General features: G+C 70.3%; 402 protein-coding genes, 11 tRNA genes, 13 pseudogenes and 1 riboswitch (1 of these 427 only partly in view). Of the genes and pseudogenes, 239 read left to right on the plus strand and 187 right to left on the minus strand.

Features of this window, described 5'->3' with window-relative positions; translation table 11 throughout:
- Window positions 1-119: 119 nt before the first annotated feature.
- A complete protein-coding gene (ribD, locus tag AS97_RS22850) occupies window positions 120-995 on the minus strand; it encodes a bifunctional diaminohydroxyphosphoribosylaminopyrimidine deaminase/5-amino-6-(5-phosphoribosylamino)uracil reductase RibD (protein ID WP_210565549.1) in 876 nt (291 codons plus the stop codon).
- Window positions 995-2,542 (minus strand): hypothetical protein, encoded by a 1,548-nt coding sequence (locus AS97_RS22855; protein WP_210565550.1) that lies wholly within the window; start codon window positions 2,540-2,542, stop codon window positions 995-997. The genes ribD and AS97_RS22855 overlap by 1 nt, the downstream gene beginning before the upstream one ends.
- 135 nt (window positions 2,543-2,677) lie before the next feature.
- Between AS97_RS22855 and AS97_RS22860 the strand changes: the two genes are divergently transcribed.
- Entirely contained in the window at window positions 2,678-3,139 is a 462-nt protein-coding gene (locus AS97_RS22860; protein ID WP_210565551.1) for an ATP-binding protein, read from the plus strand.
- A gap of 1,150 nt (window positions 3,140-4,289) precedes the next feature.
- On the plus strand, window positions 4,290-4,493 hold the full coding sequence (locus AS97_RS22865) for a hypothetical protein (RefSeq protein ID WP_210565552.1): 204 nt from the start codon (window positions 4,290-4,292) through the stop codon (window positions 4,491-4,493).
- On the opposite strand, the gene AS97_RS22870 is transcribed toward AS97_RS22865, so the two are convergent.
- Window positions 4,450-4,890 carry a GntR family transcriptional regulator gene (locus AS97_RS22870; protein WP_210565553.1) on the minus strand — a complete coding sequence of 147 codons (441 nt, stop codon included), beginning with the start codon at window positions 4,888-4,890 and terminating at the stop codon, window positions 4,450-4,452. The two genes, AS97_RS22865 and AS97_RS22870, sit on opposite strands and share 44 nt — an antisense overlap.
- 143 nt (window positions 4,891-5,033) lie before the next feature.
- On the opposite strand from AS97_RS22870, the gene AS97_RS22875 reads away from it, so the two are divergent.
- The 7 genes from AS97_RS22875 to AS97_RS22905 all read left to right on the plus strand — a co-directional run bounded on the left by AS97_RS22875 (window position 5,034) and on the right by AS97_RS22905 (window position 10,748).
- Window positions 5,034-5,372, plus strand: a complete 339-nt coding sequence (locus AS97_RS22875) for a hypothetical protein (protein ID WP_147966917.1) — start codon at window positions 5,034-5,036, stop codon at window positions 5,370-5,372.
- Complete coding sequence (locus AS97_RS22880) at window positions 5,369-5,575, plus strand: hypothetical protein (RefSeq protein WP_210565554.1); 207 nt, start codon at window positions 5,369-5,371, stop codon at window positions 5,573-5,575. Before AS97_RS22875 ends, AS97_RS22880 begins: the two co-directional genes overlap by 4 nt.
- A complete protein-coding gene (locus tag AS97_RS22885; RefSeq protein ID WP_210565555.1) occupies window positions 5,572-6,963 on the plus strand; it encodes an FtsK/SpoIIIE domain-containing protein in 1,392 nt (463 codons plus the stop codon). The genes AS97_RS22880 and AS97_RS22885 overlap by 4 nt, the downstream gene beginning before the upstream one ends.
- 54 nt (window positions 6,964-7,017) lie before the next feature.
- On the plus strand, window positions 7,018-7,698 hold the full coding sequence (locus AS97_RS22890; protein WP_210565556.1) for a DUF2637 domain-containing protein: 681 nt from the start codon (window positions 7,018-7,020) through the stop codon (window positions 7,696-7,698).
- A gap of 133 nt (window positions 7,699-7,831) precedes the next feature.
- Window positions 7,832-9,295 carry a zinc finger-like domain-containing protein gene (locus tag AS97_RS22895; protein ID WP_210565557.1) on the plus strand — a complete coding sequence of 488 codons (1,464 nt, stop codon included), beginning with the start codon at window positions 7,832-7,834 and terminating at the stop codon, window positions 9,293-9,295.
- Window positions 9,292-9,474: a helix-turn-helix domain-containing protein gene (locus AS97_RS22900; protein WP_059147227.1), complete on the plus strand. Its 183-nt coding sequence runs from the start codon at window positions 9,292-9,294 to the stop codon at window positions 9,472-9,474. The genes AS97_RS22895 and AS97_RS22900 overlap by 4 nt, the downstream gene beginning before the upstream one ends.
- Window positions 9,474-10,748 (plus strand): tyrosine-type recombinase/integrase, encoded by a 1,275-nt coding sequence (locus AS97_RS22905; RefSeq protein WP_210565558.1) that lies wholly within the window; start codon window positions 9,474-9,476, stop codon window positions 10,746-10,748. Before AS97_RS22900 ends, AS97_RS22905 begins: the two co-directional genes overlap by 1 nt.
- 91 nt (window positions 10,749-10,839) lie before the next feature.
- Here the strand turns inward: AS97_RS22905 and AS97_RS22910 are convergent.
- Window positions 10,840-10,912: transfer RNA gene (locus AS97_RS22910), tRNA-Arg, on the minus strand.
- A 428-nt stretch (window positions 10,913-11,340) separates the two neighbouring features.
- Window positions 11,341-11,431: transfer RNA gene (locus AS97_RS22915), tRNA-Ser, on the minus strand.
- A 322-nt stretch (window positions 11,432-11,753) separates the two neighbouring features.
- On the opposite strand from AS97_RS22915, the gene AS97_RS22920 reads away from it, so the two are divergent.
- Both AS97_RS22920 and AS97_RS22925 read left to right on the plus strand, forming a co-directional pair.
- The gene (locus tag AS97_RS22920; protein WP_086708783.1) at window positions 11,754-12,203 is read left to right on the plus strand and encodes an SSI family serine proteinase inhibitor; all 450 of its coding nucleotides are present in this window, start codon (window positions 11,754-11,756) and stop codon (window positions 12,201-12,203) included.
- 213 nt (window positions 12,204-12,416) lie between these two features.
- Window positions 12,417-16,832, plus strand: a complete 4,416-nt coding sequence (locus AS97_RS22925) for a PAS domain-containing protein (protein ID WP_210565559.1) — start codon at window positions 12,417-12,419, stop codon at window positions 16,830-16,832.
- 266 nt (window positions 16,833-17,098) lie between these two features.
- On the opposite strand, the gene AS97_RS22930 is transcribed toward AS97_RS22925, so the two are convergent.
- From AS97_RS22930 to AS97_RS22955, 6 genes are all read right to left on the minus strand, one after another.
- Window positions 17,099-18,757 (minus strand): long-chain fatty acid--CoA ligase, encoded by a 1,659-nt coding sequence (locus tag AS97_RS22930; RefSeq protein WP_086708784.1) that lies wholly within the window; start codon window positions 18,755-18,757, stop codon window positions 17,099-17,101.
- A gap of 179 nt (window positions 18,758-18,936) precedes the next feature.
- Window positions 18,937-19,467 carry a SigE family RNA polymerase sigma factor gene (locus tag AS97_RS22935; RefSeq protein WP_125758508.1) on the minus strand — a complete coding sequence of 177 codons (531 nt, stop codon included), beginning with the start codon at window positions 19,465-19,467 and terminating at the stop codon, window positions 18,937-18,939.
- Window positions 19,468-19,764: 297 nt separating this feature from the next.
- A complete protein-coding gene (locus AS97_RS22940) occupies window positions 19,765-20,643 on the minus strand; it encodes a DUF1906 domain-containing protein (RefSeq protein ID WP_059147222.1) in 879 nt (292 codons plus the stop codon).
- A 53-nt stretch (window positions 20,644-20,696) separates the two neighbouring features.
- Window positions 20,697-21,863 (minus strand): lipid-transfer protein, encoded by a 1,167-nt coding sequence (locus AS97_RS22945; protein WP_059147221.1) that lies wholly within the window; start codon window positions 21,861-21,863, stop codon window positions 20,697-20,699.
- Window positions 21,860-22,339 (minus strand): MaoC family dehydratase, encoded by a 480-nt coding sequence (locus AS97_RS22950; protein ID WP_059147220.1) that lies wholly within the window; start codon window positions 22,337-22,339, stop codon window positions 21,860-21,862. Before AS97_RS22950 ends, AS97_RS22945 begins: the two co-directional genes overlap by 4 nt.
- A 101-nt stretch (window positions 22,340-22,440) precedes the next feature.
- A complete protein-coding gene (locus AS97_RS22955) occupies window positions 22,441-23,430 on the minus strand; it encodes an OB-fold domain-containing protein (protein ID WP_059147219.1) in 990 nt (329 codons plus the stop codon).
- Window positions 23,431-24,137: 707 nt separating this feature from the next.
- On the opposite strand from AS97_RS22955, the gene AS97_RS22960 reads away from it, so the two are divergent.
- Together AS97_RS22960 and AS97_RS22965 are read left to right on the plus strand one after the other, a co-directional pair.
- Complete coding sequence (locus AS97_RS22960) at window positions 24,138-25,160, plus strand: bifunctional DNA primase/polymerase (protein ID WP_210565560.1); 1,023 nt, start codon at window positions 24,138-24,140, stop codon at window positions 25,158-25,160.
- Window positions 25,161-25,521: 361 nt separating this feature from the next.
- Window positions 25,522-26,319, plus strand: coding sequence for a hypothetical protein (locus AS97_RS22965; RefSeq protein ID WP_210565561.1), 798 nt, complete (start codon window positions 25,522-25,524; stop codon window positions 26,317-26,319).
- 51 nt (window positions 26,320-26,370) lie between these two features.
- Here the strand turns inward: AS97_RS22965 and AS97_RS22970 are convergent, their stop codons facing one another.
- Entirely contained in the window at window positions 26,371-26,703 is a 333-nt protein-coding gene (locus tag AS97_RS22970) for a helix-turn-helix transcriptional regulator (RefSeq protein WP_236670395.1), read from the minus strand.
- 286 nt (window positions 26,704-26,989) lie between these two features.
- Between AS97_RS22970 and AS97_RS22975 the strand changes: the two genes are divergently transcribed.
- Complete coding sequence (locus AS97_RS22975; protein ID WP_210567465.1) at window positions 26,990-27,247, plus strand: hypothetical protein; 258 nt, start codon at window positions 26,990-26,992, stop codon at window positions 27,245-27,247.
- 11 nt (window positions 27,248-27,258) lie between these two features.
- Here the strand turns inward: AS97_RS22975 and AS97_RS22980 are convergent, their stop codons facing one another.
- Entirely contained in the window at window positions 27,259-27,654 is a 396-nt protein-coding gene (locus AS97_RS22980) for a hypothetical protein (RefSeq protein WP_210565562.1), read from the minus strand.
- A 494-nt stretch (window positions 27,655-28,148) separates the two neighbouring features.
- Between AS97_RS22980 and AS97_RS22985 the strand changes: the two genes are divergently transcribed.
- Window positions 28,149-29,141, plus strand: coding sequence for an immunity 49 family protein (locus AS97_RS22985; protein ID WP_210565563.1), 993 nt, complete (start codon window positions 28,149-28,151; stop codon window positions 29,139-29,141).
- A gap of 294 nt (window positions 29,142-29,435) precedes the next feature.
- Here the strand turns inward: AS97_RS22985 and AS97_RS22990 are convergent.
- The 3 genes and pseudogenes from AS97_RS22990 to AS97_RS23000 all read right to left on the minus strand — a co-directional run bounded on the left by AS97_RS22990 (window position 29,436) and on the right by AS97_RS23000 (window position 31,703).
- Window positions 29,436-30,541, minus strand: a pseudogene (locus AS97_RS22990) (tyrosine-type recombinase/integrase).
- A complete protein-coding gene (locus AS97_RS22995) occupies window positions 30,541-30,750 on the minus strand; it encodes a helix-turn-helix domain-containing protein (RefSeq protein WP_125759530.1) in 210 nt (69 codons plus the stop codon). The pseudogene AS97_RS22990 and the gene AS97_RS22995 overlap by 1 nt, the downstream one beginning before the upstream one ends.
- 78 nt (window positions 30,751-30,828) lie before the next feature.
- Window positions 30,829-31,703 (minus strand): IS5 family transposase gene (locus tag AS97_RS23000; RefSeq protein WP_125759532.1). Its coding sequence is split into 2 segments (ribosomal slippage): window positions 30,829-31,356 and window positions 31,359-31,703, totalling 873 coding nucleotides; the frame shifts between segments, so codons are not numbered across the junction.
- Window positions 31,704-32,105: 402 nt separating this feature from the next.
- Between AS97_RS23000 and AS97_RS23005 the strand changes: the two genes are divergently transcribed.
- Window positions 32,106-33,305 (plus strand): serine hydrolase domain-containing protein, encoded by a 1,200-nt coding sequence (locus AS97_RS23005; protein WP_247204465.1) that lies wholly within the window; start codon window positions 32,106-32,108, stop codon window positions 33,303-33,305.
- Window positions 33,306-33,445: 140 nt separating this feature from the next.
- Window positions 33,446-33,778, plus strand: a pseudogene (locus AS97_RS23010) (transposase); the annotation flags it as partial.
- Between the two features lie 450 nt (window positions 33,779-34,228).
- Here the strand turns inward: AS97_RS23010 and AS97_RS23020 are convergent.
- On the minus strand, window positions 34,229-34,996 hold the full coding sequence (locus AS97_RS23020) for a transposase domain-containing protein (protein ID WP_282615687.1): 768 nt from the start codon (window positions 34,994-34,996) through the stop codon (window positions 34,229-34,231).
- 335 nt (window positions 34,997-35,331) lie between these two features.
- On the opposite strand from AS97_RS23020, the gene AS97_RS23025 reads away from it, so the two are divergent.
- The gene (locus tag AS97_RS23025; protein ID WP_210565564.1) at window positions 35,332-35,991 is read left to right on the plus strand and encodes an HNH endonuclease signature motif containing protein; all 660 of its coding nucleotides are present in this window, start codon (window positions 35,332-35,334) and stop codon (window positions 35,989-35,991) included.
- A 285-nt stretch (window positions 35,992-36,276) separates the two neighbouring features.
- On the opposite strand, the gene AS97_RS23030 is transcribed toward AS97_RS23025, so the two are convergent.
- From AS97_RS23030 to AS97_RS23080, 11 genes are all read right to left on the minus strand, one after another.
- A complete protein-coding gene (locus AS97_RS23030; protein WP_210565565.1) occupies window positions 36,277-37,455 on the minus strand; it encodes a tyrosine-type recombinase/integrase in 1,179 nt (392 codons plus the stop codon).
- Complete coding sequence (locus AS97_RS23035) at window positions 37,455-37,664, minus strand: helix-turn-helix domain-containing protein (protein ID WP_210565566.1); 210 nt, start codon at window positions 37,662-37,664, stop codon at window positions 37,455-37,457. Before AS97_RS23035 ends, AS97_RS23030 begins: the two co-directional genes overlap by 1 nt.
- 2 nt (window positions 37,665-37,666) lie before the next feature.
- Window positions 37,667-39,046 carry a replication initiator protein RepSA gene (gene repSA, locus AS97_RS23040; protein ID WP_210565567.1) on the minus strand — a complete coding sequence of 460 codons (1,380 nt, stop codon included), beginning with the start codon at window positions 39,044-39,046 and terminating at the stop codon, window positions 37,667-37,669.
- The gene (locus AS97_RS23045) at window positions 39,021-39,200 is read right to left on the minus strand and encodes a hypothetical protein (protein WP_210565568.1); all 180 of its coding nucleotides are present in this window, start codon (window positions 39,198-39,200) and stop codon (window positions 39,021-39,023) included. Before AS97_RS23045 ends, repSA begins: the two co-directional genes overlap by 26 nt.
- 89 nt (window positions 39,201-39,289) lie before the next feature.
- Window positions 39,290-39,613 carry a SpdD-like protein gene (locus AS97_RS23050; RefSeq protein WP_210565569.1) on the minus strand — a complete coding sequence of 108 codons (324 nt, stop codon included), beginning with the start codon at window positions 39,611-39,613 and terminating at the stop codon, window positions 39,290-39,292.
- Window positions 39,614-39,634: 21 nt separating this feature from the next.
- Window positions 39,635-39,790 carry a hypothetical protein gene (locus AS97_RS23055; RefSeq protein WP_109376597.1) on the minus strand — a complete coding sequence of 52 codons (156 nt, stop codon included), beginning with the start codon at window positions 39,788-39,790 and terminating at the stop codon, window positions 39,635-39,637.
- Between the two features lie 14 nt (window positions 39,791-39,804).
- A complete protein-coding gene (locus AS97_RS23060; RefSeq protein ID WP_179935397.1) occupies window positions 39,805-39,996 on the minus strand; it encodes a mobile element transfer protein in 192 nt (63 codons plus the stop codon).
- A gap of 1 nt (window position 39,997) precedes the next feature.
- A complete protein-coding gene (locus tag AS97_RS23065) occupies window positions 39,998-40,192 on the minus strand; it encodes a hypothetical protein (RefSeq protein ID WP_210565570.1) in 195 nt (64 codons plus the stop codon).
- A gap of 23 nt (window positions 40,193-40,215) precedes the next feature.
- Entirely contained in the window at window positions 40,216-40,896 is a 681-nt protein-coding gene (locus AS97_RS23070) for a DUF2637 domain-containing protein (protein ID WP_210565571.1), read from the minus strand.
- 84 nt (window positions 40,897-40,980) lie between these two features.
- Window positions 40,981-42,336, minus strand: coding sequence for an FtsK/SpoIIIE domain-containing protein (locus AS97_RS23075; protein ID WP_210565572.1), 1,356 nt, complete (start codon window positions 42,334-42,336; stop codon window positions 40,981-40,983).
- A gap of 2 nt (window positions 42,337-42,338) precedes the next feature.
- Window positions 42,339-42,686 carry a hypothetical protein gene (locus AS97_RS23080; protein ID WP_210565573.1) on the minus strand — a complete coding sequence of 116 codons (348 nt, stop codon included), beginning with the start codon at window positions 42,684-42,686 and terminating at the stop codon, window positions 42,339-42,341.
- A 424-nt stretch (window positions 42,687-43,110) separates the two neighbouring features.
- Between AS97_RS23080 and AS97_RS23085 the strand changes: the two genes are divergently transcribed.
- Window positions 43,111-44,154, plus strand: a complete 1,044-nt coding sequence (locus AS97_RS23085; RefSeq protein ID WP_210567264.1) for an XRE family transcriptional regulator — start codon at window positions 43,111-43,113, stop codon at window positions 44,152-44,154.
- On the opposite strand, the gene AS97_RS23090 is transcribed toward AS97_RS23085, so the two are convergent.
- Window positions 44,138-44,932, minus strand: a complete 795-nt coding sequence (locus AS97_RS23090; protein WP_210565574.1) for an NUDIX domain-containing protein — start codon at window positions 44,930-44,932, stop codon at window positions 44,138-44,140. The genes AS97_RS23085 and AS97_RS23090 overlap by 17 nt on opposite strands.
- Before the next feature lie 497 nt (window positions 44,933-45,429).
- On the minus strand, window positions 45,430-45,990 hold the full coding sequence (locus AS97_RS23095; protein WP_210565575.1) for a hypothetical protein: 561 nt from the start codon (window positions 45,988-45,990) through the stop codon (window positions 45,430-45,432).
- Window positions 45,991-46,942: 952 nt separating this feature from the next.
- Between AS97_RS23095 and AS97_RS23105 the strand changes: the two genes are divergently transcribed.
- The gene (locus tag AS97_RS23105; RefSeq protein WP_210565577.1) at window positions 46,943-47,785 is read left to right on the plus strand and encodes a hypothetical protein; all 843 of its coding nucleotides are present in this window, start codon (window positions 46,943-46,945) and stop codon (window positions 47,783-47,785) included.
- 537 nt (window positions 47,786-48,322) lie between these two features.
- On the opposite strand, the gene AS97_RS23110 is transcribed toward AS97_RS23105, so the two are convergent.
- From AS97_RS23110 to AS97_RS23120, 3 genes are all read right to left on the minus strand, one after another.
- Complete coding sequence (locus tag AS97_RS23110; RefSeq protein WP_210567265.1) at window positions 48,323-48,613, minus strand: hypothetical protein; 291 nt, start codon at window positions 48,611-48,613, stop codon at window positions 48,323-48,325.
- A gap of 259 nt (window positions 48,614-48,872) precedes the next feature.
- Window positions 48,873-49,166, minus strand: coding sequence for a hypothetical protein (locus AS97_RS23115; RefSeq protein WP_210565578.1), 294 nt, complete (start codon window positions 49,164-49,166; stop codon window positions 48,873-48,875).
- A 13-nt stretch (window positions 49,167-49,179) separates the two neighbouring features.
- Window positions 49,180-49,458 carry a hypothetical protein gene (locus tag AS97_RS23120; protein WP_210565579.1) on the minus strand — a complete coding sequence of 93 codons (279 nt, stop codon included), beginning with the start codon at window positions 49,456-49,458 and terminating at the stop codon, window positions 49,180-49,182.
- Between the two features lie 78 nt (window positions 49,459-49,536).
- Between AS97_RS23120 and AS97_RS23125 the strand changes: the two genes are divergently transcribed.
- Window positions 49,537-50,292, plus strand: coding sequence for a GntR family transcriptional regulator (locus tag AS97_RS23125; protein WP_210565580.1), 756 nt, complete (start codon window positions 49,537-49,539; stop codon window positions 50,290-50,292).
- Window positions 50,293-50,415: 123 nt separating this feature from the next.
- A complete protein-coding gene (locus AS97_RS23130; protein ID WP_210567266.1) occupies window positions 50,416-52,293 on the plus strand; it encodes a pentapeptide repeat-containing protein in 1,878 nt (625 codons plus the stop codon).
- Window positions 52,294-52,530: 237 nt separating this feature from the next.
- On the opposite strand, the gene AS97_RS23135 is transcribed toward AS97_RS23130, so the two are convergent.
- A tRNA-Ser gene (locus AS97_RS23135) sits at window positions 52,531-52,617 on the minus strand.
- 39 nt (window positions 52,618-52,656) lie between these two features.
- On the minus strand, window positions 52,657-54,138 hold the full coding sequence (locus tag AS97_RS23140; RefSeq protein WP_059143665.1) for a trypsin-like peptidase domain-containing protein: 1,482 nt from the start codon (window positions 54,136-54,138) through the stop codon (window positions 52,657-52,659).
- A 217-nt stretch (window positions 54,139-54,355) separates the two neighbouring features.
- Between AS97_RS23140 and AS97_RS23145 the strand changes: the two genes are divergently transcribed.
- From AS97_RS23145 to AS97_RS23155, 3 genes are all read left to right on the plus strand, one after another.
- On the plus strand, window positions 54,356-55,189 hold the full coding sequence (locus AS97_RS23145; protein WP_059143666.1) for a glycerophosphodiester phosphodiesterase: 834 nt from the start codon (window positions 54,356-54,358) through the stop codon (window positions 55,187-55,189).
- Between the two features lie 140 nt (window positions 55,190-55,329).
- Entirely contained in the window at window positions 55,330-56,007 is a 678-nt protein-coding gene (locus AS97_RS49040; RefSeq protein WP_312846943.1) for an ATP-binding protein, read from the plus strand.
- Between the two features lie 157 nt (window positions 56,008-56,164).
- Entirely contained in the window at window positions 56,165-57,133 is a 969-nt protein-coding gene (locus AS97_RS23155) for a DUF5926 family protein (protein WP_059143667.1), read from the plus strand.
- A gap of 607 nt (window positions 57,134-57,740) precedes the next feature.
- Here the strand turns inward: AS97_RS23155 and AS97_RS23160 are convergent.
- Window positions 57,741-58,415, minus strand: coding sequence for a bifunctional DNA primase/polymerase (locus AS97_RS23160; RefSeq protein WP_210565581.1), 675 nt, complete (start codon window positions 58,413-58,415; stop codon window positions 57,741-57,743).
- 582 nt (window positions 58,416-58,997) lie between these two features.
- Between AS97_RS23160 and AS97_RS23165 the strand changes: the two genes are divergently transcribed.
- Together AS97_RS23165 and AS97_RS23170 are read left to right on the plus strand one after the other, a co-directional pair.
- Window positions 58,998-60,626 (plus strand): PP2C family protein-serine/threonine phosphatase, encoded by a 1,629-nt coding sequence (locus AS97_RS23165; RefSeq protein WP_086705864.1) that lies wholly within the window; start codon window positions 58,998-59,000, stop codon window positions 60,624-60,626.
- Window positions 60,627-60,796: 170 nt separating this feature from the next.
- Window positions 60,797-62,293, plus strand: a complete 1,497-nt coding sequence (locus AS97_RS23170; RefSeq protein WP_059143669.1) for an aminopeptidase P family protein — start codon at window positions 60,797-60,799, stop codon at window positions 62,291-62,293.
- Between the two features lie 68 nt (window positions 62,294-62,361).
- On the opposite strand, the gene AS97_RS23175 is transcribed toward AS97_RS23170, so the two are convergent.
- Window positions 62,362-62,874, minus strand: a complete 513-nt coding sequence (locus tag AS97_RS23175; protein WP_210565582.1) for a carboxymuconolactone decarboxylase family protein — start codon at window positions 62,872-62,874, stop codon at window positions 62,362-62,364.
- Between the two features lie 47 nt (window positions 62,875-62,921).
- Between AS97_RS23175 and AS97_RS23180 the strand changes: the two genes are divergently transcribed.
- Window positions 62,922-64,442 (plus strand): PLP-dependent aminotransferase family protein, encoded by a 1,521-nt coding sequence (locus AS97_RS23180; protein WP_125756460.1) that lies wholly within the window; start codon window positions 62,922-62,924, stop codon window positions 64,440-64,442.
- Window positions 64,443-64,474: 32 nt separating this feature from the next.
- Here AS97_RS23180 and AS97_RS23185 read toward each other — a convergent pair whose 3' ends face one another.
- Window positions 64,475-64,978, minus strand: coding sequence for an ATP-binding protein (locus AS97_RS23185; protein ID WP_014061889.1), 504 nt, complete (start codon window positions 64,976-64,978; stop codon window positions 64,475-64,477).
- 201 nt (window positions 64,979-65,179) lie between these two features.
- Here AS97_RS23185 and AS97_RS23190 point away from each other — a divergent pair, with 201 nt between their 5' ends.
- The 9 genes from AS97_RS23190 to AS97_RS23230 all read left to right on the plus strand — a co-directional run bounded on the left by AS97_RS23190 (window position 65,180) and on the right by AS97_RS23230 (window position 75,304).
- Entirely contained in the window at window positions 65,180-65,995 is an 816-nt protein-coding gene (locus tag AS97_RS23190; protein WP_210565583.1) for a hypothetical protein, read from the plus strand.
- 105 nt (window positions 65,996-66,100) lie between these two features.
- Complete coding sequence (locus tag AS97_RS23195) at window positions 66,101-66,847, plus strand: YcnI family protein (RefSeq protein ID WP_059143809.1); 747 nt, start codon at window positions 66,101-66,103, stop codon at window positions 66,845-66,847.
- A gap of 143 nt (window positions 66,848-66,990) precedes the next feature.
- Window positions 66,991-67,653 (plus strand): SCO family protein, encoded by a 663-nt coding sequence (locus AS97_RS23200; protein WP_059143673.1) that lies wholly within the window; start codon window positions 66,991-66,993, stop codon window positions 67,651-67,653.
- Window positions 67,650-68,135, plus strand: coding sequence for a copper chaperone PCu(A)C (locus AS97_RS23205; protein WP_210565584.1), 486 nt, complete (start codon window positions 67,650-67,652; stop codon window positions 68,133-68,135). Before AS97_RS23200 ends, AS97_RS23205 begins: the two co-directional genes overlap by 4 nt.
- 6 nt (window positions 68,136-68,141) lie before the next feature.
- Window positions 68,142-70,241 (plus strand): copper resistance protein CopC, encoded by a 2,100-nt coding sequence (locus tag AS97_RS23210; protein WP_210565585.1) that lies wholly within the window; start codon window positions 68,142-68,144, stop codon window positions 70,239-70,241.
- Entirely contained in the window at window positions 70,238-71,479 is a 1,242-nt protein-coding gene (efeB, locus tag AS97_RS23215) for an iron uptake transporter deferrochelatase/peroxidase subunit (RefSeq protein WP_210565586.1), read from the plus strand. Before AS97_RS23210 ends, efeB begins: the two co-directional genes overlap by 4 nt.
- A 114-nt stretch (window positions 71,480-71,593) precedes the next feature.
- The gene (gene pheA / locus AS97_RS23220) at window positions 71,594-72,529 is read left to right on the plus strand and encodes a prephenate dehydratase (RefSeq protein WP_086705870.1); all 936 of its coding nucleotides are present in this window, start codon (window positions 71,594-71,596) and stop codon (window positions 72,527-72,529) included.
- Window positions 72,530-73,172: 643 nt separating this feature from the next.
- Window positions 73,173-74,450, plus strand: a complete 1,278-nt coding sequence (serS, locus tag AS97_RS23225) for a serine--tRNA ligase (RefSeq protein WP_210565587.1) — start codon at window positions 73,173-73,175, stop codon at window positions 74,448-74,450.
- Window positions 74,447-75,304, plus strand: a complete 858-nt coding sequence (locus AS97_RS23230) for an HAD family hydrolase (RefSeq protein ID WP_210565588.1) — start codon at window positions 74,447-74,449, stop codon at window positions 75,302-75,304. The genes serS and AS97_RS23230 overlap by 4 nt, the downstream gene beginning before the upstream one ends.
- A gap of 98 nt (window positions 75,305-75,402) precedes the next feature.
- On the opposite strand, the gene AS97_RS23235 is transcribed toward AS97_RS23230, so the two are convergent.
- Together AS97_RS23235 and AS97_RS23240 are read right to left on the minus strand one after the other, a co-directional pair.
- On the minus strand, window positions 75,403-75,852 hold the full coding sequence (locus tag AS97_RS23235; RefSeq protein ID WP_059143679.1) for a phospholipase: 450 nt from the start codon (window positions 75,850-75,852) through the stop codon (window positions 75,403-75,405).
- A 199-nt stretch (window positions 75,853-76,051) separates the two neighbouring features.
- Window positions 76,052-77,056, minus strand: coding sequence for an Lrp/AsnC family transcriptional regulator (locus AS97_RS23240; RefSeq protein ID WP_059143680.1), 1,005 nt, complete (start codon window positions 77,054-77,056; stop codon window positions 76,052-76,054).
- A 160-nt stretch (window positions 77,057-77,216) separates the two neighbouring features.
- Here AS97_RS23240 and AS97_RS23245 point away from each other — a divergent pair, with 160 nt between their 5' ends.
- From AS97_RS23245 to AS97_RS23260, 4 genes are all read left to right on the plus strand, one after another.
- Entirely contained in the window at window positions 77,217-78,761 is a 1,545-nt protein-coding gene (locus AS97_RS23245) for an MFS transporter (RefSeq protein ID WP_086705872.1), read from the plus strand.
- A gap of 251 nt (window positions 78,762-79,012) precedes the next feature.
- Window positions 79,013-79,723 carry a FadR/GntR family transcriptional regulator gene (locus tag AS97_RS23250; RefSeq protein WP_059143682.1) on the plus strand — a complete coding sequence of 237 codons (711 nt, stop codon included), beginning with the start codon at window positions 79,013-79,015 and terminating at the stop codon, window positions 79,721-79,723.
- Window positions 79,724-79,792: 69 nt separating this feature from the next.
- A complete protein-coding gene (locus tag AS97_RS23255) occupies window positions 79,793-81,085 on the plus strand; it encodes an MFS transporter (RefSeq protein WP_059143683.1) in 1,293 nt (430 codons plus the stop codon).
- Between the two features lie 286 nt (window positions 81,086-81,371).
- Window positions 81,372-81,578, plus strand: a complete 207-nt coding sequence (locus tag AS97_RS23260; protein ID WP_247204466.1) for a hypothetical protein — start codon at window positions 81,372-81,374, stop codon at window positions 81,576-81,578.
- Window positions 81,579-81,725: 147 nt separating this feature from the next.
- On the opposite strand, the gene AS97_RS23265 is transcribed toward AS97_RS23260, so the two are convergent.
- The 8 genes from AS97_RS23265 to AS97_RS23300 all read right to left on the minus strand — a co-directional run bounded on the left by AS97_RS23265 (window position 81,726) and on the right by AS97_RS23300 (window position 88,863).
- Entirely contained in the window at window positions 81,726-82,454 is a 729-nt protein-coding gene (locus AS97_RS23265; protein WP_059143684.1) for an ABC transporter permease subunit, read from the minus strand.
- A gap of 15 nt (window positions 82,455-82,469) precedes the next feature.
- Window positions 82,470-83,396: an ABC transporter ATP-binding protein gene (locus AS97_RS23270; protein ID WP_059143685.1), complete on the minus strand. Its 927-nt coding sequence runs from the start codon at window positions 83,394-83,396 to the stop codon at window positions 82,470-82,472.
- Window positions 83,393-84,292, minus strand: coding sequence for an ABC transporter permease (locus tag AS97_RS23275; RefSeq protein ID WP_059143686.1), 900 nt, complete (start codon window positions 84,290-84,292; stop codon window positions 83,393-83,395). The genes AS97_RS23270 and AS97_RS23275 overlap by 4 nt, the downstream gene beginning before the upstream one ends.
- Window positions 84,282-85,361: an ABC transporter ATP-binding protein gene (locus AS97_RS23280; protein ID WP_059143687.1), complete on the minus strand. Its 1,080-nt coding sequence runs from the start codon at window positions 85,359-85,361 to the stop codon at window positions 84,282-84,284. The genes AS97_RS23275 and AS97_RS23280 overlap by 11 nt, the downstream gene beginning before the upstream one ends.
- 115 nt (window positions 85,362-85,476) lie before the next feature.
- Window positions 85,477-86,040 (minus strand): hypothetical protein, encoded by a 564-nt coding sequence (locus AS97_RS23285; protein ID WP_059143688.1) that lies wholly within the window; start codon window positions 86,038-86,040, stop codon window positions 85,477-85,479.
- 260 nt (window positions 86,041-86,300) lie between these two features.
- Window positions 86,301-86,885 (minus strand): hypothetical protein, encoded by a 585-nt coding sequence (locus tag AS97_RS23290; protein ID WP_210565589.1) that lies wholly within the window; start codon window positions 86,883-86,885, stop codon window positions 86,301-86,303.
- Between the two features lie 2 nt (window positions 86,886-86,887).
- A complete protein-coding gene (gene htpX / locus AS97_RS23295) occupies window positions 86,888-87,796 on the minus strand; it encodes a zinc metalloprotease HtpX (protein ID WP_059143690.1) in 909 nt (302 codons plus the stop codon).
- A gap of 158 nt (window positions 87,797-87,954) precedes the next feature.
- Window positions 87,955-88,863 carry an LLM class flavin-dependent oxidoreductase gene (locus tag AS97_RS23300; protein WP_059143691.1) on the minus strand — a complete coding sequence of 303 codons (909 nt, stop codon included), beginning with the start codon at window positions 88,861-88,863 and terminating at the stop codon, window positions 87,955-87,957.
- 197 nt (window positions 88,864-89,060) lie between these two features.
- On the opposite strand from AS97_RS23300, the gene AS97_RS23305 reads away from it, so the two are divergent.
- Complete coding sequence (locus AS97_RS23305; RefSeq protein WP_210565590.1) at window positions 89,061-89,933, plus strand: Cof-type HAD-IIB family hydrolase; 873 nt, start codon at window positions 89,061-89,063, stop codon at window positions 89,931-89,933.
- A 72-nt stretch (window positions 89,934-90,005) separates the two neighbouring features.
- On the opposite strand, the gene AS97_RS48635 is transcribed toward AS97_RS23305, so the two are convergent.
- The 6 genes from AS97_RS48635 to hisC all read right to left on the minus strand — a co-directional run bounded on the left by AS97_RS48635 (window position 90,006) and on the right by hisC (window position 101,885).
- Window positions 90,006-90,845 (minus strand): hypothetical protein, encoded by an 840-nt coding sequence (locus AS97_RS48635; protein ID WP_210565591.1) that lies wholly within the window; start codon window positions 90,843-90,845, stop codon window positions 90,006-90,008.
- A 541-nt stretch (window positions 90,846-91,386) separates the two neighbouring features.
- Window positions 91,387-93,093: a GAF domain-containing protein gene (locus AS97_RS23315; protein WP_210565592.1), complete on the minus strand. Its 1,707-nt coding sequence runs from the start codon at window positions 93,091-93,093 to the stop codon at window positions 91,387-91,389.
- 1,102 nt (window positions 93,094-94,195) lie between these two features.
- The gene (gene cydD, locus AS97_RS23320) at window positions 94,196-97,909 is read right to left on the minus strand and encodes a thiol reductant ABC exporter subunit CydD (protein WP_210565593.1); all 3,714 of its coding nucleotides are present in this window, start codon (window positions 97,907-97,909) and stop codon (window positions 94,196-94,198) included.
- A 22-nt stretch (window positions 97,910-97,931) separates the two neighbouring features.
- Window positions 97,932-98,933: a cytochrome d ubiquinol oxidase subunit II gene (gene cydB, locus AS97_RS23325; protein WP_059143696.1), complete on the minus strand. Its 1,002-nt coding sequence runs from the start codon at window positions 98,931-98,933 to the stop codon at window positions 97,932-97,934.
- A 15-nt stretch (window positions 98,934-98,948) separates the two neighbouring features.
- Window positions 98,949-100,547: a cytochrome ubiquinol oxidase subunit I gene (locus tag AS97_RS23330; protein ID WP_059143697.1), complete on the minus strand. Its 1,599-nt coding sequence runs from the start codon at window positions 100,545-100,547 to the stop codon at window positions 98,949-98,951.
- A gap of 258 nt (window positions 100,548-100,805) precedes the next feature.
- Entirely contained in the window at window positions 100,806-101,885 is a 1,080-nt protein-coding gene (gene hisC / locus AS97_RS23335) for a histidinol-phosphate transaminase (RefSeq protein ID WP_059143698.1), read from the minus strand.
- A 405-nt stretch (window positions 101,886-102,290) separates the two neighbouring features.
- Here hisC and AS97_RS23340 point away from each other — a divergent pair, with 405 nt between their 5' ends.
- The 4 genes from AS97_RS23340 to AS97_RS23355 all read left to right on the plus strand — a co-directional run bounded on the left by AS97_RS23340 (window position 102,291) and on the right by AS97_RS23355 (window position 107,234).
- Window positions 102,291-103,391 (plus strand): LacI family DNA-binding transcriptional regulator, encoded by a 1,101-nt coding sequence (locus tag AS97_RS23340; RefSeq protein WP_059143699.1) that lies wholly within the window; start codon window positions 102,291-102,293, stop codon window positions 103,389-103,391.
- Window positions 103,392-103,607: 216 nt separating this feature from the next.
- A complete protein-coding gene (locus tag AS97_RS23345; protein ID WP_210567267.1) occupies window positions 103,608-104,912 on the plus strand; it encodes a metallophosphoesterase in 1,305 nt (434 codons plus the stop codon).
- A gap of 190 nt (window positions 104,913-105,102) precedes the next feature.
- On the plus strand, window positions 105,103-105,951 hold the full coding sequence (locus AS97_RS23350; protein WP_210565594.1) for a hypothetical protein: 849 nt from the start codon (window positions 105,103-105,105) through the stop codon (window positions 105,949-105,951).
- 104 nt (window positions 105,952-106,055) lie between these two features.
- Window positions 106,056-107,234, plus strand: coding sequence for a serine hydrolase domain-containing protein (locus AS97_RS23355; RefSeq protein WP_059143702.1), 1,179 nt, complete (start codon window positions 106,056-106,058; stop codon window positions 107,232-107,234).
- Window positions 107,235-107,394: 160 nt separating this feature from the next.
- On the opposite strand, the gene thiC is transcribed toward AS97_RS23355, so the two are convergent.
- Window positions 107,395-109,158 (minus strand): phosphomethylpyrimidine synthase ThiC, encoded by a 1,764-nt coding sequence (gene thiC / locus AS97_RS23360; protein WP_210565595.1) that lies wholly within the window; start codon window positions 109,156-109,158, stop codon window positions 107,395-107,397.
- A riboswitch (TPP riboswitch) is annotated at window positions 109,151-109,267 on the minus strand. It overlaps the preceding gene by 8 nt.
- 71 nt (window positions 109,268-109,338) lie before the next feature.
- Here thiC and AS97_RS23365 point away from each other — a divergent pair.
- Complete coding sequence (locus AS97_RS23365; protein WP_210565596.1) at window positions 109,339-110,766, plus strand: YibE/F family protein; 1,428 nt, start codon at window positions 109,339-109,341, stop codon at window positions 110,764-110,766.
- Window positions 110,767-110,943: 177 nt separating this feature from the next.
- Here AS97_RS23365 and AS97_RS23370 read toward each other — a convergent pair whose 3' ends face one another.
- The 3 genes from AS97_RS23370 to AS97_RS23380 form a co-directional block, all read right to left on the minus strand.
- Window positions 110,944-111,381, minus strand: a complete 438-nt coding sequence (locus AS97_RS23370; RefSeq protein ID WP_046085022.1) for an SsgA family sporulation/cell division regulator — start codon at window positions 111,379-111,381, stop codon at window positions 110,944-110,946.
- Window positions 111,382-111,795: 414 nt separating this feature from the next.
- Window positions 111,796-111,990, minus strand: a complete 195-nt coding sequence (locus AS97_RS23375; protein WP_059143705.1) for a DUF5326 family protein — start codon at window positions 111,988-111,990, stop codon at window positions 111,796-111,798.
- 216 nt (window positions 111,991-112,206) lie between these two features.
- Complete coding sequence (locus AS97_RS23380) at window positions 112,207-112,524, minus strand: cupin domain-containing protein (protein ID WP_059143706.1); 318 nt, start codon at window positions 112,522-112,524, stop codon at window positions 112,207-112,209.
- 66 nt (window positions 112,525-112,590) lie between these two features.
- On the opposite strand from AS97_RS23380, the gene AS97_RS23385 reads away from it, so the two are divergent.
- From AS97_RS23385 to AS97_RS23405, 5 genes are all read left to right on the plus strand, one after another.
- Window positions 112,591-112,971, plus strand: coding sequence for a phage holin family protein (locus AS97_RS23385; protein WP_210565597.1), 381 nt, complete (start codon window positions 112,591-112,593; stop codon window positions 112,969-112,971).
- Between the two features lie 24 nt (window positions 112,972-112,995).
- Window positions 112,996-113,643: a low molecular weight protein-tyrosine-phosphatase gene (locus AS97_RS23390; RefSeq protein ID WP_210565598.1), complete on the plus strand. Its 648-nt coding sequence runs from the start codon at window positions 112,996-112,998 to the stop codon at window positions 113,641-113,643.
- Complete coding sequence (locus tag AS97_RS23395; RefSeq protein WP_059143708.1) at window positions 113,640-114,779, plus strand: cystathionine gamma-lyase; 1,140 nt, start codon at window positions 113,640-113,642, stop codon at window positions 114,777-114,779. The genes AS97_RS23390 and AS97_RS23395 overlap by 4 nt, the downstream gene beginning before the upstream one ends.
- 196 nt (window positions 114,780-114,975) lie before the next feature.
- On the plus strand, window positions 114,976-115,875 hold the full coding sequence (locus AS97_RS23400; protein WP_059143709.1) for a LysR family transcriptional regulator: 900 nt from the start codon (window positions 114,976-114,978) through the stop codon (window positions 115,873-115,875).
- A gap of 42 nt (window positions 115,876-115,917) precedes the next feature.
- Window positions 115,918-116,430 (plus strand): NUDIX hydrolase, encoded by a 513-nt coding sequence (locus AS97_RS23405; RefSeq protein ID WP_059143812.1) that lies wholly within the window; start codon window positions 115,918-115,920, stop codon window positions 116,428-116,430.
- A 32-nt stretch (window positions 116,431-116,462) separates the two neighbouring features.
- Here the strand turns inward: AS97_RS23405 and AS97_RS47560 are convergent, their stop codons facing one another.
- The 3 genes from AS97_RS47560 to AS97_RS23420 form a co-directional block, all read right to left on the minus strand.
- Complete coding sequence (locus AS97_RS47560; RefSeq protein WP_247204468.1) at window positions 116,463-118,151, minus strand: pyridoxamine 5'-phosphate oxidase family protein; 1,689 nt, start codon at window positions 118,149-118,151, stop codon at window positions 116,463-116,465.
- Between the two features lie 88 nt (window positions 118,152-118,239).
- The gene (locus AS97_RS23415; RefSeq protein WP_210565599.1) at window positions 118,240-119,766 is read right to left on the minus strand and encodes a globin domain-containing protein; all 1,527 of its coding nucleotides are present in this window, start codon (window positions 119,764-119,766) and stop codon (window positions 118,240-118,242) included.
- Window positions 119,767-120,116: 350 nt separating this feature from the next.
- Window positions 120,117-120,749 (minus strand): HAD-IB family phosphatase, encoded by a 633-nt coding sequence (locus AS97_RS23420; protein ID WP_059143711.1) that lies wholly within the window; start codon window positions 120,747-120,749, stop codon window positions 120,117-120,119.
- A gap of 184 nt (window positions 120,750-120,933) precedes the next feature.
- On the opposite strand from AS97_RS23420, the gene AS97_RS23425 reads away from it, so the two are divergent.
- The 3 genes from AS97_RS23425 (at window position 120,934) to AS97_RS23435 (ending at window position 122,516) form a co-directional block, all read left to right on the plus strand.
- Window positions 120,934-121,440 carry a hypothetical protein gene (locus AS97_RS23425; protein WP_059143712.1) on the plus strand — a complete coding sequence of 169 codons (507 nt, stop codon included), beginning with the start codon at window positions 120,934-120,936 and terminating at the stop codon, window positions 121,438-121,440.
- A gap of 67 nt (window positions 121,441-121,507) precedes the next feature.
- Window positions 121,508-121,984: a MarR family transcriptional regulator gene (locus AS97_RS23430; protein WP_059143713.1), complete on the plus strand. Its 477-nt coding sequence runs from the start codon at window positions 121,508-121,510 to the stop codon at window positions 121,982-121,984.
- A 76-nt stretch (window positions 121,985-122,060) separates the two neighbouring features.
- Window positions 122,061-122,516, plus strand: a complete 456-nt coding sequence (locus AS97_RS23435) for a GNAT family N-acetyltransferase (protein ID WP_086708840.1) — start codon at window positions 122,061-122,063, stop codon at window positions 122,514-122,516.
- A 91-nt stretch (window positions 122,517-122,607) separates the two neighbouring features.
- Here the strand turns inward: AS97_RS23435 and AS97_RS23440 are convergent, their stop codons facing one another.
- Window positions 122,608-123,891, minus strand: a complete 1,284-nt coding sequence (locus tag AS97_RS23440) for an SGNH/GDSL hydrolase family protein (RefSeq protein WP_059143715.1) — start codon at window positions 123,889-123,891, stop codon at window positions 122,608-122,610.
- Between the two features lie 348 nt (window positions 123,892-124,239).
- On the minus strand, window positions 124,240-125,628 hold the full coding sequence (locus AS97_RS23445; RefSeq protein WP_210565600.1) for a serine hydrolase domain-containing protein: 1,389 nt from the start codon (window positions 125,626-125,628) through the stop codon (window positions 124,240-124,242).
- Between the two features lie 129 nt (window positions 125,629-125,757).
- On the opposite strand from AS97_RS23445, the gene AS97_RS23450 reads away from it, so the two are divergent.
- The 3 genes from AS97_RS23450 (at window position 125,758) to def (ending at window position 127,352) form a co-directional block, all read left to right on the plus strand.
- Window positions 125,758-126,189 carry a MerR family transcriptional regulator gene (locus AS97_RS23450; RefSeq protein ID WP_059143717.1) on the plus strand — a complete coding sequence of 144 codons (432 nt, stop codon included), beginning with the start codon at window positions 125,758-125,760 and terminating at the stop codon, window positions 126,187-126,189.
- An 86-nt stretch (window positions 126,190-126,275) separates the two neighbouring features.
- Window positions 126,276-126,614 (plus strand): thioredoxin, encoded by a 339-nt coding sequence (gene trxA / locus AS97_RS23455; protein ID WP_078642409.1) that lies wholly within the window; start codon window positions 126,276-126,278, stop codon window positions 126,612-126,614.
- 99 nt (window positions 126,615-126,713) lie between these two features.
- Window positions 126,714-127,352: a peptide deformylase gene (gene def / locus AS97_RS23460; RefSeq protein ID WP_107119214.1), complete on the plus strand. Its 639-nt coding sequence runs from the start codon at window positions 126,714-126,716 to the stop codon at window positions 127,350-127,352.
- 54 nt (window positions 127,353-127,406) lie between these two features.
- Here def and AS97_RS23465 read toward each other — a convergent pair whose 3' ends face one another.
- Together AS97_RS23465 and AS97_RS23470 are read right to left on the minus strand one after the other, a co-directional pair.
- A complete protein-coding gene (locus tag AS97_RS23465) occupies window positions 127,407-128,009 on the minus strand; it encodes a class I SAM-dependent methyltransferase (RefSeq protein WP_059143813.1) in 603 nt (200 codons plus the stop codon).
- A gap of 158 nt (window positions 128,010-128,167) precedes the next feature.
- On the minus strand, window positions 128,168-128,848 hold the full coding sequence (locus AS97_RS23470) for a TetR/AcrR family transcriptional regulator C-terminal domain-containing protein (protein WP_059143720.1): 681 nt from the start codon (window positions 128,846-128,848) through the stop codon (window positions 128,168-128,170).
- A 71-nt stretch (window positions 128,849-128,919) separates the two neighbouring features.
- Here AS97_RS23470 and AS97_RS23475 point away from each other — a divergent pair, with 71 nt between their 5' ends.
- Window positions 128,920-130,029: an FAD-dependent monooxygenase gene (locus tag AS97_RS23475; RefSeq protein ID WP_210565601.1), complete on the plus strand. Its 1,110-nt coding sequence runs from the start codon at window positions 128,920-128,922 to the stop codon at window positions 130,027-130,029.
- An 891-nt stretch (window positions 130,030-130,920) separates the two neighbouring features.
- Window positions 130,921-131,724 carry an SDR family oxidoreductase gene (locus tag AS97_RS23480; RefSeq protein ID WP_059143723.1) on the plus strand — a complete coding sequence of 268 codons (804 nt, stop codon included), beginning with the start codon at window positions 130,921-130,923 and terminating at the stop codon, window positions 131,722-131,724.
- A 357-nt stretch (window positions 131,725-132,081) separates the two neighbouring features.
- Here AS97_RS23480 and AS97_RS23485 read toward each other — a convergent pair whose 3' ends face one another.
- Window positions 132,082-132,951, minus strand: a complete 870-nt coding sequence (locus AS97_RS23485) for a helix-turn-helix transcriptional regulator (protein WP_210567268.1) — start codon at window positions 132,949-132,951, stop codon at window positions 132,082-132,084.
- A 135-nt stretch (window positions 132,952-133,086) separates the two neighbouring features.
- Here AS97_RS23485 and AS97_RS23490 point away from each other — a divergent pair.
- Window positions 133,087-133,299 (plus strand): annotated as a pseudogene (locus AS97_RS23490) (HAD-IA family hydrolase); the annotation flags it as partial.
- A gap of 476 nt (window positions 133,300-133,775) precedes the next feature.
- On the opposite strand, the gene dnaB reads toward AS97_RS23490, so the two are convergent.
- Window positions 133,776-135,257, minus strand: coding sequence for a replicative DNA helicase (gene dnaB / locus AS97_RS23495; protein ID WP_078642416.1), 1,482 nt, complete (start codon window positions 135,255-135,257; stop codon window positions 133,776-133,778).
- Window positions 135,258-135,717: 460 nt separating this feature from the next.
- On the opposite strand from dnaB, the gene AS97_RS23500 reads away from it, so the two are divergent.
- Window positions 135,718-137,058, plus strand: a complete 1,341-nt coding sequence (locus AS97_RS23500; RefSeq protein ID WP_210565602.1) for an MATE family efflux transporter — start codon at window positions 135,718-135,720, stop codon at window positions 137,056-137,058.
- A gap of 131 nt (window positions 137,059-137,189) precedes the next feature.
- On the opposite strand, the gene rplI is transcribed toward AS97_RS23500, so the two are convergent.
- The 4 genes from rplI to rpsF all read right to left on the minus strand — a co-directional run bounded on the left by rplI (window position 137,190) and on the right by rpsF (window position 138,959).
- Entirely contained in the window at window positions 137,190-137,636 is a 447-nt protein-coding gene (gene rplI, locus AS97_RS23505; protein ID WP_059143726.1) for a 50S ribosomal protein L9, read from the minus strand.
- Window positions 137,637-137,654: 18 nt separating this feature from the next.
- Complete coding sequence (gene rpsR, locus AS97_RS23510; RefSeq protein WP_003978893.1) at window positions 137,655-137,891, minus strand: 30S ribosomal protein S18; 237 nt, start codon at window positions 137,889-137,891, stop codon at window positions 137,655-137,657.
- A gap of 98 nt (window positions 137,892-137,989) precedes the next feature.
- Window positions 137,990-138,586, minus strand: a complete 597-nt coding sequence (locus AS97_RS23515) for a single-stranded DNA-binding protein (protein ID WP_059143727.1) — start codon at window positions 138,584-138,586, stop codon at window positions 137,990-137,992.
- Between the two features lie 82 nt (window positions 138,587-138,668).
- A complete protein-coding gene (rpsF, locus tag AS97_RS23520; RefSeq protein WP_059143728.1) occupies window positions 138,669-138,959 on the minus strand; it encodes a 30S ribosomal protein S6 in 291 nt (96 codons plus the stop codon).
- 229 nt (window positions 138,960-139,188) lie between these two features.
- Here rpsF and AS97_RS23525 point away from each other — a divergent pair, with 229 nt between their 5' ends.
- The 3 genes from AS97_RS23525 (at window position 139,189) to AS97_RS23535 (ending at window position 141,840) form a co-directional block, all read left to right on the plus strand.
- Window positions 139,189-139,506, plus strand: coding sequence for a hypothetical protein (locus tag AS97_RS23525; RefSeq protein ID WP_059143729.1), 318 nt, complete (start codon window positions 139,189-139,191; stop codon window positions 139,504-139,506).
- A gap of 117 nt (window positions 139,507-139,623) precedes the next feature.
- A complete protein-coding gene (locus AS97_RS23530; protein ID WP_059143730.1) occupies window positions 139,624-140,742 on the plus strand; it encodes a peptidoglycan bridge formation glycyltransferase FemA/FemB family protein in 1,119 nt (372 codons plus the stop codon).
- Window positions 140,743-140,808: 66 nt separating this feature from the next.
- Window positions 140,809-141,840: an alanine racemase gene (locus tag AS97_RS23535; protein WP_059143731.1), complete on the plus strand. Its 1,032-nt coding sequence runs from the start codon at window positions 140,809-140,811 to the stop codon at window positions 141,838-141,840.
- A gap of 34 nt (window positions 141,841-141,874) precedes the next feature.
- Here AS97_RS23535 and AS97_RS23540 read toward each other — a convergent pair whose 3' ends face one another.
- Window positions 141,875-143,362, minus strand: coding sequence for a glycosyltransferase 87 family protein (locus AS97_RS23540; RefSeq protein ID WP_125757078.1), 1,488 nt, complete (start codon window positions 143,360-143,362; stop codon window positions 141,875-141,877).
- A gap of 215 nt (window positions 143,363-143,577) precedes the next feature.
- A complete protein-coding gene (locus AS97_RS23545) occupies window positions 143,578-146,262 on the minus strand; it encodes a transglycosylase domain-containing protein (RefSeq protein ID WP_236669496.1) in 2,685 nt (894 codons plus the stop codon).
- A gap of 357 nt (window positions 146,263-146,619) precedes the next feature.
- Here AS97_RS23545 and AS97_RS23550 point away from each other — a divergent pair, with 357 nt between their 5' ends.
- From AS97_RS23550 to AS97_RS23560, 3 genes are all read left to right on the plus strand, one after another.
- Window positions 146,620-147,324 (plus strand): PadR family transcriptional regulator, encoded by a 705-nt coding sequence (locus AS97_RS23550; RefSeq protein WP_059143733.1) that lies wholly within the window; start codon window positions 146,620-146,622, stop codon window positions 147,322-147,324.
- Window positions 147,325-147,386: 62 nt separating this feature from the next.
- On the plus strand, window positions 147,387-148,469 hold the full coding sequence (locus AS97_RS23555) for an inositol-3-phosphate synthase (protein ID WP_059143734.1): 1,083 nt from the start codon (window positions 147,387-147,389) through the stop codon (window positions 148,467-148,469).
- Window positions 148,470-148,554: 85 nt separating this feature from the next.
- Window positions 148,555-149,913 carry an MFS transporter gene (locus tag AS97_RS23560; protein ID WP_059143735.1) on the plus strand — a complete coding sequence of 453 codons (1,359 nt, stop codon included), beginning with the start codon at window positions 148,555-148,557 and terminating at the stop codon, window positions 149,911-149,913.
- On the opposite strand, the gene AS97_RS23565 is transcribed toward AS97_RS23560, so the two are convergent.
- A complete protein-coding gene (locus tag AS97_RS23565) occupies window positions 149,898-151,388 on the minus strand; it encodes a CCA tRNA nucleotidyltransferase (protein ID WP_059143736.1) in 1,491 nt (496 codons plus the stop codon). The two genes, AS97_RS23560 and AS97_RS23565, sit on opposite strands and share 16 nt — an antisense overlap.
- Window positions 151,389-151,569: 181 nt before the next feature.
- Between AS97_RS23565 and AS97_RS23570 the strand changes: the two genes are divergently transcribed.
- The 7 genes from AS97_RS23570 (at window position 151,570) to trxA (AS97_RS23600) (ending at window position 161,346) form a co-directional block, all read left to right on the plus strand.
- Entirely contained in the window at window positions 151,570-153,930 is a 2,361-nt protein-coding gene (locus AS97_RS23570) for a DUF6049 family protein (protein ID WP_079059320.1), read from the plus strand.
- Between the two features lie 49 nt (window positions 153,931-153,979).
- Window positions 153,980-156,352, plus strand: a complete 2,373-nt coding sequence (gene murJ / locus AS97_RS23575; protein ID WP_059143737.1) for a murein biosynthesis integral membrane protein MurJ — start codon at window positions 153,980-153,982, stop codon at window positions 156,350-156,352.
- Between the two features lie 110 nt (window positions 156,353-156,462).
- Window positions 156,463-158,178 carry a protein kinase family protein gene (locus AS97_RS23580; protein WP_059143738.1) on the plus strand — a complete coding sequence of 572 codons (1,716 nt, stop codon included), beginning with the start codon at window positions 156,463-156,465 and terminating at the stop codon, window positions 158,176-158,178.
- A 36-nt stretch (window positions 158,179-158,214) separates the two neighbouring features.
- Window positions 158,215-158,904 (plus strand): RNA polymerase sigma factor SigM, encoded by a 690-nt coding sequence (gene sigM / locus AS97_RS23585; RefSeq protein WP_014061963.1) that lies wholly within the window; start codon window positions 158,215-158,217, stop codon window positions 158,902-158,904.
- Entirely contained in the window at window positions 158,901-159,869 is a 969-nt protein-coding gene (locus AS97_RS23590; protein WP_210565603.1) for a hypothetical protein, read from the plus strand. Before sigM ends, AS97_RS23590 begins: the two co-directional genes overlap by 4 nt.
- A 154-nt stretch (window positions 159,870-160,023) precedes the next feature.
- Window positions 160,024-160,974 (plus strand): thioredoxin-disulfide reductase, encoded by a 951-nt coding sequence (gene trxB / locus AS97_RS23595; RefSeq protein ID WP_059143740.1) that lies wholly within the window; start codon window positions 160,024-160,026, stop codon window positions 160,972-160,974.
- 42 nt (window positions 160,975-161,016) lie between these two features.
- Entirely contained in the window at window positions 161,017-161,346 is a 330-nt protein-coding gene (trxA, locus tag AS97_RS23600) for a thioredoxin (protein WP_014061966.1), read from the plus strand.
- Between the two features lie 75 nt (window positions 161,347-161,421).
- Here trxA (AS97_RS23600) and AS97_RS23605 read toward each other — a convergent pair whose 3' ends face one another.
- The 9 genes from AS97_RS23605 to rpmH form a co-directional block, all read right to left on the minus strand.
- Complete coding sequence (locus tag AS97_RS23605) at window positions 161,422-162,039, minus strand: GNAT family N-acetyltransferase (protein ID WP_037954609.1); 618 nt, start codon at window positions 162,037-162,039, stop codon at window positions 161,422-161,424.
- 325 nt (window positions 162,040-162,364) lie between these two features.
- Entirely contained in the window at window positions 162,365-163,507 is a 1,143-nt protein-coding gene (locus AS97_RS23610) for a ParB/RepB/Spo0J family partition protein (protein ID WP_210565604.1), read from the minus strand.
- Window positions 163,504-164,589, minus strand: a complete 1,086-nt coding sequence (locus AS97_RS23615) for a ParA family protein (RefSeq protein ID WP_125757084.1) — start codon at window positions 164,587-164,589, stop codon at window positions 163,504-163,506. The genes AS97_RS23610 and AS97_RS23615 overlap by 4 nt, the downstream gene beginning before the upstream one ends.
- Before the next feature lie 226 nt (window positions 164,590-164,815).
- Window positions 164,816-165,529 (minus strand): 16S rRNA (guanine(527)-N(7))-methyltransferase RsmG, encoded by a 714-nt coding sequence (gene rsmG, locus AS97_RS23620; protein ID WP_086705808.1) that lies wholly within the window; start codon window positions 165,527-165,529, stop codon window positions 164,816-164,818.
- Between the two features lie 111 nt (window positions 165,530-165,640).
- The gene (locus AS97_RS23625; protein ID WP_059143744.1) at window positions 165,641-166,150 is read right to left on the minus strand and encodes a R3H domain-containing nucleic acid-binding protein; all 510 of its coding nucleotides are present in this window, start codon (window positions 166,148-166,150) and stop codon (window positions 165,641-165,643) included.
- 15 nt (window positions 166,151-166,165) lie between these two features.
- The gene (gene yidC, locus AS97_RS23630) at window positions 166,166-167,311 is read right to left on the minus strand and encodes a membrane protein insertase YidC (protein WP_059143745.1); all 1,146 of its coding nucleotides are present in this window, start codon (window positions 167,309-167,311) and stop codon (window positions 166,166-166,168) included.
- 3 nt (window positions 167,312-167,314) lie between these two features.
- Complete coding sequence (yidD, locus tag AS97_RS23635) at window positions 167,315-167,632, minus strand: membrane protein insertion efficiency factor YidD (RefSeq protein ID WP_014061973.1); 318 nt, start codon at window positions 167,630-167,632, stop codon at window positions 167,315-167,317.
- The gene (gene rnpA, locus AS97_RS23640; protein ID WP_079059322.1) at window positions 167,629-168,012 is read right to left on the minus strand and encodes a ribonuclease P protein component; all 384 of its coding nucleotides are present in this window, start codon (window positions 168,010-168,012) and stop codon (window positions 167,629-167,631) included. Before rnpA ends, yidD begins: the two co-directional genes overlap by 4 nt.
- A 24-nt stretch (window positions 168,013-168,036) precedes the next feature.
- On the minus strand, window positions 168,037-168,174 hold the full coding sequence (rpmH, locus tag AS97_RS23645; protein WP_009716483.1) for a 50S ribosomal protein L34: 138 nt from the start codon (window positions 168,172-168,174) through the stop codon (window positions 168,037-168,039).
- 436 nt (window positions 168,175-168,610) lie between these two features.
- Between rpmH and dnaA the strand changes: the two genes are divergently transcribed.
- The 11 genes from dnaA (at window position 168,611) to AS97_RS23700 (ending at window position 182,968) form a co-directional block, all read left to right on the plus strand.
- Window positions 168,611-170,458, plus strand: a complete 1,848-nt coding sequence (gene dnaA, locus AS97_RS23650; protein WP_079059323.1) for a chromosomal replication initiator protein DnaA — start codon at window positions 168,611-168,613, stop codon at window positions 170,456-170,458.
- 839 nt (window positions 170,459-171,297) lie between these two features.
- On the plus strand, window positions 171,298-172,428 hold the full coding sequence (gene dnaN, locus AS97_RS23655; RefSeq protein WP_059143747.1) for a DNA polymerase III subunit beta: 1,131 nt from the start codon (window positions 171,298-171,300) through the stop codon (window positions 172,426-172,428).
- A gap of 102 nt (window positions 172,429-172,530) precedes the next feature.
- Window positions 172,531-173,412, plus strand: a complete 882-nt coding sequence (gene gnd, locus AS97_RS23660) for a phosphogluconate dehydrogenase (NAD(+)-dependent, decarboxylating) (RefSeq protein WP_059143748.1) — start codon at window positions 172,531-172,533, stop codon at window positions 173,410-173,412.
- Window positions 173,413-173,467: 55 nt separating this feature from the next.
- The gene (gene recF / locus AS97_RS23665; RefSeq protein WP_059143749.1) at window positions 173,468-174,610 is read left to right on the plus strand and encodes a DNA replication/repair protein RecF; all 1,143 of its coding nucleotides are present in this window, start codon (window positions 173,468-173,470) and stop codon (window positions 174,608-174,610) included.
- On the plus strand, window positions 174,607-175,149 hold the full coding sequence (locus AS97_RS23670) for a DciA family protein (protein WP_059143750.1): 543 nt from the start codon (window positions 174,607-174,609) through the stop codon (window positions 175,147-175,149). The genes recF and AS97_RS23670 overlap by 4 nt, the downstream gene beginning before the upstream one ends.
- Before the next feature lie 310 nt (window positions 175,150-175,459).
- Window positions 175,460-177,490: a DNA topoisomerase (ATP-hydrolyzing) subunit B gene (gyrB, locus tag AS97_RS23675; protein ID WP_059143751.1), complete on the plus strand. Its 2,031-nt coding sequence runs from the start codon at window positions 175,460-175,462 to the stop codon at window positions 177,488-177,490.
- 42 nt (window positions 177,491-177,532) lie between these two features.
- Window positions 177,533-180,157: a DNA gyrase subunit A gene (gyrA, locus tag AS97_RS23680; protein WP_059143752.1), complete on the plus strand. Its 2,625-nt coding sequence runs from the start codon at window positions 177,533-177,535 to the stop codon at window positions 180,155-180,157.
- 3 nt (window positions 180,158-180,160) lie between these two features.
- Entirely contained in the window at window positions 180,161-180,940 is a 780-nt protein-coding gene (locus AS97_RS23685; RefSeq protein ID WP_210565605.1) for a DUF3566 domain-containing protein, read from the plus strand.
- 61 nt (window positions 180,941-181,001) lie between these two features.
- Window positions 181,002-181,075 (plus strand) — tRNA-Ile (locus AS97_RS23690).
- 192 nt (window positions 181,076-181,267) lie between these two features.
- Window positions 181,268-181,402 (plus strand): DLW-39 family protein, encoded by a 135-nt coding sequence (locus tag AS97_RS23695; RefSeq protein WP_003958712.1) that lies wholly within the window; start codon window positions 181,268-181,270, stop codon window positions 181,400-181,402.
- A 210-nt stretch (window positions 181,403-181,612) separates the two neighbouring features.
- On the plus strand, window positions 181,613-182,968 hold the full coding sequence (locus AS97_RS23700; protein ID WP_059143753.1) for a hypothetical protein: 1,356 nt from the start codon (window positions 181,613-181,615) through the stop codon (window positions 182,966-182,968).
- Window positions 182,969-183,099: 131 nt separating this feature from the next.
- Here the strand turns inward: AS97_RS23700 and AS97_RS23705 are convergent, their stop codons facing one another.
- Entirely contained in the window at window positions 183,100-184,803 is a 1,704-nt protein-coding gene (locus AS97_RS23705) for a protein kinase (RefSeq protein ID WP_210565606.1), read from the minus strand.
- 45 nt (window positions 184,804-184,848) lie between these two features.
- Window positions 184,849-185,397, minus strand: a complete 549-nt coding sequence (locus AS97_RS23710; RefSeq protein ID WP_059143755.1) for a DNA-binding protein — start codon at window positions 185,395-185,397, stop codon at window positions 184,849-184,851.
- Window positions 185,398-185,515: 118 nt separating this feature from the next.
- Between AS97_RS23710 and AS97_RS23715 the strand changes: the two genes are divergently transcribed.
- Window positions 185,516-185,588, plus strand: a tRNA-Ala gene (locus tag AS97_RS23715).
- A gap of 187 nt (window positions 185,589-185,775) precedes the next feature.
- Window positions 185,776-186,927, plus strand: coding sequence for a response regulator (locus tag AS97_RS23720; RefSeq protein WP_210565607.1), 1,152 nt, complete (start codon window positions 185,776-185,778; stop codon window positions 186,925-186,927).
- An 88-nt stretch (window positions 186,928-187,015) separates the two neighbouring features.
- On the opposite strand, the gene AS97_RS23725 is transcribed toward AS97_RS23720, so the two are convergent.
- The gene (locus AS97_RS23725) at window positions 187,016-187,732 is read right to left on the minus strand and encodes a DUF5324 family protein (RefSeq protein WP_059143757.1); all 717 of its coding nucleotides are present in this window, start codon (window positions 187,730-187,732) and stop codon (window positions 187,016-187,018) included.
- Window positions 187,733-188,028: 296 nt separating this feature from the next.
- Between AS97_RS23725 and AS97_RS23730 the strand changes: the two genes are divergently transcribed.
- Window positions 188,029-188,562, plus strand: coding sequence for a peptidylprolyl isomerase (locus tag AS97_RS23730; RefSeq protein WP_059143818.1), 534 nt, complete (start codon window positions 188,029-188,031; stop codon window positions 188,560-188,562).
- Between the two features lie 111 nt (window positions 188,563-188,673).
- Entirely contained in the window at window positions 188,674-189,558 is an 885-nt protein-coding gene (locus AS97_RS23735) for a rhomboid family intramembrane serine protease (protein ID WP_210565608.1), read from the plus strand.
- 347 nt (window positions 189,559-189,905) lie between these two features.
- Here the strand turns inward: AS97_RS23735 and crgA are convergent, their stop codons facing one another.
- Complete coding sequence (crgA, locus tag AS97_RS23740) at window positions 189,906-190,163, minus strand: cell division protein CrgA (protein ID WP_030827826.1); 258 nt, start codon at window positions 190,161-190,163, stop codon at window positions 189,906-189,908.
- Window positions 190,164-190,308: 145 nt separating this feature from the next.
- On the opposite strand from crgA, the gene AS97_RS23745 reads away from it, so the two are divergent.
- From AS97_RS23745 to AS97_RS23770, 6 genes are all read left to right on the plus strand, one after another.
- Entirely contained in the window at window positions 190,309-191,079 is a 771-nt protein-coding gene (locus tag AS97_RS23745; protein ID WP_059143758.1) for a DUF881 domain-containing protein, read from the plus strand.
- A gap of 67 nt (window positions 191,080-191,146) precedes the next feature.
- On the plus strand, window positions 191,147-191,824 hold the full coding sequence (locus AS97_RS23750) for a class E sortase (RefSeq protein ID WP_059143759.1): 678 nt from the start codon (window positions 191,147-191,149) through the stop codon (window positions 191,822-191,824).
- Window positions 191,825-191,893: 69 nt separating this feature from the next.
- Window positions 191,894-192,085 carry a hypothetical protein gene (locus AS97_RS23755; RefSeq protein ID WP_125759131.1) on the plus strand — a complete coding sequence of 64 codons (192 nt, stop codon included), beginning with the start codon at window positions 191,894-191,896 and terminating at the stop codon, window positions 192,083-192,085.
- On the plus strand, window positions 192,082-192,732 hold the full coding sequence (locus tag AS97_RS23760) for an aminodeoxychorismate/anthranilate synthase component II (protein WP_059143760.1): 651 nt from the start codon (window positions 192,082-192,084) through the stop codon (window positions 192,730-192,732). Before AS97_RS23755 ends, AS97_RS23760 begins: the two co-directional genes overlap by 4 nt.
- A complete protein-coding gene (locus AS97_RS23765; protein ID WP_210565609.1) occupies window positions 192,729-194,213 on the plus strand; it encodes a class E sortase in 1,485 nt (494 codons plus the stop codon). Before AS97_RS23760 ends, AS97_RS23765 begins: the two co-directional genes overlap by 4 nt.
- A 40-nt stretch (window positions 194,214-194,253) precedes the next feature.
- Entirely contained in the window at window positions 194,254-194,994 is a 741-nt protein-coding gene (locus tag AS97_RS23770) for a class E sortase (RefSeq protein ID WP_086710637.1), read from the plus strand.
- A 134-nt stretch (window positions 194,995-195,128) separates the two neighbouring features.
- Here the strand turns inward: AS97_RS23770 and pknB are convergent, their stop codons facing one another.
- The 6 genes from pknB to AS97_RS23800 all read right to left on the minus strand — a co-directional run bounded on the left by pknB (window position 195,129) and on the right by AS97_RS23800 (window position 203,243).
- Window positions 195,129-197,138, minus strand: a complete 2,010-nt coding sequence (pknB, locus tag AS97_RS23775; protein WP_210565610.1) for a Stk1 family PASTA domain-containing Ser/Thr kinase — start codon at window positions 197,136-197,138, stop codon at window positions 195,129-195,131.
- Between the two features lie 167 nt (window positions 197,139-197,305).
- Entirely contained in the window at window positions 197,306-198,778 is a 1,473-nt protein-coding gene (locus AS97_RS23780) for a penicillin-binding protein 2 (RefSeq protein WP_086710635.1), read from the minus strand.
- A complete protein-coding gene (locus AS97_RS23785; protein ID WP_059143764.1) occupies window positions 198,775-200,187 on the minus strand; it encodes an FtsW/RodA/SpoVE family cell cycle protein in 1,413 nt (470 codons plus the stop codon). Before AS97_RS23785 ends, AS97_RS23780 begins: the two co-directional genes overlap by 4 nt.
- A gap of 22 nt (window positions 200,188-200,209) precedes the next feature.
- Entirely contained in the window at window positions 200,210-201,796 is a 1,587-nt protein-coding gene (locus AS97_RS23790) for a PP2C family serine/threonine-protein phosphatase (RefSeq protein WP_059143821.1), read from the minus strand.
- Between the two features lie 75 nt (window positions 201,797-201,871).
- Window positions 201,872-202,390 (minus strand): FHA domain-containing protein, encoded by a 519-nt coding sequence (locus AS97_RS23795; protein ID WP_014053590.1) that lies wholly within the window; start codon window positions 202,388-202,390, stop codon window positions 201,872-201,874.
- A gap of 10 nt (window positions 202,391-202,400) precedes the next feature.
- Complete coding sequence (locus AS97_RS23800) at window positions 202,401-203,243, minus strand: DUF3662 and FHA domain-containing protein (protein WP_059143765.1); 843 nt, start codon at window positions 203,241-203,243, stop codon at window positions 202,401-202,403.
- A 326-nt stretch (window positions 203,244-203,569) separates the two neighbouring features.
- On the opposite strand from AS97_RS23800, the gene AS97_RS23805 reads away from it, so the two are divergent.
- Window positions 203,570-203,656, plus strand: a tRNA-Leu gene (locus tag AS97_RS23805).
- A 261-nt stretch (window positions 203,657-203,917) separates the two neighbouring features.
- On the opposite strand, the gene AS97_RS23810 is transcribed toward AS97_RS23805, so the two are convergent.
- On the minus strand, window positions 203,918-204,571 hold the full coding sequence (locus tag AS97_RS23810; RefSeq protein WP_059143766.1) for an NAD(P)H-dependent oxidoreductase: 654 nt from the start codon (window positions 204,569-204,571) through the stop codon (window positions 203,918-203,920).
- A gap of 115 nt (window positions 204,572-204,686) precedes the next feature.
- On the opposite strand from AS97_RS23810, the gene AS97_RS23815 reads away from it, so the two are divergent.
- From AS97_RS23815 to AS97_RS23830, 4 genes are all read left to right on the plus strand, one after another.
- The gene (locus AS97_RS23815) at window positions 204,687-205,064 is read left to right on the plus strand and encodes a helix-turn-helix domain-containing protein (RefSeq protein ID WP_059143767.1); all 378 of its coding nucleotides are present in this window, start codon (window positions 204,687-204,689) and stop codon (window positions 205,062-205,064) included.
- Window positions 205,065-205,282: 218 nt separating this feature from the next.
- The gene (locus AS97_RS23820; protein WP_247204469.1) at window positions 205,283-206,809 is read left to right on the plus strand and encodes a DUF2252 domain-containing protein; all 1,527 of its coding nucleotides are present in this window, start codon (window positions 205,283-205,285) and stop codon (window positions 206,807-206,809) included.
- Window positions 206,810-206,867: 58 nt separating this feature from the next.
- The gene (locus AS97_RS23825; RefSeq protein WP_247204470.1) at window positions 206,868-207,872 is read left to right on the plus strand and encodes a hypothetical protein; all 1,005 of its coding nucleotides are present in this window, start codon (window positions 206,868-206,870) and stop codon (window positions 207,870-207,872) included.
- Window positions 207,873-207,915: 43 nt separating this feature from the next.
- Complete coding sequence (locus AS97_RS23830; protein WP_059143769.1) at window positions 207,916-208,269, plus strand: rhodanese-like domain-containing protein; 354 nt, start codon at window positions 207,916-207,918, stop codon at window positions 208,267-208,269.
- Between the two features lie 31 nt (window positions 208,270-208,300).
- Here AS97_RS23830 and AS97_RS23835 read toward each other — a convergent pair whose 3' ends face one another.
- From AS97_RS23835 to paaA, 6 genes are all read right to left on the minus strand, one after another.
- A complete protein-coding gene (locus AS97_RS23835) occupies window positions 208,301-209,449 on the minus strand; it encodes an acyl-CoA dehydrogenase family protein (RefSeq protein WP_059143770.1) in 1,149 nt (382 codons plus the stop codon).
- A gap of 93 nt (window positions 209,450-209,542) precedes the next feature.
- Entirely contained in the window at window positions 209,543-210,652 is a 1,110-nt protein-coding gene (locus tag AS97_RS23840; RefSeq protein WP_059143771.1) for a 2Fe-2S iron-sulfur cluster-binding protein, read from the minus strand.
- Window positions 210,652-211,191, minus strand: a complete 540-nt coding sequence (paaD, locus tag AS97_RS23845) for a 1,2-phenylacetyl-CoA epoxidase subunit PaaD (RefSeq protein WP_125759563.1) — start codon at window positions 211,189-211,191, stop codon at window positions 210,652-210,654. The genes AS97_RS23840 and paaD overlap by 1 nt, the downstream gene beginning before the upstream one ends.
- Complete coding sequence (paaC, locus tag AS97_RS23850) at window positions 211,185-211,886, minus strand: 1,2-phenylacetyl-CoA epoxidase subunit PaaC (RefSeq protein ID WP_210565611.1); 702 nt, start codon at window positions 211,884-211,886, stop codon at window positions 211,185-211,187. Before paaC ends, paaD begins: the two co-directional genes overlap by 7 nt.
- Window positions 211,883-212,179, minus strand: a complete 297-nt coding sequence (gene paaB / locus AS97_RS23855) for a 1,2-phenylacetyl-CoA epoxidase subunit PaaB (protein WP_046088802.1) — start codon at window positions 212,177-212,179, stop codon at window positions 211,883-211,885. The genes paaC and paaB overlap by 4 nt, the downstream gene beginning before the upstream one ends.
- The gene (gene paaA, locus AS97_RS23860) at window positions 212,176-213,126 is read right to left on the minus strand and encodes a 1,2-phenylacetyl-CoA epoxidase subunit PaaA (RefSeq protein WP_059143774.1); all 951 of its coding nucleotides are present in this window, start codon (window positions 213,124-213,126) and stop codon (window positions 212,176-212,178) included. Before paaA ends, paaB begins: the two co-directional genes overlap by 4 nt.
- Before the next feature lie 224 nt (window positions 213,127-213,350).
- Between paaA and AS97_RS23865 the strand changes: the two genes are divergently transcribed.
- Genes AS97_RS23865 through AS97_RS23875 form a run of 3 tightly spaced genes read left to right on the plus strand, consistent with a single transcriptional unit; the run spans window position 213,351 to window position 216,113 of the window.
- Window positions 213,351-214,118: a DUF5819 family protein gene (locus AS97_RS23865; RefSeq protein ID WP_210565612.1), complete on the plus strand. Its 768-nt coding sequence runs from the start codon at window positions 213,351-213,353 to the stop codon at window positions 214,116-214,118.
- On the plus strand, window positions 214,115-215,362 hold the full coding sequence (locus tag AS97_RS23870; protein WP_079059326.1) for an HTTM domain-containing protein: 1,248 nt from the start codon (window positions 214,115-214,117) through the stop codon (window positions 215,360-215,362). Before AS97_RS23865 ends, AS97_RS23870 begins: the two co-directional genes overlap by 4 nt.
- On the plus strand, window positions 215,352-216,113 hold the full coding sequence (locus tag AS97_RS23875) for an RNA methyltransferase (RefSeq protein ID WP_086711161.1): 762 nt from the start codon (window positions 215,352-215,354) through the stop codon (window positions 216,111-216,113). The genes AS97_RS23870 and AS97_RS23875 overlap by 11 nt, the downstream gene beginning before the upstream one ends.
- Before the next feature lie 156 nt (window positions 216,114-216,269).
- On the opposite strand, the gene paaN is transcribed toward AS97_RS23875, so the two are convergent.
- Window positions 216,270-217,994, minus strand: a complete 1,725-nt coding sequence (gene paaN / locus AS97_RS23880; RefSeq protein ID WP_210565613.1) for a phenylacetic acid degradation protein PaaN — start codon at window positions 217,992-217,994, stop codon at window positions 216,270-216,272.
- A gap of 129 nt (window positions 217,995-218,123) precedes the next feature.
- Here paaN and AS97_RS23885 point away from each other — a divergent pair, with 129 nt between their 5' ends.
- Window positions 218,124-219,641 carry a 3-hydroxyacyl-CoA dehydrogenase gene (locus AS97_RS23885; protein WP_210565614.1) on the plus strand — a complete coding sequence of 506 codons (1,518 nt, stop codon included), beginning with the start codon at window positions 218,124-218,126 and terminating at the stop codon, window positions 219,639-219,641.
- Window positions 219,642-219,643: 2 nt separating this feature from the next.
- Complete coding sequence (locus AS97_RS23890; protein WP_059143779.1) at window positions 219,644-220,237, plus strand: TetR/AcrR family transcriptional regulator; 594 nt, start codon at window positions 219,644-219,646, stop codon at window positions 220,235-220,237.
- A gap of 15 nt (window positions 220,238-220,252) precedes the next feature.
- Here the strand turns inward: AS97_RS23890 and AS97_RS23895 are convergent, their stop codons facing one another.
- A complete protein-coding gene (locus tag AS97_RS23895; protein WP_014053609.1) occupies window positions 220,253-220,741 on the minus strand; it encodes an Lrp/AsnC family transcriptional regulator in 489 nt (162 codons plus the stop codon).
- Between the two features lie 183 nt (window positions 220,742-220,924).
- Between AS97_RS23895 and pdhA (AS97_RS23900) the strand changes: the two genes are divergently transcribed.
- The 9 genes from pdhA (AS97_RS23900) to AS97_RS23940 all read left to right on the plus strand — a co-directional run bounded on the left by pdhA (AS97_RS23900) (window position 220,925) and on the right by AS97_RS23940 (window position 230,739).
- Window positions 220,925-222,067 carry a pyruvate dehydrogenase (acetyl-transferring) E1 component subunit alpha gene (gene pdhA, locus AS97_RS23900; RefSeq protein ID WP_210565615.1) on the plus strand — a complete coding sequence of 381 codons (1,143 nt, stop codon included), beginning with the start codon at window positions 220,925-220,927 and terminating at the stop codon, window positions 222,065-222,067.
- On the plus strand, window positions 222,067-223,116 hold the full coding sequence (locus tag AS97_RS23905; protein WP_059143781.1) for an alpha-ketoacid dehydrogenase subunit beta: 1,050 nt from the start codon (window positions 222,067-222,069) through the stop codon (window positions 223,114-223,116). Before pdhA (AS97_RS23900) ends, AS97_RS23905 begins: the two co-directional genes overlap by 1 nt.
- Window positions 223,116-224,390: a dihydrolipoamide acetyltransferase family protein gene (locus AS97_RS23910; protein ID WP_210565616.1), complete on the plus strand. Its 1,275-nt coding sequence runs from the start codon at window positions 223,116-223,118 to the stop codon at window positions 224,388-224,390. The genes AS97_RS23905 and AS97_RS23910 overlap by 1 nt, the downstream gene beginning before the upstream one ends.
- A 29-nt stretch (window positions 224,391-224,419) precedes the next feature.
- Window positions 224,420-225,247, plus strand: a complete 828-nt coding sequence (locus AS97_RS23915; RefSeq protein ID WP_125759575.1) for an NTP transferase domain-containing protein — start codon at window positions 224,420-224,422, stop codon at window positions 225,245-225,247.
- Between the two features lie 308 nt (window positions 225,248-225,555).
- On the plus strand, window positions 225,556-227,181 hold the full coding sequence (locus AS97_RS23920) for a molybdopterin molybdotransferase MoeA (RefSeq protein WP_210567271.1): 1,626 nt from the start codon (window positions 225,556-225,558) through the stop codon (window positions 227,179-227,181).
- The gene (locus AS97_RS23925) at window positions 227,178-228,233 is read left to right on the plus strand and encodes a potassium channel family protein (protein ID WP_059143785.1); all 1,056 of its coding nucleotides are present in this window, start codon (window positions 227,178-227,180) and stop codon (window positions 228,231-228,233) included. Before AS97_RS23920 ends, AS97_RS23925 begins: the two co-directional genes overlap by 4 nt.
- A gap of 10 nt (window positions 228,234-228,243) precedes the next feature.
- The gene (locus tag AS97_RS23930) at window positions 228,244-229,221 is read left to right on the plus strand and encodes an NAD(P)H-quinone oxidoreductase (protein WP_210565617.1); all 978 of its coding nucleotides are present in this window, start codon (window positions 228,244-228,246) and stop codon (window positions 229,219-229,221) included.
- A gap of 342 nt (window positions 229,222-229,563) precedes the next feature.
- Window positions 229,564-230,106, plus strand: a complete 543-nt coding sequence (locus AS97_RS23935) for a hypothetical protein (RefSeq protein WP_210565618.1) — start codon at window positions 229,564-229,566, stop codon at window positions 230,104-230,106.
- Window positions 230,107-230,169: 63 nt separating this feature from the next.
- Entirely contained in the window at window positions 230,170-230,739 is a 570-nt protein-coding gene (locus AS97_RS23940; protein WP_059143788.1) for a bacterial proteasome activator family protein, read from the plus strand.
- Window positions 230,740-230,853: 114 nt separating this feature from the next.
- Here AS97_RS23940 and AS97_RS23945 read toward each other — a convergent pair whose 3' ends face one another.
- Complete coding sequence (locus AS97_RS23945; protein ID WP_059143789.1) at window positions 230,854-232,500, minus strand: protein kinase; 1,647 nt, start codon at window positions 232,498-232,500, stop codon at window positions 230,854-230,856.
- Window positions 232,501-232,811: 311 nt separating this feature from the next.
- Here AS97_RS23945 and AS97_RS23950 point away from each other — a divergent pair, with 311 nt between their 5' ends.
- Entirely contained in the window at window positions 232,812-234,374 is a 1,563-nt protein-coding gene (locus tag AS97_RS23950; protein WP_079059327.1) for a protein kinase, read from the plus strand.
- A 36-nt stretch (window positions 234,375-234,410) separates the two neighbouring features.
- Here AS97_RS23950 and AS97_RS23955 read toward each other — a convergent pair whose 3' ends face one another.
- Both AS97_RS23955 and AS97_RS23960 read right to left on the minus strand, forming a co-directional pair.
- Entirely contained in the window at window positions 234,411-235,448 is a 1,038-nt protein-coding gene (locus tag AS97_RS23955) for a phosphotransferase (RefSeq protein WP_210565619.1), read from the minus strand.
- Between the two features lie 319 nt (window positions 235,449-235,767).
- Window positions 235,768-236,436: a response regulator transcription factor gene (locus tag AS97_RS23960; RefSeq protein WP_059143791.1), complete on the minus strand. Its 669-nt coding sequence runs from the start codon at window positions 236,434-236,436 to the stop codon at window positions 235,768-235,770.
- A 322-nt stretch (window positions 236,437-236,758) separates the two neighbouring features.
- On the opposite strand from AS97_RS23960, the gene pdhA (AS97_RS23965) reads away from it, so the two are divergent.
- The 5 genes from pdhA (AS97_RS23965) to AS97_RS23985 all read left to right on the plus strand — a co-directional run bounded on the left by pdhA (AS97_RS23965) (window position 236,759) and on the right by AS97_RS23985 (window position 242,400).
- Window positions 236,759-237,925 carry a pyruvate dehydrogenase (acetyl-transferring) E1 component subunit alpha gene (gene pdhA, locus AS97_RS23965; protein ID WP_059143792.1) on the plus strand — a complete coding sequence of 389 codons (1,167 nt, stop codon included), beginning with the start codon at window positions 236,759-236,761 and terminating at the stop codon, window positions 237,923-237,925.
- Window position 237,926: 1 nt separating this feature from the next.
- On the plus strand, window positions 237,927-238,907 hold the full coding sequence (locus AS97_RS23970) for an alpha-ketoacid dehydrogenase subunit beta (RefSeq protein WP_059143793.1): 981 nt from the start codon (window positions 237,927-237,929) through the stop codon (window positions 238,905-238,907).
- Window positions 238,908-238,929: 22 nt separating this feature from the next.
- A complete protein-coding gene (locus tag AS97_RS23975) occupies window positions 238,930-240,366 on the plus strand; it encodes a dihydrolipoamide acetyltransferase family protein (RefSeq protein WP_059143794.1) in 1,437 nt (478 codons plus the stop codon).
- Window positions 240,367-240,448: 82 nt separating this feature from the next.
- Entirely contained in the window at window positions 240,449-241,108 is a 660-nt protein-coding gene (locus AS97_RS23980; protein WP_059143825.1) for a GntR family transcriptional regulator, read from the plus strand.
- A complete protein-coding gene (locus AS97_RS23985; RefSeq protein ID WP_059143795.1) occupies window positions 241,105-242,400 on the plus strand; it encodes an MFS transporter in 1,296 nt (431 codons plus the stop codon). The genes AS97_RS23980 and AS97_RS23985 overlap by 4 nt, the downstream gene beginning before the upstream one ends.
- A gap of 180 nt (window positions 242,401-242,580) precedes the next feature.
- Here AS97_RS23985 and AS97_RS23990 read toward each other — a convergent pair whose 3' ends face one another.
- A complete protein-coding gene (locus AS97_RS23990) occupies window positions 242,581-243,405 on the minus strand; it encodes a maleylpyruvate isomerase family mycothiol-dependent enzyme (RefSeq protein WP_059143796.1) in 825 nt (274 codons plus the stop codon).
- Between the two features lie 245 nt (window positions 243,406-243,650).
- Here AS97_RS23990 and AS97_RS23995 point away from each other — a divergent pair, with 245 nt between their 5' ends.
- Window positions 243,651-245,489, plus strand: a complete 1,839-nt coding sequence (locus AS97_RS23995; RefSeq protein ID WP_210565620.1) for an NHL domain-containing thioredoxin family protein — start codon at window positions 243,651-243,653, stop codon at window positions 245,487-245,489.
- A 36-nt stretch (window positions 245,490-245,525) separates the two neighbouring features.
- On the plus strand, window positions 245,526-245,720 hold the full coding sequence (locus AS97_RS24000; protein WP_210565621.1) for a hypothetical protein: 195 nt from the start codon (window positions 245,526-245,528) through the stop codon (window positions 245,718-245,720).
- Between the two features lie 954 nt (window positions 245,721-246,674).
- Here AS97_RS24000 and AS97_RS24005 read toward each other — a convergent pair.
- The 3 genes from AS97_RS24005 to AS97_RS24015 form a co-directional block, all read right to left on the minus strand.
- A complete protein-coding gene (locus AS97_RS24005; RefSeq protein WP_210565622.1) occupies window positions 246,675-247,388 on the minus strand; it encodes a DUF4232 domain-containing protein in 714 nt (237 codons plus the stop codon).
- Window positions 247,389-247,520: 132 nt separating this feature from the next.
- Window positions 247,521-249,482: a BTAD domain-containing putative transcriptional regulator gene (locus AS97_RS24010; RefSeq protein ID WP_210565623.1), complete on the minus strand. Its 1,962-nt coding sequence runs from the start codon at window positions 249,480-249,482 to the stop codon at window positions 247,521-247,523.
- A gap of 1 nt (window position 249,483) precedes the next feature.
- Complete coding sequence (locus AS97_RS24015; RefSeq protein WP_137966631.1) at window positions 249,484-250,776, minus strand: M18 family aminopeptidase; 1,293 nt, start codon at window positions 250,774-250,776, stop codon at window positions 249,484-249,486.
- Between the two features lie 184 nt (window positions 250,777-250,960).
- On the opposite strand from AS97_RS24015, the gene AS97_RS24020 reads away from it, so the two are divergent.
- On the plus strand, window positions 250,961-251,716 hold the full coding sequence (locus AS97_RS24020) for a TNT domain-containing protein (RefSeq protein WP_247204471.1): 756 nt from the start codon (window positions 250,961-250,963) through the stop codon (window positions 251,714-251,716).
- A 17-nt stretch (window positions 251,717-251,733) separates the two neighbouring features.
- Window positions 251,734-252,126 (plus strand): hypothetical protein, encoded by a 393-nt coding sequence (locus AS97_RS24025; RefSeq protein WP_059143802.1) that lies wholly within the window; start codon window positions 251,734-251,736, stop codon window positions 252,124-252,126.
- Between the two features lie 84 nt (window positions 252,127-252,210).
- On the opposite strand, the gene AS97_RS24030 is transcribed toward AS97_RS24025, so the two are convergent.
- Window positions 252,211-254,037 carry an acyl-CoA dehydrogenase gene (locus AS97_RS24030; RefSeq protein ID WP_059143803.1) on the minus strand — a complete coding sequence of 609 codons (1,827 nt, stop codon included), beginning with the start codon at window positions 254,035-254,037 and terminating at the stop codon, window positions 252,211-252,213.
- A gap of 138 nt (window positions 254,038-254,175) precedes the next feature.
- Between AS97_RS24030 and AS97_RS24035 the strand changes: the two genes are divergently transcribed.
- Together AS97_RS24035 and AS97_RS24040 are read left to right on the plus strand one after the other, a co-directional pair.
- A complete protein-coding gene (locus AS97_RS24035) occupies window positions 254,176-254,673 on the plus strand; it encodes an SseB family protein (protein ID WP_059143804.1) in 498 nt (165 codons plus the stop codon).
- Between the two features lie 110 nt (window positions 254,674-254,783).
- Window positions 254,784-255,755, plus strand: coding sequence for a pirin family protein (locus tag AS97_RS24040; RefSeq protein WP_125759975.1), 972 nt, complete (start codon window positions 254,784-254,786; stop codon window positions 255,753-255,755).
- A 191-nt stretch (window positions 255,756-255,946) separates the two neighbouring features.
- Here AS97_RS24040 and AS97_RS24045 read toward each other — a convergent pair whose 3' ends face one another.
- Entirely contained in the window at window positions 255,947-258,439 is a 2,493-nt protein-coding gene (locus AS97_RS24045) for an SdrD B-like domain-containing protein (protein ID WP_247204823.1), read from the minus strand.
- A 580-nt stretch (window positions 258,440-259,019) separates the two neighbouring features.
- Window positions 259,020-261,497: an SdrD B-like domain-containing protein gene (locus AS97_RS24050; protein WP_247204472.1), complete on the minus strand. Its 2,478-nt coding sequence runs from the start codon at window positions 261,495-261,497 to the stop codon at window positions 259,020-259,022.
- Window positions 261,498-262,042: 545 nt separating this feature from the next.
- Between AS97_RS24050 and AS97_RS24055 the strand changes: the two genes are divergently transcribed.
- Window positions 262,043-262,732: a hypothetical protein gene (locus AS97_RS24055; protein WP_059149208.1), complete on the plus strand. Its 690-nt coding sequence runs from the start codon at window positions 262,043-262,045 to the stop codon at window positions 262,730-262,732.
- 7 nt (window positions 262,733-262,739) lie between these two features.
- Here AS97_RS24055 and AS97_RS24060 read toward each other — a convergent pair whose 3' ends face one another.
- Window positions 262,740-264,083, minus strand: a complete 1,344-nt coding sequence (locus AS97_RS24060) for a right-handed parallel beta-helix repeat-containing protein (RefSeq protein WP_185929756.1) — start codon at window positions 264,081-264,083, stop codon at window positions 262,740-262,742.
- 78 nt (window positions 264,084-264,161) lie between these two features.
- Between AS97_RS24060 and AS97_RS24065 the strand changes: the two genes are divergently transcribed.
- Window positions 264,162-265,313, plus strand: coding sequence for a Dyp-type peroxidase (locus tag AS97_RS24065; RefSeq protein WP_210565625.1), 1,152 nt, complete (start codon window positions 264,162-264,164; stop codon window positions 265,311-265,313).
- A gap of 68 nt (window positions 265,314-265,381) precedes the next feature.
- Here the strand turns inward: AS97_RS24065 and AS97_RS24070 are convergent, their stop codons facing one another.
- Complete coding sequence (locus AS97_RS24070) at window positions 265,382-267,604, minus strand: SpoIIE family protein phosphatase (RefSeq protein ID WP_210565626.1); 2,223 nt, start codon at window positions 267,602-267,604, stop codon at window positions 265,382-265,384.
- Between the two features lie 117 nt (window positions 267,605-267,721).
- On the opposite strand from AS97_RS24070, the gene aspS reads away from it, so the two are divergent.
- On the plus strand, window positions 267,722-269,539 hold the full coding sequence (gene aspS / locus AS97_RS24075) for an aspartate--tRNA ligase (protein ID WP_125756774.1): 1,818 nt from the start codon (window positions 267,722-267,724) through the stop codon (window positions 269,537-269,539).
- A 161-nt stretch (window positions 269,540-269,700) separates the two neighbouring features.
- Window positions 269,701-270,255, plus strand: a pseudogene (locus AS97_RS24080) (transposase); the annotation flags it as partial.
- A 41-nt stretch (window positions 270,256-270,296) separates the two neighbouring features.
- Here AS97_RS24080 and AS97_RS24085 read toward each other — a convergent pair.
- The 3 genes from AS97_RS24085 to AS97_RS48640 all read right to left on the minus strand — a co-directional run bounded on the left by AS97_RS24085 (window position 270,297) and on the right by AS97_RS48640 (window position 275,038).
- A complete protein-coding gene (locus AS97_RS24085) occupies window positions 270,297-270,692 on the minus strand; it encodes a hypothetical protein (protein ID WP_059149200.1) in 396 nt (131 codons plus the stop codon).
- Window positions 270,693-270,809: 117 nt separating this feature from the next.
- Complete coding sequence (gene metG / locus AS97_RS24090; RefSeq protein ID WP_086708465.1) at window positions 270,810-272,555, minus strand: methionine--tRNA ligase; 1,746 nt, start codon at window positions 272,553-272,555, stop codon at window positions 270,810-270,812.
- Between the two features lie 158 nt (window positions 272,556-272,713).
- A complete protein-coding gene (locus tag AS97_RS48640; RefSeq protein WP_210565627.1) occupies window positions 272,714-275,038 on the minus strand; it encodes a VWA domain-containing protein in 2,325 nt (774 codons plus the stop codon).
- 270 nt (window positions 275,039-275,308) lie between these two features.
- On the opposite strand from AS97_RS48640, the gene AS97_RS24100 reads away from it, so the two are divergent.
- A complete protein-coding gene (locus tag AS97_RS24100; protein WP_125756732.1) occupies window positions 275,309-277,390 on the plus strand; it encodes a PhoX family phosphatase in 2,082 nt (693 codons plus the stop codon).
- A gap of 82 nt (window positions 277,391-277,472) precedes the next feature.
- Here the strand turns inward: AS97_RS24100 and ligD are convergent, their stop codons facing one another.
- Window positions 277,473-278,411 (minus strand): non-homologous end-joining DNA ligase, encoded by a 939-nt coding sequence (ligD, locus tag AS97_RS24105; protein WP_210565628.1) that lies wholly within the window; start codon window positions 278,409-278,411, stop codon window positions 277,473-277,475.
- A gap of 156 nt (window positions 278,412-278,567) precedes the next feature.
- On the opposite strand from ligD, the gene AS97_RS24110 reads away from it, so the two are divergent.
- Window positions 278,568-279,617 (plus strand): LysR family transcriptional regulator, encoded by a 1,050-nt coding sequence (locus AS97_RS24110; RefSeq protein WP_236670036.1) that lies wholly within the window; start codon window positions 278,568-278,570, stop codon window positions 279,615-279,617.
- 31 nt (window positions 279,618-279,648) lie between these two features.
- Here the strand turns inward: AS97_RS24110 and AS97_RS24115 are convergent, their stop codons facing one another.
- A complete protein-coding gene (locus tag AS97_RS24115; RefSeq protein WP_247204473.1) occupies window positions 279,649-280,716 on the minus strand; it encodes an endonuclease/exonuclease/phosphatase family protein in 1,068 nt (355 codons plus the stop codon).
- Between the two features lie 172 nt (window positions 280,717-280,888).
- Between AS97_RS24115 and AS97_RS47575 the strand changes: the two genes are divergently transcribed.
- Together AS97_RS47575 and AS97_RS47580 are read left to right on the plus strand one after the other, a co-directional pair.
- Entirely contained in the window at window positions 280,889-281,281 is a 393-nt protein-coding gene (locus AS97_RS47575; protein WP_247204474.1) for a hypothetical protein, read from the plus strand.
- Between the two features lie 21 nt (window positions 281,282-281,302).
- Window positions 281,303-282,241 carry a transposase gene (locus tag AS97_RS47580; RefSeq protein ID WP_247204475.1) on the plus strand — a complete coding sequence of 313 codons (939 nt, stop codon included), beginning with the start codon at window positions 281,303-281,305 and terminating at the stop codon, window positions 282,239-282,241.
- Here the strand turns inward: AS97_RS47580 and AS97_RS24125 are convergent.
- Both AS97_RS24125 and AS97_RS24130 read right to left on the minus strand, forming a co-directional pair.
- Window positions 282,196-283,734: an ATP-dependent DNA ligase gene (locus tag AS97_RS24125; protein ID WP_210565630.1), complete on the minus strand. Its 1,539-nt coding sequence runs from the start codon at window positions 283,732-283,734 to the stop codon at window positions 282,196-282,198. The two genes, AS97_RS47580 and AS97_RS24125, sit on opposite strands and share 46 nt — an antisense overlap.
- Window positions 283,735-283,782: 48 nt before the next feature.
- Window positions 283,783-284,295: a hypothetical protein gene (locus tag AS97_RS24130; RefSeq protein ID WP_247204476.1), complete on the minus strand. Its 513-nt coding sequence runs from the start codon at window positions 284,293-284,295 to the stop codon at window positions 283,783-283,785.
- Between the two features lie 338 nt (window positions 284,296-284,633).
- On the opposite strand from AS97_RS24130, the gene AS97_RS24135 reads away from it, so the two are divergent.
- The 8 genes from AS97_RS24135 (at window position 284,634) to AS97_RS24170 (ending at window position 293,286) form a co-directional block, all read left to right on the plus strand.
- The gene (locus tag AS97_RS24135) at window positions 284,634-287,300 is read left to right on the plus strand and encodes a SpoIIE family protein phosphatase (protein ID WP_236670033.1); all 2,667 of its coding nucleotides are present in this window, start codon (window positions 284,634-284,636) and stop codon (window positions 287,298-287,300) included.
- A 263-nt stretch (window positions 287,301-287,563) separates the two neighbouring features.
- A complete protein-coding gene (locus tag AS97_RS24140; protein ID WP_210565631.1) occupies window positions 287,564-289,189 on the plus strand; it encodes an ATP-binding protein in 1,626 nt (541 codons plus the stop codon).
- 14 nt (window positions 289,190-289,203) lie between these two features.
- Entirely contained in the window at window positions 289,204-289,632 is a 429-nt protein-coding gene (locus AS97_RS24145; RefSeq protein WP_059149187.1) for a roadblock/LC7 domain-containing protein, read from the plus strand.
- A complete protein-coding gene (locus AS97_RS24150) occupies window positions 289,629-289,988 on the plus strand; it encodes a DUF742 domain-containing protein (protein WP_059149186.1) in 360 nt (119 codons plus the stop codon). The genes AS97_RS24145 and AS97_RS24150 overlap by 4 nt, the downstream gene beginning before the upstream one ends.
- Window positions 289,989-290,001: 13 nt before the next feature.
- Window positions 290,002-290,613: an ATP/GTP-binding protein gene (locus AS97_RS24155; protein ID WP_059149185.1), complete on the plus strand. Its 612-nt coding sequence runs from the start codon at window positions 290,002-290,004 to the stop codon at window positions 290,611-290,613.
- Window positions 290,610-291,980 carry a cytochrome P450 gene (locus AS97_RS24160; RefSeq protein ID WP_210565632.1) on the plus strand — a complete coding sequence of 457 codons (1,371 nt, stop codon included), beginning with the start codon at window positions 290,610-290,612 and terminating at the stop codon, window positions 291,978-291,980. The genes AS97_RS24155 and AS97_RS24160 overlap by 4 nt, the downstream gene beginning before the upstream one ends.
- Before the next feature lie 218 nt (window positions 291,981-292,198).
- On the plus strand, window positions 292,199-292,519 hold the full coding sequence (locus AS97_RS24165) for a hypothetical protein (protein WP_210565633.1): 321 nt from the start codon (window positions 292,199-292,201) through the stop codon (window positions 292,517-292,519).
- A 209-nt stretch (window positions 292,520-292,728) separates the two neighbouring features.
- Entirely contained in the window at window positions 292,729-293,286 is a 558-nt protein-coding gene (locus AS97_RS24170) for a TetR-like C-terminal domain-containing protein (RefSeq protein ID WP_236669797.1), read from the plus strand.
- A gap of 36 nt (window positions 293,287-293,322) precedes the next feature.
- Here the strand turns inward: AS97_RS24170 and AS97_RS24175 are convergent, their stop codons facing one another.
- From AS97_RS24175 to AS97_RS24185, 3 genes are all read right to left on the minus strand, one after another.
- The gene (locus tag AS97_RS24175) at window positions 293,323-294,033 is read right to left on the minus strand and encodes a DUF305 domain-containing protein (RefSeq protein WP_059149181.1); all 711 of its coding nucleotides are present in this window, start codon (window positions 294,031-294,033) and stop codon (window positions 293,323-293,325) included.
- On the minus strand, window positions 294,030-294,698 hold the full coding sequence (locus AS97_RS24180; protein WP_059149180.1) for a DUF3105 domain-containing protein: 669 nt from the start codon (window positions 294,696-294,698) through the stop codon (window positions 294,030-294,032). The genes AS97_RS24175 and AS97_RS24180 overlap by 4 nt, the downstream gene beginning before the upstream one ends.
- An 87-nt stretch (window positions 294,699-294,785) precedes the next feature.
- A complete protein-coding gene (locus tag AS97_RS24185) occupies window positions 294,786-295,250 on the minus strand; it encodes a hypothetical protein (protein ID WP_125756748.1) in 465 nt (154 codons plus the stop codon).
- Between the two features lie 330 nt (window positions 295,251-295,580).
- Here AS97_RS24185 and AS97_RS24190 point away from each other — a divergent pair, with 330 nt between their 5' ends.
- From AS97_RS24190 to AS97_RS24200, 3 genes are all read left to right on the plus strand, one after another.
- On the plus strand, window positions 295,581-296,300 hold the full coding sequence (locus AS97_RS24190; RefSeq protein ID WP_059149178.1) for a response regulator transcription factor: 720 nt from the start codon (window positions 295,581-295,583) through the stop codon (window positions 296,298-296,300).
- Between the two features lie 114 nt (window positions 296,301-296,414).
- Complete coding sequence (locus AS97_RS24195) at window positions 296,415-296,840, plus strand: hypothetical protein (RefSeq protein WP_125756750.1); 426 nt, start codon at window positions 296,415-296,417, stop codon at window positions 296,838-296,840.
- A complete protein-coding gene (locus AS97_RS24200; protein WP_125756752.1) occupies window positions 296,837-297,103 on the plus strand; it encodes a hypothetical protein in 267 nt (88 codons plus the stop codon). Before AS97_RS24195 ends, AS97_RS24200 begins: the two co-directional genes overlap by 4 nt.
- 106 nt (window positions 297,104-297,209) lie before the next feature.
- On the opposite strand, the gene AS97_RS24205 is transcribed toward AS97_RS24200, so the two are convergent.
- Both AS97_RS24205 and AS97_RS24210 read right to left on the minus strand, forming a co-directional pair.
- The gene (locus tag AS97_RS24205) at window positions 297,210-297,554 is read right to left on the minus strand and encodes a hypothetical protein (RefSeq protein WP_059149175.1); all 345 of its coding nucleotides are present in this window, start codon (window positions 297,552-297,554) and stop codon (window positions 297,210-297,212) included.
- Between the two features lie 82 nt (window positions 297,555-297,636).
- Entirely contained in the window at window positions 297,637-299,394 is a 1,758-nt protein-coding gene (locus tag AS97_RS24210) for a cellulose-binding domain-containing protein (protein WP_210565634.1), read from the minus strand.
- A 477-nt stretch (window positions 299,395-299,871) separates the two neighbouring features.
- Here AS97_RS24210 and AS97_RS24215 point away from each other — a divergent pair, with 477 nt between their 5' ends.
- The 10 genes and pseudogenes from AS97_RS24215 (at window position 299,872) to AS97_RS24260 (ending at window position 309,444) form a co-directional block, all read left to right on the plus strand.
- Window positions 299,872-300,792, plus strand: coding sequence for a dihydrodipicolinate synthase family protein (locus tag AS97_RS24215; protein ID WP_210565635.1), 921 nt, complete (start codon window positions 299,872-299,874; stop codon window positions 300,790-300,792).
- 88 nt (window positions 300,793-300,880) lie between these two features.
- On the plus strand, window positions 300,881-301,882 hold the full coding sequence (locus tag AS97_RS24220; RefSeq protein WP_086708164.1) for a proline racemase family protein: 1,002 nt from the start codon (window positions 300,881-300,883) through the stop codon (window positions 301,880-301,882).
- 29 nt (window positions 301,883-301,911) lie between these two features.
- Complete coding sequence (locus tag AS97_RS24225) at window positions 301,912-303,168, plus strand: FAD-binding oxidoreductase (protein WP_197049302.1); 1,257 nt, start codon at window positions 301,912-301,914, stop codon at window positions 303,166-303,168.
- A pseudogene (locus tag AS97_RS47585) lies at window positions 303,165-303,446 on the plus strand ((2Fe-2S)-binding protein); the annotation flags it as partial. The gene AS97_RS24225 and the pseudogene AS97_RS47585, both read left to right, overlap by 4 nt.
- Before the next feature lie 298 nt (window positions 303,447-303,744).
- A complete protein-coding gene (locus AS97_RS24235; RefSeq protein WP_079059928.1) occupies window positions 303,745-305,196 on the plus strand; it encodes an FAD-dependent oxidoreductase in 1,452 nt (483 codons plus the stop codon).
- A gap of 110 nt (window positions 305,197-305,306) precedes the next feature.
- Window positions 305,307-305,696, plus strand: coding sequence for a helix-turn-helix transcriptional regulator (locus tag AS97_RS24240; RefSeq protein ID WP_174887398.1), 390 nt, complete (start codon window positions 305,307-305,309; stop codon window positions 305,694-305,696).
- Window positions 305,697-305,767: 71 nt separating this feature from the next.
- On the plus strand, window positions 305,768-306,604 hold the full coding sequence (modA, locus tag AS97_RS24245; RefSeq protein ID WP_210565637.1) for a molybdate ABC transporter substrate-binding protein: 837 nt from the start codon (window positions 305,768-305,770) through the stop codon (window positions 306,602-306,604).
- A gap of 53 nt (window positions 306,605-306,657) precedes the next feature.
- Window positions 306,658-307,479 carry an ABC transporter permease gene (locus AS97_RS24250; RefSeq protein WP_247204825.1) on the plus strand — a complete coding sequence of 274 codons (822 nt, stop codon included), beginning with the start codon at window positions 306,658-306,660 and terminating at the stop codon, window positions 307,477-307,479.
- Window positions 307,476-308,573: an ABC transporter ATP-binding protein gene (locus tag AS97_RS24255; protein ID WP_210565638.1), complete on the plus strand. Its 1,098-nt coding sequence runs from the start codon at window positions 307,476-307,478 to the stop codon at window positions 308,571-308,573. The genes AS97_RS24250 and AS97_RS24255 overlap by 4 nt, the downstream gene beginning before the upstream one ends.
- 157 nt (window positions 308,574-308,730) lie before the next feature.
- Window positions 308,731-309,444: a DUF4232 domain-containing protein gene (locus AS97_RS24260; RefSeq protein ID WP_125756762.1), complete on the plus strand. Its 714-nt coding sequence runs from the start codon at window positions 308,731-308,733 to the stop codon at window positions 309,442-309,444.
- Between the two features lie 94 nt (window positions 309,445-309,538).
- Here AS97_RS24260 and AS97_RS24265 read toward each other — a convergent pair whose 3' ends face one another.
- The 4 genes from AS97_RS24265 to AS97_RS24280 form a co-directional block, all read right to left on the minus strand.
- On the minus strand, window positions 309,539-309,766 hold the full coding sequence (locus AS97_RS24265) for a hypothetical protein (protein WP_086708177.1): 228 nt from the start codon (window positions 309,764-309,766) through the stop codon (window positions 309,539-309,541).
- Complete coding sequence (locus tag AS97_RS24270; RefSeq protein ID WP_086708179.1) at window positions 309,763-310,128, minus strand: hypothetical protein; 366 nt, start codon at window positions 310,126-310,128, stop codon at window positions 309,763-309,765. The genes AS97_RS24265 and AS97_RS24270 overlap by 4 nt, the downstream gene beginning before the upstream one ends.
- Window positions 310,129-310,364: 236 nt before the next feature.
- Window positions 310,365-311,537 (minus strand): helix-turn-helix transcriptional regulator, encoded by a 1,173-nt coding sequence (locus AS97_RS24275; protein ID WP_210565639.1) that lies wholly within the window; start codon window positions 311,535-311,537, stop codon window positions 310,365-310,367.
- Between the two features lie 70 nt (window positions 311,538-311,607).
- Window positions 311,608-312,246: an HAD family hydrolase gene (locus AS97_RS24280; protein WP_210565640.1), complete on the minus strand. Its 639-nt coding sequence runs from the start codon at window positions 312,244-312,246 to the stop codon at window positions 311,608-311,610.
- Window positions 312,247-312,398: 152 nt separating this feature from the next.
- Between AS97_RS24280 and AS97_RS24285 the strand changes: the two genes are divergently transcribed.
- The 4 genes from AS97_RS24285 to AS97_RS24300 all read left to right on the plus strand — a co-directional run bounded on the left by AS97_RS24285 (window position 312,399) and on the right by AS97_RS24300 (window position 318,064).
- The gene (locus tag AS97_RS24285) at window positions 312,399-313,094 is read left to right on the plus strand and encodes a hypothetical protein (protein ID WP_210565641.1); all 696 of its coding nucleotides are present in this window, start codon (window positions 312,399-312,401) and stop codon (window positions 313,092-313,094) included.
- A 516-nt stretch (window positions 313,095-313,610) separates the two neighbouring features.
- Window positions 313,611-315,890, plus strand: coding sequence for an MMPL family transporter (locus AS97_RS24290; RefSeq protein ID WP_210565642.1), 2,280 nt, complete (start codon window positions 313,611-313,613; stop codon window positions 315,888-315,890).
- A gap of 129 nt (window positions 315,891-316,019) precedes the next feature.
- The gene (locus tag AS97_RS24295; RefSeq protein ID WP_210565643.1) at window positions 316,020-317,387 is read left to right on the plus strand and encodes a sensor histidine kinase; all 1,368 of its coding nucleotides are present in this window, start codon (window positions 316,020-316,022) and stop codon (window positions 317,385-317,387) included.
- Window positions 317,384-318,064: a response regulator transcription factor gene (locus AS97_RS24300; protein WP_210565644.1), complete on the plus strand. Its 681-nt coding sequence runs from the start codon at window positions 317,384-317,386 to the stop codon at window positions 318,062-318,064. Before AS97_RS24295 ends, AS97_RS24300 begins: the two co-directional genes overlap by 4 nt.
- Window positions 318,065-318,114: 50 nt before the next feature.
- Here AS97_RS24300 and AS97_RS24305 read toward each other — a convergent pair whose 3' ends face one another.
- The gene (locus AS97_RS24305; RefSeq protein ID WP_210565645.1) at window positions 318,115-319,023 is read right to left on the minus strand and encodes a PhzF family phenazine biosynthesis isomerase; all 909 of its coding nucleotides are present in this window, start codon (window positions 319,021-319,023) and stop codon (window positions 318,115-318,117) included.
- Between the two features lie 107 nt (window positions 319,024-319,130).
- Between AS97_RS24305 and AS97_RS24310 the strand changes: the two genes are divergently transcribed.
- Window positions 319,131-320,030, plus strand: a complete 900-nt coding sequence (locus AS97_RS24310) for a LysR family transcriptional regulator (protein ID WP_059146442.1) — start codon at window positions 319,131-319,133, stop codon at window positions 320,028-320,030.
- A 17-nt stretch (window positions 320,031-320,047) separates the two neighbouring features.
- Here AS97_RS24310 and AS97_RS24315 read toward each other — a convergent pair whose 3' ends face one another.
- From AS97_RS24315 to AS97_RS24330, 4 genes are all read right to left on the minus strand, one after another.
- Window positions 320,048-320,479, minus strand: coding sequence for an NUDIX hydrolase (locus AS97_RS24315; RefSeq protein WP_210565646.1), 432 nt, complete (start codon window positions 320,477-320,479; stop codon window positions 320,048-320,050).
- Between the two features lie 278 nt (window positions 320,480-320,757).
- Entirely contained in the window at window positions 320,758-321,900 is a 1,143-nt protein-coding gene (locus AS97_RS24320) for an SPFH domain-containing protein (RefSeq protein ID WP_059146444.1), read from the minus strand.
- 11 nt (window positions 321,901-321,911) lie between these two features.
- Complete coding sequence (locus AS97_RS24325; protein ID WP_059146445.1) at window positions 321,912-322,163, minus strand: hypothetical protein; 252 nt, start codon at window positions 322,161-322,163, stop codon at window positions 321,912-321,914.
- A gap of 118 nt (window positions 322,164-322,281) precedes the next feature.
- The gene (locus tag AS97_RS24330) at window positions 322,282-322,911 is read right to left on the minus strand and encodes a hypothetical protein (RefSeq protein ID WP_210565647.1); all 630 of its coding nucleotides are present in this window, start codon (window positions 322,909-322,911) and stop codon (window positions 322,282-322,284) included.
- Window positions 322,912-323,340: 429 nt separating this feature from the next.
- Between AS97_RS24330 and AS97_RS24335 the strand changes: the two genes are divergently transcribed.
- Both AS97_RS24335 and AS97_RS24340 read left to right on the plus strand, forming a co-directional pair.
- Window positions 323,341-324,732, plus strand: coding sequence for a hemolysin family protein (locus tag AS97_RS24335; protein ID WP_210565648.1), 1,392 nt, complete (start codon window positions 323,341-323,343; stop codon window positions 324,730-324,732).
- A complete protein-coding gene (locus AS97_RS24340) occupies window positions 324,729-325,748 on the plus strand; it encodes a hemolysin family protein (RefSeq protein ID WP_210565649.1) in 1,020 nt (339 codons plus the stop codon). Before AS97_RS24335 ends, AS97_RS24340 begins: the two co-directional genes overlap by 4 nt.
- 84 nt (window positions 325,749-325,832) lie before the next feature.
- Here the strand turns inward: AS97_RS24340 and AS97_RS24345 are convergent, their stop codons facing one another.
- Window positions 325,833-328,109 (minus strand): serine/threonine-protein kinase, encoded by a 2,277-nt coding sequence (locus AS97_RS24345; protein WP_210565650.1) that lies wholly within the window; start codon window positions 328,107-328,109, stop codon window positions 325,833-325,835.
- Window positions 328,110-328,446: 337 nt separating this feature from the next.
- On the opposite strand from AS97_RS24345, the gene AS97_RS24350 reads away from it, so the two are divergent.
- Window positions 328,447-329,112: a DUF4232 domain-containing protein gene (locus AS97_RS24350; protein WP_125762081.1), complete on the plus strand. Its 666-nt coding sequence runs from the start codon at window positions 328,447-328,449 to the stop codon at window positions 329,110-329,112.
- Window positions 329,113-329,256: 144 nt separating this feature from the next.
- Window positions 329,257-330,015, plus strand: coding sequence for a sulfite exporter TauE/SafE family protein (locus AS97_RS24355; RefSeq protein ID WP_210565651.1), 759 nt, complete (start codon window positions 329,257-329,259; stop codon window positions 330,013-330,015).
- A 30-nt stretch (window positions 330,016-330,045) separates the two neighbouring features.
- Here the strand turns inward: AS97_RS24355 and AS97_RS24360 are convergent, their stop codons facing one another.
- Window positions 330,046-330,402 carry a DUF5335 family protein gene (locus AS97_RS24360; protein ID WP_059146452.1) on the minus strand — a complete coding sequence of 119 codons (357 nt, stop codon included), beginning with the start codon at window positions 330,400-330,402 and terminating at the stop codon, window positions 330,046-330,048.
- Between the two features lie 250 nt (window positions 330,403-330,652).
- Between AS97_RS24360 and AS97_RS24365 the strand changes: the two genes are divergently transcribed.
- Window positions 330,653-331,111 carry a nuclear transport factor 2 family protein gene (locus AS97_RS24365; RefSeq protein ID WP_086709387.1) on the plus strand — a complete coding sequence of 153 codons (459 nt, stop codon included), beginning with the start codon at window positions 330,653-330,655 and terminating at the stop codon, window positions 331,109-331,111.
- A gap of 32 nt (window positions 331,112-331,143) precedes the next feature.
- On the opposite strand, the gene AS97_RS24370 is transcribed toward AS97_RS24365, so the two are convergent.
- On the minus strand, window positions 331,144-331,701 hold the full coding sequence (locus tag AS97_RS24370; RefSeq protein WP_059146454.1) for an NUDIX domain-containing protein: 558 nt from the start codon (window positions 331,699-331,701) through the stop codon (window positions 331,144-331,146).
- Window positions 331,702-332,211: 510 nt separating this feature from the next.
- A complete protein-coding gene (locus AS97_RS24375; RefSeq protein WP_210565652.1) occupies window positions 332,212-335,454 on the minus strand; it encodes a tetratricopeptide repeat protein in 3,243 nt (1,080 codons plus the stop codon).
- A 152-nt stretch (window positions 335,455-335,606) separates the two neighbouring features.
- On the opposite strand from AS97_RS24375, the gene AS97_RS24380 reads away from it, so the two are divergent.
- Window positions 335,607-337,730: an NB-ARC domain-containing protein gene (locus tag AS97_RS24380; RefSeq protein WP_210565653.1), complete on the plus strand. Its 2,124-nt coding sequence runs from the start codon at window positions 335,607-335,609 to the stop codon at window positions 337,728-337,730.
- On the opposite strand, the gene AS97_RS24385 is transcribed toward AS97_RS24380, so the two are convergent.
- From AS97_RS24385 to AS97_RS24400, 4 genes are all read right to left on the minus strand, one after another.
- A complete protein-coding gene (locus AS97_RS24385) occupies window positions 337,705-338,217 on the minus strand; it encodes a hypothetical protein (RefSeq protein WP_210565654.1) in 513 nt (170 codons plus the stop codon). The genes AS97_RS24380 and AS97_RS24385 overlap by 26 nt on opposite strands.
- Window positions 338,214-339,440, minus strand: a complete 1,227-nt coding sequence (locus AS97_RS24390; protein ID WP_247204477.1) for a hypothetical protein — start codon at window positions 339,438-339,440, stop codon at window positions 338,214-338,216. Before AS97_RS24390 ends, AS97_RS24385 begins: the two co-directional genes overlap by 4 nt.
- Before the next feature lie 241 nt (window positions 339,441-339,681).
- The gene (locus AS97_RS24395; RefSeq protein ID WP_210565655.1) at window positions 339,682-339,870 is read right to left on the minus strand and encodes an ABC transporter ATP-binding protein; all 189 of its coding nucleotides are present in this window, start codon (window positions 339,868-339,870) and stop codon (window positions 339,682-339,684) included.
- Window positions 339,867-340,115: an ATP-binding cassette domain-containing protein gene (locus AS97_RS24400; RefSeq protein ID WP_210565656.1), complete on the minus strand. Its 249-nt coding sequence runs from the start codon at window positions 340,113-340,115 to the stop codon at window positions 339,867-339,869. The genes AS97_RS24395 and AS97_RS24400 overlap by 4 nt, the downstream gene beginning before the upstream one ends.
- Window positions 340,116-340,571: 456 nt before the next feature.
- Between AS97_RS24400 and AS97_RS24405 the strand changes: the two genes are divergently transcribed.
- The 3 genes from AS97_RS24405 (at window position 340,572) to AS97_RS24415 (ending at window position 342,683) form a co-directional block, all read left to right on the plus strand.
- Window positions 340,572-341,231 (plus strand): DUF4232 domain-containing protein, encoded by a 660-nt coding sequence (locus AS97_RS24405; RefSeq protein ID WP_059146455.1) that lies wholly within the window; start codon window positions 340,572-340,574, stop codon window positions 341,229-341,231.
- 236 nt (window positions 341,232-341,467) lie between these two features.
- Window positions 341,468-342,193, plus strand: coding sequence for a DUF899 domain-containing protein (locus AS97_RS24410; RefSeq protein ID WP_059146490.1), 726 nt, complete (start codon window positions 341,468-341,470; stop codon window positions 342,191-342,193).
- 22 nt (window positions 342,194-342,215) lie between these two features.
- On the plus strand, window positions 342,216-342,683 hold the full coding sequence (locus tag AS97_RS24415) for a GNAT family N-acetyltransferase (RefSeq protein ID WP_059146456.1): 468 nt from the start codon (window positions 342,216-342,218) through the stop codon (window positions 342,681-342,683).
- Here AS97_RS24415 and AS97_RS24420 read toward each other — a convergent pair.
- The 4 genes and pseudogenes from AS97_RS24420 to AS97_RS24435 form a co-directional block, all read right to left on the minus strand.
- Window positions 342,641-343,106 (minus strand): annotated as a pseudogene (locus AS97_RS24420) (response regulator transcription factor); the annotation flags it as partial. The gene AS97_RS24415 and the pseudogene AS97_RS24420 overlap by 43 nt on opposite strands.
- An 8-nt stretch (window positions 343,107-343,114) precedes the next feature.
- Window positions 343,115-343,386, minus strand: a pseudogene (locus AS97_RS24425) (MMPL family transporter); the annotation flags it as partial.
- A gap of 164 nt (window positions 343,387-343,550) precedes the next feature.
- The gene (locus tag AS97_RS24430) at window positions 343,551-344,297 is read right to left on the minus strand and encodes a VCBS repeat-containing protein (protein ID WP_125759238.1); all 747 of its coding nucleotides are present in this window, start codon (window positions 344,295-344,297) and stop codon (window positions 343,551-343,553) included.
- Window positions 344,298-344,366: 69 nt separating this feature from the next.
- Window positions 344,367-345,053 (minus strand): DUF4232 domain-containing protein, encoded by a 687-nt coding sequence (locus AS97_RS24435; RefSeq protein ID WP_059146458.1) that lies wholly within the window; start codon window positions 345,051-345,053, stop codon window positions 344,367-344,369.
- Window positions 345,054-345,230: 177 nt separating this feature from the next.
- Between AS97_RS24435 and AS97_RS24440 the strand changes: the two genes are divergently transcribed.
- The 3 genes from AS97_RS24440 (at window position 345,231) to AS97_RS24450 (ending at window position 347,237) form a co-directional block, all read left to right on the plus strand.
- Window positions 345,231-345,782 carry a DUF1707 domain-containing protein gene (locus AS97_RS24440; protein WP_059146459.1) on the plus strand — a complete coding sequence of 184 codons (552 nt, stop codon included), beginning with the start codon at window positions 345,231-345,233 and terminating at the stop codon, window positions 345,780-345,782.
- Between the two features lie 754 nt (window positions 345,783-346,536).
- Window positions 346,537-346,797 (plus strand): CopG family transcriptional regulator, encoded by a 261-nt coding sequence (locus AS97_RS24445; protein ID WP_059146491.1) that lies wholly within the window; start codon window positions 346,537-346,539, stop codon window positions 346,795-346,797.
- Entirely contained in the window at window positions 346,794-347,237 is a 444-nt protein-coding gene (locus AS97_RS24450) for a PIN domain-containing protein (RefSeq protein ID WP_059146460.1), read from the plus strand. The genes AS97_RS24445 and AS97_RS24450 overlap by 4 nt, the downstream gene beginning before the upstream one ends.
- 401 nt (window positions 347,238-347,638) lie before the next feature.
- On the opposite strand, the gene AS97_RS24455 is transcribed toward AS97_RS24450, so the two are convergent.
- On the minus strand, window positions 347,639-348,040 hold the full coding sequence (locus AS97_RS24455) for a PIN domain-containing protein (RefSeq protein ID WP_059146461.1): 402 nt from the start codon (window positions 348,038-348,040) through the stop codon (window positions 347,639-347,641).
- Window positions 348,037-348,285: a type II toxin-antitoxin system CcdA family antitoxin gene (locus AS97_RS24460; protein ID WP_210565657.1), complete on the minus strand. Its 249-nt coding sequence runs from the start codon at window positions 348,283-348,285 to the stop codon at window positions 348,037-348,039. Before AS97_RS24460 ends, AS97_RS24455 begins: the two co-directional genes overlap by 4 nt.
- Before the next feature lie 1,457 nt (window positions 348,286-349,742).
- On the opposite strand from AS97_RS24460, the pseudogene AS97_RS24465 reads away from it, so the two are divergent.
- The 6 genes and pseudogenes from AS97_RS24465 to AS97_RS47595 form a co-directional block, all read left to right on the plus strand.
- Window positions 349,743-349,982, plus strand: a pseudogene (locus AS97_RS24465) (UTRA domain-containing protein); the annotation flags it as partial.
- Window positions 349,983-350,625: 643 nt separating this feature from the next.
- Window positions 350,626-350,991, plus strand: a complete 366-nt coding sequence (locus AS97_RS24470; protein ID WP_059146492.1) for a PadR family transcriptional regulator — start codon at window positions 350,626-350,628, stop codon at window positions 350,989-350,991.
- Window positions 350,988-351,566 (plus strand): hypothetical protein, encoded by a 579-nt coding sequence (locus AS97_RS24475; protein ID WP_059146463.1) that lies wholly within the window; start codon window positions 350,988-350,990, stop codon window positions 351,564-351,566. The genes AS97_RS24470 and AS97_RS24475 overlap by 4 nt, the downstream gene beginning before the upstream one ends.
- A gap of 741 nt (window positions 351,567-352,307) precedes the next feature.
- Window positions 352,308-352,451, plus strand: coding sequence for a hypothetical protein (locus tag AS97_RS48645; protein ID WP_282615688.1), 144 nt, complete (start codon window positions 352,308-352,310; stop codon window positions 352,449-352,451).
- Window positions 352,452-352,488: 37 nt separating this feature from the next.
- Window positions 352,489-352,734 (plus strand): annotated as a pseudogene (locus tag AS97_RS48650) (hydroxymethylbilane synthase); the annotation flags it as partial.
- Window positions 352,735-352,835: 101 nt separating this feature from the next.
- A complete protein-coding gene (locus AS97_RS47595) occupies window positions 352,836-352,922 on the plus strand; it encodes a hypothetical protein (protein WP_236669968.1) in 87 nt (28 codons plus the stop codon).
- A 559-nt stretch (window positions 352,923-353,481) separates the two neighbouring features.
- Here AS97_RS47595 and AS97_RS24490 read toward each other — a convergent pair.
- Both AS97_RS24490 and AS97_RS24495 read right to left on the minus strand, forming a co-directional pair.
- Window positions 353,482-353,832, minus strand: coding sequence for a hypothetical protein (locus tag AS97_RS24490; RefSeq protein ID WP_349017600.1), 351 nt, complete (start codon window positions 353,830-353,832; stop codon window positions 353,482-353,484).
- A complete protein-coding gene (locus tag AS97_RS24495; RefSeq protein ID WP_059146467.1) occupies window positions 353,829-354,182 on the minus strand; it encodes a DUF6247 family protein in 354 nt (117 codons plus the stop codon). Before AS97_RS24495 ends, AS97_RS24490 begins: the two co-directional genes overlap by 4 nt.
- 862 nt (window positions 354,183-355,044) lie before the next feature.
- Between AS97_RS24495 and AS97_RS24505 the strand changes: the two genes are divergently transcribed.
- Window positions 355,045-355,728: a hypothetical protein gene (locus tag AS97_RS24505; RefSeq protein WP_210565659.1), complete on the plus strand. Its 684-nt coding sequence runs from the start codon at window positions 355,045-355,047 to the stop codon at window positions 355,726-355,728.
- 93 nt (window positions 355,729-355,821) lie between these two features.
- Here the strand turns inward: AS97_RS24505 and AS97_RS24510 are convergent, their stop codons facing one another.
- The 3 genes from AS97_RS24510 to AS97_RS24520 form a co-directional block, all read right to left on the minus strand.
- On the minus strand, window positions 355,822-356,463 hold the full coding sequence (locus tag AS97_RS24510; RefSeq protein ID WP_210565660.1) for a nucleotidyl transferase AbiEii/AbiGii toxin family protein: 642 nt from the start codon (window positions 356,461-356,463) through the stop codon (window positions 355,822-355,824).
- Entirely contained in the window at window positions 356,463-356,792 is a 330-nt protein-coding gene (locus tag AS97_RS24515) for a hypothetical protein (RefSeq protein WP_059146469.1), read from the minus strand. The genes AS97_RS24510 and AS97_RS24515 overlap by 1 nt, the downstream gene beginning before the upstream one ends.
- Window positions 356,793-356,970: 178 nt before the next feature.
- Window positions 356,971-357,044, minus strand: a tRNA-Gly gene (locus AS97_RS24520).
- 628 nt (window positions 357,045-357,672) lie between these two features.
- On the opposite strand from AS97_RS24520, the gene dcd reads away from it, so the two are divergent.
- Entirely contained in the window at window positions 357,673-358,248 is a 576-nt protein-coding gene (gene dcd / locus AS97_RS24525; protein ID WP_059146485.1) for a dCTP deaminase, read from the plus strand.
- A 5-nt stretch (window positions 358,249-358,253) separates the two neighbouring features.
- Entirely contained in the window at window positions 358,254-358,751 is a 498-nt protein-coding gene (locus AS97_RS24530) for a phosphoribosyltransferase (RefSeq protein ID WP_059146486.1), read from the plus strand.
- A gap of 154 nt (window positions 358,752-358,905) precedes the next feature.
- Here the strand turns inward: AS97_RS24530 and AS97_RS24535 are convergent, their stop codons facing one another.
- The gene (locus tag AS97_RS24535; protein WP_125761878.1) at window positions 358,906-359,859 is read right to left on the minus strand and encodes a Yip1 family protein; all 954 of its coding nucleotides are present in this window, start codon (window positions 359,857-359,859) and stop codon (window positions 358,906-358,908) included.
- Window positions 359,860-360,056: 197 nt separating this feature from the next.
- A complete protein-coding gene (locus AS97_RS24540; protein WP_210565661.1) occupies window positions 360,057-361,652 on the minus strand; it encodes an FG-GAP repeat protein in 1,596 nt (531 codons plus the stop codon).
- A 492-nt stretch (window positions 361,653-362,144) separates the two neighbouring features.
- Between AS97_RS24540 and AS97_RS24545 the strand changes: the two genes are divergently transcribed.
- Window positions 362,145-365,228 carry a SpoIIE family protein phosphatase/ATP-binding protein gene (locus tag AS97_RS24545; RefSeq protein WP_247204479.1) on the plus strand — a complete coding sequence of 1,028 codons (3,084 nt, stop codon included), beginning with the start codon at window positions 362,145-362,147 and terminating at the stop codon, window positions 365,226-365,228.
- 204 nt (window positions 365,229-365,432) lie between these two features.
- Here the strand turns inward: AS97_RS24545 and AS97_RS24550 are convergent, their stop codons facing one another.
- Window positions 365,433-367,709, minus strand: coding sequence for a (Fe-S)-binding protein (locus AS97_RS24550; protein WP_086709642.1), 2,277 nt, complete (start codon window positions 367,707-367,709; stop codon window positions 365,433-365,435).
- 270 nt (window positions 367,710-367,979) lie between these two features.
- Here AS97_RS24550 and dnaK point away from each other — a divergent pair, with 270 nt between their 5' ends.
- The 6 genes from dnaK to proP all read left to right on the plus strand — a co-directional run bounded on the left by dnaK (window position 367,980) and on the right by proP (window position 374,446).
- Window positions 367,980-369,848: a molecular chaperone DnaK gene (gene dnaK, locus AS97_RS24555; RefSeq protein WP_059146496.1), complete on the plus strand. Its 1,869-nt coding sequence runs from the start codon at window positions 367,980-367,982 to the stop codon at window positions 369,846-369,848.
- On the plus strand, window positions 369,845-370,504 hold the full coding sequence (gene grpE, locus AS97_RS24560) for a nucleotide exchange factor GrpE (protein ID WP_059146497.1): 660 nt from the start codon (window positions 369,845-369,847) through the stop codon (window positions 370,502-370,504). The genes dnaK and grpE overlap by 4 nt, the downstream gene beginning before the upstream one ends.
- A gap of 45 nt (window positions 370,505-370,549) precedes the next feature.
- Window positions 370,550-371,740, plus strand: coding sequence for a molecular chaperone DnaJ (dnaJ, locus tag AS97_RS24565; protein ID WP_059146498.1), 1,191 nt, complete (start codon window positions 370,550-370,552; stop codon window positions 371,738-371,740).
- A gap of 5 nt (window positions 371,741-371,745) precedes the next feature.
- Window positions 371,746-372,225: a helix-turn-helix domain-containing protein gene (locus AS97_RS24570; protein WP_059146499.1), complete on the plus strand. Its 480-nt coding sequence runs from the start codon at window positions 371,746-371,748 to the stop codon at window positions 372,223-372,225.
- A gap of 184 nt (window positions 372,226-372,409) precedes the next feature.
- On the plus strand, window positions 372,410-372,781 hold the full coding sequence (locus AS97_RS24575; protein WP_059146500.1) for a cupin domain-containing protein: 372 nt from the start codon (window positions 372,410-372,412) through the stop codon (window positions 372,779-372,781).
- A 129-nt stretch (window positions 372,782-372,910) separates the two neighbouring features.
- Entirely contained in the window at window positions 372,911-374,446 is a 1,536-nt protein-coding gene (gene proP / locus AS97_RS24580; RefSeq protein WP_201724641.1) for a glycine betaine/L-proline transporter ProP, read from the plus strand.
- Between the two features lie 61 nt (window positions 374,447-374,507).
- Here proP and AS97_RS24585 read toward each other — a convergent pair whose 3' ends face one another.
- Entirely contained in the window at window positions 374,508-374,912 is a 405-nt protein-coding gene (locus AS97_RS24585) for a TIGR03618 family F420-dependent PPOX class oxidoreductase (protein ID WP_059146501.1), read from the minus strand.
- A gap of 136 nt (window positions 374,913-375,048) precedes the next feature.
- Between AS97_RS24585 and clpB the strand changes: the two genes are divergently transcribed.
- Together clpB and AS97_RS24595 are read left to right on the plus strand one after the other, a co-directional pair.
- Entirely contained in the window at window positions 375,049-377,640 is a 2,592-nt protein-coding gene (clpB, locus tag AS97_RS24590; RefSeq protein WP_059146502.1) for an ATP-dependent chaperone ClpB, read from the plus strand.
- Window positions 377,641-377,795: 155 nt separating this feature from the next.
- Window positions 377,796-378,338 carry a YbjN domain-containing protein gene (locus AS97_RS24595; protein WP_059146503.1) on the plus strand — a complete coding sequence of 181 codons (543 nt, stop codon included), beginning with the start codon at window positions 377,796-377,798 and terminating at the stop codon, window positions 378,336-378,338.
- Between the two features lie 41 nt (window positions 378,339-378,379).
- Here AS97_RS24595 and AS97_RS24600 read toward each other — a convergent pair whose 3' ends face one another.
- The gene (locus tag AS97_RS24600) at window positions 378,380-379,567 is read right to left on the minus strand and encodes a hypothetical protein (RefSeq protein ID WP_201724640.1); all 1,188 of its coding nucleotides are present in this window, start codon (window positions 379,565-379,567) and stop codon (window positions 378,380-378,382) included.
- A 171-nt stretch (window positions 379,568-379,738) separates the two neighbouring features.
- A pseudogene (locus AS97_RS24605) lies at window positions 379,739-380,173 on the minus strand (aminotransferase class I/II-fold pyridoxal phosphate-dependent enzyme); the annotation flags it as partial.
- Window positions 380,174-380,399: 226 nt separating this feature from the next.
- Here AS97_RS24605 and AS97_RS24610 point away from each other — a divergent pair.
- Together AS97_RS24610 and cutA (AS97_RS24615) are read left to right on the plus strand one after the other, a co-directional pair.
- Window positions 380,400-381,530 carry an aminotransferase class I/II-fold pyridoxal phosphate-dependent enzyme gene (locus tag AS97_RS24610; RefSeq protein ID WP_247204826.1) on the plus strand — a complete coding sequence of 377 codons (1,131 nt, stop codon included), beginning with the start codon at window positions 380,400-380,402 and terminating at the stop codon, window positions 381,528-381,530.
- 32 nt (window positions 381,531-381,562) lie between these two features.
- Window positions 381,563-381,895 (plus strand): divalent-cation tolerance protein CutA, encoded by a 333-nt coding sequence (gene cutA / locus AS97_RS24615; protein WP_078642603.1) that lies wholly within the window; start codon window positions 381,563-381,565, stop codon window positions 381,893-381,895.
- Window positions 381,896-381,899: 4 nt separating this feature from the next.
- Here the strand turns inward: cutA (AS97_RS24615) and AS97_RS24620 are convergent, their stop codons facing one another.
- Window positions 381,900-383,237: a hypothetical protein gene (locus AS97_RS24620; RefSeq protein ID WP_086709744.1), complete on the minus strand. Its 1,338-nt coding sequence runs from the start codon at window positions 383,235-383,237 to the stop codon at window positions 381,900-381,902.
- Between the two features lie 340 nt (window positions 383,238-383,577).
- On the opposite strand from AS97_RS24620, the gene AS97_RS24625 reads away from it, so the two are divergent.
- The 3 genes from AS97_RS24625 to AS97_RS47605 all read left to right on the plus strand — a co-directional run bounded on the left by AS97_RS24625 (window position 383,578) and on the right by AS97_RS47605 (window position 384,806).
- On the plus strand, window positions 383,578-383,727 hold the full coding sequence (locus AS97_RS24625; RefSeq protein ID WP_161500479.1) for a hypothetical protein: 150 nt from the start codon (window positions 383,578-383,580) through the stop codon (window positions 383,725-383,727).
- A complete protein-coding gene (locus AS97_RS24630; protein ID WP_086709742.1) occupies window positions 383,724-384,056 on the plus strand; it encodes a hypothetical protein in 333 nt (110 codons plus the stop codon). Before AS97_RS24625 ends, AS97_RS24630 begins: the two co-directional genes overlap by 4 nt.
- 570 nt (window positions 384,057-384,626) lie before the next feature.
- Window positions 384,627-384,806 (plus strand): hypothetical protein, encoded by a 180-nt coding sequence (locus AS97_RS47605; protein ID WP_247204480.1) that lies wholly within the window; start codon window positions 384,627-384,629, stop codon window positions 384,804-384,806.
- Window positions 384,807-385,004: 198 nt separating this feature from the next.
- Here AS97_RS47605 and AS97_RS24640 read toward each other — a convergent pair whose 3' ends face one another.
- Window positions 385,005-385,469, minus strand: a complete 465-nt coding sequence (locus AS97_RS24640) for a hypothetical protein (RefSeq protein WP_210565664.1) — start codon at window positions 385,467-385,469, stop codon at window positions 385,005-385,007.
- Between the two features lie 322 nt (window positions 385,470-385,791).
- On the opposite strand from AS97_RS24640, the gene AS97_RS24645 reads away from it, so the two are divergent.
- Complete coding sequence (locus AS97_RS24645; RefSeq protein ID WP_086706706.1) at window positions 385,792-386,574, plus strand: IS5 family transposase; 783 nt, start codon at window positions 385,792-385,794, stop codon at window positions 386,572-386,574.
- On the opposite strand, the gene AS97_RS24650 is transcribed toward AS97_RS24645, so the two are convergent.
- Window positions 386,540-387,022 (minus strand): hypothetical protein, encoded by a 483-nt coding sequence (locus tag AS97_RS24650; RefSeq protein ID WP_210565665.1) that lies wholly within the window; start codon window positions 387,020-387,022, stop codon window positions 386,540-386,542. The two genes, AS97_RS24645 and AS97_RS24650, sit on opposite strands and share 35 nt — an antisense overlap.
- A 1,196-nt stretch (window positions 387,023-388,218) precedes the next feature.
- On the opposite strand from AS97_RS24650, the gene AS97_RS24660 reads away from it, so the two are divergent.
- Window positions 388,219-389,448 carry a hypothetical protein gene (locus AS97_RS24660; RefSeq protein ID WP_210565667.1) on the plus strand — a complete coding sequence of 410 codons (1,230 nt, stop codon included), beginning with the start codon at window positions 388,219-388,221 and terminating at the stop codon, window positions 389,446-389,448.
- A 391-nt stretch (window positions 389,449-389,839) separates the two neighbouring features.
- Here AS97_RS24660 and AS97_RS24665 read toward each other — a convergent pair whose 3' ends face one another.
- On the minus strand, window positions 389,840-390,154 hold the full coding sequence (locus tag AS97_RS24665) for a hypothetical protein (protein ID WP_210565668.1): 315 nt from the start codon (window positions 390,152-390,154) through the stop codon (window positions 389,840-389,842).
- Window positions 390,155-390,533: 379 nt separating this feature from the next.
- Here AS97_RS24665 and AS97_RS24670 point away from each other — a divergent pair, with 379 nt between their 5' ends.
- From AS97_RS24670 to AS97_RS24680, 3 genes are read left to right on the plus strand one after another with little or no spacing between them, the layout of a single operon-like run.
- Complete coding sequence (locus tag AS97_RS24670; RefSeq protein WP_210565669.1) at window positions 390,534-391,775, plus strand: DNA methyltransferase; 1,242 nt, start codon at window positions 390,534-390,536, stop codon at window positions 391,773-391,775.
- Between the two features lies 1 nt (window position 391,776).
- Window positions 391,777-392,913: a DUF262 domain-containing protein gene (locus AS97_RS24675; protein WP_210565670.1), complete on the plus strand. Its 1,137-nt coding sequence runs from the start codon at window positions 391,777-391,779 to the stop codon at window positions 392,911-392,913.
- Window positions 392,910-393,611 (plus strand): MAE_28990/MAE_18760 family HEPN-like nuclease, encoded by a 702-nt coding sequence (locus AS97_RS24680; protein ID WP_210565671.1) that lies wholly within the window; start codon window positions 392,910-392,912, stop codon window positions 393,609-393,611. The genes AS97_RS24675 and AS97_RS24680 overlap by 4 nt, the downstream gene beginning before the upstream one ends.
- A 371-nt stretch (window positions 393,612-393,982) precedes the next feature.
- On the opposite strand, the gene AS97_RS24685 is transcribed toward AS97_RS24680, so the two are convergent.
- The gene (locus tag AS97_RS24685) at window positions 393,983-394,753 is read right to left on the minus strand and encodes a GntR family transcriptional regulator (protein ID WP_210565672.1); all 771 of its coding nucleotides are present in this window, start codon (window positions 394,751-394,753) and stop codon (window positions 393,983-393,985) included.
- 168 nt (window positions 394,754-394,921) lie between these two features.
- On the opposite strand from AS97_RS24685, the gene AS97_RS24690 reads away from it, so the two are divergent.
- The 4 genes and pseudogenes from AS97_RS24690 (at window position 394,922) to AS97_RS24705 (ending at window position 398,473) form a co-directional block, all read left to right on the plus strand.
- A complete protein-coding gene (locus AS97_RS24690) occupies window positions 394,922-395,278 on the plus strand; it encodes a hypothetical protein (protein WP_210565673.1) in 357 nt (118 codons plus the stop codon).
- A complete protein-coding gene (locus tag AS97_RS24695) occupies window positions 395,278-396,585 on the plus strand; it encodes an FtsK/SpoIIIE domain-containing protein (protein WP_210565674.1) in 1,308 nt (435 codons plus the stop codon). Before AS97_RS24690 ends, AS97_RS24695 begins: the two co-directional genes overlap by 1 nt.
- On the plus strand, window positions 396,582-396,779 hold the full coding sequence (locus AS97_RS24700) for a hypothetical protein (RefSeq protein WP_210565675.1): 198 nt from the start codon (window positions 396,582-396,584) through the stop codon (window positions 396,777-396,779). Before AS97_RS24695 ends, AS97_RS24700 begins: the two co-directional genes overlap by 4 nt.
- Before the next feature lie 300 nt (window positions 396,780-397,079).
- Window positions 397,080-398,473: pseudogene (locus tag AS97_RS24705) on the plus strand (replication initiator).
- 163 nt (window positions 398,474-398,636) lie between these two features.
- Here the strand turns inward: AS97_RS24705 and AS97_RS24710 are convergent.
- Both AS97_RS24710 and AS97_RS24715 read right to left on the minus strand, forming a co-directional pair.
- A complete protein-coding gene (locus AS97_RS24710) occupies window positions 398,637-400,073 on the minus strand; it encodes a recombinase family protein (RefSeq protein WP_210565676.1) in 1,437 nt (478 codons plus the stop codon).
- A 30-nt stretch (window positions 400,074-400,103) separates the two neighbouring features.
- Window positions 400,104-400,850, minus strand: a pseudogene (locus AS97_RS24715) (aminotransferase class I/II-fold pyridoxal phosphate-dependent enzyme); the annotation flags it as partial.
- A gap of 74 nt (window positions 400,851-400,924) precedes the next feature.
- Between AS97_RS24715 and cutA (AS97_RS49045) the strand changes: the two are divergent.
- Window positions 400,925-401,278: a divalent cation tolerance protein CutA gene (cutA, locus tag AS97_RS49045; protein WP_210565677.1), complete on the plus strand. Its 354-nt coding sequence runs from the start codon at window positions 400,925-400,927 to the stop codon at window positions 401,276-401,278.
- Here the strand turns inward: cutA (AS97_RS49045) and AS97_RS24725 are convergent.
- Complete coding sequence (locus AS97_RS24725; RefSeq protein WP_210565678.1) at window positions 401,229-401,741, minus strand: hypothetical protein; 513 nt, start codon at window positions 401,739-401,741, stop codon at window positions 401,229-401,231. The two genes, cutA (AS97_RS49045) and AS97_RS24725, sit on opposite strands and share 50 nt — an antisense overlap.
- A 535-nt stretch (window positions 401,742-402,276) precedes the next feature.
- On the opposite strand from AS97_RS24725, the gene AS97_RS24730 reads away from it, so the two are divergent.
- Complete coding sequence (locus AS97_RS24730) at window positions 402,277-403,221, plus strand: DUF5996 family protein (protein ID WP_210565679.1); 945 nt, start codon at window positions 402,277-402,279, stop codon at window positions 403,219-403,221.
- 23 nt (window positions 403,222-403,244) lie between these two features.
- On the opposite strand, the gene AS97_RS24735 is transcribed toward AS97_RS24730, so the two are convergent.
- Window positions 403,245-403,625 (minus strand): VOC family protein, encoded by a 381-nt coding sequence (locus AS97_RS24735; RefSeq protein ID WP_125759702.1) that lies wholly within the window; start codon window positions 403,623-403,625, stop codon window positions 403,245-403,247.
- Window positions 403,626-403,782: 157 nt separating this feature from the next.
- On the opposite strand from AS97_RS24735, the gene AS97_RS24740 reads away from it, so the two are divergent.
- The 15 genes from AS97_RS24740 to AS97_RS24810 all read left to right on the plus strand — a co-directional run bounded on the left by AS97_RS24740 (window position 403,783) and on the right by AS97_RS24810 (window position 419,890).
- Window positions 403,783-404,073: a hypothetical protein gene (locus AS97_RS24740; RefSeq protein ID WP_079059589.1), complete on the plus strand. Its 291-nt coding sequence runs from the start codon at window positions 403,783-403,785 to the stop codon at window positions 404,071-404,073.
- Between the two features lie 385 nt (window positions 404,074-404,458).
- Window positions 404,459-405,049, plus strand: coding sequence for a DUF2617 family protein (locus AS97_RS24745; RefSeq protein ID WP_059146508.1), 591 nt, complete (start codon window positions 404,459-404,461; stop codon window positions 405,047-405,049).
- 120 nt (window positions 405,050-405,169) lie between these two features.
- Complete coding sequence (locus tag AS97_RS24750) at window positions 405,170-406,765, plus strand: polyamine aminopropyltransferase (RefSeq protein WP_059146509.1); 1,596 nt, start codon at window positions 405,170-405,172, stop codon at window positions 406,763-406,765.
- A 149-nt stretch (window positions 406,766-406,914) separates the two neighbouring features.
- A complete protein-coding gene (locus tag AS97_RS24755) occupies window positions 406,915-407,853 on the plus strand; it encodes an SRPBCC family protein (protein WP_210565680.1) in 939 nt (312 codons plus the stop codon).
- 25 nt (window positions 407,854-407,878) lie between these two features.
- Window positions 407,879-408,694: an aldose epimerase gene (locus AS97_RS24760; protein ID WP_059146511.1), complete on the plus strand. Its 816-nt coding sequence runs from the start codon at window positions 407,879-407,881 to the stop codon at window positions 408,692-408,694.
- A 90-nt stretch (window positions 408,695-408,784) separates the two neighbouring features.
- Window positions 408,785-409,330 carry an orotate phosphoribosyltransferase gene (gene pyrE, locus AS97_RS24765; RefSeq protein WP_059146512.1) on the plus strand — a complete coding sequence of 182 codons (546 nt, stop codon included), beginning with the start codon at window positions 408,785-408,787 and terminating at the stop codon, window positions 409,328-409,330.
- 176 nt (window positions 409,331-409,506) lie between these two features.
- The gene (gene fbaA / locus AS97_RS24770) at window positions 409,507-410,529 is read left to right on the plus strand and encodes a class II fructose-bisphosphate aldolase (protein ID WP_059146513.1); all 1,023 of its coding nucleotides are present in this window, start codon (window positions 409,507-409,509) and stop codon (window positions 410,527-410,529) included.
- A gap of 112 nt (window positions 410,530-410,641) precedes the next feature.
- Window positions 410,642-412,252, plus strand: a complete 1,611-nt coding sequence (locus AS97_RS24775) for an MFS transporter (protein ID WP_210565681.1) — start codon at window positions 410,642-410,644, stop codon at window positions 412,250-412,252.
- 116 nt (window positions 412,253-412,368) lie between these two features.
- Window positions 412,369-412,782: a DUF3151 domain-containing protein gene (locus AS97_RS24780; RefSeq protein WP_210565682.1), complete on the plus strand. Its 414-nt coding sequence runs from the start codon at window positions 412,369-412,371 to the stop codon at window positions 412,780-412,782.
- A gap of 205 nt (window positions 412,783-412,987) precedes the next feature.
- Complete coding sequence (locus AS97_RS24785) at window positions 412,988-413,965, plus strand: tryptophan 2,3-dioxygenase family protein (RefSeq protein WP_247204481.1); 978 nt, start codon at window positions 412,988-412,990, stop codon at window positions 413,963-413,965.
- A complete protein-coding gene (kynU, locus tag AS97_RS24790) occupies window positions 413,958-415,286 on the plus strand; it encodes a kynureninase (RefSeq protein WP_247204482.1) in 1,329 nt (442 codons plus the stop codon). Before AS97_RS24785 ends, kynU begins: the two co-directional genes overlap by 8 nt.
- Before the next feature lie 3 nt (window positions 415,287-415,289).
- A complete protein-coding gene (locus AS97_RS24795; RefSeq protein WP_059146517.1) occupies window positions 415,290-416,165 on the plus strand; it encodes an alpha/beta hydrolase in 876 nt (291 codons plus the stop codon).
- A 362-nt stretch (window positions 416,166-416,527) separates the two neighbouring features.
- Window positions 416,528-417,898: a histidine kinase gene (locus AS97_RS24800; protein ID WP_185929905.1), complete on the plus strand. Its 1,371-nt coding sequence runs from the start codon at window positions 416,528-416,530 to the stop codon at window positions 417,896-417,898.
- Window positions 417,895-418,590, plus strand: a complete 696-nt coding sequence (locus tag AS97_RS24805) for a response regulator transcription factor (RefSeq protein WP_086710895.1) — start codon at window positions 417,895-417,897, stop codon at window positions 418,588-418,590. The genes AS97_RS24800 and AS97_RS24805 overlap by 4 nt, the downstream gene beginning before the upstream one ends.
- Before the next feature lie 73 nt (window positions 418,591-418,663).
- Window positions 418,664-419,890, plus strand: coding sequence for a cytochrome P450 (locus AS97_RS24810; RefSeq protein ID WP_210565683.1), 1,227 nt, complete (start codon window positions 418,664-418,666; stop codon window positions 419,888-419,890).
- Between the two features lie 145 nt (window positions 419,891-420,035).
- Here AS97_RS24810 and AS97_RS24815 read toward each other — a convergent pair whose 3' ends face one another.
- Together AS97_RS24815 and AS97_RS24820 are read right to left on the minus strand one after the other, a co-directional pair.
- Window positions 420,036-421,688: an ABC transporter permease gene (locus tag AS97_RS24815; RefSeq protein ID WP_086710897.1), complete on the minus strand. Its 1,653-nt coding sequence runs from the start codon at window positions 421,686-421,688 to the stop codon at window positions 420,036-420,038.
- Window positions 421,685-422,602, minus strand: coding sequence for an ABC transporter ATP-binding protein (locus tag AS97_RS24820; RefSeq protein WP_059146522.1), 918 nt, complete (start codon window positions 422,600-422,602; stop codon window positions 421,685-421,687). Before AS97_RS24820 ends, AS97_RS24815 begins: the two co-directional genes overlap by 4 nt.
- Before the next feature lie 92 nt (window positions 422,603-422,694).
- On the opposite strand from AS97_RS24820, the gene AS97_RS24825 reads away from it, so the two are divergent.
- Window positions 422,695-423,240, plus strand: coding sequence for a MarR family transcriptional regulator (locus AS97_RS24825; protein ID WP_059146523.1), 546 nt, complete (start codon window positions 422,695-422,697; stop codon window positions 423,238-423,240).
- A gap of 523 nt (window positions 423,241-423,763) precedes the next feature.
- Here the strand turns inward: AS97_RS24825 and AS97_RS24830 are convergent.
- Window positions 423,764-424,807, minus strand: coding sequence for a hypothetical protein (locus AS97_RS24830; RefSeq protein ID WP_125758563.1), 1,044 nt, complete (start codon window positions 424,805-424,807; stop codon window positions 423,764-423,766).
- 214 nt (window positions 424,808-425,021) lie between these two features.
- Between AS97_RS24830 and AS97_RS24835 the strand changes: the two genes are divergently transcribed.
- Window positions 425,022-426,305 (plus strand): adenylosuccinate synthase, encoded by a 1,284-nt coding sequence (locus AS97_RS24835; RefSeq protein ID WP_059146525.1) that lies wholly within the window; start codon window positions 425,022-425,024, stop codon window positions 426,303-426,305.
- A gap of 63 nt (window positions 426,306-426,368) precedes the next feature.
- Here AS97_RS24835 and AS97_RS24840 read toward each other — a convergent pair whose 3' ends face one another.
- Entirely contained in the window at window positions 426,369-428,210 is a 1,842-nt protein-coding gene (locus AS97_RS24840) for a DUF4328 domain-containing protein (RefSeq protein ID WP_086711459.1), read from the minus strand.
- A gap of 2,307 nt (window positions 428,211-430,517) precedes the next feature.
- Window positions 430,518-431,417 (minus strand): annotated as a pseudogene (locus AS97_RS47615) (serine/threonine-protein kinase); the annotation flags it as partial.
- Window positions 431,418-431,724: 307 nt separating this feature from the next.
- On the opposite strand from AS97_RS47615, the gene AS97_RS24850 reads away from it, so the two are divergent.
- The 3 genes from AS97_RS24850 (at window position 431,725) to AS97_RS24860 (ending at window position 434,826) form a co-directional block, all read left to right on the plus strand.
- Window positions 431,725-433,086, plus strand: coding sequence for an aspartate aminotransferase family protein (locus tag AS97_RS24850; protein ID WP_059146527.1), 1,362 nt, complete (start codon window positions 431,725-431,727; stop codon window positions 433,084-433,086).
- A 163-nt stretch (window positions 433,087-433,249) separates the two neighbouring features.
- Window positions 433,250-433,975: a GntR family transcriptional regulator gene (locus tag AS97_RS24855; RefSeq protein WP_059146528.1), complete on the plus strand. Its 726-nt coding sequence runs from the start codon at window positions 433,250-433,252 to the stop codon at window positions 433,973-433,975.
- Between the two features lie 200 nt (window positions 433,976-434,175).
- Complete coding sequence (locus tag AS97_RS24860; protein WP_014053817.1) at window positions 434,176-434,826, plus strand: hypothetical protein; 651 nt, start codon at window positions 434,176-434,178, stop codon at window positions 434,824-434,826.
- 77 nt (window positions 434,827-434,903) lie between these two features.
- Here the strand turns inward: AS97_RS24860 and AS97_RS24865 are convergent, their stop codons facing one another.
- Window positions 434,904-435,638, minus strand: coding sequence for an SLATT domain-containing protein (locus AS97_RS24865; protein WP_059146529.1), 735 nt, complete (start codon window positions 435,636-435,638; stop codon window positions 434,904-434,906).
- Between the two features lie 340 nt (window positions 435,639-435,978).
- Here AS97_RS24865 and purD point away from each other — a divergent pair, with 340 nt between their 5' ends.
- The 3 genes from purD (at window position 435,979) to AS97_RS24880 (ending at window position 441,180) form a co-directional block, all read left to right on the plus strand.
- Window positions 435,979-437,244 (plus strand): phosphoribosylamine--glycine ligase, encoded by a 1,266-nt coding sequence (purD, locus tag AS97_RS24870; protein WP_059146530.1) that lies wholly within the window; start codon window positions 435,979-435,981, stop codon window positions 437,242-437,244.
- A 327-nt stretch (window positions 437,245-437,571) separates the two neighbouring features.
- Window positions 437,572-439,407 carry a hypothetical protein gene (locus tag AS97_RS24875; RefSeq protein ID WP_059146531.1) on the plus strand — a complete coding sequence of 612 codons (1,836 nt, stop codon included), beginning with the start codon at window positions 437,572-437,574 and terminating at the stop codon, window positions 439,405-439,407.
- 273 nt (window positions 439,408-439,680) lie between these two features.
- Window positions 439,681-441,180 carry a N,N-dimethylformamidase beta subunit family domain-containing protein gene (locus AS97_RS24880; RefSeq protein ID WP_210567277.1) on the plus strand — a complete coding sequence of 500 codons (1,500 nt, stop codon included), beginning with the start codon at window positions 439,681-439,683 and terminating at the stop codon, window positions 441,178-441,180.
- Between the two features lie 12 nt (window positions 441,181-441,192).
- Here AS97_RS24880 and AS97_RS24885 read toward each other — a convergent pair whose 3' ends face one another.
- On the minus strand, window positions 441,193-442,644 hold the full coding sequence (locus tag AS97_RS24885) for an NAD(P)/FAD-dependent oxidoreductase (RefSeq protein WP_210565686.1): 1,452 nt from the start codon (window positions 442,642-442,644) through the stop codon (window positions 441,193-441,195).
- A gap of 206 nt (window positions 442,645-442,850) precedes the next feature.
- Between AS97_RS24885 and AS97_RS24890 the strand changes: the two genes are divergently transcribed.
- Complete coding sequence (locus AS97_RS24890; protein WP_059146534.1) at window positions 442,851-443,771, plus strand: phosphoribosylaminoimidazolesuccinocarboxamide synthase; 921 nt, start codon at window positions 442,851-442,853, stop codon at window positions 443,769-443,771.
- A 50-nt stretch (window positions 443,772-443,821) separates the two neighbouring features.
- Here the strand turns inward: AS97_RS24890 and AS97_RS24895 are convergent.
- The 5 genes from AS97_RS24895 to AS97_RS24915 form a co-directional block, all read right to left on the minus strand.
- Window positions 443,822-443,897 (minus strand) — tRNA-Gly (locus tag AS97_RS24895).
- A 129-nt stretch (window positions 443,898-444,026) separates the two neighbouring features.
- Window positions 444,027-444,647, minus strand: a complete 621-nt coding sequence (locus tag AS97_RS24900; RefSeq protein ID WP_059146535.1) for a response regulator transcription factor — start codon at window positions 444,645-444,647, stop codon at window positions 444,027-444,029.
- A gap of 163 nt (window positions 444,648-444,810) precedes the next feature.
- Window positions 444,811-444,886: transfer RNA gene (locus AS97_RS24905), tRNA-Gly, on the minus strand.
- A gap of 80 nt (window positions 444,887-444,966) precedes the next feature.
- Window positions 444,967-445,038, minus strand: a tRNA-Gly gene (locus tag AS97_RS24910).
- A 104-nt stretch (window positions 445,039-445,142) separates the two neighbouring features.
- A complete protein-coding gene (locus AS97_RS24915; protein ID WP_059146536.1) occupies window positions 445,143-445,460 on the minus strand; it encodes an Lsr2 family protein in 318 nt (105 codons plus the stop codon).
- Between the two features lie 302 nt (window positions 445,461-445,762).
- Between AS97_RS24915 and purS the strand changes: the two genes are divergently transcribed.
- Genes purS through purL form a run of 3 tightly spaced genes read left to right on the plus strand, consistent with a single transcriptional unit; the run spans window position 445,763 to window position 448,970 of the window.
- Window positions 445,763-446,047 carry a phosphoribosylformylglycinamidine synthase subunit PurS gene (gene purS, locus AS97_RS24920; RefSeq protein WP_059146537.1) on the plus strand — a complete coding sequence of 95 codons (285 nt, stop codon included), beginning with the start codon at window positions 445,763-445,765 and terminating at the stop codon, window positions 446,045-446,047.
- Window positions 446,044-446,724, plus strand: coding sequence for a phosphoribosylformylglycinamidine synthase subunit PurQ (gene purQ, locus AS97_RS24925; RefSeq protein WP_059146538.1), 681 nt, complete (start codon window positions 446,044-446,046; stop codon window positions 446,722-446,724). Before purS ends, purQ begins: the two co-directional genes overlap by 4 nt.
- Window positions 446,721-448,970: a phosphoribosylformylglycinamidine synthase subunit PurL gene (gene purL, locus AS97_RS24930; protein ID WP_210565687.1), complete on the plus strand. Its 2,250-nt coding sequence runs from the start codon at window positions 446,721-446,723 to the stop codon at window positions 448,968-448,970. The genes purQ and purL overlap by 4 nt, the downstream gene beginning before the upstream one ends.
- A 107-nt stretch (window positions 448,971-449,077) precedes the next feature.
- On the opposite strand, the gene AS97_RS24935 is transcribed toward purL, so the two are convergent.
- Window positions 449,078-449,476 (minus strand): nuclear transport factor 2 family protein, encoded by a 399-nt coding sequence (locus AS97_RS24935; protein WP_059146540.1) that lies wholly within the window; start codon window positions 449,474-449,476, stop codon window positions 449,078-449,080.
- Window positions 449,477-449,652: 176 nt separating this feature from the next.
- Between AS97_RS24935 and AS97_RS24940 the strand changes: the two genes are divergently transcribed.
- The 3 genes from AS97_RS24940 to purM all read left to right on the plus strand — a co-directional run bounded on the left by AS97_RS24940 (window position 449,653) and on the right by purM (window position 453,274).
- On the plus strand, window positions 449,653-450,441 hold the full coding sequence (locus tag AS97_RS24940; protein WP_210565688.1) for a maleylpyruvate isomerase family mycothiol-dependent enzyme: 789 nt from the start codon (window positions 449,653-449,655) through the stop codon (window positions 450,439-450,441).
- Between the two features lie 166 nt (window positions 450,442-450,607).
- Window positions 450,608-452,167 carry an amidophosphoribosyltransferase gene (gene purF, locus AS97_RS24945; protein WP_059146542.1) on the plus strand — a complete coding sequence of 520 codons (1,560 nt, stop codon included), beginning with the start codon at window positions 450,608-450,610 and terminating at the stop codon, window positions 452,165-452,167.
- Window positions 452,168-452,206: 39 nt separating this feature from the next.
- Window positions 452,207-453,274 carry a phosphoribosylformylglycinamidine cyclo-ligase gene (gene purM, locus AS97_RS24950; protein ID WP_210565689.1) on the plus strand — a complete coding sequence of 356 codons (1,068 nt, stop codon included), beginning with the start codon at window positions 452,207-452,209 and terminating at the stop codon, window positions 453,272-453,274.
- Window positions 453,275-453,378: 104 nt separating this feature from the next.
- On the opposite strand, the gene AS97_RS24955 is transcribed toward purM, so the two are convergent.
- Window positions 453,379-453,633 (minus strand): DUF3073 domain-containing protein, encoded by a 255-nt coding sequence (locus AS97_RS24955; protein WP_059146544.1) that lies wholly within the window; start codon window positions 453,631-453,633, stop codon window positions 453,379-453,381.
- 369 nt (window positions 453,634-454,002) lie between these two features.
- Window positions 454,003-455,157: a Glu/Leu/Phe/Val dehydrogenase gene (locus tag AS97_RS24960; RefSeq protein WP_210565690.1), complete on the minus strand. Its 1,155-nt coding sequence runs from the start codon at window positions 455,155-455,157 to the stop codon at window positions 454,003-454,005.
- A gap of 176 nt (window positions 455,158-455,333) precedes the next feature.
- Between AS97_RS24960 and AS97_RS24965 the strand changes: the two genes are divergently transcribed.
- Complete coding sequence (locus AS97_RS24965) at window positions 455,334-456,170, plus strand: hypothetical protein (RefSeq protein WP_059146546.1); 837 nt, start codon at window positions 455,334-455,336, stop codon at window positions 456,168-456,170.
- 497 nt (window positions 456,171-456,667) lie between these two features.
- Complete coding sequence (gene bldC, locus AS97_RS24970) at window positions 456,668-456,874, plus strand: developmental transcriptional regulator BldC (protein ID WP_003949541.1); 207 nt, start codon at window positions 456,668-456,670, stop codon at window positions 456,872-456,874.
- A gap of 461 nt (window positions 456,875-457,335) precedes the next feature.
- Here bldC and AS97_RS24975 read toward each other — a convergent pair whose 3' ends face one another.
- The 3 genes from AS97_RS24975 to hrpA all read right to left on the minus strand — a co-directional run.
- On the minus strand, window positions 457,336-457,596 hold the full coding sequence (locus tag AS97_RS24975; RefSeq protein ID WP_086711524.1) for a DUF6274 family protein: 261 nt from the start codon (window positions 457,594-457,596) through the stop codon (window positions 457,336-457,338).
- A 115-nt stretch (window positions 457,597-457,711) separates the two neighbouring features.
- A tRNA-Asp gene (locus tag AS97_RS24980) sits at window positions 457,712-457,786 on the minus strand.
- A 139-nt stretch (window positions 457,787-457,925) separates the two neighbouring features.
- Window positions 457,926-459,038 carry the 3' end of an ATP-dependent RNA helicase HrpA gene (gene hrpA, locus AS97_RS24985; protein WP_210565691.1) on the minus strand. The gene runs 2,847 nt beyond the window's last position, so the window shows 1,113 of its 3,960 coding nt (coding positions 2,848-3,960); its start codon lies off the right edge, out of view; the stop codon is at window positions 457,926-457,928.

Here is a 459,038-nt window from a genome sequence, read left to right on the forward strand (position 1 = left end):
CCGGCACGAAGTACGACTGTGGGGCGAGCAGTTGGCCAGCTCGGCCCCGAGCTGGCGCCACCGTGGCAGCAAGTCCGACGGGCCAACAGGCAGCAAGATCACCATCTACAGCTGGAGTACTAGGGCATGCGTTCCGCCATCAGCCGCATGTACGTGCCGATGGGCTGTGTGGCGCCCATACGAAACCCGTCCGGGATTAGGTCAAGCCCACTCACTGCTGTCGGCCTGGCCGAGGGCAGCGTTTTAGGCACCTCGATGATCAGGCGATCTACAGCGTCAGTGAGCAACCGTGCTGCTTCGTTAAATTTTCCTTCGATCAGCAGCGTGCGCGCCCCCGCCTCGGCCAGTGCATGTAGAGCCTTCGCGGGCTCGTCGCCGAGTGGGGAAACCGGGACTCGGAAGGCATCTTCACCGTGACCGCCTGGCACGCCTTCCTCAATCGCCCCGTCTCGCCGTATCACCAAATCGTGCGTGCGGCGGAGCTCGGTCAGGGTCTGGTCGCCGTGGTCCTCGTCGGCACCGGCGGTGTACGCCCACGTGATGTGCGGCCTCCCCGTACGCAGCGAGTGCAGCCACGGACCGAGCACGAGCAACGCTTCCTGCTCCAGGACGCCACGCTCCACCTCAATGCCGGCCTGTTCCAGCACCGCCGCGCCGCCCTCCCCTCGCGAGGTGGGGTCCATGACGGCCATCAGCACGCGGGACACCTTCGCGTCGATCAGGGCCTGTCGGCACGGCGGGGTCCGGCCGTGGTGGTTGCAGGGCTCCAGGGTCACGACCGCCGTGCCACCCTCGGCCCGCTCCCCCGCTGCGGTGAGCGCGTTCACCTCGGCGTGGTGGTCGCCCTTGCGGAGGTGGTAGCCCTCGCCGACTGGTACGCCGTCGCGGTCGAGGATCACGCACCCGACGGGCGGGTTGGGGCTCGTCGTCCCGAGACCCTGGGCAGAGATGGCGATTGCTCGCCGCATGGCCGTCAGTTCGTTGGGCGTGGCCATCAGAACCCCGCATTCTCCTTGACTGCGTCGAGTAGATCCCGCACAGCGGGAACATTACTCGCCGCCGCGAGAGCGTTGACTGCCGTGACTGCCTCTTGCAGAGTGCGGCCGGAACCGGAGCCGCGGGCCATGTCGAGAACGGCTGCTGCCTCGGCGGCGGCCTGCTCGTACTCCTGGATTCCCACGTAGGCCATCGCGAGCCGCGCCTGGGCGAATCCCCGGTCGCGCTGATAGACATCCGGAAGTTCGGTCAGTGCGGTCTGGAAGGTCGAGACCGCTCGGTCCGGCCGGGACAGGTTGAGCCAGCAATTCGCGCGCTGGATTTCGATGTAGCTGGGCGTGCAGAAATCCCCGTGGCCGGACCGGGCGTCACCGGAGGATTCGGCGATGGCGGCGAACTCGTGGGCCTCATCCAGCTTCCGATGACAGGCGTTCTCTTCCCCGTCGAGCGCAAGTCCCTGCGCCTCCTGCTGGATGGCGGCCGCCTTCATCGGGCGGGAGAGCGCTCGTTCGTGACGCTGTACGGCCTGGGCGAGTCCGATCGCCTGGCCTGCGTTCTTCTTCCCCGCCGCAAGCTGGCTGCGACGGAACAGCGTCCACGAGAGCATGGCTTCGTCTCCGGCCTCCATGGCCCATTCCATGGCCCGGCTCGTCCACGTCTCCGCGCTGGACACGTCCATGGAGTCTTCGTGGAGCCATGCGGCGGACTCGGCGTACTGGGCCGAGAGCTTCAGCAGTTCCTGCCGGTGCTCGCCCCGGCTGTCCTCCAGGAGACCTTGCAGCATGTCGAGCTGCTGATGCACTCCTGTGAGGGCGTGACGCGGGCCGAAGAGGTTATCGGCCCTGACCAGGGTGTGCCACATGTCGCGGAAGTGCTCGATCGCTGCTTCGCCTCGTCCGGCGGGGAGTCGCTGTGGTCTGGTGGGCTTGGGACTCACGATCTCAGCGGAAGCGTTGACGGCACGGAGGGGTCCGCTTCCTTGCAGGGCGACGCCAATTGCGTGCCCCAGAAGGGCTCGGCGATTTATCGGCACGATCTGCTCCCTTCCATCGACGTACACCGAAACCAGAACGATTTCGGGTAGCGCAGCCGCGTCCGCCGAATTCGAGGGGTCCACGTGCACAATCGGCAGATCGGGAATTGCCCCCGTTGTGGGTAGGGACGGGGGTTCGTTCGAGCCGTCTGGGCTACTGCGAGCGTAAGCCTGGTTCTGGGCAGCGGCGGCCGGTGACGGGGTACCCTCCCACGGCCGCTCGGGCAGGTCGAGCATGTGGCCGGGAATGCCCAGTCCATCAGCGATGCGTTCCATGACGACGACGCTGCGAATACCCCGATCACCTCGGATCACGTCGCCGACGCGCGCGCTGGTCATCTTGGTGACGGCGGCGGCGATCGCCGCGTAGCTCGCTGGGGCTCGTCTGTTGACGAGACGGAAGATCTCGCCGAAGTCCCTTCGCCTGCACGCCCGTTTCATGTCCTCGCTCAGGAGCAAGCGGTCCGGGATGGTGAGGGGGTATCCGCTGCGCCTGGCTTCACGTTCACTCATCGGCCGCTCACGAGGTGTAGGGACGTGCGTCCAGTCCAGCGTAGATCGCGCCATGGATTGGGGTACCCCATTTCGCCTCCCGGGGTACCCCGTTGGCTGTCCCGATGATGGCGTCTCACCTGCACGCTTGTGGCCATGAAGCCAGAGCTGACAGGCCCGGATGGACGCGTGGTGGTGAGGCGTTGGACCCGCCACCCCCGTTGTGTCGCCCTGGCCCGAGCCGACTTGCGTAAGGCTCTGGCTGGTTGGGGGTTGATCGCGGTCGAAGAGGTCGCGCTGTTGGTGCTGTCCGAATTGATAACGAACGCCGTGCGGCATGCGCGGGTGCCGGGACGCCAGATCGAGACGCGTTATCTGCACCAGGGCAACAAGGTGCAGATCGAGGTTCACGACGCTGCCGACCAGCTGCCCGAGCTGAGGACGCCTACCCCCGAAGCGATACGCGGCCGAGGGCTGGTCCTGGTGGACACGCTCGCTGATCAGTGGGGCGTGACCCGACGGCCAACAGTGGGCAAGGCGGTCTGGGCCGTCCTCGCACTTCCTGTCGACGAACAGACCTCACTGGCCGATAGAGAGCGTAGAGAGGGGCAGTCGTGACGACCGCCGGAAACTCCGTGATACGGCAAGGCGATTGGACCCTATGGACCCTGAGCACAGACGTCACCGGGAGTCCTCCGATCTTGGAGGCCGAATGCACGACGTGCGACGACTCATCCGGGGCGGCTGAAGAGGCCAAGCAGCCGGAGGTGTGGTGTCTGCGCCACGCGAACCAGACGGGCCACACCGGATTCCGGATGATCATCACGAGCTTCTTCCGCGCGTCCCTGGCGAACGTGGGCGCTTCCGCGACGGCTGCGCGTGGGCGAACGGTGACGCCTGACGCGTAGCCCCTCAAGGCTGGGCGGGGGTCGCAGTCGTGGAGGGACCGGCGGCCCCCGCCCTCAACAACTTCAGACCTGAAGCCGGACCACCCCTCAAACCCTGGCAGGCGCGGGGTGGTCCGGCGGAGAGTCCCTGATCAGGACCCCGGTGCCGATGGTACCGGGGCGGTTGTCGTGCTCGCTTCGACTCTGCCCGTCCCCAGATGAGTTCAGACGCAGGAAAGGGATGGTGACGAGTGCGAGGCAGATGCGAGCTGCTGGCAGTCGCCAGAGCGTTTACGACACGCTGGTCAGCCACCGTGCTACGGAAACCGACGCGGAGCGGCCACGACGGCCTGAGCCACCGCGCGGCAGCAGCTGCTCCCCGCGCGCCACGGCCGGGCAGTTCGGTCTGCTCACGCACCCGCATCCGTGACGGCGACAGTACGGCGGCCGGCCACATCGGGCCGGGTCCGACGACCGACTTGCCCCCGGCCGGGCACCCCTCCCCTCCCCGCTGGCCGTTGACACGCGCACAACGGCGATGGTCGCAGTCGGCGGACGGTCCGCCATGTAAACCGCTCTGCGTAGCCGCCCCTCGACGGTTGGCAGCTCGGGCCCTTGGTCCTGGCCGTGCCGCTGCGTCGGCATGTTCGCGGTGATCACCAGGCGCTCCGTGGGAGCTGTTCCGGGTACTGACTGCGCTTGGTGGGCTACTGGTGCGGGGTGGCGCGCTGAGTGGCACGGGGGCGCCGTTGAGCGGGGCGGCAGACAGGAGCGGGCGGCGGCCACGGGCCGCCAGCGCGCGCGGCCCGCGCAAGCGGGCCGCCTTGATCCAGTAAGGAAACTCTGAACAGCTCGCACCAGAAGATCGCCGGAGGATCGCAATGCAGGATGCGCGCGACCAACGCGCAGACGACAAGGGGGAACTGGTGCTGACCGAGCAGGAGCGGGCGCTGTTGGCCGAGATCGCGGCCATGACTGAGCGCCTGCGCGGTGAGCTGGAAGAGATTCGCGCGGAGGTGATGGAGATCCAGGAAGGACGGTCTACGAGTGCTGCCGCGACTTCAGTTCGGCGACTTCCTGCTTGAGGGTCTGGACCTCCGCGTTCAAGGTGCGGAGCTGGTCCCGGACCTCTAGGAGTGCTTCGGTGATGGTCCCGGTGGGTTCTGTGCTCGCCGGGGCCTCGCTCGTTCCGGCCGCCGCCTGGAGAGGCGAGTAGCGCTTGGCCTCGATCAGCTCGCCGCCGGGGCCGATCACGTCGGCTACGTAACTGCCACGCCCCTGCACGGTGTAGATCAAGCCCTCTTCGCGGAGCACGCGCAGGGCACTGCGGGCGGTCATGTTGGCGATGCCGAACCGCTCTTGCAGCTCGCGGTGCGAGGGGAGCTGTTCCCCCGGCTTGAGCTTGCCCGCCTTGATCTCGGCCCGGATGGCCTCGGCTGCCTGCTGATACGGCGGGCGGGCGTCGTGCGTCGACGGCGTCATGACCCCAGGGTAGCCGGGTTAGCCCACCTAACACACCCAGACCCCTGAACTTCCATAGCTAGCTCGCTTGACCTAGCTAGCCTGGCTAGGTAATAGTTGTGCCTCGATCGCACAAGCGGTCGGCCACGAAAGGGAGTTCAAGCATGGCTATGACCCGTATCCGCGTGGGGCTGCTGCCCTCCACTCAGTTCATCGCTGGCACCCTCCCGGTGCCGAAGGTCAAGAACCCTGAGACGGGGGAGGTCGCCACCGACCGCGACACCGGGGAGACCCTGCACACCCTGACCGTGTTCCTCATGGAAGAGGGACGCGCCGAGCAGATGAAGATCACCGTTCCCGAGAGCGGCCTGCCGGGCGGTCTCCAGCCGGGGATGCCGGTGCGGGTAGCGGAGCTGTTCGCCACTCCGTGGGCGCGGCTCTTCAACGGCCAGCTGTCCGACGGCGTGGCCTACCGGGCGGCGGCCCTGGAGCTGGTCAAGTGACCGCCCCGACCGGACCGGCCCCGGCGTATCCGGTGGCGCCGGAGAGCGGGGATGACGACTCGCGGTTCACCAACGGCCTGATCTTCGACGTGGTCGAGGTGATCGAGTCGCACGGCTACCCGAAGTTCACATCGGGCCGTGACCTGCTGGAACTGCGGATATCCCTCTTCCGATTCCTCTACGAGAACAAGGACGCGATGTGACTGTGGGAGAGGTCATCGGGTCTGCCCCGGCTGTTGCCGGGGCGGCCCTGGCCCTGATCGGTATATGGGCCCTGTGGTGGCTGGTGCGCTATGTGCGTGCCGACAAGATGACGCGGGCGAGCATGCGGCAGGCCATCGGTGTACGGCGTCGCTGGCGTCGGCTGGCCCCGATGGTCGGGTTGTCGGTGACCGACAAGACGCCTCCGGCCGTGATCGTGGCGCCGGACGGGAAGGTGCCTAAGCCCCGGGTCCTGATCCCGAAGATCAGGGTCGCGGTTGACCGGTACGGGGTGCTGGTACACGCGGTCTGCCTGCCCAAGGTCGGTCTGGCCGAGTTCCAGAAAGCGGCGCCGTACCTGGCCGACGCCTGGCGGTGCACCCGGGTTTCGGTCCTGCCGGATAGGCCGGGTGAGCTGGTGATCCGTGGGGTGCGGGTTGATCCGCTGATCGTCCCCACCGAGCACACCCCGACCGGCGCTGTGCCGGAGGATCTGGCGGTGTGGGATCTGGGCCTGGACGAGTACGCGCTGCCGGTGAGCGTGAGCCTGGCCAACGTGCCCGGTGTCACCGTGGCGGGGTTGCCCGGCTTCGGTAAGACGTCCCTGGTCAACCGGTTCATGTGCGATACGGCGCCGTCCGATGCGGTGCAGTACGCGGTGGCTGACGGCAAGGTCACCTCATCCCATGAAGGCGACTACGCCGACCTGACCGAGCGGATCTTCGCGTTCGTCGGTGACGATCTGGAAGAGGCGAACGCGCTCTTCACGCGACTGGTCAAGCTGCGGCGGGACCGGTCGGCGTCCATCCGGGCCTTGCTGGGCGTGAAGAACATGTGGCACGTCGGGCCCTCGGCCGCCTGGCCGCTCACGGTGCTCATCGTGGACGAAGCGCACACCTACTTCCGCGACTACAAGGGGTCGGACACGCGGACGAAGAAGCTCGCCGCGCTGGCTGCCGAGAACGCGCGGCTGGTGGAGGACCTGGTGAAGAAGGGGCGCAACGTCGGCATCCTGGTGATCATCGCGACGCAGAAGGCGACCGGGGATGCCATCCCCACCTTCATCCGGGACGTGTGCCCGGTGGGTCTGTCCTTCGCCCAGAAGACCGCCGAAGCGGCCGTGGTCGCGCTGGGGGAGGACATCCGGAACTGGCCGGACGCCAGCCCGACCGCGCTCCAGGACCCTGCCTATGTCGGTGTGGCGGCCATGGCTCACCAGGGCCGCCCCGGCTTCGCCCGCATCCGCACCCCGTACGTGGCCGATGCGGACGCTGCCCGCATCGCCACCGAGACAGCGCACCTGACCCGCGACCCCGCCGAACTCCTGGAGGAACTGGCGGTCTCCGCGATGCGGGTGGAGGACCCGTTCACCAAGAGGGATGCGGCCTGACCCGTCCCCGGCCCCGGCCCGCTCGTCACGAGACCTAGAGGGAGGTGAATCCCTATGTCTGAGGATCGGATCACTCAGCGCACCGTGACCGTGGTCATGGGCATCATCGCGGCCCTGGCCTTCGTCTTCTCCTTCGGCAACGTCTGGGCCCTGGCCCTGCGCCTCGGCGTCCCCGGCCCCATCGCTCCCCTGATCGCGCCGATGGTGGATCTGTCCGTTGTCGGCCTCCTGGTGGCCCTGCGCTACCTGTCCCTGCGCGGTGTCCCGGCGGAGCAGATCAAGGGCGCTACCCGGCTGATGCACGTGTCCGGGCTGCTGACCCTGGCTCTCAACGTCGCCGAGCCGATCGTGGCCGGGCACTACGGCAGGGCCGCCGTGGACGCGGTCGCCCCGCTCCTCCTCCTGGGCTGGGGAGCCGTCGGCCCGCAACTCCTGCGCCACTTCCACACCGTCGCCCACACCACCCCGACCCCGGCCGCGCCTGACGCTCCGGTCAAGCAGGCCCCGGCCCCCGCGCCCGAGCCTGCCCCGGCCCCCGAACCGGTCTCGCCGCCGGTCGCGCCAAAGCCTGAGGCTTCCCCGGCGGTCACGGTGCCCGTGCCGCTGCTGAACGCGGCCCGCACCATCGCCGACACCTACCGGGCCGAGCACGGCGAGCCCATCACCCCGGCCCAGCTCCGGGCCCGCCTCGGCGTCGCACTGCCGCTGGCCACCGCCACGCACGCCCAGCTCTGACCCCGTGCCGGCCGTTCCGGCAATCCAGAAACCCCCGCCCCTGACCGGGCCCGGATTCGTCATGCCCCGAGCAGCACCCGCACCCCTCGCCGAGTGCTGCCCGGGGCCTCTTCCCCGAAAGGATGCGTCACCCGTGAAACCCCCTCTGGACCTGCGCCACGTGGCGAGCCTGGCCCTGCGGGACCTCATCGAGCTTGCCCATCTCCCCGACTTCGATCGCGTCCAGGACCAGATCAGCCGAATCCGCGGTTGTACCCGGCCGGTTCAGCTCGTCGGCTCGACCGAGACCCGCGACACGACAACGGACACCGTCGTCCGCTCGTACAGCACCGCCAACGAACCCACTGGGCGGCTGCTGACCGCCTGCGGCAACCGCCGCTCCTCCCGCTGCCCGGCCTGCTCCCGCCTCTACGCCGCCGACACCTACCACCTGATCCGGGCCGGGCTCTCCGGCGGCAAGAGTGTGCCGGAGACCGTGCGCACGCACCCGCGCCTGTTCGTCACCCTGACCGCTCCGTCGTTCGGGCCGGTCCACAACCGCCGCACCACCGACGCGGGCGAGAACCTGGCCTGCCGCTGCGGCGAACGCCACCCCGCCGACGACCCTGCCTTGGGCACTCCGCTGTCCCCGGCCACCTACGACTACACCGGCGCCGTGCTCTGGAACGCCCACGCCGGAGCCTTGTGGGCACGCTTCACCACCTACCTGCGCCGAGAGCTGGCCGCGCACCTCGGCATGACGCAGAAGGCGCTGAACGCGGCGCTGCGGGTCTCCTTCGCGAAGGTTGCCGAGTACCAGCGGCGCGGCCTGGTCCACTTCCACGCCGTGATCCGCCTCGACGGCCCCGAGGGCAACAACGAACCCCCGCCACGCTGGGCCACCGCCGACGCGCTCAGCCACGCGGTCACCGAGGCGGCCGAACGCGCCGTGCTCACGGTCACCTCCGACGCCATCGGCGAACGCGAAATCCGGTGGGGCGATCAGCTCGACATCCGGGAGATCGCGGCCCTGGGCGACGGTGAGCTGACGGATCAGAAGGTGGCGGCCTACGTCGCGAAGTACGCCACCAAGAGCGCCGAGGACTCCGGCACGGTCGACCGCTCCCTGCGCTGCCCCCACTGCACCGGACGCGGATACCAGACCGGCCCCGATGGCTTCCGCGACCTGTGCGACCAGTGCGAGGGCACCGGTCAGTCCGAACCCATCGCGGACCTGCCCGTGCACAGCCACGTCCGCCAGATGATCCGCACCGCCTGGAACCTCGGCCACCTCCCCGAATACGCCGAACTCAAGCTCTGGAAGTGGGCCCACATGCTCGGCTTCCGAGGCCACTTCTCCAGCAAATCCCGCCACTACTCCACCACCCTCGGCGCACTCCGCGACATCCGCCGCACCTGGCGCACCGAACAAGCACGCGCGGCAGAGGACCGGCCCGAGCTGGACGAGGAAACCACGCTCGTCGTCTCCCACTGGCAATACCTCGCCTCCGGCTACAGCCCCGGCGAAGAACTCCTCGCCGCCCAGGTACGCCACGACATCGCCCAAGCCCGCGACCACGCCGATCGCCGCAAGACAGAGGGAGAACCGTGGCTGTGACCCCGGGACTGCTCAACGTGGACCAGGTCGCGGCTCGGCTCCAGGTGAGCCGCTGGACGGTCTACAACCTCATCCGCTCACGGGAGCTGGCCTCCCTGACAATCGGCCGCTGCCGACGCATCACCGAATCCGCCCTGCACGACTACATCCACCGCCAGACCGAAGGAGAGGCCGCCTGATGGCCGGTAGGAACGTCAACGGAGAAGGCACGATCGTCCAGCGCAAGGACGGCCGTTGGCACGGAGCGGCGTACGTCCTCACGCCGGACGGCACGTACAAACGGCGCTTCGTCTACGGCAAGAGCTGGGATGACGTTCACGAAAAGCTGACCCGCCTCAAGGCGGACTCACAGAGCGGTATTCCCGTCGTCACGAGCAAGCTGAGCCTGGGCGAGTTCCTGATGTACTGGCTGGCCAACGTCGCTCGCATCAAGGTGCGGCCGTCCACGTACGCGGCCTACGAAACGCTCGTACGGATCTACCTCGCTCCGGGCCTGGGGAAGAAGAAGCTGGCCCGGCTCACCGCACGGGACATCCGGGCCTTCCTCGCCACCACCGCGCGTACGTGCCAGTGCTGCGCTCAAGGGAAGGACAAGGCGCGCACGGAGCGGAAACGCCGCTGCTGCGCGCTGGGCAAGTGCTGCGAGTCGTACCCGTCCGATCGGACCGTGCGTTTCCTCCTGGTGCTGCTGCGGGCGGCACTGGAGCACGCGGTGCGGGAGGACGAGCTACCGCGCAACGTGGCAAAGAACGTCGAGCTGGGCATGGGCACGAAGCGCGAGATAGAGCCGCTGACCGTGGAGGAGGGGCGTCGGCTCCTGGCGGCGGCGCGTGGCAATCGGATGTGGGCGGCGTACGAACTGGCCGTACGGATCGGGCTGCGACGCGGGGAAGTCCTCGGCCTTCGGTGGAAGGACGTGGATCTTACGGACGGCACAGTCACCATCCGCCAGACGCTCCAGCGCGTTGGCGGGGAACTGCTGGTCGCTGCTCCGAAGACTCAGCGCTCGGCCCGCCGGGTGGCGCTGCCCGGCGAGTGCGTGACGGCGCTCCGCGCTCGCCGAGCCCAGCAACACGGAGACCGCCTTGCGGCAGGAGACAAGTGGAAGGACGACGGCAGGGATCTCGTCTTCACCACGAAGAACGGAACGCCCATCGAACCGCGCAACCTGAACCGCGCCTTCACCCTCCTGTGCGACAAGGCAGGCGTCCGGCGCGTCCGGTTCCATGATCTCCGGCATACCTGCGCGTCGCTGCTGCACGAGAAGGGGGCCGACGCCCGGATGATCATGGAAGTGCTCGGGCACAGTTCGATCCGCGTGACGATGGACATCTACACCTTCGTCCGGCTGGACTCTCAGCGCTCGGCCTTCGATCGCGTCGGCGATGCCCTGCGTGACATCAGCGGCGACGATGACGATGACGGCCGGAGCGACGTCCCCGTATCCGACTGATCCAACCCGTGTGACCGTTGATGTCAGTTTGGATGTCAACCCATACGTCAGAGGCCCCTTCCGATGATCGGAAGGGGCCTCTGAGCTGCTGCGCGCTCGGCAGGATTCGAACCTGCAACCTCTTGATCCGTAGTCAAGTGCTCTATCCGTTAAGCTACGAGCGCTTGGCTTCCCGGCGGTTTTTCTTGCCGGTCGGCGTTGCGGGGACAACATTACATGACCTCCGCCGCCAGGCGAAATCCGTTTCGCACACCCCCACTGACCTGCGAAAACTCCGTTTTCAGGGGAGGCCGGAGCGGCCGTCGGGGGGCGCCGGGGAGCGAGCCTTCGCGCCGCGAGGCGGTGGGGAAGTGACGGCCGGCGTCACGGAGGGCCACAGAGCGGCCACCCTCCGTCGCCTCGGCGAGAGTCCGGGGCGGGCAGGGCTATGGGGGCGCAGTCGCGCGGAGCCGCAGTCACCGTCTCCGGCGCCGCAGTAAGGGGAGCACGGGCGGGCATCGTCGCGCGGGGCCGCTGCCATGATCATTGGCGGCAGGCCGCGGAAACGACACAGGGAGCCCGTGCCGTAGGCACAGACTCCCTGATCAGAGAGCGGAGGCTGAGGGATTTGAACCCTCGATGGGCTTTAAGGCCCAAACCGCATTAGCAGTGCGGCGCCATAGACCAGACTAGGCGAAGCCTCCAGCACATCGGTTTCGCTCGCGCGAGCGCGATGTGGTGTGTGCAGATGATGTCATAGCCCAGCGGGATGTCACCAATCGCGGACTACGGTACTCGGCGGGCGGGGCCCATCGCAAAGCCCTAACGCCCGGGTGCAGGCTCAATGCCGGAGTGCAGCCCTTACGGCGGAGCGGCAGCCCCCTTCGGCGGAGCGCCGCCCTTACCGGCCGAGCGCAGCCCTTACCGGCCGAGTGCAGCCCTTATGGCGGCGCAACGCGCGCGGCGGCGGCGCGTTAGACGGGGCAGGGGCAGCGCGCCCCGTCTGATCACTCCAGGAGTGTCCCGATGCCCCTGCTGCACCGCCTCGTCGTCACCGCCGCTCTGACGACCGCCGCCACGGCGGGCGCGCTGGCCCCCGCCGGGGCCACGCCGCTGCCGCTGCCCCTGCCGCTCGACGGGGAGAGCGCCGACCGGCTCGTGATCACCGTCAGCCAGAACGGTGAGCCCGACGACGCCTCGACCTTTGTGCTGAGCTGCCACCCGACCGGGGGTACGCACCCCCGGGCCCGGGCCGCGTGTGCGCAGCTGGACTCGCAGACCGTGTGGGGCCGGGATCCGTTCGCGCCGGTGTCGCCCGATGCGATGTGCACCGGGCAGTACGGCGGGCCGGCCACGGCTCGGGTGACGGGTCACTGGGCGGGGCGTCCCGTCAACGCCTGGTTCGACCGCACCAACGGGTGTGAAATCGCTCGATGGAATCGGTTCTCCGTCGTTTTGCGCACGCCTGGGAGCTGACCTGCGGATTGGGGCGGGAGTGAGAAGAGGACAGCACGGAGAAGTTTGTCCGGGCGTGCGTCGAGACGCGTACGTCGTGCTGCGACCTCCCTCTCATCCGCCGTCACGTCCGGCTTCGGTGGCCGTAGACTCCCCTAGAGACACTCCGCAGACGGGACGGCAGAATGACCGCGAGTGTCGGCAAGATGCAGTAGTCAGGGAGGAAGCGTCGTCGTGAGCAGCAGGCCATCCCGAGGCGCTGCTCGCCTCGCAGCGATACTCGACGCCCTCCCGGACGCCCTGTTGCTCGTCAACTGCAACGGCACGATCGTCAACGCCAACCACATCGCGCTGGAGTCCTTCGAGGCTCCGGGCACCGCCCTGGTCGGCCGTGGTCTGCTCGATCTGCTCCCCTCCTTCGATCCCAATCGCATTCCCGGGTCGATGCGGCGCCCCGAGTCGGCGCAGCGGGACGGCATCAAGCCGACCCGGATGATGGCCCGGCGCACCGACGGGGCGCAGATTCCCGTCGAGGTGACCAGCGCGAATCTGGAGGACGGGCGGACTCCTTACGCCGATCAGTACAGCTACACCGGCGATGAGCTGCTGATGCTCATCGTGCGCGACCTGACCGGGACGCTCGACACCGAGGCCGAACTCGCCCGTCAGCAGCGCCAGACCGAGATGATCCTGCGCGCGGCGGCGGAGGGCGTGGTCGGCGTGGACACCGAGGGCAAGGTGGTCCTCGTCAACCCGTCCGCCGCGCAGATCCTCGGCTACCGGGCCAGCGACATGGGCGGTCAGGAGCTTCACTCTCTTGTACACCACTCGCGCCCGGACGGTTCCCCGTTCCCGTACGAGGAATCACCCCTCGCCGACTCCCTGCGCTCCGGCCGCAAGCACCGGGTGCGCGGCCAAGTGCTGTGGGCCAAGGACGGAAGCGAGGTGCCGGTCGATCTGACCACCGCGCCCGTCCGCGACGGCGAGCAACTCGTGGGCGCGGTGATGACCTTCACCGACCGGCGTGCCGAGAAGGACATGGCGGCCCAGCACGCCGAGGAGGTGAAGCGCCTCACGACCCAGCACACGGAGGAGGTCGAGAGCCTCACCACCCAGCACGCCGAGGAGCTGGAGAACCTCACCGCGCAGCACACGAAGACCGTGGAGGAGCTGCGGACGCAGCTCGCCGAGGAGCGCGCGCGGTACACGGCACAGCTGGAGTCCGTCACCGCCCGGAACAGCCAGCTGCTCGCCGTGCTGGACCAGTCGCTGCGCGGACCGCTGCTGCAACTGCGCGGCGAACTCGGTGTGCTCGCCGACGACCCGGCCGGGCAGCTGTGGCCCGAGGCCAACCAGATCCTGCACCACCTAGCCGCCGGCTACACCCGGATGACCACGCTCGTCGACAACGTCCTGAGCTATCAGCGGCTCGACGCGCACAGCGAGGAGCTGGCCCGCCGTACGGTCTCGATGGACGAGGTCGTATCGGCCAGTGTGGAGGGCGCGGTCGAGCTGATCGGCCCGGGACGCGCGCAGTTCGCCGTCCACGCGCCGCCGATCGACGCCGAGGTGGACCCGGAGCGGCTCGCCCAGGCGCTCGCCCATTTGATCGCGGACGTGGCCGGGGTCGACTCCACCGGCAACACCGCGGCGGGCAGCGCGGCGAGCGATTCGACGATCGTGGTCGCGGCGGCGCAGCGCGGCGATGTCGTACGGATCGAGGTCCGCGGGCCGTACGCGGGCGGCGACCCGGTGCACGAGCCGATCGTGCGCGGGATCGTGCGCCGGCACGGGGGCGTGCTCCAGACCCATGAGATGCCGGGCATGGGCGGTCACGCCTACGTCCTGGAGGTGCCGATCTCGGCGGCGGCCGCGGCCGAGCAGGAGCGCGCGAACGTCGACACCGCCGGGCGCGGTGACGGTACGCAGGGACAGGGCACTTCCGGCGCGGGTACGGGCGCCGACGCGGGTACGGGGACGGGCACCGCGGGAGGCAACGCCACCGGCCAGACTCCGACCGGACGCCGCGCCCGGCACGGCGCGGCCACAAGCGGCACGCCGGGCGACACCAGCGGCGGCGGTATACAGGGCAACGGCACGCTGGGCAACGGCACACAGGGCGGTACGCCGCCGCCCAACCTCCGTAAGGCCGACCCGCATACGGCCGATCCCCGTACGGCCGACCCGGGCACCCCCGCTCAGCAGGGCGCCCCGGGCACGCCCGCCGCTCTGCCCGCGGTCGTCGGCGAGGACAGCGCGGCCCAGCAGCAGGGCGCTGCCGAGACCGCGGACACCCCACGGCCCACCGGGCGGCGCAGGGCGCGCCCCCACCCCGACGAAGCGGCGGCCGCGGCCACCGGTCCGCAGCCGACGGGCGCAGCCGCCATGGGTGTTGTGCCGCCTCAGGGCATTCCGGCCCAGCAGCAGCCCCGGGGCCGCCGCGCCCGGCGCGGCGCCCCGGCGCAGGAACAGGGCGGCCCTCAGGCCGCCGGTGCCCCTGCCCAGGGCGCGAACGGCCGGCCTGCCCTCGCCCTGCCCGCGGCCGCCTCCGACACGCCCCAGCAGCCCGCCCAGCCGGTCGCATCGGGCATGCCCGCACTGCCCGCCGCCCGTACGCCCGAGGAACAGCAGCCCAACTGGGGCCAGGACACCGGCGCAGGCCGGCCGGAAGAGGTCCAGCCCACCGGACGTCGCCGCGCCCGCCGCACGCTGGCCGAGGCGCCGGCGCCCGATCAGGCGCAGCCCCAGGCCAAGGGCCAGGCACAGCCCCAACCTCAGCCGCAGCAAGCCCAGCCGCAGCCCGCGGGGGAGTCCGGTCTCGTCCGCTCTCCCTTCGCGCTGCCCCCGGCCGCCGCCGACCGGGCGCAGCCCGGCGCGCTGCCGCCGGAGCTCGGCCCGGCCGGGCTCGTCCCCGCGCAGCACGGCGCCCGTGAGGCGCGGGGCGGCGCGCCCCAGCCACAGCAGGGCGGGGGCCTGGCCGTACGAGGCGAGCCCGTACCCCCCAACGGCGCCGCACGGCCCGGGGGCTGGCCGTCCGACCCCGGTCAGGCGCAGGGCCAGGACCCGCGTCGGCCCCAGCCGCAGGCCCAGGGCCCCGGCACCGGTCAGCCCGCCGGATCGGGCATGCCCGCACTGCCCACCGCCCGTACGCCCGAGGAACAGCAGCCCAACTGGGGCCAGGACACCGGCGCAGGCCGGCCGCAGGAGGTGCCGCCCACCGGACGTCGCCGCGCCCGGCGGCCGCTGGCCGAGGAGCAGCCGGACGCGACCCAGGGTGCCCAGAGTGGCCCGGGTAATCCGGTTGGTCCGCCCCAGGGTGGCCCTGGGGGCCCGCAGCCCGCGGAGGCGAACGGGCGCCCACCGGCCCAGCAGCCACCGGCCCAGCAGCCGGCGCAGTGGCCGGACGCGCCCACGCAGCCCCGTCCGCAGCCGCTGCCCGCCGAGGCCCCGCCGCACGCCGACGCCGCCCAGGGGCGCGCGATCAGCGTGCGCACCCTCGGCCAAGGGGTGCCGTTCGCCCAGCAGGTGGGGGAGCACCCCCAGGGCCAGGCGCCGCAAGGCCAGCCGCAGGGACGCCCGCAACAGGGCCAGCCCCAGACGCCCTCCGGAGGCACCAGCTTGGGCTCCGGCAGGCGCCGCAAGCTGGCCGCCCGGCCCGAGATGGCGGACCAGGGCACCTCGGCCGAACTGCAGTCGGCCGGCAGCCGTTCGCAACCGCGCCCCGGGGCACAGACCGGCGCGCAGCCCCGCCCCCAGCCCGGGCCGGGGGCGCAGCCGCAGCGTGCGGCGAGTGCGTCGCAGAGCTCGGGCCGTGCGTTCGCCATCGGCGCGCCGGACGAGGGCGCCGAGGGGCCGGAGCCGCTGGACGGGCCCAACGGCGCCGTCGAGATCGTCGACGACCGCACCCCGCCGCCCGACGACGAACTGCCCCCGGAGCCGCTGGACAACCCGCGCCGCCTCCTCGTGTGGCCCGCGCCGGACATGTCCACCCAGCAGGCGCTGAGCGACCGCGGCTACCGTCCGGTGATCGTGAACTCCCGTGAGGAGGTCGACGCGCAGATCGCCGCGTACCCGGCGGCGCTGTTCGTCGACCCGCTGACCGGGCCGATCACCCGGACCGCGCTGCAGTCGCTGCGTACGGCCGCGGTCGCCGCCGAGGTGCCGGTGCTGGTGACCGCGGGACTCGGCCAGGCGACACGGGAGGCGGCGTACGGCGCCGACCCGGCCGTCCTGTTCAAGGCGCTCGCCCCGCGCGACAGCGAGCAGCATCCGTCGCGCGTTCTGCTGATCGAGGAGCACGAGCCGATCGCGGCGGCCCTTACGGCGACGCTCGAGCGGCGCGGGATGCAGGTCGCCCAGGCGGCGACAGACGCGGACGCGGTCTCGCTCGCGGGGCAGATGCGGCCGAATCTGGTGGTGATGGACCTGATGCAGGTGCGCCGCCGCCGGGCCGGGATCGTCGACTGGCTGCGCGGCAACGGACTGCTCAACCGCACCCCGCTGGTCGTCTACACCTCCGCGGACATCGATCCGGCGCATCTGTCGCGGCTGGCCTCGGGCGAAACGGTGCTGTTCCTCGCGGAGCGCTCGACGAGCGCGGAGGTGCAGTCGCGGATCGTGGACCTGCTGGCGAAGATCGGCACCAACTGACACACGCGGTCCTTGCGGTGACGTGCCGCCCGTAAGGGCACGCCCGCCGGTCCATACGGTGACGCGCGGCCCGTAAGGAGACACCCGCCGGTCCATACGGTGACGCGCGGCCCGTAAGGCGACACCCGCCGGTCCATACGGTGACGTGCCGCCCGTAAGGAGACACTCGCCTCCTTACGGTGACCGCGTCACCGACCGACAGGGGCTCGGGCCCGCTCGGCCCGCGCCCCCCGCTCCGGACGTTCCTCAGCCCAGTCCCAGCATGATCACAAGCCCAGCGTGGTCACATCCAGCTCCCCGTCCGCGTACTGCTTGCGGATCACCTTCTTGTTGAACTTCCCCACGCTCGTCTTCGGCACCGCCGGGATCAGCGCCCAGCGCTCCGGCAGCTGCCAGCGCGCGACCCGTTCGGCGAGGAAGGCCCGCAGCCCCGCGTAGTCGACCGTGGCGCCCTCCGTCAGCACCACCGTGGCCAGTGGCCGCTCTCCCCACTTCTCGTCCGGCACCGCCACCACCGCCGCCTCCGCGACCTCCGGGTGGCCCATCAGCTGGTTCTCCAGCTCGACCGAGGAGATCCACTCGCCGCCCGACTTGATGACGTCCTTGGCCCGGTCGGTCAGCGTCAGATAGCAGTCGGGGCTGATGGTGCCGACGTCGCCGGTCTTCAGCCAGCCGTCCTCGGTGAACTTGTCCTCGGGGCGGAACGGCTCGCCGTCCGCCCCTCCGTAGTACGCGCCCGCGATCCACGGCCCGCGTACCTCCAGCTCACCCGGCGTCTTCCCGTCCCACGGCACGACTTCGCCGTCCGCCGAGATCAACCGGCACTCGACGGACGTCGGGAAGCGGCCCTGCGAGAGCCGGTACGGCCAGGCGTCCTCCGCCGAGAGCCCGCCCGGCGGATGGGCCACGGAGCCGAGCGGAGAGGTCTCCGTCATGCCCCACGCATGGACGACGTGGATGCCGTGACGCTCCTCGTACGCCCTCATCAGGGAGGGCGGGCAGGCCGAGCCGCCGATGAAGACGTCCCGCAGACAGCTCACCTCCCGCGGCCTGGCGTCGAGTTCGGCGAGCAGCCCCTGCCAGACCGTGGGCACGGCGGCCGCGATGGTGGGACGTTCGCGCTCGATCATCTCGGCGAGCGGCTCGGGCTGGAGGAAGCGGTCGGGCATGAGTATCGAGGCGCCCGCCATGAAGGCGGCATGTGCGGTGCCCCATGCGTTGGCGTGGAACATGGGCACCACCGGCAGCAGGGTGTCGGCACCGGACATCCCGAACGACTCGGCGGTGTTGACCTGCATGGAGTGCAGATAGATGGAGCGATGGCTGTAGGCCACGCCCTTGGGGTCCCCGGTCGTCCCCGAGGTGTAGCAGAGCACGGCGGCCTGGCGCTCGTCGATCTCCGGCCAGGCGTAGTGCTGCGGCCGCCCCTCGATCAGCTCCTCGTAGTCATGGACCCGGGCGGCGCAGCCGTCCAGGACGGAACGGTCGCCGGGCCCCGCGACCACGATGTGCTTCACGGTGGTGAGGCCGGGGAGGAGCGGGGCGAGCAGCGGCAGCACCGAGCCGTTGACGATGATCACGCGATCGGCGGCGTGGTTCACGATCCAGCCGAGCTGCTCGGTGGGCAGCCGCAGGTTGAGGGTGTGCAGCACGGCGCCCATGGAGGGGACCGCGAGGTACGCCTCCAGATGCTCGCCGTTGTTCCACATCAAAGTGGCCACGGCCTGCCCCGGCTCCACCCCGAGCTCATCGCGCAGCGCGTTCGCCAACTGGATCGACCGCATGCCCACCTCGTGGAAGCTGCGGCGCCGGGGCTCGTCCTCACCGGTCCAGGTGGTCACATGGGCCGTACGGCCATGCACGAATGCCCCGTGCACGAGGATGCGGGTCACGGTCAGCGGTACGTCCTGCATCGTGCTGAGCACCGGGGCCTCCAGGGTTCCGGTTACGCGCGGGCTGAGGTTCCGCCGATTCTGCAGCCGACCGCTCGGTATGTCACTACCCCCGGACCCCGTCGATCACCCGCTCGATCGCCCCATCGGTCCCCCGGCCGACCCCCGGGGCGGTCCCCCTGGTCGGCCCTCGTCGACCGGCGCGCGGCCGATCACGCCGCGTAGCCGAGTTCCGGGTCCTCGCGGAGCTTGCCGAGGGCGCGCGAGACCGCGCTCTTGACGGTGCCGACGGACACTCCGAGTACCTCCGCCGTCTGCGCCTCGCTCAGGTCCTCGTAGTACCTGAGGACGACCATCGCCCGCTGGCGGTCCGGCAGCCGCAGTACGGCCCGCCACAGCGCGTCGCGGAGGGCCTGCCGTTCGGCGGGGTCCGGGCTGGGCCCCGTCTCGGGCTCGGGCAGCTCCTCGCAGGCGAATTCGTCGATCTTGCGCTTGCGCCACTGCGAGGTCCGGGTGTTGACCAGGGCACGCCGCACATAGCCGTCCAGCGCGTTGTAGTCCTCGATACGCTCCCACGCCAGGTACGTCTTGGTCAGCGCGGTTTGCAGCAGATCCTCGGCGTCGCACACGTTGGAGGTCAGCGAGCGGGCGGTGCGCAACAGCACCGGCCCCCGCGCCCGTACATACGAAGTGAACGACGGGAACGCGGCGGCGGATACGCCTGTGCACACGGTCGTGGTCATGGCTCAACGCTAGGAGCCGGGCAGGTCGGAGCGGATCGGCCATAAGTGCCGAAGGGGGATCAGCCTCAGGTTGTACGGGTGGGGCTGGCACCACCTCCTCCGGGGGGAGGGGGCGAGCCGAGGATCAGGGTTCCTCCCGACGGTTCCCCGAGAGCGCCCCCGAAGGCGCTCCGGGTAAGTTCCCGAGGATTCCCCGAGGATTCCCCGACGATGCCCCTCCGAGGACCCGTCCGAGAATGTCACCGAGGATGCCGTCGAGGATCCAAGGGTGTCCCGGGCGGGGCCGGTGGCGGTGGGTCACTTGATGATGGCGACCGGTGCGTCCACCTTGTTGCGGTCGATGCGCAGCTTCCGGCCGCCGTGCGTCACATCGACGTTGCCCTTGTACTGGTGGATGCGGCGGTGCGGATTCCACGCGCTCTTGGCCAGCGTCGGCTCACCGTACAGCGACGGCTTCCCCTTCCAGCGCGCGAACCACATGGCGGAGGGCAGGTCATGGACCCCGGCCCGGCGGGCCTGCTCCAGGTGGCGCACCCCGGACTCGGCGCTGCTGTAGAAGCCGGGGAAGAAGCCGCGCGAGCGGACCTCGCGGTTCCAGCCGCGGATGAAGGAGAGCGTCTTGGCGGCGCAGCTCGTCTTCGTCAGGTCGTACGCCTCCATGTCGAGGTAGAGCGCGCTGCGCTTCTTCAGGGACAGCGCCTTGGCGCGCGCGACCGCGTCCTTGCCCTCCGCGCGCCCCTGGGAGAAGGGCTTGCTGCCGATCGGCACATGCTTCTTGTTGGCGCTGCGGACGCAGGGGGCCTGGGAGCCGACGAAGATGGGCAGCACCCGCCACTTCATGCTCTTGACGCCCCGCATCCAGGAAACGGTGAGGTTGGGCTGGCTCGCACAGGCCCGGCCGCGGCCGGCGTAATAGACGCCGACGGCGCGGTAGCGGGAGCTGTTCCACGCGCGCAGGGTGGCGAGGGACGGCGCGTGGCAGGTGTCGAAGGCCCAGCCCTGGAAGACCTTGGCGCCCAGGGGGCGGGGATCTGGCAGGACCTCCGCCGAGGCGGCGGGGGTGGCACCGGCGCTCGCGGTGGCCAGCGCCGCGGCCAGACCGGCGGTCCAGCCCGTGACCTGCCATCTGCTCAGCCTGCTGGGCCTGCTCCGCCTGCTCTGCTCTCTTCGGGTCATATGACGAGTGAAGGTGGATCTCGGCGGCCCCATACCGCCGACACGCGCGCGGTTCAGCCGTCTGCGCCGAGGAGAAGCCCGGATGTCGGTACCCCGGTGCCCGCGGTGACCAGGGCGCGGGCGGCCCCCGGCACCTGATTGACGGAGCTGCCGCGGATCTGGCGGACGGCCTCGGCGATCCCGTTCATCCCGTGCAGATACGCCTCACCGAGCTGACCGCCGTGGGTATTGAGCGGCAGCGCGTCCTCGGCGACGAATCCGGCCGCCTCACCGCGTCCGCAGAAGCCGAACTCCTCCAGCTGCATCAGCACGAACGGCGTGAAGTGGTCGTAGAGGATGGCCACGTCCATATCGGCCGGGGTCAGCCCGCTGCCGCGCCACAGCTGGCGGGCCACCACCCCCATCTCGGGGAGGCCCGTCAGGTCGTCGCGGTAGAAGCTCGTCATCTGCTCCTGGCCGCGGCCCGCGCCCTGCGCCGCGGCCGTGATCACGGCGGGCGGACGCGGCAGGTCGCGCGCCCGCTCCACGCTGGTGACCACGAGCGCCTGGCCGCCGTCCGTCTCCTGACAGCAGTCGAGCAGCCGCAGCGGCTCGACGATCCAGCGGGAGGCGGCGTGATCGGCGAGGGTGATCGGCTTGCCGTGGAAGTACGCGGCCGGGTTGGTGGCCGCGTAGCGGCGGTCGGTGACGGCCACATGGCCGAAAACCTCGGGCGTCAGCCCATAGGCGTACAGATAGCGCTGGGCGGCCATGGCGACCCACGAGGCCGGGGTCAGCAGCCCGAAGGGCAGCGACCAGCCGAGCGCGGCGCCCTCGGCGGACGGCTCGCGGTGCTGTACGCCCGAGCCGAAGCGGCGCCCGGAGCGCTCGTTGAACGCGCGGTAGCAGACGACGACCTCGGCGACGCCGGTGGCGACGGCGAGCGCGGCCTGCTGCACGGTGGCGCAGGCCGCGCCCCCGCCGTAGTGGACGCGCGAGAAGAAGGTGAGATCGCCGATGCCGCACGCCTGCGCCACGGTGATCTCGGGGCTGGTGTCCATGGTGAAGGTGACCAGCCCGTCCACATCGGCCGGGGTGAGGCCCGCGTCGTCCAGGGCCGCCTGGACGGCCTCGACCGCCAGCTTCAGCTCGCTGCGGCCCGAGTCCTTGGAGAACTCGGTGGCGCCGATACCGACCACGGCGGCCCGGCCGCCCAGGGTGTCTGCCTTACGGGCGCTCATCGGGGCGTGTCCGGGGCGGTAATGAGGGCGTCGGTGGTCGCTGGGCTGTCGGTGGCCCCCTTACGGGCGTCACCGGTTCCCGGGCCGTCGGTGGGGAGCTCCACGGTGACCTTGCCGGTCACGTGGTGGCCGATACCGTTCCTGCCGGTGACGGCGACCTCCACCGTGCCCTCCGCGACCGCGGTGACCTGGCCGGTCAACACCATCTCATCGCCCGGGTAGTTGGGCGCCCCGAGCCGGATGGCGACCTTACGGAGGCGGGCCCGCGGCCCGAAGTGATCGGTGATGTATCGGCCGACCAGCCCATTGGTGGTGAGGATGTTCATGAAGATGTCCGGGGAGCCCTTCTCCTTGGCCGCCTCGGCGTCGTGGTGCACATCCTGGTAGTCCCGGGAGGCGAGGGCGCCGGCGACGATCAGGGTCCGGGTGATCGGGATACGCAGCGGCGGCAGCTCATCGCCCGTACGCACCGTCATGGGGCCGCCTCCTCGTCCGTACCGTCCGTACCGTCCGTCAGGTTCACCCGGTCCACCCGGTCCACCCGGTCCACCGGAGGGTTGTTCGCCTCGTCCGTCCCTCATCCCTCGGCGCCCCGGAACACAGGCAGCTCCAGTTCCTCGTCCACGCGCAGGAACTCCAGCTCGACGGGCATCCCGATGCGCACCTTGTCGTACGGCACTCCGGTGATGCCGCTGACCATCCGCACCCCTTCCGCGAGCTGGATCAGGCCGACCGCGTAGGGCGGGTCGAAGGCAGGGAAGGGCGGATGGTGCATGACCACATAGCTGAACACCGTGCCCGCGCCGGACGCCTCGACCGCCTCCCACCGCTGGGAACCGCACGCCCCACACCCCGGCAGCCAGGGGAAGCGCGGAGCGGCGCACTCCAGGCAGCGCTGGATGAGCAGCTGATGCCGGGCGACGCCCTCCCAGAAGCCCGCGTTGTCGCGGTTGATGACGGGGCGAGGGCGACGGGGGCGGCCGGCCGCCCGCTCCGACTCCCGCTCCCGGGTGGGCTCCGGCTCCCGTTCCAGCTTCGCCTTCGACCGCGCGGGTGCGTACTTGAGGATGCGGAAGCGGTGGGTACCGGCCAGCTCCCCCTCCCCCGTACGGACGTTCATCCGGGTGGTGACGAAGTATCCGGTGCCCAGTTTGGTGGTCTTGCGCGGCGACACCGACTCGATGACCGCGTCGAAGGTGATCTCGTCGCCGGGGCGCAGCGGCCGCACGTACTCCTGCTCGCAGTCGGTGGCGACCACCGAGCTGCAGCCCGCGTCGTCGAGCAACGCCAGCAGCTCGTCGTACGCGTCGGAGCGGGCCGAACCGCCGGGGTGCCCGGCCAGCCCGCCCATCGTCCACGCCTGCAGCATGGTCGGCGGGGCGATACCCGGATAGGCGGGGTTGGTGTCGCCCATCGCCTCGCACCAGTGCCTGATCATGGGCTCGTTGACGGGATCCCTGCCCGCGCCGCCGCTCGCGGACGTGCGCCCCTCGTACGCTCTCAGCCGTCCGTACAGCTCATCCAGCGCATTCAGTTCATCCAGGTCGTGCAGCTCATCGCGCGTCATCGCTGCCCCTGCCGCATGTCTGCCGTAGAAAGCAATCTGACTATCCGTCAGATACATCGACCCCGTCAAGAACACCGGACCAGGCCGCCACACAGCAAGGCCACCACGCACGATCGCGCGATGGCGTCGATACGCCACCGCGCGACCGCAGACCTCACCCGTCCCGTTCGCTCAATGAATCACCACAACTCACTCGGATCGATCGGACATTGCCCCACCCCTGCGCTCCCTTGCGGGCGCCCGCGATGGCGGCGACCTGCCCCCGTGCGATCGGGCCAGATCCCAGGAGCCGCGCCCCGCCCTGGACGCGGAGAACGGCGGTGCGGTGAAGGTGCGGCCGGAGCCCGCCCTTGTGTCCGCCATCTCGATTCCTCCGATCCTCCGACGCTCGGGAAGTGTCGCGGAAGCAGAGTTGCCCACCGATTCCCGGACGATGCGCACGGGCCAGGGGAATTACCACGCAAGCATGATGAACCTGTTTTAAACGCTCAACACACCCGCGCTCCTCGCATCACGCCGATGCGCCGGGCGCGGCAGGTGCGACTCCACGCCGACAGGGGGCAGCCCCGCCCCGCCCAGCCCCGCCCCGCCCCGCCCCGCCGCAGAATGGGCCTTACGTGGGAACCGGTTCCGCATAGTTTCGGCCATCCTCGGCGACTTGTCGGGCCCCCTTCCCATTACCGAACACTTGTCCGAAAATGGGTCACATGGCGAATCCCGCACTCGCCCAAGTTCTTGCCCACGCCCTGACCGCCGCGGCCCACGGCTTCCGCGTGATCCCGCTGACCCGCGCGAAGCTGCCCGCCGTGCGCTCCCCTCACCACCACGACCCCGGGCCGCCGCCGTGCCGCGGCGAATGCGGCCGGCTGGGCCATGGAGTCCATGACGCGTCGGCGGACCCCGAGGCGATCCGTGCCCTGTTCGCCGCCGCCCCCTGGGCCACCGGCTACGGCATCGCCTGCGGACGCGCCCCGTACCACCTCATCGGCCTCGACCTCGACCTCAAGAGCGGAAGCCCGGGAAGCCCCCGGGGAACCGGGGGAACGGGCGCCACGGACGGTCGGGCCGGGACCAGGAAGCCCGGTGCAAGCGGTAAGGACGGCACGGGCGGCATGGACAGCACGGACGGCCTGGCCGCGGACGGTCTCGCCGCCCTCGCCCGGCTGGCCCGCGACCACGCCTTCGCCATCCCCCCTACGGTCACCGTGCTCACCCCGAGCGGCGGCCGTCATCTCTGGTTGTGCGGCCCGTCCGGCCTCGCCGTCCCCAATTCCGCAGGACGCCTGGCCCCCGGCATCGACATCCGCGGGCTGGGCGGCTATCTGGTCGGCCCCGGCTCATACGGCTCGCACGGCAGCTATCGCCTCGCGCCGGGCTCCCCCGCCTGGGCCCCGGCGCCCGCTCCGGCCGCCCTACTGCGCCTGCTCACGCCCCCGCGCCCGGCACCGCACCGCTCGTACCGCCCCGGCCCGCCGTCCCCCGGGCCGCGTCCCGCGGCCCTGGAGGGGCTCGTACGGTTCGTCCGCGCCTCACGGGAGGGCCAGCGCAACGTCCGCCTGTTCTGGGCCGCCTGCCGCGCCTACGAGAGCGGCGCCGGGCCGGAGTTGGCCCCCGCGCTGATCAAGGCCGCTCTCGACACCGGTCTGGCCCCGCGCGAGGCCCGCGCCACCGTCGCCTCCGCGGCCCGCAGCGCCGCCCGCCACCTCCAGCCCCCGGACGCGTGGGCCTGACGCAAACGCCGAGCTGGATGAACGGAGCAGTGGCGGCAGCCGTACGGCAGGTCGCCAGAGGCGGCGCGATCCAGCGGTATACGGACGGTGAGCCGTGCGTTACGTGAACGAGGAGCACTATCGTGACCACGCGACGAGGCGCTCCGTACAGGAACCGAAAGGCGCAGGGACCGCACGGCGCGGTGACCAGGCGGCGCAGGAACCACGCCCGTTCGCCGGTGCTTCCGCCCCGAGGCGGACCGTGAAGGGATTCCCGCTCTCCCCGTGACCGGTGATCGGTGATCGGTGACTGGTGGCCGACCGACCGGTGACCGTCCGACCGCCTCCGGCGCACCGTACCAAGGCGCGAGCAGGGGGAGCATTGCACGAGCTCTACGCACAGGGGTGGTTCGCGGACGTCGCGTTACCCATCGGCGTCTGCGCACTGGTCACCTGGATCTCGCTGGTCCACCGCTTCTCCGACAAGGGCCGCCTGCTGGGAACCGTAAGGTCCGCGGCGCTGTGCTGCGGCATCATCGCCTGCAGCTGCGCGGCGGCGCTGCTCACCATCGCCCTGCTGCTGCCGCACGCCGCCGATGTGCCCCCTGCCGTAGCCGCTGCCGCCGCGGGCGGGGCCCTGGCACCTCGCGTCCGTCAGCAGCAGAACCAGCAGTCCACGCCCCCCTTCGTCGCCGTGATCACGCTGGGCATCGCGGTGCTGCTGAGCGAGCTGGAGCGACGGCTGGTCCACGACATGTACGTCCACTGCCACCGGCTGGTCCGCGACTTCGAGAACGTGGCCCAGCTGCGCATGTTCGCCTTCGAGGCCCGCCGCCACCTGCGCGGCTGCGCCGCCGCGACCAAGGACAGGACGACGATCAACACCTTGTACGAGGAGGTGGACCAACTCCTGGACGACGCGGCCAAGGTCGAGGCCGATATCGAGGCGAGGTGCCGGCAGCGGGAGGTCCAGGAGTTCCCGCCGGAGCTGCACACCCCGACCCGGGAGGAGGCGGAGGACCGCCGTCAGGCCCTGGCGATGGCCATGGACGCCTGCGCGCGCATGCTGGAGTTCGGCTACCGCACCGGCAAGCGGAGCGGCGACCGCGAGCTCACGCGACTCAGGGACGAGGCCCTGGCGGCGCGCCCCCTGGCCACGACGGGTACCCCGCACCCCTGAGCAACGCGACCCTGACACGACGCCGCACACCACACCGCCCGTCAGCGACGCTCAGGGAGCGTAGACAAAGGCATCGGACCCATCGCCCAGCCCACGCTTCCGACGAGCCCCGTCCTCCTTGGGCTCCACAAAACTGATCTTGATGTCCAGATCCAGGGCCTCGGCCACGGCAGCGAGACTCCGCAGCGTCAGATTCTCGTCCCCGGAAAGTATTTGGCTCACCCGTCCCGGACTGACATCCATGAGCCGGGCGAGGTCAGCACGGCTCATGTCGCGCTTCCCCAGCAACCCCGCGACCTCCACGGTGGCCTGACGCGCCAGCCGCGCCCCCGCACAGTCCGCGGCCTCCCCCTTCGAACCCTTGCCTTTCCACGGCACACTCATCACTCTCCCAGCGCATGGTGCCGACCGTTGGGCTTCACACCCCTCAGCGACAGGATCCCACCTTTAGCTACAACTAAAAGCGCACATCCCCCGCCCCCGCCACCCAGCCCACCCCCACCCGCCCCTTCCTCCTGCCCTGACCTGCACCAACACCCCACCCATAGCTTTTCGGCCAGATCCAAACGCCGCCCACCCCTTCCCCGCCCAGGACCGCCGACGCCTCCTCTGGCTCGACCGGCCAACGATGTAGTCCGGTCGAGAACCCCTGATCAGGACTCCGGTGCCGATGGCCGCTGAGCAGGGCGGGAGACAGGAGCGGGCGGCGGCCACGGGCCGCCGGCGCGCGCGGGCCGCACGAGCGGGCCGCCTTGAGTCGGGCATCGCCCCGGCCGAGGTCGCCCGGCGCGCGGGCCACAGCATCGCGGTGCTGTTCCGGTTCTATGCCAAGGCCATTCACCGCAACCAGCAGCGATCGAACGAGCAGATCGAACGATCGCTGGACGCGGCGGAGAAGGACGAGGCTGCGAATGATGCGGACTCTTGAGTCATCAGGGGTCATCGCCGGATTCGAGGTCGGCCGCTCTCCTGCCCGTCGCGTGCTGCCTCCATGAAGGCGTAGCGACGTTCGCGCTTGCTGGTCGACTGCCCAGTCACGACGGTGTTGCGCATACACACATGGAGCGCATCGGTGTAGTCATGAGCAGCCTGGGCCGCCTCGTGTGAGCAGACCAGCTCGACAGCCTTCTTCGCGAGCCACAGGTCATGCAGCTTCTCATCTTCAGGGTCTTCGGGAGCTGCCAGGCCAAGCTTCCTGCGGTCCAGTATCAATTCGACCCGTTGCGCAGCGCCCAGGAACCCCAAGATGGCCTCTTTGCGCTCACTGCGCTCCGCTTCCGCGCGTTGTCGCTGGTCGCGTTGTACCTCGACGCGTGTCGCCAGGTGCTGTCCCACAAGCGTTCCCACGGTCCCGAGAAGGACACCAATCAAGGCGAGGACTGTGCCTCCAGAAACTCCATTCACGACGTACAGCCTGGTAGATGGCTGCCGTCTCGGGACGGCGACTCGTGAAAACGGCTTTGGCCCGTAGGCCGCCAAATCTGGTCCACAGCTGGCCCACACGCGCTGGTCAACGGTGGGATTCCGGCGGCACAGCGTGAGACAGCGGACGCGCAGAAGGGGTGCCCCCGAACCAGGGGCACCCCTTCTGACCAGCTACTTCGCTCACCTCGGCGGAGGCTGAGGGATTTGCACCCTCGGTGACATCGCTGCCACGACGGTTTTCAAGACCTTTCGGCGATCACGCCGCCCGATCGCTCTGATGCCCCAGGGGTGGGGTCGTGCCCGCTGAGCCAGGAATCCACCGCTTGCCGAGGTGCCCTAGTGCTGTCAGTACCCGTTGATAACGTGCTTCGTCCAGTCGTGGAGTTCATGAAGGGACGGGGGACGTGCGGAATGTGGCATGCCATCAGGTCGGTGAGCAGCGGTTGGCCGATGCGCTCGACGACATCGACGGGCGGGCCTACACGCGGTGGCACTCGCTGCGGTACGGCAGCATCTCGCCGACGCTGATCCGGGCCATGGCGGACGAACTGCTCGACCATGTCGCCGCGCGAACGGTGACGGAGCCGGGGCTCGATGCTGCGGCCGGCACGGTCGCCGTCACCGCCGCGGAGTGTGTACACGGAGTGCTGAGCATCATGTGCTTTCCGAGCGGGGACCAGGAACTCCGGTTCCCCCTCGTCGGGGAGCGGATCAGCACGGACCCGGACGACGACGAGTTCGGGGACGGGCCCATCACCTTCCGGGACGTCGTCAAGGAGGCGCCCACCGCGCGGACCTGGCTCGACATGTTCGAGATGTGTGTCGTCAGCGGGCATGTGTGGGACTGGGAGCGGGTCACCGGGCTGCTGCTGCGCGGCGACTACGCGCCCGCCATCCGTGATGGCGTGCCCTACAACCGGTACACGTCCGTCTCCGACCCCGCCGACCTCGCCGCCATGGACGCGCTGTGCCCCTATCTCACCGAGGCGGCCGGGCATCTGCCCCGCGACTGGCCTACGGTTCCGCTGCGCAAGCCGGACGCCGGGGAGCGCACGGAGGCCGCCCGGCGGCTCGACGAGGTCGGCGACGCGCTGAGCGCGGACCAGCGGCTGCTCCGCGTACTCCTCGACGACGACCAGCACGCCTTCGAGGACGCCCTCGTCGCCCGGCTGGTCGCGTACCGGGAGAGCGTCGAGGCCGATGCCGGTGATCCCGCGCCCCGGTCCCTCCTCCCCCTCGGCACCCTCGCCCTGGCCTGCCTCGCCGTCCAGGTCCATGGGTGGGAACTCGGCGTCCGGTCCGGGTATCTGCCGTACGGTCTGCTGGGATCGCCGGACGCGCCGTGCCGGGCGGCGGAGGGGAACCGGAACAACTTGGGCTACTGGGCCGCCAAGTAGGCTACCCGGAGGGCGGAAGTGGGTCTGGCCCGACATCCAGGACATCGTCGTGGAGACGGACTCGTCCCCACCGAGGCAGCGCGTACGTCTGTGCGACAGCCAAGGACGGAAGACCACCCTGCCCCACGTCGGCGAACGCCATATCGGAACCGGTGATCCCCCGCACTGCGGCGGCCCTGCCAGCGGCAGGAGCGGACAGCAAGATCACCGGTCCATGTCCCCAAATTGGTCAGCACCCGGGGCAGCAGCAGCCTAGCCCGATGCCACCAGCCCGACAGCCGGTTTTCCGCAGCCTCACGTCTCGTCCAACCACTCGTCTGCGGCAGCGGCCACCTGGTCATCACGACCAGCGACCGGCCGGGCGTAGTGCCGGGTGGTGACGCTCGCGTTCGAGTGGCCGAGCCGGTGCGCGGCGGTCATGACGCCGTACCGGTCGGCGACCCACGTGCCGTGCGAGGCTCGCAGATCGTGCGGCGTCACGTCGGTCAGCCCGGCCGCCGACACGGCGGGGTCGAAGTACGCCTTGCGCCACTAGTTGTAGTGCAGCGGCTTACCGCCAGGTGTCGTGAACAGGAGCGCGTCATCTCCACCAGGCAGGGTCTCCAGATGTCGCCGGAGCCGCTTCGCGAGCGAGGGGCTGACCCGCAGGAGCCGCTTCTGGTGGGACTTCGGTGTGTCGAAGACCAAGGCGCCATTGGCCTCCGCCAGGTTCTCATCGACCAGGACGAAGCCGCCGGACACGTCAATGTCCACGCGGCGGAGCGCGAACGCCTCGCCGACGCGCAGTCCCGCGTACGCGAGGAGCGCGATCAACAAGTCATGCGGCTTGTCGGCACTCCGCACGATCCGGGAGGCTTCGAGCGGGGTGAGGATGTGCGGCTCGGTCTGCGGCATCCGAGGCAGCTTCACGCCCCGGCACGGCGTCTGCGGGATCATGTCGTTGTCGACAGCCGCTCGCATGATCTGCGACAGGACCCGGTACGCCTGCCGGATACGCGAAGCGCTGAGCCCCTTGGTCTTCATCGCGCCTACCCACTCAGCGATCGCGATCGGCCGGAGGGTCGACAGCTCACGGTCCCCGAGCGCCGGATTGATCAGCGAGTTGATCAGCGACCGGTACGAGGCTTGCGTCTTGTGCTTGAGCTGCGGCGAGACGGCAGCGAGCCAGCGGGCAGCCCAGTCGCGTACGGTCGTCTGCCCCTCGACCGGATCGAGCCAGCGCCCCTCTTCGACCTCGATGCGCTTCCGCATCAGCCAGCGATCAGCGTCCGTCGACGTCGCGAAGGTCCGATCCGCCGGACGCAGGACACCGTCAGGTCCCGGATACCGAGCCTGGAACCGGCCGGAAGGCAGCTTACGGACGCGCCCAAATCCCGGCGGGACTTTCGCTTGCCAGCCATCAGGCAGCCCTCCTGAGCCCCATAGGACGCAGGGCGATCGGTTCCACGGTGTTGGCGCCCACGAACGCCTCGACAGCGCTCTCAGGTATCCGGACGTGCCGACCGACCTTGACGAAGGTAATGCGGCGTTCCTCGATGAGTCGGCGAGGGAAGCGGACGCCCGTACCGAGCCGCTCCGCGACCTCGTACACGGTGAGGAGCCGGTCCATGGTCACCACTCCCCCTCGTTCGCCAGGGCGTCACGAGCTCTCTCGCGGTTGAGTTGTAGGCCGCGGTGGAAGTGCTGGTCACAGCCATTCGTTGATGGCCGCGACCAGCACGGTCGCCTCATAGCGGACGGCGAGCTTGTCGTACCTCGTCGCCACCGCGCGGTGGCGCTTGAGGCGATTGATTCCGCACTCCACCGCGTGGCGCTCTTTGTAGTCGGCAGCGTCGAACTGCGGTGGCCGGCCACCGCAGGAACCGCGCTTCTTGCGGTTGGCGGTCTGGTCGCGCTTCTCCGGGATCGTGCAGCGGATGCCGCGCTTGCGCAGATAGGCGCGGTTCGCGCGGGAGCCGTACGCCTTGTCGGCGCGAACCTTGTCCGGCCGGGTACGCGGACGGCCCGGCCCGAGCCGAGGCACCCGGATACGGCCCAGGACCACCTGGAACTGCGGGGAGTCACCGCGCTGTCCGGCCGTGATCACCAGCGACATCGGCTTCTGGGCCTGCTCGACCGCCAGGTGCAACTTGATGGTCAGCCCACCCCGGGAGCGTCCGAGACCGTGGTCGTCCGGCTCGGTGAACAGACCACCGGGCGGCTCGATCTGCAGATCCCCTTTTTGCGGCCACCGGCCGCATGCTGGTGGGCGCGGGCGATGGTGGAGTCCACCGAGACGTCCCAGGTGATCAGTCCCTCGGCATCGGCCCGGGCCTGCGGTTGCTCGAAGATGCGGTGCCAGGTGCCGTCCCGCTGCCAACGGCGGAACAGTCCGTACACCGTCCCCCATGGGCCGTACCGCTCGGGCACGTCCCGCCACGGAGCACCGGCGCGGGCGCGCCAGCGTATGCCGTCTATCAGCTGCCGCTTGGTGTGTACCTGCGGTCGTCCGGACTTCTTCCCAGCAGGGAGCAGGGGCTCCAGCTTCGCCCACTGCGCATTCGTCAGATCGTGCCTCCCCATGAAGTGGATCTTGACACATCAAGATCCACTTCTGAAAACGCCCTAAGCCGCACAACCAGCCGCGTCCGCGGCTTGACAATTGCATAGGGAGGTTCCTCAAACACGAGATCCACCAGAGCTAAAGGGCTCTATGTCTTCTGAGGAGTCGGTTGTCGCACCTCAGTGATGAGTCAATGACCGTCGCGGTCTCTCCTCTTCCGGCGGGCAGATGGGTGCCTTCGAAGCTGTAGTTGGCCTCATGCAGGGGTCAGCACCACTACCAAGCGGGGGTTACCCCCATTACCTGCCGTGCCTCCACTGCGTAGCGTGATCGTCGTTCCCAGTTCTGTTCGATTCGATGGAGGAATAGCGACAGTGAGGTACAGGCTTCGTTGGCGGGGTGGTCAGCAAGGGAAGCGCCTCGTGGCCCTGGCGACGGTCACCGCGGCGATTGTTTCGGGGATGATGGTGTCGGGATGTGGGCCGGACGTCGCGAATGCGGAGGTGGAGCCATCCGTTCGCAGTGCCACCGCGTCACTGCGAAGTGACCTCGAGAAATATCTGGACGCTCAGGGTACTAGGGATCATTTCTCAGCGGTCTCCCTTCGGGTGACCTATGCAGATCAGCGACCTGATATCTCGGTCGATGCGGGGACGTCCCGCTACGGCGGTGGTCGACCGGTGAACAGCAAGGCGCTGTGGCAGATAGGCAGCAACACCAAGGCGTTCACGTCCGTGCTGCTGCTTCAACTGGAGGCCGAAGGAAAGCTGTCCATACGGGACAAGCTGGGAAAGTGGCTTCCCCAGTATCCGGCGTGGCGCGATGTCACCATCAAGCAACTGCTGTCGATGACCAGCGGCATCCCCAGCTACACCGAGCAGAATGCGTTCCTGAAGGATTTCGACGCCAATCCCTCCACGCGCTTCACGCTGGAGCGCCTGATGTCCTATGTGGAGGGCCTGCCACTGGGTCCCGCGAAGTACGAGTACTCGAATACGAACTACCTCCTCGCGCAGATGATTGTCGAACGAGCGTCGCACGATACTTACCATGAGCGGCTCGCCGAGCGCATCATCGAACCTCTCGGAATGAACGACACCTGCCTCCCCCCGGACTGCCCTCCGGACACGGCCTCGCGCATGCCGACGCCGTACTCCACCCATTCCGTCCTGCCGAAGCATCTCAACAAGTCACTTCCTCGGCTCCGCCTGTCCTGGGCGCAGGGGGCGGGTGGCCTGGTGAGTTCACTGAGAGACATGACGGCTTGGGACAGGGCGCTGTACAGCGGTCGACTGCTGCCCTCAGCGCAGCAGCGCGAGCTGGAGTCCCTGGTCTCGGCGAAGACGAGTAAGCCCATCAAGAGCGTCACGGCCGACGATCCCATGGGTTTCGGGCTCGGTGTCGTGAAGTTGGTCCATCCTGTGGCCGGGACGGTCTGGGCCTATGAGGGGGCCACTTATGGAAACCGGGTGCTGCACATGTACTTCCCGAAGACTGGCCTGATCATCGCCATTGCTGTCAACAGCGCCGTTGGCGAAGGGGACACGCTGCCCGACCTCGCCGGTACCGTCTACAAGACTCTTTCGGCGCAGAAGGCACAGGCTCTCCCACGGCACCAGTAGCCCCGGAGCCAGCTGCGTGACTTCCAGGTAGCTGCACTGCGAGGTCTGAGCTCCCTTCTTCCCGAGCTTGGCCTTTAACGTCGCAAGTCACTCGGCCTACTGAGGCCCCGGGAATCGGCAGGCCGTGATGCGGCCATTCTCACCGCGGCGAGCAAGTGGTGCTGGTCTGGGACGGCCTGTCGGCCCACTGGAGCCGGGCGATGCGCGCCTGGGTCGCCGAGCAGGACTGGCTCACTCTGGAGCGATTACCCGCCTACGCTCCCGAGCTGAACCCGGTGGAACTGCTGTGGTCCTCGCTCAAGAAGCGTGAACTCGCCAACCTCGCCGGCGACCACCTCGCTGACGTCGCCGACGCCACCGAACAAGGCATCCACCGCATCAACCACAACCCACAACTGCCATGGTCCTTTCCCGCCCACACCGGCCTGACCATCCACCCAGCACACCCACCGAACTTACGAAAAGATCAGTAGGGCCAATGCCGTTGCATTACGGGCCTGCGGGTTGGGGTCTTGTGATGAGGATGGCTTGCGTTCCGGTGCGGGTCGGTTGCGGCCAGAGACGGTGTTCAGCTCGTTTGAGCTGGTAATTGGACATCTTGCGTTTCACGGCTCGGGGCTGGCTGCGCAGGCGTCTGGCGGGCAGGAGTCGTTCCAAAAGGTCCTGCTCGAGCATCACCAAGGCCCTGACCAGCAGCTCAGGGGGAAAAACTGCCCGGCGTAACGGTCACGCCGCGCCGGGCAGAGCGCAGGGTCTCGGTGAAGGAGACCCGATCGGGGTCCAGACCACGAGTGGCGGCCGTTCTCAGCATGAGTTCACGCAGGGCGTGGTGGACCAGCAGATGCGCCCAGATCTGCTGACGGATCCCATCGGGGGTTTTGCTGCTGAGTACGACGCGGGCGCCGCGCTGATGGGTCTTGATCTCAGTAAAGACGGACTCGACCTCCCAGCGTTCGCAGTAGAGCGCGGCCAGTTGCCGGGCCGGATACCGTCGGGCGTCCAACAGGGTGGTGACCAGGCGATAACCATCGGCCGCACCTTCCCCCGAACTGCCCCTTGAGCTGGTAGGCCAGAACCCGGACGGTGACTGGCTCATGCCGGGCAGGGCCACTGCTCGCCCGGACCTGTGACAGCCATGATCCGTCCCGGAACTGTTTGATGACCGGCAGGACACGGTTGGCGGGCACCCGCCACAGCAGATCGGCGCCAGTGACGGTGAAGGCCCGCCACAACGGAACACCGAGGAACTCACGGTCGGCCAGGACGAACCGGCCCCGGCCGAGTGACCGGGGCAGGCGGCCGGCCAGGGTGACTTCCCAGGAGCGGCAGCCGGCGAGTTCCGCGTCCAGCACCGCATGGCTGCCCACCTCCACCAAAGCAGCCATCCGCACCTGCGGGAACGCGCTCCTGCCCGGCCCGCGGCCGTTGCCCGGACGTCCGAAGGCGGCCTCGTTGGCTTCGCTGTCCGCCACGTCCCAGCAGGTCCCGTCCACAGCCAGCAGCCGCAACCCCCGCCAGAACGCGCCGGGTGTCGTCTCGGTGGCCATCGGCTTGGCGGTCGTGGCGAACAGCACCCGCAACGGCTCACAGCCCAGCCGCTGCCGGGCCCGAAACAGCGAGGACTTCGCCGGCACATGCCAGCCGCCCAGCAGCCCCTGGCCCCGCAGCCCCTCCACCAGGTGCCGCATCACTTCCAAATACGGAGCCGGAGGAGCGGCCCGCGGAGACGGCGGACATCGTCGTACCCGCCGCTCACTGCGAGATCGTGTACGAGATTCCGATCAATCGGTAGTCGGTGAGGGTCCTCTCGGTCGGTGTGCGGCCGTGCCCCTTCCGTGCCCGATCGGTCGGGGGATCACAGGGAACGGCGGTGCCCGGCGGGTAGCGCGCATGGCGACGGCCCCCGACCGTCTTGCCTGGTCAGGGGCCGTAACACCGCGGAGGCTGAGGGATTTGAACCTTCCGCCCCCCAAAGGGTCTGCCCGCATGGGCCAGAGGTAGCGCTCCCCGCCGCGTCCAAGACGACATGCTGTTGCTCTCCGGCGGGAAGACATACACATCTGTTGAGACGGCGTACAAGCTCTTGCTGCTGCGCGAAGAACAAGCCATGCGGCCGGCCGCGCCAGATCTCGTGCTGATCGATGAGGCCCACCGTCTGGTGATCCGAGACGGAAACACCAGATCAGCAGCGATTTCCCAGGCATTGGCGCAGTCAGCGTCGGTCCCGCAGCCAATGGCTCCGCCCAAGTTAGTAGCCCTGCCGTTCCAGCCGCGCCGACTTCGCGTTCTAAGCGATGCCGAGCTGTACGCGAAGTGGATGAGGCAGGCCGAGGAATGGGAGCGCACGGGACGTGATCAGAGGCATGCCGAAACCACTGCCATCCATAGAGTCCGCAATCCACTCGTGCGCAAGGCTGTGCTCAGGCGGTCCAAGGGGCGCTGCGAGAACCCGCGATGCAGGGACCCTGAACCCGTCGGCTACACCGACAACGGTGATCCCATCCTGGAGGTGGATCACGTTGTCGAGCACGCGAAGGGGGGCCGGGATCACGGCAGCAACACAATCGCCCTGTGCCCCAACTGCCATGCGCTCAAGACTCGAGGCAGAGACCGAGACGAACTCGGAGCCTTCTTCCGAGGAGTCGCCCAACGACTCCACGAAGCTGCTTCTCCGCGCAGCCAATAGGCGGGCGTCCCACACATGGCCCAAACCGCCTGGTGAGAGACCTGGTGCGGGCAGCAATCTGGTCCACGCCTGGTCCACAAGCACTGATCAACGGTGGGATTCGGGCGGCACAGGGTGAGACGGCGGACATGCGGAAGGGGTGCCCCGAACCGGGGGCACCCCTTCTGACCAGCTAGTTCGCTGACCTGCGCGGAGGCTGAGGGATTTGAACCCTCGGTGACATCGCTGCCACGACGGTTTTCAAGATCTCTCGGCGATCATGCGGCCCGATCGCTCTGCCGCAGGTCAGAGGGGTGCGAGCGCCCCAGCGGAGCCGTCGTCATCGTCATCGTGCCCGCTACGTGCCCCAGGAGCGTGGTCGTGCCCGCTGAGCCAGGAGTCCGCCGCTTCGGCAACCTGGTCATCACGACCGGCGACCGGTCGGGCGTAGTGCCGGGTGGTGACGCTCGCGTTCGAGTGGCCAAGCCGGTGCGCGGCGGTCATGACGCCGTACCGGTCGGCGACCCACGTGCCGTGCGAGGCTCGCAGATCGTGTGGGGTCACGTCTGTCAGCCCGGCCGCCGACACGGCGGGGTCGAAGTACGCCTTGCGCCACTGGTTGTAGCGAAGCGGCTTGCCGCCGGGAGTCGTGAACAGGAGCGCGTCATCTCCACCGGGCAGAGTCTCCAGATGTCGCCCGAGCCGCTTCGCGAGCGACGGGCCGACTCGCAGGAGCCGCTTCTGGTGGGACTTCGGTGTGTCGAAGACCAAGGCGCCGTTGGCCTCCGCCAGGTTCTCATCGACCAGGACGAAGCCGCCGGGCACATCGATGTCCACGCGACGGAGAGCGAACGCCTCGCCGACGCGCAGTCCCGCGTACGCGAGGAGCGCGATCAACAAGTCATGCGGCTTGGCTGCACTCCGTACGATCCGCGAGGCTTCAAGCGGCGTGAGGATGTGCGGCTCGGTCTGCGGCATCCGAGGCAGCTTCACGCCCCGGCACGGCGTCTGCGGGATCATGTCGTTGTCGACAGCCGCCCTCATGATCTGCGACAGGACCCGGTACGCCTGCCGGATACGTGAAGCACTGAGCCCCTTGGTCTTCATCGCGCCGACCCACTCAGCGATCGTGATCGGCCGGAGGGTCGACAGTTCGCGGTCCCCGAGCGCCGGATTGATCAACGAGTTGATCAGCGAGCGGTACGAAGCCTGAGTCTTGTGCTTGAGCTGCGGCGAGACGGCAGCGAGCCAGCGGGCCGACCAGTCACACACGGTCGTCTGTCCCTCAGCCGGATCGAGCCAGCGATCCTCTTCGATCTCGATGCGCTTCCGTATCAGCCAGCGATCCGCGTCCGTCGACGTCGCGAAGGTTCGATCCGCCGGACGCAGGACACCGTCAGGCCCCGGATACCGAACCTGGAACCGGCCGGAAGGCAGCTTGCGGACGCGTCCAAAGTTCCGGCGGGACTTTCGCTTGCCAGCCATTAAGCAGCCCTCCTGAGCCCCGTAGGCCGCAGGGCGATCGGTTCCACGGTGTTGTCACCCACGAACGCCTCTACGGCGCTCTCAGGAATGCGGACGTGCCGACCGACCTTGACGAAGGTGATGCGGCGTTCCTCGATGAGTCGGCGGGGGAAACGGACGCCCGTACCAAGCCGCTCCGCGACCTCGTACACGGTGAGGAGTCGGTCCATGGTCACCACTCCCCCTCGTTCGCCAGTGCCTCACGAGCTGTCTCGCGGTTGAGTTGCAAACCGCGGTGGATGGTGGCGGCAAGGGCTGATTCGCCGGGAGTGTGGCCGTGCCCGGCGTACTGCCAGTCGGCCAGGACGAAGACGGTGTCCGGCTCGGCATCGTCCAGGCCGAGGGCCGCGGCCTCTTGGGCAGCCCGGTAGTCAGCGCGTGCCTGGCGCAGGGTGCCCAGGGTGGTGGAGTAGCGGCGGGACTTGGAGGAGAAGTGGCCCCGGAAGCCGAGCATGTGTGCCCAGGCCCACAGGCGCCGGTCGGGATAGAGCGGGTCGAGCCGCTTGCAGGCTTCGATCAGGCGACGGGTGTGGTCGGGGACGTGGTGGCGGTCGAGTTCGGAGAGTTCGCCGATGCGGCGGTCCAAGGTGCCGGTGGTCTCGGCGGCTTTGGTGGCGTACTTGGCGACGTAGGAGGCGACGGCCTGTTCAGTGATGTCGGAGTCGTCGCCGAACGCCTTGACGGGCCGTACGTCGAGCTGGGCGCCCCAGCGGAAGGTGCGGGCGGGCTGCTCCTCGACGGCCGGGACCGAGACGGAGGTGTAGGCGTGCGTGGTGGCGGCGTGAATGGCATCGGTGAGGAGCTGCACGGTGGCCCAGGACGGTGGCGGGGTGTTGGGTCCGTCGGGGCCGTCGAGGCGGACGACGGCATGGAAGTGGATGGCACCGCGCTTCTGGAACTCGGCGACCTTGCCGTACGAGAGGCGGGCGCGCTCCTTCAGCTCTCGCTGGGTGATGCCGGCACGGGCGGCGATCTCGCGGCGTAGGCGGTTGGTGAAGCGCTGCCAGAGCTGCCCGGCGTGGTTGTTGAACAGCACGGCGCCCGCGTAGTCGTAGGTGGCCGGATCGAGGGCGGTGCCCAGCTCCGGTGCGTCTGGAGCGTGGTGGGTGCCGCAGCGGCAGGCGCCACGGTCCGGGCGGTTGTGGACCGGGCCGAAGGAGGGGGCGGTGAGGGTGGCGAAGACGCGGGGGTGGTCGCGGACGGTGTCGCGGATGTCTCGGCGGTCGTCCCCGGCCAGGCCAGCGCGGATGAGGTGGTAGGTGTCGCCCGCGTAGGTCCAAGCGCAGGCCGGGCAACGGGAGGCTCGGCGGTTGCCGCACGCGACACGGAGCCGTCCACCCGGCTCGCGCTCGGTCGAGTAGCGGTGCAGGTTGGTACCGGTCGTCTTGTCCTTGTGGATCACCCAGCCACGCAGGTGGATGGGGTCGGCGCAGCCGCCGGTACGGCGGATCTGGTCTTCCCAGCGAGTGTAGTCGGGGGCCGAAGCCACCCTCAGCAGGTCGCCGAGGGTGGCCGGGTCGAGCACGTCAGACACGAGCGCCCTCCTGGTCACGACGGACGATGCCGGTGCCGTGGCATGCCGGGCAGTCGGCGGTGGTGGTGTGAAGGTGGCCACGCTGGTTGCGTCCGCCGGTGGTGATGGCGGCGGAGGCGAAGCCGTCGCAGCTCGGGCAGCTGCGAGGCGTCGGGCTGGTGCGCTGCGGCATGCTGGGACTTCCTTCCGGTTCAGTGGATCGGACAGGGACGGCGCCCGGGCGGCGGATGCTTGGCGGTATCGGAGCCGCCCGGGAGCCGGTCAGCGACGCTTGGCGTCGGAGGCGAGCAGGGAGCGCAGGACAACGGCGCAGACGGCGACCGAAACGCCGGTCACGGCGACGGCCAGGAGCATGGAGACCAGCACGGCGCCGACGACCAGGACCACGGCCGTGCCACCACCGACAAGGGCTATCGCGGTGCCGGGCGTGAGCTGCACGACCGGCCGGGTGGAGGCCGGGGCGTTGGGCATGGGCGGCGGGGCTGGAGTGCCGGGGGTGATGGTGGTCGGCTGACTGACGGTCGGCGCCTGCGGGGTGACCAGGCCGGTGGGCTGGGGCATGGTCGGGTGCTTGGGCCGGAGCATGGGCTGTTCCCCTTCCTGGGGTTACTTGACGGCGGTGTCGATGACGGGGGCCAAGAGGCTGTCGGCGAGGAGGTAGCCGCCGAGGAGGAGTACGGCGATGAGCCACCAGGGCGGACGGATGAGCTTGACGCCGAGCCAGCCGACGACGATCAGGGCGAGCCAGAGCGGGACGTCCATGGCAGAACCTCCGGTCAGTTGATGCGGCAGCGGTGGGTGCGAGCGGCGAGCTGAGCGGCGGACCGGCTGGAGTAGTCGGCGGACCAGCCGCAGCGGTCGTTGGTGCACACGGCGGCGTGCACGGTGCGGCCGTGCCGGTCGCGGTGGGTGCCGATCTGCACCGGGCCGATGCGCATCACCGAGTGGAAGTGGTCGCGAGCGGGCATCTCAGTCGGTCTCCGTTCGTGTGGTCGTCGGGTCGGGGAAGCTGGCACGGATACCGGCGGCGGTGGCCAGGTCGGTGGTGCGCTGGGCGGCTTCCTCGGCGAGCAGGTGGGCGAGGAAAGGCCGATCTGCGGCGGCCATCTCGCGAGCGCCGTCGAGGTAGTCGGCAGCGGACAAGTCAGCCGGGTCACGGGTCATGGGGCGTCGCTTCCTTTCTGAGGTCAGGCGAGCTGGGCGGCGATGGCGTCGGCGAGATGGGGCGGGACGCCGAGACGGGCGCGGAGGGTGTCGGTGTCGATCGGGGCCCCGGTGCGGGCGTGGTGGTCGTCAGCGACTTTGCGGGCGTGGTCGACCAGCGCGGCCGGGACCGGCGCGACGGGAGCAGCGGGCGGGTCCGGGATGGGCTGAGGCTCGGAGGCGGGAGGCGCGGCGGGTTCCTCGACGTCGGCCACCGGCGCGAGTGCGGGTTCGGCCTTTTGGTCGTCCTCGACGGCCGGGGGCTGGGGTGCCGAGTCGGGGTCCGCCGATGCTTCCGGCTCGGTGTGAGCGGTGGTGTGGGCAAGGAGAGTCCCGCCCATGAAGGCGAGGGCGGGCCAGGCGGCGACGAGGATGCGCAGCCAAGCAGGGACGTGGTGCATGTCGAGGAGTCCGGCGGTGGCGACGTTGGCGCCGAGGGAGGCGGCCAGGGCGATGAGGAACCAGCACCAGGCCAGCCGGGTGGGTCCGCCGGTGCGCAGTCGTCGCCAGGCGGCGACCAGGAGCAAGTCGACGCTGATCGGGTAGGCCCAGGCTTTCCAGCCGTCCTGTCCGGCAGCGGCAGCCAGATCGTGCAGGTGGGCGAAGGACAGCGCCCCGGCGATGACGGCCTGGACCAAGACGGCGTCGACACGCAGCCGGGTCATCACGGTTCCTTCCTGTCGTCAGGCATGGGAGGGGTAGGGACCTGGCGCGAAGGCGGTCACGCCGACCGGAGGGGAGGGCGAGGGTCAGGCGGAAGCGGGGGCTGTCTTGGACAGCCGGACCCGGGCCGAGGGCACCGCTGCGGTGGCGGGGCGGAATGCCGCCAAGGCGGGCACGTCAGGGGTGCGGTGGGCGTGCTTGTTGCAGATGTTCACGGCCTCGCGCAGTGAGGTGTGTGGGGCCCGGACGCGGTGCCAGCCGCCAGTCGAATCGGCCGCGATGGCCAGGCCGCGGGTCTCGGCTGGGATCTGGATCGCGGCCAGCACGGCATCGGGGGCGATGTCGCCGAAGGCCATGTTGGCGGACGTTTCGTCGTTGACGCGGTGGGCGGTACGGCCGGTGAGCTGGGCGCGGAGCATGGTGATGCCCTTGCCGAGTTCGGAGCCGAAGCGTTGCCCGCAGATCTCCAGGTAGATGCCGGACGCGCGGCCGAGCTGGGCGAGGCGGACGAGCGCGGTGATGATCCGGTCCCGTCGCTTCTCCTCGTCCTTGGTGGCGTACAGGGCGAGTTCGGCGACCTCGTCGACCAGGACCACGACCGGTACAGGCCGGATGTCCTCGGGCAGGTCCCAGATGTCGGCGGCGATCTCCGCGTCCGGCACGGCGACGCTGATCCGTTGCTCGGCCCGGATGAGCTGGTACACCTCCTCCATGTGCGTCACCAGCGCCTCCAACAGCTCCAGCGCGGTATCGGGGTTGTCTGCGAGCGCGGAGAACCGGCGGGCCAGCGGGAACAGCTCCACGCCCTGCTTGCAGTCGATGCCGACCAGGGCGACATGGTGCGGGGCGAGCCCGGCAACCAGGTTGCGCTGATAGACGGACTTGCCGGACTCCGTAGCTCCGAGGGTCAGCCCGTGTGGGACGGCGCGGTAGTCGCGGTAGTGCACCGAGCCGTCCTCTCGCAGGGCGACCGGGATGCGCATCGGCCGGGTATCGAGCCGGGCGGGCATCTGCACCCGCTTGAGCACGTCATAGCCGGTCATCCGCACCTCCACCACACCCGAGCGGATCTCACGGGAGGTGACCCCGTACAGGCCGAAGGAGTGGCGGAGCCGGTCGGTGGCGGCGGCGACATCGAAGGCGTCCTGTCCAGGCTTGAGCTTGAGCCGCAGCACCAGGCCGGTGCGGGTCGGGCGCAGACGCAGGATGCGCGGCGGGCGGAACTCCGGCGCCTCCCGACCAGTCATCCGGGCCAGGGCCAGGCGCCAGCGGGCGGGCGGGACGGTCAGCCCGCAGGCGTCCATGACCGAGGCGTAGCGGACCAGGACCCGCACGGTGGCGAAGGTGACGCCGAGGGAAAGCCAGTACCAGGCGGGGCGCCGCCACCGCAGGAGACCCGCAGCAGCGACGACCACCACCACAGCGACCATAAACCTGGTCATGATCAGGCCGCCTTCGCACCCGAGGCGGCGAGCGAGGTGACCGCGACGGCGCGGAAAGCGATCCCGTGCCGCTTCTGACCGTTGAACTCGTTCTCCCACGGCCGGGCGATCAGGCCCGTGAGCGCGACCGGGGTGCCCATGGCCAGGTCACCGGAGATACCGGTCTCCGGGACGGTGATGGACAGGATCTCGACGTCGTCGTTGGCCGCGAACATCACGTCCACGGTCATCAGCTTCACACCGTCCGCGTCCAAGGCGATCTCACCGGTACGGCGGTCACGGATCTTCGGCTGGGCGGGCTTGGCGACCATCACGGTCGCGGCGGACGTGTCGACGGGAATCTGACGCATGATGGAGGTCCCTTCAGGGGCGGGAGCGGCGTACTTGCTTGGCGGTGGGTCGCCGCTCCTGAACGTTGATTGAATGCCGCAGCAAACCTGCGGAGTGTTCGCGCTTCCAACTGGTGCGCACCAGAAGGTTGCATCTGGTGCGCACCAGATGTCAAGCATCGCCGTTGGTCCGAGGTCTCAACTCGCCTGACTGCGACAGTTCCAGGGAAGCGCCCCGAGCAACGATCCGGTAGCCAACAGGGGTTAACAGCAGACCCGTTAACCACTGCCGACCTGGGCCGATGTAAGGCATGCTGCTGTTACGGCTCAACACCCGAACGCGGAGCGGCAGTACGCGATGAGTGGACTCAAAGCAGCGAGGACGGCACGGGCATGGTCGCAAGAGCGTCTTGTGCGGGAGATCGAACGCCATGCGCGCCAGCACATGATCACCGTCGCCTCAACCGCGAGTTTGCGAGTGTACGTCTCGGAGTGGGAGAACGGCCGACGGACGATCTCCAGCCACTACGCCAAGATCCTCCGCGCGCTGCTCGGGATCACCGACGATGAGCTGGCGGGCGGATCACAGTCGCCGCTGACACTCGCCACGGCCGACGGGTACGACGAGCTGATAGGCCGGATCGACGAGGCCAAGAACGTCAGCCTGACGATGGTCAAGACGTTCATGGACCAGACCGAACTGCTCCGGACCGTTGACCGGCAGATGGGCGCCGCCACTCTGGTCGACCAGATGACTGCACACCTGACACGGCTGGAAGACGCCCTCACCTTCGCGGTGCTCCCGGAGACCCGACGCCCGGTCGCCCTGGCTCTGGCCGGAGCAGCCACCTTGGCGGCCTGGCAGGCCCTCGACGTCGGAGCCGTGGAACGGGCCTGGCGTCACTACGAGCTGGGCAAGCGCGCCGCCCAGGAGGCCGAGGAACCCATGTACCTCGCGCACGCCACCGCCGAACAGGCATACGTGCTGTGTGACGCCGGACGTCCTGAGATGGCGGTGCATCTGGTTCGAGAGGCACAGCGTCTCGGCGGGAAGGGCATGTCTCCACGCCTCAGGGCTTGGCTGTACGCAGCCGAGGCGGAAATCTGCGCCCGAGCTGGGCTTCAGGCCGAGTGTCAGCAGGCTCTTGAGCTCGCGATGCGACACCTGCCCGCAGGAGAAGACGCCCGCGACCCGGACATGCTGAGCATCTTCCTGAACGAAGGCCACCTCACCAGGTGGCGCGGGAGTGCTCTCGCCCTGATCGGCGACGCGGAAGCAGTGGGCAGCCTGTACACCGCACTGGAGACGACCGACCCCACGTTCATCCGGGCATCGGCGGGACTCCACTGCGACTTGGCCCAGGCCCACCTGGCCCGCGGCGAGCACGACCAGGCGCAGAAGCACCTGCGGCAAGCCCAGCTGGTGGCGAGTCGGACCAGGTCAGTACGTCACAGGCGCCGGATCGAACAGCTCACCCAGCGGTTGTAGGCGACGCCCCGGCGCCCCGTGAGGCGAGCACATGAAGGAGGGCGACCAAGGTGCCGGACCCCATCAGCTCACCACGAGCCATCAGCCCGGGAATGTCGGACAGAGGCACCCAGGCGATGTGCCCGGCTTCTTCCAGATCGGTCGGCTCACCGACGAGCTTCGCCCCTTGACCGACGAAGATCTCGTGCGGCGAGTCGACCATGCCGACCATGGGCTGGTACGTGACCACATGCTGCAAGGCGTCCGGCCGCCAGCCGGTCTCTTCCTCGACTTCACGCAAGGCGGTCTGAAGGGGTTCCTCCCCCGGGTCGACGATGCCGCCCGGCAGCTCCCAACCGAAAGCGTCAGGGACGAAGCGGTACCGCCACATCATGAGCACCCGGTCCCGGTCATCGATCACGGCGGCGATGGCCACATGGTGGAGCTTGACCACATGGTGCTCGAAGCGCTTCACGCCGGGCGGTTCCACGTCGACGAGGCTCAGCTTCACCCAGCGGTTGTCATACAGCGTCCGCTCACCATGGATCTGCCAGGGCTCGACGTCCGCCGGCGCTTCGGTGGTCACTGACCGATCCGGCACCCGGTAGGAGCTACGGCCGTGCACCTCGACGACGCCCTCAGCAAGGAGCCTGGCCAGCACCTGGCGCAGGGCCGTACGGCCGATCTCCAGACCCTCCGACAGGGTCCGCTCGGACGGGAGCTTGGAACCTGGCGAGTACTTGCCCGTAGCGATCCACTCGCGAATCGTGCGGTAGACCCGCTCCGACTTCGGTCCCATCCCGTGAGCACTCTCCTGCCGTCGCTGGTGTTCGTCGGGTGTAGCTACACCAGGCTATCCGCGTGCCGACTCATTTGAGTAGGCATCGACCGACCAAGACGATCAACCAGAGCGCGGTAGAACTTTCCCTACTCGATCAAGGCGGCTCGCTCCGCTCCCCGCGCGCGGCCCGGCCCCCGGCCGGGCCTGCGCTCCTGTCTCCGCCCCACTCCAGCCCGGCCGCCGTCCGTGCCGCGCGCACAGCGATCAGCCGCCTGACGTCAGAGAAGGGGTACATCGTGGCTGGGGCGGTCGGCTCCACGGCTTTAGGCAGCCACTTTGGGGCGAGCCTCTAAGATCATGGCCCCAACGTCGTGCTTTAGCGGGCAGGTCCACAGACTGCCCGACGCGCCGGAAGCTTACGGGGCCATGATCTCTCGCCCCAAAGCAGCTCCAGCCCAAAGCCGCTCCGCCGACCTTGCTCACCGTGCGAAACCACGTTGGAGATCACGTAGCGCTCACTTGAGAGCGTCCGGCAGCTCGAATGTATCCGCCCTTGCCTCGCCGAATCGACGGCCCACAATTCGAGTAAATTTCATCTCTCCAGTCTCATCCCTTCTCATTTCAATGTGATAGATATCCTCTTCCCCAACGGAGCGAAAAAGGTCGACGAGCATATCAATGGACAGGAAGTAGAGGCACTTTTTTCTTTTTTTGTCCGAAGACACAAAAATACCGTCTAACCCGGATCCATCTTCCCCGGCGGCAAATCCCCAGATCCAGCTATGAATCACTTGGTTGCAAACATTGGTTAGCGAAAGCTCTGCATCCCTACCTTTCTCCAAGTCATACAAATCCCAAAACTTGTGATTGTTTTGCACATCAGGCGCCGGGCCGCTTGGTTCATGAATTCGGACCGGCCATGCGCGATTCACTAGATTGTCCGAAACTTTGAAAGATTCTTTCAATCGCCTCACGGAGTAGGCGCCTACCATTACATCCCGCTCGACGAGGAATCCGGTGCGATCAGTCCATCTCTGCTGGGCCTTACGCTTCTCCAAGCGTTCGGCGGTGGCCAAAAGTTCAACTCTCCATGGGATCGAGTCCTGAATCATTTCCGACCTCTCGCTAGGACTACCTCGTACCCACGGCAGACTACGACGCTTCCACCTTGCGGCGTGGCGCTTTACATCAAGGGCGACGATGCCGCCCGCGACATGGAACCCAGGGCAGTCAGCCATGGGCCTTGAGTCTCGTTCAGGTGTTCGGCCTCCGACGAGTCTCCCCTGGCGCCGCGCCCCGGTCAGATGGGCGAGGCCACCATTCTGACGCTTCTAGAGACAGGTCGACCTCTGACCAGTAAGATCACCCCGTGCCTTTCACTTACGGTCCCTTTGTTGCCCCGTGCCCCAATTGCCAAAAACCTAGCCTCGCTACGGTTCGCGGTTCCTTTACTGAGCCAGAGGACGAAAAAGGTCCTGCACAAATGCTTCATCTGGCTTCATGTCAAGATTGCGGGCGCGGACTCCTCATTGCTCAGGGAATTATGGACGGGCCAGACGGCGATGAATTCACGTCACCCGTAGTGGCGTGGCCGAGCCCCGCTGGCGGTGTCGGGGCACGCGTGCCGGCCGCGCTCCGACGCGAATACGAACAGGCGCGTGTTTGTTACCAAGCTCAGGCTTACACAGCAGTGGCCGTGATGGTGCGCCGGACGTTGGAGGGTGTGTGCGCGGAAGAAAGCGTGAAGCGTCGAACGTTGAGTCAATCTCTATCTGCTCTTCAAGAAGAAGGAAAGATCGACCAAAGGCTTGTCGACTGGGCTGCTGAATTGAGAGTTCTAGGTAACGAAGGGGCACACTACACAGGGAGCCAAGTAAGTCCCGAGGATGCGCGCGATGCGCTACATCTAGCGCAAGCCTTCTTAGACTACATGTACACTTTCTCCACACAGTTCGAAGAGTTCAAGAAAAGGCGTGCACAGCGACACCAGCGGAACACGTGACGCCATCGGGGGGAGTTGCACTTTCAATGGGTATCGTGCATTTTCTAGCCTACCGGAACTACGAAGAGTCGCGAGTTGAAGCCAATAACGCAATGATGGCCATGCTCGCGGGATCAAGGCTCGCCGAGCACATGTTAGGGCTGGCCAGTGGTAGTGAACGCATGTTGCCGGAAATCTTCCCTGCCGTAGAGCATGTTGGACGCATGAACCTACGGGTGGACGCAGCCCAGAGGTTGCTAGCTGATGCCGAGTCGCACCTTAGCGCAATGGCCGTTCCGTATGCATTGGCCTTGCATGAGGACTACGTAACGACCTGCCTTAAGCTTCTCCAGCGAGCGAAACTGATAAATAGTAAGGGGGTTCAGTCCGCCTCTCCGAAAACCATGCACCAAAAATTTGAGACAGCGGCAGGCTGCTCACTTTCTACAGTCTCGGTAGAGCAGTTCGATCTTTTGCGTCTTCTACGCAACGCCATCATTCACGCCGGTGGACTGCCCAGCGCCGAACTTCTGACCGTCTCTAGAAACCTCAGTGCAGCATCGGCTAAGAATTGGGAAGATCTGACTGGCGTTGCTCCGTCAGTACTCGTTGCACCTGGAATCCCTATCGCCCTTAATCAAGGAGAATTGGTTGCCGCCTTGGCCATTACCAAGAGCCTTGCAGAGCAGTTGAATGAGGGACTACAAAAGGCGCTCCCCCGGGAAGTGTGGGCAGATCTACTCTGCGAAGACTTCCGCACCGAGCTAAGTAAATACACGCACGAACACCAGCGCGCTCGGAAGCTTCCCGGCTATGCGCGTAAAAACTTCAGCGTGATCGGGCTTAGCGGCGACGAAATCAAAAAAGCCGCCCAAAGGGCGGCTTGGTGAAAATAGAAAGAGGGGGCTCTACCAATTGAGCTACTAGCCAGGATTCGAACCTGGATCTCCCCTTTTCCGTGGATGCGTGCGATCATGAATCGCCGAGGTCTTTAGCCTTCGCTCCGAACGCAAGAGACAGTAGCACACTCGCGGCTCGCGTTGCTAGCAAGGTACGACTGGAACTCGGTTACTTGGCCCGCTTGTTGCTCTTAGTCGTGGCAGCTCGCCTCGGGGGAGGTAATCCATCGAGCGATCATGTCTGGGTCGACGCCATCGAGTCGACGTCCGCTCTGCGCGGCTGACGACCGTCGCACCACAAGCACACCAGATCGAGCGAGGAACAACAGGGAACCACAGTGAAGGTGGCCATGCCCGGAAAGGCCCCATCTTGACCGTTCGCACAGGTCAGCGTGCGAGCTGGGCCCACGCGTCGCCAAGAGAAAGCAGGGAGATCTCGGAACGTATCCGAGGCTCCCTGCTGTACTGCACATGGCTGCTAGCCAGAGCCCGGGGTGGCAAGTCGGCTGGGCGTTCCCCCGGATGGTGCTACTCAGGCGTTACCAGACGGTGCCCTCGACTGGTCGCCACGCGCAGCACGTCCCGCAGTGCGCCAGCCAACTGCCCGGCGATGAGCCTCAGTTTCTCCAGATCTTCGGTCTCGTCGTCGAGTACCTGAAGCGCCTGCCCCAGCAGTTCGGAGGCCATCCCGAGTTGCACCGACTCGATATGGTCCGCCAAGCGGGACACGTAGCCCTCCCGGTCGTCGGTGTCCAGGTAGCAGGGCTTGCCCTCAGGCCCCGTCCACGGGAGAAGCCTCAGTTCGTGCTGTGCCGTCATCCCTGCGTCTGCCTCTCGGTGGATCTCGCTGATGGATGTCGGCGCGCTGCCTGGTGCCCAGTCGTTCATTGCTTCACCTCTGCCTGCCCGGCCTGGCCGGATGCCGAGTGACACGGGCAGCCACACGCCTCGTAGATCAATGGCACGTCGATCGGCGCCGAAGCCGGAGAGGACTCCGTGCAGGTGTCGTGCGTGCCGATCCGGCAGGCGGGCGAGCGGTAAGGGGCGGCCGGGCTGTGGGTCTGCCGTCGAGAGGGCATCAGCAGGCCCCCAGAAGGGCCGTTCGGGCCTCCGTCGGCAGATGGGGAGCAACGACAACCGTCGGGTGCTGTCGTGCGCGCCTTTCCCAGGCCAGCACGTACGGGCGGACGAGCGCGGTTTCCTCGGCCGTGAGCGAGTAGCAGTGGCTGGCCCAGTCGGAGATCCGGCCCAGGCTGAGCGTCGGTTCGTCAGCGATCGGCGGTTGGGAGGGCGTTAAGGGGCGGCGGTGCCTGCCCTTGGAGAAGTGCCGCGCCCTGGTGAGGGAGACGGCGCGGCGGATACGGTTGAGCACGCTGAATCAGCTCCTATCGCTGATGGCTCGGTCCCCCGACATCGCCCGTCGTGGGGACCGCTTTGTGTACGACCGCCCGGAGAGTGCGGCCGTTCTGGCTGGTGGCGAGGAGCCCGAACCGATCGGCCTCGGCCAGCGCCGCCAGGACCTCCTTCCATGACTCGGTGGAGAGCGATTCCGGCACGTCCGCTTCGACCGATGTGAATCGGGCGTGCTCCTCCACGCGCGTGGGGAGCCCGACGACGGACAGCCGGGCGGCGATGGTCGCCGCGCTAACTCGCGAAGCGGGCACAGGGCAGCCTCCGTCACCGGCGATCACTTTCAGTGAATCTAGTTAACTAGATTAGAGCTAGTGGACTAGATTTTCCATATGCCTGAGCAGCCGCCCTATCTCCGCGTCGCCGACGAACTCCGGCGGCGGATCGCGGAGCACGTATGGGAGCCAGGGGACCGCCTGCCGTCCCGCGCCCAGATCGGCCAGGAGTGCGGGGTGGGTGAGAACGTGGTCCGCCGGGCGCAGGAGTTGCTGATCTCCCAGGGCGTGCTGGAGGGTCGAGCCGGTTCGGGTACCTACGTCGCCGAGCCCCGGCAACGGGTGCGGGTCGTCCGGTCGTCGGCGCGCGAGCAGCCTGAAGGGTCGCCGTTTCGCGCGGACATGAGGGCAGTCGGCAAGCACGGCGACTGGGAAAGCCGGACCGACGCCAAGGTTCCGGCCCCGGCGGAGATCGCAGCGCGGCTCGGTATCGCCGAGGGCGAGTTGTGCGTCCGGACGTCGTACGAGTTCCTGGCCGACAGCAGGCCGGTGCAGCTGTCGACGAGTTGGGAGCCGTACGACCTCACCGCAGGCACGCTCGTCGTCCTCCCCGAGGGAGGGCCGCACGCCGGGGCGGGCGTTGTGAATCGCATGGCCGCTATCGGATTTACCGTCAGCCATGCCGTGGAACAGCCGGAGCCCCGACAGGCAACCGCTGAGGAGGCATCACTTCTCGGCATCCAGAAGGCCGCGCTCGTCACGCACATCCGGCGGACGTACTACAGCGACCAGGGGCGGCCCGTGGAGACTGCGGACATCGTCGTACCCGCCGCTCACTGCGAGATCGTGTACGAGATTCCGATCAATCGGTAATTGGCGTGTCGGAACGCACGGAAGATTTCAGTACGTCCTTCAGTGCCGCAGCGAAGATTTCAGTGCTGGCTGTCTCGGCGGCGAGCTCGGCAACCATCGAGCGTGCTCGATCGTCCTTCGGGTATGCCACACCCGAGCCCTGAACCGTCCCCGACTCCGCCTGACTGGCCGCACTGTGGCCACGGCGCTGCCCCGGAGGACCCCGTCGGCTGCCGAGGCATTCACGCCCCTGGCCACACCGCATGCCTAGCCCATCTGGCCGACGCTGACCGCGACGCCTACCTGGACGGCCTGACCCCCGGCGCCGACATCGATCATCGCGGCACCTCCTTCACCGAGCCTCTTCTTGATGCCCTCCTCGGCGTCCTCCTCGACCCCGCCACCGGACACCCCTGCCTCGGCGAAGCCCGGTTCGACTCGGCGACCTTCCAAGGCGATGCCCGGTTCGTAAGGGCAACCTTCCAGGGCCACGCGTGGTTCGACTCGGCAACCTTCCAGGGCCTCGCTCGGTTCGACTCAGCGACCTTCCAGGGCCTCGCTCGGTTCGAGTCGGTGACCTTCCAGGGCTACGCCCATTTCGACTCGGCTAACTTCCAGGGCTACGCAGTGTTCAGGTCAGCGACCTTCCAGGACCTCGCGTGGTTCGACTCGGCAACCTTCGAGCGCACCGCCAAGTTCGCCTCGGCGACCTTTGAGCACCTCGCCCAGTTCGCCTCGGCGACCTTTCAGGGTGCCGCCCACTTCGTTCGGGCGACCTTCCAGGGCACCGGCCAGTTCGGGTCAGCGACCTTCGAGGGGTACGCCTCATTCGCGTGGGTGACCTTCCATGGCGCCGCTCCGTTCCGGGCAGCAGTCTTCGAGGGCGACGCTCAGTTTGAGGGGGCGGCCTTCGAGCGGTTGGTCACCCTCGGGCCTTTGGTGTGTGCCGGACGGTTTGTGCTGTCCGAAGCCACGTTCAGCGGCCCGGCGAACCTCTCGTTCGCAACGCGCCGCCTGGAGTGCTTGCGAACCCGCTGGTCGTCAACGGCCGAGTTGCGTCTGCGCTACGCCACAGTGGACTTTGCCCACGCCGTCTTCGAATACCCCCTCACGATCGCCGCTGCGGCCGACTCCTTTGCGCTCCCCGACGGACGGCCGGTGGACGAACAGGTTCTTGCCAACGCGCCCGACGCCGTGGTGCGGATGGCCTCGTTGCGTGGGGTGGACGCGGCCCATCTGGTCCTCGCCGACGTCGACCTGTCGGGGTGCCTATTCGCCGGGACCGTGCACTTGGACCAAGTGCGTCTGGAAGGCACGTGCGTCTTCGACGCGGTGCCTCCCCGCTCACACTGGCGGCGCTGGCGCCCAATACGGTTCACCCACCGCCGCACCCTCGCCGAAGAACACCACTGGCGTGCGAGCCAGCCGACAGCGGTTCGGGGCTGGAACGTGGCAGTGTTCGGCGCCGGACACGTCGGGCCTGCACGGCTGGCGCCGGTGTACCGGGCGTTGCGCAAGGCATTCGAGGACGACAAGAACGAGCCGGGGGCGGCGGATTTCTACTACGGCGAGATGGAGATGCGCCGCCACGACCGCACCGGCACCACCCGCGCTGAACGCGGACTGCTGCACGGCTACTGGGTGCTGTCCGGCTACGGCTTGCGCGCCTCCAGAGCCCTGGGCTGGCTCGCTGCCGCCATGCTCATCACCATCGTGCTGCTGACAGGCTTCGGACTCCCGAAAGACAACCCGAAGCAGGAAGCGACCGGCACCGTACCGCCCGGCGGCGGCAAGGTCACCTTCGAGATCGACAAGGCCGATCCCCAGAACCCCACCGGGAACAGGTTCACCGGCAAGCGCTTCGAGAAGGCCCTGAATGTCACGCTCAACTCAGTGGTGTTCCGCTCATCCGGACAGGACCTGACTACCGCCGGCACCTACATCGAGATGGCGTCCCGCGTCACCGAGCCCGTCCTTCTTGGCCTGGCGGCCCTGGCCGTCCGTAACCGCGTCAAACGCTGACCCAGGGCCTCCACTGTGAGGGATCGCCAGGAGACACCTCAACAACCGGACACTGAAGCAACCGGTGCGCCCGAACGACCATGAACCGCCGACAGGCGGGGCCCGCTCAGCAGGTGTCCGGCCGTGCCCCTGCCGTGCCCGATCGGTCGGGGAATCATGGGGAACGGCGGTGTCCGGCGGGTAGCGCACATGGCGACGGCCCCCGACTGTCTTGCCTGGTCAGGGGCCGTTCACTTGCGGAGGCTGAGGGATTTGAACCCTCGGTGACATCGCTGCCACGACGGTTTTCAAGACCGTTCCCTTAGGCCGCTCGGGCAAGCCTCCCCGCGCCACTCGCGGTGGCGCGGGGATCAGCCTAGCGTGTCAGCTGTCGCCCTTGCGCTTCCCCAAGGTGACGTCCGCCTTGGACACCTTGCCGCCGCGCTTGTAGGTGAGAGTGACCTTGTCGCCCGGCTGGTGGGTCCAGATCTCGCTGATGAGGGTCGGGCCGCTGTCGATGGCCGTGTCGTCCAGCTTGGTGATCACGTCGCCGGATTTGAGGCCCGCCTTGTCGGCCGGGCCGCCGGGGACGACGGCGGGGCTGCCGCCGGTGCCGTTGGAGGCGATGGTGGCGCCGTTGGTGGAGTCCTTCGTGCTGACCGTGGCCTCGATCACCGGGTAGATGGGCTGGCCGGTCTTGATCAGCTGCTCGGCGACGTTCTTGGCCTGGTTGATCGGGATCGCGAAGCCGAGGCCGATGCTGCCGGACTGCTGGGACTCGCCGAGGCCGCTGCCGTTGCCGGCGGACTGGATGGCGGAGTTGATGCCGATGACGCCGCCGTCCGCGTTGAGCAGCGGGCCGCCGGAGTTGCCCGGGTTGATGGAGGCATCGGTCTGCAGGGCGCTCATGTACGAGGCGTTGCCGCCGCCTCCGTCGCTGGAGGCGACCGGGCGCTTCTTGGCGCTCACGATGCCGGTGGTGACGGTGCCGGAGAGGCCGAAGGGGGCGCCGATGGCGACGGTGGCGTCGCCCACGGCGACCCGGTCGGAGTTGCCGAGCGGCAGCGGGTTGAGCTTGGCGCCCGCGGCGTTCTTGAGCTTGACCACGGCGACGTCGTAGCCCTGGGCGCGGCCGACGACCTGGGCCGTGTACCGCTTGCCGTTGGAGAAGGTGGCGGTCAGCTTGCCGTTGTCGGCGGCCGAGGCGACGACGTGGTTGTTGGTGAGGATGTGGCCCTGCTTGTCGTAGACGAAGCCGGTGCCGGTGCCGCTCTCGCCGTTGTTGCCCTGGGCCTCGATGGTGACGACGCTGGGCAGGGTCTTGTTGGCGATGCTCGACACCGAGCCGGGCGCGCGGCTCTCCGTCTTGGGGTTGCCGTAGGCGGAGACGGTGGTGGTGTCGCTGCCGTCGCCCTCCCGGTCGGCGGCCCAGAAGCCGATGCCGCCGCCGATGGCGCCCGCGACCAGTACGGCGGCCAGCAGGGCGGCGACCAGCCCGCGGGGCTTGCGCTCGGACGGGCCGGGGGGCGGCACGGGAGCGGTCCCCCACGGTCCGCCCGGGCCGCCCTGCCCGCCTTGTCCTTCGCCCGGGCCGCCGGGCTGCTGTCCGCCGTCGGCCGACCACCACGTGCCGGCCTGTCCGGCGTCCGCTCCGGGTCCCGAGGCGCCGGACGCGGGGTTGGGGGCTCCCGGCTGCCCTGCCGCGTCGGGCGAGCCTATTGGCGCGTCGGATGCGGTCGGCTGCCTGCCCGCGGAGGGCTCATAGTCCGGCGCGGGTGGCACGGCCGGGTTCGGGTGCGGCGCCGGAGGGGCCGGATGCGGCCCGGGCGCGGGCGGAACGGCAGAGCCCTCGTTCTCGGTGCTCACAGCAATCTCCTCAGGTGCACGACAGATTTCCTCGACGGCCCACGTGTACGTCTTACCGTCGTCAGCTTTTCCCACAGCGCGTCAGACGGCCGTAAGGAGCGGCGGTCCTGCGGACTACCACCCTTTATCCCGGACAATTCGACCCACCGCCATTCCGTGCGAACGTACGGAGGGGCCGAGTCCACCGGCTGTCACCGGGCGGTGGCACCATAACGCGGTGACCTATGAGCGCCCTGCCCGGGACAGCCACCCCGGGCCGCCCACCGTCTCCGTCGTCGCCCATCGCGGGGCCTCCGAGGATGCCCCGGAGCACACCCTGGCCGCCTACCGTAAGGCAATCGAGGAGGGCGCCGACGCCCTGGAGTGCGATGTCCGGCTGACCGCCGACGGCCACCTCGTCTGTGTCCATGACCGCCGCGTCGACCGCACCTCCAACGGCCGGGGCGCGGTCTCGGCACTGGAGCTGTCCGATCTGGCGGCCCTGGACTTCGGCTCCTGGAAGGGCCGGGCCACCGACAAGGAGGAGCCGGACCGCGACAGCCGGGACAGCATCTCCGTCCTCACCCTGGAACGGCTTCTGGCGCTCATCGCCGACGCGGGACGCCGTATCGAACTGGCGATCGAAACCAAGCATCCCACCCGGTGGGCGGGCCAGGTGGAGGAGCGGCTGCTCGCACTGCTGCGCCGCTACGACCTGGACGCCCCGCCGCCCGGCGAACGTTCACCCGTCCGTGTGATGAGCTTCTCAGCGCGCTCCCTGCACCGGATCCGCAGCGGGGCCCCCGCCATCCCGACCGTCTACCTGATGCAGTTCATACTGCCGCGCCACCGGGACGGGCAGCTGCCGGCCGGGGTGCGGATCGCGGGGCCGAGCATCCGGATCGTGCGGAACCATCCCGGCTATGTGGCGCGACTGCAGCGCGAGGGGCACCGAGTGCACGTGTGGACCGTCGACGAACCGGAGGACGTCGACCTGTGCGTCCGCCTCGGGGTCGACGCACTGATCACCAATCGCCCCAAACAGGTACTGTCCCAACTCGGACGCTCATAATGGGCATTACAAGGCGTGCACCGGCGCGTTCGGTACGTATTCGATCGTGACGAGTGCGTCACGCGATGCCACTTGGCCGGTTTCCGCTCCAGCACCGCGGGGCATTCATCCCGTGGCGTGGGGCGAAGGAGGTCTCGGGGGTGGCGTTGGTGGTGGCACGGCAGGTGCCGACGTCGTCGACCATGGCCGTACCCCATGGTCCTGCGGGTGTCCGCGCGGCAAGACAGCGGATGCGTGTCGATTTGGGCAGGACTGGGGTATCGGATTCGGTCATAGACGACGCTGTATTGATCCTTTCAGAACTACTCAGTAATGCATGGCGACATGGTCGCCCTTGGCGTTCCGGCCATGGCGGCGGCACGGTCCGGGCTGCATGGAGCGTCGGCGAGGACGACCGACTGACGGTCGAAGTGACGGATGGCGGAGGCCCCACAAGGCCACTTCCGGCCAATCCCTCGGTCACCGCACGCGGCGGTCGCGGGCTGAACATCATCATGTCGCTGGCCGAGGAATGGGGCGTGCGGGACGGAGTCGGCGAGGTCACCGTATGGGCCCTTCTTCCACCTGACGGCGATTTCACCCGTCGCGTCATGCTTCCTCCGGATCTCTCCCCCGACCTGAGTGCGGAGCTGACCTCCGGGCTGCACCCGAGCCTCGAGACGAATCTCGACGCCAGTCTCGACGCGAACCTGGGGCCGAATCTCGGGCCGAACCTCGAGGCTGATCTCGACGCGAACTTGGGCTCGAACCTCGAGGCGAACATCGACCCCGATTTCGATCGCGAGCTGGACTTCGCCGATCTGGACGAGCTCGCCTAGCCGACGCGGCTCATGGAGCCGACGCGGTTCGGCCAAAGGGCTAGGCTCGCGCCCGTACCAGTCGTACGCGCCGTAAGAGAGCACTGCCACGGCCGTACGCAGACCGTCACGGGCGTACGAGCAAGCCCTGAGCCGCAGATCGGGAGACAGTCTCACCATGGCCAAGAAGCGCCGCCCCCAGACGAAGGCCGCAGGCCCACAGGCCGCCAACGGCGAGATCCCTGTGGTGGGCGCGCGGGAGCCTTGCCCGTGCGGTTCGGGCCGTCGCTACAAGGCCTGTCACGGCAGGGAAGCCGCACACGCCGCCACCGAGTTGGTGCAGCGCCCCTTCGAGGGGCTCCCCAACGAATGCGACTGGGTGGCCCTGCGCGAGCTGGTGCCCGCCGCGACCGTCGAGCTGGCTCTCGCCGAGGGGCTGCCCGAGGGGGTTCCGTCGGTCACCCTGGCGACCGTGCTGCCCATGGCGTGGCCCGCGCTGCGCCGCGACAGCGGCGCCGTGCTGCTCGGTCTGCAGAACGACACGCCCTCCGGTGACATCAGCCGCGACCTGGCCGACACCCTGCGCCGGGCGCTGACCGCCGATCCGGGCACTCCGGTGGCCGCCGAGCGGGCTCCCAGCGACGGTCCGCGGCTGCAGGATCTGCTCGACCCGAAGGGCACTTTCTCGCCGACCCTGCACGAGGGGTTCGAGTTCTGGCTGGACGACGCCGCGAACGCGACCGGAGAGGTCGCCGCGTCCCTGGAACGGGCCAACGCGGCCGCGATCCCCACCGCCCGGCTCACCGGCGTGGAGGCGGCCTACTGGTGCGAGACGCCGGAGAAGAACCACCTGCGCTGGGTGATGTCCCACCCCGAGGAGAAGCTGCTCGACGCGCTCGCCCGGCTGCACGCCGCGGGTGCCTCCTCCCTCGGCGAGAACACCCGGCTGGTGGGCTCCTTCCGGGCCCATGGGCTCACGGTGCCGGTGTGGGATCTGCCACGCGGGATGAGCGCCGAGGACACCGAGAAGCCGGCCGTGGACCTCGCCGAGCGGCTCGCGGAGGCGCTCGCCTCCGACGCCCCGCTGACGCCCGAGCAGCGGCGCGCCCGGGGCGGTCTCACCAACCGTCAGGTGACGCTGAGCTGACGGTCGCCGAACGGCCGGAGGGCGCCAACGGGTGACGTGACGCTGCTCACAACTCACCGTTACGCCCTGCAAATAGACGTCCGGAAATCCGCGATCGAATTTGCTATCGGCCGATCTCTTGTTACGGTTCTAAAAGCCCGGTCGCTGGTGCATCCCCCGTCGCCAGCGACCGGGCGCTTCCATGTCCGCGTCCGGACGCCGACGCGAGAGGCGGGCGGGGCGGCACGAGGCGGCCGGGAGAAGGTACGGACCAATTGCCCTCGGCGGCACGGGAGTTGATCCCGGACCCCGAAGCGAGCCCGGAACGTGAGTTCGGATCCCGAGCCCGGAGCCTGAGCCCGAAAACCGCAGCGCGAAGCCTGGCCACGCAGCCCGGAACCACGTACCTCGGAACCCGGAACCCCAGCGCCCTGAATTTCGGCATGCTGCCCTGAGAGCGCCCCTGAGAGCGCCGTACCGCCGGGAAAGAGCGGGCTCCGGAGCCCACGCCGGAAAAGAGCGGGCCCGGAGCCCGGGGAAACGCCTCCCCGGCCTCCGAGCCCCACACATCCCTGCCCCTGAGCCTCGCGCTCAGCGGCCCCCGAACCCCCGCACCCGGGGCCCGCCCTCAATAGGCGAGCCGGCTGCCTCCGTCGGGCGCGCTGGTGCTCGCCTCGACCAAAGCGTTCACCACGGTGTCCACCTGAGGCAGCCAGGGCCGCCCGGAGCGGCGCAGCGGCGGCCGCTCCCAGCGCACCCGCCCGAGGCCCGTCTGCGACGGCGGCAGCACCACATAGCCGCCCTCGCCGTGGAACCGCAGTGAGCTGGGCACCCAGTCCTGCTGGTTCAGCAGCTCGCCGAGGTCTTCGAGGGAGTACGGCTCCACCAGCAGCGACCAGCGGGTGGGTGTGGCGACCACCGGGCCGAGCCGCACCCCCGCCCGGTCGAAGGCCGCCAGCGCCCGCGCTCCGGCGACCGCGGGCAGGCTCACCGCGCAGGGCGCGAGGCCGCCGGTGGCCAGCAGCAGGGGCGCGCTGGGCCGGTTGGCCCACCACCAGCGCACCATCCGCTCGTCGGTGGTGGCGGCAAGGAGAACAGGGTCGAACGGATGACCACCCGGAACCACACATTCCGGGTCAGGGCAGCCGCATACCCGGGGCCGTCCGCCGCCGGACCGGAGTCCGACGCCCGGGACCACGGGCCACTGCCACTCGGTGGCGCAGGTGAGCGCCGCACGCAGCAGCGGCGATCGCGCGCCGCGCCGCAGCGAGAACTTGCGTCGCCTTCCGAGGATCTCGCGCATGAGCGCTCGTTCCTTTCCGTTAACGCCGAGGGCTGTCCGTCGCACTACATCGCACTTCAGATGGCACTTCACTTGGCACTACGTGGCGCTGTGCGGCATCGTTCGACCCGTCACAGCAGGTGGATCACAAGTCACTGCGCGTACAAGGCAGCGCATCATGCCGCAGGCCGAGCGTGGAACGTGGCGAGGGGTGGCGCGCGCATGGCGCTTGCCGTCCGGTTGGTGCGTTCCTCGCCACTCGGGGATGGGCGCGGCCGTTGTGGTCTATGACGCCTGGACCGGCCGCGGGGTTCCGGGGCGATCCGAACTGCCCCTGCCCCTTCTCCGAATGTGTACCCGCCGCGATGGAGACGACGCGCTGTCGAATGACGTCAGTCGACCTCGAAGGGACAGCCTAACGACTTTTTTTCAGCCAAGTTCAATTCCCCCCAGACACCAACAAGACCACCGGGACGATGCTGGACATCGCATCTCCGCTCCGTGTACATCTGGAGACAGTAGCGGCACAGTAGCGGCGCAGCACGACAGGGGGTTTGCGATGCTATTGAGCGAGCCGGACCCGGCGGGTGAAGGCAGCGGGCCATGAACTCGCCCCACGCGCCGAAAGTGGCTGGAATCGATCCTTCCCTCCCCTCGCCCACGCAAACTGCGGACCCCGTCCCGGATCCCGTTCCCCCGCCCCTGATTGATGCCAACTCCGGTGTCCAGGACCGGCTCGCGAGCTGGGTCTCGGATCTCACCACCCTTCATGAGCTCACCGAGCGACTGGTCAGGACCGGCACGCTCGACGAGGCGCTGCGTGAACTGCTGCGCGCGGGCGCGGCCCTGGTCGGCGCCCGGCGCGGGCTGGTGGCGCTCGAACCGGCCGACGGACTCGGCCCGGTGACCACCGTGGGGCTCGGCCTCGGCCACGCCGATCTCGGCCAGATCGAGACCATTCCCCGCGGCTCCGCCTCCGCCGGTCATCTCCTCGACGGGCTGCCGGAGCCCGGTGGTGAGCGGCGTGCCGATGTGACCCACCCCGATATCGCCGGCGAGGCCGACCTCGACCCGCGCCACCGCGAGGTGGCCGCACGGCTCGGCTTCGCCGCGAGCTATGCGGTGCCGCTGGACCCGTTCCGGACCACCCCCTGTACCGCGCCCGGCCTCACCGCCATCCCCGCGCCCGCCCCCGACGCGGACGGGTCCGGCACCGGCTCCCCGGCGGGCGCGGGCGACCGTCCGGCCCTCGGCACGCCCGGCACGGCGAGCGCCCCCGGCACCGGCCACGGGCGCGATGCCGCACCGGCCGCCGCGGCCCCGCCCGGGATCGGCGCCGCCATGGGCGCCGGCGGGCCCTCCGGGCGGCTCGGCGGAGCCGCCTGGCTCTACGACGAGCCCGCCGAGCCCGGGGAGCGCCAGCGCCATCTCGTGGGCCTGTACTGCCAGTACGCCGCCGCGCACATCGCCCGGCTGCTCGAGCTGTCCCGCGCCCGCGCCGCCGTCGCGACCGTCCAGGAGGAGCTGCTGCCCACCCGGCTGCCCCGCGTCCCCGGGGTGCGTCTGGCCGTTCGCCACCACCCCGGTCCGCACGGCGGCGGGGACTGGTACGACGCGCTGCCGCTGCCGGACGGGGCGCTCGGGCTCTCGGTGGGCGGGGTCACCGGTTCCGGGCCGAGCGCCGTGGTCGCGATGGGGCGGCTGCGGGCCTCGCTGCGGGCGTACGCGGTGATGGAGGGCGAGGACCCGGTCGCCGTCCTGTCCGATCTGGAGCTGCTGCTGCGGCTCACCGAGCCCGCTCGCTCCGCGACCGCCCTCTTCGCCTACTGCGAGCCCGGCACGCGCAAGGTGGTGCTGGCCGGGGCCGGGCACTGCCCGCCGCTGCTCACCGGGGAGCGGCGCACCGAGTTCGTGGAGACCACCCTGTCCGCGCCGCTGGGGATGCTCTCGTGCTGGGAGGCGCCCAGCGTCGAGATCGAACCGTCGTCCGGGGAGACGCTCCTCTTCTACAGCGACGGGCTGCTCCACCGCACCGGTGAGCCGATGGACCGGGCCTTCACCCGGCTGCACACGGCCGCGGCGAGCGCGCCCAAGGGTGTCCGGGGCGATCCGGACGCCTTCGCCGACCATGTGCTCCGTACGGTCCTCCCCGACGGCCCGGCGGCCCCCGTGGGGCGGCCCTCGGAGGACGGCACCGAGGACCTCGTCCTGCTCGTGGCCCACTTCGACTGAGGCGCGAGTTCGGCTGGGGCGCGAGTTCGGCTGGGGCGCGAGTTCGGCTGAGGCGCGAGTTCGGCTGAGGCGCGAGTTCGGCTGAGGCTCGAGGGGGACCACTGCGCCCGCTGGAGCCGTGGTCGCCCCGCGCTGCGGGCCCTCCCTGCCGTCGCGCCCCCGCACATACGATGGGTGGGGTCCAGTTCGAGGAGGAAGACGTGACCGAGGAGCCCACTCCCGAAGCCCCGGAGAACCCGGAAGGCGAGGAGCCCATCAAGCAGCGGAAGAACGGCCTCTACCCAGGCGTTTCCGATGAGCTTGCGGCGAACATGCAGTCCGGTTGGGCGGACACCGAGCTGCACGACCTGGAGCCCGTCGAACAGGCTCCGCACACCGCCCGCCGCCGCGCCGCGCTCTCCGCGCGCTTCCCGGGCGACCGCCTGGTCATCCCCGCGGGCAATCTCCGCACCCGCTCCAACGACACGGACTACGGCTTCCGCGCCTCGACCGAGTACGCGTACCTCACCGGCGACCAGACCGAGGACGGTGTGCTGGTACTGGAGCCCGAGGCGGGCGGCGGCCACACCGCGACGCTGTACCTGCTGCCGCGCTCCAACCGGGAGAACGGCGAGTTCTGGCTGGACGGCCACGGCGAGCTGTGGGTCGGCCGCCGGCTCAGCCTCACGGAGGCCGAGAAGCGGCTGGGCCTGGCCGCCAAGGACGTCCGCGAGCTGGCCGACGAGCTCAGGGCCGCGACCGGCCCGGTCCGTATCGTGCGCGGTCACGACGCCGCTCTGGAGGCCGCGCTGACCGACAAGGTCACCGCTGAGCGCGACGAGGAGCTGCGGGTCTTCCTCAGCGAGCAGCGCCTGGTCAAGGACGACTTCGAGATCGGACAGCTGCAGGCGGCCGTCGACTCGACGGCGCGCGGCTTCGAGGACGTCGTCAAGGTGCTGGACAAGGCGCAGGCGACTTCCGAGCGCTATATCGAAGGAACGTTCTTCCTTCGGGCCCGGGTCGAGGGCAACGACGTCGGCTACGGCAGCATCTGCGCCGCGGGCCCCCACGCCACCACGCTGCACTGGGTGCGCAACGACGGCCCGGTCCGCTCCGGCGATCTGCTCCTCCTGGACGCGGGCGTGGAGACCACCACCCTCTACACCGCCGACGTGACCCGCACGCTGCCGGTGAACGGCACCTACAGCCCGCTGCAGCGCAAGATCTACGAGGCGGTGTACGAGGCGCAGGAGGCGGGCATCGCCGCGGTCCGGCCGGGTGCGAAGTACCGCGACTTCCACGACGCCGCCCAGCACGTCCTGGCCACCAGACTCGTCGAGTGGGGCCTTGTCGAGGGCCCGGTGGAGCGGGTGCTGGAGCTGGGGCTGCAGCGGCGCTGGACGCTGCACGGCACCGGCCACATGCTCGGCATGGACGTCCACGACTGCGCCGTGGCCCGTACCGAGACCTATGTGGACGGCACCCTGGAGCCCGGGATGTGCCTGACGGTCGAGCCGGGGCTGTACTTCCAGCCCGACGACCTGACCGTGCCCGAGGAGTACCGGGGCATCGGCGTGCGGATCGAGGACGACATCCTGGTGACGGAGGACGGCAACCGCGTGCTGTCGGCCGCGCTGCCGCGGACCGCCGACGACGTCGAGGCGTGGATGGCCCGCCTCACCGCGTGAGGCGGCGGCTCATCGTGTGATCACGTGGTCCGGTGGGGAGCGGCGACGCCGCTCCCCACGGTGCGTTCTCAGCCCTGCCCCGGCACCTTGCGGGTGGTCACCGCGATCCGGTTCCAGGAGTTGATCGTGAAGATGAGGGCGATGAGCTGGGCCAGCTCCCGCTCCTCGAAGTGCCGGGCGGCCCGCTCGTAGACCTCGTCCGGGACACCGCCCGGCAGCAGCGTGACCGCCTCGGTGAGCGCCAGGGCGGCCTGCTCCTTCTCGGTGTAGAACCCGCCCTTACCGGCCTCCTCCCAGACCCCCACCAGGGCGATGCGCTCATCGCTCTCGCCCGCCTCATGGGCGTCGGTGGTGTGCATATGGAGGCAGTAGGCGCAGTTGTTGAGCTGGGAGGAGCGGATCTGCACCAGCTCCACCAGGGCCGGGTCCAGGCCCTCGCGGGCGGCCGCGTCCAAGCTGATCAGCGCCTTGAACGCCTTGGGGGCGGCCTTCGCGAAGTCGACCCGCCCGGTCTGCCGCGTCGCCGTCGCCGCTGTGGTCGTCGTCTGTGCCGTCGTCGCTGTCGCTGTCGTTGTCGTCATGGGAATGAGATTAGGCCGCTAAGCGACCCTCTGTAGGGTGCATTTCCATGGCGGATTCATGGGTCAATTCGGCGGAGATCCTCGGCAGTGATCTCCATCTGGAGCTCGCCCGCGCGGGCAGCCGCAGGACCGCCCTGATGGCCGCGCTGCGCGAGGCCATCCGCGACGGCCGGCTCGCCCCGGACACCCGGCTGCCGCCTTACCGCTCCCTCGCCGCCGACCTGGGCATCGCCCGGAACACGGTCGCCGACGCCTATGCCGAGCTGGTCGCCGAGGGCTGGCTCACCGCCCGCCAAGGCTCCGGAACCCGGGTGGCGCCGCGCCCCGCACCGCCCCCGCCCCGGCGGCGCACGCCCGGCCGGGGGCCCGGCGGGCGGTCGGCCGGGGCGAGCGGCGGCCCTCGCGCGCGCCGGCCAGCCCCGCGACCGGTGCACAACCTGCTGCAGGGCCAGCCGGACGCCGCCGCCTTCCCCCGCGCCGCCTGGCTCGCCTCGACCCGCCGCGCGCTGACCGCCGCGCCGCATGAGGCGTTCGGTCCCGGTGATCCGCGCGGCCGCCCGGAGCTGCGCCGCGCCCTGGCCGACTACCTCGCCCGCGCCCGCGGCGTCCGTACCGACCCCGGACGGATCGTCGTCTGCTCGGGCTTCGCGCACGCCCTGCAGCTGCTGAGCGGCACCCGGCTGCTGCGTCCCCGGATGGCCGTCGAGTCCTACGGCCTGGCCTTCCACCGCTCGCTGCTCAGCTCCGCCGGGATCCACACGATCCCGCTTCCGCTGGACGCCGATGGCGCCCTTACGGATGGACTGACCTCCCTCGACGGCCTACGGGCGGCCCTGCTCACCCCCGCCCACCAGTTCCCCACCGGCGGTCCGCTGCACCCCGAGCGGCGGGCCGCGGCCGTCGCCTGGGCGCGGGAGAGCGGCGGTCTGGTCCTGGAGGACGACTACGACGGGGAGTTCCGCTATGACCGCCGTCCGGTGGGCGCCGTCCAGGGCCTCGGCCCCGACCGGGTGCTCTACCTCGGCTCGGTCAGCAAGAGCCTCTCCCCGGCCCTGCGGCTGGGCTGGATGGTCCTGCCGGACCAGCTGGTCGACCGCGTGCTGGCCGCCAAGGGGGAGCGCGAGGGCTGGACCGGCGTCGTCGACCAGCTGACCCTCGCGGACTTCATCGAATCGGGCGGATACGACGGCCATGTGCGCCGTATGCGCCAGCGCTACCGCCGTCGGCGCGATCAGCTCGTCACCACCCTCGCCGAACGCGCGCCCCATGTCCGCGTCTCGGGGATCGCGGCCGGTCTGCACGCGGTGCTGGAGCTACCGCCCGGCACCGAGCGGTCCGCCCTGCGCGCCGCCGCCTGGCAGGGGCTGGCGCTCGACGGCCTCGGCGACTACCGCCACCCGGACGCCACCACACCCCACCCCGACGGGCTCGTGGTGGGCTACGCGACCCCGCCCGAGCACTCCTTCGCGGGAGCGCTGGACGCGCTGTGCCGTGCCCTGCCGCCCGAGGAGACCGACCAGACCGAGGAGACCGAGGAGACCGGCCAGACCGGCCGGACGGCCACCTGACGTCCTGAGTTCCTTGAAGGGCTACGACACGGTTACGACGCCCTCAGCAGCGCCCCTTCACGCCACTTGAGGATCTTGTCGAAGCTCACCACCACCCCGCCACGCCCCGGACGGTCCCGGTAGCGGACATGGTCGGTGAGAGCCTCGATGAGAAAAAGCCCCCGCCCGTGCTCCGCCTGTGGCGGAGCCGGGCTGCGCGGCTGCTGTGGTCTCGGCGCGCCCGCCGGACGCCGCTCGTTCCGAGTGCGGCCCTCGCGGCGGACGGCGCCGCGTCCGGCGAAGCCGGGGCCGGAGTCGGTGACCTCGATACGGCAGGTGTCGCCGTCGATATAGGCCGTGACTCGGTAATCCCCGCCCGTGCCGTCGCGACCCCCGTGCTCCACCGCGTTCGCACACGCCTCGGAGAGGGCGACCGACAGATCGTAGGAGATCTCCGGATCGACTCCGGCCGTCTCCATGGTGCCGAGGAGCAGTCGTCGTGCGAGCGGAACGCTCGCCGCCTCGCGGGGCAAATGGAGTGACCACCAGATGCTCATGCTCCAGCCTCCCGGCCGCGGCTCGACATACCGTTACGTATTGCCTGGGTCCATGGTCCGTAAGCGTCTTATCAACGTGACTCCGCTCATTCGGCGGACGCGCTCGATGCGCGAACCGGTGTATGGGCCTGTCCTGGTGTGCGCCGGTACGCCCCACCCGCCGTAGGGAACGCGCCCTCCCAGTGGGATGATGTCGCCGCCATGGCTTCCCCTGTCGCCCGTGCCGGCGCCGATCTGCGAATGCTGCGGGCCGCGGTCTTCACCGCGGTCTGCGTCGTGCTGTCCGCGGCGGGGCACGTGCTGGCCTCCTGCGCGACCGTGCCGCTGTGGACGGTGGGCGTGGGCTGCGCGGCGGTGTTCACGGTGGCGCTGACGCTGGCCGGGCGGGAGCGGTCGCTGCCCGGGATAGCGGCCCTGCTGGCCATCGGGCAGCTCGCGCTGCACACCCTCTTCGCGCTCGGGCAGCACCGGGCGTCGGCGGCCGAGGAGGCAGCCCAGCGGGCGGACGCCGCCCAGGGTCACATCATCGGCCTGGCCGCCAGGCTGCTGTGCACGTCGGGCCCCGGACGGCTCGACGCCGCCACGGCCCATCGGATCGTCGCGCACGCGGGCCTCGGCCCGTCCGCCGCGCACAGCCCGCACACCATGCCGTCGTCCGCCGCCCCGGCGGAGCGGGCGGCCGGGATGGCGGGCCTGCTGCCGTCGCTGCCCATGACCCTGGGCCATCTGCTCGCCGCGCTCGCCATCGGCTGGCTGCTGCGCCGGGGCGAGATGGCCGTATGGCGGGCGGTGCGCCTGTCGGTGGACGGGGCGCGCGGGGTCGCGGAGGCCGCGCTCGTACGGGCGCTGCGCGCCGCCCTGACGTTTGTACGGGTGCTCCTGGCCCCTTCGGGGGCGCCTTACGGCGGGCCGTGCCGTCCCCGCACGGCCGACCGGGACGAGGGCGGGACGACGGCCCTCGCCCTCCAGCACAGCGTGATCAGGCGAGGACCGCCGGCCTGCGACCTCGCGGCCTGACCGACGCGACACTCCTCCAGCGGGACCGGAGGGTGGCCGCGACGTCGCCGCACGCGCGCCCACCCATCTGATCATTCCTGTCCCTGGAGTGTTGACATGAACGCCATGCGTCTCCGCCGTCTGCCGGTCATCGGAGCCCTCACCGCGGGCGGCCTGGTGCTGCTCACCGCGGGCCCCGCCTTCGCGCACGTCAGCGTGCAGCCCGGCGAGGCCGAGCAGGGCGGCTACAGCACCATCAACTTCAAGGTGCCGAACGAGCGCGACGACGCTTCCACCGTCAAGCTCGAGGTGACCCTGCCCGCCGACCATCCGCTCGCCTCGGTGATGCCCCAGCCGGTGCCCGGCTGGGACGTCAAGGTCACCAAGTCCAAGCTCCCCAAGCCCATGGAGATGCACGGCGAGAAGATCAGCGAGGCGGTCACCAAGGTCACCTGGTCCGGCGGCAAGGTCGAGCCGGGGATGTTCCAGCAGTTCCCGCTGTCGGTCGGCCAGCTGCCCGACGACGCCGACCAGCTCGCCTTCAAGGCGCTCCAGACGTACGACGACAAGGAGGTCGTGCGCTGGATCGAGGAGCCCAAGGAGGGCGCCGCCGAACCGGAGAACCCGGCGCCGGTGCTCAAGCTGGTCGCCCCGGCCGAGGGCTCGGACGGCCATGACGCCGCCGCGTCCTCCGGACAGGGCAAGGACGGCGGCTCCGAGAAGGCCGGCGCCGAGAACTCCGCCTCGGCCGACTCCTCCGACGACAAGGACAGCAGCGACACCACGGCCCGGGTGCTGGGCATCGTCGGCATCGTCATCGGCGCCGCCGGTGTCGCCTACGGCGTGGTCGTCAGCCGCCGCCGCTCCGCCTGACCGCCGACCACCCGACCGTACGCCGGTACCGCCGGTGACCGCCGGTCGTGAACCGACCGTGTGATCCCGGCGCGGGCGGCGGACCCCGTGTCCGCCGCCCCCCGCGCGCCACCGAACCACTTCTCTCTTTGGAGAACAGCTCCATGCGCACCAAAATCCTGGCCACCGCCATCGTCGCCACCGCCGCTCTCACCCTCAGCGCCTGCGGCGGCTCGGACAGCGGCGGCAAGGGCGACAACGCGGCCGCCGCCGAGGTCAAGGGCGGCCAGAAGTCGGGGCAGGCCATCGTCCTCGATCAGGCGAAGGCCAAGCCGGACCTCGCCCTCACCGACACCGACGGCAAGAAGTACGACCTGCTCAAGGAGACCAAGGGCCGGCCCACCCTGCTCTTCTTCGGCTACACCCACTGCCCGGACGTCTGCCCGCTGACCATGAGCAACGTCGGCCTCGCCGTGAAGAAGCTCCCCAAGGCCGAGCGGGAGAAGCTGCGGGTCGTCTTCGTCAGCACCGACCCGGCTCGGGACACCCCCAAGCGGATGCGTTCCTGGCTGGACGCCCAGGGCGGCACCGACTTCGTCGGCCTGACCGGAGACTTCAACACCATCCAGGCCGCCGCGCGGCCGCTGGGCATCTTCATCGAGAAGCCGAAGAAGGAGAAGGACGGCAGCATCACCGTCAGCCACGGCGCCGAGGTGGTCGGCTTCTCGCCCAAGGACGACAAGGGTCACTGGATCTACACGACGAACGCCACGGCGGATCGTTACGCCAAGGATCTGCCGAAGATCATCGAGGGGCGGAACCCGTGACGGCGGCAGTTCCTGGCATTCCCGGCCTCCGTAAGGCGGCCGCCGCCGTCCTCGCCCTCGGTCTGTCCGCCGCGCTCGCCGCCTGCTCGGGCGACGGCGGGAAGGGCGGGAGCGACCCCAAGCTGTCCGTGACGGGCGCCTATGTCTCCCAGCCGCCCATGACCGACATGGCAGCGGGCTATCTGACCGTACGGAACGCCGGTGGCGGCGCCGACGAGCTGACGTCCGTCACCACCCCGCTCGCCTCCGAGGTCACCCTGCACACCACCAAGGGCACCCGGATGAAACAGGTGAGCTCGCTCGAGGTCCCGGCGAACGACCGGGTCGAGCTGTCCACCGGCGGAGATCATCTGATGCTGACAAACCTCTCCCACCGGCCGAAGGTCGGTGAGAAGGTCAGCTTCACCCTGCACTTCGCCACATCCGCCCCCATCGAGATCAAAGTCCCGGTCGAGCCGACGACGTACCGCCCCAAGGACTGACACCCGATGCCCTCGCTGACCTCCCTGGCCCCCGCCGGGCCCACCGCGACCCCCTCCCGGACCACCGCGACCGCCCGGCGGCTGATGGCGATCTGCGGCACCCTGCTCGCCGCGCTGCTGTGCGCGCTGAGTGTGGGCGCGAGCTCCGCGTCCGCGCATGCCGCGCTCACCTCGACCGACCCCGCCGACGGCTCGGTGGTGAAGACCGCGCCCAGGGAGGTCACGCTGAACTTCTCGGAGGGCGTGCTGCTCTCCGGCGACTCGGTGCGCGTGCTCGACCCCAAGGGCAAGCGCGTGGACACCGGGAAGACCGCCCATGTCGGCGGCAAGTCGTCGACCGCCGCCGCCGGGCTGCACTCCGGGCTTCCGGACGGCACCTACACGGTGGCGTGGAAGGCGGTCTCGGAGGACAGCCACCCGGTGAGCGGCGCGTTCACCTTCTCCATCGGCGCCCCGTCCAAGACCACGGCGAAGGTACCCACGGGCGAGGCGTCCGACAGCACCGTGAGCACGCTCTACGGAATCGGCCGGTACGCCGCCTACGGCGGTTTCGCGGCCCTGGTCGGCGGCAGTGTGTTCGCCGGGTTCTGCCGGTCCTCCCGCCCGGTGCGGAAGATCGCCGTGGGCGGCTGGGTGACGGTCTTCACGGCCAGCCTGCTGCTGTTGCTGCTGCGCGGGCCGTACACCGACGGCGAGGGGATCGGCGGGATCCTCGACCTCGGCAGGCTGGGCGAGGTGCTCTCCACCAAGCCGGGCGCGGCGCTGCTGTCCCGGCTGCTGCTGCTCGGCGCGGCGGCGGTCTTCCTGGCCGTCCTCTTCGGCTCGTACACCCGTCGCACCGGGGAGCGGGAGGCGGACGCACGGCGCCGCCAGGACCTCGCTTTCGGCCTGGGCTTCGGCGGCACGGTGATGGCGGTGGGCCTCTCCGCGACCTGGGCGATGGCCGAGCACGCCTCGGTCGGCCTCCAGCGGCAGCTCGCCATGCCGGTGGACATGATCCATCTGATCGCGGTCGGAGTGTGGCTGGGCGGTCTGGCCTCGCTCGCGGTGACGCTCCGGGCGGGTGAGCCGATCGGGCGGGCGGCCGTGCGCCGCTTCTCGCGGCTCGCCTTCGGCTCGGTCGTCGCCCTGGTGGTCACCGGGCTGTACCAGTCGTGGCGGCAGGTGGGCTCCTGGGGCGCGCTGACCGACACCGAATACGGGCGATGGCTGCTGGTCAAGGTGGGTCTGGTGGCGGTGCTCCTGGCCATCGCGGCCATCTCGCGACGCTGGACCGGCCGCCTTACGGATGCCACGGCGGAGGAGACGGAGGCCGAGGCGGAGAGCGGGTCAAAGGCGGCTTCGGCGGCTTCGGACGCGGAGGCGGAGGCCGGGACCCAGGCTGAGGCCAAGGCAGCGGTGAAGGCCGCGCGGCCGGTCCGTACCGGCGCGGCCGACGCGGCTCTCGACACCCCTGCCGACGCCGAGACCGAGTCCGGAGACGGGCCCGGTGACAGCGCCGACACCGACGCCGCCGACGACGATCCCGAACGCGCCGCCCAGCTCGCCCGTCAGCGGGCCGCCAAGGACAAGACCACCACGCTGCGGGAGCGCGACGCCGACCTCGAGCGCAGCGGTCTGCGCCGGTCGGTGATCGCCGAGACCATCGTCGCCATCGTGCTGCTGGCGGTGGCCACCGTGCTGAGCGGCACCCAGCCCGGCCGGGCCGAGACCGAGCAGGCGAGCGCCTCGGCCACGAAGCCCGGCGGCCAGCTGAACGTCGACCCGGTGAGCGTGCTCGTCCCCTATGACACGGGCCCCAAGAGCGGCCGCGGCAAGGCCGTTGTCATGATCGAACCCGCTCTGCCGGGTGACAACGCGCTGCATGTCTTCACCACCGACCTGGCGGACCGTCCCGTGGACGTCCCCGAGGTCAAGCTGTCGCTGACGCTCAAGTCGAAGGGGATCGGGCCGCTGCGCATCCCGCTCGAGCGCCTCTCGACCGGGCACTGGAGCGCCAAGACCGTCCAGCTCCCCATGGCCGGCACCTGGCAGCTCTCCCTGACCGTACGAACCTCCGACATCGACCAGGTGACGGAGACCAGGAACGTGAAAGTCGCTCAATGACGACAGAGCAAGCACCCTCGTCCGGCATCTCCCGGCGGCGTCTACTGGGCTCGGCGGGTGCCGCCGGCGCGGCCGGACTGGTCGCCGGCGGAGCCGCCGGAGCCTACGCGTCCGAGGCGACGCGGGAGGCACCCGAACCCCTCAGCTCCCTGGGCGCGACCGCCGTGCCCTTCCACGGCAGGCGCCAGGCGGGCATCACCACCCCTCTCCAGGCCCATGGCCATCTGCTCGCCTTCGACCTGGCGCCCGGTGCGAACCGTAAGGCGGCCGCCGCACTGCTGCGCCGCTGGTCGCGAACGGCCCAGGAGCTGATGGCGGGCGAGACCCCACCGGACGACACGGGGATCGCGCTCGACGCCGGTCCCTCGTCCCTTACGGTCACCTTCGGCTTCGGGCGGACCTTCTTCGGCAAGGCGGGACTCGACGACCAGCTGCCGGAGGCGCTCGCTCCGCTTCCCGACTTCGTCTCGGACGAGCTCGACCCCAAGCGCAGCAACGGCGATCTGTGGATCCAGATCGGCGCCGATGACGCGCTGGTCGGCTTCCACGCGCTGCGCGCGCTGCAGCGCGAGGCCGCGGGCACGGCCCGGCTGCGCTGGCAGATGAACGGCTTCAACCGCACCCCCGGCGCCACCGACCGCCCCATGACCACCCGCAACCTCATGGGACAGATCGACGGCACCAACAACCCCAAGCCGGCCGACGACGACTTCGAACGGCGGATCTTCGTACCGGAGAAGGGCGAGCCCGCGTGGATGGCGGGCGGTTCCTACGCGGTCGTCCGGCGCATCCGGATGCTGCTGGACACCTGGGACCATCTCTCCCTGGAGCGGCAGGAGAAGGTGGTCGGCCGCCGCAAGTCCGACGGCGCCCCGCTGTCCGGCGGCACGGAGACCACCCCGGTCCGGCTCGACCAGGTCAACGCGGACGGTGCACTGGCCATCGCGGGCGCCGCCCATGTGCGGGTCGCGGCGCCCGCGTCCAACCAGGGCGCCGCCATGCTGCGCAGGCCCTTCTCGTACCACGACGGCTTCCGCGACGACGGGGCGCCGGACGCCGGGCTGCTCTTCATCGCCTGGCAGGCGGATCCGATGAAGGGGTTCGTCCCGGTGCAGCGGAAGCTGGACCTGGGCGACGATCTGTCGCGGTTCCTGCGGCACGAGGCCAGCGCGCTGTTCGCGGTGCCCCCGGGCTGCGCCCCGGGAGAGTACGTGGGTCAGGCACTCTTGGAGGGATAGGAGACGGGGACGAGCCGCCCCCGGTCGCCCGCGTCCAAGAGATGACCGGCGAGTCGCCGGGTTCGGGGACGCGAGTATCGTGGCGGTCTCGTCTGATCACAGGGAGCGACCGTGATGTCGGCCAGCCGCTATGCCTACCTCGGCCCCGAGGGCACCTTCACCGAGGCCGCCCTGCGGTCCATGCCGGAGGCCGCCACCCGGGAGCTGGTGCCGATGGTCTCGGTGCCGGTGGCGCTCGACGCGGTGCGCTCCGGTGCCGCGGCGGCCGCGCTGGTCCCCATCGAGAACTCGGTCGAGGGCGGCGTCACCGCGACCCTCGACGAGCTGGCCACCGGCGAACCGCTGATGATCTACCGCGAGGTGCTGCTGTCGATCAGCTTCGCCCTGCTGGTGCGGCCGGGCACCGCGCTCGCGGACATCAAGACGGTGACCGGGCATCCGGTCGCCCAGCCCCAGGTCCGCAACTGGCTGGCGGCGAACCTCCCGGACGCCCTGTGGGAATCGGCCGCCTCGAACGCGGACGGCGCGCGGCTGGTGCAGGAGGGGCGGTACGACGCGGCGTTCGCGGGCGAGTTCGCGGCGTCCAGGTACGGTCTGGAGCCGCTGGTCACCGACATCCACGACGCGCAGAACGCGATGACCCGCTTCGTCCTGGCCGGCCGCCCCGCCCGGCCCGCCGCCCGGACGGGCGCGGACAAGACGTCCGTGGTGATCTGGCTCGGGGACGACCACCCGGGCGCGCTGCTGGAGCTGCTGCAGGAGTTCTCCGCGCGCGGGGTCAACCTGATGCGGATCGAATCGCGCCCGACCGGCGAGGGCATCGGCCGCTACTGCTTCTCGGTGGACTGTGAGGGGCACATCACCGACCGGCGGGTGGGCTCGGCCCTGATGGGGCTGAAGCGGATCTGCCCGAAGGTGCGGTTCCTGGGCTCGTATCCCCGGGCGGGTGTGACGGCGGAGGACCTGGCGGAGCTGCGGCACGGCACCTCGGACGAGGCGTTCACGGAGGCGGCGGAGTGGCTGGCCCGCTGCCAGGACGGCCGGGCCTGAGCCGAGCCCACGCGTAGCGGCCCGACCGTGGCGAGCGTGCGCCGGGGCACTCCGCCGGCAGGTGGCCGGGCGGCTGGAGACGGGTCCGGGGCTGAGCGTCGCCCGGCTGCTGGGGATCGTCGGAATCGCTGCGGAAAAGTTATCCACAGGCTGATGCGGCACGCTGGGGATAAGTCGACATCATCAATCCGGCGAGACGGCCATACCGTCACATTCACCGCATCCACTCCCATCGTCAAACATTACTCACTTGTCACCCCAATTCCCTCGACCAACTCTTTGGAGTGAGGGATTCCTCTCTTGTGGAGTGTGTGAACGCGGTTTGATAGGGGAATCCATCGCCGAGCACTTCGGGGGGCCTGGCGATCACCGCGACATCCACAGATCTCACACACAGCCTGTGGATAACTCTGGGGATCCCCCTCACCCCTGTGGACAACCGGGCCTCAACTCACCCTGTACACAAGGGAAGAAGGTCGACTCGACGCCGCCTCTTTGCCCCTTTTCGGGGAATGCGCAGACATTCCTTGACGACGGCTGTCACAGGAATTCCCCGGTTTACCCACAGCCCCAAAAGAGGGCAAAACGGGACGCAAAGGAATATCGCGTCGAGCAGCCGAGGTCACACCGGTAACCTGGTGGGGTGATTGACCTTCGCCTGCTCCGTGAGGACCCCGATCGTGTGCGCGCCTCCCAGCGCGCCCGTGGAGAGGACGTCGGCATCGTCGACGCCCTCCTGACCGCCGACGAGCGGCGCAGGTCCTCCAGTGTCCGCTTCGACGAGCTGCGCGCCGAACAGAAGGCGCTCGGCAAGCTCATCCCCAAGGCCTCCGGTGACGAGAAAGCCGAGCTGCTGAAGAAGGCGGGCGAGCTGTCCGCCGCCGTCAAGGCGGCCGACGCCGAGCAGGACGCGGCCGCGGAGGAGACCCAGCAGCTCCTGCTCCAGCTGGGCAATCTCGTCCACCCCGCGGTCCCGGTCGGCGGCGAGGACGACTTCACCGTCCTGGAGACGGTCGGCACCCCGCGCGACTTCGATGCCGAGGGCTTCGCGCCCAAGGACCATCTGGAGCTCGGCGAGCTGCTCGGCGCGATCGACACCGAGCGCGGCGCCAAGGTCTCCGGCTCCCGCTTCTACTACCTGACGGGCATCGGCGCCCTGCTGGAGTTCGCACTGGTGAACGCGGCGATGGCACAGGCCACCGCGGCGGGCTTCACCCCGGTGCTCACCCCGGCGCTGGTCAAGCCGAAGGCCATGGAGGGCACCGGCTTCCTCGGCCAGGCCGCCGAGGACGTCTACCACCTCGACAAGGACGACCTCTACCTGGTCGGCACCTCCGAGGTCCCGCTGGCCGCGTACCACATGGACGAGATCCTGGACGCGGACCAACTGCCGCGGCGCTACGCCGGGTTCTCCTCCTGCTTCCGCCGTGAGGCCGGGTCGTACGGCAAGGACACCCGGGGGATCTTCCGGGTGCACCAGTTCGACAAGGTCGAGATGTACGTCTACACGACCCCGGAGGACGCCGAGGCCGAGCACCAGCGGCTGCTGGACTGGGAGAAGCAGTGGCTGGCCTCCCTCGAGCTGCCGTTCCGGGTGGTCGACCTGGCCTCGGGTGACCTGGGCTCGTCGGCGACGCGGAAGTTCGACTGCGAGGCGTGGATCCCGACGCAGGGCAAGTACCGCGAGCTGACCTCGACCTCCAACACCACCGAGTTCCAGTCGCGGCGGCTTTCGATCCGGATGCGCGAGGGCAAGAAGGTCCGTCCGCTGGCCACGCTCAACGGCACGCTGTGCGCGGTCACCCGGACCATCGTCGCGATCCTGGAGAACCACCAGCAGGCCGACGGCTCGGTGCGGGTGCCCGAGGCGCTGCGGCCGTTCCTGGGCGGGCGCGAGGTCCTGGAACCGGTCGCACGGTGACGAACGCCGGACCGACGGACACACAGCTCGCCGGACCGACGGACGAGCTCCCCTATCGACTGGTCGCGACCGATCTCGACGGCACGCTGCTCCGCCCCGACCACACCGTCTCGGCGCGGACCCGTGACGCGCTCTCCGCGGCCACCGCGGCGGGCGCCGCGCACATCGTGGTCACCGGGCGGACCGTCCCGGTGACCCGGCACATACTCGACGACCTCGGCTACCAGGGGCTCGCGGTGTGCGGTCAGGGCGCCCAGCTCTACCACGCGGGCGAGCACCGGCTGCTGACCTCCGTCACGCTGGACCGCCAGGTGGCCCTGCTGGCGCTGGAGAAGATCGAGGCGGAGATCGGCCCGCTGTCGCTGGCCGCGGCCCGCGACGGGCTGGACGGCGAGGTGCTGTTCGGCGAGGGGTACCGGATGGACCACGAGGGGATGCCCCTGGTGCCGTTCACGGACCCGGCCGAGCTGTGGTCGCAGCCCATCAGCAAGCTCTACCTCCAGCACCCCGAGCTGGACGACGACGCGCTGGCGGACGCCGCCCGGACGGCCGCCGGGGGCCTGGTCGGGGTGACGATGGCCGGTACCGGGCTGGTGGAGCTGCTACCGCTGGGACTGACGAAGGCCACGGGCCTTTCGATGGCCGCGCGCCGGCTGGGGATGGCCGCAGGCGACGCGATCGCGTTCGGCGATATGCCCAATGACATCCCAATGCTCGGCTGGGCGAAGCACGGGGTCGCGATGGCGAACGCGCACCGGGATCTGAAGGCCGTCGCCGACGAGATCACCGCGTCCAACACGGAGGACGGGATCGCCGTGGTGCTGGAGCGGCTCTTTCCCGCGGCACGCCGATGACGGCAGCACGCCGATGACGGCAGCACGCCGGTGACGGCAGCACGCCGATGGGCCGGGCCCCCTAGGCGGCGGCCGAGGGAGGCCCGGTCCAGGACGGGTCAGCCGAAGACCTTGACCGCCTGGTAGTAGGTCCACGCCGTGCCGTCGCACGACGTCTTGGTGGCGCCGCTGTAGGCGCTGCACACCCGCTTGAGGTCCTCGTAGAAGGCGCTGTCGATGCGCGCCTTGTTGGCGTCGAAGATGCCCATCGCCTTGTGGTTGCGGTAGCCGAAGTCATGCCGGGCGCAGGCGGTCTGGAAGGGGAAGCCGAAGGGGTTGTCGGGGGAGCTGCTGCAGTAGTCGGTGGACCAGTCGAACCCGTAGGCGGCCCAGGCACCCTGGTTGTTCCGCGCCGCGACCCAGGTGTTGTAGCTGCTGGCGCTGGTCTGCGTCCAGCTGGCGAGGACCTGCGGCTTGTCCGCGGGGGCGGCCTGGGCGGGTGCGGCCAGGGCGATGGCGGTGGCGGCGGTGACAGCGGTGGCCGCGAGACTGGTGACGAGGCGACGCATTCGGTTTCCTCCCGTTTTCTCACTTCTGACGCCCCCTCAAAGGCTTGTGGCGCAGGGGGCGGCGCGGTGTGATCCAGCGCACGCCAAGAGTTGGACAGGTCCCTGACAACCGTCAAGATCTACACCGACGTAGAGATGAACAGAGTTCGACCGGCAGAGTTTCGGACTTTTCTCCAACTACCGCCGCTGCGCGGGTCGTTCAGGAGGCGCGCCGGGGCACCCGGGAGGGAGGGGTGAGCAGCGGCCCCGGACCCTTGACCCGTCGGAGGATCGGGGAGGTCTCCATGTCCAGGACGGAGGGCAGTTCGGCGATGCGGGTCGTCAGATAGCTGTAGAGGGCCGGGACATCGGCGCAGACCACGGTCGCCATCAGATTCTTCGTCCCGGTGGTCGCACATGCGAACGCCACCTCGGGGTGGTCCGCGAGCGTCTGCCCGGTGGCGGCGAGATCCGACGGCCTGACCGACAGCCACATCGTGGTGGTGACACCCTGCTGGAACATCCGGTGGGTGTAGTCGACATCGAAGTACAGGGTGCCGTCGGCGCGCAGATCGGCCAGCCGGCGGCGCACCGTCGACGGTGACCAGCCGGTGGCGGCGACCAGTTCGGCCAGCGGCGCCCGCCCGTCCCGCGCGAGGACGTCCAGCAGCCTGCGGTCCTCGGCGCCCACCGGTCCGCGCGGCCGCTTCGACCGGTCGGCGGCGGGCGGGCGCAGCCGCCCGACCTGCTCGGCCGTCAGTGCGTCGGTCTTGTTGACCAGGCTCTGCTCGCCGCCGTAGAACTCATGCAGCACGCAGTGTGCGCTCACCCCCACCACCCGTGGCGTCTGCGGGAGTTTGCGCAGCAGCAGGGCATCGCTGTCCAGGCCGGACGCCGCCCGTGTCGACGCGGCGACCTCGGTGCCGTCGGAGAGCACATTCACCCAGGAGGTGTCCGTCCGCCGGGCCATCGCCTCGGCCACCGGCAGCGCGGCGTCCGGCAGGCACCGCACCCGCACCAGCCACACCACATCGCCGACCGCCGCCGGGTCGGTGAGCCCCAGCACCCGGATCGCTCCCGTCGTCCGCAACCGGGTGTAGCGGCGGGCCACGGTCTGGTCGGAGACGCCCAGCACCTCGGCGAGCCGGCTGAAGGGGGCCCGGCCGTCGAGCTGAAGGGCGTGCACCAGCGCCCGGTCCAGGTCGTCGTAGGCATCGGATTCCACCGCACAAAGCTAGCGGACGTCGGATATCGCCACCGGAGCGGCGCCGGCTGGAGGAGCGGACCGGTCAGGACGACCGTAAGAGCCGCGGGGACCGCCGGACCGTCATCGGGATCGGCCCTCGCGTCCCCTTGTCGGCACGTTCCGAATACCGGAGTCAGTCATGCGCAGATCATGGTGGCCGCTCGCCGCCATCACGCTCGGCAATTTCATGCTGTTGATAGACGTCACGATTGTGAACACCGCGCTGCCCCAGGTGGCGCGGGGACTGGACGCGTCCTTCACCTCCCTCCAGTGGGTGATGGACATCTACGCGCTGGCGCTGGCCGCGCTGCTAATGGTGGCCGGTTCGGCGGCGGACCTCTTCGGGCGGCGACGGCTGTATGTCGTCGGCCTCGCGGTGTTCGCGGTCTCCTCCCTGGTCTGCGGTCTGGCACCGGACGCCGGGGTGCTGATCGCGGCCCGCGCCGTCCAGGGCGTGGGAGCGGCGGCCATGTTCGCCACCAACACCCCGCTGCTGATGGCGACATACTCCGGACGCGACCGCGGTATCGCCTTCGGGGTGTGGGGCGGTACGAGCGGGGCGGCCGCGGCGATCGGCCCGGTGCTGGGCGGGGTGCTCACCGAGTACCTCGACTGGCGGGCGATCTTCCTGGTCAATCTGCCGCTGACGGCGATCGCGGTGTGGATCACGATCCGTTCCATCGAGGAGTCGCGCGGCGCATCCGGCGTACGGATCGACTGGCCGGGCGCTGCCTCGTTCACGGTGTGCGCCGGGGCGCTGACGTATGGGCTGATGCGCGGCGGTGAGGAGGGCTGGGCCGACACCGGCACGGTCGCCGCGCTGGTGACGGCCGTGATCGCGCTGCTCGCCTTCGCCGCGGTGGAGCGCGGAAAGCGGCAGCCACTGCTGGACCTGGGGCTGCTGCGCCGCCCGACGTTCGCGGTGCTGATGGCCGCGGCCCTGCTGCTGCAGGCGGGGGCCTTCCCGTACCTCACCTACGCCGGGCTGTGGCTGCAGTCGGTGCTGGGGATGAGCCCGGTGCAGGCGGGGCTCGCGGTGACGCCGATGGCGGGCGTCTCACTGGTCGTCGGCGCGGCGGGCGGACGGCTCCTGGACCGGGTCGCCCCCGGGCGGTCGCTCGGCGGCGGACTGCTGCTGGTGGGCGCGGGCGCGCTGGTCAACGCGGCGATGGTGACCCCGGACGCGGACTGGACGGCCTTCGTCCCGGGCCTGGCGCTGGCCGGTCTGGGGATCGGCCTGGCCATGCCGGTGCTGGTCTCGGCGGCCCTCGGCTCGGCCCCGCCGGAGCGGGCGGGCATGGCCAGCGGCGCGGTCAACACCTTCCGACAGCTGGGCTACGCCCTGGGGATCGCCGTCCTGGGCACGGTGTTCGCGACGCGGGTGCGGGACATGGTCGACGACAGCGGGACCGTCCCGGCCCGGGCGGCCGGACAGACCGCCGAGGCCATCAGCGGCGGCCACGCCGACGCCGTGATCGCCACCGCGCCCCCGGCCCACGCGGACGCGGCGCGCACACTCGTCCACGAGTCGTTCGCGGCCGGACTCGACCGCATCTGCCTGATCTCCGGCATCGCGGCCCTGGTGGCGGGCCTACTGGTCCTCGCCGTCGTCCGCGGCGGCCCCGGCGGAGCGCCCCCGAAGCCGACCCCGGAACAATCCCCGGCGGAGCCGATCCACGCCTGAGCCGTGGAGGACGGCGAGCCACAAGGGGCGGGCGCCCGACGGCGCCCGCCCCTTCGCTGCGTGAGGCCGGGTGTCCGTCAGCAACGGGATGCACGGCCCGCGAGGCTCTGACCTGCACGCTTTTGCTAGGTCCAACGTGGACCTAGCAGCTTCGAGTTATCCACAGGGCCGGGCCCACCCTCACCCGTACTCCTACCCAGTTGTAGGATGACTGGGCAACCGGGTGAATCGAAGTGAGGGAGCCGAAAGGGATGGCGTTGCGGGCGGCTGGGCGGCAGTCGTTGGTCGACTCCGTGGTGGAGCAGTTGCGGGCGCAGCTTGCCGAGGGTGAGTGGAAGGTCGGCGACCGCGTGCCCACCGAGCATGCCCTCGCCGAACAGCTCCAGGTCGGCCGGAACACGGTCCGTGAGGCGGTCCGCGTCCTCGTGCACGCGGGAATGCTGCAGTCCCGGCAGGGCGAGGGCACCTTCGTGGTCTCCACGGCCGACCCCGCCGAGGTCATGCGGGGCGTACGGCGCGCCGGGATCCGGGATGTGCTGGAGCTGCGGATCGCGCTGGAGGCGGAGGGTGCGCGGCTGGCCGCGCTTCGGCACAGCCCCGACGATCTGCGGCGGATGCGGGCGGCGCTGGAGTCGCTCGAGGCGTTCGGGGACGCCGGGGAGCCGCCTGCGGAGGGTCATCATGAGCTGCACGCCGCCCATGACCTGGAGTTCCACACCGCCGTGGTGGAGGCCGCGCACAACGCCGCGCTGAGCGCGACCTACGGCTGGTTCAGCAGCTCGGTGCGCGACTCGCTGGTGGCCTCGCTCGGCGACCGCGAGGTGCCGAGCATCGTCCCCGCCGACCACCGCGCCCTGGTCGACGCCATCGCCTCCGGCGACCCGGCGGCCGCCGAGGCGGCGGCGCGGGCGCTACTGGAGGCGCCGAAACGCGCCATCGAAGCCCTGCTCGCCACCGGCTGAGCCCTCTCTCGGCGGGCCTCACCGCGCCCCGGACCACCCCACCCCACCACGACCGGAACGGAGCTCTTCTTGCCACGCCCGCACACCCCCGGCCCCGAGGCCGAACCCCTGCTCGTGGACGCCGAGACGGATCTGCGGCCGACCCCCGAGGTGGCCGCCGCGCGGCGCACCCTGCGGGCTCACCCCGCCCTCCTCCTGATCGGCATCGTGCTGGCGTCGCTCAACATGCGGGCCGCGCTCGCCGGGGTCTCCCCGCTGCTCGGCGAGATCAGCGGCCACTTCGGGCTGTCCGCGACCATGAGCAGCCTGGTCACGACCATTCCGTTGATCTTCATGGGCCTGGCCTCGCCCTTCGCGCCCCGGCTCGCCCGGCGCTGGGGCACCGAGGCGGTGCTGCTGAGCGCGCTGGCGCTGCTGATCGGCGGCATCCTGCTGCGCGTGGCGCCGTCCGTGATGGCGCTCTTCGCCGGGGGCGCCCTCGTCGGCAGCGGGATCGCGTTCCTCAATGTGCTGATGCCGGGCCTGGTCAAGCGGGACTTCCCGCACCGGGCCGCCGGGATGACCGCGCTCTACACCACCTCGATGATCGGCGGGGCGACGGTCTCCGCCGCCTCCGCCGTGCCCCTGGAGAACGCGCTCGGCGGCTGGCGGGGGTCGCTCGCCTCCTGGTCGCTGCTGGCGGCGTTCGCGGCGCTGGTCTGGATACCCCAGACGGTGCTCGCGCGGCGCGGAACGCACCACGGTGAGCCCGCGGCAACGCCCGTGAGGACGACACCGGAGGCGGGGCCGAGGCTGAGCCGCTCCCCGCTGGCCTGGCAGGTCACGCTGTTCATGGGGCTGCAGTCGTCGATCGCGTACGTCTGCATCGCATGGCTGCCGACGATCTTCACCGACCACGGCATGAGCAAGAACACGGCCGGGCTGGTGTTCGCCTTCAGCACCATGCTGCAGATGGTCGGTTCGTTCGTGGTGCCCACCCTCGCCGGGCGGATGCGCTCCCAGCGGACGCTGGCCGTGGCGGTCGCGGCGCTGATGGGCGCCGGGATCGCGGGCCTGCTGGTGGCCCCCGTCGCCGGGGCGTGGGTCTGGGCAACGCTGATCGGCGTCGGACAGGGCGGGGCCGTGGGGCTCGCGCTGACCATGATGGTGCTGCGGACCGGGGACGCCCACACCTCGGCGCGGCTGTCCGGAATGGCACAGACCTGGGGCTATCTGCTGGCCGCGGTGGGCCCTCTGGCGCTCGGCGTGGTGCACCAGACCATCGGCGGCTGGGGGCTGCCGCTCACGCTGATGCTGGCGGTGTGCGGGGTGCTGGCGGCGCTGGGCCTCGGCGCGGGACGCGACCGCAAGATCCGGTCCTGAGCGGCCCGGAAGGCCGAACGGCGCCTGAGCGACCGGGAGGGCCGAACAGCTTGAGCCTGAGCGGCCCGGAGGGCCGAACGGCTTGAACCTGAGCGACCTCACGCCTTCACAGCCGGTCCTCAGGCCACGGAGGGCCGGCCGACAACTCCCGCCGCCGCTCTCGGTGTCATCGCCACCGACGAGGACCGGAGGACGGCATGAGCTGGATGAGCGGTACGAGCGGCATGGCCGGGGCGGAGACCACCCACGGGACGCGGGTCACGGCGGGAGGCGGCACCCGGCGGCCATGGCGGCGGCCGCGAGCCCCCTGGGCCGTGGCCTGGCCTGTGTGGCCGCGACCGTCCTGCTCGGTTCGTCCGCGGCCGTGGCCTCCGCCCTGGGCCAGGCCAACGCAGCCCCCGGACACGCCGCGGCGGCGGCCGTCACGACGACCGCCGCCACCGCGGAGACAACCGGCGGCCGCTCCGCCGTCCCTGCGCGGTGGCGGCCGTAAGGCGGGCACGAACTCCTGGGCGCCGTAAGGCGCGTACGAGGCCCTGGCGCCCGTAACGCGTACCCGAACCCCCGGGCGCCGGGCGTCACCTCACGCGGATCGCGCGGGTCTCGCGGGTCACGCGGGTCACGCGGGCCACGCCGGTGGTCACTCCTCCCCCGCGAGGGTCAGCGTGCGCAGCTTGCGGCCCGCGAACCAGGTCGCGGCCACGGTCACGACCAGCAGCAGGATGACGCCGGTCGCCAGGCCGACGTCCGACGTGATGACATCGCCGTCCGCGACCTTCTGCCCGAGTGCCAGCGCCCACTGCTGAACGCTGAGCTTGCGGGCCCCGGCCACCAGGCTGCCGAAGAACGTCTCCCACACCAGGGCGTAGACAAGACCCGCGATCACCGCATGCCGGGTCACGGTGCCCAGCAGCAGGAAGACCGCGCTGTAGGCGACCGAGGCCACGGCGGCGGCGACGGCGTAGCCGACGGCCAGCTGATTGGCGTTGCCGTTCAGCAGGAAGCCCGCGAGCAGGGTGGGGATGGCGGAGAAGGCGACCGTGACGCCGATCGCCACGATCAGCTTGGTGAAGATGATCGTCGGCCGCTTCACCGGCTTGGCCAGCAGATAGATGACCGAGCCGTCGTCGATCTCCGGGCCGATCGCGCCCGTACCGGCGATCACGCCGATCAGCGGGACCATGGTGGCCATCGCGAAGCCGCCGAGGATCGCGTCGGCCGTCTCGTCGTCGGCTCCGGTGAGCAGCCGTACGGCGATCGAGATCAACAGCAGCAGACCCGGGAGCGAGAAGAGGATCAGCGCCCGGCGGCGGCCGAGCAGGGCCCGGTAGGTGAGCCGTGCGACGGTGGGGTGGTAGAGCGAGGACATCGCTATGGGCTCCTTTCAGGCCGCGACGAGGTAGGAGAAGACGCTTTCCAGGGACTCGTCGGAGGGCGAGACCGTGAGGAGCCGGATGTGCTGGTCACGGGCGACCCGGGGCAGCAGTTCGGTGAAGCGGGCGAAGTCGACCGCCTGGATGTGGAGTCCACCGTCGGCTCCGGTGCTCGCGTCGACCTGGATACCGGTGGTCGACGGGTCGGCGATCAGGGCGGCCGCGAGCGCGCGGTCGTCGCTGGACCGTACGAGATAGCGGTGCGGACGGTCCGTCATCAGCCGGCGGATCTTGCGGAAGTCGCCGGAGGCGGCGTGTCGGCCCGCGACGATCACCTCGATATGCGCCGCCAACTGCTCGACCTCCTCGAGGATGTGCGAGGAGAACAGCACCGTGCGGCCCTCCGCGCCCATCCGCCGCAGCAGATCCATGAGCTGCATCCGCTGCCGGGGGTCCATGCCGTTGAACGGCTCGTCCAGGAGGAGCACCGAGGGCTCGTGCACCAGCGCGGAGGCCATCTTCACGCGCTGGCGCATGCCCTTGCTGTACGTGGCGATCTTCCGGGAGCCGGCGTAGTCCATCTCGACGGTGTCGAGCGCCTTACGGGCGGCACCACGCGGATCGGGCAGCCCGTGCAGCTCGGCGTTGGCGATCACGAACTCGCGACCGGTGAGGAAGTCGTACATCGCCTCGCGCTCGGGGACGATGCCGATGTGGCGGTAGGCCTGCTCATTGCGCCAGATCTGGGCGCCGTCCAGGGTCACGGACCCGGTGGAGGGGGCCAGGAAGCCGCCCATCATGTTGATGAGGGTGGACTTGCCGGCGCCGTTGGGGCCGAGGAGTCCGGTGACACCGGGGCCGATGTTCATGGTCACGTCGTTGACGGCCACGACGTTCCCGAACCAGCGGGAGACGTTGTCGATGGCGATCGTGGTCACAGGCCGACCTTTCGGTAGCGGCGCATCAGCAGCCCGTACGAGCCGGCGATCAGGCCGAGGAGAACGAGGACGTAGACGAGCCCGGTTCCGGTGCCGGGGCCGACCCCGCCGGGGAAGGAGGAGGTGGCACCGAGGAAGGCCGTCTGCACCCCGTCGATGATGGTGATCGGCGAGAACAGCCCGATCCAGCTCACCGGGCCGGTGCTGCCCTGGTCCCACGCGATGGCCTGGACGGCGGACACCGCGCCGTAGGAGATGGTCAGCAGGGCGATGACGGCGGCGACGCCGAAGCCGCGGCGCGGGGTGAGCGCGGCGACGACCAGGCTGATGCCGGCGAAGAGAAGCGAGAGCAGAGCCACGGAGATCAGTCCTTGTGCGAAGCCCTTCGTCTGATCGGCGAAGTCCAGCTTGGCGAGCAGTGCCCCGACGTAGAGGATCAGCAGGGGCGCGCCGGTGAGGATGAACAGCGACGAGGCCATGGCGGCGAACTTGGCCACCACATAGTCCATCGATTCGATGGGACGCGAGAAGTAGAGCGGGATCGTCTTGAAGCGGAGGTCCCGGGAGACGGACTGCGGCGCCTGGGAGGCGGTGTACAGGCCGATCACGGCCTGCAGCATGATCGCGTAGCGGGTGTACTCGACGGGGAGCTCGTCCACCTTGGTAGCGATGGCCACCGCGACGATGATCGCGGCGGGCATGCACATCACGGCGAACAGCAGCATCGGCGCCACCTTGGACTTCGCCGAGCGGCCGAGGCCGTAGGCGCCACGCAGGCTCTGGGAGAAGAGCGAGCGGCGGGCGTAGGCGCGGCCGAGGCGCGGGCCGTCGTAGTGGCGATAGCCGATGTTGTGAATGACGTCGGCACGCTGCTGGGTCACGGTCTCAGGCGGCATCGACGGCACCTCCGTTCCCGTGTGCGCTTGCGCCGGCCGGTCCTGCGGGCTTCTTCGTGCCGTCCGGGGTGTCCTGGGCGTCCCGGGCGTCCGCATCGTCGTCGGACCGGAAGATCTCCGCGATGCGGTGGCGGCGCTGCTCCATGCGGACCAGGCCGAGGCCGAGGTCGGCGATGGTGTCGCGGACCGTGTCGTACGTCTCCTCGCTCGCGACGTCGACCAGCAGCACATGGTCGGAGCCGGGCGTCCCGTCGGCCTCGCGACCGACGGGCTGGACGGTGAGCCCGGCCCGGTCGAGGGCGGTGCGCAGCGCCTTGGTGCCGTCGGGGTGGTCGGTGGTGTCGGTCACCTCGACCGCGAGCGAGGCCGTCGCCTGGGTGAAGTCACTGGTGGAGCTGGAGCGGAGCAGCTTGCCGCCGTCGATGACCACGACGTGGTCGCAGGTGCGCTCCAGCTCGCCGAGCAGATGCGAGGTGACCAGGACCGAGATGCCGAAGTCGGTGTGGACGCGGCGGATCAGGCCGAGCATCTCATCGCGGCCGACCGGGTCCAGGCCGTTGGTCGGCTCGTCCAGCAGGACCAGGCGGGGGTCGTGCACCAGCGCCTGGGCCAGCTTGACCCGCTGCTTCATGCCCGTGGAGTAGCCGCCCATGGGACGATATCGCTCCTCGTACAGGCCGACATGGCGCAGCGTGTCGGCCGTGCGCTCACGGGCGGCGGAGGGCGGCAGCCCGGACATGCGCGCCATGTGGACGACGAACTCGGTCGCCGAGACATCGGGCGGCAGGCAGTCGTGCTCGGGCATATAGCCGACGCTTTCGCGGATGGCGCTGCCGTCCTTGGCCACATCGAGACCGAGCACGGAAGCGCGGCCCTCGCTGGCGGGGGACAACCCGAGCAGGATCTTGATCAGCGTGGACTTACCGGCGCCGTTCGCACCCACCAGGCCAGTTACTCCTGGTGCGATGTCGACGGAGAGCCGGTCGAGCGCGGTGACGCGGGGGAACCGCTTGCTCAGACTTTCGGTGGCGATCACAGTCACGTGTTCGACCGTAGTGGTGTGAGCCACAAGCGGCGTCACTCCTGACGGTGGGATTCCCCTCGTCCTCGGGTCTGACGCGCCCGTAGGGGAAGGACCCCGACGGGCGGGGGTTACCCCGGGTATCCACAGGTGTTCCGGGGACTTATGCCCGGTGTGCGGCCGGGGTGAGACGCGACCGTGCCCATCCTGGGTACCACGCGGTGAACAGGGCCGGAAGGACGAACCCAGCGAACTGGACCGCGAGCGCCGCCACCATGCCCAGACCGGCGGAGATCACCACGACCATCGCCGCGGCGGAGAGGGTGAAGGCGGTCGACCAGGCGCGGGTGATCACCACATTGATCCGCTTGAACACGTAGGTGTCCCACACCTCGGGCGGTGCCTGGCGGCGGGCGACACCGGTGGTGAAGGGCCGCCCCACCGCGAGCGTCGTCCAGGCGGTGACGGCCAGCCAGCTCAGCGCCAGCGCTCCGATGTAGTCCTTGAGTCCACTGTCCGGCCGGGCGAAGGCCCAGATCGTCAGCGCGGTGAAGAAGGCCACCGTGCTGCACTCCAGGATGAGGGCGTCAGCCGCCATGCCCGCCTTACGGGCCCGCACCAGCATCGCACCACCCAGCACCAGCCCGGCCAGGGCGCCCCACTGCCAGCCGAGCGTCGACACGACCGCGAGGGCGATCCATGGGATGAAGCCGCGCAAGTAGTTCATTCGGCCCTCCCCCGGGCGTCAGGTCACCTTCCGGCATGCGATGTCGAAGGTAGAAGGTGCCCCGCGAGCCCATTCCTATGCCTGAGGGCCTGTCCGGTCCGTGGATTCGCCTTCGCACTGGGAGGGGGGAGTTGGGCCGCTGCATCGGGGGCGAGTCGGGCCGGTTCACCCGGCGCGAGTGGGACCCGGCTCACCCGGAGCGAGTTGGGCCGCTTCGTCCGGAGCGAGTCGGGCCGCTTCATCCGGGCGGAGCCGGGCCGTCAGAGACCCGGTGCGCCCCAGACCGGGAACCAGCGGCTCAGGTCCTCCTCGATCCGCAGATCGTCCCCGAGCAACGCCCGCATCTGGAACTCCAGTGCGTTGTCCCGCTTCTCCGCGGCGCCCGGCAGCGGCGCGAAGGGGTAGAAGGTGCCGCGCTTGTAGAGATAGACCAGCGCGAGCGAACGCCCCGCCGGATCCTGGAAGCCGATCAGCGAGCACAGCAGCTGAGGGCCGAACCCGCCGTCCTGGAGCAGCGAATTCACCGCGTGCAGATCGTTCACCAGGGCGGGCACATCGTCCGGCGGCTGCCGGGCCAGCAGCCAGGTGTAGCCGTACGCGTCCTGGCTGAACTCCACGGGCACCCCGCCCCGGTCCGTGTCCGCGTCCAGCAGCTCCCGCACATCCCGCTGGAGCTGGGAGAAGGCGCCGCCCTCCACGCTCGCGAAGCAGACCGAGCCGCGCCCGGTCGGGGTGAACCCCGCCCCCGCCTCCAGGCTGACCGCGGCCCCCGGGAGCCCGAAGAGCCGGTCGAGGTCGGGGCGCACCGGCTTGCTGCGGCCCAGGATGGCGTCCAAGATCCTCACGCTCAGCCCCTTCCCGCCTGGCCGAGCTGGGTGGAGATGCGGGCGAGCTGATCGAGCCGCCGCTCCAGCGTCGGATGCGAGGAGAACAGCCGGCTGACGCTCTCCCCGGAGAGCGCGGGCGCGAAGAAGAAGGCGTTGAACGGCTCGACCTTGCGCAGATCCCGGGTCGGGATCCGGGCCATCTGCCCCGTCACCTTGGTCAGCGCGGCGGCGAGCGCCGAGGGCCGCCCGGTCAGCAGCGCGCCGGCGCGGTCGGCGGACAGCTCGCGATAGCGGGAGAGCAGCCGGGTCAGCAGAAAGCTGATCGCATAGACCACAGCGCTGATCAGGGGGATGAGCAGCACCGCGATGCCCACGTTGTTGTTGCGGCTGCTCCGGCTGAGCCCGCCCCACAGCGCCGCGCGGGTCATGATGCCCGCCAGCACGCCGAGGAAGGACGCGATGGTCATGACCACCACATCGCGGTGCGCCACATGCGACAGCTCATGGGCGAGGACGCCCTCCAGCTCCTCCGGCTCCAGCCGCCGCAGCAGCCCCGTGGTGGCGCACACCAGCGCGTTGCGCTGATTGCGGCCGGTGGCGAAGGCGTTCGGCACATCGGTGTCGGCGATGGCCACCCGGGGCTTGGGCATGTCCGCGAGCGCGCACAGCCGGTCCACCGCACCGTGCAGCTCGGGGGCCTGCTGCGGGGTGACCTCCCGGGCGCCCATGCTGAACGCCGCGATCCGGTCGCTGAACCAGAACTGCGCCACGAACAGCCCTCCCGCGATGATCACGATCAGCAGCCAGGCGCCCTTGAACAGGGCGAGCAGCACACCGATGAAGACCACATAGAGCAGCCCGATGAAGAACATTGTCGTGACCATGCGGGTGGTCAGACCCCGGTCCGGGGCATAGCGGGTATGCGGCATGGGATGCCTCCCCAGTGACGCGACGCCAAAGGCTCTATACCCGATTCTGCCGCTTATAGGGCGATCTGCGCCCGGCCTTTATCGGTTATCCGGTGGTCCGTGCCACGCCGGCTATCCGGCGACCGTGCCGCCCGTCATCCCGCGAGCTGTGCCGCCCGCTACCCGGCGAGCTGTGCCGCGCCCTCCGTGGCGATCTTCTCGAAGGTCGCGAGGTCGGCCGCGAAGATCGAATCGGGGATCGGCCAGTGCAGCACGATCTCGTCGATGCCCAGCTCGGCATGGCGTCCCGCGAAGTCCACGAAGGCGTCCACCGAGCTCAGCGGCTCTGTGGCCGCCGGGGTGAAACCGGTGAGCATGATCTTGCCGAGCTCGCCGGTGTCCCGTCCGGCCTCCGCGCACGCCTGGCCCAGCCGCTCGATCTGACCGGCGATGGCGGCCAGCGAATCGGCCGGGGTGCCGGTCTCGGAGATCTTCGGGTCGCCCGTGGTCACCCACGCCTGGCCGTATCGCGCCGCGAGCCGCAGCCCGCGCGGACCGGTGGCGGCCACCGCGAACGGCAGCCGCGGCCGCTGCACACAGCCGGGGATGTTGCGCACCTCGTGGGCGCTGTAGTGGGTGCCCTCGCGCGTCACCACATCGTGCGTCAGCAGCTGGTCGAGCAGCTCGACGAACTCACCGAAGCGGTCTGCCCGCTCGCGGGGCGACCACGGCTCCTCGGCGCCCCGCAGCAGCGCCGTCGCGTCGAAGCCGGAACCGCCCGCGCCGATGCCGAGGGTGATCCGCCCGCCGGACACGTCGTCCAGCGTGATCAGCTCCTTGGCCAGCGTCACCGGATGCCGGAAGTTCGGGGAGGTGACCAGGGTGCCCAGCCGCAGCCGGGAGGTCGCCGCCGCGGCCGCCGTCAGCGTGGGGACCGCCCCGAACCAGGGCCCGTCGCGAAAGCTGCGCCAGGACAGGTGGTCATAGGTGTACGCCGCGTGGAAACCCAGCTCCTCGGCGCGCTGCCATATCTCCCGGCCGCGCTCGGACCAGCGGTAGACGGGCAGGATCACGGTGCTCACTCGCATGGGGCGAGCCTAAGCGGTGGGTGTGACAACGCCACACCGAGATCAACGCCGTACCGGGATCAACGCCGTACCGAGATCAACGCCGTACGGGCGGGACACCTGGGACAGCGCCTCGGGACGTCCCGTGACGGCGCCCAAGGACCCACACGAGCACAGCCCCGGCACCAATGAGCGGCATATGCGGGAGGATGGTTGCCGTGACCCCTGCGACCGAGCGGCCGAACACCCCGGCCCCAGAGCCTTCCCACCCGGCCCCGGCCCGACCCCGGCTGATCGCCACCGACCTCGACGGCACCCTGCTGCAGAACGACAAGACGGTCTCCGACCGCACCGTGGCGGCGCTCGCGGCGGCCGAGCGGGCGGGCATCGAGGTGTTCTTCGTCACCGGCCGCCCCGCCCGTTGGATGGGCGTCGTCAGCGCCCATGTGCACGGCCACGGCCTGGCGATCTGCGCCAACGGCGCCGCCGTGGTCGATCTGCACCGAGGCGGGCTGCCGATCGAGGTCCGCCCGCTCGCCGCCGACCAGGCCCTCGCCGTCGTCGAGGCGCTGCGCGAGGCGGCCTCCGGCACGTCCTTCGCGGTCGAGCGCAGCGGCGGGATCTTCTACGAAGCGGAGTACCCGCCGTTCCACCTCGACCCGGGCGCGATCGTCGCCCCCGCCGAGAAGCTGCTGCACGACGGATTCGCGCACGCCGACATGCCGGTCCTCAAGCTGCTCGCCCACCACCCCGAGCTGGCGCCCGACGCCTTCCTGCGGCTGGCCCGCTCGGTGGCAGGAGACTACGGCGACTTCACCCGCTCCAGCCCGTCCGCCCTGCTGGAGGTCAGCGGGCTCGGGGTCAGCAAGGCCAGCACGCTGGCCCGGTGCTGTGCCGAGCGCGGGATCTCCGCCGCGGAGGTCGTTGCGTTCGGCGACATGCCCAATGACCTGGAGATGCTGATGTGGGCGGGCACCTCCTACGCGATGGCCAACGCCCATCCGGAGGTGCTCGCCGCGACCACCCACCGCACGGGCGCCAACACCGAGGACGGCGTCGCCGCCGTCATCGAGCGGATCCTGGCGGGCTGAAGCGCACGTGACCGCCCCCCGGCCGTGGGGCCGGGGGGCGGCGGTTCGCACGACCGCGTTTACCGACCGCGTTTACCAGAAGAAGACCAGGTAGCCGTTGCCGCCGGGGGTACCGGGGGAGCCCGCGCTGCCCGGGGTGTTGCCACCGGGGCCGCCGACGCCGCCGCCGCCGCCCGCGCTGGTGTTCGTCGGGGGCAGCTCGACGATGCCGTCGACCGCGTCGCCGCCCTCGCCGCCGTCGGCACCGGACGCCCCGTTCTCACCGGTGCGGTTCACCACGGAAAGGCTGTTGCAGGCGCCGGTGCCGCCAGTACCGCCGGTGCCCGGAGTGCCCGGAGCGGCCGTACCACCGCCACCGCCCGTGCCGCCCGTGCCGCCACCGGCGATGAGCTGGACGCCGCTGCTGGAGGTCAGCGTCGTCGCAGTGCCCGGCCCGCCGGCGCCGCCGTTCCCACCCGGGTTGCCGCCCACGGGGCCACCGCCACCGGCACCACCGGCGCCGCCGGCGGTACCCAGGTCCACCGAGTAGGTGGCGAACGGCGTGACCGGGATGACACACCACGTGAAGCCGCCGGATCCGCCGCCTCCGCCGGTGCCGCCGAGGCCGGTCAGCGTGGCGCTGGCGCCGCCACCACCGCCGCCGCCACCGCCGCCCGCTCCCCACGCCTGGATGTGCACCGAGGTGACGCCCGCGGGAGGCGTGAAGGTGCCGTCCGCGGTGAACTCCTGGACCCCGTGGATGATGGACGGCGGCCGGGGCGGCTTGGGACGGCCGCCGCCCAGGGTGTCGTCCGCCTGAGCGGCGGGGGACATGGTCAACACCTGGCCGGTGAGGCTCGCCGCAGCAAGGGTGGCGAAGAGGACCCGGCGGCGCGCCCGGGATCGCTTGGGAGTGGGACTCTGGCTGTTCACGTCATGACTTCCTTCCCCGCGGTCGGGCCACATCTGTCGCGGAGGGCGATGGGATACGAAGGTCCGAACGGCCCGCGAGCCTCATCCCACCGTCGGCCACCACGCACCGCACTCCGACGGCGCGCTAGTTGGCCCGCGTAGGTGAGGCGTTGGGCCGGGCGGGCGACAACCAGCGCCCCACAGCGGCGTGTCGGGCACACAGTGGCCCGCCGGGCATCACCCTCGCCCTGCGGCGACGCGCCACGCGTGCGGCAGCCGCAGGCACACGACGGCGCCAGGCGCTCGACGGCATACGCAGGCACGCAGCCCGCCGTCAGGCGCTGGGCGGCGTCACGCGCACGGCAGCCGCAGGCATACCGCGCAGCCACGCGCACGGCAGCCGCAGGCGCACGGCGGCGTCACGCGCATGGCAGTGGCAGACGTACCGAGGCGTCAGACGCACGGCAGACGCAGGCGTACCGCGGCGCCAGACGCAGGCACGCAGCCCGCCGTCAGGCACATAGCGACATCGGGCTGCGGCGACGCCAGACGCACGGCGGCGTCAGGCGCCCTCGCTCGGCAATGGCGCCTCCCACACCACCGCCGTACCGCGCCCGCCCTCCCCGAGCCCGGGCCCGACGCCGCTCGAGCCGCCCAGCGCCTCGGCCCGCCGCACCAGGTTCGTCAGACCGCTGCGCCGCCCGCCCGCGGGCACGCCCACCCCGTCGTCCGCGACGGTCAGCCGCACCGACGGTCGCCCGTCCGCAAGCCGCCCGGTGGCGTCCACGACCACCTCGATCCGCTCCGCCCGCGCGTGCCGGAAGGCGTTGGACAGCGCCTCGCGCAGCGCCGCGACGAGATGGGCGCCGGTCGCCGTGCCGACCCGGGAGTCCACCGGTCCCACCAAGGTCAGGGACGGCTGGAAGCCCAACGGCACGGCGGCCGCCCTGACCTCCCGCAGCACCCGGCCGCGCAGCCCGGGCGGCGTCTCCGGCGGGGTCTGCTGCAGCGCGTAGATCGCCGTCCGCACCTCCTGGATGGTGGCGCCCAGTTCTTCGACGGCCCGCTCGATCCGCTCCCGCACCTCCGGCGCGTCCAACTGGCGCTCCGCGCTCTCCAGCAGCATCCCGGTCGCGAAGAGCCGCTGGACGACAAGGTCGTGGAGATCGCGGGCGATCCGGTCGCGCTCCTCGAGGACCGCGAGCCGCTCCCGGTCGCGCTGCGCCTCGGCGAGCACCAGCGCGACCGCCGCCTGCGCCGCGAACTGGGCGGCCAGCGTGCGCTCGGTGACGGTGAACGGGCGGGCGCCGCGCTCGCGCGCGGTGGCCAGCACGCCGACCACCCGGTCCCCACTGCTCAGCGGGACCATCAGGCTCGGCCCGTAACGCCCGGGGACGCCGGTGCCGAGCAGCGGGTCGGCGGCCGGGTCCTCGATGACGACCGGCTGTCCGGCCAGCAGCCTCGGCACGGCCGGGGAGCGAGCCGGAAGTACGGCGCCGAGCAGCCCCGACCGCTCATCGGCGGCCACCGCCGCGACCTTCAGTCCGCCCTCGCCCTCCTCCGGCAGCAGCACGATCCCCACCACCGCGTCCGCGAGTTCCCGGATCTTCTCGGCGACCACGGCGGGCCCTTCCCCGGCGTCGCCGGACAGCAGCGCCTGGGTGACGGCCACCGACCCCTCGATCCAGCGCTCGCGCTGCCGGGTTGCCCCCTGGACGCGGGTGTGGCCGATGGCGATCCCCGCCTCGGTCGCCAGCACCTCGACCAGCTGCCGGTCGGACTCGGTGAACGGACCGCCGTCCCGCTTCCCCGCGAGGCAGAGGGTGCCGAAGACCTCCTCCCCGACCCGCAGTGGAACGCTGAGATACGAGCCCTGCGGCCGGGTGGCCGACGGCGTTCCGGTGCGCTGTGCGTCGGCCAGCAGCTCCGCGCACCGCTCCCGGTCGGTCTCAGTGCCGGTGCCGGTCTCGGTCTCGGTCTCGGTCTCGGTCTCGCCGTAGGTGACCACATCGGCCAGGCCCTGCCCCCCGGCGGCATCGCCGTCGGCGTGGTGCACCCCGATCGCGGCGCGGCGGGCACCCACCAGCTCGGCCGCGGTGCGCACGATCCGGTCGAGGACGGTATGCGCGTCCGGCCCGTCGCCGAGCGAACGCATCGCCTCCAGCAGCCGCGGCAGCCTCGCCGTGAGCTCGGTGGACAGCCCACGCAGACCCCGGGTCGCCTCCGCGGCCACGTCCAGGGGGTCGGGGGAGGGCGCAGCGGCCGCCATGCCGTCGAGCCTAACGACTGGCGCAGATGAACGCCGCTCTGTTCGCGCTGAGCCCGGTCCGGTGGATCTTCGTCGCCTGCGCAACGGTCGACTGGCCCCTGCGGCATCGGTCGGCAGGCACCGCTAGGCCCAAGGCCCGCTGCGGGCTGGCACCGAGGCCCGCGGCGTCCGGTGCCTGGCCCCGGGCCCGTCCGACGCCGTGGCCCGCGGCATCTGATGCCGTGGCCCGCTCCGGCCATTGCCGTGGCCCGTGCCGTCTGGTGTCGACCCCGCGACAGCTGGCGCCGTGGCTGCTGCGAACTGGCGCCGTGGCCCGCTGCGACCGTTGCCGAGGCTCCCGCCGTCTCCTAACGGACCCGAGCCGGTCTGGCACCGTACCCCCGCGACAGCAGGCGCCGTAGCCCACGACAGCTCGTGCCTGCCCCGCTGCAGGCTGGCACCGAGGCCCCGCGGCGGCTCGTGCCGTGGTCCGCGCCCGTCTGGCACCGTACCCCCGCGGCAGCAGGGCCGTAGCCCGCACCGCCTGCTGCCGAACCCCGAGCCCGTCTGGCGCCGTAGCCCGCGGCGGCTCGTGCCGTGGTCCGCGCCGTCTGCTGCCGTGGCCTGCGGCATCTGCTGCCGTGCCCCGCTGCGACCGTTACCGGGGCCCGCGCCGCCTGGCACCAGACCCCATGCCCCCATCTGATGCCGTAACCCACGGCAGCAGGCACCGTAGCCCGCGGCGGCTCGTGCCGTGGTCCGCGCCGTCTGCTGCCGTGGCCTGCGGCATCTGCTGCCGTGCCCCGCTGCGACCGTTACCGGGGCCCGCGCCGCCTGGCACCAGACCCCATGCCCCCACCTGGTGCCGTAACCCACGGCAGCAGGCGCCGTGGCCTGCTGCGGCCGTTGCCGAGACCCGCTCCATCTGCTGCCGTACCCCCCGCGACAGCAGGCGCCGTAGCCCACGACAGCTCGTGCCGTGCCCCACTGCAGGCTGGCACCGAGGCCCGCGCCACCTGCTGCCAGGGCGCCTCGCAGCGGTGCCGGGGAGGCGACTCCCGGCCCTAGCCGGGGCCGCCGGGCAGGCGTCGCGGGTCCGCGACGATCCGCCGGACAGGGGCGCCTAGCCAGCGCCCAAGTGCCCGGCGCCCTGGTGCCCGGCGGCCACCAGGACTCCGCTTTCCAGGGCTCCGTCCTCCGCGGTCTCGCGCTCCAGCATCCGGCGGAACGGCCCGTCGGCCGAGGCCAGTTCCTCGTACGTCCCGCGCTGGACGGCCCGGCCCCCGTCGAGCACGATCACCTCGTCCACCGCGTCCAGGCCCGCCAGCCGGTGCGTGATCAGGACGGTGGTGCGCCCCTGGGTCGCCGACAGCAGGTCGGCCGTCAGCGCGTCGGCCGTGGGCAGGTCCAGGTGCTCGGCCGGTTCGTCCAGCACCAGCACCGGGAAGTCCGCCAGCAGCGCGCGGGCCAGCGCCAGCCGCTGCCGCTGGCCGCCGGAGAGGCGTGCGCCCTGCTCGCCGACGAGCGTGTCCAGGCCGTCCGGCAGCCCGTCCACCCAGTCCAGCAGCCGGGCCCCGGCCAGCGCCGCGCGAAGCTCGTCATCGCTCGCGTCGGGGCGCGCCAGCCGCAGGTTCTCGCGCAGCGAGCTGTCGAAGACATGGGCGTCCTGGGCGCAGAGACCGACGAGTCGCCGCACCGCGTCCCCGTCCAGACCGGCGGCGTCCCGGCCCGCCAGGCTGTAGGTGCCGCCCTCGATGTCCAGGAAGCGGAGCAGCACCTGGGCGAGCGTGCTCTTGCCCGCCCCCGACGGGCCGACGACCGCGACCCGGCGGCCCGGCCGCAACTCCAGGCCGAACCCGTCCAGCGCGGGGGCACACTGCCCGGGGTGACGGGCGGTGATCCCGCGCAGCACCAGCGGATACGGCGCACCGGGCGCCTCCTCGCGCCGCGCCTCGTCGGGCTCGCGCACCGGAAGCGGCTCGTCCAGCACCTCGTACACCCGCTCCGCGGCCCGCCGCACCCGCTGCCGGTGCTGCACCGCGAGCGGCAGCCCCGCGACGGCCTCGAAGGCGGCGAGCGGGGTCAGCATCACGACCGCCAGCCACACTCCGTGGATCCGGCCGTCCGCCACGGCCGGCACCCCCACCCATGCCGCCGCCGTCACGGTCAGTCCGCAGACCAGTGCGGACAGCCCGGCGCCGGTACCGGCGGCGGCCGCGGCCCGCCGGGCGATCCGGGTGAGCACCCCATCGGCCCGGCGCACCGCGTCCAGCCGACGCGGCAGCGCGCCCGCGACGGTCAACTCGGCGGCCCCCGCGAGCAGATCGACGACCTGCGCCGACAGGGCACCGCGCGCCGGTGCCAGTCGGCGCTCCGCCCGCCGTGCGAGCGCCCCGGACACGAGGGGCACCGCGACCCCCGCCACCAGCAGCCCCGCCGCCAGCACGGCCCCCGCCTCGGGCAGCACCCAGGTGAGGAAGCCCACCGAGGCCACACCGACGGTCAGCGCGGTGCCGACGGGCAGCAGCCAGCGCAGGAAGTAGTCCTGGACTGCGTCCACATCGGCCACCAGCCGGGAGAGCAGATCGCCGCGGCGCGTCCGGCCGAGCCCCGCGGGCGCCAGCCGTTCGAGCCGCCGGTAGACGGCGACCCTCAGCTCGGCCAGCACCAGCAGCACGGCGTCATGCGAGACCAGGCGCTCGGCGTAGCGGAAGACGGCCCGGCCGATCCCGAACGCCCGGGTCGCGGTGACCGCCACCATCAGATAGAGGACGGGCGGCTGCTGCGCCGCGCGGGAGATCAGCCAACCGGAGACGGCCATCAGCCCGACCGCACTCAGCAGGGCCAGACTCCCGAGCAGCAGCGCCAGCCCGAACCGGCCCCGCCCGCCACGTGCGGCGCCCCGCACCCGAGCCAGCGCGCCCCGGCGCGGACGTGCGGCCGAGCGATGCGACGGGACCGGTCCGCCCGGCGCGGTCACGGGCCGGAGAGAGACGGTCGGCCCCGGGCGCACGCCGCCCACCGCCAACTCGCGCCCAGCGGCGGGCAGGAGGACCGGTCCACCGGAAACGTCGGGCAGCAGTCCCGGACCACCAGAAGCGGCCGGCAAGAGGACCGGTCCACCAGAAGCATCGGACAGGTGGCCCAGCCCACCAGAAGCGGCCGGCCCCGGCAGCCGCAGCACGCGGTCAGCCAGTGGAAGCAGCGCCGGGCGGTGGACCACCAGCAGCACCGTGCGGCCCTCGGCCAGCCGCCGCACCGCCTCCACTACCGACGCCTCCGTCTCACCGTCCAGATTCGCCGTCGGCTCGTCCAGAAGCAGCACCGGCCGGTCGGCCAGGAAGGCGCGCGCCAGGGCGATCCGTTGCCGCTGGCCCGCGGAGAGCCCCGCGCCCATCTCGCCGAGCCGGGCTTCGATCCCGTCCGGCAGCGCGGAGACGAAGCGCAGCGCGTCCGCGTCCCGCAGGGCGGCCCGTACCGCCGCGTCATCGGCGTCCGGCCGGGCCAGCCGGACGTTCTCCGCGATCGTCCCGGCGAAGAGATACGGGCGCTGGGGCACCCAGGCGATCTGGCGCCGCCAGCTCTCCGGGTCCAGCACGGCCAGGTCGCGGCCTCCGATCAGCACCCGGCCCTCGTCCGGTGTCGCGAAGCCCAGCACGGCGTTCAGCAGCGTCGACTTCCCGGCACCGCTGGGACCCACGACGGCGACCGTCTCCCCCGGGCGAATCTCGAGCGAGGTCCGGGCGAGGGATGGTTCACTGCGCCCGGGGTGGCGGACCACCAGCCCGTCCAGCGTGAGCGCGGCGCTCCGGGGATCGAGGGCCGCCCGGGCATCGGGGACCGCCCGGGCATCGGGGGCCGGCGAACCGCCCGTGTTCGAGGGCTCGCGCTCCAGCACCGCGAACACCTCGTCCGCCGCCGCCAGCCCCTCCGCCGCCGCGTGGTACTGCGCGCCCACCTGCCGCAGTGGCAGATACGCCTCGGGGGCGAGCACCAGCACCACCAGCCCGGTGTAGAGGTCCATCTCGCCGTGCACCAGCCGCATGCCGATGTCGACCGCGACCAGGGCGACGGACACGGTGGAGAGCAGTTCCAGGGCCAGGGAGGACAGAAAGGCCAGCCGCAGCGTCTTGAGCGTGGCTCGCCGGTAGTCGGCCGTGATCGCGCGGATCGAGGCGGCCTGGGCCTTCGCCCGGCCGAAGACCTTGAGGGTCGGCAGTCCGGCGACGACATCGAGGAAGTGCCCGGACAGCCGGGACAGCAACCGCCACTGGCGGTTCATCCGGGACTGGGTGGCCCAGCCGATGAGCATCATGAACAGCGGGATCAGCGGCAGGGTGGCGACGATGATCAGCGCGGAGATCCAGTCCGCGGTGACGATCCGGGCGAGCACCGCCACCGGCACCACCACGGCCAGCCCCAACTGGGGCAGATAGCGCGCGAAGTAGTCGTCCAGCGCGTCGATGCCCCGGGTGGCGAGGGTGGTCAGTTCACCGGTCCGCTGGGAGTCCAGCCAGCTCGGCCCGAGCCGCACGGCCCGTTCCACCAGCCGCAGCCGCAGCTCCGACTTGACCGCCGCACCGGCCCGATGGGCGGCCAGCTCGGTCAGCCAGGAGACGGCCGCCCGGCCGACGGCGACCAGCGCCAGCAGCCCCAGCGGGAGCGTCAGCGCCTCCAGGTCCTCGCCCCGCTGGAAGGCACCCACCACGATTTCGGCGATCAGCATCGCCTGTGCGATGACCAGACCCGCTCCGGCCAGGCCCAGCGCCACGGAGGCGACGAGGAAGAACCGGGTGGCCCGTGCGTACCGCAGCAGCCGGGGGTCGATTGGTTTCACGTGAAACACACCACCCGAAGCATCAGTGGGCGGCGGGGATGTGCCGGGTACCGATGCGCTTACGGAAGACCCAGTACGTCCACGCCTGGTAGGCCATGATCAGCGGCATCATGATCACCCCGACCCACGTCATGATCTTGAGCGTATAGGGGCTGGAGGCCGCGTTCGCCGCCGTCAGGCTCCACTTCGGGTCCAGCGAGGAGGGCATGACGTCGGGGAAGAGGGCCAGGAAGAGCATCGCGACAGCCGCCGCGATGGCCACCCCGGACAGCCCGAACGCCCAGCCCTCACGCCCCCGCCGGTTCATGACCAGCGCCACTGCGAGCGCCAGGACGGCGATCACGACCGCCACCAGACTGCGGGCGTTCCCGCTGTCGCTCTGCGTCCAGACCAGGAACGGCACCGCGACCACGACGGTGGCCAGTCCCAGCCCGGTCGCCTGCCGCCGTGCCCTCGTCCGGATGTCCCCGGACGTCTTGAGCGCGGCGAAGACGGCGCCGTGGAAGGTGAACAGCACCAGCGTGACCGCCCCGCCCAGCAGGGCGTACGGCGTGATCAGGTCCGCCAGACCGCCCGCATAGTTCCCGTCCCGGCCGATCGGCACCCCGTGCACCAGATTGGCGAAGATCGCGCCCCAGAGGAACGCGGGCAGCAGCGAGCACCAGAAGATCGCATGCTCCCAGTTGCGCTGCCAACGGTCCTCGGGGCGCTTGTGCCGGTACTCGAAGGCGACACCGCGCACGATCAGGCAGACCAGGATGGCCAGCAGCGGCAGATAGAAGCCGCTGAAGAGCGTCGCGTACCAGTCGGGGAAGGCGGCGAAGGTCGCCCCGGCCGCCGTGATCAGCCAGACCTCATTGCCGTCCCACACCGGCCCGATCGTGTTGATCAGGACCCGGCGCTCGGTGCGGTCGCGGGCGAGCAGCTTGGTCAGCACGCCGATGCCGAAGTCGAAGCCCTCCAGGAAGAAGTAGCCCGTCCACAGGAAGGCGATCAGCAGAAACCAGAAGTCGTGAAGGTTCATGATTCTCTCCGGCCGTCAGTACGCGAAGGTCAGCGGCTTGTCGGCGTCCTCGTCCTCGGCGGCGGTACCGCCGTCCGGACTGCCCGGACCGCCCGAGGGCAGCCGCAGCTTCGGATCCTTGGCTGGCGGCTTCTCGTCGGTGTCCGGTCCGGCCTTGGCGTACTTGGTCAACAGCCGCACCTCGATCACCGCGAGCACCCCGTACAGCAGCGTGAAGACGCCGAGCGAGATCAGCACCTCGGTCCGGCTGACCCCGGGGGAGACCGCGTCGGCGGTCTTCATCAGCCCGTAGACCACCCAGGGCTGCCGGCCCATCTCGGTGAAGATCCAGCCGAAGGAGTTGGCGATCAGCGGGAAGCCCATGGTGAGGATGCCGATCCGCCAGGACCAGGTGGACAGCAGCGGGCTCATCTCGCGGCTCTTGGTGAGCATGAGCCGGGGCACCTCGTCCTCGCCGGTGCGGAAGGCGGGTGCCAGCCACCGCTTGCGCCGGGTCGTCCACAGCCCGATCAGTCCGGCGACGAACGAGGTCATGCCGAAGCCGATCATCAGCCGGAAGCCCCAGAAGGTCATGAAGATGCTGGGGATGTAGTCATCGGGCTGCCCGCCGTAGGCGTCGGCCTCCCGCTGGGCGATGTCGTTGATCCCGGGAACGGCGTCGGTGAAGTTGCTGTGCGCCAGGAAGGAGAGCGCGGCGGGGACCTCCAGCTCGACGCTGTTGTGGCCCTTGCTGACATCGCCGACGGCGAAGACCGAGAAGGGCGCGGGCGCCTGGGTGTCCCACAGCGCCTCGGCCGCCGCCATCTTCATCGGCTGCTGCTCGAACATCACCTTGCCGAGCTGGTCACCGCTGAGCGCCGTGCCGATCCCCGCGATGACCGCGACGACCAGGCCCACCCGCAGCGAGGCCCGCATCGCCCCGATCTGCTTCTTGCGCTGCTCGCCCAGCTCCTCGCCACGCTCCCGGCGGCGCTTGGCCCGCAGCAGGTGGAAGGAGGAGATGCCGATGATGAAGGCGGCGCCGGTGAGGAAGGCCGCGGTCAGGGTGTGGAAGACGACGACGAGGGTGGTGTTCTGGGTCAGCACCGCCCAGATGTCGGTGAGCTGGGCCTTTCCGGTGGCCTTGTCGATGGTGTAGCCGGTCGGGTGCTGCATCCAGGAGTTGGCGGCCAGGATGAAGTACGACGAGAGGATCGTGCCGATCGAGACGATCCAGATGCAGGCGCAGTGGATCTTCTTGGGCAGCTTGTCCCAGCCGAAGATCCACAGACCGATGAAGGTGGACTCGAAGAAGAAGGCCAGCAGGGCCTCCATCGCGAGCGGGGCCCCGAAGACATCACCGACGAAGCGGGAGTAGTCCGACCAGTTCATGCCGAACTGGAACTCCTGCACGATGCCGGTGACCACACCCATCGCGATGTTGATCAGGAAGAGCTTGCCCCAGAACTTGGTGGCGTGGAAGTACTTCTCCTTGCCCGTGCGGACCCAGGCGGTCTCCAGACCCGCCGTGATGGCGGCGAGAGAGATCGTCAGTGGCACGAAGAGGAAGTGGTAGACGGTGGTGATGCCGAACTGCCATCGGGCGAGCGTCTCCGGCGCCAGAGCCAGATTCACCTGAATCTCTCCTTACGGTCGTGCCTGCCCGCGAACGAGCTTGTGAACGTATTCACATTCACAAGCAATGATACGCACATGGCTTCGCCCCCTCCCACAGGGGGTGGGAGGGGGCGAATGGGGCACCTCTGGGTATGCTGCGCACCTTACGGAGGGGCCGATGGGCCCCTTGTGCGCCAGGGGCCCAGGCGGGCCCACAGCTCCTTGCGGGGCTCAGAGGCTCTAGTGCTCAGGCTCAGGCTCAGGCTCAGGCAAGGCTCACAGCTCCTTGCGGAACTCCTCCGCCGTCCGCAGGAAGATCTCGTTCGCCTCGCGCTCGCCGATCGTCACCCGCGCCCCCTCACCCGGGAACGGACGGATCACCACGCCCGCCGCCTCGCAGACCGCCGCGAAGTCGAGCGTGCGCTCCCCCAGCCGCAGCCAGACGAAGTTCGCCTGGCAGTCCGGGACCGTCCACCCCTGGGCGGTCAGCGCCTCCCACACCCGGCCCCGCTCGGTGACCAGCGCGTCCACCCGCTCCCGCAGCGCGTCCTCGCTGCGCAGCGAGGCCACCGCCGCGTCCTGGGCGAGCTGGCTGACGCCGAACGGCACCGCGGTCTTGCGCAGCGCCGCCGCCACCGGCTCATGGGCGATCGCGAAGCCGACCCGCAGCCCGGCCAGGCCGTACGCCTTGGAGAAGGTGCGCAGCACGCAGACGTTCGGCCGGTCGCGGTAGAGGTCGACGCCGTTGGGGACCCGCTCGTCCCGGATGAACTCGTTGTACGCCTCGTCCAGCACCACCAGCACATCGGACGGCACCCGGTCCAGGAACCGCTCCAGCTCGGCCCGGCGCACGACGGTGCTGGTCGGATTGTTGGGGTTACAGACGAAAATCAGCCGGGTGCGGTCGGTGATCGCATCGGCCATCGCGTCCAGATCGTGGACCTCGGCATCGGTCAGCGGAACCTGCACCGAGGTCGCGCCCGCGATCTGAGTGATGATCGGATATGCCTCGAAGGACCGCCAGGCGTAGATCACCTCATCGCCCGGCCCCGCCGTGGACTGGACCAGCTGCTGGGCCATGCCGACCGAACCGGTCCCGGTGGCCAGATGCTCCAGCGGCACATCGAAGCGCTCCGCGAGCTCGGCGATCAGCGCCGTGCAGGCGAGGTCCGGGTAGCGGTTCAAGGACGCGGCGGAGTCCGCCACCGTCTCCAGCACCCCGGCCAGCGGCGGATAGGGGTTCTCGTTGGAGGACAGCTTGAAGGCCAGGGGACCCCCCGTGGCGGCCGGCTTGCCGGGCTTGTACGTCGGAATGCCGTCCAGCGCGGCACGCAGCTTGGGGCTCTTCTCGGTCACCGACAGTCCTCCTCGACCCATCCTGTCCCGGACCGTGCACATCGTTCGCACACGGCAATACTGCACACCTTATGAGGATTCCCCCGTCTCGCGTACCCGCCGGGCGCCGCCGCGTACCCGCCCCCGGCGCCCGCGTACCGACCGGGGGGAGCGCCCCGCTTTTCCGCGCGCGCCGGTGGCGAGCGCCGTGGCGCGCATCACCCGTGCAGGTGAGTTGAGACCTCTTCGAGACATGTATCAATCAGCAGGCGTGGATATGCCAGGGGCCATCAGAGGCCCGGTGGATCCCCCAACTGGCTTCACTTCCAAGGGAATTGAGGGGGCCGTTCATGCAGAAACGTGCCTTCCGAATACCGATGGCGGAATCGCGCAACCCTCCCACCCGAGCCCTACTATCGGCTGGCCATGACAGCAGCAGGGAAGCACCAGGTGAGCCGGTCGGCCGGCCGCCGGTTAGGGCGGGCGGGCATCCGGGACGTGGCCGCCGCCGCCGGGGTCTCGATCACGACCGTCTCCGACGCGCTCAACGGCAAGGGCCGGCTCCCGGAGGCCACCCGCCGCCATGTCCGCGAGGTCGCCGAGCGGCTGGGCTACCGCCCGTCCGCAGCGGCCCGCACCCTCCGTACCGGCAAGTCCGGCCTCATCGGCCTGACCGTGACCACGTACGGGGATGAACCTTTCACCTTCACCGAGTTCGCCTACTTCGCCGAGATGGCGCGAGCCGCCACCTCCGCCGCGCTGGCCCGCGGCTACGCCCTCGTCATCCTCCCCGCCACCTCCCGCCACGACGTGTGGTCCAACGTCGCCCTCGACGGCACCGTGGTGATCGACCCCTCCGACCACGATCCGGTCGTCACCGAGCTCTTACGCCAAGGCATCCCCGTCGTCAGCGACGGCCGCCCGGCCGGGGCCCTCCCCGTCACCGCCTGGGTCGACAACGACCACGAGGCGGCGGTGCTCGGACTGCTCGACCACCTTGCCGAGGCCGGCGCCCGCCGGATCGGGCTGCTCACCGGGACGTCCACCGACACCTACACCCGACTGTCCACCACGGCGTATCTGCGGTGGTGCGAACGCGTGGGGCAGGATCCCGTCTATGAGGCGTACCCGGCCCACGACCCTTGTGCCGGTGCCGTCGCCGCCGACCGGCTGCTCGCCCGCCCCGACCGCCCCGACGCGGTCTACGGCCTCTTCGACCCCAACGGCACCGATCTGCTCGCCGCCGCCCGCCGCTACGGCTTGCGCGTCCCGGATGATCTGCTGCTGGTGTGCTGCAGCGAATCGACCGTCTACCGCACCACCGAGCCGCCCATCACGACCCTCTCACTCAAACCCCGCCGGATCGGCACGGCGGTCGTACAGTTGCTCATCGACGCCATCGAGGGCCTTGATACCGACCACCCCGTCGAGCAGGTCATACCCACCGAATTGATCGTGCGGACGTCGTCACAGCGCCGTCCGCCGCGTACGACGGTCAACGCCCCGCGCAGCCGTGCCGGAGGCTGACCTGAGGGTGACTCAAGGATGACCCGAGGAGGACCTGAGACCAATGGGCTTCCCCTACCGGGCCAATCCGGGATAAAAGTCCGACCAAGCAGGAGCGAGCACCGATTGACGGCACCCTGGTGCGTCACAAGCCCTCACGGTCATTCCTATGATGGGCGGACGACACCGCGGACCGCCGTCGACCAGGCAAGGTCCACAAGGTGGGACGGCGGCGTGATGGTGGAGGGGTCGATGACTCAGGGGGCCGGTCTGGAAGCCACGGCAGGGACCACGGCTGCGATCCCACCCGTGCCCGCGTACGGGGTGCCCACCCCGCCCATGTCCACGCATGGGGCGCCCACCCCGCCCATGTCGGCGTACGGGGCGTTCACCCCGCCCGGCATGGGCGCGCCCGGAGCCGTACCGCCCGGGCCCGCGCCCGCGGCCCCGGGCCCCGCCGCCCCCGTGCCGCCGCCCGCGCCCGCTCCCGGTCCCACGCCGGGGGCACCGGCTCCAAGGGTGCCCGCGCCGGGGGCTCCTGAGGCGCCCGCGCCCGCCGCGCCGCCGCCCGCCGAGTACACCCCGACCGAGCGGCTCCCGGTCATGGGCCCCGGGCACACCATCCCGGACACGCCGCTCGTCCCGGCGCAGGACCGCCCCACCGTCACGCTCACCTCGGTGCCCGAGCCCGAGCACGGCCCGCTCGCCGAGGACGAGGGGCCCGGCCCGCTGTATGTCGTGGGCGATGTCCACGGCTACCACGACGAGCTGCGCGAGGCGCTCGCCGCCGAGGGCCTGATCGACCCCAAGGGCAACTGGGCTGCGGGCAACGCCCGGTTGTGGTTCCTCGGCGACTTCACCGACCGCGGTCCGGACGGCGTCGGCGTCATCGACCTCGTCATGCAGCTCTCCGCCGAGGCCGCGGCCGCGGGCGGCTACTGCAAGGCGCTGATGGGCAATCACGAGCTGCTGCTGATCGGCGCCAAGCGGTTCGGCGACACGCCCGTCAACTCCGGTGCCGGAACCGCCTCCTTCCAGGCCGCCTGGCTGCTCAACGGCGGCCAGCGCAGCGACATGGAGCGGCTGGAGGACCACCACCTCCAGTGGATGTCCCGGCTGGACGCGATGGCGGAGGAGGACGGGCATCTGCTGGTCCACTCCGACACCACCGCCTATCTGGATTACGGCGACTCGATCGAGGCCGTCAACGACACCGTCACCGAGACGCTGCAGCGCAGCGACGCCGACGAGTGCTGGGACCTGTTCCGCAAATTCACCAAGCGGTTCGCCTTCCGCGACGAGGACACCGGGCCCCTGGCGGCCCGCGAATTGCTCGACACCTACGGCGGGGAGCGCATCGTCCACGGTCACAGCCCGATCCCGTATCTGCTCGGCGAGGTCGGCTCCGAGGACGGCGAGGACGGCGGCACACCCGCCGTCGAGGGCCCGCATGTCTACGCGGACAATCTCGCCGTGGCCATGGACGGCGGCGTCACCATGGCCGGAAAACTGCTGGTCGTCCAACTTCCTCTGACCGGCTGAGGATTCAGCGGACGCTGCCCGGGGCAGATAGAGAGCTTCACCGGCGCGGGAGCAATTCCCGAAACTTGCTGTCACCCCGCGCCGGATCGGCTCTACCATCGGCTTATCCGTCGCAGGCTCTCCTCCGTTTCCGCCCGACTGCCCGGCGCAAGCCGGCGTCACGGCCCTACGGAGCATCGGGGGATGCACCATGAAAAGCGCTCCGCACCTGCTGACCGAGGACCGCCCGGAGTTCGAGCGAGTTCTCGACGAGGCACTGCGCACCGCACACCATCGCCCGGACCTCACCGGTGTCGGGCAGCGGCTGACTGCCGAGCAGTTGCGCACGATGGCGCTCGGCGCCTCGGCCGCGATAGCGGCATGCGCGGCCGCCGAATATCAGGACTACCGCGAAACTCGCGCCAAACTGCGCGAGCCCGCGCCGCTCTTCCCGCTCGCCGGGGACGTGGGCGAGCGCGAACACCCGGAGGGCACGGTGGGGCTCGCCGGCGCGATGCAGGACGCCGCGGGGGCCGGGCTCGTCGCCATGCTCGCGGTGCTGGCGCCGGTGCTCGCCGGAACCGCCGCGATCATCTTCCTCATCGTCGGCTACGTCCTCAACGTCCTCGACCCGGCCCCCTCCATCGCCCAGCCGATGGTCACCGCGGGCTGGTTCTTCGCGGCGCTGACCGCCGCGGGCATCCTCATCGCCGCCGTCGGACTGCTCCTGACCGCGCTGCGCAACGGCTCCAGCGCGATCCGGGGCGAGGCGCGCAGCGAGCAGTTGGAGGAGGTGGACCGCGCCCGAGAGGTCTGGCGTCAGGCCCTGCTGGAGCGCGGCATCCTGCCGTTCCTCCGCGAGGCCCTCGCCAACCCCTCGGCCCCGTCCCCCTCCGCCTACGTCCCGACCAACCCCGAAACGGTCAGCCGCACCCCGCACCTCGGCTACAGCCGCCCCGGTTTCAGCACCGACGGCGAGGGTCCCAAGGCCCGCCCCCGCTACAGCAGCCCGGACTTCACCAGCCCCGACTACGGCGGCCCGGAGCACCAGCCGGACTAGCCCGCGTCGGGGGCCGCCCCGGGGTGCGGTCCGGGTGGGCGTGGGGGTGCACGTGGGGTCATCCCGGATGGCGGGTCGCGGCCGCCTCGCCAGGATGGCTGACCATGACTTCCTTGACTCGACGCACCTTCATGGGTGGTTGCGCGGCCGGAGCGCTACTGGCCGTGGCCGGGAGCACCGAGGCCCGCGCGGCGACAGGGACCACCGGATCGACCACCGCGCCGACCACCGCATCGACCACCGCATCCGACGAACCCGCCCTGCGGGCCGCCATCAGCGATCTCTCGCATCCGCCCGCCACCTCCGCGCAACTGCGCGTCGACCGCCGAGGCGATCACTGGTACGGCACGGCCGGGGCGGCGGACCTCGTGAGCGGGCGGGCCGTACGCCCGGACGACCGCTTCCGTGCGGGCAGCATCACGAAGGCATTCGTGGCCACCGTGATCCTTCAACTGTGGGCCGAGCGCCGGGTGGAGCTCAACGCACCCATCGGGCGATACCTCCCGGATCTGCTGCCCTCGGCATTCTCCCGCCGCATCACCGTGGCCCAGCTGCTCAACCACACCAGCGGACTGCCCGACCATCGAGGGCTGCCGGACGACAGCACCCCGGAGGGCGTCGTGCGGCATCGGTGGGACCGATGGACACCGCGGGAGTGGGTCGAGACGGTGACCCACGACCCGCTCAAGTTCGATCCGGGGGCCACCCAGGAGTACCGGGGCATCAACTACGTCCTGCTCGCCCTGATCATCGAAAGGCTGACCGGCCGCCCCTACGGCCAGGCGATCGAGTCCCGCGTCCTCCGCCCGCTGGGCCTGGCCCGGACCCTGCTACCGGGCCAGGACCCGCGCCTCCACGGTCCGCATGTGCACGGCTATCTGCGGATGACCGACGGCTCGCTGCGCGATATCACCGTGTACAACCAGTCCAGCGCCTGGGGCGAGGGCGAGCTGGTCTCCACCCTCGACGACCTGTCCCGCTTTCAGCGAGCCCTGTTCTCCGGCGCCTTGCTGCCACCCCACGCGCTGGACAAGCTCTTCACCCTGCCCCCGGATTCCGTACGCATGCTGGACGGCACCCCGGCCCGCTACAGCCTCGGCCTGCAGAAGGCCACGGTCAACGGCGTGACGTTCTGGGGAAAGACCGGCGAGGGATACGGCTACCGCACCCGCATGTTCGCCACTCGCGACCAGACGCTCCGCTTCGTCCTCTCCTACGCCCCGACGCCACTGACCACCCAGGAGGAGATGACCAACCGAGTCGTCGCCGTACTCACCGCGTGAACCACCGAGTGGCCCGCGCTCCGACCGCCTCAAAGGGCGGCACGGAGCACGGACCAACGCTCGAAGGGATGTTTCACGTGAAACGGGCCAACGGGAAGAAGAGGAAAGCGCCCCCGTCAGCTGTACAGCGGCGCCGTACGGCCCCTATCCCCAGTCCGCCTCAGTCCGCGATCGGCAGATAGACGCGGTTGCCCGCCTCGGCGAACTCCTTTGACTTCTGGGCCATACCGGCCTCCGCCTCCGCCGCGTCCATCGCGCCGCCGTGTTCGCGGCGGATGTCTTGGGAGATCTTCATCGAGCAGAACCTGGGCCCGCACATCGAGCAGAAGTGTGCCGTCTTGGCCGGTTCCGCAGGGAGGGTCTCGTCGTGGAAGGAGCGGGCCGTGTCCGGGTCGAGGGCCAGATTGAACTGGTCCTCCCAGCGGAATTCGAAGCGCGCGTCGGAGAGCGCGTCATCCCATGCCTGGGCGTCCGGATGGCCCTTGGCCAGGTCGGCCGCGTGGGCGGCGATCTTGTAGGTGATCACGCCGGTCTTGACGTCATCGCGGTCCGGCAGGCCCAGATGCTCCTTGGGGGTGACGTAGCAGAGCATCGCCGTACCCCACCAGGCGATCATCGCGGCACCGATGCCCGAGGTGATGTGGTCATAGGCGGGGGCGATATCGGTGGTGAGGGGGCCCAGGGTGTAGAAGGGGGCCTCTTCGCAGATCTCCTGCTGGAGGTCGACATTCTCCTTGATCTTGTGCATCGGGACATGGCCCGGGCCCTCGATCATGGTCTGGACGCCGTGCTCCTTGGCGATCCGGTTGAGCTCGCCGAGCGTGCGCAACTCCGCGAACTGCGCCTCGTCATTGGCGTCGGCGATCGACCCGGGGCGCAGTCCGTCGCCCAGCGAGTAGGTGACGTCGTACGCCGCGAGGATCTCGCACAGCTCCTCGAAGTGGGTGTAGAGGAAGGACTCCTGGTGGTGGGCGAGGCACCACGCCGCCATGATGGAGCCGCCGCGGGAGACGATGCCGGTCTTGCGGCGGGCGGTCAGGGGGACGTACGGCAGGCGGACGCCGGCGTGGACGGTCATGTAGTCGACGCCCTGCTCGGCCTGTTCGATGACCGTGTCCTTGTAGATCTCCCAGGTCAGCTCCTCGGCCCTGCCGTCGACCTTCTCCAGCGCCTGATAGAGCGGCACCGTGCCGATGGGGACCGGGGAGTTGCGCAGCACCCATTCGCGGGTGGTGTGAATGTTGCGGCCGGTCGAGAGGTCCATGACCGTGTCGGCACCCCAGCGGGTCGCCCAGGTCATCTTCTCGACCTCCTCCTCGATGGAGGAGGTGACGGCCGAGTTGCCGATATTGGCGTTGACCTTCACCAGGAACCGCTTGCCGATGATCATCGGCTCGATCTCCGGGTGGTTGACATTGGCCGGGAGGACGGCGCGGCCTGCCGCGATCTCCTCCCGGACCACCTCGGGGGAGACGTTCTCGCGGATCGCGACGTACTCCATCTCCGCCGTGATCTCGCCCCGCCGCGCATAGGCGAGTTGGGTCACGGGGACGCCCGCGCGACCGCGCCGCGGCTGGCGTGGGCGGCCGGGGAAGACCGCGTCGAGGTTGCGCAGCCCCCCGCGGGGCGAGGTGTGCTTGATCCCGTCGTCCTCGGGGCGGACGGGGCGACCCTCGTACTCCTCCGTGTCGCCGCGGGCGACGATCCAGTTCTGCCGCAGCGGCGCCAGGCCGCGGCGGACATCCGTCTCGATGGTGGGGTCGGTGTACGGGCCGGATGTGTCGTACAGCGTCACGTCCTGGCCATTGGTGAGGTGCACTCGGCGGACCGGGACGTGAAGGTCCGGGCGCGAGCCCGCGATATATCCCTTATGCCAGCCGAATTCGGCGTTCTCGGCGCGCGATGATGCATCCTGCTGAGTCATGAGACCCACTCCCTACGCCGGCATTACCCGGTAACAGGTTCAGCGGTCGGCGCAGCTACAGCGTCAGCGCCCTCTCAGCCCGGTGCTCCGAGCTCCCGCGATTGCAAAGGTTCGTGCCCACGCTAACGGTTTATCCACAGTGCTGAACAGGGGGCCCACTCCTCTTGCGATGATGCGACCGTGACCGCCATCCAGCAGGACCACCCGCCCGAGCAGCCCCACCCCTCCGATCAGGCGCACGACCACGGCCACGGCCATTCCCACGGCCACTCGCACGGTCATGGCCCCGCCGCACCCGTCTCCGCCCGCCTCCGCAAGATCATCGCGGCGGTGCTCATCCCCTTCGCGGTCGCCGTCGTCGCAGGTCTGATCGTGCTCTGGCCGGGCGGCACGCCCGACCACAAGGCGAGCGGCCGCAGCGGTCTCGGCTTCGACCAGCAGACCGTCGCCGGACGGGTGGTGAAGGTCGAGGAGGTGAACTGTGCGGACGTCAACGCCCAGCCGCAGGCGCCCACCGAGCCCGGCCAGGACAGCACCGTCCAGAACGGCGCCCCCGGGCAGGGCGGGAAGAAGAGCGTCTGCGAGAAGGCCACCATCGAGGTCACCTCGGGCAAGGACAAAGGTCGTACCTTCCCCGAAATCATCCAGCCCAACGCCTCGCGTCAGTTCAGCGCCGGGCAGGAGCTGAAGCTGGCGTACGCCCCCAAGGCGCCCAAGGACCTGCAGTACTCCGTGTCCGACGTCGACCGGTCGATGCCGATGGCGCTGCTGGCGGGGCTGTTCGCGCTCGCCGTCGTGGTGGTGGGGCGGCTGCGCGGGGTGTTCGCGCTGGTGGCGCTGGCGATCAGCTTCGGGGTGCTGACGCTGTTCATCCTCCCGGCGATACTCCAGGGTTCCAATCCGCTGGTGGTCGCGGTCGTCGGGGGCAGCGCGATCATGCTTCTCGCGCTCTATATGTGCCATGGGCTGACGGCCCGTACATCGGTCGCCGTGCTCGGCACGCTGGTGTCACTGCTGCTGATCGGAGTGCTGGGCTCGCTGTTCATCGCCTGGGCGAGCCTGACCGGCAATACGGACGACCAGACCGGTCTTGTGCACGGCCTCTATCCGAACATCGAGATACGCGGGCTGCTGCTGGCGGGCGTGATCATCGGCTCGCTGGGCGTGCTGGACGATGTGACGGTCACCCAGACCTCGGCGGTGTGGGAGCTGAGGGCCGCGGACCCGGCCGTGTCCCGGCGCAGGCTTTACGGGGCGGCGATGCGGATCGGGCGGGACCACATCGCCTCCGTCGTGAACACGCTGGTGCTGGCGTACGCGGGCGCGTCGCTTCCGCTGCTGCTGCTGTTCTCCATCGCGGACACCGGTGTGGGCACGGTCGCCACGAGCGAGATCGTCGCGGAGGAGATCGTACGGACGCTGGTGGGCAGCATCGGGCTCGTCGCCTCGGTGCCGGTGACCACGGCGCTGGCCGTGCTCGTGGTCTCCGCGGACCGCGCCCCGGCGGCGGATGGCGGCGCGGAGCGGGGGGCCGACACGGGCGGCGCCCAGGCGGCCCGGACCGGCCGGGGCGGACGCGGGCGGCGGCGCCGGGCCAAGACGCGCTGAGCGGCCGGGCGACGGCACGACGAGCCGCCGGGCGGAGGCACGACGAGCCGCTGAGCGACGAGGGCCTCAGCCCCCGGGCGCGCCGTCCGGGCTGTTCGGTGGCCCGGACGGTTCGGTGATGGCGGACGGTTCGGCCGCGGCACACCGGCCGTCGGCCCGCCGCCGCGTATCCGCCCCTCAGCCCGCGTACCGGTCCTCGGCCAGGATGCGGTGGAGTTCGGCGTCGAGATCGCCGACCGGATCGCAGGCCGCCGGCTCCTGGCCGAAAGGCACCACCCGGTCCGTCCTATCGAGGAAGGCCACCAGAGGGGCGGCCCCGGCCCGGAACAGGGCCCGTTCACAGCCGACTTGGAGTCTGATGAAGACGTCCGAGAGCCCCTCGGGGGAGGCCGGAGCGATACGCACATCCCCCTCACCGGTGGGTCTGCTCAGCCCGTCCAACAGCAGCTCCCGCGCGAAGGCCCAGCTCACCGGCGCGTCGCCGGGCAGATGGAAGGTGATCTCGACGGCATAGGGGTCGCTGCTGTCGTAGGACAGCTCGACCGGGATCCGGAAGGAGAGATCCTGCGAGACCAGGAAGGTCATCGTCACTTCCGCCTGAACTGTGTCACGCATGTCACGCATCGTTCGCCGCCCCGGGTTGTTTGCGCATGGCCGACTCTGGAGCGTAGCGACTCGATTGCTGTGCGGAGTCGGTTTGCCTCGTGTGAGGGAACGAAAATGGCCAGTGTTGCCATGGGGAGGCCCGCGGGGCCGGACGACGTGGGCCCGGTGGGCGGGAGATCGGGGCCGGCGCACCGGCCGTATCGAAGATCGCTGTCGTCAACAGGCACCCCCGGGGTGTTGTTGCGAGGCAGACGCCGAGAGGAAGAACGCCGAGGTCTCGCACTTTAACGGCAGGGGTGGCGCCGGGCCGCGCTCCCGCCCCGGCGGTATCCCTCGCGCGGCCTATCCGCGCGCGGTGGGGGCCCGCAGGGCCCGCGGGGATGCGTCAGGCCCTGGGGGGCGCGGCGAGCGCCGCGCGGCGGGTCAGGCGGTGAACTTCCGTACGACGTAGATCAGCCCGGCGATCAGCGCCACCAGCAGCAGCGCCTTGAAGACAAAGCTCACCAGGAACCCGATCACGCTCATGATCAGACCGCCGAACACGGCGAGGATGAGCACCGGTATCGCGATCCAGGTCACCCACCACGGCAAGCCCCGGAATATCCCCTTCGTAGTCACGTAACTCCCTGCTTTCTCTCCGAGCCGTGGGTCCGGACGCCGACGGCCGGTCTTCCCTGCCGTCGATGCTAGGACGGGACGGAAGCGCGCGGGCGTCCCGCGGCCCCCGTCCTCCCCTGACCGAACCCCTACGGGACCGTCCGGCCACCCGTCGCCTCCGCGGTGGACAAGCCCGCAGGCGACATCAGCTCCGGCCGGGTCAGCCCGCAGGCGACATCAGCCCTCCGGCGGCGAGAACACCACCAGCACCCTCAGGTCCTCGGTGATGTGGTGGAACTTGTGCGCCGTGCCCGCCGGTACGTACACCACGCTGCCCCGCGCCACCTGCGTCGTCTCCATTCCCACCGTGACCGACGCCCGGCCGCTCACCACCAGGTAGACCTCGTCCTGGTGATGCGGCGACTGCGGATCGGGCTGGCCCGCGTCCAGCGCGTACAGCCCCACGGACATGTTCCGCTCCCGCAGGAACTGCAGATACGCGCCGTTGTTCGCGGCCCGCTCCGCCTCCAGCTCATCCAGCCGGAACGCCTTCATTCGCCTCTCCACCCCTGCCTACGGGGCCCCTGCCTGTCGCGGGGCCTGTCTGCGACGATCTCAACCATGAAGAATTTTCTCGTCAAGACGATCGCGAACGCCGGTGCCCTCGGCGTCGCCATCTGGCTACTCAAGGACATCACGCTCACCGGTGACAACACCGGCCGCCAAGCGCTCACCCTCATTCTCGTCGCGCTGGTCTTCGGCGTGGTGAACGTGGTGGTCAAGCCGATCGTCAAGCTCCTGGCCTTCCCTTTGTTCATCCTGACCCTCGGGCTGATCACGCTGGTGATCAACGCCCTGATGCTGCTGTTGACCTCCTGGCTGGCCGGAAAGCTGGACCTGAGCTTCAACGTCGACGGCTTCGGCACCGCGGTGCTCGGTGGCCTGATCGTCTCCATAGTCGCGTGGGCCCTGCACGTCGTGCTGCCCGATGACAAGGACTGATCCCGGCCGGGGATGATGGGAGGCATGAGAGACCCGTCGCCCTACCGTGTCTGCTTTGTCTGCACCGGCAACATATGCCGCTCGCCGATGGCCGAATCCGTCTTCCGCGCCCACGCCGCGGAGGTCGGGCTGGACGGCCGTGTCGAGGTGGACAGCGCGGGCACCGGGCCCTGGCACGAGGGCGACGGGGCCGACCGCCGCGCCATCGACGTACTCACCGCACACGGCTATGAGCAGGATCACATCGCGCGGCATTTCCAGGCCGACTGGTTCGATCACCTCGATCTGGTGATCGCCCTGGACAGCGGCCATCTGCATGAGCTGCGCGCGCTCGCGCCGACCCCGCAGGACGCCGCGAAGGTACGGCTGCTGCGCAGCTACGACCCGGACGCGGACCAGAACGCGCTGGGCGGCCTCGACGTACCGGACCCCTACTTCGGCGGGACGGACGACTTCGAGGAATGCCTGGACATGATCGAGGCCGCCAGCGGCGGGCTGCTGGACGCGGTCACCGAGGCCATCGACGCGACGGAGAGCGCCGCCGAGGGGACCCCGGGGAGCGCCGCCGAAGAGACCGCCGAAGGGACCCCGGAGCAGGCCGCCCAGAGCGCCGAAAACAGGAAGAGCGCGTCGGCCGCCGATGACCCGGACGCGGGAAAGGAGCCCGCATGACCGGCGACGGTACCCGCGCCGTACGGGCCGGGCTGCCCGAGGCCGAGGCGTACGAGCCGACGCTGCCGGGCCCGGTCTTCGCCGCCCACTACCACCTCCCCGGCGACGCCGCCGGCCCCTACACCTACGGCCGGGACGCCAACCCCACCTGGTCCCTGCTGGAGCGGGCGATCAGCGAGCTGGAGTCACCGGGCACCGACGCCGAGACGGTCGTCTTCTCCTCCGGGATGGGCGCGATCTCGGCCGTGCTGCTGTCCCAGCTGCGTCAGGGCGACGCGGCCGTGCTGCCGGCGGACGGCTATCAGCTGCTCCCGGCGCTGATCGAGCGGCTGGAGGGCTACGGGGTCACCGTGCACACCGCCCCGACCGGCGAGGACGCCCAGTTGGACGCCCTGGACGACCGGACGAAGCTGCTCTGGCTGGAAACCCCGTCCAATCCCGGACTGGACGTCTGCGACATCCGCCGACTCGCCGAGGCCGCGCACGCCCGCGGCACGCTGGTCGCCGTCGACAACACCCTCGCCACCCCGCTCGGCCAGCGGCCGCTGGAGCTCGGCGCGGACTTCGCCGTGGCGAGCGGCACCAAGGCGCTCACCGGCCACGGCGATGTGCTGCTCGGCTATGTGACCTGCCGCGATCCGCGGCTCGCCGCGGAGGTGCGGGCCTGGCGCAAGACGGTGGGCGCGATCCCCGGCCCCATGGAGGCCTGGCTCGCCCACCGCTCCCTGGCCACCCTGCAGCTGCGCGTCGACCGCCAGGCGGCGACCGCACTGGCCCTCGCCGAGGCGCTGCGCGAGCGCCCCGAGATCACCGGACTGCGCCACCCCGGTCTGCCGACCGATCCCGCCCATGGGGTCGCGGCCGGGCAGATGCGCGGCGGGCGCTTCGGCTGCGTGGTCTCCTTCACCCTGCCGGACAAGGAGTGCGCGGAGCGCTTCCTGGACGCGCTGCGGCTGGTGGACGACGCCACCAGCTTCGGCGGGGTGCGCTCCACGGCGGAACGGCGCAGACGGTGGGGCGGCGACGCGGTCTCCGAGGGGTTCATCCGGTTCTCGGTGGGCGCGGAGGACCCGGACGATCTGATCGCCGACGTGCTGCGGGCGCTCGATGCGGCATCCGCCCCGGCGGGTGGCTGAAAGCGGGCGGTACGCCTGTGCGGGCGTCTCAAGCCTCCCCCCTCGTGGCTTGAGACGCCCCGGTCCTTCTCGTGGAGAACCGCTCGAACAAGGCTAGTTGACTCAGCGTCAGTGTCCAATCACAGTAGCGACATGGGCCTATCGGCATATTTATAGTTGGCATGCGTGCGGGGCACGACGAGGCGAGGGGAACCGCATGGATCTGGCCCTCTTACGCACTTTTGTCGCGGTTCACCGCGCCGGGTCCTTCACCCGCGCCGCCGGGCTGCTCGGCCTCTCCCAGCCCGCCGTCACCGGCCAGATACGCACCCTGGAGCGGCAGCTGGGCCGCCCCCTGTTCCTCCGTACGGCGCGCGGCGTCGTCCCCACCACCGTCGGGGACGAACTCGCCCACAAGGCCGCGCCGCATCTCGACGCCCTGGTGGAGATCACCGAGGCAGGTCTCGACGACGACCGCTCGGCCCTGCGCACCCTGCATCTCGCGGGCCCCCCGGAGTTCACCGCGCTGCGCGTCCTGCCCGCGCTGACCACCCTCGTCGCCCAGGGCCTGGCGGTGCGGTGCGCCTTCGGCAGCGCCGAGGAGCTGTTCGAGGGGCTGGGCGCCGGCCATCACGACCTGGTCATCACCACCGCCCGGCCGCGGGGCCGGCTGCTGGCCGCCACCCCGCTGTGCGACGAGGAGCATGTGCTGGTCGCGGCCCCGCGCTGGGCCGCCCGGCTCGGCGGTCCCGCGGTGCTCCAGGTCAAGGGGGTGCGCGCGCTGGAGGCGCTGCCCGTCGTCGAGGTGCACGAGAGCCTGCCGCTGGTCACCCGCTACTGGTCGGCCGTCTTCGACACCCGGCCGGTCACCGCCGGCACGATCATCGCGCCCGATCTGCGCGCGGTGCTCGCCTGCGTCGCGGAGGGCGCCGGGCTCGGCGTCCTGCCGCGCTATCTGTGCATGGACGCGCTGGACGCCGGAGAGGTCGTGGCGCTGCTCAACCCGCCGGTGCCGCCGCTGCGCACCTATTTCCTGGTGGTGCGGACGGGGGCGCTCGCGCTGCCGCATATCGCGCGGGCGCACGAATGGCTGTCGCGCGCGGCTGTCGACTGGTGAGTAAGTGGTTTCGCGGGGCGAAGGGTGCGGCAGATGTCCTGCATGACCGAACGACCTGTGGTCAAGCGCACCGCTCGCGCCATTCTCCTCGAGGGCGAGGCCGCCCCCCGGATGATCCTGATCAAGCGCACCAAGCCCGGCCAGGCGCCGTACTGGATCACTCCGGGCGGCGGGATGGAGCCCGAGGACGCGACCGTCGTCGAGGCCCTGCACCGCGAGGTGGACGAGGAGCTGGGGGCGAAGGTGACCGATGTGGTGCCCGCGTTCGTGGACACCGTCCCCCATGCCGATGAGGGCGCGGACTGCGCCGGAGGCGCCGAGGGCGCCGGCGGGGTGAAGGTGCAGCACTTCTTCGTCTGCAGACTCGCCTCGATGGACCTCACCCGGCGGCACGGCCCGGAGGTGGACGAGCCGTGCGGGGAGTACGACGTGGTGAGCGTCCCGTTCACCCGCGAGGGGATCGCCTCGGTCGAGGTGGTGCCGCCCTCGCTGCGGGCCTACCTCGATGCCAACATCGAGGGTGTGCTGGCCCTGCTCGCGGACGACCTCGGCTAGCGCCTGCCGGGCGGACCGTCGCGGGGCAGGATCTAGCGGAACCAGCCGCCGAACGGCTGCTGGGTCTTCCGGGCCGCCCGCTGACGCGCCTCGGCCAGCACCCGTTCGGCCTCCTCACGCCAGGTCTCGGGGCCCGCGTCGGGGCGTACCTCCGGCCGGATGGCGGGGCTGAGGTCGGCGCGCGCCACGGAGGGCTGCGGCGCTTGCCCTGCCGAGTCGGCCGCTTCGGCCTGCGCGGCTGGTGGGGTCCGGGTGCCCGGTTCGGCCGGCACGGTCCGGCCGGCCAGGTCCACCGGACGCACGGCTGGAGGGGCGGCCGGGGCCGGCGAGGCGGAGACGGCCTGGGCGGTCTGGGCGGCCTCGCCGGGAAGGTCCACCGGCCGCGAGGCCGGTGGGGCGGCTGGGGCGGGGCCCGGGGCGGCCGGAGACGCCTGAGCCTCAGGGCCCGAATCTGCCGGAGCCGCCTGGGCCTGAAGGCCCGCGACCGCCGGGACCGCCGGGGTCTGAGGGGCCGAGACCGCCGGGGTGGCCGGAGTCTGAGGGCCAGGGGCAGCCGAGACTGCCGGGGCGGCGGTGGGGTCCTGAAGGCCCGGGGCAGCAGAAGCGGTTGAGAACTGAGGGCCCGAGACCGCCGGAGTGGCCAGGGCCTGAGGACCTGGGGCCACCGGGGCTGCTGTGGTGACCGGGATCTGAGAGCCCGAGACGCCCGGCGTGGCCAGGGGCCGAGCACCCGGGACCACCGGGGCGTAGGGGACAGGCGGGGCCTGAAGACCCGGGACGGCCGGGGCCGCCGGGGTGACCGGGGTCTGAGGACCCGAGACGGCTGCCATGGCCGGCGTCTGCGTACCCGGGACCACCGGGGCGTACGGGACAGGCGGGGCCAGAAGCACCCGGACCGCAGGGGCCACCGGGGCCGGCCGGCCGGGCAGGTCCGCCGGCTCCGGGGCCGCCGAGGTCGGCAGGGTCGGCGGGGTCGCCGAGGTCGGCGGGGTGATGGGCGGGGCGGGCGGGGTCCGGCGGCCGTCGCGCGCCTCGGCGGCCGCGCCGAAGAAGTCGCCGCCCTTCCGCTTGACGTCGTCCGTCCCCCAGTCCCGCTCCCGGTCGTGCTCGAGGGCCCGGTCACCGGAGGGTCCGCGGTACCGGCTGTCGCCGCCGCCGGTGCGCCGCTGCGCCGACACCTTCTGGAGGTGCGGGATGTGCTTGGCGCAGTGGATGTACGCCTCCTCGATGGTCACCTCGACCCACACCACCGCGCGCCGCCCCGGCACCGGATCCACCGGCAGGCCGGGGTGCGCCTCGCGCATCTCGGCGTCCTCCACCACCCGGGCCCGGCCGTTCACATGCAGCCCGATCCGGTCCCGGAAGAAGTCGACCATGAGAATGCCGACGTGGGGGTTCTCCTGGATATTGCCGAGGCTGGCCAGGACGCCGTTCCCCCGGTATTCGGGATAGGTCAGGGTGCGCGCGTCGAGTACCCGCAGAAAGCCGGGCGGACCGGCACGGAAGGTGTTGTCACACTCCCCGTGCCCGTCGGAGGTGGCCAGGAAGAACATTTCCTGACGGCCGATGAACTCCCGCATCCGGGCGTTCAGGTGGTCCAGCACCTGTTCGTCGTAGAAGCGGTCGGCGCGGTCGACCGTGTCCAGCCGCCGCTGCAGAAGGTGTTCGCCGTCGCTCCCCGGACGCCACGCGCGGTCGTCGAGGTGCTCCGCACTGTCCACGGTTCTCGTCCCCGTCCTACTGATTCGCCATCCGGGAATCGCCGGAATGCCTGCCTCATGTCGGTGTTTCGCCGTCTGCCGTCCGCGCCTATTCCGCGGCCGCGGCGAGCTCCTCGATGGAGTCGTGCCGGATGCGGTGGGACGGAATACCGATGCCCACCAGGGCGTCGACACCGCTGCGGATCATCCCGGGCGGCCCGGAGAGATACGCGTCGAACGCGTTCCACGGGCCGTACTGCCGCACGGCGTCCGGCAGCCGGCCGCTGAGGCCGTTGGTCGGGCCGTCGGAGACGACGGGGCGGACCGCGAGCCACGGATGCTTCTGCGCCAGCCGCAGCATGGTGTCGATGTCGTACAGGTCGTGATCATTGCGGGCGCCGTAGAAGACCTCGACCGGACGGTGGCGGCCGTAGTCGGCGACGTCCTCGACCAGCGCCTTGATCGGCGCGATACCGGTGCCGCCGCCCAGGCAGAGCAGCCCGTTGTCGCTGGAGTGGTCGACCGTCATGGACCCGGCGGGGGGCCCGAGGCGGATCACATCGCCGGGGCGGGCCCGGTGCACCAGCGCGGAGGACACCCATCCGGCCGGAATGGCCTTCACATGGAAGGAGAGCAGCCCGTCGGAGCGCGGCGCCGAGGCGAACGAATAGTGCCGCCACACCCGCGGCCACCAGGGCGTTTCCACTGAGGCGTACTGGCCCGCCCGAAAGGGGTACGGCTGGTCCGGGCGGACGGTGATCACGGCGATGTCGTGGGTGCGCGGCTCATGCCCGACCACCTCGGCCTGCCACCACGCGGGGGCGCGCAGTTCGTCCTCGGCGGCGGCGTCGATCATGATCTGGGAGATCGCGGTGTAGGCACGCACCCAGGCGGCCTCGGCCTCGTCGGTCCAGGTGGTGACCGCGTAGCGGGTGAGCGCGCCGATCAGGCATTCGCCGACGGCGGGGTAGTGCTCGGGCTGGGTGCCGTACTTACGGTGGCCGCGGCCGAGCCGGGTGAGGAACTCGGTGAGGATGTCGGGGTCGTCGATGAGCCGGGCGGCGGTCAGTATCGCCTTGAACAGCCGGTCGCGCTGGGCGTCCATGGCGGCGGGGAAGAGCGGCCGCAGCTCGGGGTGCTGGACGAAGAGCAGCGCGTAGAAGTACGAGGTGACCTTGTCGCTGATGGGCTCGACTTCGGCCATCGTGCGGCGCAGGAGGACCGCGTCGGGCGAGGCGGTCTCGGGGATGGCGAACGGCGAGTCGGGGCCGGGCCGGACGTCCTGCGGGGCCGGGGCCTCATCGGGACGCTGATGCTCCTCGTGCCTGGGGGGCGTGGGGCCGGGGGCCGCGGGGCCCGGGGCCCGGCGGTCGTCCACCCGGCGCTCGCCCGCCCGCGGGCCGGACGGCCCCGGACCGGGCGCGGGGGGCGGCTCCACGGGCGTACGGCGGTCGGCTCCGGTGCCGACCGGACGTATCGGATTCACCGGACGACTGGGCGCACGCTCGTCGCTCTGCCGGTCCGGCGCCCCCTGCTCCTCGGCCGGTCGCCTGCTCGGGGTGAACCAGCCCCAGTCGCCACTGTTTCCGCCGGAGCCGTCGCTGCCGGCCGACGATGTGGTGGTCGGAGCGTCCATGGTTGCCTCGCCTCGAACATCTTTCTGTCGGTCTTCGCACTTCCGCTGCCGGAATGTGCCCGCAATTCCCCGTTCTGGTGCCCTGGTTCAAGCGAGAATGGTCGTGCCGACCCTCTCCGTGACTCTCTTCGGGCAGCATGCCACGCTCGTTCCCCACCCCGGGCACATAGCCCGAAGTCCGGGGAACGGGGGCCGCGTTCCCGTTATCCTGGTTGGCCCGGGATGCCCGTTCTGACCCCGTTACAGTACGCCGCACGGAACCGGACCCGACCCTACCGGCCCCGGATGAATTCACAAGCCCCAAGTGCACCACGTTCGTTACACCTGCCAACTCACGTAATTACCGATAGTTACGTGCGGTTACCCATCAATTCGTAAGCCTCTCGGAGATCGCGACCGGCATAGGCGTGGGATGCGATGTCGCTCACATGGTGGTCGGCGTTCACGGCGACCGAGACCGGCACCACCGAGAACAGCTCCGCGTCCGAGCGGGAATCCCCGTAGGCCACGCAGTGTTCCCTGGTCAACCCGAACGTCGCACAGAGTTCATCGGCGATCCGGACCTTCGCGGCCGGGGTCAGGATCCCCGCCGGATCCACCGGCTCCCGGAACGGCACGGCGGGCCAGGCCGATCCGTAGGTGGCGTCCGCGCCCCACTCCAGCAGCCGCGACACGAAGAAGCCCGGCGAGAGTGAAATCACCGCACAGCGCTCGCCCCGCGCCCGGATGTCCGCCCACACCTCACGGATCCCCGCCAGCCACGGCGCTCCTTCGAACGCCGCCGCCACATGGGCCTCCGTCAGCTCCTCCCACAGCGCGCAGGCCCGCTCGGCGAACTGGGCCGTCGTCAGCTCCCCGCCCGCGAACGCCCGCTCCAGCGCGGCGATCTCCCGCTCCAGACCGAGCTGCCGGGAGATCTCGATCGCGGCGGCGGAGCCGTGGATGAGCGTGCCGTCCAGATCGAACAGATGCAGTCTGGTCATATCAGCCGAGCGTAGAGGCAACCGTCCGGGCCCCGCCGCCCCGGTCCTGCCCTGTCCTGCTCCGCGCTTCTCCGCTCTGCTGTGCTCGGCGCCGCCGTCGCGGCCCGCGCCCGCCGCCGGGAGTACGTGTGGATACTCCTGCCGTCAGACGCCGCGGGGGCCGCCGCGCCGCCACGGTGGGGGCATGCAGCAGCTCACCCGCCCCGTCCGCCGGGGCCTCCTCGTCGTGCATGTCGTCGTCTCCGTCGGATGGCTCGGGCTGTCCCTCGGGATGCTGGCCCTGGGGATCACCGGGGCCGTGGCCGACTCGGCCGAAGAGGCCGGGGCGATGTACCGGTCCATGAACGTGCTGGGTGACTGGCTGCTGATTCCGATCAGCCTGCTGGCGCCGGCCAGCGGGATCGTGCTGTCGCTGGGGACGCCCTGGGGGCTGGCCCGCCACCGGTGGGTGTACGTGAAGTTCTGGCTGACGCTGGTCACCACCGGCGCCACGGCGTTCGCCCTGCGCGCCAGTATCGACGCCGCGGTGGCCGATGTGGTGGCAGGCCGGGCGGTCGGGGCGACCACGGATCTGATCGTGGCGCCGTCGGTCAGCCTGGGCGTCTATACGTTCCTCACCGCGATCTCGGTGACCAAGCCCTGGGGGCTGACCGCCCGGGGGCGCCGGCTGCGGGCGATAAAGCACCGATAATTGCATACGCGGTCTTTTTCATCGCTGGACTATCCTGGAATCCGCTCACCCACCAAGGAGGGGTTCCATGCCGGAAAAGGCGCACAGCGCCGTCGCCCCGCCCGCAGGGCAGGCGCTCGCCCAGGGCTGGTGCGCCCTGTCCTCCCTGCACGGCCGGATAGAGACGCATATCGAGCGTGCGCTGCAGGCCGGGCACGATCTGAGCGTCCGCGAATTCTCCGTGCTCAACGTCCTCAGCGGACAGCACGACGGCGACGGCGGACATCTGCAGATGAAGCAGCTCGCCGACTCCGTCGTGCTCAGCCAGAGCGCCACGACCCGGCTGGTCACCCGGCTGGAGGACCGTGGGCTGCTCTCCCGCTACATCTGCCCCAGCGACCGCCGCGGCATCTACACCAACGTCAGCGACGACGGGCTCAAGCTCCTGGAGGAAGCGCGGCCGACGCACGACGCGGCGCTGCGCGAGGCCCTGGCCGACGCCGCCCGGCGGCCGGAGCTGGCACCGCTGGTCGCCGCCGTCGAGAGGCTGACGGCGACGTACTGATCGCCACCGGCCGTGCGCTGCTTGCCCTGGTCCGCCGCCCGTCCGGGGCCCGCGGGCCCCGGCGTAGGCTCACCGCATGAGCGACTTCGAGATACGGCGCGCGACCGCCGACGACATCCCGGCGATCGTGGCCATGCTCGCGGACGACCCGCTCGGCGCCCACCGGGAGTCCCTGGACGACCCGGCCCCGTACCGCGCCGCCTTCGACCGTCTGGACCAGGATCCCCAGCAGCGGCTGGTCGTCGCGGTCCGGGACGGCCGCACCGTCGGAACGCTCCAGCTGACCGTGATCCCCGGGCTGTCGCGGCGCGGCGCCACCCGCTCGATCATCGAGGGGGTCCGGATCCACTCCGAGGAGCGGGGCGGCGGGCTCGGCACCCAGCTGATCGAATGGGCCGTCGAGGAGTCGCGCCGCGAGGGGTGCGCCCTGGTGCAGCTCACCTCGGACGCGACCCGTATCGACGCCCACCGCTTCTACGAGCGGCTCGGCTTCGAGGCCAGCCACGTCGGCTTCAAGCTCCCGCTGGCCTGACCTGTCCCCTCCCGGCCCGACCTGCCCGAGCCGGCCCGACCTGCCCGAGCCGGCCCGACCTGACCTCACCGCCGGGGACCACCGGGCGGCCTCACAGCGTCGCGAGGTCGATGGCTTCGGCCATCCGCCGGTAGCCCACGTCGTTCGGATGCTTGAAGTCGCCCGAGTCGTACGCCGGGTCCAGCCGCAGCGGATCGGACGGCGAGGCCATGACCGTCGCGAAGTCGACGACCGCGTCGAAGGCGCCCGAGGTGCGGATCCACTCGTTGATCGCGGCACGCTTCGCCTCCGAGCGCGGGGTGTGGTACTCAGCGCCCTTGAACGGGAGGATCGTTCCGCCGATGACCTTGATACCGCGGGCATGGGCCAGGGCGATCAGCTCCCGGTAACCCTCGATCACCTGCTCCGCCGACACGTGCGGATTGGGCTTGTAGGTGGGCAGATCCACCTCGCTGAAGCCGATGTCGTTGAGCCCCTCGAGCAGGATCACCGACCGTACGCCCGGCTTGTCCAGGACATCGCGCCGGAAGCGGGCGCCCGCCCGGTCCCCGTACCAGGCCGAATCGTGCAGCAGCAGATTGCCGCCGATCCCGGAGTTGAGGACGGGGCGCGGGGTGCCCGCGGCCGCGAGGCGCTCGGCCAGCAGATCCGGCCAGCGGTGGTCGGCGTCGTCGGTCGAGCCGAAGCCGTCGGTGATCGAGTCGCCGAACGCCACCACCGTGCCCGGGTGGCCGGGGCCGCCGGTGACCTCGACATCGGAGAGGTAGTACCAGGAGTGGGTGGTCTCGGTGAAGGCCGTCCCGGTGCGGTCGGCGCGATGGTCGCCGTCCGCGCGGTAGCTGCGGGCGTATGCCTGGGCGTGGAAGGTCGCGGCGCCGGTGGGGCGGTCGAAGTACAGCGTGACCGTGACCGGCTGACGCGGCGCCACGCGCAGCGGGGCCGCGTCGCTCACCGTCTCACCGCCCGCCGGGATCTCTACCGGCCGCCGGTGCCCGAAGGTCAGCGCGCGCAGGCTCGCGCCCTGTACGGAGGCGCCGTGTGCGGTACGGGCGATGGTCGCGCCCGCGATCCGCAGCGGCGCGGTGCCGTAGCGGTTCGACAGCCGGATCCGGGCGGCCGTGCCGCCGCCGGTGACCCGGACGACCTGACGCAGGGTCTGGGCGGTGCGCTCGGCGAAGCCGCTCTCGGCCCAGTTCTTCTCGAAGCCCGCGCTGGGGCGCTGGACGGGGGCGGCCCACCCGGCCGACCAGCCGGTCCCCGGCCGGTCGCGGCCGGCCGCCGGGCCTCCGGGCCGCGCGGTGGCCGTCCCGGAGGCGGCCATGACGGTGGTGAGAGCGAGCAGGGAGGCGCTGAGGCGAAGCGTGGACGAGCGCATGGCGGGGCTCCTGAGGGAGGGCGAGGGAAGGGCGGACCAGGCCGCTCCGGTACGGGGCACGGGGCACCTGAGTGCCGCCGTACCGACGTACGGGAGTGCGAGAGCACCTGAGTACCGGTGTACCGACGTACGGGAGTACCGAGTGCCGGAGTGCCGGAGTGCCGGAGACCAACCTGCCGCCCACCGCACCGCCGACCCAGCCCCCAGCCGTGCGTACCACTGGCGGGGTCAGGCTATGAGCGCCGAAGCCCGCGAACCGCCGGAACCCGGTACCACCGGAACCCGTGCCACCGGAACACCGGAACCCGCGCCCACCGGATCACCGCACCCCGCCCCCGGCCCCGCCCCTCAGAGCGCCCGCCAGCCCTCCTCATCGACTCCGCCGGGCACCACGCCGTCCGGGGCGTAGGGCTCCCGGGTGAACACGAAGGTGCCCAGGTCCAGATGGGCGGGGGCGTCGCCCTCCCCCTCGACCACCCGCAGCGTCTCCCCCGCGTAATAGCCGTCGAGCCCCGTCCAGGTGCCGTCCGGCTCGGCCGTGAAGCGCGAGGCCCGGCCTCCCTGGGTGGCCGGGGAGAGCTCCAGACCGCGGTCCGCGCGCAGCCGCAGATGGTAGGCGCGAGGGCCCCAATACCAGGGGCCGGTCAGCGCCAGCAGCGCCGGATCGGCCTCGGCCAGCGGCCGCCAGGGCTCGGGGATACGCGGCTCGTGCTCCGCCACGATCCCTATGAGGTCGGCGGCGATGGCACCGATCGCGGGCCCCGAGGTGGTGTTGGCCAGCGCGATCCCGGCCAGCCGGTCCTCCTCGCTCACCCACAGCGAGGCCAGGAAGCCGGGCATGGAGCCGGTGTGGCCATGGAGGAACCGCCCGCCGTGCCGGACGAGCTGGGTCCCCAGGCCATAGCCGCCGTCCCAGTCCCCCTCCTCGGGGGCGACGGCGGGCACCCGCATCTCGGCGAGCGACTCCGTGCCGAGCACCCGCGCGTCCCCGTCCAGCAGGAAGACCGCGAAGCGGGCCAGGTCCCCCGCGGTCGACCAGAGCTGCCCGGCCGGGCCCATCCGCCCGGTGTCCTCGGCCGGCTCGGGCAGCAGCACATCCGCCCACGGGTGCACGGCCCAGCCTCCGGCGTGCGGGGCGCGCGGCTCCAGCGACGTGCGCCCCATCCCCAGCGGCTCCAGCACCTCATGGGCCAGCACCTCGCCCCAGGGCGCCCCGCGCAACCGCTCGACCAGCGCGCCGAGCAGCGCGAAACCGGGGTTGGAGTAGTGGTGACGGCGGCCCGCGGGGTGGACCAGCGGGCGCTCACCGAAGATATCGGCCGTCTGGGGCCGCAGCGCCCCGGGCGTGCGCTCCCACCACGGGCCGCGGGCCTCGGCGGCGAGTCCCGAGGTGTGGGAGAGGAGCTGGGCCACGGTCGCGCCCTCGGCCTGCGGCACATCCAGATGCTTGGCCAGCGGATCGCCGAGGTCCAGCAGCCCCTCGTCACGCAGCCGCATCACCAGCACCGCCACGAAGGTCTTGGTCAAGGAGCCGATGCGGTACTGGGTGTCGGCGTCCGGTGCGGCTTCGTCGACGCGGCCGCGCGAGCCCGTCCACACCAGCCGATCCTCCCGCACCACGGCCCCCACCAGGGATGGGGCACGGCCCTCGGCCTGGCCGAGGGCGACGCGCCGCAGCAGGGCACGGCGGGTGGCTTGCAGCGGCTCCGTGAACTCATCCGCGTCGTGTGTGGTCATGTCGGCACTGTACGGCGGAGGTCCGACAGCGGGCAGCCATCGGCCGGCCGAGCGTCAACCGCCGGGGCACCGCCCGGGACCGCGACGCGGTCTGGCCTTGACGTCAGGGTCAAGGTCTACCGTCGGCACATGCGGATCGGAGAGCTGGCCGAACGGGCGGGTACCACCACTCGCACCCTGCGCTATTACGAGTCGCTCGGGCTGCTGCCCGCGCGCCGCACCGGCAATGGGTACCGGTCGTACGACGAGGACGATCTGCGGCTGCTCCAGCAGATCCGCGTACTGCAGGACTTCGGCTTCGAGCTGGAGGAGACGCGCCCGTTCGTCGAATGCCTGCGTTCCGGCCATCCGGCCGGTGACTCCTGCCCCGCCTCGCTGGAGGTCTACCGGCGCAAGCTGGCCGAGCTGGACGAGTGCATCGGCCGCCTGAGCGCCATCCGGGAGCGGGTCGGGACCCAGCTCGCCCAGGCGGAGCTGGCCCGCGCGGAGCTGGAGGCCGCGGCGACGGCGCCCGAAGGGGCCCCGGAGCCGCGCTGCGAGCTGACGCCGCCCGGGCCGTGAGCCCCGCCATCCCGCCGTCACCACAACGGCTCCGAAGGACTCCGAACACGCCGAACAACGCCGAACAACTCGGAAGGAGAGATGAGATGTCGCTGACACACACCGGGGGAGTGGCCACGGTCACGGACGCCACCTTCGGCGAGGAGGTGCTGACGGCCGAGCTGCCGGTGCTGGTGAAGTTCACCGCCTCGTGGTGCCCGCCGTGCCGCATGATCGCGCCGGTGCTGGCGGAGATCGCGCAGGAGGAGGGCCACCGGCTGAAGGTCGTACGGCTCGACGTGGACGAGAACCCGTCCACCACCAACGCGTACGGGGTGCTGTCGATGCCGACGCTGATGCTGTTCCGGGCGGGCGAGCCGGTGCGGTCGCTGGTCGGGGCCCGCAGCAAGCGGCGGCTGCTGGAGGAGCTCGCCGAGGCGATCTGACGGAGCCGGAGCCGCGGCCGAACCGCCCCTGCTACGTTGGCCGGACATGACCATCAGTGGGGGCGGCCATCAGTGGGGGCGGAAAAGGTGAGGTCAGCGGTGCGCGTCCTGGTGCAGGGGAAACCCGTCGGCTCCTATCCGGCGCTGCCCCCCGAGGCCGAGCGCGGTTCACCGCGCCGGATCACCGAGGTCGGTGAAGACATTCTGCGCCGCTCCTGCCGGGAGGTGACCGAGTTCGGCACGCCCGAGCTGAGCGCCCTCATCGACGACATGTTCCTCACCATGTACATCGCCGACGGTGCCGGGCTGGCCGCCAATCAGGTCGACGTCGATCTACGGCTGTTCGTCTACGACTGCCCGGACGACAACGGCGTCCGGCATGTCGGCCACATCATCAACCCCGTCCTGGACCAGCCCGATCCGGCCGAGCGGCTGCTCATCGAGGACGCCGAGGGCTGTCTGTCCGTACCGGGCGCGCGGATGGACGTACCGCGCACCGACCGCACCGTGGTCCGCGGCGTCGACAAGGACGGCAACCCGCTGGTGATCGAGGGCACCGGCTACTTCGCCCGCTGTCTGCAGCACGAGGCCGACCACCTCTCGGGGCATCTCTACATCGACCGGCTCTCCAAGCGCGACCGCAAGGACGCCCTGCGGCAGATGACGGACCTCCATGAGCAGGTCCTCGCCCGGCGCGTGGAGAAGGCGGCGGCCCTGGGCCACCAGCTGCAGCCCTGACCCGGCCCGCCCCGGGCGGGTGACGGCCGGGATGGGCCTTGAGTCACCGCCGCGTTACCGCAGGCGTCGTGCTCGCAGGACGGTGTCCTGGGTGTGATGGGTGCCGGCGGGGGCGGGAGCGGTACGTGGCCGGGTTTCGTTGATCAGGACGGTCCAGTCGTCGTCGAGGAGCCTGGCGATCTCGTCGGGCTGGTAGTAGTCGCCCGGGTCGAAGTCCCGCTCGGGGTCCGGGGACAGATCGGCGAGGGCGTGGTTGGCGAAGAGCAGGGTGCCGCCGGGCGCGACGGCGTCCAGCAGGCCGCGCAGCGCGGTGTGGTCCGGCTGGTGTGCGAGCGGGAAGTAGTGGACGGACACCAGGTCGAACGCGGCGGCCGGGGGCGGCGTGCCGGTCAGGTCGGCGCGGGTCCACGCCACGCGGCCCTGGACATCCGTGGCGGCCGCGACAGCGCGTTCCAGTGCGGCCCGGGAGATGTCGACCGCCGTGACCTGCCAGCCGCGCCGGGCCAGCCAGATGGCATCGGCGCCCTCACCGCATCCCACGTCGAGCGCCTGCCCCGGCGGTAGATCGGTGATCTCGGTGACGAGCACTCCGTTGGGCGCGCCGCTGAAGAGCTGGTCGCGGCTGCGATACAAGTCATCCCAGAACTGTGCGTCCATGGCCATGCCTTACGTTGGGAGGGTCGCGTCCGGCACCAACCTGCCCCCGCCCGTGGCGAATCGACAAAGCTTTTTGCCGAAACAACGAAGAGCGGACAGTTGCCAGGCCCGGCTCATCGCCGACCTTCACCCCCACCGACTCCATCAATGTCCGCGCGTCACCTGGAGATACGGGCTTCGATGCCGTCGAGCACGCAGTCGAGACCGATCCGGAAGGTGTGGTCGGCGTCCAGGTGGGCGGCATCGCGCACCACCGTGGCCAGCGCGGGGAATCGGCCAGTGGCGAAGGTTCGCTCCAGATAGGGCCCGAGTGAGGCCTGCCAGCGCTTCTCGTCCATCCCGGTGGCCCGCTCGGCACGCCGCTCGGCGATCTCCCGACGCACCGCGCCGATCACATACGCGTTCACCGCGGCGACCACCGGCATGATGGCGTCCACGTCGAGGTCGTCCAGTGCGGCCACCACGGCCTCCCCGGTGGCCAGCGCGTGCGGCCCGAGCTGGGGTCGGCCGCCCAGGAGATCGGCGAGCCATTCGTGCTCGTGAGCGGCCTGCCGAGTGGTCTCGGCAAGAGACCGGAGCACCTCCCGCCAGCCGTCTCCGACCGGCCGGATCTCGGCGTGGGCCGCGTCGACCATCAGGTCGAGCAACTCCTCCTTGCCGCCGATGTAGCCGTACAGCCGCATCGGACGGACGTCCAGCGCGGTGGCGACCTTGCGCAGCGACACCGCGTCCAGGCCGTCCGCGTCGGCCAGCTGGATCGCCGCTCGTACGATCCGCTCCCGGCTCAACGGGGCCGGCACGGGTCGATTCGGTGGCTCCGGCCTCTCCCACACCAACATGCGGCTCACCATACATCGCATCGGGGAATACACTGTATCGGCCGGTACACCGTATCGAAGGAGAGGCAACCATGACCATCGCCATTGTCGGAGCCGGCTTGGGCGGCTTGACCCTTGCCCGGGTGCTGCATGTGAACGGCGTCGACGCCGTCGTATATGAACGTGAAGCGTCACGCGATGCGCGCGGTCAGGGCGGCATGCTCGACATCCACTCCGGCCAGCGGGCGCTGCGCGAGGCCGGTCTGATCGACCAGTTCCACACGATTGCCCGTGGCGAAGGCCAGGACATGCGTCTTCTCGAACCGGACGGCACCCTGCTGCTCCAGGAGGACACGCCCGACGACGCCCCGCTCGAGCGACCCGAGGTCGACCGCGCCGATCTGCGCGACCTGCTGCTGGATTCCCTCCCCGAAGGCGTGGTGCGCTGGGGGCGCGCGTTCACCTCCGCCGACAGCGGCCTGCTGCGCTTCGCCGACGGCAGCAGTGCGGCGTATGACCTGCTGGTCGGCGCGGACGGCGCGCAGTCCCGGGTCCGCGCGCTGCTCACCGACGCCCGTCCGGAACATATCGGCCAGAACATCGTCGAGGTCGGCATTCCCGATATCGACCGCACGCACCCCGACCTCGCGGCGATGGTCGGGCGCGGCAACTACTGGGTGCTCGGCAACGGACTGTCCCTGGCGGCGCAGCGCAACGGCGACGGCCGCGTTCGCATCGGCCTCAGCTTCTACAACACCGCCGAAGACTGGTTCGCCACCAGCGGGATCCCGTTCGACGACCCGGCCGCCGCCCGGGCGCGGCTGATCGACCTGCTCGCCGGCTGGGACTCACGGTTCACCGCACTGATCGCGGCCTGCGACGACACGGTCGTGCCGCGGTCGATCACCACGCTCCCGGTCGGCCTGACCTGGCCGTCGACGCCGGACGTCACGCTGCTCGGCGATGCCGCGCACCTGATGCCGCCGGTGGGAGAGGGCGCCAACATGGCGCTGCTCGACGGCGCCCTGCTCGGTCTCGCGCTGGCCGCGCACCCGGACGACTTTCCCGCCGCGGTCAAGGAATACGAACGCGAGATGTTCGAACGCACCAGCGCTGCCGCCCGGATGTCCGCGGACATGCAGGAATTGCTGATGTCGCCGGACGCCGCCCAGAAACTGCTCGCATTCTTCCAACCTGGCTGAAGGTCACCACGTACGGCCGACACCGTCCGCGACGTGATCCACGCGTTCAACGCCCGGGAGCTTGACGCGCTGGACCCCAGTGGGCGGGAGGCATCCGCGGGCCTCGCGACCGGCCGTGGGCGCGGCCGTGCGGGCAGCGGTGATCGGTCGCGAGCGGCCGCGCCTACTGCCGCGCTCGCGTGGGGTGTCGATCCAGCGGACCCGGACCCGGACCCGGACCTGGAAAGAGTCCAACGACCCGGACAAGGACACCAAGCTCGACCGGATCGAGGAGGTCACCCGCCGCCGGCCGAACCGCTGCCTCGCCTTCGACCAGCTCGGGCCGCTGTCGATCCGCCCCTGCCACGGCGTCACCTGGGCGTCCGAGGCGCACCCGGTCCGGCTGCCCGCGACCTACACACGCACCCACGGCATCCGGTACTTCCACGGCTGCTACAGCCTCGGCGACGACCAGCTCTGGGGCGTCACCCGACAGCGCGAAGGAGGCGAGAACACCCTCGCCGCGCTGAATATCGATCCGGGCTGCCCCGCCCCGACGGCGCCCCGATCTACGTCATCCTCGACAACCTCGCCGCGAACAAGACCCCCACGGTCCGAACCTGGGCGGCGAAGAACAACGTGGAGCTGTGCTTCACCCCGACCCACGATCGCGGGATTCGGGCGCCAAGACTCCACGTCCGCGGAGTATCGGTCCACCACGCGAGGGTGGCTCTCACAGTACCTGTACCACGAGGGTCTCCCGGCCGACTGTAATGCCTGCTTAGCTGAACGAAAGCGCCGACAACACTCCATGGACACGCACTGCGGCTTTACCCCCATCAGTTCAATTCAGCTGCCCCGAATGCGCGACCGTGTCGGCGTATTCTTCCAGGACAGAAGGAACGGAGACCAATGACGGACAACCAATTCACCACTCACACCGAACTTTTCGATCTGAGCGGGAAGTACGCCCTTGTCACTGGCGGCACCAAGGGCATTGGGATGATGATAGCGCGCGGCCTTCTCCAAGCGGGCGCCCGCGTCGTCATCAGCTCACGCAAGGCAGACACGTGCGCGGAGGCACAGCGTCTACTGTCCGAATTCGGCGACGTTCAAGCAATCCCCGCCGATCTGTCCAGGCACGACGAGTGTCAGCGCCTCGCTGATCTTGTCAAGGCCGACTCGGAACGCCTGGACATCCTTGTCAACAACGCCGGAGCGATGTGGCGCGAGCCGCTGGAGACGTTCCCGGACGAGGCCTGGGACGCAGTGATCGACCTCAACCTCAAGTCGCCGTTCTGGCTGGTACAGGCGCTGCTCCCCGCACTTCGCAAGGCGGGCACCGCCGATGATCCCGCGCGGATCATTAACATCGGCAGTATCGCCGCCATCCACGTCGCCGAGTCGCCCAACTATTCGTACGCCAGCAGCAAAGCGGCGCTCCATCAACTCACCAGAGTGCTTGCCAGGGAACTGGGCCCACAGCACGTCACGGTGAACGCGGTTGCCCCAGGACCGTTCCCGTCGCAGATGATGGCGTCCACGCTCGATGCCATCGGCGACACGATCGCGGCGAAGGCCCCTCTGCGCCGGCTCGGCCGCGACGACGACATGGCAGGTATCGCCGTGTTTCTCGCTGGCCGGGCTGGGTCTTACCTCACGGGCACCATCATCCCGGTAGACGGCGGCATCGCGACGACCGCATCAGGTACCTAGGCGTCGGCGCGAGGCTTTGCCAGCGGCCGACGGCCCCGCGAGCAGTTGAAGCCACTGTTCGGCCGCTAAACCGGCTCTTCCGGAAATGGAGTGCAGCTGAGGGCGTGGTCGGGCCAGGGGGCGGGGTCGTGTCGCTGCGGTAGGACGGGCCCCGAGAAGTTGATGACGCAGATGGGTCGCCACCGAAACTCTCCCGGACGCGGTCACCGTCATGGACCCGTTCCATGGTGTGGCGCTGGCCGGGCACAAGACTCTAAAACCAGAAGAGCCGACAATTCTCGTTTCCAATAAGTTGGGCGGTTCAATCCTTGTCTCGGCGAAACGTTGGTCCGGTTGTCTGAACTATCCGTTGGGTACTTACATCTCGGTGGCCATCGTCTGTTGCGTGGCCGCCCACGACGCCAGTAGCGCTAGACCGTCAGCGGTCGGTGTGCCCGCGGGGGCGGTGTAGACGTTCAGGTGCAGGCTGGGTTCGGCGGCCATTTCCAGGGGCTCGACGTCCAAGTCGAGCTGGCCCACGATCGGATGGCGCACACGCTTGCGGCCGGACCGGTGCAGCCGCACGTCCTGAGATGCCCACCGCTTCCGAAATAGCTCACTGCACGTTGACAGTTCGCCGACCAGGGCGATCAGCTCCTCGTCGCGTGGATCGCGGCCGGCTTCCATGCGTAGCTTCGCGGCCACGTTACTGGCAATTTGGTCGTAGTCGACAAAGAATTCTTGGGCCTCCTCGGGGTTCAGATAGACGAACCGCGCTGTGTTCGCGGGCCGTCGCGAGTCGACCAGCACCGGTGAATACAGCGCGCGAGCGAGTTGATTCATGGCGAGCACGTCATAACGGCCGTTACCGATCCAGGCCGGCGCATCGGAGATCGCGTCGAGCACCTGCTGCAGCGTCGAGCGCACCGTCACGGCAGGCCTACGCCGGCGTGAGCCGCTGGGCGCGCCGGATTGGCGCGCGAGGTGAAACAGGTGCTCGCGCTCCGCCTCGTCGAGTTGCAAGGCAGAGGCCAACGCCTCGAGCACGCCGTCGGAAGCACCAGCGAGGCTGCCGCGCTCCATGCGCACGTAATAGTCGACCGATACCCCTGCCAGTAGCGCTACTTCTTCGCGGCGCAGACCTTTGACCCGACGGTTGCCGCCGTAGGCAGTCAGACCTGCCTGCTCGGGTGCGATGCGGGCGCGACGCGAGCTCAGAAACTCCCGGATCTCGGTGCGTAGATCCATCATGGCCATCTCCGCACTGTAAGCCCGTCGTGCAGGCTGAGGGAGGTACTGCTGGTACCCCGACGACTGGCGTTGCCCGGTCTCGCCGGTGTCCACAAGCAGCGTGTGGCGCTGGCTGTGAGAGGAAAAGCCCCGCATCGATGCCTAGTGCGTGGGCGTTTCCGGCGAACGGGCCTACCGGTGCCGGATGTGATCGTGGACGCGGCCGCTGTCGAAAAGGGCAAGCCCTCTCCCGTCCCGTATCCGCGAGCCGCTGAGCGGCTTGGCGCCGACCCCGGAGACTGCCTGGACATCGAGGACGCCCCGTCCGGGGTGCGATCCGGGCGGCGCGCTGGGATGACGGTGTACTCAGCCGGAACGTGGGATGACGTCGCTCCAGTTCTCGCATCCACCGGTAGGCCGTTGTCCGCGGTGGCACCGGCACCTTGATCAGCTTGAATTTGGTTTTGACGCGGGCCTCGACTTCTGCGTCGGCCGGGCGGACACCCCCAGTTCCAGGAACCGGACGTTTTCCAACACGTGCGGATCCGGCTCACTCCACACCTCGTACCGCCACCCGCGCGAGATAACCGCCTCCCGCGTCCAGATGAACGTGAAGGCGACCTCCGGCCGCCCCGCGTCTCCCAAGGCGGCGCATCAGCCGCCAAACGCTGGGGCCCTGCCCCGACAAGACGTGATGACGGCTACTGGGGAGGTCCTGTACACGAAGAGGGGAACTACTCGTTCACGGAGCATGATTTCCATCCCCGTGTCCTATTGGCCACGCAGTGGCCATCGCTGAGGGAAAGTGGCCACGGAATCTGGAAACCTACGATCGCCTCGTATCAGGTCTGCGCCATGTCCACGAAGCGCGAATAGTGGCCCTGGAAGGCAACGGTGATCGTGGCCGTCGGGCCGTTACGGTGCTTGGCCACGATCAGATCCGCCTCCCCCGCGCGCGGTGACTCCTTCTCATAGGCGTCCTCGCGGTGGAGCAGGATGACCATGTCCGCGTCCTGCTCGATGGATCCACTCTCTCGGAGGTCGGAGACCATCGGCTTCTTGTCCGTGCGCTGCTCGGGGCCTCGGTTGAGCTGGGAGAGCGCGATGACCGGCACTTCCAGCTCCTTGGCCAGCAGCTTCAGGTTTCGCGACATGTCCGAGACCTCCTGCTGACGGCTCTCGGGGCGTCGGGCGCCGCCGGACTGCATCAGCTGGAGGTAGTCGATGACGACGAGTTGCAGATCGCTGCGCTGCTTGAGCCGACGGCACTTGGCGCGGATCTCCATCATCGACAGGTTCGGGGAGTCGTCGATGAAGAGCGGGGCCTGGGAGACATCCGGCATCCGCCGGGCCAGCCGCGTCCAGTCCTCGTCGGTCATGCTGCCGGAACGCATATGGTGCAGCGCCACCCGGGCCTCGGCGGAGAGCAGACGCATCGCGATCTCGTTGCGGCCCATCTCCAGCGAGAAAATCACGCTCGGCATGTTGTGCTTGATCGAGCAGGCGCGCGCGAAGTCCAGGGCCAGGGTGGACTTACCCATCGCGGGCCGGGCGGCGATGACGACCATCTGGCCCGGGTGCAGACCGTTCGTCAGGGAGTCCAGGTCGGTGAAGCCGGTGGGCACCCCGGACATCTGCCCGCTGCGTGAGCCGATCGCCTCGATCTCGTCGAGCGCGCCCTCCATGATGTCGCCGAGCGGCAGATAGTCCTCGCTGGTGCGCTGCTCGGTGACGGCGTAGATCTCCGCCTGGGCGTTGTTGACGATCTCGTCGACGTCTCCGTCCGCGGCGTATCCCATCTGGGTGATGCGGGTGCCCGCCTCGACGAGGCGGCGCAGTACGGCGCGCTCGTGGACGATCTCCGCGTAGTACTCGGCGTTGGCGGCGGTGGGGACCGACTGGACGAGGGTGTGGAGATACGAGGCGCCGCCGACCCGGGCGATCTCACCGCGCTTGGTCAGCTCCGCGGCGACCGTGATCGGGTCGGCCGGCTCGCCCTTGGCGTAGAGATCCAGGATGGCCTGGTAGACGGTCTCATGGGCGGGCCGGTAGAAGTCATTGCCCTTGAGGACCTCCACCACATCGGCGATGGCGTCCTTGGAGAGCAGCATGCCGCCGAGCACGGACTGCTCGGCGTCGAGGTCCTGGGGCGGAACGCGCTCGAAGCCGGAGCCCTCCCAGGCGGAGCCGCCCCCTCCGTCGCGGTCCTGCTGACCGTCGCGGCCCCGGCCGCCGCCCTCACCGCGGCGGAAGCGGGGGGACGGGAACCGGTCGGACGGGCCGGAGTCCGCCCAGGGGTCGTCCATGGGCTCGGGAACGCTCACCCCGTCACCTCCTCCCGTCCGCGAAGCGAACCTCGCCGTGCCCGTCGTTCTTACGACACGGCTATGACACAACTGAGCGGCCGGCTTTCCGGACACGGCGCATCGGAGGCTGGGGATTCCAGAGCCGAATCGGGTGGCGGGCGCCGGACCACGTTAGGCCCGTCGGGACCGCCAGCCAACTTGGTTATCCACAGGGCATGTGGATGATGGGATCCATCCTGTGGGTAAGTCGCGCGAACCTGTGCACGGGTCGGGGGACAGTGCTGTGGACAAACACACAATCACCCCGAGAGCCCAACCCTGACCTGCGGTTTCTCTATCCAGGGGCTGTGCAGAAGAAAAACTTCCGCCCCCGGCGCAAGATCACGACAAAGGGCGCAGAGAAGATCGTCCCGCACGCCGCCTTGTAAGGACTGGGGATCGCTTGTGTCTCTTACCTGTGGACGATTACATTGCCCTCATGACACAGGCCCCCACGAGCACGCGGAGCACCCTGCGCCACCACGACCGCGAGATCGTCGCACTCGCGCTTCCCGCCTTCGGCGCGCTCGTGGCGGAACCCCTCTTCGTCATGGTCGACAGCGCCGTCGTCGGCCATCTGGGCACCGCCCAACTGGCCGGTCTGGGCGTCGCCGCGGCCCTGCTCGCCACCGCCGTCAACATCTTCGTCTTCCTCGCCTACGCCACCACCGGGGCGGTCGCCCGCCGCGTCGGCGCGGGCGACCTCGCCGGAGCGATCCGGCAGGGCATGGACGGCATCTGGCTGGCCCTGCTGCTCGGCGCCGCCGTCATCGCCGTGGCCCTTCCCACCGCCCCGGCCATCGTCGACCTCTTCGGCGCCTCGGACACCGCAGCCCCCTACGCCATCACCTATCTGCGGATCAGCACCCTCGGCATCCCCGCGATGCTGGTGGTGCTCGCCGCCACCGGGGTCCTCCGTGGCCTCCAGGACACCCGCACCCCGCTGTATGTCGCCATCGGCGGCTTCGGGGCCAACGCCGCGCTCAACGTCACCCTGGTCTATGCGGCCGGGCTGGGCATCGCGGGCTCGGCCTGGGGCACGGTGATCGCCCAGAACGCCATGGCCGCCGTCTACCTCACCGTGGTCATCCGGGGCGCGCGGCGCCACGGCACTTCGCTGAGGCCCGACGCCGCGGGGATCAGAGCCTGTGCCCATGCCGGGGCACCGCTGCTGATCCGGACGCTCTCGCTGCGCGCCGTGATGCTGATCGCGACGGCCGTGGCGGCCCGCCTCGGCGACACCGACATCGCCGCCCATCAGATCGTGCTCACCCTGTGGAGTTTGCTGGCGTTCGCCCTGGACGCCATCGCCATCGCGGGCCAGGCGATCATCGGACGCTATCTGGGAGCGGGCGACAAGGAGGGCGCCCGGGCCGCCTGCCGCCGCATGGTGCACTGGGGCATCGCGTCGGGCGTGGCACTGGGTCTGCTGGTGGTCGCCTCCCGGCCGCTGTTCATCCCCCTCTTCACCACCGATGCCGCGGTACGGGACGCCCTGCTGCCCGCCCTGCTGGTAACGGCCCTCATCCAGCCGGTCTCGGGTGTGGTCTTCGTCCTCGACGGCGTGCTGATGGGCGCGGGCGACGGGCCGTATCTGGCCTGGGCGATGATCGTCACCCTCGTCGCCTTCGCCCCGGTGGCACTGCTGGTCCCCTCGTTCGGCGGCGGGCTGACCGCGCTGTGGTGCACGATGGCGCTGATGATGTCGGTCCGGTTGGCCACCCTGTGGCTGCGCACCCGCTCCGGCCGCTGGATCGTCACCGGCGCGGTACGAGGCTGAGCCCCGCCGAACCACACCACGCGCGTCTCCGGACAGAACCAGAGCCACCGGTCCCCTGGCACGGCGGAGGGCCGCACCCCTGTGGGGTGCGGCCCTCCGGTGCACGGTGCCCAAGGCGACCGTCACAGTCGTCAGGCGGCGACGACCTCGACGCCAACCTTGGCGGCAACCTCGGCGTGCAGACGGACCGAGACCTGGTGCGCGCCCAGGGTCTTGATCGGCGACTGCACCTCGATACGGCGCTTGTCCACCTCCGGACCACCCGCGTCCTTGATCGCCGAAGCGATGTCGGCCGGGGTGACGGAGCCGAAGAGCCGGCCGGCGTCGCCGGCACGGGTCTTCAGTCGCACCTTGACGCCCTCGAGCCGGGCCTTGACCTCATTGGCCTGCTCGATCGTGGCGATCTCGCGGATGCGACGACCGCGGCGGATCTGCTCGACGTCCTTCTCGCCGCCCTTGGTCCAGCGAATCGCCAGACCACGCGGAACGAGGTAGTTACGGGCGTAACCGTCCTTGACGTCCACGACGTCACCGGCGGTACCGAGGCCGGAGACCTCGTGGGTGAGGATGATCTTCATGACTGGGTCACCCTTCCCTTATCGCGCGGTGGAGGTGTAGGGCAGCAGCGCCATCTCACGGCTGTTCTTCACAGCCGTGGCGACATCACGCTGGTGCTGGGTGCAGTTGCCGGTGACCCGGCGGGCACGGATCTTGCCGCGGTCGGAAATGAACTTCCGCAGCAGGTTCGTGTCCTTGTAGTCGACGTAGGAGATCTTCTCCTTGCAGAACACGCAAACCTTCTTCTTAGGCTTGCGAGCAGGCGGCTTCGCCATTGTCTCTCTCCAGTGTGATCAAGAAGTATGTGCTGGTCGCCCTGACCAGACCGAGCGCTGTTGTTTCACGTGGTTTCACGTGAAACAGCGCCCCGGACCTAGAAGGGCGGCTCGTCCGAGTAGCCGCCGCCGGAGTTGCCGGAGCCGCCGCCCCAGCCACCACCGCCGCCGCCCTGGCCGCCTGCCGGTGCGCCGGTCGCCCACGGGTCGTCGGCCGGAGCGCCGCCGCCCTGCTGACCGCCGCCGGAGTTGCCGGGGCCGCCGCCCCAACCGCCTCCCCCGCCCTGGCCGCCGCCACCGCCGCCGCCGTAACCACCCTGGCCACCGCGACCGGTGGTCTTGGTGACCTTGGCTGTGGCGTTGCGCAGACTGGCGCCGACCTCATCGACATCCAGCTCATAGACCGTGCGCTTGATCCCCTCACGATCCTCGTAGGACCGCTGCTTCAGGCGACCCTGCACGATGACGCGCATGCCGCGCTGAAGGGACTCGGCCACGTTCTCCGCGGCCTGCCGCCACACCGAGCACGTGAGGAAGAGGCTCTCGCCGTCCTTCCACTCGTTGGTCTGCCGGTCGAAGGTACGGGGAGTGGACGCGACGCGGAACTTCGCGACCGCCGCACCGGACGGGGTGAAACGCAGCTCGGGGTCGTCGACGAGATTGCCGACGACCGTGATGACGGTCTCGCCTGCCATTGGGGGAACCTCTCGGCGGGTACTGCTGGGCTGCTTGCTACTCGTTGCGATACGGCCCCGATGACCGCTGAACGCTTACGCGTCAGTGGGTCTCGGGACGGAGGACCTTGGTCCGGAGGACCGACTCGTTCAGGTTCATCTGGCGGTCGAGCTCCTTGACGACCGCGGGCTCTGCCTGCAGGTCGATGACCGAGTAGATACCCTCGGGCTTCTTCTTGATCTCGTACGAGAGACGACGACGGCCCCAGGTGTCGACCTTCTCGACCTTGCCTTCGCCCTCACGGACGACGGAAAGGAAGTTCTCGATCAGCGGGGAGACAGCGCGCTCCTCGAGATCGGGGTCGAGGATGACCATCACCTCGTAGTGACGCATGTGGAACCCACCTCCTTTGGACTCAGCGGCCACGGTCGTTCCGTGGCAGGAGGGTCGTGATGCGTATCCGTTGCGGCATCTGTGCAGACACCACCGCGGACGGTACACAGTACCCGGCTACGGCCTCCCGCTTGAAATCCGGGCGTCTTAGCCCGCAATCTGTACACATCGGGTGTGAGCGGCATTACAGTTCGCCGCTTTGCTCTATGTGCCTACCTGGAGGTGCCCCATGGCACAGGCAGCACGACCCCATCACGGCTTGCTCTCCTTCCTGGACACCGACGGCAAGCCGCATCCCGTTCAGAACGCCTTCGCCGTGACCACGCTGGTGATCGGGGCGATCGCCTTCGTCACGGCTCATTTCACCCAGCTCCACCTGGTCAGCTCATGGACCGGGCTGGTGGGGATGATCACTGGCGCCTGGGGCCAGCTGATCTCCGCGACCACCGGTGAGCGGTTCGTGCTGATCATCGGACTCGGTGCCGCGGCGGTCGGCTTCTACCTCGGCATGGCACACGGAGGGCTCTTCGGCGGCGTGCTGGGCTGAGCCCGGCCGGAGCCTGGTTGCCCCAGGCCCGAACGGGGCGCGTCCCGGTCGCAGTAGGCTTCGGCGCGAGAGCCGGAGCCCCGACCCTGGGGACAAACCTGCCGAGGAGCGCCCCGCATGAGCCTGACCCTGAGGACGATCAGCCGAGAGCAGCATCTGGCGTATATCCAGAGCCTGCCCGCGGCCAGCCACATGCAGGTCCCGGCATGGGCTGACGTCAAGTCGGAATGGCGCTCGGAGAACCTCGGCTGGTTCGACGCCACGGGCCAGCTCGTCGGCGCCGGCCTCGTCCTCTACCGGCAGCTGCCCAAGATCAAGCGCTACCTCGCCTATCTCCCCGAGGGCCCGGTCATCAACTGGTACGCGCCCAACCTCGAGGACTGGCTGCGCCCGATGCTCGCGCATCTGAAGCAGCAGGGTGCGTTCTCCGTGAAGATGGGCCCGCCGGTCATCATCCGCCGCTGGGACGCCAACGCGATCAAGTCGGGCATCCAGAACCCCGACGTCAAGCGGCTGCGCGATGTCGAGGCCACCTTCATCGAGCCGCGCGCCTTCGAGGTCGCCGAGCGGCTGCGGCGCATGGGCTGGCAGCAGGGCGAGGACGGCGGGGCCGGCTTCGGTGACGTCCAGCCGCGATACGTCTTCCAGGTGCCGCTGGAGAACCGCTCCCTGGAGGACGTCCACAAGAGCTTCAACCAGCTGTGGCGCCGCAACATCAAGAAGGCCGAGAAGGCCGGCGTCGAGGTCGTCCAGGGCGGCTACGAGCATCTGCCCGAGTGGCAGCGGCTCTACGAGATCACCGCGGAGCGCGACCACTTCCGGCCGCGCCCGCTCAGCTACTTCCAGCGCATGTGGACGGCCCTCAACACCGAGGACCCCAACCGGATGCGGCTGTACTTCGCCATGCACGAGAACGAGGTCGTGGCCGCCGCCACGATGCTGATCGTCGGAGGCCATGTCTGGTACTCCTACGGCGCCTCCGCCAACCACAAGCGCGAGGTCCGGCCCTCGAACGCGATGCAGTGGCGGATGCTCCGCGACGCCTACGCGCTGGGCGCGAGCGTCTACGACCTGCGCGGCATCAGCGACTCCCTCGATGAGACAGATCATCTCTTCGGTCTGATCCAGTTCAAGGTGGGCACCGGTGGGCAGGCTGCCGAGTACCTCGGCGAGTGGGACTTCCCGCTCAACAAGCTCCTGCACAAGGCACTCGACATCTACATGTCGCGCCGCTGACCACGATTCGCTGTTTCCCATACTTCCAATACACCGCGGCAATGAGAAAGGTTCCGGGACCGGCCAATGGCGCTCACCCTCTACGTCGACACCGCGCGCTGGCGGGCGCACCAGCAGACGGTGGTCCAGCAGTTCCCAGGGATAGTCCCGGTCTGCAAAGGCAACGGCTACGGCTTCGGCCATGAGCGCCTGGCCGAGGAGGCAGCCCGCATGGGCAGCGACATCCTCGCGGTCGGGACCACCTACGAGGCCGCCCGGATGAAGGACTTCTTCAGCGGTGACCTGCTCGTGCTCACCCCCTTCCGCCGCGGTGAGGAGCCGGTACCGCTGCCGGACCGGGTGATCCGCTCGGTCTCCTCGGTCGACGGCGTCTACGGCCTGGTGAACGCGCGTGTGGTCATCGAGGTCATGAGCAGCATGAAGCGGCACGGCATCACCGAGCAGGACCTGCCCAAGCTGCACGCCGCGATAGAGAACGTCCGGCTGGAGGGGTTCGCCATCCACCTCCCGCTCGACCGCACCGACGGTCTGGACGCGGTCGAGGAGGTCATCGCCTGGATGGACCGGCTGCGGGCCGCACGCCTGCCGCTGCACACCATGTTCGTCAGCCATCTCAAGGCCGAGGAACTGGCCCGGCTGCAGCAGCAGTTCCCGCAGACCCGCTTCCGGGCGCGCATCGGCACCCGGCTGTGGCTGGGCGACCACGATTCGACGGAGTACCGGGGCTCGGTGCTCGACGTCACCCGGGTGGCGAAGGGCGACCGCTTCGGCTACCGCCAGCAGAAGTCCGCCTCGGACGGCCATCTGGTCGTCGTCGCGGGTGGCACCTCCCACGGCGTCGGCCTGGAGGCGCCCAAGGCGCTGCACGGGGTGATGCCCCGCGCCAAGGGGGTCGCCCGCGCCGGTCTGGCGACCGTCAACCGCAATCTCTCGCCGTTCGTATGGGCGGGCAAGCAGCGGTGGTTCGCCGAGCCGCCGCATATGCAGGTGTCCATCCTGTTCGTGCCCAGTGATGTCCAGGCACCCCAGGTGGGGGATGAGCTGGTGGCGCATCTGCGGCACACCACGACGCAGTTCGACCGGCTCTTCGACCGCTGATTGCGCGCCGCCGGGAGAGGTTCCCCTCCGGGGCTCACTCCCGGTGGACGCCCCAGTCCACCAGCGCCGCGCCGTCGTACCGGGAAGCGCGCCGCGCCCGTCCCAGCACGAACGCGTCCGGGGCCCGGTCCAGCACGCCGCCTCCGGGATCGTCCGCCCCCTCCTTGCGCACCGGGTCCCGCTCCGGCACCAGCGCGTCCCGGATGATCAGGGCGCACAGATAGAGCGTCCCCAGCAGATGCACGGCGATCGCCAACTGATAGCCCTCGGCGGGCAGCCCCCGGTGCTGGTCGCCGCTGCCCGTGTACGCGAGGTACATCCAGATCCCGAGGAAGTACATGACCTCGCACGCCTGCCAGACCAGGAAGTCCCGCCAGCGCGGTCGTGCCAGTGCCGCCAGTGGGATCAGCCACAGCACGTACTGCGGTGAGTAGACCTTGTTGGTGAGCACGAACGCCGCGACGATCAGGAAGGACAGCTGGGCCAGCCGCGGACGGCGCGGGGCGCACAGGGCGAGCGCCGCCACCCCGATGCAGGCCAGGACCATCAGCAGGGTCCCGTAGGTGTTGACGTCCTCCAGGGGGTTCCCGGTGCGCTGCGAGATGATCAGCCACAGTGAGCCGAAGTCGACGGGGCGCTCCTGGCTGAAGGTGTAGAACGTCTTCCAGCCCTCGCGGATGTGCAGGCCACCGCCCTGCGTGGTGATCATCACGGGGAGGTTCACCACGAGCCAGGCGGCCACGGCTCCGCCCGTCGCCGTCCAGAAGGCCCTCATCCGTCCCGCCCGCAGGCAGAGCACCAGCACCGCGCCGAGCAGCAGCCCGGGGTAGAGCTTCGCGGCCGTCGCGAGCCCCAGCAGCACACCGGCGGCCAACGGGCGGCTGCGGGACCACATCAGCAGGGCGGCGGCCGTAAGGGCGACGGCGAGCAGGTCCCAGTTGATGGTGGCCGTGAGCGCGAAGGCGGGGGCCAGAGCGACCAGCAGCGCGTCCCAGGGACGGCGGCGGTGCGTACGGGCCGCACAGACCGCGATGACCGCGGTGCAGACCATCAGCATGCCGGCGTTGACCAGCCAGTAGATCTGCTCACGGTCCTGGATGGAGCCGCTGTGCGGGGTCAGCCAGGAGGCGACCTCCATGAAGAGGCCGGTGAGGACCGGGTACTCCAGGTACTGCATTCCGCCCGAGACGCTGTCCGGTATGCGGTCGAAGTACGGGACGAGGTCGATGGCGAAGCCGCGGCCGTTGTAGAGGTGCGGTATGTCGGAGTAGCAGGCGTGGCTGTACTGGGCGGTGGCGCCGTAGAACCAGCCGCCGTCGTAGCACGGCAGCTTCTGCACCATGCCCAGGGCGAACATGCCGATGGCGGCGATCGCCACGATCCGCACCGGGGTCCACCAGCTCGTGCCGAGCAGAGCCCGGCGCCCGGCCGGCCCACCGATCAGCTCGCTGCCGGCCGCGGCCAGCGGGTCCTCGGCGGTCGGCCTGACGGGCTCGGCCTGTGGGTCCTCGCGCACGCTCATGGCCCCATCCTGCCGTACGAGGCTGGCGGCAGGAGTCAGGACCGCCCCAGCGGCCGCTGAGCGCGCCGCGGACGCCCGGCAGGCCCTCTGGGCGGGAACAAGGCTGCGAGGGGCGCAGAGGGCCGCCCAGGGCCCGGAACGGCGCCGGCCGCGCCGGAGCGGGGTTCGCTCCGGCGCGGCCGGCGAGTGGTGCACGGGTCGTACGGGGCTCCGGGCTAGTCCTCCCGTCGGGCCCCGGTCGGGCCGCCGAATATGCCTCCGGACCCGCCCGGCGGATCCGAGGTCGGCGATGTGCTCGGACCGCCCGGACCACCGTTCTGGCCGCCGTTCTGGTTGCCGCCGTTCTGGTTCCCACCGTTGTCGTTGCAGTTGAAGTCCAGCGGGTCACAGGTGTCCGTCGGCGTCGGGCTGCCGGACGGCGACTCCGAGGGCGACTCCGACGCGGATTCCGAAGGAGTCTCCGACGGGGACTCGGAAGGCTTCTCCGTCGTCTGGGTCGGGCTCGGGCTCGCGTCCTCGCCGAAGACCTTCTCGCCGATCGGAGTGGCCGCGGGGAAGTCCTTGACCGGTTTGCCCTGCAGGGCACCGCGCATGTAGTCGGCCCAGATCTCGGCCGGGAACGACGCACCGTGGATCGTCTTCTGACCGCCCACACCGCGCATGGACAGGAACTTCTGGCTCTTGGCCTGGTCGTTCACCCGCCACATGCCGATCGCGGTGGACAGCTGCGGGGTGTAGCCGGAGAACCAGGCCGACTTGTTCTCGTCGGTGGTTCCGGTCTTGCCCGCCACCGGCCGGCCGATCTTCGCCGAGGTGCCGGTGCCGTGCTCGACGACGTTCTCCAGGACGTCGGTGACGTTGTTCGCCACGTTCGAGTCGAACGCCCGCTTGAGCTGGGCGTCCTGCTTGTGGTCGTAGACGGGGCCGTTCTTGTCCTCGACCCGCTCCACCGAATACGGGTCGGCCTGCTCGCCGCTGGCCGCGAAGGTGGCGTACGCCCCGGCGAGCCGGATGGCGCTGGGCGCGGAGGTGCCGAGCGAGAACGTCGGGGTGATCGAGGCCAGTTGCTCCTTGCTGAGGCCCGCGGCCAGGGCCGCGTCCCGCACCTTGTCGGTGCCGACGTCCATGCCCAGCTGGATGAACGGGGTGTTCACCGAGTACTGCATCGCGGTGCGCAGGCTGATCGGGCCCTTGTCCTCGTCACCGTCGTTCCGCTGGTGCCACTCCTTGCCGTCCTTGTCGTGCCAGACGGTTCCGTCGTAGTCCCGCAGGGTCACCTTGTTGTCGCCGTTGTAGACACTGCTCGGCGAGACCAGGGTGCGCTCGGAATCGGGTTGCTCCCGTGTGCCCTTCGGGTCGCGGACGCCATTGGTCATCGCGGCGGCCATCACGAAGGGCTTGAAGGTCGAGCCCACCTGGACACCGGTGTAGTCGGCGTTGTTGCGGTAGTGCTCCAGCGCGTTCTTGCCGCCGTAGATGGCCAGGATCTTGCCCGTCTTGGGCTCCACCGAGGCGCCGCCGAACTGGACGTACTTGTCCGGCTCGCGCAGTTTCGGCTTGATGTTCTCCTTGGAGACCTTCTCGACCGCCCGGGTCAGCTCACTGATCTTTTTCCGGTCGAAGGTGGTGTGAATCTGATAGCCACCCTTGTCCAGCTTCGACTTGCTGATGCCGGTGTTGGCGATGATGTAGTTGTCGGCGAGGTCGGTGAGGTAGCCGATCTGGCCCTGCTTGTTCGTGGCCACCTTCGGGTCCTGCGGCATCGGGAAACCTTTGCCGATCCACTCCTGGGCCTCGGTCTTGCTCAGCCTGTGCACGGCGACCTCACGCCGCAGGATCCACTCCCAGCGCTGCTTGGCCCGCTTGGTGTTGGCCTCCTTGGTGGCCGCGGCGCCGTAGCCGCCGTTCGGGTCGTAGAGGTTGGGGCCGTTCAGCGTCGCGGCCAGGAAGGCGCTCTGGCTGGGCGTCAGGGCCGAGCAGTCCCGGTCGTAGTACGCGCGGGCCGCCGCCTGGCAGCCGTAGGCACCACGTCCGTAGTAGGCGGTGTTCAGGTAGCTCCCGAGGATGTAGTCCTTGTTCTTGGTCGCGCCCACCTTTATGGAGATGAACAGCTCCTTGACCTTGCGCGTGAGCGTCTGCGACTGGTCCAGGTAGGTGTTCTTCACGAACTGCTGGGTGATGGTCGACCCACTCTGGGTCGCGCCGCCCCGCGCCATGTTGACGACCGCGCGGGCGATACCCATCGGGTCGACGCCGTTGTCCTCGTAGAAGCTGGCGTTCTCTGCGGAGATCACCGCGTTCTGCATCGACTTGGGGATCTTGCTGAGGGGGACGATCTGACGGTTGAGGTCACCACCGCCGGAGACCACCATCTGCTTGCCGTCCGCCCAGTAGTAGACGTTCTTCTGGGTCTGGGACGCGGCCTGGGCGGTTGGCACCTGCACCAGCCACAGCCCTATGCCGACGGCACCGAGCAGCACCGCGAAGAAGAAGATGAAGGTTCCCGTCACCAGCTTCCAGGACGGAACCCAGCGCCGGAAACCCGACCTTCCCCCACGCGGATAGTCAATAAAGCGCTTCTTGCCGGGGTGCCCATCGCCCCCCGAGCCATGTCCGCGGCCGCCGCCGGCTCCCCGCCGGCCGCCACCGCGACCGCCTTGGCCCGCGCCGCCCGCACCCGGATCGGCTCCTCGTCTACGGCCGCCGCCGCGCTGTGCGGCGCGGCGGGCCGCCGCGCGGCCACCGTAAGGACGCTCTTCCCCCTGGGGGGTGGCGTCCGACCCGGCTGCGGCGTTGTGCGTCGGTGCTGCGCGGCGGCCGGACGACTGCTGTCCGGCTCGCCGGGCCGCTGCTCGTCCGCCGCCTTGGGGCTGCGGCGACTTGCGACGGTGCTCGCTCATGGAACGACTTCTCCTCGGGCAGGCGCTATCGCCTGAAAGCGGCAGATGGCTTCCGGTCCCCCCAATGTGCGGTCCGGTCGCACCAGGCAACCGGACGCACTGCATCCGGGACGAGGACGCTTCGGGGCGTCACTTGGTTCCCATAGGTCTGCATGGCGAACAGAGTACGCACGGTCAAAACCCGCCCAGCCGCCACCTTCGCTCCATAACCGTCAGATTGAATGCCACGAATTGATGATGTGACGGCGTTCACCGTGGGCCCTCTTGTTCCGCCGGGGGCACGGTTCTATCGTCTTGATGTATCGAGTCGATACATCAGCTCGACATAGCTGGCTCGGAGGAGAGGGGAGGCGGGGAATGAGCAGACGCTCCGGCGTCCTGGAGTTCGCCGTCCTCGGCCTGCTGCGCGAGTCCCCGATGCACGGATACGAGCTGCGCAAGCGGCTCAACACGTCACTCGGGGTGTTCCGGGCGTTCAGCTACGGCAGCCTCTATCCCTGCCTCAAGACGCTGGTCACCAACGGCTGGTTGATCGAGGAATCCGGCAGCACCTCCCAGGACGCCCTCGCGGCGCCCCTCTCCGGCCGCCGGGCCAAGATCGTCTACCGGCTCACGGCGGCGGGGAAGGAGCGGTTCGAGGAGCTGCTCACCCACACCGGGCCGGACGCCTGGGAGGACGAGCACTTCGGCGTCCGTTTCGCCTTCTTCGGCCAGACGTCACGAGACGTTCGGATGCGGGTGCTCGAAGGGCGGCGCAGCCGCCTGGAAGAGCGCCTGGACAAGATGCGCGCCGCCCTGGCCCGCACCCGCGAGCGGCTGGACGACTACACCCTCGAGCTGCAGCGGCACGGGATGGAGTCGGTGGAGCGCGAGGTCCGCTGGCTGAACGAGCTGATCGAGAGCGAGCGGGCCGGGCGCGACCAGCGCGACGGCACCGCCGGGCAGGACCGGGCGATCGAGCGGGATGAGGACCGGCCGCCATACCAGGAGCAGGACCAGTCAGGAGATGCGGACGGCCTGCCCCGGCACCGGGGTGGATCCCGGCCGGATCCGTCCGAATGACACCGCCAAGTGAGGCCCGGCAGCCGCGGGGCTTCATCCAGTACACACAGGGAGCAACCGGAATGGGTTCGGTTCGTGTAGCCATCGTCGGCGTGGGCAACTGCGCCGCCTCGCTGGTACAGGGCGTCGAGTACTACAAGGACGCCGACCCGGACACCCGCGTGCCGGGTCTGATGCACGTGCAGTTCGGCGACTACCACGTGAACGACGTGGAGTTCGTGGCCGCCTTCGACGTGGACGCGAAGAAGGTCGGCCTGGACCTCGCGGACGCCATCGGCGCCAGCGAGAACAACACCATCAAGATCTGCGACGTGCCGACGGCCGGTGTCACGGTCCAGCGCGGCCACACGCTCGACGGACTCGGCAAGTACTACCGCCAGACCATCGACGAGTCCGACGAGACCCCGGTCGACGTCGTCCAGGTCCTCAAGGACAAGCAGGTCGACGTTCTGGTCTGCTACCTCCCGGTCGGCTCCGAGGACGCCGCCAAGTACTACGCCCAGTGCGCCATCGACGCCAAGGTCGCCTTCGTCAACGCCCTTCCGGTCTTCATCGCCGGCACCAAGGAGTGGGCGGACAAGTTCACCGAGGCCGGGGTGCCGATCGTCGGTGACGACATCAAGTCGCAGGTCGGCGCGACCATCACGCACCGCGTGATGGCCAAGCTGTTCGAGGACCGGGGCGTCATCCTGGACCGCACCATGCAGCTGAACGTCGGCGGCAACATGGACTTCAAGAACATGCTCGAGCGCGAGCGCCTGGAGTCCAAGAAGATCTCCAAGACCCAGGCCGTCACCTCGCAGATCCCCGACCGCGATCTGGGTGCCGACAACGTCCACATCGGCCCCTCGGACTTCGTGGCCTGGCTGGACGACCGCAAGTGGGCGTATGTCCGCCTGGAGGGTCGCGCGTTCGGCGATGTCCCGCTGAACCTGGAGTACAAGCTCGAGGTGTGGGACTCCCCGAACTCCGCGGGTGTCATCATCGACGCGCTGCGCGCCGCGAAGATCGCCAAGGACCGCGGCATCGGCGGCCCGATCCTCTCCGCCTCCTCGTACTTCATGAAGTCGCCGCCGGTGCAGTACTTCGACAACGAGGCGCAGGAGAACGTGGAGAAGTTCATCAAGGGCGAGGTCGAGCGCTGACGCGCCATGCGCTGATTCCCGCCGCGTGATCACGGGCCTTCGGGTAATACACCCGGAGGCCCGTGTGGTGTGTGAGGCTGGCGTCATGCCTGTTGTGCGTGATCTCCGCGTACTGCTGCAACTGCGTGACTTCCGGCGCCTTCTGGCCATCCGCCTGCTGTCCCAGGCGGCCGACGGCGTCTACCAGGTCGCACTCGCCACCTATGTGGTCTTCTCCCCGGAGAAGCAGACCTCTCCCGCGGCCATCGCCTCCGCCATGGCCGTTCTGCTGCTCCCCTACTCCCTGCTCGGCCCCTTCGCCGGGGTGCTGCTGGACCGCTGGCGCCGGCGGCAGGTGCTGCTCTACGGCAATCTGCTGCGCTCGGGACTGGCCACCGGAACCGCCGTACTGGTCCTCGGTCAGGTGCCGGAGTGGCTCTTCTACGTCTCGGCCCTGTCGGTGACGGCCGTCAACCGCTTTGTGCTGGCCGGTCTTTCGGCGGCCCTCCCGCGGGTCGTCGACAGCCAGGAACGTCTGGTCATGGCCAACTCGCTCTCGCCCACCGCCGGAACGCTCGCCGCCACGGCCGGAGGCAGCCTCGCCTTCATCGTCCGGCTGTCGGGCCCGGGAGGCACCTCGTCGGATGCGCTGGTCGTCCTGGTGGGCGCCGCGCTCTATCTCATCGCCGGGCTCACCGCCCTGTCGATGGCACCGGGCCTACTGGGGCCAGATCCCGCGGCCCTTCAGCCCCGTCTCCCCGCGGCCCTGATGAGCACCGCGCGGGGCCTGGTCGCGGGGGTCCGCCATCTGCTGGAGCGCAGGGACCCCACCGTGGCGCTGGCCGCGATGACGCTGATGCGCTTCTGCTACGGCGCGCTCACGGTGACGGTGCTGATGCTCTGCCGCTACGCATGGGCCGATACCGAGTCCGAGGGACTCGCGCTTCTGGGTCTGGCCGTCGGCGTCTCGGGCGCGGGCTTCTTCGCGGCGGCGGTGATCACGCCATGGGCGGTGGCCCGGCTCAGGAGGCCTGCGTCCTCCCGTCCGGACGGCCGACTCTCCTGGGTGATGGTGTGCGCGGGAAGCGCGGCCCTTCTGGAGCCGGGGCTCGGGCTGCCCTTCGAGCCCGCCCCCATGCTGATCGCCGCGTTCGTCCTCGGGCTCGTCACCCAGGGCGCGAAGATCGCCACCGACACCGTGGTGCAGTCCACCATCGCCGATGACTTCCGCGGCCGGATCTTCTCCCTCTATGACGTGCTGTTCAACGTCGCCTTCGTGGGAGCCGCGGCGGTCGCCGCGGTGATACTGCCACCGGACGGCAGATCGGCCCCGCTGCTGACCTGTGTGGCACTGCTCTACGCGGCCACCGCGCTGCTGGTCAGGTTTCACGTGAAACATGACCGGGACCGCGCCCAGCGGGTCGATGTTTCACGTGAAACCGGAGGGGCTCAGCCCTCCGACTGAGCGTCCCACCACTCCTGGAGCGTGGTGATCGCGGTGTCCCGCTCCATCGGGCCGTGCTCCAGCCGCATCTCCAGCAGATGCTTGTATGCCTTGCCGACCTGCGGCCCCGGGGGAATGCCGAGGATCTTCATGATCTCGTTGCCGTCCAGATCCGGGCGGATCGAGTCCAGCTCCTCCTGCTCCTGCAGCCGGGCGATGCGCTCCTCGAGGCCGTCGTATGCCCGCGAGAGCGCCATCGCCTTCCTCTTGTTACGGGTGGTGCAGTCCGAGCGGGTCAGCTTGTGCAGCCGGTCCAGCAGCGGCCCGGCGTCACGGACATAGCGGCGGACGGCGGAGTCGGTCCATTCGCCGGTGCCATAGCCGTGGAAGCGCAGATGCAGCTCGACAAGGTGTGAGACGTCCTTGATCAGCTCATTGGAGTACTTGAGCTTCGTCATCCGGAATTTGGTCATCTTGGCTCCCACCACCTCGTGGTGATGGAAGGAGACCCGACCGTCCTTCTCGAAGCGGCGCGTCTTGGGCTTACCGATGTCATGCAGCAGCGCGGCCAGCCGCAGCACCAGGTCGGGCCCCTCGGTCTCCAGGTCGATGGCCTGGTCCAGCACCGTCAGCGAATGCTCGTACACATCCTTGTGGCGGTGGTGCTCATCACGCTCCAGGCGCAGCGCCGGGAGCTCCGGCAGGACGCGGTCGGCGAGCCCGGTCTCCACCAGCAGCCGCAGCCCCTTACGGGGGTGGTCGGCCAGGATGAGCTTGTTGAGCTCATCACGTACCCGCTCGGCCGAGACGATGTCGATACGGTCGGCCATCGAGGTCATCGCGGCGACCACCTCGGGAGCCACCTCGAAGTCCAGCTGCGCGGCGAAGCGCGCGGCACGCATCATCCGCAGCGGATCGTCGGAGAAGGACTCCTCGGGCGTCCCGGGGGTGCGCAGCACCCGGGCGGCGAGATCCTCCAGACCGTGGTGCGGGTCGATGAACTCCTTCTGCGGAAGCGCCACCGCCATCGCGTTGACCGTGAAGTCCCGACGGACCAGGTCCTCCTCGATGGAGTCGCCGTACGACACCTCGGGCTTCCGGGATGTCCGGTCATAGGCTTCTGACCGATAAGTCGTGATTTCAATCTGGAAGCTCTGGTCCGACCCGCTTCCTGCGGCCATGTCCTTACGGCAGCCGACGGTGCCGAAGGCGATGCCGACATCCCACACCGCGTCCGCCCACGGCCGTACGATCTTCAGTACCTCGTCCGGCCGAGCGTCCGTCGTGAAGTCCAGATCGTTACCGAGCCGGCCGAGCAGCGCGTCCCGTACCGAGCCGCCGACCAGGGCCAGGCGGAAACCGGCCTGCTGGAAGCGACGGGCAAGATCGTCGGCGACGGGAGAGACCCGCAGGAGCTCGCCCACGGCGCGGCGCTGCACCTGGCTGAGCTCATTGGTCGGCTGCGGGGGTCGGCTGTCATTGTTGGCGTTCGGCACAACAGAACAGGGTACGTGGCCGTGCGCCCCGCGGACTCCACACCCAATGCGGACCACCACTGCGTAACGATCTTGTGGAGCCATCCACAGCACTTCGCCACAGCGGGCATCGTTACCATTTCGTGGACGCACAATGCGACGACCACTGACGACCTACTGACGACAAGGGACGGGCGAGCGCGTGGCCGATGCGGCAGACCTCCGGGGGACAACTTCCGCTCGCGCCCGGCGATGGTTGCGGCGCACAGCGGCCCTGCTCGCCGCGGCGCCGATGCTCGCGGGCCTGACGCAGATTCCGGCGGCACCCGCCGCCCATGCGGAGAGCAAGGCCACCGGCTCACGCTCGGTGGACGTCTCCATCACCTCGCTGACCCCCACCGCGCCGAAGAAGAGCGACACCCTCACCGTCAGCGGCACCGTCACCAACGACACCAAGACCACGGTCTCTGGAGCCCGGGTGGGCCTCCGCGTCGGTCCGACCATGAACGGCCGCAGCGCGATCGACACCGCCGCCCACCGCACCGGCTATACGGAGGGCCTCGACGGCACCGCGGTGGACGACAAATACGCCAAGAAGATCGGCAAGCTGTCGGCCGGCGCCAGCCGTGACTTCTCCCTCTCCATACCGGTGGACCAGTTGCACCTGGGGGAGGACGGCGTCTATCAGCTCGGCGTCTCACTCACCGGTGGCACCTCCAGTCAGCCCTGGCCGCAGGTGCTGGGCATCGAGCGGACCTTCCTGCCCTGGCAGTCGGGCACGGCCAGGAAAAAGTCCCAGCTCACCTATCTGTGGCCGCTGATCTCCGCCACCCATGTGACCGCGCGCACGGACAACGACGAGGACCGCACCCCGATCTTCCGGGACGACCGCCTCGCCGAGGAACTGGCCCCCGGCGGCCGGCTGCAGCAGATGGTCGCCCTGGGGAAGAACCTCCCCATCACCTGGGTGATCGACCCCGACCTGCTCGCCACGGTCGACGCGATGACCAAGAAGTACGAGGTCCAGAACCCCTCGGGCAAGGGCACCACGGCGGGCCGCGGCCAGACCGTCGCCAAGCAGTGGCTCGACGCCCTGCAGAAGGCCGTGAACGGCAAGCAGATGGTCGCGCTGCCGTTCGCCGACCCTGACCTCGCCTCGCTCGCCCACCGCGGTAAGAACGTCACCGGCACCCTCAGCCACCTCCAGGGCGCCACCGAGCTCGCCTCGACCACCGTGGAGACCATCCTCGGGGTGCGGCCGCGCACGGACTTCGCCTGGCCCGTGGACGGCGCGATCGACTCCTCGATCGTGGACGTCGCCACCTCCGGGGGCGCGCACAACGTCATCGCCCGCAGCGACAGCCTGCGCGAGACCGGCGGACTCTCCTACACCCCCACCGCGGCCCGCCAGATCGGCGGCGGCAATACGGCGGTGGTCGCCGACGCACGGCTGTCGACGGCCTTCACCGGCGACATGTCCAAGGCGGAGAACTCCACCCTCGCCATCCAGACGTTCCTGGCCCAGAGCCAGATGATCAACCTGCAGGCGCCGGACAAGCAGCGCAGCATCGTGGTCGCCCCCCAGCGGACGCCCACCACCAGCCAGGCGCAGGCGATGGCGGCGGCCCTGGAGGGCCTCTCCGGGCAGTGGACGCAGCCGCTGAGCCTGGGACAGGCCGCGAAGGCGAAGCCCGACCCGAGCGCCACCCAGCGGGTGCCGAGCTCCCGCTCGTACCCCCGGTCGCTGCGCGCGCGGGAACTGCCCACCGAGGCGTTCGACAGGATCCAGGAGACCCAGAAGACCCTGGACAATTTCGAGCCGATTCTCACCGCGAAGTACCGGGTGGTCACTCCCTTCGGGAACGCGATCAGGCGCGAGATGTCGACCTCATGGCGCAGCGAGGCGCACAACGCGGCCGGCTTCCGGCACGACGTGCAGACCTATCTGTCCGGGCTCACCAAGAAGGTGCGCCTGGTCCCCAAGACGGACATGACCCTCTCCGGGCGGAGCGCGACCGTCCCGGTGACCCTGCAGAACAACCTGGTGCAGGGTGTCGAGTTGCGGCTCGTCCTCCGCTCCCAGCAGGGCAACCGGCTGGCGATCAGCGACCCTCAGCTGGTCCATGTGGAGGGCGGCCACAGCCAGTCCGTGAAGTTCGGGACCACGGCCAACGCGAACGGCCCGGTGTGGGTCTCGGCCCAGCTCTACACCCCGGACGGACAGCCTTACGGCCACGAGATGCTGTTCGAGGTGAATGTCACCGAAATCACGTCGACCGTGATTCTCGTGATCGCCGGCGGTGTGCTGCTGCTGGTCCTCGCCGGTGTCCGGATCTACGTCCAGCGCAAGCGCGCGGCCGCCAGGAGCGGTGAGGACGGCGGAGACGGGGAAGACGCCGAGATGGCGCACGGGCAGGATGATGAGGACGACAGCGAGGCGCCGGAGGCCGACCGGCGTGACCCCGCTCACGCCCTCGTGCCCGAGCAGCCGAGTGACCCGGCGGCGGACACCGGATCGCAAAGCGCTGGCCCGTCCGGCTCGGGTGAGAAAGTGGAGCGTTGAGCAAAGCACGGGGCCGGTCGGCCGCAGTGGACGATGAGGTGGGGTAGCGATGAACGCGCCGTATGACGGTGATGGCCGAGTGCCACCACCGCCGCAGCCTTCGCCTCACGGCTCCCACGATCCTTACGGACCGGAACCGCACCAGCGCGATCCGTATCTGGGCGACGCCCACCAGGCTCCCCAGGCCGATCCGCGCCAGTCATACGGCCAGCAGTACTACGCACCGGATCCGTATCTGGACGATACGTACGCGACGGGCAGCTTCACGCCCTACCCGTATCCGACACAGGATCGCTACGCCCACGACCCGCTGACGGATCCGCTGTACGACCGGCACGCCCCCCACACACCGCAGCAGGGGGGCTACCAGCAGCAGCACTACCAGCAGCCCCCCACGCCGCAAGGCCCCGACCCGCGCGCATGGCACTCCGACGCCGCCCCCGGCCACCAGGGCGCGGCACAGCAGCCGTACACCGGCGGTCAGCCGGGCCCCGGCTATCCGGGGCCCGGCGACGGCTACGGCGCGCCACAGCAGCCTCAGCGGGACGCCTTCGCGCATCTCTACCGCGATCAGCAGCCCTACGACCCCCGGGCCGCCCAGGGCCAGGGCTACCAGCAGGGCCCGGAGAACTACCCGCACGGACAGGCGCCCGCACAGGGGCAGGCGCCGGTTCCCGGACCGTCGAGATCCGAGTCCGCCCATGCCGCGGCCGCCGCTCCCACGGTGGCCGCTCCCGTCGTGACCGCCCCCGCGACCGAGCCTGAGCCGAAGAAGCCCTCAGGGGGCCGGGCCGGGGGTCTGCTGCAGTCAAGCGCGCTGATGGCCGCGGGCACCCTGGTGTCCCGTCTGACCGGCTTCATCCGTCAGATGGTGATCGTCGCGGGCCTCGGCGCCGCCAGCCTCGGCCAGGCTTACCAGGTCGCCTACCAGCTGCCCGCGATGATCTACTTCCTCACCGTCGGCGGCGGCCTGAACTCCGTCTTCGTCCCCCAGCTCGTGCGCTCGATGAAGGAGGACGACGACGGCGGAGTCGCCTACGCCAACCGTCTGCTGACGTTGACGATGGTCGCGCTCGGCAGCCTCGTCGCGGTTTCGCTGTTCGCGGCTCCGGCACTGATCCGGATGCTCTCCGCGGACATCGCCAGCGATCCCCCCTCCAACGAGGTTGCGGTCACCTTCGCCCGCTACTGCCTGCCCACCATCTTCTTCATGGGCGTGCACGTCGTGGTCGGTCAGATCCTCAACGCCCGGGGCAAGTTCGGCGCGATGATGTGGACCCCGGTCCTCAACAACATCGTCGTCATCGCCACTTTCGGCCTCTTCATCTGGGTGTTCGGCACCTCCAGCAACTCCAACATGGGTGTCACGACCATCACGCCGGAAGGCATCCGGCTGCTGGGCATCGGCACACTCCTCGGCCTCACCGTCCAGGCCCTGGCGATGTTCCCCTATCTCCGGGCAGCCGGTTTCCGCTTCAGGCCACGCTTCGACTGGCGTGGCCACGGACTCGGCAAGGCGGCCAAACTGGCCAAGTGGACCGTGCTGTTCGTGCTCGCCAACCAGGCCGGCAACATCGTGGTCACCCAGCTCGCCACCTCGGCCGGTACAGAGGCCGACAACGGGGGCCACCCAGGAGCGAGCTACGTCGGCTACACGAGTGCTCAGCTCATCTGGAACATGCCGCAGGCCATCATCACCGTGTCGGTGATGGCAGCCCTGCTCCCCAGGCTCTCTCGGGCGGCCCACGACGGCGACCCTGGAGCGGTCCGCGACGACATCTCTCAGGGCCTGCGCACCTCCGCCGTCGCCATCGTCCCGCTCTCCTTCGGCTTCATCGCGCTCGGTATCCCCCTCTGCACCCTGCTTTTCGGGACGTCGGGCACCGAGACGGCCCAAGCCATGGGCTACATCCTCATGGCGTTCGGCCTCGGACTCATCCCCTTCTCCGTGCAGTACGTCGTCCTCCGCGGCTTCTACGCCTACGAGGACACCCGCACCCCCTTCTACAACACGGTGATCGTCGCCGCCGTCAACGCCGCCGGCTCCGCGCTCGCCTACGTCGTGCTCCCCGCCCGCTGGGCCGTCGCCGGTATGGCGGCCGCCTACGGCCTGGCCTACGCCACCGGCGTGGGCGTGGCCTGGAAGCGGCTGCGCAAGCGGCTGGGCGGCGATCTGGACGGCCCCCGCGTCATCCGCACCTACACCCGCCTCACGGGCGCCAGCATCCCCGCCGCCCTCCTGGGCGGTGGCTCGGCGTACACCATCATGCAGACCCTCGGAATGGGCATCGCCGGCTCTGTAGCGGGTCTGCTGGGCGGCGGTCTCGTTCTTATCGCGGTCTTCTACATTGCTGCCAAACGGATGCGCGTTGAGGAACTGACGGCCATGGTCGGTATGGTGCGCGGACGACTCGGACGCTGATCATTGAGCACAACCATCGTCCGCCACCGTGTGTCGTGCATAGCGGCGGACTGTGGGCACAATTGTCTTGGCTCGGAGTAGGCGCAACGGATGGGGAGGCAGGAACGACGGTGGCGGAACGGAGCACGGCTGCCGTCGACGTGGCCGACAGCGGCGGAGAGGAGCCGCTGACCGCCGAGGCGGGCAAGGCCACGGCCGACGGGGCGGGGACGAAAGAGAAGGCCGGTAAGGGGACGGAGGACGCGGTCACCGAAGAGGCGGGCGCCGCGGCCGAAGCGAGCCCCCTGGAGCTGCACAGCGGTCATAAGTTGGCCAGACGCTACCGTCTGGAGGAGTGCGTCACCCGTCTGGACGGATTCAGCAGTTGGCGTGCCGTGGACGAAAAACTGCGGCGTGCCGTCGGTGTGCACGTCCTGCCCGCCGACCATCCGCGCGCCAGGCCGGTGCTCGCCGCCGCCCGTTCGGCGGCCCTGCTGGGCGACCCCCGCTTCGTCCAGGTCCTCGACGCCGTCGAGGAGAACGATCTCGTCTATGTCGTCCATGAGTGGCTTCCCGACGCCACCGAACTCACCGCCGTACTGGCAGCCGGGCCGCTCGAGCCGCACGACGCGTACCAATTGGTCAGCCAGGTCTCCCAGGCCATGGCCGCCGCCCACCGCGAGGGCTTGGCCCATCTGCGGCTGAACCCCGGCTCCGTGCTGCGCACCGAGTCCGGCCAGTACCGCATCCGGGGACTCGCCGTCATGGCCGCCCTGCGCGGTATCAGCGTCGACCACCCACAGCGCACCGACACCGAGGCGATCGGCGCGCTGCTGTACGCGGGGCTCACTCAGCGCTGGCCGTACGACACCGACGCCTACGGCCTCTCCGGGCTGCCCAAGGGCGTGGGCCTGATCGCACCCGACCAGGTCCGCGCGGGAGTGCACCGCGGTCTGTCCGAGCTCGCGATGCGCGCACTGGTCAACGACGGGGCCACCGCCTCCCGTCAGGACCAGCCCTGCACCACCCCCGAGGAGTTGGCCAAGGCCGTCGCGGCCATGCCGCGCATCAGGCCGCCCGAGCCCGCCTACACCCCTTCGCCGGCGTATTCGCGCACGACGTACCAGCAGGGCGTGTACGGCCAGCCTCCGAACCGTGGCGGCGCCGCGCACACGGCCCGCCCGGCCGCTCCCGTGCCGCCTCCGCCGCCGCTGCAGAGCCGCACGGGCAAGGCCCTCAAGTGGACCGTCTCCGCCCTTCTGATCGCCGCCCTCGGCCTCGGTAGCTGGCAGCTCGCGGACACCCTCCTCAAGGAGGAGAACAAGGCCGACCCGGGCAAGTCCACCAGCGAGAAGGACGACGGCAAGGGCGAGCAGCTCGTGGGCAAGCCGCTCAACATCGAAAGCGCCACGGAGTTCTCCCCGTTGGGTCCGCCCTTCGCCGCTGACAAGGTCGAGGGAGCCGTGGACGGCGACGCGGACACCGCATGGGTGACCAAGGAGTTCTGGAACTACCCGAACTTCGGTAATCTGCCCCAACGCAAGCAGGGCAGCGGCATCCTCGTCGACCTCGGCAGCGCCAAAAGCGTCGCGAGTATCGACATCGACTTCTACCGCGCCGGCCAGAAGGTGGAAGTTCTCGCCGCGGACCCCTCCGCCTCCAACCCCACCTCACTCAGCGCCTTCTCCCAGCACCTCACCGACCTGAAGATCGCCGGGAAGAAGCTGACCACCGTTCTCGACAAGCCAGTACGGACGCGTTTCGTCCTGGTTCACATCACCGAGCTTCCGGCCAGCACCGCTGATCGCTACCGTGGCGGCATCTCGGAGATCAAGGTCAAGGGCTGACCCTCTACGGTCAGCCGAGAGGGGAGGGGCTCAACGTTGGACGACGCCACCATCGGCGGGGCGAGCGACGGCGAGCTCCTTGCCCGGCACGTCGACGGCGACCCGGACGCCTTCAGCGAAATAGTGCGGCGCCACCGCGACAGACTCTGGGCGGTGGCGCTGCGCACCCTCGGCGACCGTGAGGAAGCGGCCGACGCGGTCCAGGACGCGCTCGTCTCCGCCTACCGCGCCGCCCATACCTTCCGGGGTCAGTCCGCCGTGACGACCTGGCTGCATCGGATCACGGTCAACGCCTGTCTGGACCGGGCCCGTAAGGCCGCCTCCCGTCGCACCTCCCCCGTGGACGACACCGAGCGGCTCGAGCAACTTCTGGAGCCCCATGAATCAGCCGCCGCTCCCGCCGAGCGTGGTGATCTCCACCGCGAACTGCTCCGGGCGCTGCGCACCCTCCCTCCCGAGCAGCGCGCGGCTCTGGTGCTGGTCGACATGCAGGGTTATCCCGTCGCGGAGGCGGCGAAGGTCCTGGACGTTCCGACCGGCACCGTGAAGAGCCGCTGCGCCCGGGGCCGCGCACGACTGCTGCCGCTGCTCTCACATCTCCACCCCAGCGGGAGGGGTAGCTCACCCTCGGGCGTGGGAAGGAACCGGACGCAGGGGACGTCCGTCCCACCGACGGCAGGACCGAACGACACAGATGCCGTGAAGGGCGGAGGTGGGCGAGCGTGACATCCTCGACGGACACGGACGAGCACCCTGAAGTCGCGGAGATCTCCGCACTCACCGAGGGTCTACTCTCTCCGTCCCGCGCCGTCGATGTGCGCACTCACCTCGCGAGCTGCGTGCTGTGCGCGGACGTATCGACGTCACTGGAAGAGATCCGCTCCCTGCTCGGGACCCTGCCGGGGCCGGTGCGGATGCCCGCCGATATCGCGGGCCGTATCGACGCGGCGCTGGCCGCCGAAGCGCTTCTCGACGCGACCGCCCCCGAGGCGGTGGCCGATGTTTCACGTGAAACTCCGGATCCGGATCCGGCGCCCACACCGGTTTCACGTGAAACCGTCGACGACGCCCCCGCCTCCGACACCGTGAAGCCCCTGTCCAAGTCCTCCACCGCTACGGACCGGCCCGCTGGGCGCCCGCGTGGAGCCACCGGACCGGGACGAGGGTCCACTGGGCCCGGCGCCCGACCGGGCCGCTCCCGCCGCTGGCCCAAGGTCGTCCTCGGCGGCGCATGCGCCGCGGCGGTGATCGGCATCGGCTCCTTCTTCATCCAGGGTGGCTCCTCGGGTGATCACGGCGACCCCGGCACCCAGGCCCATGCCAGCCAGAGCTCCGGGAACTCCACCCTCTCCTCGGGCACACTCAAGGACCGTGTGCACGAGCTGCTCGCCGACCGGAAGTCCACCGCGCCGAACGGGGTCACCGGGCAGGGCAACTCACCCGATGTGCCGCTGCGCGCCGAGGACGACCCGAATGTGCCGTCCTGCGTCCAGAGCGGCACCGGCCGCAAGGAGCCGGCACTCGCGGCGCAGCAGGACACCTACGACGGCCAGACCGCCTATATCGTCGTCCTCCCGCACCCCTCCGACAGCTCGCTCGTCGATGCCTTTGTGATCGACGCATCCTGCGTCTCGGCGTCTCCGTCGTCTCCCGGGGAGCTTCTGGCGACCCGGACCTATCCGCGGCCCTGAGGCACACCGCGCACCCCGGGGCCCTGTCTGACAGCGCTCGGGAATGCCTGACCCGTAGGATCCGTTGGGTGGGGTGGCAGCGGAATTCCGGGGGGACCCGGAGCCGCCAGCCCAGTCAGCAGTCCGGCAGTCGGCAGAGACAAGGAAGACATCCGTGAGCGACGTCCGCAACGTGATCATCATCGGTTCCGGGCCCGCGGGCTATACGGCCGCGCTCTACACCGCCCGCGCTTCCTTGAAGCCGCTGGTCTTCGAAGGCTCCGTGACCGCGGGTGGTGCCCTGATGAACACCACCGATGTGGAGAACTTCCCCGGCTTCCGGGACGGGATCATGGGCCCCGACCTGATGGACAACATGCGGGCACAGGCCGAGCGCTTCGGCGCCGAGCTCATCCCGGACGATGTGGTCGCGGTCGACCTCACCGAGCAGATCAAGACCGTCACCGACTCCGCCGGTACGGTCCACCGCGCCAAGACCGTCATCGTGACCACCGGCTCCCAGCACCGCAAGCTGGGGCTGGCCCGCGAGGACGAGCTCTCCGGGCGCGGTGTCTCCTGGTGTGCCACCTGTGACGGGTTCTTCTTCAAGGACCAGGACATCGCCGTTATCGGCGGCGGCGACACGGCCATGGAGGAGGCGACCTTCCTGTCGCGGTTCGCCAAGTCGGTCACCGTGGTCCACCGCCGGGACACCCTGCGCGCCAGCAAGGCGATGCAGGAGCGGGCCTTCGGCGACCCGAAGATCTCGTTCGTCTGGGACAGCGCGGTCGAGGAGATCCACGGCGACGGCAAGCTCTCCGGTCTCACCCTCCGCGATGTCAAGAAGGACGAGACCTCGGAGCTGCCGGTCACCGGACTGTTCATCGCGATCGGCCACGACCCGCGCACCGAGCTGTTCAAGGGCCAGCTGGCCCTGGACGACGAGGGCTACCTCAAGGTGGATGCGCCGACCACCCGGACGAACCTGCCCGGTGTCTTCGCCGCGGGCGATGTCGTGGACCACACCTACCGCCAGGCGATCACCGCGGCCGGCACCGGTTGCTCGGCGGCGCTGGACGCCGAGCGGTACCTCGCCTCGCTGGGCCAGGGCGACGCCACCGTCTGACCTCGCTTCCCACCCCTGCACCAACTCACTAAGGAGATTGCCATGGCCGGTGCCACGGTCACCGTGACGGACGCCGACTTCGAGGAGAAGGTCCTCAAGAGCGACAAGCCGGTACTCGTCGACTTCTGGGCCGCCTGGTGCGGTCCGTGCCGCCAGATCGCCCCCTCCCTGGAGGCCATCGCGGCTGAGCACCCCGACAAGATCGTCATCGCCAAGCTCAACATCGACGAGAACCCGGCGACGGCTGCCAAGTACGGCGTGATGTCCATCCCGACGCTCAATGTCTACCAGGGCGGCGAGGTCGCCAAGACCATCGTCGGCGCCAAGCCGAAGGCCGCCATCGAGCGCGACCTAGCCGACTTCATCGGCTGAACGCATCACGCGTCGCGCTGATGCACGAAGGGGCTGCCCATATGGGCAGCCCCTTCGTGTTTCACGTGGAACTCTCTACAGCGGCCGAAGCGCGGGCTCCTTCTGGACGGCGCCGAGCAGCCGGTCCAGCGCCAGCTCGACATCCTCCTTCCAGGAGATCGTCGTCCGCAGCTCGAGCCTCAGCCGGGGATAGCGCGGATGCGGCCGGACGGTCTTGAAGCCCACGGCCAGCAGATGATCGGCGGGCAGCACACACGCCGGTTCCTTCCAGGTGGCGTCCCCGAACGCCTCCACCGCCTTGAAGCCCCGGCGGATCAGATCCTTGGCAACGGTCTGCACCATCACCCGGCCCAGCCCCTGCCCCTGGTATCCGGGCATCAGCCACGCCGTCATCAGCTGGACGGCATCCGCCGCGACCGGACTGGTCGGGAAGGCCGTGGAGCGCGGCACATACGCCGGCGGCGCGTACAGCACAAAGCCCACCGGAACCTCATCGACATAGACCACCCGGCCGCAGGAGCCCCACTCCAGCAGCACGGCCGAGATCCAGGCCTCCTTCTCCAGCTCCGGCCGGCCGGCCCTTACGGCTGCCTCGCCGCTGACCGGATCGAGCTCCCAGAAGACACAGGCGCGACAGCGCTTGGGGATGTCCGGGAGGTTGTCCAACGTGAGCGGTACGAGCCGACGCCCCATGAAGCCAGTCCTTCACTTCCGTGGCCAGCCGCGCCACGGGCGGCTGACAGCGCACTACGCTCCCTGAGCAGACTGCCGACGAAGCCGCCGACAGCTCCCAGGCCCAATCCTGTGGCCACCAGCCCGGTGCGGCTCACCGATCGCATGGCCCTGCCCTCCACATGCGGCGCCTCCACCTGGATCCGCCCTGCCTGATCGCATCGTATCCGTGCCGAGATTGCACCGATACCGCCCTTGGGCAAACAGCGGGTCGCGTTCCGACCATGTCGGACCGCGACCCGCCCCGCACTGCCCTTCCGTACGGCCTGGCCGCACGGACAGCGCCTCACTCGTCCTCGTCCTCCGCTCCGCCCTCGGAGGAGAGCGGCTGCTCCAGCACCGGCCCCTCACCGGGAGCCAGCGAGCCGAGGATCCGCTCGAGATCCTCTATTGAGGCGAACTCGACGACGATCTTTCCCTTCTTCTGACCGAGGTCGACCTTCACCCGCGTCTCGAACCGGTCGGAGAGACGTGACGCCAGATCCGTGAGCGCGGGGGACACCCTCGCACCCGCCCGCGGGCCCTTGGTCTTCGTCGTACCGCCCGATCGCGAACCCATCAGGGTGACGATCTCCTCCACCGCACGCACCGAGAGTCCCTCGGCGACGATGCGATGGGCCAGCCGGTCCTGCTCCTCCGCGTCGTCCACGGAGAGCAGCGCCCGCGCATGGCCTGCGGAGAGAACCCCCGCCGCCACCCTGCGCTGAACGGACGGGGAGAGCCTCAGCAGCCGCAGCGTATTGGAGACCTGCGGACGTGAGCGCCCGATGCGGTCAGCCAGTTCGTCATGCGTGCAGTTGAAGTCCTTCAGCAACTGGTCGTACGCCGCCGCCTCTTCCAGCGGGTTCAGCTGGGCCCGGTGCAGGTTCTCCAGCAGCGCGTCGAGCAGAAGCTTCTCATCGTCGGTGGCCCGGACGATCGCGGGGATCTTCTCCAGCCCGGCCTCACGACAGGCCCGCCAGCGGCGCTCGCCCATGATGAGCTCATAGCGCTCCCGCGCCAACTGCCGTACGACGACCGGCTGGAGGAGACCGACCTCCTGGATCGAGGTGACCAGTTCGACGAGCGCGTCCTCGTCGAAGACCTCACGGGGCTGCCGCGGATTGGGGGTGATGAAGTCCAGCGGCAGCTCGGCGAAGTGTGCCCCGGCCACCTCCTCCGGCATCACCGCCGGTGCGGCCTCGGGCTCCGCCTCCGGCGGTGCGGGCTCGGGCTCCGGTGGAACGGTGTGCGTCGACAATGCGGCCACCTTGGCCGCCGGCACTCCCCGCTCCTGGGTGAGCACCGGGACCGCGGTCGGTGAGGTGGTGGCCCCGGTCGTCGTGACCGTTCCCGCCCCCGCCGAGGGCGCGGCGTTGTCCGCCCCCTTCGGCGCGGGAGGAATCAAGGCACCGAGCCCACGGCCCAGTCCTCTGCGTCGCTCACTCACTGAATCCCCTCCTGCATACTGTGCTGGTCGTGCTCGCTGAGCTCGGGCAAGGCATGAACGTGCTGGGCCTCATAGTGCACGCCGACGCCTCTGAGGGCGATCTCGCGGGCCGCCTCGAGATAGGAGAGCGCCCCACTGGACCCCGGGTCATAGGTGAGGACGGTCTGCCCATAGCTGGGGGCCTCGGAGATGCGCACCGATCGGGGAATGCTCGTCCGAAGCACCTCACCGCCGAAGTGGCTGCGCACCTCGTCTGCGACCTGGGAGGCCAGCCGGGTGCGGCCGTCGTACATGGTGAGAAGGATCGTCGAGACATGGAGCTTGGGGTTGAGATGGCCCCGCACCAGATCCACATTCCGCAGCAGCTGCCCCAATCCCTCCAGCGCGTAGTACTCACACTGGATCGGGATCAGCACTTCCGCACCGGCCACCAGTGCATTGACCGTCAGTAGCCCCAGCGAGGGCGGGCAGTCGATCAGGATGTAGTCCAACGGCTGCTCATATGCCTGGATGGCCCGCTCCAGTCGGCTTTCTCTAGCCACCAGGGAGACCAACTCGATCTCGGCACCGGCGAGATCGATCGTGGCCGGGGCACAGAAGAGCCCTTCCACGTCCGGGACCGGCTGCACCACATCGGACAGCGGCTTGCTGTCGACCAGCACGTCATAGATCGATGGGACCTCGGCGTGGTGGTCAATCCCCAGCGCCGTCGAAGCATTGCCCTGTGGGTCGAGGTCGACCACCAGCACCCGACCACCGTGCAGGGCAAGCGAGGCGGCCAGGTTGACCGTGGTCGTGGTCTTTCCGACCCCGCCCTTCTGGTTGGCGACCACCATCACCCGGGTCTGCTCCGGCCTGGGCAGCCCCTCACCGGCACGGCCCAGAGCTTCTACCGCCAGTTGAGCAGCACGGCCAATAGGGGTGTCGTCCATCGGGGGTGGCGTTTCACGTGAAACATCCTCCCCCGGCGATTCGGTACGGGGGCCGGGGACCGGATCGGTCATCGGCCCCGCGATGTTGGCGTCGGACCGCAAGGATTCACTCTCCTCGACATCAGGCTCACAATAAGCAGAGCCTGCCATGCTTTTGGGGTCGTGAACCAGCGAGGCCCGTTCTCCTGTGGATGAATCCACGTTCATACGGGGTCGGCGGTCGCGGGGCGAGGCCGCCGCACGACCGCGACTGATGATTCCATGCAGCAGGGAGCGACGTTTCACGTGAAACACGATGCACGGGAGGCCCTGCGGATTGGTCGCGACACTCCGGTATGCGTAGTTTTGCCAGCTTGTATGGAGCAACGCCCTCGACTCAGGGTCGACGGCGCGGCGTCCGGCGAGCAGCCTTGGCCCGCTTGGCGGCGAAGCGCACGCCCCCGGGGCTCTCCCCGACCTCGACCCGCACCACCGTCGAGGGCGGGTCCACCACTCCCTGACCGACATGCAGCACCGAGGTCTCCACCACGCCCAGCTTGCCCAGCGCGGCCCGGGCCTGCTTCAGCTCCTCTTCGGCGGTGTCGCCCTTCAGAAGCAGCATCTCCCCGTACGGACGCAGCAGCGGAACCCCCCAGCCGGCCAGCCGGTCCAGCGGGGCCACCGCCCGAGCCGTCACCACATGCATCGGGGTCAGCTTCCCGAGGACCTCCTCGGCACGGCCGCGCACCACCGTCACATGCTCCAGCCCCAGCAGCTCGACCACTTCCCGCAGAAAGTTCGTCCGCCGCAGCAAGGGCTCCAGAAGTGTGATCTGGAGATCAGGGCGGGTCAGGGCGAGCGGGATACCGGGGAGCCCGGCCCCCGACCCCACATCGCAGACGGTGACCTCCTCGGGCACCACGTCGGAGAGCACCGCGCAGTTCAGCAGATGCCGCTCCCACAGCCGCGGCACCTCACGCGGGCCGATCAGCCCGCGTGTCACGCCCACATCGGCCAGCAGCTCGCCGTAGCGCACGGCCTCCGGGAAGCGGTCACCGAATACGTCCCTTGCCTCGGGGGGCGCCGGGGGGAGCTCCGCTGCTTCCGTCACGGGGACCGTCCTTCCGTACCGAACACTGTGCTGAACGATGATGTAAGGCTGACAAGATTCGGCCCCGTCTGCGTGCAGACGGGGCCGTGTGGATCACGATGCGGAACCGCTTCAGACCGGAAGCACGACCACGCAGCGCTGGGGCTCCTCGCCCTCGGACTCACTGCGCAGCCCGGCGGCGGCCACAGCGTCGTGCACCACCTTCCGCTCGAAGGGCGTCATCGCCTTGAGCTTCACCGGCTGAGCGGTGCCCTTCGCCTCCTCCGCGGCCTTGGTGCCCAGCTCGGTCAGCTCGGCACGCTTACGGGCCCGGTATCCGGCGATGTCGAGCATCAGCCGGCTGCGGTCGCCGGTCTCCCGGTGCACCGCGAGGCGGGTCAGCTCCTGCAGGGCCTCCAGCACCTCGCCGTCGCGGCCGACCAGCTTCTGCAGATCGCGGCTGGTCGAGTCGCTGATGATCGACACCGCTGCGCGATCGGCCTCGACGTCCATGTCGATGTCGCCGTCGAGGTCCGCGATGTCCAGCAGCCCCTCGAGGTAGTCGGCCGCGATCTCCCCTTCCTGCTCAAGGCGGGACAGGGTGTCGACACCCTCGGCGGCCGGGGTGGTGCCTTCCGTCACGGATGGACTCCTTCGTTACTTCTTGGACGGGTGCTTGGGGCGCTGCTGGCCCTTGCGCTGGCCGGACTTCGCGCCGCGGGAGGAGCCGGAAGCCGAACCACCGGCCGGCTTGCCGCCCTGCGCGCCCTTCTTCTGCCCCGCGCCCTGCTTCTCGTCGGGCTTCTTGACCTCGGCGGACTTCTCCGTGGAGGCCGTGGAATCCGCCTGCACGCCGGCCCTGCTGTGGCCGGTCGTGGAGCGCTGCGCCTTGGTCTGGCGCTTGGGCTGCTGACGGTTGGCACGCGCCGTCTCGGCCGCCTGCTTCGCGACGACGTCGGCCGGCTCCTCCTTCAGCTTGCCCTGGGCCCGCAGCCGCTCCTGGCGGGCCTTGAAGGCGAGGCTGCCCGGGGTCGGGTTACGGCGGATGACGAACATCTGCTGGCCCATGGTCCAGACGTTGGTGGTCAGCCAGTAGACGAGGACACCGACGGGGAAGTTGATGCCGAAGACTGCGAACATGATCGGGAAGACGTACATCAGCATCTTCTGCTGCTGCATGAACGGCGTCTTCACCGTGAGGTCGACGTTCTTGGTCATCAGCTGGCGCTGGGTGAAGAACTGCGACGCCGACATCAGGACGATCATGGTGATCGTCACGATGCGCACATCGGTCAGCGAGGCGCCGAGGGATTCGACCTTCGAGGCCGAGTCCATGAACTTCACCGACAGCGGAGCGCCGAAGATGTGGGCGTTACGGGCGCTGTCCAACAGCGCCTGGTCGGTGATGACACCGACCGTCCTGTTGTTCGCGATGTGGTTCAGGACCTGGTACAGCGAGATGAAGAACGGCGACTGGGCGAGGATCGGCAAGCAGCTGGAGAGCGGGTTGGTCCCCGTCTCCTTGTACAGCTTCATCATCTCTTCGGACTGACGCTGCTTGTCGCTCTTGTAGCGCTCCTGGATCGCCTTCATCTTGGGCTGGAGCGCCTGCATGTTCCGCGTCGACTTGATCTGCTTCACAAAGAGCGGGATCAGGCAGATACGGATCAGCACCACCAGCGAAACGATGGACAGACCCCACGCCCAGCCACTGTCCCGATCAAAAATGAGGCTGTAGAACGAGTGGAACTGGACGATGATCCAGGAAACTACGTCATAAAGAGGACCGAGGATCGTGTCCACGAATCAGGCTCCTTGGGCGTTGGGCTGGGTCTCGGGCTGTGCGGCAGGCTCCACAGTCGGATGCCCGCCGAGGCGGTTCCGCAGCCGCTGGTGCCACACCGGACGCTTCCGGGGCGGAACGTGGTCGACGCCACCGAGCGACCATGGGTTGCAGCGCAAGATGCGCCAGGCCGTCAGCGCCGTTCCTTTTACCGCGCCGTGCCGGTCAATGGCCGTGTAGCCATAGTGCGAGCACGACGGGTAGTACTTGCAGACCGGTCCCAGCATCGGGCTGATGGTCCACTGGTACAGCTTGATCAACCACAGCAGCGGGTACTTCATCGCGGCACCCCTCCCAGTAGCCGCTGCACTGCCGTGTCGAGATCGCGGGCCAGCTGGTCGTGACCCGCCTCACCCGCGCCGGGCAGCGCCCGTACGACCACAAGGCTACCTGCGCCAAAACGATCGATGCGGTCCCGCATCAGATGACGCAGTCGCCGCTTCACCAGATTGCGGACGACGGCGCCTCCGACGGCCTTGCTTACGACGAAACCCGCACGCGCCGGAGGAGCACTCTCCCCGGATGCGTGCGGGTCCGTATCACCGCTGGTGAGGCCGGTGCGAAGATGCACGACAAGGAGCGGGCGACCGGCCCTGCGTCCTCGGCGTACCGCGGCCGCGAAGTCCTCGCGCCGCCTCAGCCGATGCTCGGTAGGCAGCACGTCATGGACCTTGGATCAGGCTGCTCAGGCCGACAGGCGTCCGCGACCCTTGCTACGGCGGGACGCGAGGATCGCGCGGCCGGCACGGGTGCGCATCCGCAGCCGGAAGCCGTGGGTCTTCGCGCGGCGACGGTTGTTCGGCTGGAAAGTGCGCTTGCTCACTCGGGGGCTCCAGAAATGAATTGGATGGTGGCGGTCTATCGCTTGGCTGTCACCGTGCGCCCACGAGTAGCTCGCAATACGCCCGAGTGCACCGCTTCACGATCACAGGTCGTCTCGCCCGTGATCCTTGCCCATCGGAGGCAGGCGGCAGCAGCCATCGACAACTCGACCTGGTTACGGTACGCGCGGTTACGCCATCCGGTCAAACCGGTGTCCGACACCGAGACGGCGTAGTTCCCCTCCCAGCCTAGGGGCAAGGGAACGCCCGGCGACATCGCATGGCACATTTGTACACACCCTGTGGACAACGACTTGAACCGCGCACCCCGGCCTGACTACCGTGGCTGGGCTCCAATTCCTTCACGCCCGTCCCGAGAACCACGCATTCGTGGGACCTGTCGGCGTCCCCACCCAGCGAGCTGAGAGAGCGTGCCCTGTGGCTGACGTACCTGCCGATCTTGCCGCAGTGTGGCCACGCGTGCTCGAGCGGCTGCTGGGAGAGGGTTCGGGACAGGGCGGACAAGGCGTCGAAGCGAAGGACGAGCACTGGATCAAGCGGTGCCAGCCCCTCGCGCTGGTCGCCGACACCGCGCTGCTCGCCGTCCCCAATGAATTCGCCAAGGGCGTGCTGGAGGGCCGGCTGGCCCCCGTCGTCAGCGAAACGCTGAGCCGGGAGTGCGGCCGCCCGATCCGCATCGCGATCACCGTCGACGAGTCCGCCGGCGAACCGGTCGTCCCCCCGCAGGTCCAGCGCGACCAGCGCGAATCCTACGAGAGCCGCGAACAGCGCGAGTCCTACGAGAGCTACGACGGCCGGGACGGCTATGGCCGCCAGGCGCCGGACGATCTGCCATCGGCCCGCCCCGCGTACCCCGGCTATCAGCAGCCGCGCCCCGAACCGGGCGCCTGGCCGCGGCCCCGTGACGACTACGGCTGGCAGCAGCCCCGGCTCGGCGGCTTTCCCGAGAGCGATCCTTACGCCTCCCAGCACTCCTCGTCCGGCTATGACCAGCAGCCGTACGACCAGCAGCGGCGCGGTGACTACCGCGGTCCGGGCGCCGAGCGCCCCGGGCCGGGCGGGCCCGGCGGCGGTCCGGGTCCTGGTGCCGAGCGCCCTCCGTACGAGCAGCGTCACGATCTGCCCGACCCGCTCGAGCGCGCCCGCGGCGGACCGCCCCTCCTGCCCTCGCAGACCGGCGCCCCCGGCCCGCTCGCCGCTCAGCCCGCGCCCGCGTCCGGCCCCGGTGAGCCGACCGCGCGGCTGAACCCCAAGTACCTCTTCGACACCTTCGTCATCGGCGCGTCCAACCGCTTCGCACACGCCGCGGCGGTCGCCGTGGCCGAGGCGCCGGCCAAGGCGTACAACCCGCTGTTCATCTACGGAGAGTCCGGGCTCGGCAAGACCCACTTGCTGCACGCCATCGGTCACTACGCGCGCAGCCTGTATCCCGGCACCCGGGTGCGCTATGTGAGCTCGGAGGAGTTCACCAACGAGTTCATCAACTCCATCCGTGACGGCAAGGCGGACGCGTTCCGCAAGCGCTACCGCGACATGGACATCCTGCTGGTCGACGACATCCAGTTCCTGGCGAGCAAGGAGTCGACGCAGGAGGAGTTCTTCCACACCTTCAATACGCTCCACAACGCCAACAAGCAGATCGTGCTCTCCTCCGACCGGCCGCCCAAGCAGCTGGTCACCCTGGAGGACCGGCTCCGCAACCGCTTCGAGTGGGGCCTGATCACCGATGTGCAGCCGCCGGAGCTGGAGACGCGTATCGCGATCCTCCGTAAGAAGGCGGTGCAGGAGCAGCTGAACGCGCCGCCGGAGGTGCTGGAGTTCATCGCCTCGCGGATCTCCCGCAACATCCGGGAGCTGGAGGGCGCGCTCATCCGCGTCACCGCCTTCGCGAGCCTGAACCGGCAGCCGGTGGACCTCGGACTCACCGAGATCGTGCTGAAGGATCTGATCCCCGGCGGCGAGGACGCGGCCCCGGAGATCACCGCCACCGCGATCATGGCCGCCACCGCCGACTACTTCGGGCATACGGTCGACGATCTGTGCGGAGCCTCCCGCAGCCGGGTGCTGGTCACGGCGCGGCAGATCGCGATGTATCTCTGCCGGGAGCTGACCGATCTGTCGCTGCCCAAGATCGGCGCGCAGTTCGGCGGCCGCGACCATACGACGGTCATGCACGCCGACCGCAAGATCAGGGCGCTGATGGCCGAGCGGCGCTCCATCTACAACCAGGTGACCGAGCTGACCAACCGCATCAAGAACGGCTGAGAGGGGCCCGCAGGGCCACCGCAGGGCCACCGCGAACCGCTGAAGGGCGCCCCGGGAGGGACAACTCCCGGGGCGCCCTTCGTCGTTCACCCCTACGAGCTGTTCGATTCCCTGCCCGGCCGGCCCGGTTCTCCACAGATACGCGGCTCATCCACCGTCCACACCCTGGGGACGTGGAAGTTGTCCCGATCGCGTCCACAGGGTGTCCGGTGGGGAAGGCATCCACCGAGGTCAGGTGGTTGTGGAATTGTGGCTATCGGGAGTCCACAGACTGTGGACGATCGAGATACCCACAGGCCGTGCATCAGCTTGTCCACCGGCAACCCACAGCCGAAGGCCCGTTGCCCACAGCTTCTCCACACCGCTGTCCACTGTTCGGCAACGAAATGGCCACGGTCACCGGCGCGAGTGAAAGGCGTCACACCAAGGAGGCGGGTTGGGCTGTGGGGAAGGTGGGTAAAACTGGGGACGGCGCTGGGGAGAACCGGGCGATGTCTGTGCATCGCATGTGCAGAACTCTTCGGCATCCACAGACAACCCTGGTTGTCCACCGCCGTCACCCACAGGCCCGGTGGATAAAAAACCGCCGCTGACCAGGGCAAAGTCAGTTTTCCACGGTTTCCACAGGCCCTACTACTACGACCACAGAGTTATAGCGAGGAAATCGCTTCGAAGTGGGGCCTGTGCACAACCTCGGGCCGAGCCGCCCGACACCCCGCGCACCGACTTGACCCCGAGCCGCACCGACTGTCGGCGTCGTGCGTCAGACTGGTCTCCGGCTACTCAGCCGACGACGAAGGCCAGCAGGGCGAGCCAGCAACAGCAGGAGGCGGCTTACGGTGAAGATCCGGGTGGAGCGCGATGTACTCGCGGAGGCGGTGGCCTGGACGGCCCGCAGCCTCCCGGCCCGACCGCCGGTGCCCGTCCTCGCGGGCATCCTCATGAAGGCGGAGGAAGGCGCGCTCAGCCTCTCCGGCTTCGACTACGAGGTCTCGGCCCGCGTCTCCGTGGAGGCCGACATCGAGGACGACGGCACGGTCCTCGTCTCCGGCCGGCTCCTCGCCGACATCTGCCGCGCCCTCCCCAACCGCCCTGTGGAGATCTCCAGCGACGGGGTGCGGGTCACCGTCGTCTGCGGCTCCTCGCGATTCACACTCCACACCCTGCCTGTGGAGGAGTACCCGGCGCTGCCGCAGATGCCGACCGCGACCGGCACCGTCCCCGGTGAGGTCTTCGCCGCCGCCGCTGCCCAGGTCGCCATCGCCGCCGGCCGTGACGACACCCTGCCGGTGCTCACCGGTGTGCGGATCGAGATCGAGGGCGACACCGTCACGCTGGCCTCCACCGACCGCTACCGCTTCGCGGTCCGCGAGTTCCTGTGGAAGCCCGAGACCCCCGACATCTCCGCCGTCGCGCTGGTGCCCGCCAAGACGCTCCTCGACACCGCCAAGTCGCTGACCAGTGGTGACACCGTCGCCCTCGCGCTCTCCGGCTCGGGTGCGGGCGAGGGCCTGATCGGCTTCGAGGGCGCCGGGCGCCGTACGACCACCCGGCTGCTCGAGGGCGACCTGCCGAAGTACCGCACGCTCTTCCCCACCGAGTTCAACTCGGTCGCGGTGATCGAGACGCCCCCGTTCGTCGAGGCCGTCAAGCGTGTGGCCCTGGTCGCCGAGCGGAACACCCCGGTGCGGCTCACCTTCGAGCAGGGCGTGCTGATCCTGGAGGCCGGGTCCAGCGACGATGCACAGGCTGTGGAGCGGGTGGACGCCCAGCTCGACGGCGACGACATCTCGATCGCCTTCAACCCGACGTTCCTGCTGGACGGCCTCAGCGCGATCGACTCGCCGGTCGCCCAGCTGTCCTTCACCACCTCGACCAAGCCCGCGCTGCTCAGTGGCAAGCCCGCCATGGACGCCGAGGCGGACGAGGCGTACAAGTACCTGATCATGCCGGTGCGACTCAGCGGCTGAGAGCGCGAATGAGCAGGTGTAGCCCACATCTGTGCGGCTACCCGCGGGCGTAGGCTCGGACTCACCGCGAAACGCAACGCACTACGGCATGAAGGATCACTGATGGAGCTCGGTCTCATCGGCCTCGGCAAGATGGGCGGCAACATGCGCGAGCGCATTCGCCGCGCAGGCCACACCGTCATTGGATACGACCGGAACCCGGACGTCGCCGATGTCCACAGCATCGATGAGCTCGTCAACAAGCTCAAGGGCCCCCGGGTGGTGTGGGTCATGGTCCCGGCGGGCGTCCCCACCCAGATCACCATCGACGAGCTGGCCGAGCTGCTGTCGCCCGGCGACATCGTGGTGGACGGCGGGAACTCCCGCTGGACGGACGACGAGAAGCACGCCGAGCAGCTCAACGCCAAGGGCATCGGCTTCGTCGACTGCGGTGTCTCCGGCGGTGTCTGGGGTCTGGAGAACGGCTACGCGCTGATGTACGGCGGTGCCGCCGAGCATGTGGCCAAGGTCCAGCCGATCTTCGACGCGCTCAAGCCCGAGGGCGAGGGCGGCGCCGTCCACGCCGGCAAGGTCGGCGCGGGCCACTTCGCCAAGATGGTCCACAACGGCATCGAGTACGCGATGATGCAGGCGTACGCCGAGGGCTGGGAGCTGCTGGAGAAGGTGGACTCGGTCACCGACGTCCGCGAGGTCTTCCGCTCCTGGCAGGAGGGCACGGTCATCCGCTCCTGGCTGCTGGACCTGGCCGTGCGCGCCCTGGACGAGGACGAGCACCTGGCCAAGCTGCGCGGTTACGCGGAGGACTCCGGCGAGGGCCGCTGGACCGTGGAGGCGGCGATCGACAACGCCGTGCCGCTGCCCGCGATCACCGCATCGCTCTTCGCCCGGTTCGCCTCCCGTCAGGAGGACTCGCCGCAGATCAAGATGATCGCCGCGCTGCGCAATCAGTTCGGCGGCCACGCGGTCGAGAGCAGCGACAAGTAACCACCCCACGGGGTGGAGCAAGCAGTTCAGCCGGGGGAGGTCGGCGCAGCCCACTATGCACGTCACGCATCTCTCGCTCGCCGACTTCCGCTCGTACACCCGGGCCGAGGTGGCGCTCGACCCGGGCGTCACGGCCTTCGTCGGGCCCAACGGCCAGGGCAAGACCAATCTCGTCGAGGCCGTCGGCTATCTCGCCACCCTCGGCAGCCACCGGGTCTCCTCCGATGCCCCGCTGGTGCGCATGGGCGCGGAGCGGGCCGTGGTCCGGGCCGCGGTCGTCCAGGGTGACCGGCAGCAGCTGATCGAGCTGGAGCTCAACCCGGGCAAGGCCAATCGCGCCCGTATCAATCGGTCCTCGCAGGTCAGACCGCGTGATGTGCTGGGGATCCTGCGGTCGGTGCTGTTCGCGCCCGAGGATCTGGCCCTGGTCAAGGGCGATCCGGGCGAGCGCCGGCGCTTCCTCGACGAGCTGATCACCGCGCGGGCGCCCCGGATGGCCGGGGTCCGCTCCGACTACGACCGGGTGCTCAAGCAGCGCAACACCCTGCTGAAGACCGCGGCCCTGGCCCGGCGGCACGGTTCGCGCAGCGGCGGCGGCGACGCGGCCCTGTCCACGCTCGACGTCTGGGACCAGCATCTGGCCCGGGCCGGTGCCGAGTTGCTCGCGCAGCGGCTCGATCTGATCGCCGTGCTCCAGCCGCTGGCCGACAAGGCGTACGAGCAACTCGCCCCGGGCGGCGGCCCCGTGCTGCTGGAGTACCGCGGCTCGGCCGGTGAGGGGCTGACCGACGCGGGCAGCCGCGAGGAGCTGTACGAGCTGCTGATGGCCGCCCTCACCGAGGCCCGTAAGCAGGAGATAGAGCGCGGGGTCACGCTGGTGGGCCCGCACCGCGACGACCTGATCCTCAAGCTGGGCCGGCTCCCGGCGAAGGGCTACGCCAGCCATGGCGAGTCCTGGTCGTACGCCCTCGCCCTGCGGCTGGCCTCCTACGATCTGCTGCGCGCCGAGGCGGGCGAGCCGGTGCTGGTGCTCGACGACGTCTTCGCGGAGCTGGACGAGCGGCGCCGGGAGCGGCTGGCCGAGCTGGTCGCCCCAGGGGAGCAGGTGCTGGTGACCGCGGCGGTGGAAGATGACGTTCCGCAGGTGCTGTCCGGCACGCGCTATGCGGTGTCCGAGGGCGAGGTGCGGCGCGTATGACCGACGGAATGGACCAGCCTGCGGGGCCCTCGCCGGTGCCCGAGCCCTCGGGCGTCGATCTTGCGAGGGTGGCGCTGCGCGCCGCCAAGGAGCAGGCGCGCGCCCGGGGAGCCGCGGCCCAGCAGAAGAAGCAGGCGCGCAGAGGGGGCTTGCGCTCCGGCGCGCGCGCCGATGGCCGCGATCCGCTTCCGCTCGGTGCGGCGATCAACCGGCTGATCACCGAGCGCGGCTGGGAGGCCCCGGCCGCGGTCGGCGGGGTGATGGGCCGCTGGCCCCAGATGGTGGGGCCCGAGGTGGCGCAGCACTGCGAGCCCCAGCGGTACGACGAGGACGCCCGGGTGCTCACGGTGCGCTGTGACTCCACGGCGTGGGCGACCCAGCTGAGACTGCTCGCCCCGCAGCTCGTGGCCCGGCTGAACGCGGATCTGGGTCATGGCACCGTCAAGATGATCAAGGTCCTGGGCCCCGGCGGCCCGGCCCACCGCTACGGCCCGCTGCGCTCCCCGGGCTCCACCGGCCCGGGCGATACCTACGGCTGACCGGGGGCTTACGCGCTCCCGTGTTAACCGGGGGTAACAGGGCGACTGCTGAGACCCCGGTCACGGTTGCCGGTGGTTGACAGCTCGAAGCGCTGAGTGGCGGTGTGAGCCTCTTGGAGCCCGTCCCCGCATATGGGGAGTCGCTGGCAGCCGGTTCAGGGCGGCACATGCGGACTCAGGCGGCAGCAAGCCCCCATTCTTGTCGGCGCTACCGGTAGACTGGGGCCGTACACCGTCGCCGCCGGCGCACCGAGCGCTTGCGGACACATGTTGAACGACGCAGCCGCTCCTGCCTACCCGGAGACGGCTTGTGCTGTGCCAGAAAGGGCGCTTCGTGGCCGATTCCGGCAACCCCATCGAAAACATCCCGTCCACGCCCGACGACGAGGCCCTGGCTCCGCCGTCGTACGACGCCAGTGCGATTACCGTCCTGGAAGGGCTGGAGGCGGTCCGCAAGCGACCCGGTATGTACATCGGTTCCACCGGTGAGCGCGGCCTGCACCATCTCGTCCAAGAGGTCGTCGACAACTCCGTCGACGAGGCCATGGCCGGTCACGCGGACAGCATCGAGGTCACGATCCTCGCCGACGGCGGCGTCCGCGTCGTGGACAACGGCCGCGGGATCCCGGTGGGCATCGTCCCCTCGGAGGGGAAGCCGGCTGTGGAGGTCGTGCTGACCGTGCTGCACGCGGGCGGCAAGTTCGGCGGCGGCGGCTACGCCGTCTCCGGCGGTCTGCACGGCGTCGGCGTCTCCGTCGTCAACGCCCTGTCCTCGAAGGTGTCGGTCGAGGTCAAGACGGACGGCTACCGCTGGACCCAGGACTACAAGACGGGAGCGCCGACCGCGCCCCTGGCCCGGAACGAGGCCACGGAGGAGACCGGCACCACGGTCACCTTCTGGGCGGACCCGGACGTCTTCGAGACCACCGAGTACTCCTTCGAGACGCTGGCCCGGCGCTTCCAGGAGATGGCGTTCCTCAACAAGGGCCTGTCGATCTCGCTCAAGGACGAGCGCGAGGCCCATGTGGACGAGGAGGGCAAGCCGCTCTCCGTGAAGTACCACTACGAGGGCGGCATCGTCGACTTCGTGACCTACCTCAACTCCCGCAAGGGCGAGCTGGTCCACCCCACGGTGATCGGGTTCGAGGCCGAGGACAAGGAGCGGATGCTCTCCCTCGAGATCGCGATGCAGTGGAACACCCAGTACACCGAGGGTGTCTACAGCTTCGCGAACACCATCCACACCCATGAGGGCGGCACCCACGAGGAGGGCTTCCGCGCCGCGCTGACGTACCTGATCAACAAGTACGCGCGCGACAAGAAGCTGCTCCGGGAGCGTGACGACAACCTCACCGGTGAGGACATCCGCGAGGGCCTGACCGCCATCATCTCGGTCAAGCTGGGCGAGCCGCAGTTCGAGGGCCAGACCAAGACCAAGCTGGGCAACACGGAGGCCAAGACCTTCGTCCAGAAGATCGTCAACGAGCATCTCGCCGACTGGCTGGACCGTAACCCTAATGAGGCGGCGGACATCGTCCGCAAGGGGATCCAGGCGGCGACGGCCCGGGTCGCGGCCCGTAAGGCGCGGGATCTGACCCGCCGTAAGGGGCTGCTGGAGACCGCGTCGCTGCCGGGCAAGCTGAGCGACTGCCAGTCCAATGACCCGTCGAAGTGCGAGATCTTCATCGTCGAGGGTGACTCCGCCGGCGGCTCGGCCAAGTCCGGCCGTAACCCGCAGTATCAGGCGATCCTCCCGATCCGCGGCAAGATCCTCAACGTGGAGAAGGCCCGGGTCGACAAGATCCTGCAGAACAACGAGGTCCAGGCGCTGATCTCCGCCTTCGGCACCGGGGTGCACGAGGACTTCGACATCGCCAAGCTCCGCTATCACAAGATCATTCTGATGGCGGACGCCGATGTCGACGGCCAGCACATCAACACCCTGCTGCTGACCTTCCTCTTCCGCTTCATGCGCCCGCTGGTCGAGGCGGGGCATGTCTTCCTCTCCCGTCCGCCGCTCTACAAGATCAAGTGGGGCCGGGACGACTTCGAGTACGCGTACTCGGACCGGGAGCGGGACGCGCTGATCCAGGTCGGCCGTGAACAGGGCAAGCGCATCAGGGACGACTCGGTCCAGCGCTTCAAGGGTCTGGGCGAGATGAACGCCGAAGAGCTGCGGGTCACCACGATGGACCCCGACCACCGCGTCCTGGGCCAGGTCACCCTGGACGACGCGGCGCAGGCCGACGACCTGTTCTCGGTCCTGATGGGTGAGGACGTCGAGGCACGGCGCTCGTTCATCCAGCGCAACGCCAAGGATGTCCGCTTCCTCGACATCTGAGTCGGCCCCCAGCCGCAGACGACAGAAGGACTTTGACCAGCAATGGCCGACGAGAACACCCCGAACACGCCCGATGAACTGACCCCCGACGAGGTCGCCGAAGGCGCCGCACTCCGCGTCGAGCCGGTCGGCCTCGAGACGGAGATGCAGCGCTCGTACCTCGATTACGCGATGAGCGTGATCGTCAGCCGTGCGCTCCCGGACGTCCGGGACGGGCTCAAGCCGGTGCACCGCCGGGTGCTGTACGCGATGTACGACGGTGGGTACCGCCCCGAGAAGGGCTTCTACAAGTGCGCCCGCGTCGTCGGCGACGTCATGGGCACCTACCATCCGCACGGCGACTCGTCGATCTACGACGCCCTGGTGCGGCTCGCTCAGCCGTGGTCCATGCGGATGCCGCTGGTCGACTCCAACGGCAACTTCGGCTCCCCGGGCAACGACCCCGCGGCGGCCATGCGGTACACCGAGTGCAAGATGGACCCGCTGGCCATGGAGATGCTCCGGGACATCGACGAGGAGACCGTCGATTTCCAGGACAACTACGACGGCCGTAACCAGGAGCCGACGGTCCTCCCGGCGCGCATCCCGAACCTGCTGGTCAACGGCTCGGCAGGGATCGCGGTCGGCATGGCCACCAATATCCCGCCGCACAATCTGCGCGAGGTCGCCGAGGGCGCCCAGTGGTTCCTGGCCAACCCGCAGGCCACCCAGGAGGAGCTGCTCGAGGCCCTGATCGACCGGATCAAGGGCCCGGACTTCCCGACCGGCGCGCTGGTCGTCGGCCGTAAGGGCATCGAGGAGGCGTACCGCACCGGGCGCGGCTCGATCACGATGCGCGCGGTGGTGGAGGTCGAGGAGATCCAGGGTCGGCAGTGCCTGGTGGTCACCGAGCTGCCGTACCAGGTGAACCCGGACAACCTCGCGCAGAAGATCGCCGACCTGGTGAAGGACGGCAAGGTCGGAGGCATCGCCGACGTCCGCGACGAGACCTCCTCGCGCACCGGTCAGCGCCTGGTCATCGTGCTCAAGCGGGACGCGGTCGCCAAGGTCGTCCTCAACAACCTCTACAAGCACACCGATCTGCAGACCAACTTCGGCGCCAACATGCTGGCGCTGGTCGACGGTGTGCCGCGCACCCTGTCGCTGGACGCGTTCATCCGCAACTGGGTGACCCACCAGATCGAGGTCATCGTCCGCCGGACCCGCTTCCGGCTGCGCAAGGCCGAGGAGCGGGCGCACATCCTGCGTGGTCTGCTCAAGGCCCTGGACGCGATCGACGAGGTCATCGCGCTGATCCGGCGAAGCGACACGGTGGACACCGCGCGCGGCGGCCTGATGGGCCTGCTGGAGATCGACGAGATCCAGGCGAACGCGATCCTGGAGATGCAGCTGCGGCGGCTGGCCGCCCTGGAGCGTCAGAAGATCGTCCAGGAGCACGACGAGCTGCAGGCCAAGATCGACGAGTACAACGCGATCCTGGCCTCGCCCGAGCGGCAGCGGCAGATCATCAGCGAGGAGCTGACCGCGATCGTCGAGAAGTTCGGCGACGACCGGCGCACCAAGCTGGTGCCCTTCGACGGTGACATGTCCATCGAGGACCTGATCGCCGAGGAGGACATCGTCGTCACGATCACGCGTGGCGGCTATGTGAAGCGCACCAAGACCGAGGACTACCGCTCCCAGAAGCGCGGCGGCAAGGGCGTGCGCGGGACGAAGCTGAAGCAGGACGACATCGTCTCCCACTTCTTCGTCTCGACCACCCACCACTGGCTGCTGTTCTTCACCAACAAGGGCCGGGTCTACCGGGCGAAGGCATATGAGCTGCCGGACGCCGGCCGGGAGGCGCGCGGCCAGCATGTCGCGAATCTGCTGGCGTTCCAGCCCGATGAGAAGATCGCGCGGATCCTGGCGATCCGGGACTACGAGGCGGTGCCGTATCTGGTGCTCGCCACCAAGTCCGGCCTGGTGAAGAAGACCCCGCTGAAGGACTACGACTCGCCCCGCTCGGGCGGCGTGATCGCGATCAACCTCCGGGAGATGGCGGACGGCCGCGAGGACGAGCTGATCGGTGCCGAGTTGGTGTCCTCCGCGGACGATCTGCTGCTGATCAGCAGGAAGGCCCAGTCGATCCGGTTCACGGCGACGGACGAGTCGCTGCGGCCGATGGGGCGCGCGACCTCCGGTGTGAAGGGCATGAGCTTCCGCGAGGACGACGAACTCCTCTCGATGAATGTCGTCCGGCCCGGTACGTTCGTGTTCACCGCCACCGACGGCGGGTACGCGAAGCGGACCAACGTCGACGAGTACCGCGTCCAGGGGCGCGGCGGCCTCGGGATCAAGGCAGCGAAGATCGTCGAGGACCGCGGTTCCCTGGTCGGGGCGCTGGTGGTAGAGGAGACCGATGAGATCCTCGCCATCACGCTCAGCGGTGGCGTGATCCGTACCCGGGTCAATGAGGTCAGGGAGACGGGCCGTGACACCATGGGCGTCCAACTGATCAACCTGGGCAAGCGCGATGCCGTCGTCGGCATCGCCCGGAACGCCGAGGCCGGTCGTGAGGCTGAAGAGGTCGAGGAAGATTCCGCGACCGGGAGCGCGCCAGCCGAGGAGGCCGCGTCCGAGGCGGTCGAGGGCACACCGCCCCCGGCCGACGAGACCGAGGAGTAAGTCGTGAGTGGAGCCACGGGTGCCGCGGGCGGCGGTGCGGACGCCGGAGGGCGTCCGGGATCGGGAGCCCAGACTTCGGCGGGCGGCACCACCGCTGGGGAAGGCGCCCGTGGCCCGGCCGGGGACTCCGCCCCCGCGTCGGTGACGGAGACCCGGAAGCTGCGGCCGCAGCGGGATCCGCATCCGAAGCCCCAGTACTCCAGCCCGCTCCCCAACGAGCGTTCCGCCCCCGCCCAGCCCGCGCAGCCGTACCACCCGCCGCAGGCATACGCCCCGCCGCCCGGCGGCGGGGCCGGAGAGGGCGGCTCCGCGGTGCCCGGGCAGCCGGGCCAGGCCGCCCATTCGGGGCACCAGCAGGCCGCCACGGCCGTCCGCCGCCCCCGTACGCCCGCGGGGGCCCGTCCGGCGCCGCGGACGCGTAAGGCGCGGCTGAGGGTCGCCAGGGTCGATCCGTGGTCGGTCATGAAGGTCAGCTTCCTGCTCGCGATCGCGCTGGGGATCTGCACCGTGATCGCGGTGGCGGTGCTGTGGATGGTCATGGACGCCATGGGCGTCTTCAGCGCGGTCGGCGGCACCATCAGCGATGCGACGGAGTCGCAGGAGGGCAGCGGGTTCGACCTGGAGTCCTTCCTGTCGCTTCCGCGTGTCCTCGGGTTCACCGGGCTCATCGCCGTGATCAACGTGGTGTTGGCCACCGCGTTGGCCACGCTCGGGGCCTTCATCTACAACCTGTCGGCGGGCTTCGTGGGTGGCGTCGAGCTGACCTTGGCCGAGGACGAGTAGCGGCCCGCCGTTACCGATTTTGGGACGGGGCAGGTCGTGCGCTAATCTTTCGGTGCAGCGCGGGGCTATAGCTCAGACGGTTAGAGCGCTTCCCTGATAAGGAAGAGGCCACAGGTTCAAGTCCTGTTAGCCCCACCGTCGCGATCAGCCTGGATGAAGATCTTCTTCATCCAGGCTGATGTCGTATGGGGGGCCGGGAGTTGATCCCCGGTTCCTGCCCGGTTTCTCATCGGCCAATGCCGGTCATAGGTCACCGATCGGTATCGGTCGGTGTGTATCATCGGGCGCCAGAGGTCCCCTACGTCAAGAAAGAGACGAGGTAGCGCAGTGAAGAAGCTGCTCCTGGTCGCACTGGCCGCCATCGGCGGGCTCCTCGTGTACCGCCAGATCCAGGCGGATCGCGCCGAGCAGGATCTGTGGACGGAGGCGACCGACTCCGTGCCCGCAGGTTCGGGTGTGTGAGCTCCTAGCTCCTAAGACAGTCCCAGTGCGGGGCCCCGACCGCTGGAGCGGTCGGGGCCCCGTCGGCTTTACTGGCGCCGTGCGGGGAAGGGGCAGGGGCGCCGGGGGACGGGATGACGGGGGCCTTCGTGTTTCACTCTCGCAAACGAATAGCTTGCACAGGCAAAGTTGAACGGGCCGACCGGCCGGTACGACGAGGAGTGACGCGCGATGAAGGACCGCCGCAAGGTCAGGGCCGGTCTCGCCGCGGTGGCGGCACTGTGCACGGTGGCCGCGGCGCCGGGGACGTCCCTGGCCGACGGCGCCGACGGGGCCCGGGCGTACGAGACCCGCGGCACCCGGATATCCGGCGCCGACGCCGACTCGGGCGCCCCGTCCCTGGCGGCCGGCCGCACCTATGTCGACAGCCTCGGGCCGGGCGAGAAGCGGTACTACGGCGTGACGCTCGACACGAAGTCGGCCGCCTATGTCTCGGCGGTCGCCGCGCCCCCGCCGGGTGCGGACGTGACCTCGTACCGCGATGGCGTGAAGGTGACGCTGGAGAGCCCCGACGGGGGCATCTGCGGCACCGCCGCCCCGAAGATCGAAACCAATGGCGTCGCCTATCCCCTCGCCGACTACGCCTCCCGCCAGATCGAGTCCGGGCCGGCCTCCTGCCATGAAGCGGGGCGCTATGTGGTGACGGTGGAGCGCCAGAACGGGTCACCGGACCCGGAGCGCTGGCCCGTGGAGCTCCGTGTGATGGTGGAGCCACCGGTGAAGGGCGGGGCCACAGGAGCGGCTCCGGAGGGGAGTTGGAGCACGCCGTCGCCCAAACCGCCGGACGGCACCCCCTGGCCGCGGCGCGGCGGACGCGGCTTCACCGACGCGCCGACCCTGGGGAGCGGGGTGTGGAAGGACGAGATCACGCCGGGGGAGACGCATTTCTACCGGGTGCCCGTCGACTGGGGGCAGCGCCTCACCGCCGCCGCCGAGCTGTCCGTCGACGGCAAGGACCAGAGCACCCGTCTGCTCGACCGGGCCCTGGCGATGCACGCGTACAACCCGGCGCGCGGGCTCGCCAAGCGGGGCATCCCCGCCGCGCAGGACGGCGATGCGCCCCGCACCCAGGTGGCCACCGCGCCGGTGGCCTACGGAAACCGGTATGCCAACACCGGCTCAACGGTCCGTGCGATGAGCTTCAGCGGTGGGTACTTCCTGGCGGTCACCCTCAACCCGCCGCACGTGGCGCCGCATCTGAACAGCCCGGTACCGGTCGTCCTGCGGGTACGGGTCGCGGGCGCCGCGCGCGGCGGGCCCAGCTACGACAAGGACCCGGTCGAGGCGGGGTTCGGCCTCACGGCGGCCGACCGGAAGGCGGCCAAGCGCCATCCGGACGCCGCGGACGATGACCGGATGGCGAGTCCTGGATCCGGCACCGCCGACTCGAAGAAGACCGCGCTGCGGGTGGTGGGGTACGCGGGGATCGGCACGGGGACGGCGCTGGTGCTCGGACTCGGCGTGTGGACGCTCGCCGCCCGGCGCCGGGCCTCCGCGCAGCGGTACGGGCCGCCGCCTGGCTGGTAGTTGGGGGCGCTGCTTCCGCTGGGGGTGCGTCAGGGGGCGCGGTCAGGGACGGTGAGGAGCGCGGGGGCGCGGTCAGGGGTGGTGAGGTCGGCGGGGGCGTCGTCGTCGGCGTCGTCGGCGTGAACGCGACGTCAGCCCGCGGCCACCAGCGCCCATGCGCCGACCGCGAAGCACACCGCCGCGACGATCAGGATCGAGAGCGCCGCTTTCCGGGACGGCCCGGGTCGCCGCCGCCTCGCCGCGGGAACCTGCGGCTGCCCGGCGGTGTATGGACGAGTAGAAGGGAAATCACGCGGGGGCGGCGTTGGTGTCGGGGTCGGAGTCGGCGTGGGTGTCGGCGTTGGCGTCGGTGTCGGCGAGGGTGCCGCGGTCGGAGCGGAAGCGGGGGTGGGCGTATGCGGGTGCGCGTGGTGCACCGGCTGTACGGGGTGTGGGGGCTGCTGTGCGTGGTGCGGATGGTGCACGGGTGGCTGTGCCGGTGGCAGCGGGGCCGCCGTCGAGGGGGTCGGCGGGGTCAGTGGGTGGGGCAACGACTGCGGCATCGACGGCCGCTGGACCGGCGGGGGCGGAGTCGCGGGCCGGGCGGTCGGCGGCGGAGGCGTCGGTGTCGGTGGGCCCGCGGGCTGGGGCGGTGGGGTCTGGCTCAGGGGCGTCTGGGCGTGCGGCGGTCCGGCGTGCGGGACGCCGGAGGACGGAGCCCCTGGAGACCCGGTGTGCGGGGCCTGGCCGGGCGGGGGATCGGTGTGCGGTGTCGCTGGCTGTTCGTTCCGGGGGAGCGGCGGCGGGAGGGTGAAGCTGCCGGTGTCGGACATGGACGGCTGTGGGGCGGCCGACTGGGGAGGGGAGGCCGCCTCGGCGGCGGAGCCTGCGTCGGCGGCGGTCTGAGACGGAGAGGGCGCCGCGCCGTTCGCGCCGTTCTCTCGGGGTGGGTCCGTCTTCGCGTGGCGGCGGCGCGGCCGGGTCGGCCCGTTGGAGTCGAACCCGGCGGGCAGCGGCCCGAGATGGTCGAAGACCTCGATGGCGTCGTCGTCCAGGTCGGCCTCGGGCAGCAGGTCGACCGCCGTCGCCAGCGCCTTCCGCGCTCCTGTGGCGGTGCGGAAGCGGTCCTCGGGGTCCGGCTGCAGCAGACTCGCGATCACCTGCCACAGCGGCTCTGGCACGCCCGTGGGCGCGTTCGGCACTCCCTGCTCGAAGAGCTTGACGAGCGCCTCCGCGTCGGGCTTGTGCCCGTTGAGCAGATAGAGCGTCACCAGCCCCACGGCGAAGAGATCCGCCGGGAAGTCCGGGTCATCGCCCATCATCTGCTCGGGTGCGAAGTAACCGGGCGTGCCCATCACGTAGTTGGCCTCGGTGAGGCGCGGCTCGCCCTTGGTCAGCGCGATGCCGAAGTCGGACAGCCGGACGTGCGGCCGCCCGGTCCCGGTGGATTCCAGCAGGATGTTCGCGGGCTTGATGTCCCGGTGCACCACTCCCTCGGCATGTACCGCGGCCAGTCCGGAGAGCAGCTGGTCGAGCAGGGTGCACACATAACGGGGCGGCAGCGGGCCGTAGTCCCCGATGAGATGGGCGAACGAGCCGCCGCCCACCAGATCCATGGTGAACAGCACCTTGTCGTCGTCGGCCGCCCAGCTGGCCGGCGCCAGCACATGGGGGTGATCGATCCGCAGGGCCTGTTCCCGGACGAAGCGCAGCAGCGTATGGGCATCACGTTGCTGGAGAACCTTCGCTGCCACGTACCGTCTGCGGCGGTGGTCCCAGACGCGCCATACGGCGCCCACGCCCCCACGCCCGATCGGGTCCACCAGCTCGTACCGGCCCGCGAAGATCTCACCCATCGCGCCGTGCCCGCCCCGTCATCGACTCGTCAGCAGTTCAGCCCGTCAGCTCTGGTGCGCCTCGTAGTGGGCGACCGCATCGGCGGTCCGCCCGGCGCCGTACACACGGAGAAACTCTGCCAGCTCGGGGTGGGTCGGGGCGAGGGAGTCGGCGGCTTCGATGATGTCCCCCGCGGCCGCCACGGACCGCAGCAGCGACTGGATCTCGCGCACCACTCGCCGAACGGTCGGGGCGCCCGTGCTCGTCGCCGTGGACTGGGTGGAATTGAGGACCGAGCCGCCCGCGGACTTCTTGATCTCCTCCATGCGCTCGGCGGCCTCGGCGGCGCTGACCCTGCCGTCCGCCGCCTGGCTGGACAGTTCCTGCAGCGCCTGCACCCGCTGGACGACGGCGGGGTTGCCGATCTTGGCGCGCTGGCCGCTCATGAGCTGCGAGAGCATGGGCGCGGACAGCCCGAGGACGGCGGCGAGACGGGCTTGGTTCAGACCGAGATCATCGATGAGACGGCGAAAGAGCGCCCCCAGCGGTTCCCCGTACCAGCTGCGCTGAAGCTCCCGTGCGCGCGCGGTGGCATCCTGCTGTGTTGCGTCCATCTCGCTCTCCCCTTCGCTTCGCTGCCGCGAATCTTGCGTGGCATCCTACGGAGAGCGCTACGCACGAGCGATACCCGGTCGGAAATGGTGGTCGGTAGCAGGTATCCTGATCGGCGACGGGGCCTTAGCTCAGTTGGTAGAGCGCCGTCTTTGCATGGCGGATGTCAGGAGTTCGACTCTCCTAGGCTCCACCTTCGTCACCAGCCAGGACATCGTGATCGGTGCCCTGGCTGGTTTGTTTCGCCCCTGATATCGGTGTTGCCACTCCTGTCATTGCCCGGCGCAACACCCGCGGGATGCTCCAGGGTGTTTCTCACAACTCGGGCAGATCGCCCGGGAGTCGTCTGATCGGCGCGAGCCGCCGTACAGGGGGACACGATGGGTGAGCTGCATCCGCTGGGCGAGAACCTGCCCGAGGAGTGTCGGGCCTTCGCCATGGAGCTGAGGAAGCTGTTCCTGGGGCTGGGGATCTCGGTGCGCAGATATGCCGTGCGCAGGCACCGTGACCCGAGCACCATCTCGCGGTTTCTGAGCGGCACCCGCATCCCGCCGTGGGAGTTCGTCTTCGACCTGTTCACCGATCTCGCGGCGCGGCGAGGCGTCGCTCCCACCCCCGCCGCCATCAAGCTGGTGCGGGAGCTGCACCGGGCCGCCGTCCGCACCAGCCGCTCCCCCGGGCATGCCATGGAGATCCTGCAGCTCCAACTGGCCGACGCCGACCGGGACGCGCGGGTGTCCATGGCGCACCAGGATGTGCTGGGCGAGGCGCTGCTGGACCGCAAGCACCGCATCGCCGATCTCGAGGTGCGGCTGAACCAGGCCGAGGCGGCCTGGGCCACGGAGCGCGCCCGGGCGGACGCGCTGGAGCGGGAGCTTCCGGACCGGAAGGAGCTGATCAAGGAGCGGGATCTGCTCCGGCAGGAGGTGGGGCGGCTCACCGAGGAGCTGGAAGACGTGCGGCTGCGGGGCCGGCTGGCGGAGGAGCGCTGCCTGGTCCTGGAGCGGCAGCTGGCCATGGTGGAGTCCCAGCCCCCGGCCGCGGTGCCGCAGCCGGAGGACGAGCCCGCGGCCCCGGAGGGACCCGCGGTGCCCAAGCGGGGCACCGGGCCGCGGCCCAAGATCCTCGTGGTGGACGACCAGCAGAACAATCTGCTGGCCATGGAGGCCGTGCTGGCCACGCTCGATCAGGAGCTGGTGACCGCGACGTCCGGGCAGGAGGCCCTCAAGGCGCTGCTCGACCATGACGACTTCGCGGTGATCCTGCTGGATGTGCAGATGCCCGAGATGGACGGCTATGAGACGGCGGCCCACATCAAGCGGCGTTCCCGTAACCGCGACATCCCGATCATCTTCCTCACCGCGATGGGCGCCGATCCCGAGAACGCCTCGCGGGGCTATGCGGCCGGTGCGGTGGATTACATGGCCAAGCCGTTCGACCCCTGGGCGCTGCGGGCCAAGGTCTCGGTCTTCACCGAGATCTTCCTCGAGCGCCGGCAGCGCCGTTCCCAGGGGGAGGGCCCGGCGGACTGAGCCGGGGCCGGAGACGGGGCGAGGGCGGGAGATCATCAGATCTCCCGCCCTCGCGGAGGGCCGCGCCGGACGCCGTATGCGGCGTTGTTCAGCGCTCGTCGTCCCTGCGGGCCTCGGCCTGCTTGGCCTGCACCTCGGGGTCGAGGGCGCTCTGGTCGCTGCCGTCCACCGCGGAAAGCCGCTCGCGGTCGCCCACCTCGGTCGCCGCCGGGGGCTCGACCAGCCAGTCGGGGTTGGCCTGCTTGTCCCACCACTTCCACGCGGCGAAGACGCCCGCGCCGACCAGTCCGATGAAGGCCGCACGCTTGGCGACACGGGCGGTCCGGGCCCGGCGGCGGTGCTTCCTGGCCAGCTTCTCGATCTCCGCGGCCGTCACATGGGTGCGCAGCGCCGCGATGGCGGCGGCCGTACGGACGGCGGCCTCCTCGCGCACCGGTCCGGCGGCGGCGCGCGCCCCGGCCATCGCCTGTTCCATCCGCGGACCGGTGTAGTCGGCGGCGTGGCGGGCTGCCTTACGGGTGCGCTTGGCGGCCCGGGTGGCGGCCTGGTCCACCTTCGGCGGCAGAGTGCCACGGGCCTGGTTGAGCATGGGCTCGATATGGGCGTGGTACTGGGCGCCGGCCGTGCACCGGGCCTGGTGCGCCGCGGTCGACACCTTCGGCGCCAGCCGTACGCGGGCCTCGTGCGCGTAGCGCGATGCGGTGTCCTTGGCCGTGCCGGCGTAGGGTGCCACCGCCTCCGCGGCGTGCAGGACGCTGCCCTTGGCTGTGCCGGTCGCGGCTCGCACGCTGTCAATGCGGGTCACGGGATCCTCCTCCTCGGTGGCGTGGTCAAGCTCCCGGGTTCAGAGTCGTGCGTTTTCGTCGCGCGCTCTATTTGCCCAGTTTCGTGTTTCCATCCCAAGAAAGATCATGCCTGTTTGTGGAGATCATGCCCGTTCGCAGCACAGGCAGCATGCCTGACCGGGCATCTGGGTCATAGGGAGGATTCTCATGGAAACCACGCGGATCGGCGCGCCCGGTGACGCCTCCGCGGCTACTCGTCGACCTTGCGTCCGTGCGAGGATCAGGAGACGGAAGTGAAAACGATGGAAGGTTGATCGTGGCCGAGCAGCTTTACGCCACCCTGAAGACGAACAATGGCGACATCGTGGTCCGGCTGCTGCCGAACCACGCCCCCAAGACGGTCAAGAACTTTGTCGAACTGGCCGAAGGCACTCGCGAGTGGACCCACCCGGCCACTGGCAAGAAGGCCAAGGAGAAGCTCTACGACGGCACCGTTTTCCACCGGGTGATCAGCGGCTTCATGATCCAGGGCGGGGACCCGCTGGGCAACGGGACCGGTGGCCCGGGCTACGAGTTCGGTGACGAGTTCCACCCGGACCTGGCCTTCAACAAGCCCTACCTGCTCGCGATGGCCAACGCCGGCCCGGGCACCAACGGCTCGCAGTTCTTCGTCACGGTCTCCCCGACCGCATGGCTGACCGGTAAGCACACCATCTTCGGCGAGGTCGCCGACGAGGCCAGCAAGAAGGTCGTCGACGCGATCGCGGGCACCGCGACCAACCCGCGCACCGACCGTCCGCTGCAGGACGTCGTCATCGAGTCGGTCGTCGTGGAGACCCGCGAGGGCTGAGCCCGTACGGGGAACTTTCATGCCCCGCTTGTCCGTGTGAACAAGTGTCCGTGTGAACAAGCGGGGCGGGGGAACGCCCGATCAGAAGTGGACAAGGGGCGAGGGGACATCATGGAGGACCAGGCGGTCTGCTGCTATCGGCACCCCCAGCGGGAGACCGGCATCAGCTGCACCCGCTGTGAGCGCCCGATCTGCCCCGAGTGCATGATCAGCGCCTCTGTGGGGTTCCACTGCCCTGAGTGCGTGAGCGGACGGATGCCCGCCGGGGCCGGGGCCTCGGCTGTCGGTCCCCCGCCGCGTGCCGCACAGCCGCGCACCATGGCCGGCGGCATGATCACCTCGGATCCCCGGCTGATCACCAAGATCCTGGTCGCCGTCAACATCGCGGTATGGCTCGCGGTGCTGTCCGCGGGCGACCGGCTGGTGAACGATCTCGACCTGGTCGGACGGGCCTATGACCCCGGCGCGGCGCAGATCGTCGGAGTCGCCGAGGGCCAGTGGTGGCGGCTGGTCACCTCGATCTTCCTTCACCAGCAGCTGATCCACATCGCCTTCAACATGCTCTCGCTGTGGTGGATCGGCGGACCGCTGGAGGCCGCGCTCGGCCGCGTCCGCTTCATCGTGCTCTACATGCTGTCGGGGCTGGGCGGCAGCGCGCTGTCGTATCTCCTCGCCGCGCAGAACCAGCCGTCGCTGGGCGCCTCCGGCGCGATCTTCGGCCTGCTCGGCGCCACCGCCGTGCTGATGCGCCGGCTGAACTACGACATGCGGCCGGTCATCGCGCTGCTGGCGCTGAATCTGCTCTTCACCTTCACCTGGTCCGGAATCGCCTGGCAGGCCCATGTCGGCGGCCTGGTCGCGGGCACGGTAGTGGCGTACGGGATGGTGCACGCGCCCCGTGAGAAGCGGGCGCTGGTGCAGCGCGGGACCTGCGCCCTGGTGCTGCTCGCGATCGTCGCCATGGTGTGGATCCGGACGATCCAGCTCACCGGCTGAGCGGGCCGGTCGGCCGGCGCTCGGCGGGCCGCCGCGGACGTCCTCCCGCAGGGCCGTCCGCAGGGCCGTGGACGGTTCCCGGCGATCTCCGGCGCATGGGGCCGAGCCGGGCTCGATCAGTTGTCCACAGCAAGTGGTGGATCATACGCAACCTGTGGAGAACCTGCGTACGACCCCCGGCTGACCTGCATTTTCGCAGGAAGACGGGGGTGTGAACGATCGAACAGGAGCCCGTCGCCGGTCACGCCGGCGTCAACACGGCAGAGGTTATCCACAGATCTTCTGAGTTTTCCCCGGCTGTGGATAACTCTGTGGACAACCTGGGGACCGGCGTGGGGACAGCCGGGTCACTTCCACTGGGTGGAGACGACGAAGCCCGCGGCGATGAAGCCGAAGCCGACCACGATGTTCCAGTTGCCCAGCGACTCGACCGGCATATCACCCGTGGTCACGTAGAAGATGACGATCCACGCGAGGCCGATCAGGAACATGGCCAGCATCAGCGGTGCCACCCACCGGCGGCCGCTGTTCAAGTTGATGCTGGCTGCCTGCTTCGCCGGCGGCGGCGTGAAGTCGTCCTTCTTGCGGATCCGTGACTTCGGCACGAGGAACTCTCCTGTCGATGCGCTGCGTGACCGCGCGGGGATGTGTACGGACGGCGCCGGGGCGGGACAGCGACGGGGACCACGTCCCTCCCCCACACGTCCGTTAGCGTAGTCCTTCCGCGGCGTCGTAAGGAGTAAGGGTACGTTGAGCAATTCCGCTGACTCCCCCACCCCGGCGTCCCGCCGCCCCCGTTTCCGGCCCGTGAGACTGCTGACCGGCGCGGTCTTCGCGCTGGCCGGAGTGATCTTCTGGACCAGTTTCAACACAGCCCAGGGCACCAATATCCGCAGCGATGAATCGATGCTGCGGCTCTCCGATCTCATCCAGGAACGCAGCCGTAAGAACGGCACCCTGGACGACAGCACCGGCAAAATACGCTCCGAGGTCGACGCACTCGCCCGGCGGGACAACGGCAGCACCCGGGCCGAGCGCCGCAAGCTGGCCGAGCTGGAGAAGACCGCCGGGACCAGGAAGCTCTCCGGAGCGGGCCTTACGGTCACCCTCACCGACGCCCCGCCGAACGCCACCCCGCAGATCCCCGGCGTCCCGGATCCCCAGCCCAACGATCTCGTCATCCACCAGCAGGACCTGCAGGCCGTGGTCAACGCGCTGTGGCAGGGCGGCGCCAAGGGGATCAAGGTCATGGATCAGCGGCTGATCTCCACCAGCGCGGTGCGCTGCGTCGGCAACACCCTGATCCTGCAGGGCCAGGTCTACTCCCCGCCCTACAAGGTCACCGCTGTGGGTGACCGGGGCAAGCTGAGCGCCGCCCTCACCGCCTCGCCCGCGATCCAGAACTACCGCAGCTACGTCGACGCGTACGGCCTCGGCTGGAAAGTCGACCAGCACGACACGGTGACTCTTCCCGGCTACTCCGGCACAGTGGATCTGCACCAGGCACAGCCCATCGGATAGCACCTGCGGACATCTGTACGCGGCACGGGCCGGCGCACGGGGTCAGCGGGGCGGACAGTGGGGGCCGATGAGAACCCGGCTGATCGTCAGGACGCTCAGTGAGATCTGCGTCACCGTCGGAGCCCTGATCATCCTTTTGGTGGTCTACGTCCTGTACTGGACCTCGGTGCGGGCCGACCGCGCCATGGACGGCGAGATCGACCACCTCCAGGACCGATGGGCCACCGGTACGGTCACCGCCGGCGCCGAGCCCTCGTCCGAGCCCCGCCGCTACGAGCCCGGCGACTCCTTCGCGATCATGTACATCCCGCGCTTCGGCGCCGGCTGGGCCAAGCCCGTCCTCGAGGGGACCGCCACCGGCACCCTGAAGAAGGGGCTCGGTCACTACTCCCGCACCGCCCGCCTCGGGGCCCTCGGCAACTTCGCCGTCGCGGGGCATCGCCGCACCTACGGCGACCCTTTCAAGGACTTCCCCGCGCTGCGTCCCGGCGACGCGGTGGTGCTGACCGACGGCACCACCTGGTTCACCTACCGCGTCGACCGGCGGCCCTACCGCACCCTGCCGACCGACACCGGGGTGATCGAACCGGTGCCGCGCGCGTCCGGTTTCCGGCGCCCCGGGCGCTATCTCACGCTGACGACCTGTGAGCCGGAGTGGGGCCACAGCCACCGCCTGATCACCTGGGCGCACCTCGACGCGACCCAATCGGTTGCCCAAGGCAAGCCCAAGGCTTTGTACAGCTGACCCTCCGGCCCCACCCCGCGCCCCTTACTCTGGTCCTGCACTCCGGTGCTGCAATCGACTTCGTCATCGGTGAGTAGGGATGGCATGTACGGCTGGATCTGGCGGCATCTGCCGGGTAACGCATGGATGCGGGCGCTGATTTCGCTCGTGCTGGTGCTGGCGATCGTCTTCGTGCTCTTCCAGTACGTCTTCCCCTGGGCGGAGCCCCTGCTGCCGTTCAATGACGTGACGGTCGACGAGGGAATGGCGGGTCCGCGATGAGCGCGCGCATCTTGGTCGTCGACAACTACGACAGCTTCGTCTTCAACCTCGTCCAGTACCTCTACCAGCTCGGCGCCGAGTGCGAGGTGGTGCGCAACGACGAGGTCTCCCTGGCCCACGCCCAGGACGGCTTCGACGGCGTCCTGCTGTCCCCCGGGCCCGGCACGCCGGAGGAGGCGGGGGTCTGCGTCGAGATGGTGCGGCACTGCGCGAGCACCGGCGTACCGGTGTTCGGCGTCTGCCTGGGGATGCAGTCCATGGCCGTCGCCTACGGCGGCGTCGTCGGGCGGGCCCCGGAGCTGCTGCACGGCAAGACCTCGCTGGTGATCCATGAGGGCGCCGGCGTCTTCAGCGGACTGCCCACGCCCTTCACCGCCACCCGCTACCACTCGCTGGCCGTGGAACGGGGCACGGTGCCCCCGGAGTTGGAGATCACGGCCTGGACCGAGACCGGCATCGCCATGGGGCTGCGCCACCGTGAACTGCGGGTCGAGGGCGTCCAGTTCCATCCCGAGTCGGTCCTCACCGAATGGGGCCATCTGATGCTCGCCAACTGGCTGGTGGAGTGCGGGGACACGGATGCCGTGGGGCGGTCCGCGGGGCTCGCCCCGGTGGTCGGGGCGGTCGGCGGTAAGGCCGGCGAGTGACCGGACCGCGCCCTGAGCGCGAGGGCGCCGGCCACGGCGCCCGGGAGCCCGCCCCGTACCCGCCGTACGGGTCTCATCAGCAGCACGCCGCCCAAGGCGCGCATGCGGCCCCGGACGCGTTCGCGGCGGCTGCGGAGAGCCTTCGGGACCCTCTGGCCGACCCGCTGCCGGACTCCGCCCCGGCCGGGCTCACGGGGCGGACCACGGGCACCGCGTCGCTCGCCGTGCCGCCGCCCACCGGCCGCCGACGGCGCGCCGGCCCGGCCCCCGCCGGGCCGGAGGAGGCCACTGAGGGCGCCGTGCCGCCCACAGGGCGCCGACGCGCCCGCGCGGCCCCCTCGGGGTCCTCAGCGGCCCACTCGGGGTCCTCGGGGCCCTCAGGGTCCGCATACGCCCCTCAGACGCCCGTACGCGCCCCGGGGACGCCCCGACGCCCCTCCGCGACGTCCGGACGCGTCCCGGAGGCCGCGGAGACGGCCGTCCTGCCCCCGGTGAGGCCCCGGGGCGACGACGAGACGGTCGCCCTGCGCGCCGTGGAGGTGGCGCCCGCCGACCAGACCATGGCGCTGCGCAAGGTCGAGCCGGACCGGGACAGCGGTGCCGAGCCCCCGCCCGGCGGCCGGGCCGCCCGCCGTAAGGCCGCCCAGGAGGCCGGAAAGCGCGCCGGACGGCATGGCTCCCGCGCCCGGCGCGGTACGGCCGAGGCGGGCGCCACACGGCCCATGGAGGGTGCGGGGGGCGCCGGGGACCTCCCGCCCCGCACCCGTATGGAGGCCAAGCGCGCCGCGCGGGCCCGTAAGGACAGCCCGGGGGTGGTGGCGAGCCGGGTGGTCGGCGAGCTGTTCATCACCCTCGGCGTGGTGATGCTGCTCTTCGTCACCTATCAGCTGTGGTGGACGAACATCCGTGCCCATCAGCAGGCCAACGGGGCCGCCAACAACCTGCAGAAGAAGTGGGACGAGAACGGCGGCGACGACCGGAACCCCGGCACCTTCTCCCCCGGGCAGGGGTTCGCGATCATCTACATCCCCAAGCTGGATGTGAAGGCCCCGATCGCGGAGGGCATCGACAAGCACAAGGTTCTCGACCGCGGCATGGTCGGCCACTACGGCAAGAGTCCGCTGAAGACCGCCATGCCGTGGGACAAGAAGGGCAACTTCGCACTCGCCGGGCATCGCAACACCCACGGCGAGCCGTTCCGCTACATCAACCGCCTCAAGCCCGGTGACGAGATCGTCGTCGAGACCCAGAGCCGGTACTACACCTATGCGATGAGCAGCATCCTGCCGCAGACGTCGCCGTCCAACACCGGTGTCATCAACCCGGTGCCGCCCGGCTCCGGCTTCACCGAGCCGGGCCGGTACATCACGCTGACCACCTGCACCCCCGAATTCACCAGCACCTACCGGATGATCCTCTGGGGCAAGATGGTCGAGGAGCGGCCGCGTAGCCAGGGAAAGCCGGACGCGCTGGTCGAATGAGCGGGAACAGCCGGGAAACCAGAAAAAGGGGTACGACGCGGTGGTACGGACCGACCACGACGAGCGGCAGGACCGGCAGCCCGGCCCGCCCGCAACGCCCAGCCGTCGTCCCGGCCGTGGGTGGGTAGCCTCGGCCATAGCGGTCTTCGGCGAGCTGCTGATCACTGCGGGGCTGATTCTCGCCCTGTTCGTCGTCTACTCGCTGTGGTGGACCAACGTCCTGGCCGACCGTGAGGCGAAGAAGCAGGGCGACCGGGTGCGCAAGCACTGGACGCAGCGGGGGCCGGGCGGGCTGGACACCAAGAGCGGCATCGGCTTCCTGCACGTACCGTCCATGCACAACGGCGAGGTGCTGGTCAAGAAGGGCACCAGCACCGAGACCCTCAACGACGGTGTGGCCGGCTACTACACCAAGCCGGTCAAGTCCGCGATGCCGTGGGACAAGAAGGGCAACTTCAGCCTGGCCGCGCACCGGGACGGGCACGGCGCGAAGTTTCACAACATCGACAAGGTCCACGACGGCGACGCGGTGGTCTTCGAGACCCGCGACACCTGGTACGTCTACAAGGTCTACGCGACGCTGCCGGAGACCTCGAAGTACAACGTGGACGTGCTGAACGCGGTCCCGAAGGAGTCGGGCCGGAAGCAGCCGGGCCGCTACATCACGCTCTCGACCTGCACTCCCGTCTACACCTCCCGCCACCGCTACATCGTGTGGGGCGAACTGGAGCGCACCGAGAAGGTCGACGCGGACCGCACGCCCCCCAAGGAACTGCGCTGAGCCCCTCGGGACGGCTTCCGGGCTGAGCCCCTCGGACGGCTTGCGGACTGGCCCCCGGGCGGCCCCTGAGCACGAAGAAGCCCCCGGCACCCTTCTCAGGATGCCGGGGGCTTCCCCGTGTCACTGCTGTGCGCCTAGAAGCCGTTCTGGCCGCCGAAGATGCCTCCGCCGTCCCCGCCTCCGTTGCCGTTCCCGCCGCCCTGCCCGGCGACCGTGATGAGGTTCACCGACTGGCCCTTGGGCACCTGGGTGCCCGCACCGGGCTGGCTGGCCACCACGGTGGCTTCGTCGTCCTGCGGACCGGCGATGTTGCCCACGTTCAGGCCCAGGTCCTGGAGCGCCTTCTTGGCGTCCTTGAGCTTCTGGCCACCCAGGTTGGGCACCGGCACGTTCTCCGCGGCGGCCTTGGCGACGGTCAGCGTGACCGTCGAACCGGGCAGGACCTCCTGGCCGCCCTTGGGCGTCTGGTCGGTCACCGTGCCGGCCTCGACGTCGCCGTTGTCGACCTCCTGCGTCTGGACCTTGAGGCCCTTCCCCTGGAGGGCGGCCGTGGCGTCCGCGACCTTCTGCGTGGTCACGTCGGGGACGGTGACCTTCTGCTGTGCCTGGGCGACGGTCAGGGTGATCGTGGCGCCCTTCGCGACCTTCCTGCCGCCCTTCGGGTCCTGGTCGATCACCTTGCCGGCGGTCTGGTCCGACTGCTGGGTCTTCTGGTCGACCTTGAAGCCCTTGGCCTCGAGCTGATCCTTGGCCGACTCGTACTGCACGTTCAGGACGTCGGGCACCTCGACCCTCGCCGCGGGCTTGGGGCCCTTGGACATGGTCAGCTCGACCACGCCGTACCGCTTGATCTCGCCGCCGCCCTCGGGGTTCTGCTCGCAGACGGTGTCCTTGTCCGCGTTCTCGCAGAACTTGGAGCCGATGTTCTTGATCTTGAAGTCGCCGTTCTCCCCTTGGCTCTTGGCGTCGGCGATCGTCTTGCCGACCAGATTGGGGACCGCGACCATGTCGTCGTTCTTACCGCCGCCGAACAGCGACTTCCCGATGAAGATCGCGCCGACCAGCACCAGTATCCCCGCGACGATCAGCAGGATCGTCGAGAGGTTGCTTTTCTTGCCGGAGCCCCCGCGCCCCCGGCCGCGGTCCGGCCGCTCGTCGTAGCCGAAGCCGCCGTCGTCCTCGCGCATCGGCGGAAGCATCGAGGTCTGCGCCCCGGCACCGGAATTCTGCGGCCGCAGCATCGCGGTGGGCTGGTCCTCGGAGCCGTAGCCGACCGCGCCCAGCGCGGCGGTCGCGGCCACCGGCTGGCCCTCCAGGGCCGCCTCGATGTCGGCACGCATCTCGTCGGCCGACTGGTAGCGGTAATCGGGGTCCTTGACCAGTGCCCGCAGGACGATGGCGTCCATCTCCGGGGTGATCTCGGGGTCGTACGTGCTCGGCGGCTGCGGGTCCTCCCGCACATGCTGATACGCGACGGCCACCGGGGAGTCGCCCACGAACGGCGGCCTTACGGTCAGCAGCTCGTAGAGCAGACAGCCGGTGGAGTACAGGTCGCTGCGCGCGTCGACGGTCTCGCCCTTGGCCTGCTCGGGGGAGAGGTACTGGGCGGTACCGATGACGGCGGCCGTCTGCGTCATGGTCATACCGGCGTCGCCCATGGCGCGGGCGATGCCGAAGTCCATCACCTTGACCTGGCCGTCCCGCGTGAGCATGACGTTGGCCGGCTTGATGTCCCGGTGGACGATGTTGTTGCGGTGCGAGTACTCGAGTGCCTGGAGGATGCCGGTGGTCATCTCGAGCGAGCGCTCGGGGAGCAGCTTTCTGCCCGAGTGGAGAAGCTCGCGCAGCGTGGAACCGTCGACGTACTCCATCACGATGTAAGGGATCGAGACACCGTCGACGTAGTCCTCGCCGGTGTCGTAGACCGCGACGATCGCGGGATGGTTGAGCGAGGCGGCCGACTGGGCCTCTCGGCGGAACCGGGCCTGGAAGGACGGGTCACGGGCGAGGTCCGCCCGGAGCGTCTTCACAGCGACAGTACGGCCGAGGCGGGTGTCGTGCGCGAGGTAGACCTCCGCCATGCCACCGCGGCCGAGCACTGAGCCCAGCTCATACCGGCCGCCGAGGCGACGCGGCTCTTCCATAGCTACTCCAGCCCTCTTCCGTGGTTCCCGGCCGCACCTGTGGGGGCCGGCGAAGTGCTGCTCGCGCATACCGTACCCGGCACGTCTTACGGGACCCGGCCTCAGTCGCTATCTGATACCGGACCGGTACGGCGACGTGCGGGATTGATATCCGGACGTGACGGGGGTCACTTGTCGCTCTGGGTTTCCAGTACGGCCTGCATCACGCTCTTGGCGATCGGCGCGGCCAGCTTGCCACCGGCGATGTCGCCGCGGAGGGTGTCGGACCCCTCGATGACGACCGCGACCGCGACCGGCGAGCCGTCATCGCCCTTGGCGTAGGAGATGAACCACGCATAGGGGTTCTTGCTGTTGGCGACGCCGTGCTGCGCGGTACCGGTCTTGCCGCCGACCGTGACGCCCGGGATCTGGGCGCTGGTACCGGTGCCCTCCTTGACCACGGTCTCCATCATGCTCTGGAGCTTCTGGGCGTTCTCCGAGCTGAGCGGCTGGCTCATCTCCTCCGGGTCGGTCTGCTCGATGGTGTTGAGGTTGGGCGCGCGCAGCGAGTCGACCATGTACGGCTTCATCAGCTTGCCGTCGTTGGCGACTGCGGCGGCGACCATCGCCATCTGCAGCGGGGTGGCCCGGTTGTCGAACTGGCCGATGGCCGACATCGCGTTGCCCGGCTGGTCCATCTTCTCGGGGTAGACGCTGGCGTCGGCGCGGACCGGCGTGAAGACCTCCTCGTTGAAGCCGAACTTCTCGGCCTCCTCGCGCATCTTGTCCTTGCCCAGGTCGTCACCGAGCTTGCCGAAGACCGTGTTGCAGGAGTAGCGGAGCGCCTGCCGCAGCGAGGCGTCCTTACAGGGGATGTTCCCCTCGTTGGGCAGCGGCTGGGTGGACAGCGGGAGCTTCCAGGGGTCCGGCGAATCGGTCGGCCCGTCGATGTCGGTGTACTTGCCGTTCTCCAGCGCGGCCGCCGCGGTGACGACCTTGAAGGTCGAGCCGGGCGGGTAGGTCTGCCGCAGCGCCCGGTTGAGCATCGGGTCGTCCTTGTCGACGTCCGGCTTGAGCGCGTTGTAGGCGTCGGAGTCCTTCTTGGAGGCGCCCGCGAACTTCGAGGGGTCGTAGCTCGGGGTGGAGGCGAGGGCGAGGATCTTGCCGGTGCGCGGATCGAGCGCGGCGACGGCGCCCTTCTTGTCACCGAGGCCCTCGAACGCGGCCTTCTGGGCCTTGCCGTTCAGGGTGGTGATGACGTCGCCGCCCTTCTGCTTCTTACCGGTGATCATGTCGATCGTCCGGTTGAAGAAGAGGCGGTCGTCGTTGCCCGTAAGGATTTGGTCTTCGAGCTTCTCGATCTGGTTGGCGTCGAAGGCCTGCGAGGCGAACCCGGTGACCGGTGCCCACATGGGGCCGTTCTTGTAGGTGCGCTTGTACTTGAAGTCGGTGCCGTTGGTCTCGACGGATCCGGTGATCGGCTGGCCGTCGACGATGATGTTGCCGCGCGGCTGGCCGTAACGGGCGATCAGGACCCTGCGGTTCTTCTCGTGGTTCTTGAGCTCGTCGGCCTGCACGTACTGGATCCAGTTGTCCCGCAGCAGCAGGGCGAAGACGAGAAGTCCGCAGAAGATCGCGATTCGGCGCAGCGGCTTGTTCACGGTCGGACCACCTGGGTCATCTCGGCGTCTGTGGTGGGGGCGGGCGTCGGCGCCGGACGGCGCGCGGTGTCGCTGACCTTGATCAGAATGGCGACGAGTGCCCAGTTGGCGATGACGGACGAGCCGCCCTGCGCGATGAACGGCATGGTCATACCGGTCAGCGGGATGAGGCCCATCACACCGCCCGCGACGACGAAGACCTGGATGGCGAAGGCCGCGGAGAGGCCGATGGCCAGCAGCTTGCCGAACGGGTCACGGGCGGCCAGCGCGGTGCGCACACCGCGCTCCACGATCAGGCCGTAGAGCAGCAGGATCGCCATGGTGCCCGCGAGCCCGAGCTCCTCGCCGACCGTGGCCAGGATGAAGTCGGAGTTGGCGGCGAAGCCGATGAGGTCGGAGTTGCCCTGGCCGAGGCCGGTGCCGAAGACGCCGCCGGAGCCGAAGGCCATCATCGCCTGGGCGATCTGGTCGCTGCCCCCGGTCTTGAACGCCGCGAAGGGGTCGAGCCAGGCGTCCACCCGCTGCTGGACGTGCGGTTCGAAGGTGGCGACGCCGACCGCGCCGACCGCGGACATCAGCAGGCCGAAGACGATCCAGCTGGTGCGCTCGGTGGCGACGTACAGCATCACGACGAAGAGGCCGAAGAACAGCAGCGAGGTGCCCAGGTCGGTCTCGAAGACGAGGATGAGGATGCTCATCCCCCAGACCACCAGGATCGGGCCGAGGTCGCGGCCGCGCGGCAGGTACAGCCCCATGAAGCGGCGGCTGGCCAGCGCGAGCGCGTCCCGCTTGACCATCAGATAGCCGGAGAAGAACACGGCGATGATGATCTTGGCGAACTCACCGGGCTGGATGGAGAAGCTGCCGAGGGTGATCCAGATGCGCGCGCCGAATCGGGGCGGGAAGAACACCGGCAGGATCAGCAGGATCAGCGCCACCACCATGGAGATGTAGGTGTAGCGCTGGAGGAGGCGGTGATCCTTGAGCAGGATCAGGACACCGACGAAGAGGGCGACGCCCAGCGCCGAGTAGATCAGCTGGTTGGGGGCCGAGGCAGCGAAGACCTGACCGGCGTTCTCCGCCTTCTGTGCCAGCCGCTTGGACTGGTCCAGACGCCAGATGAGCACCAGGCCCAGCCCGTTGAGGAGCGTGGCGATCGGCAGCATCAGCGGATCCGCGTAGGGCGCGAACTTCCGGACCACCAGATGGCCGACGCCGGCCAGCAGACCGAGCCCGATGCCGTAGCTGAGCATGCCGGAGGGCATCTCGTCGCTGAGCGCCAGACCCGCGTTGGCGTACGCGAAGACCGGAATGATCACCGCGAAGACGAGCATGGCCAGCTCGGTGTTGCGCCTGCTCGGCGGTCCGGCCGTACTGATCGTCGTCGTGTTGGTCGTACTACTGCTCATGGGTGGACGGCCCCTTACGGCTTCACTGCTGGGTGCTGCTGCACTGCGGGACCAACTTCTTCTCCTCCTCCGAGAGGGTGGGGCCGGGCTTCGGAGTGGGAGACGTCGTCGGCGTGGGCTTGGTCGTGGCCTTCGCGGTGCGCGCCCCGAACTGGTTCTCGGTCTTGTCGTCCCCGGACGGGGCGCCGCTCTGGGACGGGTTGGCGCTGTTGGAGGGGCTGCCCCCGGAGCCGCCGTTCTTGTCCTTGTCGCCGCCGGTGAGGTCCTTCTGGCTGTCCTCGGCCTTGTCCTGGGCCTCGGCCTTCTTACAGGCGCCGGCGAGGGTGGCGAGGTCCTTGGTCTTGTCCTGGGCCTGGCCGAGCCCGCTGACCGTGATGGTGTCCTCCACACGGCCGCGCTGGTCGGCCGGGAGGTACTTGAGTTCGATCTCGCGGTGGTCCTCATGGACCTTGTTGAGCTTGATCCAGGCGAGGTCCTGGCTGATGCCCTGGTAGATCGCGACATGGTCGCCGTTGGAGCCCACGTAGTACTGCGTCTGGGTCCAGCGATAGCCGCCGTAGAGCCCGCCGCCGATCACGGCCAGGCCCAGCACGATGAAGAGCGACCGCTTGGCCCAGGTCTTGGCGCCGCTCTTCTTGGTGAAGTCGCCGTCGGCGTAGTCGCCGTAACTGCCCTGCGGCAGACCGCCCATGGCCGGGTCGCCGCTGCCGGGCGGGCCGAAGCCGCCGTGCGGGTCGCCCTGCTGCGGTACGGACCGGCCGAGCTCGGCCGCGCGGCCCGCGGGGGTGTGCGCGGCGCCGCCGTCCCCGAGGGGAATCTGGTTCTCGGCGACCGCGCCCACGATCACGGGGGTGTCGTTGAGCTGGGCGGCCAGGGTGTCGCCGCCGTCGACGTCCAGGACGTCGGCGACGATGCAGGTGATGTTGTCGGGGCCGCCGCCGCGCAGGGCGAGCTGAATCAGCTCCTGCACGGTCTCATGGGGGCCCTGGTAGCTGCCGAGGGTCTCCTCGAGCGTCTGGTGGCTCACGACGCCGGACAGGCCGTCGGAGCAGATCAGATAGCGGTCCCCGGCCCGGACCTCGCGGATGGACAGATCGGGCTCGACATGGTCGCCGCTGCCCAGCGCGCGCATCAGCAGGGAGCGCTGCGGGTGGGTGCCCGCCTCCTCCTCGGTGATCCGGCCCTCGTCGACCAGGCGCTGCACCCAGGTGTGGTCCTGGGTGATCTGGGTGAGCACACCGTCGCGCAGCAGATACGCGCGCGAGTCGCCGACGTGCACCAGGCCGAGCCGCTGACCGGTCCACAGCAGGGCGGTGAGCGTGGTGCCCATGCCCTCCAGCTGGGGGTCCTCCTCGACCATGACGCGCAGCTGGTCATTGGCCCGCTGCACGGCGCTGCCGAGGGACGTCAGGATGTCCGAGCCCGGGACGTCGTCGTCGAGCTGGACGAGGGTGGAGATCACCTCGGAGCTGGCGACCTCGCCGGCGGCCTGGCCACCCATGCCGTCGGCGATGGCGAGCAGCCGGGGACCGGCATAGCCGGAGTCCTCGTTGCCCTCCCGGATCATGCCTTTGTGCGATCCGGCCGCGAAACGCAGTGACAGACTCATGCGCACCTCGCCTGTCGGCTCCGGGTACAGCCCCTTGCCAACCACGCTGCCCACCCTCCGGTCGTCATGGTCCTACTACTTCCGCAGCTCGATGACGGTCTTGCCGATGCGAATCGGCGCACCCAGCGCGATCGGTGTCGGTGTGGTGAGTCGGGTCCGGTCGAGATACGTGCCGTTGGTGGACCCGAGATCCTCGACGATCCACTGGCCGTCACGGTCCGGGTAGATCCTGGCATGCCGGCTGGAGGCGTAGTCGTCGTCCAGCACGATTGTTGAATCGTGCGCACGGCCGAGGGTGATGGTCTGCCCCTGCAGGGCGACCGTGGTGCCGGTGAGCGTGCCCTCGGAGACCACCAGCTTGGTGGGGGCACCGCGGCGGCCGCGGCCACCGGACTGCTGGCGCTGCGGCGGCGGCGCGCTCTGCCGCTGTTGTTGCTGCTGCGGCCGGTCGGGGGCGCCGCGCCGCGCCGAACCGCGCTGGGTCACGCGGGTCCCGAACAGGTCGCTGCGGATGACCTGGACGGCCACGATGACGAACAGCCACAGTACGGCGAGGAAACCCAACCGCATGACCGTGAGGGTCAGCTCTGACATTGCCCCCGCTTCACCCTTCGGCTTGCCGGTAAACGATGGTGGTGCTGCCCACGACGATCCGCGAGCCGTCGCGGAGCGTAGCGCGCGTGGTGTGCTGTCCGTCCACCACGATGCCGTTGGTCGACCCGAGATCCTGCACGGTCGGTGGGGTTCCGACCCGGATCTCGCAGTGTCTGCGGGAGACACCGGGATCGTCGATCCGCACGTCAGCGTCGGTGGAGCGGCCCAGGACGAGCGTGGGCCGGGAGATCTGGTGGCGGCTGCCGTTGATCTCGATCCAGCGGCGGGTCTGGCCCTGCTGCTGGGCTCCGGCGCCGGCCCCGGCTCCGCTGGTGCGGGGCACCGGACGGGCGCCGGGGGGCGTGGACGGCATCGGCGGGGCACCGGCGGGCTGGGCGGGGTAGCCGTAACCGCCGGGGCGCTGCTGCGGGGCTCCGGCGCCGGGGCGGCCCGGCGCCTGCTGCGAGTCCTGGGACTCGCTGGACGCCAGCGTCCGGCTGCGCACCCGGTACAGGCCGGTGTCGAGATCGTCGGCCTTCTGCAGATGCACCTTGATGGCGCCCATGAAGGTGTAACGCTGCTGCTTGGCGTAGTCGCGGACCATGCCGGCCAGCTCGTCGCCGAGCTGGCCGGAGTACGGGCTGAGCCGCTCGTAGTCGGGCGTGCTCAGCTCGACGATGAAGTCATTGGGGACGACCGTCCGGTCGCGGTTCCAGATCGTGGCGTTGTTGTCGCACTCCCGCTGGAGGGCGCCGGCGATCTCGACAGGCTGGACCTCGGACTTGAACACCTTGGCGAAGGTGCCGTTCACGAGGCCCTCGAGACGCTGCTCGAAGCGTTTCAGTACTCCCACGGGGCACCTCCTTCCGTCAGTCGTGCTCTATGCCGTCCTGGTACTGCTTACTGATCGTATCCACGCGTCGGGAAATCGGGTGGTTCCCCTTCCTGGCCCTGTGGAGCAGTGTCACCTCTCACAGGGATCGTAGAGGTGCCCTGACGACAGTGTCCCGCAACCGTGACGCTCCACGGACGGGTGGGGGCGGGGGCGCCGGTAACGGGTGTGATTGCACCCCGGAGGGCGTGCTAATGTTCTGGATGTCGAAAGGCGCTCCACACGAACCGGACGGATCCAGAGGATCAACCGGGGAGCGGGACGAGTGGCCGGACGGCAGCACCCATGCGCGGGTGGCGGAATAGGCAGACGCGCTGGATTCAGGTTCCAGTGCCCGAAAGGGCGTGGGGGTTCAACTCCCCCCTCGCGCACCAGTCGGAGCGGGCCTCCCAGAAGTGACGAAAGTCGCTTTTGGGAGGCCCGCTCCGCGTTGTGGCAGGGGTGGTCCTTGCCGGGGCTTTGCCGGAGCCTTGCCTTCCCAGAGAAATGGCCAGGGGCCTCCCGGGGGAGGGGAGGCCCCTGTGGCCTGATGCCCGGGTAGGACGGGATCGGGCGGGTCAGGCGGGGTTGGGCGGGTCAGGCTGACCGGTCGGACGGCCTGGCCAGGTGTCCGGATTGATCAGACGTCGGACCGATCAGGCAGCGAAGCGGGTGGCGAGCTCCTTGGCCTTGACCGCGGCCTCCTCGTGGGCCTTCGCCTTGGAGGCGTCCGAGGCCTCGACCAGCTCGGCCATGGCCGGATTGCTGCGGGCCAGCGTGAGTTCGGGCACAACGAAGGTGACATCGAGGCCGAGCCCGTCGCCCAGCGCCTTCCCCAGGTAGTTCGTGACGAACTCGAAGCTCTCCCGGGGGGTGCCGGGGCCGTAGCCGCCGCCACGGCTGGCGACGACGACGGTCGGGGTGCCCGAGGTGGTGGTCTGCTCGGCGCCCGAGGTGCGGCCCACGATGATCACGTGGTCCAGCCACGCCTTGAGGGTGGAGGGGATCGTGAAGTTGTACATCGGGGCGGCGATCAGGACCGTGTCCGCCTGCTCGAGCTCGCTGGCAAGGGTCTCCCGCAGGGCGAAGGCGGCGTGCTGCTCGGGCGAGCGCTGATCGGGAGCGGTGAAACCGGCCGCGGCGGCGAGACCGTCCAGGTGCGGCAGCGGCTCGGCGGCCAGGTCGCGATAGATCACCGTGCCGTTCGGGTGCTGGGCCTCCCATTCCTTGCGGAAGGTGGCCGTGACCGAGCGGGAAGCGGAGGCCTCACCGGGGAAGACGGACGTGTCGATGTGCAGAAGAGTCGGCATGGATGCCTCCAGTGAAGAGGGCTCGGTAAGGAGCCCGTCATACTTACGTACTTACAGATGGCACAGTAGCTTACTTTTCTGCAGTCCCGCACCAGAACGCAGTAGTCTGTATGGCATGGCGAAGGATCGTGGGGAGCACAACGAGCAGGCCTGTAAGCAGGTCGATGGCGAGATGACGCGGTTCTTCGAGCTGTTCGGCAAGCGCTGGACGGGGCTCATCGTGGCCGTGCTGACGGAGCAGGCGGCGTACTTCGCCGATCTGAGGCGAGCCATCCCGGGGATCAGTGAGCGGATGCTGTCGGACCGGCTCACCGAGCTCTCCACGGCGGGTCTGGTGGTGCGGGAGGTCGACGCCGGACCGCCGCTGCGGGTGGCCTATCGGCTGACCGACGCGGGGAAGGCGCTGGAGCCCGCGCTGAAGGAGCTGTCGCGGTGGGCGGAGAGCCATCTCCCCTCGGGCGGCGACGACTGCCCGGAGCAGTTCCGGGGCTGAGGCTGAGGCTGAGGCTGGGGTGGGGCCGGGTCCGAGGCTGGTTCCGTGACCGAGCCTGGGCTGGAGCTCGGGCTGAGGTTGGGCCGGGCCGGGACGAGTCGCGTCTGATCAGGGGTTTCACCATGATCGCCGAGGTTTTCCACAGGCTCTGACGGGGTGGGCTGACAGGGGGTACGGTCTGCTCAGTCGATGTCGTGTGCGAGGAAGGCGGGGGCGCGATGACGGACGACCGGAGCGGTCAGGGCGGCGGAAGCGGAGAGGGCGGCCGGGGCGGCCGGGGCGGAGAGAGTGGCGAGCGGGGGCCGGGCGGCGAGGGCGCCGCGGGCGGGGCGGCCCGGCGGCTGCCGCCGGTTCCGGGCTTCGCCGTCTGGCGCGGTGAGGGGCCGTCTCCTCGGCAGATGGGCAAGGCGCTGCGCAGGCGGGTGCTGCGCTCGGCGCATGCCGAGCCGCCGAGGGCCGACGGGCGGCCGGATCCGGTGGCGGCGGTCGAGCGGTCGAATGCCGGGCGGCTGCCGGAGCTCACCCCGATCCGGGTGGGGCGGATGGCCGCGGGCCCCTTCTCCTTTCTGCGCGGGGCCGCCGGGCTGATGGGGCACGACCTCACGACCACGCCGGTGACCGGCATCGGGGCACAGCTGTGTGGTGATGCCCACGCCGCCAACTTCGGGATCTACGGAGATGCGCGCGGTGGCCTGGTCATCGATCTGAACGACTTCGACGAGACCGTCCACGGCCCGTGGGAGTGGGATGTGAAGCGGCTCGCGGTCTCGCTGGTGCTGGCCGGCCGGGAGGCGGGTGCCGACGAGGACACCTGCCGGGCGGCGGCTCAGGACGCCGTGGGCGCCTATCGGCGCACGGTGCGGCTGCTGGCCAAGCTGCCGGCGGCGGACGCGTGGAACGCGATCGCGGACGAGGAGTTGGTCTCCCACACGGACGCCAAGGACCTGGTCGGGACTCTGGAGCGGATCTCCGAGAAGGCCCGGCGGAACACCAGCGCGCGGTACGCGGCCCGGTCCACCGAGCCCGTACCGGGCGAGGAGGGCTCCTCCGGCCGGCCGGAGGCCCGGCGCTTCGTGGACGCGCCGCCGGTGCTGCGGAGGGTGCCGGACGAGGAGGCGGCGGCGGTGGCCACGTCGCTCGCCGAGTATCTGGGCACGCTGCCGGAGGACCGGCTGCCGCTGCTCTCGCGGTACGAGGTGCACGATGTGGCGTTCCGGGTGGTCGGCACGGGCAGTGTGGGCACCCGCTCCTATGTGGTGCTGCTGCTCGACCACCGGGGCGAGCCGATGGTGCTCCAGGTGAAGGAGGCGCGTCCCTCCGCGCTGCTGTCGTATGTGGCGAAGGCCGGTTTCGAGGTGCCGGACGTCACACATGAGGGGCGGCGGGTGGTGCTCGGCCAGAAGCGGATGCAGGTGGTCAGCGACATCCTGCTGGGGTGGACGACGGTGCGGGGGCGGCATTACCAGGTGCGCCAGTTCCGCAACCGCAAGGGAAGCGTGGACCCGGCGGCGCTTGCGGCGGACCAGATGGACGACTACGGGCGGATGACCGGCGCGCTGCTGGCGCGAGCGCATGCCCACAGCGCGGACCCTCGGCTGCTGGCCGGTTACTGCGGCAAGGGGGAGGAGCTGGACGAGGCGGTGGCCAGCTTCGCCGTGGCGTACGCGGATCGCACGGAAGCGGATCACTCCGCGCTGGTCGTGGCGGTGCGCAACGGCCGGATAGCGGCCGAGTTGGGGGTGTGAGGCGCGGGGCGGGGGTGCGTGCTCGGTCGCCGATCACCGCCGGACGTAGTCTGAGCGGGTGACGAATCCGGAAGCGCAGCAGCAGGCACGGCAGTCGGTGTCGGACGCGGAGCCCCAGGCGGAGTCGCACGACCGGTCCGGGGAGACGCGGTCCGGGGAGACTCGGTCCCAGGGGCCCTGGTCCGAGGACTCCCGGTCCGGTGATGCCGGGCCCGGGGACGCGGGGTCATCCGGGGACGCCGGTTCCGGGGATGCCGCGGACGCCGGGGATGCCCGTGCCCAGGAGGAGGCTCAGGCCGCCGAGCGTCTGGAGCGGGCGGTGCGCGCGGCCGAGCAGGCGCTGATCGAGTTCGAGATCGCGGTGGAGACCTTCCGGGTGGAGGTGGAGAACTTCTCCCGGCTGCACCACCAGCGGCTCGGGCCCATGTACTCGCGCCTCGACGAGCTGGACGCGCTGATCGCCGAGGCGGTCGCGGCGCGCACCGGCGATCCGGAGGACATCCGCAAGGCGCAGGAGGCGCGGGGGCTGGTGCAGCCGATGCCGGGCGTGGAGGAGCTGTTCCACGGCTGGATCGACTCGGAGGGGCTCTCTCCGGAGGCGGCCGCGATGCTCACCGAGCGGCCCGTGCAGCCGCCGCCGCGGGTGCGGCCGAGCGAGGAGGCCCGCCGGATCTACCGGGAGCTGGCCCGTAAGGCCCATCCGGATCTGGCCGAGGAGGAGGCCGAGCGGGAGCGGCGCGGTGCCTTCATCGTGCGGGTCAACGCGGCGTACGCGGCCGGGGACGAGGAGGCGCTGCGGGCGCTGGCCGAGGAGTGGGAGGCCGGTCCGCCACCGCCGGAGCGGCGGGCGAGCCGCAGCGAGGAGCTGTACGCCCGGCTGGAGTGGCTGGCCGAGCGCAAGGAGATGCTGGCCGCGGTCGCCGCGGAGCTGGAGTCGAGCGCGATCGGCGCGATGATCAAGATGGCGCCGGAGGACCCCGACCGGCTGCTGGACGAGATCGCCGAGCAGCTGCTGGCCCAGGCCGCGGAGAAGGAGACCCGGCTCGCGGAGCTGATGCGGTAGTAGGTTTGCCGCAGCTGCCGATGTCATGTGAGAGGTGTGTCTGATGCATTTTGCCCAGCTTCCCCAGATGGAGGCGGCGGCGGTACCGGCCGATGGCCTTCTGCTGGATGTCCGGGAGGACGACGAGTGGACGGCCGGGCATGTCGAGGGCGCGCTGCACATCCCGATGGGCCAGGTCGTGGCGCGGTTCGATGAGCTGACCGCGAAGGTCGGCGAGGGGCAGCGGGTGCATGTGATGTGCCGGGTCGGCGGCCGCTCCGCGCAGGTGACGCAGTACCTGGTCGCGCAGGGTCTGGACGCGGTGAATGTGGACGGCGGGATGCTCGCCTGGGACGCGGCGGGCCGGCCGATGGTGAGCGGCCCCGACGGCACCGCCGAAGGGGCCTTTGTGCTCTAGGAGTTTCCCTACGGTCGGCGGGGCCCGCCGATCAGCCGAGGGGGTGGGCGGCGAGGAGTTCGCCCAGTGCCTCCTCATGGGCGGCGGCGGACCCCAGCGAGAGCTCCAGCTGCTTGCCCCACGCGTGGTAGCGGTGCAGGGGGTAGTCGGTGACCGCGCCGAAGCCGCCGTGCAGATGCTGTGCGGTCTGCACGACGCGGCGCAGGCCCTCGGCGGCCCAGATCTTGGCGACGGCGACATCCCCCGCGATGGGCAGCGCCCCGCTCGCCGTCGGCCGCTCCTCGGTCAGAGACAGCCGCCAGGCCGCCTGCCACAGCGTGGCCTCCATGGCCCGCAGATCGATATAGCGGTCGGCGGTCTGCACGGCGACCGCCTGGAAGCTGGCGAGCGGGAAGCCGAACTGCTCGCGCTCGCTCACATAGGAGCTGGTCAGGTCCAGCACCGCCGAGCCGAGGCCCAGCGCGAGCGCACAGGTGCCGGTGGTGAGCAGATCGCGCAGCCATTCCCAGGCGCCGTCCGCGGCCAGCACCTCGCGGTCGGCGAGCCGCACTCCGTCCAGCCGGATCTCGGCCAGGCGCTCACCGCTGGTGGAGATCTGCTCATCGAGGGCGACGCCCTCGTGGTCGCGGGGGACCAGGGCGAGGATCGTCCGGCCCTCCCCGGTGTGGGCCGGGATCAGCACCTGATCGGCGCCATGCGCCCAGGGGACCGCGGTCTGGACGCCGTCCAGCACCCAGCCGTCCCCGTTCCGCCGCGCCTGGACGGCGAGTTCGGCCGGGCCATGGCCGGTGCGGCCGCTGGAGGCCGTGGTGAGGACCAGCTCACCGCCGACGGCCCGGGGCAGTACGGCGGTGCGCAACTCGGCCCCGCCGTACCGCTGCACGGCCAGTGCCGTGGCGCTGGACTCCAGCAGCGGCACCCGGGCCAGCACCCGGCCGCATTCCCGCAGCACCAGGCACAGGGCGAGCGGGTCGAGGCCCGAGCCTCCGTACTGGGGGTCGAGGCTCAGGCCCAGCAGATCGCTCTCGGCGAGCTTCCGCCACAGCACGCGGTCGAAGTCCTCGGCGACGGCGCCGGCGGTCAGCGCGGGGCTGGGCACGCTGTCCGGTGTGACGGAGGAGAAGACGGCCTTCGCCGCTTCGACGGCCGCCTGCTGCTCCTCGGTGAAGGTGAAGTCCACTGTCCGTACCTCCCGCGCCGCGGCTTTGTCTGACGGCCCGTCAAGATAGAACAGGCTCTACAAGAAGGGAACGCCGGTGCCGGGCCCGGGGCTTCAGCGGTCGAAGTCCAGCTCCACCCGCTCGCCCACCGGATGGGACTGACAGGCCAGCACATAGCCCGCCTCCACCTCGTCCGGCTCCAGCGCGAAGTTACGGTCCATCCGCACTTCGCCGGAGACCAGGAAGGCCCGGCAGGTCCCGCACACCCCGCCCTTGCACGCATACGGCGCGTCGGCCCGGTTGCGCAGCACGGTCTCCAGCAGCGGCTCCCCGGCCTGGACCGGCCAGGTGCCCGACCGGCCGTCCAGGGTCGCCGTGACCGAGCTCTGCGACGCGGTCCGCGCCGGATCCGGCACGGGGGAGACGTCCTCGGTGGGGGCCGCCTCCACATGGAAGATCTCCTGATGGACCCGGCCGCGGGAGACCCCGAGGCCGCGCAGCGCCCGCTCGGCGGCGCGCACCAGACCATAGGGTCCGCACAGGAACCAGCCGTCCACCGAGGTGACCGGCAGCAGCGCCGGCAGCAGCGCGGTCAGCCGCTCCTCGTCGAGTCGGCCGGACACCAGCCCGGCCTGCTGCTCCTCCCGGGAGAGCGCGCACACCAGCTGGAACCGGTCGGGCCAGCGGTCCTTGAGGTCGGCGACCTCCTCCAGGAACATCGTCGAGGCCGCGGTGCGGTCGCTGCGGATCAGACAGAACCGCGCCTCGGGCTGCCGACTGAGCAGCGTGGCCGCGATGGACAGCACGGGGGTGATGCCGCTGCCGCCGACGACCGCCGCGAAATAGCCGGGCCGGGGCTCCAGGACGAAACGGCCGGCCGGGGCCATCACCTCCATGACCTCCCCGACCGCCAGCTCCTTGAGGGCATACGCCGAGAACTCACCGCCCTCGACCAGCCGCACCCCGATCCGCAGGAACTCCGGGCCGTCCGCGCCCGGGGCCGGGGTGCACAGCGAATACGTCCGGCGGATCTCCGCGCCGTCCGCGAACCGGCGCACCGCGATGTGCTGCCCCGCCGTGAAGCGGAACGTCTCCCGCAGCGCGGGCGGCACCAGGAGGGTGACCATCACCGCGTCATCGGTGAGCCGATCGACCGCCGCCACCCGCAGCGGGTGGAACGCGCCGTGGCGGGGCGTGGCCCGCTGCACCGCCTCCGCGGCCATCACAACTCCTTGAAGTGGTCGAACGGTTCACCGCAGGCCGTGCAGCGGCGCAGCGCCTTGCAGGCGGTGGAGGAGAAGCGGCTCAGCAGCTCGGTCTCGGTCGAGCCGCAGTGCGGGCAGCGCACCGCCAGGGCCACCGGGACCGGGCCGTCCGCCGCCGCACGTCGCGCCGCGGGCGGCGCTATGCCGGACTCCGCCAGCTTGCGGCGGCCCTCGGCGCTGATCGCGTCCGTCGTCCAGGGCGGGGAGAGGACCGTGCGCACGGCGACCTCGGGGACGCCGTGGTCATGCAGCACCCGCTCGATATCGGTGGCCATCGACTCCAGCGCCGGGCAGCCGGTGTAGGTGGGCGTCAGCTCGACCTCCACCCGGCCCGGCCCCAGCAGCCGCAGCCCGCGCATCACGCCCAGCTCGGCCAGGGACACCATCGGCAGCTCGGGGTCCGGTACGGATCCGGCCAGCCGCAGCAGCTCCTCCTCGAGCGGGGTGGTGCCGGACGCGGGAGGCGTGGGCGCCGCGGAGGGCGTGGGCGTCACCATGTCGCCCCCGGGTGGCTGCGGTGCAGATGCTGCATCTCGGCGAGCATCCGGCCGAACGGCTCGGTGTGCAGACCCTGGCGCCCCGCCCCGGCCGCCCAGCCGCCGCGCTGCGGCCCCTCGGGCACCGCCAGGGTGGCGCGCTCCAGGACCGAGGTGATCCGGGTCAGCCAGGCGTCGTGCAGCGTGTGCCACTCCACCTCGCACCCCTCGACCGGCTCGAAGAGCTCACCGGTGAACCGCCAGAGCGTGTCCAGCCCCCGCCGCATCCGCTTATGGCTCTCCTCCGTGCCGTCGCCGAGCCGCAGGGTCCACTGCTCGGCGTGGTCGCGGTGGTAGGCCACCTCCTTGACCGCCTTGGCGGCGAGCGGGGCGAAGGGGCCGGTGCCGCGCGCCAGCCGCTCGTACAACAGCTCCTGGTAGGTGGAGAAGTAGAGCTGGCGGGCGATGGTCTGGGCGAAGTCACCGCCTGGCTGCTCGACCAGCTGCACGTTCCGGAACGCCCGCTCCTCGCGCAGATACGCCAGCTCGTCCTCGTCGCCGGCGAGGGAGAGCAGCACCCGGGCCTGGCCGAGCAGGTCGAGGGCGATATTGGCGAGCGCGACCTCCTCTTCCAGCACGGGGGCGTGCCCGGCCCACTCCCCCAGCCGGTGGGAGAGCACCAGCGCGTCGTCGCCCAGGGCGAGGGCCGCGGTCATAGATGCCGCACCCCCTCCGGGATCGCGTAGAAGGTGGGGTGGCGGTAGGGCTTGTCGGCGGACGGCTCGAAGAACGGATCCCGCTCGTCCGGGGAGGAGGCGGTGATCTCGGCGGACGGCACCACCCAGATCGAGACGCCCTCCGAACGCCGGGTGTACAGATCCCGTGCGTTTCGCAAAGCCATCTCCGCGTCCGGGGCGTGGAGGGATCCGGCGTGGGTGTGCGACAGTCCGCGCCTGCTGCGGACGAACACCTCCCACAGCGGCCACTCGGCGCTCGGGCTACCGCTCATGCCTGTGCCTTCCCGTGCTTGGCCGCGTGTGCCGCGGCCGCTTCGCGCACCCAGGCGCCTTCCTCATGGGCCCGGCGCCGCTGGGTGATGCGCTGGGTGTTGCACGGGCCGTTTCCCCGCAGGATCTCGCGGAACTCGTCCCAGTCGATCGGCCCGAAGTCGTAATGCCCCCGCTCCTCGCTCCACCGCAGCTCGGGGTCGGGGAGGGTGAGGCCGAGGGATTCGGCCTGGGGAACGCAGATGTCGACGAAGCGCTGGCGCAGCTCGTCATTGGAGTGGCGCTTGATCTTCCAGGCCATCGACTGGGCGGAGTGGGCCGAGGCGTCGTCCGGCGGGCCGAACATCATCAGCGACGGCCACCACCAGCGGTCCACGGCGTCCTGCGCCATGGCGTGCTGGGCCTCGGTGCCTTGGCTCAGGGCCAGCAGCAGCTCATACCCCTGGCGCTGGTGGAAGGACTCCTCCTTGCAGATGCGGACCATCGCCCGTGCGTAAGGCCCGTAGGAGCAGCGGCACAGCGGGACCTGGTTGGTGATCGCGGCGCCGTCGACCAGCCAGCCGATGGCTCCGACGTCGGCCCAGGTCAGCGTGGGGTAGTTGAAGATCGAGGAGTACTTCTGGCGGCCGCTGTGGAGCTTGTCGAGCAGCTCCTCCCGGCTGGTGCCCAGGGTCTCCGCCGCGCTGTAGAGGTACAGGCCGTGGCCCGCCTCGTCCTGGACCTTGGCCATCAGGATCGCCTTGCGCCGCAGCGAGGGGGCGCGGGTGATCCAGTTGGCCTCCGGCTGCATGCCGATGATCTCGGAGTGGGCGTGCTGCGCCATCTGCCGCACCAGCGTGGCCCGGTAGTCATCGGGCATCCAGTCGCGCGGCTCGATGCGCTCGTCCGCGGCCAGGGCGGCGTCGAACACCGCCTCGTACGCTCCCGCGTCCGCCGCCGTCGTCGTCATGCGAAGCCCCTCCGCCCATCCGTCTCCGCCGACCGGCCAGCCGACCGACCGATCGTTCGGTTCAATGGTGTGCTGAGGAACGTAGGGTGTCAACCCTGTGGATAACGCTGAGGACGCTGTGCCGAGTGGCTCCGCATGGGTACGGTGCCGGGGACGTGGGGGCCACGGGGCGCGCGGTCGACCGGCGTGCGCGAAGACCTGGACCATCGGGAGCGGGGCGGGGTATGGCGGGGCTGGGCATGGCCGGGACGGAGCCGGAACCGGGACCGACAGAACCGGAACCGGGACCGACAGAACCGGAACCGGAGCCGGAACCGGCATCGACGGAACCGGAACCGGCCGCCGGCGCGGCGGAACCGCTCACCGCGCTCTCCCTGCCCGCTCAGCTGATCATCGCGGTGGGTATCGCGGTCGCCGCCGTCGCCGCCGCGATCCACCTCTCGGCGGCCTTTCTGGCCGTCTCACCGCCCAACACCCTCACCAAGCGGCACGGCGCGGCGATCGACGACTACATCTATCCGGAGTTCGAACGGGTCTGGAAGCTCTTCGCCCCCAACCCGCTCCAGCAGAACATCGCCGTCCAGGCCCGCGCCGAGATCCGCACCCGCGAGGGCGGCACCGCGACCACCGGCTGGCGCGACCTCTCGGCCCAGGACGGGACGGCCATCCGCCACAACCCGCTGCCCAGCCACACTCAGCAGAACGAGCTGCGCCGCGCCTGGGAGTTCTACGTCGGCTCGCATGACGCGCGGGAGCGGCCGCAGGGCATGCGCGGCAGCCTCGCCGAGCAGTACATCCGCCGGATCGTGATGCTCCGCTTCGGCCGCGAGGAGGACGGCGGCGCCGTGGAGCGCATACAGGTGCGCTCCGCGACCACTCCGGTGACCCCGCCGTCCTGGAGCGACGAGAAGATCGACACCAAGACGATCTACCGGACGCTGCCGTGGTGGACGGTGACCACCGATGACATCCCGGAGGCGAAGAGCCGGTGACCCCCTCCGCCCGCCTCCAGACCGCCGTGGCGCATGGCTACGCCCGCGTCACCGGAGCCGCGCTCGGCCCCCGGCAGAGCGCCGCGGTGCGCATCGGCTTCTCCTTCACCTGGCTCCTCTTCCTGGTGCGCGAATGGCCGCACCGCCAGGAGCTGTACGGGCCGGACGGTCCGTGGAACTGGGACATGGCCGCGCGGCTGATCGATGGCAACCGCGCCTTCAGCGCGCTCATGTGGTCCGACGGCGGGGTGTGGTTCGAGGTCGTCTACGCCCTCGCCCTCGTCTCCAGCGCGCTGCTGCTGGTGGGCTGGCGCACCCGCACCATGTCCGTGCTGTTCATGATCGGGGTGCTGTCGCTGCAGAACCGCTCCATCTTCGTGGGGGACGGCGGCGACAATCTCATCCATCTGATGTCGATGTACCTGGTGCTCACCCGGTGCGGTCAGGTGTGGTCGCTGGACGCGCGCCGGGCGGCCCGGCAGGCGGACCGCGAGCGGCCGCCGCGCGACACCACCGGCATCGTGCTGTGGGCCGTCACCGGGACCGCCCTGCTCTGGGTACAACTGCTCACCGACGCCCGGCTCTCCCTGACCTCCGACGGCCCGCTGCCCGGACTGGGCTGGGCCACCGTGCTGTGGGGGTTGTGGATCGTCCAGGCCGGCTGGTGGCTCGTCCAGCGTTACGCACCGGGGGAGCCGCGCACCGTTCTGGACGCGCTCGCCAATGTGGCGCACAACGGGGTCCTGGTGGTGATCATGGCCGAGGTGTGTCTGCTGTACGCCACGGCCGGCTGGTACAAGATCCAGGGCTCGCGCTGGCAGGACGGCACCGCCCTCTACTACCCGCTGCATCTGGACTACTTCTCGCCCTGGCCGGGGCTGACCGACCTCATGGCGTCCAGCGGCACCCTCGTGATGGTGCTGACCTACGGCACGGTCATCGTCCAGGTGGCCTTCCCGTTCACCCTGCTCAACCGGCGGGCCAAGAACGTGATGCTCGTCCTGCTGATGCTGGAGCACCTCGGCATCGCCGTGATGCTGGGGCTGCCCTTCTTCTCGCTCGCCGTGATCGCGGCGGACTCGGTCTTCCTGCCGACGAACTTCCTGCGCTGGGCCGAGGCGCGGCTGGCCCGGGCCCGGCACCGGCTGACGGCGCGCGCGGTGTGGCTGCCGGGGCAGCGGGTGCGGGAGAGCGACGGGGAACCCGCGACCGACACCCTCGTACGCTGGGGGAATGATCGATGACGAGGCCGCGCAGGCCGTACGGCACTGGCGCGCGACGGCCCCCGAGACCGTCCTGCTCGACGGCTTCCACGCGCTGAAGCACGCCCTGCGCTTCGGCGCGGAGGTGCGCGCCGCGGTCACCAGCGACAAGGTGGCCGCCGTGGAACTCGCCGAGGGCCTTGCCGACGATCTCACCGAGACGATCGCGGATCTCCTGGTGGAGGTGGAGGCCGGCACCCTGCGCGATCTGGTGCCCAGGGTGCACCCCACACGGGTCGCCGCGCTGGCGGTACGACGCGGCCGGCAGGGCAATCTGGACGAGCTGTCCAAGCGGCCCCGGACTGCCCCGGTGGTCGTCCTGGACAATCCCCGCAACCTGGGGAACGTCGGCGCCGTGGTCCGGCTCGCCGCAGGCTTCGGGGCCACCGGCGTGGTCACCACCGGCGATATCGATCCCTGGCATCCGAACGCGGTGCGGTCCGGCGCCGGGCTTCACTTCGCCACCGCGGTCGAGCGGCTGCCGGGCGACGCCCTTCCGGAGGGGCCGCTGTATGTGCTGGACGCGGAGGGGGAGGACATCCGGTCCGTGGCCATCCCCGATGACGCGCTGCTCGCCTTCGGCTCCGAGCGGCACGGGATCTCGCCGGAGCTGCGGAAGCGGGCTACGAGGCTGGTGGCCCTCCCCATGCGACCACAGGTCTCCAGCTACAACCTGGCCACCAGCGTGGCCATGGCCCTCTTCCACTGGGGCGGCCCCGATCGCCCGGCCTAGGCCCCGACGCCAAGGCTGGACCCGCCCCGCCCGCCCCCGAGGCCGTGTCCGCGCGGGGCGGGCGGGCTCCAGACGGGGCGGGCGGGCTCCAGACGGGGCGGGCGGGGCGTGTGCGGTGACACGACCCGTGTAGCGCGCCCCGCGCACCGGGCCTTGTTATTCCGCCGGGCGGCGGACCTCGATCATCCGGAAGCGGCCTGCCACGAACGCCCCGTCGCACAGCGCGGCGTTGGCCGACGGGTTGCCGCCCGAGCCGTGGAAGTCCGAGAAGGCCGCGGTCTGGTTCACATACACCCCGCCGGTCAGATTGAGCGACAGCTGGGCGCACTCCTCCAGGCACGCCTCCTCGATCAGCCGCTCCGCCTCCGGTGAGGAGGTGTACGCGCCGACCGTCATCGCGCCCTTGTCCCGGGTGGTCCGGCGCAGCAGCGCGACCGCGTCCTGTGTGGAGTCGACGGCGACGGCGAAGGAGACCGGGCCGAAGCACTCGGACAGATAGGGCGCGTCCGCGTCGGCCCCCTCCCACAACTTCCGTGCGCCGTCCGCTTTGACCATCAGCGGCGTACGGACCGTGGCGCCCGGGAAGTCGGGGTGGGTCACGGTGCGCGAGGCCAGGGCGACCGCGCCCAGGCCGGGCGCGGCCTCCAGCCGCTCCTGGACCCGCGGGCCCACGATCGCGCCCAGCAGCGCGCTCGCCCGGGCGTCGTCGCTCAGCAGGCCGTCCACCGCCGCCGCCAGGTCGGCCACCACCTCGTCGTAGTTCTTGGGACCGGCGTCGGTGGTGATGCCGTCGCGGGGGATCAGCAGATTCTGCGGGGTGGTGCACATCTGGCCGCTGTAGAGGGACAGGGAGAACGCCAGGTTGGCCAGCATGCCCTGGTAGTCGTCGGTGGAGTCGATCACCACCGTGTTGACCCCCGCCTTCTCGGTGAAGACCTGGGCCTGGCGGGCATGGGTCTCCAGCCAGTCGCCGAAGGCGGTCGAGCCCGTGTAGTCGATGATGCGGATCTCGGGGCGGACGGCGAGGACCTTGGCGATCCCCTCGTCCGGCCGCTCGGCGGCCAGCGCCACCAGATCGGGGCTGAACCCCGCCTCCTTCAGCACCTCGCGCGCCACCTGGACGGTCAGCGCCAGCGGCAGCACGGCCTGGGGGTGGGGCTTGACCAGCACCGGATTGCCGGTGGCGAGCGAGGCGAAGAGCCCCGGATAGCCGTTCCACGTCGGGAAGGTGTTGCAGCCGATCAGCAGCGCGATACCGCGCGGGACCGCCGTGAACGTCTTGCGCAGGCGCAGCGGGTCGCGCTTGCCCTGCGGCTTGGACCAGTCCGCGGCGCCGGGGGTGCGGGTCTGCTCGGCGAACGCGTACGCCACCGCCTCGAGACCGCGGTCCTGGGCGTGGGGGCCGCCAGCCTGGAAGGCCATCATGTACGCCTGACCACTGGTGTGCATGACGGCCTGGGCGAACTCATGCGACCGGGCGCCGATCCGGGCCAGGATCTCCAGACACACCATGGCCCGCGTCTCCGGACCGGCCTCCCGCCAGGCGGACATCCCCGCCCGCATCGCCGGGAGGAGCACATCGAGGTCCGGATGCGGATACTCCATGCCCATCTCGACGTCGAACGGCGAGACCTCGGAGCCCGTCCAGCCGTCGGTGCCCGGCTGGTCCAGCTCGATGCGCCGGCCGCGCAGCGCCTCGAACGCGGCCTGGCCCTCGGCGACGCTCAGGCTCGGGCGCCCGCTCTCGCCCTCGCCGCCGTAAGCCTTCGGGTGCTCGGGGTGCGGGGACCAATAGGCGCGGGTACGAATCGCCTCCAGGGCCTGGTCGAGGGTGGGGCGGTGCTCTTGCGTCAACTGCGCGGTGGTGAGTGCGGCGGTCACGACTGACCAACTCCTCGTCGAGCTGGGGCTGGGCTGGGATGGGCGACAGAGTTAGAGTAACCGAACGATCGGTCGGGACAAGAGGGCCTGGCGAACCTGTGGATAACTTCGTCGAAAAGGATCTGCGGCATGACTGCGAGCGACCGTGGGATCGACCGCGCCGGCGTCGTCGCCGTCATCGGCACCGGCACGATGGGCCAGGGGATCGCCCAGGTGGCGCTGGCCGCGGGCCATCCCGTGCGGCTCTACGACGCGGCGCCCGGCCGCGCCTCCCAGGCCGCCGACGCCATCGCGGCCCGGCTCGGCCGGCTGGTCGCCAAGGAACGGCTCACGGCCGCCGACCGTGACGCGGCCCTCGGCCGGCTCGCCCCCGTCGCCGACCTCGCGGACCTGGCCGAGGCGGAGCTGGTGGTCGAGGCGATCCTCGAGGAACTCGGCGCCAAGCAGCAGCTGTTCACCGCGCTGGAGTCGGTGGTCTCCGACGGCTGTCTGCTCGCCACCAACACGTCCTCCCTCTCCGTCACGGCCGTCGCGGGCGTCCTGCGCCGCCCCGGCCGCCTCATCGGTCTGCACTTCTTCAATCCGGCCCCGCTGATGCCGCTGGTGGAGGTGGTCCGCGGCGCCGAAACGGACGAGGCCGCCGCCGACCGTGCCCACGCCACCGTCGCGGCCTGGGGAAAGACCCCGGTGCGCTGCGCCGACACCCCCGGATTCATCGTCAACCGGATCGCCCGCCCCTTCTACGCCGAGGCGTTCCGGGCGTACGAGGAGCGCGCCGCCGACCCCGCCACCCTGGACGCCGTGCTGCGGGAGTCCGGCGGCTTCCGGATGGGTCCCTTCGAGCTCACCGATCTGATCGGCCAGGACGTGAACGAGGCCGTCACCCGATCCGTGTGGGAAGCGCTGTTCCACGATCCGAAATTCACCCCGTCGCTCGCCCAGCGGCAGCTCGTGGCCGCCGGACGGCTCGGGCGCAAGACGGGCCATGGCTGGTTCGACCACTCCGAGGGCGCCGGGCGGCCCGCCCCGCACACCGCCGAGCCGTGCGAGCCGCCCGCGAAGGTCGCCCTCCACGGCGACCTGGGGCCGGCGCAGGGGCTGGTGGGCCTCATCGAGGAGGCGGGCATCCCGGTGACCCGCGAGCCCGTCGGGGGACATCTCGCCCTGCCCGACGGCACCCGCCTGTCCCTGACCGACGGCACGACCGCCACCGACGACCCCTTCGCCGCGGCGGTCCGCTTCGACCTGGCGCTGGACTACCGCACCGCCGTCCGAGTCGCCCTCGCCCCCTCCCCAGCCGTCACCGAGGAGTCCCTGCGGTCCGCGATCGGCCTGTTCCAGGCGCTCGGTAAGGCGGTCAGCGTGGTCCAGGACGTCCCCGGCATGGTCGTGGCTCGCACGGTCGCGATGCTCGTGGACTTCGCCGAGGACGCCGTCGCACGCGGCGTGGCGAGCCCCGAGGACGTGGACACGGCCATGCTGACCGGGGTCAACTACCCGCGCGGACCGCTGGCCTGGGGGTACGCGCTCGGCGCCCGCTGGGTGCGCGACACGCTGCGCAACCTCCACCAAGCCTGTCCGACCGGCCGCTACGCCCCCTCCCAGGCGCTGATCCGGCGTGCCGCCGCCGATGAGAGGCTGCTCTAATCATGACCATGGCCAAGCGCGACACCTACACGCCCGAATCGCTGCTCGCGGTCGCCGTGGAGGTGTTCAACGAGCGTGGCTACGACGGCACCTCCATGGAGCACCTCTCCCGAGCCGCCGGGATCTCCAAGTCCTCCATCTACCACCATGTGAAGGGCAAGGAGGAACTGCTCCGGCTCGCCATAAGCCGTGCGCTGGACGGGCTGTTCGGCATCCTCCAGGAGCCCGCCGCACGCGACGGGCGGGCGATCGAACGGCTGGAGCATGTGACCCGGCGCACCAGCGAGGTGCTGATGGAGGAGCTGCCCTACGTCACCCTGCTGCTGCGCGTCCGGGGCAACACGGACACCGAGCGGTGGGCCATGGCGCGGCGCCGGGAGTTCGACCACCAGGTCGCGGAGCTGCTCAAGCAGGCGGCGGCCGACGGCGACCTGCGGTCCGACGTGGACGCCCGGCTGGCGACCCGGCTGCTCTTCGGCATGATCAACTCCATTGTGGAGTGGTACCGGCCGGGCCGCGGCGGGGCCGCCACCTCCCAGGAAGTGGCCGAGGCCGTGGTCCGGACGGCCTTCGCGGGCCTGCGCACGGAGCGCTGAGCGCTCCAGCCCCCGCTACGGCTCCGAGTCCAGATCCGTCTCCTCGAAGACCAGCAGCGTCCGGGTGCTCAGCACCTCCGGTATGGCCTGGATCCGGGTGAGGACCAGCTCGCGCAGCGAGCGGTTGTCCTCGGTGTGCACCAGGAGCAGCACATCGAAGTCCCCGCTGACCAGGGCGATGTGGGCGGCCCCGGGGAGCTGGCGGAGTTGTTCGCGCACGGTGCGCCAGGAGTTCTGGACGATCTTCAGCGTGATGTACGCGGACGCACCCTGCCCGGCCCGCTCCTGGTCCACCCGGGCGCTGAAACCCCGGATCACCCCGTCGTCGATCAGGCGGTTGATCCGGGCATAGGCGTTGGCGCGCGAGACATGCACCTGCTCGGCCACGGAGCGTATGGAGGCACGGCCATCCGTTCGGAGCAGACGCAGGATGTCGTGGTCGATGGCGTCCAGAGGGCGCGCCGGGGGTTTGCCGTCCGGATTGGCCATCTGTTCGCCCCGCATATCGTCCCGCCTCCCCTTCATGGACGTCCTGTCTTCATCACAGGCGCTGCAGAACCGTTTGTCCACAGGCTTGGGTCGCCTGTAGCCAAAATGCGTCAACGACCGAACAATCGGTAGGGGGAGGGCGATGCCGCACGGCACGTCCCGCCCTCCCGCCGTACGCCACGCCCAGGAGGTCGCGACATGACGGTCCTTGAGCAGCCCGGTGCCTACCGGCCCACTCCCCCGCCCGGCTGGCAGCCCCGCGTCGAGGCCGCGCCGCTGCTGCCCGACGCGGAGCCGTACCGCCTGCTGGGCACCGCCGCTGCCGCCGACATCTCCCCCGATCTGCTGACCCGGCTCCACCGCGAGCTGGTGCGCGGCCGCCGCTACAACGCCCAGGCCACCGCCCTCACCCGGCAGGGCCGGCTGGCCGTCTATCCCTCCTCCACCGGGCAGGAGGCCTGCCAGGTCGCGGCCGGGCTGGTGCTGGAGGACCGCGACTGGCTCTTTCCCAGCTACCGCGACACCCTGGCCGCCGTGGCCCGCGGGCTCGACCCCGTCGACGCCCTGACCCTGCTGCGCGGCGACTGGCACTCCGGCTACGACCCCCACGAACACCGCGTGGCCCCGCTGTGCACCCCGCTGGCCACCCAGCTGCCGCACGCCGTCGGCCTCGCCCACGCCGCCCGCCTCAAGGGCGACGATGTCGTGGCCCTCGCCCTGGTCGGCGACGGCGGCACCAGCGAGGGCGATTTTCATGAGGCCCTCAACTTCGCGGCCGTGTGGCGAGCCCCGGTGGTCTTCCTCGTCCAGAACAACGGCTTCGCCATCTCCGTCCCGCTCGCCAAGCAGACCGCCGCGCCCTCCCTCGCCCACAAGGCGGTCGGGTACGGGATGCCCGGCCGCCTCGTCGACGGCAATGACGTGGCCGCCGTCCACCAGGTCCTGGCGGAGGCGGTGCGCCGCGCCCGTGGCGGAGGCGGCCCCACCCTGGTCGAGGCGGTCACCTACCGCATCGAGGCCCACACCAACGCCGACGACGCCACCCGCTACCGCCCCGACTCCGAGGTCGAGGCGTGGCAGGCACACGACCCGATAGCGCTCCTGGAGGACGCCATGCGGGATCGCCGTCTGCTGGACGACGAGGGAGTCCGGGCCGCCCGGGAGTCCGCGGAGCGGCTCGCCGCCGATCTGCGGACGCGCATGCACCAGGACGCGGTCCTCGATCCCATGGAGCTCTTCGAGCACGTCTACGCCGACCGGACCAGCCAGCTGCGCGAGCAGGCGGCCCAGCTGCGAGCGGAGCTCGACGCCGAGGCCGGCCACTCCGGGAAGGGGGAGTGATGACCACCGCCATCGGGGCCGACACCGCCCGTAAGCCCGCCACCATGGCCCAGGCCCTCGGCCGCGCGCTGCGCGACGCCATGGCCGCCGACCCGTCCGTCCATGTCCTCGGGGAGGACGTGGGCACCCTGGGCGGCGTCTTCCGGATCACCGACGGGCTCGCCAAGGAGTTCGGCGAGGACCGCTGTACGGATACGCCGCTCGCCGAGGCGGGCATCCTCGGCACCGCCGTGGGCATGGCCATGTACGGGCTGCGGCCGGTGGTCGAGATGCAGTTCGACGCCTTCGCGTACCCGTCCTTCGAGCAGCTCATCAGCCATGTCTCGCGGATGCGCAACCGCACCCGGGGCGCGATGCCGATGCCGATCACCGTGCGGGTGCCCTACGGGGGCGGCATCGGCGGCGTCGAGCACCACAGCGACTCCTCCGAGATCTACTACATGGCCACGCCCGGCCTCCATGTCGTCGCCCCCGCGACCGTCGCCGACGCCTACGGGCTGCTGCGCGCCGCCATCGCCTCCGACGACCCGGTGATCTTCCTCGAGCCCAAGCGGCTGTACTGGTCCAAGGCCGACTGGTCGGCCGACGCCCCCGAGCAGGTGCCGCCGATCGGGCGCGCGGTGGTGCGCAGGCCCGCCACCGGCGGCCGGCGCAGCGCCACCCTGATCTCCTACGGCCCCTCCGTTCCGGTGTGCCTCGAAGCCGCCGAGGCGGCCCGGGCCGAGGGCTGGGATCTGGAGGTCGTCGATCTGCGCTCGCTCGTCCCCTTCGACGACGACACGGTGTGCGCCTCCGTGCGCCGCACCGGCCGCGCGGTCGTCGTCCACGAGGCCACAGGCTTCGGCGGGCCCGGCGGGGAAATCGCCGCCCGGGTCACCGAGCGCTGCTTCCACCATCTGGAGGCGCCCGTGCTGCGGGTCGCCGGATTCGACATCCCCTACCCGCCGCCCATGCTGGAGCGGCACCATCTGCCCGGTGTGGACCGGGTGCTGGACGCCGTCGCCCGGCTGCAGTGGGAGTCGGAGTGGACCGAGGGGAGCGCCGTCTGATGGCTGTCGTACGGGAGTTCACCCTGCCCGATCTGGGCGAGGGGCTGACCGGCGCCGAGATCGTGCGCTGGCTGGTCCAGGTCGGTGATGTGGTCGTGGTCGACCAGCCGGTGGTCGAGGTCGAGACGGCCAAGGCGATGGTGGATGTGCCGTGCCCCTACGGCGGCGTGGTGACGGCCCGTTACGGCGAGGAGGGCGCGGAGGTGCCGGTCGGGGCACCGCTGATCACGGTCGCCGTGCCGGAGGGCTCGGACGACGGATCCGCTCCGCCGGTCACCGAGAGCGCTGCCGACGGCGGATCGGGCAATGTGCTGGTCGGCTATGGCACGGCCGGCCCCGCCGCGCGGCGCCGTCGCGTCCAGCTCTCCCCCGGGCCGCTGCGTGAGACGGTGGCGGTGGCCCCCGCCGGGCCCCTGCCGGTGATCTCGCCCTTGGTACGGCGGCTGGCCCGGGAGCACGACGTCGATCTGCGGCAGCTCAAGGGCTCAGGCCCCGAGGGGCTGATTCTGCGGGCGGATGTGGAGCGAGCGGTGGCGGCTTCCGCACCCGTGGCCGCGCCCGAGCCCGCCCCCGCGGTCGCCCCGGAGGGGGAGCGGGTTCCGCTGCGCGGGGTGCGGGGCGCCGTGGCCGACAAGCTCGCCCGCAGTCGGCGCGAGATCCCCGACGCGACCTGCTGGGTGGACGCCGACGCGACCGAACTGCTCGCCGCACGCGCGGTGATGAACGCCGCGGGCGGGCCCAAGGTCTCCGTGCTCGCCCTCCTGGCCCGTATCTGCACGGCGGCCCTGGCGCGCTTCCCCGAGCTCAACGCCACGGTGGACAGGGAAGGCCGGGAGATCATCCGGCTCCCCGACGTCCACCTCGGCTTCGCGGCGCAGACCGACCGGGGCCTGGTGGTCCCCGTGGTGCGCGACGCGCAGAGGCGGACCATAGAGGGGCTGTCCGAGGAGATCGTCCGGCTGACCGAGGCCGCGCGGACCGGGACTCTCGCCCCCGCGCAGCTCACCGGCGGCACCTTCACCCTGAACAACTACGGGGTCTTCGGGGTCGACGGCTCGACACCGATCATCAACCACCCCGAGGCGGCGATGCTCGGGGTCGGGCGGATCACCCCGAAGCCCTGGGTGCACCAGGGCGAGCTGGCGGTGCGCCAGGTGGTGCAGCTGTCGTTCACCTTCGACCACCGGGTGTGCGACGGGGGCACCGCCGGCGGATTCCTGCGGTACGTGGCCGACTGCGTGGAGCAGCCCATGGTGTTGTTGCGACGGCTGTAGCGGATGCCCGGCGGCGCCATACTCATGGGGTGACTCCAGGTGCGTATGACGCGGTGATCCTGGCCGGGGGCGCCGCCCGGCGGCTCGGTGGGGTGGACAAGCCCGCACTGCGGGTGGGCGGGCGAGCCCTGCTCGACCGGGTGCTGGACGCCTGCCGCGGCGCCGGGCGGACCGTCGTCGTCGGCCCGCGCAGGCCCACGGTGCGGCCCGTGCGGTGGGCCCGGGAGGAGCCCCCCGGCGGCGGCCCGGTCGCGGCCGTCGACGCGGGCGTCCGGCAGACCACCGCTCCGGTTGTCCTCGTCCTCTCCGCCGATCTGCCCTTCCTGACCCCCGAGACCGTGGAGACCCTCCTCAACGGCGTCGAGAGCACCGAAGGCGCCGTGCTCATCGACTCCGACGGCCGCGAGCAGCCCCTTGTCGCCGCCTACCGCGCCGAGCCGCTGCGCCGCGAGATCGCCCTCCTCGCCACCGAACACGGCGGCCTCGGCGGGCTGCCCCTGCGCCTCCTCGTCTCCGAGCTGGCCCTGGCCCGCCTCCAGCACCCCACGGCGTCGTTCGACTGCGACACCTGGGAGGACATCACCACGGCTCGAGCGCGGATCAGGGAGCATGGAAGCGTGTTGGACGAATGGATTACCGCAGTCAAGGCCGAGCTCGGGATCGACCTGGATGTCGACACCGCGGCGCTACTCGATCTGGCCCGTGACGCCGCACATGGCGTCGCCCGGCCCGCAGCCCCCCTGACCACCTTCCTCGTCGGCTACGCCGCGGCCCAGAAGGGCGGCGGCCCGGAGGCACTGGCCGCCGCGACCGAGAAGGCCGCGGCGCTGGCCGCCCGTTGGGCCGAGGAGCAGTGACACCACGCAACCCCCGGGACGGGGACCCGCTGGATCGAGAGGTCGACGAGGCGCTGGCGCTGGCCAACGAGGCGGAGCCGGTACCGGAGGGTCCGGGGTACTCCGACGAGGACGACTGGGCGGACGCGGCCCTCAACCTGGCCAACGGCCGCCCGGGCCGGCCCGCCCCGGAACGAGGCCGCGACAACAGCGCCGGCTCGACCGGCACGGACTGGGCCGAGACCGCGCTCGACCTGGCCCATGAGCGGCCGGGGAAACGGCGGGAGAGCCGCGAGGAGACGGGAGGGGACGGGGCGGGAGGGGAGGGGATGCTGGACGCTGACGTACACGTGTGGCGCCAATTTCTGGGTAACTCGACGTCAGAGGGCACTGGCAGCAAAAACACGCGGTCCAGGGCCCCCGCCCCGCAGACCCCGGCCCCGCACCCGAAACGCACCCCAGCCGCCCCCACCTCCCACCCGCACCCCCTTATGGACGAACCGCACCACAGCCCCACTTCCTGGCCCGACGCCCGCGCCATCGCCGCCCGCGCCGCCGTCAAGGAGGCCGCCCACGCCGCCCCGGTGATGCGGCCGCTGTCCGAGGCGCTCGGGCAGGTCCTGGCCGCGCCGCTCGCCGCACTCACCGATCTGCCGCCCTTCGACACCTCCGCCATGGACGGCTGGGCGCTCGCGGGCCCCGGCCCCTGGCGACTGCCCACTGATGAAAAGGACCAGGTCCACGGCATCCTCGCCGGACACGGTGAGGCGGCCGCCCTGCCCGACGGCCACGCCGTCCGCATCGCCACCGGTGCCCGCGTCCCGCCCGGCGCCACCGCCGTGCTGCGCAGCGAGTACGGCACCGCCGCGGGCGACGGCTGGCTCCACGCGTCCGCCGCCCACCCCGTCGTCCTCGGCCAGGACATCCGCACCCGCGGCCAGGAGTGCCGCAGCGGCGATCAGCTGCTCCCCGCCGGGACCCTGGTCACCCCCGCCGTACTGGGCCTGGCCGCCGCGGCCGGATACGACGAACTGCCGACGGTGCGCAGGCCGCGCGTCGAGGTGCTGGTCCTCGGCGATGAGCTGCTCACCGAGGGGCTGCCGCACGACGGCCGGATCCGGGACGCGCTGGGGCCGATGGTCGGGCCGTGGCTGCGGGCGCTCGGTGCCGAGGTCACGGGCACCCGGCGGCTGGCCGACGAGGCGGACGCGGTGTGCGCGGCGGTGGCCGAGTCGTCCGCCGATGTCGTCGTGACGACCGGGGGCACGGCCGCGGGGCCCGTGGACCATGTCCACCCCACCCTGCGCCGCCTGGGCGCCGAACTGCTGGTGGACGGGGTGGCGGTGCGCCCCGGCCACCCCATGCTGCTCGCCCGCCTCGCACCCGAGAACCGCGAGAGCCGCGAGAACCCCGAAGGCCCCGATACCCCCGAAAAGTCCGAAACCCCCGGGCCTCAAACCCGCCCCGCCCGCCACCTGGTGGGGCTCCCGGGCAATCCGCTCGCGGCGGTGTCCGGTCTGCTGACCCTCGCGGAGCCGCTGCTGCGGACGCTGACGGGCCGCCCGGCCCCCGCCCCCGGCCCGGCCCCGCTGGCCGAGGCCGTACAGGGGCATCCGCGGGACACCCGGCTGGTCCCCGTGACCTTCCGGCAGGACGCGGCGGTGCCGCTGCGCTTCAACGGCCCGGCGATGCTGCGCGGAATCGCGGTGGCCGACGGCCTCGCCGTGATCCCGCCGGGTGGGGCGAAGCGGGGCACCGAGGTCGAGGTGCTGGATCTCCCGTGGTCGGCGATCACGACCGAGCAACTGAGCTACGCGGACCAAACGCGCCGCGCGGACCAAGCCCACCGCACACCCCAAGCCGGCCACCGCACACCGCAAGCGAGCCACCACACGGACAGAGCAGCGGGCCACGGGGACGGCGAGGACATATCCCCCGAGGAGGGCCCGGCGTGAAGCTGCCCAGCCATGACGCGGCCGCCCGCACTCCCGAGGACGGTGGCCACCGCGTCCATCTGCCCCGTTTCCGCGCGGGCCCGCTGCGCCAGGTCGCCAGCCGACTGCTGCTGGCGCTGCTGGTGCTGGTGCTGACCGTGGTCATCGTCTACGTCGACCGCACCGGCTACCACGACAACTCCGACGAGAGCGTCGACTTCCTCGACGCCGTCTACTACTCGACCGTCACGCTGTCGACGACCGGATACGGCGACATCGTGCCGTACAGCGACAGCGCGCGGCTCAGTAACATCCTGCTGGTCACGCCGTTGCGCGTGCTCTTTCTGATCATCCTGGTCGGCACCACCCTGGAAGTCCTGGCCGAACGAACCCGCGAGCAGTACCGCCTGAACCGCTGGAGGTCAGCGTTGCGTGATCACACCGTCGTCGTCGGCTTCGGCACGAAGGGGCGGTCCGCGGTGCAGACCCTCTGCGCGACGGGACTGGCCAAGAACCGGGTGGTCGTCGTCGACCCCAACCACAAGGTGATCGAGGCGGCGAACGCGGACGGGTTCGCGGGGGTGGTGGGCGACGCGACCCGTAGCGATGTGCTGTTGCGCGCGGAGGCGCAGCGCGCCCGCCAGTTCGTGATCGCCACCCAGCGCGATGACACCGCCGTCCTGGTCACGCTGACGGCCCGGCAGCTCAACCGGGGCGCCAACATCGTGGCGGCGGTGCGCGAGGAGGAGAACGCGCCGCTGCTGCGCCAGTCCGGAGCCGACGCGGTGATCACCAGCGCCAGCGCGGCCGGCCGGCTGCTGGGCATGAGCGTGCAGAGCCCGACGGCCGGGGCGGTGATCGAGGATCTGATCCAGCAGGGTTCGGGCCTGGACCTGGTGGAGCGCACCGTGGTGAAGGCGGAGGTGGGCAAGTCGGTGCGGGACACCGACGACCTCGTGGTGTCGGTGCTGCGCGGCCATCGTCTGCTCGCCTACGACGACCCCGACGCCAGTCCGCTGCAGGCGGCCGACCGGCTGATCACGATCGTTCGCGCGCCGATGGTCCAGGAGTAGCCTCGCGGCCATGCATGCGATCACGATTCCCGAACCCGGTGGCCCCGAAGCCCTGGTATGGGCCGAGGTCCCCGATCCCGTACCCGGTGAGGGTGAGGTCCTGGTCGACGTGGCCGCCGCCGGCGTCAACCGCGCGGATGTGCTGCAGCGCCAGGGCGTCTATCCGCCACCGCCCGGAGCCGCGCCCTACGCCGGGCTGGAGTGCTCGGGCCGGATCTCGGCGCTGGGCCCCGGCGTCACCGGCCGGGCCGTGGGCGACGAGGTGTGCGCCCTGCTCGCGGGCGGTGGATATGCCGAGAAGGTGGTGGTTCCCTCGGGGCAGCTATTGTCCCTCCCCGAGGGCGTGGACCTGGTCACCGCCGCCGCGCTGCCCGAAGTGACCGCGACCGTATGGTCCAACGTCTTCATGATCTCCCATCTCCGGCCGGGCGAGACGGTGTTGGTGCACGGCGGATCGAGCGGTATCGGCACCATGGCGATCCAGCTCGCCAAGGCGGTCGGGGCGCGGGTCGCGGTGACCGCGGGCGGCCCGGAGAAGCTGGCGGCCTGCCGGGAGCTGGGCGCCGACATCCTGATCGACTACCGCGAGCAGGACTTCGTCGAGGAGATCCGCCGGGCCACCGACGGGGTGGGGGCCGACGTCATCCTGGACATCGTCGGCGCGAAGTACCTCGCCCGGAACGTACAGACGCTCGCCACCAACGGCCGACTGGCGATCATCGGGCTGCAGGGCGGGGCGAAGGCCGAGCTGAACCTGGCCGGTCTGCTCTCCAAGAGCGCCGCCGTGACGGCCACCGGGCTGCGGGGCCGCTCGCTGGCGCAGAAGGCGGCGATCATCGCGGCGGTGCAGGAGCATGTCTGGCCGCTGATCGCGGGCGGCCGGGTCCGCCCGATCGTCTACCGCACCGTCCCGATGCGGGATGCCCCGGAGGCCCACCGGCTGCTGGAGTCCAGCGAGCATGTGGGGAAGATCCTGCTGACGACCTGAGCGGCACGGGCAGGCCCGGGGCGCTGACGGAAGCCGTAAGGAGCGTTCGTCACGGGCGGTCCGGCGGTCCGCACGCCGGGCCGCCGGACCCGCCGGGCCGCCCCGGCTCTCCGTCGCAGCCACGGCGTCGCCGGGCCGTCGGGTTGCCCCTGCTCTGCTGCGGAACCGCCCGGCCCCGGCCCGGAGCGATCCGTACGGACGGCGGCGTCGCGGAGCCGTTGCGGCGTCGCGGTAGCCACTGCGGCGGCGCGGTCCGTACGGCGGCGCCCAGGGTGCCCGATGCGTACCCTCGTGTGACGCTGATCCCGTTACGCAACGGTTCGGCACGGGAGGGTGACCACCGTGAACCCTGCGACACTCCGCACACTCCCCGCGGCGGCCCTGCTGGCGGGCACCGCCCTGACCGCCACCCAGGCGGCCCAGGCCGCCCACGCCGCATCCGCCACCTCGACCACCCCCGCCGCCCGCGCCGCCGACGACGACGGTGGGCTGGCGGGCACCCGGGCGGGCGAGGGCCGTACGCACCCCGGCCGCGCCCGGCCCCCCGCTCCCTCACCGTCGGACGAGGACCCCTCGGCCGGGACACGGGACCGGGACGGCGAAAGGGACGGAGAGGGGGACGAGAGCGGGACCGAGAGCGACGAGGGGACCGGGCGGTTCTCGCTGGTGCCCGAGTGGACGCCGTCCTCCCTCCCCATGCCACAGCGCCCGGACCGCCACCAGGCGCGCGAGGTGCTCCCCTCCGGGCAGCCTTACGGTGCTCAGCGGAGCGCCGCCGAGCCCAGCGAGCGGGCGATGCGGGTGTTGCCGCTGGGCACCGGTCTCGCGCTCACCGGTCTCGGCCTCGGCCTGGCGTTCTTCGGTCTGCGGCTGCGCCGCCGCTGACATCGCCGCCCAATCCACGACCCTCGACCGCCGGACCGGATGCCGGTGCGGAACAATAGGGGTATGAACCAGCCGATGAACGAACGAGCGCAGGAGAGCCCGCACGTCCTGGTCGTCGGTCCGGACGGCATGGCACTCGGCGGCGTCGGTCCTGCTTCTGGCGAGGGCAGTGGTGACGACGAGTCGCGCGAGATTCCCGTGACAGACATGGTCGAGCAGCCGGCGAAGGTCATGCGGATCGGCAGCATGATCAAGCAGCTGCTGGAAGAGGTGCGCGCCGCACCCCTCGACGAGGCCAGCCGGGTCCGGCTCAAGGAGATCCACTCCAGCTCGGTGAAGGAGCTGGAGGACGGGCTCGCACCCGAGCTGATCGGGGAGCTGGAGCGGCTGTCGCTGCCCTTCACGGACGAGGCGGTGCCCACCGAGGCGGAACTGCGGATCGCCCAGGCCCAGTTGGTCGGCTGGCTGGAGGGGCTGTTCCACGGCATCCAGACCACCCTGTTCGCGCAGCAGATGGCGGCGCGTGCCCAGCTGGAGCAGATGCGCCGGGCGCTGCCGCCCGGGCTCGGCGGGGGCGAGGAGGACGAGGACATGCCCAAGCCGGGTGGCGCCCGCTCGGGGCCGTATCTCTGAGCCAGGCACCGCACGACGAAACGACGCCGCGGGCCGCACCTTCCGGTGCGGCCCGCGGCGTCGTGTGCGGAGTCGGCGGGGTGCGCCGGGCGCGTGGCCGGCGCGAAGCCGTGGCTACCCCGGGTTACCCGTGGAGACGGTCAGCTCGATGGTGTCCGTCTTGGGGTTGTACGGCTCGTAGTTCCGGTACGTGTAATTGAGGACGGTGCCCTTGCCCCACAGATTCTCGTCCTGGGTCACCACGCGGTACTTCCAGCCCGCGGCCCGGATGCACTTCTTCACCGAGTCGATGTAGAGGTTCTGGAAGTCGGGCACCGAGTACGTGCCCTTCTCGTCGGAGTCCTCGTAGGCGTCGGTGCACCTCGACGTTTCGATCGTCTTGGTCTTGTCGCCCATGCGGAAGCCCGATGCGGTGTCGGAGGCCGACGGCTTCGACGTCTTGCCGCCGCCACCCCCGCCCCCCTTGCTCTCGTCCTTGGAGCCGTCGTCACCGCTGAACGCGATGGCCAGGACCACGGCGATGACCGCGACCGCCGCGACGACGGCCGAGCCTATGATCACGCGCTTGTTGCCGTTGCCGCCGCCTCCGGACGGCGCCGAGGGCGAGACGCTGTACGGCGGCGGGGTGCTGGGGCCCTGGTACGACGGCGTCGGGGTCTGGTAGCCGTGCTGCCCCATCGGCGGGGTGGCCGGGGCCGGGGTGGACGGGCCGAAGGCGCCGTACTGCCCGGCGGAGGGCTGCGGCTGGTACGGCGTCTGGACGCTGCCGGGGCCGGGGGCGGGCGTCTGCTGGTCGATCGGCGGGAAGACGGCCGAGCCGACGCCGACGCCGCTGCGGGCCGGCGGGCCGCCGCTGATGATGATCGGGGAGGCGCCGGTCTGCCCGGTGCGGGTGACCCGGGCGCATTCGTCGCGCATGGCCTCGGCGGTCGGGAAGCGCTCGTTCGGGTTCTTCTTCAGGGCGCGGGCGACCAGCGCGTCCACCGCCGGGGGAATGGACTGGTTGATCGCGGAGGGCGCGACCGGCTCCTCCTGGACGTGCGCGTACGCGATGGCCAGCGGCGAGTCAGCGTCGAAGGGCAGCCTGCCGGTCAGTAGCTCGAAGAGCATGATGCCGACCGAGTACAGGTCGCTGCGGGCGTCGACGCCGCGGCCCAGCGCCTGCTCGGGGGAGAGGTACTGCGGGGTGCCGACGACCATGCCGGTCTGGGTCATGGAGGTGACCCCGGACTGCATGGCGCGGGCGATGCCGAAGTCCATGACCTTGACCACATTACGCTTGGTCATCATCACGTTACCGGGCTTGATGTCGCGGTGGACCAGCCCCATCTCATGGCTGATTTCCAGCGCCGCCAGCACATCGCCGGTGATCTTCAGCGCCTTTTCGGTCGGCATCGCACCGTATTGCCGGACATCGGTGTCCAGAACCGCGCGCAGCGGCTGGCCCTCGACGTACTCCATGACGATGTACGGCATCAAGGAGCCGTCGACGGAGTCCTCGCCGGTGTCGAAGACCGAGACGATATTGGTGTGCGTGAGTTTCGCTACAGCCTGGGCCTCGCGGCGGAACCGCTCGCGGAAGGACTGCTCGCGCCCCAGCTCGGTATGAAGCGTCTTGATAGCGACCTGGCGGTCCAGTACGGAGTCATAGGCCAGGTGAACGGAAGCCATTCCGCCCTCGCCCAGCAGGTCACGCAGTTGATAGCGGCCGTTCGCCAGAGATTGGCCGTGATACCTGCCTGATGCGCCGTACTGGCTCATTTCGTACTTCCCCCTAGGCGCACTCACTACTCTGACGCGCACGTTTCGACGCATTGATCTTGATGTTCTGGATATCGTGGCCAAGTCTGCCCCAGGCCACGGACACGTCAAGCCGCGTGCCCGTTCCGTGACCGGATGAGCAAGAACCCGTCACGCGATTTGCATCGCTTTGGCGTCAACAGGTTTGATGGCCGGTCCATCACCAACCGATGTACGGCGCGAAGGCTGTAGCGTGCCTAGCAGGAACCGTACCGCCCGCGGGCGGGGCGAGCTCGACCAGACCCCCACCGAGAACGAGACGGCGAGGACCGATGGCACAGACCCAGAGCGCCCAGGGGCCCTCCGAACCTGACGCCAGCGGGTCCGGCATGCCGGACTTGCCGGAAGCGTGGGGTAACGGAGGACTTGTTGGCGATGGTCGATATCGGCTTACCGGTCGTCTCGGCCGCGGCGGTATGGCGGAAGTCTTCGCCGCCGAGGACCTCCGGCTCGGCCGGACGGTCGCGGTCAAGCTGCTCCGCGCCGATCTGGCCGAGGACCCGGTGTCCAAGGCCCGCTTCACCCGCGAGGCACAGTCCGTCGCGGGGCTGAACCACCACGCCGTGGTGGCGGTCTACGACTCCGGCGAGGACACCGTCGGCCAGAACACCGTGCCGTACATCGTCATGGAGTTGGTCGAGGGCCGGACCATCCGCGATCTGCTGCTCAACGCCGAGGCCCCGCCGCCGGATCAGGCGCTGATCATCGTCTCCGGGGTGCTGGAGGCGCTCGCCTACAGCCATCAGCACGGCATCGTGCACCGTGACATCAAGCCCGCCAACGTGATCATCACTCACAGCGGCGCGGTCAAGGTGATGGACTTCGGCATCGCCCGCGCCCTGCACGGCGCGCAGTCCACCATGACCCAGACCGGCATGGTCATGGGCACACCCCAGTACCTCTCGCCGGAGCAGGCCCTCGGCAAGGCCGTGGACCACCGCTCCGACCTGTACGCCACCGGATGTCTGCTCTACGAACTGCTGGCGCTCCGCCCGCCGTTCACCGGGGAGACCCCGCTCTCGGTGGTCTACCAGCACGTCCAGGACACCCCGGTGCCGCCCTCGGAGACCTCCGGCACCGTGCCGCCGGAGCTGGACGGCCTGGTCATGCGCTCCCTCGCCAAGGACCCGGACGACCGGTTCCAGAGCGCCGAGGAAATGCGCGGCATGGTCCAGTACGCGCTGCAGATGCTCCACGAGGCGGGCGGCCACACCGGCGTCTGGAGCACCGGCCCGGTCACCCAGCACCTGGGCGCCGCCACCCCCGCCATGGGCATGCCGGGCGTGCCCGGGGCCACCACCGCGCTGCCGCACCCCGGCCACGGTGAGACCTCCCAGCAGCCGATCGTCAGCGGCCCCGGGGGCGGTGACGGCGGTTCCGGCCGCCGTAAGGGCCGCGGCAAGGTGTGGCTGATCGCGGTGCTCGCGGTGATCGCGGTCGCGGCGGGGGTCGCCTTCGCCCTGCAGTACGGCAAGAAGGACGACGACAAGCAGCCGACCAAGCCCAAGACGTCGGTCACCCAGGACAAGACCCCCAAGCCGAGCGACGAGCCGACCGACGACACGGGCGACGGCTCGGTCCCGACCGACGACTCCACCGCCGGGAACACGGGCGACGACTACACCCCGTCCGAGGACCCGACGCCGACGTACTCCGATGACCCCACGGACGAGCCGACGGACTCGGAGACGGACCCGGGCACCAACGTGCCCACCGAGGAGCCGACCACCCCGGGCGGCAATGAGCCGACCACCGAGCCCACCGACGACGGGCCGACCGAGCCCACCGCCGACCCCACCGGTACGACGGGCGCCACGGACGGCGGCATTCCGTAACGGCCCGGGGGCCCGGCGCCCCTGCAGCCGTCTGGGTCACCCGCAGAAGGCGTCGCGGACCGCGTCGTACTCCCGGGTCCACCACACCACCAGCGCCGCGGCCGCCGGGAACTGCGGATCGGCGCGCCGGTCCCCGCGCTGGTAGCGCCAGCGCAGCATCCAGAAGTCATTGAGCCGCTCCCACCACACCCGGTGCACGGCCGCGGCCAGCTCGGAGGCCCCGGCCCCCGCCGTGCAGCGGTACGCCCGTGCGTAGGAGCGCACCTTGGGGAGCTCCAGGGTGCCGTCGGGCCGTACGAAGAAGATCGCGGCGGCCCGGACCGCCTCCTCGGCGCGCGGCTGCACCCCGAGCCGGTCCCAGTCGACGATGGCGGCCGGTTCCGTGTCGCGGTAGAGCAGATTCAGCGGGTGGAAGTCGCCGTGCACCCAGCCGGCGACCGGGATGGCGTGGGTCTCCGGGCGGCGGTGGGCGTGCCGCTCCAGCAGCGTCCGCCGCTCGACCAGGCGGTGCTCGGCGAGTTCGTCGAAGCTGTCGCGGTCCCGGCGCCCCGGGATCAGCGTGAGCAGCTCGTCGATGACGTCGAAGGTGTCCTCGGGGTCGGCCGCCTCCTCGGGCGGCCGGCGGTCGCCCGTACGGGCCCGCATGACGCGCTCCAGACAGGTGTGGACAAGTCCGAGCAGTCCGCCCAGCCGCGAGCACTGGGGGGTGGTCAGCTCACCGCCGGCGCGGTGCTGTCCGTCGATCCAGGGGTGTAACGCGTAGCAGCGGCCGCCGATGACGGCGACCGTACGGCCGTGGGCGTCGGGGACCGGCGGGGCGACGGGCACCCCGAGCGCGTCCAGCCGCTGGGTGACCCGGTGCTGGCGGGCGATGGCGGTGCGGTCGCCGTCGAGGTGGTGTTTGAGGAAGAAGCGGCCGCGGGTGGTGGCGAGGTGGTAGCCCCGGTTGAGCAGCCCCTGGGTGAGCGGTTCGCAGGAGACGGCCTCACCGGCGCTGTCGTAGCGGCGGAGCAGGGCGCCCAGGGTTTCCCCGTCGGGAGCGGCCTCGGCGGAGTGTACATGTGAGCGCGGCACCTGCCAGATGTTAGATCACCGGGGATCACCGCCATGGCGCGCGAGGACGGCGACGCACGGTACACCGGGGTACGGCCGGTTGACCGAGACGGGGCCCGGCGCTTCTCGGCCCGCGTCGCCCGCCCGGGGCCGGGGTGTCCGACGGGTCTTGGCGCCTGCGGCGGGCTGCTTCCCCTCCCGCCCCTTCCCTCGACCGGGACTTGCTTCCCCTCCCGCCCCTTCCCTCGACCGGGACTCCGCCCCAGACCCCGGGGCAAGGCCCCCGCCACGCGGCGGACACCCCCCGCAGCGCTTCTGGGCCTAATCCGAACGACGGACCCTAGTGCTTCTGGGGCTGGGTCGCCTGCATCCGGGCGACATAGGCCGCCGCCTGCGACCGGCGCTCCATGCCCAGCTTGGCGAGCAGGCTGGAGACATAGTTCTTGATCGTCTTCTCGGCGAGATGGAGCCGCTCGCCGATCGCCCGATTGGTGAGCCCCTCCCCGATCAGCAGCAGGATGCGGCGCTCCTGCTCGGTGAGGGCGGCGAGCCGGTCGTCCGGTTTGGCGGCCGTCTGGCCGCGCAGCCGCTCCAGCACCCGGGCGGTGGCCACCGGGTCGAGCAGCGACCGGCCCGCGGCCACGTCCCGGACGGCGGAGAGCAGTTCCTCGCCGCGAATGTCTTTCAGGACATAGCCGGAGGCACCCGCGATGATGGCGTCGAAGAGGGCCTCGTCGTCGGCGAAGGAGGTGAGCATCATGCAGCGGATGCTCTCGTCGCGGGCGCGGATCTCCCGGCAGACCTCGACCCCGCTGCGGTCGGGCAGCCGGATGTCCAGGACGGCGACATCCGGGCGGGCGGCCGGGATCCGCGCCAGGGCGTCGGCCGCGGTGCCCGCCTCGCCGACCACCTCCATGTCCGGCTCGCTCGCGAGCAGATCCCGTACGCCGCGCCGGACGACTTCATGGTCGTCAACCAGGAATATCCCTATTTTTCCTTCTTCGCGCACGGATCCAGTCTCACACACCATGTCTTCCCGTGCCCTTGTCCCGCGGGATAACGTGCGCTTGTCCGGCGGCTGGCGAGGCTGTGACCAGTGGATGTTTCCCGCCTCGCGCGATTTACTTGGAAATCCAAGCAAAATTGCAGGTCAGGTGGGGTTTCGCAGACATGCGAGGCACTGGGTAACGTGCCTTGTGCAGGGCCAGCCGCCGGGAACCTGTCACGCCCGGCCATGCCTCGGCGCACCCACCCCGTGTGCCGAGACGGAACGGGCGAGCCGCAACTGGCCGCCGGCGGATCCCGGGGGCCGGACAGACGGAGGAGCACACGTGACCGTGGAGAGCACTGCCGCGCGCAAGCCGCGCCGCAGCGGAGCCAAGCGCAGCACCACCGCGCGGGACGCCAAGAAGCAGCCGGAGGCCCAGACCGAACTCGTACAGCTGCTGACCCCCGAGGGCGAGCGTGTCGAGCACCCCGAATACGCCATCGACCCGACCCCGGAGGAGCTGCGCGGTCTGTACCGGGACATGGTGCTGACACGGCGGTTCGACGCCGAGGCGACCACCCTGCAGCGCCAGGGCGAACTGGGCCTGTGGGCGTCGCTGCTCGGCCAGGAAGCGGCGCAGATCGGCTCCGGCCGGGCGCTGCACGACGACGACTACGTCTTCCCGACCTACCGCGAGCACGGTGTGGCCTGGTGCCGTGGCGTCGACCCGACCAACCTGCTCGGGATGTTCCGCGGGGTGAACCACGGCGGCTGGGACCCGAACAGCAACAACTTCCACCTGTACACCATCGTGATCGGCTCGCAGACGCTGCACGCGACCGGCTACGCGATGGGCATCGCCAAGGACGGCGCCGACGCCGCGGTCCTGGCCTACTTCGGTGACGGCGCCTCCAGCCAGGGCGACGTCGCCGAGTCGTTCACCTTCTCCGCGGTGTACAACGCGCCGGTGGTCTTCTTCTGCCAGAACAACCAGTGGGCCATCTCCGAGCCCACCGAGAAGCAGACCCGGGTCCCGCTCTACCAGCGCGCCCAGGGCTACGGCTTCCCCGGCGTGCGGGTGGACGGCAATGACGTCCTCGCCTGCCTGGCCGTCACCAAGGCCGCGCTGGAGCGGGCGCGCACCGGGCAGGGCCCGATGCTCATCGAGGCGTTCACCTACCGCATGGGCGCCCACACCACCTCCGACGACCCGACGCGCTACCGCTCCCCCGAGGAGCGGGAGCTGTGGGAGACCAAGGACCCGATCCTGCGGCTGCGCACCCTGCTGACCCGCGAGGGCCTGGCCGACGACGCGTTCTTCGCCGAGCTGGAGCGGGAGAGCGACGCGCTGGCCAAGCGCGTGCGGGACGCGGTGCGGGCCATGCCCGACCCGGATGACATGGCGCTGTTCGAGCACACCTACGCCGACGGGCACGCGCTCGTCGACGAGGAGCGGGCCCAGTTCGCCGAGTACCAGGCTTCGTTCGTCACCGCTGAGGAGGGCATCTGACATGGCCGCCGAGAAGATGTCGCTCTCCAAGGCGATCAACGCGTCACTGCGCACGGCCCTCGAGTCCGACCCCAAGGTCCTGATCATGGGCGAGGACGTCGGCAAGCTGGGAGGCGTCTTCCGCGTCACCGACGGGCTGCAGAAGGACTTCGGCGAGGACCGGGTCATCGACACCCCGCTCGCCGAGTCCGGCATCGTGGGCACCGCGATCGGGCTCGCGCTGCGCGGCTACCGCCCGGTGGTGGAGATCCAGTTCGACGGTTTCGTCTTCCCCGCCTACGACCAGATCGTCACCCAGCTCGCCAAGATGCACGCACGCTCGCTCGGCAAGGTCAAGCTGCCGGTCGTCATCCGCATTCCGTACGGCGGCGGCATCGGCGCGGTGGAGCACCACAGCGAGTCGCCCGAGGCGCTGTTCGCGCATGTGGCCGGGCTGAAGGTGATCTCGCCCGCCAACGCCTCCGACGCGTACTGGATGCTGCAGCAGGCCATCGGCAGCGACGACCCGGTGATCTACTTCGAGCCCAAGCGCCGCTACCACGACAAGTCCGAGGTCGACACCGCCGCGATCCCCGGTCCGCTGCACGCCGCCCGGGTGGTGCGGCCGGGGGCGGACCTGACCCTCGCGGCCTACGGCCCGATGGTGAAGGTCGCCCTGGACGCCGCCGCTGCCGCCGCCGAGGAGGGCAAGTCGATCGAGGTCGTGGACCTGCGGTCGATGTCGCCGATCGACTTCGACACCATCCAGCGTTCCGTGGAGCGGACGGGCCGGCTGGTCGTCGTCCACGAGGCTCCGGTATTCCTGGGCACTGGGTCGGAGATCGCCGCGCGCATCACCGAGAGGTGCTTCTATCACCTCGAGGCTCCGGTGCTGCGGGTCGGCGGCTTCCACTCGCCGTACCCGCCGTCACGGCTCGAGGACGAGTACCTTCCGGGGCTGGACCGGGTGCTCGACGCCGTAGACCGCGCGTTGGCGTACTGAAGGGCTTGAGGAGATCGTGACGATGACCGCAGTCGAACAGCGCTTCCGTGAGTTCAAGATGCCCGATGTGGGCGAGGGACTGACCGAGGCCGAGATCCTCAAGTGGTTCGTGGCGCCGGGCGACACCGTGACCGACGGTCAGGTGGTGTGCGAGGTCGAGACCGCCAAGGCCGCCGTCGAGCTGCCCATCCCCTTCGACGGCGTGGTGCACGAGCTGCGCTTCGACGAGGGCACCACCGTGGACGTGGGCACGCCGATCATCTCGGTGGACACCGACCCGGGAGCGGGGGAGGCGCCGCCCCAGGCCGCTCCCGCCGCGGGGAAGCCCGCCGAGAAGCCCGCCGCCGAGGCCGAGCCCGCCGAGAAGGAGGGCCGCCAGGCCAACCTGGTCGGCTACGGGGCGGCGCCAGCCTCCACCAAGCGCCGTCCGCGCAAGCCGGTGCCGGGCTCCCAGGGCTCGGTGCCCGCCCCCTCCGCCGGGGCGCCCGCGCCCCAGGAGCCCGCGCCCGCCCCCGCGCGCCCCGAGGCCGCGCCCGCGCCCTCACCCTCGCCCGAACTGAACGGCAGTGGCCGGACGGCCCGGCCGCTGGCGAAGCCCCCGGTCCGCAAGCTGGCCAAGGACCTGGGCATCGACCTGGAGGCGGTCACCCCGAGCGGGCCGGACGGGATCATCACCCGCGAGGACGTCCACGCGGCCGCCGAGGCCGTCCAGACGGCCCGGGAGACGCCCGTGGCGGCCCCGTCCAGGGCCGTGGAGGGCCGGGAGCGCCGGGTGCCCGTGAAGGGCGTACGGAAGGCCACCGCGCAGGCGATGGTCAACAGCGCCTTCACCGCCCCGCATGTGACCGAGTTCGTGACGGTCGACGTGACCCGCACGATGAAGCTCGTCGCCGACCTCAAGCAGGACCCGGCGATGGCCGGGCTTCGGGTCAACCCGCTGCTGCTGGTCGCCAAGGCCCTGCTGGTGGCCATCCGGCGCAACCCGGACGTCAACGCCACCTGGGACGAGGACAACCAGGAGATCGTCTACAAGGACTACGTCAATCTGGGCATCGCGGCCGCCACGCCGCGCGGGCTGATCGTCCCCAACATCAAGGACGCCCACGCCAAGACCCTGCCCGAACTGGCGTCCGCCCTGGGCGAGCTGGTCACCACCGCCCGTGAGGGCAAGACCACCCCGGCCGACATGTCCGGCGGCACGGTCACCATCACCAACGTCGGCGTCTTCGGCATCGACGCGGGCACGCCGATCCTCAACCCCGGTGAGTCCGCGATCCTCGCCTTCGGCACCGTCAAGCTCCAGCCGTGGGTCCACAAGGGCGAGGTCAAGCCCCGCCAGGTGACCACGCTCGCGCTCTCCTTCGACCACCGGCTGGTCGACGGCGAGTTGGGCTCCAAGGTGCTCGCGGATGTCGCGGCCGTCCTGGAGCGCCCGAAGCGCCTGATCACGTGGGCGTGAGGTAGCGGCAGACCCCATCCCCCGTCCGCATCGCGGACGGGGGATGAGTGCGCATGCATCTTGTATCTATGATGTGCGCATCATGAGTCCCGCCGATACGGCCACCAAGCCGCCGCCCGCCGCCGAACGCGTCTACCACCACGTCAAACAAGCCGTCCTCGACCGCCGCTACGAGGGCGGCACACTGCTGAGCGAGGGCGAACTCGCGGACGCCGTCGGGGTCTCCCGTACGCCCGTCCGGGAGGCGCTGCTGCGCCTGGAGGCCGAGGGGCTGCTCAAGCTCTATCCGAAGAAGGGTGCTCTGGTGCTGCCCGTCTCCTCCCAGGAGATCGCGGATGTGGTCGAGACCCGGCTGCTGGTGGAGCAGCACGCGGTCGCCAAGGTCGTCCCGGCCGGGGAACGGCTCCTGGGGCGGCTCGAGGAGCTGCTGGAGGAGCAGAAGGCGCACGCGGTGGCCGGAGATCTGGCCGCCTTCGCGGCCGCCGACCGCTGCTTCCACGCGGCGATCGTCAGGGCGGCGGGAAACGCCATCCTGGCGCAGCTCTACGACCAGTTGAGGGACCGCCAGCTCCGGATGGGCGTGGCCACCATGCACGCCGAGCCCGGCCGGATCGCCAAGAACATCACCGAGCACACGGAGATCCTCCGGGCCCTGCGCGCCGGGGACGCCGGCTTCGCGTCCGGGCTGGTGCAGCGCCACATCAGCTGGGTGAACAACCTCGCCCGGGGTGAGGCGCGATGACCTCGGCCCAGTTGCCCGGGGATCCGCCCGGCGGCCGTCGTGCCGTCGCCGTGTGGGGTCTGGGCGTCGCCGTCTACTTCGTCGCCATCACCTATCGCACCAGCCTCGGCGTCGCCGGTATCGACGCCGCCGAGCGCTTCCACATCAACGCGTCGGCGCTGTCGACCTTCTCCATCCTGCAGGTGCTGGTCTACGCCGGGATGCAGATACCGGTCGGGCTCATGGTCGACCGTCTCGGCACCCGTAAGGTGCTCATGCTCGGGGTGGTGCTCTTCACCCTGGGGCAGTTCGGCTTCGCGTTCTCCCACTCCTACGGGATGGCGCTGGGCTCCCGGGCGCTGCTCGGCTGCGGTGACGCGATGACCTTCATCAGCGTGCTGCGGCTCGGCTCGCGCTGGTTCCCGGCCCGCCGTGGGCCGCTCATCGCCCAGATCGCCGCGCTCTTCGGCATGGCGGGCAACCTGGTCTCCACGCTGGTGATCGCCCGGTCCCTGCACGGCGTCGGCTGGACCACGACCTTCGCGGGCAGCGCGCTCGGCGGCCTGGCCGTCTTCGTCCTGGTGCTGTTCTTCCTCAAGGACCACCCCGAGGGCTTCGAGCCCGCGCCCGCCACGCACCTGGGCGCCGACTACGTCCGCCGGCAGATCGCGGACGCCTGGCGCGAGCCCGGCACCCGGCTCGGCATGTGGGTGCACTTCACCACCCAGTTCCCGGCGATGGTCTTCCTGCTGCTGTGGGGGATGCCGTTCCTGGTCGAGGCGGAGGGGCTGTCCCAGGCGACCGCGGGCCAGCTGCTGACCCTCGTGGTGCTCTCCAACATGGCGGTCGGCCTGGTCTACGGGCAGGTCATCGCCCGGCACCACGCCGCCCGCGCCCCGCTGGCCCTCGGCACGGTCGGCGCCACCGCGCTGCTGTGGGGCACCGTGCTGGTCTGGCCGTCCGCCCACGCGCCCATGTGGCTGCTGGTGGTCCTGTGCGTGGTGCTCGGCGCCTGCGGACCCGCGTCGATGATCGGCTTCGACTTCGCCCGGCCCGCCAATCCGCCCGAGCGGATCGGCACCGCGTCGGGAATCGTCAACATGGGCGGCTTCACGGCCTCGATGACCACCCTGCTGGCCGTCGGCGTGCTGCTGGACCTGACCGGCCAGGACTACCGGATCGCGTTCGCCTCGGTGTTCGTGCTGCAGGCCCTCGGCATCAGCCAGATCCTGCGGCTGCGCGGACGGGCGCACCGCCGGGAGCGCGACCGCGTGGTCGCGAGCCGGGTCGAGGCCGTGCACGTACCGGTGTGACCGCCGTGCACGTACCGGCGTGACCCCCAGGGGCGTCACGGCGTGCTCCCCGAGGCGGCTCACGGCGTGACCCCCCAGGGGGCTTACGGCGCGGTCCCAGGGGGTGTACGGCTGACCCTGCGGGCGGGCGGCGCTACGGCGTGATCCCAGGCGCTGTGCGGCCCGCCCCTCCGGGAGGCGCTACGGCGTGATCGCGAAGTGTCCGAGGATCGCCTCGGCCAGCTGCTGGTCGCCCTCGATCTTCAGCCGCTCCGAGACCGCCTCGGGCCGCACCCGCCCACACGCCAGCCGCAGGTAGGTCTCCCAGTCCAGGGAGAGCGTGGCCGTCGGCCCGAGCGAGACGCTGCCGTCGATGCTGCCCCGGCCGTCCGCGTCGACCCGTACCGTCCGCATGAACTCCATCGGGCCGTTCACATCGAAGACGACGGCCGAGTGGGGCGCCGCGCCCGCGTCCTTGGCGACCACCTTCGGCAGCGCCGACAGCAGCAGATCACGAGTGATCGCGGCGCCCGGCGAGTCCAGATTGCCGGGCTTGTTCAGGGCCCGGCGCAGATCCTGCTCATGCACCCAGATGTCGAAGACCCGCTTCATCAGGGCCTCCCCCAGCGTCACCTCGGAGCCGCCGGGCCAGCGCACCATGGCGTCCGGGGCGCGCTTCTCGTTCCGCAGCTGGCGGCCCCGCCGGATGACGGTGTACTCCAGCTCGGAGGTCATCTCGGGCGCGGTGTGGCAGCGCCGGACGTCGACCTGGACCTCCATGTACCGCGACAGCTCGTTGGTGACGTGGAAGAGGTCACGCGGCAGCGTGTGGATGGGACGGGGATCGCCGAGCATCTCGCATTCGAGTCCGATCACATGCGAGACGACGTCCCGCACCGACCATCCCGGGCACTCGGTGGCGAGGTTCCACTCGCGCTCCGCGAGCGGATTCACCAACTCCGATATCGCGTCGATGGAGTGCGTCCAGGCGTCGATGGAGGTCTGAAGGCTGGGATGGACGGTCACGGGACCCCTCGGGCGGTTGGTGCGCGGGCTGGGTGCTGGTGTGTGCGTTCAAGTTACGCTGCCCACGAGCGCGCGGGCAGTGCTTTCGGCTCTGATCGTAGGCCCGGATCGGCGGCCGGCGGCCTGCTCGCGACGGCCGTGTGCGCCCGCCTCCGCCTTATCTCCGGACAGACCCCAGCACATCGGTCGAAAGCCATCGGGGGGGCGGGGGAATGACACGGGTGGGGCTGCTGTTTCATGGCGATATGGCTCCACGTGCACGCGTCCGCGCCCCCGAGCTGATCGGCCGGGGCGGCTGGCTCAATACCGGCGACAACGACCTCACCCTCACCGACCTGCGAGGGCGCATTGTCATCCTCGACTTCTGGACCTTCTGCTGTGTGAACTGTCTGCACGTCCTGGACGAGCTGCGCGAGCTGGAGGAGAAGCACCGCGACACCGTGGTGATCGTCGGGGTGCACTCGCCGAAGTTCGTCCACGAGGCGGAGCACCAGGCGGTCGTGGACGCGGTCGAGCGCTACGAGGTGCACCACCCGGTCCTCGACGACCCCGAGCTGGCCACCTGGAAGCAGTACGCGGTACGGGCCTGGCCCACCCTCGTCGTCATCGACCCCGAGGGCTATGTGGTCGCCCAGCACGCGGGCGAGGGCCATGCGCACGCCCTGGAGGCCCTCGTGGGGCAGCTCGAGGCCGAGCACGCCGCCAAGGGCACCCTCCGGCGCGGCGACGGCCCATATGTGCCGCCGGAGCCGGTCCCCACCGAGCTGCGCTTCCCCGGTAAGGCGCTGCTGCTGCCCGGCGGCACCTTCCTCGTCTCGGACACCACCCGCCATCAGCTCGTGGAGCTCGCGGCGGACGGCGAGAGCGTGGTGCGGCGGATCGGCGCGGGCGAGCGCGGCCTTACGGATGGCGCGGGCGAGCGGGCCCGCTTCAGCGAGCCCCAAGGGCTCGCCCTGCTCCCCGACGGCACCGTGGCCGTCGCCGACACCGTGAACCACGCGCTGCGCCGCTTCGACCCGGCCACCGGCGAGGTCACCACGCTGGCCGGGACCGGCCGCCAGTGGTGGCAGGGGTCGCCCACTGAGGGGCCCGCCCGGGAGGTCGACCTGTCCTCCCCCTGGGACGTCGCCTGGTTCGCGGGCCGGCTGTGGATCGCCATGGCGGGCGTCCACCAGCTGTGGACCTACGACCCGCGGGCCCGGGCCGTACGGGCCGCCGCCGGGACCACCAACGAGGGTCTGGTCGACGGCCCCGCCGAGGAGGCGTGGTTCGCCCAGCCCTCCGGGCTCGCCGCCACCGAGGACCGGCTGTGGATCGCGGACTCCGAGACGTCCGCGGTGCGGTACGTCGAGCGCGACGGCGACGGCTTCGCCGTCCGTACGGCCGTCGGCACCGGGCTCTTCGACTTCGGCCACCGGGACGGCGCCGCCGAACAGGCGCTGCTCCAGCATCCGCTGGGCGTCACCGCGCTGCCCGACGGCTCGGTGGCGATCTCGGACACCTACAACCACGCGCTGCGCCGCTTCGACCCGGCGACCGGCGAGGTCTCCACGCTCGCCACGGATCTGCGCGAGCCCTCCGGCGCGGTCCTGGCCGACGGGGACATCGTCGTGGTGGAGTCCGCCCGGCACCGGCTGACCCGGCTGCGGCTGCCGGAGGAGGCCGTAAGGGTCGACGCGGTGGCCCACCGCACCCAGCGCGCCGCGACCGACATCGCCCCGGGGACGCTCCGGCTGGACGTGGTCTTCCAGGCGCCCGAGGGGCAGAAGCTGGACACCCGCTACGGCCCCTCCACCCGGCTGCTGGTCAGCTCCACCCCGCCCGAGCTGCTGGCGGGCGGCGAGGGCGCGGGCACGGATCTGAACCGTGAGCTCGTCCTTACGGAGGGCGTGACCGAGGGCGTGCTGCACGTCTCGGCCATGGCCGCCTCCTGTGACGACACGGATTCCGACAGCGGCTCCGCCGCGGGGGCCAACGAGTACCCGGCCTGCCATGTGCACCAGCAGGACTGGGGCGTCCCGGTGCGGATCACCGAGGGCGGCGCGACCCGGCTGCCGCTGGTGCTCGCCGGCATGGACGGCTGAGCCCCGACCGGCGGTCCGCCGGGGCAGTTGGGCAGCGTGGAGTACTGCACCTGGTCCTGGCGGATGCGGATGCCCGGCCCCCACATCCGCTTGCCGTCCGGTAAGACGCGGAACCACATGCTGCTGTGCCCGCCCGCCTCGTCGGTCACCGTGACGCCGTTGGCGATGCGGCAGTCGGCGCGCGGTACGGCGCCGTGCCAGACCCGGCCCACGATGTTCGACGGGCGGTAGGCCACGTACGGATCCCCGGCCAGGCCCAGGGAACAGGCGCGGACCCGCTGGTCCTGGCAGTCCTTCTCGGCGTTGTAGACGGTGATCCGGGCGTCGCCCAGGGGTGAGGGGCCCGCCGCGCCGCCCGGGGACCCGCCGTCGTCGGACGACCGGAGGGCGATGATGCCTGCCGTGCCCCCGGCGATGATGACGACGGCGCCCACCGCCGTGAGCGTGAGCCGAGGCCGGCGCCGGGACGGCCGGTCCTCCGGAGGCCGTCCGGGGGCGGCGGCGCGGACGCGCCGGGCTCCGGCCCGGTCCCCTCGGCGGCCTGCACGGCGGCCTCGGCCTCGGTGGCCCGGTGCAGCAGGGGCGCGCCCCGCCCTGGGGCCGAGGTGCTGTCGCGGCTCGTCACGCCCTTCTCGGCGGCCTTCCCGGCCTTCGCCGCCTCGGCGTCATGGCCCGCGGTGTCGCCTGAGCCCGAGCAGCCCAGGAGTCCGGTGGCGCCGATGCCCGCCGCGGCGATGGCGGGGACCCCCTGGCCAGGAGGACCCGGCGCCGGCCGCCGCTGATGGAGTGCGTCACCTGGATTCCCCCTCGGTGAGAGCGCCGACGGCGGACGTCGGCACGGCTCGGTCAAGGCCGCCGGGCCGTTCGCCGCGGCGACGGGAACCACTGTGGGCCGCGGGACGGGGCCTTTCCGGGGCCGAGCCGTCCTTTGGGACGTCCCATCCGGGCGCGCCCCTGATGGCCTGCCAAGACGGCCATGGGAAGGGCCAGGAGCGGGACACGGAGGGCGGTGCCGTGGGACATGACGAGACGGCCCCCGCCGAGGCGGGGGCCGTCCGGGGCAGGTAGCCGGGGGGAGGCGGCTACCTGTCCAGCTGGGTGGCTCGGATCGAGCGGTCACCGGAGGGAAGGCCGGGCGGTCACCGGGGGGAAGGCCACGCGGTCACCGGTGGGAGCGCCGGGCGGTCACCAGAGGAGGGCGTCGGACGCGTCGCTCTGCCAGTAGCCGACCGCCGCCCCGTCCCCGATCTCCACCGAGTCGCCGGGGAGATCGACGGCACGGCGGCTGTCCTCGCCGGCGAGGGAGACGGTCAACCCGGTGGCCTTACGGCCGTCGGCGGCCGGGGCGTTCGCCGCGGAGGTGGTCAGGCCCGCGTAACCGCTCTCACCGGGCGGCAGCGTGACGACCGTCTGCGGCCGGGTGTTCTCGTCCTGCGGCACGGCCGCCCGCCCGTCGTTGAACCGCACCACGGGGGAGCCGATGAGACGGCAGGTCACCCCGGACTGGTTGGTGATCTCCAGCAGCAGATGGCTGGCCGGCCGGGGGACGGAGGTGACGCTCACCGACATCGTGTCGAGACGGCAGACGCCGGTCTCGCCCTCGACGCCGCTGTCGGCCCGCAGACCGCCCTGGGCGCCGGCGTCGGCCCCGCCCGCCACCGTCTCCCGCGCGGCCTGCTGGGCGCCGCCCTGGAGGTCTTCCTCGTTGGCGGTGGGGACGGTGGGGGCGGTGGGGGCGGCCGAGGCCATGCTCTCCGCCTTGCCGGCCGTCTTCACGCCCGACGCGTCGGCGGTGCCGCACGCCGCGAGGGTGATGCCCGCGGCGACGACGGTCAGGCCGGCCGCGACCGAGCGCAGGGTGCCGGCGCGGTGGGCGAGGCGGGCGGTGGTGAGCGGCATGGCGGGTCTCCCCTCAGCGGGCGTTCGGGCGTTCTCCGGTACGGCATAAGCCTGTCCGGACCCGCTGCCGTTCGGCTGGTGAACGGCTGCCGCCCGCTAACGTCCCGCTAACGCCCCGCTGTTCACCCCTGCTCAGGCCCCCTGTGACGGTTCGCCGGAGGCCCCGCCGGACCCCTCGCCCGGGGTCTCGCCGCGCCCGCTCCCGTCGCCCTGGGCGAAGAGCTTCACCAGGTCGCTCATCACGTAGCGGTTGGTGGCCTCCTCGTCCAGCAGATGCATCTCCGCCAGCCGCTCCAGGGAGTCCTGGATCAGCTCGGGGTCCGCCCCCGACAGCGCGGCCGCCTCGGCGGTGTTGACCTCCCGCGCGAAACCGGTGCCCAGGGCCCGCAGCAGCTGTGCGTCGTCCGCCGAGAGCCGGGCCACGGAGTTGCGCAGCGCGGCGGCCACTCCGGTGTCCTCCGCCGACAGCAGCGCGAGCCGGCGGCGCTCGTCGCGCAGCGCGGTGGCCAGCCGGCCCAGCCGCCAGCGGGGCCGGGCCATCAGCTGGGCGGAGGCGGCGCGCAGCGCCAGTGGCAGCCCGTCGCACAGGGCCACCAGCTCCCGTGCGGCCTCCGGGTCCTCGGCGACCCGGGCGGGGCCCAGCAGCGCGCCCAGCAGGGCCGCCCCGTCCTCGGTGCCGAGGGCGTGCAGCCGTACGGGGCGGGCGGCGTCGGTGGCGATCAGCCCGTCCAGCCTGCTGCGGCTGGTGACCAGCGTGGCGCAGTGGGGCCCGCCGGGCAGCAGCGGACGCACCTGGGCGGAGCTGCCCGCGTTGTCCAGCACCACCAGCAGCCGGCGGCGGGCCGCCAGCGAGCGGTACAGCGCGGACGCGGCCTCGGTCGAGGTGGGGATCTGCTCGGCCGGGGTGCCCAGGGCGAGCAGGAATTCGCGCAGCACCTCGGCGGGCACCGTCGCCTCGCCGCCGCTGAAGCCGCGCAGATCCGCGAAGAGCCGTCCGTCGGGGAAGGCGGCGGCCTGGGCGTGGCCCCAGTGGACCGCCAGGCCGGTCTTGCCGACCCCGGCGGGCCCGGTGAGCAGGGCGATACCGCCCTCCTGGGGGTAGCCGCCGGAACCGCCCTGGGCCGGTTCGGCGCTGCCCCGGGTCAGCCGGGTCAGCTCGGCCAGCTCCGCGCCCCGGCCGTGGAAGCCCGCCGGGGGCCGGGGGAGCAGCTCGGGTACGGGCGCGGCGGCCGACGCGGCGGCGGCCACGGACTGCGGATGCGACGGGGTCGACGGCACCGGCTGCCCCGAGGGGCCCGGCGCTCCGGCCCTCTCGGCGCCGGCCTGGGGCCCGTCGGCCTCGGGGACCGCCCGCAGGATCTCCTGGTACGCGGCGGTCAGCCGCTGGCCCGGGTCGACCCCCAGGTCGTCGTCGAGGAGCTGCCGGGTGCGGTGGAACCAGGCGATGGCGTCGGACTGCCGTCCGGAGCGGTACAGCGCCAGCATCAGGGCGGCGATCAGCCCCTCGCGCAGCGGGTTGGCGACGGCGGCGGGGTGCAGTGCGCGCACCGCCTCCTCATGCTCGCCCAGCGCCTTGTGCGCCCGGGCCAGGGCCTCCACGGCGCTCAGCCGGCGCTCCTCCAGGGCGTGCGCGGCGGCCGCGAACGGCGGGCTGGCCACGGTCCCGGTGAGCGCCGGGCCGCGCCACAGGCCGAGCGCCTGGCGGAGCAGCCGGACGGCCTCGCCGGGGGCGGACTCCGGGCTGGCCTGGGCGGTCAGCTGGTCGAAGCGCTGGGTGTCGATCAGGGACTCGGGTATGCGCAGCAGATAGGCGGAGCTGTGGGTGGCCAGCTCGACACCGTGCTCCTCGGCGCCGCCCTCGGCCAGCGCGGCGCGGAGCCGGGAGACATGGCCCTGGATGACGGTCCGGGCGTGGGCTGGCGGCTCGTCCTCCCACAGGCTGGTTATCAACTGCTCCACGGACACCGTCGCGTTGGGCCGCAGCAGCAGCATCGCGAGCACGCTGCGCCGTTTGGCGGGCCCCAGCGGTAGCTCGATGGGCGCTGTCGGCGGTCCCGCGATGACGGTCACCGGTCCCAGCACGGAGAAGTCCAACTCAGCCCTCCAGAAAGGCGTGCAGTGCCTTGGCCAGCAGCCGCGGGTCCTGCGCTCCGCACAGTTCCCGTGCCGAGTGCATGGACAGGATCGCGATGCCGATGTCGACGGTGGCGATGCCGTGCCGGGCGGCGGTGATCGGCCCGATCGTGGTGCCGCACGGCATCGAGTTATGGGAGACGAAGCTCTGCCAGGGCACCCCGGCGCGCTCGCAGGCGGCGGCGAAGACAGCCCGCCCGGCGCCGTCGGTGGCGTATCTCTGGTTGACGTTCACCTTCAGGATCGGGCCGCCGTTGGGCCGTGGGTGGTGACCCGGCTCATGGCGCTCGGCGTAGTTGGGGTGGACGGCGTGGCCGGTGTCGGAGGACAGGCAGACGGTGCCCGCGAAGGCGCGGGCCCGGTCCTCGTACGCGCCGCCGCGGGCGAAGACCGAGCGCTCCAGCACCGTGCCGAGCAGCGGGCCGTCGGCGCCGGTGTCGGACTGGCTGCCGTTCTCCTCGTGGTCGAAGGCGGCCAGTACCGGGATGTACGGCAGCTCCTGACGGGAGGCGGCGGCGATGAGCGCGGCCGTACCGGCGTGCACGGAGACAAGGTTGTCCATCCGGGGACCGGCGAGCAGCTCGCGGTCCCGGCCGAGGTAGGCGGGCGGCTCGACGCTGTGCGTCATCAGGTCCCAGCCGGCGATCTCCTCGGCCGCGACACCGGTCTCCTCGGCGACGAAGCGGATCAGGTCGCCCTCCTCGACGCCGCCGAGCCCCCAGATGGGCGTCATATGGCGCTGCTTGTCCAGCTTGAGGCCCTCGGTGTTGACGGACCGGTCGAGGTGGACGGCGAGCTGGGGCACTCTCAGCAGCGGCCGGTCGATGGTGACGAGATGGTGTGAGCCGTCCCGGAGGGAGATCCGGCCGGAGAGCCCGAGGTCGCGGTCGAGCCAGGTGTTGAGCAGCACCCCGCCGTAGACCTCGACGGCGATCTGTCTCCAGCCGTGCGCACCGGTGTCGGGAATGGGCTTGACTCGCAAATTGGGAGAGTCGGTATGGGCACCGACAATTCGGTACGGAGTGGCGGGGTCCGCCCCCTCCGGTACGTACCACGCAATGATCGCACCGCCCCGCAGCACGAACCGACCACCGGCCGCGCCGTCCCAGGACGCCGTCTCCTCGATCCGCTGGAACCCGGCCTTCTCCAGCCGCTCAGCGGCGCTCGCCACAGCGTGGTACGGCGATGGGCTGGCGCGGAGGAAGGACATCAGGTCATCGGTGTGGCCGCGGTCGATGCCGGGTTGTGCGCTCATGTGCTCAGCATAGATTCGCCGGGGGGTGGCTCGCCCTGGTGCGGGTCGTGGCATCCATCTGTGGGGCCACGTTGATCCAATCTGATGAAAGCACGTCAGGTAAGGCGAGAATTCGGGAGAATCGGTCGATATTCCCCGTGTACCGAGCAACGCCGCACTGAGTCGTAACTCAAGGGGATACCGGATGCGCGTTCTTCGCCACCTGCTTGTCGTTCTGGGATCGCTGCTGCTGCTGTGCGCAGGCGGACCTGCCATGGCCAAGCCCGTCACGGATTTCGCCGCGGGGCTGTCACCCGTGGCCGCCCCGGAGCCGGCAGCCGCGCCCTCGCCCGGCCCGCGTCCGGGGAACGGCGGGGACGGTGAGGGCAAGGGCCACCCTCCCTGTCAGACCAGGGACCGCATCGGGGGGACCAGCATTGCACCCAACCCGCCACGCGAGCGCTACTACCAGGGTGACTGGCGGCTCGGCCCCGCGCAGCTCCCCCGGTACGGCGCGATCGGGCGGATGCTCGAAGGCTATGAACGGCTCGACCACTTCCCCACCTCCTCCGCGTTCCTCGACTGCTACTGGGACGAGCAGACCAGCGGCTGGTGGTTCCCGTACCCCGACGGCTGGGTGCTGCTCAACGGAACGCCGCTGCACACCACGATCAGGCTGAAGGTCGGTCAGAAGGTCGATCTCTTCGGGAGCGGTTTCGGCCACTTCCTCGCCCCGGCGGGCACGCCCTACGAGGAGCGCGCGCTGCCGCCCAGCAACCTCAACACCATCGACCCGGCGTATCCGAACGGCTATCACCTCTACGAGGTCACCGAGCCCTTCTTGGTCGAGGCCGGTCCCATCCGGCCCTGGTTCGGACAACCCGGCTTCGGGCTGCAGTATTTGACCGGGCCTTCGATCCCCCAGTTGGTCGCGGCGGGTAATCTGCGCGCACTCAACTGAGGGCGGATCCTGAACCGGTGGACAGAACGGAACTCGTCTCAACCCTGCGCGACGAGCAGGTGCCGGACGCGCTGTACGACATCCCGGGAGTGCGGGACATCCCGGTCCAGCCGGACGCCTACTACTACCTGCGCCCCGCACCGGACGGTGGCTGGGAGACCGGGCTGAGGGAGCGCTCCCTGGACCGGGACACCAGCCGGTTCGCCACGGAGGACGAGGCGTGCCGGGATCTGCTGGAGAAGCTGAGGGCCCGCCCGCGCCCGCCGGAGGGCGGGGGCGAGTCGGTCGACGAGCTCCTCGCACAGGGCGAGGAGCTCCGGCGGTGGGCCCGTGAGGAGGTCGAACGGGCCCTGCGGGAGCGGCCGCCCGACGACGAGGAGCGGACGGTGAACGGCGACGAGAAGCGGTGACGACGCCCGCGGGCACAGGCCAGGGGGCCGGTCGCCCCGCTGGAGGATGGGACGGCCGGCCCCCTGGACGAGGGAAGAGTGCTCTCAGAACGCGGACTCGTCCAGGTCCATGAGCCCCTTGTCGACCGACTCGGCCAGCGAGCGCTGCACCGAGACGCCCGGCAGCACCTCGTGGGCGAAGAACTTCGCCGCGGCGATCTTGCCCGCGTAGAAGGACCGGTCCTTCGTGGAGGCGGTGCCCACCTTCTCGGCGGCGACGGCCGCGCCCCTGAGGAGCAGGTAGCCGATGATCACGTCGCCGGAGGCCAGCAGCAGCCGGGTGGAGTTGAGGCCGACCTTGTAGATCGAGCTGACGTCCTGCTCGGTGGCGGCCAGGTCGGTGAGCATCGCGCCGACGATCGCCTCCAGGTCCACCGCGGCCTGGGCCAGCTGGTCGCGGGCGGCTTCCAGCTCCTCACCCCCGGCGGCCTCGGCCAGGAACTTCTTGATCTCCTCCGAGACGACGGTCAGGGCCTGGCCCTGGTCCCGGACGATCTTGCGGAAGAAGTAGTCCTGGCCCTGGATGGCGGTGGTGCCCTCGTAGAGCGTGTCGATCTTGGCGTCCCGGAGGTACTGCTCCAGCGGGTACTCCTGGAGGTAGCCGGAGCCGCCGATGGTCTGCAGGGACTGCGCCAGCTGCTCGTACGCCTTCTCCGAGCCGTAGCCCTTGACGATGGGGAGCAGCAGGTCGTTGAGGCGGCTCAGGGCGGAGGCGTCCTCGCCCGCGGCCTCCTTGACCAGGATCTCGTCCTGGACGGAGGCGGTGTAGAGGACCAGTGCGCGCAGGCCCTCCGCGTACGCCTTCTGCGTCATCAGCGAGCGACGCACGTCCGGGTGGTGGGTGATGGTGACGCGCGGGGCGGTCTTGTCGGTGAACGCCGCCAGGTCCGGGCCCTGCACCCGCTCCTTGGCGTACTCCAGGGCGTTGAGGTAGCCGGTGGAGAGGGTGGCCATGGCCTTCGTGCCGACCATCATCCGGGCGAACTCGATGATCTTGAACATCTGGCGGATGCCGTCGTGCTTGTCGCCCAGCAGCCAGCCCTTGGCCGGGTGGTCGGCGCCGAAGGTCAGCTCACAGGTGTTGGAGACCCGCAGACCCATCTTGTGCTCGACATTGGTGGCGTAGACGCCGTTGCGCTCGCCGAGCTCACCGGTCTCCCAGTCGAAGTCGTACTTGGGGACGATGAACAGCGACAGCCCCTTGGTGCCGGGCCCCGCGCCCTCGGGCCGGGCCAGCACGTAGTGGATGATGTTGTCGGAGAGGTCGTGCTCACCGGAGGTGATGAACCGCTTCACACCCTCGATGTGCCAGCTGCCGTCCTCCTGCTGGACGGCCTTGGTGCGGCCCGCGCCGACGTCGGAGCCGGCGTCCGGCTCGGTCAGCACCATGGTGGAGCCCCACTGCCTGTCCACCATCAGCTGGGCGATCTTGAGCTGCTCCTCGGTGCCCTCGTCGTACAGCACACCCGCGAAGGCCGGGCCCGAGGCGTACATCCAGATCGGGGTGTTGGAGCCGAGGATGGTCTCGGCCGAGCCCCACAGCAGCGAGCGGGGGCAGACCGTGCCGCCCAGCTCCTCCGGGACGCCCAGCCGCCACCACTCGGCCTCCATGTAGGCCCGGTAGCTCTTCTTGAACGACTCGGGAAGCGGCGCCGTGTGGGTCTTGGGGTCGAAGACGGGCGGGTTCCGGTCGGAGTCGGTGTAGCTTTCGGCCAGCTCGTGCTCGGAGAGCCGGGATATCTCCGCGAGCACGCTCTTGGCGGTCTCGACGTCCATCTCCGTGAACGGTCCGGTGCCGTACACCGTGTCCCGCCCGAGCACCTCGAAGAGGTTGAACTCGATGTCGCGGAGATTCGACTTGTAGTGCCCCATGGCGACGGCTCCGTAAGGGATCGGGAGGCCAGGACCTCTGTGTTGACGCGTATCAGATCAGCTGTCGCCATGATGCTACCCGTGGGTAATAAAGGGCAACCCTCAACCGGGTAACTGTGACTCAGTACGCTTCTTCGCATGTACGGCTACGACCAGAACGCGAGCGCAGGGCAGGGTTATGCCGCTCCGCCACCTCCGCCGCAACAGCAGCCGCATGCGTCACATCACGCGCAGGCGGGTGCGGGCTACGGCCAGCAGCCGCTCTACCCGGAGCCCTCGCCGCCGTCGCTCGCCGACGCGGTGCGCGCCTTCACCACCGGTTCGATGTCGGCCGAGGACTTCCAGCAGATCTTCGCGGGCTCGAAGGTCTACTGCCCGCGCGGTGACAACCCCGGCTTCCTGGCGCTGCACAACACCCAGCAGCCGGTGATCCCCATGTTCACCTCGCTCAAGGAGCTGCGGCGGTATGCGGGCAAGGAGTCCAAGTACTTCGTGATCACTGGCGCCGAGGTGATCGACCTGCTGCCCACCGGCTACGGCTTCGTCCTCGACATGGAGGGTGAGCACCGGATCGTCTTCGACGCGAAGGCGGTGGAGCAGATGGTGGACTTCGCGATGAGGCGTATGTACGGATAGGTCCGAATATAGCCGTTCGCCCCGCGGGGTCCTCGGGTGGAAATAAAGGCCCTCTTGCGAGTCGTTCACCATTCAATTAAATTGAATGGTGAACGACCGAGGAGGCCGTCATGCCCGCAGTGACCGTAGAGAACCCGCTGACCCTGCCGCGCGTCGCGGCACCCGCCGAGGCACGACAGCGCCCCGTGCTCGCTGTCACGACCGCTCCCAGCGGTTTCGAGGGCGAGGGATTCCCGGTGCGCCGGGCCTTCGCCGGTATCGACTACAAGCACCTCGACCCGTTCATCATGATGGACCAGATGGGCGAGGTGGAGTACGCGCCGGGCGAGCCCAAGGGCACCCCCTGGCACCCCCACCGCGGCTTCGAGACCGTCACGTACATCATCGACGGGATCTTCGACCACCAGGACTCGCAGGGCGGTGGCGGCACGATCACCAACGGCGACACCCAGTGGATGACGGCCGGCTCGGGTCTGCTCCACATAGAGGCGCCGCCGGAGTCGCTGGTCATGTCGGGCGGCCTCTTCCACGGTCTGCAGCTGTGGGTGAACCTCCCGGCCAAGGACAAGATGATGGCGCCCCGCTACCAGGACATCCGCGGCGGCAGCGTACAGCTGCTGACGACCCCGGACGGCGGCGCGCTGCTGCGGGTCATCGCCGGTGAGCTGGACGGCCACCAGGGTCCCGGTATCACCCACACGCCGATCACGATGATCCACGCCACCCTGGCGCCGGGTGCGGAGATCACCCTGCCGTGGCGGGAGGACTTCAACGGCCTCGCGTACGTCCTCGCGGGCCGCGGCACCGCCGGCACCGAGCGCCGCCCGGTTCAGGTGGGCCAGACGGCGGTCTTCGGCGACGGCGGCGCGCTGACCGTCCGCGCGGACGAGAAGCAGGACTCCCACACCCCGGAGCTCGAAGTCGTCCTCCTGGGCGGAGCGCCCATCCGCGAGCCGATGGCCCACTACGGCCCGTTCGTCATGAACACCCGCAAGGAGCTCCAGCAGGCGTTCGAGGACTTCCAGAAGGGGCGGCTGGGCACGATCCCGGCCGTGCACGGGATGTCCGAGGGCGGCCTGTAAGGCTCGCCGGGACCACACGCGAACGCCGGGACCACACGCGAACGCCGGGACCACACGCGAACGCCGGGACCACACGCGAACGCCGGGACCACACGCGAACGCCGGGACAACACGCGAACGAGCCCCGTCCGGATATGGACGGGGCTCGTCCGCGCTTATTCGGCGGTCGCCGCGCGGCTTTCCGTGGTGTCTCAGTGTTGCCCGGCGCGACGCTTCCGGGTCACGAATGCGAATGCCGCGCCGGTGCCGGCCAGCAGGGCACTGAGGGAGATGATCGTCAGCAGGCCGGACGTACCGGTGTTGGCCAGCGAACCGCCGCCTCCGCCGGTCCCGGAGCCTCCGCTGGTCCCGGAGCCTCCGCTGGTCCCGGAGCCTCCGCCACTCTGGGGGCCCGGGTTGTTGGGCGGCTCAGACGTGGGCGGCTCGGACGACGACGGAGTGGGCGTCGGCGTGGGAGTCGGCGGTGTCTTCTTGGGGATGTACACGCCGGCGTCGATGGTGTGATCGACTTCTCCCGGCTTGTCCGGAGCGGTGACTGGTGCCTGTCCGTTGCACAGTCGCCCGGTCTTCGGCGGGGTCACATTGGAGTCGTGTGCCCGGTTGTCACCGGCTCGCGGGAGTGTGAACCGCAGCTTGGTGGCCGCCGGCTGGGTCGGTACCTCGTTGGTGTCCGCGGTACACACATCGAACTGCACCGTGTATTTGGCGCCTGGCTTGAGTGTGTAGGCGGCGCCGACTCCACCGAAGTAGTACTCGCCGGCGGCGTCGGTCTTGGTCGTGGCGACCTGCTTGCCGTCCGAGTCCAGCAGGTTGACCGTGGCGTCCGGCAGCGGCACCTCGTTGCGACCCTCGGGGTCCTGGATGCCGTTGTGGTCGCCGTCGAACCACACCCGGTTGCCGATCTGGATCGGCGCGTTCGCCGCCTCATAGGCGATATCGCCGAGCCCACCGGCCTTACCGAACCCGTTGTCGTCCGAATCGACGAACTGGTACGCGTTGCCGGCATGGTTGTTGCCGGGCCCCTGACCGGTCTCGATGTTGTAGTAACCGGTCCCGCCAGTGGAGTAGTTGTCGGTCGGGTCCATCTGCGTGCTGACGACCCACTGCTGCTGCGGAATGTAGGCCACCGCCCCTTGGGAGGCTTCGTTGTGCACCCCTTGGGGCTGGTCCGGGTTGGCCTTGTTCCGCACGTAGTCGCCCGGGAAGTATTCGACGACGCCGCTGTTCTGGTTGCCGTCGGTGGCGGGGGCGGCGTGGTTGGGGCAATTCCCGGTGCCCTCCCACGAGTATCCACCGGTGGGATTGGCACAGGCCATGTTGATGTCACCACCGGACATGCCGGCTTCGGGGTCGTCGACGCCCGGCCGGGGGTCCAGCCCGCCACCACTGACCACGTCCATGAACCGGTCGCGGAAACCGAGGATCATCGAACCGTCACGGGCGAAGGCGAGGGTCGAGAGCTCCGGCTGCGGATTGACGAGGGTGTTTCCTCCGTTGACCCTGAATTTGTCCCAGGTCGCCAGGTTGGTGTTCCACGGGTTCCAGTGGTTGGCCTGGTCATCCCCCGCGGCACCGCCATAGACGGTGCCGCGCTCGCCGGTGAGGGGCTGGGTCAGCACGGTGTCGAACCGTTCGCCGTCGTAGGTGTAGACGACGGCTTTCAGGTCTTCGCGCTTCTGTGTGCTCTCCGCGCTGCACACGCCGCCGACGTAGAGCTTGTTGTCGTGGGTGGACAGTGCGAACGGCCGCCAGTCGGTGGACGCGGCGCAGCCCGGGTCCGGGATGCGCACCGTCGCCTTGGGTGCGGACGCGGTGGTCCCGGTCGCGTCGAAGCTGACCAGGCGCCGGGTCAGCAGGTTCACCGCGTACAGCGTCGAACCGTCCTCCGACAGGGCCATGCCGCCGATGCTCTCCTTGCCCGGCGCGTGGACGAACCCGGCGTCCTTGATCATGTTGCTGGCGTCGTGCGGCGTCAGCGCGGCGCCCGGCACCTTCGCGAACAGGGTCGGAGCGCTCCCACCGTCGGTCGGAGTGGTGTAGATCGCTTCACCGCCGTCCGGCCCGTACGGGGTGTACCGCCGGGCGAACGCGCCCTGGAAGATCCGCTTCCGGTCCTTGTCGTAGGCCAGCGCGAACGTCGTGCCCACCTGGTCCTGGGTGTTGAGCGCGGTCGGGCACGCCGTGTCGCCAGGACACGTACCTCGTTTGTCCGTCCCGAACGCCACCAGCGCCCGGGTGTCATTTCCGCCGGCAGCGTTCTGGATCGGCACGAAGTACCGCGAGTCCGGCAGTGCGTAGTCGGCCGGGTTCCAGACGCCGGTGATGACCGAGTCGTCCTTGCCATCCGACACGTCCACGAAGGTCGTGAAGCTGTCGAAGTGGTTTTCCGACGTCGAGGCCGGCGCGGCCTGAAGGTACTTGTTGTACGGCGTTGGGACGGTGACGTCGACGCGGTACTGGCCGCCGGTCAACTCGGTCGACTTCGAGATCACCACCTTTCCGGTGGCATCCGTGGTCCCGGTGACCCGATGGCCGTCGGGGTCCGACACCGCGACCTTCATACCGCGCTGCGGCACGTCCATGGTCTTGTTGATCACGCCGGTGCCGAAGAAATCCCGCAGCACCTCAACGGTCAGGGTGCCGTCGCCAGTGGAAGCGGTGGCCGTCCCGGCCGTCGCGCCCATGACGCCACCCGACACCAAGAGAACGGATAGGCCGACTCGCGCCAGCGGACCCGCACCCTTCCCGGCTGTCCGGTTTAATCTTCCACACACTTTTCGCACAGCCATCACTCTCCCCTCATGATGTGAACCGACCACCCGCTTCCGGCCGCACATCCGCTTCCCGGCCCGGGTGACACGTCGGTCATGAAAAGGGTCCACCGCTGTTTCGGTGGACCCCGTCGTTCTTGGTCGTCTTTGCGGATGTGGCGAATTCAGGGACTCGACAGTGGCTTTTCCAGGCCAGTCGCACTCGTCCTCGCTTCCCCACGCGGAAACAGCACAAGAGTCTGAATAGTCATCCTGAACCGCTCTACCAGCGACGACACTGTAGCGGGTGGCTGCCAAGATCGAGGGGGTAGAGGGTGATCGAGCGGAACAAGTTACCAATGCGTCACGCGCGGCGCATGGAACCGAACAAGGTCCCCCACGGCGCGCGGCCGGTCCGCGAGCCGATGTCGATTGACCGGGCATCGAACGTGATCCGCCCGCCCGCGCTGCGACAGCGCGGGCGGGCGGATCACCCTTCTTTTTCCGTGGTGTCTCAGTGTTGCCCGGCGCGACGCTTCCGGGTCGCGAACGCGAATGCCGCGCCGGTGCCGGCCAGCAGGGCACTGAGGGAGATGATCGTCAGCAGGCCGGACGTACCGGTGTTGGCCAGCGAACCGCCGCCTCCGCCGGTCCCGGAGCCTCCGCTGGTCCCGGAGCCTCCGCCAGTTCCGGAGCCTCCGCTGGTTCCGGAGCCTCCGCCACTCTGGGGGCCCGGGTTGTTGGGCGGCTCAGACGTGGGCGGCTCGGACGACGACGGAGTGGGTGTCGGCGTGGGAGTCGGCGGTGTCTTCTTGGGGATGTACACGCCGGCGTCGATGGTGTGATCGACTTCTCCCGGCTTGTCCGGAGCGGTGACTGGTGCCTGTCCGTTGCACAGTCGCCCGGTCTTCGGTGGGGTCACATTGGAGTCGTGTGCCCGGTTGTCACCGGCTCGCGGGAGTGTGAACCGCAGCTTGGTGGCCGCCGGCTGGGTCGGTACCTCGTTGGTGTCCGCGGTACACACATCGAACTGCACCGTGTATTTGGCGCCTGGCTTGAGTGTGTAGGCGGCGCCGACTCCACCGAAGTAGTACTCGCCGGCGGCGTCGGTCTTGGTCGTGGCGACCTGCTTGCCGTCCGAGTCCAGCAGGTTGACCGTGGCGTCCGGCAGCGGCACCTCGTTGCGACCCTCGGGGTCCTGGATGCCGTTGTGGTCGCCGTCGAACCACACCCGGTTGCCGATCTGGATCGGCGCGTTCGCCGCCTCATAGGCGATATCGCCGAGCCCACCGGCCTTACCGAACCCGCTCTGTTCCCGACTGACGAACTGGTACGCGTTGGCGGCCGGAGCGTTGCCCGGGCCCTGACCGGTCGTGACGTTGTGGTAACCGGTCCCGGAGGTCGCGACGTTGACGGTCGGGTCGAACTCCGTGCTGACGACCCACTGCTGCTGCGGAATGTAGGCCACCGACCCCAGCGCGGTCTCCGCGTGAACTCCGTTGCCGAAGAAGTCGCCCGGGAAGTACTCGGCGACACTCGCGTCCTGGCCGCCACCGGTGGCGGGGGTGGCGTGGTTCGGGCAGTTCCCGGTGCCTTCCCACTCGTATTCACCGGTGGGGGTGGCGCAGGCCATGTTGATGTCACCGCCGGCCATGCCGTTTTCCGGGTCGTTGTTGTCCGGCCTCGGGTCCAGTCCACCCCAGCTCACGACGTCCATGAACCGGTCGCGGAAACCGAGGACCATCGAACCGTCGCGGGTGAAGGCGAGGGAGGCGAGCTCCGGCTGCGGATCGATGTAGACGTTGCCCGCCTTCCGCTCGTCCCAGGTGGCCAGGGAGGTGTTCCACGGGTTCCAGTGGGTGGCCCGGTCGGCGTCGTTGGAACCGAAGACGGAGCCGCGCTTGCCGGTGAGCGGCTGGGTCAGCACGGTGTCGAACCGCTCGCCGTCGTAGGCGTAGACGACGGCTTTCAGGTCTTCGCGCTGCTGTGTGCTCTCTGCGTTGCACACACCACCGACGTAGAGCTTGTTGTCGTGGACCTGAAGACCGAACGGCCGCCAGTCGCCGGAGTTCGCGCAGCCCGGGTCCGGGATGCGCACCGTCGCTTTCGGCGCGGACGCGGTGGTCCCGGTCGCGTCGAAGCTGACCAGGCGCCGGGTCAGCAGGTTCACCGCGTACAGCGTCGAACCGTCCTCGGAGAGGGCCAGACCGCCGATGCTCTCCTTGCCCGGCGCGTTGGTGAACCCGGCGTCCTTGATCATGTTGGTGGCGTCGTGCGGCGTCACCGCGGCGCCCGGCACCTTCGCGAAGAGGGCCGGCGCGCTCCCGCCGTCGGTCGGCGTGGTGTAGATCGCGTCACCGCCGCCCGGCCCGTACGGGGTGTAGCGCCGGGCGAACGCGCCCTGGAAGATCCGCTTCTGGTGCTTGTCGTAGGCCAGCGCGAACGTCGTGCCCACCTGGTCCTGGGTGTTGAGCGCGGTCGGGCACGCCGTGTCGCCAGGACACGTACCTCGTTTGTCCGTCCCGAACGCCACCAGCGCCCGGGTGTCCTTACCGTCGGCGGTGTTCTGGATCGGTACGAAATAGCGCGAGTCCGGCAGTGCGTAGTCGGCCGGGTTCCAGACGCCGGTGATGACCGAGTCGTCCTTGCCATCCGACACGTCCACGAAGGTCGTGAAGCTGTCGAAGTGGTTTTCCGACGTCGAGGCCGGCGCGGCCTGAAGGTACTTGTTGTACGGCGTTGGGACGGTGACGTCGACGCGGTACTGGCCGCCGGTCAACTCGGTCGACTTCGAGACCACCACCTTTCCGGTGGCATCCGTGGTCCCGGTGACCCGATGGCCGTCGGGGTCCGACACCGCGACCTTCATACCGCGCTGCGGCACGTCCATGGTCTTGTTGATCACGCCGGTGCCGAAGAAATCCCGCAGCACCTCAACCGTCAGGGTGCCGTCGCCAGTTGAGGCAGTGGCCGTCCCGGCCGTCGCGCCCATGGCGCTGCCCAACAGTACGAAAGCGCAGAGGCCCACTCGTGCCAGTGGCCCCGTACGCTTCCCGGCTGTCCGGCGTAATCTTTTACATACTCCTCGCACAGCCATCACTCTCCCCTCGTGATGTGAACCGACCACCCGATTCGAGTCGTACATCCGCTTCCCGGCCCCGGGTGACACGTCGGTCATGAAAAGGGTCCACCGCTGTTTCGGTGGACCCCGTCGTTCTCGGTCGTCCTGGCGGAGGTGGCGAATTCAGGGACTCGGGAGTGCCATTCCGAGACGCGGCGCACCTGGCCTCGCTTCCCACACGGAAACAGCACAAGAGTCTGAATTGTCATCCTGAACCGCCCCACCAGCAGCGATACTGTAGCGGGTGTGACCCAAGATCGGGGGGAGAGCAGGGAATGAATAAACGGAACGGGTTAGCAATGCGCCGGGTACGGAGCCCGAAAATCAGACACGTTCTCTCGCGGCGCGCGGCCGGCCGACGCCGATGGCTGCGGCCGCGCTGGGTGGTGGCCGTGACCGGCGGTGTGGCCGTCGCGGTGGCCACGTTCCTGGTCGCCGACAGCGGCTCCGCCCCTGCCGGCCCGAAGGCGTTGACCTCGGATCAGGCGAGCCGTCTGGCGGTCACCCGGTTCCTCAACTACCAGGCGGGCGGGCGCGCCGTGACGATCGACGTGCCGGGCACCGCTGGTGGGCTGACCTTCACCGGATCCATCGACTACCGCCGCAAGGTCGGTTATGGCGCGATGCACGGCACCGGGCGCGATACGTCCAGCGACGGGCTGATCCAGTGGACGGCCACCACCGTGTTCGTCCACCCGATGGGGAAGGCCCCGGCCAAGGCCCCGGCACGGCCGCCGGAGTCGGGCTGGTACAGCCGTCCGCTGCAGAGGTACGGCAGTTCGCTGGACAGTTCGCTGGCCATCGCGCTGAAGCTCGGCAGCGACCGGCCGGACAACGCCGAACTGCTGCCGCAGAACGGTGCCGCCTGGGTGGGGGAGAACCGGTTGGACGGCCATCAGGTGGACATCATGACCGGGCCGAGCGCCCGTGCCACGTCCGGTCCGGCGGGGGCAGCGGGTGCCGTGCGCTACTGGATCGGCTCGGACGGCACCATGTACCGGGTTCGGGTCGGCGTGGCGTCCGCGTCGGAGCCGGTGGTCATCGATTTCGACACCCAGAAGTACGTTCCGGTCCGGCCGGTACCGGGAGTCACCCCGACGCGGTAGCCGCCGCTCAGGACGTCCCCACCCGCGCGCCCGCGGCGAGCAGTGACGCCGACGGCAGCCGGAAGCCCGCCGTGTCCGGTAGCGCCGGAACGGCCGGAACGGCGGTGGCGCCCGCGGTCGTGGCGTTCGGGAATCGCGGCTGACGCTTGGGAGCCGCCACGTCGGTGAACGGGATACCGCCAGGCGCCGTCGGCTTCGCCCAGGTGCCGGACGGCGAGGACGACCGGGCGGGACGCGGGCAGGACGCGGTGGTCGCGAGCCGGGCGGGCACCGTCGTGCGCAGCTCATTGCCGCGTAGGCAGTTGCCCCGTCCCTTCGTGGCGGTGGGGAACGTCCAACCGACGTCAACGCCGTTGGCGGCGAAGGTGTTGTCCAGGATCCGGTTGCCGTTCGGCGGTATGTCAGCGGTTGCGGTGATCACCAGCCCGGCGTTGCTGTTGCCGGCGACTCGGTTGCGGATGAACTGGTTGACGGTGCCGCCGTCGATGCCGATGCCGATGCCCCACCCGCCGTCGGCCTGTTCGGGGGTGGCCGCCTGCTGGTTGGCCGCGATCAGGTTGCCCGCGATGACGGCATCCCGCTGCGGGAGCAACTTCTCCTGGTGGTCGGAGTTGGTGGTGAGCCCGACCCGGTTACCGACGAGACGGTTGCCGACCACGTACATGTCGCCACTGGCGTTGGTGCCTTCGTAACCGACCGCGTTGAGTTCGGCGATGTTGTCCCGCACCACGATGCGACAGGGCTTGCACTGTCCGACATAGATCCCCGAGTCGGCCGAGCCCGAGGTGTACGAGTGCTCGATGACACCGTTTTGCGCGGAGAACGCGTAGATGCCGTACAGCCCGTTGCGGGTCGCGGTCACGTGGGAGACCAGGAACGATTTCAGGAAGGTGACGGGCTCATCGCCGGTGTCGTAGCCGCCGGATTGCCCCGGCATCCCGGCGGCCGCCTTCGCCGAGCCGGTGACCAGGACCCCGTTCTGTGTGTTGTTCTCCACGGTCAGGTTCTCCACGGCCACCCCGGGGGCGGTGACGACGACGCCGTTCGGCTGCCGTAACCGCCCGTCGATGACGACCTTGTCCCGAGACTCGCCGCGAAGCGTGATGCGAGCCTTCGATATCTTCACCGACTCGTGGTACTTGCCAGGCGCGACCAGCACGAGATCGCCGGGCCGGGCCAGGGACACCGCGGCCGAGATCGTCGGGGCGTCGGCCGGCACCTTGATCGTCACATGCTCACCGGACGGTCGTCGGCCGTCGTCCGATCCGTCATCGCCCCCGCCGCAGCCGACCAGCACGGGTGCCAGTGTGCCGAGCACCGCGGCCATGAGACGAAGACGGAGACGAGGCATGGCCTCATCCTGGCACGGACGCTGACGGGATCGCAGGCGGTGATACGGATATGGCGCGGATATGGCACAGTTCACGCTGTGCGCCAAGCCGACTCCCGCCCGTCACGCCGCGCGTTTCTCGGTGCCACCGGCACTGTGACCGCCGTCGGCCTCTCCGCCGGCTGCCAAGCGCGTTCCACCCCGCCGGACCGGTCCGATGCCCCTGCGCCGACCCCGACGGTGTCACCAACGGGCCGGTACCAGGCGGGCATCACGCTTCCACAACCAGCCCAGCGGAACCTGCTGGCCGTGGTGGCCGACCTCGTTGACGCCGCGCCCGTCCGTCCGTTGCTGGCCGAACTCGGCGAGGCCATCCGCACGCTCACCGCGGGGACCGACGCACGGCTGATGGGCCTGGAGCCGGGCGATCTGACCGTGACGATCGGGGTGGGCCCCCGGCTGGTGCGCACGGTCGATCCCGCCCTGCCCGGCGCGAAGGACCTCCCGCGGTTCTCCCGCGAACAGATCGCCTCCCGGGCACGCGGCGGCGACCTGCTGATACAGATCTGCGCCGACGACGCCTTGGTGGTACCGGTCGTGGCTGCCGCGCTTCTGGAGCGGGCCGGTGACCGGATACAGGAACGCTGGCGGCAGTCCGGGGTCCGTGGTGCGAACGTGCCGGTGGATCGGGGCCGTGCCGCGCCACGAAACCTCTTCGGCTTCGTCGACGGCATCGTGGGCCCCCACACGAGGGCCGAACAGGAACGCGACCTGTGGTTGTCCGGGCCGGCTCCGGTCGCCGACGGCACCCTTGCCGTACTACGACGCATGGAACTCGATCTGCCGCGGTTCGCCAAGCTGTCCGTCGCCGAACAGGAAGCGGTCTTCGGCCGCCACCGAGCCACTGGCGTGCCCCTCTCCGGTGGCACCATCGCCTCGGGCCCGGACCTCGGCGCCAAAACGCCGGACGGACGCTACCTCGTCCCGGCGGACGCCCATGCCCGCAGGGCGCACGCCACCGCGGTCGGCGTCGGCCTCATGCTCCGTCGCTCCTACAGCACCGACGGACCCGCCCCCGGCCTGCTCTTCATGAGCTTCCAGAACGACATACGGACCTTCACCAGCACCCTCACCAGCATGGACAATTCCGACGCCCTGTTGGAATACACGACCACGACCGCCAGCGCGACGTTTCTGGTACTTCCCGGTTTCGACGAACAACACCCGCTCGGTTCCCGGCTCTTCCGCTGAACGGCCCGGCCGCCTGGGCGCCATCCCGGCAGGCGCGCCTGGGCGCCATCCCGGCAGGCGCGAGCTGATCACGCGCGGGGGCCGGACCCGTCCGCCGCCGGGTCGGGCCGCGCGTTCGGGCTCGCTTCGTACAGCTCGTACCAGATGCATTTGCCGTCGCCGCGCGGATCCACCCCCCAGTTGTCGGCGAGCATCTCCAGCAGCAGCAGGCCGCGCCCCGACGAGGCCAGCTCGCCGGGCCGCCGGCGGTGCGGCAGCTCGTCGCTGCTGTCGGCGACGTCCAGCCGCAGCCGCCGGGACCCGTGCCGCCCGCTGACCTCGGCCACCAGCAGGGCGTCCCCGTCGGTGTGCACCAGGACGTTGGTGACCATCTCGGAGAGCATCAGCACCGCCGACTCCACCTGGTCCGGGTCGGCCCAGTCGTGCAGCATGTCGCGCAGCTGCTGCCGGGTGCCCGCTATGCGCTCCGGCTCGGCCTGGGCGACCGTGACCGCGGTCCGCCGCACCGGCGCCGAACCGGGCCCGACCAGGCACACCTCCGCCTCCCGGCGGATCAGCAGCAGAGCTATGTCGTCCTCGCGCCGGTCCGCGAGCGGGCCGGTGGTGTGGTGGGAGGGCGGCCCGTGCACGGCCTGCACCAGGGAGTCGGCGAGGGCCTCGAGGTCGTCGGAGCCGAGGCCGTGGGAGGGGAGGGCGCCGGGGTCGTCCGTGAGGGTGGCGGGCCGCTCGAAGACCTTGCGGATCCGGTCCCAGCCGGTCTCCAGATCGTGCCCGCCGGTCTCGATCAGCCCGTCGGTGCACATCAGCAGCGTCTCGCCGGGCTCCAGCACCACCCGGGTGGTCGGATAGTCGGTGTCCGGATCGATGCCCAGCGGCAGCCCGCCCGCCGTGGGCCGGATCATCATCGTGCCGTCGGCGAGCCGGACCGCCGGGTCGGGGTGGCCCGCGCGGGCGATGTCCAGGGTGCCGGCGACCGGGTCCACCTCCATATAGAGGCAGGTCGCGAACCTCGGCCCGTACCGGCCGTCCGGGCCGTCCGGGCCGTCCGGGCCGTCCGGGCCGTCAGGACCGTCCAGCGCCGACAGCCCGGCGAGGAAGCGGGAGGCGCGGGAGAGCACCGCGTCGGGGTGGTGCCCCTCGGAGGCGTACGCCCGGACCGCGATCCTCAGCTGCCCCATGATCCCGGCGGCGTGCACATCGTGGCCCTGCACATCGCCGATCACCAGCGCGGTACGGCCCGAGGGCAGCCCGATCACGTCGTACCAGTCGCCGCCGACCTGCAGTCCGCCGCCGGTCGGCACATAGCGCGCGGCCACCGTCAGCCCCGGGATATCGGGCTTGCTGGCGGGCAGCATCGAGCGCTGCAGCCCGTCCGCCAGCTCCCGCTCGGTCTCCTGGAGCGCGGTGCGGGACAGCGCCTGGGCCAGCATCCGCGCGATCGTGGTCAGCACCGAGCGCTCATCGGGCGAGAACGACACCGGATGGGCGAATCCGGCCATCCACGCGCCGATGGTGCGGCCCGCGACGATCAGCGGCAGAAACGCCCAGGACCGGCGCTTACGGGGCCGGCCGAGCGACCAGGCGGCCGGAAACCGGCCGCGGTACTCCTCCGGCGTGGGCAGATAGACCGCCCGGCCGGTGCGGACCACCTCGGCCGCCGGATAGTCCGTGCCCAGCGCGATGTCGTGAAAAGGGTGATCGGCCCCCGGCCGCGGCCCGTGGTGGCCGATCACCGAGATCCGCTCGCCCTGGACGCCGAAGACCGCGAGCCCCTCCGGGGAGAAGCCCGGCATGGACAGCCCCGCCGCGACCCGCAGCACCTCGGCGGTGGACATCGCCTCCGCCAGCGCCCGCCCCGCGTCCAGCAGGAACGCCTCGCGGTTGCGGCGCCAGTCGCCGGTGACCGGTGGGCCCGCGGCCGAGGTGCCGGGCAGCGGGTCGGGGACTTCCTGGAGGGTGCCGAGCAGGTAGTAGCCGTCCTCGCTGCCGCCCCGCGCGATCGGCCGGGACCGGGTGCGCACGGTCCGCAGCACGGTGCCCTTCTCGTCCACGATGCGCAGCCGGGCCTCGGCCAGGGTGCCCTCGGCCACCGCGAGGTCGACGATCGCCTTGATCTCCAGCCAGTCCGCGGGGTGGAAGCACGCGCGGGCGGCGGCTTCGGGAAGGGTGACGGGCTCGGCGGGCAGGCCCACCAGCCGGGCCGCCTCCGCGTCATAGCTGACAGCGCCCGAGACACTGTCCCAACGCCATAGGCCGGTCGCTATGGCGGCCAGCAGGTCCTCGGTGCGCATTGCACTACCTTATGGGGATTTGCCAACCGCTTACCAGTGAGGGTCGCTGCGCCGGTAGGCTTGGCCGGAAGTTCATGAGGGTACGCACGCCTCCCGATCAGACGACTTGGATGAATGATGCATCGGTACCGGTCGCACACCTGTGGTCAGCTCCGCGCCGCTGACGTCGACACCGACGTCCGGCTCTCCGGCTGGCTCCACAATCGACGGAACCTGGGCGGCATCCTCTTCATCGATCTCCGCGACCACTACGGACTGGTCCAGCTGGTGGTGCGCCCCGACACCCCCGCCAACGAGGCGCTGAGCTCGATCAGCAAGGAGACCGTCGTCCGCGTCGACGGCCGGGTCATCGCGCGCGGCGCGGACAACGTCAACCCCGAACTGCCCACCGGCGAGATCGAGGTCGAGGTCGCCGACGTCGAGGTGCTCGGCGCCGCCGACCCGCTGCCCTTCACGGTCTTCCCCGAGGACGGGGTCGGCGAGGAACGGCGCCTGGAGTACCGCTTCCTGGACCTGCGCCGCGAGCGGATGCACCGCAACATCATGCTGCGCTCCGCCGTCATCTCCGCCATCCGGCAGAAGATGACCGCGCAGGGGTTCAACGAGCTGGCGACCCCGATCCTGTCCGCCACCTCGCCGGAGGGCGCCCGGGACTTCCTGGTCCCCTCCCGGCTGCACGCGGGCAAGTTCTACGCGCTGCCGCAGGCCCCGCAGCAGTTCAAGCAGCTCTTGATGATCGCGGGCTTCGACCGCTACTTCCAGATCGCGCCCTGCTTCCGCGACGAGGACGCCCGCGCCGACCGCTCGCCGGGCGAGTTCTACCAGCTCGACGTCGAGATGAGCTTCGTCGAGCAGGAGGACGTCTTCGGCGTCATCGAGAAGGTCATGACCGAGCTCTTCGAGGAGTTCGGCGGCGGCCGCCACGTCACCTCGCCCTTCCCGCGGATCCCATTCCGCGAGGCCATGCTGAAGTACGGCTCCGACAAGCCGGATCTGCGGGCCCAGCTGGAGCTGCGGGACGTCAGCCACGTCTTCGAGGGCTCCGGCTTCAAGGCGTTCGCGGACAAGCATGTGCGCGCGCTGGCCGTGCCGGACACCGCCGACCAGCCGCGGAAGTTCTTCGACCAGCTCGGCGAGTTCGCCTCTCTGCAGGGCGCCAAGGGGCTGGCCTGGGTCCGGATCGGCGAGGACTCCAAGCTGACCGGGCCGATCGCGAAGTTCCTCACCGACGAGGACGTCGAGAAGCTGATCACCGAGGTCCAGGGCAAGCCCGGCACGTCGATCTTCTTCGGCGCGGGTGAGTTCGACGAGGTCTCCAAGATCATGGGCGCGGTGCGGGTCGAGGCCGCCAAGCGGGCCGGCCACTTCGAGGACGGCGTCTTCCGCTTCTGCTGGATCGTGGACTTCCCCATGTTCGAGCGGAACGAGGACACCGGGCAGATCGAGTTCTCCCACAACCCGTTCTCCATGCCGCAGGGCGGCCTGGAGGCCCTGGAGACCAAGGACCCGCTGTCTATCCTGGCCTGGCAGTACGACATCGTCTGCAACGGCGTGGAGCTGTCCTCCGGCGCCATCCGGAACCATGAGCCGGACGTCATGTACAAGGCGTTCGCGATTGCGGGCTATGACCGGGAAGAGGTCGAGCGCGAGTTCGGCGGCATGCTGCGCGCGTTCCACTTCGGCGCCCCGCCGCACGGCGGTATCGCCCCCGGCGTCGACCGCATCGTGATGCTGCTGGCCGATGAGCCCAACATCCGCGAGACCATCGCCTTCCCGCTCAACGGCAACGCGCAGGACCTGCTGATGGGCGCGCCCAGCGAGGTGGACGAGGCCCGGCTGCGCGAGCTGCATCTGTCGCTGCGCAAGCCGCCGCAGGTCAAGCAGGCCGAGAAGGCCGAGAAGGCGGGCCTGCAGGCCGAGCAGCCCGCCGAGTAGGCGGGGCCGGACGGGACCCACGGGGCGGGGGCGTGCCGAACGGCGCGCCCCCGCCCCGCGTACGCGGTTGGCCGGATGACGCTCTTCCCGCAGCGGCTTGGACGGTCACTCGTTCGAGTAGTGCTGCCGGAACACGGCGTGGGAACCGAACGATCGAATGCGTGGCCAAGCCCAGGGCCACTCACCTGGACAACAAGACCACGGGTGAGAAGCGGACCCGTGGCCCGGCGCAGCTCGACGGGATGCTGACAGAGGCGCGGAATCGTACGCCGTGGCCGCGCGAGGGCTCCAGCGTTCCGCAGCAACAGGTGATCCGGGACTTCGGCAAGTCCCGTGCCCGGGCGCACAAGGACATTCGGGAGCGTGTGCCTCAGCAGCGGCGGGCGGGTATGCCGCGGTGGAAGACGAAGCGCGAGGCGTCGCCGACGCTGAACTACACCCGACGCGGGTTCCGGCTGAGGGACGGTCGTCTGCACCTGGCGGGCGGGATCGTGCTGAGGGCGGTGTGGTTCGCGGGACCTGCCCGCTGAACCGTCCTCGGTGCGCGAGTATCAGGACAGCGTCGGCCACCGGTACTGCTCGTTCGTGGCCTCTGTCCAAGTGCGGCCGCTGCCGGAGACCGGCCGGGTACTGGGTGTGGACTGGGGCGTGAGGGAGACTCGACCACCACCTCGAATGCCCATGACCTCCCGCACGCGCAGTACGGACGCAAGGCAGCCTGAGCCAGGAATCCCCTCCCCTTCAGGGACGGGAGGATTCAAAGCCTCCGGTCCACGCCGCACGGTGTGGACCGGTCCGCGCGGGCGGCCCGGTGCACGGCGCGCAACAGCCGCTTCGGCGTGGTCCGGTGCTGCCATAAGACGGCCTGGACCCCGTACTCCATCACCGCCATCAGCTCCGTCTCCCGGAGCTCGCCCGCGATCAGCACCACCCGCTGCCGACCGCCCCGCACCAGGCGGCGCAGCTCCGCCCCGGCGCGGTCGTCGAGGCGCTCGGCGAGCATGACGGCGACGGCGCCGCGGGGTTCGTCGCCGAGCGGGCGTGGCCGGTCGACCAGCTCGACGCTGGGCTGATGCTGCAGATGACGCACGACCCCGGCCCGGCTGAGCGGGTCGGGGCCGTGGACCGTCACCGTGACACGTGCGTCCGGCACTGCTTCCTCGACTCCCCGGTGGTTATGGACTCCACAGGGTCATCGAGTGGGCTAAACGAACGGTTGCCGCGCGATCAACACGTGCGTGAGCGGCTACGCGGCGCCGCTCGCCGACCGCTACGCGGCGCCGTTGCCGTTCTGCTCCGCGCCGCCGAAGCGCTCCCGGAAGGACTCCAGGTCCTCCTCGGTGATCTTCGCGAAGAGCACCGGGGGAACGGTGAAGGCCGTACCCGCCGGAACCGACGCCAGCGCCTTCGCCTCCTCCCGGCCGACCCAGACCGCGGTGTCCTCGCTCAGCGCGAACGCCGACCGCATGGCCCGCGCCGAGGTCGGGATGAAGGGCTCGGAGACGATCGCGTAGAGGTGGATGAGGTTCATCGCCGTACGCAGGGTGAGGGCCGCGGCCTCCTGGTCGGTCTTGATCTCCAGCCAGGGGGCCTTCTCCTCCAGGTAGGAGTTGCCCGCGCTCCACAGGGCGCGCAGCGCCGCCGCGGCCTTGCGGAACTGGAGCGTGTCCATGTGCTCCTCGTACTCCGCCAGCAGCCGCGCGATCTCCTCGCCCAGGCGCTCCTCCGCCTCACCGGCCGCCTTCCCGGCCGGGACCTCGTCGCCGAACCGCTTACGGGAGAAGGACAGCACGCGGTTGACGAAGTTGCCGAGGGTGTCGGCCAGGTCCTTGTTGACGGTGGCGGTGAAGTGCTCCCAGGTGAAGGAGGTGTCGTCGGACTCCGGGGCGTTCGCCATCAGGAAGTAGCGCCAGTAGTCGGCGGGCAGCACCTCGAGCGCGGCGTCGGTGAACACCCCGCGCTTCTGGGAGGTGGAGAACTTCCCGCCGTAGTACGTCAGCCAGTTGAACGCCTTGACGTAGTCGACCTTCTTCCAGGCGTCCCGGGTGCCGAGGAGGGTGGCCGGGAACATCACCGTGTGGAACGGGACGTTGTCCTTGGCCATGAACTCGGTGTAGCGGACGGTCTCGTCCACGTCGTACCACCACGACTTCCAGTCCCGCTGCTCCGGGTCTGTGTCTCGCGCGGCGTCCGCCCACTCCTTCGTCGCACCGATGTACTCGATCGGCGCGTCGAACCAGACGTAGAAGACCTTGCCCTCGGCCGCCAGCTCCGGCCAGGTGTCGGCCGGCACCGGCACGCCCCAGTCCAGGTCGCGGGTGATCGCCCGGTCCTGCAGCCCCTCGTTCAGCCACTTGCGGGCGATCGAGGAGGCCAGCGTCGGCCAGTCCTTGCCGCGCTCGTCGACCCAGGCGGCGACCTCCTCCGCCAGCTTGGACTGGAGGAGGAAGAGGTGCTTGGTCTCCCGGACCTCCAGATCGCTGCTGCCGCTGATCGCGGAGCGGGCGTCGATCAGGTCGGTCGGGTCGAGCACGCGGGTGCAGTTCTCGCACTGGTCGCCGCGGGCCTTGTCGTAGCCGCAGTGCGGGCAGGTGCCCTCGATATAGCGGTCGGGGAGGAAGCGGCCGTCGGCGTTGGAGTACACCTGGCGGATCGAGCGCTCCTCGATGAAGCCGTTCGTCTTGAGCTCACGCGCGATCGTCTGGGTGATCTGCACGTTCTGCGCGGAGGAGCTGCGGCCGAAGTAGTCGAAGGCGAGCCCGAAGCCGTCGTAGATCGCCTTCTGCGCCTCGTGCTGCTGGGCGCAGAACTCGTCGACCGGCAGCCCGGCCTCCTTGGCGGCCAGCTCGGCCGGGGTGCCGTGCTCATCGGTGGCGCAGATGTAGAGGACGTCATGGCCGCGCTGGCGCATATAGCGGGAGTAGACGTCGGCCGGGAGCATGGACCCCACCATGTTGCCCAGGTGCTTGATCCCGTTGATGTAGGGAAGGGCGCTGGTGATGAGGTGTCGAGCCATTGCAGGCTGCTCCCGAGTCGATACGGTAAGTGACGTCCGGCTCTACTGAGCCGCCCATATCGTATCCGAGTGACGAGGGCCACCCGCGCGGCGTTTTTCCGCGGCGGATGGCCCCCGGGGTGGCGCCGGTGCGGCGCCTGGTCGGGTGGGATCGCTCGTCAGCCCTGCTCGCGGGCGGCCAGCCAGCCCGGGAACTTCTTCAGGATCTCCCGGTACAGCTCGGCGTCGGCGACCGTACGGGGGTCGAGCCCGGCGTGGAAGAAGCCGGTGTTGTCGACCGCCCGCTTCTCCGGGACGGCGAGGGCGGGCGAGGTGTCCAGCTTCCGCAGGAAGTCGAACCCCTTCGCCTCCGGGTCCCCGAACGCCAGGAACTGCCAGAACAGCGGCAGCCCCGCCGCCTCGCACAGCGCCTTCTCGGCGGCGGTCTTGGCGGTGGGCGCGCCGTCCGTCTGGAAGATCACGAACGCGGGGTCGGTGGTGCCGGATGCCTTGTAGTGCTCGATGACGGCGTGGACGGCGGTGTGGTAGTTCGTCCGCCCCATGTGGCCGAGCGAGCCGTGCAGCTCCTCGATGCGGCCGGAGTGCTGGTCCAGCTCGAGGTCGGCGGTGCCGTCGATGTCGGTGGAGAAGAACACGACGGGCACGGTGCCGGTGGCGTCGAGCTGCGCGGACAGGGCGAGCGCCTGCTCGGCGAGGTGCGACACGGTGCCGTCCTTGAAGTACCCGCGCATCGACCCGGACCGGTCCAGCACGAGGTAGACGACCGCCCGCTGCCCGGCAAGCCCATGCGCCTGGATGGCCTCCCCCGCGGCGGCGAAGGCCCCGACCAGCCCGGGCGCCCGCGATGCGAGGTCGGTGGGCGTGATGGCGGATGCGGTGGTGGTGGCAGGTGCGGTGGCGGGTGCTTCGGTCTTGGTGGCGGCGGGGGCGGCGGCCGCGGCCGCCACCGGCTCGGGGTCGACCGCGGGGGCGGCCTCCGCCTCGGCGGGCTCGTCATCGGTCGTGGCCGCGGGGGCGGCCTGGCCGTCAGCCTCTGCTGGTGCCTCGGCTTCGGCCGTGGGCTCGGCCTCGGCACTTGCGTCCGCCGCCGGGGCCGCCGGGGCCGCCGGGGCCTCGCCGTCAGCCGCGGGCTCGGCCTCTACCGTGGCCTCCGGTTCGGCTTCCGGCTTGGCCTCCGACGTGGCGGGCATGACCTCGTCGCTCGGGGCCGCGGGCATGACCTCGTCGTCAGCCTCTGCCGCTGTCTCATTCTCGGGCGTGGCGGCAGTTGCCGTCTCTGCCGTGGCGGGCTCCGGCGCGGGGTCCTCCGCACCCTCGGCCTCGGGCGTGGTGTCGGCCTCCACCGAGGATGCGCCGGTCTCCGGCGCAGGGTTGGCGGTCTCCGCTTCCGGCTCGTCGGTTTCCGGTGCGGGGTTGGCGGTTTCCGCTTCCGGCTCGGCCACGGCGGTCTCCACCGAGGATGCGGCGGTCTCCGCCACCGGCTCGGCGGTTTCCGGCGCGGGCTCGTCGGTCTGCGCTTCCGGCTCGGCGGGCTCCGGCTCGGCCACGGCGGTCTCCACCGAGGACGCGGCGGTCTCCGCCACCGGCTCGGCGGTTTCCGGCGCGGGCTCGTCGGTCTGCGCTTCCGGCTCGGCGGCCTCCGGCGCGGGGTCGGCGGGCTCCGGCTCGGCCACGGCCGTGGTCTCGGCGGGCTCGTCGGCGGTCTTGGTCTCGGCAGCGGCCTCGTCGCCTGCCGTCACCTCGGCTCCGGCGTCGGCACTCGCCTCCGCCGACGCGGCGTCCGCGGCAGCCTCGGGCGCGGTGGCGGGCTCCGCGTCGGCCTCGGCGGGGGACGCCGGTTCGGCTGCCGGTTCGGGCGTCGGCTCGGCTGCGGCGGGAGACGTAGCGTCGTCACCAGCCGCGGGAGTCGGCTCGGCGGCGGGCTCGGGCTCGGACGTGGCCTTCGCCTCGTCCTCGGCGGCGGGCTCGGGCTCGTCCGCCTCCGTCTTCGCCTCAGCGGCGGCCGTTTCCTTTTCGTCGGCCGCTGCCTCGACCGGTGCGTCGTCGCCGGAGGTTGTCGTGTCCTCGGGCGCGGGGGACTTCAGGATCTCGTCGAGAGACTTCAGCGGAGCCGACAGGGCCGGGTCGTGGGTGGATTCGTCGTCGGGGGAGTCCGAGGCCGGTGCTATGTCCACGGCCGGCTCAGGCTTCGGCTCAGCCTTCGGCTGAGGCTCGGTCTCGGGCTTGGCCTCGGCCCCGGACTCCACCTCGGACTTCGGCTCGACGCCGGACTCGTCAGCCTTCGGCTCGGCGTCCGGCTCGGCCTTGGACTCCACCTTCTCGTCTGCCGTCTGCTCTGCCGTCGGCGCTGCCGTCCGCTGTGCCGACTTCTCGGCCGACTGGGGGTCCGGGACAACCTCCGCCTCCGGCGCGGCAGAAGCTTCGTCCACCCCCGTGGTTCGGGAGCGGCCGAAAACTTTGCGCAGTAGGTCCCGTATGCCCATGGGAGATACCTCTCACGTGTCGAGTGCGGTGCATGGCGGTGCATGACCGTGGTGCCGAAAGGCTAGCGGGCCGTTGGACGGCCCTCTTCCGCCGATTCCGCTCGCGCTTCGTTCACCTCTGGTTCAGGCGTTCGTCGCCACCGTGCGGTTCTACGCCCATAGCTTCGCCGCCAGAGGATCCCGACGTCATGTCGGCCCGGACCGCGTCGGCCTACTGCCCATGCGGGGCCCTGCGAAGCCCATACGTGACACCCTTATGGAGGGGAAGACGTGCGCAACCTCCTGCCGCTCATCAGCTCGCACCCGGGCGGTCGTTCCGCGCTGACGTGCCGGTACCGCTGTGGCGACGCCTGCTTTCACGAAACGCCGAACACCAGTGACAACGCCTACGTGGGCGACGTCATCGCCGCTGCCGCCTCGCGCCGTTCCCTTCTGCGGGCCGGTGCGGTGATGACCGTGGCGGCCGCGACCGGAGCCGTGGCGATCGAGCGGGCGCCGCAGGCGTCCGCCGCGTCGGCCGACGCCGCCGCCACCGCCGGTTCCGCCGCCGCGGCGAAGAACAAGGCCGCCCGCGGCCTCCGCTTCTCGCCGGTGGCGCCCAACACCGAGGACACCGTGGTCACCGCCGAGGGCCACGACCAGAACGTGGTGCTCCGCTGGGGCGACCCGATCCTGCGCGGTGCGCCCGCGTTCGACCCGGCCAAGCAGAGCGCCAAGGCCCAGGCGGGCCAGTTCGGTTACAACAACGACTACATGGCGGTGCTGGACGTCCCCGGCGAGCGCGACCATCAGCTCCTCGTGGTCAACCATGAGTACACCGACGAGGTGCTGATGTTCGCCGGGTACGACCCGGAGAACCCCACCCGCGAGCAGGCCGAGATCGCCTGGGCCGCGCACGGGCTGTCCGTGGTGATGACGGCCGAGGAGCGCCAACTGGGCCGGCTCACCGCCGTGCCCCGCCACCACCTCAACCGCCGTATCACCGCGACCACTCCGTTCGAGGTCACCGGCCCGGCGGCGGGCAGCGAGCTGCTGCGTACCTCCGCCGACCGGTCCGGCAAGCGCGTCCTCGGCACGCTGAACAACTGCGGTGGCGGCATCACCCCGTGGGGCACGGTGCTCTCCGGCGAGGAGAACTTCAACCAGTACTTCGCCAACGCCGACAAGGTCACCGACCCGACCGTCAAGGCGGGCCTGAAGCGTTACGGCTTCAAGGACGGCGCCTCCGAGCGCAAGTGGGAGCGTTTCGACGACCGCTTCGACCTCGCCAAGGAGCCCAACGAGGCGCACCGCTTCGGCTGGGTCATCGAGGTCGACCCGTTCGACCCCGACTCCACCCCGCGCAAGCTGACCGCGCTGGGCCGCTTCAAGCACGAGGCCGCCGAGCCCCGGCTGACCACCGACGGCCGTCCGGTCCTCTACATGGGCGACGACGAGAAGTTCGACTACTTCTACAAGTTCGTCTCCGCCAAGCGGATGATGAAGGGCAACAGCCGCATCGCCCGCGAGCACAACCGCACGCTGCTGGACGAGGGCACGCTGTACGTCGCCAAGTTCACCGGCGACAGCCCGTCCGCCGAGATCGACGGCACCGGAAAGCTTCCCGAGGACGGCGAGTTCGACGGCGCCGGTGAGTGGATCCCGCTGGCCTGCGGCGACCGCTCCTTCGTGGACGGGATGACCGCCGAGGAGGTGTACGTCTTCACGCGTCTGGCCGCCGACAAGGCCGGTGCGACGAAGATGGACCGCCCCGAGGACGTCGAGCCGAGCCCGCGCACCGGTCGTGTGTACATCGCGCTGACCAACAACTCGGACCGTGGCAAGACGGGCAAGGCCGCGGCCGACGAGGCCAACCCGCGCAACGCCAACAAGCACGGCCAGATCCTGGAGCTGACCGAGCGCTGGAACAACCCGGGTTCCACCCGCTTCAACTGGCGGCTGTTCCTGGTCTGTGGCGACCCCGAGGACCCGAGCACCTACTTCGGCGGCTTCGCCAAGGACCAGGTCAGCCCGATCTCCTGCCCGGACAACATCACCTTCGACGCGCACGGCAATCTGTGGATCTCCACGGACGGCAACGCGCTCGGCAGCCACGACGGGCTGTTCGGCGTGGCGACGGCGGGCAGCCGTCGCGGCCAGGTCAAGCAGTTCCTGACCGTGCCGACCGGCGCCGAGACCTGCGGCCCGATCGTGCAGGAGCGGCGGGTGCTGGTGGCCGTGCAGCACCCGGGCGAGCTCGACGGCGCGAGCGTGGAGAAGCCCGCGTCCACCTGGCCCGACGGGCCGGGCAAGCTGACCCGGCCGTCCGTGGTCAGCGTCTGGCGGCGCGACGGCGGCGACATCGGCGCCTGAGGCCCCTGAGGCCCCTGAGGCCCATGAGGCCCATGAGGCGCTTGACGTTCTCGAGGCTCCTGAGGCCAACGAGGCTCAAGCACTAGCCTTCGCCCTCCGCGAGCCGCCGCAGCCGCTCGCGGGGGGCGCGCAGGGAGCGGCCCCTGGTGTCCGTACGGGCCCAGGGGTCGTCCGCGAGCCGCTCGCCGACGGTCCGCAGCGTCCAGCGGTCGGCCCTCAGTTCCGGGTCGTCCAGCTCCGCCGCGTCGATGGGCGTGGCGACGGGGGCTCCGGGGCGGGCGCGCACCGCGTACGGGGCGACGGCGGTCTGGGCGTAGGCGTTGCGCTGGATGTCCAGGTAGAGCCGGCCGCGCCGGTTGGCCTTGCGCGGCTCGGTGGTGAGCCGGTCGGGGTGGCGGGCGGCCAGCAGATCGGCTGCCTCGCGCGCGAAGGACCGTACGGTGTCGAAGTCGGCGCGGCGGTCCAGCGGGACGATGACATGCAGGCCGCGGGAGCCGGTGGTCATCAGCAGCCCCGGCAGCCCGAGTTCGCCGAGCAGCCCGCAGCAGCGGCGGGCCGTCCAGCGCACCTCCTCGAACGCGGACTCCTCCGCCGAGGGCGGATCGAGGTCGAAGACCAGCCGGTCGGGGTGGTCGGGCCGGTCGGCGCGGGAGAGCCAGCGGTGCGGGGTGACGCCCGCCTGGTCGGCGAGGCAGACGAGGGACGCGATGTCGTCGCAGATCACATGGGTGACCTCGCCGCCCTCTTTGGGGAGTACGGCGCGGCGCACCCAGTCCGGAAAGTAGTCGGGGGCGTTCTTCTGCATCAGCGGCTTGCCGCCGATTCCGTCCGGATGGCGTTCCATCATCAAAGGGCGGCCGCGCAACTGCGGAATGATGCGGCGGGAGACCGAGCGGTAGTACGCGACGAGATCCCACTTCGTGATCCCGTCGTCGGGGAAGAGCACCTTTTCCGGGCGGCTGATCCGTACGGTGTGGCTCCCGGCCCTGACGTTTCGCGCATCGGTCCGCTTCTCGCTCATATCGGACCCGGGTAACCGTGTGGCTGGCTGACTAAACTCTGGAGTCAGGAAAACGGGAGAAGTGGAAAAGCGGGGGAAATCATGGTGAGACCAGGGTCGCTCGGACCACCGACGACGGATCGGCGCGGCCGTTGGGCGCAGAGCCCACTCGCGCTCATGGACACCACCATGGACCAGTTGCGCACCTTGATCATGGTTCATGAGGCCGGTACCGCACTGGGCGCCGCACGGATTCTGGGCCGTGAACAGTCCAGCGTGCAAAAGCAGATCGACACCATGAACCGGAACTTTCGCGAGCTTTGCGGCGAACCCCTCATACTCAAGCAGGGGCGTGGCAAGGACGTGCTGTTCACCGGCACCGGAAAAGCCCTGGTCGAATTGGCGCGCGGAACTCTCGGCGAGTGGCTGGACGGCATCCATGAGTCGCGGCGGCGCCTGGGAAAAACCCTGGTGGTAGGCACCACCCGATTTACCCTCAGCTATCTGGCGGGCGCCGGGGAGCGGGTGGCCGAGGAGTTCCGGCAGCGCGCCATCGAGCTCAAGGTCGGCCATGTGCGCACCCGGGATGTGCTGGCCAAGCTGCGGGCCAAGGATGTGGACCTGGTGTGCGGTTCCGTGGTGACCCGGCCCGAGGGCGACGATGAACTCGCCGCCTTCGATGTGATGGAGTGGCGCCGCAGCGGGGTCTCGCTGCTGACCAATCTGTCCGAGGCCGAGCTGCCCGGTCCCACCGCCCCGAGCAGCGCGCTGCGCTCGCTGCCGCTGGTGGTCTCGGCCAGCGGGCTGATGGCCGGGGTGCTGCACACCTGGTTCGGCGGCGATTACCGCAACAAGCTGCGCATCGCCGCCGAGATCGACACCGTCAACTACGGTTTCGAGTTGCTGCGCTCCGGTCTGCTGCGCGGCTGCATGCTGGTCACCAAGGGGGTCGCGGACGCGGCGGGCGATCCGCGGGTGGCGTACGGACGCGGGCTGCGCGCCGTCGAGCTGGTCAATGACACCGGGCCCCGGCTGGAGGTGCTGCTGGGCGCCTTCACCCGGCGCGGTGAGCGGGCGTCCTACGACGCGGCCCATCCGCTCAATCTGCTCTGGGACGCCCTCGCACAGGAGAACGCGCGCTGGCAGCGGGAGCAGCGCTGGCCCACGGCGGGCCTGGAGCCCGATCCGTTCGAACTGGCCAACTCCTACAACCCGAGTGAGAGCTGAGCCGCGACCTGAGTGAGAGCTGAGCCGCAGGTCAGCCCTGCGGCCCGTACAGGTCCAGCTCCACCAGCAGCGCGCGGTGGTCGGTGTGCGGCAGCTCCAGGAAGCGGGCCGTGCGCGGCCGCAGCGCCCGGCTGGCCAGCACATGGTCGATCTGCGCCCCCAGCACCGGGGCCGTGGTGCTCGGCCAGCTCGGCGTGCGGGAGATCCCGGTGGCCCGTGCGCTGTCCCGCAGCCCGGTGTCCAGGACGGCCCGGAAGGCGGCGTGGTCCTGGGTGGCGTTGAAGTCGCCCGCGATCAGCGTGGGTTCCTCGCCCCGCCCGGCGGCATAGGCCCGCAGCCGCCCCAGCTCGGTGCGCCAGACGTCCAACTGGCCCGGCATCGGCGGCATGGGATGCGCGACCTGCATCCGCAGCCGCTGCCCCGCGATCCGGACGACAGCCCCCGGCATCCGCAGCGTCCCGCGCACCCCCTCCGCACGGGTCAGCGGGTGGCGGCTGAGGATCGCCGAGCCGGCTGCGGCGCTGTCGCCGAGCGCGACGCTCCGGTACGGATAGGCCGCACGCACGGCGGCCGAGTCCAGCGCCCCGGCACACTCCGTGTCGCACTCCTGGACCGCGACCAGGTCCGGCCGCTCCCGGCGCAGCGCGGTCAGCAGCCCGTCCGTGGCCTGCCCGAACTCGAGGTTCGCGGTCATCACCCGCAGCCGGGCGAGGACGGGTCCGTGCGGCTCGGGCGGGGTGCCGCCGTCGTACGGCTGGATGAACCACCCGGTGGCCGCGGCTGCCGCCAGCGCCCAGCCGCACCCCAGCGGCCAGCGGGCGGCCGTGCCGAGCAGCAGCCCGAGCGCCGCCGGGACCAGCAGCCAGGGCAGAAAGGCCAGGAGCTGCGGTATGGGGGTGATGCCGTCGAGGTCCGCGGCCCGGCACAAGACCACCACGCTGACCAGGGCCAGCGGCACCGTCGCACACCAGGCCGCCGTCCGCCGGGCCCGTCCGCCGGGGAGCCGGAGCAGGCGGGCGACGGCGGCCCGGGCACCGCGTGGGGCGCCGGGCGGGCGGCCGGGGCCGGTGCCTTGGTCCTCCGCGACTGTCGTCTCCACGCTGGGCCTCTCGATCGGGGCGGGGCGCCGCACATTCTCTCCCACGCATTGGTGAGGCGGCCCTGACGTTCACGCCGAGGGAAGCGAACAGTTGTCCCATGGATCGCTGGGACGGCTGGTCGTTGGAGAAGTGGCGGTCGTGTGTGTGGTGGTCGCACTACAGTCCGATGTCATGAAGCTGGTGGTGCAGGTGAAGCTGCTGCCGACGCCCGAGCAGGCGTCGGTCCTGGAGGCGACCCTGCGCGTCTGTAACCGGGCCGCCACCTACGCCTCGCAGGTTGCCTTCGCCGAGGAGCTGAAGGACCGCAACGGCCTGCAGAAGGAGGTGTACGCGGACCTGAAGGCGAGGTTCGGACTGTCGGCGCAGCCGGCGGTGCGGGCTGTGAAGAAGGTCGTCGACGCCTATGCGACGCTGAGAGCCAACCTGAGAGCGGGGAACCTGGGCCCGCCCACGTCCAAGCGTTACCGGAAGGCCGTCGGTGCCCCCATCGGCTTCCGCCCGGAGGCGGCCCAGCCGTTCGACGATCGCTGTCTGTCCTGGCAGTACGACGCACGTACGGTGTAGATCTGGACGGTGGCCGGGCGGATGCGCGGCATCCCGTTTGCCTGCTCACCCGACCAGCTCAAGACGCTCGTCGCCCACCGTAAGGGCGAGAGCGACCTGGTGTGCCGGGGCGGGAAGTGGTTCCTGATCGCCACCTGCGACCTGCCCGACCCGGAGGTGTACGAACCGGTCGACTGGATCGGAGTCGACCGGGGCATCGTGAACCTCGCCACCACATCCGACGGCACGAATTACCAGGGCCGCCGCCTGTCCCGCTACCGGCGCTGGCAGGCCCGCAAACGCGCCGAACTCCAGAGGAAGGGAAGCCGCTCTGCCCGGCGGCGCCTGGCCCGCCGGAAGCGAAAGGAACAGCGTCATGCCACCCATGTGAACCACCGCGTCAGCAAGGAGATCGTGTCCGTCGCGCAACGCACCGGGCGTGGCATCGCCGTCGAGGCACTCGGCGGGATCCGCGAGCGGGTACGGCTACGCCGCGACCAGCGGGGCGCCCTCTCCTCCTGGCCCTTCCATCAGCTGGGACAGCACCTTGCCTACAAGGCCTGCAAGGCCGGGGTGCCGTTCCTCGAAGTGGACATGGCCTACACCTCGCAGCGCTGTCCGCGCTGTGGGCACACCGAGCGGGCCAACCGGCCCGACCGGGACCGTTTTCGCTGTCGTCGGTGCGGCTCGCTGGCCTTGCCGATGTCGTCGCTGGGGTCAACGTGCGCGATCGCGCACGCTCGGCGTGGGTGTTTGTCACCGCACCCGCACCCTCCTCCTGACAGCTGCTGGGGTTGGGTGGATGCGACCCGTGACCGTCCTGTCGTAGGGGGTAGTCGGGAGCGCGACGAGGTGTGCACGACCGAGCGCAACAAACGGCCGTGCACGACTGAGAAGGTGACCCACACCGGATACGGCACCCCGAGGGCCCTCGTTCATTCGCCGCGCAGCGCCAGCACCGCCTCGACCGTGTCCGCCTGATCCGCCGGCTTGTCCTCCCGGTAGCGCAGCACCCGCGCGAACCGCAGCGTGACGCCCGCCGGATAGCGGGTCGAGCGCTGCAGCCCGTCGAAGGCCACCTCCACCACCAGCTCCGGCCGCACCCGCACCACCCAGCCGTCGTCGCTGACCGCGATCCCCAGCAGCGCCTGTGTCTGCCACTCCAGCATCGCGTCGGTGAGCCCCTTGAAGGTCTTGCCCAGCATCAGATACGTGCCGTCCGCCGCCCGCGCGCCCAGATGGAGGTTGGACAGCTTCCCGGTGCGGCGGCCGTGGCCCCACTCCGCCGCCAGCACCACCAGATCCAGCGTGTGCACCGGTTTGACCTTCAGCCAGGACGCCCCGCGCCGGCCCGCGCCGTACGGCGCCTCCAGCGCCTTGACCAGCACCCCCTCATGCCCCCGGGTCAGCACGTCGGTGGCGAACTCCCGTGCCGCCCGCCGGGTTTCCGGATCCGCCGGGTCGTCGGCCACCAGCCGTCGCACCCGGCGGGGCCCGGGGGCGATCCGGGCCAGTTCGACATGGCGCTCGCGGGTCGGCAGGTCGAGGAGATCGCGGTCGTCCACGACGAGCAGATCGAAGAAGACGGGGGACAGCGGCAGCGCGGCCGACGCCCCGGCCACATCGAGCCGGGAGCCGACCCGGGCGGAGGTCTCCTGGAACGGCCGCGGCCGCCCGTCGGCGTCCAGCAGGATCACCTCACCGTCGAGGATCGCCCGGTCCACCGCCAGTTCCCGCGCCGCCGTGACGACCTCCGGCAGCCGGTCGGTGATCTCGTCCAGGGTGCGGGTGTAGATCCGTACGTCCTCGCCGTCCCGGTGCACCTGCACCCGGATCCCGTCCAGCTTCTCCTCGACCGCGCACGGCCCCAGCCGGTCCATGGCCTCGTCGAGGTCCTTGGCGCTCTGCGCGAGCATCGGCAGCACCGGCCGCCCCACCTCCAGCCGGAAGTCGGCCAGCGCCTCCGGGCCGCGCGCCAGCAGCGCCTCGGCGACGGCGCCCAGCGAACCGCCGACCATCACCGCCCGCCGCACCTCGGCGGCCGGTGCGCCCACCGCCTCGGCGAGCCCCTCCACGGCCAGCCCCTCCAGGGCCCCCTGCCGCAGCTCCCCGCCGATCAGCCCAAGCAGAAAGCCCTGCTCGTCCTTGGTCGCGGCGGCCAGCAGCTCGCCCACCAGCCGCTTGCGGGCCGCCGTCGCGCCGGTGCCGGAGACCGCCGCGACCCGGGTCAGGGCCTCGTCCACATCGAGCACCGTGAGCGTCGGCTCGGCGGCGGGTTCCCGCCGGTGGCGCAGGGTGGACCAGCCCACTCCGGTCCGGCGCTGGGGCAGTTTGCCCGCGAGGTAGGTGATCACCACGGCCGCTTCGGCCGGTTCCGTACGCCGGAACAGCCGGGCCAGCGCGGCGATCTTCTCCGAGCGGGCGGCGGTGGCCGCGACCTGGCGGGAGGTCAGCGCGACATCAGCCAGCAGCATGGCTCCAGCCTGCCCCGCGCCCCGCCGGGAAGCCAGGCACCGTGGCTCTCAGGCCGTACGTCCCGCCTCGCCGCGTCCCCCCGCCTCGCCGCGTCCCCCCGCCTCGCCGCGTCCTCCCGCCTCGCCGCGTCCTCCCGCGCCGCCGCGGCTCGGCCCGGCGCACAGCGACCAGATGACGAGGGCGTCGACGATGAGCAGCACGGTGGCCCAGACCGGGTAGTACGGCAGCCACAGGAAGTTGGCGATCAGCGCGAGCCCGGCCAGCACCACACCCGTGACCCGGGCCCACATCGCACCGGTGAACACCGCGAACCCGGAGAGCAGGAGGGCGATGCCGACGCCGAAGTGGACCCAGCCCCAGCCGGCGAGGTCGAACTGGAAGATATAGCTCTGCGTGACCAGGAACACCCGGTCGGTCCGGATGGCCGAGATGCCCTGGAGCAGGTTCATCAGCCCACTGAAGATCATCATGACCGCCGCGAAGACGAGCCATCCGCTCACCGCCCGGTGCGCGTGGCCCGGGGCGACCCCTGTCTGAACTCCACCGGCGTGACTGGCCATGTCGGGCTCCTTCGTCAGGCGCAATCGGTGCCGCGCTGACACCGATTGACGGCGGTAAGGGTGAATTGCCCTTTTTCTCAGATTTGCATAGACCCCCGCCATCGGCACCTCGCCCCTCGCGAATACGCCCCTCAAGAGCGTTCCGTGATCGGGCCAGTGCGGAAAGTCGCGCACCGTGTGCGCGTTATCGTGGCCGCCTGGCCGATAGGAGCGGAGATTCGCCTTCCAGGATTTCCCGGTGTAGATGTATGTGTATGGCCCGGTTTATGGGTCGATCGTGGGCTGCCCGCATGATCCCCGGTCGGCGCCCACGGAGTCGGCGCCGGGAGCGCCCGGAGGTGGCGGGCCGGCGCTTTCGATCGTGGCTGAGCGTCCGCAGCGTCGCCGGCCAGGTCTTCGTCCTCCAACTCGTCATCGTGCTGCTGCTCGGCGCGGCGGCGACCACCGCCCTGGTGCTCCAGGTGCGGCACGACGCCACCGCCGAGGCCCGCGGCCGGTCCGTCGCGGTCGCCGAGGCCTTCGCCAACTCCCCCGGTATCGTCCAGGCCCTGCACAGCCGCAACCCGACCAAGGCGCTTCAGCCGAGGGCCGAGGCCGCCCGCAAGAAATCCGGGCTCGACTTCGTCGTGGTGGTGACCCCGCAGGGCATCCGGCTCACCCACCCCAAGCCCAACCGCATCGGCAAGCACTTCATCGGCACCATCGGCCCCCCGCTGCGGGGGCACACCATCACCGAGAGCCGCCCCGGGACCCTCGGCCCGGCGATGCAGGCGGTCGCCCCGATCTTCAACGGCCATCACAAGGTCGTCGGCCTGGTGGGCGCGGGGATCACGATCCAGAAGGTGAGCGGGCTCGCCAACCGCCAGCTTCCGCTGCTCGTCGGCGCCGTCTCCGCCTCCCTCGTCCTCGCCACCGGTGGCACCGCCCTGGTCAGCAAGCGGCTGCGGCGGCAGACCCGCGGCCTGGACCCGGTCGAGATGACGCGGATGTACGAGCACCATGACGCCGTGCTGCACTCGGTGCGCGAGGGCGTGCTGATCGTCGGCGGCGACGGGCGGCTGGTGCTGGCCAACGACGAGGCGTGCCGGCTGCTCGATCTGCCGCCGCGGCCGGAGGGGCGGCTGGTCGACGATCTGGGCCTGGAGCCCCATGTCGCCGACGTCCTGGCCTCCGGGCGCGATGTCACCGACGAGGTGCTGGTGGCCGGCGACCGGCTGCTGGCCATCAACAACCGGCTGACCGACCGCGACGGCGGCCCGCCCGGCAGCGTCGCCACCCTGCGTGACTCCACCGAACTGCGCGCCCTCTCCGGCCGTGCCGATGTGGCGCAGAAGCGGCTCAAGCTGCTCTACGACGCGAGCGTGGAGATCGGCACCACGCTCGATGTGGCCCGGACCGCCCAGGAGCTGGCGCAGGTGGCGGTGGACCGCTTCGCCGACTTCGTCACCGTCGACCTGGCGGAGCCCGTGGCGCGTGGCGATGAGCCGCTGGCGGTCGGCGGTGTCGAGATGCGCCGGGAGGCGGTCCACGGGATCCGGCCCGGCCAGGGGCACCCCTTCTATCCGGTCGGCCGGGTGTTCTCGTTCGTCCCGACCTCGCCCCAGGCGTTCGGGCTGAGCGGCGGTGAGCCGGTCGTCGAGGACGATCTGACCGAGGCCACCGGCTGGCAGGCGCAGGACCCCGAGCAGACCGCCAAGGTCATCGAATACGGCGTCCGGTCCCTGGTCACCGTGCCGCTGCGGGCCCGGGGGGTGCTGCTGGGCGTGGTCAACTTCTGGCGGATGAAGCAGCGCGAGCCCTTCGAAGAGGAGGAGGTGTCCCTCGCCGAGGAGCTCGCCGCGCACGCCGCGGTCTGTATCGACAATGCCCGCCGCTACACCCGTGAGCACACCATGGCGGTCACCCTGCAGCACAGCCTGCTGCCCCGCGCCCTGCCCGAGCAGAACGCGCTGGATGTGGCCTTCCGCTATCTGCCGGCCGAGTCGGGGGTGGGGGGCGACTGGTTCGACGTCATCCCGTTGCCGGGGGCGCGGGTGGCGCTGGTGGTGGGCGATGTCGTCGGGCACGGTCTGCACGCGGCGGCGACGATGGGGCGGCTGCGGACGGCGGTGCACAACTTCTCCACGCTCGACCTGCCGCCCGACGAGATCCTGTCGCACCTCGACGATCTGATCGCCCGGATCGACCAGGACGAGGGTCCCGGCGGTCCGGAGGGCGAGGGCGCCGGCAGTGAGGGGATCACGGGGGCGACGTGTCTGTACGCGATCTACGATCCGGTGACGCGGCGGTGCACGATGGCGCGGGCCGGTCATCCGCCGCCCGCGCTGGTGCGTCCGGACGGCTCGGTGGAGTTCCTCGACCTGCCCGCCGGGCCGCTGCTGGGCCTGGGCGGGTTGCCGTTCGAGACCGCCGAGGTGGAACTGGCCGAGGGCAGCCATCTCGTCCTCTATACCGACGGGCTCATCGAGGACCGCCGCCGGGAGATCGACACCGGTCTGGAGATGCTGCGCGATGCCCTGTCCCACCCCGGCCGCACTCCCGACGAGATCTGCACCGAGGTGCTGGAGGCGCTGCTGCCCAGCAACCCGAGCGATGACATCGCCCTGATCGTCGCCTGTACCCGGGTCGTGGGCGGCGACCGGGTGGCCTCCTGGGATGTGCCGTCCGACCCCGCCGCCGTGGCCGGGGTGCGCGCCGAGGTGATGCGGAAGCTGGCGGAGTGGGGGCTGGACGAGGCGGCGTTCACCGCCGAGTTGGTGCTCAGCGAACTGATCACCAACGCCATCCGCCACGCCACCGGCCCGATCCGGGTGCAGTTGCTCCGCGACAAGGCCCTGATCTGCGAGGTCTCCGACACCAGCAGCACCTCCCCGCATCTGCGGTACGCGGCGACGACGGACGAGGGCGGCCGGGGGCTCTTCCTGGTCGCCCAGTTCGCCGAGCGCTGGGGCACCCGCTACACCTCGGACGGCAAGGTCATCTGGGCCGAGCTGGCGATTCCGTGAAAGTTCGGGGGCCTGACGCTGCCGTATTCGTGACGTCTCCGGGTCCGTGACGCTGCCGGGTCCGTGACGCTTGCGAGCGATGGCAGCGGCATATGCGTCCGGAAGGTGACGCTCCTCGACGCGCCAACTTGACGGACCGTCATGCTCTATGTGATGAGCGGGACCGGTCAAAACGACGTGACTCTACTAACATGTGGCGCCCACGGCTTGATGTCCGCGTGGTCCAGCCAAAAAACCTCAACGCGCCCATGAGGACCTGATAGATGTCAGCACACATATCCAGCCATCCGTACAAAGGGCCCTCGGTGACGCGTGGGGCCCTGACCGTCCCCCTGCTGGCCGCCGTCGTCGCCGGCGGGGCGGGACTGTGGGTGACCACCGCCGTGCCGTCCGCCCAGCGCGCCGCCGTCGCCGTCTTCTGCGGAGTGGCCGCCGTGCTGCTGGGGGTGGTGCTCGCGGTCGCCGCCAACCGCTCGCGGACCATCGGCCGTCTCCAGGAGCGGGTCACGGAGCTGGAGACCACGGCCGCCGCCAAGGAGATCGAGGCCACCCGGCTCGCCGAGGAAACGATTCCGTCCGCGGTCCGGAGACTGCGCGAGGGCGGCTCGGTGGACACCGTGATCACCCGCATGGAGCGCCCCACCAGCAGGGCCCATCAGCTCCTGCTGCGGGCGTTGCTGCGCGAGATCGGTGACGGTGAGCGGATGCGCGCCTCCGCGATGGCCGCGTGCGCCAACGCCGCGGGCCGTGTCCAGGCGCTGGCCACCAGCATGCTGGCCGATCTGCGGGAGATGGAGAACCGCCACGACGAGACCGTCCTCGGCGATCTGCTGAAGCTGGACCACACCACCGCCCAGGCGGGCCGGATCGCGGACAGCATCGCGGTGCTGACCGGTGCCCGCTCCGGGCGCCGCTGGACCAAACCGATCGTCATGGAGTCCGTGCTGCGCGGCGCGATCGGCCGGATCAGCGCCTTCCAGCGGGTACGGGTCCACTCGGCCAGCAACGCCGCGGTGGCCGGTTACGCGGCCGAGGGCGTCATGCACGCCCTCGCCGAACTGATGGACAACGCCGCCAGCTTCTCGCCTCCCACCGAGGAGGTGCATGTGTACGTCGAGGAGACGCACGCGGGCGTCGTGGTGACCATCGAGGACGGCGGGCTCGTGATGGGCCCGGCCGCCCTGGACCGCGCCCAGAAGTCCGTCTCCTCCGAGAGCCTGGACCTGATGAGCCTGTCCGGCACCCGGCTGGGTCTGGCGGTCGTCGGCTGTCTGGCCCGTAAGCACGGGCTGACCGTCTCCTTCCGGCCGTCCGCGCGGGGCGGCACGGGTGTGGTCGTCCTGATCCCGCAGCAGCTGATCACGCACGTCAACCAGGACGCGGTCGTCCTCGACGCACTGGGCTCCGTGCGCTCCGGGGTCCCCCGGCAGGCGTCCGCCCAGGCTGTCGCGTCCACGGCCACCGCCACCGCGGCCCCCGCCGCGACGGCCCCCGCGCCCGCCACCTCGCCGTCCCCTTCGCCGTCCCCTTCGCCGTCGTCCGCGCCGGAGCCCGCCGCGCCGGAGCCCGCCGCGCCGGAGCCCGCCGCGCCGGAGCCCGCCGCGCAGCCCTCACGGCCCGTCAACGGACTGCCCAAGCGGCGCCGTGGCGAGACGCTGGCCGCCGCCACCCGGGCGGCCGCTCAGGCGGCCGAGGCGGAACCCAAGGCCAAGACCAGCCGTCCACGACCCGAGGAAGCCGGAGCCCGCTTCGGCGCCTTCCGCCAGGCGGCCCGCGGTGGTTTCGCCGCCGGTGCTCCGTGTGACACCGAGCCTTCGGTATCCGCAGATCACCACGAGACCGCCGAGTCCGCCGAGCCCGCCGAGCCTGCCGAGAACGACAAGCCGTGACAGAAGGAACGCCGATGAACACCACTGACCGCAGCTTGGACTGGCTGTTGGAGAACCTGCTGGAGAAGACCCCGGGGTCACGCCACGCGCTGGTGCTGTCGCGGGACGGGCTCAAACTGTGCCTCTCCTCCGGGTTGTCCGTGGACCAGGCCGATCAGCTGGCGGCCATCGCGTCGGGCATCCAGAGCCTCGCCCACGGCGCGTCCATCGAGTTCGGCGACGGCAGCGGCGGCGTACGGCAGTCGATGACGGAGTTCCACGGGGGAATTCTGTTCATCGTCGAGGCCGGCGAAGGCGCCCACCTCGCCGTGGTGGCCCATGACGACGCCGATGTCGGCGTCATCGGCCACAACATGAACGAACTGGTCGAGCAGATCGGCGACCATCTGCGAGCCGCCCCGAGGGTGGCCGCGGGCGACAGCGGCGGCGGGGCGACGACATGATCCGAGGGCCGCTGGACAAGGAGGGGCCGGACCGGCTGTACACCGTCACCGGCGGCCGCAGCCGGGCCGACGAGAGCCGGTTCGACACGGTCACGCTGATCGTCAGCGAAAGCGACCCCACGCCCGGGATGCAGTCCGAGCACGTCCGGATCCTGCGGATGTGCCGCCGCCCCCTGTCGGTCGTGGAGATCTCCTCGTATCTGGAACTGCCCGTCAGCGTGGTCAAGATCCTGCTGTGCGATCTGCTGGACACCGGCCGGATCACCGCGCGCCATCCGCATGCGGCCCGCCCCGGCGGCCGGCTGCCCGGGCCCGAAACCCTGAAGAAGGTGCTCGTTGCACTCCAGAATCTCTGACGGCACCGTCAGCATGGCACTCCCCGGCAGCACCGGACACGCTCCGCTGCCGGAGAGCGCGAGCAACGGTCTCAAGATCGTGATCGTGGGCGGGTTCGGCGTCGGCAAGACGACGATGGTGCGGTCGGTCAGCGAGATCCGTCCGCTGAGCACCGAGGAGACGATGACGCAGGCGGGCGTCGGCATCGACGACGCCTCGTTCGTGCGGCACAAGACCACCACCACGGTGGCCTTCGACTTCGGCCGGATCAGCCTGGACGAGCAGATGGTGCTCTATCTGTTCGGCGCCCCGGGCCAGGAGCGGTTCTGGTTCCTGTGGGACCGGCTCTTCGCCGGGACCCTGGGCGCGGTCGTCCTGGTGGACACCAATCGGCTGTCCGACTCCTGGTACGCGCTGGACCGGCTGGAACACCACGGCACGCCGTTCATCGTGGCCCGCAACAACTTCACCGAGCCGCAGCACTCGCTGGAGGATGTGCGGGAGGCCCTCGACCTCCCGGCCGAGGTGCCGATGATCGACTGTGACGCCCGCAAGCGCGACTCCAGCAAGGCCGTACTGGTCGCGCTCGCCCGCTACCTCTACTCCCTTTCCGCCAACGGCGCCGCCGGGGAGAGCCCCGCGTGACCACCCCTGACCCCACGTCCCCGTCCGAGGACCCGTCGGAGGGCCTGTCGCAGGACCCGTCGGAGGGCCTGTCGCAGGACGCGCCGGAGGGCCTGTCGCAGGACTCGCCCGAGGACCCGCCCGAGCCCGTCTTCCGGTCCGCCCCCGCCCCGTCCGACGGAGTGGTGCCCGCCGGGTCGGTGCCGCTGGACTACCAGCGGTTCCGGGCCGAGCCGCTGGAGCTCTACCGGGAGCTGCGCCGGGACCACGGCCCGGTCGTGCCCGTCCTGCTGGACGGCACGATCCCCGTCTGGGCGGTGCTCGGCTACCGCGAGGTGCTCAGGGTCACCACCGATCCCCATCTGTTCGCCCGCGACTCCCGCCGCTGGCACTCCTGGCATCTGGTGCCGTCCGACTGGGAGTTGATGAGCTTCGTCGGCTACCGCCCGACCATGCTGTTCAGCGAGGGCGCCGAGCACCAGCGGCGGGCCGAGGCGATCTGGGACGGTCTGGCGGCGGTGGACCAGTTCGAACTGCGCGCGCAGTGCGAGCGCGTCGCCGACCGGCTGATCGACACCTTCGCGGGCAGCGGCCGGGCCGATCTGGTGGCCGAGTACGCCAGCCAGATCCCGCTGCGGGTGGTGACCCGGCTGTACGGCCTGGACGACGCCGAATCCGCCGCCATCCAGGACGATGCGCTCCACCTCACCGGGAACGACGCACCCCTCGCGCTGCGGAATATGCAGACCCGGACGGAGGCGCTGATCAAGCGCGTCCGGGAGAACCCCGACCAGGTCAACATCGCCGCCCATCTGGTGGCCCACCCGGCCGGGCTCACCGACGACGAGATCGTCAACGACCTGCTCGGCAGCGTCTACGCCGTCCAGCAGCCCACCAGCGACCTGATCGCCAACGCCCTCCGGCTGATGCTGACGGACGAACGGTTCGCCATCACCCTCTCCGGCGGCCGGCGCAGCGTCGGCCAGGCGCTCAACGAGGTGCTGTGGGAGGACACCCCCGTCCCGTTCTGGATCGGCCGCTGGGCCGCCGAGGACACCATGCTCGGCGGACGCCGCATCAGGAAGGGCGACTGCCTGATGCTCGGCCTCGCCGCGGCCAACGCCGACCCCGACGTAAGCCCGGACTTCCACTCCGGCGCGGGCGGCAACCAGGCCCATATGGCCTTCAGCCACGGCAAGCACGGCTGCCCCCCGGCCGCCCGTGAGATCGCACAGGTCATCGCCGGCGCCGCGGTCGAGGTCCTGCTCGACCGCCTCCCGGACGTCACCCTGTCCGTCGACCCGGACGACCTCGAATCGCAGGTCACGCTGATGATGCGCGGCGTGGCCGCCCTCCCGGTGCGGTTCACCCCGGCCCACCTCCACTGACCCTTCGCCGCCCCCGGTGGTGCGTCGCCACCGCCGGGGGATGGCCGGCTGATCCCGGCCCTGTCCCCCGGTGGTGCGTTGTCACTGCCAGGGGGAGTGGGGCTTTTCCGGGACTCAGGGGGTGGATTCGGCCGGTCCGCTTCCGGCCGAGCTGTTGCCGTTGCCGTTGCCCTTGCCCTTGCCCTTGCCCTGCCCTTGCCCTTGCCCTTGCCGGAAGCGTGCTGCTCGACGTTGGTGGTCAGCCGACGCAGCAGCTCCTGCGCGGTCTTGATCTCGTCATCGCCGAGCCCGATGGCGTCGCCGATCGCCGGCGGGACGGTGCGGGTGCGCTCGCGGAGTGCGGCGCCCTGGGGAGTGAGGCGGCCGTCGGCGACCCGGACGTCAAGGCGCTCGTCTTCGCCGGCAACGCGTCGTCCACCTGTGCGCGGGCCCTGCTGATATCGGGCCGGGAACGTCGCACGGTGGGAAGGAGAGGGGCGTGCTGGACCTTCCTTCCCCTCGTGAGGAAGGTCCGGCAACTCTGCGCCCCGTTGTCCTAATGCACTGTCGCGCGCATTAGATAACGGGTGTCACAATAGCGAGGGGCGTGTACGCCGTGCAATGGGTTACCCGGCGCAAGGCGCCCGGATGTCGTGAAGATCTGGTGCTCACGAGGGTGGAGGGGCCGTACAGTCGGCGCGTCATGACAGAGCGACCACCGCATGGGTCGGCTCGCCCCGGGGGGCGTACGGCCCGGACTCGTGCCGCCGTGTTGGCGGCCGCTTACGAGGAGCTCGACCGCGATTCGTTCGCCGCGCTCACCCTGGACCGGCTCGCCCGGCGGTCGGGGGTGCATGTGTCGACCATCCGGCGGCGCTGGCGCACGGTGGAGGGCGTCGTCGTCGAGCTGCTGGCCGAGCGCGGGTCGACGCTGCCGACGCCGGACACCGGTGACTTCCGGCGGGACCTGACGCAACTCACGCAGGCCATCGCGGACTTCAACAACGCGCTGCGCAACCGCAACGTACTCCAGGGGCTGCTCGCGGCCGCCGCGCACGATCCCCGGGTCGAGGAGATCGTCCGCGCCGCGTTCGTGCGGCGGATCGAGGAGGTGACCCTGATCGCGCGGCAGGCGGTCGAGCGGGGGGAGATCCCCGAGGACACCGATCCGCGGGAGGTCATCGCCGCGCTGGCGGCGCCCCTCTACTACCGGGTGCTCATTCTGCGCGGGTCCATCGACGAGCGGCTGGTGCACACCACCGTCGAGGCGACGTATCAGGCCGCCCGCTCCGGGGTGTTCGTACGCAAGGGGGATCGCGAGGGGTGATGGCGCCCCCGGGGCGGGGGCGCCATCGGCGGGGCGTCAGGAGGACGCGCCGCGTGCCTTGAGCATGTCGGCCATCAGCTGGATCTCCGACTGCTGACCCTGGACCATGGTCGTGGCCAGATGCTTCTCGGTCGGGTCCTTGACCAGTTCGACCGCGCCCTTCGCCATCTCGACGCCGCCCTTGTGATGGGCGGTCATCAGCTTCAGGTAGAGCACCTCGGCCGCCTTGCCCTTGGCCTTGCGCAACTCGTCGAGCTGGGTGTTGGTGGCCATGCCCGGCATGAGCGAGCCGTCGTGCGGCTTGTACGCGCCGCCGTCCATGCCCTTCATCGAGCCGTGGTCCATGCCCTCCATGCCGTCCATGCCGTTCTTCATCCACGTCATGGGCGGGTCCTCGGACGTCTTGTCCAGCCCCCACATGTCCAGCCAGCCCTGCAGCATGCCGCTCTGGGTGGCCTGCGTGCTGGCGATGTCGAACGCCAGCCGCCGCACCTCGTCGTCGCCGGTGCGGTCGCGCACGATGAACGACATCTCCACCGCCTGCTGGTGGTGGACGGACATGTCGCGGGCGAAACCGGCCTCGGCGGAGGTGTCCTTCGGCGTACCCGTGTCGGTCGTGCCCTCCGAGCGGTCGCTCGTCAGCCACAGCACGGCCACCGCCACCAGCGTCAGCAGCGCGAGGGCGGCGGCGATCCCCGCCACCAGCGGCTGGCGTGCGGCGCGGCCGACGGCGGTCCCGTCGCTCACGAGGTCTTTCCGTTGGTGCAGTAGGCGCCGGGCTCGGGCGTCTGCTTGCCCTGGACGAACTTCTTGAAGAAGGCGGCCACCCGCGGGTCCGACGCCTTCTCGATGTCCAGCTGATTGCCCCAGGCATTGAGGACGATGGGCGCGTCCTGCTCCTGGTAGGGGCTGATCATCGAGTACGGGGTCTTCTTCACCCGCTCCGAGAGGGCGGCGACGTCCTCCTTCGACGCCTTGTCGGTGTACGTCACCCACACCGCGCCGTGCTCCAGCGCGTGCACCGCGTTCTCCTTCGCCAGCGGCTTGGTGTAGACGTCGCCGTTGCAGTTCTGCCAGACCTGGTTGTGGTTTCCTCCGACCGGCGGTGACATCGCGTACTTCACCGTGCCCTGGACATGCGTCCGACCCAGGTTCTTCCAGGTCTTCATGCCCTTGAACTCGCCGGTCTGCACGACCGCGGAGGTGACCTTGGCCTCCTTCTCGTCCTTCTTGTCGCTCGCGTCGACGAGGAAGTAGCCCCCGACGGCGAGTCCGGCGACGATCACCGCGACGGAGGTGATGGTGATGGCCCGGAACCTGCGCTCGCGCGCCTTCTCCGCGCGGCGCAGTTCCTCTATCTTCGCGCGGCGGTCGGCCGCGGTGCCCTTCGTCTTCGATCCCTTGGAGCCCATGGCTGTCCTTGTCCTCGGAGTGCTCACAGTTCGCGCAGTGCGCACGCTGGATGGGTGGAGCGGTACATCGCGGTTACCGGCGCCGGCCTAGGTCCGAAGCACTTGGAGCTGATGGAGGCCGAGGGCACGGACGGGGCGGTCGGGCGGCGCCCGGACGGAGTCCGGATTCCGGTGGCCGCCGGGCGGTGGAACCTCGGCGAGGAGGAGCGGGGGTACGGGCGTGGGCACCAGAGCCTGGACCACGCCCCGGGGGCCCGTGACACAGTCGTCGCTTCCGGAGCCGGTGCCGGAGCCGGAGACGTCGGACGGGCCGTGCCCGGGAGACGGATGGGTGACCGGCTTCTCGTGCGGCTCGGCCCACGCCGCGGTGTCCGCCGGGCGGCGCGGGCACCCCGTCGACAGGCCGTTGTGGTCGGCGGCGGGATGGACGCACGAGGGCGCCACCCAGATCGCCGCGGCGAGCAGCAGCACGGCACGGCAGAGGACGGACGGCACGGTGCCGCGCACCGCGTCCGTCCGTATGTGGCCCTCTCCGCCCCGCCCTCTGCCCATCGCGCCAGATCGTAACCACTGCGCCTGTCGCGACTGAATGGGTCCATGGCGGAACGTGGGCAAACGCCTGGTGGGGGCGTTGTCCGGCGCGTCCGGGGTACGCGGCGCGTCCAGGGCGTCCGGGATGGTGGCGGGCTGGGACACGCCGGCTCCTTCGCGGGCGGAGGACACACCGGCCCCGTGGCGGGCGCGGCGGGAAAGGGGTGAACCACGCTCATCCCACGGCGCGGACGGGACAGAGTCAATTGGCCCAAAGGCCATACCGGCCCCCTGGGGCGGGCCGGGCGCGCCACGCGCCACGTACCATGCCCGGCCGGAGGTGGTGGGGACATGGGAGAGACAGGTGGCGGTCGCGTCCTGGTGACCGACGACGACGCGGCCATACGGCGGTCCCTGGAGCGCGGGCTGCGGCTCAACGGGTTCTCCGTGACCCTCGCGGACGGCGGCCACGCCGCGCTCGCCGCGGTGCGCGACGGCGCGCCCGATGTGGTGGTCCTGGACATCTCCATGCCCGACCTCAGCGGTATCGAGGTGTGCCGCGCCCTGCGCGGGGACGGCGATGACGTCCCCGTCCTGATGCTCTCGGCGCTCGACGAGGTGGCCGACCGGGTGGCCGGGCTGCAGGCCGGGGGCGACGACTATCTCGTCAAGCCGTTCGCGCTCCAGGAGTTGGTGCTGCGGCTGCACGCCCTGCTGCGCCGCCGTCCGCCCGCCGCCACCGACCGGGTGCGGGCCGGTGCGCTGGAGATGGCGCCAGAGGCCAGGGAGGCGTGGCTGGACGGGACGCCGCTGCGGCTCACCCGGCGCGAGTTCGAGCTGCTGGACATGTTCGCCCGCAACGCCGGGATCGTGCTCACCCGCGAGCAGCTGCTGGACCGCGTCTGGGGCTATGACTTCGAGGTGCGGACGGACGCCGTGGACACCTTCGTCAGCTATCTGCGCCGCAAGCTGGAGGCGGGCGGCCGGCCCCGGATGCTGCACACGGTGCGCGGTGTGGGCTTCGTCCTGCGGCCGTCGGGAACACCGGAGGGCCGTCCAACAGGCCCGTGAGGGGGGACTGTCCGGCCCACAGAGTTTCCACAAAGAAGGCTCCTAGGTTTTTCCCCAGTCCGGGGCGGCCCGGCCCCTCCCGGGCCGTCCGGCCCCGAGGGAAGGAACAGCACCATGCACCGTGGGAAGAGCGCCATCGTGGCCTGCGCGGCCACCGCTGCCCTGCTCGGTCCGGTGGGCGTCGCGGCGGCGGACGGCAGCACCCCGGCCTTGACACCGGCCGCCGCCCCGAGCGCGAAGCCGCACAAGGGGGCGGGGGACGGCTCCCAGGGGCTGTGCAAGCGCGCCAAGAAGATCGACAGGCGGCTGGACCGGGCGCTGAAGCGGCTGAAGGGCCAGGCGAACGTCAAGGGGTCGGTGGCCCGGCTGGCGAAGCGGGTCGAGCGGGCCAAGAAGGCGGACCGCACCGAGGTCGAGACCTTCCTCAACCACAAGCTCACCTTCCGCAGGTCCCTGGTGACCACGCTCGAGCAGCGCCAGAAGGACCTGTCGAAGGTCCAGACGTGGTGCGCCTCGCGCGGTGAGGGTTCCGGCACATGAGGCGCGGCCGGCCCGTGCGGCGCGGCCCCTGGGCCGTGGCGGCCACGGCGGTGCTCTGCGCCGCGCTGGCCACCGGCTGCGGTGGCGGCAAGGGCGGTTCGGACGACGCGGACGGCTCGGACGGCTCATCGGGGTCGTCGTCCGCCCCGTCGGCCACCGCACCGGCTCCCTCCGCCTCCGAGCTGGACGAGCTGAACAAGCTGGTGGACGACGCCGAGTCGGCGGCCGACAAGGCGGACTCCGACGCCGCGAGCGACACCTGACCCCGAGCGGCACCTGACCCCGAGCGGCACCTGACCCCGGGCGACACCTGACCACAAGGTGCCCGGAGGCCCGGCCCCCGGCGCGGCATCGCGCCGGGGACGCCCCTCAGACGAGGGCGACCGGGGCGATCAGACCGGCGGTGGATCCGGCCGGTACGGGGTTGGCCTCGGCGCTGACCAGATCGCCGCTCTCCATGACTCCGGAGCCGCTGACGTCCACATGGACCCGCAGCCCGTAGTTGTCGTCCGGGAGCAGCTCACCCGGGACGGTGACACTGAACGGGACATGGCCCCCCGGGCTCAGCGGCACATCGGTGAGGACCTGCGCCGCCACGATCGACTCGGGGGTATCGGAGCGGGACACGTTGCGCACCTCCACCACCACCCGCGCCGCCCGCCCGGCGGGGGCGTCGGGGGGCAGGGTCACGATGCCGCTCAGGACACTGCTCACTCCGAGATGTTTTCCCCCTGGACGGAGGACTTGTTCCGCCATCCGGGTGGGAACGCCATTCGGGCCGGGCAGCGTGGTGTCGTCAGTCCGCGCAGGGGCGGCCGTTCAGGGTGAACGACCCGGGCGGCCGGTTGCCGTCGTTCCAGGTGCCGAGGAAGCCCACGGAGAGGGAGCCGCCCGCCTTGACCCGCTTGTTGTAGTCGGCGGCGGTAGCGGTCACCTTCGCGCCGGCTTGAGTGAACTCCCCGTCCCACATCTGGGTCACCCGCTGGGAGTCGCGGAAGGTCCAGGTGACCCGCCAGTCGTCGAGGGGCTTGCGGGAGGTGAGGGTGACGGCGGCCTTGAAGCCCTCGGGCCATTCGGTGACCAGCTGGAAGCGGGCCGTGCAGTCGGCGTATGCGCCGGGCGTCCGGCCGGAGGGCGGCCTTCCGCCGTGGCCGGAAGCGGAGCCGGAGTCGCCCTTGGAGGGCGAGGGGGACGCGGAGGGCGAGTGACCGGGCTTCCTCGTCGAGCCCTTGCCGGGGTCGTGGCCGGAGCCTTCGCCCGTCGAGGGGCTCGGGGAGGCGGTGCCGCCGGGGTTGTGCGGTGAGGAGGTGGCGGGGGCCAGGCTGCCGTAGGTCTCGTCCGGGCCCATGGACCCGCCGCTGCGGTCGTCGGAGTCCGTGGCGGTTCTGGTCATCGCGACCAGTGCGGCGAGGGCGACGACGGCTATCACCGCCAGGATGACCGTCGTACGGGCTCTGCGTAACCGGCGGCGGGAGGCGCGGCTCCGGCCGACCCGATGCCCGCCGGCGCGGGAACCACCCGCACCATCGGCCCGGCCCGCTCCGGCTCTGCCGTCGGCTCCGGCTCTGCCGCCCGCGTCACCGGCCCGTCTGCCACCGGCCCGTCTGCTCCGTCGCCCCCCGATCGCGTCCAGGACCCGGTCGCGCAGCCGCTCCCACAGCGGTGTGCGGACCGCGTGTGCGGTGGGCGCGGCGGCACGGGCGCTGGGCGCGGTGCCCGGGGCCCGCTGGGCGAGCGCGCGGCGCCGCGCGAGATAGGGGTGCGCGCCCCAGCCGATGACCCCGCTCGTCAGCGCGCCGGGCAACCCCTCGCCGTCCACATACATGCAGGTGGCGGCGTCACGGCAGGACCGGCAACGGGCGAGGTGCTGCCACAGGTCGGCGGGTGAGGGGGAGTCGGGCGCCCGGGTGGCGGCGTCCAGCAGCTTGGCGTAGCTGCGGCACTCCTCGTCGGTGAGGGTCTCCACATGGGCGCGCTGACACCGTTCACGGAAGGCCGCGCGGACCCGGGTGATCTCCTCGGTGGCGTACTCCGGGTCGTAGCCCAGCTGCCGGGCCACCGCCTCCGTGGACCGCGCCTCCACCTCGACCAGCCACAGCAGCTCCCCGTCCGCCTCCGGCAGATCCCGCAGGGCGCGCAGCGCGAGCGGCTGGTCGCGGGGCGGGGCGGCGAAGCGGGCGGCGAGGTCGGAGGTCAGCCATGTCCGCAGCTCGGGGTTGAGCCGGTCGCCGTGGCGGTGGGCGTGCCAGTCGGCGGCGGTCTTGCGTACGGAGGTCAGGAAGAGCGGCAGCCACGGGAGACGCTTGCCGAAGCCCCGGGTGCGGCGGTGGCGGGTCTCCCGAATACCCCGCCGGAACGCCTCGGTGGCGAGCCGCATCCCGTCTTCTGGAGTGGTCGTGCACAGTTCCGCGTAATCGGCGACCGCCACCCAATAGGCGCCCAGCAGCGCCGTCGCGGAGGCCGCGCCATCGACTTCCTCGGCGGGCGCTTCGGCGAGACCGTGCGCCGGGGAGCCGGCCCCGGGAGATTCCCTGGGCGATGAGTGGTCGGGCATGGAGGCAATTCCTCACTCACGAACAGCGGTGCCCCCGCCGGGGGCAACCCTCTCATAAACGGGCTGCGGGGTGGTCGGCCAACAGCACAGCCCTGCCACGGAGTTGGGGATTCCCCTTACGGGGCGGGCCGAGCCTTTCACGCCGGTGACCTGGCTGACAAGAGACGTAGAGCAGTCCCCGTTTAGGGATTTCGAGCCGCCTGACAAGCCGTGAGGTCGTGTCGAATTGAGGTGAATAGTAGTCACGTTCACTGCTCAATGCGACGCGAAGTTCCCCGCCGTAAAAGGTCCAGACCGCTCCGTTCGCCGTATGAACTCCTGTGCGTTTCCGATGACTTCCGGTGGGGCCCGCCCCCGGCCCCCGGTCCAGCGTCCTCTTGGCCTGACCGGCTGCGTGCCGAGGTCTGTGCGGTGTGACATTGCACTGTTACCGTTGAACGGACAAGTGGCCTGGTCCCCTCCCCGGGAAGGTTCCGCATGCCCGAGATTCCTGGTGTTTCCGCGCCCTGGCATGGCGTTCATGTCGCCACGGCGCTTCCGTTCCATGACGATGACGAGCTGTCGGTCGACTACGAGGGATACGCCGCCCATGTGCGGTTTCTCGCCGAGCACGGATGTGACGGGGTCTGCCCCAACGGGTCGTTGGGGGAGTATCAGACCCTGACGGACGAGGAGCGCGCGCGGGTGGTGCGGGTGGCTGTGGAGGCGGCGCCCGAGGGGTTCGGTGTGATGCCGGGGGTGGCGGCTTACGGGGCGCTGGAGAGCCGGCGGTGGGCGGAGCAGGCGCGGGAGGCCGGGGCGCGGGCGGTGCTGGCGCTGCCGCCGAACAGCTACCGCGCCGACCGGGAGGCCGTGGTCGGCCACTACCGCGAGGTGGCGCGGGCCGGGCTGCCGGTGGTGGCGTACAACAACCCCCATGACACCAAGGTCGACCTCACCCCGGAACTCCTGGCCGAGCTGCACGGCGAGGGTCTGATCGTCGCGGTCAAGGAGTTCAGCGGGGATGTGCGGCGGGCGTACGAGATCGCCGAGCGCTCCCCCGGGCTGGATCTGCTGGTCGGCGCCGATGACGTCCTGCTGGAGCTGGGGCTCGCCGGGGCCGTGGGGTGGATCGCCGGGTATCCGAACGCGATTCCCGAGTCCACCGTGGAGCTGTACCGGCTCGCCACCTCGGGCGTCGGCGCGGACCTGGAGAAGGCGCTGCCGCTGTACCGCGCGCTGCATCCGCTGCTGCGCTGGGACTCCAGGACCGAGTTCGTCCAGGCCATCAAGGCGTCCATGGACCTCGCCGGGCTGCGCGGCGGATTGTGCCGGCCGCCGCGCTCGCGGCTGAGCGGCGAGGTGGCGGCGCGCGTCGTCCGGGAGACCGAGACGGTGCTCGGGCTGGGGTACCGGTGACGGGCCTCTCGGCGAAGGGCCCGTCGGCGAAGGGTCCCTCGGCTGAAGGAACGCCGGTGAGGTCGCGGCGACCGGTGAGGGGGCGCTCGTGAGGTCGCGACGGGTCCTGCACACCGTGGAGTCCCACACCGAGGGCATGCCCACCCGGGTGGTCACCGGCGGGGTGGGGACGCTCCCGGGCGCGACCATGGCCGAGCGCCGCCGGTGGTTCATCGAGCACCAGGACGATCTGCGCACCCTGCTGATGTACGAACCGCGCGGCCACTCCGCGATGAGCGGGGCCATCCTGCAGCCGCCGACCCGGCCGGACGCGGACCACGGAGTGCTCTTCATCGAGGTGTCCGGCGTGCTGCCGATGTGCGGGCACGGCACCATCGGGGTGGCCACGGTGCTGGTCGAGACCGGGATGGTCGAGGTGCGCGAGCCGGTCACCACCATCCGCCTGGACACCCCGGCGGGCCTGGTGGTCGCGGACGTCGCCGTGCGCGACGGGGCCGCGACCTCGGTGACGATCCGGAACGTGCCCTCGTTCAGCCTGGCCACGGACCGTACGGTGCGGGTGCCCGGCTTCGGTGAGGTGCGCTACGACATCGCCTTCGGCGGCAACTTCTACGCCATCGTGGAGCTGGACGCCCTCGGGCTCCCCTTCGACCGGGCGGCGGGGCAGGAGCTGCTGACCGCCGGGTTGAAGATCATGGAGGCGGTGAACGCGCAGGAGCCGCCGCACCACCCCGAGCGGCCGGACATCACCGGCTGCCACCATGTCTATCTGAAGGCCCCGGGGTCGACGGCGCGCCACTCCCGCCATGCCATGGCCATCCACCCGGGCTGGTTCGACCGCTCCCCCTGCGGGACCGGCACCTCCGCGCGGATGGCGCAGCTCTACGCACGCGGGGAGCTGGGCCTCGGCGAGGAGTTCGTGAACGAGTCGTTCATCGGGACGCGGTTCATCGGGCGGCTGCTGGAGGAGACCGCGGTGGCGGGACTGCCCGCCGTCGTGCCCGCGATCACCGGGCGGGCGTGGGTCACCGGCACCGCGCAGTTCCATCTCGATCCCGACGATCCGTTTCCGGCCGGGTTTTTGATGTAGGGGACGTAAGGACGTAGGGGAGCGTGGCGATGGTGGGAGAGACATCCGATTCCCGTGGGCGCCCCTTCAGCACGACTCCGGGGACCACCGAGGAGCTGCCGAGCACCGCCGACCTGGTCGTCATCGGCGCCGGAGTGGTCGGTGCGGCCGCGGCCTGGTTCGCCGCCCTGGCCGGGCTGCGGGTCGTGGTGGTCGACCGGGGCGCCGTCGCGGGCGGCACCTCGGGCGCGGGTGAGGGAAACGTCCTGGTCTCGGACAAGGAGCCGGGCCCGGAGCTGGAACTCGCCCAGTACTCGCGGCAGGTGTGGGGCGAGGACCTGGGCGCGTACGGCGGGCTGTGGGAGTTCGAGTCGAAGGGCGGGCTGGTGGTGGCCTCCACCCCCACCGCCCTGGACGCGCTGCGGACGCTGGCCGAGCGGCAGCGGGCCCTCGGGGTCGAGGTACAGCAGGTGCCCGGCGCGGAACTCCACGCCCTCGAACCGCGGCTGACCCGCGAGGCCGCCGGGGGCGCGCTGTATCCGCAGGACGCCCAGGTGCAGCCGATGCTGGCGGCGGCGCATCTGCTGAGGCTCGCGCGGCGGCGCGGAGCGGTGGTGCGGACGCGCACGGAGGTGGTGGGGTTCCTGCGGCCGGGTGGCGGGCGGCCGGGCGACGGGCATGCGGGCTCCCCGGTCACCGGCGTACGGACCCCCCACGGCACCATCAGCGCCCCCGCCGTCCTGAACGCGGCGGGCACCTGGGCCGGTGCCGTGGCGGGGCTCGCGGGCGTCGAGCTGCCGGTGCTGCCGCGCCGCGGCTTCGTCCTCGTCACCGAACCCCTGCCGCCCGCGACCGTACGGCACAAGGTCTACGCGGCCGACTACGTGGATGCCGTGGCCAGTTCGGACGCGGAGCTGCAGGCGTCGCCGGTCGTGGAGGGCACGGGCGGCGGCACGGTACTGATCGGCTCCACCCGGGAGCGGGTCGGCTTCGACCGGCGGCCGTCCCCCGCCGCCCTACGGGCGCTGGCCCGGGGCGCCATCGGGCTGTTCCCGGTGCTGGCGTCGGTGCGGGCGATGCGGGTGTACGCCGGCTTCCGGCCGTACTGCCCCGACCATCTGCCGGTCATCGGCCCCGACCCGCGCGCCCCCGGACTGTGGCACGCCTGCGGCCACGAGGGCGCGGGCATCGGCCTCGCGGCGGGGACGGGGAAGCTGATCGCGCAGGCTCTGACCGGGGAGGCGACGGAGCTGGACCTGGCGCCGTTCGCCCCCGAACGCTTCGCAGACGAAGGAGGGCGCGGATGAGTGAGCGCAGCACACGCGGTGGACCGCCGCCGTACCGGCTGACCTTCGACGGCGCGACGGTCACGGCGCTGCCCGGCCAGAGCGTGGGCGCGGCGCTGCTGGCCGCCGGGATCGTGGCCTGGCGGACGACGCGGCGGGAGGGCAGACCGCGCGGGCTGTTCTGCGGGATCGGGGTGTGCTTCGACTGCCTGATCACCGTGGACGGGCGGCCCGGGCAGCGGGCCTGTCTGGTTCCGGCACGGGACGGGATGCGGCTGTCCGCAGAGGGCGGCGACGGCGCTGGCGGTGGCGGCGGTGATGCCGGTGGCGGCGGTGATGGCGCCGGTGCCGCTGCCTGTGCCGGTGCGGGTGACGGTGCCTGTGCCGGTGCGGGTGACGGTGCCTGTGGCGGTGCGGGTGACCGAGGCAGTGACCGTGGCGGTGACATCGCCCGTGGCGGTGCGGGTGCCGCTGCCTGTGGCGTTGCGGGTGACGCTGCCCGTGACATCGCCCGGGGCGGTGGCGGTCGGGATGACGGCCACCGTCGCGGTGTCGATAGCCGTGTAGATGGCGAGGGCGAGGGCGAGGATGGTGGTGATGGCGATGTCGGCTGATCCGCCGATGTATGACGTGGCCGTCGTGGGCGCGGGACCCGCCGGGCTCTCCGCCGCCGTCGGCGCCGCCGAGGCGGGCCTGGACGTGGCCCTCATCGACGCGGGGCGCCTCCCCGGCGGCCAGTACTGGCGCCACGACGACGAACACCCGCCGCACCCCGGCCACCGCGACGGGCGGCTCTTCGCCCGCCTCCGCGCCCGGCTGCACCACCAGCGCCGCCTCGGCCGCCTCCACTACCTCCCCGGTCATCAGGTCTGGCTGATCGATCGACCCCGCCCGGACACCGGGCCGTTCACCGTGCGCCTGAACGGTCCGTACGAGACGGCCCCCGTCGAGCGGGACCGGGTGCGGGCCCGCGCCCTGGTGCTCTGCTGCGGCGCCCACGACCGCCAACTGCCGCTCCCCGGCTGGGATGTGCCCGGGGTGATGGCGGCCGGAGGCGTCCAAGCGCTGCTGAAGGGGCATCGGACGGCGGCGGGCCGCCGGGCGGTGGTCGCGGGCACGGGCCCGTTCCTGCTGCCGGTGGCGACGGGCCTGGCTCAGGCGGGCGTGCGCGTCCTCGCCGTATGTGAGGCCAACCCGGTGCACGGCTGGCTGCGCCACCTGGGCGGGGCGGCGCGGGTGCCCGCCAAGTCCGCCGAGGCGCTGCGGTACGCGGCGCTGATGGCCCGCCACCGCATCCCGTACCGGACACGGGCCGCGGTGACCGAGATCCTGGGCGAGGATCGGGTGCGTGGGGTGCGGCTCGACGGCGGCGAGGTGCTCGAGGCCGATCTGGTGGCGCTGGGCTGGGGGTTCACCCCCGCCCTCGAACTGCCCCTGATGGTCGGCGCCGACACCCGGCGCGACCTCGACGGCTCCCTCGTCGCCGTGGTCGACGCCCGTCAGCGCACCACCGTCCCGGACGTCCTGGCCGCGGGGGAGACCACGGGCGTGGGCGGCGCCGCGCTGGCCGTCGCCGAGGGACGGCTGGCCGCCCTGACCCTGGCGGCGGCCCACGGGCTGCCGGTCGATCCACGCGCCGCGCGACGGCTGCGCACCACGATCCGCCACGGCCGGGCCTTCGCCGCCGCCCTGCACCGCACCTACCCCGTGCCCGCCGGCTGGACCGGCCGGTTGACCGAACGCACGGTGGTCTGCCGCTGCGAGGAGGTCACCTACGGGGAGCTGTGCCGCGCCCGCGCCGAACTCGGCGCCGAGGACCCCCGCACCATGAAGCTCCTGGCCCGCCCGGGGATGGGCTGGTGCCAGGGCCGGATCTGCGGGTTCGCCGTCGCCGCCGTCACCGCGTCGCTGACCGGCCGCCCTGCCACGGCGGAGGATGTGCGGCAGCTCTCGGCACGGCCGTTCGCGGCCCCGGTGACGCTGGGGGAGCTGGCGGGGATGGCGGACGGGGACGAGGAGCCCGGAGCCGACGCGGACGACGAGCCCTGAGCGTACGTTCGTCAGCGCCGCGCAGATGCCAGCCTTCGTGCCCGAATCGTTGGACGGATACCACCCGACCGCCATGTACCGGCTCGCAGACGCGGCGCTACCATCGGCGGATGCATACGTACCGGATCGGTGAGGCCGCAGCTCTGATGGGGGTCAGCGCCGACACCCTGCGGCGCTGGGTCGACAGCGGACGGCTGACCGCCGAACGGGACGAGCAGGGGCGCCGGATCGTCCCGGGCCCGGCGCTCGCCGCGTTCGCCCGCGAGGTCGCCAGGAGCGCGGAGCGCGACAACCCCGGCTCCTCGGCCCGCAATCGCTTCTCGGGCATCGTCACCGAGGTGATCCTGGGCGATGTGTCCGCGCAGGTGGAGATCCAGGCCGGGCCGTTCCGCGTGGTGTCCATGATCAGCCGGGAGTCGGCGGAGGAGCTGAAGCTGGAGCCCGGCGTTCCGGCCGTCGCCGTCATCAAGTCGACCAACGTGGTCGTGGAAACCCCGTGAGCACGCGCGCCGAGGGCGGCAGTGGCACAGGCGGCAGCGGCAGCAGAGGCAGAGAGGGAGAGGCAGACTCCATGACGACCCGTTCCGTATCCGGATCCCGGCCCCGAGTCCGTTGGACCTACCGTGCGGTGGGCGGTTTCGCGCTCGCCGCCATAACACTCACCGCCTGCTCCTCCGGCGACTCCGACGACTCCTCCAAGGAGTCCGACTCCGGCTCGTCCTCGAAGAAGCCGTCCGGCACGGTGACCGTGTTCGCGGCGGCCTCGCTGAAGGAGAGCTTCACCGCCCTGGGCAAGACCTTCGAGAAGGAACACCCCGGCACCAAGGTCTCCTTCAACTTCGGCGGCAGCGACGCCCTCGCGGCCAGCATCACCTCCGGTGCGCCCGCCGATGTCTTCGCCGCCGCGAGCCCGAAGACCATGAAGACCGTCACCGACGCCAAGGACGCCGAGGGCGCCCCGGCCACCTTCGTCCGCAACCAGCTCGAGATCGCCACCCTCCCGGGCAACCCGAAGAAGATCGCGACGCTGAAGGACCTCACCCGCTCCGGGCTGAAGGTCGCGCTGTGCGCCGAGGAGGTGCCCTGCGGCTCGGCGGCCCAGAAGGCGCTGGACGCGTCCAAGCTGAAGCTCACCCCGGTCTCGTACGAGCAGGACGTCAAAGGCGCCCTGACCAAGGTGCGGCTCAAGGAGGTGGACGCCTCCGTCGTCTACAAGACCGATGTGAAGGCGGCGGGCGGCAAGGTCGCGGGCGTGGAGTTCCCCGAGTCCGAGCAGGCCATCAACGACTATCCGATCGCCCTGCTGAAGAACGCCCCCAACGCCGAGGCGGCCACCGTGTTCATCGACCTGGTGAAGTCCGCGCAGGGCCAGAAGGTGCTCGGCGAGGCCGGCTTCCTCAAGCCGTGACGGAGCAGAAGGCGGGGCCGGTGCCGGACGCCGTGACCGGCGCGGCGGAGGTTCTGGACGGCGGCTCGCGGCGACGGTCCGGCACCCCCCGCTTCCGGGCGGGGGTCCCGCTGCCGCTGCTGCTGCCCGCCCTCGGCGGCTTGGTCTTCCTGGTGCTTCCGCTGGTGGCGCTGCTGGTCCGCGCGCCGTGGCGGAGCCTGCCCGACCAGCTGACCAGCGTCGCGGTGTGGCAGGCGCTGCGGCTTTCGCTGATCACCGCGACCGCCGCCACCGCCGTGGCGCTGGTGCTGGGCGTGCCACTGGCCTGGCTGCTGGCCCGCACCCGCTTCCCCGGCCGCCGGCTGGTACGCGCCCTGGTGACCCTGCCGCTGGTGCTGCCGCCGGTGGTGGGCGGTGTGGCGCTGCTGCTCGCGCTGGGCCGTAACGGGATCGTCGGCCGCTGGCTGGACTCGGCGTTTGGCATCACACTGCCGTTCACCACGGCGGGGGTGGTGATCGCGGAGGCGTTCGTGGCGATGCCGTTCCTCGTGATCAGCGTCGAGGGCACGCTGCGGGCCGCCGATCCGCGTTACGAGGAGGCCGCCACGACCCTCGGCGCCTCGCGCTTCACCGCCTTCCGGCGCGTCACCCTGCCGATGGTCGCGCCCGGCGTGGCCGCGGGCGCGGTGCTGGCCTGGGCGCGGGCGCTGGGGGAGTTCGGCGCCACGATCACCTTCGCGGGCAACTTCCCCGGCCGGACGCAGACGATGCCGCTGTCGGTCTATCTCGCGCTGCAGAGCGACCCGGCCGCCGCCATCGCGCTCAGCCTCGTCCTGCTCGCCGTCTCCATCGCGGTCCTGGCCGGACTGCGCGACCGCTGGATGGCCACCTCATGACCACAGTCACGTCTCCCGCCGAGAACGCCGGGCGGCGCACCGACGGCCTCGACGCCCGCCTCGTCGTGGACCGCGGCACCTTCCGCCTCGACCTGCGGCTGTCCGCCGCGCCCGGCGAGGTGGTCGCCCTGCTCGGGCCCAACGGCGCGGGCAAGACCACCGCCCTGCGCGCCCTGGCCGGACTCACCCCGCTCACCACGGGGGCGCTGCGGCTCGACGGCCGGACCCTGGAGGAGCCGGAGCGCCGGCTGCGGACCCCGCCCGAACACCGCCCGGTCGGCGTCGTCTTTCAGGACTATCTGCTCTTCCCCCATCTCACCGCCCTCGACAACGTGGCCTTCGGCCCGCGCTGCCACGGCGTGCCGAAGGCGGAGGCCCGCGCCCAGGCGGCCGACTGGCTGGACCGGATGGGCCTGACCGACCGCGCGGGCGCCAAGCCCCGCGCCCTGTCCGGCGGTCAGGCCCAGCGAGTCGCCCTCGCCCGCGCCCTCGCCACCCGCCCCCGGCTGCTCCTGCTGGACGAGCCGCTCGCCGCGCTGGACGCCCGCACCCGCCTCGACGTGCGCGCCGGGCTCCGCCGCCATCTGGCCGAGTTCGAGGCGGTGGCCGTCCTGGTCACCCATGACCCGCTGGACGCGATGGTGCTCGCCGACCGGCTCGTGGTCGTGGAGGACGGCCGTACCGTCCAGGAGGGCGCCCCGTCGGACATCTCCCGCCGTCCCCGTACCGACTACATCGCCAGCCTCGTCGGCCTCAACCTCTACCAGGGCCGCGCCGACGGCCACACCGTACGGCTCGACGGCGGCGCCACCATCACCACCACCGAGGACCTCACCGGCCCGGTCTTCGTCGCCTTCCCACCCGCCGCGGTCACCCTCCACCGCGACCGCCCCGACTCCAGCGCACGCAACCTGTGGCGGCTGGAGGTCGCCGGTATGGAGTCGCACGGCGACCAGATCCGCGTCGACCTCACCGGCGAACTCCCCCTGCTGGCCGACCTCACCACACCCGCCGTGGCCGAACTCGCCCTCCACCCGGGCCGCACCGTCTGGGCCACCCTCAAGGCGACCCAGACCCACGCGTATCCGGCCTGAGCCGGGCCCCGGCCGGACGGGCCGTCGGGCCTTGCGCACCTGCGGCGTGACGCTTAGCCAGGCGTTAGCGGTGCGGCAGCCTTGCGATAGCGGCCCCGAGCAGAGTGGTTGTCGTACCGAGGAGACAACGACACCGACCGCCCCGGGGGGACCCGAAATGAGCTCCAACACCACTGTCCGTACCGCTCGTCGCCGCACCGTCCGCATCGCCGCCGCGGCCCTGACCGCAGCCGCCGCCCTGACCCTGACCGCCTGCAACGGCTCGGACGCCAACGCCTCGAAGCCGGCGGCCGGCGCCGAGTCCAACGGCGGGGGCTCCTCCGCCGGAGCGCAGGGCTCCGGTGGCAAGGCGGACCCCGCTGCCAAGGTCGACACCGATGCGGGCGCCGCGGGCAAGCAGTCGAGCGGCGCGCCCGCCGCAGGCGGTGACCGGGCGGGCTCGGGCGTCGAGCGCTGCCACACCTCCGGCCTGGAGGCGTCGTTCGCCACGGGTGAGGACGCGGCCCCGGACCCGAACGCGGGCGGTTCGACGACCACCAGCATCGTGCTGACCAACGCCGGCGACCGCACCTGCAAGATCGGCGGCTTCGCGGGCGTGGACCTCACGTCCGAGAACGGCGGTCAGGTCTGGTCGCTGGCCCGCTCGTCGGCCAAGTACGGCTCGATCACCCTGGGCCCCGGGGACAGCACCGACTTCACGATCAACCTCGGCATGACCGATGAGAGCGAGGAGGGCTCCTACAAGCCCGCCTTCGCCGTCGTCACTCCGCCGAACGAGACCGCCTCGCTGAAGCTGGAGTGGCCGTGGGGCGCGCTCGTCGACCAGCGAGCCGCCACCCACCCGGCCACCTTCGTCAACCCCATCGGCTGACCACGTCGGCGCTGCCTGGAATTGAGCCAAGACCATCTCCGAGCGGGAAGTCCGCTGCCCCGGTGTGCCACACCCCGGCAGCGGACTTTCCGCTTCACGCCTCGCGGCAGAGCGGTCGGCACACCCACAGCTCGACCTCCTGGGGCCTGCTGCCGCAGGTCCACTCCACCGTGCCGAGCAACTGATCGGCGTACAACCGCCGCCCGCACAGGGCACAGTGCCAGCCCTCCAGCTGCGGCCCGGTCAGCGTGTCGGGATCCGGCAACTCGACGCGGTGCGCTGCCGCGAGCGACTGCTGGGCGGCTGGACGGCCGTCGGTCACCGGTCGTCCCCCTCCGCGACCCCGAGTTCGGCGACGACCGCCCGAACCAGCGCCTCACGCAGCCGGTTGGCGTCCGTGAGGTATCGCCCCGGCCCGACCGGTACGCGCCAGTGCAGATACGGCCCGCTGGTGCGGTCGATGGGAGGAACGCCGATGTACGACGTCTCGACGCGGCCCGTACCAAGCGTCTGAACCTGCCGGATACGCCGCCAGTACTGCGCGGCTCCTGGGCGGATGAGCCAGTACATGAGGTTGTAATCGGCGATGACGGCACCGGTCGCCCCGCCGAGTAAGGCCAGGGCCCGCCCGCCGAGCGCCTCCGGCGCCCGTACGACGTCCCAGTGCGGGCCGACCCGCACCATCTCTACGTCGGTACTGCTCGGAGGTGCCCATGGAGGGGACTTGAGAGAGTCAGCTGACATTCGGTTCGCCTTGGTCGCGGTGGTCTTCACAGACGACGTCAGGCCGTACGCGATCCCGCCGGGGAAGAATGATGGGTCGGGCGGCGTACGGCTGTCCCATCCGCCTGGTCGGTGTGGACAGGGAGACTGTTCTCCGCTGGAAGGGCCGTAAGTGACCCGGCGAGGGTCAGTGCGGGTCACTCACCCGCGTGACACCACTCCGCGAATTTGCTCAAGCTCTCGGCATCTCCACGCCGCAGGCGGCGGAGAGTCGCGGCGTCCTCTCGCACCCATGGGTGATCACGGGTGTGCTGTGGAGCGATGTGCCGCGCGGCCTTCAGCGACTCGAACGCATCGCGGGTCAGCCCCGACCACAGTTGCGCACGGGCCACCTCGATGTAGAACCCGCTGCGGCGCTCGGCAGGAAGGTCCCGCGGCGGGGCCCAATCGTTGGCCACGTCGAGGGCGCGACGCACATGGTCACCACCGAGGCTGACCGCGACGGATACTTCGTGGACGCGGACGCTGTTCGGCCCGAACGCTGTGCCTTGATAGACGTTCTCGGGCACGGCATCCGCCAGGCGCCGAGCCTCCGCGAGGTGCTTGTCCGCGGCTGTCACGAGACCGGCGCGCCCCGCAATGACAGCGGCGCGCATGTGCAAGGCGCCTCGGGCAGCCATGGCCGCCTCCTCGTCACTGGTGGGTACGCGGTCCAACGCGGCCTCCAGCGCGCGTAGTCCAGGGGTGAACGCGCGTGCGGCGAAGAAGGTCTCGGTGCGGACGTATGCGACGGTGGCGTCCAGCAGCGGGTCGTCAGTGCACGGCGCCGCCCAGCGCATCAGATCGACCAGACGGGCAGACAGATCCCGGGCACCGTACTTGTACGCCAGAGCGTCAGCGGTTCGAACCGCACCGATGAGCAGGCTCGCTGTCTCGGGCTTCGCTTCTCCCGAAGCGAGGTGGAAAGCACGAATCAGCTCGCTGATGAGCGAGGGTAAGTGGCGTGCGATCCGGACGTACTGGGAGGCCAGGCGCCAGGTCACCGCCTCGTCCACGGCTGTGCTCAGCTCGCTGAGGTGCCGCACCGGCCCGTCGTCGGGCACGTCGTACGCCGCGATGACGGCCGACAGGGATGGCATCGCTGCGTGAACGCGGGCGTCCGTCCGGTCCCGGCTTCCCCACAAGACCGATGGGTCGACACCGAGAGCTGCCGCGAGGGCCTCCACCACGTTGTCGCCGGCGCCCCGGGCGTTGCGTTCGATCTTTCGCAGGGTGCCGACGTGCACACCGGCGGCGTCCGCCAGCTCTTGTTGCGTCATGCGAGCGACGCGGCGCTGATAGGCCACACGCTTGCCGAGATCGCTGGGCATACCGGTGCTCCGTTCGGTGCGTCCACTCCGAACGGTAGCGAGCGGCCTTGCGACAGCGGGGCTGCTCGCCTCAACTGGCGGCGCATCGTACGAGATCGTGCAGCGAGTCGATCTGCCAGTCGGCACCAGCCGCCTCAGCAGTGCCGGACCACAGATGGCCCCACGGCCCACGGCGCAGATGCGCGACGCGCAGTCCCGCCGCCTTTGCCGGGCGGATGTCGTTCGCGGGGTGGTCCCCCACGTACACCGTCTTGTCGGGCGGGGTGCCTGCGAGGTCCAGTACGCGGGCGAAGAAGCGGGGGTCGGGCTTGGCCACGCCCCACTCTCCCGACGTGGCGATCTCGTCAACCGGGAGGTCCAGCTCCCGTAGCAACTGGCCGACGTGCGCGGCCTGGTTGCCCGCGATGACGACGCGGAGCCCCTTCTCACGGAGAGCCGCGAGGGCGGGACGCACATCCGGGTACAGATCGGCTTCGCTCAGTTCTTCACCCACCCCAGCGGCCTCCATCGCGGCTCGCTCGGCCGCGATGTCGATGTCGGGCCGGATGAGTCGCAGGGCATCGGCGTTGTCGTGGCCCTGAGCGACGACCGCGCCGACGAGTGCGGACACGGTATGGCGGGGGACGTTCAGCCAGTCCGCCCACCTGGACCATCCGCGGTCATCCCTGATCAAGGTCTCGCCGACGTCGAAGACCACTGCACGCATCATGCGGGCAGCGTAGGCGGCCGGCTCGGGCCGATGCCCGTCCGGCCTGAAGTGGCCCCGGCTGGGGAAGGCTGGGGGGCATGAGGCGGGGGGAGCACGGAGTGGGTGGGCGGTTTGCGCGGCGGTCCGCGTGGCGTCGGTACATCGTCGCGTCCGTGGTGAGCGGTGTGGCGGTCGCGGTGGCGGTCACGCATGTGCTGGCGCCGGACCTGAAGATAGACAACGTCACCGTGGCGCTCCTGGTCGTGGCGGTCGTGCCCTGGTTGCGCGATCTGCTCAACAGCATCGAACTGCCGGGCGGGGTGCGCCTGGAGTTCAAGGAGGCCGTCGAGCAGCGCATCGAGGCCGCCGAGCGCATCGCCGACGCCGCCCTTGTCGGAAGCGGCGACGACGGACCGGAGACCGACGACCCCACGGCGCTGGCGGACGTGCGTCGACTGGCCGCCGAATACCTCGAGGTCCGCCGGTCGATGGCCAGTGGCTCCGCCCGTACGCAGCGCATGAACGGCATCTTCGCGCGGCTGGTGCGCACCACCCAGCGGCTCGCGGACCCCGACCTCGACGGCTGGCTCACCTCCCCGGACGGCGGATTGCGGCTGGCGGCGTACGCGCGGCTGTACGCGGTGCCGGTACCCGACGCGCTGACCCTCCTCGCCGACGCCGTCGTCAGGGAGCCGCTCGCCTTCAACCAGTACTGGGGCATCCACGCGCTCGACAAGGTCGTGGACGCCGTCGGGGTCGAGGACGTGCCACCGGGGGTCGTCCGCCGCCTGGAGGACTGCCGACCGCGTGGCAGCGACCGGGTGGCCCTCCTGCGACGTCTGATCACCAAGCTCCACGGCCTCCGATAGCGACGGCCCCTCCGGGTACCCCCGAAAAAACGCTTGATCTGAAGCAACTACTTTGTCAAACGATTTCGAGAGGGGTACCTCCCCCTCCCGGCTGTCCGGCACCAATCCCGGCCCCCCACCAGCTCAGCCGCCACCGGCGCCCACCCCCACCGACCCGGCGCCCGCCAGCGGCGCCGCGCCCCCCACCCCCGCCGCCGCTGCTCAATTGCGCCGAAGGCGCGAAACGGCGCCGCACCCAACCACGCCGACCAGCCCGAACATCCCAACGACCCCACAACCCCAACGACCCCACAACCCCAACGACCCCACAACCCCAACGACTCCACCCCAACGACCCCACAACCCCGACTACCCCGACGACCCCCACCGGGTCCGTCGTACCAGCGGCGGACCCCCTCGCCCCCTCCCTACTGCGTTCTCAGTAGCGCGAACTGTCGGCAGGCGCACGACGACACGACCGCCCCCTCCCGGAGAGCCTGGGCGGACAGTCGGCACCAGATGTGGAGACCTCCTGCCGTGGCTACTTTCCTTTACCGAGTGGGCCGTCTGGCCTTCCGGCGACGCTGGTACGTCGCCCTGGTCTGGGGGGCCGTCCTGGCCGCCGTCGGGCTGGGCGCCCTCAAGGCTCCGGGAGCCTCCGACGACGGGTTCTCCATGCCGGGCATCGAGTCCCAGAAGGCGTTCGACCTGATGGAACAGCGCTTCCCCGGAGCCACCGCCGACGGCGCGACCGCCCGGGTCGTCTTCGTCGCGCCGGGCGGTGAGAAGGTCACCGCCACCGAGAACAAGCGGGCCGTCGAGAAGGCCGTGGCCGACCTGGCCGACGGCCCGCAGGTCGCCAGCGCTGTCGACCCGTTCCAGGCGAAGGCCGTCAGCGAGGACAGCACGACGGCGTACGCGACCGTCACCTACAAGGTCGCCGCCGACGACCTCACCGACGCCGACCGGACGCGGCTGGAGCGGGCCATCCACACGGCCCAGGACTCCGGGCTCACCGTCGAGGCCGGCGGAAGCGCGATGGCCGACGGTGGCGGGGCGGGCGGTGCGGCCGAGGTGATCGGTGTCGTGATAGCCGCCGTCGTGCTGCTGGCCACCTTCGGTTCGCTGGTCGCCGCTGGGCTGCCGTTGCTGACCGCTCTCATCGGCGTGGGCGTGAGCACGGCCACCATCCTGACCCTGTCCCAGGCGCTGGGTCTGTCCACGACGACCGGCACCCTGGCGATGATGCTGGGCCTCGCGGTGGGCATCGACTACGCCCTGTTCGTCGTCTCCCGCTACCGCGAGGAGCGCGCCAAGGGCCGTGCGCCACAGGAGGCGGTCGGTCTGGCGGTCGGCACGGCCGGTTCCGCCGTCGTGTTCGCCGGGCTCACCGTAGTCATCGCGCTGGCCGGACTCGCGGTGGTCGGCATCCCGATGCTCACCAAGATGGGCCTGGCCGCGGCGGGCGCGGTCGTCGTCGCTGTATTGATCGCGCTGACGCTGGTCCCGGCGCTCCTGGGCTTCTGGCCGAACGCTGTGCTCCGGCGGCGCGCCCGCAAGAGCGGACGGATCGAGGAAGAGGGCACCCGGAACAACGGGGGCAGCCGCTGGGCGCGGTTCGTCCTGCGGCGTCCGCTGCCCGTGCTGCTGCTCGGCGTGGTGGGCCTCGGAGCCCTCGCGGTGCCGATGACGGCCCTGCAGCTCGGCATGCCCGGGGACGAGGCCAAGTCGACCTCCACCACCGAGCGCCGGGCCTACGACGCGCTCGCCGAGGCTTTCGGACCGGGCTTCAACGGGCCGCTGACCGTCGTCGTGGACGCGAAAGCCAACGCAGACGCGAAGGGCGCGGCCAACGCGAAGGGCACCGCCGCAACCGTCGCGAAGGAACTCCGCGGCACCGAAGGCGTCATCTCCGTCTCCCCGCCCCGCTTCAACGAGGCCCGTGACACGGCCGTCCTCCAGGTCGTGCCGTCCACGGCGCCGACCGATGAGGAGACCAAGGACCTGGTCACGACCATTCGGGGCGAGCGGCCCGGAGTCGAGTCCGAGACCGGGGCGACCTTCGAGGTCACGGGCACCACCGCGCTGAACATCGACATCTCCGACAAGGTGCAGGCCGCGCTGATCCCTTACCTGGTCGTCGTCGTGGGTCTCGCGATCGTGCTCCTGCTGGTGGTCTTCCGGTCCCTGCTCGTCCCGCTGAAGGCGGCCCTCGGCTTCCTGCTGTCGGTGCTGGCCTCCCTCGGCGTGGTCGTCCTCGTCTTCCAGCAGGGCCATGGCGCCGGACTCCTGGGCGTGGAACAGACCGGCCCGATCATGAGCCTGATGCCGATCTTCCTGGTGGGCATCGTCTTCGGCCTGGCCATGGACTACGAGGTGTTCCTCGTCTCGCGGATGCGGGAGGCGTACGTCCACGGCGAGGGACCCGGCCAGGCGATCACATCCGGCTTCCGGCACAGCGCTCGCGTGGTGGTGGCCGCCGCGCTGATCATGATCGCGGTGTTCGCCGGGTTCGTCGGCGAGAGCGACTCCATGATCAAGATGATCGGGTTCGGACTCGCCTTCGCCGTCCTGTTCGACGCCTTCGTCGTACGGATGGCGATCGTTCCCGCCGTGCTCGCCCTGCTCGGCGACCGGGCCTGGTGGCTGCCGAAGTGGCTGGACCGGCTGCTGCCCAACGTCGACGTGGAGGGCGAGGCCCTCAGCCGCCGAGGGGAAGCGGACGGGGGAGCGGGCCAGGGAACAGACCAGGAAGCAGGCTCGGAGGCGGACGCGGATCCGGCCGGGACGCCCGGCCGCGAAGTGGCCCGCACCTGAGACGACTGCCCTGCCGACCCCACCGACCGGGGCCACCCGCGGCGAACGCCATGGGCGGTCCCGGCAGCCGTTCGCGCGGGGAGCGGGGAAACGGTCACGATGGCCCGAGAGCAACGACCGGAGAGCCCGATGAGTACCAGCCTTGAGCGTTACACGGATCGTTTCGAGCAGTACGCCGACCGCTACCCCCGCGTCGTCGACGTGGTGCTCGTCCTGGCACTGATGGGCGGTGCGACCCTCGGCAGCAATCTCAGCCTGCCCGGCGCCGACCCACCCGGCCAGGACAGGACCGCCATCGTCCTCATGGGCGTGTCCTGCCTCGCCCTCTTGAAGTACCGCACCCACCCGCGCACCGCCGTCGTCGTGACCGCGGTCTGCACCGTGATCGCGATCTCGCGGGGGTATCTGCTCACCCCCCTGCTGATGGGCCCCGTCATGGCGGCGCTCTACTGGCTGGCCACGCTCACCGACCGCAAGACCACACGCGTCTTCGGCGTCACCACCATGGCGGCGCTGATGGCTGCGGCGGTATTCGCCGACTCCATGGACAGCCACTCCCTGCTGGTCAGGATGATCGGTCCCTTCTTCTGGCTGCTGCTGCCGCTCGCCGCCGGCAACATGACCCGGCTGCGGCGCGCCTACCTGGCATCGGTGCAGGCCCGCGCCGAACACGCCGAGCGCACCCGGGAGGAGGAGGCCCGGCTGCGCGTCACGGAAGAGCGCATGCGCATCGCCCGCGAGCTGCACGACGTCGTTGCCCACCACCTGGCCCTGGCCAACGCGCAGGCGGGTACGGCCGCCCACCTCGCGCTCACCAGCCCGCAGCAGACGAAGAAGATCCTCACCGACCTCACCGGCACCACCTCCTCCGCACTGCGCGAGCTGAAGGCCACGCTGGGACTGCTGCGCCAGAACGACGACCCGGCCTCCGCATCGCTGGAGCCGTCCCCCGGCCTGGCCCGTCTGCCCGAACTGGTCTCGGCGTGTGCGTCGGCGGGGCTCACCGTCACGGTCACCACCACAGGGGAGCCGCGCCCGCTCTCCCCCGGAGTGGACCTGACCGCGTTCCGGATCGTGCAGGAGGCGCTCACCAACGTCACCAAGCACGCCGCCGCGGACGCCGCACACGTACGCATCGCCTACGCCGGATCCCGTTTGCTGATCACGGTCAGCAACGACGGTCCGGACACCACAGGCACCATGGGCCACACCGATGCCGCTGAGACCGGGCCGAGCCGGGGCTTCGGCGTCATGGGCATGCGCGAACGCGCCCACACCATCGGCGGCGAACTCCGCGCGGGCCCCCGCCCGGAGGGCGGCTTCGAGGTCACCACCGCGCTGCCGCTCCAGCCCTCGGCACCCGAGACGGCACCCCAGTCGGCACCCGAGACGGCACCCCAAGCGGCACCCCAGTCGGCACCCGAGGCGGCACCCGAGGCGGCTCCCCAGGCGCCCGTAGCCGCCGCAGATGTTCCAGCAGGAGGAGAAGAGTCATGACCATCAGGGTGCTGCTCGCCGACGACCAGGCCCTGCTGCGGGCCACCTTCCGGATCCTGATCGACTCCTGCGAGGACATGACGGTGGTCGGCGAGGCATCGGACGGCGCGGAGGCGCTGGAACTGACCCGCGCCCACCATCCCGACATCGTCCTCATGGACATCCGGATGCCGGGCACGGACGGTCTCGCCGCCACCTCCGCGATCTGCGCCGACCCCGAGCTGGCCGCCACCCGCGTCCTCATCCTGACGACGTTCGAGACCGAGGACTATGTCGCCCAGGCGCTGCGCGCCGGTGCCAGCGGCTTCCTCGGCAAGGACGTCACCGCCGACACCCTGCTGGCCGGTCTGCGCACGGTGGCCTCCGGCGAGGCGCTGCTGTCACCCGCCGCGACCCGCACCCTCATCACGAACTTCCTCATGTCCCCCGCCCTCGACGCCCACCTCGCGCCCCCGGAGCGCCTGTCGGAGCTCACCGGCCGCGAGCGCGAGGTGATGGGCCTGGCCGCCGAGGGCAGGTCCAACACCGAGATCGCCGAGATCCTCACGCTCAGCCCGCTGACCGTGCGCACCCACATCCACCGCGCGATGATGAAGCTCGGCGCCCGCGACCGTGCCCAACTGGTCGTCATCGCCTACCAGACGGGCCTGGTGCAGGCTGCTCCGCCCGCACCGTGACCGCCGAGGCCAGGGTCACGGTGTCACGCGTCGGGGATTCGCGCCGCTCCTCACCCGCTCCGCGGGATCCGGACGGCCTGCCCGCTGACGCGCGCCCGGGGCTCGTCGGGCGTGACATCGAGCAGGAGATCACTGGGTCGGCCCATGTCCTCGCCCTGGCGGATACGGACCCGGGTCGGGCCGTCGACCAGGCCGAGTGCCCGCAGATAGCCGCCGAAGGCGGCGGCCGCGGCGCCGGTGGCCGGGTCCTCGACCACCCCGCCGACCGGGAACGGATCGCGGGCGTGGAAGACGAAGCCGTTCGTGGCCTCGCCCGCCGAGCCACCCCCCGCCTCGCGCCACACCAGATGCACTGTCGTCCAGCCGCGCCGCCGCATCACCGCCTCCAGCGCTTCGTAGTCGTAGTCGAGACCCGCCAGCCGCTCGCGGGTGGCGGCGGCGAGGACGAGGTGGTCGTTGCCCGCGAAGGCGACATGCGGGGGCAGGGCCGGGTCCAGGTCCTCCGCGGACCAGCGCAGCGCCAGTGTCGGTTCGACCTCCGCGCCCGGGTCGGCCGGGCGCGACCGCGTGGGAACGCTGGTGAGCGTGGCGCGGGACGGGCCGTCGCCATCGGCCGTGGTCTCGACGCGGATCTCGCCCGAGGCGGTGTCGAAGATCAGCTCACCGGGGCCGTCGCGGTCGGCGAGGGCGACGGCCGTGGCGATGGTGGCGTGCCCGCAGAAGGCGACCTCGGCGAGCGGGCTGAAGTACCGCAGCCGGTAGCGGCGCGCGGCCTCGTCCCGCTCGGTGATGAACGCGGTCTCCGAGTAGCCGACCCGTGCGGCGACGGCGGTCATGGCCGCGTCGTCGTCCGCGAGGGCCGCGGCGTCGAGGACCACACCGGCGGGATTGCCGCCGTCGGGGTGGGTGGTGAAGGCGGAGTAGTGCAGAACGTCGATGTCTGTCGTGGGTGCCGTCATGCCGTCCACGGTTCCACCGCGACCGGTATCGCGTCCAACGATTCCTTTTGCTGGAGACGATCGAGAAACCCGATGGTGCCAGGTGGGGGCTGCCTATCCTGACCGTCGTGGACACACGACTCCTGAGGACGTTCGCGGCGCTGGCGAGAACCGGCAGCTTCACCGCGACCGCCGCCGATCTCCATCTCGCCCAGTCCACCGTCACCGTCCAGATACGCACCCTGGAACGGGAGCTGGGCACCCGCCTCTTCGACCGGTTGCCGTCAGGCGCCCTGCCGACCAGCGCCGGCCGCCGGCTGCTGAAGGAGGCCGAGGAGGTCCTGGACGCCGAGGCCCGGTTGCGCGCGGTGGCGGCGGCCGGAAACGGTGACGGCGCGGACGGCACGGTGGAGGGCCCCGTCGCGCTCGGCGCGGGCGAGTCCCTGTGCGCCTCGCACCTCCCCCGCGTGATCGCCTCGCTGCGCCGCACCCACCCCGGTATCGATCTCCACCTCCACCCCGCGGGCACCGCGGCGGGCGTCGAGGGACTGCGTACGGGACGGCTCGACCTCGCCCTCCTCCTCGAACAGGACGTGACCGAGGCCGACTTGGTCGCCCGCCCCATCGCCCGCGAACCCCTCGTCTACCTCGCCGCCCCCGGCCACCCGCTGGCCGGACGCGACGCGGACTGGGACGAACTGGCCGCGCAGAGCTTCTTCGTCCACGAACAGGGCTGCTCCTACAGCGACCACCTCGTCCGCACCCTGCTCACCCTCCCCGGTCCGCCACCCCGCCTCACCCGCTTCGGCAGCATCGAGGCGGCCCGCTCCTGCGTCGCCGCCGGGCTCGGCCTGACGCTGCTGCCCCGCGCCACGGTGGAACGCCAGCTCGCCGACGGCCGGCTCGCCGAAGTCCACGGCCCAGCCATCCCCCCGGTCCCGGTCCACCTCACCCGCCACCGCCGCCGCTGGACCAGCCCGGCGGCGCGGGCGGTGGCGGACGAGCTGACGCGGCTGCTTCCGGCGTGAGCCGGGGGCGCTGCGGGTCAGACGAGCGTGACGCCGTCGTGGGCGCGGACCGCCGGTGGGGCGGTGGCGTCGAGGGCGTCCAGGATGCGCACGGCGTACGCCTCGTCGGCGAGGTCGGGGACCTCGGCGCGGGTGGCCCAGCGCCAGGCGCGGGTGCGGGGGCCCGTGGCGGGGATGCCGTCGAGGGCCTCGCAGCGGAAGACCAGGGAGACGGTGAGGTCGTTCATGTCCTTGTAGACCCCGATGAGCGCGGCCGGGAGCGCGATCTTGACGCCCGTCTCGTCGAGGATCTCGCGCTGCAGGGCGTCGGGGATGGTGGCGTCGGGCTCGAGCGCACCGCCCGGCGGCTCCCAGGTGCTGCCGTCGCGCCGTTTGATCAGCAGCGCTCGGCCGCGCTCGTCCACGATGACTCCGGCGACGCTGACGCGGTGCGGGCGGTCAGGGGTCACGTTCCTCGGCCCTCTCGGCTGGCTGGGTTTCTCACGGTAGCAACGGCCGGACGGGGCCGGGGCCATGACCGGAGAGCCGGGCCCCGCCACTCATCCACCGAACCGGCCTGACCGGCCGCACGAGCCGTGCAAGCCGCACGGGCCGCACGAGCCGTGCAAGCCGCACGGGCCGCACGAGCCGTGCAAGCCGCACGGGCCGCACGAGCCGTGCAAGCCGCACGGGCCGCACGAGCCGCACGGGCGGCACGGGCCGCACGGGCTCTACAGGCTTGCCGGGTCTAACGAACCTCGACCGCGCCGTCGTCCGCCCCGCTCGGTCGCTTCGGCTCGTCCTTCGGACCCGGCGTGCCCATGTTGCGCCGCACCGCGTCCAGGATGGTCAGCCCTTGGCCGACCAGGCCCGCCGCGATCTCGCCCAGCCCATCGGCCCCGTTGAGGACATTGACGTTCGCCCCGGACAGCCCGGAGGCGGCCTCCTTGACGATCTGCGGGAGCTGGTCGATCAGCATGCGGTCGAGCGCCACCCGGCCGTGCGAGGCCGCCGCCTCGGCCTGGATCTTCATCCGCTCCGCCTCGGCCAGCGCCACCACCCGGATCCGCTCGGCCTCCGCCTCCGCCGGTTTCACGATCTCGGCCACGAGCTGCTGCTGCCGCAGATCGGCCGCCCGCTGGGCCAACTCGGTCCGCGCGGCCAGCACTTCCCGCTGGGCGTGCGCCTCCGCCAGCGGCCCCGCCTGGGCGGCCTCGGCCTGGGCGCGGTCCACCTCGGCGCTGTACCGCGCCTGGACCACCGCCGTCTGCCGTGCGTACTCGGCCTGGTTGCGCGCCGCCTCCTGCTCCGCCTCGGCCGATGCCTGGCTGGCCTGCGCCTGGGCGATCTGGGCCTGCCGCTGGATGGCGGCCTTGTGCGGGGCGGACATCGCGTCGATATAGCCGGTGTCGCCGTCGTCGATCGACTGGATCTGCAACGAGTCCACGATCAGACCGATCTTCGCCATCTCCGCCTTGGAGGTGTCCAGCACCTCGGTGGCCAGCTTCTGCCGCTCGGTGATGATCTCCTCGACCGTCATCGAGCCGATGATGGACCGCAGATGGCCCGCGAAGATCCGCCCCGTCAGCACCGCCATCTGCTCCTGGTCGGAGAGGAACCGCTGACCCGCGTTGACGATGGACTCGGTGTCATTGCCCACCTTGAACGCGATCACCGAGCGCACCGTCAGCGTGATGCCCTGTCGGCTGACGCACTTCTCCTCGACCTCAGCCTCACACATCGCCAGCGTCAGGAAACGGACCTTGCGGAAGACCGGAAGCACGAACTTGCCGTGCCCGGTCACCACGCGAAACGGCGCGCCCCCCTGCCCACGCCTGCCCCCCGAGATCAGCATCGCCTGGTCGGGTGCGGGCACGCGGTAACCGAACATCCTTCGTCTCCTCAGCCGGCGCCGCCGGCCATGCCGGACGACGCGTTCAATGGATCGGTCCACTCGATGACGTCGACCTGGCGGGAGCCACGGAAGTCGATCACGAGGACGGACGCGCCCGGGGGCAACGGGTCGGCAGACCAGGCGAGGAACGTCTCCGAACCGCCTCTGACCCGCACCAGGACCTCACCGGGACCACCGGCCCCCCGGGTGCCGAGTACCAGCACCCCGGTGCAACCGATCACAGGATCATCCGGTGTCATACGGCGGCCGCCCCCCAGTCGTTCCGCTGCTGAAACCCGACGTTAGACCGTTTTCCCGGCGCCGGATACGGTTGTGCGCGGCGAGGACCGGATGAACCGCCACCCGCGCGGATGGCCGCTACGAGGTGGCGTCCTTGGCTTCGGTGTCCTCGGTGTCCTTGGTGTCCTTGCTCTCGGCTTCCGCTTCGGCCTCGCCGTCCTTCGAGTCCTCGAAATACGCGTCGAGCACCGCGTCGAGCTCCGCCGTCCATTCCTTGAGGAGCTTGCGGGCGGGCGCCTCGACATCGGCCGTGTACCAACGCCGGTTGGTCATATAGACCGTGATCCCGAAACGCTTCCCGAACCGCGGGGTGTCGACCTCCACCGCGCCGATCTCGTCCCATTCGAACTCAGCCTTCTCGCCATCGAGTTCGAACGCGACGCCATGGCGCCCGGCCCGGATCGCACCGCGCCGGTCGGACACGTCGAAGACGACGCCACCGTCCTCCTCCGCGCCCTCCGCTTCCTCGTCGTCGTCCGCTTCCCCGTCGGACGCGACGTCGCCCTTCGTATCGGCCTCGTCGTCGGACTCCGCCTCGGCGTCGGCGCCTTCTCCCTCGGCGTCTTCGACCTCGTCGACTTCGTCCTCGGCGGTGACTTCCTCGGGCCGCCGCTCTGCTGCGTTGTCCGGTGCGTCCTCCTCCACATCGGCAGGGCGCGGGGACGTCAGGCCGGGGACATACCCCGGATCCGTCCCGGCTGTGTGCATGGGCGGGATGATCGGTCCAGTGCTCTGCTCCACGGCGGGAAGTATTGCCGATAAACCTGTGCCGACGACAGGCAACCCCGTACCCAATCGAGCCGACAGGGAAAAGCCGCAGGCTATGCGGAGCGCATCTCGACGCGGACGGGGCGCGGGCCGGGCCCCCACACCTTTACCGTCCCTTTACTATGGATGCGGGGACACTGCCTTCCCCGGACATGTGCGGATCCACCGGACGTCCCGGCGAGCCACCGACCAGCGATGAAGGAGCACCCGACCCGCGATGGGCGACCCTGACCCTCCCAGTACCACCCGTGCCACCCCCCGCCCGCTCCTCATGAGAACGCCCCTCACCACGGCGCCCCTCACCACGGCGTCCCTCACCACGGCGTCCCTCACCAGGGCTCTCCTGAGCGGGCAGACGGCGGTGGCACGGTGACCGAGATCCTGTTGCTTCTCCTCGCGCTGGCCCTCACGCTCGCCTGCGCGCTCTTCGTGGCCGCCGAGTTCTCCCTCACCACCGTCGAACGCGGTGAGCTGGAGCGCGCCGCCGAAGCCGGTGAGCGCGGGGCCGACAGCGCGCTGATGGCGGTGCGCCGACTGACGTTCCAGCTCTCCGGGGCCCAACTGGGCATCACCGTCACCTCCTTGGTGATCGGCATGCTCGCCGAGCCCTCGCTGGCCGCCCTGCTCCAGAGCCCGCTCACCGCGCTCGGCCTGGCCGAGGGCGCGGCGTCGACGACCGCACTGGTGCTGGGCGTGGCCCTCTCCACGGTGGTGCTGATGGTCGCCGGGGAGCTGGTGCCCAAGAACTGGGCGATCTCCCGCCCCCTGCACGTGGCCAAGGCGGTCGCCGCCCCGCAGCGCGCCTTCACCGCCGCCTTCGCCCCGCTGATCCACCACCTGAACAACACGGCCAACCGCCTGGTGCGCCGTCTGGGCCTGGAGCCCGCCGAGGAGCTGGCCTCCGCCCGTACGCCGGACGAACTGGTCGCGCTGGCCCGCCACTCGGCCGCCGCGGGCGCGCTGGAGCAGGACGCGGCCGAGCTGTTCGTCCGTACGCTCCATCTGAGCGAGCTGACCGCCGAGAACGTGATGACCCCGCGCGTGGACGTCCAGGCGCTGGAGGCCCACGCCACCGCCGCCGACGCCGCCAATCTCACCCTGGCCACCGGGCGTTCCCGCTTCCCCGTCTACCGCGACACCCTGGACGAGGTGGTCGGCACCGTGCACATCCGCGACGTCCTCGCCCTGGCCGTCGCCGACCGCGCCACCACCCCCGTCACCGACCTGGCCACACCCCCGCTCCTGGTCCCCGACAGCCTCCCGGTGGACCGGCTGCTGGACCGGCTGCGCAGCGCGCACACCATGGCCGTCGTCATCGACGAGTACGGGGGCACGGCGGGGGTCGCCACCCTGGAGGACATCGTCGAGGAGATCGTCGGCGACGTACGCGACGAACACGACACCGACGAGACCCCTGGCCTGGTGCCCCTCGGCCCCGGCACCTGGGAGGCGGACGGGAGCCTACGGCTGGACGAGCTCACCGGCATCGGCCTGACCGCTCCCGAGGGGCCGTACGAAACGGTGGCGGGCCTGCTGGCCACCGCCCTGGAGCGGATCCCGGCGGCCGGGGACACCATCGAGATCGACGGCTGGCAGCTCACGGTCCTGAAGGTCGACCACCACCGCGCCGACCGCGTACGGATCACCGAGCCCGCCGACCGCGTACGGATCACCGAGCCCGCGGAGACGGCCGAAGCCACCGAGCCCGTCGAGACGGCCGAAGCCACCGAGTCCGCCGAGATCACCGAGGCCACCCGATGACCGTCCTCCAACTCGCCGTCGGCGCCCTCACTCTCCTCACCAACGCCTTCTTCGTCGGCGCCGAATTCGCCCTGATCTCCGTGCGCCGCAGCCAGATCGAGCCGCGCGCGCAGGCGAAAGAGAAGCGGGCGCGCGGTGTGCTGTGGGCGCTGGAGCACCTGTCCGCGCTGATGGCCACGGCCCAGCTCGGCATCACCATCTCCTCCCTCGCCCTGGGCGCGGTCGCCGAACCGGCCATCGCCCATCTGCTGGAGCCCGTTTTCGACGCCGTCCACGTGCCGCACGCCCTGGTGCATCCGATCGCCTTCGTCGTCGCGCTCACGGCGGCCACGTATCTCCACATGCTCATCGGCGAGATGGTCCCCAAGAACATCGCCCTCGCCGCCCCCGAGCGCACCGCGCTCCTCCTCGGCCCGCCCCTGGTGGCCCTCACCCGCCTCCTGCGCCCCGTCGTCTTCGGCGTCAACGCCTTCGCCAACGCCGTGCTGCGGCTGCTGAAGGTGGAGCCCAAGGACGAGGTCGAGGCGGTCTTCACCGACGACGAACTCATCCGGCTGGTACGGGACTCCAGCGACGCCGGGCTGCTCGACAAGTCCGGTGGCGACCGGCTGCGCGACGCCCTGGAACTGGGCACCCGGCGGGTCGGCGACATCCTCGTCCCCCTCGACGCGATGGTCACCGTCGACCATCGCGTCACCCCCGCCGAACTGGAACGCACGGCCGCCGCCTCCGGCTACTCCCGCCTGCCGGTCACCGGCCCCGGCGGCGCCATCCTGGGCTACCTCCACATCAAGGACACCCTCGGGGCCGTCGACCGGGACCGCCCGTTCCCCCGTACCGCCGTCCACACCATCCCCCGTGTGCGGGCCGACACGCCGCTGGACGACACCCTCACCACCATGCGCGCCACCGGCACCCACCTGGCCGCCGTGACGGCCGACACCGGTACGGCGGTCCTCGGCTTCGTCACGATGACGGACGTCCTGGACGAACTCGTGGGCCCGGCCCCGGCGTAACCACGCCGACCGCAGCCGCGTCGACCGCAGCCAAGCCGACCGCAGCCAAGCCGACCGCAGCCGCGTCGACCGCAGCCGCGTCGATCAGGACGGGGGCCGCGCCGAGGGACGGTCCGGGCGCACGGAGAACGCCGTGTCCCCGGCCGTCCCCACGATCGCGTCCTGGACGAGCACCACCCTCGGCTCCGTGTCCTGCGCCGCCGTCCCGGGGTTGTCCAGCGCGGCCGTGCGCCACGCCTCCGTGCCGTCGTCCACGTTCAGCGCCAGCAGCCGGCCGAAGCGGTTGGAGAAGTACAGCTGCCCGTACCGCCTCGACAGCACGGGTGCGGACAGGCTTTCCGTCTCCGTCGACCGCTGCCACAGCTCCCGGCCGCTGTCGGCCGACACCGCGGTGACCGTGCCGTTGGCACGGACGAAGTAGACGACGCCGTGCAGCAGGGACGGTTCACCCAGCACGGGGCGGCGCAGCGGGATCCGCTTGGCCTCGCCGGTGCTCGGATCGACCCGGAGCATGGACGTGTACGGGCGCTCGTACCCCGAGTCGTACACCTCCTTGGCGGTCTGCGGGATCAGGAACAGCGGCTTGCCCGTGGCCGCGCCAATGGTCAGCGTCTTCTTCGGAAGAGTGGTGAGTTCGTGCTGCTTGCCGTCGGAGGCGTCGAACCGCAGCAGTTCGTACGGGCCCTCGGTGGCCAGGCCGTTGGAGGTCACGGGTGAGCACAGGCCGTACGGTTCGCCGCCCAGCACCGTCGGCTCGCAGTACGTCCCCTGGGGCGCCGGTGACTGCCACAGCCGCTCACCCGACGTCCCGTAGGCGACGAGCTGATTGCCGTCCGGCGACAGCGTCAGCACCCCGCCGCGGAACAGCTGCGCCGGCGCGGAGCCGTTGATCCGCTGCTCCCACCGCTGTCGCTTGGTGGCGGCGTTCAGGGCCACCACCCACCGGTGGCCATCCTCCGATGCCTTGTAGGCGTAGGCGATTCCGTCCCGCACTCCGATCGGGCGCGCCGCCTGGGGGCGGGTGCCCCAGCGCCACAGGACGCGGCCGGTGGCGGCATCGACCTTGGCGATGGTGAACCCGTTTCCGCCGCAGTACAGGGTCCGGCCGTTATCCGGGACACATCCGGACTGCTGGTAGACGAGGGGCGGCCCCTCGGTCTCGACCCGTAGATCCGTCCGCCACGGCTTCCAGCCCTCGGGGAGTGAGGCGGGCTTCTGGGACGGCGCGGTGCCGGAGGCGGCGGACGCGTCGCCCGACGACTTCGTCATGTCCGGGGCGAAGACCGCCGCCGCGACGGTCAGCCCGGTGACGGCCAGGGCCACCCCGGCGGAGGTGACGACGAGCCGCCGCCGAGCTACCCGCCGCGGTGCGGTCCGCCCCGGGTCGGGGGGCCGCGAGCCGGAGGGCCGCGAGCCGGGGGGCTGGGGAGCGGGCTGCGCGTCGGGCCGGGGAGCGTGGGTCGAGGAGGCGGGGGGATGCCCAGCGGCGGCAGCCCCGGGACCACCGTCCGCCCCGGGACCACCGGCGGTGACGACGCGCTCCGCCGCGGGGAAGTCCGGCAGCGCACGCAGCATAGGGTGCAGTTCGTCCAGCTTCGGCCGGGCCTCCGGCTCCTTGGCCAGACACCGTTCGGCGATGCCCCGCAGCGGCGTCGGGACCTCGTCCAGCGTCGGATGCTCGTACATCACCTGGTAGCCCGACAGATAGGGGCTGTCGGACTCGAACGGACTGCTGCCCCGCGCCGCGAACACCAGCAGCGACCCCAGCGAGAACACATCCGACGCCGCCGTGACGTCCCGCGGACTGCGCAACTGCTCCGGCGACATGAACGGCGGGGTGCCGAGCACCCGCCCGATGGTGACGGTGAGCGTCTGGCTGTCGACGGCGCGGGAGATGCCGAAGTCGATGACGCGCGGCCCGTCCTCGGCCAACAGGATGTTGGCGGGCTTCAGATCCCGGTGCACCACCCCGGCCCGGTGGATCTCGCGCAGCGCCTCGACCAGCCCGAGGCCGAGCGTCCGCAAGGTGTGCCCGTCCAAGGGGCCGTTCTTCCGTACGACCTCGGAGAGGGTGCGCCCCGGCACATACAGCGTGGCCATCCACGGCCGGTCGGCCTCCGGATCGGCGTCCACGACGGGGGCGGTGAACGCCCCGCTCACCCGGCGCGCCGCCGCGACCTCCTGCCGGAAACGGGTCCGGAACTCCTCGTCCTGCGCGTACTGCTCGTGGACCAGCTTGAGCGCGACCTGCCGCCCCGACGCCGAACGCCCGAGATAGACGACGCCCATGCCGCCCGACCCCAGCCGGTCGACCAGGGTGTAGCCGCCTATGGATTCCGGATCCCCGGTGGCCAGCGGCATCGCCGATCCCCTTTCCCGCGCTGTCTCCGCGTCTTGAACGGCCGTACCGGACTCCTAGATTAGGTCGGCGGGAGCATCGGCGGACCGGGTGGCCCAGGGCGTGGCGGAACGGTTACCGGCGGAGCGTCGGCCGGCGGGGGGCAAACGGACGGACCGGCGGAGGGGCGGGTCGGCCAACTGGAGGTGAGGGCCGTGCGGTCGCGTTAGTGGCGCGTTAGCGGAACGGCGTTGCGGCGGCAGCTTTACACCAGCGCGGCACGGCAGGCTCATGGCCATACCGAGGGCCGGAGAGGAACACCGGCCGGACCGCCGCTCCGACCCATAAGGAAAGACCACCATGAACGTCACCGCTTACCGCCGCGGCCGCACCGTCCGTACCATCGCCGCCTCCATGCTGGCCGTCGCCGCGCTCGGCCTGACCGCGGCGTGCGGCGGTAGCGGGGACGGAGGTTCGGACAACTCGGGCAAGGCGAACTCGTCGGCCTCGGTCTCGGCGGACAAGACGGCCAAGGGGGGCGACGCGGGCGCCAAGGATGCCAAGGACGCGAAGACGCAGGCCCAGAAGGCCGGGGCGGGGTCCGAGGAGGAGCCGATCGGCGACTGCGACGTCAACAAGACGGTCTTCTCGGTCCAGAAGGTCAAGAACCCCATCAACCACCTGCTGCTCAAGGCGACCAACGGGGCCGGCGTGGACTGCAAGCTGGTCGGCTACCCCGGCCTGAAGTTCGGCGAGAGCGCGCAGGCCGCCACCCCGGTGAACGAGGACAGCCAGCCGCAGTCCGTCGTCATGCTCGCCCCGGGCGAGAGCGCCTATGCGGGCATCACCACCTCCGCGGGGGACGGCTCGGGTTCGGAGGGCAGCGAGGTCAACTCGCTCGAGGTGTTCGTCGACGGCAGCGAGGACCCGGTGAGCGTCGAGCTGCCCGGCGGCTCGGTCTACATCGACAGCGCCGCCCAGGTCACGTACTGGCAGACGACCGCGCAGGACGCCCTGACCTGGTAGGTCCGCGCGGCCCTCGGGGTCAGCCCACGTCTATATACATGAACGCTGTCTTGTATGAGAGACAGCATCCCTGGAGTATGAAGCGACGCCGCCGGCGTGAAGAAGGAACAGCGACGTCGCCGAGCCGGCGAACAGGGGGAACGGATGGGTGTCGACTCGACGGCGCTGCTGGTGTCGGCCGGGGTGGCCTCCGGGCTCGCCGGTTCGATCGCGGGGCTGGCCTCGCTGTTCAGCTATCCGGCGCTGCTCGCGGTGGGCCTGCCGCCGGTGGCCGCCAATGTGACCAACACGGTGGCCCTGTTCTCCAACACCGTCGGCACCGCGGCGGGATCCCGCGCCGAACTCCGCGGCCAGCGGGACCGTCTCCTCCGACTCGGCGTCATCGCGGCGCTGGGCGGCGCGGTCGGGGCCGCCCTGCTGCTGGGAACCCCGTCCTCCGCCTTCGAGACCGTCGTACCGTGGCTGATCGCCCTCGGCTCGGTGCTGATCCTGGTCCGCGATCCACTCCGCCGGCTCGTGGCCTCCCGCTCGCCCTCCCCCGCCCGCACGGCCCGGCCCACCCTCCCGCTCGCCTGCGCGGTCCTGCTGGTCGGCCTGTACGGCGGCTACTTCGGGGCGGCCTCGGGCGTCCTGATGCTGGCGGTGCTCTCGCTCTCCGCCACGGAGCCCCTCCCGGTCACCAACGCCGTCAAGAACATCGCGACCGGCGCCGCCAATGTGACGGCGGCCGTCGCCTACGTCGCCGTCGCCCCCGTGAACTGGGCCGCCGCCGTATCCCTCGGCCTCGGCGCTCTCCTCGGCAGTTGGCTCGGCCCTCTGGTCGTCCGCCGCCTGCCCGAAACTCCGCTCCGGATCGCCATCGCCCTCGGCGGCCTGGGCCTGGCCATCTCGCTGTGGCGCTAGACGGCCACCTCCCGACCCGGCGGATGGCGCTTACGTCCCGGACTCCTCCGGATAGAAGGTGATCAAGGTGATGCTCCCGTCCGGCGCGACGACGCGGACGGCCGCCTCCGGGATGTCCTCCGTAGTCACATCGACCTCGGTGGGATGCCACACCAGGTGCCGCAGCACCACCGGATACCGCGGCGACTTCCCGCCGACGGCACCGATCACCGTGTCGTCCTTCGGGTCGTAGCTGAGGGAGGAGAAGGGCAGCCGCTCGGCCTCGTACTGATGCCCGACCGACGGGTCCAGCACCTCGATGGTGGCGAGTTCCCCCTCGTGCTCGGCCGTGACCTGATCGAGCGTGGTCCGCCACTCCCCGCGATCGAACGTTGTGGAACCGGCCATCGTCGATCCTCCCTCCGCTCCTCCACTGCTCCTCCTGCGGTGCCAACCCCTCCCACGGTGGACGCCACCGCCCGGGGCCGCCACGTCCACCCGGGTCGAATCGGTCCGGCCGGGCTTGACCTCCCCGGACAAAACGGTCGGCCGCACCCCGTTCCCCCGGGGGCATTACCTGGGACGTAATCGCACCGCGCCGCGGCCCCCGGCAGCATGGTGATCGCTTCCCGCAAGGCTTCCGATCGGAGGGATCACCATGTCCTTGGCCGCACCCACGACCACCCGCGCCCTGGTTGCGGAACTGCTGCGCCGCATCGGTGAGGGTGACCCCGAGCGCATCGCCGAGCTGTATGCCGAGCGCAGCGACTGGAAGCTGGACTGGCCGGAGGCCGAGCACGGCCGCCCCGCCACTCCGTGGATCCGCCACCGCTCCACCCGCGCGGACGTGGCCGCCCACTTCCGTGAGCTGGCCCACCACCATGTGCCCGAGCAGGCGGCCACCGAGGTCGAGCGCATCCTCGTCGACGGTGACGACGCGGTCGTGCTGGGCGAGATCCGCCAGACCGCCCGGGCCACCGGACGCGCCTATCGTGCGCGGTTCGCCCTGCATCTCACCCTCGAAGGCGGTCTCGTCACCCGGCACCACGTCTACGAGGACAGCCTCGCCGTCGCCCAGGCGTTCAGCACCCCGCAGGGCACGGCACAGGACAATTGACCACTGCGCCGTGCCCTCGGGGATCCCCGGGATCAGCCCGCGAGCAGGGACTCCACCCGGGACAGCGTGTCCAGAACATTGGCCTCGGTGATCGCCATCCGCGCCTCGTCCGGCGTCAGCCAGCGCAGCGGCGCGTCCGGGTTCTCCGGCCGTACCGCCTCGGGCACGCTGGTGGCCAGCACATAGCGCACATCGGCGTGTTCATGCGCCGGCTCCCGGCTGCTCGCGGGGACCGGGACGATCACCAGATGCCGTACGTCCGCGTCCGGCCACGGGGCCAGATCGGGCAGCCCCGTCTCCTCCTGCCCCTCCCGCAGGGCGATGGCGAGCGGGTCGTACTCGCCCGGGTCGCCATGCCCGCCGACCAGCAGCCACGACTGGTGGCGCTGGTGCCAGCGCAGCAGCACACGGCCGCTGTCGGGGTGCACGATCAGGGCGGATGCGGTGATGTGAAGGGGCGTCGACCGGTCCCAGGGGGCGCCGCCCGCCTCGACAACGCCGAGCGCCCGCTCGAGGTCGACGCATTCCGCGGTGGTCTTCGGCCGGTAGCCCGTAAGGACATGGGTGACTGCGTGGTCGGCTGTGGCCATGCGCCGGATCCTAACGATGCGAGGCCCCCTACGGCGCGCGGTTTTTGTCACCCGAGCGCGGTCACACGCAGGGAAGCCCCGGGCCGGTGGCGCGCCCGGGGCTTCCTGGGATGGGGGTGAGGTGACTCGGTTCAGGGGAGGGTTGGGCGATCCGCCGTCGTAATCGGGGTCATCGACTGCTCGATCCCACCGCTGGTTCGTATTCGTTGCACGTCTGGAGCGGTATTCGCTGACTGCGCAGAAATCGTCGGCTTATCGCCAGTCTTCGTTGGCATGCATACGGCAGACGCCGGAGCTGCGGCCAAAAACGTTACTGCTGCGGCGATGGCCGTCGCACGGGCTGCGGTCAGAAGAGCATTGCGCATACGTGTCAACGTGTGACCTCATTCACCCGATCGGTGTTCCCGTTCATGGCGGTGAGGTTATCCTATAAATGACTGACCTGTCGAAATGGCTGACCGCAACTGAGGGCGCCAGTCAATTGTTCGAGGGGCAGGCTATGGAAGCGGATTACTCTTCGGTAGTCAAATTCGCTGTCCCGCCGAGGACGTCGGTTAAGCACTTGCTTACCCGCTTCGCTTCCCGCTCGTCCAATGCACGCAATGCAGAGAGCGCTTTCTGTAGCAGTTCTCGCGCTTGCGCCGTATCGCCCGCTGTCAGCCGTACCTCCGCGAGGAGGGCCTGTGCCCGGGCCTCATCGTCGCGCGCATTGGCCTTGTGTGCGGTTGCTATGGATGCCTTCAAGTACTCCGCCGCCGAATCCAGCCGACCGCAGTCGAGATCGATCCGTCCCAGACCGCGTAGTGCGCGCGTGATCTCCTGAGTTGCTCCGATATCGCGGGCGATGTCCAAGGCCTTCAGGTGGTTGTCGGCAGACGCGTCGATGGAGTCTTCCTTGAAGTGCGCTTCCCCCAGTCCGTTGTGCGCTGTCGCCTGGCTCTTTCTGTCGCCCAATATGCGAAAGTCCGTCAATGCCTGCTGGTGCAGCGCCAGTGCGCGCCCGGTTTCGCCGGACTTGGTGAGATTCGCGGCCAAGTTGGTGCGTACCGTTGCCCGCGTGTAGGGATTTCCCGTGGACTCCGCCAGGGGGAGTAATTCCTCGAAGGCTTTCCGAGCTTGTTCGTGGTCGCCCCTGCGTGAGTACAGGTCGCCTAGATTGTTGAGCGTTCTAATTACGCCTGACTGGTCGCCTGCGGACCGGAAGCCGGATATCGCTTTCTGGAAGTGGTCGAGTGCGCGTTCTGGTTCGCCGAGGTCGAGTAGGGAGATCGCGATGTTGTTGCGAGATCTGGCCTCATTCCAGACATTTCCTGTCGTCGCGCCGATCGCCAGTGCCTTCTGGTGTAGCGCGACTGCCATCTCGCACTCGCCCTGATGCCAATAAATCACTCCCAGATTCCGATAGGCTTCCCACTCCGCCTCCCGGTCCCCGGTCTCCCGCGCGATCTCCAGTGCACGCTCGCCCGCCTCCACGGCCTGCGCATATCGGCCCGTGTTGGCGTGATTGGAGCTGAGGCAGAGCAGGGCGTGGCACTGGGCCGGTTGGTCGCCGGTGCGTGACCAGTGGTCGGCGGCGTGCTGAAGGATGTCGATGGCGTCCTGCCAGTGACACTCGGACTCCAGGAACCCCGCCAAGGCGTGGGCGAGCCGGGCCGCAGACGGCCGGGAGTCGTGGGTGCGGGCGTGGCGCTCGACAGCCAGGAGGTTGCCGTACTCGGCGGCGAACCAGGCGCGCGCGTCATGGGCGTTCCGCATACGGGAGAGGGTCGGAGGCCCCTGCGCACCGTCCGGCGCGAGCCGGATCCTCCGCGGGTACGCCACTCGGTCGGCCTGCTCCGCGTTCCGTAGGTACGAGGCGATGAGCCGTTCCAGGGCCTGCTCGCGCTCCCGCGCGCTGTCTTCCGAAAGTGCGAGCATCCGGGCGTATTCGCCCAGCAGGTCATGAAACCGGTACCGGTCGGGCGCCGGTTCCCGAAGGAGGTGACACTCCAGCAGGGATTCAATCAGCCGCTCGGTTTCCTTGGGGGGAAGGTCGAGTAGCACGGCGGCCGATTCGGCCGTGAAGTCGGGCCCCGGATGTAGCCCCAGGCGCCGGAACGTGGTGCGCTGCGTTGCGTCAAGGGTCCGGTAGGAAAGGGCGAAGGCGCGTAGAATCTCCTGATCTGCGTTGCGGATCTCACCGAGGGGGCCGGGGCTGCGCGCCAGGCGCTCGCCCAAGGTAGTCAGGCTCCAAGAGGGGCGGGAACGGAACCGGTTGGCCACCAATTCGATGGCAAGCGGCAAATAGCCGCAAAGGCGCACGATGCGGGCGGTCTCTGTGATGTCCTGGGTCCGTGCCGCACCCGCGAAACTCCGGAAAAGAGTGATCGCGTCATCGGTCGGCAGCACGTCCAGGGCAAGAGGCACCGCATGCGGAAGCCCCGTCAGATGCCGACGGCTGGTGATGATGGTCAGGCATGGCGAATTGCCGGGCAGCAGCGGTGCGACCTGGTCCGGCCCCGCCGCGTCGTCCAGCACGATTACGGCCCGGCGGTCGGCGATAGTGGTCCGCCACAGGGCGATCAACTCGTCCAACCGGACGGGGATCGAATCGGCGGGGGCGCCGAACAGCCGCAGGAGCATGGCAAGGGCCGCACCCGGACTCAGCGGTTCCTGGGAGGGGGAGTGGCCCCGCAAGTCCAGGAAGACCTGACCGGCGGGGAATCGAGGAGCCAGTCTCCGAGCCGTGTCCACCGCGACCGCCGTCTTGCCGACCCCGGCCATGCCGCTGACCGTTTCCAGCGTCAGCACAGCCCCTTTCCCCGGCTTTGTGTCGATGGACGCCATCAAGGCGTCGAGTTCGGAGCGCCTGCCGATGAGCGGGGGCTGGTACGGCAGATTGCGTGGCGGAGTCTGCGCAGAGGAATGCCGTTCGGGAGAAGGCCCGGAGGACGCCGCGGCTGCGGCGGTCCTGAGGAGCCGGTCCACGGGTGTCCGGTCAAGAACGCCACGGTGTATTCGGTCCAGTTCGTCCCCCGGCCGGGAGCCGAATTCCGACATCAGCAGTTGGCGGGCCTGCTGATGCACCCGTAAGGCGTCTGTGTATCGGCCGCTGCCGTAGTACGCCAGCATCAATTGGCCTGCCAGCGTCTCGTCCTCCGGGTGGTGGCGCACCATGGCCGACAGCTCCCCGATCGAGTCCGCGAAACGGCCGAGCCGGTGCAGAGCCGCGATGCGGGAAATGGCCGCTTGGAGACGGCGCTCGGCGAGCGAGCGGCGTACGGTTTCGGCCCAGGTGCCGGGGAGCCCGGCGAGGGCCTCTCCCTGCCAGAGGTGTTCGGCGCGAGTAAGGAGGTCCACGACGCGTTCGTCCTCGCCGCTTGTCGCCACCGCTCCGGCCAGATCGGTGAGGCGCTGGAAACGGTTCAAGTCCACCGAGTCGGGGTCGGTGTTCAGCACGTAGGTGTGGGCCCGGCTGGTGATGCGCGGGGAGCTCGGCCCGGTGCCGGCGAGGCGGAGATGCTTACGCACCCGTGAGATGTATGTGTGTGTGTTCTCGCGGGCGCGTGGTGGGGCCTTGCCGTCCCAGAGCCGCTCCAGGAGCGAGTTCATGGAGATGGGGCGGCCGACTTCCAGCGCCAGAGCGGCTAGCAGAGCCCGTTCCTTGTCAGAACCGAGCTTCAGTTGCCGACCCTCCAGCCGAAGCTCCACCGGCCCGAGTAAATGGATGTCCACCAGCGTCCTCCCGCTGGTCTGTCCTTTTTCAGTGAGCATGGCATGGGGCATCGAGAGCCGCCATACGTCGTTGGCGGCGCACTGGCCGGATCACGTCATCGGGCGTTCCCGGGTGCATCGTCGAAGCCTCCTCGAGGGTAGAACCGGGCTGATCCACACAAACGGCAACCGACTGACCGGGGGGCAGACGGATGGGCCAGGCACCTGGGGATGCCCACGAGAACCTGATCGGCGGCCAGGCCCGGATTCTCGGTCCCGCGGTACAGGCGCGCGACATTCACGGCGGCATCCATGTGCACACGGGAGCGGCAACCGCGGTGCCGCCACCCCGGCAGCTCCTGCCGGTACCCGCCCACTTCACCGGGCGTGGCGACGATCTGGCGGCGCTGGATGGACTGTTGACCGGCGGTGGGCATGGCGGCCCGGCCCGCTCGCTGATCGTGGTCAGCGGCCCGGCCGGGATCGGCAAGACGACCTTGGTGTGTAGCTGGCTGCACTCGCTCGCGCCCGAGTTCCCCGACGGACAGCTCTACGCCGACCTGCGGGGGCACTCCACCGAGGGCCCCTCGGGCCCTGGCGAGATTCTGAGCCAGTTCCTGCGGGCGCTCGGTGCCGGCTCGGTGCCCGCTGATATGGCCGAAAAGGCGTCGCTGTGGCGGTCTTGGACCGCTGATGCCCGGATCGCGGTAGTCCTGGACAACGCGTTCACCGCTGCCCAGGTCCGCCCGCTGCTGCACGCGGGTCCGGGTGGACTCACCGTGGTCACCAGCCGCCGCCGACTGACTGGCCTCCGCATGGATGGAGCGGCGATGCACCAACTCGAGGCGCTGGAACCGGCCGCCGGGGCCGAGCTGCTCAGCCGTGCGATCGGCGACGACCGCGTCGCGAACGAGCCTCAGGCGGCGCGCCAGGTCGTCGCGCTGTGTGCAGGATTGCCCCTTGCCGTCTGCCTTGCCTCCGCGCGCCTGGCGTCGAGGCCACGACAGTCCGTGAAGACACTGGCCGATGCCCTGACTCGGGACACGGAGCGGCTGGCCGCGCTGCAAGTGGAAGGGGAGACCACAGTGAGCAACGCTCTGGACGCCTCCTACGCCGTACTCACCGAGGGCGCCGCCCTCCTCTACCGCAGGCTCGGCCCACTGCCCTTGCGGACCTTCGACGCGAGAAGCGCCGCCGCGGCCTGCGCCGCCTCCCTCGCGTGGGCGGAGTCCCGGCTGGACGAACTCGTCGAGGCCAACCTGATGGAGGACATCGGCCCTGGCGTCTGCCGCCACCACGACCTGGTGCGCGTCCACGCCCACGGCCGAGCGATCGCGGAGGAGAGCGCCACGACTCGTGCGGAGGCACTGCGGCGGGTCTGCGACTGGTATCTGGAGACGGCCACCGAAGCGGAGAAGCTGATTACACCCGCGCAGTTCACCCTCGACAGAGACGTGGCCCAACCCTCCGGGCTCCCCATCCCCTTCACCGACGATCCGGGCGCGCTCGCCTGGCTCGATGCCCACCGGATGAACCTCATGGCGGTGATACGCGCTGCCGCGGCATCCGAGTGGCATGCGATGACCTGGCAGCTCGTGGACGCCATGTGGCCGGTCTTCCTTCGGCTGCGCTACTACGATCTGTGGATCGAGGCTCACGAGATCGGGCTGGAGGCGGCCCGAAGAGACGGTAACGCTGAGGCCGAGCGCCAGATGCTCAACTCCGGCGCCATCGGCCTCAGCGCCGCCGGCCGCGTCGAGGACGCGGCCGAGTGGTACGAGGAGTCCCGCCGGGCGGCGCGCGAGGCGGGCGATGTACGTGACGAGGGACAGGCGCTACTGGGCCTCGGCGGCTGCCACCGGGAGGCCGGGCGGACGGTGGCTGCCGTGGAGTATCTCCACCAGGCCATCACCTTGTGGGAAGCGTGCGGCTACCCACGCGGTGTGGCCCTGGCCAGGATCGTCCTCGGTGAGATCGCACTCGCCCAGGACGAAACCGGCCGCGCCGTCGAGTACTTCACGCACGCGCGCGCTGGTCTGCTGGCCGTCAACGACCCCCATGACGCGGCGCGCGCCCTGGTCTTTTTGGGGCGTGCCCGTGCGCGCGCCGGTGAACACGTGGTGGGTGTGACGGCGATGGAAGAGGCCCTCACGGTGTTCACCTCGTCCGGGGCTGCTCACTGGCAGGCCCGGACCCTCGAGATGCTCGGAGACAGCGCCCGGGAACGCGGGGAGGAGACGGCGGCACGGAACTTCCGCGCCCGGGCGCTTGCGCTCTTCGAGGTCACTAGCCCCTCCGACGCGCGTCGACTCAGGGAATCGCCGAGCGGTACGTGATCCGCGGGCGAGTCTCCAACAGTCCGCTCAGCGGGAGCCCCGCCACCAGCCAGGCGTGCAGGCAGGACACGAAGAGCCATTGCTCCGGTGGCACTCGGCAGGGCAGGGCCACCACGTCCGGGTCGGTACCGCCGCGCGCCACCCAGCCGCCACCGGTCAGCGGTACGGCGGCCAGGCGGCACCCCGGTCCGGCGGGTCCGACCTCCGCCAGCCACCGCACCGCCTCGGCGATCGACCGCGGGCGGCTTCCACGCAGCACGTCGGCGCAGTCCAGCCCGCGTGCGTCGGCGCAGGCATCGGCGTCCACCGTCAGGTGCTCGTCGAGGACGGTCGCTCGGCGGGTGCCCACGAGACCGGTACGGGCCAGCAAGACGCCTCCGCCCGCCGCCCGGCCCGTCCAGAGGCACACGGACGGCGTCGGCGCTGGATCCAGTGGAGCCTTCTCCCACCACTCCACGGTGACGAAACACCCGGCCGGACGACTCATGCCGATGCCTCCCCACGATCGGACGACCACGTTCGCAGTGTCGGCGGCTCCGGGAGCGGTATCACCCGCGGTTCGTGGGCGGGCTGGCCCAATCCCATCAGCCGATACATCAGCCGCCGCATATTGCGATAGAAGCGGCCGGGCTCGGAGGTGATGCGCCCGGCGATCGCGGCGTACTCCTCCGGGCGGTATTCGGCGGCGGCGTAGTCGAGTTGCTCGGGGAGCGGATGAGCCGGGGACAGCGCCGGCGCGGTGACGGCGAGCGTGGCGGCCGGAGAGCCCGGGTTGATTTCGGGCTCCGGGGACCCGGTCAACAGGATCGGCACCCCGGTGAGCGTTCCGTAGAGGGTGACCGAGCCATGGTCGCCGACGATGTAGTCGGCGGCGATCAGGACGCTGCGCCAGTCCGCCTCCGGCGGCACCACGCTGACCCCCAGCCGACTGCACCACGCCAACCACGTCCTGACCTGCCACGGCCCATGGCCCGACCAAACGTTGGGGTGGACAAGGATGGCCGTACGGAACCGCCCGGAGGGAAGCTCCCCGACCATGCGGGGCAGCAACATCTCGAAACGGCCGAAGAACGAGTGCGGACCCCAGGTGGAGACGGCGAGCACCAGCCGCTCCCCGTCCGCGAGACCCAGCGCACGGCGATATGCGGTGCGCTGCGGCAGGCTCGCGGTGATCCGGTCGTGCGCGGGGTCGCCGATAACATGCGCCAGCTGAAGCGCTTCGGGGCAATGACGGCCCAGCTCTCGCAGGTCAGCGTGGTGCGGTACGACTACGGCGGCCGGCGGCTTGCCGCCCGGCATGAGGTCCCGCCTGCGGAGCCCCGCCACGCCCGCGTCCGACATCCCGGGCAGGCGTTTGAGGTAGTTGGCGCCGTGCGGCATCGTGATCAGGGGCGCTTGCACCTGCTCCACCCCACGCGGCCCTGCCGCCACCGCGAGGTCGAACGTCATACGGGTGGCCTCTGCCCAGGGAAGTACGGGGCTTCCCAACTGTTGGAGGAAACGCGGTACTTCGTCCCCGAAGACGTGGGGCGGCGTGGTGAATACCACTTGGAGCCGGAAGTCGGCCTCCAGCAGCGACAGGACATCGAGAAGTCGCTTGGCGTAGGTGATGGTGTGGACGACGGCCAGTACCTTCTTGCGTTCCACCAGTGTGAGCCACTGGCGTGGCTCGTCCGACGAAGGCTCTGCGATCGTGTTCAACGCCGACATGGCGCCCCCCGTTGATCTCTCATGCGGATTCCGGGCATGGACTTTCGTGGGTCTCGCGTCCGTCCTCTGCCCGGCCCGACGGACAGAAGGCTTGCCGACCCCTTGCGGAAAGCTTGCGGGGCCCGCCCGAAAGCAGGTGCCGATTTCCAGGCAAGAAAGAGCCCCAGGCGGTCGGCCTGGGGTTCTGTGGTGACACGGGATGGAGGCGGCGGACGCGACGCGTCGGCGCGTGGTCGTGGCGTTACTTGCAGGCCGCCGTGTCCACCAGACCCATGACGTGCTGCATGACCTTCGGGAGTTCGGCCTGGTCGTTGATGACGGCGGTGGGGAGGGCGGTGACGGCGACGGTGACGGCGCGGCCGTCCTCGGTGAGGGTGGACTTGCCCGCGCCGTTCGGCCCGGTGACGATCAGCCGGTCCCCGGACGTCACGGACAGCGTGCCGGCTGGTGCAGCCGACCGGCGACGGTCACCCCGTCGGGGGCCAGGGTGCCGGCCAGGACGTGCAGCAGGGTCGACTTGCCGCGGCCGTTCTCGCCGACGATGCCCCAGCGCGAGCGGGGCGAGACGTTCATCCCGACGCCGGACAGGACGGTGTTGCCGCCGCGCTCGACGCGGATATCGGCGCAGGTCAGCTGGGCCCGTTCGCGGGCAGGCACATGGGTGGTGGCGGGCATGCCTTCTTCCTCCGGGAAGGAGGCACACGTCACCCCCGGTGGGTGGGAGGGGGAGAGTGGCCTCCGAGAACTGACGGCGGCCGGGCCCGTCACAACGGGACGGCCTCGGGCAGCATCACGACGCCCGTCGCCTCAACCGTGGTGGGAGGCACGGGGGCTGTGGGGCCCGGTCAGATGAAGAGGAAGGTGCAGTACACGCTGTAACTCACCCTCGCATTTAAGCGGTTCGCTCATGCGGACGAAGAGACTGCCGGAGAAAGCGCCCTTCAACGGCCGCCGACGGTCAAAGCACACGCAGCGCGCATAACGGCCCCATAGTCGGTCAGGCGACAAAGCCCGAGGTCACAGCGTTGCCAGGCCGTTAACGGGGCGTTAGTTGATCGTCAGCGGAGCCGGACAGACTTGTAGTCACGGCCCCGGGGGACGGGGACGACGTTCACGACAGCTGAGGGCCTCATGTCGCACCGCATCACTCTTCGTCACGCTCGCAAGGTTGCCGCCGCCGCGGTCGTCGCCGTCGCCGCGTTCGGTCTGACCGCGTGCCAGGACAACGCGGACGCCAGCGGCGACTCGTCCTCCGCCGCCTCGTCCAGCTCCGGCGGTTCGTCCAGCTCCGGCGGTTCGGACTCCTCCGACTCGGGCACCTCGGGTTCCTCGGACAGTGGCTCCTCCGGTTCCTCCGGTTCGGGTTCCTCGGGCTCCGGTGGCGGCGGCAACGCCGGTTCCGATGCCTGCGCCACCTCGCAGCTCGCCTTCCGCAGCACCCACGGCATGGGTGAGGGCACCCTGATCGTCGACCTCAAGAACACCGGGTCGGCCACCTGCACGCTGCAGGGCTTCCCGGGCGTCGACCTGAAGAGCAAGAACGGCACCCTGAGCGCCAAGCGCAGCGACCTCGCGGCGCCGAAGACGAGCGTCAAGCCGGGTGAGGAGACCCGCTTCACGCTCTACTACCCGCCGAACACCTCCGGCGGCTCCGGCGAGACCTTCACCACGCTCGTCGTCACCCCGCCCAACGAGACCCACTCGCACTCCCTGCCCGTGAGCATCAACGTCCCCGTCACCGACGGCTCCAGCTCCGCCATCAAGGTGGACCCCGTCGGCACCGGCAAGTAGACACCAGACAGCAAAGCAACCCCGGGCCGCCGGCCTGGGGCTTTGCTATGAGCGCCGGGAGTCATGCGCTCGATCGATATCGATCGTACGTTTGATTTTCGGCGCAACGGCGTGCGCCCTCGCCGGTGACGGCCGACCCTGGAGGGTGGACGCGGGGAGCCCGCTGAGCAGTGCCCGGCTCACGTTCCCCTGGCCCAGCGCAGGAGCTCGGACCGAACTGGAAGGTGGACGTCACGATGAAAACACCTCCGATCGTCTCGCCGCAGGAGTGGGAGGCCGCGCGCCAGGAGCTCCTCGGAGAGGAGAAGCAGCTCACCCGCGCCCGTGACGCCCTGGCCGCCAAGCGCCGGCGGATGCCGTGGCTGGCGGTGGAGAAGGAGTACGCGTTCGAGGGTCCCGAGGGCCGGGTGAGTCTGCTCGACCTGTTCCAGGGGCGTCGTCAGCTGATCCTCTACCGCGCCTTCTTCGAGCCCGTCGTCTACGGCTGGCCCGACCACGCCTGCCGCGGCTGCTCCATGGTCGCCGACCACGTGGGCCACCTCGCCCATCTCAACGCCCGCGACACCACCCTCGTCTTCGCCTCGCGCGCGCCGCAGCAGGAGATCGAGCGGGTGAAGGCGCGGATGGGCTGGACCATGCCCTGGTACACGATCACCGACGACTTCGACGCCGACTTCGGTGTGGACGAGTGGCACGGCACGAACGCGTTCATCCGCGATGGCGACCGCGTATGTCGCACCTACTTCATCAACGCCCGGGGTGACGAGGCGCTGGGGAGCACCTGGAGCTACCTCGACATGACCGCGCTCGGGCGGCAGGAGGAGTGGGAGGACTCGCCCGAGGGCTACCCGCAGACCCCGCCGTACGAATGGTGGAACTGGCACGACGCGTACGACGACGCTGCGCCGGCGCCGGAGTGGGTGGCCCAGACCCAACGAGGCACCCAGGCCCAGCCGGGCTGAGCCGTGCGCCAAGCTATGGGGCATGGACGACCGCATCCGCCCCGCGACCGCAGCCGACGTTGACGCGGTGGAGGCCGTCACCGACGCGGCATACCGCCCCTACGTCGCCCGGATCGGCCTCCGCCCGGCGCCGATGGACGCGGACCACGCGGCCGATGTCGCGGCGGGGCGCGTGTTCGTCACCGGCGACCCGGTCGTGGGTGCGCTGGTCCTGGTGGCCGAGCCCGGCCATCTCGTCCTGGAGAGCATCGCCGTAGATCCGGACGCGCACCGACAGGGCGTGGGCAGGCGCCTGCTCGCCTTCGCCGACCTGCACGCCCGCGCCCTCGGCCTCCCGGAGATCCGGCTCTACACCAACGCCGCCATGTGGGAGAACCAGGAGATCTACCCGAGGTACGGGTACGAGGTGACCGAGCGCCGCCAGGACGGCGCGTACGACCGGATCCACTACCGGAAGCGCATCTCCGAGGCAACGCCCGACCAGCGGTGAGGCCGCTGCGGAAGCCCCCGCTCCATGGCCACCACCACCGCCCTCGTCCGGTCGTGCACATCGAGCTTGGCGAACAGGCGCGGCAGATGCGTCTTCACCGTGGCCTCGGCGATCACGAGGTGTCGTCGGATCTCGGCATTGGTGAGACCGTTCCGCCACGGCGTCCAGGACGTCGGTCTCACGGCCGGTCAGCGGCTCCTGAACGGGCCGCCGCAGCCGCGCGACCAGCTTCTCGACGACCCGGGGAGCGAGCACCGACTCGCCCCGCGCCGCCGCGTGGATGGCATCGACGAGTCGCTCGCGGGTGGTGTCCTTGAGCGGATAGCCGAGGGCACCGGCCTCCACCCCGCGCTCGATCTCCGTGTCGGTGTCGTGCGTCGTCAGGATCAGCACCCGGGTCCGTGGATACCGGGCGACGATCTCGGCCGGCCGGTCAGGTCCCTGGCCGCGGCCTCGGCCGCGTCCCGGTCGAAGGGTCCCGACCGGGAGGAGTTCAGCACCTGTCCGGCGGCTCCGCGCTCCAGACCCCCTCGACGGCCATCGCCTCCGCCCGGCCGCCCGGCCTCGCCGACTCGCCGACCCGGTAGTCGGCCGTGGTCGCGCTGTGGGTGCCGACGGCACTGCCGACCCCCAGGCACAGCGCCACGAACACCAGCCGGCCGACGATGGCCCGCCAGGGGTGCCGAGCGCTCCCTCGAGCCATGCGCACAGGGGGAATGGGTTCATGGCCAAAAGCGTTGCCGGCCAGTGCGGTTGGCGGACAGAGGTGCCCGGTTGAACTTCCCGTCCACCGATCGGTGGACGAGACAGGGCCAGGGCCAGGTCCCGGGATCGGGAACTGGCCCTGGAGAGTGCGCCGGGGTGGGGTCAGGAGCAGGGCTTGTAGAAGTGCTTCCAGCCGTCGCCGGGCATGGCCGGCGGCTCGGCCGTGCTGCCGAACTCCCCGTACTTCACCTGCGTCGCGTAGTCGTAGTCCCCCGGGCCGCTGCCCGCGGTCGACAGGCGCACGTCCCGATCCAGCTGCCCGTCACCGGGGTTGTTGAGGATCGCGAGGTCCGGGTACGGGTCGTCGCCGTAGTTGGCGATCCGAAGCTGCTGGGCCTCGCCCTGGTCGCCGATGTCGGAGTGCCGGGCGTCGGCGGAGCTCAGGTCCGTCCGTGCGAGCGGGCCGGGGCGGTATTCCGCGAGGCGCGCGGTCGAGGCGTCGTCCCCGTCGGCCGGCTCGACGATGTTGACGACCATGTCCAGGGTGCCGTCGTTCTGGAAGTCGGCGACCGCGGCGGTCGCGACCTCCCCCTTCTTCGCGCCGAGAAGTGCGCTGACGGCGTGCTTCTCGCCGAACGAGCCGTCCGCGGCGCCCCACTGGATGGTCATCTTGGTGCCGGTGTGCCCGGGGTTCGAGATCTTGTCCGGGTGGCCGTCGGCGTCGAGATCGCCGATCAGCGTCGTGGCGTCGGCCAGACAGGGGCCCGTCGCCTCGCTGACCCTGCCGGACCGGTCCGCGCCGCCCGAGGGCGACGCCCCGGACGCACTGGCCTGGTATCCGGCGATGGTCAGGGTCAGAGCGACAGCCGCGATCGGCGCCGCGATCAGACGTGTCCGTTTGCGAAGCATCTACGAACTCCTAACGTCGTTACTGCGAAGTGCGAGGGCCACCTTCACCGGCATGGTGTCGCCCGCCGGTTACTGGTCCGTTCCGCCGCCGAAGGGCACGGCGTCCGCCGGGGAGGTGTGCCAGTTGGTGACGACGGGCCTGTCGACGGTGATGGTGCCGACCGGCAGGGAGACCGGGTTGGCGTCCTCATTGCCGACGGCGACGATGATGCTGTCCAGTTCCTTGCCGTTGTCGTCGTTGGTGGTCTTCGGGTTCACCCCGGCATAGGCGGTGGTTCCCCCGCTCAACGTGATCGCGGGTCCCACGGACTGCTCCGCGGGGCCCGCCTCGGTGCCGTCCGACCCGAAGGCCACCGTGGGAAGCGCGGCGGGCAGCACACAGGTGATCCCCGCCTTGGCCTTCGCCATGACCAGGATGTATCCGCCGGCCTGCGACTCGTCCCGGGTGTTCCAGGAAATGTCGTTGGCCCCGCACACCTGCCCGACCTTGCCGCGCTCGCCGTTGCCGGTGTCGGCACCGGAGCCGTCCTGGGCTCCCTTGTCCTTCGCACCGGGGGACGTGGCCGACGAGTCGGCGGCGCTGTCCTTGCCGCCCGCGGCATCGGCCGTGGCCCCGGTCGTGGCCTTGGCGGAGGCAGACGAGTCACTGGATCCACTGCTCGTCTCGTCCGACTGGCAAGCGGTGGCGAACATCGCGGCAGTCACCAGCAGGCTGGCACCGGCGAACATACGGACCCGGGGGCGGCTGATAAGCATGGGAAGACCTTCTTTGTCATCAGTGGTGTCGTGCTCCCGGCGACGTTTCGCTCGGTGTGCCACTCATCTTGCCGGTGGCCGCTACCGTTCCATTAGCGCTCCACTAACGAAGCGCTGACGCGACCACAAACCGGCTGACCCACCTGCGTATCGACGGCGCGCCAGTAGAGTGAAACGGTGACTTCTCTGCCGGAAGACCCGCCGCTACTCGTCAGCGAAGACGACCGCGACGCGGCCGTGCGGCGCGTGCAGGAGGCGTACGCCGAAGGGCACATCGCCCACGAGGACATGGACGAGCGCCTCCAGCAGGTGCTCACCGCCAAGACCCACGGCGAACTGGCGTCGGCTCTGGCCTCGCTCCCGGAGGAGAACGCGGGTACGACGTCCACGATTGCCGCCGCCGGCGGGCGGATCAAGCGGCGCGGCGCATGGCACGTGCCTCGGGTCCTCAAGGTCGCGTCCGCATTCGGCAGGGTGCGCCTGGACCTGTCCCGGGCGGTCATCGAGCATCCGGTCGTGGACATCGAGCTGCAACTCGGCACCGGCAGGGCCAAGATCACGGTGCCGCGGGACGCGATCGTCGATCTCGAGGGTCTGCACACCGGGTGGAAGGACACGCGCTACAAGCCCCGGCGGCACTCCGGCCCCGGCGGCCCGAGGATCCGGATCTCCGGGACCATGGGATTCGGACGGTTGACGATTCGCCACGCGCGTCGTTCGCCCTTGTGACGAAACCCCGGCGCTCAGCCGACGTGGCGAGCGCGTCCAGGCCGATGCGGATCAGTTGGCGGTGCAGCTCGTCCACTGGGCGGCCGCGGTCGTGGCGCCCGGGAGCGGTGGCTTGTTCAACCGCGCGGTCGAGATGCTCGACGAAGGAGGGCAGCCGGGCGGGGGCGATCTGGGCGACCGCTGCGCGGAGCGCCGCCGGAGTGAGCGCCGGCACGGGGATCAGGGGCCCGTCGGGAGCAGAGGGCCGCTCGGTCATTCGAACGTCTCCGGGGCGGCGGTCTGCGTGATCGTCATGATCCCTGCCGTTGTTGCGGACGCTGGGCTTGAGCCTATGCCCGCGCCTCGTCCGCCACACAACACCGACGCATCTCGATCGCTCTGGCCCAAGAGTGATCGCGTTGTGCTGGATCTTGGTGCGCGCCGCAGGCCGACGGAGAGGCCAGCGGCCCCGGGCAACAAAGAAGCTCCGGGCCGTTGACCTGGGCCTTAAGCATGGAGCGGGTGACGCGAATCGAACCCGCGCTCCGAGCTTGGGAATCACGGGGCCCGGCAGGCGCGGAACCGGCTCTCACCTGCTGGAACGGGTGATGTGCCGAGTCACGTCCGGGCTGGCCCTACACCCTGATTGACCGTGGTTCGCCACTTCATCGGGCACATATCGGGCACGGTCGACACGGGAAGCCACGCGTCTTGCGTCGAGGGGGGACCGAGCCGCCAGCATACACCAATCTGGTACATGTGTTACTCTAGGTACATGTCTATGAAGCGCACCAATGTCTACGCCGACCCGGAAGACCTCGCCATCATCAAGGAGGCGGCCAAGCGCCGCGGTATCAGTGAGGCCGAGATCATCCGGCAGGGCATCCATCTTGCCGCCATGGCCAATCGCACGTGGGATGAGCCGTTGTTCTCCCGCACTTTCGTCGGCCCTGGGCGCACGCTTGCCAAGGATGAGGTGCGCGATGTCGTTGCTGATGCTGCCCAGCGCGAAACCGGTTCTGGAACCGCTGCGTGATCGTCGTCATCGCTGACACCTCCGGCCTGCTGGCCGCGCTCGATTCCACGCACCCGGAGCACGAAGCGGCGCAAGAGGCGATCATGGCTGCCGGTCTGCTCGTCATGTCGCCGTTGCTGCTTGCTGAACTCGACCACGTAGCCACCCGCGAACTGGGCCGCGAGGCCGCGGTGAGCGCGATCGACGACATCCGGGGCTGGATGCGCCGCGGCCGGGTATCCGTCCCCGAGATCACCGAAGTGCACCTCGGTATCGCCCAGACCGTCCGATCCCGCTACCTGGCGCTCGACCTTGATCTCACCGACGTGGTGAACGTCGCCCTGGCGGCCGACTACGACACCGACGCCATCCTCACTCTGGACCGCCGCGACTTCCGCGCTGTACGTCCCCTCGGCCATCACAAGGCGTTTCGCGTCCTGCCTGACGATCTACCCCTCTGAAGCCCCACCGCACTCCGGAAGTCCTCGAAGGCCAGTTCGCTCTCTCCATGCGGAGTTGTCGACCCGTGCTGGGTCGGTGCGTCCACTCGGGGGGCGAGACAAGAGCTTCTGGCCCGGATCTGGCACGAGACACTTAGCGCGGTCTAGACAACAAACAAGGCCCAGGTCGTTGACCTGGGCCTTCGCTGTGGAGCGGGTGACGGGAAGCGAACCCGCGCTCTGAGCTTGGGAATCACGTGGTGATCGACGCTGGTCATGCCGCTGACCAGCATTGACGAGTGCTGGCTGCAGGCTGGTGTGCCCGCCGCAGCACCTGTCATTGACCGCTGCTCACCGCTCTATCTGGTGCGGATCTGGTGCGTCGTCCTCCACGTATCTGTCTGTCCTCAGGGGCCCGTGCCTCATAGGGCGATCAGTTGCACGCGGTCATTGCAGAGCTTGGCCATGTCGTCGGTGTCGGAGGTGAGTACGGCGACTGGGGGCAGCTGGCGTAGTGCTGCCTCGGCGACGGTGGCGTCGAGCGCGTATTTGTGCCCGTGCAGTCCTGCTGACTTGAGTAGTTCGGCGGCAGCCTTGGCCGCCTGTTCGGTGACGGGTTCGACCTTGACTCGTGAGAGAGCCCAGTTCAGGCGTGGGAGGTTCACTCGCGAGTGGCTGACTTCGACGATGGTGTTGGCGCTGACGACGAGATCGGCTCCCATCCCGTGGAACACCTGGAACATCGCGAGAACTTTGCGGTCCTGGGCAACCCAGGCGGACAGTCCCTGGGAGTCCAGGACGACGGTCTCGAGGTGTGTGCTCACGCGGCGTCCGTATGGCCGGCACGGCCGGCGGTGCCGAAGATCTTGGCGCGGGCTTCGGCCAGCTCTTCGTCTGTGAAGGCGCCTTGTTCCTCCTGATGGCGCCGCAGATCCTCGCCGAGGAGTTGGTGGCGGATCTGGCGGGCCACCGCTTCAGCCACATAGCCGGACACGTTGTCCGTGAGCTTCCTCAGCTCGGCGACCTGCTCGGTGGGCAGGGTGACGGTGATGCGCGTTGTGGCGGACATGAGTCGAGCATACTCCAGTATGCGTTTGGTCGAGGTCCGGCTGCGTACGGCTGTCCCTGTGAAAACCAAACAAGGCCCGGGTCGCTGACCTGGGCCTTAAGTGTGGAGCGGGGGACGGGAATCGAACCCGTGCTCTGAGCTAGGGAATCACGGGGCCGGCGTGTGGGGAAGCAGCTCTGACCCGCTGGAACGGTCTGCGTGCCGGGGCACGCCAGGGTTCCTCAAGGACCCTGATTGACCGTGGTTCACCGCCCGATCGGGCACGCATCGGGCACGGCCAAGTCCGCGAAGACCGCCGTTGCCAACACACTGAGCGCGGCTGGCGTCAATCCGCTACCGAGGAGGTTGGAAGGGCCGCTTCACCGGTCCTTGGCATTGCTGCAACTCCGCAGCAGCTTGGTCCGCTGGTCGGCTCGAGGCGCAGGATGGTCTGGGGTGCAGGCTCAGTGCTGCGACGCGCACGCCGTGTGGGTCGGGTTAGGGCCAGAGCCAGCCATCGATCGCCTCTTTCCAGTCAAGAAACGCCCCGTGGCAGCGCAGCATTTACGCTCAGCCACGCACTGTTGCACGGTTACTGACCGGCCGGAAGGCGGCCCGTCCTGGCACTGTGCTGCCCCAAAGCAGTGTCATCACTGGACCAAGAAGCCATAGCTTCACCGTTCGCAAGTAGCCCTGTTCGCCATGCGCTTCCATGGGCGCGCCGGTCAGTGTTTGAGTACTTAGGGGCAGCAGTATTCGAGGACGGATCGTGCATGGCTGCTGGTGGACGTCTCAAACGGCTCCTTCAAACGCGCTGCCTCCACACTGGGGAGTCTCGTCGTCAGCTCAAGGGTGCAGGCGAGAAGATCGACAATAAGCGCCCTATTCCGGACGCGGTAAACGATCAAGCGCTACTTGAGTCGCAAGTCTTTTCAAAGCTCTCAGACGGTGGTACATGGTCCGCGCACCCTATGGGGATTTCCAAAGTGCGCCTGAGTCGCCATAATCCCATCTCCGTTCATCTCGACAGCCACACTGAGCTCTCACGAGGCAGGACATACCCGATGAGCTCGCATGCTCTCGACCGACTCCTGCCCTACGCAGAGCCGGGCATCCAGGTGAACGGCGTAATGGGCCTCCGTGTCGTCGATATCGATGGGGCTGACCTCCATCTCGGACTCGTAAATAGTAAGAGTCGCACAAATGCAAGGTATATGCGGCAATGCACATACAATCTGGAGCACATTGGTGACCAGTTGTGCGGCCTGCAAATTCGCTTTCGAAGTGGGCCCACCGTGTATGGAAAGAATGTGCGGGAGGAGCTCAAAAGACTAGGTGCCGACAACTCCTGGCTGGACCGTGTCCTCCCAACCGGCGACCAAAGCGTCACCGGAGAGGCCGGCCGATGAACTGGGGCAGTGTCACTCTTTCCATTCTGGCTAGCTTTGGCGCCCTTGTACTCGTTCTCTCACAAATTCAAGGGCGGCACCCCGGCCCTCCTGGCGGAGCTGGGCTACCCACCCCGCCTCAGCGTCGACAAGGTGTCCGCCCGCGTCCCAACCCAGGAGCAGTGCACGGTCCTCGGCCTGCCGGGCAATCTGCCCGTGCTGCGCACGCTCCGGGTGGTGTACAGCGACGAAGAGCGCCCCATCGAGGCCACGGTCTTGGCCAAAGCCGGCCACCTCTACGAACTGCGGTACGAGTTCATCCCGTCCTGACGTCTGGCGTCGTACTCGCCGAGTCGCGCGTTCGGGTGCGTGTGTTGAGGTCATCACACGACCGGGCCTTGTGGGCTTGCTCATGGGTGCGGCGTGCCCGGACGCCAGACGGCCATCTGGCACGGAACGGGCACGGCGGCCCCGGAGAGGTCTGGACAACAAACAAGGCCCGGGTCTGTGACCTGGGCCTTCGCTGTGGAGCGGGTGACGAGAATCGAACTCGCGCTCTGAGTTTGGGATCACTGGGTGCTAGGCGGCTTACATGGCATCTGGCCTGCATATATGCATGCTGATGGGTGCTGTCGGCGTGGCTTCATGGCACCGCTGTTGACCCCGTTGCGCTGCCCTGAAGGGCACGGACAGGGCACGTGCACGCCGACTACCGAGCAAGGGGCGCAGGTGGGGCAAGGCGGCGCGCAACGCGTTGTGGCCCCGGTCACAGCGTTGCAGCCGCGACCAGTCCGTAGGGGGCCCGACCGCCGACGGTCCCGACGCAGCGCAAGGCCCACCGCGAGTACGAGAACCGCGCCAACATCCTCGTGTCCGACACCCCGTAGCGAACTTCCCTAGCCCCAGGATCATCCCGTGGCGGGTTCCTGGCGTATCTGGCCCGGGGTTGACACGTTCGCCTAGTATGCATTGCATGGTAGCTGGCAAAGCAAGCAATCACGTGGAGGCCCGCGGTGTGAGCCAGCTGCGCAAGGGCGTGCTGGAGTACTGCGTCCTGGCGTTGCTGTGTGACAGGCCCCGCTATGGGGTGGAGCTGCTGGAGGCTCTTGCGGATACGCCGGTCATGGCGACCAGCCAGGGAACGCTGTATCCGCTGCTGTCCCGTCTGCGCAGAAGTGGCCTGGCGGACACGTTCCTGATGGAGTCGGCCAGCGGGCCGTCTCGCAGGTACTACGAGCTGACCGACCAGGGTCGGCAGGCCCTGGACGAGTTCTCCGGGCACTGGCCCAGTTTCCGTGATGCTGTTGACCGTTTCCTCGTTTCTGGAGCTGAATCATGAGCGACCCCCTGACCCACCCGCTGGTTCGCACTTACCTGGCTTCGGTCGACAAAGAGGCAGCAGTGCTGTCCGGCGACCGGCGCCGTGACCTGGTGGCAGACCTGCGCGAGCACATCGAGTCTGTGCTGCCGCAGGGCGCCGATGACGCAACGGTCCAGCAGGCCCTGGACCAGCTCGGCACCCCCCGGGAGATCGCCGCCGCCGCGATCGCCGAAGAGCCCGGCGTCAACCCGCTGCAGCCGGAAAGCAACGCGCGCACCACTCTGACCCTGGGCATGATGGTTTTGGCCGCCCCGTTCTTCTGGGTCCTCGGTATCGGCCTCGTACTGGCCGTCCCTGCCGCCGTGCGGATCTGGCGCTCTACAGCATGGACCAGGCGGGACAAGCGCCTGGGCAGCATCTGCGCCCTCTCACCCCTACTGGTGACCCCCGCGGCTGCCGCACCGTTCGCTTTCGCCGACGGGCTCGGCCTCGCCGCACTCATCGGCGCATTCCTGATCGCCATGGTGATCCCGCTGGCCGGAGCCATCCGACTGGGACGCAGCGCCGCACGCCTGCACCTACACGCAGCCTGAATGGCCCGCGGCGCCGGGACGCCAAGTACTGCTCAGCCCGTTGTCGAGACCGTGCTTACCGGCGTCGGCACCGTCAGTACGGTGACGTCGAGGCATCGGGAAAACGAGCTGTACCGACGGGTACGACGCGCTGACGTCACGCAACGCCAATCTCTTCGCGGAGCCGTCCCAGGTCAGCGATGGCGCTGAAACCTACCGGCGGGTTACTTGCTCCCTGGCGTCTGAGCTAGGACTCCGGGGCCCTGCACCGATGTTCCCCAACGCGGCTTCAGCTCACGATGTGCAGGGGAGCCAACGGGTTCGGCAGACGGCCACAGTCGAAGACGCCAAAGTCGGCGCCGGCCGCAACTGACCCGGCTCGCGACCTCAGAGACGGGCTTGCTGCGGACGGCTCAGCTGATCAATGGCCGGACGGCGTGGGGCCCGGCGGTCGCTCGCCGGTGAGCAAGAGCGCGCCGAGTAGATCCAGGTCCGCCCGCCCGTAGCAATTCCAGGCTGGAAGCCAACTTCAATTATCCCGACGATGGGTCGGCATAATTGCACGGCAATGGCGGGTGCGATGACTTGACGGCCTATCGCCTGTCGGGAGTTGATCGCCGTGGATACGTACTTGGCAGGCTCGCGCGCAAGTAATCTGGCTAAGGTGCAGGTGCGTGAATGCCTTGCTCCCCTGCGTGCGCGATTCCCTGAGGTTGCCTTTGCGTAACGCGTGATTCTCGAAGGCGGTGGCAGGAACCGGAAGTGCTGCTTTCGGATGTCTCAGCGGTGAGTGGCGGCAGCGCATTCAGCACGGAGCAGGAAGCCGCGCTGGCGCGGGAAGATGTGGATGTGGTCATCTATTCCTTGAAGGATCTGCCTACGGCGAATCCGCCGGGCCTCGCCTGATGGCCCCTCCGCATCGGGAGGATGCACGCGCTGCCCTGTGGGGGCCACGCTCGCCGGGCTGCTCAAGGGGGCTCGGGTAGGGACTGGGGCTCCGCGGCGAATCGCCCAGCTGCTGGCGGTCCGGCCTGATATTGAGGTCGTACCTTTTCGGGGTGACGTCCCGCCGAGGTTGAAGAAGATGGAGACCATGTGGCTTGACGCCGTGGTTCTGGTGGTCGCGGGGCTTCGACGTCTCGGGCTGGATGATGCTATCGGCGAGATTCTGTCAATTGATCTCTTCCCGCCGTCGCCGGGTCAAGGAGCGCTTGGCATTCAGGTGCGTGAGGACAGCACGGCGATCCAGGAGATCTGTCAACCGTGGGAGATCCCGCGGTTGATGCTCAGGTGCGGGCCGAGCGTGCATTGCTTGCCGAGTTGCACGGCGGATGCAGCGTGCCCGTGGGGGCATATGCGGAAGTCTGCACAGACTGAGGCATCAGCAACACCAAGAGGAAATCCGCGGTACTGCTGCATGAGTTCGGCTATGCGGGAAAGGTCGTCCCGGGCGGTTGGGGCTTGGACGAGGTCCTCTGCGGCAACGGCCTCGATGAGGTTGATCTCTGCGTCGGGGCCGACGTACTTGGCGAGCAGATAGCAGGCTTCGGTCAGCACATACGGCGTGATCAGTAGTTCGCCGTCGTGGGACTCTCGGACTTTCCCTGTCGGCCGTCTCTGCTTCACGATAGCGCTCGATCGAGGAGGCCGCCGGGGACTCTGCATCTGGTGCGCATCTGGTGCGAGCCGTCTGGAGGGGGCTGGACAACAAACAAGCCCCGGACGCCTGGCCTGGGGCTTCTGTCTGGAGCGGGTGACGAGAATCGAACTCGCGCTCTGAGCTTGGGAATCACGTGGTGATCAGGGCTGAGTACGCTGCTGACCAGCGCAAACGAGGGCTGACGGCAAGTCGCCGACTTTTCGCAGTTCCCGGCATTGACCGCTGTTGACCGCCGCATCTGGTGCGCTTCTGGTGCGGGGGACGCTACGCGGTTGTTCAGGCGGCGTCCTGGCGCGCCGACCCTGGCTCACCCTGTAGCAGCCGAGCGGGCTGATCACATGCAGACTGGCGCCGTAGCCGCTGATCAGCCAAGCCTGTGACGCGGGTGATCACAACAAGTTCGAGCCGCTCCAGGGCCATGAACATGAAGAAGCCCCGTCCGCCGAAGATGTCCTGCGTCCGCAGACCTCCGCCGTGCGGGTTTCCGCGCCCGACGTCGACCGCGTCGCGGCCCAGGACCGTCAGTTGCTCGGCCAAGCGCTCTACCTCAGCCACGACTTCGTGTGGCAGGCCGCCTACGACGTGCTCGGCATCGGGGTCGTAGTCCCAGGTCCAGTTGTCGCTCACGCGGAGATCTCGCGCTGCGCCACGTCTGTGATCTGTCGCATCTCGGCGAGTGCGGAATGCAGGGCCTCGCGGTCGGTTGCTTCTTCCGCTACGGCTTCCAGTTCACGCAGTCGGGCCGCTCGCGCGGGGTAGCGCTCGATGGCAACGAATTCTCCCCACCACAGCAAGAAGGTACGCAGCGGAGCGATGGTGCTCTGAGTGGCGGCTTGTTCAACCGCGCGGTCGAGGTGCTCGACGAAGGAAGGCAACTGGGCGGGGGCGATCTGGGCGACCGCTGCGCGGAGCGCTGCCGGTGTGAGAGCCGGCATGGGGATCAGGGGCCCGTCGGGGGCAGAGGGCTGCTCGGTCATCGGAACGTCTCCTGGGCGGCGGTCTGCGTGATCATCGTGAGCCTGGCCGTTGTTGCGGACGCTGGGCTGAGCCTACGCCCGCGCCTCGGCCGCCACACAACACCCGACGCGTCTCGATCGCTTTGGCTCAAGTGGGATCGCGTTGTGCTGGATCTTGGTGCGTCGTCGCGATTTACCGGAGACGCCAGCGGCCCTGGGCAACGAAGAAGCCCCGGGCCGCTGGCCTGGGGCTTCTGTCTGGAGCGGGTGACGGGAATCGAACCCGCGCTCTGAGCTTGGGAATCACGGGGCATGGTGGACATGAAATCGGCCCTGACCTGCTGGCGTGGATGATCTGGTCTGCTGCGGCACGGCTCGCCGCAGACCCTGTTTGACCGTGGTTCCCCGCTCCATCGGGCACGCATCGGGCACGGGCCGCCACGTCCCCAAAGCAGGGATGAACCAGCCGATACCGGGAGAGTGTCAGTACTGGGTCCTATGGTCGGCGCCGTATGGGGCGAGGGTGGATTGCTGGGGAGAGACTATGACGAAGGTGCCTGCAAGCCGGACGACGGAGCGGACCGCAGTCATGAAACACGCGCGCTCTTGGAGCGTCACGGCCACATCGTGCAGGAAGTGGAGGGCGGCAGTGACTTCGGAGAGGATTTATACGTCTCGTTCGTCCGAAATGGGAGACGAACCGGTGATCTGATTGCCGTCCAAGTGAAAGGTGGCCTCTCTTTCCGCAGAGCGTCCGGGTATGCCGTCTCAACCAAAAAGCACGCCGATGACTGGCGAATAAGTAATGTGCCGGTCGTTTTGTGTTGTTTATGATCCGGATATGAAGTAGCTCTACTGGGCCAACGCGTCACAGCAACTGCGGGTGGCTAAAGCGGACGGAAAGGCAATCCGATCGATTCGGGTCGGGGAATCTGACGTCCTGGATGATCGAACGGTAGATGACTTTGTCCGCGATGTGAGGCGATATATAGAGATCTCGGATGCCAGGGCTAGAGACGGGTTCAAAGAAGCCCAGAGGCGCTTCGTTTTGCGGGCTGAGGGGATCGCGCTTAAAGACGCGCCGATTGGTGGCTACCCGAACAGGTTTTTCCTTCCCGTGGCGCAGTGGATAGAGAAGCATCCAACCGCACTGATGTGGATGATAGTTGCGGCGCTGCACCTTCTGGGTCTTGGGGTTCTTCTTATCATGTGGCCCATCCTGTGGCGGTTCGCGGAATCGTACGCAGCAGGGGAAACTTGGATGTGGATGGCCGTTCTATATGGATTTACCATCCTGAGTTCCGGACTCCTGTTGTATGAGGCAAGGCTTGGGCGGAATCCCATCGCGCTACGCGTTATGGCTTACGGGCCTATCATGTCGCTGTGCTTCGTAGCGCTCGGTTCGGAAAAGTTTGGCTTGCATCTTGGAGAAGGTTCGCTAAGAGGTATAGCCGACTCGACTCCTACCCTCATGAAGAATTTGATCTTCCTTACAATTGCGTCGTACGTCGGCAAGGAGATCGTGCGTCGGCGGCGTTTGAAAGCCGCCTATGGCGAACGCAATTGAGCAGATATGTGGGGCTTGGACCCGGTGCTGCTGACGACGGCTTGGGCGCGCGATGCGAAGTGTTGTGGAACGGTCGACAGGGTGGCGCACCGTTCAGAGCAGCTGCTGCTGCCAGTTGGCGAAGGTGTCGCGAATCGCTGCGGCTTCCTCAGGGGTGAGGTCGTAGGCAGCGAACTGCTTGTCGGTGTACCGCTGGATGCGGCCGAGCGAGTCGGCGAACATGCAGCGGTCAAAGCCCGCATCGTTCTGAGCGGCGAGTTCCATGAGCCGTTCGCGGGTGTAGCCGACCTTCAACAACCCCGCGACGTCGATGGCGTCGCGGACCTCGGCTCGGGTGAACAGTGCGCTGGTCTTGCCTGCGGCGACGTCGTCGCGGTGCAGGACCGGGCCCAGGTCGGAGTCGACTGGCGTGTGGTGCAGGAATTCGGCGACGAGCTCTACCTTGCTCTGCGTGCCTGAAGCTGGGTCGGTGACGTTCAACCTGGTGTAGGTGGGGGTTAGATGGGCCTGCTCGACGGTGTACCCGGCGGCTTCGTAGGCGGTGGTGATGCGCTCCGCGGCCTGGCTCATCTCACACCGCGCCCTCTCGAAGGGCGCGAAGAGGTCCACGTCGTCGCTGACTCGGTTGACGATGTGGTGGGCCTGGACGGCGTAGCCGCCGGCGAGTGCGTATCCGTAGTCCTTGGCGAGCGCGTCCAGGCCGATGCGGATCAGCTGGCGGTGCAGCTCGTCCACTAGGCGGCCGCAGTCGTGGCGCCCGGTTCACGGAGTGCGGGGAAGCGGGCTTCCCACGCCGTCTTGACCGGGAGGGGGAGGAACAGGTCGTGCCACATCTTCCGCAGGTACATCGCGTCTAGATATGCCTCAAGGTCCTCGCGTGTCTGGGCCTCGCGGATGACGCGCTCGTACATCAGCCGGAAGTCGGCCTCGTCGGTGAGGTCGTAGACGTAGCGCGGTCCCCAGTCGATGTGGCGCGGCAGCGTGACACTGCCGGCCGTCGGCCCGCCCAGCTCGTCGAGCGAATCCGGCAGTACGTACGGCTTCGCCGCTGCATACCTGCTCATGGATCTAGCATGCCCGATGGGGACTGCCGAGCGCATCGACAGTGCGGATGGGTGCACGGAGGAGTGAACGCGACCGTCGGGGCACGGACGGCTGCCGTCTGGCACGGAACTGGCACGGCTGCCCATAAGAGGTCTAGACAACAAACAAGCCCCGGGCCGCTGGCCTGGGGCTTTGTGGTGGAGCGGGTGACGGGAATCGAACCCGCGCTCTGAGCTTGGGAAGCTCATGTTCTACCATTAAACTACACCCGCGAGAGGCGCCCGATATCGGCGCCGCATCGTCGGATACTTTACCCCATGGCTGACCCCCGGCGCATTCGTCGTGGGGTCTTCGTGCTGTTCGGGTGGGATCGAGGTCAAGGCGGGGCCAAGACGGGGCCAAGGTGGGGTCGGGGCGAGGGTGAGTCCGGGGTGGGGTCGGGCCGAGTTGGTGCGGATTCGTGGGGGTTTCAGGGTGGTATTGGGGTGGATGTCCGACGTGGGGGCGGGGCGGAAGCGGCTGTTGGGGTGGGGGAGTTGGGCGTACGGTGGGGGCGCGGAGTGCCGCTTGGAGTGGTGTGTGGTTGATCCCCTAATGTGGCTTTTGTCGTCCACGCCGTCCACGTTCTTGGGGAAGGGACTCAATGGAGCGCACTGTCGTCCGTTGTGCTGAAGGGCACGTATTCAGCACCGCCTCGTTCCCGATGCAGTACCTCACCGTCGACCGCATTGGTCCCGGCCGGTTGCTGCGGTGTCCGCGTTGCGCCCGGCTCCGGCACGCTGTGCCGGTGGGTCTCGAGAAGCGGTAAGCGGTAGCCGATGAAGCCGCAGGGTGCGGGCCCGGTCCGGTGGGACCGGGCCTGTGCCGTAGAGGGGGGTCCGATGTGCGTATCCTCTTCGGGTGCTTCTCTCAGACAAGGACATCCGGGCCGAGATCGACGCCGGACGGGTGCGGATTGATCCGTACGACCCGGCGATGGTGCAGCCGTCGAGTATCGATGTACGGCTGGACCGGTTCTTCCGGGTGTTCGAGAACCACCGCTATCCCCATATCGACCCGGCGGTGGAGCAGCCCGATCTGACGCGGCTCGTGGAGCCCGAGGGCGATGACGCGTTCATCCTGCACCCCGGGGAGTTCGTGCTCGCCTCAACGTACGAGGTCGTATCGCTGCCCGACGACATCGCCTCGCGGCTCGAGGGAAAGTCGAGTCTGGGGCGGCTGGGGCTGCTGACGCACTCCACGGCGGGCTTCATCGACCCGGGGTTCTCCGGGCACGTCACGCTCGAGCTGTCGAATGTCGCGACGTTGCCGATCAAGCTGTGGCCGGGAATGAAGATCGGGCAGCTGTGCATGTTCCGGCTGACCTCGCCCGCCGAGCATCCTTACGGTTCCGCCCATTACGGCTCCCGCTATCAGGGGCAGCGCGGGCCGACGCCTTCGCGGTCGTTCCAGCGGTTCCATCGGACGAAGGTGTGAGTGGCATGGGTGAGCAGCGCGAGAACCTTACGTACGAGCGGTTCGGGGTCGCGGTCCGCGAGCTGGCGGAGAAGATCGCCGAGGATGGGTACGAGCCCGACATCGTGCTCTCCATAGCCCGTGGCGGGGTCTTCGTGGCCGGCGGGCTGGCGTACGCGCTCGACTGCAAGAACATCCACCTGGTGAACGTGGAGTTCTACACGGGCGTGGGGACCACCCTCGACATGCCCGTGATGCTCGCGCCCGTGCCCAACGCGATCGACTTCTCCGACAAGAAGGTGCTGATCGCCGATGACGTGGCGGACACCGGCAAGACGCTGAAGCTGGTCCGTGACTTCTGCCTCGGCTCGGTCGCCGAGGTGCGCAGTGCGGTGATCTACGAGAAGCCGCAGTCGCTGGTGAAGTGCGAGTACATCTGGAAGCGCACCGATCAGTGGATCAACTTCCCGTGGAGTGTCGAACCGCCTGTCGTGCGGCGGGAGGGGCAGGTACGGGACGCCTGAGGGGTGCTGGACGCCTGATGGGGGCGGGGAAGCCTCTTGAGGGTGCGACGACGACCTTACGGGTGCCAGGGTGCCAAGCCTGCGAGGTGGCAGGTGAGATGAGGAAGGGGCCCGCGGCGCGGGCCCCTTGGTCGTGCGGAATGCGGTGGCTGCCTTACAGCGTCCCGAGCTTCAGCAGGCTCAGCAGGGCGATCAGCTGGAGCGCCGACGCGCCCAGCGCCTTCTGCCACGGCAGGTCGTGCGACTTGCTGACCATCGTGGTGAAGAGCGCGCCCGCGGCCAGCCAGGTCAGCCAGCCCACCACCTTCACCAGCGAGCTGTCACCGCCCAGGAAGAGCGCGAACACCAGCCGCGGCGCGTCCGTGATCGACATGATCAGCATCGACAGGCCGATGGTCGGCGCCCAGGTGCCGTCGCCGCCCAACTGGCGCGCGAGGGTGTGGGTGACGGCGCCCAGGATCAGTCCGCTGATCACCATGGCGACGCCCGCGGTGAGCACCCACGGGATGCTGTTGGCCATAGGGGCGTTGAGGACGTCCTCACGGGCGTCGTCGAAGCCGAAGACCGCCAGCAGACCGTAGATGAAGGTCACGATCAGCGCCGGGCCCCACACCGCGTAGTCCCGCATCTGCCAGAAGGTGGCCGACGGGCGCAGCACGATGCCGCTCAGCAGCTGCTGCCAGTGCAGCCGGGGGCCGGCGGGCGGGGCGGTGGAGGAGCCGGCGCGGTACGTCTGCCCGCCGTAGCCGTCGTCGTACGAACCGGGGGCCTGGCCGTACGGGTCGTACGCGTCGGGCGCCTCGCCGACGCTGAACTGCTGTGTATGGCCCGCGTTGTTGTCGGCGTAGCCGCCGCCCTGGCCGTACGGTCTCTGCCCCTGACCATGGCCTGCGGGGCCAGGGCCGTGCCCGGGCCCGGGGCCGTAGTGCGGGTCCTGGCCGCCGAAGTACTCCGGCTCTCCCTGTGAGGAGGGCTGCTGCCACTGTGGCGGCTGCTGACCGCCGTACGGCTCCTGCTGTCCGTACGGCGACTGCGGCGGCCGCTGCTGCTGCCCTTGTTGCGCGGAGTGGGAGTCCCGTCCGCGTCCGATCCTGAATCCAGCCACCATTCGAACGTACCCGGTCGTAGCGGGCCGGGTGCGTGGAGCTGTGTGGCGGACCAGGCTTTGCGGCCGAGCTGTGACATCCCTTAGGGGGTCCCTTATGGGTTTTCCCCCTGTGGATCCTGAGGGTATCCGGTGCACCCGTCCGGGGTTCCCGCGGCGTTCGCCCGCCCTCGCTCCCTCGGCCCGCCCTCCTTGTCCACCTAGTCCGCGTCCGCCGCGAACGGCTTGCTGCTGAAGGCCGTCTTGTCCTTCGTGCCGTCCGTGATCCACCACCACTCGGGACGTTCGCCGTATCGCGAGAAGGCCAGGCCGGGGCCCCACGCCAGGACGACCTCGTCCTTACCGTCATGATCGAAGTCCGCGACGTCGTAGAGCCGGGCCGCGCGCTCGCCCTTACGGATCGCCTTGCCGTCCACGACGGAAGGTGCCGCGCGGGTCAGGAGGTGACGCCCGGCGACGCGGGTCGTGGCGGAGTGGGAGCCTCGGCGCAGGGTGAGCAGCTCGACGCCGCCCCGGCCGAGCGAGACGGCCAGCTCATCGGTGCCGTCGCCGTTGGTGTCGGCGGCGACCAGCTTGCCCGACATCCCCGGCATCTTGAGGGGGCGTGGTGGAAGAGGGCGCGGATCGGCACGCCCCGGCCGCGCCGCACTCTTGTAGTAGACGCTCACCGTCTTACCGATGTCCGGCCGCTCCGTCTCGACGCCCGGCTCGTCATTACGGGTGCCGCTGTCGCCGACCGCGACATCGCGGCGGCCGTCGCCGTCGAAGTCGCCGAACGTGATCGCGTTGCCCTCGCGCAGCCTGCGGCCCTCCGGGTTGAGGCCGTGGGCGCCGGCGGCGAGGAGGGTGGAGCCGGACTGGTCGTTGTCGTTGACCGCGTGCACCACCAGATCGGTGGCGCGGTGGCCGTCGGTGGCGTGGGTGCCGGTGTCGGTGCCGTCCGCGGCGTCGGTGTCGGTGTCGGCGATGGTGTCGGCGATGAGATCGCCGATCTCGCCGTGGCCGTCCAGCGGGCTCGCGTACGGAACGGTCCGGGCGGCCTTGCCCGCCCGGTTGAACGGCCCGTACAGCACCAGCAGCGAGCGGCGGTCCTCGCGGATCAGGGCCAGGTCGTGGTGGCCGTCGCCGTTGAAGTCGCCGACGGTCGGGCGCTGGGCGTCCACGCCGTCCTCCGGGCCGGTCAGCTGGACGCGGGCGGCGGAGCGGGTCCTCCGGGGGCCGCCGGGGCCGCCCCAGGAGATGTAGGGGACGGTCCGGACGGTGGCCTGGGTGCGCTCCGTCTCGCGTTCGTCGAGCGCCTCGCCCGCCGTGGTGGTGACGTCGGCGTAGCCGTCGCCGTCGAGGTCGGCCGTGGCCACCTCGGTCGCGCCCGCGACGGTGACGTCCTGGGACGGCAGACCGAGGTCGCGGTGACGGAGCACGGTGCGGGTGGCGGGATTCAGGCCGTGGGACGAGCCGTGGACGAACGCGATCCGGCTGGGCAGCCCCCCTTCGCCGGACGGGACGGGGAGCCGCAGATCGGGGTAGCCGTCGCCGTTGACGTCATCCGGCAGCCGGCTGCCCTTGCCGTGGGGGACGGGCGCGGTGGCGGTGGGGGTGATGACGGACCCGCTGACGGAGGAGGAGCCGTCGCGCCCGCCCTGGGCGCCGCCGTCCTCGGGGCCGCAGGCGGCGAGCAGCAGCGCCAGGCAGGCCGCACCTGCGGCGATGGAGGCGGTGGGGACGCGGAGGAGGGAGCGGAGTCGGGGGCCCGGGACGCGGCCGGGTGGTGCGGTGGGGGGAGGTGCGGGCGTCATCGGGCCACCTCAACCCATCAGGGCGGCTGAGGCCATGGGGCGTGGCACTTCGTTACGAGGGTGATGCCTGGCGTTTCGTCCATGTCCGCTCGATGGTTGTGCAGACTCGATGGTTGTACCGCTCGGTGGTTGTACAGAAGGACGCGGGACCGATCAGTCCGCTTGGCTGTAAAGATGACCTTTTGAGCACAAGGTCTGTCCAGGACATTTACCTATGTGCCATCGGGCATGATCCTGTAGGGAATTCGCAACGTCGTTGTGAGAAGGGATACTTCGCGGCCAGTATCGGTAGTCGATCGACGCGGAACTTCAACGCGGAAAAGCGGGGGCAGTCATGTGCTTAACGCACGGTGCGCGGGTGACGGGTGAAGCGGCGAGACCGGCGAAAGAGGGCTCGGGCGGGGTGTAGTCGCGATGTCGGACGGGAGCGCTCGGCGCCCAGCGGCGGATGCCGCTCGCCCGCCGCTGAGCGAGGGTGCTAGAAATAACGACATGGCCGGACTTTTCGGTCGACCACGGGTTCCGCTGGCCCGCACGATGAACGACTGGCGCCCACGCGGTCGGCGTGAGGGGCCCCGCTCGGCGTGGGAACGACGTGGGCGGCGCGTTCAGCAGGATCAGCGGGATCAGCGCGGTCAATCCGATCCGCAGGGCTCGCCGGATCCCCATGACCACTGGGATCCGCAGGGCCGGCAGGACGCGTACGCCCAGCGGGGCCCGCAGGAGCGGTTGCCGGTGCGCACCGGCCGGACCGGCCACGGATCCGGTCCAGGTTCCGGCCACGGATCCGGTCCAGGCTCCGGCCGCGGCAGCGCTCACGGCCGCGGCTATGGGCGCCCCCGCCGGAACCCGGTGCGCGGTGTGCGCACCGTGGCCGGCCAGGTCTTCGTCCTGCAGGTGGGGGTCGTGCTGCTGCTGGTCGTCGCGGCCGTGGTGGCGCTCGTCCTGCAGTCCCGCTACGACAGCGAGCGGGAGGCCCGTAACCGCTCCATGGCGGTCGCCGAGAGCTTCGCCAGCGCGCCCGGCATGGTGAGCGCGATCCGCGGGCCCGATCCGAGCGCCGTGCTGCAGCCGCTCGCCGAGCGCGCCCGCAAGGGCTCCCGGGTCGACTTCGTCGTCGTCATGACGCCCCAGGGGATCCGCTTCACCCACCCCAACCCCGACCGGATCGGCAAGCACTTCATGGGCAGCATCCGCCCGGCGGCGGAGGGCCGGACGGTGCAGGAGACCTTCACCGGCACGCTCGGCCTGTCCGTGCGGTCCGTGGTGCCCGTCAAGGACAGCCACGGGAAGGTCGTCGGCCTGGTCGCGGCCGGTATCACGATCAAGAAGGTCAGCGGTGCGGCCGACCATCAGATGCCGCTGCTGTTCGGCGCGGCCGCGGCCGCGATGGCCCTCGCCACGGCGGGCACGGCCCTGGTCAGCAGGCGGCTGCGGCGCCAGACCCACGGGCTGGACCCGGCCGAGATGACGCGGATGTACGAGCACCATGACGCGGTGCTGCACTCGGTGCGCGAGGGCGTGCTGATCGTCGGCGGCGACCGGCGGCTGGTGCTCGCCAACGACGAGGCGCGCCGGCTCTTCGACCTCCCGCCGGACGCCGAGGGCCGGCTGGTGTCCGAGCTCGGCTTCGATCCGCACACCGCCGCGCTCCTGGTGTCCGGGCGCCCCGCCACCGACGAGGTCCATACGGCCGGTGAGCGGCTGCTGTCCGTCAGCCACCGCCCCACCGACCGCGACGGCGGCCCGCCCGGCAGCGTCGCCACCCTGCGCGACACCACGGAGCTGCGCGCGCTGTCCGGCAAGGTCGACCTCGCGCGCAACCGGCTCAAGCTGCTGTACGACGCGGGCGTCTCCATCGGCACCACGCTGGACGTGGTGCGCACCGCCCAGGAGCTGGCGGAGTACGCGGTGGCCCGGTTCGCCGACTACGTCTCGGTGGACCTGGCGGACTCGGTACTGCGAGGCGAGGAGCCCCCGGACGGGGCGGCGGGCACCGGCGCCCCGGACGCGGGCCCGTGGGCCGCTGCGGCGGTCGCCGACGGCGGCCGCACCGTCCTGCGCCGTACGGCCCTCAGCGGCATCCGCGACGACGGCCCGCTCTACCCCCTCGGCATGCTGATCGAATTCGGCCCGAGCGCGCCCCAGGCCCGCGGCTTCCACAGCGGAACGGTGACGGTCGAGCCGGTCCTGAGGGACTTCACCGGCTGGCAGGACCAGGACCCCGAGCACGCCCGGCGGATCGTCGACTACGGCATCCACTCGATGATCACGGTCCCGCTGCGGGCCCGGGGTGTCGTCCTGGGCGTGGCCAGTTTCATGCGCGCGGAGAAGCCGGAGCCCTTCGAGGAGGACGACATCTCCCTCGCCGAGGAGCTGGTCACCCGGGCCGCCGTCAGCATCGACAACGCCCGCCGCTACACCCGTGAGCACACCATGGCGGTCACCCTCCAGCGCAGCCTGCTGCCCCGGATGCTGCCGGAGCAGAACGCGCTGGATGTGGCGTACCGCTATCTGCCGGCCGAGTCGGGGGTGGGGGGCGACTGGTTCGATGTCATCCCGTTGCCGGGGGCGCGGGTGGCGCTGGTGGTGGGCGATGTCGTCGGGCATGGCCTGCACGCGGCGGCGACGATGGGGCGGCTGCGGACGGCGGTGCACAACTTCTCCACGCTCGACCTGCCGCCCGACGAGATCCTGTCGCACCTCGACGATCTGATCGCCCGGATCGACCAGGACGAGGGCCCTGGTGGGCTGGACGGTGACGGCGGTGGGAGCGAGGGGATCACGGGGGCGACGTGTCTGTACGCGATCTACGATCCGGTGACGCGGCGGTGCACGATGGCGCGGGCCGGTCATCCGCCGCCCGCGCTGGTGCGTCCGGACGGCTCGGTGGAGTTCCTCGGTCTGCCGGCCGGGCCGCCGCTGGGCCTGGGCGGGCTGCCGTTCGAGACATCGGAGCTCGAGCTGCCCGAGGGCAGCCATCTGGTGCTCTATACGGACGGGCTGATCGAGAAGCGCGACCGGGACATCGACACCGGCCTGGAGATGCTGCGCGGTGCCCTGTCCCACCCCGGCCGAACACCCGAGGACGCCTGTACGGCCGTGCTGGACGCGCTGCTGCCCGACCGCCCGAGCGATGACATCGCGCTGATCGTGGCCCGTACGAGGGTGCTGGAGCCCGGTCTGACCGCCGACTGGGAGGTGGCCTCCGACCCGTCGCAGGTGGCCGCGGTGCGGGCCGCGGTGGCCCGGAAGCTGGCGGAGTGGGATCTGGGCGATGTCGCGTTCACGACCGAGCTCATCCTCAGCGAGCTGATCACCAACGCGATCCGCTATGCGACCGGCCCGATCCGGGTGCGGCTGCTCTGCGACCGCAGCCTGATCTGCGAGGTCTTCGACACCAGCAGCACCTCCCCGCATCTGCGGTACGCGGGGACGACGGACGAGGGCGGCCGGGGGCTCTTCCTGGTCTCGCAGTTCGCCGACCGCTGGGGCACCCGTTACACCTCGGACGGCAAGGTCATCTGGACCGAACAGGCGCTGCCGCTGTCGAAGAGCGGCAAGCCGCGGCCGTAAGGGGCCCTGGGGCCCGCATGGAGGCCCGTAAGGCGCCTACGGCCCCGTAAGGCGCTCACGGGGCCGTAGGCGCCTTACGGGGCCATAGGCGCTCCTGAGGGCCCTGAGGGCCGTAAGGGGAACGCGGCCGCCATACGCCCCCAGCAACACCGAGAAGCCCGCCCACGGACCCCGTGGGCGGGCTTCAGCGCATTCGTCGCGGTGCTACTTGGCCGGGGCCGGCTCCGGCTCCTCGGCGTTCTTGCCGCCGTCCTCCGGCGCGGCCGGGGTCCTCACCGAGTCGAGGAGCAGCTGCGCCACGTCCACGACCTGCAGGTCTTCCTTCGCCTTCCCGTCGTTCTTCTTGCCGTTGACCGAGTCGGTCAGCATCACCAGGCAGAACGGGCAGGCGGTGGAGACGATGTCCGGGTTGAGGGACAGGGCCTCGTCCACGCGCTCGTTGTTGACGCGCTTGCCGATCCGCTCCTCCATCCACATCCGGGCGCCGCCCGCGCCACAGCAGAAGCCGCGCTCCTTGTGGCGGTGCATCTCCTCGTTCCGCAGCCCCGGCACCTTGGCGATGATCTCGCGCGGCGGGGTGTAGACCTTGTTGTGGCGGCCCAGGTAGCAGGGGTCGTGGTAGGTGATCAGACCCTCGACCGGGGTAACCGGGATCAGCTTGCCCTCGTCGATGAGGTGCTGCAGCAGCTGGGTGTGGTGGATGACCTCGAACTCGCCGCCCAGCTGCGGGTACTCGTTCGCGATGGTGTTGAAGCAGTGCGGGCAGGTCGCGACGATCTTCTTCTTGGCCTTCTCGACGGTGACGCCTTCCTCGGCGTCCTCCCCGAATGCCATGTTCAGCATCTCGACGTTCTGCTGGCCGAGTTGCTGGAAGAGGAACTCGTTGCCCAGGCGGCGGGCGGAGTCACCGGTGCACGCCTCGTCGCCGCCCATGATCGCGAACTTGACGCCCGCGATGTGCAGCAGCTCCGCGAAGGCCTTGGTGGTCTTCTTCGCCCGGTCCTCCAAGGCGCCCGCGCAGCCGACCCAGTACAGGTAGTCGACCTCGGTGAGGTCCTCGATGTCCTTGCCGACGACCGGCACCTCGAAGCCTGTGTCTGCTGCGAGCTCCTTGGTCCACGCGAGGCGCTGCTTCTTGGCCAGCCCCCAGGGGTTGCCCTTCTTCTCCAGGTTCTTGAGCATCGCGCCCGCCTCCGACGGGAACGAGGACTCGATCATCACCTGGTAGCGGCGCATGTCCACGATGTGGTCAACGTGCTCGATGTCCACCGGGCACTGCTCGACGCACGCACCGCAGGTGGTGCAGGACCACAGCACGTCCGGGTCGATGACGCCATTCTCTTCCAGGGTGCCGATCAGCGGGCGCTCGGCCTCGGCCAGCGCCGACGCGGGCACGTCGGCAAGCTGCGCCTCGCTGGCCTTCTCCTCGCCCTCCATGGTCTTGCCGCCACCGGCGAGCAGATACGGCGCCTTGGCGTGCGAGTGGTCGCGCAGCGCCATGATCAGCAGCTTGGGCGACAGCGGCTTGCCGGTGTTCCAGGCGGGGCACTGCGACTGGCAGCGGCCGCATTCGGTACAGGTGGAGAAGTCGAGGATGCCCTTCCAGGAGAAGTGCTCGATCTGTGAGACGCCGAACTGGGCGTCCTCGTCGGGGTCCTCGAAGTCGATCGGCTTGCCCTCGCTCACCATCGGCTGCAGCGCGCCGAGGGCCACCTCGCCGTCCGCGTTGCGCTTGAACCAGATGTTCGGGAAGGCGAGGAAGCGGTGCCAGGCGATGCTCATGTCGAGGTTGGTGCTGACCGTGATCATCCAGATCATGGTCGTACCGAGCTTGATCATCGCGAACAGGTAGGTCAGGTTCTGCACCGTGTCCACGCTGAGCCCGTCGAAGAGCTGGACCAGCGGATACGAGGCGAAGTACGCGGGCTCGTAACTGTCGACGTGGTGCAGTGCGCCCTCGGTGCCGCGCAGGGCCATGATCGCGACGCCGATGATGAGGATGACGTACTCGACGAAGTACGCCTGCCAGGCGGTGGAGCCCGCGAACCGCGACTTGCGGCCGGCCCGGCTGGGCAGGTTGAGCAGCCGGATCGCCATCAGCGTCAGGATGCCCAGGGTGGTCATCGTGCCGATGAACTCGATGTACAGCTCGTAGGGGAGGAAGCCGCCGAGGATCGGCAGCGTCCAGTCCGCCTGGAAGAGCTGGCCGTAGGCGTTGATGATGGTCGGCGGCAGGGTCAGGAAGCCGATCGCCACAAACCAGTGGGCGACGCCGATCACGCCCCACTTGTTCATGCGGGTGTGCGCGAGGAACTCCCGGGCCAGGGTCACGCTGCGCTGGTATGGGTTGTCGATCCTGGCCCCCGCTGGGACCGGCGCGCCGAGCTTGAAGAAGCGCACGAACTGCGCGACGGCCCGGCCGAGCAGGGCAACGCCGACCGCGGTGAGAACCAGCGACACGATGATCGCGGCGAGTTGCATATGGGGCTCCTCGAACCTGCGAGCTGGATTACTAAGCAGTAACTTAATGTGGCTTGACCGAGATTACCCGCCCGGACGGGGACGCATGTAGTCGGCGAGCCGGTGATCTGTGTCGCTCACTTGGCCCCTCCTCCACCTCTTCCACGCTTGGTTGGGCATAAGCCTCATATAAAACTTGAGTCCTGGCGACTCAGGTCTGTTGACAGCGGCGATCGGGCTGATGCACCCTTGAGCCTGTTCCACTCAATGCTGTAGCTGGAGGATCCCGAAATGGCACGTGCGGTCGGCATCGACCTGGGTACGACGAACTCCGTCGTCAGTGTTCTCGAGGGCGGTGAGCCCACCGTCATCACCAACGCCGAGGGCGCCAGGACCACGCCGTCCGTTGTGGCGTTCGCGAAGAACGGCGAGGTGCTGGTCGGCGAGGTGGCCAAGCGCCAGGCGGTGACCAACGTGGACCGCACCGTCCGCTCGGTCAAGCGCCACATGGGCACCGACTGGAAGATCAACCTCGACGGCAAGGACTTCAACCCGCAGCAGATGAGCGCCTTCATCCTGCAGAAGCTGAAGCGGGATGCGGAGTCGTACCTCGGCGAGAAGGTCGCGGACGCGGTCATCACCGTCCCGGCGTACTTCAACGACGCCGAGCGCCAGGCGACCAAGGAAGCCGGTGAGATCGCGGGCCTCAACGTCCTGCGTATCGTCAACGAGCCTACCGCTGCCGCGCTCGCCTACGGGCTGGAGAAGGACGACCAGACCATCCTGGTCTTCGACCTCGGTGGCGGCACCTTCGACGTCTCGCTGCTGGAGATCGGCGACGGCGTGGTGGAGGTCAAGGCCACCAACGGCGACAACCACCTCGGTGGTGACGACTGGGACCAGCGCGTCGTCGACTACCTGGTCAAGCAGTTCAACAACGGCCACGGTGTCGATCTGTCCAAGGACAAGATGGCCCTGCAGCGCCTCCGCGAGGCCGCTGAGAAGGCGAAGATCGAGCTCTCCAGCTCGACCGAGACCACCATCAACCTGCCCTACATCACGGCCTCCGCCGAGGGCCCGCTGCACCTGGACGAGAAGCTCACCCGCTCGCAGTTCCAGCAGCTCACCTCCGACCTGCTGGAGCGCTGCAAGACCCCGTTCCACAACGTCATCAAGGACGCGGGCATCTCGCTGTCCGAGATCGACCACGTGGTCCTGGTCGGCGGCTCGACCCGGATGCCCGCCGTCGCCGAGCTGGTCAAGGAGCTGACCGGCGGCAAGGACGCCAACAAGGGCGTCAACCCGGACGAGGTCGTCGCCATCGGCGCCTCCCTCCAGGCCGGTGTCCTCAAGGGCGAGGTCAAGGACGTCCTGCTGCTCGACGTCACCCCGCTGTCCCTCGGCATCGAGACCAAGGGCGGCATCATGACCAAGCTGATCGAGCGCAACACGACCATTCCGACCAAGCGCTCGGAGATCTTCACCACGGCCGAGGACAACCAGCCGTCCGTGCAGATCCAGGTCTACCAGGGCGAGCGCGAGATCGCGGCGTACAACAAGAAGCTCGGGATGTTCGAGCTGACCGGCCTTCCGCCGGCCCCGCGCGGCGTGCCGCAGATCGAGGTCACCTTCGACATCGACGCCAACGGCATCATGCACGTCGGCGCGAAGGACCTCGGCACCGGCAAGGAGCAGAAGATGACCGTCACCGGCGGCTCCGCGCTGCCGAAGGACGACATCGACCGCATGATGCGCGAGGCCGAGCAGTACGCGGAGGAGGACCACAAGCGCCGCGAGGCCGCCGAGACCCGCAACCAGGCCGAGCAGCTCGTCTACCAGACGGACAAGTTCCTCAAGGACAACGAGGAGAAGGTCCCGGGCGAGGTCAAGACCGAGGTCGAGGAGGCCCTCACCGAGCTGAAGGAGAAGCTCAAGGGTGAGGACACCGCTGAGATCCGCACCGCGACCGAGAAGGTCGCCGCGGTCAGCCAGAAGCTGGGCCAGGCCATGTACGCCAACACCGAGGCCGGCGCGGGCGAGGCCGGTGCCGCCGGTGCGGCCGGTGGCGAGGGCGCCCAGGCCAAGGCCGATGACGATGTGGTGGACGCCGAGATCGTCGACGACGAGAAGGCCGACAAGGGCCAGGGTGGTGCCGCGTGACGGAGGAGACCCCGGGCTTCGAGGAGCAGCCCGACGTCCCCTCCGAGGCCGCGCAGACCCCTGACGACGCGGCGAAGGGCGCCGGGTCCGCCGACAAGGCGGGCCCGGCAGCCCCGGCCGGGGACCTCGAGCAGGTAGCCCTTCAGGCACAGCTGGACCAGGTGCGTACCGCCCTCAATGAGCGGACGGCCGACCTCCAGCGGCTCCAGGCGGAGTACCAGAACTATCGGCGCAGGGTCGAGCGGGACCGGGTGACGGTCAAGGAGATCGCCGTGGCGAGCCTCCTGTCCGAGCTGCTGCCCGTGCTCGACGACATCGGCCGCGCCCGTGAGCACGGCGAGCTCGTCGGCGGCTTCAAGTCGGTCGGCGAATCGGTGGAGACGGTGTCGGCGAAGCTGGGTCTGCAGCAGTTCGGCAAGGAGGGCGAGCCCTTCGACCCGCTGGTGCACGAGGCCCTGATGCATTCGTACGCGCCGGATGTCACCGAGACCACGTGCGTGCAGATTCTGCAGCCGGGGTATCGAATCGGCGAGCGCACGATCCGCCCGGCGCGGGTCGCGGTCGCCGAGCCCCAGCCGGGCGCTACCCCCGCGAAGGGCGGCGAAGGCGAGGCCGCGGCGCCGGACGAGGAGAGCGGTGGCCCGGAAGAGGGCTGACGTGACGGTGATCGCGGGAGCGGCAGGAGAGGAGGGACGTCGAGGATGAGCACCAAGGACTTCGTGGAGAAGGACTACTACAAAGTCCTCGGCGTCCCCAAGGACGCGACCGAGGCGGAGATCAAGAAGGCGTACCGGAAGCTCGCCCGCGAGTACCACCCGGACGCCAACAAGGGTGACGCCAAGGCGGAGGACCGCTTCAAGGAGATCTCCGAGGCCAATGACATCCTCGGCGACCCCAAGCGGCGCAAGGAGTACGACGAGGCCCGCTCGCTCTTCGGGAACGGCGGATTCCGCCCCGGTCCCGGCGGTCCGGGCGGCACCGGAAGCTTCAACTTCGACCTGGGCGACCTCTTCGGCGGTGCCCAGGGCGGCGGCGGTGCCGGTGCCGGTGGCGCCGGCGGCTTCGGCGGCGGGCTCGGGGATGTCTTCGGCGGGCTGTTCGGCCGTGGCGGCGCCACCCGCGCCCAGCCGCGCCGGGGCCAGGACATCGAGTCCGAGGTGACGCTGAGCTTCACCGAGGCCGTCGAGGGGGCCACGGTCCCGCTGCGGATGTCCAGCCAGGCCCCGTGCAAGGCGTGCTCGGGCACCGGCGACCGGGACGGCACCCCGCGGGTCTGCCCGACCTGTGTCGGCACCGGCCAGGTCAGCCGGGGCGGCGGGGGTGGCTTCTCGCTCACCGACCCGTGTGTGGAGTGCCGCGGCCGCGGCCTGATCGCTCAGAACCCGTGCGAGACCTGCAAGGGCAGCGGACGGGCCCGTTCCGCCCGCACCATGCAGGTCCGGATCCCCGCGGGCGTCAGCGACAACCAGCGGATCCGGCTGCGCGGCAAGGGCGCCCCCGGCGAGACCGGCGGCCCGGCCGGCGATCTGTATGTGGTCGTGCACGTGGACGCGCATCCGGTCTTCGGCCGTAAGGGCGACAACCTGACCGTCACCGTGCCCGTCACCCTTCCGGAGGCGGCGCTCGGCGGCGAGATCAAGGTCCCGACCCTGGGTGGCCCGCCGGTCACCCTGAAGCTGCCGCCCGGCACGCCCAACGGACGAACGATGCGCGCCCGTGGCAAGGGTGCGGTCCGTAAGGACGGCACGCACGGAGATCTGCTGGTCACCGTCGAGGTCACGGTGCCGCAGGAGCTGAGCGACACGGCGCGGGACGCGCTGGAGTCGTATCGCGAGGCGACCGTGGGAGAGGACCCACGGGCGGAGCTGTTCAAGGCCGCGAAGGGAGCGTGACCCCAATGGAGTCGCACGGCCGAGGAGGCATCGGAGGCAGGGGCGCCGGCCGGCCCCGTAACCCGTATGAGCTGACCGAGGATTCGCCGGTGTACGTCATCTCGGTGGCGGCTCAGCTCTCCGGACTGCACCCGCAGACCCTGCGTCAGTACGACCGCCTCGGCCTGGTTTCCCCCGACCGCACCGCCGGCCGTGGTCGGCGGTACTCCGCGCGCGACATCCAGCTGCTCCGCCAGGTCCAGCAGCTGTCCCAGGACGAGGGCATCAACCTCGCCGGGATCAAGCGCATCATCGAACTGGAGAACCAGGTCGCGGCTCTCCAGTCGCGTGTCGCCGAGCTCCAGGCCGCGGTCGAGGGCGCCGCGACCGCCATACAGCAGCGCGAGGCCCAGGTCCACGCCTCCTACCGCCGCGACCTGGTCCGCTACCAGGACGTCCAGCAGAGCAGCGCCCTGGTGGTCTGGCGCCCCAAGCGCCCGGAGTAGCGCCCGGCGCGCCGCTGATCGCAGGCCCGGTGACCGTCCATACGGCCACCGGGCCTTTCGCGTGCCCGGAGCGTGCCCGGTGCCCTCTCAGCGCCTGCCCGGTGCTTGCCCACGGGGGCTCTCGGCCGGGCGCGCCGATGGGGCATCCCGGGCGCACCATGGAGAGATGGGAGGAGGTATCGCCATGGTGGAAGTCAAGACGATCGAGAAGCCGGATGAACGGCGTGACTTTCCCGGAGGCCATATCGAAGCCCTGCATCTGACCGGACTGGATTTCGCCGTGGGCACCTTCGAGCCCGGATGGCGCTGGCGGGAGTCGGTGCGGCCGATCGTGGGGACCGATCTGTGCGAGGTCCACCACCGAGGGATCGTGGTCCGGGGCCGGATGCGGCTGCGCACGCCCGATGGCGCGGAGGCCGAGCTGGGTCCCGGGGATGTGTATGTGGTGGCGCCCGGCCATGACGCGTGGGTCGTCGGCGATGAGCAGGTCGTGGTGTACGACGTCGCCGGGCAGATGGCGTTGACGTATGCGAAGTCGAGTGAGGCCGGGGCCTGACGCGGGGGGCGGGAGCGGCGTCCTGTAGCGGTTCAGCCGTCGGCAGGGGACGAGATGAGTACCGGTCGGATACCACCGCGTGGACCCCGCCGCGGGGGGTGGCCGCACGGGAGTGCCCGTACCGACCAGCTGATCCGGACGCTGCTGCGGCGCCGTAAGGAGTCGCTGGCGATCGAGGACGTCACCGTCGTCGACAGGCCCGGGATGCGCCGTGCGGTCGCGGCGACCGCGATCGGCAACACCATGGAGTGGTTCGACTTCGGTGTCTACGCCTATGTCGCGGTCACTCTCGGCAGGGTCTTCTTCCCCGCCGACGACCCCGCCACCCAGGTGGTCTCCACGTTCGCCACCTTCGCCGTGGCGTTCCTGGTGCGGCCGTTGGGCGGGCTGGTGTTCGGGCCGCTGGGCGACCGGATCGGGCGGCGGCGGGTGCTGTCCACCACCATGATCATGATGGCGGCCGGCACCTTCGGGGTGGGTCTGCTGCCCGGCTACTCCGAGATCGGCTTCGCCGCCCCGCTGCTGCTCCTGGCCTGCCGGGTGGTGCAGGGCTTCTCGACCGGCGGTGAGTACGCGGGGGCGACCACCTACATCGCCGAGTTCGCGCCCGATCAGCGCCGCGGTTTCCTCGGCAGCTGGCTCGACTTCGGCACCTTCATCGGCTATTCGCTGGGCTCCGGTCTGGTCACCGTGCTCACCGCCGCGATCGGCGAGACCGGGATGGTGGAGTGGGGCTGGCGGGTGCCGTTCCTGGTGGCGGGGCCGCTGGGGCTGATCGGTCTGTATATGCGGCTGCGGCTGGAGGAGACCCCGGCGTTCCAGCAGGAGGCCGAGCGGGCGGCCGAGGCGGCGGAGGCGGCGGAGGCGCACGGCGACACGGTGCCGATCGAGGAGGCCCGCCAGTCCGGACAGGGGCGGCTGAAGGAGATCTTCACCCGGCACTGGGAGGCGATGCTGATCTGCATGGGCCTGGTGCTGCTGTACAACGTCACCAACTACATGGTGACGTCGTATCTGCCGACGTACATGACCTCCACGCTCGGCCAGGACGCCACCACGGCTCAGGTGCTGGTGCTGGGCACCATGCTGTTCGTGGTGCTGGCGATCACGGTGGTGGGGCGCGGTTCGGACCGCTGGGGGCGGCGGCCGCTGTTCCTGTTCGGCAGTCTGGGCCTGGTGGCGCTGGCCATTCCGGCGGTGCTGCTGATCCGGGCGGGCGGCGTGCTGATGCCCGCGATCGGCTGTCTGCTCCTGGGGGCGATGCTGGTCACCTTCGCGGGGACGAGCGCCGCCACGCTTCCCGCGCTGTTCCCGACCCGGCTGCGCTACGGCGCGCTGTCGATCTCGTACAACCTCTCCGTGTCGCTGTTCGGCGGGACGACGCCGCTGCTGGCCTCGTGGCTGGTGGCCACCACCCACAACACGCTGGTGCCCGCCTTCTACCTGATGGCGGCGGGTGTGATCGGGCTGATCGCCACGCTGTTCCTGCACGAGACGGCGGGGAAGCCGCTGCGCGGTTCGGGGCCCATGGTGGAGACCGAGGAGGAGGCGCGTACGACGGTGGCCGAGAGCCGTACGGAGGCCGGGCGGCATGCCCGCGACGTCTGGATCCGGCTGCGCCACCCCTGGGCGGGGGCGGGCCACCGGAAGGAGGACGAGGAGTGACCCGGTCCGGGTCTCGGCCCGTGTGCATGGCGCGGTCTCAGCTCCCGCCCAGGGCGAGGGCTCAGCCCTTGCCCATGGCGCGGGTGAGGGTGATTTCGATGAGGACGCGGTCGGGGTTGGGGCGCGGGGTGCGCTCGTAGCGCTCGGCGTAGCGGCGCACCGCCTCCGCGATCAGCTCGGGGTCCTCGCGGACGACCGCGAGCCCCTCCAGCGTGGCCCACCGCTTGCCCGCCATCTGGCAGACCGCGACCCGCGCACCGCCCTCGCCCGCCGCCCGGACATGGGCGACCTTACGGCTGTGGCGGTTCGCGATGACGCGGGCGAGCCCGGCCTCGGGGTCGTAGGTGACGCCGACCGGTACGACATGCGGGGTGCCGTCCGGGCGCGGGGTGGTCAGGGTGCACAGATGGCGTTCGCGCCAGAAATCGAGGTACCCGGGATCGGGGTTGCGGGGATCGACAGACATGGCCCAGAACCTACAGACAGGGCCAGAACCTCAGGCCAGGGGAGTGGCGTGAGCGAGGTTGAGTGGAATAGACTCAACTTTGCGGAGGTTGGGTAGGGCAGGATGGGAAGATCGCAGCGAGGAGGAGCACAGGGACGTGGATGCCGAGCTGACCAACAAGAGCCGGGCGGCGCTGAGCGCCGCCAATGACCGGGCGGTGTCCTCCGGACACGCGGATATGACGCCCGCGCATCTCCTGCTCGCCCTGCTGGAGGGCCAGGACAACGAGAACGTCATGGATCTGCTGGCAGCCGTCGAGGCCGACGCGGCCCTCGTGCGCAGCGGCGCCGAGCGGCTGCTCGCCGCCCTGCCCAGCGTCCAGGGCTCCACCGTGGCCCCGCCGCAGGCCAGCCGCGATCTGCTCGCCGTCATCGCGGACGCCACCCAGCGGGCCAGGGAACTGGGGGACGACTATGTCTCCACCGAGCATGTGCTCATCGGCATCGCCGCCAAGGGCGGCCAGGCCGGGGAGCTGCTCGACCAGCAGGGGGCGAGCGCCAAGAAGCTGCTCGCCGCGTTCGAGAAGGTCAGGGGTGGACAGCGGGTGACGACGCCCGATCCGGAGGGCACGTACAAGGCCCTGGAGAAGTTCGGCACGGACTTCACCGCCGCCGCGCGCGAGGGCAAGCTGGACCCGGTCATCGGCCGGGACCAGGAGATCCGCCGGGTGGTGCAGGTGCTCTCCCGGCGCACCAAGAACAACCCGGTGCTGATCGGCGATCCGGGCGTCGGTAAGACGGCCGTCGTCGAGGGGCTCGCCCAGCGGATCGTCAAGGGCGACGTCCCCGAGAGCCTGCGCGACAAGCGCCTGGTCGCCCTCGACCTCGGCGCGATGGTCGCGGGCGCGAAGTACCGCGGTGAGTTCGAGGAGCGGCTGAAGACCGTCCTGGCCGAGATCAAGTCCAGCGACGGCCAGATCATCACCTTCATCGACGAGCTGCACACCGTGGTCGGCGCGGGCGCCGGCGGCGACTCCGCGATGGACGCGGGCAATATGCTCAAGCCGATGCTGGCCCGTGGTGAGCTGCGCATGGTCGGCGCCACCACCCTCGACGAGTACCGTGAGCGGATCGAGAAGGATGCCGCGCTCGAGCGCCGCTTCCAGCAGGTGCTGGTCGCCGAGCCGACCGTCGAGGACACCGTCGCCATCCTGCGCGGGCTCAAGGGCCGCTACGAGGCCCATCACAAGGTGCAGATCGCCGACGGCGCGCTGGTGGCCGCCGCGGCCCTCTCCGACCGGTACATCACCTCCCGCTTCCTGCCCGACAAGGCCATCGACCTGGTCGACGAGGCGGCCTCCCGGCTCCGGATGGAGATCGACTCCTCCCCCGTGGAGATCGACGAGCTCCAGCGGTCGGTGGACCGGATGCGGATGGAGGAGATGGCGCTGGCCCGGGAGACCGACGAGGCCAGCAAGCTGCGGCTGGACAAGCTGCGCCGCGACCTCGCCGACAAGGAGGAGGAGCTGCGCGGGCTCACCGCCCGCTGGGAGAAGGAGAAGCAGGGCCTCAACCGCGTCGGTGAGCTCAAGGAGCGGCTGGACGAGCTGCGCGGCCAGGCCGAGCGCGCCCAGCGCGACGGCGACTTCGACACCGCCTCCAAGCTGCTGTACGGGGAAATTCCGGCCGTGGAGCGGGAGCTGGCCGAGGCGTCGGAGGCCGAGGCCGAGGTGCAGCAGGACCGTCCCACCATGGTCAAGGAGGAGGTGGGCCCGGACGACGTGGCCGATGTGGTCGCCTCCTGGACCGGCATCCCCGCCGGCCGGCTGCTGGAGGGCGAGACCAAGAAGCTGCTGCGCATGGAGGAGGAGCTGGGCAAGCGGCTGATCGGCCAGATGGAAGCCGTAAGGGCGGTATCGGACGCCGTGCGCAGGACTCGCGCGGGCATCGCCGACCCGGACCGGCCCACCGGTTCGTTCCTCTTCCTCGGCCCCACCGGCGTCGGCAAGACCGAGCTGGCCAAGGCGCTCGCCGACTTCCTCTTCGACGACGAGCGGGCCATGGTCCGCATCGACATGAGCGAGTACGGCGAGAAGCACAGCGTGGCCCGGCTGGTCGGCGCCCCGCCCGGGTACGTCGGCTACGAGGAGGGCGGCCAGCTGACCGAGGCGGTGCGCCGCCGCCCGTACAGCGTGGTGCTGCTGGACGAGGTGGAGAAGGCCCACCCCGAGGTCTTCGACGTTCTGCTCCAGGTCCTCGACGACGGGCGGCTCACCGACGGCCAGGGCCGGACGGTGGACTTCCGCAACACCATTCTGGTGCTCACCTCCAACCTGGGCAGCCAGTACCTGATGGATCCGCTGCTCGGCGAGGAGGAGAAGAAGCAGAGCGTCCTGGAGACCGTACGGGCCTCCTTCAAGCCGGAATTCCTCAACCGCCTGGACGACCTCGTGGTCTTCTCCGCGCTCAGCGGGCCGGAGCTGGCCCGGATCGCCGAACTCCAGATCGCCCGGCTGGCCCGCCGCCTCGCCGACCGCAGGCTGACCCTCGACGTCACCCCGGCCGCGCTGGAATGGCTGGCCGAGGAGGGCAACGACCCGGCCTACGGGGCGCGCCCGCTGCGTCGGCTGATCCAGACCGCGATCGGCGACCAGCTGGCCAAGGAGATCCTCGCCGGGGAGATCCGCGACGGCGACAAGGTCCGGGTGGACCGGGTCGGCGACGAGCTTCTGGTGGGCCCCGCGCAATAGGTCCGGGCAGGTCCTGGCAATGGGTCCCGGCACGCTCCCGGCAATAGGTCCCGCCGGTCCTTGTTCGGCCGGATCGGGCAATGTACGGCCGGGGTTGCACGGCGGGGGCGGGTGTGAGGGAGGATGGCGGTATTCCATACGAAGGGAAATCCACGGTGAGCATCGACCCGTCCTCGATTCCGAATTTCGGGGGTCAGCCCGAGCCCGAACCGACGGGTCCGAGCGGCCCCGTGCTGCCCGACCAGGATCTGGTCAAGCAGCTGCTGGAGCAGATGGAGCTGAAGTACGTCGTCGACGAGGAGGGGGACCTCGCCGCGCCGTGGGAGCAGTTCCGCACCTATTTCATGTTCCGCGGGGAGGAGGAGCAGCAGGTCTTCTCCGTCCGTACGTTCTACGACCGGCCGCATGGCATCGATGAGAAGCCGCGGCTGCTCGAGGCGATCGACGACTGGAACCGCCGCACGTTGTGGCCGAAGGTCTACACCCACACCAATGACGACGGCACGGTCCGGTTGATCGGCGAAGCGCAGATGCTGATCGGCACCGGCGTCAGCCTCGAGCACTTCGTATCCAGCACGGTCAGCTGGGTACGGGCTTCGATCGAGTTCGACCGCTGGCTGGTCGAACAGCTCGGTCTGGAGGCCGACATCGAGTCCGACGGCGAGGACAAGCCGGACGACGGCGACGGACAGGTCTGAGCGGGAGCCGTATCGCACGCCCTGGGCCGCCCGTATCGCGGTCAGGCCGGGCTGTCGGCCATGGTCAGCAGATACGCCCCGTAGAGACAGGAGAGCCCGGCCAGCGCGCCGCCCACCAGGACGGCGGTGCGTGGCCGGGCTCTTGCCATCGCCAGCGCCGCCGGGAGCAGCAGCGGGAAGGCGGGCAGCAGAAAGCGCGGCTTGGAGGCGAAGTAGTTCGAGCCGGTGAGCGCGATGAACACCAGGACCAGGGTGTAGACGACCAGCGGCAGCGGCGGCGGGCGCAGTGCGAGGCAGACGAGCGAGACCAGCGAGGCGCCGATGACGATCAGGGACATGTAGTGCGGCGGTGAGCCGCCCCCCATGATCAGGCCGCGGGCGGAGCGGAAGCCGCTCGCACCGAGATCGAAAGAGGTGCCCCAGCGGTCCTGGACGTCCAGATAGCCGTGCCAGGTGCCGCGCCGCACCCCCACCCAGCCGATGTAGCCGAGCCAGCCGAGCGGTGAGAGCGCCGCGCCCGCCCACACCCGCCAGGACACACGCCCACGGCGCCGCCAGACCTCGGCGGCCGCGCACGCGCACACCGCCGCCGCGACCGCGATCCCGTTGGGCCGCGTGGCCCCCGCGCACAGGGCCAGCGCCCCGGCCCACAGCCAGAGCCGGGTCAGCAGCGCATACAGCGACCAGGCCGCCAGCGCCGTCAGCAGCGACTCCGTGTATCCCATGGACTCGACGACCGCATGCGGCAGCAGCCCCCACAGCGCCACCAGCATCAGGGCCGCCCGCCGCCCGTACAGCCGCTCCCCGACCGCGTGGATGCCCCAGGCCGCCAGTCCGGCCGTGACCCAGGTGATCAACAGCCCCGCCGTCACCGCGCTCAGGGGGACGACACTGGTGACGGCCCTGATCAGCGCCGGGTAGAGCGGGAAGAACGCGAGATCGCTGAAGCTCAGGCCGGGGTGGGTGACGGAGGGCCGGCTGGTGCCGTAGCCGTGCTGGGCGACGCCCACGTACCAGATGCTGTCCCAGTAGTGCCCGAGCTGCGTCCGCGGATGCTTCCCGGTCCGCCAGGCCCCCACCGCCACGCATCCGATCCCGGCGGCCCGCACCGTCGCGTACACCGCCAGCGCGGGCCACGCCCGCCCCAGCGACGCCCGCATCCCCCGCCGGGTGGCCGGTCGTCCGGGCGGCTCCGGGGTCCGGGCGGACGCGGTGATGTCGGCGGACACGGAAACCTCCGGTGCGGGCACCCGACGGACATGCGCCGAGCCCCCGGGAGGGGACGGACCGGGGGGCTCGGCGGACACACCGACCATCCGCCGGACCGCGGACGCCCGCGACCCGGAAGGCCCATCCGGGGGAGGCTCACCGGGCTTGCCCAGATGACCGGAGGTGCCGCGTCAGCCGGTGCCGAGCGTCTTCAGGCGGGCGACGGCGTCCGTAAGGACCTCATCGCGCTTGCAGAAGGCGAAGCGGACGAACGGGGAGCCCTGGTCCTGGTGGTCGTAGAAGACCGCGTTCGGGACGGCGACCACGCCGCAGCGCTCGGGGAGGGAGCGGCAGAAGGCGAAGCCGTCGGTCTCGCCGAGGGGCCGGATGTCGGTGGTGATGAAGTACGTGCCCGAGGGGCGGAAGACCTGGAAGCCCGCGTCCGTCAGGCCGTCGGCCAGCAGATCGCGCTTGGCGCGCAGATCCTCGCGGATGCCGTGGAAATAGGCGTCGGGCAGGCGCAGCGCCTCGGCGACCGCGTACTGGAAGGGCCCTGCCGAGACATAGGTGAGGTACTGCTTGGCCGAGCGCACCGCCGTGACCAGCTCGGGAGTGCCGGTCACCCAGGGTCAACCCCTCTTGATACACACCTTGCGTATGCCCTCTGACCTCGGGCGATGGCTTGGCATTGGCCATCAGAGGCCCGGTGCTCGGCCGTCTATGCCTATCGTGAGGGCCGAACCTCCTGGACGGACGCACGGAAAGCAGAGGCGCATGGGGACGAGCGGGACGGCTGACGCGCGCGGCATCGTGGGTACGGCGGACTGGGGTCCTGCGGTGCGGGTGCGGGACATGGGTACGTCGATCTTCACGGAGATGACGGAGCTGGCGCGCCGTACGGGGGCTGTGAACCTCGGGCAGGGCGTGCCGGAGCTGGCAAGCCCTGACGCGCTGCTGAAGGACGTGGCGGAAGCGGTGCTCTCGGGCAACAACCAGTACCCGCCTGCCGTCGGCTTCCCTGCGCTGCGTGAGGCCGTCGCCGAGCATCAGCTTCGGCGATATGGCCTCGACTACAACCCGGCGGGGGAGGTACTGATCACCACGGGCGCCACGGAAGCGCTGGCCTCGGCTCTGCTGGCGCTCTGCGACCCCGGCGATGAGGTCCTGGCCTTCGACCCCTGCTACGACGCGTACGCGGCGGATGCCCGGCTGGCCAGCGCCCGGCTGGTGGCCGTGCCGCTGGTCAGCGATGGGGACGGCTTCGCGCTCGACGTTGACGCGCTGCGCGCTGCCGTGACGGCGCGTACTCGGGTGCTGGTGCTGAACACTCCCCACAACCCGACCGGGAAGGTGTTCACGGCTGAAGAGCTGGCTGCCATTGCCGAGATCGCCCAGGAACACTCGCTGACCGTGGTGACCGATGAGGTGTACGAACACCTGGTGTACAACGGCGTGGCTCACCTCCCGATCGCCTCGTTGCCCGGCATGAGGGAACGGACGCTGACGATCTCCTCGGCGGGCAAGACGTTCAGCGTCACGGGTTGGAAGATCGGTTGGGTTTCCGGTCCGGCTCCCCTTGTCGCCGCTGTCGCTGCGGCGAAGCAGTTCCTCACCTACGCGTCGGGCACGCCGTATCAGGAGGCGCTGGCGCGTGCCCTCGGCTCGGTAGAGGAGTGGGCTGCGGATCTGCGCGAGACGTTGCGGCACAACCGGAACCTGTTGAGCGAGGGTCTGACGCGGGCCGGACTGCGCCCGTACCGCGCGGATGCCGGGTACTTCCTTCAGGCGGACGTACGGCCGTGGGGCTACGCGGACGGCGTGACGTTCTGCCGTGAACTGCCGGAGCGCGCGGGCGTGGTGGCCATTCCGACATCGGCCTTCTACGAGAGTGCCGATGCTCCGGTGTGGCTCGTCAGGTTCTCCTTCTGCAAGCAGGAGGAGTCGATCCGCACGGCTGTTGAGCAACTGATCACAGCGCGCTGACCGCGCTCAGTCACGGGGCTACGCTCGCGGGTATGACTGATTTCCTTCAGGTGGCGACGGCGACGGAGAACCGCGAGGAAGCCGAGAAGCTTGCGGGGTCGGTGGTGACCGCTCGGCTCGCGGCCGGGGCGCAGATCGTCGGGCCGGTGGTCTCCGTCTTCTGGCATCAGGGCGAGTTCGGCACGGGGGAAGAGTGGCAGCTCTTGTTCAAGACCCGTGCCGACCGTTACGCCGACCTTGAAGCGCACCTCTTGGAGCATCACCCGTGGAAGAACCCCGAGGTGTCGGCCGTGCCGATCGTCGCGGGTTCGGACGCCTACCTGCGGTGGGTGGAGCGGACCACTGAGCCGGAACCTGGGGCCTGACCTCTCACGTCCTGGCCTTCTCCAGGACTTCGGCCACGGACGGAAGCTCTTGGTGGGCCTTGAGCCGGTGGAGGATCGGCGCGAGGCGCTGGCGCGGGCGGACGGACGCCACTCCGGCGGAGAGTTCGAGTACGCGGCCGGTGATGGTTGTAGCCTGCTCGATCTCTCCGGCGGTGAGATAGGAGTCGGCGAGCCACGACAGGTAGAGGCTCTTGTCGCGAGCGTGTGTGTCGTCGTATCGGGTGAGTACGTCTTCCAGGACGGGGACGGCTCGGAGTGGTCGACGCAGTTCGGTCCAGCAGCGGCCGGTCATGATCTGGAGCTCGTTGCGGTCGACCCACGCTGACCAGTCGGGCTGTGGGCTTCCGTCGCTCTCGCTGAGGGCGGCTTCCGCGATGCTCAGCGCGCGTTCGGTCTCGCTGGGGTTTCCGGCGACGGCGTAAGCCCACGCCAGTCGTTCATGCAGCAGTGCGCGCACTCCGGGCGGGGCGTCGGGGCCTGCGGTGCGGCATGCCTGGACAGCGGTCTCTATCCCGGCAGAGCGGTCCGTGTTGATCTTCTGGTAGGCGAGGAAGGCGAGGGCATTCCCGGCCAGGGCGGCGTCTTTCGCCTCGGTGGCCGCCTTGTGGCTGTCCTCGTAGAGGCTGCGGGCATCGGCGTGCTTGCCCGCGTCGAATGCGGCCCACCCGGCTTGCTGGGCCTGCTCGGAGAGGACCGACAGCAGCGCGCGGCCGGTCTCCTCGGTATAGCTGCCCTCTCGGAGCATCGTCTTCGTCGCTTTGTACTCGCCGAGGTAGACGCGGTAGGTGTCTCCTCCGCCGAGCACGTCATCGAGTCGCCGTAGCCGGGCGGTGCGCTGTCGCAACTGCTCGGGCACGTCTCGATCGATTCGGTGGCCCGCGTTGATCTGGGTCAGCTCGGGCAGACCGAGGACCAGGCCGGCCCCGGCTGAGGCTCGGAAGAATTCCCTGCGCAGCACTGTTTCGCTTCCCTCTCGGGTCGTGGGTGTGGTGCGTGCTGAGGCGGTAGGGGCGTGACCGGGTGCGGTGGCCGCTTCCCAGTCGCGGGGAGCTAGGCCGAGAAGATGTCCGGGGATACGTAAGGCGTCGGCGATCGTCGCGATCTTCTCGAAGGATGTGATGCGGCCTTGGCCACGGGCCAGGGTGCCGACTCTTTCGGGCTTGATGTCACACTCGGCGGCGATCTTCGAGTAGCTGATCTTGGCTAAGTCTCGGGCAAGGGAGAAAACGGCGCCGAAGTCGTGAGCCACGATCGCGGCGCGCATATTCGGGTGGTTGAGCAGTTCTCGCGGTAGTGCTGTCGGCGGTTGGTAAGCGGTCATCGTGTGCCCCGTTGCGCCTGCTGGTGACAGTGTGTCGCAAAGTCCTGACCGTCAGCCTACCCATGATGGGTATAGCCACGGGCGGGAAGCCACCGCCGTTTCTCCGCAGCACAGTTGGCAGACGCAAGAGACCCCCGCGACCGATGCGAACGGCCCGGGGGCGTGGTCAACGCTGTGTAGGAGCGTCAACGTGCCAAACCATATCCCCCGATTCGTGCGGTGGCTGTTGCGACTACTGCTGCCCGGCGCCGGTCGTCATCGCGCTGGTGAGACAAGCGCTTCGGTGACCTGTGCAGACGCGCCGACGCTTCGACTTCCGCGCGTGCACCAGGTACATCGGGTGCCGGATCGTCCACTGCTGCGTGGTGAGGACGTCGGCCTTGTTCGGCCGTATGTCGCCGCGCATGCGCGACGCCAGGAGCAGCGCAGGGAGAGCCTGCCTCGGGTGGAGCTGCTGTGCGCTCCGCACGGGATGGTGGTGGTCAGGTGAGTGCGCAACCACGACTGCTGCCATGGCCCGGCCCTGCTGGTAAGCCGTGCTACCTGGTGTCGGACGCGGACGGTGAGGGGTACCTGTCGCGGCTGGCTGACGAGATGGAGGCGGTTCAGCTCCAGATGGGCGCTGAACTGATCGGTCACGCCCGCCTGTTGCTCCGCGACCGGAAGGCGGACGCGCGAGAGCTCCGCTACCTCTCGAACCGCCTGATCGAAGCGCTGCAAGACGCGCTCCGGATCGCGGAGAGTCGCGGCGGGCGTCTGCCCGTGTCCGACGAGTGCGAGAGCGACGGACCGACTCAAACGAACGAGGGGGCCGAATGAGTCGGGCGTCAGATGGCTGGCAGGTCGGTCCCGCACCGGGACGTGGTCTGCGCCCGGGGAAGGACGGTCTGTTTGAGCTGCCGCTTCGCGTTCTCCGCCCCGGTCGCGCGTCCCTGGCTTCGCTGGTGCTGACGGTGATGGAAGCGGAGCAGTTGCACGCCGCCTTGTGTTACGCGCTCGGCGGTGAGCCTGCTCTTGAGGACGCGCCGGAGTGCCGAAAGCCGGTTCGTTACCCGGGTGGCCGACAACGGTACTGAGGTCCGTTCGGACGGAATCACGCGCAACAACTGAAGAAACAACACCGGACCACCCCCGTGCCTGGTCAGCTCCTGGGGTGGTCCGGCTGGGGATCGATCACGAACCCCGGTGCCGATGGTACCGGGGTTGTCGTCGTGCTCCCGCTCGACGCCAACCGTTAGGTAATTGTCAGGTGGCTTGCAGAGAAGGGGACTTGACGAGATGTGCGGCCCTGGGGACGACGGGTTCGACGGTGAGGCGGCAGACCTGGAGGCGGGGATATGGGTACGCGGAGAGGACTACTTGAGCGGCTGGCGGGACGCGAGAGAGGCTGTGGCTGATCTAGGCGACGCGCTGCGGCTCGTCGGTGTGGAGACCGCAGGGGTGCGGCTGCATGCCGCTTCGGGCGCGGACGGCTCCGGGGTCGTGCGGCTGGAGCTGTCGGCGGCCTCGGCGCGTGAGGTGGCGATGCTGGCGCGGGTGACGGCGGCGCGGTTGGGTAGGGCCGGTTGAGACGGACCTGAGTTTGGGAAAGTGCTTGGCATTACGGGGCCGGTTGGGGTGGTGCTGACCTGGACGCGCCGCTGGACTGTGGCCTCTTTGAACGGGCTGCTTCTACCTGATCCCGAGGTACCCCGCTCGATCTCGTGCGGCTGTGGTGCGGTCAGCGGTGCCGCAGGGCCAGCCTGGGGACTCTACGTTGCAAGCCTCTCAGAGGTGGCTCTTGCCTGCGCTGACAAGTCGGCTGATGTCGTCACGGGTCCGCACTCTGAGATCGTCGAGTTCAGCCCTGCTGCCAGCCTTGGCCAGTCCCGTGATGTCTGCAAGCACGTCCTCCGCGGCCTGGCTCAGCGTTTCGTCGTCCGTGAGCATCTGCATACGGAAGAGGGCTTCTTGGGCATTGGAGCGCAAGTCGTAGGCGCGGATGCGCACGGTGTCCGGGCTCTCGGGCGGGGGATGTTCGTGCTCACAGAACCAGAGGTGAACGAGGCAGCGACGGTAGTTGATCAACGCGCCGGCATAGACGGAGTAGGCATCGAGCCGCTCCTGTCGGAGCGTCTCGCAACGGGTGAACTGATGGCTTCTGTTGGTGGTGCGCTGCTGGAACGCCAGGGTGATCGCCGAGCCCAGCAGCGTTCCCAGGACGGCTATGGCGCTGGCGAAGATGGTCTCCACGGCCCAAGCTGATCACGCAATGCCGATCGTGCGTCGTGGGAGCAACTCCCTAAGAAGCCGTTGCTCTATCGAGAGCGGTGATCACTGGTTCGAGTGCAGCGACTCGGTTGGGTGATCTCCAGCCCAAGCAGGCATGAAAGCAGGGCCTCCTGCCCAGCTCGGGATTGCTGAAGTCCTTCGAGCGTCAGGAGGCCCTGTGCCGCAGTCTTGCGTTCCGTTGTCCTCGTCGTCCAACCCGGTTGCCCGGTCGTGTGATTGCCTCGCGCATGCGTACGGCAATGCGGGGGATCGTTCGGACAGACGACCTCGGTATCCGTCGGACATGACGGACGCCGAGTGGGCCGAGGTGCGGGGCTTGTTGCCGGTGCCGGGATGGCTGGAGGGCAGGGGCGGTCAGCCGGAGGGTTACTGCCACCGGCAGATGATCGACGCGGTCCGTTACCTGGTGGCCGGCGGCATCACGTGGCGGGCGATGCCGAGCGATTTCCCCGCGTGGGACCGCGTCTACGCCTTTTGGCGGCGCTGGCGGGACAAGGGCTGGGCCCGCGAACTGCACGACCGGCTGCGTGACCGGGTCCGCGAGGCCGAGGGACGGGACGCGGAGCCGACGGCCGCGGCCATCGACGCGCAGTCGGTGAAAGCGGCCGCGTCGGTGCCGGCCGCCACCCGGGGCTTCGACGGCGGCAAGAAAGTCAACGGACGCAAGCGGCACGTCGTGGTCGACACCCTTGGGCTGCTGCTGACCGTGATGGTCACAGCAGCGTCGGTCACCGACCGGAACGCGGGCCACAGCCTGCTGGCCCGGCTGCGGCACAGGCATTGGCGCGTGAGACGGGTATGGGCCGACGGCGGTTACACCGGGCCGTTGGTCGACGTCGCCCGCAGCGTCTGGCAGATCGCGCTGACAGTGGTCAAACGCGGTGACGGTGCCTCGGGGTTCACCGTGCTGCCCAAGAGGTGGCTGGTGGAGCGCACGTTCGCGTGGCTCATGCGCTCCCGCCGCCTGGCACGCGACTACGAAGGCCGCACCGACAGCGCGGAGGCGATGATCTGGTGGTCGATGAGCATGGTCATGAGCCGCCGCCTGGCCCGGCAGCGTCACTGAACCTGCCCGGCACCGTCTCGACCAGCCAGCCCCGCGCAGCCAGGCGCTTGACCTTCGACCGCACCCCCTCGACCTTCGCCGGGACTACAGCCAGACCCAGTGCCGCAGCGAGCTGCCGACAGTCCATCGCCTCCCCACCCCGGTCAGCCACGATGGCCATGATCCGCCGATAGTCCGGCGCCAGCACGCCGGCGTCGAGCCCTTCCCACCGCACCGGCACCACCGAGCCGGGCACCGCACCCATCACCGGCCGCGGTCGCTGATCGGGCACGATCACCGGTGCGTCCCCGCAGCCGCCCGGTTCCGCCAGGACTTGCCCGACCGTCTCACGGGCGATCACGAACCGCTCCAACGCGGCCTCTGCTTCCTGCAATTCGGCCTGAAGAGCCTCCACCCGCTGCCGGGCGGCACGCTCGCGCTCCTCCAGCAACCCCATCACCGACGGCACCCGACACCTCCACCGAGGAGACAACGACATGCCATCACTGCCACACGAGTGCCGGACTATGCCTGACCAGCGGAAACACAGTGGTCACGCCCGGAAAGACAACGGCTTCTAAGCCACACGCTTTCCAACTGTGTTGGTGGGGTGTTGTGTTGTGTGCAGGGCCGTTCACCTGCGTTCATGAGCGGTTGGCTCTCGGTGCTGGGAGCGGGTGCGGGCCTGGCTTGAACGGACGTGAACGGGGCTGAATGAGACGGAAACTGAGACGGCCCTCGGCTCCGGCGGCACCGTAGGGTCCTGGGCAGGCGCCCCCAAGGTCGGGCCGATCGACACCACCAGATCTTTGGCCCGTCGGCGCTTGGTCCCGAAGACGCAAGGCACCGTCAGCAGGATGGGCATGATCCTGCTGACGGGTGGTCACGCCTCCGGACGTGACCAGCGATTCGTCCGCAGCCCAGGCTGAGTCCTCGGATCGACGGGGGCTGGGCAAACGCGGGTGCCCGTCGACCGGGTAACATGTGGTGCTCTTGGGGGATCGACTCATCACGCGCCTGCCCAACGGGACGTACGTCGGCTTCCTGGACTGACAGAGCTTCTTTCGAGACAGGCCAAGTACTTACTGTATATGGCTGGATGCGCTGGGTGAGTAGAAGCCGAATGCATGAAGAGGCTCCTCTACGGGCACTGCCGCTGAACGCGGTTAAGGAACGCGTAAGCCTTGCCCGCCTGGAACTTGTGGTGTCGGCAGCCGGCTTCCATCTTCGCGACCCGCGTGCTGACTACGACGCCATTGACGTAGTAATCGCGTCATCCGCGGAGTATGAGCAGTATTATGCGCCGTCGCTGGAAACCCAGATGAAGTGTACGACAAGTCCTCATGTCGCCCGGCGCAGAACTGACGGGTCACTCTCCTTCTCACTTGACGGAGAGTCATACAGGAAGCTCAGCAACCCGAAGCGATACAGTGCCGCACTTTTCGTTGCACTAGTCCTGCCAGGCACCGATGACCCCGCAGCGTGGGCTGTCCAGACAGAAGACGGTTTGTACTCGCCCGGTGTACTCCTGTGGTCGAACCCTAAGAAGTGGCCGCCTCTGCCTAGTGCGCAAAAGTCTGGAACGGTTCCTCTGCGCACTATGGACGTGTTGGACGTCAGCCAGTTGCAGGGCATCATGAAGTCAGTCGGAGACGGAGGTGACTGGTGAACACACATTCGCGTGCCGAGTATCACGCCCTCGTCTCGTTGCTGAGTCCTCCCGCCGTCGCTGAGTTTTTGAAATCCCAAGGGTGGGATCGTGTTTCCAGAGTGGAAGATGTGCAGGAAATTTGGGCGCATCGCCAGTTCCGCGTAATGCTTCCACTGGCAACGGAATACGTTGACTTTGAACAGCGATTTGGTGAAACTCTCATTGCACTAGGCCGAATCTATGAATGGCCACCTCGTGAGCTATTGGAGCGAATTACCACAACTCGTGCAGATGTCATTGCGTTGCGTCTTGATCACGAGATCCGGGGAGAAACTATTGCCCTGTCGGAGGCTGATGTGATCGTCGGTGCGCTGCGGGGTATCGTCGAGAGCGCAGCCATTCGGACGGTCAACCCGACTAGTTCCGGTGGTGGACGTAAGTCCGGCCGAGTAGTGCGCTACATGAACGAAAACGCACGTTTTGGGCATACTAGGGCTGGCAGTTTCATTTTCACCGTAGTCTCTCGATGGGGTAGTAGGGATATTTCGCCGGTCAAGGCAAATGCTTCGCCGGAATACCCCTTCGCGCATCGAGTGGCCATGACGCTTGCAAGGGACTTGGTGGCCACTGCTGAGGCAGTTAATCAACTACGTCGTGGCATGCCTCTTAATTCGTATAGCAGCGAACAATCATTGAACCCATCCGTACTTAAGCACCTTGAAAAGATCGGGGAACTTCCCGGTTTGCGGGGTATTGAATTCTCCTTCACCTGGTCTGGGGCGGTAGATGAGCGTCCAAGTCGCAGCACGCCAATCACTCTGGATCGACCAGGCCTAGAGCAGCTCTCCCTGCTGGCAAGGACTTGGAAGAACCTGTCACAAGCGCCTCGCACGGCCGCTTCTAGAATGGCACACACCGAGCAAGAGCGCCTAGAGCTAAGCCCCATCGAATCGCCATTTGATGAATCGCAATTTGTGGAGCTTGAGGGGTTCGTTAGATCCCTGTCACGTCATGTTGGCAACGCCTCAGGAGGGGGAATCGCTACAGTCTCCGTCCCGTTTGGCGAAAGGCTGGTTGACATCTCGGTGGCGCTGCATGAGTTTGCGTATGGGCTGGCCGTGGAAGCGCATCGCCAAAATATTCCGGTCCTAATCAGGGGTAGGATTGGACGGATTGACAATGAACTTCAGCTGTGGGGAGAATCGCCTCTAGACGTAGAAGACATTAGGGAAAAGTTGAATTAGAGGCCTATTCTCGCATAGTCGAACCGAGTCGTCGAAAGTCACCCACGACGGCGGGTGCGCCTGAGCTAGGTTCCCATCTATCGGGCATGGATGCGGCACGGGCCCCATCGTCCCGAAACTACTGGCCGGAGGGGCATTGAGGTCTGGTGAGCTGGTCAGGCGGCCGCCGACGGTCGTTGTCGGTTGACTGCGGCCATGGTGGTTGCTGTACTCCGCTGCTGTACAGCACTTGCTTGGCTTGGCCGTCATCGGTGCTGATCACGCGGTCTCGATTGTCACCCGCCAGAACGAACATGCGAGCAGAGTGCACGCTGCTCGTACCGCCGGGTACCCCGACTCCGACGGCGGCCCAGAAACCTTGGGACTCGGTGAAGTGGCCGCCGAGCGTGTGTCACGACAGACCTGGGTGATCGTTGCGCAAGGCGGCGAGACCCCCCGAAGCCAAGCCGCAGCGCTGATAGTCGGGCAGAGTGTGAGGCTCCTCGACCCATGCCAGACGGCAACGGCGGCAGGTCTGGTAGTCGACAGCGAACACGAACTCACCGTGCAGGTTGGCCGCGCGCTGGCGCCAGCCGATCCGGTTGGCAGACACGGTGTCCTGCCACGGGATCCCCAGTTCGGGAACATCCGGCCAGCCCTTCCGCCGGCCGAGTCGTCCGCGGCTGACCCACTGCAGGACCTCACGCCAGGGCTCACGCCCAGACACGCGCCGACCTCGTGTGCTCTGTCGGCTAAGTTCTTCGCAGCCTGTCTGGTCTCCTCGATTGCCATGGTCCTCATGTTCTCGGCTGTGGAGACGAGTCGGAAGAGCAGGGTCTGAAGGGCGATGCTGCGCCCTCAGCTTGAGAAGCTGCGATTGAACTGGGCGAACGCCCTAAATGTGGTCTCATCGGCCTTGGTGCTGACTGCAGCAGGCAGCCACGGTCCGCGGTCGAGGAGTAGGCACCGCCGTGCGCTGGTAGGATGCCTCGGTTCAGGGAGCCATGGTCCCTTAGACTGACCCGACGCCCGCTGCCGAGAAGCGTGAAAGAGGGACAGTGGATACCCCGCAGGACAGTCCAGGAGCCTTGCCCGTCCAGGAGGTCTTGGCGCTGCCCTTGGGTGATGTATTGCCGGGAGTGCGCAAAGCAGGAGCTCTGTCGCCGAAACGACCGGCAGTAGAAACTGCGGGACTTGCAGATATTTTTCCGTACTATGCTGGCTTTTCTTTCGAGTGGGCATGCCATCAGTTGGCGCGGCACGAAACAGATCTACTAAGTGGTGCGACTGTCCTAGATCCCTGGAACGGCAGCGGCACTACGACTCTTGCAGCGCAAAGTCTTGGTTTGAACGCCATTGGGCTTGATCTTAATCCTGTCGCGAACGTAATCGCTAAGTTGCGAGCACAGGACTACTCGCAAGTCGAGGAGATCAAGCGTCCTATTGCAGGTACAGACGTAAGTGTGGATGATGATCCGCTAGCCGCCTGGCTTGCGGAACCTACCGTCCGCAGAATCCGGCAGTGGTTCAAGATGGGAGTAGATGTCGGCGGCCCCACTCAGGATCTGTTGACTGTCTCACTCTTCCGCGCAATTCGTGAGGCGACCAAGCGATTCGAGGGAAGTAATCCCACGTGGGTAAAGCGCGCCAAAGAAGGCTCACAAGCCGTGTTGATCGGCGACGAAGAGCTGGACGCGATTATTGAGCGGCATGTTACCTTTGTCTCCTCACGTGTAGGTGCGCAATCATTGCCTAATCGAGCATGCGTAATGACTGCGGACTCTAGGGCTATGCCGATCGCGTCGGACTCAGTCGACATTGTCGCAACCTCCCCGCCATATCTGACCCGAATCGATTACGCTGTTGCCTACTCGCGAGAGTTGGCCTTGCTCGGTGTTGATATCTCAAGCGATCGTTCGCTACGTGCAGGACTCATGGGAACTACGCTAATTCGGCAACAAGTGAAGGTTCCCGCCACATTCGGAAAAGTCGGATCAAATCTACTGTCGCTTATTCGAAAGCACGACAGTAAGGCATCATCGGGATACTACCTGAGGCAAGCTCAGCAATACCTGGCCGATCTGGTCTCAGGTCTTGATGAGATTACGCGAGTGTGCCGGACGTCGGCGACAGTGCATCTCGTAGTGCAGGACTCCTTTTACAAGGATGTGCACGTTCCGCTGGCTGACATCTGCATTGACGAGGCAACGATGCGCGGATGGGCGCTAAGGAACGAGCCGGAACGCTTTCCGGTGCGTCGAACACTAACCTCGCTCAACAAGTCCGCTCGGACTTACAAGAAGGGCGATGTGGCTGAGTCTGTACTTACTTTTACTAGGGGGCAATAGGGTGCCTAGCCACCTTAGCGCGGAAGAGCTAATCGAAGCAGTAGACCAGAAGATCACCGCTGTCCGAACGAAGACCAACGATTTCTCCTTCAACGAGCTGGCGGATATGTACGCCTCGGAGGAACTGGTCATCGATCCCGATTTTCAGCGTATGTTCCGGTGGTCGGAGGGTGCGCAGTCACGTTTCGTGGAGTCGTTGCTCCTCGAACTTCCTGTTCCCCCGATCTTTCTCATTGAGAGAGAAGACCGCGTATATGAGTTGATCGACGGCCTGCAGCGCATCTCCTCCTATCTTCACTTCCGCGGCGAACTCACGGTCAATGGCGATCTGGTGCCACCTCTCGTATTGTCTGACTGTGACATCGTCCCGGAGCTCAACGGCTGCACATACGCGTCTCTCCCGAAAGCTCTGGAGATCAAGCTAAAGCGTAGTTACATCCGGGCAGAGATCCTTCGCAAGGAGAGTGATCCTCGGCTCCGCTACTACATGTTCAAGCGGCTGAATACTGGCGGTTTGGCGCTTTCCAATCAAGAGGTCAGGAACGCCACAATCCGACTGCTATCAAATGAATTCAATCAGTTCATCATCGACCTTTCTGAAAATGAGGACTTCCGAGCGTGTGTTGAGACGCTCACCGATAAGGCGAGCAATGAGAGGTTCGATCAGGAACTCATTCTGAGGTACTTCGCCTTCAAAAACGCTGGCGCTCAGTACAAGCATGACATTGCCGATTTCATGACCGAGTACATGGAAGACGTATCCGACCCTTCCGGGGTCACACAGTTCGACTATGAGCATGAGAAGCAGGTCTTTGAGAAGACTTTCCGTGTAGTCACGAAGATTGGTGAGCTTCTCGGGTGGGGCCCGCGGGTGCTCGGAACGGTCGGCCGGAACGGCGAGCCGCGCTGGCAATTCTCCGTGCATCACTTCGAGGGAATTGTGCTGGGGATGCAGGATGCGCTGAACAGGATTAATCTCGAAGACGAAGAGACAATGCAGAAACTTGCCGAGGTGGTTAAGGACGGCAAGACCAACCCCGGATTCACCAAAGCTATCGGGGGAGGTAAGAACGATCGCATCTCCCTTCAAACCCGCATCGGCTTCTTTCGTGACAGTTTTACACGAGCGCTGTCATGAACGTATCCGACATGCGGGCGCAGCTAGAGGCCGATATCCTTTGGCGGCTAGACGAAATACGTCACCTTCGTAACTTGCTTCTGCAGGGTGAAGAGCCAGAGAAGGCCTCCGTCTATTCCCTTCGTGCGATTCTGGTGATGCAGTATGCTCACTTGGAGGGGTTCACGAGGACTGCGCTTTCCCTATATATCGACGCAATCAATAGTCAAGGCTTGCCGGCTAAGTCCTTAAGGCCAGAACTCTTGGCAGCTGCCCTCGCTGGAGAGTTCGACACGTTGCGTCGTGGTGCACCTGCGAGCGGGGACGAAGGGAAGATGACCACGCGTGCCCGCCACCAGGTTGCCTTCGTGCAGCGTCTTCAAGAATTGAGTGAAGGGCCTATTTCTATCGCCGCAGAGGTTGCTGTGTCGATGGAGATGAATCTAGGGTCAGACGTTCTAAAGAAGTGTCTCGTTGCCTTGGGGATATCTGTGGACAAGGTGAGGCGCGACCAGTACTCGGCGATTGATTTCGTGAAGAATGTACGGAATGACATTGCTCACGGAGGGCGCAAGGAAAAGATCCCCGGAGGGCTTTTCTCTGCACACCTCAAGAAGTGTGAGGAATTCATGAACGAGCTGGCTCGAGTGCTAACTAGGGCAGTGAGTGAGAAGTGGTTCCTCGTGCAATTCGATAGCGCGGCGAAGGATACCGTTTAGGCGCCCAAATCGAGGTCGGTGGAGCGGCTTTGGGGTGGCGCTGCTTTGGCGCGAGTGATCATGGCCCCGTAAGCTTCCGGCGCGTCGGGCAGTCTGTGGACCTGCCCGGTAAAGCACGACGTTGGGGCCATGATCTTAGAGGCTCGCGCCAAAGTGGCTCCGTAAAGCCGTGGAGCCGACCGCCCCAGCCACGATGTACCCCTTCTCTGAGGTCAGGTGGCTGATCGCCGAGCGCGGCACGGGCGCCGGCCGGGCTGGAGCGGGGCGGAGACAGGAGCGCAGGCCCGGCCGGGGGCCGGGCCGCGCGCGGTGAGCGGAGCGAGCCGCCTTGAGTAAGTGAAGACAGGTTTCGACAGTTTGCCGGTCGGAGCTCAGACAGTGCGGAGTTGGCAGGGGCTGTCGGCGGTGATGCGGTAGGCGAGTTGCGCGCGGTCGGCGCTGGTGCGGAGTTCTTCGAGGATCAGCGGCCGTTCATCGGTGCCGTGGGTGACGCGGGTGGTGTGGAGGATCGGGGTCGCGTCGGGGGTCTCCAGTGCGCTGCGTTCGTCGGGCAGGGGCATGCGGGCGCTGACGGTCTCGTGCCAGGTGAGCTTGTTCCCGGCGGCGGTGAGGACCGCGTAAATCTGTTCCGGTTCGGTGTCTGGAGCCTCGGCCAGCTCCTTGGCCTCGTCGGCGGTGGCGAACGGGATGAGCACGCGGTGGAGGGCGCGGGTGCCGGTTGCGGGGTCGGTGAGCAGCCGGTCGACTCCGAAGAGGGCTTCCCCCTCCTCGACTCCGAGCAGCGGGGCTGTGATCGCCGTGGTCGTGGTCCGGTAGACGGTCGGTTCTTCCGCCTGCTCCCAGGCGTGGTGACCTGTGCGGAAAGTCTTGCCGGTGCGGGTGATGCTGCGCTCGATGGTGACAGCGGGAGCGGGCCGGGCGCGGACGTAGCTGCCCTTGCCGTGAATGACCTCGATGAGCCCTTCCGCACGGAGCGCGGCGATGGCCTTGCGGACCGTTGGCCGGCTGACCTTGTAGCGCTCGATGAGTTGGGTTTCTGAGGGGAGCGGGGCGCCGGGCTTGTACTCGCCTGTAGCGATGCCGCTGCGGATCTCGGCGGCAACCTGCTGGTACAGCGCTCCGGGCCGTTGGATCTCTCCCATGCCGGGCTCTCCTCATCACCTGTCGTCAGCGGTCCTGACGTGAACTGATGTCACTCGTAAGCATAAGTGCTTGCCTCTCGGCGTCAAGGCGTGCATAGTTGCAACTCGTAAGCACGAGTGACGTCAGGTGATGTCTTGCGTCTCGACGGCCAAGGAGGCCCACAACCCATGCAGTCCATCCCTGTGGACACCACCCGACTCGGCGTACTGCGGTGCGCGGTCGGGCCCGAACCGAAGATCGCGGACTTCGAAAGCAAGGAGGTCAAGAAGGACCGGGACGGCAACACCGTCTACACCGTCGCCGTGACCGTGCGGCAGGATGGACGGCGCGTCTCGGTGATCGAAATCGCCGTCCCCGGAGAACCCAAAGGCGTCGTGGAGGGCTCGGAGGTCCGGGTGACGGGCCTGGAGGCATTCGCCTGGGCCATGGGCGACCGCCACGGCATCAGCTTCCGGGCTGCTGCCATCACCCCCGTACCGGCCTCGACTTCGTCAGCAACGGCGAGCAAGGGCGGTGCGGCGTGATGGATCAGCTCATGCTCGCTGCCGCACTGCTGCTGGCCTGGATGGTAGTGATCGGCACCTACCTGGAACAGCGCTGGCCGGACTGGCACTGGTACCTCACCGGTTACCCCCGCACCGCGCTGCGCGTGATGGTCACCTGGCGCAAGGTGGCACAGCTCAACGACCTCACGGTCTTGCACAAGCCCAACCGGCGTCTGCTGGGCGGCCTGGTCGTCAAAGGCCAGCCGCTACATCTGAAAGTCCCACGCTGCTCGTTCCCCCGGCCCACACCGAACGGGCTGTCGGTGCGGGTGCGGCTGCACGCGGGCCAGACCCCGGCCCTGTTCCTGGGGGCGGCTGAGGCGTTAGTGCATGCCTGGCGGGTGCACGCGGTGCGGATCGTCTCCCCCGAACGCGGCGTCGTACTGATCACGGCGACCGTCCGTGACCCGCTGGAACACCCCGACCGGCCCACGGGTGAGGTGTCGGCGTCGCTGCTGTCGGCGGTGGTCGGCGCGCTGGAGACCGGTGGGGCGTGGGTGATGGACTTCCGCCGGGTGCCGCACTGGCTGATCGTCGGTGCAACCAGGTCGGGGAAGTCCACGCTGATCGCCCGGCTGATCACCGAGCTTGCCCCGCAGCCTGTCGCCCTGGTCGGCATCGACTGCAAGGGCGGCATGGAACTGGGTCTGTTCGAGCAGCGGTTCTCGGCGCTGGCCACTTGCCGCAGCGAAGCGGTCGCTGTGCTCGGCGCGCTGGTGGTGGACATGCAAAACCGGATGCGCACCTGCCGTGCGGCCGGGGCGCGCTCCATATGGGAGCTGCCCGAGAAGGAACGCCCCGTGCCCGTGGTGGTGGTCGTGGACGAGATAGCCGAGCTCTACCTGACCAACGGGAGCAAAGACCAGCGGGCGGAGGCTGAGCAGTGCTCGACCTACCTCCTGCGGCTGGCCCAACTCGGGGCGGCACTCGGGATGCATCTGGCCGTAGCCGGGCAACGGGTCGGCTCCGATCTCGGGCCGGGGGTGACGGCGCTGCGGGCCCAGTTGAGCGGGCGTGTCTGCCACCGGGTCAACGATCCGGGCACCGCTGAGATGACCCTGGGCGATTTGAACAAGGATGCCGTGGCGGTGGCGCAGTCCATCGGGGAGGCCGAACAGGGCGTCGCCGTGACCACGGGTGATACGGGCGGCTGGATGCGCGGGCGGTCCCACCTGACCACCCCTGCCGAAGCCCAAGTCACGGCGGCTGAGAACGCGGGGCTGGCCTTCCGCCTGGCTGGGGTTGCCCGTGCTCTGGAAGAGCTGGACGCAGGTGAGGGCGCATGAGTCAATCCCTGGTCCTCTCCCTGGCGCTGCTGTTCGGGCTCGCCACGGTCCTGCTCCTGCGCTCCCGCGCGGTGCGGTGGTGGGAAGCGCTGTTGATCGGCCTGTTCGGCATGTACCTGGGCCAGACCCCCGTCATCGACAGCACCAACGGGCTCGTGAACTGGCTCCTGTCCGGCTTCACCCACACCAGCTAGACCACCCCCGGGAGGCCCCACCAGATGACCATGCGTCGTGTCCGCTGCCCCGTCTGCAAGGGGGAGCGCTACCGCAGGACCCGCACCGGACACCGGCGGCGCTGCCGCTGCTGCCGGGGCACCGGCACCATCCGCTAACCCACCCAACCGGCCCGCGAGGCAGGGAGTGATCGCCATGGACGACACCCACCCATCCGCATCCATCCGTGCCGCTGCGGCGGCCCACCCTGGGAGGTCCCCACCATCACCGCCGAGACCACCTCGGCTGACAGGCGCGCCCACCTCGACCGTGCGGCGCGCCTGCGTCAGCTCTCCGAAGTTGACCAAGACCTGATCCGCCTCGTCCAAGACCCCCGCTTCGACCGCTGGGTGGAGCAGATCACCGCTACCGGCGGCTGCGCTCACCCGATCCACCTCACCGGCTCCACCACCACCCGCGACACGGCAACGGGCGAGGTACGGCACCACTACGACACCCGCAACGAGCCCGGCGAACGGCTCCTGATCCGCTGCCGCAACCGTCGCCAAACCGTCTGCGCCCCCTGCTCTCGCCTGCATGCGGGCGACACCTTCCACCTCGTCCGGGCTGGACTCGTCGGCGGCAAGACCGTACCGGCGGACGTGCGCGAGCGGCCCCGGCTGTTCCTCACGCTCACGGCTCCGAGCTTCGGCCCCGTTCACCGTGCCGCTGCTGACGGGCAGCGCTGCCGACCGCGTCGCGATGGCGGAGAGTGCGAACACGGGCGTCGCCTCGGCTGCCCGGCCGTCCATGACGCGGATGACCGGCTCATCGGCCAGCCGCTGTGTCCCGACTGCTACGACTACCCGGCACATGTCCTGTGGCACGCGCACGCGGGGCGGCTGTGGAAGGCGTTCACGGACAACCTCTACAACCACCTTGCTGCCCGCGTCGGCCGCACCCGCACCGGCCTGCGGCACAGCCTGCGCATCTCCTACGCCAAAGTCGCCGAGCACCAAAATCGAGCAGCCATCCACGTCCATGCCGTGGTGCGCCTCGACGGTGCGCACGGGCCCGACGATCCGCCCCCGGTCTGGGCAACGGCCGATGTGCTCACGGCCGTGGTCCGCGCACCGCCGCTGCGGCCGTACGGCTGCGCACCGTCTACAGCGCAGCTCTGGGAGAACACGAATTGCGTTGGGGCGCCGAACTCGACGCCCGGCCGCTGCGTGCCTTCGGCGGCGGTGAGGGCCTGGCCGATGACGCGGTAGCCGCGTACGTCGCCAAGTACGTCACCAAAGGGGCCACCGACACCGGGGCCGGACTTGACCACCAGATCACCAGCCCCGACGACATCGCGACGGCCCCCGTGTCGGCACACGTGCGCACCCTCATGCGCACCTGCTGGCGCCTCGGCGGCCTCCCCGAACTGGAACCCCTCCGACTACGCGCATGGGCTCACACGCTCGGCTACCGGGGCCACATCCTCACCAAATTCCGTGCCTACTCGACCACCTACACCGCACTACGCGCCGAACGAGCCGACCACCAGTCCGGCGGGACCGAACTTGCCGACAGCGGCGTGATCACGGATGCCCACTGGCGCTACGTCGGCTCCGGCCACACCCCCGGCGCCGCGCTCCTGGCTGCCGGGATCGCTGAAGACCACGCCCGGAATCGCGAGATCGCTTGTGAAGAGCTGGCCGTGACGGGCACGGGCGGCGGTGCGGCATGAGCGAGGCCGCACGAAGCACAGCCCGCAAGCGTCGAGTGTCCGAGGCTAATGAGAAGTGGTCGGCGGCCGTGCGTCGGGAGGCTGCCAAGTTCCCGACACGAGTCGGGCCGAGGAGCGCTGCACGTCTCGCACAGCTCCTCGGCCCGTGAAGGGCGCTGGGGCCTCAGTCCAGCGGATTCGGCCTGATACTGATCCGGTCGGTGTCGAAGTTGCCGACCCCGGTTGCCGGACCGATGACGATGCCCCCGAACAGGAAGCGGAAGATGGCGTTGATCCGCGCGTAGTCCTCGTTCTTCTCCAGTCGCGTCCAGTTCTCCTCGGCGTGCGGTCCGGCGATCCCGTCCAACACGGCCACGGGCCGGACGATGGTCTGCTTCTGCCGTTCCTTGATCCGGGCTTCGATCTCACGCCGCTTCTGCCGGTACTCCCGCGTCGGCATCTCGTCGGCGTCCCACATCTCGTAGAGGTCCTTGAGCTTCTGGTCGTCCCTCTCGTCCGCCTCCACATCGGCGGCCGGTCGGGTGGTGGTGGCGGGAGGACGGCCGCTCACGTCGAGCTTCGACAGGACATCGATCGCCACTGCCCGCGCGAAACGCTCCAAGGGCTCGGCCGCGATCGTGCGCTTGCATGCCGTGCCGTCCACTGCCACCCGTCGCGTGCAGCGGTATTCGAAGACGTTGCCCCCGCTACCGCCCATCGTCCGGCCGCAGGTGCACATGACGACGCTGCGCAGCAGGTAGTAGCGACTCCGCTTGTTCTTCTCCGCTGACCGCTCCGCGCGGTACTTCCGTCGCTCCTGGGCCTCGTCCCACTGCCCCCGGTCGATGATCGCGGGCCAGTTACCGACGCCGTGTTCCTCGCCTCGGAACATCCGGATACCGGCGACGTGGCGTGAGTCGATCAGGGCTCGCACGGTGTCGGGGCCCCACGACTTCCCGAGCGCGGTCCTCACCTCGCGCTCATTGAGTTCGCGGGCGATGGCACGAGGGGCCGCCCCGGCGAGGTAACGCCGGAAGATCTCGCGCACGATCTCCGCCTCCTCCTCGATGATCTCCATGCCGTTCTTGGTGTAGCCGTAGCGGCGGCGGCCGGTGTGCGGGGTGCCTGCCCTCGCCCGGTCGTCCATCGCGTCCTTCAACCGGCGTGAGGTGTCGTCCGAGGAACGGCAGGCGTGGGCCACCTCGATGCGGAGAATGAAGCGGTCGTCCGGGTCGGACAGATCGCGCCGGTTGGCCTCGCCGTGCATGGTGATGTGGTTGCTGTCCGAGATCGTCAGCAGCTCTTCGAGGTCCCTCGGCTGCCGCATGAGCCGGTCGGGGTGGTAGGCGATCAGATGACGGATCTCGCCCTCTTCCATCTCCTTGAGCATGGCGTCCCACCCCGGTCGCTTCCGGTCCCGTCGCCAGGCCGACCGGTTGTTGTCCACGAAGACCAGGGACGGCGGGACGACGAGCCCGAGCCGTTCGGCGATCTCTCGGCAGATGCGCTCCTGCCGGTCTACGCCTGTCTGGTCGTCGTCATCGGTGTGGGATATCCGGCAGTAGATCGCTGCCTCGGTACCCGGGGTGATGGGCTGCCGCTTCGCTGTCTTCGTCGCCATGGCAAGAGTGCATGAAGAGGGAATGACTCACCCGACCTTCCAGCCCGTGAACGAAAACGTCTTGCCACTACTGCTGATGGTGACGGTCCGCTCGCGCATCCCCGGGAAGGAGACGAGCGGGGTGTGCGCGGTGCCGAAGACGAGATGCTCGTAGACCTCGTCGGTGACCACCAGCAGATCGCGCTCGACGGCAAGCTCGGCGACCGCGGCCAGCTCATCGTGGGTGAGCACGGTGCCGGTGGGGTTGTGCGGGGTGTTGAGCAGGATGAGCTGGGTGCGATCGGTGACGGCGGCGCGCAGCTCGTCCAGATCCAGCCGGAAGGTGTCCCCGTCGGGGCGGAGGGTGACCGGGACGCGGACCCCGCCCGCCATGGCGATACAGGCGGCGTACGAGTCGTAGTACGGCTCCAGCGCGACCACCTCGTCCCCCGGCTCCACCAGCGCCAGCAGCGACGCCGCGATGGCCTCGGTGGCGCCCGCGGTGATCAGCACCTCGGTATCGGGATCGAAGCCCAGCCCGTACCAGCGCCGCTGGTGCTCGGCGACGGCGGTACGCAGCTCCGGCACCCCCGGCCCGGGCGGGTACTGATTGCCCCGCCCGTCCCGCAGCGCCCGGACGGCGGCCTCGCGCACCTCCTCGGGCCCGTCGGTGTCCGGGAAGCCCTGGCCCAGATTGATCGCGCCGGTGCGCACGGCGAGAGCGGACATCTCGGCGAAGATCGTGGTCCCGAAGGCGGCCAGTCGGCGATTGAGCGGCGGTCGTCCCATGGCGCCCATACTCCGCCGAAGCGCGGGCCTTCATCAACTCTGGCGAGCACTGACGGTTTCGGGCTCAGGGCTACGCTCGCGCCATGACTGATTTCCTTCAGGTGGCGACGGCGACGAAGGGCCGCGAGGAAGCCGAGAAGCTCGCGGGGTCGGTGGTGACGGCTCGGCTCGCGGCCGGGGCGCGGATCGTGGGGCCGGTGGTCTCGGTCTTCTGGCACCAGGGCGAGTTCGGGACGGGGGAAGAGCGGCAGTTGTTGTTCAAGACCCGGGCTGACCGCTACGCCGATCTTCGAAGTCACCTTCCCATGGTCACGCGGTCGGCGGATCGAGGAGCGCGCGCGTTGCCAGGCCGTGCCCCGGCGGGCTGGTCGGGTGCGGGTGGGCTGGTCAAGTGCCAAGGCTCTGGATGGTCGCTTCCACCAGCCTGTTCCCCTTGATGGCGTTCCACGAGGTGTAGGCCGAAAGCTGAGCGACCACCGCACTCAGCCACTCGGGATCACCGAGCCGGTCCAGCGCTTTCGCCTGGGTGAGCTGGCCGAACAGGGCCTTCAGCATGATGATGTGGCCGCCCGTATAGCGGCGCTTGTGATGCGTGTACCGCACACTCCACAGATCGTACGGATGGCGCACGATGCCGCGCAGGGAGCAGCCGTCGCGGCCCATGTCGGCACCGGGCCGAGAAGGGAGGCCGGGGGCGGCCTGCCACTTCCGGTAAGCGGCCCGCACGTTCAGCTCGACGAACCGGGACCACTGGACAGTGAGCTGGGGTGCCGCCTCCCCGTGCCGCCGGTGCTCCAGACCCTCGGTGGTGAGCACGACATACAGGCCGTCCTTCCGCATCGGGTCCCCGAGCACCCACCTGTCCCCCGTCAGCTCCAGAGGTCCCAAGAGCTGGGCCATGGCTTCTCCCCCATTCGCGCGCCTCGACGGACCAAGAACCTAACTGACGCACCCAGCGACCGGCGGCCGGAGGTGAGCCACCGATCGCGTTCGTCGGGCAGGGCATACCGGCGCTGACGGTCTCGTGCCGGGTGAGCTTGTTCCGCGGTGGCGGTGAGGATCGCGTAGATCTGTTCCGGCTCGGTGTCCGGAGCCTCGGCCAGCTGCTCGGTGACCTCGATGAGTCCTTCCGTGCGGAGTGCGGCGATGGTCTTGCGGACGGTTGGTTCGGCTGACCATGCAGTGCTCGATGAGCTGGGTTTCTGAGGTGAGCGGGGCGCCGGGCTTGTGCTCGTATGGAGCGATGCCGCTGCGGATCCTTGCAGTGACCTGCTGGTATAGCGTTCCAGGACATCCGATCTCTTCCAGGCCGCGCTGTCCTCGACCTGTCGTCGTTTTCATCGGCGGGATGCGCGGGTACCCGGCCGGGTCGGAATGTGTTTAATGTGATCGATTGCGCGTTTTGCCGGAGTCGTGAGGCCCCGCGGGAGGCGAGATGGCCATGCACGAGACACAGCAGGCGGGGGCCTGGCCGCGGCTTCGGCTGGAGGACTGGGCCGAGGCGCGGGACACGCTGCACATGTGGACCCAGATCGTCGGCAAGATCCGGCTGGATCATGCGCCACCGGCCAACCAGTGGTGGCAGGTGACCTTGTATGTCACCCCGCGCGGGCTGAGCACGTCCACGATTCCGTATCGGAGCGGGGCGTTCGATATCGAGTTCGACTTTGTCGATCAGCGGCTGGGGATTCGGGTCAGTGACGGCAGCCGGCGAGAGCTGGTGCTGGAGTCCAAACCGGTGTCCCAGTTCTACTCCGAGATCATGGGTGTGCTGGGAGACCTGGGCATCCAGACCCGGGTGTACCCCCGCCCGAACGAGGTGCCCGTGTCGATCCCCTTCCCGGAGGATCACCGGCACGCGGTGTACGACCCACGCGCCGCCCGGCTCTTCTGGGGCCAATTGCTGAGCGCACACCGGGTGTTCGGGGAATTCCGGTCCCATTTCGTCGGCAAGGCCAGCCCCGTGCACTTCTTCTGGGGAGCGATGGACCTGGCCGTCACCCGCTTCTCCGGCCGCACCGCGCCGCCGCATCCCCCCGGCGGGGTGCCGAACCTGCCGGACCGGGTGACACAGGAGGCGTACTCCGTCGAGCTGTCCAGCTGCGGCTTCTGGCCCGGCGGCGGCGAGGAGGGCGGCTTCTACTCCTACGCCTACCCCGAGCCCGCCGGTTTCGCCGACCAGCCGGTCCAGCCCGCGACGGCCTCGTACCGGCGGGACGTCGGTGAGTTCGTGCTGCCCTACGAGACGGTCGCCACCGCGGCCGATCCGGACCGGATGCTGACCGAATTCCTGCACAGCACCTACGAGGCGGCCGCCGAACTGGCCGACTGGGATCGCTCGGTCCTGGAAGCCGACCCGCATCATTGGGAGCATCGCTAGCGGCGCGCCCTCTCGCAGCGGTGTCAGGGCCAGACGTTGGCCTGTGCCCGGAAGGTCTCGGGGTCGGTCTCCAGGGGCAGTACGCACATCACGTGGCCGCCGGGCACGCGGAGCACCCGGCACTCCTGCCATTGCGCAATCTGCTCAGCGCCCAGGGCGAGCAGGCGCGCGGTTTCCGCCTCGACGTCGTCGGTCTCGAAGTCCAGGTGGATACGGGGCGCGTCGTCGACCGCCTGGACGGCGGTGACCAGCCCCGGCAGAGCCTCGTGGAGCGTGGTGAACTGTGGCTCCGGCGCAAACGGCTCGGCGGTGACGCCGAGGGCCGCGGACCAGAAGGCGGTCGCCCGGGCGGCCTCGGCTTTCGGCGCGTCGATCAAAACGGCGTACACACGGCTCCTGTGCATGCACGGCAAATTACCCGCCTGGGCCCACGGCCAGTCGCGCCGCGCCGAACCTCTGGACTTCCTCAACTTCGCTTTCGACCCGGGTGAGGTCGGGCAGGGGAGACGACAGGTACGAAGCGGTACCTCGCTACGGGGGATGGGAAGGAGAGTGAGGACCATGGGTCCTGTTGTCATCTTGGTCGTGGTGGCGTTCACGTTCGCGGCGCTCGCCGCGCTGGGCGCCGGCCGGTCGAAGGGGAACGGCGGGCGGCGCAGGCGGTCCTGGAGCGCCGGGTCCGGCGGGGCGGCCGGTGGCAGCTGGTGGGCCGGTGGCGACGGCGGTGGTGGCCATCACGGGGGTGGTCACCACGGCGGCGGTGGCTGCGGCGGCGGAAGTGGTTGCGGTGGCGGAGGTGGCTGTGGCGGCGGCGGTGGTGGTGGCGGCGGTGGCTGCGGAGGGGGCGCCTGATCCCCTGGCCACCACGCGTCCCTACGGTCGCCACGCCGCTCGTGCGGTCAGGTTGTCCTTATGGTCGCCACGCCGTCCTTACGGTCATGCCGTCCTTACGGTCGCCACGCCGTCCTTACGGCTGTGAAGCAATGAGCCCGCGCCCAGCGCGCCAACGTGCGCCGGGCGCGGGCTTGTTGAACACTTGACCTAGAAGGCGCCCTAGGGGGTGGAAACCCGGCGAAGATGGGTAAAAACGATGTGGCGCCCAGCATTTCATGATTCCGTATACCACCATCGACCTTACGGCCCCACGTGGGCACGAGCCGGCGTATGCGCATGCCCCTGGTTCACCGCGGGGCCAGTCGGCCCATCTTTTTCCACTGCGTGCTTGCGGAGCCGATCCATGCTCACGACCCTCAAGACTGCCTACACCGATACCCGCGCCGCTGACCTCGCCTGGGGCCTGGGACGGGAACCGCTTCCCGCCCTCGCTGTGCTTGATCTGCAACTTCATGGTTTCGACGTCCAGTTGAGGCTCCTGGGAGCCTCGCATCAGGTCCTCCTCGAAGGGGAGGGCAGCCGTTGCTCGGAGACCGTCGCCTGCATGTCCGGCAACAGCACCGCGCTTCCGCTGGGGGTTTCCACGCTCGTCGACGGCCGCGAATACGAATTCGCGGCGCGCGTCGAGGAGTTGTCGCAAGGGGCCTTCGCCGGGCGCGCGCAGGAGCTGCTCGCGCTGGTGGCCGACCATCCGCACGGGCTGGCCGGCACCTTTCCCGGCAGTCCGAACGCGTTCACGGCGCTGCTCGCGCAGTGGCACGAGGGCACCGTGGGCTGGCGGACCTGGCATGCCTACCCCCAGGAGGGGCGGCTGGTCACCACCCGCACCTGTGTGGGGGCCCGGGTGCCGGCCGCGCTCCGGCCGCCGGGCGCGGGCGGGCTCGAGATAGGTGGCCTGCCCGATGGGCGGTCGCCCCAAGTGCCGTGTGTCTGAAGGTGGTCCAGCGTGTTGGCGAGGCCATCGATGCCCGATGCGTGAACGGCAATGCACCCGTGTGGGGGACGAGGCGTAAGCGATATGTAACGTAGCGTTCCCTTTGTGATCGATTCGCCGATGTCCGCCGTCTCGGATGTGCCGTCGTCGCCGGAGTCCGGCCCTCCGGCGCGGCTGCCCGTGAGGGCGACGCTCGGCCGCTTCCTCGTTCTCGGCACCGTCTTCGTCTGCGCCGCCTGCGGCCTCGTCTACGAGCTCGAACTCGTCGCGCTGGCCTCGTACTTGGCGGGTGATTCGGTCACCCAGGCATCCGTGGTGCTGTCCGTGATGGTCTTCGCCATGGGTGTCGGCTCGCTGCTGGCCAAGCGGCTGCGCTGCCGGGCCGCCGTCGGCTTCGGCGCGGTCGAGGCGGTGCTCGCGCTCGTCGGCGGCTGCTCGGCGATGGCGCTGTACGCGTGCTTCGCGTGGGGCGGTCACTCGCGTTCCGCGCTCGTCGGCTTCTCGTTCGCGATCGGGGTGCTCATCGGGGCCGAGGTGCCGCTGCTGATGACCCTCATCCAGCGCGTGCGCCGGCAGGACGCGGGCGGCGCGGTGGCCGATCTGTTCGCGGCGGACTATGTGGGCGCGCTGGTCGGCGGGCTCGCCTTTCCCTTCCTGCTGCTGCCCGCGTTCGGGCAGCTGACCGGCGCGCTGGTCACCGGCGCGGTCAACGCGGTCGCGGGCGGGGCGTTGGTGCTCTGGCTGTTCCGCCGCGATCTGAGCGTACGGGCGCGGTGGACGCTGATCGTCGCCAATGGGCTGGTGCTCGCCGTGCTGACCGCCGGTGCCGTGCTGACCCCCTCCTTCGAGCGGGCCGCCCGGCAGGCCGTCTACGGACCGGGGGTGCGGGTCGCGCTGCGCACCGGTGAGCAGGAGATCGTGCTCGTGGGCGGTGGGAAGAGCGGGCGGCCGCTGGCCCTCTTCGTCAACGGGCGGCTGAGGGTCAGCGGGCGAGAGGAGGTCCGCTACCACGAGGCGCTGATCCACCCGGCGATGGCCGCCGGACCGCACGGTCGGGTCTTGGTGCTGGGCGGGGGCGACGGGCTCGCGGCGCGCGAGGTCCTGCGGTACCCGGGGGTCCGGTCGGTGACGGTCGTGGAGCGCGACGCGGAGGTGGTGCGGCTGGCTCGCCGCGATCCGGGCCTGTCCGCGCTCAACGGCGGCGCCTACCGCGATCCGCGGGTGCGGGTGGTGACGGCGGACGCCTTCGACTGGCTGCGCCGGTCCATGGCGTACGACGTGGTGGTCTGCGATCTGCCCGCCCCCGAGCTCACTCCGAGCACCAAGTACTACTCGCAGGAGTTCTACGGCCTGGCCGAGCGGGCGCTGGCGCCCGGCGGCCGGCTGGTGGTCCACGCCGGGCCGCTGCGGCCCGAGCCACGGGCGTTCTGGACGGTGGACGCGACGATCCGCTCGGTCGGGCTGCGGACCGCGCCCTACGTGATCGACACCCCGCACCCGGGCCGTGGCTCCCCGCGTCCCGGCCGTGGTTCCCCGCACGACTGGGGCTTCGTGCTGGCGGCGCGCTCCCCGGTGGGGGTGCGGCTGGCCCCGCACGATCCGCGGCCGCGCTCGCTGACGGAGGAGGGGCTACGGGCGGCCCGCCGCGCTGCCGGGCGGCATCGGGAGGCGGGGCTGCCGCCCTCCACGTTGATGCGTCCGCGGTATGGGGAGTGAGGCACCTTGGCAGGCCCTCGCCGGGGGTAAGGCCACGGGGGAGACCACAGGGCAAGCCCGCCGTAGTCAGGCCGTGGGCGGCGCGCCCGGTGCGGAAAGTTGACCGGGAACGGGTCTCAGGTAACGAGCGATGGGTAGTGTCTTGAGCTATGGAGCATGAGGTGTTCGTCCCGTTTCCCGTCGACACCGTCCGGCTGGCGCTCGCGGAGCCCGATCGCGTCGCACGTTGCGTTCCCGGGCTCCAGCGGGACGCCGATGAGGCCGCCGGGCCGCTTTCCGGCCGGCTGCGACTGCGCATCGGCGGGTCCACCATCACCTACCGCGGTGTGCTGCGCGTCGGTCGGCGCGCCGATGCCTTCGAGATCGAGGGCGAGGGCATCGAGGCCCGCGGCGGCGGCTCGGTGAAGCTGACGCTGACCGTGACGCCGAAGCCCGTCGAGGGCGGCACGCAGCTGATCTGCGCCGGGACGGTCCACAGCGAGGGGCGGCTGGCCGAGTTCGACGACGAGGCGTCCGTGACCGTGGCCCGCCGCATGCTGGACCGGTTCGCCTCGGCGCTCACCGCCGGGCTGCAGAAGTCCCCGATCACCGCGGCCACCGAGGACGAGGCCCCTGGCAGGCCCACCGACGGGCCCACTGACCAGGACACCGAGGACGAGGCCACCGAGGACGAGGTCGGCGTCGAGGCCACTGACGCCGGTAAGGGGGCCGCCGCGGAGGAGTCCGGGCTGCCGACCGAGGCCGAGCTACCGCTGTCGGCCGACGACATGGACATCGACGACGTCGGCGACCTCGAGGACGTCGACGACGCGGACGCCGTCGAGGAGACCGTCGGCTTCGGCGACCTCGCCGATCTCGACGACCTGGACGACGAGCCCCCGGCCGAGGCCGCCCACGCCCGCCGCACGATGATCGGCCGCTCCACGGAGGAGGTCGACCACGCCCCGCCGCGCGGCCGCTACGCCCCCGTCCCCGCGCCCGAGACCGTCTCCACCAGCGCCACCCTGCGCTGGGCCGCGCCCGCCGCGGCCGTGGTGATCGCCTCCGTCGTCGTCGTGGGCCGTCGCGTACTTCGCCGCCGCCGATGACCGTGTGCGCATAGGGTCGGTAGCTGTGACCACCGAAGAGACACCGGAGACCAAGGGCGTACGGCTGACCGCCGGGGACGCCGAGCTGACCGTCTCACCCGAGAACGGCTGCCGTATCGGCTCACTGCGCATCGGCGGTACGGAGCTGCTGCGACAGGGCCCGCGGTTCGGGGCGTTCCCGATGGTGCCGTGGTGCGGCCGGACCGGGCTGGGCCGGTTCCGCAATGGCGGGCAGACCCACCAACTGCCCATCAACTCCCCGCCGCACGCGATCCACGGGACCGGCCGGAACGTCGCCTGGAGCCCGGTCCGGACCAGCCAGTCCAGCGCGGCCTTCACCTACGACCTCGCCGACCCCTGGCCGTACGAGGGCCGGGTCACCCAGACCTTCGAGCTCTCCCCGGACAGCGCGACCGTCACCATGAGCGTGGAGACCGAGGGCGATTCCTTCCCGGCGCAGGCCGGCTGGCATCCGTGGTTCCTGCGGAACCTGGGCGACGGCGGCGCCGATGCCGAGATCGCCTTCGACGCCGCATGGCAGGAGGAGCGCGGGGAGGACCACCTCCCCACCGGCCGCCGGATCGCGCCGAAGCCCGGCCCCTGGGACGACTGCTTCGGCATGCCGCAGGGGGTGGACGTCACGCTCACCTGGCCCGGCCAACTCGAGCTGAAGGTCACCAGCCGCACGGAGTGGGTGGTCGTCTACGACGAGCAGGCGGAGGCGGTGTGCGTCGAACCGCAGTCCGGTCCGCCCAACGGCCTCAACCTCTTGCCGCGGCTGGTCACCCCCATCGATCCGCTGGAGCTCTCCATGACCTGGAGCTGGCGCACGCTGGCCTGAGGGAGTGGCCTGGCCTGACGGGGATCGGGGCGGCTCGGCCCGGAGGGAACGGAGTGCCTTGAGGGGTTCCGAGGGCCACCGCCTAAGCTCATGCGCATGAGCGATGCGCGTGACGCCCTGCTGCAGCAGATCAAGGACAAGGCCGTGGTCCACGGCAAGGTGACCCTCTCCTCCGGGCGTGAGGCCGACTACTACATCGACCTGCGCCGGATCACCCTGGACGCCGAGGCCGCGCCGCTGGTCGGGCAGGTCATGCTCGAGGCCACGGCCGATCTGGAGTACGACGCGGTGGGCGGTCTGACGTTGGGCGCCGACCCGGTGGCCACGTCCATGCTGCACACGGCGGCCGCGCGCGGCCGCCGGCTCGACGCCTTCGTGGTCCGCAAGGCCCAGAAGACGCACGGGATGCAGCGGCGGATCGAGGGCCCGGACATCGCGGGCCGCCGGGTGCTGGTGGTCGAGGACACCTCCACCACCGGCGGTTCGCCGCTGACCGCGGTGGAGGCGGCACGGGAGGCGGGTGCGGAGGTCGTCGCGGTCGCGACGATCGTCGAGCGCGGCGCCGCGTCGGCGATCACGGACGCCGGGCTGCCGTACCTCCCGGCGTACTCGCTTGCCGACCTCGAGCTGAGCTGAAGCGTGGCGGGTGGGGCGGTCGGACGTTTCACGTGAAACCACCCACCCCCGTCCGTGTGGTCTCCGCGTGCGCCGTGTGGAGCAATCGACGGAGTCTGGGATTATGGCCCCGACGATGACGTCGCCCCTAGGTCAGGGCCGAGTACGACTAACCCGCACATACAAGGAGCGGTCAGATGCCCATCGCATCCCCTGAGATCTACAACGAGATGCTCGACCGGGCGAAGGCAGGCAAGTTCGCCTACCCCGCGATCAATGTGACCTCGACGCAGACTCTGCACGCCGCCCTCCGCGGCTTCGCCGAGGCGGAGAGCGACGGCATCGTCCAGATCTCCACCGGTGGTGCCGAGTTCCTGGGTGGCCAGTACAGCAAGGACATGGTGACCGGTGCGGTCGGTCTCGCCGAGTTCGCGCATGTGGTCGCCGAGAAGTACCCGGTGAACATCGCCCTCCACACCGACCACTGCCCGAAGGACAAGCTGGACGGCTATGTCCGGCCGCTGCTCAAGATCTCCCAGGAGCGCGTCGCCAACGGTCAGAACCCGCTGTTCCAGTCCCACATGTGGGACGGCTCCGCCGAGACGCTCGAGGACAACCTCCGCATCGCGCGGGAGCTGCTCGCCGAGGCGGTCAAGGCGAAGATCATCCTCGAGGTCGAGATCACCCCGACCGGTGGCGAGGAGGACGGCGTCACCCACGAGATCAACGACAAGCTGTACACGACGGTCGACGACGCCCTGCGCACCGCCGAGGCCATCGGCCTGGGCGACAAGGGCCGCTACCTGCTGGCCGCCTCGTTCGGCAACGTCCACGGCGTCTACAAGCCGGGCAATGTGGTCCTCCGCCCGGAGCTGCTGCGTGAGCTCCAGGACGGTGTCGCCGCGAAGTACGGCAAGCAGGACCCGTTCTTCTTCGTCTTCCACGGCGGCTCCGGCTCCACGGAGGAGGAGATCCACACCGCGCTGGAGAACGGTGTGGTGAAGATGAACCTCGACACCGACACCCAGTACGCCTTCACCCGCCCGATCGCGGACCACATGTTCCGCAACTACGACGGGGTGCTGAAGGTCGACGGCGAGGTCGGCAACAAGAAGCAGTACGACCCGCGGAGCTGGGGCAAGCTGGCCGAGAAGGGGATGTCGGAGCGGGTCACCGCGGCCTGTTCGCACCTTCGGTCCACGGGGACGAAGCTGAAGTAGTCCGTTCTCCGGCTCGCTCTCACGGGCCCGGCGCTCGCCTTGCGGCGAGTTGCCGGGCCCGTTTGCGTTCCGGGGCTGGCCCTGCCGGGCCGGCCCGAGGCATGATCCGGGTATGGCAGGTGTGCGGCTCTCCGTGCCGGCCGGGCGGTGGCTGGTGTTCACCACCGTGCTGGGTTCCGCCATGGCCCTGCTCGACAGCACCGTCGTCAATGTCGCCCTGCCGCGCATCGGGCTCGACCTGGGTGCCGATCTCCCCGTACTGCAGTGGACCGTCAACGCCTACATGCTCACCCTGGCCGGGCTGATCCTGCTCGGCGGGGCGCTCGGGGACCGGTTCGGGCGGCGGCGGGTGTTCGTCACCGGGGTGGTGTGGTTCTCGCTGGCCTCGCTGGTGTGCGGGCTGGCGCCGAACGCCGGGGTGCTCATCGCCGCGCGGGCGCTGCAGGGCATCGGCGGGGCGCTGCTCACCCCCGGGTCGCTGGCGCTGATCCAGTCGGTGATCCACCACGACGACCGGGCGCGGGCGATCGGACTGTGGTCCGGCTTCGGCGGGATCGGGGCGGCCATCGGGCCGTTCCTCGGCGGCTGGCTGGTGGACGGGCCCGGCTGGCGCTGGGTGTTCTTCATCAATGTGCCGCTGGCCGCGGTGTGTGTGCCGGTCGCTTTGCGCCATGTACCGGAGACCAGCAATCCGCGGGCGCACGGCCGGTTCGACGTCCTCGGTGCCCTGCTGGGGGCGACGACCCTCGGCCTGATCACCTATGCGCTGATCGCCGCGCCGCAGAAGGGCGCCTCGCCCGCCGTGGTGGTCCCGGCCGTCGCCGGGCTGGCGCTGGGGGTGATCTTCGTCCTCGTGGAGCGCAGGCGGCGCGAGCCGATGCTGCCGCTCGCCATCTTCTCCTCCCACCAGTTCAGCGCCGTCAACGCGGTGACCCTGTGCGTCTACGCGGCCTTCGGCGGCTTCTTCTTCCTCGCGGTGCTCGACCTTCAGGTGGTCGTGGGCTACTCCGCGCTCGCCGCCGGTACCGCGCTGCTGCCCACGACCACGCTGATGCTGCTGCTGTCGGCCCGTTCGGGAGAGCTGGGCAAGCGCATCGGCCCGCGGATCCCGCTGACCGTGGGTCCGCTGCTGTGCGCGGCGGGGATGCTGCTGATGACCCGGGCCGGGGTGGGGGCGGTCTACTGGCGGGACATCCTGCCCGCGCTGCTGGTGCTGGGCATGGGCATGGTGGTGGTGGTCGCCCCGCTCACCGCGACCGTCCTGGCCTCGGTGGAGGTCGCCCGCGCGGGCCTGGCCAGCGGCGTCAACAACGCGGCGGCCCGCGCGGCGGGCCTGATCGCGGTGGCGGCGCTGCCGCTGCTCGCGGGGATGGGCCCGGAGGCGTACCGGTCGGCGGACGCGTTCGGGGACACCTTCCGGCGGGCGATGCCGATCTGTGCCGGGGTGCTGGTGCTGGGGGCGATCCTCGCCTGGCGCACGGTGCGCTCGGACGCCCTGGAGCAGGTGGGCGAGGAGGTGGGGGCGCAGGCCGAGGCGGGTGCGCCGGCGGGGGCCGAGGCCGCGGCGCGCGCGGAGCCAGGCGAGGGCGCCGTACGGCCGGAGGGGCTGGTGTGCCACCCTGAGTGCGCGTACCACTGCGGCGTGGCGGCGCCGCCCCTGGACCCGGGCGACCTGTCCGCGCCGCCGCCCCTGGACCCGGACGGGAGACGCTCCGGCACCTGACCCCCGCCCTCTTCACCCGTCTTCGCGCCGGACGCGCCCCGGACCCGCCCCTCGATCTGCGGACCACGTGGCCTGAGCGTGTCGGGTGGGGCCCCGGACCAGGCAGACTGGAACCCATGGCCATTCACGAGAACCTGCTCGGGGGACCGCCCCCGACCCATCTGCCCGACGACCCGGAGCCACGGGAGCTGCTCGCCTCCGGGGCGGCCCCGTCCGAGGTCGCCGCGAAGTACCCGGCCTCCTCGCTCGCCTGGGCCCAGCTCGCCGACGAGGCGTTCGAGGACGGCCGGGTGGTCGAGTCCTACGCGTACGCCCGCACCGGCTACCACCGTGGACTCGACGCCCTGCGCCGCAGCGGCTGGAAGGGCCACGGTCCCGTGCCCTTCGAGCATGAGCCCAACCGTGGCTTCCTGCGCGCCCTGCACGCGCTCGCGCGCGCCGCGCAGTCCATCGGCGAGCAGGAGGAGTACGAGCGCTGCGCGACCTTCCTGCGCGAGAGCTCCCCGACCGCGGCGGACACGCTCTCCTGAGGCGTAACGAGACGTAACCAGACGTACCGGGCCTGTGGGGTGTCGTACGCCCCACGGGCCCCTTCCGTGCTTGCCGATCGTCCGTGCGGCGCGGATGATGCGGTGCGGGGCCCCTTCGGCTGTGGGCCCCGAGGGGACCGGGGCTCCGAGACCGAAAGGATGGGGCGGACCGCTACCCGGTAGCGAGCAGTACTCAGGAGATGCGATGTCGCAGCAACCTGTCCCTGACCACGCCGCCCCGGCCCAGGCCACCCCAGGCGGGACCCCTCGAGGCCGGACCGCCCCAGGCGGGACCACGCCGAGCGGGGCCGCCCCCGGCCGGACCGCTCCGAGCGGGACCACATCAGGCCGGACCGCACCGGGCGGGGCCGAACTCGAGGCCCCCCATCTGGACTTCGACGGCACCACTCCGTACGAGGACTACGTCCAGGCGTCCGTGCTCACCCACCTCCAGCGCCCCCTCTCCGACGACCCCGGCGAGATGGTGTTCCTGGTGACCACCCAGGTCATGGAGCTGTGGTTCACCGTCATCGTCCATGAGTGGCACACCGCCGCGCAGGCGCTGCGCGAGGACGATCTGCCCACGACGATGGCCGCGCTCCAGCGCTCGGCCTACGAGCTGGAGTCGCTCAACGCCTCCTGGAAGCCGCTGGCCCATCTCACCCCCGGCCAGTTCAACGCGTACCGCTCCGCGCTCGGCGAAGGCTCCGGCTTCCAGTCGGCGATGTACCGGCGGTTGGAGTTCCTGCTCGGTGAGAAGTCCGCGTCCATGCTCGTCCCGCACCGGGGCGCGCCGCGGGTCCACGCCGAGCTGGAGAAGGCGCTGACCGAGCCCAGCCTCTACGACGAGGTGCTGCGCTATCTCGCCCGCCGCGGCCTCGCCGTCCCGGCCGCCGTGCTGGACCGCGATCCCGCCCTGCGCTATGAACCCGATCCGGGGGTGGAGCGGGTCTGGGAGGAGATCTACTCCGGCCCGCGCGAGGATGAGCTGGTCAGGCTGGGCGAGGCGCTCACCGAGGTCGCCGAGCTGGTGTGGCGCTGGCGCAACGACCACCTGGTGGCGACCCGGCGGGCGATGGGCGCCAAGACCGGCACCGGCGGCTCGGCCGGGGTCGCCTGGCTGGAGAAGCGCGCGGGCAAGACGGTCTTCCCCGAGCTGTGGACGGCGCGCAGCCATGTCTGACGCGACGATCCCCACGGAGTCGGCGGGCGCCGCGCCGACTGGTGCCGAGTCCGGGCCGACTGGTGCGGAGTCCGCGCCGACCAGTGCCGAGTCCTGGGCGGCCGAGCCCCGTCCGCCCCGGTCCGCGCTGAGCGACGAGGCCACCACACTCGACGCGGCCGACCGGCTGCGCGCCAAGCGCGACGCCTTCACCCTCGACGACGTGATCTACCTCGACGGCAACTCGCTGGGCGCGCTGCCGCGCGCCGTCCCGCACCGGCTGGCCGAGGTGGTCGCCCGCGAATGGGGCGAGCTGCGCATCCGCTCCTGGGAGGAGAGCGGCTGGTGGACCGCGCCGGAGCGGATCGGTGACCGCGTCGGCCGGCTCGTCGGCGCCGCCCCCGGCCAGGTCGTGGTGGGCGACTCGACGAGCGTGAACGTCTTCAAGGCGGTCGTCGCGGCCGTACGGATCGCCCAGGCGCGCGGCGCCCACCGCGATCAGATCCTGGTCGACGAGACCACCTTCCCCACCGACGGCTATATCGCCGAGTCCGCCGCCCGGATGACCGGCTGCACCCTGCGGCCGGTCGCGGCGGGCGACATGCCCACCGCCGTGGGCGCGCGCACCGCCGCCGCGCTGGTCAACCACGTGGACTACCGCACCGGGCGCCTCCACGACCTGCCCGGGACCACGGCCGCCGTGCACGCGGCGGGCGGGCTCGTCGTGTGGGACCTGTGCCACAGCGCGGGCGCCCTGCCGGTCGGGCTGGACGACCACGGGGTCGACCTCGCGGTCGGCTGCACGTACAAGTACCTCAACGGCGGGCCCGGCGCGCCCGCGTATCTGTACGTCGCCCGCGCGCATCAGCCCCGCTTCGACTCGCCGCTGCCCGGCTGGAACTCCCATGCCGACCCCTTCGGCATGGCCTCCGCCTACACTCCGGCCGACGGCTCGGCCCGCGGCCGCGTCGGCACCCCGGACATCCTCTCGATGCTGGCCCTGGAAGCCGCCCTCGAGGTGTGGGACGACGTGACGATCGAGGACGTCAGGGCCAAGAGCCTGGCCCTGACGGACTTCTTCCTCCGCTGCGTCGAGGACTATGTCCCGACCGGCCGCGTGCAGTCCCTCACCCCCGCCGCACACGCCGAGCGCGGCAGCCAGGTGGCGCTGCGGTGCGCGGACGCGGGGGAGGTGATGGCGGAGCTGACGCGGCGCGGTGTCGTGGGCGACTTCCGCCGCCCCGATGTGCTGCGCTTCGGCTTCACCCCGCTCTACACGGGCTTCGCCGAGGTGGAGCGGGCGGCGCGGGTGCTGGCCGACGTACTGGCGAAGGAGGGCTGACCGATGGGCGGGGCAGCGGCCGAGGAGACGTCGGTCCTGGGGCTCACACCCGTGGCTCCGGACCGGTCCGCCGCGTACGGCGAACACCCGGACCAGGTGGCGGACTTCTACCTTCCGTCCAGGCCGCGCGGGGCCGCCCGCCCCGCCCCGCTGGTCCTCCTCTTCCACGGCGGCGCCTGGCGCGCCCCCTACGACCGCCGCCATGTGTCCCCCTTCGCCGCCTTCCTGGCGGGGCGGGGGCTCGCGGTGGCGTCGGTCGAATACCGCCGCGGCGGGGCGGAACCGGCACGGGCGGGGCGGTGGCCGGAGACGTTCGACGACATCGCGGCCGCGGTGGATACGGTGCCGGGCCTCGCCCGGGAACTCGGGCTTCCCGGGGTCGACCCGGACCGCGTGGTGCTCACCGGGCACTCCGCGGGCGGGCACGCCGTGCTGTGGGCGGCGGCCCGGCATCGGCTGCCGTCCGGCACTCCCTGGCATCTGCCCTCCCCCTCCCCGCTCCGCGGTGTCGTCGCCCTCGCCCCCATCGCGGACCTCGCCACGGCCCGTGCGCTGGACGTGTGCTCCGGCGCCGTCGGCGAACTCCTCGGTGAACTCCGTGGCGACGGCGATGAACTGACGGCCCGGCTCGCCCTCGCCGACCCCGCCGCACTGCTGCCCACCGCGATCCCCACCACCATCGTGCAGGGCGGCACCGACATCGACGTGCCACCGGCGGTCGCGGACGCCTTCACGGCGGCCGCGACCCGCGCCGGACAGGACGTACGGCTGGTCAGGACGGAGGGCGGACACTTCCCGCCCATCGACCCCACCACGCCCGTCGCCCACACCGTCGCGGACGAGATCGCCCATGTGGCCGGGGCAGGCCCGGCAGGGTAGTTGGGGCGCCCGACCGCAGCGCCCCCGACCGCAGTGCCCCCGACCGTGCGGCACCGCGGCGCACTTGGCGCGTGCCGGCGGCCCGCACCCGGCCACGCGACCCGCGGCGAACCCGGCGCCCAGACGGTGTCCGACGGACCTTGAGGAGATACGCGGCCCCGCCGCGTGGCGGGGCTCCGCCCAGCCCCTGGTTACCGAAAAGGGGCGGGGTGGGGAAAGCCCGCTGGACACCCTGTAGCGCCGCAGCGCACCCGGCCACGCCACCGCAGGGCGCGCCCCGCCGCGTAGTACTTGAGTCGGACGCCGCACAATCCACATTCCCGGGGACGACGGCGCTGGCTCGGCTCTCTACCGTGGACGGCGTGACCCAGACGATTCCGCGGACCGAACTCCGCACCATCCGCCGGGCGTTCTCCCATCTGCGGAAGGACTTGATCACCGGCGCCTTCGCCCTCCGCCCGGTGCCGCCGCTGGCCGCCACGCATCCGCTGGTGCGGTACATGCCCCGGACGGTGCGGCCGTACGCGCCGTGGTTGCCGCGGGCCGCGATCGCGGTCTTGGTCTTCTACCTCATGGCCGTGGCGGGCGAGACCGAGGGCGTAGGGCTGGCCCTGCTCAGCGGTGTGCCGCTGTCGCTGGCGCTTTACCGGCCGATCGGCGCCTGGTGGCTGTCGTTCGCGGCGAGCCTCGTCTGGAGCCTGGGCGTCGCCGACACCTACGGGGGGAGCATGTGGCCCTGGCCGGCGCCCCTCTTCGCGTCGCACATCGTGGTGATGGTGATCGTCGCGACCCAGAACCGCCCGCGGGTGGCCGGGCGGATGCTGATGCTCACGGCCGGGTTCGGGCTCGCCTGTGAGCTCGGCATCAACGCGCGGCCCACGAACGCCTTCCCCATGGTGGTCGCCTCGTGCGTCATCGTGGGCGCCGTCGTCGCCCGGCGCAGTCTGCGCGAGACCAAGCAGCAGGTCGCCGTGCAGCAGTCGGCCACCTACGAGGAGCGCTCCCGCCGCACCCTGCTGGAGGAGCGCGCGACCATCGCCCGCGAATTGCACGATGTCGTCGCGCACCACATGTCCGTGATCGCCATCCAGGCGGAGGCGGCGCCCTACCGGGTGGCGAACCCGCCCGAGGAGCTGGCCACCAGCTTCGCGACCATCCGCGAGAACGCGGTCGCCGCGCTCACCGAACTCCGCCGCCTCCTCGGCGTCGTCCGCGCCGACGACCCCGATGCCTACGCCGACGCCGACCCCGAGGCGCCCCAGCCGACCCTCGCCACGCTCGACACGCTCTTCGCGGGCGTCCGGGCGGCGGGGCTGACCGTCGAGCACGTCATCACCGGCGCCGTACGTCCGCTGCCCTCCGGTGTGGAGCTGTCGGCCTACCGGATCGTCCAGGAGGCGCTGTCCAACGCGCTGCGCCACGCCCCCGGATCCACCGCCCGCGTCGAGATCGCGTACGTCCTCGGCGGTCTGGGCCTGCGGGTCGTCAACGGCCCGCCCACCCAGCCCGTACGCCCCTCGCCGGGCATGGGCCACGGGCTGCTCGGGATGCGGGAGCGCGTGGCGATGCTGAACGGGGAGATGACGGCGGGAGCGGTGGAGGAGGACGGCGGCTACGAGGTCGCGGCCTTCATCCCGGCCGCCGCGGTCCCCGAGGCGGAGACCTCCGCTCCGGACGCCGCGACGCCCCCGCGGCAGGGGCCCGCCCCGGAAGCAGGGACGATGAAGCCATGACGACCGATGTCACCGCTCCCATCCGCGTGCTGATCGCCGACGACCAGGTGATGGTCCGCGAGGGCTTCTCCGTGCTGCTGAACGCCCAGCCCGATATCGAGGTCGTCGGCGAGGCGGTCGACGGGCGCCAGGCCATCGCCCAGGTCGTCGCCCTGCGCCCCGACGTCGTTCTGATGGACATCCGGATGCCGGAGGTCAACGGCCTCGAGGCCACCCGGGAGATCGTCGCGGCGGACGCGGACGCCAAGGTGCTCGTCCTGACCACCTTCGACCTGGACGAATACGTCTACCAGGCGTTGCGCTCCGGAGCGAGTGGCTTCCTGCTCAAGGACGCCTCCGCCCGTCAGCTCGGCGATGCGGTACGTGTCGTCGCGGCGGGCGAGGCGCTGCTCGCGCCGACCATCACCAAGCGTCTGATCACCACGTTCTCGCGGATCGGGGAGGCCGCCGGGCTCGGCGGCCCGCTTCCCTCTCCGCAGGCGCGGCTGGCCGAGCTGACCGAGCGGGAGAACGAGGTCCTGGTGCTGGTCGCCCAGGGCTGCTCCAACGCCGAGATCGCCGAGCGGCTGATCGTCGCCGAGTCGACGGTGAAGACGCATGTCAGCCGGATCCTGGTGAAGCTGGGGCTGCGCGACCGCACCCAGGCGGCGGTGTTCGCGTACGAGGCCCGCCTGGTCACCCCTGGAGGCTGAGCGGGCGCTGGGAGGGTCCTCGGAGGCTGAGCGTGCCCTGGAGGCCGGGCGGGCCCGGCGGTACCGTCCGGGGATGAGCAGCAGCAGCGCGGAAGCGCCCGCCTTCGACCCGTGGCAGCCGTCGTTCGTCGCGGACCCGTATCCGGCGTACGCCGCGCTGCGCGAGCGCGGCCGCGCGCACTGGTTCGAGCCCTCCCGCCAGTGGCTGATCCCGCGGCACGCGGATGTCAGCGCCCTGCTGCGGGACCGCCGGCTCGGCCGCACCTATCTGCACCGCTTCAGCCATGCGGAGTTCGGCCGCACCGCGCCGCCGCCCGAGCACGAGCCGTTCCACACCCTCAACGACCACGGCATGCTCGATCTCGAACCGCCGGACCACACCCGGCTGCGGCGGCTCGTCTCCAAGGCGTTCACCCCGCGGACCGTCGAGGCGCTGGTGCCGACGATCCGGCGGTTCGCGGACGAACTCGTCGACTCCCTCGTCGCCTCGGGCGGCGGCGATCTCATCGCGGCGGTCGCCGAACCGCTGCCGGTCGCCGTCATCGCCGAGATGCTCGGCATTCCGCAGGCCGACCGCCCCGCGCTGCGGCCCTGGTCGGCGGATATCTGCGGGATGTACGAGCTGGGCCCGAGCGAGGCGACGGCGCGCCGGGCGGTGCGCGCCTCCCTCGAATTCTCCGGCTATCTGCGCGAGTTGATCGACGCGCGCCGTAAGGCCCCGGGGGACGATCTGATCAGCGGGCTCATCGCCGCGCATGACGAGGGCGACCGGCTCACCGAGCAGGAGATGATCTCCACCTGTGTGCTGCTGCTCAACGCGGGCCACGAGGCCACGGTCAACACCACGGGCAATGGCTGGTGGGCGCTGTTCCGCCACCCCGAGCAGCTCGCCCGGCTCCGCGCCGACCCGGACGCGCTGCTGCCCACCGCCGTGGACGAACTCCTGCGCTTCGACACCCCGCTGCAGCTCTTCGAGCGCTGGGTGCTGGAGGACATCGAGATCGACGGCATGGTCATCCCGCGCGGCAGCGAGGTCGCCCTGCTCTTCGGCTCGGCCAACCGCGACCCGGCCCGCTTCGAGCGCCCCGACACCCTCGATCTCTCCCGCGCCGACAACCCCCATGTCAGCTTCGGCGCCGGGATCCACTACTGCCTCGGCGCCCCGCTGGCCCGTCTGGAGCTCGCGGCCTCCTTCGGCGCGCTGCTCCGTAAGGCGCCCGGGATGCGGCTGGTCAAGGAGCCGGAGCCACAGGCGAACTTCGTGATCCGCGGGCTGCGGGAGCTGCTGGTCGAGCTCTGAGCGGACGACGGCGGCCAGCCGGCGGACACGCGGACAGCAGTCGGCGGACACGGCACCCTGCGGATTGCGCAGACGAAAGGGCCCCCGTTGTCCACAGCCTGTGGACAACGGGGGCCGTTGCCGGGGTGTGGCGGGCCGACGGGGGTCAGCCGCCGATGTCACGGCGGCGCAGACCCACCAGTCCTCCGGCGGCGAGAACGACCGAGAGAAGCAGCAGCCACAGGAATGGTGCGGCCGTCACCTCATCGCCCGGCAGCTTCGGCAGATGGCTGAAGGGCGAGGTGTCCATGACGGAATCGGACAGCTCCAGCGCCGGGCCCATCCAGCCCAGGGCGACCACCCAGCCGACGAAGGCCCAGGCCGCGGCCGAATACTTCGGCAACACGCCCACGAGGAAGAGCGTCACGCTGGTGAGCACCCACAGCGCCGGGAGCTGGGCGAGGGCGGCGCCCATACAGCGGCCGAGCTGGTCGGCCAGATCGCCCGCCGCGATGCCGTAGCCCAGGCCGAGCGCCAGACCGCCGATGGCGAGGATGACGACCGGGCCGAGGTAGGCGATGACCAGATGGCTCCCGGCCCAGCGCAGCCGGCCCACGGCGTTGGACAGCAGGGGCTCGGCGCGCTGGTCGGTCTCCTCGCCGCGCAGCCGCAGCACGGAGCTGGCGGTATAGACGGCGAGGATGGTGCCGAGGACGCCGACCATGGCGGCCAGGAACGCGTCGGTGAGCCCCTGGGCGCCGCCCATCCGCTGGATGATGTCGCGGGTCTGGTCGCTGTCGCCGAGGAAGTCGTCGGCACCGTCGGAGATGGATCCGAAGATGGCGCCCGCGAAGACGAAGCCCGCGGCCCAGCCGAGCAGGGCACCGCGCTGCAGCCGCCAGCCGAGGCCGTAGACCCCGTTCAGCAGCGGGCCCGCGGCCGGCGGGCCGGGACGGCTGGCGTAGAAGCTGGCGCCCACGTCGCGACGGCCCGCGAGGGAGTACGCGAGGCTGATCGAGGCCGCGGCGAGCACGGCGATCAGCAGCAGCGGCCACCACCGCTCGCCCCCGTACGGCCGGGCGTACTCGGCCCAGCCCAGCGGCGAGAGCCAGACCAGGACGTGGCCGGAGCCCTTGGTGCCGTCCTCGGCGGCGTCACCCGCCATGCGCAGCACGAAGGCGACGCCGACCGCGGCGGAGCTCAGGCCCCGGGCCAGCCGTGCGTTCTCCGTGAGCTGGGCGGCGACGGCGGCCAGACCGCCGAAGGCCATACCGGACAGGCCGACGGCGAGGCCGAGCGCGAGCGCGCCGGTGCCGCCCTGGCCCGCGAGGCTGCCCGCGATGAGCAGGGTCACCGCGCCGTTGGCGATGCCCACGGCGAGCAGCGCCGAGGTGAGACCGGCGCGGCGGCCGACCATGCCGGCGGAGAGCGCCTCCTGACGGCCGGTCTCCTCCTCCTCACGGGTGTGCCGGATCACGATCAGCAGGCTCATGATCGCGGCGAACACCGTAAGGAAGGCACCCACGCGCCAGACGGTGAGCGCGCCGAGCGAGTCGTCGAAGGCGGCGCCGAACAGGGCCCGGGTCGAGCCGTTCCCGTTCATGTCCTGGACGAGGTCGGCGCGCCGGGCGGGGGTGTCGTACGCGCTCTTCAGACGGCCGACGGTGCTGCTGGCCGTGAGCCCCAGGCACAGCACCCACACCGGCATCATGATCCGGTCGCGCCGCAGCGCGAGCCGCAACAGCGTGCCCGTGCCGGCCAGATCGCGGGCCGATCCGCGGGCGCGGGGAGAGACCCGGGCGTCGGCTACGGCGGTCATCGGACGATCGCCTCGGCTTCCGTGTGCGAGATGTCGTCCTGGTAGTGGCGCAGGAAGAGCTCTTCCAGGGTGGGCGGGGTGGAGATGAGGCTGCGCACCCCGGCCTGGGTGAGCTGGCGCAGCACGGCGTCCATCTTGTCGGTGTCGACCTGGAGCTTGACCTGGCGGCCCTGAATGTCCACGTTGTGCACACCGGGGAGGCCGGACAGGCCGTTCGGCTCTCCGGCGAGCTCGGCGGTCACCGACGTACGGGTCAGATGGCGCAGCTCGGTGAGCGAGCCGGACTCCACCCGCCTGCCCTTGCGGATGATGCTCACTCTCCGGCAGAGCGCCTCGACCTCGCTGAGGATGTGGCTGGAGAGCAGCACCGTACGACCACGGTCGCGCTCCTCGGCGACGCACGCGCGGAAGACCTCCTCCATGAGGGGGTCGAGCCCGGAGGTCGGCTCGTCGAGGATCAGCAGCTCCACTTCGGATGCGAACGCGGCGACCAGGGCGACCTTCTGCCGATTGCCCTTGGAGTACGTACGGCCCTTCTTGGTGGGGTCGAGCTCGAACCGCTCCAGGAGCTCGGCGCGGCGTGCTGAGTCCAGCCCGCCGCGCAGCCGTCCGTAAAGGTCGATGACCTCTCCGCCGCTCAAGTTGCGCCACAGGGTGACGTCCCCGGGGACGTAGGCGATGTGGCGGTGGAGGTCGACCGCGTCGTGCCAGGGGTCCTTGCCGAGCATCTGCACCGCACCGGAGTCGGCGCGGAGCAGACCGAGGAGGACCCGGATGGTGGTGGACTTCCCGGCGCCGTTGGGCCCGAGGAAGCCATGGACCTCACCTGCCTCGACTTCGAGGTCGAGGCCGTCCAACGCGTGGGTCCGGCCGAAGGACTTGTGGAGGCCGGACACGGAGATTGCCGTTTTCATGATTTCGAAGCTACGCTAGTTTCACAAAATTGTGAAGTTAAGGAACCATATAAACTTATGATGATGTGACGAAGAGAGGAGATGATGAAGCGGTGAGGGAGACGATCGAACCGGAGGACGCGCCCGGTGATGCGCGGGACGAAGCGGCGGTGTCCAGGTTCGTCGAGCGGTTCGCGGCCGATCTTGCCGAGGCCGGTATGCAGCGCATGGCGGCGCGGGTCTTCGCGGCGCTTCTCGTCTCCGACGCCGGGGCCCTCACCTCCGCCGAGCTCGCCGAGCAGCTGCGGATCAGCCCGGCCGCGGTCTCGGGCGCGATCCGCTATCTGTCCCAGGTGGACATGGTGGTGCGCGAGCGCGAGCCGGGCTCCCGCCGCGATCGCTACCGGCTCTACAGCGAGGTCTGGTACGAGACCCTGACCCGCCGCGACCAGATCCTGGCCCGCTGGGAGAACACCATGCGGGACGGCGTGAAGGTGCTCGGCCCGAGCACCCCGGCAGGGCTGCGGATCACCGAGACCGCCGACTTCTTCGAATGGGTCCAGCAGGAGCTGCCCAAGATGCTGGAGCGCTGGCGCGCCCACCAGGCCGCGGACCGCGCCGCGGAGGCGCGCGAGGCGCGCGAGGCGGAGGCGGGCTAGCGGCCGGGACGGCGCCGCGAGCGTGGCGCCCGGGGGCGCCGGGCCCGGAGGCGGGTCGCCGGGCGATCCCGCCCGGCGCCGGATGCGGTCGCCCGCGGCCGCGCGCCAGCGGCGGTCGCGTGCGGCCCGGTACCGGTACCTGTCGCGTGCGGCCTGGTGCCGGTATCTGTCGCGTGCGGCCTGGTGCCGGTATCTGTCGCGTGCGGCCTGGTGCCGGTATCTGTCGCGTGCGGCCTGGTGCCGGTATCTGTCGCGTGCGGCCTGGTGCCGGTATCTGTCGCGTGCGGCCTGGTGCCGGTATCTGTCGCGTGCGGCCTGGTGCCGGTATCTGTCGCGTGCGGCCTGGTGCCGGTATCTGTCGCGTGCGGCCTGGCGCCGGTACCCGTCGTGTGCGGCCTGGCGCCGGTACCCGTCGCGTGCGGCCCGGTGCCGGTACCCGTCGTGTGCGGCCCGGTGCCGGTGGCCCTCGGGTCCGGCCCGCACGGGTATCGCGCCGTCCGCCCCGTGGTGGCGCGAGTGGGGCTCAAGGGCGGTGGGGCAGCATCAGAGACCACGCCTCCGCCAGGACCGTCCAGGTGCGGCTGCGCACCGGGCCCCGGATCAGCGCGTCCGCGTGATAGCGGAAGTCCGGGCCGGAGACGGTGACGGCCCGCGCCCGGGTGCGCAGCGGACCGTCCGCCGCGTGGGGATGGACGACGACCTCGGCCAGCCCGCCGCCCGGTGCGGCCGTTGACACCGAGACCCGCTCCACCGGCCGGTCCAGATCGGTCAGCAGCACCCCGTCCGCCTCGATCCGCAGCCGCTGCGGCGGCGGATGTGCCGGTCGCCGGACGCCGCCGGCCAGCCCGATCACAGGGAGCGAGAGCAGCGTCAGCGCGGTGCGGGCGGTGCGGGCCGCCGGGGTCCACCACGGCCGGTTGCCATCGCCGTCCGGGTCGTCGCCGGGCGGGCCCCCGCCGAGCCCGCCGTCCCCTCCGTCCCTGCCGTCCTCCCCGTCTTCCTCGGCCCGGCGGCGGCGGTCGCGGTCGCGGTCGCAGGGATCGCAGCGGCAGTCCCGGCCCCTCGACCCGTCGCCGAACGGCCCGGAGTCGTGCCCGTCCGGCCCGGCCGCCGCGCCGCATCCGCCGCCCGGCGTCCCGTGCGCGTCGTAAGGAGCGCGTCCGGAGGGGATCCGCAGGCCACCGAGGACCACCCCGCCGCTCTCGTCCACCAGCAGATCACGCGGGCGCGCGGTCCCGTCGAGGACCGTACGGGCCGCGGCGACCGCGTCCGTCGGCACGCCGAGCGAATGGGCCAGGGCGACCGTCGCGGAGCCGCCGACCGGGACCACCGACAGCGTCGCGTCCGCCAGCTCCCGCCGCCGGTGCAACAGCTCCACCATCCGCAGCAGGGCGCGGTCGTCGCCCACCAGCACCGGCCGTCGGGCGCCGCGGCGGGCCAGAGCCCGCTCGACTTCCTCCGGGCCGTCCGGCAGGCAGATTTTCGTCTGCGCTCCCGCACAGAGCACATCTTTCGCGATCCGCACCGACTCCCCGTCCATTCGCCGGGCGTTGGGGTCGATGACCATGAGCAGCGGGCGCCCCCGGACGGTGTCCGGCGCAGGGGGCCGGGGATCTGGAGCCGACACCTCGGTCCTTCCTCAGGTAATCTCTCGGTGCAAGAGCCCCTGTCGCTGTTGCGCCAGGGGCTTCGTCTATCCGGGGCACCGGTTCGACGGCTCTTGTGGTGGCGCACGTCACCATGCACGTTGGACATGCCCCGCCCGGAAGGGGTGTACGCCTGTGCCCGCACTTGTGCTGCTCGGTGCTCAGTGGGGTGACGAGGGCAAGGGAAAGGCCACCGACCTGCTCGGCGGCTCCGTGGATTATGTAGTGCGCTACCAGGGCGGTAACAACGCCGGCCACACCGTGGTGGTGGGCGACCAGAAGTACGCGCTGCACCTCCTCCCGTCCGGAATCCTGTCGCCCGGGTGCACCCCGGTCATCGGCAACGGTGTCGTCGTGGACCCTTCGGTCCTGCTCTCCGAGCTGAGCGGACTGGATGAGCGCGGCGTCGACACGTCCAAGCTGCTGATCAGCGGTAACGCCCATCTGATCACGCCGTATCACACGACCCTCGACAAGGTGTCGGAACGCTTCCTCGGCAAGCGGAAGATCGGCACCACCGGACGCGGCATCGGCCCGGCCTACGCGGACAAGATCAACCGTGTGGGCATCCGGGTCCAGGATCTCTTCGACGAGTCGATCCTGCGCCAGAAGGTAGAGGCGGCCCTGGACAACAAGAACCAGGTGCTGGCCAAGCTCTACAACCGCCGTGCCATCGCGGCCGACCAGGTCGTCGAGGAACTGCTGGGCTACGCGGACCCGCTCAGCGGCTATGTCGCCGACACCACCCTGCTCCTCAACAACGCCATCGACCAGGGCCAGGTCGTCCTCTTCGAGGGCGGTCAGGGCACGCTGCTCGACGTCGATCACGGCACGTATCCCTTCGTCACCTCCTCCAACCCGACCGCGGGCGGTGCCTGCACCGGCACCGGAGTGGGCCCGACGAAGATCAACCGCGTGATCGGCATCCTGAAGGCGTACACCACCCGCGTCGGCGCGGGCCCGTTCCCCACCGAGCTTCTCGACGACGACGGCGAGAAGCTGCGCACCATCGGCGGCGAGCGTGGTGTGACCACCGGGCGCGACCGGCGCTGCGGCTGGTTCGACGCGGTCATCGCGCGCTATGCGACCCGGGTCAACGGCCTGACCGACTTCTTCCTCACCAAGCTGGACGTGCTCACCGGCTGGGAGCGGATCCCGGTGTGCGTCGCCTACGAGATCGACGGCAAGCGGGTCGAGGAGCTGCCGTACAGCCAGACCGACTTCCACCACGCCAAGCCGATCTACGAGACCCTGCCGGGCTGGTCGGAGGACATCACCCGGGCCAAGACCTTCGACGAGCTGCCGAAGAACGCGCAGAAGTACGTCCAGGCGCTGGAGGAGATGTCGGGCGCCCCGATCTCGGCGATCGGCGTCGGACCGGGCCGCGACGAGACCATCCAGATCAACTCGTTCCTCTGACCCTCGACGGGAGAGCGGCCCGCGCGCCGGCGTCATCACGCCGCGGGCGGGCCGTCGGCGTCACTACGCCGCGGGCGGGCCGAACACTCCGGCGGGCTGCTGCGCGTGGCCGACGGGAGCCGTGGCCCGCCGCTCCTGCATCTTGGTGATCCGCCGCACCACCGCGATGGCCAGCAGCGCCGTCAGGATGCCGATGACGTCGTCGGCGATGCTGAGGGCGACCCTGGGCCGCTGTTCCCGGATGTTGTCGCCGACGATCTCGCTGATCCCGTTCACCGGGAACATCAGGAACATGATCACGAAGAACGTCCACCACCAGTGCAGCACCCCGCGTCCGGGACGGCCGGGCCCCGGAGGAGTGCTCGAGGTCCAGACGTCGTTGGCGATCTGCTTGGGGAGCCACAGCTGGGCGATCGGGATGAACCAGGCGCCCACGGCGTAGCCGCTGCCGAACCGCTGCCGGCCGGGGTTGAGCACCGTGGAGTTGATGTAGGCGGTCCGGAACCAGACCAGCCACAGCACGACGAGCACGAGCGCGGCGACACCCGTGCCGCTGTCCATCGCTTCGACGTCGCTCTTCTTGCTGTAGAGCATGTCGTCGGTGGCCGTGCCGGAGTCGAGCGAGAAGTACGTGTCGAGCAGCGCGATGTTCAGCACCATATCGAGCAGCGTCAGCACCAGCCAGATGCCGAACATGCTCATCAACGCGGTGGCCAGACCCCGTATCGGCTTCAGCCTGGTGCCCTGGGCGGGATAGCCCACCGGCGTCTGATAGCCGCCCTGCCAGGGCTGGGCGGGCGGAGGCACCTGGTACGCGGGCCCCCCGGCCGCATGCGCGTGAGGTGTCGCGTACGCCGACGGCGAGCCGTACGCGGCGGGGCCGGGCGGGGTAGGCGGGCCGGCCTGAGGGCGGCCGGCCTGGGGATGGCCGGCCTGGGGATGGCCGTACGCCGACGGGCCCTGCTGCGGCGCCATGGAGTCCGGCTGGGCGTTCTCCGCCTCCACCTCGAGGAGCTGCAGCGCGTCCCGTCCGAGCCGGGCGAGCAGCCCGCCCGGCAGCCAGGGCTCGCCGTCGTCGGTCACCGGCTGGGTGGCGGCGATCAGTTCGTCCACCGAGGGCCGCTTGGCCGGGTCCTTGTTCAGGCATGCGGTGACCAGCCCGCGCGCCCCCTCGGGGAGCCCCACCAGATCGGGCTCCTCCTGGGCTATTCGGTACATCAGGGCGTGGATCCCGCTGTCCACGTTGCCGAACGGCTGACGTCCGGTGGCGGCGAAGGCGAGCACCGAGCCCAGGCAGAAGACATCGCTCGCGGCGGTGACCGGCTCGCCGCGCACCTGCTCGGGCGACATGAAACCGGGCGAGCCGACGACCGCGCCGGTCATCGTCAGATTGCCGCCCGTGGTGGAGCCCACGGCGTCCAGGGCGCGCGCGATGCCGAAGTCGATGACGCGCGGACCGTCGATGGTGATGAGGATGTTGGACGGCTTGAGATCGCGGTGGACCAGCCCGGCGCCGTGGATGTCGCGCAGCGCGAGGGCCAGTCCGTTCGCCAGGATCCGCAGCGAGCGCTCGGGCAGCGCACCGAAGTCCTCGGCGACGACGCTGTGCAGGGACGGACCGCCGATGTAGCCGGTGGCCACCCAGGGCACCTCGGCGTCGGTGTCGGCGTCGAGCACGGGGGCGGTCCACTGGCCGCCGACCCGTGTGGCCGCCTCCACCTCCCGCTTGAAGCGGCCGCGGAAGTCGGGCTGTCGTGCGAGTTCGGCCTGTACGAGCTTCACCGCTACGGTGCGGCCGCGGGCGGAGCGGGCGAGATAGACCCGGCCCATTCCGCCCTCGCCGAGCTTGCCGAGCAGCCGGTACTCGCCGATCCACCGCGGGTCCTGGGCCCCGAGGTTCTCCATCGCGGTGTGGCTCCTGTCCCTGTGCCGATAGTCCCTGCGCCGATCGGCCGATCAGTCGAGGCGGGTGAACGTCTGTGTCATCGTCTCATCGCTGTAATCGTCCGGGTCGTCATACTCGACACGCAGCTTGTCATGTCCGGAAGAGGTGAACGTGAGTGACGTGCCGGGCCCACAGAGATTCTTAGGGGTACCCCCGGTGAACTTCGACGGGCTGAGGACGAGACCCTTCTCCACCGAGGCCAGGACCCGGTCCCCCTCGCAGTGGTACTTCTTACTGTCCGCGACTTCCTGGGCCACCGCGGTGCCGATCGCGCCCTGCTTGATGGTGATCTTCAGCGTGGCGTCCTGCTTCCCGAACGCGTCCTTCGCCAGCCAAGTGCCCTCGTACGAGGAGGGGATCGGCTTGCCGCCGCTCTTCGAGGGGCGCAGCGTGGCCTCGTAGGAGCCGTCCGTGGTGCTCCAGGCGAGGGTGCCGTCGTTGCCTATCCGCAGGGTCTGCTCGCCGACCGTGCTGCAACTCTCCTCGGGGATGCTGGTGGTGACCTCGTCGTCCTCGATGAGGAGCAGGCTGTCGGCCGACTTGAGCTTGGCCGAGTCCTGGCAGAACGAGTCCGAGTCGGAGGTCAGGGTCTCGGCGACGACCGCGCCGACCGGCCCCTGGGAGAGGACGATCCGGCGGATCTTGCCGGTGGACGAGCCGCTCTCCTTGATCTCGCCCTCCCAGGCGCCCAGATACTCGGTGGGCACGTCGCCTGTCGTGCCCAGCTTGGTCGAGGACGGTTCGGGCGCGCCCGAACCACCGGTGGGTGCCTTGGAGTTGGCGCCGTCGGGGCTGTTGGGCGGGGTGTGGGTCATCTTGTCGTAGTCGGTCTTGGCTCTGTCGCCCTTGCCGCCCTCGTCGTCGTTCCCCTTGACCACGGCGAGGGCGGCGACCCCGGCGATGAGCAGTGTGGCGACCGCGGCCGAGACGACGATGAGCGTCTTACGGCGCCGCTTGGGCGGCTGCGGCGAGCCGCTGCCGGGGCCGCCTGGTCCGCCTGGTGTGGCCGGTGTGCTCGGCCCGCTCGGGCCGAAGCCGGCGGAGGGCGAGGCGGCGGAGGGTGAGGCGGCGGCCGCCTGGCCTGGGGACGGGGCGGGCCCGAACGAGGTGACGGCGGGCGGCCCGAAGGCGTGCGGCGGCGTCTGCGGTTCACCGTCCGCGCCGGGCCGCGGCGGTGTGGCGTGCGGCGGGTAGCCGTACGCCGGGGCGGCGTAGGGGGAGGCGGAACCGGGCGAGTTGGGCGCGGCGGGCGCCGCTCCGGCGTGAGGCGGGGTGGGGTTTCCGGCTGCGGCCCGCGGTGGTGCGGCGCTTCCGGGGGTGCCCTGCGCGCCGCTTCCCCGCGGCGGCGCGTACGGCGCGGCGCTCTGTGGTCCGGCGCCGCCGGGCGAGTTGGGCGACGCGGCTGCGGCGTCGCCCGTTCCGGCGTGCGGTGGCGTGGGGTGTCCGGGTGCGCCCTGGCCCTCGCCTGCCTGTGGTCCGGCGGGGGAGGGCGCGCCCTTCGGCCCGCCCGGCGTCCCGGCGGTCCCGGCGCCCTGGCTGCCACCGGCCGGGGACGCGTCCGCCTGCCGTGGGTCTGGCTGCCCTGCGCCTGCCTGCGACGCGGCTGACCGTTGGCCGGGTGTTCCGGATGCGGCGGCCTGCGGGGCGTCGTGGCCCGGCGCGGCACCACCGGGCGTGCTGGGGGACGCGGCGGATCCCCCCGCCGCCCCGGCCTGCGCCGCGCCCGCCGAAGGCGTAGCGCCCTGCGGTCCGGCGGCTGCCCCGCCCGGCGTTGCGGGCCCTGCGGCGGGGTGGCCCGGGGTGTCCTGGCGCGCGGCACCCTGCCCCGGCCCGCTGTGGCCCGAACCGGCTTGCGCGCCGTCGCCCGATGGCGCGTCGGCCGACGACGAGGCGGCCTGCGGCCCGGCGGCCGGGTCCGAGCTGCCCCGGTCCCCGCCCGCCTGCGGTGCGGCGCCGTACGGCGCCGCAGGGTGCCCGCCGGGCGTCGCGGGTCCGGCGGCCTGCCCCGCGCCCGCCGAAGGAGGCGCGGACGGAGCCGGGGGGAGCGGTGCGCCCGCCTGGGGCACGGCCGACGGGAGCGGCGGTGTGGCGGGCGGCGGTGTGGCGGGTGGCGGGGGCGTGGGGGGCTCCGCCGGAGCCAGCGGGTAGGACGTGGCCGACGGCGGCGCGGAGGGCGGCGGCGGGACGGCGGGTCCCGCCGCCCCGGCCACGGGCGGCACGGCAGGCCGCGCGGGCATCCCCGGCACGGCGGGCACCCCCGGCCCCGCGGGCGTCTCCACCTCCAGGAGCTGCACCGCATGCCGTCCGAGCTGGGCGACGAGCCCGCCCGGCAGCCACGGTTCGCCGTCGTCGTCCGCACCGGCCGTACGGTCCAGCAGCTCCTCCAGCGAGGGCCGGTCGTCCGGGGCCTTCTTCAGGCAGTCGGTGACCAGCTCGCGCAGCCCCTCCGGCAGCCCCTCCAGGTCCGCCTCCTCCTGTGCGATGCGGTACATGACCGCGTGCACACCGCTGTTGGCCGTGCCGAAGGGCTGACGGCCGGTCGCCGCGTAGGCGAGCACCGAGCCGAGGCAGAAGACATCGCTGGCCGGGGTGACCCGCTCGCCGCGCACCTGCTCGGGCGACATGAAACCGGGTGACCCGACGACGGCGCCGCTGCGGGTGAGGATGCCGTCGGTGACGGTCTCCAGCGCCCGCGCGATGCCGAAGTCGATGACGCGCGGACCGTCGATGGTGACCAGGACGTTGGAGGGTTTGAGGTCGCGGTGGACCAGACCGGCGTCGTGGATGTCGCGCAGGGCCTGTGTGAGGCCGTGGGCGAGGATGCGGACGGTCCGCTCGGGCAGGCGGCCCGACTCGGAGACGATCGCGTGCAGGGAGGGACCGGCGATATAGCCGGTGGCGACCCATGGGGTGGCGGCCTCGGTGTCGGCGTCCAGCACCGGCGCGGTCCACGCGCCCCCGACCCGCTGCGCGGCCCGCACCTCCTGTTTGAACCGCCTCCGGAATTCGGCCTGTTGGGCGAGCTCGGTCTGGACGAGCTTCACCGCCACCGTACGGCCGCGCGAAGAATGAGCCAGGAACACCCGGCCCATGCCACCGGCGCCAAGGCGCCGGAGCAGCCGGTACTCACCGATCCATCGAGGGTCCTCGGCCCCCAGGTCTTCCATGCGTCGATCGCCCCTTCCCCGTGAATCCCCCTGATCAGCCCCTTGGAGAGAATAAAGGCGGCTGAGAGCGAAGTGGACGACGCGGACGATCCGTTATCGGTTCCGTATCCGTCCTGTGTCACTCCCGGGCCGGAGAGCGAAATCCGGACGCCGCTCCCCGATCACCGACGGTGACGACAAGAGCGCCGAGGCCCGGCAAGGTGTCGGCGGACGGCCCGAAACCCTGACAGCCTGTCGGTGCCCGGCCCGGGGATACGGTCCGTACGCTGGTTCCACCCCGACCCGCGAGCGATGCGAGGTACCGAACGTGTCCGTGCAGCCCAGCCCCGACCTCGCGGCCGGCGCCGCCGTCAAGGCCGCCGACCGTGCGCATGTGTTCCACTCCTGGTCCGCGCAGGGCCTGATCGACCCCCTCGCTGTCGCGGGCGCCGAAGGCTCGTACTTCTGGGACTACGACGGCAACCGCTACCTCGACTTCTCCTGCCAGCTGGTGAACACCAACATCGGCCACCAGCACCCCAAGGTCGTCGCCGCGATCCAGGAGCAGGCCGCGAAGCTGTGCACCATCGCCCCGGGCTTCGCCGTGGACGTACGGTCCGAGGCGGCGCGGCTGGTCGCCGAGCGCACCCCCGGTGACCTCGACAAGATCTTCTTCACCAACGGCGGCGCCGAGGCGGTGGAGAACGCGGTCCGGATGGCCCGGCTGCACACCGGCCGCCCCAAGCTGCTCTCCGCCTACCGCTCGTACCACGGGGCCACCGCCACCGCGATCAACCTCACCGGCGATCCCCGCCGCTGGGCCTCCGACAGCGCCTCGGCGGGTGTGGTGCACTTCTGGGCGCCGTTCCTCTACCGCTCGCCCTTCCACTCCGACAGCGAGGCGCAGGAGTGCGAGCGCGCGCTGCGCCACCTCGAGGACACCATCGCCTTCGAGGGCCCGCAGACCATCGCCGCGATCATCCTGGAGACCATCCCCGGCACTGCCGGGATCATGGTCCCGCCGCCCGGCTATCTGGCCGGCGTCCGCGAGATCTGCGACCGCTACGGCATCGTCTTCATCCTGGACGAGGTCATGGCGGGCTTCGGCCGCACCGGCCACTGGTTCGCGGCGGACCACTTCGGCGTCACCCCGGACCTGCTGACCTTCGCCAAGGGCGTCAACTCCGGCTATGTGCCGCTCGGTGGCGTCGCGATCTCCGCCGAGATCGCCGCGACCTTCGACCAGCGCCCCTACCCGGGTGGTCTCACCTACTCCGGCCACCCGCTGGCCTGCGCCTCGGCCGTCGCGACGATCAACGCGATGGCGGAGGAGGGCATCGTGGAGAACGCCGCCGCGATCGGGGAGAACGTGATCGGCCCGGGGCTGCGGGAGATCGCCGACCGTCACCCCTCGGTCGGCGAGGTGCGCGGCCTCGGCGTCTTCTGGGCGCTGGACCTGGTCAAGGACAAGGAGACCCGCGAACCGCTCGTCCCGTACAACGCGAGCGGACCGGCCAACCAGCCGATGGCCGACTTCGCCGCGGCCTGCAAGCGCGGCGGTCTGTGGCCCTTCGTGAACATGAACCGCACCCATGTGGTGCCGCCGTGCACCGTCACCGAGGCCGAGGCCAAGGAGGGGCTCGCCATCCTGGACGAGGCGCTGGGCGCGGCCGACGCGCATACGGCGTAGTCGCACCGGGGCTCTGCCCGTTTGCCCTCCGGTCGCCGCCCGAGCGCTGCCCGGTGTAGACCACTGCCGCACTCTGCGTGTTCCGCGCAACGGCCCTCGCATATCGTGATGCGAGGGCCGTCCGCTTTCTTGATCCGACGGCCGTGGAAGGAGACGGTCCTCGATGCCCGTGCCCGGCGCCAGCCCGGTCAAGCGGAACACCCTGCGGCAGCAGATCGCCGACGCGCTCTGCGACGAGGTGCTCGCGGGCCGGCTCCCTGCGGGGCGCCAGTTCACCGTCAAGGAGATCGCCCAGCAGTACGGCGTCTCCGCGACCCCCGTCCGGGAGGCACTGCTGGACCTGTGCTCCCAAGGGCTGCTCGATGTCGAGGAGCACCGGGGCTTCAAGGTCCACGACTTCACCATCGACGACTTCCGGCACATGGCCGACGCCCGCACGATGGTGGTCGAGGGCGTCTTCCGCCACTACGTCGAGCAGACGCTGAACACCATGACCCCGCAGGCGCTGGCCTCGGTAAGGCGGCGGGCCGAGGAGGCCGAGCGGGCCGCCCGCTCCGGTGACCTGGACATCCTCATCGGCTATGACCTGCGCTTCTGGCGCGAGATCTGCGGGCTGGTCGGCAATCCGTATGTGTCGGACTTTCTGCAGCGGCTGCGCGTGCAGACCTGGGTCTTCACGGTGCCCTATCTGCGGCGCGTCCCCGATCTGCGCGGTCAGCTGTGGACGGGGCACTCCGAGCTCACCGCGGCGGTCACCCGTGGGGACCCGCATGACTCGGAGCGGTTGATAGGGGCGTACAACGCGCATTTCCGTGCGCTGATCGAGCGGTTGGTGGAGCGGGAGGAGTCGCGCGCGCGGAACCGGACGTCGGAGGTCAACTCCCCCTGATCTCCTCCTGAACTCTTCTCGGACGCCGCCCGGCCCCCAGCGGTTCCCCCTGGACGGTCAGTGAACCGGAGGCCGGGGACGCCGGAGCGGTGGCAGGTGAAACGGCCCGCCAGGGTTGGCCTCCGGCACTCTTCGCGAGGCGTACGCGGGGCATTACGCTGGGCTGACCATCGACCGTACGGATACGAGAGTGAGATCGCGTGGCATGTGACCTCTGGCTGGTCCCCCTCGTCGATGTGCTGTGCCACAGCCCCGACAACCCCTTCGCCGAAGAGATCGCCGCGTACGACAAGGCCCTCAGTGATGCCGGTTTGCCGCCCGTGCCTGTCTTCAGCTATATGCCGGGACTGTCCGGGGATGTCGCCCCGGTGGCCGGTTTCGACTACGACGCGCTGCACTTTCTCCGCCGTGCCTATCTGCTGCAACTGTGCGGACTCGCGGTGACGCCCGTGGACGAACTGGGCGGGGATTACGAACAGTTGCTGGAGATGTTCGAGCCCACGGCCCAGCAGTCGCATCTGGTGTGGCACTACGACCACGCGGGGGCGTATGTCCCCGTCGACTTCCAGAGCCCGCTGTCCAACGACGAACTCCTCGAGGGCGGCGGCCCGTTGGGATCCAGCCACGGCCTGCTGCGCGAGCTGGAGGCGGTCGCCCCGGCGCTCGGCATCGACCCGTCCAACCCTCCGGCCGCCCCCGCGCCCCCGGCTCGCCCCACGAGCCTGGAGGAGCCGGCGGCTTCGGTCCCGTACGAGGACAGCCCCTTCGCACGGGAGCGCCATGTCTGGCTGGGTCTGCACGCGGCGGCGACGCGCAGCCTGGGCCAGGGCTCGATGATCGTCTTCAGCTGACCGTTCCTTCGGCCGACCGTTCCTTCGACCGACCGTTCCATTGGCTGACCGCTCCGACACGCGTTGCGGTCCGGCCGTCAGCGGGGCGGCTCGGGAGGACGCTGCCGCGGCATATTGGGCCGGGCGGGGCCCGGCGGCAGCGGAAAGCGGCTCGTGGGGCTCCCGCTGTCCGGACGGGAGCCCTGGGCCATCAGCGCCTGCGTGACCAGTGGCGCCGAACCGGACCCGAAGTCCACCATCCAGCCCGCCGTCTCGGCCCGTACCAGCTCCGACACGTCCTCGCAGAACCGCCGCAGCACCGAAAGACACCGCTCCACGGCCTCGCTCGCGGTGCCCTCGGTCGGGCCCAGCACCTCCCGCACACTCTCCGACGCCCAGTCGAACTGCAGCGCCTCCAGCCGCCGGTGCACCGCCTGCGCCGTGGCCACGTCCCGCATCCAGCCGGACGTCAGCCCGAAGAACCGGTCGCCGCCGACGCAGGCGGCCGCCAGCAGCAGCGCCAGCGCGCCCCAGCCCGCGCCGCCGTCCAGCGCCCCGTTCAGATCGAGCAGCGGCAGCACGCCCGCCACGACCACCGCCACGGCGGCGCCCACCCGCAGCACCCGGGCGGTCCGCCGCTTCCACACCCGTTCGGCGAGGTACCACCCCGCGACCTCCAGGGCGCCCTCCTCGACCCACCGGTACAACTCGTCGAGCCGGTCCGCCGGCTCCCCCCAGTCGCCGTGCGGGAAGGGCCGACCGAGCAGGTCACCCTGGGCTCTCGCACCCTCCGGCCGAGGGAGCCCCTCGGGCTGCATCTCCGGCTGACTCACCGTGCAACTCCCTCTGCGGCGGCGTTTCTCCTGGCGCGCGGCTGATGCGCGACCACCATTCCTACCGCCGAACGGCTGGCCACGAAGACCCGATCACGGGTTTTCCGCCCGTAAGAGCTGCCCCATCGGGTATAGGACCGCCCACTCCTCACCCAAAAGAGTGGCCCGCGCACCGGATCCGGGACTGGTCGGCCCGGCCGGGGCCGCGCCCATGCGCCGAAGGCGCGAGACGGAGCCGGCGGCCCCCAGGGCCGCGGTTCCGGCGCCGCGGCTCCGGCGCGGACAGGGTGGCAACCCCCACCGCACAGCGGCCCGCACCCGAGGCAATAGGCTGCATACCGTGAAGGTCCTCGTCATCGGCGGCGGCGCCCGCGAACATGCCCTGTGCCGCGCTCTCTCCCTCGACCCCGACGTCACCGCACTGCACTGCGCCCCCGGCAACGCCGGCATCGCCGAGGTGGCCGAGCTGCACGCGGTCGACGCGCTCGACGGCGCCGCCGTCGCCGACCTCGCCGCCTCCCTGGGGGTGGGCCTCGTGGTCGTGGGGCCGGAGGCCCCGCTCGTGGCGGGGGTGGCCGACGCCGTGCGCGAGCGCGGGATCCCGGCCTTCGGGCCGTCCGCCGAGGCGGCGCAGCTGGAGGGCTCCAAGGCGTTCGCCAAGGACGTGATGGCGGCGGCGGGAGTGCCCACCGCCCGCGCCTATGTGTGCACCACGCCCGCCGAGATCGACGAGGCGCTGGACGCGTTCGGCGCGCCGTACGTCGTCAAGGACGACGGCCTGGCCGCGGGCAAGGGCGTCGTGGTGACCGAGGACGTCGAGGCCGCCCGAGCGCACGCGCTGGCCTGCGGCCGGGTGGTGATCGAGGAGTTCCTGGACGGCCCGGAGGTCTCCCTCTTCGCGATCACCGACGGCGAGACCGTGGTCCCGCTCCAGCCCGCCCAGGACTTCAAGCGCGCCCACGACGGCGACGAGGGCCCGAACACGGGCGGCATGGGCGCGTACTCCCCGCTGCCCTGGGCCGACCCCGAGCTGGTGGACGAGGTCGTGGCCACGATCTGCCAGCCCACCGTCGATGAGCTGCGCCGCCGCGGCACGCCCTTCTCCGGGCTGCTGTACGCGGGCCTGGCGATCACCTCGCGCGGGGTGCGGGTGATCGAGTTCAACGCCCGCTTCGGCGACCCGGAGACCCAGGTGGTCCTGGCCCGGCTGAAGACCCCGCTGGCCGCGGTGCTGCTCGCCGCCGCCACCGGCCGTCTGGAGGCCGAGCCGCCGCTGCGCTGGAGCGACGGCGCCGCCGTGACCGTGGTCGTCGCCTCGCACAACTATCCGGACACCCCCCGCACCGGCGACCCGATTACCGGGCTGGACGCGGTGGCCGAGCAGGACGGCCCCAAGGCGTACGTCCTGCACGCGGGCACCAAGCGGGACGGCGCGTCCGGTGAGGTGGTGAGCGCGGGGGGCAGGGTGCTCTCCATCACCGCGACCGGCTCCGACCTGGCGAAGGCGCGCGAGCGGGCGTACCGCGCGGTGGGCCGGATCGGGCTGGAGGGCTCGCACCACCGCTCCGACATCGCCGCGAAGGCGGCAGCCGACGCGGCCTCGTAAGGACAGGCTGCGAGTCAGGCTGTAAGAAGAGTCTCAAGCGGTGTCCCGGGCGGGCCCGTGAACGGCCCCGAACGCCGCTTCCGCCTGTTCACACGGGGCCAGGCGTCGCCATCGCGAAGTTCCCGGTTTTACCCAAGGCCATTCCATCGGGTGAGCGCTTCCGCATCCTGCTGACGCACGCCCGGCCCCCAACTAGTGTGCCGCTCAGGCGAGGTGCGGCAACTGGCCCACTGGCATTGCGGAGTGGGCGGCCAGTGCGACAGTGGGTGGGAGAAAACAACGCCGCCGTCGTCCGCTGTTCAAACATCGGCCGGACAGTAGGGGGTGATGAGAACCGTGGCAGGTACCGAAGCAGGTGCCCTGGCGGCGCGCGCTCGCGCCCTCGCGGTACTGCGCATCCGGAGCACGGCGCTCGCGGTCGCACTCCTCCCGGCCGCGGCCGCCGTCGTGCTGCTGGCCGCAAGCGCCACCGGCAGCGTCGGAGGTTCCCAGGACCAGGGCTGGACGGCCCTGCGCTGGGTGGTGACCGGTGGCGCTCTGCTGGTCCTGCTGCTGGCGGCGGCCGTGGCCGCCGTGGTCGTCCGGGCCAGGCCCGCGCTCACCCCGACGGTGCCCATCGCCGAGGAGACGGCGCCCGATCTCTATCGACTGGTGCGCGACCTGGCCGAGCGCCTGGAGGTGCCCGCGCCCTCGGCCATAGCGCTCACCCCCGACTGCGACAGCTGGCTGGAGGACCGTACGCATCCGGCGCATGCCCAGCGCCGGGAGCATAGGGACCGCGGCGCCCTGGCGGTCGAGGAGCCCCGCTCCGCACGGGGCGCCCCCGCGCCCGCGAGCGGCGCGGACCGGATCGTGGACCGCCCCGAGCGGCGCGTCCCGCAGGCGCCGGTGCTGGTGATCGGCTCACCGTTCCTGTGGTGGATGCGGGTCGCCGAGCTGCGCGCCCTGCTGGCCCCGGTGGTGGCGGGCACCGGCCCGTCCGTCCATCCCGACATAGCCTCCGCCCGCCGCTTCGTGCGCGGGCTGGACGCCGCCGTGGCCGTCGCGGCCCAGGGCGGCGAGCCGTCGTCCGGCCCCGCGCCCGCCCTGGTGGCGGTGGTGCGCCGCCCCGCCTTCGCCTTCGTCGGCTGGGTCGCCCGGCTGCTGCTGCGCGGCTGCCGGGACCATGCGGCCGAGATGGAGCGCGCGGTCGCCGCCGCCGCCTCCGAGCGGGCCCAGTCGGTCGACTACGGGCTGCGGATCGTCGCCCAGGAGCAGGTGGGCCTCGCCTACGCGGGCTGGGACCGGCTGCTGACCCGGGTCGCGCTGCCCGCCTGGCGGATGGGCCGCTGGCCCTCCCGGCTGGACGCGGGCGTGGTCTCGGCGCTCACCGAGCTCTCCCGGCGCGACCGGCTCGCCGAGGGGTTCACCTCCCGGCTGAGCGAGCGCCCGGCCTGTGACCTGCTGGAGGAGCCCGGGGTGATAGACGAGGCCACCTCGCTGCTGGCCGCCCGCCTCTTCCACGGCGGCCCGCCGGAGCCGGGCCCCGACTGGTCCCCGGTCGACTGGGGCGCGTATCCGGAAGAGGTCGTGGACCGCAAATGGCGGCAGGAGGCCGCCCGGCTGAACCGGCTCCTGGACGAGCGGGAGGACACCCACGACCTCGTCGGCGCCGCTCGCGCACCGGCCCCCGTGAGCGCGCCCGCGCCGCCCACCCTGGCCCGGGTCATGGACCGGCTCACCGCCACCGCGGCCGACCCCGCCGACGCCCCCGACGGCGGCACCCCCGGGCTCGCCGCCCGGCTCAGCGTCGAGGTGGCCCGTGAGGAGGCCGCCGCCACCCGGGCGTACGGCCAGGGTCCCGCGGCGGGGGCGGAGGGGGCCGCCGGCGACCCGTGGATCGACGACTTCGCCCCGGCGTTCCCGCTGCAGCCGCCGCGCACCGGCCGCGAGCTGCTCGCCGACCATGTGACCGCCATGGTGTGCTGCGCCGCCGTGGACACCGCGGGCGCGGCCCCCGGCCTCGACTGGCTCGACGGGCCCGCGCTGCTCGTCGGCGGGCGGCGGCGGGCCGATCTGGCCCATCCCGTGCTCAGCCTGGTGGAGGACGGGGACGACGGGCCGCTGCGCGCCTGGCTCGGCGAGGTGGGAGTCCGTCCGGAAAAGCCCGTCCGGCTGGTGTAGGCGCGCATACCGCGCCGGATCCGGTCCTCTGTCCAGCCTTGTCGCGCGTTCGGCGTCTGTTCCGGCAAATTGGCGACTATCGGTGACGGAGTGGGTGCGTAATGTGATGTGCTTGGACCGGTCGCTGTCCGCCCGGCCCACGAGTTCCGGCCTACCGGCCCGGACCGCCAGACCGGCTCCGCAGCCCGGCCCACAAGGCCGGATCCGCTGCGGTGCGGTGTGCGAGGACAGCGAGGCGAGGCGCCGCCGGGCACGCAGGGGAGGGGAACGATGGTGGGGACGGACCAGATCAGGCGCTGGGAGTCAGGAGCGCTCGCGCACGCGGTGACGGATCCTTTCGGCCAGGGACCGCTGCCCTGGCTGCGCGACAGTGAGAACTACTTCGACGACACCGGTCGGGTGGTCCCGTGGTACGTCGATCATGTCCAGCAGCCCGGGGCCATCGACCGGGCGGCCGGGCGGGTCCGTGCGAAGGGCCCTGCCAGGATCCCCGGCCCCCGCACCGCAGACGATGTCCACCGGCAGATCAAGGGCTTCCCCTCCGCCTCCGCGGCGGCCCCCGGCGAGGCCATCGACTTCCGGATCACGGTGGATCCGCCCCAGCAGTTCAGCGTGGACATCTACCGCATCGGCTACTACGAGGGCGCCGGCGCGCTGAAGATCACCACCAGCCCCCGGCTGTCCGGGATCGTCCAGCCGCCCCCGCTCACCGCCGACCGCACCGTCTCCTGCCACCACTGGTGGCTGTCCTGGCGGCTGCAGATCCCCTCGTACTGGAAGCCCGGCGCCTATGTCGCGGTGCTGACCACCGTGGACGGCTACCGGAGCCACATCCCGTTCACCGTCCGCGATCCCCGCCCCGCCGATCTCCTTCTCGTCCTCCCGGACCTCACCTGGCAGGCGTACAACCTCTACCCGGAGGACGGCCGGACCGGCGCCAGCCTCTACCACGCCTGGGACGAGCGGGGAAAACTGCTGGGCGAGTCCGAGGCGGCGATCACCGTCTCCTTCGACCGGCCGTACGCGGGCGCGGGGCTGCCCCTCCATGTGGGCCACGCATACGACTTCATCCGCTGGGCCGAGCGCTACGGCTACGACCTGGCCTACGCCGAGATGAGCGATCTGCACGCGGGCAGGGTCGACCCCACCCGCTACCGGGGGCTGGTCTTCCCCGGCCACGACGAGTACTGGTCGGCGCCGATGCGCCGCACCGTGGAATCGGCCCGCGACAGCGGCACCTCGCTGGTCTTCCTCTCCGCCAACACCATGTACTGGCAGGTCGAGCTCACCGCCTCGCCCTCCGGTCCGGACCGGCTGCTGACCTGCCGCAAGCGCCGCGGCCCCGGCCGCTCGGCGCTGTGGCGGGAGACCGCGCCCGAACAGCAGCTGATCGGCATCCAGTACGCGGGCCGGGTGCCCGAGCCGAGCCCGCTGATCGTGCGCAACGCCGGCCACTGGCTGTGGGAGGCCACGGGCGCGGAGGAGGGCGATGAGCTACCCGGCCTGGTCGCGGGCGAGGCCGACCGCTACTTCCCGCGCACGGTCCTGCCCGAGCACCTCCGCCGCATCCTGCTGGCCCATTCGCCGTACGAGGACACGGAGGGGGTGGTCCGCCACCAGGAGACTTCGCTCTACCGCGCCCCGAGCGGCGCTCTGGTGTTCGCGTCGGGGACGTTCGCGTGGTCGCCCGCGCTGGATCGTCCGGGGCATACGGATGAGCGGATTCAGCGGGCGACGGCGAATCTGCTGGACCGGATCTGCAAGCGGGGATGACCGGACACCGGCTTACCGCGGCTTCAGGGACGGCGCCGTCCGTACGCCGAAACGATGCCTCAGCGCCGACAGGGCCGCCAGATACCCGCACATGCCGTGCACCCCCGGCCCCGGCGGAGTCGCCGACGAGCACAGGAAGAGCCCGGGGAACGGGGTGCGGTACGGATCGAGGCGGGGCACCGGCCGGGCGAGGCTCTGCCAGAGCGTCATGGCGCCCGAGCCGATGTCCCCGCCCACATCGTTGGGGTCGTACGCCTCCAGGTCCCGCCCGGACAGGCCGCGCGCCGCGAGCACGGTGTCGCCGAAGCCGGGGGCGTAGGTCTCGATCCGGGAGCGGATCAGCGCGACCGGGTCGGTGTCGTCGCCGTTCGGCACATGGGCGTAGGCCCACACCGGGCGCCTGCCGGGCCGGGCGCGCCCGGGGTCGGTGACGGCCGGGTCGACGAGCAGGACGAACGGCTCCCGGCTGCGCACCCCGCGCGCCGTCAGGGTCTCCTCCCGGGCCAGCTCGGCGTGGCCGCCGCCCAGGTGCACGGTCCCGGCGCGGCCCACGGCGGGGTCGGCCCACGGGATCGGCTCGCTGACCAGGAAGTCGGCCTTGGCGGCGGCCGGGCCGTAGCGGAACCGCCGCAGCGCCCGGACATAGCGGTCGGGAAGCCGACGCCCGGCGATGTCCAGCAGCCCCGGCACACCGGTGTCGAGCAGCACCGCACGAGCGCCGCCGGCCAGCTCGCCGAGGTCGCCGATCGGGCGCCCGATGTGGAAGGTGCCGCCATGCGCGGTGATGTCGTCCGCCATGGCCTCGGCGATCCGGGCGCTTCCGCCGCGCGGCAGCGGCCAGCCGGGGCCATGTGCCAGATGCCCGAGGAGGGCGGCCACCGCGCCCCCGGCCAGGCTGGGCAGTTCGCCCACGGCATGGGCGGCGACCCCGGTGAGCAGGGCGGGCGCCGCCTCACCGGTGAAACGGGCGGCGCCGAGCCGGGTGCCGTGGACGAGGATCCGCGAGGCCAGCAGCAGCGGTGCCACCGGATCGCGGGGGAGGGCACGCTGTCCGGAGAGGACGAAGTCGACCACGCCCTCGCTGTGCCGCAGCAGCGGCGCCATCAGCCGCCGCCAGCGCTCCCCGTCCGGGCCGAGCCCGGCGCAGGTGGCCGCCAGATCGCGGTGGGCGAGCGCGGCGCGGCCGCCGTCCAGCGGCTGGGCGTAGGAGACCTCGGGCGTCAGCAGCTCCACCCCGCGCGCGGCCAGGTCGAACGCGCGGAAGAAGCGCGAGACGGGCGCCATGGGGTGGACCGCCGAGCAGATGTCATGGGCGATGTCCGCGTCGAAGAGCGGCTGGCTGCGCAGTCCGCCGCCGATGGTGTCGGCGGCCTCGTACACCTCCACCCGCAGCCCGGCGCGGGCCAGGGTGACGGCGGCCGCGAGCCCGTTGGGGCCGCTGCCCACGATCACCGCGTCGGCCATGCCACACCTCCCATCCGGCCCCCTCCAGGCCCCTCCGGAGCCCTCCTTCGCGCGTCCCGCCGAACGAGTTCCTCCTGCGCGGTGTTCGAACCGGCCGGAAGCGGAACCCGGACCGCCGGGCCCCCGCCCCGCCGCCGGTCACGGCCGCTTCGTGCGGCAGAATCAAAGAGGGCTGGGACAAATGGACAAAAACACCAGGAGGAAGCGTGTCCGGATTCGTCGAGAAGCCCGAACCCGTCGAGGTTCCGGGCCTTCAGCACCTGCACACCGGCAAGGTGCGCGACCTCTACCGGAACGAGCGCGGTGAGCTCGTCATGGTCGCCAGCGACCGGATCTCCGCCTACGACTGGGTCCTGCCGACCGAGATTCCCGAGAAGGGCAAGATCCTCACCCAGCTCTCCCTCTGGTGGTTCGATCTGCTCGCCGACCTCGTCCCCCACCACGTCCTGTCCAGCGAGCTGCCCCCCGGCGCCCCCGCCGACTGGGAGGGCCGCACCCTGGTCTGCCGGTCGCTGCGGATGGTCCCGGTCGAATGCGTGGCACGTGGTCATCTGACCGGCTCCGGCCTGGCCGAGTACCGCGAGACCCGTACGGTGTGCGGAATCGCCCTCCCCGAGGGGCTGACCGACGGCTCCGAGCTGCCCTCCCCGATCTTCACCCCGGCCACCAAGGCCGAGGTCGGCGAGCACGATGAGAACGTGGCGTACGAGGAGGTGGCCCACCGCATCGGCGCCGAGCCCGCCGCCCAGCTGCGCCAGGCCACCCTCGCCATCTTCAACCGGGCCCGGGAGATCGCCCGAGACCGCGGGATCATCCTCGCCGACACCAAGTTCGAGTTCGGCTACGCGGAGGCGACCCTGGGCGCGGAGGGCGCCGAGCCGGTGCTCGCCGACGAGGTGCTGACCCCGGACTCCTCCCGCTTCTGGCCCGCCGACCAGTGGCAGCCCGGCCGCCCGCAGCCGTCCTTCGACAAGCAGTACGTCCGCGACTGGCTGACCTCCCCGGCCTCCGGCTGGGACCGCGCCAGTGAGCAGCCGCCGCCCCCGCTCCCGGCGGAGGTCGTCGAGCGGACGCGGGCGAAGTACGCGGAGGCCTACGAGCTGCTGACCGGCACCGGCTGGAAGTAGGCCGCAGAACGACCAAGGGTCCCGGCCGATCGGCCGGGACCCTTGATGCATGGAGCGGACGACGAGGCTCGAACTCGCGACCTCAACCTTGGCAAGGTTGCGCTCTACCAACTGAGCTACGTCCGCCTGCGCCGGACTTTTCCGGTTCGACGCGCCTCTACTATAACCAAACCCTCGACCGGGGAACTACCACCCGGGTGTCGAGGCCGCTCCGGGCGGCCGCGCCAAGCGGCCTCGGGAGCGCTCGGGAGCCGCTCAGAGCCAGCCGTGCTCCTGGGCGATCCGCGCCGCCGCGTGCCGGTTCTCCGCCCCCAGCTTCGCCGCCGCGGCCGACAGATAGTTCCGGACCGTCCCCTGGGAGAGCGCCGCGCGCTGGGCGATCTCCGCGATGGAGGCGCCGTCCGCCGCCAGCTCCAGCAGCTCCGCCTCCCGCGCGGTCAGCGGGGAGTCCCCGGCGCTGATCGCGTCGGCGGCCAGACCGGGGTCGACATAGCGGGACCCGCCGTGCACCGTGCGGATGATCTCCGCCAGCCGCTGCGCTGAGGTGGTCTTCGGTACGAAGGCGCGGACCCCCGCCTCCAGGGCCCGCTTGAGGTGACCCGGCCGGCCGTGGCTGGTCACGATCATCGTCCGGCAGCCGGGCAGCTCCGACCGGAGCGCCGCGGCCACCGAGACCCCGTCCGCCTCCGGCATCTGGAGGTCCAGCACCGCCACATCGGGCCGGTGCGCCCGTGCCATCGCCAGCGCCTCGGGGCCGGACGCCGCCTCCGCGACCACCAGCAGATCGTCCTCGAGCGCCAGCAGGGCGGCCAGTGCGCCCCGGATCAGATGCTCGTCGTCGGCCAGCAGCACCCGGATCGCCGCGGTGTCGTTCACACGCCCCTCCCAGCGGGACCTTCGCGCGGCGGGACCACCCGGACCCGGCACGCCGTCACTTTCCCTCGGCGGCACTGCCGTTCGCTCCCGCCCCGGCCCCCGCCAGGGATTCCGGGGCTGAAAACGCCTGAGGCGCCGGTCGATTCGACCGGCGCCTCAGATCTGGAGCGGACGACGAGATTCGAACTCGCGACCCTCACCTTGGCAAGGTGATGCTCTACCAACTGAGCCACGTCCGCATGCCTCCGACCGGCTTTCACCGATCGGCGCGTGCATCACTCTACCTGATCCTCTTCGCAAGAGGGCGATAGACGATGAGAGCGGGTGACAGGGATCGCACACTGCGCCTCCCCCTTGGAAAGGGGGCGCTCTACTACTGAGCTACACCCGCATGGTGTCTTCCTCGGGGTCTCGGCCTTTCGGCCTCGCCCCTCGGCGTGCTCCAGACTTTAGCGGATCACCCGGGGTGGTGCGCAACTCGGCTGAACGGGTCAGTCAGGCCGACTCGTTGAAGGCTTCGTAGACCTTCTTGGGGATCCGGCCGCGCGGAGGCACCTCCATGCCGTGCGACCTGGCCCAGGCGCGCACCGCGGCCGGGTCCGGGGCGACATCGGTGCGGCGGTACGTCTTGCCCGAGCGGGCCCGCTTACGGCCGGCCTCCACGTACGGCGCGAGCGCGTCGCGCAGTTTCGACGCATTGGCAGAGTTGAGGTCGATCTCGTACAACTTGCCGTCGAGTCCGAACGTGACCGTCTCTTCCGCTTGGCCGCCCTCGAGGTCGTCGGAGAGCGTGACTACTACGCGCTGCGCCACGGATATCGGTCCTTTCGGGCTGCATCGATGCGTTGACGTGCAAAGATGTCAGCTGTCCAGTTGTGTCCAACAATGCTTTTTCATTTGTACAGCGACTGGCATTGCATTGTGAACCCCGGTAATTCCATCCGCGTGTCACGCCGCGATCGGGACCATACGTTTTCCCCGACCTTTCCCCGCCAGTCGCCACCGACGATGCTTAAACGTGACCGAACCCTTGCATATCTACTCGCGTAGAATTTTCGCCGGGGTAGGCTTGGGCCACCGCCTTACGCACCAGCACCACACCACCGGGAGTGCCAGTGGCACGCGTCGTAGTCGACGTCATGCTCAAGCCGGAGATCCTCGACCCCCAGGGCCAGGCGGTGCAGCGAGCACTGCCCCGCCTCGGTTTCGAGGGGATCGCCGATGTCCGTCAGGGCAAGCGCTTTGAACTCGAGGTGGAGGGCCCGGTCGACGATGCCGCCCTCGCCCGTATCCATGAGATCGCCGAGACCTTCCTGGCGAACACCGTGATCGAGGACTTTTCCGTGAAGGTCGAGGTCGGCGAAGGTGCCGACACCAGCGCCGTGAAGGCCGGATCGTGACCGCACGCATCGGAGTCATCACTTTCCCCGGCACGCTCGATGACCGCGACACCCAGCGCGCGGTGCGCACCGCCGGCCTCGAAGCCGTACCGCTGTGGCACCGCGACAAGGACCTCAAGCAGGTCGACGCGGTGATCCTGCCGGGCGGCTTCTCCTATGGCGACTATCTGCGGGCCGGAGCGATCTCCCGGTTCTCTCCGGTAATGGAGCCGGTGATCGACCAGGCGAAGGCCGGTATGCCGGTGCTTGGCATCTGCAATGGCTTCCAGGTTCTCACCGAGACCCATCTCCTCCCCGGTGCGATGCTGCGGAACAACCATCTGCACTTCATCTGCCGTGATCAGAAGTTGCGAGTGGAAAACGCGGAGACCGCCTGGACGCGCTCATACGAGCAGGGTCAGGAGATCAACATCCCGCTGAAGAACATCGACGGACGCTATGTCGCCGATGAGCGCGTCCTCGATGAACTCGAGGCCGAGGGACGCGTCGTCTTCCGCTATGAGGAGCTCAACCCCAACGGCTCGCTCCGCGACATCGCCGGAATCTCCAATGCGGCGGGCAATGTCGTCGGCCTCATGCCCCACCCCGAGCACGCCGTCGAACCGCTGATCGGCACCGGTCGCACCGACGGTCTCGGCTTCTTCACCTCGATCCTCAAGAGGCTGGTCAGCGCATGACCCTGGACACCACCAAGCACGCGGCGCAGACCCCGGACGACGGGCAGCCCTGGGCCGAGCTCGGTCTGAAGCAGGACGAGTACGAGCGCATCCGCGCCATCCTGGGCCGCCGCCCCACCGGCGCCGAGCTCGCGATGTACTCCGTCATGTGGTCCGAGCACTGCTCGTACAAGTCGAGCAAGGTCCATCTGCGGCAGTTCGGTGAGAAGGCCCCCGAGAGCGACGCCCTGCTCGTCGGCATCGGCGAGAACGCGGGTGTGGTCGACGTCGGCCAGGGCTACGCGGTCACCTTCAAGGTCGAGTCGCACAACCACCCCTCGTACATCGAGCCCTACCAGGGCGCGGCCACCGGCGTCGGCGGCATCGTCCGCGACATCCTCGCCATGGGCGCCCGCCCGGTGGCCGTGATGGACCCGCTGCGCTTCGGCGCCGCCGACCACCCCGACACCAAGCGGGTGCTGCCCGGTGTGGTCGCGGGCATCGGCGGCTACGGCAACTGCCTGGGCCTGCCCAATATCGGCGGCGAGGTCGTCTTCGACCCCTGCTACCAGGGCAACCCGCTGGTCAACGCGCTCTGCGTGGGCGTGATGAAGCATGAGGACATCCACCTCGCCAAGGCGTCCGGCGCCGGCAACAAGGTGATCCTCTACGGCGCCCGCACCGGCGGCGACGGCATCGGCGGCGTCTCCGTGCTGGCCTCGGAGACCTTCGACGACTCGAAGCCCACCAAGCGTCCCGCCGTCCAGGTCGGCGACCCCTTCCAGGAGAAGCTGCTCATCGAGTGCACCCTGGAGGTCTTCAAGGAGGACCTGGTCGAGGGCATTCAGGACCTCGGCGGCGCGGGCCTGTCCTGCGCCACCAGCGAGCTCGCCAGCGCCGGCTCCGGCGGGATGCGGGTCGAGCTGGACACCGTGCCGCTGCGCGACTCCTCGCTCTCCCCCGAGGAGATCCTGATGAGCGAGTCGCAGGAGCGCATGTGCGCGATCGTGAAGCCCGAGAAGGTCGACCGCTTCCTGGAGATCTGCGAGAAGTGGGACGTCATCGCCACCGTCATCGGTGAGGTCACCGACGGCGAGCGGCTGGAGATCTTCTGGCACGGCGAGCAGATCGTGGACGTGCCGCCGCGCACCGTCGCCCATGAGGGCCCGGTCTACGAGCGACCCTTCGTCCGCCCCGAGTGGCAGGACGCGCTCCAGGCCGACGACGCGGGCAAGCTGCCGCGCCCGGCCACCGCCGAAGAGCTGCGCGAGCAGGTCCTCAAGGTGGTCGCGTCGCCGAACCAGGCGTCCAAGTCCTGGATCACCGATCAGTACGACCGCTTCGTCCAGGGCAATACGGTCCTCGCCCAGCCCGAGGACTCCGGCATGGTCCGCGTGGACGAGGAAACGGGCCTGGGCGTGGCCGTCGCCACGGACGGCAACGGCCGCTACGCCAAGCTGGACCCGTACGCGGGGGCGCAGCTCGCGCTCGCCGAGTCGTACCGCAATGTGGCCGCGTCCGGCGCCACGCCGCTCGCCATCTCCAACTGCCTCAACTTCGGCTCGCCGGAGGACCCCGCGGTCATGTGGCAGTTCGCCGAGGCCACCCGCGGTCTCGCCGACGGCTGCCTGACCCTGGGCACCCCGGTCACCGGCGGCAATGTGTCGCTCTACAACCAGACCGGCGAGGTGGCCATCCACCCGACGCCGGTCGTCGCCGTCCTCGGCGTGATCGACGATGTGGCCCGCCGCACCCCGATCGCCTTCGCGGAGGAGGGCCAGCTCCTCTATCTGCTGGGCGACACGGAGGCGGAGCTGGGCGGCTCGGCCTGGTCCCAGGTGATCCACGACCACCTGGGCGGACTGCCGCCGAAGGTGGACCTGGAGCGGGAGCGGCTGCTCGCCGAGATCCTGATCTCGGCCTCCCGCGACGGCATGGTGGACGCGGCCCACGACCTGTCCGACGGCGGTCTGATCCAGGCGCTCACCGAGTCGTGTCTGCGCGGCGGCAAGGGCGCCCGGATCGTCGTTCCCGACGGTCTGGACCCGTTCGTCCTGCTGTTCTCCGAGTCCGCGGGCCGGGCGGTCGTCGCCGTACCGCGCAGCGAGGAGGTCCGCTTCAAGGACATGTGCGGGGCGCGGGGGCTTCCGGCGGCCCGTATCGGTGTGATCGACGGCGACGCGATCGACGTCCAGGGGCAGTTCTCCATCCCGCTGGCCGAGCTGAGGGAGCCGTACGAGGCGACGATCCCGGGCCTGCTGGCCTGAGGAACCGCGCCCTTTGTGACGTACGGCCCGCTCCCTGCCGGTCAGGGAGCGGGCCGTACGGTCGCTTCGGGTCCGGCGCGCCGGGGTTCATGGGTTCCAGACGGGGTTCACGGGCCCCAGAACGCGTCCCAGGCGTCGATGTCCTCGACGCATTGGTCGATGTCGGTGATCTTCCCGCCGACGACGGTGAAGAAATTTCCGGTCCTCATGTCCAGGCCGCGGTTGCCGCGCTCGGCGCGCAGGTGGTGGCTGGACATCGCGTGTCCGCGCCCGTCGCACAGCACCCTCTCCACGTCGACCCGCAGCGTGCCGCCGGTCTCCTCGTACATCGAGCGGTACAGGTCCAGGCAGGCGTCCCGGCCCTTGTGGTGGCCCGACATCGCGTTGTCACCCGGCAGATGATGGACGGCGTCCGCCGTCATCAGCGTCGATACCGTGTCCAGATCGCCCTCGGAGAAGGCCGTGCAGGCGCGGCGCGCCAAGGTGCGATCGGGGTGTTCGGCCATGGCATCTCACACCTTCCATGCCGATGGAAAACCCTTCCTCCTTCCATCCTGCCGCTGTCAGTGGTCTAGGGGTGGCCTCGTAGCGGAGCTACTAGGACATTTCGGCAACACCGCGAGCGTGCGTGCCAGACCGTGACGCCGCTCACCATTTCCCCCGAGGTCGTAAGCTCTCCGCCATGCCGCCCCGTGCCCGTGCCCGCAGCTATGACCTCGCCAAGACCCGGACCGCCGTGATCGCGCAGCTGAGGCTGGTGCGGAAGGCGGCCGAGGGGCTGGAGCCGACCGCCCTGGACGCCCCCACCCGGCTCGGCGACTGGACGGTCCGGGAGCTGATCGCGCATCTGTCGATGGCCGTGACGTCCGTCGTGCGCCTCCTGGAGCTGCCCGCGCCGCCTGTGCGCGAGGTCACCGTCACCGGCTGGGCGTCGGCGGTGGCGGGGCACTCCGGGTCGATCGACGAGGACACCCGCGGTCTCGCGGCGGACGCGGATCCGGGCGAGCTGCTGGAGCGCGCCGAGGCCCGGTTCGCCGAGGTGGCCGCCGTCGCGCCCGCCGACCGGCTGCTGGCCGCCCGCGTCGGGGCGATGCGGCTGGACGACTACCTGGTCACCCGCTGTGTGGAGCTCGTGGTCCACGCCGACGATCTGGCGGATGCCACCGGCGTCCCCGTGCCGTACGACCGTCAGGCGCTGGCCACCGCCACCCGCGTGCTCGCCGACGCCCTCGCGGTGAAGGCGCCCGGCGGCTCGGTCGAGGTCCGGATCCCGCCGTTCGCCGTGATCCAGTGCGTCGAGGGCCCCCGGCACACCCGCGGCACCCCGCCGAACGTCGTCGAGACCGATCCGCCGACCTGGATCCGCCTCGCCACGGGCCGTCTGACCTGGGCCGAGGCCCTGGACTCCGCACCGCTGACCGCGAGCGGCGACCGCGCCGACCTCTCCGCCCACCTTCCCGTGCTCGGCTGACGGGTCCGAGATGTGATCCTTGCCTCGGACGGGCGGCTCCGCCCCCGGCCGTGCGCAGGTCGGACACGGGTTCCGCGGGCCCGGAGCGGTGCGGGGAATGTGACTTACGCCCCCCTGACGGGTCCCTCGTTCGGAGGCACCGCCGGACTGGCCTAGACTCGATGACGTGCCACGTGGTGACGGACGACTCAGCCACGACCTGCTCCCCGGTGAGAAGGGCCCCCAGGACGCTTGCGGCGTCTTCGGAGTCTGGGCACCGGGTGAAGAGGTCGCCAAACTCACCTATTTCGGGCTGTACGCACTGCAGCACCGTGGACAGGAGTCCGCGGGCATCGCGGTGAGCAACGGCTCCCAGATCCTCGTCTTCAAGGACATGGGCCTGGTTTCCCAGGTCTTCGACGAGACCTCCCTCGGCTCTCTCACGGGCCATATCGCGGTCGGTCACGCCCGCTACTCCACCACCGGAGCCTCGGTGTGGGAGAACGCGCAGCCGACCTTCCGGGCCACCGCCCACGGCTCGATCGCGCTCGGCCACAACGGGAACCTGGTCAACACCGCCGAGCTGGCGGAGCTGGTCGCGGCCCTGCCCCGGGACGGCGGCCGGGCCACCCAGGTCGCGGCGACCAATGACACCGACCTGGTCACCGCCCTGCTCGCGGGCCAGGTGGACGACGACGGCAAGCCGCTGACCGTCGAGCAGGCGGCCCCCATCGTCCTGCCCAAGGTCAAGGGCGCTTTCAGCCTCGTCTACATGGACGAGCGCACGCTGTACGCGGCGCGCGACCCCCAGGGCATCCGCCCGCTGGTCCTCGGCCGCCTCGAGCGCGGCTGGGTGGTGGCGTCCGAGACCGCCGCCCTGGACATCGTGGGCGCGTCCTTCATCCGGGAGATCGAGCCCGGCGAGATGGTCGCCATCGACGAGAACGGTCTGCGCTCGACCACCTTCGCCGAGGCCCGTCCCAAGGGCTGTGTCTTCGAGTACGTGTACCTCGCCCGCCCCGACACCGACATCGCGGGCCGGAATGTGTACCTCTCCCGGGTCGAGATGGGCCGCCGGCTGGCCAAGGAGGCCCCGGCCGACGCCGACCTGGTCATAGCGACGCCCGAGTCCGGCACCCCCGCCGCCGTCGGCTACGCCGAGGCCAGCGGGATTCCGTACGGTTCCGGACTGGTCAAGAACAGCTATGTGGGCCGGACCTTCATCCAGCCCTCGCAGACCATCCGCCAGCTCGGCATCCGGCTCAAGCTGAACCCCCTCAAGGAGGTCATCCGGGGCAAGCGCCTGGTGGTCGTCGACGACTCGATCGTCCGCGGCAACACCCAGCGCGCCCTGGTGCGGATGCTCCGCGAGGCCGGCGCCGCCGAGGTCCACATCCGGATCTCCTCCCCGCCGATCAAGTGGCCGTGCTTCTTCGGCATAGATTTCGCCACCCGCGCCGAGCTGATCGCCAACGGCCTCTCGGTCGAGGAGATCGGCAAGTCGCTGGGCGCCGACTCGCTGGCGTACATCTCCACCGACGGCATGATCGAGGCGACCACGATCGCCAAGCCGAATCTGTGCCGAGCCTGCTTCGACGGTGAGTACCCGATGGAGCTGCCGGATCCGGGTCTGCTGGGCAAGCACCTCCTGGAGTCCGAAACACAGGCCCCGAACAGCGCCGACGCCGACGGCGTGACGACGCTGACCGCTGGTGTCGGCGGCGCCGACGCCCTGCGCCGTCCCTGAGCGCACGCCTGTCCTCCCCGAACGAAAGATCTCTACGTCATGCCTGAGTCCGGGTCCACCTACGCCGCCGCGGGCGTCGACATCGAGGCCGGTGACCGCGCCGTCGAGCTGATGAAGGAGTGGGTCAAGAAGGCGAGCAGGCCCGAGGTCGTGGGCGGCCTCGGCGGTTTCGCCGGGCTCTTCGACGCCTCCGCCCTGGCTCGCTACCAGCGTCCGCTGCTCGCCTCCGCCACCGACGGGGTCGGCACCAAGGTGGACATCGCCCGGCGGATGGGCGTGTACGACACCATCGGCCGCGACCTGGTCGGCATGGTCGTGGACGACCTGGTGGTCTGCGGCGCCGAGCCGCTCTTCATGACCGACTACATCTGCGTCGGCAAGGTCTACCCGGAGCGCGTCGCCGCCATCGTCAAGGGCATCGCCGAGGGCTGCACCCTCGCCGGCTGCGCCCTGGTGGGCGGCGAGACCGCCGAGCACCCGGGGCTGCTGGGCGCCGATGACTTCGATGTCGCCGGGGCCGGTACGGGCGTGGTCGAGGCCGATCGGGTGCTGGGCGCCGATCGCATCCGTACGGGGGATGCGGTGATCGCCATGGCCTCGTCCGGACTTCACTCGAACGGGTACTCACTCGTCCGCCATGTGCTCTTCGACCGGGCCGGCTGGGCGCTGGACCGCGAGGTGCCGGAGCTGGGCCGGACGCTGGGGGAGGAGCTGCTGGAGCCCACGCGGATCTACTCGCTGGACTGTCTGGCCCTCACCCGCACCACCGAGGTGCACGCCTTCTCGCACATCACCGGCGGCGGGCTCGCCAACAACCTCGCGCGGGTCATCCCCGAGGAGCTGCGCGCGGTCGTGGACCGCTCGACCTGGACCCCTGGGGCGATCTTCGAGCTGGTCGGTCAGGCCGGCTCGGTCGAGCGTCTTGAGCTGGAGAAGACCCTCAACATGGGCGTCGGCATGATGGCGATCGTCCCGGCCGACTCCGTCGATGTGGCGCTCACCACGCTCGCCGACCGCGGTGTCGACGCCTGGGTCAGCGGTGAGATCACCGAGCGCACGGCCCCGCACGCGGAAGCGGTGACGCTGACCGGTGACCATGCGGACTGAGCGGACCGCGCCAGGTGTGCGGACAGCACAGAAGCCGGTCCGAGGCGGGTGCCCCGGACCGGTGGAGGTGTGCGGCGATAAGCCGAGCGCCTGGAACGGGTGGTTCAGGCGCGCCGACGCTGCGGGGACGGATCGGACTGGTCGTCGTCCTCGTCCTCATCGTCGTTGTACAGATCCGCGTACTGTGCGTACGGGTCGTCGTCCAGCTCATCGTCCTCGAACTGCTCGCCATTCGGCGGCTGGCTCGGTGTCGATGCGCCCAGCTCCTCGGCCAGGCGTGAGAGATCCGTCCCACCGCTGTTGTACTTCAGCTGGCGGGCGACCTTCGTCTGCTTGGCCTTGGCCCGGCCGCGCCCCATGGCTCGACCCCCTCAACGACGGGGCTCGACGGCCCCAGAGTCTTGACACGCGTTCACGTTCATAAATCGGAGCGGACTCTCATAAGAGAGACCGGTCCGTAGGGCTTCAACGGTACCTGCTTCTGTGGCCATACGGTACGTCGCCCACACGACGTGCCACGAGGCAGAACCCGCGAGGAGCCCGTTCCTCGCTGGTCAGCTGCGATTTTAGCCTGTCTTGCGGGCCGACCCGCCGACAGGTCGTGAGGGATGTCTCGCCGATGGCTCCCAGAGGGCTCCCATGCCGCCCCTCCGGCGGCCTCCGGCAAGATCCCACACGGCCTGCCCACGGCTGCGCCCAGACGCTCTCAGGCGCCTGTGGGCCACGGCTCAGGCGTCGTGGCCCTCCGCCATCCGGTGCTCGGCCAGCCGGTCGGCGGCCGCGGCGGGCGGGATTCCGTCGGTCTGCGCACGATCGAATATGGCCAAAGTCGTGTCGAAGATCTTTGTCGCCTTCGCCTTGGCCCGATCGAAGTCGAACCCGTGCAGCTCATCCGCCACCTGGATGACACCACCGGCGTTCACCACGTAGTCCGGCGCGTAGAGGATCCCGCGGCCGGCCAGGTCCTTCTCGACCCCCGGGTGGGCCAGCTGGTTGTTCGCCGCGCCGCACACCACCTTCGCGGTCAGCACGGGCACCGTGGCGTCGTCCAGGGCGCCACCGAGCGCGCACGGGGCGTAGACGTCCAGGTCGGCGCGGATCAGCGCCTCGGTGTCCCGGACCGCCCGCACCCGGGGGTGGCGGGCCAGCACGCGGTCCACCGAATCACCGCGCACATCCGTGACCACGACCTCGGCGCCGTCCTCCAGCAGATGCCCGACCAGGTGGTGGCCCACCTTGCCGACCCCCGCGACGCCGACCCGGCGGCCGCGCAGCGTGGGCGCGCCCCAGGACGCCTGGGCGCTCGCCCGCATCCCCTGGAAGACACCGAAGGCGGTCAGCACCGAGGAGTCGCCGGCGCCGCCGTTCTCGGGGGAGCGGCCGGTGGTCCAGGGGCACTCGCGGGCGACGACGTCCATGTCGGACACATAGGTGCCCACATCGCAGGCGGTGACGTAGCGGCCGCCCAGAGAGGCCACGAAGCGGCCGTAGGCGAGCAGCAGCTTTTCGGTCTTGATCTCTTCGGGATCGCCGAGGATCACGGCCTTGCCGCCACCGTGGTCGAGCCCGGCGAGCGCGTTCTTGTAGGACATGCCGCGGGCGAGGTTGAGGGCGTCGAGGAGCGCCGCCTCTTCGGGGTTCTCCTCGGAGGCGTAGGCGTGGAAGCGGGTGCCGCCGAGGGCCGGGCCCAGGGCGGTCGAGTGAAGGGCGATGACGGCCTTGAGACCGCTCTCGCGGTCCTGGCAGAGCAGGACCTGCTCATGCCCGCCGAGATCGGACCGGAACAGCGTCGCAAGCGGTGAGAGAGGGTTCGGCACGCGACTCTCCGTCGGACCGTCGGCACTGACGGTGTGACGTACGTCGGTCACGGTGGTGACTCCCATAGGTCGGGGTAGACGCCCTCCTGGCTGGTGGGGAGGGCCGTGGGCAAGAGCGTAAGCCCTGGGGCCCCAGGGGATCGGCCATGTCCCCGACGAGTCCGGATACCGGGCATGGGACGATGCCGTCAGGTGGGGGTAAGGGAGCCCCTGGCGGTGGTCTCAGCCTTGAGGGAGCGCGTGTGACCTTGGCGTCTTCGGTGATTGTCCCGTACGCGGCGTATCTCCGGGTCTATGAGCCACTGGCAGCGTTTCCGGAGCCGGAGCGATCGCACTGGGCGCGGTATGCCAAGCGCGACGACCTGCCGGGCGCGCAGGATGAGCTGCGCCGCTCGCTCGCGGACCTCCTGCCGGTCCCGCCGGTGGCGGTTCCGGTGCACGAGAGCGCGGACGCCTTCGTGGCGCTCGTGGACGGCGTCACATGCGTCTGTCCGTGGCGTACGCGGCTGAGGGGCTGGCTGGCCCTGGAAGAGCTGCCGGAGCGCCTTCCCGGGCCCCTCCTGGACGCGGCGCTGCCCCCGGTGGTGCGCCGGCAGGCGGTGGCGGACTTCGAGCGGTGGCTGGAGCGCAACCCGGACGCCCGGCCGTGGATCCGCTCGGCCACCTGGCATGTGCCGGTGCGCTGGTTCGTGCTCTTCGGGGACGAGGAGCGCGAATTCACCAAGGGTGACGACGGCCTCATCCTCCGTTACCGCACTCCGATGGTCCAGGCCAGGCGCCGGGTTGCGCGTGGCCTTAAGGTGCTCAAGGAGTCCCTCGGCGAGGGGCCGCTGATCGACGGGCTGGTGGACGTCGGCCGGTGGCTCGAGGAGTTCCACCCTCGGTCGCTGGTCGAGCTGGACTACGGCGGTCTGGTGCACACGCTGCCCGCCGGGCAGCTGGAGGAGGACCACTCGGCCGCGGATGTGGCGGAGGGCCTCGCGGCGCTGCGCGACGGGGACGGGGAGCGGGCGGGCAGCGCGTACGAGCGGCTGACCGACCGCTGGAGCGTGATCCGCGGGCGGCAGAACGCGAGCTGAGCCCGGCCGGAGCGGCGCCGGGCGGCCGGTTGACGATCGACCGGAACAGACGGGGACGTAGGTCCCGATCCGGGCCATTGCCTCAATCGTGACCTAAAGCACTGACTTCGGGCCTTGCGGTAATCGCCCATCCTCGTGTCAAAATAGGACAAGGAGTCCGGGAGGGATTCCTTCCGTCCAAGTATGGGCGGATTCATCGGTATTGCACTCCTTGATGGATCTGGCTACCCCTGATCCTGTTGTGACTGATCGTCACGGCCGCGTGACTGTCCGCTATGGCATGGTCCATCGGCTTCCGTTGAGGTTGGACACCTGAGAGGGCAATTCCATCGGTTTGGCCGACGGGGCTGGACAGATGGTGTAGTTGTAGTGCCGAGGACAAGCCGTTCGTCCTATAACCGACTCGGCCCGCGTCCGCCATTTCGGGCAACGCGGGTCAAGGTGCAGAATTTAGAGGAAAGAACCGTGATGGTTCGGTTCTCCCGAGGAGGCCGCTCATGACCGCTCGCACCCCTGATGCCGAGCCGCTGCTGACCCCGGCTGAGGTTGCCACGATGTTCCGCGTGGACCCGAAGACGGTCACTCGCTGGGCGAAGGCAGGCAAGCTCACGTCCATCCGCACGCTCGGAGGGCATCGGCGCTACCGCGAAGCGGAGGTCCGTGCACTTCTTGCGGGCATCCCGCAGCAGCGCAGCGAGGCCTGAACAACCGCATAACCGGGCATTTCCGGGCCCCCAGCCCGGTTTTCGCCTGTATAGCTCCACACGACGGGTGCCTGCCCCAACAGGCCCGCCACCGCTCGACATGGGTGCGTCGTTGATCGCGCTGGACTCCGCCGGGTCCGGCGCGATCTTTTTATGCCCGGGAACGGCCTTCCGGAGGGTGCCTCCAGAGGAGTCGCAAGTGGCCCTGGAGAGGCAATAGTTCGGCTTGCCCGGGGGTGTCCCGCGGTGTCTCCCGGAGGCTCACGGCGAGTCCCCCGCGGGGTGTTCGGGGAGCGTTGGGGAGGCATGGACAGACGGTGCAATTGCACATATTAAATTGACCCATGGTGAGAGGGGTGTAAGTTCCCTCACTCCGGAAACTCATTCAGTGACTCCAGTCACACTGCCCAGTCATTGCCCTGTGCCTGCTGGTTGCGCTAGAGGGCAACTGCGGTAAGGGTTTACCGAGTTGGCGGTGGAGCGGCGGCCGTCGCCTGGTGGCCGACCCCGTCGTCGGCCTCGTCCCCAACTCCGTTGCCGGCCCCGTCGCCAGCCCCGTCGCCAGCCCTGTCGCCCGCCTCGTCGGCCGCCGAGGGCTCCATCGCCAGCCGCAGCAGGCGATGGCAGATCGGGCAGTGCCGGGTGAAGTGGCGGTAGCCCGCGGCAGCCGCCAGATGGGCGCGCAGCAGCGCCCTGGTCTCATGCCTCGCGGACGTCGTCATACGCCGCACCTCCCGCGCGCCCCCGCGCCTTTTAGCTTGGGTACCTCTGGGTGTGGTGTGCCGTCAAGACGCCAAAGGCCCGGATCCATATACGGATCCGGGCCTTCCGGGTAAGCGGTCCTGACGGGATTTGAACCCGCGGCCTCCACCTTGACAGGGTGGCGAGCACTCCAAACTGCTCCACAGGACCAACAGTGACGCCTGCGACTTCGTCGCCCTGCGCCGCGCTGGTGTGCGCTGCGATGCAGACTCTACAGCAGGTCAGGGGGTGCGGTCGAACTCGCGCCCGGCGGGGCTCCGGCGGGCCGCCGGAGCCCCGCCGGGCGCCCTTACGGCGCCGCCGCGTCGATGGCCTTCACGATGCGCTTGTCGGACACCGGATAGGCCGTGCCGAGGGCGTGCGCGAAGTAGCTGACCCGCAACTCCTCGATCATCCAGCGGATCTCCAGCGCCTCCTGGGGCACCGGGCGCCCCGGCGGGAACTGCTCCAGCAGCCAGGCGTACTCGTCCCGCATCTCCCGCACCTTCGCCATCCGGGCGCGGTCCCGGTCGGCGTTGCCCGGAAGCTGCTGCAGCCGCCGGTCCACGGCCACCAGATAGCGCATGAGGTCCGGAAGCCGCCGTACGCCGTGCGCGGTCACGAAGCCCGGTGTGATGAGTTCCGAGAGCTGCTCCCTGATGTCCGTGAGGGACGGCAGCAGCACCGGGCTCCTGGTGTCCTTGAGCCGCCGCTCGCACGACTGCCAGGCCGCCAGCACCTCCTGGACCTTGCGCACGGTGTCCAGCGTGGCGTCCGTGATGTCGCTGCGCACCGCCTCGAAGAGCTTGCGGAACGACTCCTCGTCCCAGGCCGGGCCGCCACGGGCCGCGATCAGCCGGTCGGCCGCCGCGGCCACGCAGTCCTCGAAGAGCGCCTGCACACCGCCGTGCGGGCTGCTGGAGAGCGCCAGCTTGGCCTGGTTGGAGAGCTTGCCCTGGACGAACTTGGCGGGGCTGGACGGCAGCTGGAGCAGGATCAGCCGGCGCGTCCCCCGCCACATCGCCTCCTGCTGCTCGGCCTCGGTGTCGAAGAGCCGTACGGCCACCGAGGCGCCCTCGTCGACGAGCGCCGGATACGCCTTGACCGGCTGGCCGCCGCGGCGCGTCTCGAAGGTGCGCGGCAGCGTCCCGACCGTCCACCGGGTCAGCCCGCCGCGCTGCTCGATCCCCGCGCCCTCCTTGGAGGACTCGAACGCCTTGGAGATCGCGGCCCGCGTCTTCGGCCGCAGCCGCTGCCGCAGCACCTCCAGATCCTTGTCCTCGGCCAGCTTGCGGCGCCGCTCGTCCACCACCCGGAAGGTGACCTTGAGGTGGTCGGGGACCTTCGTCAGGTCCCAGTCCTCCGGCTCGATCCGCACGCCCACCATCCGCTGCAGCTCGCGCCCGAGCGCCGCGGTCAGCGG

Origin of the sequence: Streptomyces sp. AgN23 (assembly GCF_001598115.1) — a bacterium.
Taxonomy (GTDB): Bacteria; Actinomycetota; Actinomycetes; order Streptomycetales; family Streptomycetaceae; genus Streptomyces; species Streptomyces antimycoticus.

What these genes read in the sequence shown, in the direction of transcription:
- AS97_RS22995 (WP_125759530.1), bottom strand. Translation starts at nt 30,750, where the DNA reads ATGGACCGGCTCCTCACCGTGTACGAGGTCGCGGAGCGGCTCGGTACG.
- AS97_RS23250 (WP_059143682.1), top strand. Translation starts at nt 79,013, where the DNA reads ATGGCGTTGCGGGCGGCTGGGCGGCAGTCGTTGGTCGACTCCGTGGTG.
- AS97_RS24685 (WP_210565672.1), bottom strand. Translation starts at nt 394,753, where the DNA reads ATGGGAGAGATCCAACGGCCCGGAGCGCTGTACCAGCAGGTTGCCGCC.
- AS97_RS23060 (WP_179935397.1), bottom strand. Translation starts at nt 39,996, where the DNA reads ATGCCCGCTCGCGACCACTTCCACTCGGTGATGCGCATCGGCCCGGTG.
- AS97_RS23405 (WP_059143812.1), top strand. Translation starts at nt 115,918, where the DNA reads ATGACCGAACGACCTGTGGTCAAGCGCACCGCTCGCGCCATTCTCCTC.
- AS97_RS23315 (WP_210565592.1), bottom strand. Translation starts at nt 93,093, where the DNA reads ATGGCGGCCGCTGCGCCCTCCCCCGACCCCCTGGACGTGGCCGCGGAG.
- AS97_RS23130 (WP_210567266.1), top strand. Translation starts at nt 50,416, where the DNA reads ATGCCACACCCGAGCCCTGAACCGTCCCCGACTCCGCCTGACTGGCCG.
- AS97_RS24215 (WP_210565635.1), top strand. Translation starts at nt 299,872, where the DNA reads ATGCCCGAGATTCCTGGTGTTTCCGCGCCCTGGCATGGCGTTCATGTC.
- AS97_RS23125 (WP_210565580.1), top strand. Translation starts at nt 49,537, where the DNA reads ATGCCTGAGCAGCCGCCCTATCTCCGCGTCGCCGACGAACTCCGGCGG.
- AS97_RS24935 (WP_059146540.1), bottom strand. Translation starts at nt 449,476, where the DNA reads ATGGCCGAACACCCCGATCGCACCTTGGCGCGCCGCGCCTGCACGGCC.
- AS97_RS23905 (WP_059143781.1), top strand. Translation starts at nt 222,067, where the DNA reads ATGACCACCGCCATCGGGGCCGACACCGCCCGTAAGCCCGCCACCATG.
- AS97_RS23615 (WP_125757084.1), bottom strand. Translation starts at nt 164,589, where the DNA reads ATGGCAGGCTCTGCTTATTGTGAGCCTGATGTCGAGGAGAGTGAATCC.
- AS97_RS24680 (WP_210565671.1), top strand. Translation starts at nt 392,910, where the DNA reads ATGAACGTATCCGACATGCGGGCGCAGCTAGAGGCCGATATCCTTTGG.
- AS97_RS23500 (WP_210565602.1), top strand. Translation starts at nt 135,718, where the DNA reads ATGACACAGGCCCCCACGAGCACGCGGAGCACCCTGCGCCACCACGAC.
- AS97_RS24045 (WP_247204823.1), bottom strand. Translation starts at nt 258,439, where the DNA reads ATGGGCGCGACGGCCGGGACGGCCACCGCTTCCACTGGCGACGGCACC.
- AS97_RS23475 (WP_210565601.1), top strand. Translation starts at nt 128,920, where the DNA reads ATGACCATCGCCATTGTCGGAGCCGGCTTGGGCGGCTTGACCCTTGCC.
- AS97_RS24365 (WP_086709387.1), top strand. Translation starts at nt 330,653, where the DNA reads ATGTCCTTGGCCGCACCCACGACCACCCGCGCCCTGGTTGCGGAACTG.
- AS97_RS24515 (WP_059146469.1), bottom strand. Translation starts at nt 356,792, where the DNA reads ATGAGCAGGTATGCAGCGGCGAAGCCGTACGTACTGCCGGATTCGCTC.
- AS97_RS24620 (WP_086709744.1), bottom strand. Translation starts at nt 383,237, where the DNA reads ATGACCGCTTACCAACCGCCGACAGCACTACCGCGAGAACTGCTCAAC.
- aspS (WP_125756774.1), top strand. Translation starts at nt 267,722, where the DNA reads ATGCATCGGTACCGGTCGCACACCTGTGGTCAGCTCCGCGCCGCTGAC.
- AS97_RS23175 (WP_210565582.1), bottom strand. Translation starts at nt 62,874, where the DNA reads ATGACGACAACGACAGCGACAGCGACGACGGCACAGACGACGACCACA.
- AS97_RS23480 (WP_059143723.1), top strand. Translation starts at nt 130,921, where the DNA reads ATGACGGACAACCAATTCACCACTCACACCGAACTTTTCGATCTGAGC.
- AS97_RS23605 (WP_037954609.1), bottom strand. Translation starts at nt 162,039, where the DNA reads ATGGGGCGTCGGCTCGTACCGCTCACGTTGGACAACCTCCCGGACATC.
- AS97_RS24975 (WP_086711524.1), bottom strand. Translation starts at nt 457,596, where the DNA reads ATGACGACGTCCGCGAGGCATGAGACCAGGGCGCTGCTGCGCGCCCAT.
- AS97_RS23285 (WP_059143688.1), bottom strand. Translation starts at nt 86,040, where the DNA reads ATGAACTACTTGCGCGGCTTCATCCCATGGATCGCCCTCGCGGTCGTG.
- pheA (WP_086705870.1), top strand. Translation starts at nt 71,594, where the DNA reads ATGTCGGCCAGCCGCTATGCCTACCTCGGCCCCGAGGGCACCTTCACC.
- AS97_RS24470 (WP_059146492.1), top strand. Translation starts at nt 350,626, where the DNA reads ATGGTAGCTGGCAAAGCAAGCAATCACGTGGAGGCCCGCGGTGTGAGC.
- AS97_RS24405 (WP_059146455.1), top strand. Translation starts at nt 340,572, where the DNA reads ATGTCGCACCGCATCACTCTTCGTCACGCTCGCAAGGTTGCCGCCGCC.
- AS97_RS23345 (WP_210567267.1), top strand. Translation starts at nt 103,608, where the DNA reads ATGGTGGAGGGGTCGATGACTCAGGGGGCCGGTCTGGAAGCCACGGCA.
- AS97_RS23165 (WP_086705864.1), top strand. Translation starts at nt 58,998, where the DNA reads ATGAACTCGCCCCACGCGCCGAAAGTGGCTGGAATCGATCCTTCCCTC.
- rpsF (WP_059143728.1), bottom strand. Translation starts at nt 138,959, where the DNA reads ATGCGTCACTACGAGGTGATGGTCATCCTCGACCCCGATCTCGAGGAG.
- AS97_RS23885 (WP_210565614.1), top strand. Translation starts at nt 218,124, where the DNA reads ATGACTGCGAGCGACCGTGGGATCGACCGCGCCGGCGTCGTCGCCGTC.
- AS97_RS24460 (WP_210565657.1), bottom strand. Translation starts at nt 348,285, where the DNA reads ATGTCCGCCACAACGCGCATCACCGTCACCCTGCCCACCGAGCAGGTC.
- yidD (WP_014061973.1), bottom strand. Translation starts at nt 167,632, where the DNA reads ATGAAGTACCCGCTGCTGTGGTTGATCAAGCTGTACCAGTGGACCATC.
- AS97_RS23025 (WP_210565564.1), top strand. Translation starts at nt 35,332, where the DNA reads ATGCTGTTGCTCTCCGGCGGGAAGACATACACATCTGTTGAGACGGCG.
- AS97_RS23875 (WP_086711161.1), top strand. Translation starts at nt 215,352, where the DNA reads ATGATCGATGACGAGGCCGCGCAGGCCGTACGGCACTGGCGCGCGACG.
- AS97_RS23525 (WP_059143729.1), top strand. Translation starts at nt 139,189, where the DNA reads ATGGCACAGGCAGCACGACCCCATCACGGCTTGCTCTCCTTCCTGGAC.
- AS97_RS24140 (WP_210565631.1), top strand. Translation starts at nt 287,564, where the DNA reads ATGTCAGCACACATATCCAGCCATCCGTACAAAGGGCCCTCGGTGACG.
- AS97_RS24955 (WP_059146544.1), bottom strand. Translation starts at nt 453,633, where the DNA reads ATGGGGCGCGGCCGGGCCAAGGCCAAGCAGACGAAGGTCGCCCGCCAG.
- AS97_RS24875 (WP_059146531.1), top strand. Translation starts at nt 437,572, where the DNA reads ATGAGAACCGTGGCAGGTACCGAAGCAGGTGCCCTGGCGGCGCGCGCT.
- AS97_RS24885 (WP_210565686.1), bottom strand. Translation starts at nt 442,644, where the DNA reads ATGGCCGACGCGGTGATCGTGGGCAGCGGCCCCAACGGGCTCGCGGCC.
- trxA (WP_014061966.1), top strand. Translation starts at nt 161,017, where the DNA reads ATGGCCGGTGCCACGGTCACCGTGACGGACGCCGACTTCGAGGAGAAG.
- purM (WP_210565689.1), top strand. Translation starts at nt 452,207, where the DNA reads ATGCCTGAGTCCGGGTCCACCTACGCCGCCGCGGGCGTCGACATCGAG.
- AS97_RS23340 (WP_059143699.1), top strand. Translation starts at nt 102,291, where the DNA reads ATGACAGCAGCAGGGAAGCACCAGGTGAGCCGGTCGGCCGGCCGCCGG.
- AS97_RS24280 (WP_210565640.1), bottom strand. Translation starts at nt 312,246, where the DNA reads ATGATGCGTGCAGTGGTCTTCGACGTCGGCGAGACCTTGATCAGGGAT.
- AS97_RS24275 (WP_210565639.1), bottom strand. Translation starts at nt 311,537, where the DNA reads ATGCCCAGCGATCTCGGCAAGCGTGTGGCCTATCAGCGCCGCGTCGCT.
- AS97_RS24380 (WP_210565653.1), top strand. Translation starts at nt 335,607, where the DNA reads ATGGGCCAGGCACCTGGGGATGCCCACGAGAACCTGATCGGCGGCCAG.
- AS97_RS23440 (WP_059143715.1), bottom strand. Translation starts at nt 123,891, where the DNA reads ATGCGCTCGTCCACGCTTCGCCTCAGCGCCTCCCTGCTCGCTCTCACC.
- dnaJ (WP_059146498.1), top strand. Translation starts at nt 370,550, where the DNA reads ATGAGCACCAAGGACTTCGTGGAGAAGGACTACTACAAAGTCCTCGGC.
- AS97_RS24575 (WP_059146500.1), top strand. Translation starts at nt 372,410, where the DNA reads ATGGTGGAAGTCAAGACGATCGAGAAGCCGGATGAACGGCGTGACTTT.
- AS97_RS24145 (WP_059149187.1), top strand. Translation starts at nt 289,204, where the DNA reads ATGAACACCACTGACCGCAGCTTGGACTGGCTGTTGGAGAACCTGCTG.
- AS97_RS24180 (WP_059149180.1), bottom strand. Translation starts at nt 294,698, where the DNA reads ATGGGCTCCAAGGGATCGAAGACGAAGGGCACCGCGGCCGACCGCCGC.
- modA (WP_210565637.1), top strand. Translation starts at nt 305,768, where the DNA reads ATGACGACCCGTTCCGTATCCGGATCCCGGCCCCGAGTCCGTTGGACC.
- gyrA (WP_059143752.1), top strand. Translation starts at nt 177,533, where the DNA reads ATGGCCGACGAGAACACCCCGAACACGCCCGATGAACTGACCCCCGAC.
- thiC (WP_210565595.1), bottom strand. Translation starts at nt 109,158, where the DNA reads ATGACTCAGCAGGATGCATCATCGCGCGCCGAGAACGCCGAATTCGGC.
- AS97_RS23275 (WP_059143686.1), bottom strand. Translation starts at nt 84,292, where the DNA reads ATGCCGCCTGAGACCGTGACCCAGCAGCGTGCCGACGTCATTCACAAC.
- AS97_RS23065 (WP_210565570.1), bottom strand. Translation starts at nt 40,192, where the DNA reads ATGACCCGTGACCCGGCTGACTTGTCCGCTGCCGACTACCTCGACGGC.
- AS97_RS47575 (WP_247204474.1), top strand. Translation starts at nt 280,889, where the DNA reads ATGAAGCTGGTGGTGCAGGTGAAGCTGCTGCCGACGCCCGAGCAGGCG.
- AS97_RS23465 (WP_059143813.1), bottom strand. Translation starts at nt 128,009, where the DNA reads ATGGACGCACAGTTCTGGGATGACTTGTATCGCAGCCGCGACCAGCTC.
- AS97_RS23445 (WP_210565600.1), bottom strand. Translation starts at nt 125,628, where the DNA reads ATGACCACACACGACGCGGATGAGTTCACGGAGCCGCTGCAAGCCACC.
- AS97_RS23395 (WP_059143708.1), top strand. Translation starts at nt 113,640, where the DNA reads ATGACCGGCGACGGTACCCGCGCCGTACGGGCCGGGCTGCCCGAGGCC.
- AS97_RS23815 (WP_059143767.1), top strand. Translation starts at nt 204,687, where the DNA reads ATGGCGAAGGATCGTGGGGAGCACAACGAGCAGGCCTGTAAGCAGGTC.
- AS97_RS23555 (WP_059143734.1), top strand. Translation starts at nt 147,387, where the DNA reads ATGGGTTCGGTTCGTGTAGCCATCGTCGGCGTGGGCAACTGCGCCGCC.
- AS97_RS23515 (WP_059143727.1), bottom strand. Translation starts at nt 138,586, where the DNA reads ATGGCAGGCGAGACCGTCATCACGGTCGTCGGCAATCTCGTCGACGAC.
- AS97_RS24190 (WP_059149178.1), top strand. Translation starts at nt 295,581, where the DNA reads ATGGGAGAGACAGGTGGCGGTCGCGTCCTGGTGACCGACGACGACGCG.
- AS97_RS24015 (WP_137966631.1), bottom strand. Translation starts at nt 250,776, where the DNA reads ATGAGCGCACAACCCGGCATCGACCGCGGCCACACCGATGACCTGATG.
- AS97_RS24400 (WP_210565656.1), bottom strand. Translation starts at nt 340,115, where the DNA reads ATGCCCGCCACCACCCATGTGCCTGCCCGCGAACGGGCCCAGCTGACC.
- AS97_RS24780 (WP_210565682.1), top strand. Translation starts at nt 412,369, where the DNA reads ATGGCCATTCACGAGAACCTGCTCGGGGGACCGCCCCCGACCCATCTG.
- AS97_RS23700 (WP_059143753.1), top strand. Translation starts at nt 181,613, where the DNA reads ATGAAGGACCGCCGCAAGGTCAGGGCCGGTCTCGCCGCGGTGGCGGCA.
- AS97_RS23050 (WP_210565569.1), bottom strand. Translation starts at nt 39,613, where the DNA reads ATGCTCCGGCCCAAGCACCCGACCATGCCCCAGCCCACCGGCCTGGTC.
- AS97_RS24700 (WP_210565675.1), top strand. Translation starts at nt 396,582, where the DNA reads ATGAGTCAATCCCTGGTCCTCTCCCTGGCGCTGCTGTTCGGGCTCGCC.
- AS97_RS23790 (WP_059143821.1), bottom strand. Translation starts at nt 201,796, where the DNA reads ATGAGTCTGTCACTGCGTTTCGCGGCCGGATCGCACAAAGGCATGATC.
- AS97_RS23105 (WP_210565577.1), top strand. Translation starts at nt 46,943, where the DNA reads ATGGGTATCGTGCATTTTCTAGCCTACCGGAACTACGAAGAGTCGCGA.
- AS97_RS24305 (WP_210565645.1), bottom strand. Translation starts at nt 319,023, where the DNA reads ATGACGGCACCCACGACAGACATCGACGTTCTGCACTACTCCGCCTTC.
- AS97_RS24330 (WP_210565647.1), bottom strand. Translation starts at nt 322,911, where the DNA reads ATGCACACAGCCGGGACGGATCCGGGGTATGTCCCCGGCCTGACGTCC.
- AS97_RS24370 (WP_059146454.1), bottom strand. Translation starts at nt 331,701, where the DNA reads ATGGCCACAGCCGACCACGCAGTCACCCATGTCCTTACGGGCTACCGG.
- metG (WP_086708465.1), bottom strand. Translation starts at nt 272,555, where the DNA reads ATGGCTCGACACCTCATCACCAGCGCCCTTCCCTACATCAACGGGATC.
- AS97_RS24005 (WP_210565622.1), bottom strand. Translation starts at nt 247,388, where the DNA reads ATGCCGCTCACCACCGCCCGCCTCGCCCACCGCGCCGGCACCCTGCGC.
- AS97_RS23070 (WP_210565571.1), bottom strand. Translation starts at nt 40,896, where the DNA reads ATGACCCGGCTGCGTGTCGACGCCGTCTTGGTCCAGGCCGTCATCGCC.
- AS97_RS22870 (WP_210565553.1), bottom strand. Translation starts at nt 4,890, where the DNA reads ATGACGCCGTCGACGCACGACGCCCGCCCGCCGTATCAGCAGGCAGCC.
- AS97_RS24195 (WP_125756750.1), top strand. Translation starts at nt 296,415, where the DNA reads ATGCACCGTGGGAAGAGCGCCATCGTGGCCTGCGCGGCCACCGCTGCC.
- AS97_RS24855 (WP_059146528.1), top strand. Translation starts at nt 433,250, where the DNA reads ATGCCCGTGCCCGGCGCCAGCCCGGTCAAGCGGAACACCCTGCGGCAG.
- AS97_RS24585 (WP_059146501.1), bottom strand. Translation starts at nt 374,912, where the DNA reads ATGTCTGTCGATCCCCGCAACCCCGATCCCGGGTACCTCGATTTCTGG.
- AS97_RS23245 (WP_086705872.1), top strand. Translation starts at nt 77,217, where the DNA reads ATGCGCAGATCATGGTGGCCGCTCGCCGCCATCACGCTCGGCAATTTC.
- gnd (WP_059143748.1), top strand. Translation starts at nt 172,531, where the DNA reads ATGGAGCTCGGTCTCATCGGCCTCGGCAAGATGGGCGGCAACATGCGC.
- AS97_RS23080 (WP_210565573.1), bottom strand. Translation starts at nt 42,686, where the DNA reads ATGCGTCAGATTCCCGTCGACACGTCCGCCGCGACCGTGATGGTCGCC.
- AS97_RS23940 (WP_059143788.1), top strand. Translation starts at nt 230,170, where the DNA reads ATGAACCAGCCGATGAACGAACGAGCGCAGGAGAGCCCGCACGTCCTG.
- AS97_RS24540 (WP_210565661.1), bottom strand. Translation starts at nt 361,652, where the DNA reads ATGACGCCCGCACCTCCCCCCACCGCACCACCCGGCCGCGTCCCGGGC.
- AS97_RS23985 (WP_059143795.1), top strand. Translation starts at nt 241,105, where the DNA reads ATGACCTCGGCCCAGTTGCCCGGGGATCCGCCCGGCGGCCGTCGTGCC.
- AS97_RS23045 (WP_210565568.1), bottom strand. Translation starts at nt 39,200, where the DNA reads ATGCCGCAGCGCACCAGCCCGACGCCTCGCAGCTGCCCGAGCTGCGAC.
- recF (WP_059143749.1), top strand. Translation starts at nt 173,468, where the DNA reads ATGCACGTCACGCATCTCTCGCTCGCCGACTTCCGCTCGTACACCCGG.
- pknB (WP_210565610.1), bottom strand. Translation starts at nt 197,138, where the DNA reads ATGGAAGAGCCGCGTCGCCTCGGCGGCCGGTATGAGCTGGGCTCAGTG.
- AS97_RS24755 (WP_210565680.1), top strand. Translation starts at nt 406,915, where the DNA reads ATGGAGCATGAGGTGTTCGTCCCGTTTCCCGTCGACACCGTCCGGCTG.
- AS97_RS24150 (WP_059149186.1), top strand. Translation starts at nt 289,629, where the DNA reads ATGATCCGAGGGCCGCTGGACAAGGAGGGGCCGGACCGGCTGTACACC.
- AS97_RS24355 (WP_210565651.1), top strand. Translation starts at nt 329,257, where the DNA reads ATGGGTGTCGACTCGACGGCGCTGCTGGTGTCGGCCGGGGTGGCCTCC.
- rplI (WP_059143726.1), bottom strand. Translation starts at nt 137,636, where the DNA reads ATGAAGATCATCCTCACCCACGAGGTCTCCGGCCTCGGTACCGCCGGT.
- AS97_RS24820 (WP_059146522.1), bottom strand. Translation starts at nt 422,602, where the DNA reads ATGAAAACGGCAATCTCCGTGTCCGGCCTCCACAAGTCCTTCGGCCGG.
- paaC (WP_210565611.1), bottom strand. Translation starts at nt 211,886, where the DNA reads ATGACCGCGGCCCTCGCCCTGGGCGACGACGCGCTGGTGCTCTCCCAC.
- AS97_RS23810 (WP_059143766.1), bottom strand. Translation starts at nt 204,571, where the DNA reads ATGCCGACTCTTCTGCACATCGACACGTCCGTCTTCCCCGGTGAGGCC.
- AS97_RS22975 (WP_210567465.1), top strand. Translation starts at nt 26,990, where the DNA reads ATGGCCGCTGAGCAGGGCGGGAGACAGGAGCGGGCGGCGGCCACGGGC.
- AS97_RS24810 (WP_210565683.1), top strand. Translation starts at nt 418,664, where the DNA reads ATGAGCAGCAGCAGCGCGGAAGCGCCCGCCTTCGACCCGTGGCAGCCG.
- pdhA (WP_210565615.1), top strand. Translation starts at nt 220,925, where the DNA reads ATGACGGTCCTTGAGCAGCCCGGTGCCTACCGGCCCACTCCCCCGCCC.
- AS97_RS24960 (WP_210565690.1), bottom strand. Translation starts at nt 455,157, where the DNA reads ATGGGAGTCACCACCGTGACCGACGTACGTCACACCGTCAGTGCCGAC.
- AS97_RS24020 (WP_247204471.1), top strand. Translation starts at nt 250,961, where the DNA reads ATGCGCGTTCTTCGCCACCTGCTTGTCGTTCTGGGATCGCTGCTGCTG.
- AS97_RS24840 (WP_086711459.1), bottom strand. Translation starts at nt 428,210, where the DNA reads ATGGAGAACCTCGGGGCCCAGGACCCGCGGTGGATCGGCGAGTACCGG.
- AS97_RS23995 (WP_210565620.1), top strand. Translation starts at nt 243,651, where the DNA reads ATGGCTCCACGTGCACGCGTCCGCGCCCCCGAGCTGATCGGCCGGGGC.
- paaB (WP_046088802.1), bottom strand. Translation starts at nt 212,179, where the DNA reads ATGAGCGGTAGCCCGAGCGCCGAGTGGCCGCTGTGGGAGGTGTTCGTC.
- AS97_RS23830 (WP_059143769.1), top strand. Translation starts at nt 207,916, where the DNA reads ATGCATTTTGCCCAGCTTCCCCAGATGGAGGCGGCGGCGGTACCGGCC.
- AS97_RS24550 (WP_086709642.1), bottom strand. Translation starts at nt 367,709, where the DNA reads ATGCAACTCGCCGCGATCATCGTGTCGCTGGTTCTCACCGCGGTCGGC.
- AS97_RS47580 (WP_247204475.1), top strand. Translation starts at nt 281,303, where the DNA reads ATGCGCGGCATCCCGTTTGCCTGCTCACCCGACCAGCTCAAGACGCTC.
- AS97_RS24130 (WP_247204476.1), bottom strand. Translation starts at nt 284,295, where the DNA reads ATGGCCAGTCACGCCGGTGGAGTTCAGACAGGGGTCGCCCCGGGCCAC.
- trxA (WP_078642409.1), top strand. Translation starts at nt 126,276, where the DNA reads ATGTCGCTGACACACACCGGGGGAGTGGCCACGGTCACGGACGCCACC.
- htpX (WP_059143690.1), bottom strand. Translation starts at nt 87,796, where the DNA reads ATGCCGCATACCCGCTATGCCCCGGACCGGGGTCTGACCACCCGCATG.
- cutA (WP_078642603.1), top strand. Translation starts at nt 381,563, where the DNA reads ATGACTGATTTCCTTCAGGTGGCGACGGCGACGGAGAACCGCGAGGAA.
- AS97_RS23795 (WP_014053590.1), bottom strand. Translation starts at nt 202,390, where the DNA reads ATGTCAGAGCTGACCCTCACGGTCATGCGGTTGGGTTTCCTCGCCGTA.
- AS97_RS23910 (WP_210565616.1), top strand. Translation starts at nt 223,116, where the DNA reads ATGGCTGTCGTACGGGAGTTCACCCTGCCCGATCTGGGCGAGGGGCTG.
- cutA (WP_210565677.1), top strand. Translation starts at nt 400,925, where the DNA reads ATGACTGATTTCCTTCAGGTGGCGACGGCGACGAAGGGCCGCGAGGAA.
- dnaK (WP_059146496.1), top strand. Translation starts at nt 367,980, where the DNA reads ATGGCACGTGCGGTCGGCATCGACCTGGGTACGACGAACTCCGTCGTC.
- AS97_RS23235 (WP_059143679.1), bottom strand. Translation starts at nt 75,852, where the DNA reads ATGCGTCGCCTCGTCACCAGTCTCGCGGCCACCGCTGTCACCGCCGCC.
- paaD (WP_125759563.1), bottom strand. Translation starts at nt 211,191, where the DNA reads ATGGTGACGCCCACGCCCTCCGCGGCGCCCACGCCTCCCGCGTCCGGC.
- AS97_RS23035 (WP_210565566.1), bottom strand. Translation starts at nt 37,664, where the DNA reads ATGGACCGACTCCTCACCGTGTACGAGGTCGCGGAGCGGCTTGGTACG.
- AS97_RS24340 (WP_210565649.1), top strand. Translation starts at nt 324,729, where the DNA reads ATGACCGTCCTCCAACTCGCCGTCGGCGCCCTCACTCTCCTCACCAAC.
- AS97_RS23550 (WP_059143733.1), top strand. Translation starts at nt 146,620, where the DNA reads ATGAGCAGACGCTCCGGCGTCCTGGAGTTCGCCGTCCTCGGCCTGCTG.
- AS97_RS24535 (WP_125761878.1), bottom strand. Translation starts at nt 359,859, where the DNA reads ATGGTGGCTGGATTCAGGATCGGACGCGGACGGGACTCCCACTCCGCG.
- AS97_RS24030 (WP_059143803.1), bottom strand. Translation starts at nt 254,037, where the DNA reads ATGGGGCACTACAAGTCGAATCTCCGCGACATCGAGTTCAACCTCTTC.
- AS97_RS24795 (WP_059146517.1), top strand. Translation starts at nt 415,290, where the DNA reads ATGGGCGGGGCAGCGGCCGAGGAGACGTCGGTCCTGGGGCTCACACCC.
- AS97_RS24040 (WP_125759975.1), top strand. Translation starts at nt 254,784, where the DNA reads ATGCCCGCAGTGACCGTAGAGAACCCGCTGACCCTGCCGCGCGTCGCG.
- AS97_RS24035 (WP_059143804.1), top strand. Translation starts at nt 254,176, where the DNA reads ATGTACGGCTACGACCAGAACGCGAGCGCAGGGCAGGGTTATGCCGCT.
- AS97_RS22875 (WP_147966917.1), top strand. Translation starts at nt 5,034, where the DNA reads ATGGCTATGACCCGTATCCGCGTGGGGCTGCTGCCCTCCACTCAGTTC.
- AS97_RS24940 (WP_210565688.1), top strand. Translation starts at nt 449,653, where the DNA reads ATGCCGCCCCGTGCCCGTGCCCGCAGCTATGACCTCGCCAAGACCCGG.
- AS97_RS24415 (WP_059146456.1), top strand. Translation starts at nt 342,216, where the DNA reads ATGGACGACCGCATCCGCCCCGCGACCGCAGCCGACGTTGACGCGGTG.
- AS97_RS24735 (WP_125759702.1), bottom strand. Translation starts at nt 403,625, where the DNA reads ATGCACAGGAGCCGTGTGTACGCCGTTTTGATCGACGCGCCGAAAGCC.
- AS97_RS24385 (WP_210565654.1), bottom strand. Translation starts at nt 338,217, where the DNA reads ATGAGTCGTCCGGCCGGGTGTTTCGTCACCGTGGAGTGGTGGGAGAAG.
- AS97_RS24325 (WP_059146445.1), bottom strand. Translation starts at nt 322,163, where the DNA reads ATGACACCGGATGATCCTGTGATCGGTTGCACCGGGGTGCTGGTACTC.
- AS97_RS24690 (WP_210565673.1), top strand. Translation starts at nt 394,922, where the DNA reads ATGCAGTCCATCCCTGTGGACACCACCCGACTCGGCGTACTGCGGTGC.
- AS97_RS23920 (WP_210567271.1), top strand. Translation starts at nt 225,556, where the DNA reads ATGCTGGACGCTGACGTACACGTGTGGCGCCAATTTCTGGGTAACTCG.
- AS97_RS24270 (WP_086708179.1), bottom strand. Translation starts at nt 310,128, where the DNA reads ATGGTGCGGGTCGGCCCGCACTGGGACGTCGTACGGGCGCCGGAGGCG.
- AS97_RS23380 (WP_059143706.1), bottom strand. Translation starts at nt 112,524, where the DNA reads ATGAAGGCGTTCCGGCTGGATGAGCTGGAGGCGGAGCGGGCCGCGAAC.
- AS97_RS23420 (WP_059143711.1), bottom strand. Translation starts at nt 120,749, where the DNA reads ATGACCAGACTGCATCTGTTCGATCTGGACGGCACGCTCATCCACGGC.
- AS97_RS23085 (WP_210567264.1), top strand. Translation starts at nt 43,111, where the DNA reads ATGATCACCGTCGCCTCAACCGCGAGTTTGCGAGTGTACGTCTCGGAG.
- AS97_RS23980 (WP_059143825.1), top strand. Translation starts at nt 240,449, where the DNA reads ATGAGTCCCGCCGATACGGCCACCAAGCCGCCGCCCGCCGCCGAACGC.
- AS97_RS22865 (WP_210565552.1), top strand. Translation starts at nt 4,290, where the DNA reads ATGCAGGATGCGCGCGACCAACGCGCAGACGACAAGGGGGAACTGGTG.
- AS97_RS23415 (WP_210565599.1), bottom strand. Translation starts at nt 119,766, where the DNA reads ATGGACGCTCCGACCACCACATCGTCGGCCGGCAGCGACGGCTCCGGC.
- AS97_RS23760 (WP_059143760.1), top strand. Translation starts at nt 192,082, where the DNA reads ATGAGCGCGCGCATCTTGGTCGTCGACAACTACGACAGCTTCGTCTTC.
- AS97_RS23385 (WP_210565597.1), top strand. Translation starts at nt 112,591, where the DNA reads ATGAAGAATTTTCTCGTCAAGACGATCGCGAACGCCGGTGCCCTCGGC.
- AS97_RS24345 (WP_210565650.1), bottom strand. Translation starts at nt 328,109, where the DNA reads ATGCCGCTGGCCACCGGGGATCCGGAATCCATAGGCGGCTACACCCTG.
- AS97_RS24435 (WP_059146458.1), bottom strand. Translation starts at nt 345,053, where the DNA reads ATGCTTATCAGCCGCCCCCGGGTCCGTATGTTCGCCGGTGCCAGCCTG.
- AS97_RS24295 (WP_210565643.1), top strand. Translation starts at nt 316,020, where the DNA reads ATGAGTACCAGCCTTGAGCGTTACACGGATCGTTTCGAGCAGTACGCC.
- cydB (WP_059143696.1), bottom strand. Translation starts at nt 98,933, where the DNA reads ATGAACCTTCACGACTTCTGGTTTCTGCTGATCGCCTTCCTGTGGACG.
- AS97_RS24495 (WP_059146467.1), bottom strand. Translation starts at nt 354,182, where the DNA reads ATGACCGAGCAGCCCTCTGCCCCCGACGGGCCCCTGATCCCCATGCCG.
- AS97_RS23200 (WP_059143673.1), top strand. Translation starts at nt 66,991, where the DNA reads ATGCGCACCAAAATCCTGGCCACCGCCATCGTCGCCACCGCCGCTCTC.
- AS97_RS24300 (WP_210565644.1), top strand. Translation starts at nt 317,384, where the DNA reads ATGACCATCAGGGTGCTGCTCGCCGACGACCAGGCCCTGCTGCGGGCC.
- AS97_RS24210 (WP_210565634.1), bottom strand. Translation starts at nt 299,394, where the DNA reads ATGCCCGACCACTCATCGCCCAGGGAATCTCCCGGGGCCGGCTCCCCG.
- AS97_RS23735 (WP_210565608.1), top strand. Translation starts at nt 188,674, where the DNA reads ATGGAGGACCAGGCGGTCTGCTGCTATCGGCACCCCCAGCGGGAGACC.
- AS97_RS22860 (WP_210565551.1), top strand. Translation starts at nt 2,678, where the DNA reads ATGAAGCCAGAGCTGACAGGCCCGGATGGACGCGTGGTGGTGAGGCGT.
- AS97_RS23355 (WP_059143702.1), top strand. Translation starts at nt 106,056, where the DNA reads ATGACTTCCTTGACTCGACGCACCTTCATGGGTGGTTGCGCGGCCGGA.
- AS97_RS23670 (WP_059143750.1), top strand. Translation starts at nt 174,607, where the DNA reads ATGACCGACGGAATGGACCAGCCTGCGGGGCCCTCGCCGGTGCCCGAG.
- AS97_RS24725 (WP_210565678.1), bottom strand. Translation starts at nt 401,741, where the DNA reads ATGGCCCAGCTCTTGGGACCTCTGGAGCTGACGGGGGACAGGTGGGTG.
- AS97_RS23545 (WP_236669496.1), bottom strand. Translation starts at nt 146,262, where the DNA reads ATGAGCGAGCACCGTCGCAAGTCGCCGCAGCCCCAAGGCGGCGGACGA.
- AS97_RS23190 (WP_210565583.1), top strand. Translation starts at nt 65,180, where the DNA reads ATGGCTTCCCCTGTCGCCCGTGCCGGCGCCGATCTGCGAATGCTGCGG.
- AS97_RS24710 (WP_210565676.1), bottom strand. Translation starts at nt 400,073, where the DNA reads ATGGCGACGAAGACAGCGAAGCGGCAGCCCATCACCCCGGGTACCGAG.
- AS97_RS23180 (WP_125756460.1), top strand. Translation starts at nt 62,922, where the DNA reads ATGGCGGATTCATGGGTCAATTCGGCGGAGATCCTCGGCAGTGATCTC.
- AS97_RS48640 (WP_210565627.1), bottom strand. Translation starts at nt 275,038, where the DNA reads ATGGGCATACGGGACCTACTGCGCAAAGTTTTCGGCCGCTCCCGAACC.
- AS97_RS23540 (WP_125757078.1), bottom strand. Translation starts at nt 143,362, where the DNA reads ATGAGCGTGCGCGAGGACCCACAGGCCGAGCCCGTCAGGCCGACCGCC.
- AS97_RS23950 (WP_079059327.1), top strand. Translation starts at nt 232,812, where the DNA reads ATGGCACAGACCCAGAGCGCCCAGGGGCCCTCCGAACCTGACGCCAGC.
- fbaA (WP_059146513.1), top strand. Translation starts at nt 409,507, where the DNA reads ATGCCCATCGCATCCCCTGAGATCTACAACGAGATGCTCGACCGGGCG.
- AS97_RS23485 (WP_210567268.1), bottom strand. Translation starts at nt 132,951, where the DNA reads ATGGATCTACGCACCGAGATCCGGGAGTTTCTGAGCTCGCGTCGCGCC.
- AS97_RS24445 (WP_059146491.1), top strand. Translation starts at nt 346,537, where the DNA reads ATGTCTATGAAGCGCACCAATGTCTACGCCGACCCGGAAGACCTCGCC.
- kynU (WP_247204482.1), top strand. Translation starts at nt 413,958, where the DNA reads ATGTCTGACGCGACGATCCCCACGGAGTCGGCGGGCGCCGCGCCGACT.
- murJ (WP_059143737.1), top strand. Translation starts at nt 153,980, where the DNA reads ATGAACGCGCCGTATGACGGTGATGGCCGAGTGCCACCACCGCCGCAG.
- AS97_RS23945 (WP_059143789.1), bottom strand. Translation starts at nt 232,500, where the DNA reads ATGAGCCAGTACGGCGCATCAGGCAGGTATCACGGCCAATCTCTGGCG.
- AS97_RS23055 (WP_109376597.1), bottom strand. Translation starts at nt 39,790, where the DNA reads ATGGACGTCCCGCTCTGGCTCGCCCTGATCGTCGTCGGCTGGCTCGGC.
- AS97_RS23535 (WP_059143731.1), top strand. Translation starts at nt 140,809, where the DNA reads ATGGCGCTCACCCTCTACGTCGACACCGCGCGCTGGCGGGCGCACCAG.
- AS97_RS23425 (WP_059143712.1), top strand. Translation starts at nt 120,934, where the DNA reads ATGCAGCAGCTCACCCGCCCCGTCCGCCGGGGCCTCCTCGTCGTGCAT.
- AS97_RS24390 (WP_247204477.1), bottom strand. Translation starts at nt 339,440, where the DNA reads ATGTCGGCGTTGAACACGATCGCAGAGCCTTCGTCGGACGAGCCACGC.
- AS97_RS22940 (WP_059147222.1), bottom strand. Translation starts at nt 20,643, where the DNA reads ATGACCCGAAGAGAGCAGAGCAGGCGGAGCAGGCCCAGCAGGCTGAGC.
- AS97_RS24645 (WP_086706706.1), top strand. Translation starts at nt 385,792, where the DNA reads ATGACGGACGCCGAGTGGGCCGAGGTGCGGGGCTTGTTGCCGGTGCCG.
- AS97_RS23750 (WP_059143759.1), top strand. Translation starts at nt 191,147, where the DNA reads ATGAGAACCCGGCTGATCGTCAGGACGCTCAGTGAGATCTGCGTCACC.
- AS97_RS24255 (WP_210565638.1), top strand. Translation starts at nt 307,476, where the DNA reads ATGACCACAGTCACGTCTCCCGCCGAGAACGCCGGGCGGCGCACCGAC.
- AS97_RS23110 (WP_210567265.1), bottom strand. Translation starts at nt 48,613, where the DNA reads ATGACGGCACAGCACGAACTGAGGCTTCTCCCGTGGACGGGGCCTGAG.
- AS97_RS23195 (WP_059143809.1), top strand. Translation starts at nt 66,101, where the DNA reads ATGCGTCTCCGCCGTCTGCCGGTCATCGGAGCCCTCACCGCGGGCGGC.
- AS97_RS24475 (WP_059146463.1), top strand. Translation starts at nt 350,988, where the DNA reads ATGAGCGACCCCCTGACCCACCCGCTGGTTCGCACTTACCTGGCTTCG.
- AS97_RS23160 (WP_210565581.1), bottom strand. Translation starts at nt 58,415, where the DNA reads ATGCGCGAGATCCTCGGAAGGCGACGCAAGTTCTCGCTGCGGCGCGGC.
- AS97_RS23370 (WP_046085022.1), bottom strand. Translation starts at nt 111,381, where the DNA reads ATGCGTGACACAGTTCAGGCGGAAGTGACGATGACCTTCCTGGTCTCG.
- AS97_RS24430 (WP_125759238.1), bottom strand. Translation starts at nt 344,297, where the DNA reads ATGCTTCGCAAACGGACACGTCTGATCGCGGCGCCGATCGCGGCTGTC.
- AS97_RS23785 (WP_059143764.1), bottom strand. Translation starts at nt 200,187, where the DNA reads ATGAGCAGTAGTACGACCAACACGACGACGATCAGTACGGCCGGACCG.
- AS97_RS24695 (WP_210565674.1), top strand. Translation starts at nt 395,278, where the DNA reads ATGGATCAGCTCATGCTCGCTGCCGCACTGCTGCTGGCCTGGATGGTA.
- efeB (WP_210565586.1), top strand. Translation starts at nt 70,238, where the DNA reads ATGACGACAGAGCAAGCACCCTCGTCCGGCATCTCCCGGCGGCGTCTA.
- AS97_RS23400 (WP_059143709.1), top strand. Translation starts at nt 114,976, where the DNA reads ATGGATCTGGCCCTCTTACGCACTTTTGTCGCGGTTCACCGCGCCGGG.
- AS97_RS23705 (WP_210565606.1), bottom strand. Translation starts at nt 184,803, where the DNA reads ATGGGTGAGATCTTCGCGGGCCGGTACGAGCTGGTGGACCCGATCGGG.
- AS97_RS24740 (WP_079059589.1), top strand. Translation starts at nt 403,783, where the DNA reads ATGGGTCCTGTTGTCATCTTGGTCGTGGTGGCGTTCACGTTCGCGGCG.
- AS97_RS24530 (WP_059146486.1), top strand. Translation starts at nt 358,254, where the DNA reads ATGGGTGAGCAGCGCGAGAACCTTACGTACGAGCGGTTCGGGGTCGCG.
- AS97_RS24200 (WP_125756752.1), top strand. Translation starts at nt 296,837, where the DNA reads ATGAGGCGCGGCCGGCCCGTGCGGCGCGGCCCCTGGGCCGTGGCGGCC.
- AS97_RS24545 (WP_247204479.1), top strand. Translation starts at nt 362,145, where the DNA reads ATGGCCGGACTTTTCGGTCGACCACGGGTTCCGCTGGCCCGCACGATG.
- AS97_RS24730 (WP_210565679.1), top strand. Translation starts at nt 402,277, where the DNA reads ATGGCCATGCACGAGACACAGCAGGCGGGGGCCTGGCCGCGGCTTCGG.
- AS97_RS22935 (WP_125758508.1), bottom strand. Translation starts at nt 19,467, where the DNA reads ATGACCACGACCGTGTGCACAGGCGTATCCGCCGCCGCGTTCCCGTCG.
- AS97_RS23710 (WP_059143755.1), bottom strand. Translation starts at nt 185,397, where the DNA reads ATGGACGCAACACAGCAGGATGCCACCGCGCGCGCACGGGAGCTTCAG.
- AS97_RS24610 (WP_247204826.1), top strand. Translation starts at nt 380,400, where the DNA reads ATGGGTACGTCGATCTTCACGGAGATGACGGAGCTGGCGCGCCGTACG.
- AS97_RS22890 (WP_210565556.1), top strand. Translation starts at nt 7,018, where the DNA reads ATGTCTGAGGATCGGATCACTCAGCGCACCGTGACCGTGGTCATGGGC.
- AS97_RS23450 (WP_059143717.1), top strand. Translation starts at nt 125,758, where the DNA reads ATGCGGATCGGAGAGCTGGCCGAACGGGCGGGTACCACCACTCGCACC.
- AS97_RS23265 (WP_059143684.1), bottom strand. Translation starts at nt 82,454, where the DNA reads ATGTCCTCGCTCTACCACCCCACCGTCGCACGGCTCACCTACCGGGCC.
- AS97_RS24185 (WP_125756748.1), bottom strand. Translation starts at nt 295,250, where the DNA reads ATGGGCAGAGGGCGGGGCGGAGAGGGCCACATACGGACGGACGCGGTG.
- AS97_RS23720 (WP_210565607.1), top strand. Translation starts at nt 185,776, where the DNA reads ATGGGTGAGCTGCATCCGCTGGGCGAGAACCTGCCCGAGGAGTGTCGG.
- AS97_RS23185 (WP_014061889.1), bottom strand. Translation starts at nt 64,978, where the DNA reads ATGAGCATCTGGTGGTCACTCCATTTGCCCCGCGAGGCGGCGAGCGTT.
- AS97_RS24745 (WP_059146508.1), top strand. Translation starts at nt 404,459, where the DNA reads ATGCTCACGACCCTCAAGACTGCCTACACCGATACCCGCGCCGCTGAC.
- AS97_RS23895 (WP_014053609.1), bottom strand. Translation starts at nt 220,741, where the DNA reads ATGCGGGGCGAACAGATGGCCAATCCGGACGGCAAACCCCCGGCGCGC.
- AS97_RS24570 (WP_059146499.1), top strand. Translation starts at nt 371,746, where the DNA reads ATGGAGTCGCACGGCCGAGGAGGCATCGGAGGCAGGGGCGCCGGCCGG.
- AS97_RS24260 (WP_125756762.1), top strand. Translation starts at nt 308,731, where the DNA reads ATGAGCTCCAACACCACTGTCCGTACCGCTCGTCGCCGCACCGTCCGC.
- AS97_RS24830 (WP_125758563.1), bottom strand. Translation starts at nt 424,807, where the DNA reads ATGGTCATCGACCCCAACGCCCGGCGAATGGACGGGGAGTCGGTGCGG.
- AS97_RS24240 (WP_174887398.1), top strand. Translation starts at nt 305,307, where the DNA reads ATGCATACGTACCGGATCGGTGAGGCCGCAGCTCTGATGGGGGTCAGC.
- AS97_RS22945 (WP_059147221.1), bottom strand. Translation starts at nt 21,863, where the DNA reads ATGAGCGCCCGTAAGGCAGACACCCTGGGCGGCCGGGCCGCCGTGGTC.
- AS97_RS23390 (WP_210565598.1), top strand. Translation starts at nt 112,996, where the DNA reads ATGAGAGACCCGTCGCCCTACCGTGTCTGCTTTGTCTGCACCGGCAAC.
- AS97_RS22970 (WP_236670395.1), bottom strand. Translation starts at nt 26,703, where the DNA reads ATGAGTGTGCCGTGGAAAGGCAAGGGTTCGAAGGGGGAGGCCGCGGAC.
- rpsR (WP_003978893.1), bottom strand. Translation starts at nt 137,891, where the DNA reads ATGGCGAAGCCGCCTGCTCGCAAGCCTAAGAAGAAGGTTTGCGTGTTC.
- AS97_RS22955 (WP_059147219.1), bottom strand. Translation starts at nt 23,430, where the DNA reads ATGACGCGCGATGAGCTGCACGACCTGGATGAACTGAATGCGCTGGAT.
- purL (WP_210565687.1), top strand. Translation starts at nt 446,721, where the DNA reads ATGACCCTGGACACCACCAAGCACGCGGCGCAGACCCCGGACGACGGG.
- AS97_RS23865 (WP_210565612.1), top strand. Translation starts at nt 213,351, where the DNA reads ATGGCGGGGCTGGGCATGGCCGGGACGGAGCCGGAACCGGGACCGACA.
- AS97_RS24060 (WP_185929756.1), bottom strand. Translation starts at nt 264,083, where the DNA reads ATGCCTCGTCTCCGTCTTCGTCTCATGGCCGCGGTGCTCGGCACACTG.
- AS97_RS23030 (WP_210565565.1), bottom strand. Translation starts at nt 37,455, where the DNA reads ATGGCTGGCAAGCGAAAGTCCCGCCGGAACTTTGGACGCGTCCGCAAG.
- AS97_RS22905 (WP_210565558.1), top strand. Translation starts at nt 9,474, where the DNA reads ATGGCCGGTAGGAACGTCAACGGAGAAGGCACGATCGTCCAGCGCAAG.
- AS97_RS23890 (WP_059143779.1), top strand. Translation starts at nt 219,644, where the DNA reads ATGACCATGGCCAAGCGCGACACCTACACGCCCGAATCGCTGCTCGCG.
- AS97_RS24155 (WP_059149185.1), top strand. Translation starts at nt 290,002, where the DNA reads ATGGCACTCCCCGGCAGCACCGGACACGCTCCGCTGCCGGAGAGCGCG.
- AS97_RS24785 (WP_247204481.1), top strand. Translation starts at nt 412,988, where the DNA reads ATGTCGCAGCAACCTGTCCCTGACCACGCCGCCCCGGCCCAGGCCACC.
- AS97_RS22855 (WP_210565550.1), bottom strand. Translation starts at nt 2,542, where the DNA reads ATGAGTGAACGTGAAGCCAGGCGCAGCGGATACCCCCTCACCATCCCG.
- AS97_RS24125 (WP_210565630.1), bottom strand. Translation starts at nt 283,734, where the DNA reads ATGCTGCTGGCTGATGTCGCGCTGACCTCCCGCCAGGTCGCGGCCACC.
- AS97_RS24410 (WP_059146490.1), top strand. Translation starts at nt 341,468, where the DNA reads ATGAAAACACCTCCGATCGTCTCGCCGCAGGAGTGGGAGGCCGCGCGC.
- AS97_RS24805 (WP_086710895.1), top strand. Translation starts at nt 417,895, where the DNA reads ATGACGACCGATGTCACCGCTCCCATCCGCGTGCTGATCGCCGACGAC.
- AS97_RS23260 (WP_247204466.1), top strand. Translation starts at nt 81,372, where the DNA reads ATGGCGGCGGCCGCGAGCCCCCTGGGCCGTGGCCTGGCCTGTGTGGCC.
- AS97_RS24320 (WP_059146444.1), bottom strand. Translation starts at nt 321,900, where the DNA reads ATGTTCGGTTACCGCGTGCCCGCACCCGACCAGGCGATGCTGATCTCG.
- AS97_RS23075 (WP_210565572.1), bottom strand. Translation starts at nt 42,336, where the DNA reads ATGACCAGGTTTATGGTCGCTGTGGTGGTGGTCGTCGCTGCTGCGGGT.
- ligD (WP_210565628.1), bottom strand. Translation starts at nt 278,411, where the DNA reads ATGAGCGAGAAGCGGACCGATGCGCGAAACGTCAGGGCCGGGAGCCAC.
- AS97_RS23840 (WP_059143771.1), bottom strand. Translation starts at nt 210,652, where the DNA reads ATGGCCGCGGAGGCGGTGCAGCGGGCCACGCCCCGCCACGGCGCGTTC.
- AS97_RS24235 (WP_079059928.1), top strand. Translation starts at nt 303,745, where the DNA reads ATGGCGATGTCGGCTGATCCGCCGATGTATGACGTGGCCGTCGTGGGC.
- AS97_RS23530 (WP_059143730.1), top strand. Translation starts at nt 139,624, where the DNA reads ATGAGCCTGACCCTGAGGACGATCAGCCGAGAGCAGCATCTGGCGTAT.
- AS97_RS23155 (WP_059143667.1), top strand. Translation starts at nt 56,165, where the DNA reads ATGGCCAAGAAGCGCCGCCCCCAGACGAAGGCCGCAGGCCCACAGGCC.
- AS97_RS24815 (WP_086710897.1), bottom strand. Translation starts at nt 421,688, where the DNA reads ATGACCGCCGTAGCCGACGCCCGGGTCTCTCCCCGCGCCCGCGGATCG.
- AS97_RS24775 (WP_210565681.1), top strand. Translation starts at nt 410,642, where the DNA reads ATGGCAGGTGTGCGGCTCTCCGTGCCGGCCGGGCGGTGGCTGGTGTTC.
- AS97_RS23930 (WP_210565617.1), top strand. Translation starts at nt 228,244, where the DNA reads ATGCATGCGATCACGATTCCCGAACCCGGTGGCCCCGAAGCCCTGGTA.
- AS97_RS23820 (WP_247204469.1), top strand. Translation starts at nt 205,283, where the DNA reads ATGACGGACGACCGGAGCGGTCAGGGCGGCGGAAGCGGAGAGGGCGGC.
- AS97_RS23430 (WP_059143713.1), top strand. Translation starts at nt 121,508, where the DNA reads ATGCCGGAAAAGGCGCACAGCGCCGTCGCCCCGCCCGCAGGGCAGGCG.
- AS97_RS23300 (WP_059143691.1), bottom strand. Translation starts at nt 88,863, where the DNA reads ATGCGAGTGAGCACCGTGATCCTGCCCGTCTACCGCTGGTCCGAGCGC.
- AS97_RS24360 (WP_059146452.1), bottom strand. Translation starts at nt 330,402, where the DNA reads ATGGCCGGTTCCACAACGTTCGATCGCGGGGAGTGGCGGACCACGCTC.
- bldC (WP_003949541.1), top strand. Translation starts at nt 456,668, where the DNA reads ATGACCGCTCGCACCCCTGATGCCGAGCCGCTGCTGACCCCGGCTGAG.
- AS97_RS23470 (WP_059143720.1), bottom strand. Translation starts at nt 128,848, where the DNA reads ATGTTGGTGTGGGAGAGGCCGGAGCCACCGAATCGACCCGTGCCGGCC.
- AS97_RS22950 (WP_059147220.1), bottom strand. Translation starts at nt 22,339, where the DNA reads ATGACGGTGCGTACGGGCGATGAGCTGCCGCCGCTGCGTATCCCGATC.
- AS97_RS23560 (WP_059143735.1), top strand. Translation starts at nt 148,555, where the DNA reads ATGCCTGTTGTGCGTGATCTCCGCGTACTGCTGCAACTGCGTGACTTC.
- AS97_RS23435 (WP_086708840.1), top strand. Translation starts at nt 122,061, where the DNA reads ATGAGCGACTTCGAGATACGGCGCGCGACCGCCGACGACATCCCGGCG.
- AS97_RS22920 (WP_086708783.1), top strand. Translation starts at nt 11,754, where the DNA reads ATGCCCCTGCTGCACCGCCTCGTCGTCACCGCCGCTCTGACGACCGCC.
- AS97_RS23350 (WP_210565594.1), top strand. Translation starts at nt 105,103, where the DNA reads ATGAAAAGCGCTCCGCACCTGCTGACCGAGGACCGCCCGGAGTTCGAG.
- AS97_RS22960 (WP_210565560.1), top strand. Translation starts at nt 24,138, where the DNA reads ATGGCGAATCCCGCACTCGCCCAAGTTCTTGCCCACGCCCTGACCGCC.
- ribD (WP_210565549.1), bottom strand. Translation starts at nt 995, where the DNA reads ATGGCCACGCCCAACGAACTGACGGCCATGCGGCGAGCAATCGCCATC.
- AS97_RS23210 (WP_210565585.1), top strand. Translation starts at nt 68,142, where the DNA reads ATGCCCTCGCTGACCTCCCTGGCCCCCGCCGGGCCCACCGCGACCCCC.
- AS97_RS23975 (WP_059143794.1), top strand. Translation starts at nt 238,930, where the DNA reads ATGACCGCAGTCGAACAGCGCTTCCGTGAGTTCAAGATGCCCGATGTG.
- pyrE (WP_059146512.1), top strand. Translation starts at nt 408,785, where the DNA reads ATGCGCATGAGCGATGCGCGTGACGCCCTGCTGCAGCAGATCAAGGAC.
- AS97_RS24225 (WP_197049302.1), top strand. Translation starts at nt 301,912, where the DNA reads ATGGTGGGAGAGACATCCGATTCCCGTGGGCGCCCCTTCAGCACGACT.
- AS97_RS23170 (WP_059143669.1), top strand. Translation starts at nt 60,797, where the DNA reads ATGGGTGGGGTCCAGTTCGAGGAGGAAGACGTGACCGAGGAGCCCACT.
- AS97_RS24050 (WP_247204472.1), bottom strand. Translation starts at nt 261,497, where the DNA reads ATGGGCGCGACGGCCGGGACGGCCACTGCCTCAACTGGCGACGGCACC.
- AS97_RS23970 (WP_059143793.1), top strand. Translation starts at nt 237,927, where the DNA reads ATGGCCGCCGAGAAGATGTCGCTCTCCAAGGCGATCAACGCGTCACTG.
- AS97_RS24110 (WP_236670036.1), top strand. Translation starts at nt 278,568, where the DNA reads ATGGACACCACCATGGACCAGTTGCGCACCTTGATCATGGTTCATGAG.
- AS97_RS24350 (WP_125762081.1), top strand. Translation starts at nt 328,447, where the DNA reads ATGAACGTCACCGCTTACCGCCGCGGCCGCACCGTCCGTACCATCGCC.
- AS97_RS24750 (WP_059146509.1), top strand. Translation starts at nt 405,170, where the DNA reads ATGTCCGCCGTCTCGGATGTGCCGTCGTCGCCGGAGTCCGGCCCTCCG.
- AS97_RS24375 (WP_210565652.1), bottom strand. Translation starts at nt 335,454, where the DNA reads ATGCTCACTGAAAAAGGACAGACCAGCGGGAGGACGCTGGTGGACATC.
- AS97_RS23090 (WP_210565574.1), bottom strand. Translation starts at nt 44,932, where the DNA reads ATGGGACCGAAGTCGGAGCGGGTCTACCGCACGATTCGCGAGTGGATC.
- AS97_RS24070 (WP_210565626.1), bottom strand. Translation starts at nt 267,604, where the DNA reads ATGCGCACCGAGGACCTGCTGGCCGCCATAGCGACCGGCCTATGGCGT.
- paaA (WP_059143774.1), bottom strand. Translation starts at nt 213,126, where the DNA reads ATGACGACGACGGCGGCGGACGCGGGAGCGTACGAGGCGGTGTTCGAC.